The 346822-nt window shown below is 64.8% G+C and carries 314 protein-coding genes, 2 tRNA genes, 2 pseudogenes and 1 riboswitch (1 of these 319 running past the window's edge); of the genes and pseudogenes, 175 read left to right on the forward strand and 143 right to left on the reverse strand.

The window, feature by feature from the left end:
- Window positions 1–102 carry the final stretch of a DUF493 family protein gene (locus tag AB3X96_RS02355; protein WP_368588446.1) on the forward strand. The gene continues 168 nt to the left of window position 1, outside the view, so 102 of the gene's 270 nt are visible here — the last part of the coding sequence; the start codon falls outside the window, past its left edge; its stop codon occupies window positions 100–102.
- A gap of 27 nt (window positions 103–129) precedes the next feature.
- Here AB3X96_RS02355 and AB3X96_RS02360 read toward each other — a convergent pair whose 3' ends face one another.
- Window positions 130–1113: a transcriptional regulator GcvA gene (locus AB3X96_RS02360; protein WP_368588447.1), complete on the reverse strand. Its 984-nt coding sequence runs from the start codon at window positions 1111–1113 to the stop codon at window positions 130–132.
- Window positions 1114–1211: 98 nt separating this feature from the next.
- Between AB3X96_RS02360 and AB3X96_RS02365 the strand changes: the two genes are divergently transcribed.
- The 7 genes from AB3X96_RS02365 to AB3X96_RS02395 all read left to right on the forward strand — a co-directional run bounded on the left by AB3X96_RS02365 (window position 1212) and on the right by AB3X96_RS02395 (window position 9425).
- Window positions 1212–1538, forward strand: coding sequence for a DUF2917 domain-containing protein (locus AB3X96_RS02365; RefSeq protein WP_013088248.1), 327 nt, complete (start codon window positions 1212–1214; stop codon window positions 1536–1538).
- A gap of 118 nt (window positions 1539–1656) precedes the next feature.
- Window positions 1657–2382 carry a lipoyl(octanoyl) transferase LipB gene (lipB, locus tag AB3X96_RS02370; protein WP_368588448.1) on the forward strand — a complete coding sequence of 242 codons (726 nt, stop codon included), beginning with the start codon at window positions 1657–1659 and terminating at the stop codon, window positions 2380–2382.
- A gap of 13 nt (window positions 2383–2395) precedes the next feature.
- Window positions 2396–3403, forward strand: a complete 1008-nt coding sequence (gene lipA, locus AB3X96_RS02375; protein ID WP_368588449.1) for a lipoyl synthase — start codon at window positions 2396–2398, stop codon at window positions 3401–3403.
- Between the two features lie 125 nt (window positions 3404–3528).
- Entirely contained in the window at window positions 3529–4281 is a 753-nt protein-coding gene (ugpQ, locus tag AB3X96_RS02380; RefSeq protein WP_368588450.1) for a glycerophosphodiester phosphodiesterase, read from the forward strand.
- Window positions 4282–4658: 377 nt separating this feature from the next.
- The gene (locus AB3X96_RS02385) at window positions 4659–5939 is read left to right on the forward strand and encodes a dicarboxylate/amino acid:cation symporter (protein ID WP_176109672.1); all 1281 of its coding nucleotides are present in this window, start codon (window positions 4659–4661) and stop codon (window positions 5937–5939) included.
- 152 nt (window positions 5940–6091) lie between these two features.
- A complete protein-coding gene (locus tag AB3X96_RS02390; protein WP_368588451.1) occupies window positions 6092–8044 on the forward strand; it encodes an ATP-binding protein in 1953 nt (650 codons plus the stop codon).
- 31 nt (window positions 8045–8075) lie between these two features.
- Complete coding sequence (locus AB3X96_RS02395) at window positions 8076–9425, forward strand: sigma-54-dependent transcriptional regulator (RefSeq protein WP_368588452.1); 1350 nt, start codon at window positions 8076–8078, stop codon at window positions 9423–9425.
- A gap of 60 nt (window positions 9426–9485) precedes the next feature.
- Here the strand turns inward: AB3X96_RS02395 and AB3X96_RS02400 are convergent, their stop codons facing one another.
- Window positions 9486–10022 carry a TlpA disulfide reductase family protein gene (locus AB3X96_RS02400; protein ID WP_368588453.1) on the reverse strand — a complete coding sequence of 179 codons (537 nt, stop codon included), beginning with the start codon at window positions 10020–10022 and terminating at the stop codon, window positions 9486–9488.
- Window positions 10023–10227: 205 nt separating this feature from the next.
- Here AB3X96_RS02400 and AB3X96_RS02405 point away from each other — a divergent pair, with 205 nt between their 5' ends.
- Window positions 10228–10911, forward strand: a complete 684-nt coding sequence (locus AB3X96_RS02405; RefSeq protein ID WP_368588454.1) for a hypothetical protein — start codon at window positions 10228–10230, stop codon at window positions 10909–10911.
- Window positions 10912–11243: 332 nt separating this feature from the next.
- On the opposite strand, the gene AB3X96_RS02410 is transcribed toward AB3X96_RS02405, so the two are convergent.
- Window positions 11244–12866 carry a YifB family Mg chelatase-like AAA ATPase gene (locus AB3X96_RS02410; protein ID WP_368588455.1) on the reverse strand — a complete coding sequence of 541 codons (1623 nt, stop codon included), beginning with the start codon at window positions 12864–12866 and terminating at the stop codon, window positions 11244–11246.
- 121 nt (window positions 12867–12987) lie between these two features.
- Window positions 12988–13242, reverse strand: a complete 255-nt coding sequence (locus AB3X96_RS02415; RefSeq protein WP_176109667.1) for an accessory factor UbiK family protein — start codon at window positions 13240–13242, stop codon at window positions 12988–12990.
- A 387-nt stretch (window positions 13243–13629) separates the two neighbouring features.
- Here AB3X96_RS02415 and AB3X96_RS02420 point away from each other — a divergent pair, with 387 nt between their 5' ends.
- From AB3X96_RS02420 to ptsP (AB3X96_RS02450), 7 genes are all read left to right on the forward strand, one after another.
- A complete protein-coding gene (locus tag AB3X96_RS02420; protein WP_013088261.1) occupies window positions 13630–13968 on the forward strand; it encodes a P-II family nitrogen regulator in 339 nt (112 codons plus the stop codon).
- A 46-nt stretch (window positions 13969–14014) separates the two neighbouring features.
- Entirely contained in the window at window positions 14015–15526 is a 1512-nt protein-coding gene (locus tag AB3X96_RS02425; RefSeq protein WP_368588456.1) for an ammonium transporter, read from the forward strand.
- Window positions 15527–15774: 248 nt separating this feature from the next.
- A complete protein-coding gene (gene gshA / locus AB3X96_RS02430; protein WP_018434736.1) occupies window positions 15775–17064 on the forward strand; it encodes a glutamate--cysteine ligase in 1290 nt (429 codons plus the stop codon).
- 103 nt (window positions 17065–17167) lie between these two features.
- On the forward strand, window positions 17168–18124 hold the full coding sequence (gene gshB, locus AB3X96_RS02435; RefSeq protein WP_176109665.1) for a glutathione synthase: 957 nt from the start codon (window positions 17168–17170) through the stop codon (window positions 18122–18124).
- A gap of 227 nt (window positions 18125–18351) precedes the next feature.
- Window positions 18352–18870 carry a PTS sugar transporter subunit IIA gene (locus AB3X96_RS02440; RefSeq protein ID WP_368588457.1) on the forward strand — a complete coding sequence of 173 codons (519 nt, stop codon included), beginning with the start codon at window positions 18352–18354 and terminating at the stop codon, window positions 18868–18870.
- Window positions 18871–18994: 124 nt separating this feature from the next.
- A complete protein-coding gene (locus AB3X96_RS02445; RefSeq protein WP_013088266.1) occupies window positions 18995–19264 on the forward strand; it encodes an HPr family phosphocarrier protein in 270 nt (89 codons plus the stop codon).
- 385 nt (window positions 19265–19649) lie between these two features.
- Window positions 19650–21395: a phosphoenolpyruvate--protein phosphotransferase gene (ptsP, locus tag AB3X96_RS02450; protein ID WP_176109663.1), complete on the forward strand. Its 1746-nt coding sequence runs from the start codon at window positions 19650–19652 to the stop codon at window positions 21393–21395.
- A 100-nt stretch (window positions 21396–21495) separates the two neighbouring features.
- Here ptsP (AB3X96_RS02450) and AB3X96_RS02455 read toward each other — a convergent pair whose 3' ends face one another.
- The 3 genes from AB3X96_RS02455 to gpmA all read right to left on the reverse strand — a co-directional run bounded on the left by AB3X96_RS02455 (window position 21496) and on the right by gpmA (window position 25100).
- Entirely contained in the window at window positions 21496–22254 is a 759-nt protein-coding gene (locus AB3X96_RS02455; RefSeq protein WP_176125099.1) for a molybdopterin-synthase adenylyltransferase MoeB, read from the reverse strand.
- Window positions 22255–22512: 258 nt separating this feature from the next.
- On the reverse strand, window positions 22513–24090 hold the full coding sequence (locus AB3X96_RS02460; protein WP_368588458.1) for a S41 family peptidase: 1578 nt from the start codon (window positions 24088–24090) through the stop codon (window positions 22513–22515).
- 263 nt (window positions 24091–24353) lie between these two features.
- Window positions 24354–25100, reverse strand: coding sequence for a 2,3-diphosphoglycerate-dependent phosphoglycerate mutase (gpmA, locus tag AB3X96_RS02465; RefSeq protein WP_176109660.1), 747 nt, complete (start codon window positions 25098–25100; stop codon window positions 24354–24356).
- Between the two features lie 137 nt (window positions 25101–25237).
- Between gpmA and AB3X96_RS02470 the strand changes: the two genes are divergently transcribed.
- The 5 genes from AB3X96_RS02470 to AB3X96_RS02490 all read left to right on the forward strand — a co-directional run bounded on the left by AB3X96_RS02470 (window position 25238) and on the right by AB3X96_RS02490 (window position 28228).
- Entirely contained in the window at window positions 25238–25663 is a 426-nt protein-coding gene (locus AB3X96_RS02470; RefSeq protein ID WP_129963020.1) for a rhodanese-like domain-containing protein, read from the forward strand.
- On the forward strand, window positions 25660–25920 hold the full coding sequence (gene grxC / locus AB3X96_RS02475) for a glutaredoxin 3 (RefSeq protein WP_062125843.1): 261 nt from the start codon (window positions 25660–25662) through the stop codon (window positions 25918–25920). The genes AB3X96_RS02470 and grxC overlap by 4 nt, the downstream gene beginning before the upstream one ends.
- A 149-nt stretch (window positions 25921–26069) precedes the next feature.
- Window positions 26070–26549 carry a protein-export chaperone SecB gene (secB, locus tag AB3X96_RS02480; RefSeq protein WP_176109659.1) on the forward strand — a complete coding sequence of 160 codons (480 nt, stop codon included), beginning with the start codon at window positions 26070–26072 and terminating at the stop codon, window positions 26547–26549.
- Window positions 26550–26571: 22 nt separating this feature from the next.
- Entirely contained in the window at window positions 26572–27570 is a 999-nt protein-coding gene (locus AB3X96_RS02485; protein WP_368588459.1) for an NAD(P)H-dependent glycerol-3-phosphate dehydrogenase, read from the forward strand.
- Between the two features lie 97 nt (window positions 27571–27667).
- Complete coding sequence (locus AB3X96_RS02490) at window positions 27668–28228, forward strand: O-acetyl-ADP-ribose deacetylase (protein ID WP_176125096.1); 561 nt, start codon at window positions 27668–27670, stop codon at window positions 28226–28228.
- Here AB3X96_RS02490 and trmL read toward each other — a convergent pair.
- Window positions 28201–28671, reverse strand: coding sequence for a tRNA (uridine(34)/cytosine(34)/5-carboxymethylaminomethyluridine(34)-2'-O)-methyltransferase TrmL (gene trmL, locus AB3X96_RS02495; RefSeq protein ID WP_368588460.1), 471 nt, complete (start codon window positions 28669–28671; stop codon window positions 28201–28203). The two genes, AB3X96_RS02490 and trmL, sit on opposite strands and share 28 nt — an antisense overlap.
- An 18-nt stretch (window positions 28672–28689) precedes the next feature.
- On the reverse strand, window positions 28690–29475 hold the full coding sequence (locus AB3X96_RS02500) for a phosphoribosyltransferase family protein (RefSeq protein ID WP_368588461.1): 786 nt from the start codon (window positions 29473–29475) through the stop codon (window positions 28690–28692).
- Between the two features lie 82 nt (window positions 29476–29557).
- On the opposite strand from AB3X96_RS02500, the gene AB3X96_RS02505 reads away from it, so the two are divergent.
- The 8 genes from AB3X96_RS02505 to AB3X96_RS02540 all read left to right on the forward strand — a co-directional run bounded on the left by AB3X96_RS02505 (window position 29558) and on the right by AB3X96_RS02540 (window position 36927).
- Window positions 29558–30523, forward strand: coding sequence for a methyltransferase domain-containing protein (locus AB3X96_RS02505; RefSeq protein ID WP_368588462.1), 966 nt, complete (start codon window positions 29558–29560; stop codon window positions 30521–30523).
- A 395-nt stretch (window positions 30524–30918) separates the two neighbouring features.
- Complete coding sequence (locus tag AB3X96_RS02510; RefSeq protein WP_368588463.1) at window positions 30919–31395, forward strand: DUF2244 domain-containing protein; 477 nt, start codon at window positions 30919–30921, stop codon at window positions 31393–31395.
- Between the two features lie 64 nt (window positions 31396–31459).
- Window positions 31460–33097, forward strand: coding sequence for a cytochrome c oxidase subunit II (gene coxB, locus AB3X96_RS02515; RefSeq protein ID WP_176109652.1), 1638 nt, complete (start codon window positions 31460–31462; stop codon window positions 33095–33097).
- Between the two features lie 44 nt (window positions 33098–33141).
- Complete coding sequence (gene ctaD / locus AB3X96_RS02520; protein ID WP_368587221.1) at window positions 33142–34755, forward strand: cytochrome c oxidase subunit I; 1614 nt, start codon at window positions 33142–33144, stop codon at window positions 34753–34755.
- Window positions 34756–34880: 125 nt separating this feature from the next.
- Window positions 34881–35015, forward strand: a complete 135-nt coding sequence (locus tag AB3X96_RS02525) for a cytochrome oxidase small assembly protein (protein WP_368588464.1) — start codon at window positions 34881–34883, stop codon at window positions 35013–35015.
- Between the two features lie 42 nt (window positions 35016–35057).
- The gene (locus AB3X96_RS02530; RefSeq protein ID WP_368588465.1) at window positions 35058–35684 is read left to right on the forward strand and encodes a cytochrome c oxidase assembly protein; all 627 of its coding nucleotides are present in this window, start codon (window positions 35058–35060) and stop codon (window positions 35682–35684) included.
- Window positions 35685–35734: 50 nt separating this feature from the next.
- Window positions 35735–35944, forward strand: a complete 210-nt coding sequence (locus tag AB3X96_RS02535) for a DUF2970 domain-containing protein (RefSeq protein ID WP_018419310.1) — start codon at window positions 35735–35737, stop codon at window positions 35942–35944.
- Window positions 35945–36069: 125 nt separating this feature from the next.
- On the forward strand, window positions 36070–36927 hold the full coding sequence (locus tag AB3X96_RS02540; protein WP_176109649.1) for a cytochrome c oxidase subunit 3: 858 nt from the start codon (window positions 36070–36072) through the stop codon (window positions 36925–36927).
- A 194-nt stretch (window positions 36928–37121) separates the two neighbouring features.
- Here the strand turns inward: AB3X96_RS02540 and AB3X96_RS02545 are convergent, their stop codons facing one another.
- Entirely contained in the window at window positions 37122–37331 is a 210-nt protein-coding gene (locus AB3X96_RS02545) for a twin transmembrane helix small protein (protein WP_008921867.1), read from the reverse strand.
- 111 nt (window positions 37332–37442) lie between these two features.
- On the opposite strand from AB3X96_RS02545, the gene AB3X96_RS02550 reads away from it, so the two are divergent.
- Genes AB3X96_RS02550 through AB3X96_RS02570 form a run of 5 tightly spaced genes read left to right on the forward strand, consistent with a single transcriptional unit; the run spans window position 37443 to window position 41574 of the window.
- Window positions 37443–38159, forward strand: a complete 717-nt coding sequence (locus AB3X96_RS02550) for an SURF1 family protein (protein WP_368588466.1) — start codon at window positions 37443–37445, stop codon at window positions 38157–38159.
- A gap of 51 nt (window positions 38160–38210) precedes the next feature.
- The gene (locus AB3X96_RS02555; RefSeq protein ID WP_368588467.1) at window positions 38211–38897 is read left to right on the forward strand and encodes an SCO family protein; all 687 of its coding nucleotides are present in this window, start codon (window positions 38211–38213) and stop codon (window positions 38895–38897) included.
- Window positions 38898–38919: 22 nt separating this feature from the next.
- The gene (locus AB3X96_RS02560; RefSeq protein WP_368588468.1) at window positions 38920–40029 is read left to right on the forward strand and encodes a heme A synthase; all 1110 of its coding nucleotides are present in this window, start codon (window positions 38920–38922) and stop codon (window positions 40027–40029) included.
- Window positions 40030–40034: 5 nt separating this feature from the next.
- A complete protein-coding gene (gene cyoE, locus AB3X96_RS02565) occupies window positions 40035–40940 on the forward strand; it encodes a heme o synthase (RefSeq protein ID WP_368588469.1) in 906 nt (301 codons plus the stop codon).
- 4 nt (window positions 40941–40944) lie between these two features.
- On the forward strand, window positions 40945–41574 hold the full coding sequence (locus tag AB3X96_RS02570) for an SCO family protein (RefSeq protein WP_013088289.1): 630 nt from the start codon (window positions 40945–40947) through the stop codon (window positions 41572–41574).
- A gap of 75 nt (window positions 41575–41649) precedes the next feature.
- Here the strand turns inward: AB3X96_RS02570 and AB3X96_RS02575 are convergent, their stop codons facing one another.
- Entirely contained in the window at window positions 41650–41940 is a 291-nt protein-coding gene (locus tag AB3X96_RS02575; protein WP_176109643.1) for a YciI family protein, read from the reverse strand.
- A gap of 271 nt (window positions 41941–42211) precedes the next feature.
- Here AB3X96_RS02575 and AB3X96_RS02580 point away from each other — a divergent pair, with 271 nt between their 5' ends.
- Entirely contained in the window at window positions 42212–43024 is an 813-nt protein-coding gene (locus AB3X96_RS02580; protein WP_368588470.1) for a MetQ/NlpA family ABC transporter substrate-binding protein, read from the forward strand.
- 79 nt (window positions 43025–43103) lie between these two features.
- Here AB3X96_RS02580 and AB3X96_RS02585 read toward each other — a convergent pair whose 3' ends face one another.
- Window positions 43104–44030 carry a GNAT family N-acetyltransferase gene (locus tag AB3X96_RS02585; protein ID WP_368588471.1) on the reverse strand — a complete coding sequence of 309 codons (927 nt, stop codon included), beginning with the start codon at window positions 44028–44030 and terminating at the stop codon, window positions 43104–43106.
- 367 nt (window positions 44031–44397) lie between these two features.
- On the opposite strand from AB3X96_RS02585, the gene AB3X96_RS02590 reads away from it, so the two are divergent.
- The 5 genes from AB3X96_RS02590 to nagE all read left to right on the forward strand — a co-directional run bounded on the left by AB3X96_RS02590 (window position 44398) and on the right by nagE (window position 51848).
- A complete protein-coding gene (locus AB3X96_RS02590; protein ID WP_368588472.1) occupies window positions 44398–45132 on the forward strand; it encodes a GntR family transcriptional regulator in 735 nt (244 codons plus the stop codon).
- Window positions 45133–45207: 75 nt separating this feature from the next.
- On the forward strand, window positions 45208–46311 hold the full coding sequence (gene nagA / locus AB3X96_RS02595; protein ID WP_368588473.1) for an N-acetylglucosamine-6-phosphate deacetylase: 1104 nt from the start codon (window positions 45208–45210) through the stop codon (window positions 46309–46311).
- Window positions 46295–47311 (forward strand): SIS domain-containing protein, encoded by a 1017-nt coding sequence (locus tag AB3X96_RS02600; protein ID WP_368588474.1) that lies wholly within the window; start codon window positions 46295–46297, stop codon window positions 47309–47311. Before nagA ends, AB3X96_RS02600 begins: the two co-directional genes overlap by 17 nt.
- A 38-nt stretch (window positions 47312–47349) precedes the next feature.
- Window positions 47350–49917, forward strand: a complete 2568-nt coding sequence (gene ptsP, locus AB3X96_RS02605; protein ID WP_368588663.1) for a phosphoenolpyruvate--protein phosphotransferase — start codon at window positions 47350–47352, stop codon at window positions 49915–49917.
- A 131-nt stretch (window positions 49918–50048) separates the two neighbouring features.
- Window positions 50049–51848: an N-acetylglucosamine-specific PTS transporter subunit IIBC gene (nagE, locus tag AB3X96_RS02610; protein ID WP_368588475.1), complete on the forward strand. Its 1800-nt coding sequence runs from the start codon at window positions 50049–50051 to the stop codon at window positions 51846–51848.
- Window positions 51849–51964: 116 nt separating this feature from the next.
- Here the strand turns inward: nagE and cydB are convergent, their stop codons facing one another.
- The 4 genes from cydB to rpoH form a co-directional block, all read right to left on the reverse strand.
- Window positions 51965–53101: a cytochrome d ubiquinol oxidase subunit II gene (cydB, locus tag AB3X96_RS02615; protein WP_176125077.1), complete on the reverse strand. Its 1137-nt coding sequence runs from the start codon at window positions 53099–53101 to the stop codon at window positions 51965–51967.
- 34 nt (window positions 53102–53135) lie between these two features.
- Complete coding sequence (locus AB3X96_RS02620; RefSeq protein ID WP_368588476.1) at window positions 53136–54728, reverse strand: cytochrome ubiquinol oxidase subunit I; 1593 nt, start codon at window positions 54726–54728, stop codon at window positions 53136–53138.
- The gene (gene cydP, locus AB3X96_RS02625) at window positions 54718–54978 is read right to left on the reverse strand and encodes a cytochrome oxidase putative small subunit CydP (RefSeq protein WP_368588477.1); all 261 of its coding nucleotides are present in this window, start codon (window positions 54976–54978) and stop codon (window positions 54718–54720) included. Before cydP ends, AB3X96_RS02620 begins: the two co-directional genes overlap by 11 nt.
- A gap of 416 nt (window positions 54979–55394) precedes the next feature.
- Window positions 55395–56330: an RNA polymerase sigma factor RpoH gene (gene rpoH / locus AB3X96_RS02630; RefSeq protein WP_368584409.1), complete on the reverse strand. Its 936-nt coding sequence runs from the start codon at window positions 56328–56330 to the stop codon at window positions 55395–55397.
- A gap of 353 nt (window positions 56331–56683) precedes the next feature.
- Between rpoH and AB3X96_RS02635 the strand changes: the two genes are divergently transcribed.
- Window positions 56684–57247, forward strand: coding sequence for an acyloxyacyl hydrolase (locus AB3X96_RS02635; RefSeq protein ID WP_368588478.1), 564 nt, complete (start codon window positions 56684–56686; stop codon window positions 57245–57247).
- A 41-nt stretch (window positions 57248–57288) separates the two neighbouring features.
- Window positions 57289–57672: a nuclear transport factor 2 family protein gene (locus AB3X96_RS02640; RefSeq protein ID WP_008921685.1), complete on the forward strand. Its 384-nt coding sequence runs from the start codon at window positions 57289–57291 to the stop codon at window positions 57670–57672.
- Between the two features lie 191 nt (window positions 57673–57863).
- Here AB3X96_RS02640 and AB3X96_RS02645 read toward each other — a convergent pair.
- Together AB3X96_RS02645 and ybiB are read right to left on the reverse strand one after the other, a co-directional pair.
- Window positions 57864–58850: pseudogene (locus AB3X96_RS02645) on the reverse strand (2-isopropylmalate synthase); the annotation flags it as partial.
- Between the two features lie 377 nt (window positions 58851–59227).
- Window positions 59228–60199, reverse strand: coding sequence for a DNA-binding protein YbiB (gene ybiB / locus AB3X96_RS02650; protein ID WP_368588664.1), 972 nt, complete (start codon window positions 60197–60199; stop codon window positions 59228–59230).
- 222 nt (window positions 60200–60421) lie between these two features.
- Here ybiB and AB3X96_RS02655 point away from each other — a divergent pair, with 222 nt between their 5' ends.
- Both AB3X96_RS02655 and maiA read left to right on the forward strand, forming a co-directional pair.
- On the forward strand, window positions 60422–61120 hold the full coding sequence (locus tag AB3X96_RS02655; protein ID WP_368588479.1) for a fumarylacetoacetate hydrolase family protein: 699 nt from the start codon (window positions 60422–60424) through the stop codon (window positions 61118–61120).
- 34 nt (window positions 61121–61154) lie between these two features.
- On the forward strand, window positions 61155–61799 hold the full coding sequence (gene maiA, locus AB3X96_RS02660) for a maleylacetoacetate isomerase (protein ID WP_368588480.1): 645 nt from the start codon (window positions 61155–61157) through the stop codon (window positions 61797–61799).
- Between the two features lie 122 nt (window positions 61800–61921).
- On the opposite strand, the gene ftsY is transcribed toward maiA, so the two are convergent.
- Complete coding sequence (gene ftsY, locus AB3X96_RS02665; RefSeq protein ID WP_368588481.1) at window positions 61922–63076, reverse strand: signal recognition particle-docking protein FtsY; 1155 nt, start codon at window positions 63074–63076, stop codon at window positions 61922–61924.
- 250 nt (window positions 63077–63326) lie between these two features.
- On the opposite strand from ftsY, the gene rsmD reads away from it, so the two are divergent.
- Both rsmD and coaD read left to right on the forward strand, forming a co-directional pair.
- A complete protein-coding gene (rsmD, locus tag AB3X96_RS02670; protein WP_368588482.1) occupies window positions 63327–63941 on the forward strand; it encodes a 16S rRNA (guanine(966)-N(2))-methyltransferase RsmD in 615 nt (204 codons plus the stop codon).
- 100 nt (window positions 63942–64041) lie between these two features.
- The gene (coaD, locus tag AB3X96_RS02675) at window positions 64042–64551 is read left to right on the forward strand and encodes a pantetheine-phosphate adenylyltransferase (protein ID WP_176109624.1); all 510 of its coding nucleotides are present in this window, start codon (window positions 64042–64044) and stop codon (window positions 64549–64551) included.
- A 57-nt stretch (window positions 64552–64608) separates the two neighbouring features.
- Here the strand turns inward: coaD and AB3X96_RS02680 are convergent.
- A pseudogene (locus AB3X96_RS02680) lies at window positions 64609–64878 on the reverse strand (winged helix-turn-helix domain-containing protein); the annotation flags it as partial.
- 102 nt (window positions 64879–64980) lie between these two features.
- On the opposite strand from AB3X96_RS02680, the gene AB3X96_RS02685 reads away from it, so the two are divergent.
- Window positions 64981–65238, forward strand: a complete 258-nt coding sequence (locus tag AB3X96_RS02685) for a YfhL family 4Fe-4S dicluster ferredoxin (protein WP_368588483.1) — start codon at window positions 64981–64983, stop codon at window positions 65236–65238.
- A gap of 75 nt (window positions 65239–65313) precedes the next feature.
- On the opposite strand, the gene hisC is transcribed toward AB3X96_RS02685, so the two are convergent.
- From hisC to AB3X96_RS02725, 8 genes are all read right to left on the reverse strand, one after another.
- Window positions 65314–66393: a histidinol-phosphate transaminase gene (gene hisC / locus AB3X96_RS02690; RefSeq protein ID WP_368588484.1), complete on the reverse strand. Its 1080-nt coding sequence runs from the start codon at window positions 66391–66393 to the stop codon at window positions 65314–65316.
- A 50-nt stretch (window positions 66394–66443) separates the two neighbouring features.
- Window positions 66444–67049 carry an aminoacyl-tRNA hydrolase gene (pth, locus tag AB3X96_RS02695; RefSeq protein ID WP_368588485.1) on the reverse strand — a complete coding sequence of 202 codons (606 nt, stop codon included), beginning with the start codon at window positions 67047–67049 and terminating at the stop codon, window positions 66444–66446.
- Between the two features lie 150 nt (window positions 67050–67199).
- Window positions 67200–67817, reverse strand: a complete 618-nt coding sequence (locus AB3X96_RS02700) for a 50S ribosomal protein L25/general stress protein Ctc (RefSeq protein WP_013088318.1) — start codon at window positions 67815–67817, stop codon at window positions 67200–67202.
- A 163-nt stretch (window positions 67818–67980) separates the two neighbouring features.
- A complete protein-coding gene (locus tag AB3X96_RS02705) occupies window positions 67981–68937 on the reverse strand; it encodes a ribose-phosphate pyrophosphokinase (RefSeq protein WP_008921698.1) in 957 nt (318 codons plus the stop codon).
- A gap of 74 nt (window positions 68938–69011) precedes the next feature.
- A tRNA-Gln gene (locus AB3X96_RS02710) sits at window positions 69012–69088 on the reverse strand.
- A 52-nt stretch (window positions 69089–69140) separates the two neighbouring features.
- Window positions 69141–70022 carry a 4-(cytidine 5'-diphospho)-2-C-methyl-D-erythritol kinase gene (ispE, locus tag AB3X96_RS02715; protein ID WP_368588486.1) on the reverse strand — a complete coding sequence of 294 codons (882 nt, stop codon included), beginning with the start codon at window positions 70020–70022 and terminating at the stop codon, window positions 69141–69143.
- 87 nt (window positions 70023–70109) lie between these two features.
- Window positions 70110–70742, reverse strand: coding sequence for a lipoprotein insertase outer membrane protein LolB (gene lolB, locus AB3X96_RS02720; protein WP_368588487.1), 633 nt, complete (start codon window positions 70740–70742; stop codon window positions 70110–70112).
- Complete coding sequence (locus AB3X96_RS02725) at window positions 70742–72583, reverse strand: tetratricopeptide repeat protein (RefSeq protein ID WP_368588488.1); 1842 nt, start codon at window positions 72581–72583, stop codon at window positions 70742–70744. Before AB3X96_RS02725 ends, lolB begins: the two co-directional genes overlap by 1 nt.
- 87 nt (window positions 72584–72670) lie before the next feature.
- Between AB3X96_RS02725 and mutM the strand changes: the two genes are divergently transcribed.
- Window positions 72671–73501 (forward strand): bifunctional DNA-formamidopyrimidine glycosylase/DNA-(apurinic or apyrimidinic site) lyase, encoded by an 831-nt coding sequence (gene mutM, locus AB3X96_RS02730; RefSeq protein WP_176109617.1) that lies wholly within the window; start codon window positions 72671–72673, stop codon window positions 73499–73501.
- 7 nt (window positions 73502–73508) lie between these two features.
- Entirely contained in the window at window positions 73509–74642 is a 1134-nt protein-coding gene (gene mutY / locus AB3X96_RS02735; protein ID WP_368588489.1) for an A/G-specific adenine glycosylase, read from the forward strand.
- Window positions 74643–74663: 21 nt separating this feature from the next.
- Here mutY and AB3X96_RS02740 read toward each other — a convergent pair whose 3' ends face one another.
- From AB3X96_RS02740 to kdsD, 11 genes are all read right to left on the reverse strand, one after another.
- Window positions 74664–75299 carry an LON peptidase substrate-binding domain-containing protein gene (locus tag AB3X96_RS02740; protein ID WP_013088324.1) on the reverse strand — a complete coding sequence of 212 codons (636 nt, stop codon included), beginning with the start codon at window positions 75297–75299 and terminating at the stop codon, window positions 74664–74666.
- Between the two features lie 39 nt (window positions 75300–75338).
- On the reverse strand, window positions 75339–76232 hold the full coding sequence (gene rapZ / locus AB3X96_RS02745; RefSeq protein ID WP_041734268.1) for an RNase adapter RapZ: 894 nt from the start codon (window positions 76230–76232) through the stop codon (window positions 75339–75341).
- A 98-nt stretch (window positions 76233–76330) separates the two neighbouring features.
- Complete coding sequence (hprK, locus tag AB3X96_RS02750) at window positions 76331–77299, reverse strand: HPr(Ser) kinase/phosphatase (RefSeq protein ID WP_008921706.1); 969 nt, start codon at window positions 77297–77299, stop codon at window positions 76331–76333.
- A gap of 80 nt (window positions 77300–77379) precedes the next feature.
- On the reverse strand, window positions 77380–77895 hold the full coding sequence (locus tag AB3X96_RS02755) for a PTS sugar transporter subunit IIA (RefSeq protein ID WP_083421008.1): 516 nt from the start codon (window positions 77893–77895) through the stop codon (window positions 77380–77382).
- 342 nt (window positions 77896–78237) lie between these two features.
- On the reverse strand, window positions 78238–78594 hold the full coding sequence (raiA, locus tag AB3X96_RS02760; protein WP_008921708.1) for a ribosome-associated translation inhibitor RaiA: 357 nt from the start codon (window positions 78592–78594) through the stop codon (window positions 78238–78240).
- A gap of 170 nt (window positions 78595–78764) precedes the next feature.
- On the reverse strand, window positions 78765–80282 hold the full coding sequence (locus AB3X96_RS02765) for an RNA polymerase factor sigma-54 (protein WP_368588490.1): 1518 nt from the start codon (window positions 80280–80282) through the stop codon (window positions 78765–78767).
- Between the two features lie 191 nt (window positions 80283–80473).
- Window positions 80474–81250: an LPS export ABC transporter ATP-binding protein gene (gene lptB / locus AB3X96_RS02770; RefSeq protein WP_368588665.1), complete on the reverse strand. Its 777-nt coding sequence runs from the start codon at window positions 81248–81250 to the stop codon at window positions 80474–80476.
- A gap of 17 nt (window positions 81251–81267) precedes the next feature.
- On the reverse strand, window positions 81268–81939 hold the full coding sequence (gene lptA, locus AB3X96_RS02775; protein WP_176109615.1) for a lipopolysaccharide transport periplasmic protein LptA: 672 nt from the start codon (window positions 81937–81939) through the stop codon (window positions 81268–81270).
- 39 nt (window positions 81940–81978) lie between these two features.
- The gene (lptC, locus tag AB3X96_RS02780) at window positions 81979–82566 is read right to left on the reverse strand and encodes an LPS export ABC transporter periplasmic protein LptC (RefSeq protein ID WP_152851817.1); all 588 of its coding nucleotides are present in this window, start codon (window positions 82564–82566) and stop codon (window positions 81979–81981) included.
- Window positions 82563–83123 (reverse strand): HAD family hydrolase, encoded by a 561-nt coding sequence (locus tag AB3X96_RS02785; RefSeq protein ID WP_176109614.1) that lies wholly within the window; start codon window positions 83121–83123, stop codon window positions 82563–82565. Before AB3X96_RS02785 ends, lptC begins: the two co-directional genes overlap by 4 nt.
- Window positions 83123–84106: an arabinose 5-phosphate isomerase KdsD gene (gene kdsD / locus AB3X96_RS02790; protein WP_013088332.1), complete on the reverse strand. Its 984-nt coding sequence runs from the start codon at window positions 84104–84106 to the stop codon at window positions 83123–83125. Before kdsD ends, AB3X96_RS02785 begins: the two co-directional genes overlap by 1 nt.
- 205 nt (window positions 84107–84311) lie before the next feature.
- Here kdsD and AB3X96_RS02795 point away from each other — a divergent pair, with 205 nt between their 5' ends.
- From AB3X96_RS02795 to purU, 5 genes are all read left to right on the forward strand, one after another.
- Window positions 84312–86309: a cation:proton antiporter gene (locus tag AB3X96_RS02795; RefSeq protein ID WP_368588666.1), complete on the forward strand. Its 1998-nt coding sequence runs from the start codon at window positions 84312–84314 to the stop codon at window positions 86307–86309.
- Window positions 86310–86390: 81 nt separating this feature from the next.
- Window positions 86391–86957, forward strand: a complete 567-nt coding sequence (locus AB3X96_RS02800; protein WP_368588491.1) for an adenine phosphoribosyltransferase — start codon at window positions 86391–86393, stop codon at window positions 86955–86957.
- 159 nt (window positions 86958–87116) lie between these two features.
- Window positions 87117–87731 (forward strand): LysE family translocator, encoded by a 615-nt coding sequence (locus AB3X96_RS02805; RefSeq protein WP_368588492.1) that lies wholly within the window; start codon window positions 87117–87119, stop codon window positions 87729–87731.
- A gap of 71 nt (window positions 87732–87802) precedes the next feature.
- Complete coding sequence (locus AB3X96_RS02810) at window positions 87803–88681, forward strand: DUF4743 domain-containing protein (protein ID WP_368588493.1); 879 nt, start codon at window positions 87803–87805, stop codon at window positions 88679–88681.
- Between the two features lie 81 nt (window positions 88682–88762).
- Window positions 88763–89632 carry a formyltetrahydrofolate deformylase gene (gene purU / locus AB3X96_RS02815; RefSeq protein ID WP_368588494.1) on the forward strand — a complete coding sequence of 290 codons (870 nt, stop codon included), beginning with the start codon at window positions 88763–88765 and terminating at the stop codon, window positions 89630–89632.
- Between the two features lie 58 nt (window positions 89633–89690).
- On the opposite strand, the gene AB3X96_RS02820 is transcribed toward purU, so the two are convergent.
- From AB3X96_RS02820 to uvrA, 3 genes are all read right to left on the reverse strand, one after another.
- Window positions 89691–90917, reverse strand: coding sequence for a PepSY-associated TM helix domain-containing protein (locus AB3X96_RS02820; protein ID WP_368588495.1), 1227 nt, complete (start codon window positions 90915–90917; stop codon window positions 89691–89693).
- 268 nt (window positions 90918–91185) lie between these two features.
- Window positions 91186–92271: an AI-2E family transporter gene (locus AB3X96_RS02825; protein WP_176109607.1), complete on the reverse strand. Its 1086-nt coding sequence runs from the start codon at window positions 92269–92271 to the stop codon at window positions 91186–91188.
- 35 nt (window positions 92272–92306) lie between these two features.
- Window positions 92307–95180: an excinuclease ABC subunit UvrA gene (gene uvrA, locus AB3X96_RS02830; RefSeq protein WP_368588496.1), complete on the reverse strand. Its 2874-nt coding sequence runs from the start codon at window positions 95178–95180 to the stop codon at window positions 92307–92309.
- 309 nt (window positions 95181–95489) lie between these two features.
- Here uvrA and AB3X96_RS02835 point away from each other — a divergent pair, with 309 nt between their 5' ends.
- A complete protein-coding gene (locus AB3X96_RS02835; RefSeq protein ID WP_368588497.1) occupies window positions 95490–96677 on the forward strand; it encodes an MFS transporter in 1188 nt (395 codons plus the stop codon).
- 146 nt (window positions 96678–96823) lie between these two features.
- Entirely contained in the window at window positions 96824–97360 is a 537-nt protein-coding gene (locus tag AB3X96_RS02840; RefSeq protein WP_176125051.1) for a single-stranded DNA-binding protein, read from the forward strand.
- Window positions 97361–97505: 145 nt separating this feature from the next.
- Here the strand turns inward: AB3X96_RS02840 and AB3X96_RS02845 are convergent, their stop codons facing one another.
- On the reverse strand, window positions 97506–98306 hold the full coding sequence (locus AB3X96_RS02845; RefSeq protein WP_368588498.1) for a hypothetical protein: 801 nt from the start codon (window positions 98304–98306) through the stop codon (window positions 97506–97508).
- A 261-nt stretch (window positions 98307–98567) separates the two neighbouring features.
- Between AB3X96_RS02845 and AB3X96_RS02850 the strand changes: the two genes are divergently transcribed.
- Window positions 98568–100214: a methyl-accepting chemotaxis protein gene (locus tag AB3X96_RS02850; RefSeq protein WP_368588499.1), complete on the forward strand. Its 1647-nt coding sequence runs from the start codon at window positions 98568–98570 to the stop codon at window positions 100212–100214.
- A 37-nt stretch (window positions 100215–100251) separates the two neighbouring features.
- Here the strand turns inward: AB3X96_RS02850 and AB3X96_RS02855 are convergent, their stop codons facing one another.
- The 7 genes from AB3X96_RS02855 to AB3X96_RS02885 all read right to left on the reverse strand — a co-directional run bounded on the left by AB3X96_RS02855 (window position 100252) and on the right by AB3X96_RS02885 (window position 106985).
- Complete coding sequence (locus tag AB3X96_RS02855; RefSeq protein WP_368588500.1) at window positions 100252–101058, reverse strand: cytochrome c; 807 nt, start codon at window positions 101056–101058, stop codon at window positions 100252–100254.
- On the reverse strand, window positions 101055–102680 hold the full coding sequence (locus AB3X96_RS02860) for a b(o/a)3-type cytochrome-c oxidase subunit 1 (protein WP_368588501.1): 1626 nt from the start codon (window positions 102678–102680) through the stop codon (window positions 101055–101057). Before AB3X96_RS02860 ends, AB3X96_RS02855 begins: the two co-directional genes overlap by 4 nt.
- Window positions 102667–103239, reverse strand: coding sequence for a cytochrome C oxidase subunit II (locus AB3X96_RS02865; RefSeq protein WP_368588502.1), 573 nt, complete (start codon window positions 103237–103239; stop codon window positions 102667–102669). The genes AB3X96_RS02860 and AB3X96_RS02865 overlap by 14 nt, the downstream gene beginning before the upstream one ends.
- Window positions 103240–103241: 2 nt before the next feature.
- On the reverse strand, window positions 103242–103418 hold the full coding sequence (locus AB3X96_RS02870; RefSeq protein ID WP_368584449.1) for a hypothetical protein: 177 nt from the start codon (window positions 103416–103418) through the stop codon (window positions 103242–103244).
- A 52-nt stretch (window positions 103419–103470) separates the two neighbouring features.
- Complete coding sequence (locus AB3X96_RS02875) at window positions 103471–104811, reverse strand: cytochrome c (protein ID WP_368588503.1); 1341 nt, start codon at window positions 104809–104811, stop codon at window positions 103471–103473.
- On the reverse strand, window positions 104808–105533 hold the full coding sequence (locus AB3X96_RS02880) for a c-type cytochrome (protein ID WP_176368412.1): 726 nt from the start codon (window positions 105531–105533) through the stop codon (window positions 104808–104810). The genes AB3X96_RS02875 and AB3X96_RS02880 overlap by 4 nt, the downstream gene beginning before the upstream one ends.
- A gap of 552 nt (window positions 105534–106085) precedes the next feature.
- Window positions 106086–106985 carry a LysR family transcriptional regulator gene (locus AB3X96_RS02885; protein WP_368588504.1) on the reverse strand — a complete coding sequence of 300 codons (900 nt, stop codon included), beginning with the start codon at window positions 106983–106985 and terminating at the stop codon, window positions 106086–106088.
- A 94-nt stretch (window positions 106986–107079) separates the two neighbouring features.
- Between AB3X96_RS02885 and AB3X96_RS02890 the strand changes: the two genes are divergently transcribed.
- The 5 genes from AB3X96_RS02890 to aqpZ all read left to right on the forward strand — a co-directional run bounded on the left by AB3X96_RS02890 (window position 107080) and on the right by aqpZ (window position 111918).
- A complete protein-coding gene (locus tag AB3X96_RS02890; RefSeq protein ID WP_368588505.1) occupies window positions 107080–108411 on the forward strand; it encodes an MFS transporter in 1332 nt (443 codons plus the stop codon).
- A gap of 266 nt (window positions 108412–108677) precedes the next feature.
- A complete protein-coding gene (locus AB3X96_RS02895; protein ID WP_368588506.1) occupies window positions 108678–109346 on the forward strand; it encodes a response regulator in 669 nt (222 codons plus the stop codon).
- 136 nt (window positions 109347–109482) lie between these two features.
- Window positions 109483–110172, forward strand: a complete 690-nt coding sequence (locus tag AB3X96_RS02900; protein WP_176109592.1) for a response regulator transcription factor — start codon at window positions 109483–109485, stop codon at window positions 110170–110172.
- Between the two features lie 108 nt (window positions 110173–110280).
- Window positions 110281–110925, forward strand: coding sequence for a response regulator transcription factor (locus tag AB3X96_RS02905; protein ID WP_176109591.1), 645 nt, complete (start codon window positions 110281–110283; stop codon window positions 110923–110925).
- Window positions 110926–111174: 249 nt separating this feature from the next.
- Window positions 111175–111918, forward strand: a complete 744-nt coding sequence (gene aqpZ / locus AB3X96_RS02910; protein ID WP_368588507.1) for an aquaporin Z — start codon at window positions 111175–111177, stop codon at window positions 111916–111918.
- A gap of 40 nt (window positions 111919–111958) precedes the next feature.
- On the opposite strand, the gene AB3X96_RS02915 is transcribed toward aqpZ, so the two are convergent.
- On the reverse strand, window positions 111959–112165 hold the full coding sequence (locus AB3X96_RS02915) for a hypothetical protein (RefSeq protein ID WP_368588508.1): 207 nt from the start codon (window positions 112163–112165) through the stop codon (window positions 111959–111961).
- Between AB3X96_RS02915 and AB3X96_RS02920 the strand changes: the two genes are divergently transcribed.
- From AB3X96_RS02920 to AB3X96_RS02930, 3 genes are all read left to right on the forward strand, one after another.
- Window positions 112086–116498 carry a transporter substrate-binding domain-containing protein gene (locus AB3X96_RS02920; protein ID WP_368588509.1) on the forward strand — a complete coding sequence of 1471 codons (4413 nt, stop codon included), beginning with the start codon at window positions 112086–112088 and terminating at the stop codon, window positions 116496–116498. The genes AB3X96_RS02915 and AB3X96_RS02920 overlap by 80 nt on opposite strands.
- A gap of 383 nt (window positions 116499–116881) precedes the next feature.
- Window positions 116882–117316, forward strand: a complete 435-nt coding sequence (locus tag AB3X96_RS02925; RefSeq protein ID WP_368588510.1) for a CHRD domain-containing protein — start codon at window positions 116882–116884, stop codon at window positions 117314–117316.
- A gap of 128 nt (window positions 117317–117444) precedes the next feature.
- Entirely contained in the window at window positions 117445–118413 is a 969-nt protein-coding gene (locus AB3X96_RS02930; RefSeq protein WP_368588511.1) for an alpha/beta hydrolase, read from the forward strand.
- On the opposite strand, the gene AB3X96_RS02935 is transcribed toward AB3X96_RS02930, so the two are convergent.
- Window positions 118380–119219, reverse strand: a complete 840-nt coding sequence (locus AB3X96_RS02935) for an EcsC family protein (RefSeq protein WP_368588512.1) — start codon at window positions 119217–119219, stop codon at window positions 118380–118382. The two genes, AB3X96_RS02930 and AB3X96_RS02935, sit on opposite strands and share 34 nt — an antisense overlap.
- A 137-nt stretch (window positions 119220–119356) precedes the next feature.
- On the opposite strand from AB3X96_RS02935, the gene AB3X96_RS02940 reads away from it, so the two are divergent.
- On the forward strand, window positions 119357–120952 hold the full coding sequence (locus AB3X96_RS02940; protein ID WP_368588513.1) for an MFS transporter: 1596 nt from the start codon (window positions 119357–119359) through the stop codon (window positions 120950–120952).
- Between the two features lie 30 nt (window positions 120953–120982).
- Window positions 120983–121486 (forward strand): MarR family winged helix-turn-helix transcriptional regulator, encoded by a 504-nt coding sequence (locus tag AB3X96_RS02945; RefSeq protein WP_368588514.1) that lies wholly within the window; start codon window positions 120983–120985, stop codon window positions 121484–121486.
- A gap of 110 nt (window positions 121487–121596) precedes the next feature.
- On the opposite strand, the gene AB3X96_RS02950 is transcribed toward AB3X96_RS02945, so the two are convergent.
- Window positions 121597–122874 (reverse strand): amino acid deaminase, encoded by a 1278-nt coding sequence (locus tag AB3X96_RS02950; protein ID WP_176125032.1) that lies wholly within the window; start codon window positions 122872–122874, stop codon window positions 121597–121599.
- A 155-nt stretch (window positions 122875–123029) separates the two neighbouring features.
- Here AB3X96_RS02950 and AB3X96_RS02955 point away from each other — a divergent pair, with 155 nt between their 5' ends.
- The 3 genes from AB3X96_RS02955 (at window position 123030) to AB3X96_RS02965 (ending at window position 125864) form a co-directional block, all read left to right on the forward strand.
- Window positions 123030–123920 (forward strand): MurR/RpiR family transcriptional regulator, encoded by an 891-nt coding sequence (locus tag AB3X96_RS02955; protein WP_176368403.1) that lies wholly within the window; start codon window positions 123030–123032, stop codon window positions 123918–123920.
- A 3-nt stretch (window positions 123921–123923) separates the two neighbouring features.
- Window positions 123924–125405, forward strand: coding sequence for an amidohydrolase family protein (locus AB3X96_RS02960; RefSeq protein WP_368588515.1), 1482 nt, complete (start codon window positions 123924–123926; stop codon window positions 125403–125405).
- Window positions 125406–125477: 72 nt separating this feature from the next.
- Window positions 125478–125864, forward strand: coding sequence for a RidA family protein (locus AB3X96_RS02965; protein ID WP_008923846.1), 387 nt, complete (start codon window positions 125478–125480; stop codon window positions 125862–125864).
- Between the two features lie 81 nt (window positions 125865–125945).
- Here AB3X96_RS02965 and queF read toward each other — a convergent pair whose 3' ends face one another.
- The 3 genes from queF to ilvA are packed head-to-tail and all read right to left on the reverse strand — an operon-like array spanning window position 125946 to window position 129258.
- Window positions 125946–126770 carry an NADPH-dependent 7-cyano-7-deazaguanine reductase QueF gene (gene queF, locus AB3X96_RS02970; RefSeq protein ID WP_368588516.1) on the reverse strand — a complete coding sequence of 275 codons (825 nt, stop codon included), beginning with the start codon at window positions 126768–126770 and terminating at the stop codon, window positions 125946–125948.
- Window positions 126767–127669, reverse strand: a complete 903-nt coding sequence (locus AB3X96_RS02975; protein ID WP_368588517.1) for a 5'-nucleotidase — start codon at window positions 127667–127669, stop codon at window positions 126767–126769. Before AB3X96_RS02975 ends, queF begins: the two co-directional genes overlap by 4 nt.
- A gap of 23 nt (window positions 127670–127692) precedes the next feature.
- The gene (gene ilvA / locus AB3X96_RS02980) at window positions 127693–129258 is read right to left on the reverse strand and encodes a threonine ammonia-lyase, biosynthetic (RefSeq protein WP_368588667.1); all 1566 of its coding nucleotides are present in this window, start codon (window positions 129256–129258) and stop codon (window positions 127693–127695) included.
- A gap of 502 nt (window positions 129259–129760) precedes the next feature.
- Between ilvA and AB3X96_RS02985 the strand changes: the two genes are divergently transcribed.
- The 18 genes from AB3X96_RS02985 (at window position 129761) to AB3X96_RS03070 (ending at window position 152248) form a co-directional block, all read left to right on the forward strand.
- Window positions 129761–133867, forward strand: coding sequence for a DUF3683 domain-containing protein (locus tag AB3X96_RS02985; protein ID WP_368588518.1), 4107 nt, complete (start codon window positions 129761–129763; stop codon window positions 133865–133867).
- Window positions 133868–133900: 33 nt separating this feature from the next.
- Entirely contained in the window at window positions 133901–134329 is a 429-nt protein-coding gene (locus AB3X96_RS02990; RefSeq protein WP_176109577.1) for an HIT family protein, read from the forward strand.
- Between the two features lie 98 nt (window positions 134330–134427).
- On the forward strand, window positions 134428–134841 hold the full coding sequence (locus AB3X96_RS02995) for a gamma-butyrobetaine hydroxylase-like domain-containing protein (RefSeq protein ID WP_013088372.1): 414 nt from the start codon (window positions 134428–134430) through the stop codon (window positions 134839–134841).
- Window positions 134842–134907: 66 nt separating this feature from the next.
- On the forward strand, window positions 134908–135639 hold the full coding sequence (ubiE, locus tag AB3X96_RS03000) for a bifunctional demethylmenaquinone methyltransferase/2-methoxy-6-polyprenyl-1,4-benzoquinol methylase UbiE (protein WP_176109576.1): 732 nt from the start codon (window positions 134908–134910) through the stop codon (window positions 135637–135639).
- A 37-nt stretch (window positions 135640–135676) separates the two neighbouring features.
- Window positions 135677–136681, forward strand: coding sequence for a TIM44-like domain-containing protein (locus AB3X96_RS03005; RefSeq protein WP_368588519.1), 1005 nt, complete (start codon window positions 135677–135679; stop codon window positions 136679–136681).
- A gap of 174 nt (window positions 136682–136855) precedes the next feature.
- The gene (locus AB3X96_RS03010) at window positions 136856–137500 is read left to right on the forward strand and encodes an SCP2 domain-containing protein (RefSeq protein WP_368588520.1); all 645 of its coding nucleotides are present in this window, start codon (window positions 136856–136858) and stop codon (window positions 137498–137500) included.
- A 15-nt stretch (window positions 137501–137515) separates the two neighbouring features.
- The gene (gene ubiB, locus AB3X96_RS03015) at window positions 137516–139093 is read left to right on the forward strand and encodes a ubiquinone biosynthesis regulatory protein kinase UbiB (RefSeq protein WP_176109573.1); all 1578 of its coding nucleotides are present in this window, start codon (window positions 137516–137518) and stop codon (window positions 139091–139093) included.
- 95 nt (window positions 139094–139188) lie between these two features.
- Complete coding sequence (locus AB3X96_RS03020) at window positions 139189–139812, forward strand: methyltransferase domain-containing protein (RefSeq protein WP_368588521.1); 624 nt, start codon at window positions 139189–139191, stop codon at window positions 139810–139812.
- Between the two features lie 171 nt (window positions 139813–139983).
- A complete protein-coding gene (locus AB3X96_RS03025) occupies window positions 139984–140316 on the forward strand; it encodes an FmdB family zinc ribbon protein (RefSeq protein ID WP_368588522.1) in 333 nt (110 codons plus the stop codon).
- Between the two features lie 75 nt (window positions 140317–140391).
- A complete protein-coding gene (locus AB3X96_RS03030; RefSeq protein ID WP_176122430.1) occupies window positions 140392–141048 on the forward strand; it encodes a DUF502 domain-containing protein in 657 nt (218 codons plus the stop codon).
- A 75-nt stretch (window positions 141049–141123) separates the two neighbouring features.
- Complete coding sequence (gene aspS / locus AB3X96_RS03035) at window positions 141124–142923, forward strand: aspartate--tRNA ligase (protein WP_368588523.1); 1800 nt, start codon at window positions 141124–141126, stop codon at window positions 142921–142923.
- A gap of 180 nt (window positions 142924–143103) precedes the next feature.
- Window positions 143104–143619: a dihydroneopterin triphosphate diphosphatase gene (gene nudB, locus AB3X96_RS03040; RefSeq protein ID WP_368588524.1), complete on the forward strand. Its 516-nt coding sequence runs from the start codon at window positions 143104–143106 to the stop codon at window positions 143617–143619.
- The gene (gene clsB / locus AB3X96_RS03045) at window positions 143616–144875 is read left to right on the forward strand and encodes a cardiolipin synthase ClsB (RefSeq protein ID WP_368588525.1); all 1260 of its coding nucleotides are present in this window, start codon (window positions 143616–143618) and stop codon (window positions 144873–144875) included. Before nudB ends, clsB begins: the two co-directional genes overlap by 4 nt.
- A gap of 212 nt (window positions 144876–145087) precedes the next feature.
- A complete protein-coding gene (locus tag AB3X96_RS03050; RefSeq protein WP_368588526.1) occupies window positions 145088–145687 on the forward strand; it encodes a TetR/AcrR family transcriptional regulator in 600 nt (199 codons plus the stop codon).
- 98 nt (window positions 145688–145785) lie between these two features.
- Window positions 145786–147573 carry an acyl-CoA dehydrogenase C-terminal domain-containing protein gene (locus AB3X96_RS03055; protein WP_368588527.1) on the forward strand — a complete coding sequence of 596 codons (1788 nt, stop codon included), beginning with the start codon at window positions 145786–145788 and terminating at the stop codon, window positions 147571–147573.
- Window positions 147574–147696: 123 nt separating this feature from the next.
- A complete protein-coding gene (locus AB3X96_RS03060) occupies window positions 147697–150132 on the forward strand; it encodes a 3-hydroxyacyl-CoA dehydrogenase/enoyl-CoA hydratase family protein (RefSeq protein WP_368588528.1) in 2436 nt (811 codons plus the stop codon).
- A 28-nt stretch (window positions 150133–150160) separates the two neighbouring features.
- Window positions 150161–151360, forward strand: coding sequence for an acetyl-CoA C-acyltransferase (locus tag AB3X96_RS03065; RefSeq protein ID WP_368588529.1), 1200 nt, complete (start codon window positions 150161–150163; stop codon window positions 151358–151360).
- Between the two features lie 117 nt (window positions 151361–151477).
- Window positions 151478–152248 (forward strand): enoyl-CoA hydratase, encoded by a 771-nt coding sequence (locus AB3X96_RS03070; protein ID WP_368588530.1) that lies wholly within the window; start codon window positions 151478–151480, stop codon window positions 152246–152248.
- A 68-nt stretch (window positions 152249–152316) separates the two neighbouring features.
- Here the strand turns inward: AB3X96_RS03070 and fdhD are convergent, their stop codons facing one another.
- Window positions 152317–153201 (reverse strand): formate dehydrogenase accessory sulfurtransferase FdhD, encoded by an 885-nt coding sequence (fdhD, locus tag AB3X96_RS03075; protein WP_368588531.1) that lies wholly within the window; start codon window positions 153199–153201, stop codon window positions 152317–152319.
- A 158-nt stretch (window positions 153202–153359) separates the two neighbouring features.
- Here fdhD and AB3X96_RS03080 point away from each other — a divergent pair, with 158 nt between their 5' ends.
- Both AB3X96_RS03080 and AB3X96_RS03085 read left to right on the forward strand, forming a co-directional pair.
- On the forward strand, window positions 153360–153836 hold the full coding sequence (locus AB3X96_RS03080) for a nitrate reductase associated protein (RefSeq protein ID WP_176122439.1): 477 nt from the start codon (window positions 153360–153362) through the stop codon (window positions 153834–153836).
- Window positions 153837–154030: 194 nt separating this feature from the next.
- Window positions 154031–157210 (forward strand): EAL domain-containing protein, encoded by a 3180-nt coding sequence (locus AB3X96_RS03085; protein WP_368588532.1) that lies wholly within the window; start codon window positions 154031–154033, stop codon window positions 157208–157210.
- A 63-nt stretch (window positions 157211–157273) separates the two neighbouring features.
- Here the strand turns inward: AB3X96_RS03085 and AB3X96_RS03090 are convergent, their stop codons facing one another.
- Window positions 157274–157885: a glutathione S-transferase family protein gene (locus AB3X96_RS03090; protein ID WP_368588533.1), complete on the reverse strand. Its 612-nt coding sequence runs from the start codon at window positions 157883–157885 to the stop codon at window positions 157274–157276.
- A gap of 121 nt (window positions 157886–158006) precedes the next feature.
- A complete protein-coding gene (locus AB3X96_RS03095; protein WP_176109558.1) occupies window positions 158007–158402 on the reverse strand; it encodes an acyl-CoA thioesterase in 396 nt (131 codons plus the stop codon).
- Window positions 158403–158608: 206 nt separating this feature from the next.
- Between AB3X96_RS03095 and AB3X96_RS03100 the strand changes: the two genes are divergently transcribed.
- Window positions 158609–160507 carry an ABC transporter ATP-binding protein/permease gene (locus tag AB3X96_RS03100; protein WP_368588534.1) on the forward strand — a complete coding sequence of 633 codons (1899 nt, stop codon included), beginning with the start codon at window positions 158609–158611 and terminating at the stop codon, window positions 160505–160507.
- Between the two features lie 3 nt (window positions 160508–160510).
- Here AB3X96_RS03100 and murU read toward each other — a convergent pair whose 3' ends face one another.
- Complete coding sequence (gene murU, locus AB3X96_RS03105; RefSeq protein WP_368588535.1) at window positions 160511–161224, reverse strand: N-acetylmuramate alpha-1-phosphate uridylyltransferase MurU; 714 nt, start codon at window positions 161222–161224, stop codon at window positions 160511–160513.
- A gap of 4 nt (window positions 161225–161228) precedes the next feature.
- Window positions 161229–162296, reverse strand: coding sequence for an aminoglycoside phosphotransferase family protein (locus tag AB3X96_RS03110; protein WP_368588536.1), 1068 nt, complete (start codon window positions 162294–162296; stop codon window positions 161229–161231).
- A 224-nt stretch (window positions 162297–162520) separates the two neighbouring features.
- On the opposite strand from AB3X96_RS03110, the gene AB3X96_RS03115 reads away from it, so the two are divergent.
- The 4 genes from AB3X96_RS03115 (at window position 162521) to rsmA (ending at window position 168298) form a co-directional block, all read left to right on the forward strand.
- Window positions 162521–164893, forward strand: a complete 2373-nt coding sequence (locus AB3X96_RS03115) for an LPS-assembly protein LptD (protein WP_368588537.1) — start codon at window positions 162521–162523, stop codon at window positions 164891–164893.
- A gap of 65 nt (window positions 164894–164958) precedes the next feature.
- Window positions 164959–166323, forward strand: a complete 1365-nt coding sequence (locus AB3X96_RS03120) for a peptidylprolyl isomerase (protein ID WP_368588538.1) — start codon at window positions 164959–164961, stop codon at window positions 166321–166323.
- A gap of 13 nt (window positions 166324–166336) precedes the next feature.
- Window positions 166337–167347: a 4-hydroxythreonine-4-phosphate dehydrogenase PdxA gene (gene pdxA / locus AB3X96_RS03125; protein ID WP_368588539.1), complete on the forward strand. Its 1011-nt coding sequence runs from the start codon at window positions 166337–166339 to the stop codon at window positions 167345–167347.
- Between the two features lie 108 nt (window positions 167348–167455).
- Window positions 167456–168298 (forward strand): 16S rRNA (adenine(1518)-N(6)/adenine(1519)-N(6))-dimethyltransferase RsmA, encoded by an 843-nt coding sequence (gene rsmA, locus AB3X96_RS03130; RefSeq protein ID WP_368588540.1) that lies wholly within the window; start codon window positions 167456–167458, stop codon window positions 168296–168298.
- 41 nt (window positions 168299–168339) lie between these two features.
- On the opposite strand, the gene AB3X96_RS03135 is transcribed toward rsmA, so the two are convergent.
- Window positions 168340–169287, reverse strand: a complete 948-nt coding sequence (locus AB3X96_RS03135) for a DMT family transporter (protein WP_368588541.1) — start codon at window positions 169285–169287, stop codon at window positions 168340–168342.
- A 194-nt stretch (window positions 169288–169481) separates the two neighbouring features.
- A complete protein-coding gene (gloA, locus tag AB3X96_RS03140; RefSeq protein ID WP_176122451.1) occupies window positions 169482–169877 on the reverse strand; it encodes a lactoylglutathione lyase in 396 nt (131 codons plus the stop codon).
- A gap of 337 nt (window positions 169878–170214) precedes the next feature.
- Between gloA and AB3X96_RS03145 the strand changes: the two genes are divergently transcribed.
- The 5 genes from AB3X96_RS03145 to AB3X96_RS03165 are packed head-to-tail and all read left to right on the forward strand — an operon-like array spanning window position 170215 to window position 174001.
- A complete protein-coding gene (locus AB3X96_RS03145; RefSeq protein WP_368588542.1) occupies window positions 170215–171051 on the forward strand; it encodes a transporter substrate-binding domain-containing protein in 837 nt (278 codons plus the stop codon).
- Window positions 171052–171088: 37 nt separating this feature from the next.
- Window positions 171089–171805 (forward strand): amino acid ABC transporter permease, encoded by a 717-nt coding sequence (locus AB3X96_RS03150; RefSeq protein ID WP_368588543.1) that lies wholly within the window; start codon window positions 171089–171091, stop codon window positions 171803–171805.
- A 21-nt stretch (window positions 171806–171826) separates the two neighbouring features.
- Window positions 171827–172471: an amino acid ABC transporter permease gene (locus tag AB3X96_RS03155; protein WP_368588544.1), complete on the forward strand. Its 645-nt coding sequence runs from the start codon at window positions 171827–171829 to the stop codon at window positions 172469–172471.
- Window positions 172468–173220: an amino acid ABC transporter ATP-binding protein gene (locus tag AB3X96_RS03160; protein WP_309235086.1), complete on the forward strand. Its 753-nt coding sequence runs from the start codon at window positions 172468–172470 to the stop codon at window positions 173218–173220. The genes AB3X96_RS03155 and AB3X96_RS03160 overlap by 4 nt, the downstream gene beginning before the upstream one ends.
- 31 nt (window positions 173221–173251) lie before the next feature.
- Window positions 173252–174001, forward strand: a complete 750-nt coding sequence (locus AB3X96_RS03165) for an IclR family transcriptional regulator (RefSeq protein WP_176109545.1) — start codon at window positions 173252–173254, stop codon at window positions 173999–174001.
- Between the two features lie 9 nt (window positions 174002–174010).
- On the opposite strand, the gene AB3X96_RS03170 is transcribed toward AB3X96_RS03165, so the two are convergent.
- The 8 genes from AB3X96_RS03170 to AB3X96_RS03205 all read right to left on the reverse strand — a co-directional run bounded on the left by AB3X96_RS03170 (window position 174011) and on the right by AB3X96_RS03205 (window position 183298).
- On the reverse strand, window positions 174011–174904 hold the full coding sequence (locus AB3X96_RS03170; RefSeq protein WP_368588545.1) for a M48 family metallopeptidase: 894 nt from the start codon (window positions 174902–174904) through the stop codon (window positions 174011–174013).
- 48 nt (window positions 174905–174952) lie between these two features.
- A complete protein-coding gene (locus AB3X96_RS03175) occupies window positions 174953–175711 on the reverse strand; it encodes a 1-acyl-sn-glycerol-3-phosphate acyltransferase (protein WP_176109543.1) in 759 nt (252 codons plus the stop codon).
- A gap of 39 nt (window positions 175712–175750) precedes the next feature.
- Complete coding sequence (gene gmhB / locus AB3X96_RS03180; RefSeq protein WP_368588546.1) at window positions 175751–176305, reverse strand: D-glycero-beta-D-manno-heptose 1,7-bisphosphate 7-phosphatase; 555 nt, start codon at window positions 176303–176305, stop codon at window positions 175751–175753.
- 10 nt (window positions 176306–176315) lie between these two features.
- A complete protein-coding gene (gene glyS, locus AB3X96_RS03185) occupies window positions 176316–178415 on the reverse strand; it encodes a glycine--tRNA ligase subunit beta (protein WP_368588547.1) in 2100 nt (699 codons plus the stop codon).
- A 15-nt stretch (window positions 178416–178430) separates the two neighbouring features.
- Window positions 178431–179438 carry a glycine--tRNA ligase subunit alpha gene (glyQ, locus tag AB3X96_RS03190; protein ID WP_013088411.1) on the reverse strand — a complete coding sequence of 336 codons (1008 nt, stop codon included), beginning with the start codon at window positions 179436–179438 and terminating at the stop codon, window positions 178431–178433.
- Window positions 179439–179620: 182 nt separating this feature from the next.
- The gene (locus AB3X96_RS03195; protein WP_368588548.1) at window positions 179621–181231 is read right to left on the reverse strand and encodes an FMN-binding glutamate synthase family protein; all 1611 of its coding nucleotides are present in this window, start codon (window positions 181229–181231) and stop codon (window positions 179621–179623) included.
- 263 nt (window positions 181232–181494) lie between these two features.
- Window positions 181495–182757 carry a tRNA 2-thiouridine(34) synthase MnmA gene (mnmA, locus tag AB3X96_RS03200; RefSeq protein WP_368588549.1) on the reverse strand — a complete coding sequence of 421 codons (1263 nt, stop codon included), beginning with the start codon at window positions 182755–182757 and terminating at the stop codon, window positions 181495–181497.
- A 61-nt stretch (window positions 182758–182818) separates the two neighbouring features.
- The gene (locus AB3X96_RS03205; RefSeq protein ID WP_176367915.1) at window positions 182819–183298 is read right to left on the reverse strand and encodes an NUDIX hydrolase; all 480 of its coding nucleotides are present in this window, start codon (window positions 183296–183298) and stop codon (window positions 182819–182821) included.
- A 282-nt stretch (window positions 183299–183580) separates the two neighbouring features.
- Between AB3X96_RS03205 and AB3X96_RS03210 the strand changes: the two genes are divergently transcribed.
- From AB3X96_RS03210 to AB3X96_RS03220, 3 genes are read left to right on the forward strand one after another with little or no spacing between them, the layout of a single operon-like run.
- Window positions 183581–184723 carry a Re/Si-specific NAD(P)(+) transhydrogenase subunit alpha gene (locus AB3X96_RS03210; RefSeq protein ID WP_368588550.1) on the forward strand — a complete coding sequence of 381 codons (1143 nt, stop codon included), beginning with the start codon at window positions 183581–183583 and terminating at the stop codon, window positions 184721–184723.
- 11 nt (window positions 184724–184734) lie between these two features.
- Window positions 184735–185073: an NAD(P) transhydrogenase subunit alpha gene (locus AB3X96_RS03215; RefSeq protein ID WP_176109536.1), complete on the forward strand. Its 339-nt coding sequence runs from the start codon at window positions 184735–184737 to the stop codon at window positions 185071–185073.
- Entirely contained in the window at window positions 185074–186525 is a 1452-nt protein-coding gene (locus AB3X96_RS03220; RefSeq protein WP_176122459.1) for an NAD(P)(+) transhydrogenase (Re/Si-specific) subunit beta, read from the forward strand. It begins immediately after the preceding gene.
- Between the two features lie 52 nt (window positions 186526–186577).
- Here the strand turns inward: AB3X96_RS03220 and AB3X96_RS03225 are convergent, their stop codons facing one another.
- The 7 genes from AB3X96_RS03225 to AB3X96_RS03255 form a co-directional block, all read right to left on the reverse strand.
- Window positions 186578–187321, reverse strand: a complete 744-nt coding sequence (locus AB3X96_RS03225; protein ID WP_368588551.1) for a helix-turn-helix transcriptional regulator — start codon at window positions 187319–187321, stop codon at window positions 186578–186580.
- A 38-nt stretch (window positions 187322–187359) separates the two neighbouring features.
- Window positions 187360–187743: a VOC family protein gene (locus AB3X96_RS03230; protein ID WP_018431914.1), complete on the reverse strand. Its 384-nt coding sequence runs from the start codon at window positions 187741–187743 to the stop codon at window positions 187360–187362.
- 223 nt (window positions 187744–187966) lie between these two features.
- A complete protein-coding gene (locus AB3X96_RS03235) occupies window positions 187967–189253 on the reverse strand; it encodes a class I SAM-dependent RNA methyltransferase (RefSeq protein ID WP_368588552.1) in 1287 nt (428 codons plus the stop codon).
- Window positions 189254–189441: 188 nt separating this feature from the next.
- Entirely contained in the window at window positions 189442–190191 is a 750-nt protein-coding gene (locus AB3X96_RS03240) for a PqiC family protein (protein ID WP_368588553.1), read from the reverse strand.
- Window positions 190188–191849, reverse strand: coding sequence for an intermembrane transport protein PqiB (locus tag AB3X96_RS03245; protein WP_368588554.1), 1662 nt, complete (start codon window positions 191847–191849; stop codon window positions 190188–190190). Before AB3X96_RS03245 ends, AB3X96_RS03240 begins: the two co-directional genes overlap by 4 nt.
- Window positions 191842–192492: a paraquat-inducible protein A gene (locus AB3X96_RS03250; RefSeq protein ID WP_368588555.1), complete on the reverse strand. Its 651-nt coding sequence runs from the start codon at window positions 192490–192492 to the stop codon at window positions 191842–191844. Before AB3X96_RS03250 ends, AB3X96_RS03245 begins: the two co-directional genes overlap by 8 nt.
- 7 nt (window positions 192493–192499) lie before the next feature.
- Window positions 192500–193279, reverse strand: coding sequence for a paraquat-inducible protein A (locus AB3X96_RS03255; protein WP_368588556.1), 780 nt, complete (start codon window positions 193277–193279; stop codon window positions 192500–192502).
- Window positions 193280–193626: 347 nt separating this feature from the next.
- Here AB3X96_RS03255 and AB3X96_RS03260 point away from each other — a divergent pair, with 347 nt between their 5' ends.
- The 4 genes from AB3X96_RS03260 to AB3X96_RS03275 all read left to right on the forward strand — a co-directional run bounded on the left by AB3X96_RS03260 (window position 193627) and on the right by AB3X96_RS03275 (window position 196985).
- Complete coding sequence (locus AB3X96_RS03260; RefSeq protein WP_368588557.1) at window positions 193627–194187, forward strand: cytochrome b; 561 nt, start codon at window positions 193627–193629, stop codon at window positions 194185–194187.
- Window positions 194188–194195: 8 nt separating this feature from the next.
- Window positions 194196–194759 (forward strand): YceI family protein, encoded by a 564-nt coding sequence (locus AB3X96_RS03265; protein WP_176109527.1) that lies wholly within the window; start codon window positions 194196–194198, stop codon window positions 194757–194759.
- A 111-nt stretch (window positions 194760–194870) separates the two neighbouring features.
- Entirely contained in the window at window positions 194871–195440 is a 570-nt protein-coding gene (locus tag AB3X96_RS03270; RefSeq protein WP_176109526.1) for a YceI family protein, read from the forward strand.
- Window positions 195441–195707: 267 nt separating this feature from the next.
- A complete protein-coding gene (locus AB3X96_RS03275; protein WP_368588558.1) occupies window positions 195708–196985 on the forward strand; it encodes an MFS transporter in 1278 nt (425 codons plus the stop codon).
- A gap of 100 nt (window positions 196986–197085) precedes the next feature.
- Here AB3X96_RS03275 and secF read toward each other — a convergent pair whose 3' ends face one another.
- The 5 genes from secF to queA form a co-directional block, all read right to left on the reverse strand.
- The gene (gene secF, locus AB3X96_RS03280) at window positions 197086–198036 is read right to left on the reverse strand and encodes a protein translocase subunit SecF (protein WP_368588559.1); all 951 of its coding nucleotides are present in this window, start codon (window positions 198034–198036) and stop codon (window positions 197086–197088) included.
- Between the two features lie 18 nt (window positions 198037–198054).
- Window positions 198055–200145 carry a protein translocase subunit SecD gene (gene secD, locus AB3X96_RS03285; RefSeq protein WP_368588560.1) on the reverse strand — a complete coding sequence of 697 codons (2091 nt, stop codon included), beginning with the start codon at window positions 200143–200145 and terminating at the stop codon, window positions 198055–198057.
- Between the two features lie 116 nt (window positions 200146–200261).
- Complete coding sequence (gene yajC / locus AB3X96_RS03290; RefSeq protein WP_176109522.1) at window positions 200262–200591, reverse strand: preprotein translocase subunit YajC; 330 nt, start codon at window positions 200589–200591, stop codon at window positions 200262–200264.
- Between the two features lie 210 nt (window positions 200592–200801).
- Entirely contained in the window at window positions 200802–201992 is a 1191-nt protein-coding gene (gene tgt / locus AB3X96_RS03295) for a tRNA guanosine(34) transglycosylase Tgt (protein WP_368588561.1), read from the reverse strand.
- Between the two features lie 114 nt (window positions 201993–202106).
- Window positions 202107–203165 (reverse strand): tRNA preQ1(34) S-adenosylmethionine ribosyltransferase-isomerase QueA, encoded by a 1059-nt coding sequence (gene queA / locus AB3X96_RS03300; RefSeq protein ID WP_368588562.1) that lies wholly within the window; start codon window positions 203163–203165, stop codon window positions 202107–202109.
- A 189-nt stretch (window positions 203166–203354) separates the two neighbouring features.
- Between queA and recG the strand changes: the two genes are divergently transcribed.
- From recG to ubiA, 6 genes are all read left to right on the forward strand, one after another.
- The gene (recG, locus tag AB3X96_RS03305) at window positions 203355–205655 is read left to right on the forward strand and encodes an ATP-dependent DNA helicase RecG (RefSeq protein ID WP_368588563.1); all 2301 of its coding nucleotides are present in this window, start codon (window positions 203355–203357) and stop codon (window positions 205653–205655) included.
- Between the two features lie 104 nt (window positions 205656–205759).
- On the forward strand, window positions 205760–206719 hold the full coding sequence (locus AB3X96_RS03310) for a LysR substrate-binding domain-containing protein (protein ID WP_013088477.1): 960 nt from the start codon (window positions 205760–205762) through the stop codon (window positions 206717–206719).
- Between the two features lie 411 nt (window positions 206720–207130).
- Window positions 207131–208585, forward strand: coding sequence for a catalase (locus tag AB3X96_RS03315; protein WP_368588564.1), 1455 nt, complete (start codon window positions 207131–207133; stop codon window positions 208583–208585).
- A 95-nt stretch (window positions 208586–208680) separates the two neighbouring features.
- The gene (locus AB3X96_RS03320; RefSeq protein WP_368588565.1) at window positions 208681–208845 is read left to right on the forward strand and encodes a hypothetical protein; all 165 of its coding nucleotides are present in this window, start codon (window positions 208681–208683) and stop codon (window positions 208843–208845) included.
- 156 nt (window positions 208846–209001) lie between these two features.
- Window positions 209002–209499, forward strand: coding sequence for a Dps family protein (locus AB3X96_RS03325; protein WP_018431894.1), 498 nt, complete (start codon window positions 209002–209004; stop codon window positions 209497–209499).
- A gap of 234 nt (window positions 209500–209733) precedes the next feature.
- On the forward strand, window positions 209734–210597 hold the full coding sequence (gene ubiA, locus AB3X96_RS03330; protein WP_368588566.1) for a 4-hydroxybenzoate octaprenyltransferase: 864 nt from the start codon (window positions 209734–209736) through the stop codon (window positions 210595–210597).
- A 132-nt stretch (window positions 210598–210729) separates the two neighbouring features.
- Here ubiA and proC read toward each other — a convergent pair whose 3' ends face one another.
- From proC to AB3X96_RS03360, 6 genes are all read right to left on the reverse strand, one after another.
- Window positions 210730–211545, reverse strand: a complete 816-nt coding sequence (proC, locus tag AB3X96_RS03335) for a pyrroline-5-carboxylate reductase (protein WP_368588567.1) — start codon at window positions 211543–211545, stop codon at window positions 210730–210732.
- Window positions 211546–211621: 76 nt separating this feature from the next.
- Window positions 211622–212344: a YggS family pyridoxal phosphate-dependent enzyme gene (locus AB3X96_RS03340; protein ID WP_368588568.1), complete on the reverse strand. Its 723-nt coding sequence runs from the start codon at window positions 212342–212344 to the stop codon at window positions 211622–211624.
- 36 nt (window positions 212345–212380) lie between these two features.
- Entirely contained in the window at window positions 212381–213607 is a 1227-nt protein-coding gene (gene glcF, locus AB3X96_RS03345) for a glycolate oxidase subunit GlcF (RefSeq protein ID WP_176109512.1), read from the reverse strand.
- An 8-nt stretch (window positions 213608–213615) separates the two neighbouring features.
- Window positions 213616–214704 (reverse strand): glycolate oxidase subunit GlcE, encoded by a 1089-nt coding sequence (gene glcE / locus AB3X96_RS03350; RefSeq protein WP_018431890.1) that lies wholly within the window; start codon window positions 214702–214704, stop codon window positions 213616–213618.
- Window positions 214705–214885: 181 nt separating this feature from the next.
- Entirely contained in the window at window positions 214886–216379 is a 1494-nt protein-coding gene (locus AB3X96_RS03355) for an FAD-linked oxidase C-terminal domain-containing protein (RefSeq protein ID WP_368588569.1), read from the reverse strand.
- Window positions 216380–216508: 129 nt separating this feature from the next.
- Window positions 216509–217927 carry an FAD-linked oxidase C-terminal domain-containing protein gene (locus AB3X96_RS03360; RefSeq protein ID WP_176109510.1) on the reverse strand — a complete coding sequence of 473 codons (1419 nt, stop codon included), beginning with the start codon at window positions 217925–217927 and terminating at the stop codon, window positions 216509–216511.
- A 221-nt stretch (window positions 217928–218148) separates the two neighbouring features.
- On the opposite strand from AB3X96_RS03360, the gene AB3X96_RS03365 reads away from it, so the two are divergent.
- Window positions 218149–218703 (forward strand): cob(I)yrinic acid a,c-diamide adenosyltransferase, encoded by a 555-nt coding sequence (locus AB3X96_RS03365; RefSeq protein WP_368588570.1) that lies wholly within the window; start codon window positions 218149–218151, stop codon window positions 218701–218703.
- Window positions 218704–218765: 62 nt separating this feature from the next.
- Here AB3X96_RS03365 and AB3X96_RS03370 read toward each other — a convergent pair whose 3' ends face one another.
- The 6 genes from AB3X96_RS03370 to AB3X96_RS03395 all read right to left on the reverse strand — a co-directional run bounded on the left by AB3X96_RS03370 (window position 218766) and on the right by AB3X96_RS03395 (window position 227871).
- Complete coding sequence (locus AB3X96_RS03370; RefSeq protein WP_368588571.1) at window positions 218766–219098, reverse strand: helix-turn-helix domain-containing protein; 333 nt, start codon at window positions 219096–219098, stop codon at window positions 218766–218768.
- Entirely contained in the window at window positions 219095–219439 is a 345-nt protein-coding gene (locus AB3X96_RS03375) for a type II toxin-antitoxin system RelE/ParE family toxin (RefSeq protein WP_368588572.1), read from the reverse strand. Before AB3X96_RS03375 ends, AB3X96_RS03370 begins: the two co-directional genes overlap by 4 nt.
- A 201-nt stretch (window positions 219440–219640) precedes the next feature.
- Window positions 219641–220714, reverse strand: a complete 1074-nt coding sequence (gene aroG / locus AB3X96_RS03380) for a 3-deoxy-7-phosphoheptulonate synthase AroG (protein ID WP_368585436.1) — start codon at window positions 220712–220714, stop codon at window positions 219641–219643.
- 339 nt (window positions 220715–221053) lie between these two features.
- On the reverse strand, window positions 221054–222520 hold the full coding sequence (gene tldD / locus AB3X96_RS03385) for a metalloprotease TldD (RefSeq protein ID WP_176109506.1): 1467 nt from the start codon (window positions 222518–222520) through the stop codon (window positions 221054–221056).
- 87 nt (window positions 222521–222607) lie between these two features.
- A complete protein-coding gene (locus AB3X96_RS03390) occupies window positions 222608–223468 on the reverse strand; it encodes a carbon-nitrogen hydrolase family protein (protein WP_176109505.1) in 861 nt (286 codons plus the stop codon).
- Between the two features lie 149 nt (window positions 223469–223617).
- Window positions 223618–227871: a YhdP family protein gene (locus tag AB3X96_RS03395; protein ID WP_368588573.1), complete on the reverse strand. Its 4254-nt coding sequence runs from the start codon at window positions 227869–227871 to the stop codon at window positions 223618–223620.
- Window positions 227872–228132: 261 nt separating this feature from the next.
- Here AB3X96_RS03395 and glnE point away from each other — a divergent pair, with 261 nt between their 5' ends.
- Window positions 228133–230931: a bifunctional [glutamate--ammonia ligase]-adenylyl-L-tyrosine phosphorylase/[glutamate--ammonia-ligase] adenylyltransferase gene (gene glnE / locus AB3X96_RS03400; RefSeq protein WP_368588574.1), complete on the forward strand. Its 2799-nt coding sequence runs from the start codon at window positions 228133–228135 to the stop codon at window positions 230929–230931.
- 111 nt (window positions 230932–231042) lie between these two features.
- Here the strand turns inward: glnE and recN are convergent, their stop codons facing one another.
- Entirely contained in the window at window positions 231043–232710 is a 1668-nt protein-coding gene (recN, locus tag AB3X96_RS03405) for a DNA repair protein RecN (protein WP_368588575.1), read from the reverse strand.
- 63 nt (window positions 232711–232773) lie between these two features.
- Window positions 232774–233676 carry an NAD kinase gene (locus AB3X96_RS03410; RefSeq protein ID WP_368588576.1) on the reverse strand — a complete coding sequence of 301 codons (903 nt, stop codon included), beginning with the start codon at window positions 233674–233676 and terminating at the stop codon, window positions 232774–232776.
- Window positions 233677–233886: 210 nt separating this feature from the next.
- On the opposite strand from AB3X96_RS03410, the gene hrcA reads away from it, so the two are divergent.
- From hrcA to AB3X96_RS03425, 3 genes are all read left to right on the forward strand, one after another.
- Window positions 233887–234906, forward strand: a complete 1020-nt coding sequence (gene hrcA, locus AB3X96_RS03415; RefSeq protein WP_026227992.1) for a heat-inducible transcriptional repressor HrcA — start codon at window positions 233887–233889, stop codon at window positions 234904–234906.
- Window positions 234907–235084: 178 nt separating this feature from the next.
- Window positions 235085–236155 carry a ferrochelatase gene (gene hemH, locus AB3X96_RS03420; protein WP_176109500.1) on the forward strand — a complete coding sequence of 357 codons (1071 nt, stop codon included), beginning with the start codon at window positions 235085–235087 and terminating at the stop codon, window positions 236153–236155.
- A gap of 8 nt (window positions 236156–236163) precedes the next feature.
- On the forward strand, window positions 236164–236571 hold the full coding sequence (locus tag AB3X96_RS03425; protein WP_176109499.1) for an RNA-binding S4 domain-containing protein: 408 nt from the start codon (window positions 236164–236166) through the stop codon (window positions 236569–236571).
- On the opposite strand, the gene AB3X96_RS03430 is transcribed toward AB3X96_RS03425, so the two are convergent.
- Window positions 236543–236704, reverse strand: a complete 162-nt coding sequence (locus tag AB3X96_RS03430) for a hypothetical protein (RefSeq protein ID WP_176109498.1) — start codon at window positions 236702–236704, stop codon at window positions 236543–236545. The genes AB3X96_RS03425 and AB3X96_RS03430 overlap by 29 nt on opposite strands.
- A gap of 363 nt (window positions 236705–237067) precedes the next feature.
- On the opposite strand from AB3X96_RS03430, the gene grpE reads away from it, so the two are divergent.
- From grpE to pabB, 4 genes are all read left to right on the forward strand, one after another.
- Complete coding sequence (gene grpE, locus AB3X96_RS03435; RefSeq protein ID WP_368588577.1) at window positions 237068–237655, forward strand: nucleotide exchange factor GrpE; 588 nt, start codon at window positions 237068–237070, stop codon at window positions 237653–237655.
- A 332-nt stretch (window positions 237656–237987) separates the two neighbouring features.
- Window positions 237988–239937 carry a molecular chaperone DnaK gene (gene dnaK, locus AB3X96_RS03440; RefSeq protein WP_368588578.1) on the forward strand — a complete coding sequence of 650 codons (1950 nt, stop codon included), beginning with the start codon at window positions 237988–237990 and terminating at the stop codon, window positions 239935–239937.
- A gap of 268 nt (window positions 239938–240205) precedes the next feature.
- A complete protein-coding gene (dnaJ, locus tag AB3X96_RS03445; RefSeq protein WP_368588579.1) occupies window positions 240206–241345 on the forward strand; it encodes a molecular chaperone DnaJ in 1140 nt (379 codons plus the stop codon).
- 18 nt (window positions 241346–241363) lie between these two features.
- On the forward strand, window positions 241364–243250 hold the full coding sequence (gene pabB, locus AB3X96_RS03450; protein ID WP_368588580.1) for an aminodeoxychorismate synthase component I: 1887 nt from the start codon (window positions 241364–241366) through the stop codon (window positions 243248–243250).
- A 49-nt stretch (window positions 243251–243299) separates the two neighbouring features.
- Here the strand turns inward: pabB and panB are convergent, their stop codons facing one another.
- From panB to hda, 6 genes are read right to left on the reverse strand one after another with little or no spacing between them, the layout of a single operon-like run.
- On the reverse strand, window positions 243300–244115 hold the full coding sequence (panB, locus tag AB3X96_RS03455; protein WP_176109494.1) for a 3-methyl-2-oxobutanoate hydroxymethyltransferase: 816 nt from the start codon (window positions 244113–244115) through the stop codon (window positions 243300–243302).
- Between the two features lie 36 nt (window positions 244116–244151).
- Window positions 244152–244832 (reverse strand): deoxynucleoside kinase, encoded by a 681-nt coding sequence (locus AB3X96_RS03460; RefSeq protein WP_176109493.1) that lies wholly within the window; start codon window positions 244830–244832, stop codon window positions 244152–244154.
- On the reverse strand, window positions 244829–245371 hold the full coding sequence (gene folK, locus AB3X96_RS03465) for a 2-amino-4-hydroxy-6-hydroxymethyldihydropteridine diphosphokinase (RefSeq protein WP_176109492.1): 543 nt from the start codon (window positions 245369–245371) through the stop codon (window positions 244829–244831). Before folK ends, AB3X96_RS03460 begins: the two co-directional genes overlap by 4 nt.
- 51 nt (window positions 245372–245422) lie before the next feature.
- On the reverse strand, window positions 245423–247042 hold the full coding sequence (gene pcnB, locus AB3X96_RS03470; RefSeq protein ID WP_368588581.1) for a polynucleotide adenylyltransferase PcnB: 1620 nt from the start codon (window positions 247040–247042) through the stop codon (window positions 245423–245425).
- Window positions 247039–247725: an HAD family phosphatase gene (locus AB3X96_RS03475; RefSeq protein WP_013088509.1), complete on the reverse strand. Its 687-nt coding sequence runs from the start codon at window positions 247723–247725 to the stop codon at window positions 247039–247041. Before AB3X96_RS03475 ends, pcnB begins: the two co-directional genes overlap by 4 nt.
- Entirely contained in the window at window positions 247718–248470 is a 753-nt protein-coding gene (gene hda / locus AB3X96_RS03480; RefSeq protein ID WP_368588582.1) for a DnaA regulatory inactivator Hda, read from the reverse strand. Before hda ends, AB3X96_RS03475 begins: the two co-directional genes overlap by 8 nt.
- A gap of 277 nt (window positions 248471–248747) precedes the next feature.
- Here hda and purM point away from each other — a divergent pair, with 277 nt between their 5' ends.
- A complete protein-coding gene (purM, locus tag AB3X96_RS03485) occupies window positions 248748–249815 on the forward strand; it encodes a phosphoribosylformylglycinamidine cyclo-ligase (protein ID WP_368588583.1) in 1068 nt (355 codons plus the stop codon).
- Between the two features lie 104 nt (window positions 249816–249919).
- Here the strand turns inward: purM and miaA are convergent, their stop codons facing one another.
- Both miaA and mutL read right to left on the reverse strand, forming a co-directional pair.
- Window positions 249920–250903, reverse strand: a complete 984-nt coding sequence (gene miaA / locus AB3X96_RS03490; protein WP_368588584.1) for a tRNA (adenosine(37)-N6)-dimethylallyltransferase MiaA — start codon at window positions 250901–250903, stop codon at window positions 249920–249922.
- A 45-nt stretch (window positions 250904–250948) separates the two neighbouring features.
- Window positions 250949–253054 carry a DNA mismatch repair endonuclease MutL gene (gene mutL, locus AB3X96_RS03495; RefSeq protein ID WP_368588585.1) on the reverse strand — a complete coding sequence of 702 codons (2106 nt, stop codon included), beginning with the start codon at window positions 253052–253054 and terminating at the stop codon, window positions 250949–250951.
- Between the two features lie 194 nt (window positions 253055–253248).
- On the opposite strand from mutL, the gene AB3X96_RS03500 reads away from it, so the two are divergent.
- Window positions 253249–253920 carry a VTT domain-containing protein gene (locus tag AB3X96_RS03500; protein WP_176109485.1) on the forward strand — a complete coding sequence of 224 codons (672 nt, stop codon included), beginning with the start codon at window positions 253249–253251 and terminating at the stop codon, window positions 253918–253920.
- 122 nt (window positions 253921–254042) lie between these two features.
- Here the strand turns inward: AB3X96_RS03500 and AB3X96_RS03505 are convergent, their stop codons facing one another.
- Both AB3X96_RS03505 and AB3X96_RS03510 read right to left on the reverse strand, forming a co-directional pair.
- Window positions 254043–254861 carry a mechanosensitive ion channel family protein gene (locus AB3X96_RS03505; protein WP_368588586.1) on the reverse strand — a complete coding sequence of 273 codons (819 nt, stop codon included), beginning with the start codon at window positions 254859–254861 and terminating at the stop codon, window positions 254043–254045.
- Between the two features lie 192 nt (window positions 254862–255053).
- Entirely contained in the window at window positions 255054–255428 is a 375-nt protein-coding gene (locus tag AB3X96_RS03510; protein ID WP_368588587.1) for a hypothetical protein, read from the reverse strand.
- Between the two features lie 523 nt (window positions 255429–255951).
- Here AB3X96_RS03510 and AB3X96_RS03515 point away from each other — a divergent pair.
- The gene (locus AB3X96_RS03515) at window positions 255952–256275 is read left to right on the forward strand and encodes a hypothetical protein (protein ID WP_368588588.1); all 324 of its coding nucleotides are present in this window, start codon (window positions 255952–255954) and stop codon (window positions 256273–256275) included.
- 13 nt (window positions 256276–256288) lie between these two features.
- On the opposite strand, the gene AB3X96_RS03520 is transcribed toward AB3X96_RS03515, so the two are convergent.
- Window positions 256289–256666: a hypothetical protein gene (locus tag AB3X96_RS03520; protein ID WP_368588589.1), complete on the reverse strand. Its 378-nt coding sequence runs from the start codon at window positions 256664–256666 to the stop codon at window positions 256289–256291.
- Window positions 256667–256770: 104 nt separating this feature from the next.
- Here AB3X96_RS03520 and AB3X96_RS03525 point away from each other — a divergent pair, with 104 nt between their 5' ends.
- The 4 genes from AB3X96_RS03525 to AB3X96_RS03540 all read left to right on the forward strand — a co-directional run bounded on the left by AB3X96_RS03525 (window position 256771) and on the right by AB3X96_RS03540 (window position 260318).
- The gene (locus tag AB3X96_RS03525) at window positions 256771–257010 is read left to right on the forward strand and encodes a hypothetical protein (RefSeq protein WP_368588590.1); all 240 of its coding nucleotides are present in this window, start codon (window positions 256771–256773) and stop codon (window positions 257008–257010) included.
- Window positions 257011–257203: 193 nt separating this feature from the next.
- A complete protein-coding gene (locus AB3X96_RS03530) occupies window positions 257204–259438 on the forward strand; it encodes a LamG-like jellyroll fold domain-containing protein (protein WP_368588591.1) in 2235 nt (744 codons plus the stop codon).
- 79 nt (window positions 259439–259517) lie between these two features.
- Window positions 259518–259754: a hypothetical protein gene (locus AB3X96_RS03535; RefSeq protein WP_368588592.1), complete on the forward strand. Its 237-nt coding sequence runs from the start codon at window positions 259518–259520 to the stop codon at window positions 259752–259754.
- A 75-nt stretch (window positions 259755–259829) separates the two neighbouring features.
- Complete coding sequence (locus AB3X96_RS03540) at window positions 259830–260318, forward strand: hypothetical protein (RefSeq protein ID WP_368588593.1); 489 nt, start codon at window positions 259830–259832, stop codon at window positions 260316–260318.
- On the opposite strand, the gene AB3X96_RS03545 is transcribed toward AB3X96_RS03540, so the two are convergent.
- The 10 genes from AB3X96_RS03545 to ydfG all read right to left on the reverse strand — a co-directional run bounded on the left by AB3X96_RS03545 (window position 260315) and on the right by ydfG (window position 267564).
- Window positions 260315–260542 (reverse strand): hypothetical protein, encoded by a 228-nt coding sequence (locus tag AB3X96_RS03545; RefSeq protein WP_368588594.1) that lies wholly within the window; start codon window positions 260540–260542, stop codon window positions 260315–260317. The two genes, AB3X96_RS03540 and AB3X96_RS03545, sit on opposite strands and share 4 nt — an antisense overlap.
- Before the next feature lie 249 nt (window positions 260543–260791).
- Window positions 260792–260867, reverse strand: a tRNA-Lys gene (locus AB3X96_RS03550).
- A gap of 187 nt (window positions 260868–261054) precedes the next feature.
- Window positions 261055–261804 (reverse strand): tol-pal system protein YbgF, encoded by a 750-nt coding sequence (gene ybgF / locus AB3X96_RS03555; RefSeq protein WP_176122511.1) that lies wholly within the window; start codon window positions 261802–261804, stop codon window positions 261055–261057.
- A gap of 20 nt (window positions 261805–261824) precedes the next feature.
- Window positions 261825–262331, reverse strand: coding sequence for a peptidoglycan-associated lipoprotein Pal (pal, locus tag AB3X96_RS03560; RefSeq protein ID WP_176109473.1), 507 nt, complete (start codon window positions 262329–262331; stop codon window positions 261825–261827).
- A gap of 32 nt (window positions 262332–262363) precedes the next feature.
- Window positions 262364–263656 carry a Tol-Pal system beta propeller repeat protein TolB gene (tolB, locus tag AB3X96_RS03565; protein ID WP_368588595.1) on the reverse strand — a complete coding sequence of 431 codons (1293 nt, stop codon included), beginning with the start codon at window positions 263654–263656 and terminating at the stop codon, window positions 262364–262366.
- A gap of 137 nt (window positions 263657–263793) precedes the next feature.
- Window positions 263794–264837, reverse strand: a complete 1044-nt coding sequence (gene tolA / locus AB3X96_RS03570; protein WP_176367635.1) for a cell envelope integrity protein TolA — start codon at window positions 264835–264837, stop codon at window positions 263794–263796.
- Window positions 264834–265280 (reverse strand): protein TolR, encoded by a 447-nt coding sequence (tolR, locus tag AB3X96_RS03575; RefSeq protein WP_013088523.1) that lies wholly within the window; start codon window positions 265278–265280, stop codon window positions 264834–264836. The genes tolA and tolR overlap by 4 nt, the downstream gene beginning before the upstream one ends.
- Before the next feature lie 10 nt (window positions 265281–265290).
- Entirely contained in the window at window positions 265291–265968 is a 678-nt protein-coding gene (tolQ, locus tag AB3X96_RS03580) for a protein TolQ (protein WP_176109470.1), read from the reverse strand.
- 187 nt (window positions 265969–266155) lie between these two features.
- Window positions 266156–266620 (reverse strand): tol-pal system-associated acyl-CoA thioesterase, encoded by a 465-nt coding sequence (gene ybgC / locus AB3X96_RS03585; RefSeq protein WP_368588596.1) that lies wholly within the window; start codon window positions 266618–266620, stop codon window positions 266156–266158.
- Window positions 266621–266817: 197 nt separating this feature from the next.
- Window positions 266818–267564, reverse strand: coding sequence for a bifunctional NADP-dependent 3-hydroxy acid dehydrogenase/3-hydroxypropionate dehydrogenase YdfG (gene ydfG, locus AB3X96_RS03590; protein WP_368588597.1), 747 nt, complete (start codon window positions 267562–267564; stop codon window positions 266818–266820).
- Window positions 267565–267811: 247 nt separating this feature from the next.
- A riboswitch (ZMP/ZTP riboswitch) is annotated at window positions 267812–267938 on the forward strand.
- Between the two features lie 178 nt (window positions 267939–268116).
- Here ydfG and glyA point away from each other — a divergent pair.
- The 7 genes from glyA (at window position 268117) to AB3X96_RS03625 (ending at window position 272935) form a co-directional block, all read left to right on the forward strand.
- Window positions 268117–269364: a serine hydroxymethyltransferase gene (gene glyA / locus AB3X96_RS03595; protein ID WP_176122516.1), complete on the forward strand. Its 1248-nt coding sequence runs from the start codon at window positions 268117–268119 to the stop codon at window positions 269362–269364.
- 6 nt (window positions 269365–269370) lie between these two features.
- On the forward strand, window positions 269371–269853 hold the full coding sequence (gene nrdR, locus AB3X96_RS03600) for a transcriptional regulator NrdR (RefSeq protein WP_008919734.1): 483 nt from the start codon (window positions 269371–269373) through the stop codon (window positions 269851–269853).
- A gap of 213 nt (window positions 269854–270066) precedes the next feature.
- Window positions 270067–270633: a GspH/FimT family pseudopilin gene (locus tag AB3X96_RS03605; protein ID WP_368588598.1), complete on the forward strand. Its 567-nt coding sequence runs from the start codon at window positions 270067–270069 to the stop codon at window positions 270631–270633.
- Window positions 270630–271079 (forward strand): hypothetical protein, encoded by a 450-nt coding sequence (locus AB3X96_RS03610; protein WP_368588599.1) that lies wholly within the window; start codon window positions 270630–270632, stop codon window positions 271077–271079. The genes AB3X96_RS03605 and AB3X96_RS03610 overlap by 4 nt, the downstream gene beginning before the upstream one ends.
- A complete protein-coding gene (locus AB3X96_RS03615) occupies window positions 271076–271882 on the forward strand; it encodes a PilW family protein (protein WP_368588600.1) in 807 nt (268 codons plus the stop codon). Before AB3X96_RS03610 ends, AB3X96_RS03615 begins: the two co-directional genes overlap by 4 nt.
- Window positions 271882–272481 carry a hypothetical protein gene (locus AB3X96_RS03620; RefSeq protein ID WP_368588668.1) on the forward strand — a complete coding sequence of 200 codons (600 nt, stop codon included), beginning with the start codon at window positions 271882–271884 and terminating at the stop codon, window positions 272479–272481. The genes AB3X96_RS03615 and AB3X96_RS03620 overlap by 1 nt, the downstream gene beginning before the upstream one ends.
- A gap of 22 nt (window positions 272482–272503) precedes the next feature.
- Window positions 272504–272935 (forward strand): type IV pilin protein, encoded by a 432-nt coding sequence (locus AB3X96_RS03625; RefSeq protein ID WP_184225978.1) that lies wholly within the window; start codon window positions 272504–272506, stop codon window positions 272933–272935.
- 87 nt (window positions 272936–273022) lie between these two features.
- Here the strand turns inward: AB3X96_RS03625 and AB3X96_RS03630 are convergent, their stop codons facing one another.
- The 3 genes from AB3X96_RS03630 to AB3X96_RS03640 all read right to left on the reverse strand — a co-directional run bounded on the left by AB3X96_RS03630 (window position 273023) and on the right by AB3X96_RS03640 (window position 274421).
- A complete protein-coding gene (locus AB3X96_RS03630; RefSeq protein WP_368588601.1) occupies window positions 273023–273538 on the reverse strand; it encodes a DUF3318 domain-containing protein in 516 nt (171 codons plus the stop codon).
- A 57-nt stretch (window positions 273539–273595) separates the two neighbouring features.
- Window positions 273596–273985: a phage holin family protein gene (locus AB3X96_RS03635; RefSeq protein ID WP_176109461.1), complete on the reverse strand. Its 390-nt coding sequence runs from the start codon at window positions 273983–273985 to the stop codon at window positions 273596–273598.
- Between the two features lie 133 nt (window positions 273986–274118).
- The gene (locus AB3X96_RS03640) at window positions 274119–274421 is read right to left on the reverse strand and encodes a YqjD family protein (RefSeq protein WP_026227987.1); all 303 of its coding nucleotides are present in this window, start codon (window positions 274419–274421) and stop codon (window positions 274119–274121) included.
- A 343-nt stretch (window positions 274422–274764) separates the two neighbouring features.
- Here AB3X96_RS03640 and AB3X96_RS03645 point away from each other — a divergent pair, with 343 nt between their 5' ends.
- Window positions 274765–275403, forward strand: a complete 639-nt coding sequence (locus tag AB3X96_RS03645) for a peroxiredoxin (protein ID WP_176109460.1) — start codon at window positions 274765–274767, stop codon at window positions 275401–275403.
- 76 nt (window positions 275404–275479) lie between these two features.
- Here the strand turns inward: AB3X96_RS03645 and AB3X96_RS03650 are convergent, their stop codons facing one another.
- On the reverse strand, window positions 275480–276670 hold the full coding sequence (locus tag AB3X96_RS03650; protein WP_368588602.1) for an acyl-CoA dehydrogenase: 1191 nt from the start codon (window positions 276668–276670) through the stop codon (window positions 275480–275482).
- Window positions 276671–276764: 94 nt separating this feature from the next.
- Between AB3X96_RS03650 and AB3X96_RS03655 the strand changes: the two genes are divergently transcribed.
- On the forward strand, window positions 276765–277550 hold the full coding sequence (locus AB3X96_RS03655; protein ID WP_176109458.1) for an IclR family transcriptional regulator: 786 nt from the start codon (window positions 276765–276767) through the stop codon (window positions 277548–277550).
- A 50-nt stretch (window positions 277551–277600) separates the two neighbouring features.
- Here AB3X96_RS03655 and AB3X96_RS03660 read toward each other — a convergent pair whose 3' ends face one another.
- Window positions 277601–278434: an EAL domain-containing protein gene (locus tag AB3X96_RS03660; RefSeq protein ID WP_368588603.1), complete on the reverse strand. Its 834-nt coding sequence runs from the start codon at window positions 278432–278434 to the stop codon at window positions 277601–277603.
- Between the two features lie 8 nt (window positions 278435–278442).
- On the opposite strand from AB3X96_RS03660, the gene AB3X96_RS03665 reads away from it, so the two are divergent.
- The 4 genes from AB3X96_RS03665 to fahA all read left to right on the forward strand — a co-directional run bounded on the left by AB3X96_RS03665 (window position 278443) and on the right by fahA (window position 282760).
- A complete protein-coding gene (locus tag AB3X96_RS03665; protein WP_368588604.1) occupies window positions 278443–278565 on the forward strand; it encodes a hypothetical protein in 123 nt (40 codons plus the stop codon).
- A gap of 135 nt (window positions 278566–278700) precedes the next feature.
- Window positions 278701–280056 (forward strand): MFS transporter, encoded by a 1356-nt coding sequence (locus tag AB3X96_RS03670; RefSeq protein ID WP_368588605.1) that lies wholly within the window; start codon window positions 278701–278703, stop codon window positions 280054–280056.
- Window positions 280057–280118: 62 nt separating this feature from the next.
- Window positions 280119–281465 carry a homogentisate 1,2-dioxygenase gene (hmgA, locus tag AB3X96_RS03675; RefSeq protein WP_368588606.1) on the forward strand — a complete coding sequence of 449 codons (1347 nt, stop codon included), beginning with the start codon at window positions 280119–280121 and terminating at the stop codon, window positions 281463–281465.
- Window positions 281462–282760 (forward strand): fumarylacetoacetase, encoded by a 1299-nt coding sequence (gene fahA, locus AB3X96_RS03680; protein WP_368588607.1) that lies wholly within the window; start codon window positions 281462–281464, stop codon window positions 282758–282760. Before hmgA ends, fahA begins: the two co-directional genes overlap by 4 nt.
- A 107-nt stretch (window positions 282761–282867) precedes the next feature.
- Here fahA and AB3X96_RS03685 read toward each other — a convergent pair whose 3' ends face one another.
- The 5 genes from AB3X96_RS03685 to AB3X96_RS03705 form a co-directional block, all read right to left on the reverse strand.
- On the reverse strand, window positions 282868–284661 hold the full coding sequence (locus tag AB3X96_RS03685; RefSeq protein WP_368588608.1) for a PQQ-binding-like beta-propeller repeat protein: 1794 nt from the start codon (window positions 284659–284661) through the stop codon (window positions 282868–282870).
- Window positions 284662–284786: 125 nt separating this feature from the next.
- The gene (locus tag AB3X96_RS03690) at window positions 284787–285947 is read right to left on the reverse strand and encodes an MFS transporter (RefSeq protein ID WP_368588609.1); all 1161 of its coding nucleotides are present in this window, start codon (window positions 285945–285947) and stop codon (window positions 284787–284789) included.
- 58 nt (window positions 285948–286005) lie between these two features.
- The gene (locus AB3X96_RS03695) at window positions 286006–287163 is read right to left on the reverse strand and encodes an MFS transporter (RefSeq protein ID WP_368588610.1); all 1158 of its coding nucleotides are present in this window, start codon (window positions 287161–287163) and stop codon (window positions 286006–286008) included.
- A 173-nt stretch (window positions 287164–287336) separates the two neighbouring features.
- On the reverse strand, window positions 287337–287729 hold the full coding sequence (locus AB3X96_RS03700) for an SRPBCC family protein (RefSeq protein ID WP_368588611.1): 393 nt from the start codon (window positions 287727–287729) through the stop codon (window positions 287337–287339).
- Window positions 287730–287763: 34 nt separating this feature from the next.
- The gene (locus AB3X96_RS03705; protein ID WP_368588612.1) at window positions 287764–288597 is read right to left on the reverse strand and encodes a crotonase/enoyl-CoA hydratase family protein; all 834 of its coding nucleotides are present in this window, start codon (window positions 288595–288597) and stop codon (window positions 287764–287766) included.
- A gap of 100 nt (window positions 288598–288697) precedes the next feature.
- On the opposite strand from AB3X96_RS03705, the gene AB3X96_RS03710 reads away from it, so the two are divergent.
- Window positions 288698–289318, forward strand: coding sequence for a hypothetical protein (locus tag AB3X96_RS03710; RefSeq protein ID WP_368588613.1), 621 nt, complete (start codon window positions 288698–288700; stop codon window positions 289316–289318).
- A gap of 44 nt (window positions 289319–289362) precedes the next feature.
- Here the strand turns inward: AB3X96_RS03710 and AB3X96_RS03715 are convergent, their stop codons facing one another.
- Window positions 289363–290358 carry a 2-hydroxyacid dehydrogenase gene (locus AB3X96_RS03715; RefSeq protein WP_368588614.1) on the reverse strand — a complete coding sequence of 332 codons (996 nt, stop codon included), beginning with the start codon at window positions 290356–290358 and terminating at the stop codon, window positions 289363–289365.
- A 461-nt stretch (window positions 290359–290819) separates the two neighbouring features.
- Between AB3X96_RS03715 and aspT (AB3X96_RS03720) the strand changes: the two genes are divergently transcribed.
- The 8 genes from aspT (AB3X96_RS03720) (at window position 290820) to AB3X96_RS03755 (ending at window position 302769) form a co-directional block, all read left to right on the forward strand.
- Window positions 290820–292502 (forward strand): aspartate-alanine antiporter, encoded by a 1683-nt coding sequence (gene aspT, locus AB3X96_RS03720; RefSeq protein WP_368588615.1) that lies wholly within the window; start codon window positions 290820–290822, stop codon window positions 292500–292502.
- A gap of 134 nt (window positions 292503–292636) precedes the next feature.
- Window positions 292637–294319 carry an aspartate-alanine antiporter gene (gene aspT, locus AB3X96_RS03725; protein ID WP_368588616.1) on the forward strand — a complete coding sequence of 561 codons (1683 nt, stop codon included), beginning with the start codon at window positions 292637–292639 and terminating at the stop codon, window positions 294317–294319.
- A 123-nt stretch (window positions 294320–294442) separates the two neighbouring features.
- Complete coding sequence (locus tag AB3X96_RS03730) at window positions 294443–296107, forward strand: bifunctional aspartate transaminase/aspartate 4-decarboxylase (RefSeq protein WP_176109444.1); 1665 nt, start codon at window positions 294443–294445, stop codon at window positions 296105–296107.
- A gap of 157 nt (window positions 296108–296264) precedes the next feature.
- The gene (locus AB3X96_RS03735) at window positions 296265–297488 is read left to right on the forward strand and encodes an alanine--glyoxylate aminotransferase family protein (protein ID WP_176379072.1); all 1224 of its coding nucleotides are present in this window, start codon (window positions 296265–296267) and stop codon (window positions 297486–297488) included.
- Between the two features lie 717 nt (window positions 297489–298205).
- Entirely contained in the window at window positions 298206–299195 is a 990-nt protein-coding gene (locus AB3X96_RS03740; protein ID WP_368588617.1) for a carboxylate--amine ligase, read from the forward strand.
- Window positions 299196–299231: 36 nt separating this feature from the next.
- Entirely contained in the window at window positions 299232–300485 is a 1254-nt protein-coding gene (locus AB3X96_RS03745) for an FAD-dependent oxidoreductase (RefSeq protein ID WP_368588618.1), read from the forward strand.
- Between the two features lie 61 nt (window positions 300486–300546).
- Window positions 300547–301431, forward strand: a complete 885-nt coding sequence (locus AB3X96_RS03750) for a polysaccharide deacetylase family protein (protein WP_368588669.1) — start codon at window positions 300547–300549, stop codon at window positions 301429–301431.
- Window positions 301432–301524: 93 nt separating this feature from the next.
- Window positions 301525–302769, forward strand: coding sequence for a glycosyltransferase (locus AB3X96_RS03755; protein WP_368588619.1), 1245 nt, complete (start codon window positions 301525–301527; stop codon window positions 302767–302769).
- A 397-nt stretch (window positions 302770–303166) separates the two neighbouring features.
- Here the strand turns inward: AB3X96_RS03755 and AB3X96_RS03760 are convergent, their stop codons facing one another.
- On the reverse strand, window positions 303167–303550 hold the full coding sequence (locus tag AB3X96_RS03760) for a hypothetical protein (RefSeq protein ID WP_176122541.1): 384 nt from the start codon (window positions 303548–303550) through the stop codon (window positions 303167–303169).
- A gap of 222 nt (window positions 303551–303772) precedes the next feature.
- On the opposite strand from AB3X96_RS03760, the gene AB3X96_RS03765 reads away from it, so the two are divergent.
- From AB3X96_RS03765 to AB3X96_RS03790, 6 genes are all read left to right on the forward strand, one after another.
- Window positions 303773–305992, forward strand: coding sequence for a GNVR domain-containing protein (locus tag AB3X96_RS03765; RefSeq protein WP_368588620.1), 2220 nt, complete (start codon window positions 303773–303775; stop codon window positions 305990–305992).
- A 142-nt stretch (window positions 305993–306134) separates the two neighbouring features.
- Window positions 306135–307235, forward strand: a complete 1101-nt coding sequence (locus AB3X96_RS03770; protein WP_368588621.1) for a glycosyltransferase — start codon at window positions 306135–306137, stop codon at window positions 307233–307235.
- Window positions 307236–307239: 4 nt separating this feature from the next.
- Window positions 307240–308445: a hypothetical protein gene (locus AB3X96_RS03775; protein WP_368588622.1), complete on the forward strand. Its 1206-nt coding sequence runs from the start codon at window positions 307240–307242 to the stop codon at window positions 308443–308445.
- Window positions 308446–308602: 157 nt separating this feature from the next.
- Window positions 308603–309520, forward strand: coding sequence for a glycosyltransferase family 2 protein (locus tag AB3X96_RS03780; RefSeq protein WP_368588623.1), 918 nt, complete (start codon window positions 308603–308605; stop codon window positions 309518–309520).
- Between the two features lie 57 nt (window positions 309521–309577).
- Window positions 309578–311314, forward strand: coding sequence for a hypothetical protein (locus tag AB3X96_RS03785; protein ID WP_368588624.1), 1737 nt, complete (start codon window positions 309578–309580; stop codon window positions 311312–311314).
- Between the two features lie 24 nt (window positions 311315–311338).
- On the forward strand, window positions 311339–312628 hold the full coding sequence (locus AB3X96_RS03790) for an oligosaccharide flippase family protein (RefSeq protein ID WP_368588625.1): 1290 nt from the start codon (window positions 311339–311341) through the stop codon (window positions 312626–312628).
- A gap of 19 nt (window positions 312629–312647) precedes the next feature.
- On the opposite strand, the gene AB3X96_RS03795 is transcribed toward AB3X96_RS03790, so the two are convergent.
- Window positions 312648–313859, reverse strand: a complete 1212-nt coding sequence (locus tag AB3X96_RS03795; RefSeq protein WP_176109433.1) for an MFS transporter — start codon at window positions 313857–313859, stop codon at window positions 312648–312650.
- Between the two features lie 389 nt (window positions 313860–314248).
- Here AB3X96_RS03795 and xdhA point away from each other — a divergent pair, with 389 nt between their 5' ends.
- The 3 genes from xdhA to xdhC are packed head-to-tail and all read left to right on the forward strand — an operon-like array spanning window position 314249 to window position 318811.
- Window positions 314249–315766, forward strand: coding sequence for a xanthine dehydrogenase small subunit (xdhA, locus tag AB3X96_RS03800; RefSeq protein WP_368588626.1), 1518 nt, complete (start codon window positions 314249–314251; stop codon window positions 315764–315766).
- 34 nt (window positions 315767–315800) lie between these two features.
- Window positions 315801–318170: a xanthine dehydrogenase molybdopterin binding subunit gene (gene xdhB, locus AB3X96_RS03805; RefSeq protein ID WP_368588627.1), complete on the forward strand. Its 2370-nt coding sequence runs from the start codon at window positions 315801–315803 to the stop codon at window positions 318168–318170.
- Between the two features lie 29 nt (window positions 318171–318199).
- Entirely contained in the window at window positions 318200–318811 is a 612-nt protein-coding gene (gene xdhC / locus AB3X96_RS03810; protein WP_368588628.1) for a xanthine dehydrogenase accessory protein XdhC, read from the forward strand.
- A gap of 61 nt (window positions 318812–318872) precedes the next feature.
- Here xdhC and AB3X96_RS03815 read toward each other — a convergent pair whose 3' ends face one another.
- From AB3X96_RS03815 to AB3X96_RS03825, 3 genes are all read right to left on the reverse strand, one after another.
- Window positions 318873–319856, reverse strand: a complete 984-nt coding sequence (locus AB3X96_RS03815; protein WP_368588629.1) for a LysR substrate-binding domain-containing protein — start codon at window positions 319854–319856, stop codon at window positions 318873–318875.
- A gap of 202 nt (window positions 319857–320058) precedes the next feature.
- Complete coding sequence (locus tag AB3X96_RS03820) at window positions 320059–320718, reverse strand: 2-hydroxychromene-2-carboxylate isomerase (protein ID WP_368588630.1); 660 nt, start codon at window positions 320716–320718, stop codon at window positions 320059–320061.
- Between the two features lie 161 nt (window positions 320719–320879).
- Complete coding sequence (locus AB3X96_RS03825) at window positions 320880–322283, reverse strand: TAXI family TRAP transporter solute-binding subunit (RefSeq protein WP_368588631.1); 1404 nt, start codon at window positions 322281–322283, stop codon at window positions 320880–320882.
- A gap of 555 nt (window positions 322284–322838) precedes the next feature.
- Between AB3X96_RS03825 and AB3X96_RS03830 the strand changes: the two genes are divergently transcribed.
- Both AB3X96_RS03830 and AB3X96_RS03835 read left to right on the forward strand, forming a co-directional pair.
- Complete coding sequence (locus AB3X96_RS03830; RefSeq protein ID WP_176122554.1) at window positions 322839–323177, forward strand: BON domain-containing protein; 339 nt, start codon at window positions 322839–322841, stop codon at window positions 323175–323177.
- A gap of 264 nt (window positions 323178–323441) precedes the next feature.
- The gene (locus AB3X96_RS03835; RefSeq protein WP_176109425.1) at window positions 323442–323690 is read left to right on the forward strand and encodes a hypothetical protein; all 249 of its coding nucleotides are present in this window, start codon (window positions 323442–323444) and stop codon (window positions 323688–323690) included.
- Window positions 323691–323735: 45 nt separating this feature from the next.
- On the opposite strand, the gene AB3X96_RS03840 is transcribed toward AB3X96_RS03835, so the two are convergent.
- On the reverse strand, window positions 323736–324524 hold the full coding sequence (locus AB3X96_RS03840; protein WP_368588632.1) for a sulfite exporter TauE/SafE family protein: 789 nt from the start codon (window positions 324522–324524) through the stop codon (window positions 323736–323738).
- 255 nt (window positions 324525–324779) lie between these two features.
- The gene (locus AB3X96_RS03845) at window positions 324780–325427 is read right to left on the reverse strand and encodes a LysE family translocator (RefSeq protein WP_368588633.1); all 648 of its coding nucleotides are present in this window, start codon (window positions 325425–325427) and stop codon (window positions 324780–324782) included.
- Between the two features lie 214 nt (window positions 325428–325641).
- Between AB3X96_RS03845 and AB3X96_RS03850 the strand changes: the two genes are divergently transcribed.
- The 4 genes from AB3X96_RS03850 (at window position 325642) to AB3X96_RS03865 (ending at window position 330671) form a co-directional block, all read left to right on the forward strand.
- Window positions 325642–326535, forward strand: coding sequence for a LysR family transcriptional regulator (locus AB3X96_RS03850; RefSeq protein WP_176109422.1), 894 nt, complete (start codon window positions 325642–325644; stop codon window positions 326533–326535).
- Window positions 326536–326810: 275 nt separating this feature from the next.
- The gene (locus AB3X96_RS03855; RefSeq protein WP_368588634.1) at window positions 326811–327827 is read left to right on the forward strand and encodes a hydroxymethylglutaryl-CoA lyase; all 1017 of its coding nucleotides are present in this window, start codon (window positions 326811–326813) and stop codon (window positions 327825–327827) included.
- Window positions 327824–329080: a CaiB/BaiF CoA transferase family protein gene (locus tag AB3X96_RS03860; protein WP_368588635.1), complete on the forward strand. Its 1257-nt coding sequence runs from the start codon at window positions 327824–327826 to the stop codon at window positions 329078–329080. Before AB3X96_RS03855 ends, AB3X96_RS03860 begins: the two co-directional genes overlap by 4 nt.
- 85 nt (window positions 329081–329165) lie before the next feature.
- Complete coding sequence (locus AB3X96_RS03865; RefSeq protein ID WP_368588636.1) at window positions 329166–330671, forward strand: MFS transporter; 1506 nt, start codon at window positions 329166–329168, stop codon at window positions 330669–330671.
- Here AB3X96_RS03865 and AB3X96_RS03870 read toward each other — a convergent pair whose 3' ends face one another.
- Complete coding sequence (locus AB3X96_RS03870; RefSeq protein WP_176109418.1) at window positions 330672–330821, reverse strand: hypothetical protein; 150 nt, start codon at window positions 330819–330821, stop codon at window positions 330672–330674.
- An 879-nt stretch (window positions 330822–331700) separates the two neighbouring features.
- On the opposite strand from AB3X96_RS03870, the gene AB3X96_RS03875 reads away from it, so the two are divergent.
- From AB3X96_RS03875 to AB3X96_RS03895, 5 genes are all read left to right on the forward strand, one after another.
- The gene (locus tag AB3X96_RS03875) at window positions 331701–332696 is read left to right on the forward strand and encodes a GlxA family transcriptional regulator (protein ID WP_368588670.1); all 996 of its coding nucleotides are present in this window, start codon (window positions 331701–331703) and stop codon (window positions 332694–332696) included.
- 90 nt (window positions 332697–332786) lie between these two features.
- A complete protein-coding gene (locus AB3X96_RS03880; RefSeq protein ID WP_368588637.1) occupies window positions 332787–334388 on the forward strand; it encodes a sugar phosphate nucleotidyltransferase in 1602 nt (533 codons plus the stop codon).
- 53 nt (window positions 334389–334441) lie between these two features.
- On the forward strand, window positions 334442–335827 hold the full coding sequence (locus AB3X96_RS03885; protein ID WP_368588638.1) for an undecaprenyl-phosphate glucose phosphotransferase: 1386 nt from the start codon (window positions 334442–334444) through the stop codon (window positions 335825–335827).
- Between the two features lie 40 nt (window positions 335828–335867).
- A complete protein-coding gene (locus tag AB3X96_RS03890) occupies window positions 335868–337010 on the forward strand; it encodes a polysaccharide biosynthesis/export family protein (RefSeq protein ID WP_176109415.1) in 1143 nt (380 codons plus the stop codon).
- A gap of 49 nt (window positions 337011–337059) precedes the next feature.
- Window positions 337060–339303: a polysaccharide biosynthesis tyrosine autokinase gene (locus AB3X96_RS03895; protein ID WP_368588639.1), complete on the forward strand. Its 2244-nt coding sequence runs from the start codon at window positions 337060–337062 to the stop codon at window positions 339301–339303.
- Between the two features lie 104 nt (window positions 339304–339407).
- Here the strand turns inward: AB3X96_RS03895 and AB3X96_RS03900 are convergent, their stop codons facing one another.
- Window positions 339408–339977, reverse strand: coding sequence for a hypothetical protein (locus AB3X96_RS03900; RefSeq protein WP_368588640.1), 570 nt, complete (start codon window positions 339975–339977; stop codon window positions 339408–339410).
- On the opposite strand from AB3X96_RS03900, the gene AB3X96_RS03905 reads away from it, so the two are divergent.
- The gene (locus AB3X96_RS03905) at window positions 339952–340848 is read left to right on the forward strand and encodes a hypothetical protein (RefSeq protein WP_368588641.1); all 897 of its coding nucleotides are present in this window, start codon (window positions 339952–339954) and stop codon (window positions 340846–340848) included. The two genes, AB3X96_RS03900 and AB3X96_RS03905, sit on opposite strands and share 26 nt — an antisense overlap.
- Before the next feature lie 347 nt (window positions 340849–341195).
- On the opposite strand, the gene AB3X96_RS03910 is transcribed toward AB3X96_RS03905, so the two are convergent.
- Complete coding sequence (locus tag AB3X96_RS03910) at window positions 341196–341813, reverse strand: hypothetical protein (RefSeq protein ID WP_368588642.1); 618 nt, start codon at window positions 341811–341813, stop codon at window positions 341196–341198.
- Between the two features lie 320 nt (window positions 341814–342133).
- Between AB3X96_RS03910 and AB3X96_RS03915 the strand changes: the two genes are divergently transcribed.
- From AB3X96_RS03915 to groL, 3 genes are all read left to right on the forward strand, one after another.
- On the forward strand, window positions 342134–342523 hold the full coding sequence (locus AB3X96_RS03915) for a hypothetical protein (RefSeq protein WP_368588643.1): 390 nt from the start codon (window positions 342134–342136) through the stop codon (window positions 342521–342523).
- Between the two features lie 371 nt (window positions 342524–342894).
- Window positions 342895–343185, forward strand: a complete 291-nt coding sequence (groES, locus tag AB3X96_RS03920) for a co-chaperone GroES (protein ID WP_008923887.1) — start codon at window positions 342895–342897, stop codon at window positions 343183–343185.
- 53 nt (window positions 343186–343238) lie between these two features.
- Window positions 343239–344879 (forward strand): chaperonin GroEL, encoded by a 1641-nt coding sequence (gene groL, locus AB3X96_RS03925; protein ID WP_176109409.1) that lies wholly within the window; start codon window positions 343239–343241, stop codon window positions 344877–344879.
- Window positions 344880–345081: 202 nt separating this feature from the next.
- On the opposite strand, the gene cysC is transcribed toward groL, so the two are convergent.
- The 3 genes from cysC to AB3X96_RS03940 all read right to left on the reverse strand — a co-directional run.
- The gene (gene cysC, locus AB3X96_RS03930) at window positions 345082–345720 is read right to left on the reverse strand and encodes an adenylyl-sulfate kinase (RefSeq protein WP_368588644.1); all 639 of its coding nucleotides are present in this window, start codon (window positions 345718–345720) and stop codon (window positions 345082–345084) included.
- 26 nt (window positions 345721–345746) lie between these two features.
- On the reverse strand, window positions 345747–346124 hold the full coding sequence (locus AB3X96_RS03935; protein ID WP_368588645.1) for a hypothetical protein: 378 nt from the start codon (window positions 346122–346124) through the stop codon (window positions 345747–345749).
- 3 nt (window positions 346125–346127) lie between these two features.
- A partial coding sequence (locus AB3X96_RS03940; protein ID WP_368588646.1) for a transposase occupies window positions 346128–346822 on the reverse strand: 695 nt, incomplete at its 5' end.

A 346822-nucleotide genomic window follows, 5' to 3' on the forward strand; every position in this document is an offset into this window, starting at 1 on the left:
TACACGGGGCTGACCGTCCACGTGCGCGCGACGAGCCGCGCGCATCTCGACGACATCTATCGCGCGCTGACCGGGCACCCGATGGTCAAGGTCGTGCTGTAACCAACACGCCACACGCGATTTCTCGCCTCACGGCGCGACGCGCAACGCGTCCGCCGGCGTTGGCTCCCCTACCAGGCGCGCACACGCCTCAGGACCCGCCGCGCAGGCGAGATCGAACAGCTGCCTGAATCGCGCCACCTCGTCGAACAGCCAGTCGCGAAACGCCTTGACCCGCGCGGTCTCCAGCATTTGCGGCAGGCAGACCAGATAGTATTGCCACGGGCTGGGCCCATCCACATCGAACAGCCGCACGAGCCGGCCCGCCGCGATTTCGTGCATCGCGAGCGAGCGGCGCGTGAGCGCAACCCCCTGGCCGTCGACGGCCGCCTGCAGCAGATTCGACGAATCCTGATACAGCACGCCGCGTTTCGGCTCCGGCCAGTCGGTGAGGCCGGCGGCGTCGAACCACGGGCGCCAGAGCTCGTCGTCGGAGCGCAGCAGCGGGACTTTGGCGAGATCGGCCGGGGTTTGAGGCAGCTTGCCGCCGTTGAAGTTGGGCGAGCAGGCCGGGAAGAAAATCTCGTCGAGCAGCAGCTCGGCGTGCAGTCCCGGATATTTGCCGAAGCCGAAACGGATCGCCACGTCCACGTCGTCGCGCGCGAAGTCCGTCAGCGCGTTGGTGGTCAGCAGCTCGAGATCCCACTGCGGATGCGCCTCGATAAAGCTGCCGATGCGCGGCGTCACCCAGCGCGCCGCGAACGACGACAACATCGATATCACGAGCCGGCGCTCGCGGTCGCCGGCGCGGATCGCGCGGGTCGCGTCGGCCAGTTCCATCAGCGCGGCGCGCACCTGGGTGGCGTAGCGCCGGCCGGTATCGGTGAGGCGCACGCGCTTGCCGTCGCGCGCGAACAGCGACACGCCGAGCTCGGCCTCGAGCCCGCGGATCTGGTGGCTGACCGCGCCGTGCGTGACGAAGAGCTCGTCGGCGGCGCGCGAAAAGCTCTCGTGGCGGGCGGCGGCTTCGAACGCCTTGATCGCGTTCAGAGCGGGGAGTTGACGCAGGTCCATCGCAATATTTCTCACATAGACGTGAAAATTGATCGTTTTGCCCAAGTCCTTGCTGCACCTAGGATTCTAGTCAGGAAACCATTTTTGGCGAGGGCCTCATGCGAGAAATTTCCTCTAGCATTGCATATGAAATCCGCACTGGCGACACGCTGCCGCTGAAGGTCGCGCGCAGCACGAAGCTGACCGTGCGCGGCGGCGCGGTATGGGTCACGCGCAGCGACGACACCAAAGACTACTGGCTGCAGCCCGGCCAGACGCTGCATCTGCGCCGCGGCGAGCGGCTCTGGCTCAGCGCCGAGGGCGCCACGTTCGCAAAGGTCACGTTCTCGGTGCCGACCCGCTGCGACAAGCGCGCGCTGAACTGGTTCGCGCGCATCGGCGAGCGCTGGATGATGCGCGTGCGCGGCGGCTGGCGCACGGTTTGAGCGTGGGTGCGGCGGCTGCGCCGCGTCTTACGATGGGGCTGGCGGCGCGCCAGCTCCTCTGCGTTGCGTCCCGTCCCCTCGGGCGCGGTTTCCGAGATTTCGGTAAACTCGCGGGATCATGTGCGCCACCCCGGTTTCTCCGTCTCCTCTAGCTGCCATCGAGCCACCCAAGCTGCGCTGGCTCGGCCTCGAACCCTACCAGGTCAGTTTCGACGCGATGCGCGCGTTCACCGACGCCCGCACCGCCGACACCCCCGACGAAATCTGGCTCGTCGAACATCCGCCCGTCTTCACGCTCGGCCAGGCCGGCGATCCGGCTCACCTGCTCGCGGCCGACGGCAGCATTCCGCTCGTCAAGGTCGACCGCGGCGGGCAGATCACGTATCACGGGCCCGGCCAGGTGGTCGCGTATCTGCTGCTCGACCTGCGCCGGCGCAAGCTGATGGTGCGCGAGCTGGTCACGCGAATCGAGCAGGCCGTGATCGACACCCTGGCGGCGTATAATCTCGCCGGAGAACGCAAGGCGGGCGCCCCCGGCATCTACGTGGCGCCCGGGCCCGAGGCCGGGTCGCATGCCGGCGCGAAGATCGCGGCGCTTGGCCTGAAAATCCGCAACGGTTGCAGCTATCACGGCGTGAGTCTGAACGTGAACATGGACCTGCGGCCGTTTCTCGCGATCAATCCATGCGGCTACGCGGGGCTCGAAACAGTCGATATGGCGACGCTCGGCGTCGCCGCCGGCTGGGACGACGTGGCCCGTACCCTCGCAGCAAGCCTCACCGCAAACCTCGACGGCAATCCCGCGGCCGTCGCCCAACCACAGGCCGGTGCGCTCACCGCCTGACTGGATCGAACGAATGACTGACGTAACCGCGAATTCCGCAGCAGCCAACCCCGCGCCCGAAGGCGTGCCGGCCCCCGCCGCCTACGACGCTACCGCGAAGCAGAAAGCGCAAGCCAAGACCGCGCGCATCCCGATCAAGGTCGTCCCGATCGAAAAGCTGAAGAAGCCGGACTGGATTCGCGTGAAGGCGGCCACCGGCAACTCGCGCTTCTACGAGATCAAGCAGATCCTGCGCGAGCACAATCTTCACACGGTGTGTGAAGAGGCGAGCTGCCCGAACATCGGCGAATGCTTCGGCAAGGGCACCGCGACCTTCATGATCATGGGAGACAAGTGCACGCGCCGCTGCCCGTTTTGCGACGTGGGCCACGGCCGTCCCGATCCTCTCGACGTCGACGAACCGGCCAACCTCGCGCGCACCATTGCCGCGCTGAAGCTGAAGTACGTGGTGATCACGAGCGTCGATCGTGACGATCTGCGCGACGGCGGTGCGGCGCACTTCGTCGAATGTATTCGTCAGACGCGCGAGCTGTCGCCGGAAACGCGCATCGAAATCCTGACGCCGGACTTCCGCGGCCGCCTCGACCGAGCGCTCGGCATCCTCAACGCGGCGCCGCCCGACGTGATGAACCACAACCTCGAAACGGTGCCGCGCCTGTACAAGGAAGCGCGCCCGGGTTCGGACTACGCGCATTCGCTGAAGCTGCTGAAGGACTTCAAGGCGCTGCATCCGCACGTCGCGACCAAGTCCGGCCTGATGGTCGGTCTCGGCGAAACCGAAGAGGAAATCCTGCAGGTGATGCGCGATCTGCGCGATCACGACGTCGACATGCTGACGATCGGCCAGTATCTGCAGCCGTCGGAGCACCATCTGCCGGTGCGCGCCTACGTGCATCCGGACACCTTCAAGATGTACGAGGAAGAGGCGTACAAGATGGGCTTCACGCACGCCGCGGTGGGCGCGATGGTTCGTTCGAGCTATCACGCCGACGTGCAGGCGCATGGAGCCGGCGTAGTCTGACGCGCTGACGCCTCGCCGCTGTTGCCTCGCCGCTGTTGCCTCGCTTCAAGCCCGCAAAAATGAAAAAGCCCGCCGATGTGCGGGCTTTTTTTTGAACCGTTCATCTATCAGTAAGGAAACGATACGTGGAAACTGGGATCGACCGCGGGACCTCCGCGCAATGGCCTTATCCGCGGCTGATCGCGCACCGCTGCGGCGGCACGCTCGCGCCGGAAAACACGCTGGCCGGTTTCGACGCCTGCGTGCGCTACGGCTATCGCATGGTCGAATTCGACGCGAAGCTGTCCGCCGACAACGCGCCGTTCCTGCTGCACGACGACACGCTCGATCGCACGACCAACGGCCACGGGCCTGCGGCCATGCACACCTGGCACCAACTCGCTGCTCTGGATGCCGGCGCGTGGCGCGGCGCCGCGTTCGCCGGCATGCGGCTGCCGACGCTGGCCGACGCGGCCGGGCGTTGCGCGCGCGACGGCATCGCCGCGAACATCGAGATCAAGCCGTGTGCGGGCCGCGAAGTCATCACCGGCACGCTGGTTGCCCAAGGCGCGCTCGAGCTTTGGCGAGGGCAGACGCCGCCGCTCCTGTCGTCATTTTCGTTCGACGCGCTCGCCGCCGCGCGCGCTGCCGCGCCGTCGCTGCCGCGCGGCATGCTGTTCGAGCAGGTGCCGGCGGACTGGTTGAGCATCGTGCGTGAGCTCGACTGCGCATCGCTGCACGCGAGTCACCGTTATCTGAGCGAGCCGCTGGTCGCGCAGATCCGCGCGGCCGGGCTGCGCGTGCTCGCGTACACGGTGAACGATCCGGCGCGCGCGCGGGTCCTCGAAGAATGGGGCGTCGACATGATTTGCACGGATCGGATCGATCTGTTGAACTGAAGTCGCGCTCGCGAGCTTCGCACCAACCCCTGCGGGTTTTCCCGCAACCGTGCGCGCACTGGATTCCGGATTCCCCGACAGCATTCGTCCGGATTTCCGGAATCCCGGACGGCGCGCGCCGCGCCTTGCCTAAAAACCCATAAAAATCAAGGCTCTCAGTCTGAGATTAAACTGGCATCGACCTTGCGAATTAAAACGCGTGGCCGCCACGGCCCGACATAAAAGCAAGGAGACAACGATGTCCGATTTCCCTTCCCGGTATTTCTGAATTCGTCGTCTTTGCAGCGGCCCGCTACCGTGCGCGCACGTGACGACGTTTCGTTTGCGTGTCGCGCGTCGCGGCAGGTCATTCGCTCATATCCCTCGCAGGAACCATCGTGAAGAAACCTATCCATAAAGTGCTGTACGTCCAGGTGATCGTGGCGATCATCATCGGCATCGTACTCGGACATTTCTACCCGAACCTCGCCACCGACATGAAGCCGCTCGGCGACGGCTTCATCAAGCTGATCAAGATGGTGATCGGGCCGATCATCTTCTGCACGGTCGTGACGGGCATCGCCGGCATGGAAGACATGAAGAAGGTCGGACGCGTCGGCGGCAAGGCGCTGCTGTACTTCGAAATCGTCTCGACGTTCGCTCTGGTGCTCGGCCTCGCCGCCACGCACCTGCTGCGACCCGGCGCCGGCTTCAACGTCGACCCGGCCTCGCTCGATAGCCGCGCGGTCGCGTCCTACGCCGCGAAGGCGCACGGCCAGTCGACCGTCGACTTCTTCATGCACCTGATTCCGGACACGCTGTCGTCGGCGTTCGCGCAGGGTGAAATCCTGCAGATCCTGCTGATCGCGCTGCTGTTCGGCGCCGTGCTCGCGACGGCCGGTGAGAAGGGCAAGCCCGTCACGAACTTCATCGAAGGGCTCTCGCACATTCTGTTCGGCATGGTGCGCATCATCACGAAGCTCGCGCCGATCGGCGCGTTCGGCGCGATGGCCTTCACGATCGGCAAGTACGGCATCGGCTCGCTGCTGCCGATGCTCAAGCTGATCGGCACGTTCTATCTGACCTCGATCGTATTCGTGGTGGTCGTGCTCGGCGCAATCGCACGGATGGTGGGCTTCAACATCCTGCGTTTCGTCGCGTACATCAAGGAAGAGATGCTGATCGTGCTCGGCACGAGCTCGTCCGAAGCCGCGCTGCCGCAACTGATGCAGAAGCTCGAAAATCTCGGCTGCTCGCGCTCGGTGGTGGGCCTCGTGGTGCCGACCGGCTACTCGTTCAACCTCGACGGCACCAACATCTACATGACGATGGCGGTGCTGTTCATCGCCCAGGCGACCAACACCGACCTCTCGTGGGGCCAGCAGCTGACGCTGCTCGCGGTGACGATGCTGACCTCGAAGGGCGCGAGCGGCGTGACCGGCGCGGGCTTCATCACGCTCGCGGCGACGCTGGCCGTGGTGCCGACGATTCCGCTGTCGGGCATGGTGCTGATCCTTGGCATCGACCGCTTCATGAGCGAGTGCCGCGCGCTGACGAACATCGTCGGCAACGGTGTCGCGACGGTCGTCGTATCGGCCTGGGAAAAAGAGCTCGATCGCGCCAGGCTGAACAAGGTGCTGCGCGGAGAGGTGGCGGTCAAAGAGCCGGCCGGCGTTTGAGCCGCGCTCGCCAACCCTGTCGTGACCAGCGCGGACGCTTGAGCATGAAACCGGCGTCCGCGCGTCTTTCCGAGGCGTCTGCTGTCGCTCCGGTGTCCCCGGAGTCTTCGACGCCTACCTCTGGCGGCGAGCCCTTGCCGCCCTATGCCACAATGTCCGATGCTCATCTATCGGACCTTGCCAACGTGACCCGCCGCCTGCTGATTCTCTTCGCGCTCGCAGCCGGGCTCGTGGCGGCATGCTGGCTCACCTACAGCCTTGCGTGGAAAAGCGGTGTCGACACGCTGCGGCGCAACGCCGCCGTGCGCGCCGAGCGCACCGCGAGCGCGCTCAGGAGCACGCTCGAGCGCTACGAATCGCTGCCTTATCTGCTCGCCGAGCATCCGATCGTGCAGGACGTGCTGATCGATCCGAACCCCGCCAACGTCCAGCGCGCGAATCTCTATCTCGAAGACCTGAACCGCCATGCGCGCGCGACGGTCACTTACATCATTTCGCTCGACGGCTACTGCGTCGCCGCCAGCAACTGGCGCGGCCCGGGCAGCTTCGTCGGCGCCGGCTATCAGTTCCGGCCGTATTTCGTCGATGCGATGAATGGCGCCGTCGGCCGCTTCTTCGGCATCGGCACGATTTCGCAGGCGCCCGGCTACTACATCTCGCAGCCGGTGCGGCGCGACGGCAAGATCGTCGGTGTGGCAGTCGTCAAGCTCGACCTCGAATGGTTTCAGGGCGTCGACGCGTCCGAGCCGCTCGTCGTCACCGACGATCATGGCGTGATCTTCCTGTCGTCGGTGCCGGCGTGGAAGTACCACACGATCCGGCCGCTGCCCGGCCGGATCGCGGATTCGATCTATCAGGCGCGCCAGTACGCGCAGCAGCCGATCGAGCCGCTGCCGGTGACGGTCGAGCGCATGCTCGAAGGCAATGCGCAGATTCTGCGGATCGGCGGCGGGCGCCTGGCACCGCGCTACCTCGCGTCGCGGCACGCGATGGGCGAGCCGGACTGGCATCTGATCACGATGTCCCCAGTCGATCCCGTCGATGCCGACGCGCTCAAGGCGACCATCGTCACCGGCTTCGGCTACGTGTCGCTGGTGCTGCTCGCGTTCTACTGGCGCATGCGGCGCGCGCGCGTGCGCGAAGTGATGCGCAGCCGCGCGCTGCTGCAGAAGGCGTATGCCGAACTGAACCAGCGCGTCGCCGAGCGCACCGCGGATCTGTCCGAGGCGAACGAGCAGCTGCACAAGGAAGTCGCCGAGCGCACCCGCGCCGAACAGGAGCTGCGCGCCGCGCACGACGAACTGATCCAGGCGAGCAAGCTCGCCGCGCTCGGCCAGATGGCGGCCGGCATCACGCACGAGCTGAACCAGCCGCTCGCGGCACTGCGCAGTTTCTCCGACAACACCCGCGTGCTGCTCGAACGCGGCGATCAGGCATCGGCGCGCGAGAATCTCGAAGCGATCGCGGCGCTCACCGAGCGCATGGGCAAGATCACCAATCAGCTGAAGCTGTTCGTCGGCCGCGCGCGGCCACGCAGCGCGCGCGCGTCGATCGTGCGGGCGCTGCGCAACGTCGTCGCGCTGCTGCAGAAGCGTCTGCAGGGCGTCGAGCTTGAATTCGTGCTGACCGATCCCCAGGCGGACACCGTCGTGAAGGCCGCCGCTGCGCCAGGCGGCGCGCGCACGCCGCTGAATCTCGCCGACGATCATCCGGAGCTGATCGCGAATTGCGACGATCTGCGGCTCGAACAGGTGCTGATCAACCTGCTCGGCAACGCGCTCGACGCAACTGCCGGCATGAACCCGCCGCGTATCACGGTCGAGGTCGAGGCCGGCGCCGCGAATCTGTCGATCGCGGTCGGCGACAACGGCCCCGGCATTCCCGACGACGTGTTGCCGCACCTGTTCGAACCGTTCTTCACGACGAAGGAAATGGGCCAGGGGCTCGGCCTTGGCCTCGCGATTTCGTCGTCGATCGCGCGTGATTGCGGCGGCTCGCTGGTCGCGCGCAACGCGCCGCAAGGCGGTGCATCATTCGTGTTGACGCTGCGTCGCGCGCGCGTGCAGACCAGTCCTTCGCACGATCCGCTGACGGCGGGCTCCTGATTTCACACTGACGCATCACCCGGAACACGCAATGAACGACGGCCTGCAAGTGCTGTATATCGAAGACGACGAACTGGTGCGGCGCGCGAGCGTGCAGAGCCTGCAACTGGCCGGCTTCGACGTGATCGGCCATGCATCGGTCGAGGCGGCGGCGAGGCTGATCAGCGCGGACTTTTCCGGCGTGATCGTCAGCGATATCCGGCTGCCCGGCGCGAGCGGCCTCGATCTGCTCGCGCAGTGCCACGAGCGCGCGCCCGACGTGCCGGTGATTCTGGTCACCGGCCACGGCGATATCTCGATGGCCGTGCAGGCGATGCGCGATGGCGCCTACGACTTCATCGAAAAGCCGTTCGCGTCCGAGCGGCTGATCGAAACCGTGCGGCGTGCAATGGAGCGCCGCAAGCTCGTGCTCGAAAACCTCGCGCTGCGCCGTGAGCTGGCCGGGCAAAACGCGGTCGCGCCGCGCATCATCGGCCGCAGTCCGGCGATCGAGCAGGTGCGGCGCCTGATCGCCAACGTCGCGCCAACCGACGCGTCCGTGCTGATCAACGGCGATACCGGTGCGGGCAAGGAGCTGATCGCGCGCAGCCTGCACGAGATGTCGCCGCGGCGTGACAAGCCGTTCATCGCGGTGAACTGCGGCGCGCTGCCCGAGCCGATGTTCGAGTCAGAGATGTTCGGCTACGAGCCGGGCGCGTTCACCGGTGCGGCCAAACGGCGGATCGGCAAGCTCGAACATGCGTCGGGCGGCACGCTGTTTCTCGACGAGATCGAGAGCATGCCGCTCGCGCTGCAGGTCAAGCTGCTGCGCGTGCTGCAGGACGGCGTGCTCGAGCGGCTCGGCTCGAATCAGCCGATTCGGGTCAATTGCCGCGTGGTCGCGGCGGCGAAGGGCGATATGGCCGAGCATGTCGCGGATGGCTCGTTCCGGCGCGATCTGCTGTACCGGCTCAACGTGGTGACGATCGCGCTGCCGCCGTTGAGCGAGCGTCGCGAGGACATCGTGCCGCTGTTCGAGCATTTCCTGCTCGATGCTGCGGTCCGTTATCAGCGGCCGGCGCCGATGCTCACCGATCGCCAGCGTGCGAGCCTGATGCAGCGCGACTGGCCGGGCAATGTGCGCGAGCTGCGCAATGCCGCCGACCGCTTCGTGCTGGGCATCGCCGACGAACCGGTGCTGTCGTTCGGCGAAGACGACGGGGCTGCCCATCCGCTGAAGGAGCGTGTCGAGCAGTTCGAGCGCGCGATGATTGCCGAGGCGTTGGAGCAGGCGGGCGGCGTGGTCGCGGTCGCGGCAGACCGGCTGCAGCTTGGCAAGGCGACGCTCTACGAGAAGATCAAGCGATATGGCCTTGCGGCAAAAGGCGAAGGGGAGCGGTGAGGGGGAGGACACCGGCGGCGGGAGATTGCGCCGGCGCGTTGAGGATCTGCTTGACCCGGCTTAAGCCGCGCCAGCTTTCAGCGCTTTCGCGAGCAACTGGTCGAGTTCCGCGAATTGCGGCTCGCCGACGTAGCGCTTCAGGATCTTGCCGTCTTTATCGACGACGAAGGTGGTCGGCGTGAGCTGCACGTTGCCGAACTGCTTGGCGGCCGAGCCGTCGTCCATGGCGACCTTGAACGGCAGCTGACGCGTTTGCGTGTAGTTGGTCACGTACATGGGCGCGTCGTAGTTCATCGCCACCGCGACGAATTCGAGGCCCTGGCTCTTGAAGCGGTTATAGGTCTCGACCATCTGCGGCATTTCCTTCATGCAGGTGTCGCAGCTCGTTGCCCAGAAATTGACCAGATAAACCTTGCCTTTCAGGTCCGCGGTCGTGAGCTTCTGTCCCGATAGCAGCGTGAAGGTCGCATCTGGCACGCGCTGTTGACCGGCAAACGCCAGGTAACCGGCGACGGCGAGCGCAATGGCCACGGCCACCGCAATCAGATAGCGAAGCGGGTTCGTGCGCCGGGCGGCGGTCGGTGAACTGGAACTCATGGACGGAACCTCGTGAGTCGCGCGTGGCGCGGAACAATGGGTCGGTGCAATGGCGCTCGGGCCGGTGCCGAATAGCTTTTATATTGTAGCTGCAATGGGGCGGCTGCGCCGAGATGGCGGGAGCGTGCGGCTCGGCGCGACGGGCCGGCAGCCGATCAGCGGATAATGGCGTTTTACGCTCCGCAAGCCCGATCTCTTTCGCCCCATGCTCCAAATCGTTCTTCGCGTCTGCCGCTTGGTTGCCCGCGTTTCGTGCCGCTTTCCGTTGATCCGCCGAATTCCCGCCCGCCGTGCGGACGTATTCCAGCCGGCGGGCCATTTCCTTCGCGCTTTCACGCGACCCGGTCACGCTCGTACCGTGCTCGGCGCGATGACGGCCGCGTTGGCGCTCGGCGTCGCGCTCAGCGCCTGCTCGCCGACCTTCGACTGGCGCACCGTGATGAACAACGACAAGGGCTACACGGTCGACTTCCCGGCCAAGCCGGGCAACGACCAGCGCGCGGTGAAGATCGACGGCACACTCATGCAGATGGCGATGCAGACTGCCGAAGCGGGCAATGCGGTCTTCGCGGTCGGCACCGTGATGCTGCCCGACGACAGCGACGCGACGCAGCGCGCCGCACTCGATTTCCTGCGCGCGGGACTGGCTCGCAATGTCGGCGCGACACCCGATGCTCACGCGGTGCAGATCCCGCTGGCGGCGGGCGGCAAGATTCCGGGGCAGGAAATGACGGTGAGCGGCGCCGCGGGCGCCAAACACGAAACGCGCACCGTGTATGCGCGGCTCGTCGCGCGCGGCCGGCACGTGTACCAGGCGGCGATCATCGCCGATCAACCGCTGCCGCAAGACCAGGTCGACCAGTTTTTTTCGTCGTTCCAACTCTACTGAACGCGGTATTTTTGGCCGAACGGACGCGTCTCAGAATGCCGAATGCAGTGAAAGTTCCTTCGCAGGTTTGCGCGCTAATTGCCGGTTTACGTTGAGCTTTTTGAGTTACGCGCACAACCTGTGGATAACTCTGTTGAGAAGTCGCCTTCAAAGGCCGCAAAAGCCCATCAGACGGGCCTTTCGTCAAAATTCATGAGCGCAGGGCGTTTTAAAAAAGTCAATTAAATCAGTGGCTTGGAGAGATGCCTGTCGGCGCGCTTTCGACTTGTATCAAAATCTAACAGGATCGTGGCTGTGTGAATAAGTCAAGTCTTGACAGTAGTTTTTTCTCATCATAACGAGCCAAAAGCGCGGCGGTATTGGATTGCCTCGGCGACCTGTGCGGCGCTCGGCATCGCCTCGCCAGCCAGATCCGCGACGGTGCGCGCGACCTTCAACACCCGGTAGTACGCGCGCGCCGACCACCCAAACCGCTCGCCGGCTTCGCGCAACAGTGCCTCGCCTGCTGCGTCCGGGCGGCACACATCGTCGACTTCGCGCCCGTCCAGTTCGCGGTTGGTCTTGCCTTGCCGGACCAGTTGCCGCTCGCGCGCAGCGCTCACGCGGTGTGCGATCGCCGCGCTTGCTTCGCCGGCGGTAGCGGCGCGGGCCGCGAGTTCGGTGGCGGTCAGAGCCGGAATTTCCAGCTGGATGTCGATGCGGTCGAGCAGTGGTCCCGACAATTTACGCAGATAGCGCGCCGCAACTTCGGGCGTACAGCGGCAGCGCCCGCCCGGATCGCCGCGCCAGCCGCACGGGCACGGGTTCATTGCGGCGATCAGTTGGCAGGCAGCGGGGAAGTCCGCTTGCCAGGCGGCGCGCGAGATCGTGATGCGGCCGGCTTCGAGCGGCTCGCGCAGCGTTTCGAGGACCACGCGGTCGAATTCGGGAAGCTCGTCGAGAAACAGGACGCCCAGATGCGCGAGCGTGATCTCGCCAGGCTGCGGCGGATTGCGTCCGCCGACCAGCGCCGCCGCGCTCGACGAATGGTGCGGCGCGCGAAACGGCCGCTGCCGCCACTGCGACGGCTTGAAGCCGATGCGGCTCGCCGACAGCAGCGCGGCGGAAGCGAGCGCTTCGTCGTCGGTCATGGGCGGCAGCAGGCCGGGCAGGCGCGCCGCGAGCATCGACTTGCCGGCGCCGGGCGGCCCGATCAACAGCACGTGATGGCCGCCGGCCGCCGCGACTTCGAGTGCGCGCCGCGCGGCACGCTGGCCGATCACGTCAGCCATGTCCGGCGCCGGAGCGCCGGCGTGCTCGTGGAGCTCGGGTGCGGCGACCGGGCTAAGACGCGCGTCCGGCGCGCCTGCGAGGTGCGCGCATAGCGACGGCAGATCGGCGGCGCCGAACACGTCGACACCGGGCACGAGCGCCGCTTCCGCCGCACTAGCGGCCGGCAGGTAAAGCTGTGGGGTATGAAACGCCTGTGCGGTTACCTGATCGAGGAGGGCTGGCAACGCGGAACGCGTTTCAGATGATGCGTGGGCGTCTGCGCCGGCGGCGTCTGCGCTCGTCAGAGCGCCCCGCGCGGTGCCGCATGCCATCGCGAACGCGCCGCGCATCGGCCGCAGCGCGCCGGTCAGCGACAGCTCGCCGGCGAACTCGCGATGGAGCAGCGATTCGGCCGGAATTTGCCCGCTCGCGGCGAGGATGCCGAGCGCGATAGGCAGATCGAAACGACCGGATTCTTTCGGCAGATCGGCGGGCGCGAGGTTGACAGTGATGCGGCGGACCGGGAAATCAAAACCGCAGTTCTGCAGCGCCGCGCGCACGCGCTCACGGCTCTCGCGCACTTCCAGGTCGGGCAGGCCGACGATCGAAAAGGACGGCAGTCCATTGGCGAGGTGAACCTCGACGGTCACTTCGGGCGCACGGCCAGCGGCCGGCGCGCGGCTGCGCACCACGGCAAGCGACATATTCCCTCCCGTCGGACAGCGCGCTCACTTCGCGCGCAAATCCCCTAAAACGCTGATGACGTCACGGCCCGCTTGCCGGTGATGTGCGGCACTGCGCAAACGCTAAGGCTGCAACCAGTGCTTATGGCGTCTGCGTGAGCGGCAGCTTCTGTTCGAGCTCGGCGACGCGGCGCTCGAGTTCTTCCAGGCGCGCGCGCGTACGCACGAGCACCTGGGTCTGCGTATCGAATTCCTCACGCGTGACCAGATCGAGCTTCGAGAAGCCCTGCGTCAGCATTGCTTTGACGTTGCGTTCGACATCCTTGGCAGGCGAATTCTTGAACAGATCGCTGACGCGAGCCTGGAAGTCGTTAAAAACGTCGTTCGGTTGTTTCATCGTGTTCCCCTTGGTGCACAAAAAATGTGCATGTTTCATTGCGCCTGCGCCCCGTTGCGGCGAATGGGCGGTCCTGGTGCGCGCGGCTGCTTCGCTGCCGCGGCCTCGTGAGCGTGTTTGGTGCGCGCCTCGCGTTCAGAACGTTCGAACACTCTAGCAACGATCCCCCCGCCGCGCCACCGCCGGCCGCGCCGCTGGCCGTTCGGACAAGGGCGCCCGGGCGCGCTGCGCCACGCGCGCGACGCGCAGTCAGACACGATATGGCATAGGAGTTGCTGTTACTGCCGCGCGCGCACTGCCAAGGCACTTTTACCGGGAGCGCAGGAGACCGCGGTCACGGGTACGCAACGGGGCAGCAACGGTTCAGCAACAACTAGCGAGGATTTTATGAAACTCATTACCGCAATCATCAAGCCGTTCAAGCTGGATGAAGCGCGCGAAGCCCTGTCGGCGATCGGCGTGTCGGGCATCACGGTGACCGAAGTCAAAGGCTTCGGACGGCAGAAGGGCCACACCGAGCTGTATCGGGGCGCTGAATACGTGGTCGATTTTCTGCCGAAGGTGAAGATCGAAGCGGCGGTATCGGACGACATCGTGGATCAGGCGATCGAGGCGCTCGAGCGCGCCGCGCGAACCGGCAAGATCGGCGACGGCAAGATCTTCGTCACGCCGATCGAGCAGGTGGTTCGGATCCGCACCGGCGAGACCGGCGCGGACGCACTGTAAAAAATCAAAGCATAGCGACACGGATCGCGACAAGAGGAAAACCAAGATGCGCAAACTCATGATGTCCCTGCTGATGGCCGGCTCGCTGCTCGCGGCCGGTGTCGGCACCGCCCTCGCGGACGACGCGTCCGCTCCCGCGGCCGCCTCCGCTCCCGATACGACGGCGAGCGCGCCCGCACCGGACGCCTCCGCCGCAGCCGCTGCCCCGGCTGCTTCGGCTCCCGCCGCCGAAGCGTCCGCCGCGCCGGCCGCAAGCGCACCGGCCGCCACGGACGCATCGGCTGCCGCAGCCGCAGCCGCGCCGGCCGCGCCGACCGCACCGTTCTCGGTCGATTCGTCGAAGATCAACTCCGGCGACACCGCGTGGATGCTGACTTCCACCGCGCTGGTGCTGTTCATGACGATCCCGGGCCTCGCACTGTTCTACGGCGGCATGGTCCGCAAGAAGAACGTGCTCGCGACGCTGATGCAAAGCTTCGCGATCACCTGTCTGGTGACGATCGTCTGGACCGTGGTCGGCTACAGCCTCGCGTTCACGCCGGGCAACTCGTTCATCGGCGGCTTCTCGCGCGTGTTCATGACGGGCATGAACTACATCAAGGGCGACAAGGCCACGACGCTGACCGTCAGCCATCTCGCGCCGACGATCCCCGAGACGGTCTACTTCGTCTACCAGATGACCTTCGCGATCATCACGCCGGCGCTGATCACCGGTGCGTTCGCGGACCGCATGAAGTTCTCGGCGATGCTGGTGTTCATGACGCTGTGGTCGGTCATCGTCTACTCGCCGATCGCGCACATGGTGTGGGAACCGAGCGGCTGGCTGGCGACCGCGGGCATCCTCGACTTCGCGGGCGGCACGGTGGTGCACATCAACGCGGGTATCGCGGGTCTGGTCTGCTGTCTGGTGCTCGGCAAGCGCGTCGGCTACGGCAAGGAGTCGATGGCGCCGCACAACCTGACGCTGACGCTGATCGGTGGCGCGATGCTGTGGGTCGGCTGGTTCGGCTTCAACGCGGGTTCGGCGGTAGCGGCGGACGGCCGTGCCGGCTTCGCGATGTTCGCGACACAGGTGGCGACCGCCGCGGCGGCGCTCGCGTGGATGTTCGCCGAATGGGCGGCCAAGGGTAAGCCGTCGGTGCTCGGTATCGTGTCGGGCGCGGTCGCGGGTCTGGTGGCGGTGACGCCGGCGTCGGGCTTCGTCGGCACGGTAGGCGCGCTGGTGATCGGCATCGTCGCGGGCGTGGTCTGCTTCTGGTCGGCCACGTGGCTCAAGCACAAGCTCGGCTACGACGATTCGCTCGACGCGTTCGGCGTGCACTGCATCGGCGGGATCATCGGCGCGATCCTCACAGGCGTGTTCGCGGTCAAGGACATCGGCGGCGCTGACGGCAACGTGATCCTGCAGGCGAAGGGCGTGCTGACGACCCTGATCTACAGCGGCGGGGTGAGCTTCGTGCTGCTGAAGATCATCGACCTGGTGATCGGCATCCGCGTGACCGAAGAGCAGGAGCGCGAAGGCCTCGACGTGAGCCTGCACGGCGAGAAAGTCGAATAACGAAGAACCTGTTCCGCTGCGGGCCCGCGCTCCCGGGCCCGCCAGTCTGGAAAAAGCTGAGCGCAGCAAAATTCGCCCGCCTTCATGGCGGGCTTTTTTCTTGCTGATCGGGTTGCGAGCGGCAATTTTCCGCGCCTATCATCGAGATAGGGAGAATGCATTCGAGTCTGCTTGCGAATGGAGAAACCGTCCCCAAATGGACAAAGCATTTGCTCTACAATCTTTTTTCTCCAGTCTGCGAGTGATCAATGGTTCCGCACCTAGTTACGGCGTTAAACGGCCCGCTGCTCGACCTCGAGCGGAAGATCCTCGACGCCACGCCCGCTATCGAACGCTGGTTCCGGCTTGAATGGCAGGAGCACACGCCGCCGTTCTATTGCTCCGTCGATCTGCGTAACGCGGGCTTCAAGCTCGCGCCGGTCGACACCAACCTGTTTCCCGGCGCATTCAACAATCTGCCGCAGGAAGTGCTGCCGCTCGCGGTGCAGGCCGCGATGGCGTCGATCGAAAAGATCTGCCCGGACGCGAAGAATCTCCTCGTGATTCCGGAGCGCCACACGCGCAACGCGTTCTACCTCGAAAACGTCGCCCGGCTTGCGTCGATCATGCGCCAGGCGGGCCTGAACGTGCGCTTCGGCACGCTCGACGAAACCATCAACGGCCCGGTCACGATCGCGCTGTCCGACGGCCAGAAGCTCGTGCTCGAACCGCTCGAGCGCTCGCAGCGGCGCTTGGGGCTGAAGAACTTCGACCCGTGCTCGATTCTGCTGAACAACGACCTGTCCGGCGGCATTCCGCCTGTGCTCGAAAATCTGCATGAGCAGTACCTGCTGCCGCCGCTGCATGCGGGCTGGGCAGTACGCCGCAAGTCGACGCATTTCTCGTGTTATGACGACGTCGCGAAGAAGTTCGCGAAGATGGTCGAGATCGATCCGTGGATGATCAATCCGTATTTCGCGCACGTCGAGGGCGTCGACTTCCAGCAGCGCACCGGCGAGGAAGCGCTGGCCGATGCGATCGACGGCGTGCTGAAGAAGATCGCGCGCAAGTATCGCGAGTACGGCATCTCCGAAAAACCGTATGTCGTGATCAAGTCGGATGCGGGCACTTACGGCATGGGCGTGATGACCGTGCACGACGCGTCGGAAGTCGCCGCGCTGACGAAGCGCGAACGCACGCGCATGGCCGCGACCAAGGACGGCCTCGAAGTGCACGACGTGATCGTGCAGGAAGGCGTGTACACGTTCGAGCGCATCGGCGAGGAAGTCGCCGAGCCGGTCGTCTACATGATCGACCGCTACGTGGTGGGCGGCTTCTATCGCGTGCACGGCAGCCGCGAGCGCGACCAGAACCTGAACGCGCCGGGCATGCACTTCGTGCCGCTCGGCTTCGAGCATACGGCGCTGCCCGATGCGCACGCGAAGCCCGGCGCGGCGCCGCCGAACCGCTTCTATATGTATGGCGTCGTGGCGCGGCTCGGGTTGCTGGCCGCATCGGTCGAACTCGAAAAGACCGATCCCGAAGCGATCCAGGTCTAAGCCATCTCGCGCGGCAGGATGGCGGCATGCGTGCCGCCATCGCCGTCTTCAAAGACTATATTGACGAACAATGTCACGCCCGTCAGGGCGCACCGGGACTTTCATGGACATTCTTTTCATCGCCGATCCGCTCAGCCATTTCAAGATTTACAAAGACTCGACCTACGCGATGATGGCCGAAGCGGCGCGCCGCGGTCACACGGTGTACACCTGCGAGCCGAAGCATCTGGCGTGGACGGGCGGCGATGTCGAAGCGAACGTGCAGCGCATTGCGATCACCGGCGATACCGCCGATCTGCATCGTGACGTCTGGTTCGTCGCCGATGCCGCCGCGCCGCGCGCGCTTGCGAGCTTCGGCGCGGTTGTGATGCGCAAAGACCCGCCGTTCGACATGGAATACGTGACATCGACGTGGCTGCTCGAACTGGCCGAGCGTGGCGGCGCGCGCGTCTTCAACAAGCCGCAGGCGATCCGCGATCATTCGGAGAAGCTCGCGATCGGCGAGTTCGCGCAGTTCGTCGCGCCGACGCTGGTCACGCGCGACCCGGCGCGTCTGCGCGCGTTCCACGAACAGCACGGCGACGTGATCCTGAAGCCGCTCGACGGCATGGGCGGCATGGGCGTGTTCCGCGTGAAGGCGGACGGTATGAACCTCGGCTCGATCGTCGAAATGCTGAGCCACGACGGCGCACGCTCGGTGATGGCGCAGAAATTCATCCCCGAGATCAAGGAGGGTGACAAGCGCATCCTGCTGATCGGCGGCGAAGCGGTGCCATACTCGCTCGCGCGCATTCCTCAGGGTAATGAGGTGCGCGGCAACCTGGCGGCCGGTGGACTTGGTGTCGCGCGGCCGCTCAGCGAGCAGGACCGCAAGATCGCCGATACGCTCGCGCCGGTGCTGGCGGCGCGCGGCTTGCTGCTGGTCGGACTCGATGCGATCGGCGACTGGCTCACCGAAGTCAACGTCACGAGCCCGACGTGTTTCCGCGAGATCATGGATCAGACTGGCTTCGACGTCGCCGCGATGTTCGTCGACGCGCTGGAGCGCGCGGTTGGCTGACGCGCCGACTCTAGCGGCCTTGATTGCCCGGCCGCACCCCCAATCTGTGTAGTAAATCCGCATCAGGCGCGCCGTCGGGATTGGCGCGAAAATGAGGCTGCTACAATGCCCGCTCGCCCGACGATGCATTTCCACCCTCGCGACCCACGGCCGGTCCGGGGCGATGGCGAACCGGGCTCGAGTCCCGGTCCACGGTTTTGGGGCCGTTCTATTGCAGTAAGGCTGACATGGCAGGCATTCTGATCATTGCGCACGCTCCATTCGCCACCGCGTTGCGCGATTGCATTTCCCACATCTATGGCGGTTTGCCGGCGCGTATCGGCGTGATCGATGTGTCGCCGGATTGCGATCCCGCGCAGGTCGTCGCGTTCGCGCATTCGGAAGTCGCGCGGTTGAAGGAAGAGAACGGCGCGCTCGTGCTGACCGATATGTTCGGCGCGACGCCGGCCAACATCGCGGGCCGGCTCGCCACCGAGCCGGATGTGCGCGTGCTGTGCGGCGTCAATCTGCCGATGCTGGTGCGTGCGGTCTGCTATCGCGCGACGCCGCTCGACACGCTCGTCGACAAGGCGCTCGCCGGCGCGACCAAGGGCGTGCACGCGATCGGACCCGCGGCGCCGGAACCGGTCGCGGCGTCAGCCTGCCCGGCCGATTGCCTGCCGGCTGACGCGGCGCCCGCCGACTGTGTTCCCGCGTTGCCGGCCGATGCCGATCTGACGCAGAAGCCGGACGCGCCCGGCCTGTAAATCGGGCTGGTTCGCAGGCAAGCTTCGACGGATTCAAGCGGTTTCGCAACGGCGCCAAGCGCATTGCAGCCGCTTTGCAGTTTGACTTTTCACCATTTCATTCACCCGCGCTTCGGACCATCACATGCTGCAACAAGAAACGACAATTGTGAACAAGCTGGGGCTGCACGCGCGCGCGTCGGCCAAGTTGACGCAACTCGCGGGCAACTACCAGGCGGAAATCTGGATGAGCCGCAATGGCCGTCGTATCAACGCAAAGAGCATCATGGGCGTGATGATGCTGGCCGCGGGCATCGGCAGTACCGTGCTGATCGAAACGGAAGGTACCGACGAACAGGAAGCGATGGACGCGCTGTTGAAACTGATCGCCGATAAATTTGGCGAAGGTCAATAACGCCGCGCGCTTTGTGTTCGACAAACCCGAAAATGCCGCGGCTCAGTCCGCGGCTTTTTTTCGCCACCGACATCTGAATATCAGAACAGGCCCGCTGCTAATCGACATTAAGGCTTATAGAAGCGGCGCGAAAGCCGCGGGGAAGAGTGCGTAAGGCGACATGCGCGTAGGGCGACACGCGTTTTCAATGTTTAAACCATATATTTTGCGCGACGCGTATAAAACGAAGCTTCGCGGTGTACGAGGAAACCTGATTGCAATAACTCGTGCTGCGCTGCACACACCGCCGACATACTTCAAAAAGGCGCGGAATTTATAATGCCAGGTACAGTCTGAGAGCATTGCAGCGGTTTGCCGCGGCATCACACAACTAGAGGAGGTGCGCGTGTCATTCACGCTGCATGGAATTCCCGTCTCGCGCGGTATCGCCATCGGGCGGGCCTATCTGATCGCCCCGGCAGCACTCGACGTAGACCACTATCTGATCGAACCCGCCCAGATCGAAGGGGAGGTCGGGCGCTTTCGCGCGGCTCAGCAACGCGTGCATGAAGAACTCAACGTGCTGCGCGCCGATCTCGCCGCGGATGCCCCCAGTGAAATGGGCGCGTTCATCGACGTTCACACGATGATCCTGAACGACGTGATGCTGGTTCAGGAAACCATCGACCTCATCCGCACGCGCCGCTACAACGTCGAGTGGGCGCTGACCGAACAGCTCGAAAGACTCTCGCGCCATTTCGACGATATCGAAGACGAATACCTGCGCGAACGCAAAGCCGACATCGAACAGGTCGTCGAACGTGTGCTGAAGGCGCTCGCGGGTGCGCCGGGCATCGTCGACAACGTGCATGGCGCGTGCGATGAAATGATCGTCGTCGCGCACGACATCGCGCCGGCCGACATGATGCAGTTCAAGACGCAGACGTTCCAGGGCTTCGTCACCGATCTCGGCGGGCGCACGTCGCATACCGCGATCGTCGCGCGCAGCCTCGGCATTCCGGCCGCGGTCGGCGTGCAGCATGCGAGCGCGCTGATCCGCCAGGACGATCTGATCATCGTCGATGGCGACCACGGCATCGTGATCGTCGATCCCGCGCCGATCGTGCTCGAGGAATACTCGTATCGGCAAAGCGAGAAGGAGCTCGAGCAGCGCAAGCTGCAACGGCTCAAGTTCTCGCCGACGCAAACGCTGTGCGGCACCCGCATCGAACTGTGCGCGAACATCGAGTTGCCGGACGATGCGCGCGCGGCGATCGAATCGGGCGCGACCGGCGTGGGTCTGTTTCGCACCGAGTTCCTGTTCATGAATCACAAGGACCGGATGGCCGAAGAGGAGGAGCAGTTCAGCGCGTATCGTCGCGCGGTCGAACTGATGAACGGCTTGCCGGTCACGATCCGCACGATCGACGTCGGCGCCGACAAACCGCTCGATTCGATGGCCGGCGGCGACGGCTACGAGACCGCCGTGAATCCGGCGCTCGGCTTGCGCGCAATTCGCTGGAGCCTGTCCGAGCCGCAGATGTTCCTCACGCAGCTGCGCGCGATCCTGCGCGCGTCGGCGTTCGGCAAGGTAAAGATCCTGATCCCGATGCTCGCGCACGCGCAGGAAATCGACCAGACGCTCGATCTGATCCGCGAAGCCAAGCGCCAACTCGACGACGCGGGCATTGCTTATGATCCGAACGTGCAGGTCGGCGCGATGATCGAGATTCCGGCCGCCGCGATCGCGTTGCCGCTGTTTCTGAAGCGGCTCGATTTCCTGTCGATCGGCACCAACGATCTGATCCAGTACACGCTCGCGATCGATCGCGCGGACAACGCGGTCGCGCATCTGTACGACCCGCTGCATCCGGCGGTGCTGCACCTGATCGCGTTCACGCTGCGCGAGGCGAAGCGTGCGGGCGTACCGGTGTCGGTGTGCGGTGAGATGGCGGGCGATCCGGCGTTGACGCGTCTGTTGCTCGGCATGGGTCTGACCGAGTTTTCGATGCATCCGAGCCAACTGCTCGAGGTCAAGCAGGAGGTGCTGCGCTCGCATCTGAAAACGCTCGAAAAGCCCGTGGCCGACGTGCTGGCTTCGTTCGAGCCGGAAGAGGTGCAGGCGGCGCTCAAGCGGGTCGCGTTGGTGTGAATCCGACGCGCTTCGTCTCGCCTCGTTGAACGAAAAAAAACGCCGCCCATGCGGCGTTTTTCTGTTTCGGCGTCGTTCGGACGCGCAGTGGGGAACCGCCTCAAGAGCCGTGCGCGTGGCCGCACACCGGGCAATCCGGCTGACGTCCGATGCGCATCGTGTTCCATTCCATTCGCAGCGAATCGAGCATCGTCAGGCGGCCCACGAGCGGCGTGCCGATTGCGCCGATCACCTTCAGCGCTTCGGCAGCCTGCATCGAACCGATGATGCCGACCGTCGGCGCGAACACACCCATCGTCGAGCAGGCGACTTCCTCGAACGGCTGGTCTTCGGGAAACACGCACGCATAGCATGGCGACGCTTCGTCGCGGAAATCGAAGGTGCTGATCTGGCCGTCGAAGCGCAGCGCCGCGCCGGACACGAGCGGCACGCGATGCTTGACGCACGCGCGGTTGATCGCGTGACGCGTCGCGAAGTTGTCGGTGCAATCGAGCACGACACTCGCGTGGGGCACCTCGCGATCGAGCCATGCATCGTCGACGCGCTCGGCGACCGCGCTGACGACGACCTCGGGATTGATCTGCGCGAGCGTGTCGCGCCCGGACTCGACCTTGCTGCGTCCAACCGACGCGGTGACGTGCAGGATCTGGCGCTGCAGATTGGTCAGGTCGACGGTATCGGCATCGACGAGCGTCAGACGGCCGACGCCCGCCGCCGCGAGATACATTGCGGCCGGCGAACCGAGCCCGCCCGCGCCGACGACGATCGCGTGGGCGTCGATAAAACGCTGCTGCGCCTCGATGCCGATTTCGTCGACGAGGATATGGCGGGAGTAGCGAAGGAGTTGATCGTCATTCATGGCGGGGCGCGTGGGGTGTGTCGCTATGTCGCGGTGTCGCGCAAGGAGAGGCAGGCCGAAGGGCCGCGGCGCGCATTCGTGGCTGTTATTTTAATCGCGCGGGGAGGGTGGCTGCTGCGGCTTGCCGTGAGACGCCGCCGGTTAAGCGGCGGCCTGTGCTGAAACTGCTGCGGCGTGTCTTCGCAGACTATCGTGCTGCGAAGACACGCGCGGGTTCGCTGCTTATTGGCCAGCTTATTGGCCAGCTTATTTGCCGGCTTACTTCCCAGCGGGAGCCGGTGCCGAAGCCGGCGTAGGTCCCGATGCGCCCGGCACCGGTTGCGTCGGCTTCACCGCGACCGGCGCGGAGGCCGACGTGCCCGGCTTGTTCTGCGCGAGACGGCGTTCCATCAGCGACTTGGATTCCTGAACCGGCTTGCCTTCGAGCTTGCCGACCGCCTGTTGCATCATGAAGTCGTCGTTCGAACCGAACTCGACCGGCTTGCGTTCGCGTTCCTTCTGGCGCTGCTCCGGCGTTTTCTTGTCGTTCTGCTCTTCGAGCTGACGCAACTGCTCCATGCGCTCCGACTCGCGCTGCTCGGCTTCCTTCTTCTCGTTCGGGTCCTGCGTGTTCGCAAGGTGATTCGAGTAGTCGACTTCACGAGTGACGAGCGCGTCGTCCGGATCGCCGTCCGCGTATTGATCGACCGGAAGGTCGGGGCGGATGCCCTTGTTCTGAATCGAACGGCCGCTCGGCGTGTAGTAATACGCGGTGGTCAGGCGCAGCGCGGTGTCTGCCGTCATGGGGCGTACGGTTTGCACCGAACCCTTGCCGAACGTGGTCTTGCCGAGAATCAGCGCGCGGTGCTGATCCTGCAGCGCGCCGGCGACGATTTCCGATGCCGACGCCGAGTAGGCGTTGGTCAGCACGATCATCGGCACGGTCTTGAAGATGGCCGGGACGTCTTTCAGCGGATCGCTGTCGAACGATTGCAGACGGTAGTTATCGTAGGTGTCGCGATAGATCTGCTTCGAATCCGGAATCTGGCCGTTGGTCGACACCACCACCGAATTCGGCGGCAGGAACGCGCCCGCGACGCCGACCGCGCTTTGCAGCAAACCGCCGCCGTTGTTGCGCAGGTCGAGGATGAGGCCCTTCAGGTTCGGCTCCTGGCGCGCCAGATCCTGCAGCTTGGCCGCGAGGTCAGGCGTGGTGCGTTCCTGGAAGCTCGTGATGCGCACGTACGCGAAGCCCGGCGCAACGATCTTGCCCTTCACCGACTGCACCTTGATGATCGCGCGCGTGACGGTCAGCGGGAACGTGCGGTCGTCGGTCTTGCGGAAGATGGTCAGCGTGACCTTGGTGCCCGGCTCGCCGCGCATCTGCTTGACCGCCTGGTCGAGCGTCATGCCGCGCACGGGCTTGTCGTTGATGCGCGTGATCAGGTCGCCCGGACGGATGCCGGCGCGGAACGCGGGCGTGTCTTCGATTGGCGAAATCACCTTGATCAGGCCGTCTTCCGACGAAATTTCGATGCCGAGGCCCGCGAAGCGGCCCTTGGTCTGCTCCTGCAGCTCTTCGTAATCGGTCTTGTCGAGGTACGACGAGTGCGGGTCGAGGCTCGACACCATGCCCTTGATCGCGGAGGTGAGAAGCTTCTTGTCGTCGACCGGTTCGACGTATTCGTGCTTGATCTGCCCGAACACTTCGGCGAAGAGCCTGAGCTGGTCTAGCGGCAGCGGGGCGACCGCGGCGCTAGCGGGTTGCTGGGCCGAGGCGGAGAATTGCAGGGTGGCAAGGACACCGGTAGCAAGGCCCGCGGCAATCAGGCCGATATTTTTCAGGTTCTTTCGCATAGAGTCTATTGCGGTCGGAAGCGCGTGGCAGCGTCGATAAAGATTGGACGGACAAGTATAACTGCACACCCGCCTGCTCAGGGCGTGGTGCAGGCAATCGTGCTTCGACAGTACGGGAAGGTCCTGGTTCTTGCGAACCGGCCCGCGGCTGGCGGGCCGTGCGATACGTCGCGCGGCGCAATACAGTTTTTCCTGCCGGGCCGGTTGTCTCCGTGCGGCCCCGGGCCTTCCCGTGGCGAGGGGCCGCGGCCGGAAACGCGCGCTCAGCCCGCCTTGCCTTGGCTCGCGACCGCGGCTTGCGCCTTTGCGATCGCGTCCTGGTCGCCGAGATAGTAGTGCTTGATCGGCTTCAGATCTTCGTCGAGTTCATAGACGAGCGGCACGCCGTTCGGGATGTTCAGGCCGACGATGTCGCTGTCCGAGATGTTGTCGAGGTACTTGACCAGCGCGCGGATGGAGTTGCCGTGCGCGGCGATCAGGATGCTGCGCCCCGACTTGATGGCCGGCGCAATCGACTCGTTCCACAGCGGCAGCACGCGCGCGACCGTGTCTTTCAGGCACTCGGTCAGCGGCAGTTGCTCGCGCGGCACCTTGGCGTAGCGCGGATCGGTGTACGGCGCGCGCTCGTCGGTCGGCTCGAGCGCGGGCGGCGGCGTGTCGTAGCTGCGGCGCCAGACCAGCACCTGCTCGTCGCCGAATTTGGCTGCCGTTTCGGCCTTGTTCAGACCCGACAGCGCGCCGTAGTGGCGTTCGTTCAGGCGCCATGAATGCACGACGGGCAGGTACATCAGATCCATCTTGTCCTGCACGTGCCACAGCGTGCGGATCGCGCGCTTGAGCACCGACGTATAGGCGATGTCGAACGTATAGCCCGACTCCTTGAGTAGCACGCCCGCCTGCTGCGCCTCGAGGCTGCCCTGCTCGGTGAGGTCGACGTCGATCCAGCCGGTGAAGCGGTTTTCCTTGTTCCACGTCGATTCGCCGTGGCGGATGAGAACGAGTTTGTACATGAGATTTGCCGGTCGGTAGTGAGGAAGCGGTCTCGCGCTGTACGGCGCCTTCGGCGGCGCATCGCCATCGCGTCAAACGGTTATTTTATAATGGTCGGGTTGACCTTTTCGATTTCTCTCTTTCCGGCGGATCTTCCGTGAAGTTTTTCACCGAATACACAAACCTTGTCCTGATCGCAATCGTCCTTATCTCTGGTGGGTTGCTGCTGTGGCCCACCATCAGTCGGCGTGGACGTGGCGGCCTGTCGGCCGCTGAAGCCACCCAACTGATCAACCGGCGCAACGCGGCGGTCATCGATCTGCGGCCGTCCGCCGACTACGCCAAGGGGCACCTGCCCTCGGCACGGCATTTCGAATTCGCGGAGTTGCAGGCGAAAGTCGCGCAACTCGCGAAGAACAAGAGCAACCCGGTGCTGCTGGTATGCCAGACCGGCCAGCAGTCGAACAAGGCCGCGCGTATCGTGCAGGAAGCGGGATACGCGGAAGTCCATGTTCTCGAAGGCGGCGTCGACGCCTGGCAGAAAGCCGGTATGCCGGTTGTGAAACAAGGAGCAGCCAAGTGAACAAAGTGATCATGTACAGCACCCAGGTGTGCCCGTATTGCCAGATGGCCGAGCGTCTTTTAAAGTCGCGCGGCGTCGAGCAGGTTGAAAAAGTACTGATCGACAAAGACCCGGCCCGCCGTGAGGAGATGATGACCCGGACGGGTCGTCGCACGGTGCCGCAGGTGTTCATCGGCGAGACGCATGTCGGTGGCTATGATGACCTTTCCGCGCTCGATCGCGCGGGCGGTCTTACGCCGCTGCTCGAAGCAGCCTGAGTTCGCGCGTTTCGCGCCGCGCGAGCGGGCGGACCACTCGATAAGCCGGCGCGTGCGCGCTCCTCGTGGAGCCGGCGAGCCGGCGCAATAATCTGGCGGCCGATGCGTGCATCGGCCGCCGCCACGCATACCTATCAGGAAATACCATCATGTCCGACGAGAATAACCAGCCGTTCTTCAACATCCAGCGCATCTATCTGAAGGACATGTCGCTCGAGCAGCCGAATTCGCCGGCAATCTTCCTCGAGCAGGAAATGCCGTCGGTCGAGGTCGAAGTCGACGTGAAGGCCGAGCGCCTCGCAGAATCCGTGTTCGAAATCCTCGTGACGGGCACGGTTACGGCCAAGGTGTCGGACAAGGTCGCGTTCCTGATCGAAGCGAAACAGGCCGGCATTTTTGACATTCGCAACATTCCTGCCGAGCAGATCGATCCGCTGGTTGGCATCGCCTGCCCGACCATCCTGTTCCCGTACCTGCGCTCGAACATCGCCGACGCGATCACCCGCGCCGGTTTCCCGCCGATCCACCTCGCCGAGATCAACTTCCAGGCGCTGTACGAGCAGCGTCTCGCGCAAATGAGCGCGGCCCAGCAGGGCGACGGCGCGGCGCAAAGCGGCGTCACGCATTAAGGCGCCGCGGGCAGTGCCGGCTATGAAGGTCGCCGTTCTCGGCGCTGGCGCGTGGGGCACCGCCCTCGCCGGCCATCTGGCCGTCAGGCACGACACGGTGTTGTGGGCGCGCGAGTCCGCGCTCATCGCCGAGCTTTCCACTTCGCGCGAAAACGCCCGCTATCTGGCGGGCGTCGCGTTGCCGCCCGCGCTCCGCTACGAAGCGGATCTCGGTGCGGCGCTCGATCACGCGCTCGCCGACGATGCGCTGTGCGTGATCGCGACGCCGGTGGCTGGCCTGCGCGGTCTGTTGCGAGCGATGCGCGATGCCGGCAAGGTGCCCGCGCATATCGTGTGGCTGTGCAAGGGTTTCGAGGCGGATTCGCAGTTGTTGCCGCATCAGGCGGTCTCGGCGGAATTGCCCGAGCATGCGAGCAACGGCGTGTTGTCCGGACCGAGCTTCGCGCGCGAAGTCGGGCAGGGGCTGCCGGTAGCGTTGACGATTGCGAGTTCGTCGGCGGCGTGCCGCGAACGCACGGTCGCGGCGTTCCATCACGGCGCGATGCGCATCTATACCGGCGACGACGTGGTCGGCGTCGAAGTGGGCGGCGCGGTGAAGAACGTGCTCGCGATCGCGACGGGCATCGCCGATGGCCTCGGCCTCGGCCTCAATGCACGCGCGGCGCTGATCACCCGCGGACTCGCCGAAATGTCGCGTCTTGGCGTGACGCTTGGAGGGCGCGCGGAAACCTTTACCGGGCTGACCGGCCTCGGCGATCTGATCCTGACCGCGACCGGCGATCTATCGCGCAACCGCACCGTGGGCTTGCAGCTCGCCAGCGGCCGCACACTCGACGACATCCTCGGCGGCCTCGGTCACGTGGCCGAGGGCGTGCGCTGCGCGAAGGCGGTCCTCTCGATCGCACGCGCCCATGCAATCGAAATGCCGATCACCCAAGCGGTCTGCGCGGTGCTGTTCGACGGCGTGGCGCCGCGCGATGCGGTCAGCGCGCTGCTGCGGCGCGATTCGAAGGCCGAATAAAGTCTTTTCTTTCAGCCGTTTAGCGCAAATTCGCGTTGAACGGCTGCCTCACCTGGCTGTCCACTTCTTGAGCGAGACTCAGGTCAGCGAGGTTTTCATGCCCACCTTCAATCTCAGTCACGGCACGTGCACGCTCGAAGCGCGCGTGGTCGATATCACGACGCTCGCCGTCGATGCGATCGTCAATGCCGCGAATACTTCGCTGCTCGGTGGCGGCGGTGTGGATGGCGCGATTCATCGCGCGGCCGGCAAGGAGTTGCTGCGCGAATGCGAAACGCTCGGCGGCTGCGCGACCGGCGACGCCAAGATCACCGCCGGTTATCGGCTGCCCGCGAAGCATGTGATCCATGCTGTCGGTCCAGTGTGGCGCGGCGGCGCGCACGGTGAAGCCGACCTGCTCGCATCGTGCTATCAGCGCTCGCTCGAAGTCGCGCGCGAGACTCATTGCACGAGCATTGCGTTTCCCGCGATCAGTTGCGGCATCTACCGTTTCCCCGCCGACTATGCGGTGAGCATCGCGGTCGGAACCGTGCTCGACACGTTGCCGCGCACACCCCACATGAAGCACGTGACGTTCGCGTGCTTCGACGACGCGATGTTCGCGCGCTACGAGGCCGAACTCGAACGCCGTCAGGCGCCGCCCTCGAAGCCGGCCTGACGCCACGCTTCGAACACCACGACCGCCACCGTGTTCGACAGATTCAGACTGCGATTGCCAGGACGCATCGGCAGACGCACGCGCTGTTCGTTCGCAAAGCGCTCGAGCACCGTATCGGGCAGACCGCGTGTTTCGGCGCCGAACACGAACCAGTCGCCCGGTCGAAAAGCGTGATCGTGAAAGCGCCCCGAGCCGCGTGTGGTGAACGCGAACATGCGCAACGGGTCGGGCGTTTCTTTCGCGATGAACGCGTCCCAATCGGTGTGCACGTTCATTTCCGCGTACTCGTGATAGTCGAGGCCGGCGCGCCGCATCTTGGTGTCGTCGAGAGGGAAGCCGAGCGGCTCGATCAGGTGCAGTCGGGCGCCGGTATTCGCGCACAGGCGAATCACGTTGCCGGTGTTGGGCGGAATTTCCGGTTCTACGAGAACGACGTTGAACATAAGGGGACCACGTAAAAGCTAGTTTTTCGGAGTGCGCAACGCGACGAAGTTCGTGACCCGCCGCGCGCCGGCCGCCTTCAGCGTATGCGCGAGCGCTTCGAGCGTCGCTCCGCTCGTCATCACGTCGTCGACGATGCCGACGTGCAGGCCGCGCACCGGGCGCGCGACACGAAACGCGCGGCCGACGTTGTGCCGGCGCGCATCGAGATCGAGGCGCGATTGCGGCGCGGTGTTTTGCGTTCGTTCGAGCAGCGTCGCGTCGCTGCGCACGGCGAGCGCCCGGGCAAGCGGCCGCGCGATCTGCCAGGCCTGGTTGTAGCCGCGCTTGATCAGACGGCGACCGGCGAGCGGCACTGGCGCAATCACGTCGGGCCGCTCGGCCGCGTCGTGCCAGTTGTCCTGAGCAAGCCACGCGAGACGTTGCGCGAAATCGCGCGCAAGCATCAGCCGGGCGCGGAATTTCAGGCCGACCGCGAGGGTATCCAGCGGCGCGCGATAGTCGGCGAGCGCGAAGCTCGCGTCGAACGGCGGCGGCTCGGCCACGCAATCCGCGCAGCGATATCGCGCCTGAGCGACCCAGCGTGACGCCGGCAACGGCACCGCGCAAACGGTGCAGCGCAGGCGGCTCTCGTTCCAGTAGGCCGCGTCGCAACCGTCGCACAGCGTCTTATGCGACATATTGCCGCACAACGCGCACAGGTTCGGCAACGCGACGTTCAAAGCCCGCGGCCATGCCGAATGCAGACCACGCACAAAACGCGCGGCCTGATTTCGACACGACGAAGAAAATGACTGGAATCGCACGGGTGAGTGCCGCTGAATGCCGTTCACGCTGAATGGAGGGGAACGAACGAGTATACTTCGAGCTCACGCCAGCACGACACACATGTCCCCAACATCCGCTCAATCTGGCCGTCCGGCCTACGATTCACGGCGCCTCAGGCGTATTTTCGACCGTCGCGCCGCTACCTTCGACGAGGTTGCATTCCTGCCGCGCGAGATTGCGCAGCGCATGCGCGAGCGTCTCGATTACATCAAGGTGGCGCCCTCGAGCGTGCTCGACGCCGGATGCGGTGCGGGCGAAGACATCCCCGCATTGCGCGCGCGCTTTCCCGAGGCGCCGGTGTTCGGCGCCGATCTGTCGCATGGCATGCTGCGCCGCGCGCTGCGTCACGATGCCGGCGACACCAGTTGGCGACGCTTTCTTCCCGCCTCGCTCGGCAAGGCGCTCGGCGCGCGTGGCCCGCGCTTCGCGCAAGCCGATTTCTCCGCGCTGCCATTCGCGGCCGGCGCATTCGAATTCATCTGGTCCAACCTTGCGCTGCACTGGCACTCGCGGCCCGATCTGGTCTTTCCCGAATGGCAGCGGGTGTTGAAGGTCAACGGCCTGCTGATGTTCAGTACGCTCGGCCCCGATACGCTAAAGGAATTGCGCGGTGCCTATGCCGAGATCGAGGCTGCGCACGGCGTCGCGTCGCGCAGGCATGTGATCGACTTCGTCGACATGCATGATCTCGGCGATATGCTCGTCGAGGCCGGCTTCGAGATCCCGGTGATGGACCAGGAGACGCTGACGATTACCTACAAGTCACCCGAGTCGCTGCTCGCGGACGTGCGCCGCTGGGGCGCATACCCGTTCGAGCGCGATGCGCATGACGGCGCGCTTGCGCGTCGGTTGCACAAAGCCCTGCTCGCTGCGCTCGAAGCGCGCCGGCGCGCCGACGGCACAATCGCGCTGACCTTCGAGGTGATCTACGGACACGCATGGAAAGCCGTGCCGCGCACCACGGCGGAAGGACATGGCATCGTGCGGCTCGAGGACATCGGACGAGGTCCGGGCAAGCGTGGGTAGCAGATTGCAGCGCGGTCATCAACTGCTTGCCGACGGTGCGGTTGACGTGTTGCAAAAGCGGTAAAGAGGACATCCGTTATGCCTGGGATTTGCCCTCCGAAAGAGCCGCAAAACGCCGGGCAAAATGGCGCGAAGGCTTGTCGCGCCGGGCTTGTGGGCCGATCGGGGCTTGCTTGTCGATGCTATGGATCGCGCCTATAATGCGTCAGTTTGTCGCCCGACGTTCCCACATTTGGGGTGGCAAGCCTGAGGCGCAGGGCTGCAAAATGAAGTGATGCGGTAGGGGTTGGCGCGGTCGCGAGTGATGCTGTACACAGTGATACGAGCGGCGGCCGCGAGATGCATCCGGAAGTAAAAGAAGGCAGGCCGGACGCGACGATTCGCAGGAGGCAGCGATGGGCGCATCAGATCATCTGCTGGCGGATTCAGAACCGGTCCTCAGGGACTGGACCATGAAGCGCAACTGTTCGATATCGCCGCGGCAGTTCGTTTGTCTGTACGCGTCGCTTGCGTTGTTCTCGTTGGCAATTGCATTCATGCTGGTTCTGATCGGCGCCTGGCTGGTGTTGCCGTTCACCGGAATCGAATTGCTGGCGGTAGGTATCGCGTTTGCAATATATGCGCGTCATGCTGTCGATTACGAGCGCATCCGGTTGTTTCCGAACCGGCTCGTGATCGAGCAGGTCAGCGCCGAGCAGATTACGCAGTTCGAATTCAATCCGCGCTGGGTGCGGATAGAGCCGGGCGCAACGCCGCGCGATCAGATCAAGCTGGTCTCGCGCGGGCAGACGATCATGATCGGGCAACATCTCGCGCAAAATCGGCGCGCGCAGTTCGCAGGCGAACTGCGTATGTGGCTGGCACATTGTTAGATGGTGCCGGGCGCGCGGCGTTCAAGGGGGCGCGACACGCTGCCAGCGGGGTCGAGGGGTTTGAATGGAAAATTTGGGTAAGGAAGCTATGAAAACAATCAAGCGAGCGCTCATGAGCGTGCTGGCGACGAGCGGACTGCTTTTCGCCGGTGCCGCCCTGGCAGTGGGCGATGCTCCGGGCGGCCCTGCCGTCAATGCGATCAATCTCCAGCCGCCTGCATCGAGAATCGCTCAGGAGCTGTTCGACCTCCACATGTTCATGCTGCTCCTTTGCACCGTGATCTTCGTCGGTGTATTCGGTGTGATGTTCTATTCGATCTTCGCGCACCGCAAATCGAAGGGCCACCAGGCAGCCAATTTCCACGAGAGCACCACCGTCGAAATCATCTGGACGATCGTGCCGTTCATCATCGTCGTGTTGATGGCGCTACCCGCTACCAAGGCCGTCGTCGCGATGAAGGACACCTCGAACGCCGACCTCACGATCAAGGTCACCGGCTACCAGTGGAAGTGGGGCTACGACTACGTGAAGGGTCCGGGCGAGGGCATCGGCTTCCTGTCCACACTCGCCACGCCGCGCGCGCAAACCGAAGGCCGCGAGCCGATCTCCACGCTGTATCTGCAGGAGGTCGACAATCCGCTCGTGGTGCCGGTCAACAAGAAAATCCGCATCATCACCACTGCCAACGACGTGGTCCACTCCTGGTACGTGCCGGCCTTCGGCGTGAAGCAGGACGCGATCCCAGGCTTCGTGCGCGACACGTGGTTCAAGGCTAACCGCACCGGCACGTTCCGCGGTTTCTGTACCGAGCTGTGCGGCAAGGAACACGCGTTCATGCCGGTCGTCGTCGAAGTGCTGTCCGACGACGACTACGCCAAGTGGGTCGACACGGAGAAGAAGAAAATGGCCGCCGGCCAGGACGATCCGAACAAGACCTATACGATGGCCGAGCTGATGGAGCGCGGCGGCAAGGTCTACGCGGCGAACTGCGCGGTCTGTCACCAGCCGACCGGCAAGGGCGCGGGCGCATTCCCGGCGCTCGACGGCAGCAAGATCGCCAACGGTCCGATCGGTCAGCACGTGAGCCTCGTGCTGAAGGGCAAGAATGCGATGCCTTCGTGGGCGCCGACGCTGAATGACGTCGAAATCGCCTCGGTGGTCACGTACGAACGTAACTCGTGGGGCAACCACACGGGCGACATCCTGCAGCCGAAGCAGGTCACCGAAGCGCGCAACGGCAAGCTGCCGGAAGGCGGCGACCATCTGGCCGAAGCGGGTGCCGCGGCAAGCGGCGCCGCTGCGGCATCGGGTGCGGAAGCGGCTTCCGCACCGGCGGCTGCATCGGGCAATGACGCTGGCGCGGCTGCTGCGAATAGCGCAGAGGCCACGCTGCCGGCGAGCATCTACTTCGAGACCGGCAAGAGCACGCTGCCGGCCGACGCGAAAGCGGCGGTCGACGCGGCCGCGGCCTATGCGAAAGCGCATCCGGACGCGAAATTCACGCTGTCGGGCTTCACCGACGCAACCGGCTCCGCCGACGTCAACGCGAAGCTCGCGAAGAGTCGTGCCGAGGCCGTTCGCGACGCACTGAAAGCAGCCGGCATTGCCGAAGACCATATTATTTTGAAGAAGCCGGAAACGATCACCGGCGGCACCGACGCGAAGGAAGCCCGGCGCGTTCAGATCAGCCCGGCAGCCTGACGTGTTCATGGTCAGCACCGCAGAATTCGCTTTAGGAGATATTCATGTCTAGCATCGGACACGATGTAGTCGCGGGCCACGAGCACGTGCACGGCGACCATGCCCACGAAACGCCGCACGGCTGGCGCCGTTGGCTGTTCGCCACCAACCACAAGGACATCGGTACGCTGTACCTGATCTTCTCGTTCACCATGTTCCTGTCCGGGGGCGTGATGGCGCTGATGATCCGTGCCGAACTGTTCGAGCCGGGCCTGCAGATCATGCGTCCCGAGTTCTTCAACCAGTTGACCACCATGCACGGGCTGATCATGGTGTTCGGCGCGATCATGCCGGCGTTCGTCGGCTTCGCGAACTGGATGGTGCCGCTGCAGATCGGTGCATCGGACATGGCTTTCGCGCGGATGAACAACTTCAGCTTCTGGCTGCTGCCAGTCGCGGCGGTTCTGCTGGTCGGCTCGTTCTTCTCACCGGGCGGCGCGACCGCCGCAGGCTGGACGCTGTACGCACCGCTGTCTACGCAGATGGGCCCGGGCATGGATTTCGCGATTTTCGCGGTCCACCTGATGGGTGCGTCGTCGATCATGGGCGGTATCAACATCGTCGTGACGATCCTGAACATGCGCGCACCCGGCCTCACGCTGATGAAGATGCCGATGTTCGTCTGGACGTGGCTGATCACCGCGTACCTGCTGATCGCCGTGATGCCGGTTCTCGCGGGCGCGATCACGATGGTGCTGTTCGACCGTCACTTCGGCACGTCGTTCTTCAATGCGGCAGGCGGCGGCGACCCGGTCATGTACCAGCATATCTTCTGGTTCTTCGGGCACCCCGAGGTGTACATCATGATCTTGCCGGCCTTCGGGATCGTCTCGCAGGTGATTCCGGCGTTCTCGCGCAAGCCGCTGTTCGGCTATAGCTCGATGGTGTACGCAACGGCGTCGATTGCGATCCTGTCGTTCATGGTCTGGGCGCACCACATGTTCGTGACCGGCATGCCGGTGACTGGCCAGCTGTTCTTCATGTACGCGACGATGCTGATCGCGGTGCCGACCGGCGTGAAGGTGTTCAACTGGGTCGCGACGATGTGGCGCGGCGCGCTGTCGTTCGAAACGCCGATGCTGTTCGCGGTGGGCTTCCTGATCGTGTTCACGTTCGGCGGCCTGTCGGGTCTGATGCTCGCGATGGCGCCGCTCGACATTCAGTATCACGGCACTTATTTCGTGGTTGCGCACTTCCACTACGTGCTGGTGGCGGGGTCACTGTTCGCGCTGTTCTCCGGGTGGTACTACTGGGCACCGAAGTGGACCGGCTGGATGTACAACGAAACCCGCGGCAAGATCCACTTCTGGGCGTCGATGTTCTTCTTCAACCTCGCGTTCCTGCCGATGCACTTCGTCGGTCTCGCGGGCATGCCGCGTCGCTATGCGGACTACCCGGCACAGTTCACCGACTGGAACCAGGTGATCTCGATCGGCGCATTCGGCTTCGGTCTGTCGCAGGTCTACTTCCTGTTCGCGGTGGCGCTGCCGGCGTACCGTGGTGGCGGTGAGCTCGTCGAGGCGGGCGACAAGCCGTGGGACGGCGCAACGGGCCTCGAGTGGACCGTCCCGAGCCCGGCTCCGTTCCACACGTTCGAGCATCCGCCTACCGTCGAGTAAGCCTGTCCCGGCGAAGTGCCGGGTTCCGGCGGCGCGACACATGCCGCTACCGGAACCGGGCGCTTCGCGAGGCGGCTGCAGTCGGGCGGTCTCACCGGTCAAGAACCGTATTCAGAAAGTCGAGCATGACGCGCAATCCACAGGAAAGACGTACGCCGAAGCAGATTCGCGCGGGCAACAGGCGGATAGGGTTGGTGATGTTCGCGATCGCCGCGGTGTTTTTCGCGAGCGTCATTGTGAAGCAGTGCTGGTTCAGCTAACGCCGCAGTCGCAGTCCGTATGCAGGTTTGTTGAGGATTCAGATGTCGACGCAACCGCCGGCCGAGGCCGACCGCTCTTTCAACCGTTCGATGCTGATCAAGCTGTTCGTCGTCGCTTTGATGATGTTCGGTTTCGGTTTCGCGCTGGTGCCGATGTATCGCGCGATCTGCCAGATCACCGGCGTGAACAACCTCGTGCAGCGCGACGTTTCGGCGCGCGAGGCGAAGAATACGCAGGTCGACATGAGCCGCACGATTTCGATCGAATTCGATGCGAACGCGCGCGGCCTGTTGGGTTTCAAGCCGGAGCAGCGCAGTCTCGACGTGCATCCGGGCGAAGTGACGACCGTCATGTACGACGTCAGCAACGGGCAGTCGCGCACGATCCGTGCGCAGGCGATCCCGAGCTACGCGCCGAAGCAGGCGACCGAGTACTTCAGGAAGATCGAGTGTTTCTGTTTCACGCAGCAGACGTTGAACGCGAACGAGACGAAGCGGATGCCCGTGGTGTTCGTGGTCGATCCGAAGTTGCCGAAGGACGTGAAGACGATCACGCTGTCGTACACGTTTTTCGAGTTGAACACGCCGGCGGCGGCAAGCGCGGATGACGCGGTGCCGAAGGCAAATTCAGTGAACAACGCGGCAGCCACTCCCGCGAAGCCGGCCTGAAGCAGCTTTGACGGCGCGAGCCACGGACGAACGAAGGAAGACGAAGCGAGATGAACGATAACGGCGGCAGTCCGCGCAAGAGCAGTTTCGGTCAGTCGATGCGCGCGGTGTTCTGGTCGTTTTTCGGCGTGCGCAAGCGCCGCGATCTCGAAGCGGACGCGACGCAGCTGAACCCGCTGCATGTGATCGTGGCGGCGCTGATCGGCGCGGCGGTCCTGATCGGGGTGCTGATTCTGGTCGTGCGCCTCGTGGTCGGTTGAGGCAGTAGCAGGGCGCAGCAGCACAGAAGAGCCCACGAATTAGAGAGAAGCGGTGCGGTATCGACGCGCCGCCGAAGATACAGCCGGAGATTCCGGAACAACTGGACTGAAGTGGAGAATCAAGAATGAGCGGTCAAAACGAGAGCCCGTACTATTTCGTACCGCATCCGTCGCGGCATCCGATCAGCGCCGCTACCGGGTTGCTGGTCATGCTCGGATCGCTTGCGGCCTGGATCAATGACCACACGTGGGCGCCGCTCGGCGTGCTCATCGGTCTGCTGTGGCTGCTCTTTACGCTGTGGCACTGGTTCGGCGACGCGATCGCCGAGTCGGAAGGCGGCATGTACGGCAAGAACGTCGACCGCTCGTACCGCTGGAGCATGAGCTGGTTCATCTTCTCCGAAGTGATGTTCTTCGGCGCATTCTTCGGCGCGCTGTTCTATGCTCGCGAAATCGCGATGCATCAGTTGGGCAGCCTCGACTACAAGCTGATCTGGCCGGACTTCACGGCAGTGTGGCCGAACAACGGCCCGGCCGAGCTCGTGGGCACCTACAAGTCGATGCAGCCGTGGCCGGTGCCGACCATCAACACGGCGCTGCTGCTGTCGTCGGGTGCGACGCTGACGGTGTCGCACCACGCCCTGCGCGACAACCATCGCAAGAAGGCGATCGCGTGGCTCGCGGCGACCCTCGTGCTGGGCGTGTGCTTCCTGTTCCTGCAGGGTTTCGAATACTTCCATGCATACCACGAGCTGAACCTCACGCTGGCTTCGGGCATCTACGGTTCGACATTCTTCCTGCTGACCGGCTTCCACGGCTTTCACGTGTTCCTCGGCGGCACGATGCTCGCCGTCGTGCTGGCGCGCCTGATTCGTGGCCACTTCACGCCGGAACATCACTTCGCGTTCGAAGGCGCGGCCTGGTACTGGCACTTCGTCGACGTCGTGTGGCTCGGTCTGTACGTCGTCGTGTACTGGCTGTAATGCAGCAGTCAGACCCGCGCGCGCCGCTCGTCGGCGCAGGCGCGGGACGTGCGCGCAACACCTGTCAGGCGGCGCGCACGAGCAGTATGCAAGGATGAATGCAGCGCCGCCCTCGACCTGTCAGGGCGGCGTTTTGTTTGGTGGCGTGAAAATTTTGCCGCCGACGCTTTGCGCCGGCGACCTATCCGCGAGCGTCAGCGTCCGTACGGAATCCCGGTCGACTGAATCCAGCCCATCCAGTGTGCGAACAGGATGAACAGGAACAGCGAGATCGACAGGCCCACGCGCGTGGCGAGCGACCAGACCATCCGCTTGGTCTTGCCTTTGTCGTGCATCATGAAATACAGCGCCGACACCATGCTGGCGATGATCAGAGCAAAGGCGATGGGAACGATAATGTGCATGGAACCAACTGAAACCGGAAAGCGCAGTGGCAAGACACTCATTATCGCACCGCGCGCGGGCGTCTGCCGCAGGTTCCCGGCGGCCCTGCACGCGATGACGGAGTACCTGCAATGAAGTTTCGCCTGATTCCCGTGCTGCTGATCCTGCTGGTCGTCGTCGTGACGGTGCGGCTCGGTTTCTGGCAGCGCGATCGTGCGCATCAGAAGGAAGCGCTCGAGGCGCGCATCACGCAGTTCGAAAACGCGCCTGCGCTGCCGGTCAGCGCGGCGCCGCTCGCCCTGAAAGACGTGGAGTTTCATCGGGTGAAAGCGCGCGGCAGTTTCGTCGCGGACAAGGTCGTGTACCTCGATAATCGTCCGTATAACGATCAGCCGGGCTTTTACGTCGTGATGCCTTTTAAACTCGCCGACGGCGGCTACGTGCTCGTCAATCGCGGCTGGCTGCCGCGCAACCTGAGCAATCGCGAGACCATCGCGCCGTACACGACGCCGTCGGGCGAGCTCGAGATCGAAGGGATTGCGCGAGCCGACGCGTCACGCGCGTTCGAACTCGGCGAGGGCGGATCGGCCGCGCATCACCTGATCCGGCAGAATCTCGATGTCGCCGCGTACGCGGCGGAGACCGGCTTGCCGCTGCAATCGTTCGTGATCCAGCAGATCGGCGACGCGCAAGACGGTCTGGTGCGCGACTGGCCCGCGCCGACCACCGGCGTCGAGCGCAACTACGGCTACATGCTGCAGTGGTGGGGCATGGCCGCCGCGGCGCTCGCGTTCGGTCTGTATGCGGCGCGCCGCGCGGGCAAAAAAGAACACGCGCAGGGCGCGTGAGGCACGCAAGGCACGGCTCGCCGTCGTCCAAACATTGAAAGAGGTTCCGTAGTGTCGACTCGTACTCCCCGTTCGCCGGAAGCTGGCAAACCCGCTGGCAAAGCCGCCGGCAAACCCGCCGCGGCCAGGCCGATGCCCGGCCAACCGAACGGCCCGGGCTCGTGGCGACGCGGCCGCTGGGTGCTGCTGCTGCTCGCGGTGATCTGTGCGGCGCCGATCGCGATCTCGTACTTCATGTACTACGTCATCAAGCCGACCGGCGGCAGCACGAACTACGGCGCGCTGATCGACCCGCAACGGCCGATCCCCGACTCGCTCGTGGTCACCGGCGAGGACGGTAAGCCGCTGAAGCTCGCGTCGCTGCACGGCCGCTGGCTGATGATCTCGGTCGACAACAGCGCGTGCGACAAGGCCTGCGTGACGAAGCTGTACTTCATGCGACAAATCCGCGCAGCGCAAGGCCCGGAACGCGAGCGCGTCATGGAGGTGTGGCTGCGCACCGATGCGGACAAGGTCGCCGATGTGATACAAAGCGCCTACCCCAACACCGACATGCTGATCGCCGATCCGGCGCAGGTTGCCGCGTGGCTGCCCGCCGACACCGGCACGCGGATCACCGACCACATCTACCTGGTCGATCCGAACGGCAATCTGATGATGCGTTTTCCGAAAGACGCGAACCCGAGCAAGATCAAAGGCGACCTGACCAAGCTGCTCAAGTGGTCGACCATCGGCTGATGCCGCAACCTGGGTAAATGAGATGTTCGTATTGCAACTGGGCCTGATCGGCTTGTGTATCGCGTTGCTGCCGCTGTCCTACGTATGGGTCAAGGCCGACGACAACAAATTCCGCAAGCTGGTCTGGCTCACCACCTTCCTGACGCTCGATCTCGTGATGTTCGGCGGCTTCACGCGCCTCACCGATTCGGGCCTCGGCTGCCCGGACTGGCCCGGCTGCTACGGCACGTCGTCACCGTTCATCGCACACGCGGCGATCTCCGCCGCCTATCAGGCGATGCCGAGCGGCCCCGTCAGCATGACGAAGGCGTGGATCGAAATGATCCACCGCTACTTCGCGATGGCGATCGGCGTGCTGATCATCGCGCAGACGATCATTGCGTGGACGGCGCGCATCAAGCGTCGTCCGCTGCACGTGTCACCGTGGTGGCCGACTTCGCTGCTGCACCTGATCGTCGTGCAAGGCGCGTTCGGCGCGTGGACCGTGACGATGAAGCTGCAGCCGATCATCGTGACCACGCATCTGCTGCTCGGCCTCGCGCTGCTCGGCACCCTCGGCTGGCTCGCGGCGCGCTTGACGCCGCTGCCCGCCTACGAGCCGGAAGCCGCGCGCTGGCGCGCGGCGGCGCTCGCGGGTCTTGGACTGCTGGTACTGCAGATCGCGCTCGGCGGCTGGGTCAGCACGAACTACGCGGTGCTCGCGTGCACCGACTTCCCGACCTGCAACGGCCAATGGATTCCGCCGATGGACTTCGCGCACGGCTTTCACCTGTGGCGCGCGCTCGGCATGACCGGCGACGGCGACGTGATCACGCAGGATGCGCTGGTCGCGATTCACTGGACGCATCGCACGTTCGCGTTCGCCGTGATCGCCTATCTGGTGTGGTTCGCGGTGAGGATACGCCGCTTCGAGTCGCTGCGGCGACCCGCCAACGGCGTGCTGCTGGTGGTGCTGATCCAGTTCATCACCGGCTTGTCGAACATCGTGCTGCAATGGCCGTTGCCGATCGCGGTCGCCCATAACGGCGGGGCCGCGATCCTGCTGCTACTGCTCGTTATGTTAAACTTTCGAATAGCTTATAGCCGTCCCGGCCGCGCCACGCTCCCTGCGCGCGAAGCCGCGCCAGCGTGACTCACATGGACAGCACAACACTCTCCCAATCGCCCGGCAGCCGGGTCTCCCAATATCTCGCACTGACCAAGCCGCGTGTTACGCAGCTCGCGGTGTTCTGCGCGGTCATCGGCATGTTCCTGTCGACGCCGGGCATGGTGCCGTGGACCGTCCTGATCGGCGGCACCGTCGGCATCTGGCTGTTGGCCGGTGCTGCGTTCGCGATCAATTGCCTCGTCGAGCAGCAGATCGACGCGAAAATGCGCCGCACGTCGTGGCGTCCGTCGGCGCGCGGCGAAATCACTACCCGGCAAATCCTGCTGTTCTCGGCCGTGCTCGGCGGCCTCGGCATGTGGACGCTGTACACGTTCGCCAATCCGCTGACCATGTGGCTGACGCTCGCCACGTTCGTCGGGTATGCGGTCATCTATACGCTGCTGCTGAAGCCGGCCACGCCGCAGAACATCGTGATCGGCGGCGCGTCGGGCGCGATGCCGCCGGCGCTCGGCTGGGCAGCGGTCACCGGCCACGTGCCCGGCGACGCATGGATCCTGGTGTTGATCATCTTCGTATGGACACCGCCGCATTTCTGGGCGCTCGCTCTGTATCGCCGCAAGGACTACGAAAACGCCGGCCTGCCGATGCTGCCGAACACGCACGGCGAAAAGTACACGCGCCTGCATATCCTGCTCTACACGGTCATTCTGTTCGCGGTCACCCTGATGCCGTTCATCTCCGGCATGAGCGGCGTCGTGTATCTCGCGTCGGCGGTGCTACTGGGCGCCGTGTTTCTCGCGTATGCGTGGAAGATCTACCGGGAGTATTCGGACCAGCTCGCGCGCAAAACCTTCCGTTATTCGATCGTCTATCTGTCGCTGCTGTTCGCCGCGCTGCTGATCGACCACTATGCGCGCGTCGTAATCGGCGCGTAACACCATGCTCAACAACCGCTTTGCGCGCGTCGCGCGCGCCGCTGTGATCGCTTGCGCGCTCGGCGCGGCGCTGGGCGGCACACTGCTGATGACCGGTTGCGGCAAGCAGCCGCCGGCTTTTACGAATCTCGACATCACCGGCAATACACAATTCGCCAGCGATTTCTCGTTGCCCGACACGTCCGGCAAGATTCGCACGCTTGCCGACTACAAAGGCAAGGTCGTCGTGTTGTTCTTCGGCTATACGCATTGCCCGGACGTCTGCCCGACGACGATGGCCGAGCTGTCACAGGCGTTGCAGCAACTCGGCCCGGAAGACGCGAAGCGTGTGCAGGTGCTGTTCGTCACACTCGACCCCGAGCGCGACACCCCGCAGTTGCTCGCGCAATACGTGCCGGCGTTCAATCCGAGCTTCGTGGGCTTGCGTCCTGCCAGCGAAGAGCAACTCGCGAAGCTCGCGAAAGACTTCCGCGTCTACTACGCGAAGGTGCCGGGCAAAACGCCCGACAGCTACACGATGGACCACACGGCCGCGAGCTATGTGTTCGACACGGACGGCAAGCTGCGTCTGTTCGCGCGCGATGGTCAGGGCGCGACGCCGTGGGTGCACGACTTCAAGCTTTTGCTCGATTGACGCGTATCGCAGGCGGCTTTTTGTCGCGCCGCCGCTTACGCGTCCTCGCATCGATCTCTTCTTCGCAACTCGCGCTCAAACCGGGGTCGGCAGATTCAGCCCCGGCGCGATACGCGTTGTCTTGAACTCCGTCACCTCGTAGCGCGCGAGCTGTTGCTCGGCGAACGGATCGCTCGCGAGAATGCGATCCAGCCTGTCGCGTTCGATACGCACCGCGAGGATGATGCCGCCGTCGCGCGGCACTTTCGGCCCAGCCGCGACGAAGATGCCCGCGTCGAACTGCTTGGCGAGAAACGCGCGATGCGCGTCGAGCGCGTCGTCGATACGATCGAGCGGGGCGGTGTAGATCAGGTTGATCACATACATGGTCGTTCTCAGTGGTGGTTGAGTGGGCCGTGCGAGGCCACGGCTCCGGATTATCGGTTAGCTGCGGTTTTGCGTCGCGCTAGTCAGCACGCTCGCGCTCTGCATATCCATTTGCGCTAAGGGTATTTTCCAAACTTGCCGCCCATATGAAACAATTTAGGGTTTGGCCGACGGCGCACCAGCAGGAACCGGAGCGCCGCCCATTTTCATCCGGCTCCGGTACCGATCGGGGCCATCGACTCAAACGTCGAACCGCAACAGCGAGAAACACATGCAGCGCAGAAATATCCTCAAAGCCCTCACCGCAGTTGTCGCCGGTGCGGCGATCCTGACCAGCTTCGGCGCGCACGCCGACGACAAGGTCATCAAGGTCGGCACGATCGGCGGCCCGGACGCGCAGATCTGGGAAGTCGTCACCAAGGTTGCGAAGCGCGAAGGCTTGAACGTGAAGGTCGTCGAGTTCAACGACTACATCCAGCCGAACGCCGCGCTCGATGCCGGCGACCTCGACGCCAACAGCTTCCAGCACCAGCCGTACCTCGATAGCCAGACCAAGCAGCGCGGCTACAAGCTCGTCAACGCGGGCCTCACGTACATCTCGCCGCTCGGCGCGTACTCGAAGAAGCTGAAGACGCTGAAGGATCTGCCGCAAGGCGCGAAGGTCGCGGTGCCGAACGATCCGTCGAACGAAAATCGCGCGCTGCTGTTGCTGCAGGCGCAAGGCCTGATCAAGCTGAAGGACGGCGCGGCCATGGGCGGCAACAATGCGACGCCGCTCGACGTCGTCGACAATCCGAAGAAAATCAAGTTCGTCGAGCTCGACGCTGCGCAACTGCCGCGTTCGCTCGCCGACGTCGATGCTGCCGTCATCAACACGAACTTCGCGCTGGCCGCCGGCCTGCAGCCGACCAAGGACGCGATCGCGCTCGAAGACATCCACAGCCCGTACGCGAACCTGATCGCCGTGCGCACGAAGGACAAGGATCAGCCGTGGGTGAAGAAGCTGGTCGCAGCGTATCAGTCGGAAGACGTGCGCCAGTTCATCAAGACGCAGTTCAAGGGTTCGATGGTGCCGTCGTTCTAAGCGACGCGTTCAGCGCGATCGCGAACAGCAATCGCACAGCATCGGGAAAGGCACGCGCCGCACAGGCGCGTGCTTTTTTTTATAGCTCCAACTCCCATCTTTCGATCATCAGATCGTGGCCGAAGCGGTGCTGCGTCGCGCTGTCGGCCAGCTTGAACCCAGCGCGCTCGCAAAGCCGCCGCGGCTCCGCCAATGCGCTCGCGGTGGTCAGCGTCAGCTTCGTGTAGCCCGCGCGCCGCGCGAAGCGCACGCATTCGCTGATCAGCTGCGTGCCGATGCCGAGCCGCCGCACGTCCGGTTCGACCCACAGCAGGCGTATGCCCGCGACCGTCGTCGAGACCCCCACGAGGCAAACCGAGCCGACCACCAGACCTTCCTGTTCGGCGATCCAGCACTTCTCGCGCACTGGGTCGTTGCGCTGCGCGTACTCGGCGACGACGCGCGCGAGCAAGCCCTCGAACGTGTGATCCCAGCCGTACTGCGCGGCGAACCACTGCGCCTGCCGATGCACGAGCCAGCCGCATTCGCCGGCGCGCGGCTGACGCAGCACCACGAGCTCATGCTTCGGCTTGTCGCCGAGCAGCCGCTCGATCAGCTTCATCGCGGCGATCAATTGCTCCTGCGATAGCGCGCTGAGTTTGTCGAGCAGGCCGAGTGCTTCGTGGATGGCGGCGGCGTCGAGCGGTGCGTAGGTGGCGTGGCCGTGCTCGGTGAGCGCGATCAGCGACTGGCGCGCGTCGGTGTCGGACGGGCGGCGCGAGATCAGGTTGCGTCGCTCGAAACTGGTCAGCAAGCGGCTCAGATAGCCACTATCGAGGCCTAGCGCGCGCCCGAGCACCGATGCGGTCTGCGCACGGGCACGCGATAGCTCGTGCAGCACGCGCACTTCCGTCAGCGAGAACTCGCTTCGCGCCAGATGTTCGTGCAGGGCGCCGATGCACTGGGTATAGAAGCGATTGAAATGGCGGACGGCCTGAGCGCGCCGCAGCGCCTCGGAATCAGTCAAGGACGGCTCCCCCGCAACTTTTTGTGGTCGTACAGCGCACTATATCGGCACGACCCTTATTTACAAAGCCAGTCCATCGCAGCTTGGCGCCAATTGGTATTAAACAGGTATTGATCATCGAGGGTGTTTTGATACCACTAAAGCCCGGTCGCAGCTCGCTGGTATCGTCAATTGGTCGCATTCGGGAAAGTCCTAGTCCGTGAATCCCTTTCGCAGCAGCCCTTAAAACCGCATCTTAACCTTACCTGGTAAGGCTTTCCGGCCGTCCTGGTCAACATGTAACCAGTCCGTTGACTGGTATTATGTTGGTTATATAATGGGCTCTCATTTTTCGAGGCCGTGCTGCTCGCGGCGTTCCTGGAGCCCCATGGAAACTCGCTGGTCCGCATTGATGCCTGACGTGCGCAACGTCACGCCGCTCTACCTGCAGCTCGCGCGCAACCTGGCGACGGCGATCCATTGCGGCGTCTGGTCGGCCGGCGAGGCTCTGCCCTCCGAGCGCACGCTGTCCGACGCGATCGGCGTATCGCGCATCACCGCGCGCAAGGCGATCGAACTGCTGGTCGAGCAGGGACTGATCCGGCGCTCGCGCGGCGCCGGCAGCTTCATCACGCCGCGCGTCGAAGACCCGCTGTCGCGTCTCACCGGCTTCACGAAGAAGATGCGGCAGCGCGGTTTCCGCCCGGATTCGGTATGGCTCGAACGCGATGTGCGCGCTGCCAATCGCGACGAGCTTCTGCACCTCGGCCTGTCACCGGGGGCGGCCGTCGCGAGCCTGCGGCGGCTGCGGCGCGCGGACGGCATCGTGATGGCGGTCGAGCATTCGGCGCTGCCGGTCGCGATCGTGCCCGATCCGCTCGTGATCGGTGACTCGCTGTACAGCTATCTCGAGCAACGCGGCGCGGCTGTCGTACGCGCGTTGCAGCACTTCCGCGCGGTCAACGCGTCGAGCGAAATCGCCGCGCTGATGGACATCGAACCGCGCACCGCACTGCTGGTCATTACCCGTATCGGCTACAGCGCGGATCAGCGCGCGATCGAGCTGACCGACACCTATTGCCGCGACGACTACTACGACTTCGTCGCTGAATTGCGCACCTGAACTGCGCGGGCCGCACGGGCCGCAAGTCCGGCGAACGCACTTTTGCCGCATACGTATCACGCACCAGAGAGACCCATGCTGACCGGAAACATACTCACCACCGAAGGGTGGATCCACGGCACGCTCGAATACGAAAACGGCCGCATCACGGCGCTGTCAGGCGAGCGCGTCGATCCGTCGACGAACGACGCACCGTACATCCTGCCCGGCTTCATCGATCTGCACGTGCATGGCGGCGGCGGCGCCGACGTGATGGAAGGCGGCGACGCGATCGAAACGATCACCCGCACGCATGCGCGCTACGGCACCACGAGCCTCCTCGCAACGACGATGACCGCGCCGCGCGACGAACTAATGAACGTCGTCGCCGGGCTCGGCACCGTCACGCGGGTGCGCACGCCGGGCTGCGCGCGGGTGCTCGGCGTGCATCTGGAAGGGCCGTACATCAACCCCGGCAAGCTCGGCGCGCAGCCCGACGCGGCGGTATCGGCGGTGATGGACGAGGTGCTCAAGTATCTGTCGATCGCGCCGATCCGCGTCGTCACGCTAGCGCCCGAGATCGCCGGCCACATGGAGATCATCTCCGAGATGGCGGCGCGCGGCGTGCGCGTGCAGCTCGGCCATTCGCTCGGCACCTACGACGACGCGGTCGCCGCGCTCAAGCACGGCGCGTGCGGCTTCACGCATCTGTTCAACGCAATGTCGCCGCTGCATCACCGCAACCCTGGCCTCGTCGGCGCGGCGCTCGCGCACGCCGAATACGCCGAAATCATTCCCGACCTGCTGCACGTGCATCCGGGTGCGATCCGCACCGCGCTGCGCGCGATTCCGCGCCTGTACGTGGTGACGGACAGCACGTCGGCAACCGGCATGCCCGACGGCGAATACCGTCTCGGCAGCCAGCACGTGACCAAGTGTCTGGGCGGCGTACGTCTGGCCGACGGCACGCTCGCGGGCAGCACGCTGACGATGGATCAGGCGCTGCGCAATCTTGTCTCGATCGGCCTGCCGATCGCCGATGTATCACACCGTTTGTCGCGCTACGCCGCCGACTATCTCGGCATCGAGGACCGCGGCCGCATCGCGCGCGGTGCGTGGGCCGACGTGGTCGTCTTCGACCGCGAGCTGGCGCTTAGCGCAACCTACGTCGAAGGAGAAGCCATTGTCGAATATGCTTAAAGAAGCGCTCGCGTCCGCCGCAACGGTCGCCGAGCAGCTCAAGGACACCTCGCGCGTCGCGGCGCTCGCCGCGAAGCTCGCGCAACAGCCGCGCCACGTCGCGCTGACCGTCGCGCGCGGCAGCTCGGACCACGCCGCCAGTTACTTTGCCTCTCTGACGATGAGCCGCCTGGGCGTGCCGGTCGCGTCGCTGCCGATGTCGGTCGCGACGCTGCAGCAGGCTCCGCTTCAGGTGCGCGATCAGCTTGCGCTCGCGTTTTCGCAATCGGGCAAGAGCCCCGACCTCGTCGGCACGATGAACGCGTTGCGAGCAGCCGGCGCGCTGACGGTCGCCGCCGTCAACGCCCCGAGCTCTCCGCTCGCCGACGCGTGCGAGTGGCATCTGCCGCTCGTCGCCGGTCCCGAGCTGAGCGTTGCCGCGACCAAGAGCTACATCGCGATGCTGTCGATCTCCGCGCAACTGGTCGCGCATTGGCAGAACGACGCCGCGTTGCTCGCTGGACTGAATACGCTGCCCGACGCGCTGGAACGCGCGGGCCGGCTCGACTGGTCGATGGCCGTCAACGAGTTGCGCGGCATCGAGCGGATGATCGTGATCGGCCGCGGCCTTGGCCTCGCGATCGCGCAGGAAGCCGCGCTCAAGCTGAAGGAAACTTCCGGCATCCAGGCCGAAGCGTTTTCGAGCGCGGAAGTGCGTCATGGTCCGATGGAGCTGATCGACCGCGACTATCCGCTGCTCGTGTTCGCACCGCGCGGGCCGGAGCAGGCGGGTCTGCTGCAACTCGCGCACGACATGCGCGCGCGCGGCGCGCGCGTGCTGCTCGCCGCGCCCGATGACGTCGCGGAAGCTTCGCTGCCGCTCGTCGCCACCGCACACGCGGCGCTCGATCCGATCGCCGCCATCCTGTCCTTTTACGTGATGGCCGCGGATCTTGCCGCCGCGCGCGGGCGCAATCCCGACGCGCCACGCCATCTGAACAAAGTCACCGAAACTCACTGACGAGAACGACGATGCGACGTGTCGAGAAGACCAACCTGATGAGCCATTCCGAAGATCACATTGTTTTGCTTGCACCGCTGACCGGTCCGGTGGTGCCGCTCGCGAAGGTGCCGGACCCGGTGTTTGCGGGCGGCATGTTCGGCGACGGCATCGGCGTCGATCCGCTCGAGGGGCGGCTCGTCGCGCCGTGCGACGGCGTCGTCACGCATCTCGCGCGCACCGGCCACGCGGTGACGCTCGAGAGCGCCAAAGGTGCGCAGATTCTGCTGCATATCGGTATCGACACGGTCGGGCTGAACGGCAAGGGCTTTGCGCCGATGGTCGGGCAGGGCGCGCAGGTTCGCGCTGGTGATGTGCTGATCGAGTTCGATCAGGATCAGGTCGCGCTGAATGCGCCGAGCCTCGTGTCGGTGGTCGCGATTGCGAATTCGGAAATGTTCGAAATCATCGAGCGGGCGCCGAACGGTCACGTCAAGGCCGGCGAAACGCCGCTGCTGGTGCTGCGCGCACGCGAAGGCGTCAGTCATGACGCGGTGCGCGAGGCGTGCGCCGCGCAGGTGATGGACGAAGCGCGCCGGCAGATCACGCTGACGCACGCGGGCGGTCTGCATGCGCGGCCCGCGGCGCGCGCGCGCGAAGCGGCGCGCGGCTTCGACGCGCGCGTCGAGGTGCGCTACGACGGGCGCAAGGCGCCGATCGAAAGCGTGGTGGGTCTGCTGGGACTCGGTGCCGGCGAAGGCGCGCGCGTCGAGTTGCTCGGCGTCGGTCCGCACGCGCAGGCGGCGGTCGATGCGATCGCCGATGAACTGACGCGCGAAGCGCACGGTGAGGTGGAACACAAGCCCGCGCGGCCGGCGACAGCACCGACGACCGTGGTTGCCACGCCCGCCGCGGGCGAGCCGCTCGCGCCGAATACGCTCGCGGGTGTATGCGCGGCGCCGGGCGTCGCGCTCGGCAAACTGGTGCGCTGGGACGATGCGGATGTCGATCCGCCCGAGCAGGCGAGCGGCACGTCGGCGGCGGAAAGCCGTCTGCTCGACAAGGCGATCGCGACCGTCGACGCCGATCTCGACACGATCGTGCGCGATGCGTCGCAACGCGGGGCGGTCGGCGAGGCGGGAATTTTCGCGGTGCATCGCGTGCTGCTCGAAGATCCGACGCTGCTCGACGCCGCGCGCGATCTGATCAGCCTCGGCAAGAGCGCGGGTTTTGCGTGGCGCGAGGCGATCCGCGCACAAATAGACATCCTGAGTAATGTCGAAGACGCACTGCTCGCCGAGCGGGCCGCCGATCTGCGCGACATCGAAAAGCGTGTGCAGCGCGCGCTCGGCTACACGAGCAGCGCCGCCCGCACGCTGCCGGACGAGGCAGTGCTCGCGGCCGACGAATTCACGCCGTCGGATTTGTCGTCGCTCGATCGCACGCGTGTGACCGCGCTCGTGATGGCACGTGGCGGCGCGACCTCGCACGCGGCGATTCTCGCGCGTCAGGCGGGCATCCCGGCGCTGGTCGCGGTCGGCGACGCGTTGCATGCGATTCCCGATGGCACGCAGGTGGTGGTGAACGCGAGCACCGGCCGGCTCGAATTCGCGCCGACCGAACTCGACGTCGAACGCGCGCGGTGCGAACGCAGCCGCCTCGCCGCCGTGCGCGAAGCGAATCGCCGCACCTCGCAACAGGCAGCGGCGACCGCCGACGGCCGCGCGATCGAAGTGGCCGCCAACATCGCCACACTCGACGACGCGAACGCCGCGGTCGACAACGGCGCCGACTCGGTCGGCCTGTTGCGCACCGAGCTGCTGTTCATCCACCGCCCGGCCGCGCCGAGCGCGGACGAGCATCGCCACAGCTATCAGGCGATCGTCGATGCGTTGCGCGGCCGCAGCGCGATCATCCGCACGCTCGACGTCGGCGCGGACAAGGAAGTCGACTATCTGACGCTGCCGCCCGAGCCGAATCCCGCGCTCGGCCTGCGCGGCGTGCGCCTCGCGCAGGTGCGCCCCGATCTGCTCGACGACCAGCTGCGTGGCCTGCTCGCGGTGCGTCCGATCGGCGCCGTGCGCATCCTGCTGCCGATGGTCACCGATGCGGGCGAACTGATCCGCATCCGCAAGCGTATCGACGAACTCGCACGCGAAGCGGGCAGCACCGAGCCGGTCGAAGTGGGTGTGATGATCGAAGTGCCGTCGGCCGCATTGCTCGCCGATCAGCTCGCACAGCACGCCGATTTTCTGTCGATCGGCACCAACGACCTGACCCAATACACGCTCGCGATGGACCGCTGCCAGCCCGATCTCGCGGCGCAGGCGGACGGCCTGCATCCGGCGGTGCTGCGGCTGATCGCGGCGACCGTCGAAGGTGCCGCGAAGCATGGCAAATGGGTCGGCGTGTGCGGCGCGCTCGCCGGCGACCCGCTCGCGATGCCGCTGCTGGTGGGCCTGGGTGTGACCGAGCTATCGGTCGATCCGGTCTCGGTGCCCGGCATCAAGGCACGCGTGCGCACGCTCGACTATCAGTTGTGCCGCCAGCGCGCTCGCGAGGCGCTCGCGCTCGACTCGGCGCAGGCGGTTCGAGCCGCAAGCCGCGCGACGTGGCCGCTCGATTGAAAGATTAATCAAATGGAGAACTCGCACGCCGTGCGTCCGGCAGTACGGCTGCCTTCACGCGCGGCGCGATTCTCCGCATCGCTGCACTACTCACCGAAGACTTACCCCACGAGACAAAATTGGAGATACCGATGGATGCAAATCCGTTTCTGAAGATACAGCGCCTGGGACGCGCGCTGATGCTGCCGATCGCGGTGCTACCGGTCGCCGGCCTGCTGCTGCGGCTCGGCCAGCCCGACGTGTTCAACATCAAGATGATCGCCGATGCGGGCGGCGCGATCTTCGACAACCTGCCGCTACTGTTCGCGATCGGTGTGGCGGTCGGCTTCGCCAAAGACAATAACGGCGTCGCGGGTCTGGCTGGCGCGATCGGCTATCTGGTGCAGATCGCGGTGATGAAGGACATCAACGACAAGCTCAACATGGGCGTGCTGTCGGGGATCATCGCGGGGATCGTCGCGGGACTGCTGTACAACCGCTACAAGGACATCAAGCTGCCCGACTACCTGGCGTTCTTCGGCGGCAAGCGCTTCCTGCCGATCGTGACAGGCGTGGTCTGCGTGGTGCTAGGCATCATATTCGGCCACGTGTGGGCGCCGGTGCAGAGCGCGATCGACCTGGCCGGCCACTGGCTCACGACGGCCGGCGCGCTCGGCGCCTTCGTGTTCGGCGTGCTGAACCGCTTGCTGCTCGTCACGGGCCTGCATCACATCCTTAACTCGCTGACGTGGTTCGTGTTCGGCAGCTTCACGCCGGCCAGCGGCGCGCCGGTCACGGGCGACCTGCACCGCTTCTTCGCCGGCGACCCGACCGCGGGCACTTTCATGACCGGCTTCTTCCCGGTGATGATGTTCGGCCTGCCGGCCGCGTGTCTCGCGATGTTCCATGAGGTGCCGAAGGAGCGTCGCGCGGTGGCCGGCGGCCTGCTGTTCTCGATGGCGCTCACGTCGTTCCTGACTGGCGTGACCGAGCCGATCGAGTTCAGCTTCATGTTCCTCGCGCCGGTGCTGTATGCGATCCACGCGCTGCTGACGGGGCTGTCGCTTGCGATCTGCTCGGCGCTCGGCATTCACCTCGGCTTTACGTTCTCGGCGGGCTTCATCGACTACGTGCTGAACTTCGGTCTGTCGACGAAGGGCTGGTGGGCGATTCCGCTCGGTATCGTGTACTCGGTCGTGTACTACGGTCTGTTCCGCTTCTTCATCCGCAAGTTCAACATGGCGACGCCGGGCCGTGAGCCCGCCGCTGCGGAAGAGCAGGTCAAGTCGTTCGCGGAGGGTGGTTTCGTCGCGCCGGCGGCCGGTGCGGCCGTGCCGCGTGCGCAGCGTTATATCGCGGCGCTCGGTGGGGCGGCGAACCTGTCGGTCGTGGATGCATGCACGACGCGTCTGCGCCTGTCGGTCGTCGATGCGGACAAGGTCTCCGAAAGCGAACTGAAGTCGATCGGCGCGCGTGGCGTGCTCAAGCGCGGCGCGAACAACGTGCAGGTGATCATCGGACCGGAAGCGGACATCATCGCCGATGAGATGCGTACGGCGATCGCGCAGGGTCAGGGCGACGCAGTGAAGGTGGCAAGTGCTGCCGTGTCGGCGCCGGCTACCGCTGCCGCGCCGGCCGCGCGAAACGCTGGGCACGCCGACGACGCGCAAGGCGGTCCGCTCGACCCCGATCCGCTGCGCTGGCTCGCCGTGTTCGGCGGCGCGGGCAACGTGGTGTCGCTCGATGCGGTCGCGGCGACGCGTCTGCGCGTGGTCGTGCGCGATGCGGCGGCGATCGATCGTCAGCGCCTCGCGTCGCTCGATACCGCGTGGGTGTCGACCGACACGTTCCATATCGTCGTCGGCGAGGCCGCGCAGCGCTATGCGCAGAAGCTGGCCGAGCGGCTGTCGTCGCAAGGCGGTGGCGCGGGCGCGGCGCCGGTGCCCGCTTGATCGGCTGATGGCTGTCGGGCACTGTTGAGAAAAAAGCGGCACCTTGTTCCAAGGTGCCGCTTTCGCGTCTACGACCAAAGCTTGCGGCCTGGCGAGTCACCCGCTTATGGTCTCGCTCAATACATCGAATGGTGGTTTTCCTTGATCGCAGCGGCGGTCACCTTGCCGCGCATCACGCGATAAACCCAGCCGGTATAGAGGAGGATGATCGGCAGGAACAGGATCACCGCGAACAGCATGATTTCGAGCGTCATCTGGCTCGACGTCGAATCCCACATGGTCAGGCTGCTGCGGCCGTCGAGTGACGAAGGCATGATGAACGGGAACATCGAGAAGCCCGCGGTCAGGATCACGCCGACGACCATCAGCGACGTCGACAGAAACGCCGTCGCCTCGAAGCGCGAGCGTGCGAGCAGCACCGCGAGCACCCCGCCGACCAAACCCGCGAGCGGCGCGATCGCCATCCACGGATAGAGCGCGTAGTTGTTCAGCCACAAACCCGGCGCGCCGATCACGGTTTTCATCAAAGGATTGGAGACCGCGTCGAGCGGCGGCATGTCGACGATCTGATAGCCGCCGATCATCGTCGCGACGAGCGCGCCCGCGATGAGAAACAGCACCACCGCGCATAGCGCCGAGAGCCGCAGCGCCTTCGACGCGCGCTCGTGAACCTCGCCATCGGTCTTCCACTTGACGAACGCCGCGCCGTGCGCGGCCAGCATCGACACGCTGACGAGACCCGTCAGCAGCGCGAACGGATTGAGCAGGCCGAAGAAACTGCCGTGATAGGTGACGCGCAGATCGGTATCGAACGAGAACGGCACGCCTTGCAGCAGATTGCCGAACGCGATGCCGAACACCAGCGCCGGTACGAAGCCGCCGATGAAGAGACCCCAGTCCCACGCGTTGCGCCAGCGCGGATCCTCGCGCTTGCCGCGATAGTCGAACCCGACCGGACGGAAGAACAGCGCGAACAGCACCAGCAGCATCGCGAAGTAGAAGCCCGAGAACGATGCCGCGTAGGCGAGCGGCCACGCCGCGAACATCGCGCCGCCCGCGGTCACGAACCAGACCTGGTTGCCTTCCCACGTCGCGCCGACCGTGTTCACGACGATGCGGCGCTCGGCGTCCGTCCTGGCGATGAACGGCAGCAGGATCGCCGCGCCCATGTCGAAGCCGTCGGTGAGCGCGAAGCCGATCAGCAGTACACCTATCAATACCCACCAGATCAGTCTGAGAGCTGCGTAGTCCATATGGCTTATTCCTCTGAAGCGGTGTGGCGGCGCGTCACGCGGCCGTGTTCGACAGCGGCTGAGTCACCTGCTGGTCGTTCTCGTGGTGATAGCGGCCGGTATGCAGCGACGAAGGGCCGAGCCGTGCGTACTTGAGCATCAGCATGATCTCGATGACGAACAGCCCCGTGTAGAACAGCACGAAGCCGCCGATGCTCAGATAGAGATCGCGCGGCGTCAGTGTCGATGCGGCCAGGTTGGTCGGCAGAATGCCCGCGATGCTCCACGGCTGGCGGCCCATTTCGGCGACGATCCAGCCGAGCTCGGCGGCGAGCCACGGCAGCGGAATCGCGATGACCGCCCAGCGCAGGAACCAGCGACGCTTTTCGAGCAGCAGCGTGCGCTGCGCGCAGAACCAGAACGCGAGCACGAAGGTCGCGAGGAACAGCAGGCCGAGGCCGACCATCATGCGGAACGAGAAGAACAGCGGCAGCACTGGCGGAATCGTGCTTTTTGCCGCGGCCGCGATCTGGTCTGGCGTCGCATCGGTGACGTTCGGCGCGAACCGCTTGAGCAGCAGGCCGTAGCCGAGATCGTCCTTGTACTTGTCGAACGCGGCGTGCGCTTCGTCGCTCGAGTCGCCGCCTTTCAACTTCTGCAGCGCCGAGTAGGCGAGCATGCCGTTCTTGATGCGCCCCTCGTTTTCGACGATCAGGTCGCGCAGGCCGACCACGGGTTCGCTCAGCGAGCGGGTCGCGATGATGCCGAGCGCGTACGGCACGCGGATCGCGTAGTCGGTGCGCTGCTCCTTTTGATTGGGAATACCGAAGACCGTGAACGGCGCCGGCGCGGGCGCGGTCTCCCATTCGGATTCGATTGCGGCGAGCTTGACCTGCTGGACTTCACCGGTGCGATAGCCGGATTCGTCGCCGAGCACGATTACGCACAGCGCCGACGCGAGGCCAAAACCGGCGGCGATCGCGAACGAGCGTAGCGCGAACTCGGTGTCGCGGCGCTTCAACAGATACCACGACGACACCCCGAGCACGAACATCGCCGCGGTCACGTAACCGGCCGACACCGTGTGCACGAACTTCACCTGTGCGACCGGGTTGAAGATCACCGAGCCGATGTTGTCGAGCTCCATGCGCATCGTCTGGTAGTTGAACGTCGCGCCGACCGGATTGTTCATCCAGCCATTGGCGATCAGAATCCACAGCGCCGACAGGTTCGATCCGAGCGCGACACAGAACGTGACGATCAGATGCTGCACTTTTGACAATCTATTCCAGCCGAAGAAGAACAGACCGACGAACGTCGATTCGAGGAAGAACGCCATCAGTCCTTCGACGGCGAGCGGCACGCCGAAAATGTCGCCGACGTAATGGGAGTAATAGGCCCAGTTGGTGCCGAACTGAAATTCGAGCGTGAGGCCAGTCGCGACGCCCATTGCGAAGTTGATGCCGAACAGCTTGCCCCAGAACTGCGTCATGTCCTTGTAGATCTGCTTGCCGGTCATCACGTAGACCGACTCCATGATGACGAGCAACCAGGCGAGGCCGAGCGTGAGCGGCACGAACAGAAAGTGATAAAGCGCCGTGATGGCGAACTGGAGCCGCGACAGTTCTACGACTTCGCTAACGGGCATGTTGATCACCTCCGGACGGATGCGGGGCGGGCACCGACAGCAGCGCCTGCGCGACCTGCTGAGGCGGCAGCATCATGTGCTCCGCCTGCGGATGATTGAAGAATGTGAATTTGAGCGCCATCAGTAGGGCGAACTTGATGGCGAGGATGATGGCGATATCGCGCGCCAGGGTTGGACCGCGCACCCACCTGGTGAACCCGCCGCGCAAGCGCGACCGGACAGTGCTGCTGCGATTGAGGGCTAGGGTCATGATCGGTCGAAAGACGACTTCACGCCGGAGAGTCCGGCCGGATCCAGACCGCCCTTGCCGTCAGGCAGTCTGGCGAATGCATGCCGGTTGTAGGAGGGGGAACCTCGCGCGCTCAGGGTTAGCCATGCGGCATCTCGTCGCGAAACTTGCCGCGTCTGTGCAGTATTGCTACCGGACTCGCGATACGTCAAGAAAGGCTTACCGGGCTCGACAGGCCGGCTTGGGGACAGGCCTATGCGAATGCGCTGCGGCCGGGAGACGCACGAATGGACGAAAGGAATGAAAAAGCCCCGCCGTCTTGCGAGGGCGGGGCTTGAGCGCGATGGTCGCTAAATAGTACGCGACCGGTTACCGTGTGTCGCTTTTACCCACGTCGCGGGCGGGACACAATTGACGCGCGCATGGCTTCCACGCTTTTACGCGTATTCCGTCAGTGCGCCGCGCATCTTCTTCATCGCGCTGGCTTCGATCTGGCGGATACGTTCGGCCGACACGCCGAACTCGTCGGCCAGCTCGTGCAACGTGGAGCCGCCCGAGCCGTCGTCGGCCACCTTCAGCCAGCGCGCTTCGATGATGCGGCGGCTGCGCGGATCGAGCGCGTCGAGCGCGCTTGCGATGCCGTCGCTTTGCAGCCGGTCGCGCTGACGCGAAGCCAGCACGGCGGTCGGCTCGCTATGCGAGTCGGCCAGATAGGCGATCGGCGCGTACGACTCTTCACCGTCTTCGACCTGACCTTCGAGCGCGATATCGCCGCCCGACAGACGCGTTTCCATCTCCGCGACCTCTTCGCGCTTCACGTTCAGTTCCTTCGCGAGACCTTCGATCTCGTCCGGCGTGAACGCGCCGAGGCCCTGCTTGTGGCTGCGCAGGTTGAAGAACAGCTTGCGCTGCGCCTTCGTGGTGGCGACCTTCACCATGCGCCAGTTGCGCAGGATGTATTCGTGGATCTCTGCCTTGATCCAGTGCATCGCGTACGATACGAGACGCACGTTTTGCTCGGGATCGAAGCGCTTGACCGCTTTCATCAAGCCGATGTTGCCTTCCTGGATCAGGTCGGCGTGCGGCAACCCGTAACCGAGGTAGTTACGCGCGATCGACACGACGAGTCGCAGGTGCGACAGCACGAGGCGGCGCGCCGCCTCCAGATTGTCGTGTTCGCGCAATTCGGTGGCGAACTGGCGTTCTTCCGCCGGCGTCAGCATCGGAATCCGGTTGACCGCCTGAATATAGGCGTCGATGTTGCCCAGTTGACCGGACAGCAGCGAGGAATGCGAGAGCGCCAGTGCACCTGCCGGAGCGGCCTTAGCCGACGACGGGCTCAAAGTACTCGGAAGGGTCATTGCATGGCTCACGTGTGAAGCTCCTTTGGAATCAGACAATTGCGTACTCAGTAAACGACTCCAGCGATGGATGTTAGCACTCAGATCTGCCGAGTGCTAATACTTAGATGTCGCAGGGGTATCCAAGTTCCGGAAAATCCTATGGAGTCTTGATTTCTGATAGTCATCATACGCTCTATCTGCATTGCGCGCTGAACCTGTACAAATTACCGTTCGAGGCGGCTGCAGCCTCATGATCGACTGACATCGTTCTGTTTTTAAGTGAATAATTGCTGTTTGGGCGCATTATCTGGAAGATACTTGCACCTAAATCGTGCTTGGAACAAAGGGGGCGCTCGCTGAATAGTCACCACGATGGGGGCTGAATGAACAACAAGAATCTTGTGGTCCGTGGACTTACTCTAAAAAGTGCGTTGGCCGTTCTGCTGCTGGGTGCGGCGGGCGAGTCCCAGGCTGACCAGTTCGGCGTGCTGGTGGCCGCCGGCGTCGGTGATCGTCACGTCAAGAGGCTCGATCTCGGCCTGGCCTGGGACCCGAACCTCACCTGGTGGCAGATCGGTGACTGGCATTTCGCGCTGATCGGCGAGGCGCACGTCGCGTGGTGGCACACCAATGAAGGAAACGTTCACGACAACATCGGCGAGATCGGTGTGACGCCGGTGATCCGCTTCGTCAAGTCGTCGGGCTTGGTGCGGCCATTCATCGAGGTGGGTGCCGGCGTCGGGCTGCTGACCAGCCCGCGCATTTCTTCCGACTTCACGCTGGGCACCGCGTTCCAGTTCTCCGAGATGGCGGGCGTCGGACTGCAGTTCGGCGCTCATCGACAGTATGTCGCCGGCTACCGCTTCCAGCATGTTTCCAATGGCGGTATCAAAGAGCCGAATCCTGGTATAAATTTCAGCCAGCTATATTTGCAATATCACTTCTGACCGTGGCCCCTTGCGGCTCGCGGTGTTCGAGGGGCTCTGCAATGGCGGCAAAGATGATCGAAGCGATTCGCGGGCTCGAGCGAGAGCGATTTCGCGCGATGGTCGACGGCGATGGGCAGTCGCTCGACACGCTGCTCGCTGACAACGTGAGCTACGTTCATACGAACGGCAAGCGCGAGACGAAGCGACAGTTCATCGACGGGATCACCGCGGGGCGCCGTCGTTATCGGCAAATCGAGGTGCAGTCGCAAGACGTCCTGCCGGCCGGGCGCGAGACCTACGTGGTCACGGGCCGCGCGCTGATCGAGATGGAAGCGAACAACGGCGCGCTGCTGTTCCCGATTGCCTACACCGCGATTCACACACACGAAGACGGCCAGTGGCGGCTGATCGCATGGCAGGCGACGCGTTGCGCGCTGGAGTGAGATTTTCATCGCGCGGGTGCGCCTCGTGAGCGCGCCCGTCCCGGCAGCCGAATGCGGGGTGCGCACTCCGCCGCCGCAAGCTCAAGTCGGATTCACGCGGTTGCGCAATCCTCAGCTTTATCGCGGCTGTTTGCGCCGTATTCATCGCGCTCGGCATCCGCGTCGCGCGCCGCGCGTGTGCCGCGCATCGCCACTTCTCCCGCATACGGATGCCGCGCGGCCACTGGAAGCCGCGTGCAGCGCTCCGCCACGCGCCGGATCGCCGCGGGATCCGAGAAATCCAGACCGCTGTCGATACCCATCGCGTCGAGATTCATCGCGAGCGTGACGAGATCGACGTTGCCGGTGCGCTCGCCATTGCCGAACAGACAGCCTTCGATGCGATCCGCGCCTGCCAGCAGCGCGAGCTGCGCCGCGGCCACGGCGGTGCCGCGATCGTTGTGCGGATGCACCGACAGCACGATGCTGTCGCGGTAGCCGAGATTGCGGTGCATCCATTCGATCTGGTCGGCGAATACGTTCGGCGTGGCCGCTTCGACGCTCGCCGGCAGGTTGACGATCATCTTGTGATTGCGCGTCGGCCGCCACGTTTGCGCGACCGCGTCGCATACCTCGCGCGCGAACGGCAGCTCGGTCGTGTTGAAGATCTCGGGCGAGTACTGGAAGGTCCAGTGCGTTCCCGGCCGCGCCTGCGCATATTCCTTGATGACGCGCGTGCCTTCGACTGCGAGCGCCTTGATCTCGTCCTTCGATTGCTGGAACACGATGCGCCGGAACGACGGGCAGATCGCGTTATACAGATGCACGATCGCGCGCGGCGCGCCTTCGAGCGCTTCGAACGTGCGTGCGATCAGCTCCGCGCGCGACGGTACGAAGACTTCGATCGTGACGTCGTCGGGAATGCGCCGCTCGTCGATCAGCGTGCGCACGAAGTCGAAATCGGTCTGCGAGGCCGACGGAAAGCCCACTTCGATTTCCTTGAAACCGATCGCGACCAGCATCTCGAAGTACTCGAGCTTTTGCGCGGCGTTCATCGGTTCGATCAGCGCCTGGTTGCCGTCGCGCAGGTCGGTGCTCATCCAGACGGGCGCGGCGTCGATCGTGCGACTCGGCCATTTGCGGCCGGTCAGCCGCACGGCGGGAAAGGGGCGGTACTTTTCAGCGGGATTGCGCAACATGGTGAGGTGCCTCATTCGTGGTGTCGTCGGCGGAGGGTGGGACGTCGAGCGGTTGGCCGACTGTCACGCATGCACGATGCGGATGCCCGAGGCAACGTGCATTTGATCCTCTCGCTTCGCCCGCGCGGTAAACGGACGAACGCAAACGACGACAGGTTGTGGAGAACTACGACGGGGGTGAAGCGAGACTGCGGGAACTACCGGGAGGACCGCCGACGGCAACCGGAGCTGCCAGCGCGCGGCGCTACGCGTGACTTACGCCAGGCGTAGCGATAGGGGCCGCGCTAGGCGGCCGGAGATAATTCGGAGGGTGTTCGGGAGGGAACGCATGGGGCCAAATGTATGACGGCGTACGCTGGCCTGTCAAGCCGCGACCGTCAGGCCGCCGTCTTCGCGATATCGACGATCAGCTCGACCTGCCGTTCGATCGCGCCCGGCACCGGTGCTTCGCCGCGCAGCACGGCGTCGATCCAGGCGGCCGTGGTCGCCGCGTCGCGCGCTTCGGGCAGCTCGACTTCGGGCGCATCGGGCGAAGAGCGCTCGTGCGGCAGCCGCGTCTCGCAGATGCCGTCATGCAGCCAGTCGACTTGCACCTGGCGGCGCGTATCGGCGACCGCCTCGCCTTCGGTGCCGCGCGCGAGCAGCGCACCGCCGACGGCCGCATCGGGATGCGTGATGAACAGCTGCGTGAGACTGTCGCGATACGGCGGATGCGTGTAATTCACGAGCCGCAGCCCCGCGGGCGCGAATGGCTGCAGCAGCTTCACGAGCGTATGCGTCGAGTTGCGCACGCCCATGCGCCGGCGCAGCGCGAGCAGGCGCGCGAGCTTGGGCGCGAGTACGTCGATCGACGCGAACGCGACGCGACGCTCGGCGAGACCCGCTTCGATCTGCGCGTGCGACTGCGCAGGGACGATGCGCAGATGGGTGAAAATTTCCGCGCTCGTCACGCGACCCGGATCTTCGGTGACGCCGTGCACGAGCACCGGCACGCCTTCGCGCGCGAGCAGCAGTGCGAGCAGCGGCACGAGGTTCGGCTGCTTGCGTGCGCCGTTGTACGACGGAATGGAAACGGGCCGAAACACGCCGTGCGGCAGCCGCACCGGCTCGAACGACGTATGCGCGGCGGCCAGCATCGCGGCGAGTTCGTCGGCGGTTTCGCCTTTCACGCGATACGCGAGCAGCACCGCGCCGAGCTCGAGATCGTCGACGCGGCCGTCGAGCATCGCGGTGTAGAGCGCGCGGGTGTCGTCGGCGGTCAGCGCGCGGGCGCCGTTCGGACCGCGGCCGATTTCCTTGATGAAGCGGGCGCAGGGGAAGGGAGAAGTCGTATTGGTCGAGTCGGTCATCGTGCGCAGGAGGCGGGTGGCGTACCGCGCTTGGGCGTCGGCCACGGCATTCGGGAAGCTGTTCGGTGTGAGTATCGCATCTATGGCGAGCGGACGAACAGCGGCGAAGCGGGCACGCGGTGACGCGCGACGGCCCGCCTGACATGCACCCGCGCCGTGCCGCGCGTTACACTCGATGTTTCTCGCCGCCTCGGCGGCGCCCATCGAAAAACGGAGAACGGGATGAGTTACGTGTTTGCACCCGCACCGCAGGTCGCGGTGCCGGTCGTGGGGTCGAGCGGGCAGTTCGCGGTGCGCCGCATCTACTGCGTGGGGCGCAACTACGAAGCGCATGCGCGCGAAATGGGCCACGACCCGGACCGCGAACCGCCGTTCTTCTTCTCGAAGCCGGCCGATGCGGTCGTCTACGTCGCGCCGGGCACCACCGGCGAATTCCCATATCCATCGCAGACGAAGAACGTCCATTTCGAAATGGAAATGGTCGCGGCGATCGGCGAGGGCGGCAAAGACATCCCCGTCGAGCGCGCGCTCGACCACGTCTACGGCTACGCGCTCGGTCTCGACATGACGCGCCGCGACCTGCAAGGCGAAGCGAAGAAAATGGGTCGTCCGTGGGACACCGCCAAGGGCTTCGATCACTCGGCGCCGCTCGGCCCGATCCATCCGGCTTCGGCAGTTGGTCACATCGGCAAGGGCGCGATCTGGCTGTCGGTGAACGGCGAGGACAAGCAGCGCGCGGACGTGTCGCAGCTGATCTGGTCGGTGGCGGAGACGATCGCGTATCTGTCGACGCTGTTCGAACTGCAGCCCGGCGACCTGATTTTCACCGGCACGCCGGAAGGCGTCGGCGCGGTCGTGAAGGGTGACCTGATGAAGGGCGGCGTGGACGGACTCGGCGAATTCAGCGTACTCGTCGTTTGAGACGGCTTGCGGGCAGGTGGAGGAGGCAGACAACATGAAGCTCTACAGCTATTTTCGTAGCTCGGCGTCGTATCGCGTGCGCATCGCGCTGAACGTGAAGAACCTGACGTACGACTACGTGCCCGTGCACCTGGTGCGCGAAGGCGGCGAGCAACTAAAGCCCGAGTATCGCAAGATCAACGCGGACTGCATCGTGCCGACGCTCGCCGACGGCAATCATTTGCTGCCGCAGTCGCTCGCGATCATCGAGTATCTCGAAGAGACGCATCCGGAGCCGCCGCTGCTGCCGAAGGCGCCGCTCGATCGCGCCTATGTGCGCTCGGTGGCGCTGCAGGTCGCGTGCGAGATTCATCCGCTGAACAATCTGCGCGTGCTGCGCTATCTAAAGCACACTCTGCGAGTCGACGACGACGCGAAGGACGCGTGGTACCGGCACTGGATCGACGCGGGCTTCGCGACGCTGGAAGCGCATCTCGCCGGCGACGCGCGCACCGGCAAACTGTGTTTCGGCGACACACCGACACTTGCCGACGCGTGCCTGATTCCGCAGGTTTTCAACGCACAGCGCTTCAAGGTCGACACCGCAAAGTTTCCGACGATCCAGCGCATCTACGACCACGCGATGCGACTCGATGCGTTCGCCCGCGCTGCGCCGGGCGCGCAGCCGGACGCGGAGTGATCGCGGGATCGCTTCAAGCATTGACGGCGGCTCGAAACGAAGAAGGGCACCCCCGCGGAGTGCCCTTTTCCTTTTTGCGCGCAGCGAGCGGCGAGCGCCGCGGCGGTCAAGCGATTGCGGGATCAGCCGCCCAGTAGCGCGTCCGAAAACTCCTCGGCGCTGAACGGCTGCAGATCCTCGACCCTTTCGCCGACGCCGATGAAGTACACCGGAATCGGCCGCTGCCGCGCGATCGCCGCGAGGATGCCGCCCTTCGCGGTGCCGTCGAGCTTGGTGACGATCAGGCCGGTGAGGCCGAGCGCGTCGTCGAACGCCTTGACCTGCGTGAGCGCGTTCTGGCCGGTGTTGGCGTCGATCACGAGCAGCACTTCGTGCGGCGCGCCGTCCTGCGCTTTGCCGATCACGCGCTTCACCTTGCGCAGTTCTTCCATCAAATGCAGCTGCGTGGGCAGGCGGCCAGCCGTGTCGGCCATCATCACGTCGATCTTTCGCGCGCGCGCGGCGCCGACCGCGTCGAAGATCACCGCAGCCGGATCGCCGCTTTCCTGGGCGACCACGGTCACGTTGTTGCGCTGGCCCCAGACGGCGAGCTGTTCGCGCGCGGCGGCGCGGAACGTGTCGCCGGCAGCGAGCAGCACTGACTGGTGAAAGCTCTGCAGATGCTTCGCGAGCTTGCCGATGCTGGTGGTTTTGCCCGCGCCGTTGACGCCGGCGATCATCATTACGAGCGGCTGCGCGCGGCCGAGCATCAGCGATTTTTCGAGCGGCTTCAGCAACTCGACGAGCAGCGTGCGCAATGCGGTTTTGACCTGCTGCGGGTCCGTCAGGCGCTCGGTGCGCACTTTCTCGCGCAGCGATTCGAGCAGGAATTCGGTCGCCTCGACGCCGGCGTCCGACATCAGCAGCGCGGTTTCGAGTTCCTCGTACAGGTCCTCGTCGATCTTCGTGCCGACGAAGATGCCGGTCAGGTTCGAACTGGTTTTCGAGAGGCCGCTCTTCAGGCGCGTGAGCCACGAGCGTTTTGCGCCGGCGTCCTGCATGGGCGGCGGGACGATTTCCACGCTGTCGAGCGCGGCGTCTTGCGGCTCGGGCTGCGGCTCGATGATGGTCGTGACCACAGGCGGAACGGCGGCCGGCGCGGGCTCAACGGATTTGGATGGCGAAACCGGCTCGACGGCCTCGGCCTCGGGCGTCGCGCCGTCTTGCGCCGCCAGCGATTCGTCTGCGGCGGTATCGGACTCTTTCGAACCCTTGAATCGTTTGAAAAAGCTGAACATGATCTGACGTATGGGAGAGCGCGCCGATGCGCGCAGCCGGCACGGGACCGGCGAAGCGGTGGGCAGCGCCGGGATGCGAAACGGCGGGGCGCTGGCAGCCGCACATTTTATCAGGCGTGCCGCGGTGCGTCGTATTGGCCGCCCGGGCAGGCTGGACGCGCGCCGCCCCTGTGGTAACGTGGGCGCTCCGGCCCGCGCGCACCGGCGTCGCGGGCGTATTCACCACCTAGCTGAAACTGCACGATACTGCATGCCTCGTTTAGCACCTTCACGCGCCGCTGGCGCCTCGTCCAAAGGCGGCAAGCCGCATGCCATTCGCATCATCGGCGGCGACTGGAAACGCACGCCGCTGCCCGTGCTCGATCTGGACGGCCTGCGCCCGACGCCCGACCGCGTCCGCGAAACGCTGTTCAACTGGCTCGGCCAGCGCCTGGACGGCCAGCACTGTCTCGATCTGTTCGCCGGTAGCGGCGCGCTCGGCTTCGAAGCTGCGTCGCGCGGCGCGGCGCGCGTGCTGATGGTGGAGCGTCATGCGCGCGCCGCCGGCCAGTTGCGCGCGAACCAGCAGCGGCTCGATGCACGCATGATCGAAATCGCCGAGGCGGACGGCTTGCGTCTTGCGGCGAGCCTCGCCCCAGGCTCGTTCGACGTAGTGTTCCTCGATCCACCGTTCGATGCCGACCTGCTCGGCAAGGCGCTCGCGGTGGCCGTGCCGCTCGTGCGCCCCGACGGCTATCTTTATGTCGAGGCCGGCGAAGCGCTCGAACCGACCGCTCATCAGTCGCTTGCGGACTGGGAGGTCGTGCGGCAAGGCAAGGCGGGCGCCGTGCACTTTCATTTGCTGCAGCGCGAAAATAAGGAATAATGCGCGTTCCAAAAAAGGGCCGGGCGGTTTATCGTCATCCGCGCCGGTGCGAAATGCGTCGCTTGGACGTGCCCTTTTGTCTGAAAAGAGGAGAAGTCTCATGGTAGTCGCCGTGTACCCGGGCACGTTCGACCCGCTGACGCGCGGTCACGAAGACCTCGTTCGGCGCGCGTCGAGCATTTTCGACACGCTGGTGGTGGGTGTGGCCGACAGTCGTGCCAAGAAGCCGTTTTTCACTCTCCAGGAGCGCCTCGCGATTGCGCACGAGGTGCTCGGCCACTATCCGAACGTCCAGGTGATGAGCTTCAAGGGACTGCTGAAGGACTTCGTGCGGAGCAACAACGCGCGGGTGATCGTCAGGGGTCTGCGCGCGGTGTCGGACTTCGAGTACGAGTTCCAGATGGCGGGCATGAACCGCTATCTGCTTCCGGACGTCGAGACGATGTTCATGACGCCGTCCGATCAGTATCAGTTCATCTCGGGCACGATCGTGCGGGAGATTGCGCAATTGGGCGGCGACGTCAGCAAGTTCGTATTCCCGTCGGTCGAAAAATGGCTGAAGGAGAAGGTCGCGTCGCTGGACCCGCAGGGCGGTGCCCAGGGGACGTGAGCCTGAGTCGCGCGAATGGCCGATTTTGACGGATCATTTATCCGACGCAGTGCAATGTCAGCTACCCTTCGCGGCCTTGGCGAATGCCTCGGCAAGTTTGTCGAAGTGTCGGAGGGCGGCGGGCGTTAGCTCGACCTGTTTGCGGCGAGCATCTTCGGTGTCGTTGAGCAGGAGCCAGCCTTTTTCGCGCATTGACTTGATCCGGGCATGCAAGGTGGCCGGAGGCCCGAGCGCACTTTGGGCCATCATGTCTCGAACCGACAGGCGTTCGTTTTTTTGCCTCATGCGAGCAACGAACTCCAGGATCTTTTCTTCGAGCGGATCGACTCTACATTCTTGTCGAGCCCGGCATAAAGCGCGGGATTGCACGACCGCGCGGGGGCGCAAAAGCTATAATGTATTGTTTTATCTAGCAAAGTTGGTGGCAGCATGGCCCTGATGATTACCGACGAGTGCATCAATTGCGACGTCTGCGAGCCTGAGTGCCCGAACGACGCGATTTCGATGGGCCCGGAAATCTATGTGATCGATCCGAAGAAGTGCACCGAGTGCGTCGGTCATTTCAACGAGCCGCAGTGCATCCAGGTGTGCCCGGTCGAGTGCATTCCGCGTGACCCGAACCACCTCGAAACGCCTGAGGGTTTGATGGCGAAATATCACGCGTTGCAGGCCGCCAAAGGCACCTGACGTGCGCGGGTGACGCGCAAAAGAAATCGGCGAAGGTTAGCGGTCCTTCGCCGTTTTTTTGCGGCGGCGTTTCCGTTATCCGACGTAAGCGCTGAAAATACCCCGCAACGCGTCGAGCAGGATGTCGCACTCGGCGTCGGTGCCGACCGAGATCCGCAGATGCTGGTCAATCCGCGGTGCATTGAAGTGCCGCACGAAAATTTCCTTTTCCCGCAGCCGCGACGCGAGCGTCGCCGCGTCGTACCCTTGATGCCGCGCGAACAGCAGATTCGCGGCCGACGGCACCACCTCGAAGCCTAGCGCGGTCAATTCCGCCGCGAGCCGTTCACGGCTCGCGATCACCTTCGCGCAGCATTCGCGAAACCACGCGTCGTCTTCGTACGCAGCGGTGGCAGCGGCTTGTGCCAGGCGGTCGAGCGGGTACGAATTGAAGCTGTCCTTCACGCGATTGAGCGCATCGATCAGCGCCGCATCGCCGAACGCGAAGCCGACGCGCATGCCGGCGAGCGAACGTGACTTCGACACGGTCTGCACGACGAGCAGATTCGGATAGCGGTCGATCAACGCAATCGCCGACTCGGCGCCGAAGTCGACATAGGCTTCGTCGATCACCACGACCGAATCAGGATGGCTGGCGACGAGGCGTTCGATTTCCGCCAGCGCCAGCGGCCGGCCGGTCGGCGCGTTCGGATTCGGAAACAGGATGGCGCCATTGGGCACCGCGTAGTCGTCGACGTTGATTGCGAAACCCCCGTCGAGCGGGACGGTGCGGTAGTCGACCTCGAACAGCTTCGCGTAGGTCGGATAGAAGCTGTACGTGATATCGGGAAACAGCAGCGGCTTGTCGTGCTTCAGCAAGGCCTGGAATGTCAGCGCGAGCACTTCGTCCGAGCCGTTGCCCGCGAATACCTGGTCGGCGCGGATGCCGTGATACGCGGCGACCGTTTCGCGCAGCTTGCGTGCGCTCGGATCGGGATAGCGGCGCAGTACGTCGGCCGTGTCGCCGAGCTCGCGGCGGATCGCGTCGAGCACGCGCGGCGACGGCGGATACGGATTCTCATTGGTGTTCAGCTTCACCGGATGCGCGAGCGCGGGCTGCTCGCCCGGCACGTACGGCGTCAGACGGTGAACGATGTCGCTCCAGTAGCGGCTCAAGCGATTCTCCTCGCGGGGTCGATTGCGGGTTTCGAAGGATGTGGCGCGCGTCAGCTGTTATTGCGATGCAGTTGCATCATTGCGCGTTCGAGCTCTCCCTTGATGATCTGCGGCATCACCGCGAGCGCGCGCTCGATCGACGCGTCGATGACCTCTTGCTCTTCTCGCCGCGGCGGCTTCAGCACATAGTTCGCGACGTCCGGCTTCGCGCCGGCGCGCGCGCTTTCGGGGATCAGATCACGCGGATGACCGATGCCGATCCGCAGCCGCCAGTATTGCTGCGACGACAAATGCGCGCTGATGTCCTTCAGGCCATTATGCCCGCCGCTGCCGCCGCCGAGCTTCAGCTTGACGCTGCCGGGCGGCATGTCGAGCTCGTCGTGAGCGACGAGGATCTCGTCGGGAAGAATCTTGAAGAATTGCGCAAGCGCGACGACCGACTGACCAGAACGGTTCATGTAGGTCTGCGGCTCGAGCAGATGCACTTCCTCGCCATGCAACCGCGCCTTCGCGTAAAAGCCGTGAAAGCGCCGCTCGTCGCGCAGCGTCGTGCCAGCCTCGCGTGCGAGTTGATCGACCAGCCAGAAGCCGGCGTTGTGACGCGTCGCGGTGTATTCGGCGCCCGGATTGCCGAGCCCGACGATCAGCTTGATCATGATTGCGTGAGTCCACCAGGTCCGGAAGTGAAATGCACCGGACTAAAAAAAAGCCGAAAAAAAACCCGCCAGGGCGAACCTCGGCGGGTCACATCGACCGTTTCATTGGAAACGGATCGAGAGGATTGCTTGCTTCGAACCGAAAGGCTCTTAAGCAGCCGGCGTTTCGCCGCCTTCAGCAGCAGCAGCGTCTTCAGCGATTGCGCCAGCCGGGATCGTTGCAGCAGCGACCACCGGGTTTTCCGCGTCGACGTGGGCGACGAGCGCCACACCTGCCGGCAGCGGGATGTCCTTCGCGTGAACCGATTGACCAGCTTCGATCTTCGCGAGGTCAACTTCGATGAATTCCGGCAGTGCCGAGGGCAGGCACTCGATTTCGATTTCGTTGATGACGTGCGAGATCACCGCGCTCGACAGCTTCACTGCCGGGTTGGTTTCCTGGTTCAGGAAGTGCAGCGGCACCTTGGTGTGCAGCTTCTTCGACGCGTCGACGCGCTGGAAGTCCACGTGCAGCACGAGCTGACGGAACGGGTGGTATTGCACGTCGCGCAGCAGAACCTGTTGCGACTTGCCTGCCACTTCCAGATCGAGGATCGACGAGTGGAATACTTCTTTCTTCAGCGCGTGCCACAGGGCGTTGTGATCGAGTTCGATCAGTTGCGTGTCAGCACCAGCGCCATAAACGATACCCGGGGTCTTGCCCGAGTTACGCAGGCGGCGGCTCGCACCCGTACCTTGCTGGGAACGCTCGAAAGCGACTACTTTCATGTTGAATCTCCAATGCACTGCCCGCGACCAGGCAGTAAAAACAGGGCCTCGAAGCCGTAATGGCTGAGGCCCGGGATCGCGGCAAGAACCTTCGTTCGTTCATGCCGATTGTGCAAAAACGCCGCGTGTCGCATCCAGCGGTACGCGGCGTCTTCGCAAATGCTTAACTTTCAGCGAACAGCGACATCACCGAATCGCCGCGGCGGATGCGCGAGAACGTTTCGGCCAGCAAACCGGCGCTCGTCAGCGAACGGATCTTCGCGCACGAACGGGCTTCTTCGCCGAGCGGGATCGTGTCCGTGACTACGAGTTCGTCGAGTGCGGAGGCGGCGATACGCTCGCCCGCGCCGCCCGACAGAACCGGGTGGGTGGCGTACGCGAATACCTGCTTCGCGCCGCGTTCCTTCAGAACCTGCGCGGCCTTGCACAGCGTGCCTGCGGTGTCGACCATGTCGTCCATGATCACGCAGGTGCGGCCTTCGACTTCACCGATGATGTTCATCACTTCGGCGACGTTCGCCTTCGGACGACGCTTGTCGATGATCGCGAGGTCGCAATTGAGTTGCTTCGCCAATGCACGGGCGCGGACCACACCGCCGACGTCCGGCGAAACAACCATCAGGTTGTCGTAGTTCTGCTTGCGCAGATCGCCGAGCAGCACGGGCGTTGCGTAGATGTTGTCGACCGGGATGTCGAAGAAGCCTTGAATCTGGTCGGCGTGCAGATCCATCGTGATGATCCGCTCGACGCCGGCGATTTCCAGCATGTTCGCCACGACCTTCGCCGAGATGGCGACACGCGCCGAACGCGGGCGACGATCCTGACGGGCATAACCGAAGTAAGGGATGGCTGCGGTGATCCGGCCAGCGGATGCGCGCTTGAGCGCATCGACCATGATCATCAGTTCCATCAGATTGTCGTTAGTCGGCGCGCACGTGGATTGCAGGACGAAGACATCCTTGCCGCGCACATTTTCCTGAATCTCGACCTGGATTTCACCGTCCGAGAAACGGCTAACCATTGCTTTGCCGAGGGGAATACCGAGGTTTTTGACGACTTCCTGTGCAAGCGCGGGATTTGCGTTGCCAGTAAAAACCATCAGGCCGTCATGGCTGCTCATCATGCACCTACTTCAGGCTGGGGGCGGGAGAATGTGAATTACTGCGGCGAACTACAGCGAACTACGAGAATTTTTGGCAGGGGAGAAAGGATTCGAACCTTTGCATGCCGGAATCAAAATCCGGTGCCTTAACCAGCTTGGCGACTCCCCTACACTAACTTTGAGCTCCGCCGAACGTGGAGTTTCGTTCGACGATGCAAAACTTATGACGCGAAAGCAAAGAGTGGATGCTGATCCAAGCCCGCGGCTACTGCACTGTTCCATTCGCCGGGCAGCTTGGCTTGCGCCGCTTCTGCTTCAGCTTTGCTACGGAACGCTGCAAAAACACTGGCACCCGATCCGGACATCCGCGCTGGCGCGATGCTCTCAAACCATCGCAACACTTGCGCTACTTCCGCGTACTTTCCTACTACAACCTGCTGCATGTCATTCCGGCCGAAGCTTTCTGGCCATTCAGTGTTGCAGCTGTGTTCTGCAGGAAAGTCCGTAATTATGAGAGGCTTTGTATCTCTTGTCAACGCTTTTTCGGAAAAAATCGCTGCAGTTGGAACCTGCACCCTCGGCGTCACTACCAGAAAGTGACGCGGCGGCAATTGTACAACGTCTAATGATTCTCCGACACCCTCTGCAAACGCATTTTTTCCAAATACAAAGAAAGGCACGTCCGCGCCGAGCTTCAACGCAAGATCCTGCAACTCCTGACGCGGCAGATCGAGCTTCCACAGGCGATTGAGCGCGAGCAGCGTCGTCGCCGCGTCGGAGCTGCCGCCGCCGAGGCCCGCGCCCATCGGCAGGCGCTTGTCGATTTCGATATCGACACCTTCGCGAGAGCCCGTATGCGAATTCAGCAACGTCGCGGCCCGTACGGTCAGGTCATGCTCAGGCGGCACGTCGGCGATTTCGGTGCGGCGCGTGATGAGACCGTCATCGCGTCGCGTGAAGTGCAGCGTGTCGCCCCAGTCGAGCAACTGGAAGACCGTTTGCAGCGTGTGATAACCATCCGGCCGACGGCCGGTGATGTGCAGGAAGAGATTGAGTTTCGCTGGCGCAAGACAGTCGCGCAGCGAATCGGTTGTTTCGATCATGAGTGAAGGCTACATGCGCCACGGTGGCGCCAAACGGGTGGCAAGGTTACGTGAGCGGATGCCGGGACAAACAGCAGCAACGACGACTCACTGATCGAGCACGAGCTTGATGTTGAGCGGCGGCTCCGAGCGACTGAGATTGACGCGCTTCACGCCGGTGGCTGGCGCATCGGCATAGGCGACATAGTCGATCGTCCAGCCATCCTGGGTGATCTGCTTCAGGCGCGACGGTTGCTCGGGATCCTTCTCGGTCTGCGCGCGCGAGGTCGGCGCCGGCGACGGCTGCAGCCAGTAGCGTAACCCTTCGACCGGCAGCGTGAAGCCGAGCGCGTTTTGCATCAGCGTCGACACGTTATCAGCGGTGAGCGGCTGGCGGTTCGGCAGCTCGAGCGTCGCCGAAGCCGGTGACGAGGTCACGATGGCCAGCGTCTGGCCGAGCGGATTGCGCAATTGCAGCGTGACAGTGTCGCCGGTTTCCTGCCACGAGAAATTGCCGTAGGCGTTGCGCTGCTGGCCGTTCTGATCGTTGTACTGGATCGCGAAGCGGCCCTGATACGAGCGGCTCGTTTGCGCGGTGACTTCGGTCGCGGCGTTCGACGTGGACGGCCCTTGCGGCTTCACCGATGCGCAGCCGGCCAACGCGACAACCGCTGCCGCCGCGCAACCAAGCGCGATGCCGCGCGGTGCCATGGAAAAAGAAATCAAACGGGAAAGACGCATCAAAGATCGTTTACCTGAAGACGTTGCAACGTTTTGACGAGAGTCTCGTTGTTGGGTTCGAGCTTGCGGGCCTCGCGGAACGCGGCGCGCGCCTGTTCCTGTTCGCCGGCCTTCCACAGCACCTCGCCGAGGTGCGCGCCGATCTCGGCGTTCGGCTGGAGGCTGTATGCCTTGCGCAGCAGCTTGATCGCATCGGCCGTGTTACCCATCCGGTACTTGACCCAGCCGACGCTGTCCATGATGAACGCATCGTTCGGTGCAAGGGCCGAGGCCTTCTCGACCAGCTTGTCCGCTTCCGGCAGGCGCTGGTTGCGATCGGCGAGCGAATAGCCGAGCGCGTTATACGCCTGCGGATTGTCCGGCTGCGTCTCGATCAGCTTGCGCAACTGCGCTTCCATGACGTCGTAATGGCCGGTTTTCTCGGCGGCCATCGCGTAGTCGTAGGTGAGGTCGGGGTCGTCGGGAAAGTTCGCCGTGGCTTGCTGCAGACGCGCTTCGGCCTCCGGGTAGCGCTTCGCGTCGAACAGGATCGCTGCATCGGTGCGCGCGATCAGCGCCACGTCACGCGGATCCGAGGCCTGCAAGTTGGCGAGCAACTGGCGCGCCTCCTCGGTCTTGCCCTGCTTCGCGAGCAGTTGCGCGCGCGTGATCTGCGCGGCCAGGTATTGCTGACTCGCCGGCGAGATCTTGTTCAGCCAGTCGCTCGCGGCCGCCTCATTCTTCTGTTCGAGCGCTAGCTGCGCGAGATAGATGTAGGCCTGGCCCGCATCGGCGCCCGGCGTCTTCTCGGCCTGCTGCGCGTATTGAATCAGATAGGTCTGTGCTTCGGGGAGTTTCTTCTGCTGGATCTTGATCAGCGCGAGCGCCATCAACGGCGTCAGGTCGTTGGCGTTTGCCTTGCGCATGATCTCGAACTGCTTCTGCGCGTCGTCGAGACGGTCGCTCGCGAGATACATCTGTGCGAGCGCGAGCCGCGCGTCATGCGATTTCGGATTCTGCTGCACGTACTTTTCGAGCGACGCGATGCCTTCCTTGCGCTCCTCTGGGCCCATCTGCGACAGCACCAACGCAGCGGGCAGATAGTCGGGCTTGATCGTGAGCGCCTGCTCGAGCGACTTGCGCGCACCCGGCGCGTCGTCGGCCAGCAACTGCTGGCGTGCGACGGCCAGTTGCGCTTCCGGCCGGTTCATGTCGTTCTTCAGCAGGTCCTGCAACACGTGCAGGCCACCGACGCGGTTCGGGCCGCGCGACAACAGCAATTGCAGCGCGAGAATTGCGCTGCCGCGATTTTCCTCAGGTACCTTCGCGAGTTCCTGCGACAGGATCGGCGACGCGTCGTCGGGCTTGCCGGACAGCACGAGCAGCGACGCGTCGAGTTGCGCGGCGCGTTCCGAACCGGGCGCGTACTGTTGCCACAATTGCGCGGCGGCGAGCGCGTCCGATGGGCTCTGCGCGGCCAGCGCGATTTCGGTGGCGCGTTGCGCCATGCGCGGGTCGTGCGTGTCGCGCGCGAGCGCGAGGTAGGTCTGATAGGCAGGTGCTGGCTGATCGCGCTGCAGCGCGATCTCGGCGGCCAGCACCTGGAAGACGATCTGGCTCGACAGAGGCACCCCGGGCAAAGACTTTTCGTCTTGAGGGGTTGACGGACCCAGCGGGTCCGGCATCGTGACCGACGTGTCGTCGGAATCTGGCGACGGGTCCTGCGCATGCGCGGGCACGGCGGCGAGCGCCCACAATGCGAGCGCACCCGCACCAAGCATCCGGCGAGCGGACACGGCGAGCGGCACGTTGGACACACGCGCGCGGCGCTTTGAAAGCAGCTTCACGAAGGACACGTTCATGGAAATCCGTTCAATGTTTCAGTCGATTGTAACGCGCTCGCTACAATACGCGCACAACCACTCACGCAAGTAGCAGACCAATCAGCCATGCCAGAGTTGCCAGAAGTCGAGGTTACCCGACGAGGGATCGAACCGTATGTGTCCGGGCGCAAGGTTGAGCGCGTCGACGTGCGGACGGCCGCGCTGCGCTGGCCGATTCCGGCCGACCTTGCGAAAACCTTGCGTGGCCATGTGGTGCGCAAAGTGGAGCGACGCGGCAAGTATCTGCTGTTCGAAATCGACGCAGGGTGGTTCATCGTGCATCTCGGCATGACGGGCACGTTGCGCGTTTTGCGTCATGTGCCGCATCCGCCTGCCGCGGCGAAGCACGATCATGTCGACTGGATCTTCGACGACTTCATCCTGCGCTACCGTGATCCGCGCCGCTTCGGCGCGGTGCTGTGGCATCCGCGCGAGGAAGGCGACATCCTCGAGCATCCGCTGCTCGCGAGCCTTGGCGTCGAGCCTTTCTCGCCGGCGTTTTCGGGCGCGCTGATGCATCGGTTGACGCGCGGGCGCAAGGTGTCGGTGAAGCAGGCTTTGCTGGCAGGCGACATCGTGGTCGGCGTGGGCAACATCTACGCGTCGGAAAGTCTCTTTCGCGCGGGCATCCGGCCGACCACCGCGGCCGGCCGCGTGTCGCTCGTGCGTTATGAACTGCTGGCCGATGCCGTGCGCGTGACGCTCGCCGCCGCGATCGACAAGGGCGGCAGCACGCTGCGCGATTTCGTCGGCAGCAACGGCGAAAGCGGCTATTTCCAGCTCGACTACTTCGTCTATGATCGCGCGGGCCTGCCATGCCGTGTGTGTGCAACGCCAATCAAACAGATCGTGCAGGGACAACGCTCCACGTACTTCTGTCCCACTTGCCAGCGCTAGATTCTCGATGCCTTCCCGCCTGACTCCAACGATCGCCACGCGCTCCAGCGCGTCCGACACCACGCCCGCATTCACGCCGATACCCGATTTTTCCGCGCGCCTGATCGCATGGCAGCGCCAGCATGGCCGCCACGATCTGCCGTGGCAGAACACGCGGGACCCGTATCGAATCTGGCTGTCCGAAATCATGCTGCAGCAGACCCAGGTCTCGACGGTGATTCCGTACTACGCGAAATTCCTCGCGCGTTTCCCGGATGTCGCCGCGCTCGGTGCGGCGACATCCGATGACGTGATGGCACTGTGGGCCGGCCTCGGCTACTACACGCGCGCGCGCAATCTGCATCGCTGCGCGCAGGTCGTCGTCGAGCAGCATGGCGGCGCGTTTCCCGCCTCGGTTGATGAACTCGCCGAGTTGCCCGGCATTGGCCGCTCGACGGCCGCGGCGATCGCGTCGTTCGCGTTCGGTGCGCGCGCGACGATTCTCGATGGCAACGTAAAGCGCGTGCTCGCGCGCGTGTTCGGCGTCGAAGGTTTTCCGGGCGAGAAGAAAGTCGAGAACGCGATGTGGACGCTCGCGGAATCACTATTGCCGTCGAATGCGTCGAAGGCGGAGCTCAGCGCCTACACGCAGGGCTTGATGGATCTCGGCGCGACCTTGTGCGTGCGCGGCAAACCCGACTGCACGCGCTGTCCGTTCGCGCCGGACTGCGTCGCCAACGTCACCGGACGTCAGCGCGAATTGCCGACCGCGCGCCCGAAGAAAGCGGTGCCGACGCGCCGCACGTGGATGCTGGTGCTGCGCGACGGCAACGCGGTGATGCTCGAGCGGCGTCCGCCGTCGGGCATCTGGGGCGGTCTGTGGAGTCTGCCCGAAGCCGCCGACGAAGCGACGCTCGCCGAACGCGCGCGAGCGTTCGGCAGCAACGGTGAAGTGTTGGCGCTTGCGTCGTTTTCCCACGTGTTCACGCATTTCAAGCTCGACATCGAACCGCGGCTTGCCGAACTCGATCGCGGTGTCGGTGCTCTGGCCGCGCTCAACGATGCGAACACCGCCTGGGTTGCGCTCAGCGATCTGGATTCGTTCGGCGTGCCGGCGCCGGTGCGCAAGCTGCTCGCCAGCCTGCATGGTTCGTTGATCTAGCGGAAGGACGACTTCAGGATTTCACAGCAACTGATGCTGCTGCATGTAGTGATGCACGACGTCGATGCGCGCGCCGGCATCGGTCAGTTCCATCAGCTTTTGCCGCGCGCGCAACGCGATTGGCAGCACCTCGGCGAGACGGTTGGACACCCACGACGGATCGTCGAGCCGGAAAGGCTCCGCGAACGGCAGGCTGTCCGGATCGCGCTCGCGGATCGTCGCGATGATCCGTTCGAGCACTTCCGCGCACGCGCCGAATTTGGCCAATAGCTCGTTGCCTTCGAGCGGCAGGTCGTCGGCGAGCGGCTCGGCCATGCCGACCAGCAGACCGCTCGCTTCGACGCGATGCGACAACAGACGAAAGCGCTTCGTGCCGCGTGCGCGAATCAGCAACATGCCGAATGCCTCGACGTCGCACTCGTCGATTTCGGCGAGACAGCCGATCGTTTCGGGCACCGAAGGTTCTTCCTCACGCGCGACTTCGGCGCCGCTTTTTAGCATGCACACGCCGAACGGTGTTTTTTCGCGCAGGCAGTCACGCGCCATGTCGAGGTAGCGCGCTTCGAAGATTTTTAGCGGCAGCAAGCCATCGGGAAATAGCACCGTATGCAGCGGAAACAGCGGCAAATCGGCGTACACAGTAGGCGTAGAGGACATGGCGCAACGCTTCGGGTTAAGGCCGCGCGATGCGGCCGGTTAAGCCACCAGCTTCGATGATTCGCCGACGTCGACCGGCGCATCGCGGTGCCGCACAATCACATTCGCCGATGTTGCGAGACGCGCGGCAAGCGTCTCCGCGATGAATACCGAGCGGTGCTGGCCGCCCGTGCAACCGATTGCGACGGTCAGATAACTGCGATTGTCGTCGCGGAAATGCGGCAGCCACTTGGACAGATACTTCTCGATGTCGTCGATCATCTCGTGGACGACCGGCTGCGCATCGAGAAAATCCATCACCGGTTTATCGAGCCCGGTGAGCGGCCTCAATTCATGATCGTAGTATGGGTTCGGCAGCGTGCGTACGTCGAATACGAAATCCGCGTCGAGCGGTACGCCGCGCTTGAAACCGAACGACTCGAACATCAGCACGAGCCCCGCGTCCTCTTGCTCGATGAAGCGTTTGACCCATGCACGCAGTACGTTCGCGCGCAGATTGCTCGTGTCGATCTGATGGCCGAATTCGGCAAGTCCCGCGACCAGTTCGCGCTCGCGTTCGATCGCTTCGGCGAGCGACGTGAGCAGGCCAACGTCCGCGTCGTGCGCGGGCGAGCCAGACAACGGATGGCGGCGGCGCGTTTCGGAAAAGCGTTGAATCAGCGACTGCGTGCTCGCGCTCAGGAACAGCACGCGCACGTCGTGCGAGCGCTTGAGGTCGCGGATCATCGCGGGCATTTCGTCGAGCGACGAACCGGAGCGCGCGTCGATCGCGACCGCGAGACGGTCCTGGCCGTCAGCGGCGAGGTAGGTGGCGAGTTGCTGCAGAAAACGCGGCGGCAGATTGTCGACGCAGTAATAACCCGCGTCTTCGAGCGCGTTCAGGGCAACCGATTTGCCGGAGCCGGAGATACCGGTGATCAGGATTATGCGCATGGAGTCGTCGAAAGCGTAGATTTCATCATAGCATCTGGCCTCCATGCGCGTGCCCGCGTCCTGCCTTCCGCGGGCGCTTCATGGCGCTGTGGTCGGCTTCAGATCAGCTTGCCGGGAAACTGGCTATCGGGATCCTGCATGGCGAGACGTTGCCGATCCATGAAATCGCGCAGCGTGTCGATACCGCGCAACTGCAGGATGGTATTGCGCACGGCCGCTTCGACCAGCACCGCGAGGTTGCGGCCCGCGGCCACCTGGATCGTCACCTTGCTGATCGGCAGGCCGAGCACGTCGACGGTCTGGCTTTCCAGCGGCAGTCGCTGGAATTCGCCATCGGGGCGGCGCACCAGTTGCACGATCAGCTTCAGTTTCATTTTGCGGCGCACCGCCGTTTCGCCGAAGATCGTCTTGATGTCGAGCAGACCGAGGCCGCGCACTTCCAGCAGGTTCTGCAGCAGCGGCGGGCAGCGTCCTTCGACGAAGTCGGGGCCGAGGCGCACGAAGTCGACCGCGTCGTCGGCGACGAGACCGTGGCCGCGGCTGATCAGTTCGAGGCCGAGCTCGCTCTTGCCGAGACCCGAGTCGCCGGTCAGCAGCACACCCATGCCGAGGATGTCGAGGAAAACGCCGTGCAGCGTCGCGCGCGGCGCGAGAATGCGCGACATGTAAAGTCGCAGACTATCGATCACCGCCGCCGCCGATGTCGGCGTCGTGAACAGCGGCGTCGACGAGCGCGTGCAGCGCAGCACGAGCTCCGGCGGTGCCGCGACGCCGCCCGCGACGACGAGAAACGGTGGCTCCAGCGCGATCAGCTCGGCCATGTGGCGCGAGCGGTCTTCATCGGTCTGACGTTTGTAGTAGTCGATTTCCGCATCGCCGAGCACCTGGATCCGGTTCGGGTGGATCAGGTTCAGGTGGCCGACGAGGTCGGCGCTCGACGTGGCATTGGCGACCGATTCCGAAGAGAAGCCGCGCTCCCAGCCTTCATGCCCCGTGAGCCAGCTGAGCTTCAGCATGGCGGCGTTGTCGTCGAAAATGCTCTGGGCGTTGATGCTGGACGTATCCATGAGTCAGTGACTCCAGTGTTAGCCGCTTGCCGGGCCTTACCTGCGTGTGCGCGCGCGTATGTACTACCGCCGCCATTGCCTCAAGGTTGCCACTGAGTAAGCAGGCGATGCAACGATTCGCGGTCTTCTTCAGTGTGCAGCCGCTCGCGGGCGTCGCGATCGGACAGCAATTGCGCGATCTCGGAAAGAATTTCGAGGTGCTGTTGAGTGGCCTGCTCGGGGACGAGCAGGAAGATCAGCAGCGAGACCGGCTGGCCGTCCGGCGCTTCGAAGGGGATGGGTTCCGCGAGTCTGACGAATGCGGCGAGCGGTTGCTTGAGGCCCTTGATCCGCCCATGCGGAATCGCGACGCCTTCGCCGAGCCCGGTCGAGCCGAGTCGTTCTCGCGCAAAAAGATTGTCTGTGACGGTACTGCGGGCGATGCCGTTCTGGTTCTCGAAGATCAGGCCCGCTTGCTCGAACACGCGTTTCTTGCTGGTGACCGATAGTCCGATGACGACGTTCTCGAGGGGAAGAAATTTGGCTAAACGATTCATGTTGACAGGCGAAAACGTGGCCTGAGTTCTCCCCACCGGGGCGGTTGAGTGACGTTCCATTCGTTCGATGCTGGCGAAGACAGACGGTGAGAGTCGATCGGGAAAGCGTGAGATTTCGACCGGCCGTACTTCATCAGAACTGGCTCGACCCCGATGGTAACCGGAACATTATAGAACAGGGTGACAGCCGATGGTGCGGCGCGCCATCTATGCATATCAGGTTTTTCACCCCTTGCGGCGCGGAATATGTCGCGCTGCGCAAACGTCTGCGCGAATGGTTGAGCCTGGCCTCGGCGAGGGCGCACGGGCGCAGAGCGCGCACCGGGCGCTGAAACGAAAAACCGCCCAGTTGCGGGCGGCTTGACTAGTCCCAGAGAAATCAGCAATTCCCGCGAGTTTCTCCTATTGCGGCGGCACGTCCAGTTGCGGCGCCGGCTGATACTTGATCGCTTCGTGCTGATGGCCTTGCAGACGATCCTTGTGGCGTATCACCTGTCTGTCGAGCTTGTCGATCATCAGATCGATCGCAGCGTACAAATCACTGTCACAACTCTCGACGAAAATATCCTTGCCCTTCAGGTGGAGGTTGATTTCCACCTTTTGACGCTTCTCCTTTTCCTTATGGTTGTCGACCGAGAGGACCACACTGCCGTCGATGACCTGATCGAAATGTCTTAGCACCCTGTCCAGTTTGGTGATCACGTATTCGCGCAACGCAGGCGTTACTTCGAGGTGGTGTCCACTGATCTTGAGATTCATAGTGCTTCTCCAAGCTAATGGCCGCTTGGTCCGCACAATGACAAAGGTCCGGTCGATCTGACGGCTTGCCTGTGTCGCCCCCCGGTGACGGACATCTGGCAGGTCGCAGCGGCCGGCCTGTCCGCCAGGTGCGGAGCGGCCGGTAAATGCCCGCTGCAAAACGCGGCGAGCTACAGAGACTTGCGCAGGTTGACTGCCGGGATTTTGAGCGCCTCACGGTATTTCGCAACGGTACGACGTGCGACCACGAAGCCCTGTTCCGCCAGCAGTTCGGCTATGCGACTGTCTGAAAGTGGCGATTTCGGGTTTTCCGCTCCTATCAGTTGTTTGATCAGCGCGCGAATGGCCGTGGAGGAGGCCGCGCCGCCGGTGTCCGTCGAAACGTGCGAGCCGAAAAAGTACTTGAATTCCAGCGTCCCGAAAGGGGTAAGCATGTATTTACCGGTTGTCACACGCGAGACAGTCGACTCGTGTAGGCCCAGCGTATCAGCTATTTCCCGCAAAACCAAGGGGCGCATGGCGATTTCGCCGTGCACAAAAAAGCTCTTCTGACGCTCGACAATTGCCTGCGCAACTCGCAGGATCGTCTCGAAACGCTGCTGGATATTTTTGATCAACCAGCGTGCTTCCTGCAGTTGCTGGCGCAACGAACCGCTGCCCGGATCGCCGCGGTTGTTGCGCAGAATATTCGCGTACAGATGGTTAATCCGCAGCTTGGGCACCACCTCGGGATTCAGCTCCGCCAGCCAGCCCTGTGCCGTTTTGCGCACCATGATGTCGGGCACAACGTAGTCCGCTTCGGCCTTGCCGTAGGCGGCGCCCGGAAATGGTTCGAGCGAGCGGATCAGCACATGCGCGTCGCGCAGATCGTCGTCGCTGGCCTTCAGGTGCTTGCGCAGCCGCGTGAAATCGCGCGCGGCGAGCAACTCCAGGTAATGGCCGACAATGTCTAGCGCAAGCGTGCGCGTGGGCGATGGCTCGAGCCGCAGCAACTGCAGCTTCAGACATTCGGACGCGGACCGCGCGCCGACGCCGGGCGGGTCGAAGCTATGCAGCAGCGCAAGCGCGGCGTTCAGTTCGTCGACATCGACTTCGAGTTCTTCGGGCAGGTCGGCCAGCACTTCTTCGAGCGTGGCGGCGAGATAGCCGTCGTCGTCGAGCGATTCGATCAGGAACGTGATGAGCGCGCGGTCGCGCTGGCTCGCCTGGGTGACACGTAGTTGCGCCATCAGGTGGTCGCGCAGCGATGTGCTCGATTCGTGGATTTGCAACGGGGGCAGGTCGTCGTCGTCCGACGCGTTGCCGGAGCGGCCGTAGTCGTCGAGGTTCCACTGTGACGTGTCGCCGCCGCCGTCGCCCGAAAGGCCGTTGTATTCATCGACACCCTGCGGTTCGCCGCTTTCGGCTCGCTCGCCGCTGCCCTCGGACGATGCCGAACCGTTTCCGCCCATCGGGTCGGCCGGCGCCGAGGAGCCCGGTGTCTGGGCGATCACGGAGCCGTCGGCCGCAACCCGCAACGGGCTCGCAATCCACTCGTCTTCGTTTTCGAGGAGTGGATTCTGCGAGATCGCCATGGCGACTTCCTGCTGCAATTCGAGCGTCGACAACTGCAGCAGCCGGATGGACTGTTGCAGTTGCGGCGTCAGCGCAAGATGCTGCGATAGGCGGAGTTGGAGGCTGGCTTTCATGGCAAGTTGAGATTCATTGTAGAGAGTTTGCCACGACCGCGATACCTTGCGGCACACGCAATTTTTGGGTACGCCGAAATGGCGCGCCGCCCGGCGCCAGCCTGCGCCGTCTGACAACGAATGTGCGGTGCCGCAAAATTGGCGCCGCGGCCGGCCGCGCGCGCTCGCGTGGCCGGGGACGCCGTGTGTGCTTACATGCGGAAGTGCTCGCCCAGATAGACGCGCCGCACGCTTTCGTTTTCGATGATGTCGCTAGGCGCGCCAGCGGCTAGCACGCTGCCGTCGCTGATGATGTACGCGTGATCGCAGATACCGAGCGTTTCGCGCACGTTGTGGTCGGTAATCAGGACGCCGATATTGCGCTGCTTCAAGAACTTGACGATTTTCTGGATTTCCAGCACCGCGATCGGGTCGACGCCGGCGAACGGTTCGTCGAGCAGGATGAAGCTCGGATTGGTTGCCAGCGCGCGCGCAATTTCAACCCGACGACGCTCGCCGCCCGACAGCGACAGCGCCGGATTTTCACGCAGATGCGCGATCTGAAGCTCGTCGAGCAGCGCTTCGGTGCGCGACGTGATCGCGTCTTTGCCGAGGCGCTTGCCGTTTTCGTCATGCTGCAGTTCCAGCACCGCGCGAATATTCTGCTCGACGGTCAACTTGCGGAACACCGACGCTTCCTGCGGCAGATACGACAGGCCGAGCGACGCGCGCTTGTGAATGGGCAGAAGGCTGATCGACTTGCCATCCAGATCGATTTCGCCGGCGTCGAGCGGCACGAGGCCGACGATCATGTAGAACGACGTGGTCTTGCCGGCACCGTTCGGGCCGAGCAGGCCGACCACTTCGCCGCTCTTCACGTCGAGCGACACGTCCTTGACGACCGTGCGCGAGCCATAGCGCTTCTTCAGATTGCGCACGACCAGCGAACTACTGGTGCCGGCCGGCTTGCGATGGGGGAGGGGCGCGATGGTGCTGCTGATGGTGCTCACTGGTTCGGCGCTCCCTGGATCGAGTTGGACGGCGTGAGCGTGGCCGACGCGCCGGTCAGCGGCGCGGCGCCCGCATTGCGCGGCGACAGCATCGCGCGCACGCGGCCGGTGGGGTTGCCCGGACCGGCGACGTCCTTGCCCGCCTTGGCGGTGTAGAAGTCGTTCTGGCCGTCGTAGGTGATCACGCTGCCGTGCACCTGGTCGAGCAGCGTCGTCATGCTCTGCAGCCGGCGCACCGTCGCGTTGGTGGTCAGCGTGGTCAGATCCTGCTTGCCGTCGTAATCGATACGGATGGCCGTACCCTCGATGTATTCATCGAGCCCTTCGCGCTTCTGGCGGAAATACGACAGATTGTTGCCGCTCGAGGTGCCGGTCGCGAACTGGTAGCCCTGCGGGTCTTGCGACACTTCGACGCGATCGGCCTTGATCAGGATCGTCCCTTTGGTCGCCACCACGTGGCCGGTAAAGATGCTGACCTGCCGCAGGTCGTCGTAAGTCATGTTGTCAGCTTCGATGTTCAGCGGCTTGTCCTTGTCGGCGCGGTCCGCGTGCGCGAGCGGCGCGAAGCCGACAAGCGGCAACGCGACGACGAGCGCAGCTAGTGCGGCGCGGCACGCGGACAGCGCGCGCGAACGGCCGGTATCAAAACGGGGGAGCGATTCGTTCATGCAGTCACGCCTGGAATGGATTACCCGGTATGCGTTGGCTTAGTGGCCGGAATCGGACGCGGCGATTGCGCCTCTTACATTGCCGAACAATTGCATAAACCGGGTGACATTGTTGTATTTCATGCCGCTGGCAGTCATCACCGACATGCCGCGCTGAAGTTTAACTGGCTTTTCAGTCTCGATCACATCGTCGTTGACGAGGACCCTGAAATGCTCGGAATCAGCCTGCATCTGCGGATCGCCGCCGCCGGGCGCGCGCAGGATGCGGGCGTTCTGGTACAGATTGACGATCGACGCATCCGCGTTGACCGTGCCGGTATCGCCGGTCGCCGTGACGATCGGCTTGCCGGGCTGGAACGCGCGCATCGCCGGTTTGACGAGGTCGCTCATTTCGTCGTCCTCGTAATGGATCAGCGACTGCGCGGTCAGCCGGTACTGCGTCGCGCCCGACTGGTCGAGCTCGGACACCGAGAAGTTGTCCGCGAAGTAGTCCGGCGTGTGCTCTTTCGGGCGCACCTCGTTGTCGGTCTTGCGCGGCAACGTGGCTTGCAGCAGCCACCACGTGATGCCGGCGAGCGCCGCCATCGCGATGAGCGGGATCAGCGAAGTCAGGCGAAACTGGTTCATCCCACGAGGCCCCGTTGCTCGCCGCTGCACGCCGCCGCAAGCAGTGCTTCATATTTGTGCTGCGCGCGCAGCAGCGTATCGACCACTTCGCGTGCCGCGCCGTGGCCGCCGCGCGCCTCGCTGACCCAATGCGCACGCGCGATCACTTCGGGATGCGAATTGGCCGGCGCAGCCGCGAAGCCGACGCGCAGCATTACCGCGAGATCGACCCAGTCGTCGCCCATGTAGCCGCACTCCTCGGCGGTGAGGCCGGTTTGCCGCAGCAGGTCGGCGAACGCCTGCGGCTTGTCCTGCACGCCCTGGTAGACGTGCGTGATGTTCAATTCTTTCACCCGCGCCGCCACGATGCCGGACTGGCGCCCGGTGATGATGGCCGTTTCGATGCCGGCCTGGCGCAGCAGCTTCATGCCGTGGCCGTCCATCGAGTTGAAGCCTTTCATCGTGTCGCCTTCCGCCGTGAACAGCAGGCCGCCGTCGGTCAGTACGCCGTCGACGTCGAAAATCATCAGCTTCACGCGGCTTGCGCGTTCGGTAGCGGTAGGAGGAGCAACGGCCATCAGATCACCTTCTTCGAAAACAGGTCGTGCATGTTGAGCGCGCCGATTAGCTTGCCCGATTCGTCGACGACCAGCATCTGATTGATGCGATAGCGCTCCATCAGTTCCACGGCTTCGACCGCGAGTTGATCCGGCCCGATCGTGCGTGGGCCCGCGGTCATCACCGAACCGATCGGCAACTGGCGAAAATCGCCGTCGCGTTCGAGCACTCGGCGCAGGTCGCCATCCGTGAAGATGCCCGTCACACGGCCTTCGTGGTCGACGACCGAGGTCATGCCCATGCGCTTTGCGGTCAGTTGGAAGAGGGCATCGCTGACGGTCGCCTCGGGTGTGACCTGCGGCAACTGGTCGCCGGTGCGCATGACGTCGCGCACATAGGTAAGCAGGCGTCGGCCGAGCGCGCCGCCCGGATGCGAGCGCGCGAAGTCGTCGCGGCCGAAGCCACGCGCGTCGAGCACCGCGACTGCCAGCGCGTCGCCGAGCGCGAGCGCGGCGGTGGTGCTGGCGGTGGGCGCGAGATTCATCGGACAGGCTTCCTTCGCGACGCCGGAATTCAGATGCACGTCCGCGAGTTGCGCGAGGCTGGAGCCGGGGCGGCCCGTCATCGCGATCAGCTTCGCGCCGATCCGCTTGATGAGCGGCAGGATTGCCATCAACTCTTCGGTTTCGCCAGAATTGGACAGCGCGAGGAAGACGTCGTCGGCGGTGACCATGCCGAGGTCGCCGTGACTGGCTTCCGCCGGATGCACGAAGAACGCGGGTGTGCCGGTGCTTGCCAGCGTGGCCGCAAGCTTGCGGGCTATGTGGCCGGATTTGCCGATGCCGGAGACGACCACGCGCCCACGGCAACCCAGGATGAAATCGACCGCGCCCACAAAACTGCCGTCGAGCTGGTCGCGAAGCGCGCGCACGGCGTCCGCTTCGATGTCGAGTACGTCGCGAGCAAGCGTGAGTGCCCTGTCGCCATTGATTTTCGCTATCATGCGCGGAGTATAGCAAAGGCGCCTGTTCGCCGCGCCGGGCCTGCTGTGCCGGGCCGCTGTCTTCGTCGGCCTGTCGATAGTCTCATTTGCAGCTGCTTTGCCGCTCTTTAGCAGCTTTTTGCCGGCCCAATCCATTATGTCGCACGGCGTTCTCGTGCGCGGTTCCGCTGACGAACGAGGACGCTTCACCCATGCGTTTTTGCCGATGATTTCCCCGCTCGAAATGACGCTGTTTCTGCTGCTGGCATCGGTGGCGGGCGTGGTGATCTTTCGTTTCCTGAATCTGCCGCCGATGCTCGGCTATCTGACGGTCGGCATCGTCGTTGGACCGCATGCGTTCGGGCTGATACCCGATTCGGCGGGTGCGCAGAACCTCGCGGAATTCGGCGTCGTGTTTCTGATGTTCTCGATCGGGCTGGAGTTTTCGCTGGCCAAATTGCGCACGATGCGCCGGCTCGTGTTCGGACTCGGCTTGCTGCAGGTGATCGGCACGGTCGCGGTGGCGGTGTCGCTCGGCTTCGTGCTGGAGCGCTGGGTGCATATCACGTGGCAGGCGTGCGTCGCGCTGGGCGGCGCGCTGGCGATGTCGTCGACGGCGATCGTCAGCAAGATGCTGGCGGAGCGGCTCGAGATCGAAACCGAGCACGGCCGCAATATCTTCGGCGTGCTGCTGTTCCAGGATCTCGCGGTGGTGCCGCTTTTGATCATCATTTCGGCGCTCGGCGGCCGCTCGGAGAATCTGGCCAGCGCGCTCGGCATCGCGGCGATCAAAATCGTCGTGGCCCTCGCGCTGCTGCTGATCGTCGGCCAGCGCTTCATGACGCGCTGGTTCAACGTGGTCGCGCGGCGCCGCTCGCAGGAGCTGTTCATCCTCAATCTGCTGCTGGTGACGCTCGGCGCCGCGTTCATCACCGACAAATTCGGACTGTCGCTCGCGCTCGGCGCGTTCATTGCCGGCATGCTGATCGCCGAGACGCCGTACCGGCATCAGGTGGAAGAGGACATCAAGCCGTTTCGCGACGTGCTGCTCGGGCTCTTCTTCGTGACTACCGGCATGCTGCTCAATCCGCGCGTGATCTGGGAGCATCCGCTCGTCGTGCTGGCGTTTTTCATCGGCCCGGTGCTGCTGAAGATGGTCATGATTACCGGCCTCGCGCGGCTTTTCGGCGCGACGCCGGGCGTCGCGATGCGCACCGGTATCGGTCTCGCGCAGGCGGGCGAGTTCGGCTTCGTGCTGCTGAACCTGATTCTCGACCGGCATCTGGTCGACGCGACGCTGTTGCAGACGATTCTCGCCGCGATGCTGCTGTCGATGCTCGCCGCGCCGTTCATGATCCAGAACGCGGACCGCGTCGTGCTGCGGCTGTCGTCGACCGAATGGATGATGCAGTCGTTGCAGATGACACGCATCGCGACCCAGAGCCTGAAGCAGAGCGGCCACGTGATCATCTGCGGCTATGGGCGCGCCGGGCAGAACCTCGCGCGCATGCTCGAGCATGAAGGGCTCTCGTATGTCGCGCTCGACCTCGATCCCGACCGCGTCGCGGCGGCCGCGGCGGCCGGTGAATCGGTCGTGTTCGGCGACGCGGGGCGGCGCGAGTCGCTGCTGGCCGCGGGCCTGCATCGCGCGGCCGCGATCGCGATCACCTACGCGAACACGCCGTCGGCACTGCGCGTGCTGCACAACATTCACGAGATGGAGCCGACGCTGCCGGTCATCGTGCGTACCGTCGACGACGCCGATCTGGAGAAACTGCTCGCCGCCGGGGCGACCGAGGTGATTCCGGAGATCGTCGAGGGCAGCCTGATGCTCGCGTCGCACACGCTCGTCGTGATGGGCGTGCCGATGCGCCGCGTGGTGCGGCGCGTCGAGGAGATGCGCGACGAACGCTACTCGCTGTTGCGTGGCTATTTCCACGGCGCCGACGACATCGACGACGACGACGGCCACGAGCAGGTGCGGCTACAATCGGTGCCGGTCGACGAGAGCTCCGACGCGGTGGGCCGTACGCTCGCCGAGGTGGGCCTGTACGAACTCGGTGTCGAAGTGACCGCGATTCGCCGGCACGGCATCCGCGGCGTCGAACCGGACCCGTCGACGAAACTGCGCGCGAGCGACATCGTGGTGCTGCGCGGTCTGCCCGAGCAACTGGCGCAGGCCGAGGAGCGGCTGTCGAAGCACCGCCGCGCCGCCGCGGCCTGAACCCGTGAACCTGGCCCGTTCTGGCGGGCGACGCAGATTCAAGCATTTCACCGGACCTGTCGAGGTCCATCCGGAGACATCATGTCCAACGCGCTCGCGAGCGCGCCGCTCGATGCGGCCGACTACATCAGAAGTCACATTCGCACGGTGGCCGACTGGCCGCAGCCGGGCGTGCAGTTCCGCGACATCACGCCGCTCTTGCGCGAGCCGAAGTCGCTGCGCGTGCTGATCGACCTGTTCGTGCAGCGCTATATCGATGCGAAGCTCGATTACATCGCCGGGCTCGATGCGCGCGGCTTCATCATCGGGCCGATCGTCGCGCACGAGCTGAGCATCGGCTTCATCCCGATTCGCAAGGCGGGCAAGCTGCCGTACAAGCGGATCTCGCAATCGTATGAACTGGAATACGGCACCGCGACTGTCGAGATTCACGAGGATGCGTGCGAGCCGGGCGATCGCGTCGTAATCATCGACGACCTGATCGCGACCGGCGGCACGATGATGGCCGGCAAGCTGCTGCTCGAGCGGCTCCGCGCGGTCGTCGTGGAAGGCGCGGCGATCGTCGATCTGCCGGACCTGGGCGGTTCGAAGCTGCTGTGCGAGGGCGGTCTTGCGCTCTATACAGTGACGAGTTTCGGCGGTCACTGAACCCGGAGGCCGTTACGGCGTGCGCCGTGACGGTCGGGTTTCTCGCCGTACCAGCAGTTAAAGTCGCACAGGCTCCGTTGGCCGCACAAGGCCAACCGGGTTCAACGACATGGCTCACCGCCAGGGCTCACCAGCCGCCCAACCCAGAAGACCACCACGATGCCCAATTTCCTGCTGTTTCTCGCCACTTCGATTGCGATCACCGTGGCGCCCGGCCCGGACAATCTGCAGGTGCTCGCGCGCGGCATCTCACAGGGCCGCGCGGCCGGCCTCGTCGCCGCGCTCGGCTTTGCCGCCGGCATCACGTTTCATACGACGCTCGCGGCGCTCGGCGTCGCCGCGCTGCTGCGGTCGTCGCCGCTCGCGTTCGAAGCGATGAAGCTCGCCGGCGCCGCGTATCTGGTGTGGATCGGTATCAAGGCGCTGCGCAGTCAGGGGCTCGCGACCGCGCACGAGCGTGCGCCGCAGCCGCTTTCGGCTGTCTTTCGCCAGAGCGTGCTCGGCAATCTGATGAATCCGAAGGTCACGCTGTTCTTCGTCGTGTTTCTGCCGCAGTTCGTGCAGCCCGGCGGCGCGCAGAGCGTGACCGTACAGATGCTCGAGCTCGGCGCGCTGTTCATGCTGCAGACCGTCGTAGTGTTTTCGCTGTTCGGCGTGTGCGCGGGGATCATCGGCAGCTGGCTCAGACGGCGGCCGCGTGTCGGCCTGTGGCTCGATCGCGTGGCCGGCGCGACGTTCATCGCGATCGGGATTCGCGTCGCACTGCGCGACTGACGCGCGTCACGCAACCCGTCCGCTTCCGCTTTGCCAGGTTCGCCACGACGGCGGACAGTTTGGAGTTTTCGATGACTTTGCCTTGCATCACCGCCGCGCGCCGCTTCGACGCGACCGCGCATCGGCCGTTTCTGATCTGCGCCGAACAGGTCGGCTGGATTCGCGAGCGCGACGTGCCGCTGCTCGCGCGCTGGCCCGACGTGTTCGAGATCGCGAACGACGGCGTGACGCTCTCCGCCACCTTCGATACCGTCCATCTGCGCAGCGCGGCGCTCGCTTCCGTGATCGGCGCGCTCGCCGCCGATGGGCGCATCCCCGGCTGGCGCAACGAGACCTACGCGATCCGCAATGCGTTCGACGCGCCGCCGCTCGCGTATATCGAGCGCGCGGCATCGCGCTTCTTCGGCACGATGACGTACGCGGTGCATCTGAACGGCGTCGTAGAATATGCGGATGGCGGAGCGCCATCTGGCGGTGCGCCCCGCGGCGCGCCGCAATTGTGGATCGCGCGCCGCAGCGACACGAAGGCCACCGACCCCGGCATGCTCGACAATGTCGTCGCGGGCGGGATCGGCTGGGGCTTCGGTATCGCCGAAACGATCGTCAAGGAGTGCTGGGAAGAAGCGGGCATTCCAGCGGAGATCGCGGCGGGCGCGGTCGCGGGCCGCACCGCGCACGTGCTGCAATCGCTGCCGGAAGGCACACAGGCCGAGCAGATCTTCATCTACGACCTCGCGCTGCCCGCCGACTTCGCGCCGCGCAACCAGGACGGCGAAGTGGGCGAACACCGGCTCGCGCGCATCGATGAAGTCGCGCGCTGGATCGAGGAAGGCGCGCTAACCGTCGACGCCAGCCTCGCGACGCTCGATTGCCTGCTGCGCCGCCGCTGGATCGACGAGGACGCGTGCGAGGGCATCGACGCTCTGTTCGCGCCGCCGCCGCGGGGCTAACCGAGGCTCATCGGTCAGGCCCGCCCCGCAGCCAGTACCACTGAAACAAACCACGCATTGAAGAAGGGAGTCACCGAGGTCATGTCGACCGATCACAGCTTTATCCTCAAACTGTCGTGCGCCGACCGGCCCGGCATCGTTCACGCCGTGTCAGGCTTTCTGTTCGAGCGCGGCAGCAATATTCTCGACTCCGCGCAGTTCGGCGACAGCCGCACCGGCGAGTTCTTCATGCGCGTGCATTTTCAACAGGTGGGCGGCGATCCTGGGCTCGACGCGCTGCGCGCGTCGTTCGTGGCACTCGCCGAGCAGTTCGGCATGAGCTGGGAGCTGCACGACGCGAACGTGAAGCCGCGCGTCGTGATCATGGTGTCGAAGATCGGCCATTGCCTGAACGATCTGCTGTTTCGCTACCGCACCGGTCAGCTGAACATCGACATCCCGGCGATCATCTCCAACCACAAGGAGTTCTACCAGCTCGCCGCGAGTTACGACATCCCGTTCCATCACTTCCCGCTGCTCGGCGGCACGCCCGAAGCGAAAAACGCGCAGGAAGCGCGCGTGCTCGAAGTGATCAGCGAGCATCAGGCCGACCTCGTGGTGCTCGCGCGCTACATGCAGATTCTGTCGCCGAAGCTGTGCGAGGCGCTCGCCGGACGCGCGATCAACATCCATCACTCGTTCCTGCCGAGCTTCAAGGGCGCGAAGCCTTACTACCAGGCGTTCGACCGCGGCGTGAAGCTGATCGGCGCGACGGCTCACTATGTGACGACCGATCTCGACGAAGGTCCGATCATCGAGCAGGAAGTCGAGCGTGTGGACCACAGCATGACACCGGAACAACTGACGGCGATCGGTCGCGACGTCGAGTGCGTGACGCTCGCGCGTGCGGTGAAGTGGCACGTCGAGCATCGTGTCGTGCTGAACGGCAGCAAGACGGTGGTGTTCCGCTAAAAATTGCACCGCTAACACCGCGCCGGTCCAGGCCGGCGCGGTCCTTTCCCCGCTTGCGTTACGAACGCGCTGCCGCGCCGCCCGTGCTTTTCCCGAGATTCGCGTTTTGCGCGAAACGGCGTCGCGCGCTCAGCTTCCTGAGCCAGATCAGCAGGCCCGTGACGCTCAGCACGGCCACCGCTACCCCCACCGCGCTGATCAGAACCCGCCCGCCGAGTCCGAGAATGCGCCCCGAGTGCAGCGGATACTGCATCTGCAGGAAGATATCGCCGGCCGTGCCCTGACCGGGAATCCGCGTGGCGAGCCGCTGGCCGGTGGCGGCGTCCCAATACATCCACGGGTTGCCGAGGCCGGCGTCGCCGTGGTCGTTGCCGGCCGTGTAGAAGCCGACGCCATACGCATGCATGAATTCGGCGTAGTAGAGCCCGCCCGGTGGCGCGGCGACATGCATTTCCTTGCCTGCTTGCCCGGCGAGTTCGACGATGCGCTCGCGGCTCAGCATCTGATCGCCCGGTTGCGGTGCGCGCAGGATTTCGGGGTTGCTGAACGGATCGGGCGTCAATGTCGACAGTCGCAACACGATCGGCCGCACCACCTGCGACGACAGATTCATCGAAATCGACGTCAGCGAGACGGTCGCCAGCAGGCCCCAGATCCATACGCCTCCGGAGCGGTGCAGATCGAACGTCAGCGCATAGCCGCCGCGTTTCAGGCGGAACGCGAACGACTTGCGCCAGGCCTTCAGGCTCGGAAACGACAGGCACAGTGCAATCACGCTATCGAACAGCCAGACGATCCCGACGGTCCCCATCAACCACGTGCCGATGTCAACGCCGCCGGTGAACGGCAGCTGCAGCGTGTAGTGCAGCGTGTAGATGAACGGAATCAGGTTGAGCCGCGCGAGCGACACGGCGCCCCATTCGCGGCGTCCCTGGATCTCGCCGGTGACGGGATCGACGGCGATCTGGTTGAAGTCGAGCGGATAGGGCTGCTTCGTCGCCGGGTCAGTGCGCGGCAGCACCATCATTTGCAGCGCGTGACCCGGTTCGACCTCGAGCGGCAGATAGGTCACCCGAAGACGCGGATCGGCGGCTTCGACGCGATTCGCCAGTTCGAGGCCGGGCAGCGTCGGCCCAGCCGTGCGAGCCAGGAAGAACGACGGGTTCAGCGCGGCATCCAGCTCGTGGTCCCACGCGATGATCGCACCGGTAAGTCCCGCGACGAACAGAAACAGTGCAGTCGCGACCCCGAACCAGCGGTGCAGGCGGACAAGCTGGCGTCTCATGCGCGAGCCAGGCGGAATCGCGGGCGGGAAATCAGCTGAAACGTCACGATGCGGACTGAGCGTAAATAGGAATTGTTCGCATCTTAGGGGTCGGCGCGTTCGGCTGCAAGTTTTCTGTCAGCAGAAGGCGACGGTGCCGCGTCGCGGGAAGCAAAAAAAAAAGCGGCGCCGAAGTGCCGCCTTCGCTTCCGTCGCCTGCGTGGACTGCCGGGCGTGCAGGCCGATGAGCGCTAGTGAGCGCTGACTTTGAAGCCCAACCCGGCCCCGCTCACACCAACCGCAAATAAATCAGCTCACGCTTGATGTACGCATAAAAAATCGGCGCCGCAATGACCCCGGCGATACCGAACGCTGCTTCCATCACCAGCATCGCGATCAGCAGTTCCCATGCGCGCGCCTCGATTTGCCCGCCGACGATCCGCGCGTTCAGGAAATACTCGAGCTTGTGAATCAGGATCAGGAACACGAGCGACATGATCGCCGCCGGAAAACTCACCGACAGCGCGACCGCGACGATGATCGTGTTCGAGATCAGATTGCCGATCACCGGCAGGAGACCCACGATGAACGTGACGAGCACGAGCGTTTTTGACAGCGGCAGCCGGTCGTGGAAGGTCGGCAGGATCACGAGCAGGAAGATCGCCGTGAATACCGCGTTGAGCGCGGAAATCTTCACCTGCGCGAACACGATGCGGCGAAACGCTTCGGCAAAACGCGTGACGCGCGTGACAAACGCCGTGGACAGCGGCAGCCGCTGCATATGCTTCTGCGCGCCGACCGCGATGATCGCGCCGATGATCATGCCGATCAGCACGTGAGTGAACGCGCGCGCGGCGGTCGTGCCGCTTTGCTGCAGCATGTTCGCGTGCGTGTGCATCAATTCCGCGGCCTTCGTCTTCATCTGCTCGGTGTCGACCGGCAGATAGTTCGCGACGAATTGCGGAATCCTGCCGCGCGCCTGGTCGATCAGTTGCATGGCCTGATCGAGCAGCGCCTGCACGCTGGGCACGTCGTTCTCGAAATGCGAGATGATGCCGAGCGTGAGCCCCGTCAGCGCGCCGACGATCACCGTCGACAGGAGCACCACCGCGAGCCAGCGTGCCCGCCTGCTCGACATGTGGCGCTCGATGCGCGGCGCGATCATTTGCACGAGCTGAAACACCAGCAGCCCGGCGAGCAGCGCGCCGAGCAGCTTCAGTTCGATAACCGCCCACATGCCGAACAGCATCACGACGTAGCTGCCGATCTCGACCGCCGACAGCTTCGGCAGACTCATGTCGCTGGTCAGCCTGACCGGGCGCGGGCGCAGGTCCTGCACCCGATCTTCTTCGCGCGCCTGATTACGCTTGGTCATGGCTTATCCCGTCTCCAAACCTCGATAGTGCAGCGTTATTTTGTGCTGGCGGCGCGCTTGAGCAGCGGCGCCAGATATTGTCCGGTAAAACTGGCCTTCGACTTCGCGATCTGCTCAGGCGTGCCCTGGGCGATGATCTGCCCACCGCCGGCGCCGCCTTCGGGGCCAAGATCGATGACCCAGTCCGCAGTTTTGATTACATCGAGATTATGTTCGATGATCACGACGGTATTACCCTGGTCACGTAACCGGTGTATGACTTCCAGCAACAGCGCGATATCGTGAAAGTGCAGGCCGGTGGTCGGTTCGTCAAGAATGTATAGAGTGCGACCGGTATCGCGCTTGCTCAGTTCCAGCGATAGTTTCACACGCTGCGCCTCGCCGCCCGATAGCGTGGTCGCCGACTGACCCAGGCGGATATAGCCTAAACCCACGTCCAGTAAGGTTTTCAGCTTGCGCGCGACGACCGGCACGGCCTTGAAGAACTCGTGCGCGTGCTCGACCGTCATGTCGAGCACTTCGCTGATGTTGCTCCCTTTGTACTGGATGTCGAGTGTTTCGCGGTTGTAGCGCTTGCCGTGGCACACGTCGCACGGCACGTACACGTCGGGCAGGAAGTGCATTTCGACCTTCAGCACGCCGTCGCCCTGGCACGATTCGCAGCGCCCGCCCTTCACGTTGAACGAGAAGCGGCCCGGATCGTAGCCGCGCTCCTTGGCGGCCGGCACGCCCGCGAACAACTCGCGGATCGGCGTGAACAGGCCCGTGTAGGTTGCCGGATTCGAGCGCGGCGTGCGCCCGATCGGCGACTGGTCGACGTTGATCACCTTGTCGAAGTGCTCGAGGCCCTCGATCGACTCGTACGGCGCCGGCTCCGTGGCCGAGCCGTACAGATGATGCGCGACCGCCTGGTACAGCGTGTCGTTGATCAGCGTCGACTTGCCCGAACCGGACACGCCGGTCACGCAGGTCAGCAAACCTACCGGCAGATCGAGCGTCACGTTGTGCAGATTGTTGCCGTGCGCCTCGACGATGCGCAGATGCCGCTCGTCGGGTTCCTTGCGCTCGTCCGGGTATTCGATCGTGCGCGCGCCCGACATGTACTGGCCCGTCAGCGACGCCGCGTTCTTCTGTATCTCTTTGGGCGTGCCCTCTGCGATCACCATGCCGCCGTGTTCGCCGGCGCCCGGGCCCATGTCGACCACGTAGTCGGCCATGCGGATCATGTCCTCGTCGTGCTCGACGACGATCACCGAGTTGCCGAGATCGCGCAGATGCTTGAGCGTCGAGATCAGGCGGTCGTTGTCGCGCTGATGCAGGCCGATCGACGGTTCATCGAGCACGTACATTACGCCGGTGAGCCCCGAGCCAATTTGCGAGGCGAGGCGAATGCGCTGCGCTTCGCCGCCCGACAGCGTTTCCGCGCTGCGTTCGAGCGACAGGTAATCGAGCCCGACGTTGTTCAGGAACATCAGACGCGCGACGATTTCCTTCACGACCTTGTCGGCGATCTCGCGCTTCGAGCCCTCGAGGCGCAGCGTCTGGAAGTAGCCGAGCGCATCGCGCAACGGCCAGCCGCTGATCTCGAAGATGCCGCGCGCGTCGCTGTCGGCGCCAATGCGCACGAAGCGCGCCTCGCGACGCAACCGCGTGCCAGCGCACGCCGGGCACGGCTGGTTGTTCTGATACTTGGCGAGTTCTTCGCGTACCGCGGACGAATCGGTTTCGCGGTAGCGCCGCTCCAGATTCGGGATGATCCCTTCGAACACGTGCTCGCGCACCGACGTGCGGCCGCGCTCGTTGATGTACGAGAACGGAATCTCCTGCTTGCCCGAACCGTACAGCAGGATCTTGCGGACTTTCTCCGGCAGGTCCTCGAACGCGGTGTCGATGTCGAAGTCGTAGAACGCCGCGAGGCTCTGCAGCATCTGGAAATAGAACTGGTTGCGCCGGTCCCAGCCCTTCACCGCGCCCGCCGCGAGCGACAGCGACGGATGCGCGACCACCCGTTTCGGATCGAAGAACGTGATCTGGCCGAGGCCGTCGCATTCAGGGCACGCACCCATCGGGTTGTTGAACGAGAACAGGCGCGGCTCGAGTTCCTGCAGCGAATACGAGCAGATCGGGCAGGCGAACTTCGAGCTGAACAGATGCTCCTTGTCCGTATCCATTTCGAGCGCGATCGCGCGGCCGTCGGCGAGACGCAGCGCCGTTTCGAACGATTCGGCGAGACGCTGCTTCATGTCGGGACGCACGCGCAGACGGTCGATCACGACGTCGATTGTGTGCTTGTCGTTTTTCTTCAGCTTCGGCAGCGAGTCGACTTCGTAGATTTTCGCGGTGCCTTCGTTGGCGGTGCCGCCTCCCGAGCGCACGCGAAAGCGCACGAAGCCTTGCGCCTGCATGTCCTCGAACAGATCCGTGTGCTCGCCCTTGCGATCGCTGACGACTGGCGCGAGGATCATCACGCGCGTTTCTTCAGGCAGTGCGAGCGCCGCGTCGACCATCTGAGACACGCTTTGCGCTTCGAGCGGAATCTCGTGATCGGGGCAGTAGGGCGTGCCGACGCGCGCGAACAGCAGACGCAGATAATCGTGGATTTCGGTGACGGTGCCGACCGTCGAACGCGGATTGTGCGAGGTCGCCTTCTGTTCGATCGAGATAGCCGGCGACAACCCTTCGATCAGGTCGACGTCGGGCTTTTCCATCAGTTGCAGGAACTGCCGTGCATAGGCGGACAGACTTTCGACGTAGCGCCGCTGTCCTTCCGCATACAGCGTATCGAACGCCAGCGACGATTTGCCGGAGCCCGAAAGCCCCGTGATAACGACGAGCTTGTGACGCGGTAGGTCGAGATTGACGTTCTTCAGGTTGTGGGTGCGAGCCCCACGAATACGGATTTGTTCCACGGATTTATTCCATGAACTGCGGAAAGGGAAAGAGGCCAAACCTGCTACTATAACGACTTTTCCAGACCGCCGTTACGGCGTGCTGACAGCGGGAAAGAGGCGTAGCTGGGGCCGTTTTCCGTGAGTACAAGATGCCGCGAGCGTCGGCGGGGACGGTAGGGCACGGGCTTTGCGCATTGCGATGTCTCTTCGGCGCGGACCTGCCGATATGCCGGGGCTAGCCGCCCGCCTGTTCGTCCTGCTCCACTGTGCCGGCGGTCAAGGCTGTCCCCACGGGCTCGCCGCCCGGTTCATTCAAACAACGCTTCGATGTCCAATCCGTCCGCCATCTCCACACGCATGAGCGCGCCCGAATTGCGCGCGACCGTGTCGCTTGCCGCCATCTTCGCGCTGCGCATGCTGGGTCTCTTCATGATCATGCCGGTGTTCTCGATCTACGCGAAGACCATCCCCGGTGGCGAGAACGTGCTGCTCGTCGGCATCGCGCTCGGCGCGTACGGCGTCACGCAGTCGATGCTCTACATCTTCTACGGCTGGATCTCCGACAAGGTCGGGCGCAAGCCGGTGATCGCGACGGGCCTGCTGATCTTCGCGATCGGCAGCTTCGTCGCGGCGGGCGCGCACGACATGACGTGGATCATCGTCGGCCGGGTGATTCAGGGGATGGGGGCGGTGTCGTCGGCGGTGATCGCGTTCATCGCCGATCTGACCGCGGAGGAACATCGCACGAAGGCGATGGCGATGGTCGGCGGCAGCATCGGCGTGTCGTTCGCGGTCGCGATCGTTGGCGCGCCGATCGTGTTCCACTGGCTCGGCATGAGCGGGCTCTTCACGCTGGTCGGCGTGTTCGCGATCCTCGCGATCGGTGTGGTGCTGTGGGTCGTGCCCGATGCGCCGAAGCCGGTGCACGTGCGCGCGCCGTTCGCCGAAGTGCTGCACAACGTCGAGCTGCTGCGCTTGAATTTCGGCGTGCTCGTGCTGCACGCAACGCAAACCGCGCTGTTCCTCGTCGTGCCGCGCATTCTCGAAGCGGGCGGGCTGCCGGTCGCGTCGCACTGGAAGGTGTATCTGCCGGTAATGGGGCTGTCGTTCGTGATGATGGTGCCGGCGATCATCGCCGCCGAGAAGCGCGGCAAGATGAAGATCGTACTGTTGTCGGCGATCGCCCTTATCCTGATCGGCCAGTTGTTATTGGGCGTTGCTCCGCATACGATTCTGAGTGTGGCGGCGATCCTGTTCGTGTACTTTCTCGGCTTCAATATTCTCGAAGCGTCGCAGCCTTCGCTGGTGTCGAAGCTCGCGCCCGGTACCCGCAAGGGAGCCGCGGCCGGCGTGTACAACACCACGCAGTCGATCGGTCTTGCGCTGGGCGGGATGGTCGGCGGCTGGCTGCTGAAGATGAACGGCCAGAGCGCGGTTTTCTTCGCCTGCTCCGGGCTGGTATTTTGCTGGCTTATAATCGCCGCAAAGATGAAACAGCCGCCGCGCAAGGCATAACGCAGCGTACTCGGGGCACTTCCCGAATCATCCAGAACTCACCCGGCGGCGGGCAGAGGCGCTCTTCTGGTCTCGGGCCCGCCGGCCATGAGACGCGAACCGCGTAGTGCCGCGCCGCCTGCAACAGGAATCAACAGGAGAAATTCATGGCATCCGTGAACAAGGTCATTCTGGTCGGCAACCTCGGCGCCGATCCGGAAGTCCGCTATCTTCCGAGCGGCGACGCAGTGGCGAACATCCGCCTTGCGACGACGGACCGCTACAAGGACAAAGCGTCGGGCGAGATGAAGGAAGCCACCGAGTGGCACCGCGTCGCGTTCTTCGGCCGCCTGGCGGAAATCGTGGCGGAATATCTGAAGAAGGGCTCGTCGGTGTACCTTGAAGGGCGCATCCGCACGCGCAAGTGGCAAGCCCAGGACGGCACCGATCGTTACTCGACCGAGATCGTCGCGGAACAAATGCAAATGCTCGGCGGCCGAGGCGGCGCTTCGATGGGTGGCGGCGACGAAGGCGGTTATAGCCGTGGCGAGCCGTCGGAGCGTAGCGGCGGCGGTGGTGGTCGCGGCATGTCGTCGGGCGGCGGCTCCCGTGGCGGCAGTGGCGGTGGCGGTGGCGGCGCGAGCCGTCCGAGCGCGCCGGCTGGCGGCGGCTTCGACGAGATGGACGACGATATCCCGTTCTGATCGTTCCGGCTCAATGCCGACCCGACCAGCGTCCCGCTGATCGACACAACGAGAAAGGCCCGCTTTCTGTGAAGAAAGCGGGCCTTCTGTTTGCCGGCATTTTTTACGTTACACGCGCGCACGGAGCCTGCCTGCCCGCCGAAAGTCACCTGCTCAAATGCTCCAACGTGTCCCGCAACGGCAGACTCGAAATCACGATCGGCCCGGTGAACGGCGTATCCAGATCGACAATCACATAAACCGCCGAAGCAATCGACACCGCTCCCAGCGTGATCGTCACCAGCGCCAACGCATTGCGCGGCGCGATCAACCCGAAGCTCAGAAAGATCACGCCTAGCCAGAACGTCAGCGTCCAGAAGAACGGCTGCGAAATCGAGCTGTGCGCTTCCTCGATGATCTTCCAGCGCGCGTCGATGACGCGCCGGTACTGAATCAACGCGTCATCGAGCGCGCGCTGCTGCAACGCATCCTGCGTGCGCAGTTGTCGCAATTGCCTCCCCACCGTGGTCAGCATGTCGCCCAGACGGACGTTTTCGAGTTGCTGCGAATTGTCGGGCGAACCGAGATCGCGCGGGTAGTCGCCGCTCGGCGCGGGCTCGCGCGGCCACGTCGACGCGATCGCCGCCGCCGTGTACTGGCGCAACAGGCGCCGCGACCCGTCGGCCGCGCTGCCGAGCTCACGCAGCGTCGTGTCGAATTCGATCAGCTCGGCCGCATAGGTGCGCAGATCGTTCGACGCGGTGTCGAAACTCGATTTCGCCGATGCCGTCATCAAACCCAGCACCAGCGCTGCGAACGTCACCAGCATGCCGATCACGAGCTGCACGAGCTGTACGGTCTCGTGCGCCTTGTGCTCCTCCGGCAGCAGCGGCCGCACCCCGACGCCGAGGCCGGTGGCGATCAGCAGCAGCGCGAACACGAGTACGGCCGAACCGATTTCCGACATGGGCGCGCTCCGGGCGGGAAGGGGCTTCGACAAAAAGGCTGCAGCAATCGGGCTTCGAGACTTCATTGATGTAACGCAAGCGGGGCGAGCGATCAACCATAAAGTTTTCGACCGGTACGCCGTTGTCCTCAATGTGCTGTTTGCTTAATTTTCAGACAAGTTGCGGACCGGGCCGAACGGCGTGGGCGCAGCCTGCGTGGCCATGCAGCTATCGTCAACGATACGGAACCATCGGCCGGGCAGCCCAAGGAGACCAGTCCGATGTTGAAAAAGCTGTCGATTCGCACCAGCCTCACTCTGATGATCGTGTTCTTCGGCATCGTGCTGCTGCTCGGCGCGGCTGCGGGATTGTTGTCGCTGCGCTCGTCGAACGCGTCGCTGCAGCAAATGTATACGGTCGACACGCCCGCCGTCGCGGACCTCGAAGGCAGCTCCGGCCAGCTGCTGCGCCTGCGTCTGGCGCTTGCGACCTACGCGTCGCTCGTCGCGCTTAACGACCAGGACGGCGCGAGCGCGGTGCTCAAGCGCTTCGATCAGTACCGCAAAGCCTCCGACGAGCGGCTTGCCCACTATTTGAGCCATGCGGGCACGGATGCCGATGAGCAGCATCTGATCGCCGACATGCAGCAAAAGCGCGACGCGTTTCTGCGCGATGGCGTCGATCCGACGCTCGCCGCGCTGAAGTCGGCCGACACCAACGGCTTCCAGCAATTGCAGGCGCATAAGCTGCCGTCGCTGTACAGCGCGTACGAGAAGGCCATGCTCGCCCTCGAGCAGTTGCAGCTCGATCATGGCGCACAGCGCTATAAGGATGCGCAGGAGCTGTTCTACGCGATCTGCACCGCGGTGGCGATCGGCATTGCGCTGTCGCTGGTCGGCGGCTTGCTCGCCCGATTCGTGCTCGCGCGCGCGATCGTCGCGCCGGTCGATGCGACGATCGCGCAGTTCCAGCGCATCGCCAACGGCGACCTGAGCGGCCGGGTCGAAGTGCTCGGCGGCAACGAAATGGGTCGTCTCGCGGCCGCGCTGCGCAAGATGCAGGAGTCGCTGATCGCGACCGTCAACGCGGTTCGTCAAGGCACCGAATCGATCGATACCGGCGTCACCGAGATCGCAGCGGGCAATGCCGATCTGTCGCAACGTACTGAGGAGCAGGCCGCGGCGCTCGAAGAAACGGCCGCCAGCATCGAAGAGCTGACCTCGACGGTCAAGCAGACGGCCGACAACGCGAAGCAGGCGAGCACGCTCGCGCAGGGCGCCTCGACGCTGGCCGCGCAGGGCGGCGAGTTGACCGAGCAGGTGGTCGGCACGATGCACGGCATCGTCGACGATTCGCGGCGGATTGCCGATATCGTCGGTGTGATCGAGGGGATCGCGTTCCAGACCAACATCCTCGCGCTGAACGCCGCGGTCGAGGCGGCGCGCGCCGGCGAGCAGGGACGCGGCTTCGCGGTCGTCGCGAGCGAGGTGCGCTCGCTCGCCCAGCGCAGCGCGGCGGCGGCCAAGGAGATCAAGGGCCTGATCGATGCGTCGACCGCGCGCGTGGAGCAGGGCTCGCAGCTCGTCGAACGCTCAGGCACGACGATGAACGACATCGTCGGCGCGATCGCCCGCGTCAGTTCGATCATGAACGAGATCGCGGCGGCAGCGCTCGAACAGAGCACCGGCATCGATCAGGTCAATCGCGCGGTCGGTCAGATGGACGAGGTCACCCAGCAGAACGCGGCGCTCGTCGAGCAGGCGGCCGCGGCGGCGAGTTCGCTGGAAGATCAGGCACGACGCCTGTCGGCGGCAGTGGCGGTGTTCCAGACCGGCAGCGAGTCGCGTGGCGGTGTTGTGGCTCCGGGCACGAAGCGGGCGGGCGGTGCCAGCGCGCGGAGCCTGGATAGCGAGTTTGTGGCGGCGTGACGCGAGCCGTTGCGCTGTGTCACCGCGCACCCTCCCACTACTGCATGGCCGCGTAATACCTCGACACGGCGTCCATTTCCTCGGGTGTCATCTGCCGCGCGACATGGCGCATCTGCTCGTTGATGTCGTTGTGCCGAGCGCCCGAAGCGAACGCTTGCAACTGCGCGGTCAGATAGGCCGCCGACAGTCCGCCGAGCCACGGTGCCGCGCCTTTGCGGTCTAGCTGTCCATGACACGCCGCGCACGGCGCGATATTGCGTTGCGGATCGCCCTGCATCACGAGCCTGACAGCAATCGGATCGGGTCCTTCGCCGGCCCGGGTTTTCTCGGCCGGCGGAGCGAGCGGGAGCGACGCGTAGTAGGCGGCCAGATCGTGCAGATCCTGGTCGCTGCGTCCCGCGATAATTGCCTGCATCACCGCGCTTGGCCGCTGGCCGCTCTGAAAGTCGCGCAGTTCCTTGTAGATCGCGTCGGCGTACTGTCCGGCTAGCGGCGGCGCGGTGACCTGCACGGTAGCGAGCACGCCGTGGCACATCGAGCAGTGCTGATTCGCAAGCGTCGCGCCGCGGCCGATCGAATCCGCCAACGGGTGGTTCGTGCCCGAAGGCGGCAATACGACGACGTCGCTGGGCACCTGGCTCTTCTCGCTGCCGCTGTACCAGCTCGACGGCACGCCGGCGGCGCCGCAAATCCTGGCCCACAGGCTGAGGTCGCCGAATGCGCTGCTGGCCGAGGGCAGCCATACGAAGCCGATCAGGATCGCGACGATCGCGATCGCAACCGTGCCGCCGACGCTCCACACGAACCACGGATTGCGCAGGGTGAACAGGCGTTCTTCATTCATCGCGGCGCTCCGACGACGACTGCCGGCACCGAAGTCTGCGGCAGTCTGAGCAACTGGACGATCGGGAAGCTGTAGTTGACGACCGTGAGCCCGATCATCAGCGCGACCCACAGGCCGAAGCTGTTGAGCGCGACCGGCACGCGCTCGACCGGGTGCGCCGCGACCGCGAAGCGGAACGCCGGCGGTTCTTCCACGGGGCCGAACTGCGATTTCGCGAGGATATAGACGAACTGCAGGCCGGACACCAGCAGGATCAGGCCGCCCACCGCCGACATGACGACCCACACGCCCTGTCCCTGCACGCCGGGCATCGCGTAGTCGTAATAGGCCATGCGGCGCGGCGCGCCGAGCAGGCCGACCCAATGCCACGGTATCGTGACCACCATCATGCCGATGAACCACAGCCACAATTGCGTACGCATCAGTTTCACCGACACGATCGCGCGGCCGGTCAATTGCGGCCACAGTTCGTACGCAATCACGAAGTACATGATGACGATCGCGCCGCCGAAAATCAGGTGGAAGTGGCCGGTCACCCACTGCGTGTTGTGCACGGTCGAGTTCAGCTGATAGCTCATGTTGATGAGGCCGCCCGCGCCGCCGAAGCCGAGCATCACGAACGAGAACGCGACCGCCAGCATGATCGGGTTGCTCCACGGCAACGCGGTCAGCCAGCCGAGCGCGCCCTTGCCGCCGCGCAGCCGGCCGGCGATTTCCACCGACGCGCAGATCGTGAACACGGTCAGCAGCGTCGGCACCGACACCATGCCGGTGAACACCGCGTGCACGAACTTGAAGCCAGCGCCGACTTGCGGATCGACGAACAGGTGATGGATGCCGATCGGCATCGCGAACACGAGGAACAGGATGAACGACACACGCGCCATCGAGTCGCTGTAGAGCCGTCCGCCGATCGAGCGTGGCACCAGCGTGTAGAACGCGATGTAAGCCGGAAACAGCCAGAAATAGACGATCGCGTGCAGCGTCCACGAGAACAGCACGCGGGCGAGGCCGGCGTCGATCGTATGGGCGAAGCCTAGCGCGACCGGCAGGATCTGGAACAGGATCTCGAGCGCCGCGCCGACTGCGGTCCAGGCCCACAGGTACGCGCCCGCGACGTTCGCGAACATCGCGAGCGGCACGGGCTTGCCCGGGTTCGCATGCTTCCAGATGCGCAGGTTCACATGCATCAGCGCGACCCAGATCCACGAGCCGACCACTACGAGCACGACGCCGAGGTAGTAGAACGGACTGCCGACCATCGGCGGATAGAACGTGTAGAGCACCGAGGCGCGGCCGAGCGCGACCGGCACCATCGCCATCACCGCGCCGACCAGCAGCATGATGAGCGCGGCCCACGCCCATTTGAGGCCGACGAGGCGCTGCCCGAGCGAGAGTTCGACGATCGCGTAGCCGAAGGCCATCGCGACCAGCGTCGGCATCACGTAGGCCATCACGGTGCCGTGCGCGGTGACCGAACGGTAGTACAGCTCAGGATCGCCGACCCACGGCAACAGGGGACTGCGCACCAGCATCTGCCATGCGCCGAGGCATAGCGCGATCGCGAACGTGATGAAGGCGAGCCAGAAATGCGCGAGTACGAGTCGCTTAGCGTGGAACACAGCTCACTCTCCGTGATTGTCGTGCCTGCTCGAAGAAGGCGGCTTTATCGATCACCTTGACGTGCGCCCACATGGTCTGATGGCCGAAGCCGCAGAATTCGTGGCACGGCATCGCGTGATCGGCGGGATGGTCGAACTGCGTGTTCAGCGTCGCGACGTAGCCGGGCACGACCATCGTGTTGATGTTGGTGTCGGTGACGAGCAGGCCGTGCACGACGTCGGCGCTGGTGGTGCGGATCGTGATCGGCGTATCGGCGGGCACCAGCAGACATTGCGGCGTGAACGAGTACTGCTGCGCGACGAAGCGCACGATCACCGAGCCGTCCGGCTGCACCGCGCTGCCGAGGTTGTCTTCGGCGAATTCGCCGGATAGCTGCAGGCGCGACGGATCGATCGTCTCGACGCGCGACGGCGGCATCATCGACCAATGCACGCCCACGAACACGATCACGGCGAGCATCAGCACGATCAGCGCGACGGCGAAGATCGCCCAGCGCCGCTCGGCGCGCAATGCGACCGCGTGGCCGCTACCGGGTTGATGAGAAGAGTCGGTCGACATGGTCAGTGGATGATGCCGCGCGGCAGAAACGCGAAAAAGTAGAAGGCGAACCAGATCAGCATCACGATGACGGCGGCGACGCCGGCCAGCGCGATCGCGCCGCGCGGACCGGACGCGACGACGTGTTCGACTTCGTCGTCGGTCGGCGGAGCGGCGCTGGGCGGGTCATTCGCTTTCATGTCGATGGTTCTCCTATGCGGCGCTTCTGTGTGACCCTTTCGGGACGGCAACTCAATGCAGCGGTGCCTTGCGCAGCTCGTTGACCTCGCGGGCCGTCACCGGCAGCCCGTGATTGCCCCACGCGGTGCGGATGAACGTGACGACGGCGGCCGCTTCGGCGTCATTCAGCTCCTGGCCGAACGGCGGCATGCCGAACGGCTGCGGATTGCGTTTGGTGCCCGGCGGGAAGCCGCCGTTCAGCACGATGCGGATCGGATTGACCGCCGAGTCCATTTCGATCGACTGGTTGCCCGCGAGCGGCGGGTAGTGCGGCAGCTGTCCTTCGCCGTTGTCGCCGTGGCAGATCGCGCACTTGTCCGCATAGATCTGCTTGCCGAGCGCGAACACCTTCGGGTTCGGCGTCGCGCTCGGACCGGTCTTGCGGCCGCCCTGGTCGGGCAGCGACTTCAGATAGACGGCCATCGCGCGGATGTCTTCCTCGCTCAGATGCTGCAGGCTGTGATAGGTGACCTCGGCCATCGGGCCGTAGACTGCGCCGCGATTGGAGATGCCCGCCTGCAGCAGATCGACGATGTCCTGGATGCTCCAGTCGCCGAGGCCGCCGTCCTTGTCCGAAGTGAGCGACGGCGCGTACCAGTTCTGCACCGGAATCAGCCCGCCCGCGAACTGCTCGCGCGGCGACGAACCGCCCAGCATGTTGATGCGCGTGTGGCACATCGTGCAGTGCCCGAGCCCCTCGACCAGATACGCGCCACGATTCCATTCGACCGATTTGGTCGGGTCGGGCTTGAACTCACCCTCGTGGAAATACAGCGTGCGCCAGCCGTACAGCAGATCGCGCTGATTGAACGGGAAGCGCAGCGTGTGCGGGTGATTCGGCTGACGCACCGGCTCGACGGTCTTCAGGAACGCGAAGATCGCGTCCGAGTCCTCGCGCGTGACCTTCGTGTACTGGGCGACCGGCATTGCCGGATAGATCGGCGCGCCGTCCGGCTTGCGGCCGGTGCGCATCATCTTGAAGAACGCTTCCTCGCTCCACGTGCCGATGCCGTACTGCGGGTCCGGCGTGATGTTCGGCGAGTACAGCGTGCCGAACGGCGTTTCCATCGCGAGCCCGCCGGCGAACAGCCGGCCCCGCGGCGCGGTGTGGCACGCAATGCAGTCGCCCGCGCGCGCAAGGTATTCGCCGCGTCTGACGATCTCAGGGCGAGTGTCGGCACTGGTTCCAGCCTTGGCAGTTGCTTCCGCGCCTTGGGGCGCGGCGGTCGCGGCATGCGCCGGCGTCGTGAGCGGTCCATGGACCATTAACGCGAGCGCGAAGCTGCCGGTTGCAAGGACGCTAGCCATGCTTGCCGGGCGCAGCCAACCGGGCGGGCGGAGTGTCGGCTTCATTGCGGTTGGCTCCCGCAAGCGAGGGGCAGCCGCTCGGCGGATGCCGGTGCGGGCCGGGGATCGGCGGGACGCGGCTGGCGCGCGAGCCAGTTCGATACCGCGGCGATGTCGTTGTCGTTCAGCTTGAGCGCGATCGTGCGCATGCAGTCCGGCGCGAGCGCGTGGCGCGTGCCCGAGCGCCATGTGCCCATCTGTCCGGCGATATAGCTCGCATGCAAGCCGAGCAGGCCCGGAATGCCCGGTTGCGTGCCGGTCATGCGGGCGCCGTGACAGGCGATGCACGCCGGGATGCCGCGCGCCGGGTCGCCATGCGTCACGAGCTTTTCACCGGCGGCAAGCAGCTTCGGCGACAGGGCGGCGCGCTCGGATTCGGGATAGGGCGGCTGCAGGGCAGCGAAGTACTCGCTGATCTGACGCAGGTAGTCGTCGGGCAGGAACGCGAGCAGATAGCCCATCGGCGGATAGGTGCGGCCGCCGTCGCGAAACGCGATCAGCTGGTTGAACAGGTACTCGGCCGGCTTGCCGGCGATGCGCGGGAAGTAGTCGTTTTTGCGTCCCTGGCCCTGCTCGCCGTGACACGACGTGCAAGCGCGTATGCGCTGGTCCATCGATGGGGGCATCGCGCCGGACGCGTCGGTGGCCGCTAACGCGGCGCCGCTCCATAGCGCGTGAAGCGCGCACAGCACGAACAGGACCGCAGAGCCGATAGTTTTGCGATACACACCGGGCCTCGTTTTGGAACGTTCTTATCGCTCGATTTATATACCCGGCGCGGGTGTGCGGATTGACTCATGAATCCGGAAACGGCGCATCTCGGGACTAGCTGCTTTTAATTGACTTGCTATTAACCGCTATTCGGAACGGGCTTGTTCGGGAACGCGAACTACAGAAGCGCCATCATGATGCAATTGTCCGGCCAAAACTTTGATCTGCGACAATGATCCGCGCTGGATGCGCCTGGGACGGCGGCTTTCGGGCTCCAATGAGCGACGCATGAGGCGCTGAAAAGCGCGTGATATCCAGTAGCAGCGTGCAACAATTTGCTGGATGCGTCAATAGAGAATACAAAGGTAAACAGGCGTTCCGATAATGCGGACCGGCTTGGATGTACGGCTTGGCGCGGTGGACTTTGTTGCGCCTCGGCTTATCGATGTCAATGCATCAGGTTAATGTGATTAGCTGATGTCGATCCATAAATTTTGCTGTGAATTTTATTTGTGCCGGGGTCTAGTCTCATTCGTGTGGTTTCACGTTTTGCGCAAACGGCGGTGGCTTCATGCGAAGAGTCGCACGAGCGCATCACGTGCATTGCCGACCAGTTCGCTTTCGCCCGGACGCGGCGGCAACAGATGAAACTCGATGGCGGGCAGCGGCGGTAAGCCGATGTTCGCGGCGCACGCGACCACGCCGCCGCCGAGCGACGACTCGTTCAGACAGGAAATCCCCAGCCCCGCCTTCAAGGCGAGCTGCAGCCCCGCGACGCCCGACGCCGAATGCGACACCACGTACGCTACCTTGTGTTCGTCGAGCAGCTTGACGACGAAGCGCTGCAGCTGACAGGTCGTCGGCAGCAGCACTAGTTGATACGGTGTGGCGGGGCGGTTGGGGGCATCGGCGCAGCTGGCCCATAGCAGCTTTTCGCGCCGCACGACGATACTCGCGGCACCGGCACCGGCACCGGCACCGGCACCGCGTGCGCGCGGCTGGCCGATGACGAGCCGCGCCGACAAACCGATGTCGAACGACGCGTGATCGTCCGCGCCGCTGTCGATCACCGCGCTCGGCAGCACCGTCACGTGCAGCTTCAGCCGCGGATGCTGTTCCGAAAACGTCTTGAGGATGCGCGCGATGTCGTGCGGGCGGTAGTAATCGGTGATTGCGATGCGCAGCTCGCCGTCAAGCGAGCGGCCTTGCAGGTCGTCGAAGGCCGCTTCGCTCATCGCGATGATGCGGCGCGCATGCTCGAGCAGACGCCCGCCAGCGGGGGTCGGGTTCACACCCTGGCGGCCGCGCACGAGGAGCGGCTGGCCGGCGCGCTCCTCGAGCTTTTTCAGCTGCTCGCTTACCGACGACTGTGACAGGAACACGCGCTCGGCGCCCGCCGACACTCCGCCCGATTCGGCGACGGCGACGAAGGTCCGCAACTGTGCAAGGTCGAAACCACGCTGGCTCATGATTCGGTTTTTCCGATGGCAGTGATCTGAATTTCCGGCTTTTCCGATGGAATGCCCAGCCGTAGCATACCCCCGAATACATGCGGAGGGTGGGATGGAAAACGGATCTATGACAGCGTCGCGCGGCGCCGGCGAGCGCGGCGCGCGGCATCGCTGGAAGGTGCTGGGCGTGGGCTTTGCCGCGAATGCGAGCTTTTCGGCGGCATTTTCGGGAATTCCGACGACGGCAGTGTTCCTGCGCTCGGACTACCACCTCGGCAACCACGGGCTCGGCCTCGTGCTCGGCATGCTCGGGCTCGGCATTGCGGTCAGCGAGTTGCCGTGGGGACTGCTGACCGACCGTTGGGGCGATCGTCGCGTGCTGCTGCTCGGCTTACTGTCGACAGCGGCCGCGCTCGCCGGTCTCGCGCTGTTCGTGTCGCCGGGCGACGCGCAGGTGCCCGGCATCGTTCCGCTCGCGCTCGGGCTGCTGCTGGTCGGATTGCTGGGCGGCAGCGTCAACGGATCGAGCGGCCGAGCCGTGATGGCGTGGTTTCGCGAAGGCGAGCGCGGTCTCGCGATGAGCATCCGGCAAACCGCCGTGCCGGCGGGCGGTGGACTCGGTGCGTTGGTGCTGCCGGTGCTCGCCTCGCACTTCGGTTTTGCGAGCGCTTATGCGGTGCTGGCGTTGGCGTGCGCGCTCACCGCGTGGTTCGCGTGGCGCTGGCTTCACGAGCCCGCGCGGGCGACTGCGACGGCCGGCGCAGCGGCGGCCAGCGGGCGCGGCGTAGACGCTTCGAACGTCGGCGCGCCGCTGCTGATGCGTTCGCCATTGCGCGACATCGCAATCTGGCGCGTCGCGCTCGGCGCGGGCGCGCTGTGCGTGCCGCAGATTGCCGTGATCACGTTCGGCACGGTGTTCCTGCACGATTTCGGACGTGCCGGCGTGTTCGCGATCAGCGTGACGATGGCCGCGGTGCAGACCGGCGCCGCGGTCGCGCGGGTCTGGAGCGGCGCGTGGACCGACCGGCGCGGCAACCGTCGTGCGTATATGCGGGCATGCAGTCTGTTGACCGCCGTGCTGTTCGTGCTGCTCGCGCTCGCGACCGGGCTCGTCGGCATGCATCGCGCCGGGACGGTCGTGCTGTTCGCGCTGATGATCGTGTTCGGCGGAGTTAGCGCGTCGGCGTGGCACGGCGTCGCGTTCACCGAACTCGCGTCGCTCGCCGGTACGCGCCGCGCGGGCACCGCGCTCGCGATGGGCAACACCTGCGTGTTCCTCACGCTGTTCGTGACGCCGCTCGCGATTCCGGCGCTTCTGTCCATCGGAGCATGGCCGCTGGTGTGGACCGTGGCGAGCGCGTGCGCGTTGCTCGCGTTGCCAGTGTTTCCGCGCGCCGCGTCGACGCGTGCGATGCGCGCGACGCGTGCTTGCGATGCGGCGTGAGAGATGATGTGAACAGCGCCCGCTTTGCGTTTCGGAATTGGTTTTGATTCGATTCGAATAACGGTGCGCATATTGCTCGGTAGAACTATAAATTATCCCGATCAGTCAACCGGATTAGGAACGCTCCGATTGTCGTGAATTTGCGAGGGTGATGAGATGGCTTTTCCGGCACGTCGCTTGATTGACGCGGCGAAGGTCGACGCCTGCCGCCTGCACAGCCACCCCCACACGCATTCCGACCATTCCGATAACGAGCGAGACTAATCGTGACAAATCTTCGAATCATTCTGGCGGACGATCATCCGTTCGTCCTGCTTGGCCTGAAATCGACGCTGGAGGCACACGAAGGTCTGACTGTCGTCGGTCAGGCGCAGACGCCCACCGCGTTGATCGCGTTGCTGCAACACACACCGTGCGACGTGCTCGTCGTCGATCTTTCCATGCCGGAGCCCGCCGGCGAGATTGGCGACGGACTCGGCCTGATCCAGCGCATTCGTGGCGAGTGGCCGTCATTGCGCGTCGTCGTCGTGACCGGGCAGACGAATGCCGCGATGTTGCGCGTCGTCGCCGCCGATGCCGCAGTCAGCGTGGTCGGCAAAGCCGATTCGCTCGAGGAACTGCCGCGAGCCGTCTGCGACAGTGTGCGCGGCGCGCGCTATCTGGGCCGCTCGGTGGTCGAAACGCTCGAGCGTTCGCAGCCGGACAACGGTCGGTTCGTGTCGGCACTGCTGTTGTCGAAGCGGCAGACCGACATCGTGCGCAGGCTCGTGAGCGGCGAGTCCATCGTGCAGATCGCGGCGGCGCTCGGCTGCCATCGCCGCACGGTGAGTCGGCAAAAGCGTGAAGCGATGGCGCGATTGGGCGTGACCGACGACCCCGAGCTCTTTTCCTGTGTGCGCGCCTGCGGATCGCTCCTCCTCGAACCAGAAAACTAAGCATCGGGCACGCCGTCGTTCGGTCCATTTCAGAGCGCTCTGATATTTGTCGCAAAAGAAATGCTCGACCATTGCGTGAGCGCCGGTCACACATAACAGGGTGTCGAGAAATGAAAGTATCGAGGAGCGCCAGAAGATGAACCTCATGGCTGCATCAGGCACGCCTGTTCGAACGATCATTGCGGACGATCATCCGCTGGTTCTGCTGGCTATAGAAAATCTGATTGGCAACTATCCCAACCTGAAGGTGGTTGGCCGTGCGGCGGATGTCGCCGAACTGTTGATCGAAGTCGATCGCTGTCCTTGCGATCTCGTGCTGATGGATCTTTGCATGCCAGGAGGGAACAACGAAAACCGGTTCGACATCGTCAGGCAGTTGAAGGCGCGCTATCCCAACGTGGCGCTCGTCATCCTGACAATGGAAACGGAAGCGGCGACGCTGCGCAAGGTGATGTCGCTGGGCGTGGATGGGCTGCTGAGCAAGCGTGATCGTATCGATCTGATCCATGTGGCGCTGGTCATGGCGCTGGCGCGCGAGTGTTATGTCGGTCCGGCGGTGCGCGCCATGCTGGCCGACGTAACGCTGACGCAACGTCTCGACTTCGTGCGCGCCACCCTGTCTCGCCGCGAGTTCGAGGTATTTACGCAGTACGCGTCAGGGCTCTGCGTCACGGAAATCGCCCTGCGGTTGGGACGTAGTGTGAAGACGATCAGCGCGCAGAAGTGCATGGCCATGCGCAAGCTGTCGCTGAATAGCGACGCCGAACTGTTTCGCTTCGCAGTCGAGTACGGAGTAGTGCCAGACCGGCTTGGTCAGGTCCGCTAACCGGGCGGCAACCTGCCGCGCATGGGCGCGGCGAATAGATCGGCATAACCGGGGAGACACATTTCGTGCGGTATGCCGATCGACACCATAAAAAAGTCACGGAACAGAATGACAAACAAGATTCACGTCGTCGTGGCGGACGATCACGACTCCATTCGCGCGGGCGTCCGATCGCTGCTGCGCGACAAGCCGAATATCGAGATCGTCGGCGAAGCTGCCGACACCCGTGGTCTCGCGAAGCTGCTCGAAGCCTGCGCGTGCGACGTCGTCGTGTCGGACATCGGCATGCCGGGACTCGACGGAGATACCAGCGCGGTGCCGCTATTGCGTCGGCTGCTTCGGCGCACGCCGCATCCCCACGTGGTCGTGCTGACCATGATTGGGCGCGCGCATGTATTGGCCGGCTTGCGCAATATCGGCGTGACTGGAATCGTCGACAAGCGCGACGCCGTGGACGCATTGATCGACGCGATCGAAGCCGTTGCCGCCGGAGGCACCCATCTATCGGAGCAGGTTCGTGCCGCACTCGCGGCCGCGGAGCCTACTTCGCCCCGGCGCGGCGGTGCGATGAGCGCACGCGAGTGGGAGGTGTTTCAACTTTATGTGCGAGGCCTCGCGGTGCACGAGATCGCCACACGTCTGCGACGTAGCGACAAAACCATCAGCACGCAAAAGCGCAGCGCGATGCGCAAGCTCGGACTGGAAACAGAAGCTGACCTGATCAACTACGCCACTCAGATTGGGCTGATATGAGGCGGCGCGATGGTCACATTTTCTTGCTTTCGACGGCTTTGATGTAGTCCTTATCAGACTTATCTGATTGGCATGGCTTGCGGGAGCCCCTAATAATCCTGGCCGCCGCCGGTCATTGCGCGCCTTGCGCCGCAACTGCCGCTATGGCTAGTTCGTGATCCGATTAGCAATGGATCAAGGGAATCCGGTGCAGACATCTTCGCGCGATCGTTCGGAGTCTGTGCCTCGTACTTGACGGATGGGGTAGAGATGGTAGCGCTAGGCAAGCGATTGTGGAGCGAGGGAGTGGGTACGGCATGGCTCGTGTTCGTCGGCTGCGGCAGTACGGTGTTGGACACCACGGGCATATCGCAGGCTAGTGGCGCGCTGCAGATGTCGTTGGCGTTCGGGCTTGCACTCGCTACTGGCAGCTATGCGTTCGGCAAGATCTCCGGCGCGCATTTCAATCCTGCCGTCACCATCGGTCTGACCGTCGCGCAGCGCTTTCCGGTGCGTGATCTGTTGCCCTATATCGCCGCGCAAATCGGCGGCGCGATAGTCGCCGCGGCGCTTCTCGCCTACCTCGCTAGTGGGCGGCCGGGTTTCGAACTCGCCGCGAGTGAATTCGCGGCGAACGGTTTCGGCGCTCATTCGCCCGCTGACTATCCATTGCATTCGGCGCTCGTCGTGGAAGTCGTGCTGTCGTTCGTGTTTGTCGGGACCTGCCTGCTGGCCGTCGTTCGAAAAGAGTTGGCAACGGTTGCGCCGTTCATCACCGGCGCATGTCTGATGCTCGTCTACCTGGTGTCCATTCCGGTTACCAACGGAGCGGTCAATCCCGCCCGTTCGACAGCGCAGGCAGTGTTCGTCGGCAACTGGGCGCTGGACCAGTTGTGGCTGTTCTGGGCCGCGCCGTTGGCCGGCGCAATCGCGGCTGGCGTGCTGTTTTCGTTTCTGGACGGTCGAGTTGATTCGTCCGCGGAGTCATTGGACGGACAGGGTGACGTTTCGTGAGCGGGGGACGCTACTCACCACTTCCGATCGATGCGAGTTCTCAAGGCGAGGTGACGCTGAGGTTGGGGCTGCGGCGTTTGTTGCGGTGTCTGTGGCAGCGCTCGCCGCGCCACTCAATGATGCGTTGGCTGGCGTTATGTCTGCTGGCGGCTTCGCATGCGGTCTGCATGGCCGCGCCTGCCGGCGCTGCGTCAGAGTCACCCGTCATCTCCACAGTACGAGCCGATGCTTCCGCTTCGTCACCCATTGCATTTCCTTCCAAACTGACCGTGGGCATACTCGAAGGTGGCTGGCCGCCGTTCGACATCCCGCGGGGTGGTCAGCTCGCAGGCGTGAGCGGCGACCTGTTGCGCGCGCTCGTGGGGCCGAACGTGGTCATCGAGACGAAGAGCTTTCCCGACATGGCCAAACTGGTCGCCGCGGCTTGCGCCGGCGAGGTCGACCTGCTGACGAGCATAGCGCGCACGCCGCAGCGCGAGCGCTGCCTCGGTTTTACGGTTCCCTACTTCCACTCGTTCGCGTCGGCTGTCGTGCGTCGCGACGATGCCCGGTATATGAAACACAACGACCTCGCCGGCGCGCGTATTGCGATCGAGCGCGGTTTTGCGCGTGAGCGTTTGTTGCGCGCCGGTTTTCCTCGCGCGAAGATCGTCTCGTTCTCGAGCACGCACGAAGCACTGAACGCGGTACTGCATGGCGATGCCGACGCCTATTTCGGCTTCACGCCGGTCGTGCAATACGAACTGGCGACCGACGCGTATCGCAATCTGCGCGTAGCGTTCGAGCAAGGCGGCAAAGCGCTCGACCTGCGCTTTGCGGTATCGCCCCGCCAGCTTGCCTTGCGCGATCAACTGAACCGCGCGCTCGTGTCGATGAATCCCGCCGAGGCTGCCGCGATACGCGCGCTCTGGCTGTCCGGCAACTTCAACGCGGCGCCCGCGACGGGTGCAGCACGCTTCGCGCTGACGCCGGAAGAAGAGAACTGGCTGCGTTCGCTGCCGCCGCTGCAGATCGGCTTCGACGACGACTGGGCCCCGTTCAGCTATGTTGACGCCGCCGGTCGCCCCGTCGGTCTGACCGCCGATTACCTCGCGTACCTGAGCAGCACGCTCGGTGTCGTGTTCAACCGCGCGCGCACGGCCGACTGGGCCGCCACCATCGACGCGTTCCAGCGCGGCGAGCTCGCGATGCTGTCCTCTACATCGAGTCGCGGGGCGCTTCTCGTGGGCGCCGACCATAGCCGCGTATACGAGAGCGATCCGCTGGTGATCGTCGGACGCAGCGGCGTGCCCACTCCATGCTGGTTCGACGACATCACGTCGTGCCGCGTCGTAATGTCGCCGCACGTAGCCGGTTCGGTGCCGCTCGCGTTGGGGGCGGTGCCGGTCGATCACATCGTCGTCGCGGCGAGCCTGGGCGAGGCGATGCGCATGGTCGCGAGCGGCGAGGCCGACGTACTGGTCGGCAACGCTGCCGCGATCAACGTGCAAATCCGGCAGCATTACACAGGCGCACTCAGGGTGCTCGACTCGCTCGGTGAATCCGACTCGTTATATTTTGCTGTACGCGAGGATCTGAGCCCGCTCGTCAAGCTGATCGATCGCGCGTTGCAGGCCATGCCAGCAGCAGAAAAGCAACGCATCCGGCGCAAGTGGGTGAGCCCCGCCGCGCCGGACAACGCGATGTGGAGCGTGACCGCGGTGCGGTTGCTGCCGGTGCTGATCGGCATCGGCGTCGTGCTGCTGGTCACGTTGCGCGCGTATGTGCTGCTGCAACGCGAAGTCCGGCTGCGCAAGCAGACCGAGCGCGAACTTGCACTGCAATTGAACTTCCAGGAAACGATGATGAAGACGGTGCCGTATCCGCTCATCGCGAAAGGCCTGGACGGACGGTACATCGCGATCAACGAGGCTTATGAGAAAGCGTGTGGGCTGGAGCGGAAGGACGTGCTCGGGCGTACGACGGCCGAGGTCGGCACATGGGGCGACGCAAACAGCCGCGTGCTCGACGATATGACGCGCGAGCTCCTGCGCGGCGGCGGCATCGCTAAAGTCGAACTTCAGTTCGAGGACGGTGCTGGCGAGGCGCGGCATGGGATTTTCTGGACGAGCGTCTGTGAAGGCGACGATGCGCAGCCGGCGTACGTGCTCGGCACGATGGTCGATATCACGGACATCCGGCGCGCCGAAATGCGCGCGCGCGAAACCGAACGGCGCCTGTTCGACGTCACGCGCTCGTTGCCGGCCGTCGTGTTCCAGATGCGGCGCTCGCCGGCCGCTGCCTATTCCTTCCCGTACATCGGCGGGGACGCGCGACATCTGCTCGGCGACAGCGATTCGCAGGGCGGCGCGCGAGTCGACTTCCAGCGCATATCGGAGCTGGATCGGCCGCTCGTTCTCGCCGAGCTCGAGCGTTCTGCGATCTGTACCTCTCCGGTGCATATGGAGTTCCGCGTCGAAAGCGCCGGTCAACTCAAATGGGTGCGGGCCGAGCTGGTGCCGCGGCGCGATGCCGATGGCGGCGTCCTGTGGAGCGGCTATTGGGTCGACGCGAGCGTCGAGCGCGCGCGTTCGGAGGAGCTCGCCCGAGCTCGCGATGTGGCCGAGGCGGCCTCGCGCGCGAAGGACAACTTCTTCGCGATGATGAGCCACGAAATCCGCACCCCGATGAACGGCGTGCTCGGTCTCGTCGAAGTGCTCGAACGCTCGCCGCTCAGTACCGACCAGAGCGAAATGCTCGGCATGATCCACGAGTCGGCGGGCGCGCTGCTGCAGATTCTCGATGATTTGCTCGACTATTCGAAGATCGAGGCGGGTCGGCTCACGCTCGAAGCCGAGCCGATCGATCTCCGCGAGCTCGTCGATAACGCGGTGGGCCTGCTCGCCGGGCGCGCTCACGAAAAAGGGCTGAAAGTGCGCGTCCACATCGCGAGCGACGCCGCTGCGACGCTCCGTGGCGACAGCGTGCGTCTGCGCCAGATTCTGTTCAACCTGCTCGGCAATGCAATCAAGTTCACGCCGAAGGGCGAGGTGGGTATCAGCGTAGCGGTCGTCGAAGATTGCGCGGATTCGCAGACGTTGGAGCTGACCGTTCGGGACACCGGCATCGGCATCGCACCCGATGTGCAGGCGGGGCTATTCGAGCCGTTCGTGCAGGCTGAGTCGTCCACCACGCGGCGCTTCGGCGGCACGGGCCTAGGGCTGACGATCTGCCGCAAGCTGATCGACCTGATGAACGGCACGCTCGCGCTGCACAGCGAACCCGGCCACGGCACGAGCATGATCGTGCGGCTGACGATGCCGATCGTCGAACAGTGCTATCCGATCAACGCTCTGCGCGGCAAACTCGGCGTAGTGGCCACGCGAGATCGACGCATCGGCCGGGCCCTCGCACACTTCGGCAAGGCGCTCGGGCTCGAACTGCGCAGCCTCTCGGCCGATGCGGCGACGCTGGGCAAAAGCGACGTGCTGAGCCGCGCGGATCTGCTGTTCGTCGCCGAGGACGTCACGTTGCCGGCACATATCGGCACGAATGCGCGCATCGTCACGCTGACCGAAAAACCGAATCTGACCGGTTACCGCATCCTCGACGACAAGGTGCGAGTCAGCACCAATCCGATTTCGTGGCGCGGCCTCGGCGCCGCGTGTGCGGCCGCGACGACAGGGCTGCCGTCGATGGTCCCGATGGCGTCGCGCGTGGTGGGCGCGCCGTTCACGACCGACGGCATCGCGCCGCCGCCTGATCGCGAACGCGCGCTCGCGAACGGGCGGCTGATTCTTGTCGCGGAAGATCATCCAGTCAATCAGGAGTTGATCCGTCATCAGCTCGCCCTGCTGGGGTTCGCGTGCGACGTCACCAACGACGGCGCCGAAGCGCTCGCCGCGCTGGAATGCACGAGCTATGGCTGCCTGATCACGGACTGCCACATGCCGAACCTGTCCGGCTATGAACTGACCCGTCGCATCCGCGAAGCGGAGGCACTGCACGACGGCGCGCAGCGTCTGCCGATACTCGGCATCACCGCCAATACCGCGCCCGATGACCTGAGTCTGTGCCGCGAAGCCGGCATGGACGACAGTCTGATCAAGCCGACCCGGCTCGCCACGCTGCGCGACCACCTGAGCCGCTGGTTTGGCACTGACGCCGAGTGGCCCCCCGCGCCGGCGGAAACTTCCGATCGCGTCTCGACTGCGTCGGCCGGCGAGCGGCAGGCCACACAACCTGTCGGTACTGAACCGTTCGTGCCCGTCGACCTCGCACGCATGACGCAGTTATGGGGAAGCGAGTCGACGGTCAAGGCGTTGCTAGATTCATTCGTCTCGTCGATGCACGACGACATCAACGCGCTGGCGACGTTACTCGAACGCTCGGACATGGAGCGGGTGCACGAGTGGCTGCACCGGGTGATGGGAGCGGCGAGCGTGCTGCAGTATCCGCCGCTCGTACAGGCGCTCGAAGCCTATCGCCGCGTCATTGCCGCGAAGTCGCCGCAGCAGGTGCGTGACGAGGGGTATGCGCTAATTCGGCAATGCGAGGCGATGCTCGATGGGATCGAACAGCAGGCCGGATTGCTCGCGTAGCGAGCGGCGCGCCGTAACCTCGCGCAAATGCACGGGCGATTCAATCGGCCGCAACCAAACGCAGGACGAAAAAAAACGCGGCCGAAGCCGCGTTAAAGATTTGGAGACGTCCTTCGATGAAGGAGTCACTTCTCGCGAGTCGAAGCATACCGGGAATAACGTGATTTATTCATTACAAATCGCGCAATTAACTTTTTGATTAAATCGATTAAAACGATTTCGCGCTACGTTTTTCGCCTGCATTTTGGGCAGGGTCGAGTTAAAGCGGCCCGGCGCAAGCCACCATCCCAGCCTCACCGGCTCCAAATGATTTGCACTAGTATGTGGAAACTCCGCACGGCCGACACGGCGCCGCGGCGGCGCGTCAATGTCCGGAGAAGACCATGATTTCGCAGCGAAAATTTAATCTGGCCGTAGTGTTGTGGGCGCTTGCATCGAGCGCTGCATTTGCGGATACGGTTGCGCTGAAGGCGAATCTCCAGCCGTCGAGCGAAGTGCCGCCGCGCGTGAGTCACGGGCATGGCATGCTGAATGCGACCTTCGACACGTCCACCCAATCGCTGCAGTGGACTGTGACTTACGAGGGCTTGAGCGGTCCGGTCACCGCCGCGCATTTCCACGGTCCCGCGCCGGTCGGCCAGAATGCGAAGGTCCAGGTGCCGATCGAGAAGAATGGGCTCGCGAGTCCGATCAAAGGCACGGTGAAGCTGACCGAGCAGCAGGTCATGGATCTGATGGCGGGGCAGTGGTACTTCAATGTTCACACCGCACAGAATCCGACGGGCGAAATTCGCGGGCAGGTGTTGCCGGCGAACTAGGCGGACTCGCGGCGGCTGGGCGCGCGTGCCGCGGCCACGATCACCGTCACGTGCCTGGAATCCGCCAAACCACGGTGCCCTGCCAACCCACGTACCCTGACGGGACTTCAACGAAGGAGCATGTCCCGATGAGCTGGCAAAGCGCGCTCGCGTGCTGGTATTTGCGCAGGCAGTTCCGGCCCGAAACCCTCAAACCGTTTATCAACGTCGAACGGGCGCGCGCGCTGACCTCGAGGCGCGTGTGGTCGCCACGCGTGCCGCGCGGCTGGCATCTGCGCGAAACGTATCGCGCAGGCGACGCGCCGCTCGTCGGCGAATGGCTGGAGCGCGTGGACGGCGGCACGGCCGGCGGCGCGGAGCCCACGGTGCTGTATTGCCACGGCGGCGGCTACTACTTCTGCTCGCCGCGCACGCACCGGTCGCTAACGTTCGCTCTCGCGACCCGCGCGGATGCGCGGCTCTTCTCCCTCGACTACCGTCTCGCGCCGGAGCATCGCTTTCCGGCCGCGCTCGACGACGCCACCGCCGCCTATCGCCAGTTGCTCGCGATGGGCATCGCACCCAGCTCGATCGTGATCGCCGGCGACTCGGCCGGCGGCGGTCTCGCGCTCGCCACGCTGGTCGCGCTGCGCGACGGGGGCGCGCCGATGCCCGCGGGCGGCCTGCTGTTCTCGCCGTGGACCGATCTGGCGACGACTGGCGCGAGCCTGCGCGCCAACGACGGCGTCGATCCGATGTTCTGCGGCGCCTCGATCGAGCGCGCGGCCAAGGTCTATCTGGGCGACGCGTCGCCCACCCATCCGTACGCGTCGCCGGTCTATGCGGACCTGCACGGTCTGCCGCCGCTGTTCCTGCAGGCGGGCAGCACCGAGGTGCTGCTCGACGACACGCGCCGCGTCGCCGACAACGCGCACGCGGCAGGAGTCGATTGCGAATGCGAGGTGTGGAAAAACCTGCCGCACGTGTGGCCGATGTTCGCGCCGTTCATGCCGGAGGCGAACCGAGCGCTCGATCGCGCGGCCGCCTTCGTGCGACGCGCGACGAGCCGCGCCGCTAACAGGGCTCAGGCGTCGAGCGTGATGTCGAGCGTCCGATAGACGGCTTCGATCGTTTGCTGGCCATATTGCCGCTCGAGCCGCCGCACGGTGAAGTGCCCGTGCGCGACCTGCTGGAAATGATCGATAAACACGGTATTGACCATCGCGCCGAGCACCGCGCCGATCGCCGGAATCGATTTGGCCGCGATCTGCTCGCTGACCTGCACCGAAAAGCGCGCGGCGATCGCGTTGATGAGCCGCAACAGAGCCGCCGAGCCGTGGGCCGTGAAGCCCTTGCTGGCCACCTCGGACGACGCCTTCGACACCGCCTGTGCGAGCGCGCCGCGCATGAAGAAGTAGCCGAGGTCGGCGTCGTCGTCCTCGCTCGAGGTGCCGCCCATGCCGAGCACGGTCAGGCATTGCAGCTGCGTGTCGACCGAGGTCAGGTCCTCGCCCTCGCTGCGCGCGATGTCGCAGATCGAGCGAAACATCAGCGTGGTCGTGACGGGCAGCTCGACCGGCAGCGCGAGCAATCCAAACGCGCCGCCGGCCGCACCGGTCGTCGCGACCGCGAACTTGTGCAGCAGGTTGTTCGGCTTGTCGGGTGCGAGCAGCCTGGCGTCGTCGCGCCGGCCGAGCGTGCGCAGCGCGATCGACAGACATTTGCGCAACGCGGCCTGCGTCGCATCGGACACTTTTTCGTTGGCGAACGCCGGAATGCGCGACAGCAGCTTTTCGATCGGCGCGCCGACGACGCTTGCCAGTTTCATTGCGAGCGCGGGGCTTTCGAGCTGATGTTTGGCGCGCCGCAGCGCGGCGAGGTCCTGCTCCAATAAGGATGGTGCTGCGAGCGAACTCGGCTGCATGAGCCTCCCTGGCATGTGATGGCGTGGGTACTGCAAGTGAGTCTACCGCGTTGCAAGACGTGTTCCGTCCCGCGTGGAGCGTTGCAGCGTGGTATGATTCCCAATCTTTTGACACGTCAACTTTTGCTGCATCAAAAATGGCTGTCCATACCGCCGCCCACCATTCGAGTGGGCAAGTTTTACCATTCCGCGAATCCCTGCTGGCCATGCTCGGCATCTCTTTCGTCACGATGCTGGTCGCGCTCGACCAGACCGTGGTCGGCACCGCGCTGCCCACCATCGTGTCCGAGCTCCGGGGCTTCGAGCTGTACGCGTGGGTCGCCACCTCGTATCTGCTGAGCTCGGTGATCACCGTGCCGATCTTCGGCCGGCTCGGCGATTACTACGGGCGCAAGCCGTTCGTGATCGCATCGATCGTCGTGTTTACCGGCGCATCGGTGCTGTGCGGCGCGGCCAACGACATGCTGTTTCTCGTGCTCGCGCGCGGCTTGCAGGGCATTGGCGGCGGCATGCTGGTCGGCACCGCGTTCGCGTGCATTCCCGATCTGTTCCCCGATTCCGTCGTGCGGTTGCGCTGGCAGGTGTTGATGAGCTCGGCGTTCGGCATTGCCAATGCAGTCGGGCCGTCGCTCGGCGGTTTTCTGACGCAGTACTACGGCTGGCGTTCGGTGTTCTACGTGAATCTGCCGGTAGGCCTCCTGTCGCTGTTTTTCGTCTGGCGTTTCCTGCCGCATCTGCGGCACGTCGAGCATGAAGGCAAGATGCGGCTCGACTGGCCCGGCGCGCTGTTGATCGCGGTCGCGCTCGGTTCGCTGCAACTGTTCGTCGAGTTGTTGCCGAAGCATGGCATCACGCTGAGCGCGTTCGCGCTGCTCGGGCTGAGCGTCGTGTCGGCCATCGCGCTGTGGAAGTGGGAAAAGCGTTGCCCTACCGCGATTCTGCCCGTCGACATGTTCCGCAACCGTAGTCTTGCCGCGCTGTTCACACTGGCCGTGCTCGGCGGCTTCACGATGTTCTCGCTGCTGTTCTACGCACCGCTGCTGTTCCAGGGCGGCTTCGGCATGTCGCCGAAAGAGGCGGGCCTCGTGATCACGCCGCTCGTCGTGTTCATCACGATCGGCAGCATCACGAACGGGCGCGTCGTGTCGCGGATCAAGAATCCGAACCTGATGCTGTACATCGGCTTTGCGATGGTCGCGCTGTCATGCCTTGGCATCGTCGTCGCGACCCGTTCGATGCAGCAATGGGTGCTGATGTCGTTTATGGTCGTCGGCGGCCTCGGGCTCGGTTTCGTGATGCCGAACCTGACGATCTTCGCGCAGCAGACCGCGGGCCGCGAACACCTCGGCATCGCGACCGCGCTGCTGCAGTCGCTGCGGATGATCGGCGGCATGATCGGCACCGCGCTGACCGGCACGCTCGTGACTCATATGTACACGAGCGGCGTGCGCAGTGCGCTCGAAGGCGCGGGCGCGTCGCACTGGTTCGGCGATTTGGGCGATCCCCAGATCCTGATCAACCGCGATGCGCAGACTACGCTCGTCAACCAGCTGACGCACGCGGGCCACAACGGCGCGATGCTGCTCGAAAGCGCGCGCGAGTCGCTGGTCGGCGCGATTCATCTGGGTCTCGCGATGGCCGCGCTGATCGCCGTCGTGTCGGTGTGGCAAAGCCGCCGCGTGCCGCCGGTCAAGCTGCAGCGCAAGCTCGAGCCGGTGATTCACGCAGACTGATTTTTTGACTTGGTGTTGGACAGGCAGATTATGGAAGAACAGGACCGCGTCGCCGTCATGCAGCAATTTGGCCGCACGTATCGGGCATTCATGTCGGCATTCGAGACCCAGGTGGGTCATCCGCTGCCACGCTGGCGCATTCTGCTCGCGCTGCACGAGCAGGCCGGCGAGTCGTCGCAGAAGCGGCTCGTCGAGCGGCTACGCGTCGATCCGGGCGCGCTGACGCGGCAGTTGAAGGCGCTCGAAAGCCTGGGCTGGATCGCCCGCAGCATGGATGCGCGCGATAACCGCGTGACCAACGTGCGCCTGACTGAAGCAGGTCGCGACGCGACCGAAGCGAGCCTGCCGCGTCGCCAGGCGTTCTTGCACGACACGATGGCAGGGTTGCCGGATGAGGCGCTCGCGGCGTTGTCGAGCGCGCTGAAAATGCTGGAGACGCGCATCGGCGAAGTGGCGGCCAATGCGAGCGCAGCGGCCGGCGCCGCCGCGGCAGCCCAGGAGGCCGCCGGCGACGAGGCGGCCCAACGCGTGTGATCTTTTCTCCGCTTGCGACGACAAAAAGGCTGTGCGCCCTTGGGCTCACAGCCTTTTTTCTATCGTCGGAAAGCCCGCGCTTCAGCGCGGCGCAATCCACTCCAATCCAATCAGAAAAACGTCTCGATCACTTCCTTCACGCGATACTGCGGATCGAGGACCAGCACCTGCTTCCACTTGTCGAACGTCAGGCACGGATGCGAGATGTCGAACGCGATCATGTCACCCACTTTCAGATCGGCGCCGGCGGGAATGCGCAGATACGCGTGCTGATCCATCAGACCGAAGATTTCCCAGCCTTCGCTCGCGGCGATGTCGCGCGGCGCCTCGTTGCCCGGACGATAGTGGCGCGCCGGCTCCGGCATGCCCGCGTCGAACGCGGAGTCGCGTTTGCCGAGGCCGATGATCGCGCGATCCGGCTCGGGAATCGACTGCACGTACGCCCACAATTGCAGCGCCGGCAGCAAGCCTTCGCCCATTTTCTTCGCGACCGGATTGCGCTTGAAGATGTCGGTCTGCGCCTTGCGATAGATGCCGACGTCATGCGTCAGGTAGCAGCCGGGCCGCAGCACGACCTCGACCTTGCCGGTTTGCGTCGCCTGTGCGAACTCTTCCGCGACCACGTCGTACCACGCCGATCCTGCGCCCGATAACACCGCCGGCGAACGCGCGAAACGTCCTTGCTCGACTAGCTCGCGCGTAACTGCAACCGCACCTTGCAGGAACGCGCGCACTTCGGCTTCTTCCTTCAGCACGCCTTCGTACAGTTCGACGCCCGCGAGCTTCAGCACGTCCGGATAGCGCGCGATCGCGTCCAGCACCGCGTTGCGCTGCGCTTCATCGCGCACGCCGGTGCGCCCGCCCGGCACGCCGAGTTCGAGCAGCACCTGCAGCGGCTTCTTCACCGAGGTGAAGAATTCGCCGAGTTGCTCGACACCTTCGGCCGAATCGACGAGGCAGAAGAATTCGAAATCCGGATCGCTGAGCAATTCGGCGATCATCATCATGTTGTGGCGGCCGACCAGCTGATTCGCCATCAGGACGCGCGACACACCGCCGTGATACGCCGCCCGCACCTGATGAGCGGTGGCGAGCGTGATGCCCCACGCGCCGGTTTCGAGCTGACGGCGAAACAGTTGCGGCGCCATCGTGGTCTTACCGTGCGGCGCGAGCTTGACGCCGTATTCGGCGACGAACGCCTGCATCCACTTCAGGTTGTGCTCGACGCGATCCTCGTACAGCACGGCGGCCGGCAGGCTGACGTCCTCGGCGAGCAGGTTCCACTCGAGGCGCGCGGCGTCCTTCAGCTGGACGCTCGTGCCCGGAACCATGCCCAAGCCCTTGCTATAAGGATCAATCGTCGCGCCCTGATAGTTTGTAACTTTCATGTCTCCGTGCTCCATCGTCCGGTTAAATTGAATCAGATTTGACTTTACCATGTTACCGAAAGTACGATGTCCGGAGAAATGTTATTTAGTACCACGGGTTTCGAAGGCCGCCGGAAAGGGCCGCGAAAGCCGTGCCGCGAACCCCGCCGCCCGCCATGAACAGTAGCGCCGAACCGCTCGCTTTCGACATCGTCGCGCGCATCGCCGAATGTGCGCCGGAATTGCGCTCGGCCGAACGCAAGGTCGCCGCGCTGATCCTCGACGATCTGACCGGCGCGTCGCGCGCGAGCATCGGCGCGCTCGCGCAGCAGGCCGAGGTCAGCATCGCGACCGTCACGCGCTTCGCGAAGGCGGTTGGCTGCCGCGACGTGCGCGAGCTGAAGCTGCGGCTCGCGCAGGCGGCCGCGGTCGGTCAGCGTTTTCTCGAGCGCGACGCAGCAAGTGACGCACCCGAGCCGATCGCCACGCGCGTCTTCGACGAACTGCAAACCGCGCTCGCGCACAATCATCAACTGCTGCGTCAGGCGCCGCTCGCCGAAGCGGCGGCCGCGCTGCGCAATGCGCGCATGATCTACGTGTTCGGCATGGGCGGCGGCTCGACCGCGCTCGCCGACGAAATGCGTTTCAGGCTCGTGCGCCTCGGCCGCCCGGTCGCGACCTATCAGGACGGACTGTTGCAGCGCATGGTGGCGAGCACGGTGTCGCGCGACTGCGTGGTGATCGCGCTGTCCACCACGGGACGCGTGCCCGAGATGCTCGAGAACTGCAAGATCGCGCGCAGCTACGGCGCGACCGTGGTCGCGGTGACCGCGCCCACATCGCCACTGGCGAAGCTCGCCGACTGGCTGATCCCGATCGTCGCGTTCGAAACCGACTTCATTTACAAGCCGTCCTCGTCCCGTTACGCGATGATGATGGCGCTCGATGTGCTCGTCACCGAACTTGCCGTCAGCCAGGGCGACGAGAGCCGCGAATTGCTGCGCCGCATGAAGCACGCGCTCGACGCGCACCGCGGCGGCGGCGATCGACAACCGTTAGGAGATTGATCCATGCATTCGCATCCCGAAGCCGCCGACACGCTGATCGTCGGCGCGCAACTGTATGACGGCACGGGCGCCCCGCCTGTAGAGCGCGATGTGGCGATCCGCGACGGGCGCATCGCCGCGATCGGCAATCTGTCGAACTGGCTCGCCGAAGAGGTGATCGAGGCCGAGGGGCGCGCGCTCGCGCCGGGCTTCATCGACGTGCACACGCACGACGACACGCACGTGATCCGCTCGCCGCAGATGCTGCCGAAGATCACCCAGGGCGTGACGACGGTGATCGTCGGCAATTGCGGCATCAGCGCATCGCCGGTGTCGCTGAAGGGCGATCCGCCCGATCCGATGAACCTGCTCGGCGAGCGCGATGCGTTCCAGTACCCGACCTTCGCCGACTACGTGAGCGCGGTGAACGCCGCGCGGCCGGCGGTGAACGTCGGCGCGCTGATCGGCCACACGGCATTGCGCAATAACCAGATGGACCGGCTCGATCGCGCCGCGACTGCCGAGGAAATCGAGCGCATGTGCGCGCAGCTCGACGAAGCGCTCGCGCACGGCGCGCTGGGCTTGAGCTCGGGGCTCGCGTACGGTTCGGCGTTCGCCGCGCCGACCGAGGAAGTGATGGCGCTCGCCGAGCCGCTCGCCGCCGCGGGCGCGCTCTATACGACCCACATGCGCACCGAGTTCGACGCAATTCTCGACGCGATGGACGAGGCTTACCGCGTCGGCCGGCATGCGCGCGTGCCGGTCGTGATCTCGCATCTGAAGTGCGCGGGACCGGCGAACTGGGGGCGCAGCGTCGAAGTGCTGAAGTCGCTCGAAGGCGCGCGCGGCGGGCAGCCGGTCGGTTGCGACTGCTATCCGTACAACCGCAGTTCGTCGACGCTCGATCTGAAGCAGGTGACGGGCGACATCGACATCACGATCACGTGGTCCGAGCCGCATCCCGAGATGGCGGGCAAGCTGATCAAGGAAGTCGCCGCCGAATGGGGCGTCTCGCAGCAGGAAGCGGGCAAGCGCCTGCAGCCGGCAGGCGCGGTCTATCACAACATGTCCGAAGACGACGTGCGGCGCATCCTGTCGCATCCGGCGACAATGGTCGGCTCGGACGGCCTGCCGAACGATCCGCTGCCGCATCCGCGGCTGTGGGGCGCGTTTCCGCGCGTGCTCGGCCACTATGCGCGCGATGCCGCGCTGCTGCCGCTCGAGGAAGCGGTGCGCAAGATGACGAGCCTGTCCGCGCGTCGCTTCGGACTCGCGCAACGCGGCGAAGTGCATATCGGCTATCACGCCGACCTCGTGCTGTTCGATCCGTCGAAAGTGCTCGACCTGGCGACGTTCGACAAGCCGCAGCAGCCCGCTGCCGGCATCGACGCGGTGTGGGTCAACGGCGTGCTGTCGTATCGCGACGGCGCGGTGACGGGCGAGAGGGCTGGCCGGTTCGTCACGCGCGGCGCACCGTCGAAGGGCGATGCGCAGGGCGCGTTCTGATTTTTATCGATTGATGGCGGCACGCGCGGCGAGGGCGCCGCGCACGTGCCCGACTTTTTAAGGAGTGTGACGATGAAGCGATATGGCGTGGAAGGCGGAAAGGGAACGGGCGGTCAGGTGATGCCGTTCGCGCGCGCGGTCGAAGCGGATGGCTGGCTGTTCGTGTCGGGCCAGACGCCGATGGAAAACGGCGAAGTGATCAACGGCGGCATCGTCGAGCAGTCGCACAAGGCGATCCAGAACGTGTTCGCGATCCTGAAGGAAGCGGGCTACGGCGCCGAGCACGTCGTGCGTTGCGGCGTGTGGCTCGACGATCCGCGCGACTTCGCGTCGTTCAATAAGGTGTTTCGCGAGTATTTTGGCGAGAATCCGCCGGCGCGCGCGTGCGTGGTGTCGTCGATGGTGATCGACTGCAAGGTCGAGGTGGATTGCGTCGCTTACAAGAAGCCGGCGGCCTGAGCGCTTTGACGGCTTCGATGTGACGAGGGCGCCGCAGGCTGTGATGGCCTGCGGCGCCCTCGTTGCGTCGGTGCTTTACCGTCACTGCCGCGCGAGCCGCATGTTGTCCGGCATCGGCAGGTTGTAGTTGGTGCGGAACGGGTTGATGTCGAGCCCGCCGCGGCGCGTGTAGCGCGCATAGACCGCGAGCTTCAGCGGTTTGCACATCTTCATGATGTCGACGAAGATCCGCTCGACGCATTGCTCGTGAAAGCCGGTGTGATTGCGGTACGAGATGATGTAGCGCAGCAGGCCCGCGTGATCGATTTGTGGCCCGGCATAGTGGATCTGCACGCTGCCCCAGTCCGGCTGTCCGGTCACCGGGCAGTTCGACTTCAGCAGGTTCGAGAACAGCGTTTCCTCGACCGGCGCTTCGTTGTGCGCCGCGCTCAAAAGCGACGCGTCCGGCTGATAGATGCTCGCCTCGAGTTCGAGCCGATCGAGCGACAGGCCGTCGAATTCTTCCATTTTCAGCTTGCCGAATTCGTGCGGCGTGTACAGATGCACCGACACCGTCGCGCCGCACGACGCGGACACGTCGCGCTTGATCGTGTCGCGCACGCTCTCGGCCGATTCGAAGGCGGTCTGCGCGAACGAGCCGAGATACAGCTTGAACGACTTGGATTCGACGATGTTCGGCGAATCGGCCGGCACGAAGAACGTCGCGACCGCGATCTGCGGTTTGCCGCGTGTATTCAGCCACGACAGCTCGTAGGCGTTCCAGATATCGGTGCCGAAAAACGGCAGTCGCGCGGTAATGCCGATCGCCTCGCGCGCATTGCTGCGCGCAATCGGAAACAGCAGCGTCGGATCGTATTGTTCGGTGTAAGTCGAGGACTTACCGAGCGGGGATTGTTCGGGTGTCATGATGCGTTCACGATGCCACTCAGCACGTGCCCGGTCGCCGTTACGACGCGGGCCGATTCGCAGTGGCCGATCTGGTCGTCGAAGAAAAAGTCGGGCTCGAACTCGCGCAAAAATGCACTCTTGTCGAGGCCGCCGAGGAACATCGCTTCGTCGATTTCGATGTTCCACGCCATCAGGGTGCGGATCGCGCGCTCATGCGCGGGGGCCGAGCGTGCTGTTACCAGTGCCGTGCGAATGCGCATCGGCGCGGCCGCGTCCGCCAGTTTTTGCAGCCGGTGCAGCGCTTCGAGCAGCGGCTTGAGCGGACCGTCCGCGAGCGGCAGATGCTTGTTGTCGATCTCGTGACCGACGAACGCGCGCAGGCCGTCTTTCTGGAAGATGCGTTCCGCTTCGTCGGAAAACAAGACCGCGTCGCCGTCGAACGCAATGCGGATTTCGTCCGGATACTTGCTCGCCATTTTCGCCGATTCCGGCAACACGCGTGCGGCAGGGAAGCCAGCGGCGAGCGCATCGCGCACGTCCTGCTGATTCGCCGACAGAAACAGCGCCGCGTTCAGCGGCTTCAGATAACCGAACGGCGCGCGGCCGCGCGTGAACACCCCGCGCTCGATCGCGAGTCCGTGTTCGCGGCACGAATGAAACGCGCGCAGGCCGCTGATCGGATCGCTGCGCGACAGGATCACCACTTCGACGCGATGACCGACGGCGTTCAGCGCAAGCAATTTGCGGATCAGCGGAAACGCGACGCCCGGTTTCGCGGGCACGTTCAGGCGCTCGCGCTGCAACGCTTCGTAAGCCTTCAGGTCGCCGGCCTCGTAGACGCGGTTCTCTTCCTCGAAGTCGAACAGCGCGCGCGACGAGATTGCGACCACCAGTTTGTCGACAAGCGAAAGCGCCATCGGTGAGTTCCGGTCCGAAGAGATCAGGCGAGGAAGAGGCGGTAGACCGGATTTTTCGTTTCTTCCCAGCACGGATAGCCGAGCGTTTCGATGAAGCGCTCGAACGCCGCGTGGTCGCTTTCGGGCACCTGAATGCCGACCAGAATCGAACTGTAGTCCGCACCCTGGTTGCGATAGTGGAACAGGCTGATGTTCCAGTTCGGCGCCATCGACGACAGGAATTTCATCAGCGCGCCCGGACGCTCGGGAAACTCGAAGCGGAACAGACGTTCATCGCGCGCGAGCGGCGAGCGGCCGCCGACCATGTAGCGGATGTGCTGCTTCGACAGTTCGTCGAAGGTCAGATCGACGGTCGCGAAGCCGTGCGCTTCGAATGCGCCGGCGATCTGCGCCGGTTCGCTGCGGTTGCGGATCTGCACGCCGACGAAGATATGCGCCGAGTTCGCGTCGGCGATCCGGTAGTTGAATTCGGTGACGCTGCGCGTGCCGACCAGTTCGCAGAAGCGCCTGAAGCTGCCGCGCTCTTCGGGGATCGTCACCGCGAAAACCGCCTCGCGGGCTTCGCCCACTTCGGCGCGTTCGGCGACGAAGCGCATGCGGTCGAAGTTCATGTTCGCGCCCGACGTGATCGCGATCAGCGTCTGGTTCTCGATGCCTTCCCGTTCGGCGTACTGCTTCGCGCCCGCCACCGCGAGCGAGCCCGCCGGTTCGAGCACGCTGCGCGTGTCCTGGAACACGTCCTTGATCGCCGCGCACAGCGCATCGGTGTTCACGAGCAGCACTTCATCGAGATATTCGCTGCACAGGCGGAAGGTTTCCTCGCCGACGAGCTTCACCGCGGTGCCGTCGGAGAACAGGCCCACTTCGTTCAGCGTCACGCGCTCGCCCGCCTTCAGCGACGCTGCCATCGCGCACGAATCATCGGTCTGCACGCCGATCACCTTGATCTCCGGGCGCACCGACTTCACGTATGCGGCGACACCAGCCGCGAGACCGCCGCCGCCGATCGGCACGAAGATCGCGTGAATCGGCCCCTGGTGCTGGCTGAGGATTTCCATCGCGACGGTGCCCTGGCCGGCGATCACGTACGGATCATCGAACGGATGCACGAAGGTCAGGCCGCGCTCCTCCTGCAGCTTGACCGCGTGACCGTAGGCATCGCTATACGATTCGCCGAACTGCACGACCTCGACGGTCGGCCCGCCATGCGTGCGGATCGCGTCGACCTTGACCTGCGGGGTTGTCACCGGCACGACGATGATCGCCTTCACGCCCATGCGTGCGGCCGACAACGCGACGCCCTGCGCATGATTGCCCGCCGACGCGGTGATCACGCCGCGACTGAGCGCTTCGGCCGGAATATGCGCCATCTTGTTGTACGCGCCGCGCAGCTTGAACGAGAACACCGGCTGGTTGTCCTCGCGCTTCAGATAAACCGGATTGCGCAGCCGTGCCGACAGGTTCGGCGCGCGTTCGAGTTCGGTCTCGCGCGCCACGTCGTAGACGCGCGCGGTCAGGGTCTTTTTCAGGTAGTCGTGGGAAGCCATGCGGGTCGCGCGGTGCGCTGTGTGAGACGGGAAAACGTCAATGATAGCGCCAACGGTGCCTGCTCTGGCCGTTCCGCGCACGGCGGAGAAGGGTGGCACGCCACTGGCTGGGCCGTTTCGGCACCGTTGAGCGAAGTTTGCCAAACCGTCCGGCCGGTCAATGGGGTCGCATTCGAAACGCTACGGGATTCGCCGCCAAATCCCCCGAAGCGCCGTAACCGCCCAGGTTCCTGCCGTCAACGCGTGGCGGGATGATGCGGTAGAATTCCATTTTGGAATAAGGATCGGAAGATGCACTGGCAGCCTCGGATCGCCCATTTGATGCCCGTTCCGCGCGAATCCTGCCCCGCGGCGGAGCGGCATGTCCGCCACGCGCGATCGTGTAGCTGTCCCTGAGTGCCGCGAAGCGACCGCTGTGAGTTGGCCGCCGGTCGTGTTCGCTCCCCTGGAAGCCCTAGAAGATTTCAAGCATTGCGCCCCACGCGCATTGTCGGCCGACGCCTCGTGACGAGCGCGCCAGGCCGACCTACCGAGTCGTCCAAACATGAACGCACCTCAAGTTTTCGATCCGCACGGCGCCGCCGCTGCGGTGGCCGCCGATCCCGAAGCGCGTCTGCGCGAAATTCCCTACAACTACACGTCGTTCTCCGACCGCGAAATCGTCATCCGCCTGCTCGGCAACGACGCTTGGGACGCGCTCGCCGAACTTCGCGCCGAACGCCGCACAGGCCGCTCGGCGCGCATGCTGTATGAAGTGCTCGGCGATATCTGGGTCGTGCGCCGCAATCCGTATCTCCAGGATGACCTGCTCGACAACCCGAAGCGCCGCGCGCTGCTGATCGAAGCGCTCAATCACCGCCTCGCCGAAATCGAGAAGCGCCGCCGCGCCGATTTGCGCGAACATGGCGACGAAGCCGGCGTCGATCGCGCCGCGCGCGTCGAAAAGCTGGTGCAGGCCGCGCGCCGCGCTATCGACCAATTCGCCGGCGAATTCCAGCAGACCTACGACCTGCGCCGCCGCACCACCCGCGTGCTCGGCAAGGTCACGCAAAAGGACAACATCAAGTTCGACGGCCTGTCGCGCGTCTCGCACGTGACCGACGCGACCGACTGGCGCGTCGAATACCCATTCGTCGTGCTGACGCCGGACTCGGAAGCCGAAATCGCCGGCATGATCAAGGCGTGCTTCGAACTCGGCCTGACCGTGATTCCGCGCGGCGGCGGCACCGGCTACACGGGCGGCGCGGTGCCGCTCACGCCGTTCTCGGCCGTCATCAACACCGAAAAGCTCGAACAGCTCGGCCCGGTCGAAATGACCCAGCTGCCGGGCGTCGATCGCAAGGTCGCGACGATCTTCTCGGGTGCGGGCGTCGTCACGCGCCGCGTGACCGAAGCGGCCGAGCAGGCCGGCTTCGTGTTCGCGGTCGACCCGACCTCGCTCGACGCGTCCTGCGTCGGCGGCAACGTCGCGATGAACGCGGGCGGCAAGAAGGCAGTGCTGTGGGGCACGGCGCTCGATAACCTCGCGTGGTGGCGCATGGTCGACCCGGAAGGGAACTGGCTCGAAGTCACGCGTCTCGAGCACAACATGGGCAAGATCCACGACATCGAAGTCGCGCGTTTCGAGCTCAAGTGGTTCGACGGCAACTACGCGCCGGGCGAGAAACTGCTGCGCACTGAGGCGCTCGATATCAAGGGCCGCGTGTTCCGCAAAGAAGGCCTCGGCAAGGACGTCACCGATAAATTCCTCGCCGGTCTGCCGGGCGTGCAGAAGGAAGGCTGCGACGGCCTCATCACGTCCGCGCGCTGGGTGCTCCACAAGATGCCCGCGCATACGCGCACCGTCTGTCTCGAGTTCTTCGGCCAGGCGCGCGAGGCGATTCCGAGCATCGTCGAAATCAAGGACTACCTGTTCGAGACGTCGCGCCAGGGCGGCGCGATTCTCGCGGGCCTCGAGCATCTCGACGAGCGCTATCTGCGCGCGGTCGGCTATGCGACCAAGAGCAAGCGCAACGCGTTTCCGAAGATGGTGCTGATCGGCGACATCGTCGGCAACGATGCGGACGCGGTCGCGCAGGCCACCTCGGAGGTCGTGCGAATGGCCAACGGCAAGAGCGGCGAAGGTTTCGTCGCGGTCAGCGCCGAGGCCCGCAAGCGCTTCTGGCTCGACCGCAGCCGCACCGCCGCGATCGCGAAGCACACCAACGCGTTCAAGATCAACGAAGACGTCGTGATTCCGCTCGATCGCATGGGCGAGTACACGGACGGCATCGAGCGCATCAACATCGAGCTGTCGCTGAAGAACAAGCTGCAACTGGTCGACGCGCTCGAAGCGTTCTTCAAGGGCGGCAAGCTGCCGCTCGGCAAGAGCGACGACGCGAACGAAATCCCGAGCGCCGAGCTGCTCGAAGACCGCGTGCAGCAGGCGCTCGATCTGCTCGCGCGCGTGCGCGCGCGCTGGGAGTTCGTGCGCGACAAGCTCGATCTGTCGCTGCGCGAGGCGCAGCACTATCTGGTCGGCCTCGGCTATGAATCGCTCGCGGAGAAGTTTGCCGATCGCGTCGACGCGCAACCGGAAGCAACCGTATTCCACCTCGCCCAAGACCGCACGATCCGCGTGTCGTGGAAGCAGGAACTCCGTGCCGAATTGCGGCAGATTTTCAATGGCGGCGAGTTCAAGCCGATCCTCGACGAAGCCCAGGCGATCCACAAGCAGGTGCTGCGCGGCCGCGTGTTCGTCGCGCTGCACATGCACGCGGGCGACGGCAACGTGCACACCAACATCCCGGTCAACTCCGACAACTACGAGATGCTGCAGGACGCGCATACGGCGGTCGCGCGCATCATGAAGCTCGCGCGTTCGCTCGACGGCGTGATCTCCGGCGAGCACGGCATCGGCATCACGAAGCTCGAATTCCTGACCGACGACGAGATCGGCGAATTCCGCAAGTACAAGCAGCGCGTCGATCCGCATGGCCGCTTCAACGCGGGCAAGCTGCTCGAAGGCGCGGACCTGCGCAACGCGTACACGCCGAGCTTCGGGCTGATGGGCTACGAATCGCTGATCATGCAGCAGTCCGATATCGGCGCGATTTCCGAGTCGATCAAGGACTGTCTGCGCTGCGGCAAGTGCAAGCCGGTCTGCGCGACGCACGTGCCGCGCGCGAACCTGTTGTACAGCCCGCGCAACAAGATTCTCGCCACCTCCCTGCTGGTCGAGGCATTCCTGTACGAAGAGCAGACGCGCCGCGGCGTGTCGATCAAGCACTGGGACGAGTTCAACGACGTCGCCGATCACTGCACCGTCTGCCACAAGTGCGTGACGCCGTGCCCTGTGAAGATCGACTTCGGCGACGTGACGATGAACATGCGCAACCTGTTGCGCAAGATGGGCAAGAAGAAGTTCAACCCGGGCAACGCCGCGGGCATGTTCTTCCTGAACGCGACCAACCCGCAGACCATCAACCTCGCGCGCACCGCGATGATGGGCGTCGGCTACAAGGCGCAGCGCCTCGGCAACGACCTGTTGAAGAAGTTCGCGAAGAAGCAGACCGCGCATCCGCCCGCCACGGTCGGCAAGCCGGTGGTCACGCAGCAGGTGATCCACTTCATGAACAAGAAGATGCCGGGCAACCTGCCGAAGAAGACCGCGCGTGCGTTGCTCGATATCGAAGACAACAAGATCGTCCCGATCATCCGCAATCCGAAGACGACCACCACCGACACCGAAGCGGTGTTCTACTTCCCGGGTTGCGGCTCGGAGCGGCTGTTCTCGCAGGTCGGTCTCGCGACCCAGGCGATGCTGTGGGAAGCGGGCGTGCAGACCGTGCTGCCGCCGGGCTACCTGTGCTGCGGGTATCCGCAGCGCGGCTCGGGCCAGTACGACAAGGCCGAGCAGATCGTCACCGACAACCGTGTGCTGTTCCACCGCGTCGCCAATACGCTGAACTATCTCGACATCAAGACGGTGGTGGTGTCGTGCGGCACGTGTTACGACCAGCTCGCCGGTTACGAATTCGAAAAGATCTTCCCGGGTTGCCGGATCATCGACATCCACGAGTACCTGCTGGAAAAAGGCATCAAGCTCGATGGCGTGAACGGCGTGCGCTACATGTACCACGACCCGTGCCATTCGCCGATCAAGACGATGGACCCGGTCAAGCTCGTCAACCAGCTGATGGGTTCGGAGCAGGACGGCTACAAGATCGAGAAGAACGACCGCTGCTGCGGCGAATCGGGCACGCTCGCGGTCACGCGTCCCGACATCTCGACCCAGGTGCGCTTCCGCAAGGAAGAGGAAATCCGCAAGGGCGCGGCGAAGCTGCGCGGCATTCCCCTTGTGGCCGAAGCGGGCGCGAACGCGATCAATCCGGCCAATGCATCGGCCGGTGCCGCGGGTGCGACCAACGGTTCCGTGCTGAAAGCCGGCGACGGTCCGCAGCCGGGTAACGGCAATGCGGGTTCGACCGACGTCAAGATCCTCACGAGCTGCCCGTCGTGCCTGCAAGGGCTGTCGCGCTACAACGAAGACGCGGGTACCGAGGCGGATTACATCGTGGTCGAGATGGCACGTCACGTGCTCGGCGAAAACTGGATGGCGGACTACGTACAGCGGGCGAACAATGGCGGAATCGAGCGCGTGCTGGTTTAATGGCACGACCGACGATATTTGCCGAGGACGACGATGGACTGCGTTTTTTGCCGTGAAGACGGCGGCGATGTGCTATGGCAGGACGACGCGTTGCGAGTCGTCCTCGCCGACGAACACGACTACCCGGGCTTTTGCCGGGTCATCTGGAACGCTCACGTAGCCGAGTTTTCGGATCTTTCCGCCGACGACCGCGATCACGTGATGAAGGCCGTCTACGCGGTCGAGCGTGCGCAGCGGCGCGTGATGCAGCCCGCGAAGGTCAATCTCGCGAGCCTCGGCAACCAGGTGCCGCACGTGCACTGGCACGTGATTCCGCGTTTCTCGAACGACGCGCATTTCCCCCTGCCGATCTGGGCGCCGCGCCAGCGCACGGTGTCCGAAGCGATGCTGTCGTCGCGTCGCGCGCACGCCACGTTGTTGCGCGAAGCCGTGCGGCAGGAAATCGAACAGGCGCTGGGCTGAGCATCGCTGAATCCGCCGCCGCGCACCGCCGGGCTCCAGTCGGTGCGCGGGGCGGCCGAGCCGTCGTTATCACCCCGCCGTTATCTGATGAGGCCAACATGAGCGGATTGACTCCCGAGACGCCGGTGCCGACCGGCGTGGTCGTGCATTCTAAGTCGCGCGTGCTCGAACTGCAGTACGCGAACGGCGAAGCGTACCGGCTGCCGTTCGAACTGCTGCGCGTGTATTCGCCGTCGGCGGAAGTGCAGGGCCACGGGCCCGGCCAGGAAACGCTGCAGACGGGCAAGCGCGACGTGACGATCACGATGATCGAAGGCGTCGGCAATTACGCGCTGCAGCCGACTTTCTCCGATGGCCACTCCACCGGTATCTATTCGTGGGACCTGCTGTACGACATGGCCGTACGTCAGGATGAACTCTGGCGCGCGTATCTCGCCAAACTGGCAGCGGCCGGCATCGACCGCGACACGCCGATGGTGCCCGCCGCTGCTGCGCACGGGCACTGTCACTGATACGATTCGCCCCCGAACGCCGCTCGAGCGGCGCAACATTCAAGAACACGCGAAAGGACGAGCGCGATGAGCAAAACCCACTTCGGCTTTCAATCGGTCGACGAACAGGACAAGGCGCAGAAAGTGGCGGGGGTGTTCCACTCGGTGGCCGCCAACTACGACCTGATGAACGACCTGATGTCGGGCGGATTGCACCGGGCGTGGAAGGTGTTCACGATCGCCCAGGCGAACGTGCGGCCGGGCTACAAGGTGCTCGACATCGCGGGCGGCACTGGCGATCTGTCGAAGGCGTTCGCCAAACAGGCGGGCGAGACGGGCGAGGTCTGGCATACCGACATCAATGAATCGATGCTGCGCGTCGGCCGCGACCGGCTGCTCGACAAGGGCATCATTACGCCGACGTTGCTTTGCGATGCCGAGAAAATCCCGTTCCCGGATAACTATTTCGACGTCGTGACGGTCGCGTTCGGCTTGCGCAACATGACGCATAAAGACATCGCGCTCGCCGAGATGCGCCGTGTGCTGAAACCGGCCGGGCGGCTGCTCGTGCTCGAGTTCTCGAAGGTATGGGACCCGCTGAAGAAGGTCTACGATCTGTATTCGTTCAAGGTGTTGCCGTGGCTCGGCGAGCGCTTCGCCAAGGACGCGGAAAGCTACCAGTACCTGGCGGAATCGATCCGCATGCATCCTGACCAGGAAACTTTGAAAACTATGATGGAACAAGCCGGTCTCGACAACGTCAAATATTACAATTTGTCAGCTGGCGTGGTAGCGTTGCATGTGGGGACCAAATACTAGGGTCTCTAACCCATCGATTTTTAAAGGAAAGTGCGAAATGTCCGATTCGAATCTGTTATCTGCTCGTAAGGTTAAGGGGTCGCTGGCGAGAAGAATCGGACTGATCGCGATGGTCGGTCTGCTGACGGCCGGCACCCTTGCCTCTCTCGACGCCGAAGCACGCCGCATGGGCGGAGGCCGTAGCTTCGGCCGTCAATCGAACAGTCTGCAGCAGCAGCGCCAGACGCCGCCGCCGTCCCAGCCCGCGCAGAACAATCAGGCCACGCAGCAGAGCGCGCAACCGGCGGCTCCTGCAACCAGGCCCACGCCGCCCGCCGCGCCGAACCGCAATCGCTGGCTCGGGCCGATCGCCGGTCTTGCGGCCGGTCTCGGCATCGCCGCGTTGCTGTCGCATTTCGGGCTCGGCGAGGCGTTCGCCGGCATGTTCGCCAACGTGATCGTGATTGCGTTGATCGCGATGGTCGTGATCTGGCTCATCCGCCGCTTCACCGGCCGCAAGCGCGATGCGGCGCAACCGGCTTACGCGGGCACGGCGCCGTCGCTGAACACCAAAGGCACCGACTATATTCAGGAGCCGCGTTACACCGCGCCGCCGACCGGCTCGTATCTCGAACCGCAGGGCAACCCGTTGACGACGCCATCGCTCGGCGCGACGCCGTCGGTGCCGGCCGGGTTCGATTCGGAAGCGTTTCTGCGTAACGCGAAGGTGTACTTCGTGCGCCTGCAGGCCGCGTGGGACGTCGGCAATGTCGATGACATCCGCGAATTCACGACGCCGGAAATGTTCGCCGAAGTGCGCGTCGATCTCACCGCGCGCGGCACGCAGCCGAACCAGACCGACGTCGTGCAGTTGAACGCCGAGCTGCTCGGCGTCGAGGAGCGCGCGACCGAATACTTCGCGAGCGTGCGCTTCTCCGGTTTGATCCGCGAGGCGCCGGGCGCGGCAGCCGAGCCGTTCGTCGAAGTCTGGAATCTGACGAAGGCGAACCGCCCTGGCGAAGGATGGCTGCTTGCCGGCATCCAGCAGGTCGAGCAACACTGACATGCCGAAGCATCGAGTCGCGTTTGCCTCGAAAAAGGCCGGCCACGGCACGGCGATTCCTCGCCTCGCGCATCGCTTAGGCCGTTCGGCATAGAAGGCCGCGAAGCGAACGGACGTTACAATGGGAGCCCGCGCAAGCACCTCGCTCGCGCGGGTTTTTTCTTGCCACCTTCGATGACCTTCGCCGCCAAGCCCTTCGCTGCTGCTGTCAATCATCTGCTCGCCCGCGAATCGTGGGCCCGCGAGCGCCTCGCCCCGTACGCGGGCAAGACCGCACGCCTGTCATGTCCGCCGGTTGTGCTTGCACTGCTCGTGCAGCCCGACGGCTATCTCGGCACGCTCGACGAAGCCGATGCGCATCAGTTCGACGTGACCATCTCGGTGCCGTCCGACGCACTGCCGGCCTTCCTGCAAGGTGGCCAGGCAGCAGTGATGAAGCACGTGAAGATCGAGGGCGACGCCGAGTTCGCGACCGTGATCGCGAAGCTCGCCGAGCATCTGCGCTGGGAGCCTGAGGAAGATCTCTCGAAGCTGATCGGTGATGGGCCCGCGTGGCGCATCACGTCGCTCGTGCGTTCGGTCGGCGAGCATGTGCAACGCACCGGCCGCAACCTGCTCGACACGGCAGCCGAGTATCTGCTCGACGAGAATCCGCAGCTGGTGCGCCGTACCGCGCTCGCGGACTTCAACGTCGAACTGGCGCGCGCGCGTGATTCGCTCGCGCGCGTCGAAAAGCGCATCGAGCGTCTAGAACAGAAGGTCGAAGCCCGCGGCGCGCAAGCGTCGGGCGGCGCCGCCACGTCGCGCGGCACGCGCTAGTCAACGGGCCCAGTCATGCGTTTTCTGCGTTTTCTCAAGATATTTTTCACGGTCATCCGCTTCGGCCTCGACGAAATGATGTTGAGCCGCATCAACGATCGGCGCGTGCGTTTGCTGCTGCGTATCACGACGCTCGGCCGCAAGTTCGATGCGCCTCCGGGCGTTCGTCTGCGGCTCGCACTCGAAAGTCTCGGGCCGATCTTCGTCAAGTTCGGCCAGGTGCTGTCGACCCGTCGCGATCTGCTGCCGGTTGATATCGCCAACGAACTCGCGAAGCTGCAGGACCAGGTGCCGCCGTTCGATTCGGCGGTCGCGATCGCACTCGTCGAGAAGTCGCTCGGCGCGCCGGTCGACGTGTTGTTCGACGATTTCGAGCGGGTCCCGGTCGCGAGCGCGTCGATCGCGCAGGTCCACTTCGCGACGGTGAAGGCCGGCCAGCACGCAGGCAAGGCGGTCGCGGTGAAGGTGCTGCGCCCCAACATGCTGCCGGTGATCGATTCCGACCTCGCGCTGTTGCGCGACATCGCCGTGTGGGCCGAGCGTCTGTGGGCCGACGGCAAACGACTGAAGCCGCGCGAAGTGGTCGCCGAATTCGACAAGTATCTGCACGACGAACTCGACCTGATGCGCGAGGCTGCCAACGGTAGCCAGTTGCGGCGCAACTTCCAGGGGCTCGACCTGCTGCTCGTGCCCGAGATGTACTGGGAATTCTGCACGCCCACGGTGCTCGTGATGGAGCGTATGGTCGGTGTGCCGATCAGCCAGGTCGACACATTGCGCGCGGCAGGCGTCGATATCCCGAAGCTCGCGCGCGAGGGCGTCGAGATTTTCTTCACGCAGGTGTTCCGTGACGGCTTTTTCCACGCCGACATGCACCCCGGCAACATCCAGGTGAGCCTCGATCCCGCGCACTTCGGCCGCTATATCGCGCTCGACTTCGGCATCATTGGCGCGCTGTCGGACTTCGATAAAAACTACCTCGCGCAAAACTTCCTCGCGTTCTTCAAGCGCGACTACCATCGCGTCGCGACGCTGCATCTGGAGTCGGGCTGGGTGCCGCCGACCACGCGTGTCGAGGAGCTCGAAAGCGCGATCCGCGCGGTCTGCGAACCGTACTTCGATCGCGCGCTGAAGGACATTTCGCTCGGCCAGGTTCTGATGCGCCTGTTCTCGACGTCGCGGCGCTTTAACGTCGAGATCCAGCCGCAGCTCGTATTGCTGCAAAAGACGATGCTGAACGTGGAAGGACTCGGCCGTTCGCTCGACCCCGAACTGGATCTCTGGAAGACCGCGAAGCCTTACCTCGAGCGCTGGATGAACGAGCAGATCGGCTTGCGCGGCTGGTACGAGCGCTTGAAGATCGAGGCGCCGCAGTGGAGCAAGACGCTGCCGCAGTTGCCGCGTCTCGTCCACAACATGCTGGCCGAGCGCCATCATCCAGTGGGCGGCGCGAACGACGACGTGATCCGCCAGATCCTGCTCGAGCAGAAGCGCACCAACCGTCTGCTGCAAGGCCTGCTGCTGTTCGGCGTGGCGGTCGGCGTCGGCGCGATGCTGGCGCGGGCGTTCCTGGCGCTCGCATACGGCGGTTGAGCGCGGCTGACGGCCCATTGGCCGCGCTGTGTTTCAGCGGCGGTGTCAGCCGCGGCTTGCGGTGACGACAGGGGCAAACCTGAACGAGGCATCCGATGAGCGATCCGACCCAACCCCCCATGCCCGATTTCGCGAACCGCGATCCCAACTCACCCGAGTTCTGGGACGAACGTTTCGAGCGCCGTTTCACGCCGTGGGACCAGGCGGGCGTGCCGTCCGCGTTTCGCGCGTTCGCTGACCGGCACCGCGACGCCGCCGTGCTGATTCCAGGCTGCGGCAGTGCCCACGAAGCGGCATGGCTCGCGCGGCGGGGCAACCCGGTGCGCGCGATCGACTTCTCCGCCGCCGCCGTCGCGGCGGCGCGCGAGCAACTCGGCGCGCAGCACGCATCGCTGGTCGAGCAGGCAGACTTTTTCACCTATGCGCCGCCCTTCACGCCCGCGTGGATCTACGAGCGCGCGTTCTTCTGCGCGCTGCCGCCGACGCGCCGCGCTGACTATGCGCAACGCATGGTCGAACTGCTGCCGTCCGGCGGGTTGCTCGCGGGGTACTTTTTTATCGGCGCGACGCCGAAGGGGCCGCCGTTCGGCATCGAACGCGATGAGCTCGACGTGCTGTTCACGCCACACTTCGAGCTTATCGAAGACGAAGCGGTCGACGACTCGATCGCCGTTTTTGCCGGACACGAGCGCTGGCTCACCTGGCGGCGTCGCGGCTAGCGCCACGCGCCGCTCTTGAGAGGTCCGCGGGACGCCCCCATCTGGCGCAGTGGCGGGCGCGTCACGCGTCCGCTTCCCGAAATCCGGGGAACGGACATCGTTTGCGGCTATAATTCAAGGCTTTGCAAGCGTTTACAAGATTTCAGTAGGGATTTGGAGTAGGAAAGGATCATGCCGATCTACGCTTATCGTTGCGGGTCATGCGGCTTTGGGAAGGACGTGCTCCAGAAGATGAGCGACCCCCAGTTGACGCAGTGCCCCGAGTGCGGAAAAGACACCTTTAGCAAGCAACTCACCGCCGCCGGCTTCCAGTTGAAAGGCTCCGGCTGGTACGTGACCGATTTTCGCGGTGGCAGCGGCGGCGCGAGCGCGCCGGCCGCGTCGGAAGCGAAGTCCGAGCCGTCCGCGGCCGCTGCCCCGGCTGAACAGGCTGCCCCGGCCGCGCCCGCGGCCCCCGCCGCAGCGCCCGCCGCCGCGAGCGCGAGCGGTTCCGGCAGCGCCTAGTGGGACCGCCGCCCCGCGCGGGCGGCGTATCTACCGCGCATGGGCTTCGGCCTGCGCAGCTTTCTGGCGGTACACATGACGACGAAGAAATTCACGCTCAAATCGGTGTTTCTGACCGGCCTGCTGGTGCTGGTGCCTCTGGCTATCACACTGTGGGTGCTCGGTCTGATCATCGGCACGATGGACCAGACGCTGTTGCTGCTGCCCACCTCGTGGCAGCCGGAACGCGCGATCGGCTATCGCTTGCCGGGCCTCGGCGCGGTGCTCACGCTCGCGTTCATCTTCGTCGTCGGGCTGTTGACGCAGAACTTCATTGGGCAGAAGCTCGTGCAGTGGTGGGAGCTGCTGGTCGCGCACATTCCGGTGGTCGGCCCGCTCTACACCAGCGTCAAGCAGGTGTCCGACACGCTGCTGTCGAGCAGCGGCAATGCATTCCGCAAGGCGCTGCTGATCGAGTACCCGCGCCGCGGTTCCTATACGATCGCGTTTCTGACCGGCATCCCGGGCGGCGACGTGGCCAACCATCTGAAGGAAGATTACGTCAGCGTGTACGTGCCGACCACGCCGAACCCGACGTCCGGCTTCTTCCTGATGGTGCCGAAAAGCGAAGTGATCGAGCTCGACATGACGGTCGACGCTGCGCTCAAGTACATCGTCTCGATGGGCGTCGTGGCGCCGTCCGCGCCACCGCCGGCGCCGGTGCGCCGCACCACCGTCGAGCCTCCGCTGTAATGCCGGCGCGCAACGCTTCATGCAGGATCGTCTGCGGCGCGCCGTTCAACCAATGCAAAACGAAAGACAAACATCATGTCGATGAGATCTGAATACTGCGGTCTGGTGACCGAAGAACTGCTGGGCCAATCCGTCTCGCTGTGCGGCTGGGTAAGCCGCCGCCGCGACCATGGCGGCGTCATCTTCATCGACCTGCGCGATCGCGAAGGGCTCGTTCAGGTCGTCTGCGATCCGGATCGCGCGGACATGTTCAAGATTGCCGAAGGCGTGCGCAACGAGTTCTGCGTGCAGGTCAAGGGCGTCGTGCGCGGTCGTCCGGAAGGCACGACCAATGCGTCGCTGAAGAGCGGCAAGATCGAAGTGCTGTGCCACGAGCTGATCGTGCTGAACGCGTCGGTCACACCGCCGTTCCAGCTAGACGACGACAACCTGTCGGAAACCACGCGTCTCACGCATCGCGTGCTCGACCTGCGCCGTCCGCAGATGCAGCACAACCTGCGTCTGCGCTATCGCGTCGCGATCGAAGTGCGCAAGTACCTCGACGAGCAGGGCTTCATCGACATCGAAACGCCGATGCTGACGAAGAGCACGCCGGAAGGCGCGCGCGACTACCTCGTGCCGTCGCGTACGAACCCGGGCCAGTTCTTCGCGCTGCCGCAGTCGCCGCAGCTGTTCAAGCAGTTGCTGATGGTCGCGAACTTCGACCGTTACTACCAGATCACCAAGTGCTTCCGCGACGAAGACCTGCGCGCCGACCGTCAGCCGGAATTCACGCAGATCGACTGCGAAACCTCGTTCCTGTCGGAGCAGGAAATTCGCGATCTGTTCGAGGCGATGATCCGCCACGTGTTCAAGACGACGATCGGCGTTGCGCTCGACGAGAAATTCCCGGTCATGGAGTACGCGGAAGCGATGCGCCGCTTCGGTTCGGACAAGCCGGACCTGCGCGTGAAGCTCGAGTTCACCGAGCTGACCGACGCGATGCGCGACGTCGACTTCAAGGTGTTCAGCACGCCGGCCAACACGAAGGACGGCCGCGTCGCGGCGCTGCGCGTGCCGAAGGGCGGCGAGCTGTCGCGTGGCGACATCGACAGCTACACGGAATTCGTGCGCATCTACGGCGCGAAGGGCCTCGCGTGGATCAAGGTCAACGAAGCGGCGAAGGGCCGTGACGGTCTGCAAAGCCCGATCGTCAAAAACCTGCACGACGAAGCGCTGAAGGCGATCATCGAGCGCACCGGCGCGCAAGACGGCGACATCATTTTCTTCGCGGCGGATCGCGCGAAGGTCGTCAACGACAGCCTCGGCGCACTGCGCCTGAAGATCGGTCATTCGGAGTTCGGCAAGGCCAACGGTCTCGTCGAGTCCGGCTGGAAGCCGCTGTGGGTCGTCGACTTCCCGATGTTCGAATACGACGAGGAAGACAACCGCTACGTCGCCGCGCATCATCCGTTCACGAGCCCGAAGGACGAGCACCTCGACTACCTCGAAACGGACCCGGCGCGCTGCCTCGCGAAGGCCTACGACATGGTGCTGAACGGCTGGGAAATCGGCGGCGGCTCGGTGCGTATCTATCGTGAGGAAGTGCAGAGCAAGGTGTTCCGCGCGCTGAAGATCAACGCGGAAGAAGCGCAGGCCAAGTTCGGCTTCCTGCTCGACGCGCTGCAATACGGCGCGCCGCCGCACGGCGGTATCGCGTTCGGTCTGGACCGCATCGTGACGATGATGGCCGGCGCCGACTCGATCCGCGACGTGATCGCGTTCCCGAAGACGCAACGCGCGCAGGATCTGCTCACGCAGGCTCCGAGCGAAGTCGACGAGCGCCAGCTGCGCGAGCTGCACATCCGTCTGCGTTCGCCGGAACCGAAGGCGTAAAACCGTGGCCGCTTCTCGCGGCCGCAAAAAAGCCACACGAGCGAAACGAAAAGGCGCTGAGGTGTTCTCCACCTCAGTGCCTTTTTCATTTTTTGCGTTACAGTGAAGCCACCGCTTTCCCGACCCTTTCGACCGTCATCCGACATGTACCGCGCGTCTCGTCGCGCCCAGTTTTGAGCCATGCCGAAACCGCCGAAAATTCCGCAGTCCGTCCTCGTCATCATTCATACGCCCGCGCTCGACGTGCTGCTGCTCGAACGCGCCGACCATGCCGCGTTCTGGCAGTCGGTAACGGGTTCGAAAGACCGGCTCGACGAACCGCTCGCCGACACGGCGGTGCGTGAAGTCGGCGAGGAAACCGGCATTATGATCGGCGGCGCGCTGGTGCCGCGCAGCGCGTTGTTCGACTGGCAGTACTCGATCGACTACGAGATCTACCCGGAATTTCGTTACCGCTACGAAGCAGGCGTGCTCTACAACACCGAGCACTGGTTCAGCCTGCAGGTACCCGAGCGTATCGACGTGTCGCTCGCGCCGCGTGAACACACCGCCTATATGTGGCTGCCGTATGAAGAGGCCGCATCGCGCTGCTTTTCGTCGTCGAATGCCGATGCGATCCTGCAGTTGCCGCGCCGCCTCGCCGCGCGCCCGATCGACCCCCAATCCGGCCAGCCGGCCGGGGAGCGTGGCCAGTGAGCGCAGGCGGTTCGGGCCGTCTCGCGCGTCTGCGGCATACGTTGCTCGGCCGTCGTTACTTTCAGCGCTATCGCTTCACCGGCAACAACCAGGTCGAGCTCCTGCGCTCCGGCGACGACTTCTTCGACGCGCTGATCGAGCGCATCGATGCTTCAGAGCACAGCGTCGCGCTCGAAACCTACATCTTCTGCGACGACGAAGCCGGCCACGCGGTCAGCGAGGCGTTGCTGCGCGCGGCCGCGCGCGGCGTCAGGGTGCGCGTCATCACCGACGGCATCGGCACCGCGCGCCTGAAAATGTTCGAGCAATGGCCAGCGGGCGGCATCGAGCATCGCATCTACAACCCGCATCTGTTCGGCCGCTTCGGCTTTTCGCGCACGCACCGCAAACTGGCGGTGATCGACGATCGGATCGCGTATTGCGGCGGCATCAATATCGTCGATGACTTCGAGAACAACGGCGAGAAGCTGCCCTACCACCGCTGGGACTTCGCGGTCGAACTGCGCGGGCCGGTGGTCGCTGACGTGCGCGACGCGATCGAGGTGCAGTGGCGGCGGATTCGCCTCGGCCATCGGCCGCTCGATTCGTTCAGGCCAGACGTGTCGTCGCAGGACGCCAACTCGCTCGGCAGTCTGCGCCGGCGCCGGCGGCGCCGCAACGAGGAGCTGTGGGCCGGCGGCGAGCCGTGCGTCGCGTTCGTCGCGCGCGATAACCTGATCAACCGCCGCGCGATCGAAAAGGCCTATCTGGCCGCGATCGGCCAGGCACGCCATGAAATTCTGCTGGCGAATCCGTACTTCATGCCGGGGCGCAAGCTGCGCCGCGCGCTGGTGTTCGCGGCGCGGCGCGGCGTGGTCGTGAAGCTGATCATCGGGCGCAAGGAGTTCAAGGCGCTCGATTACGCGGTGCCGTTCCTGTACCACGCACTGCTGCGCGCGGGCGTGCAGATCGCCGAATACGAGAAGACGCTGCTGCACGGCAAGGTCGCGGTGGTCGATTCGAACTGGGGCACGGTCGGTTCGTCGAATCTCGATGCGCTCAGCCTGATGCTCAACAACGAAGCGAACGTCGTGCTCGTCAACGATCCGTCGATCGCGAAACTTCGCGATGCGATTCTCGATGCGTTCACGGACGCGCGCCGGATCGATGAAGCGCACTACGATTCGCGACCGGCGCGCTTGCGCGCGCTGAGCTGGCTCGCGTACACGAGCTACCGGGTCGCGATGAAACTGCTGACGGTGGGCGGCTACGATTGACACCAATAGAACACGCGCGCGCTCCTCGGCAACCGTCAATACAAGGCAAACGCCTCTAAAAATCTGATTGATCTGATGGTCGAAAGCCGCAAAATTAGAGGCCGGTTAGAAACCGGTTTCTAATAAAGTCCTTGTTTCGGGGACGGCAAGCACTCAATAATAGTACGGCCGTTCGATTTTTAATTCGGTCACATTAGAACGGTAGAACAGCTATGCGAAAAGGCGAACAAACCCGAGCCGCGATTCTCGACGCAGCACTCGATCTGGCAAGCCGAGACGGACTGGAAGGTCTGACGATTGGCCTGCTCGCCGAGCGCATGCAGATGAGCAAGAGCGGCGTGTTCGCGCATTTCGGGTCGCGCGAGGATCTGCAGGTCGAGGTCGTGCGCGAATATCACCGCCGTTTCGAAGACGAGGTGTTTTTCCCGAGCCTGCGCGAGCCGCGTGGTCTGCCACGCCTGCGCGCGATGATTTCCCGCTGGTACGAGAAGCGCATTCAGGAAGTCACGACCGGATGCATCTACATCAGCGGCGCCGTCGAATACGACGATCGCGCGGACAGCCAGGTGCGCGAGCAACTGGTGGCGAGCGTGACGACGTGGCGTGCGGCGCTCACGCGCGCGATTTCGCAAGCGATGGAAGAAGGGCATCTGCGCGCCGATACCGACCCGCAGCTGATGCTGTTCGAACTGTATAGCGTCACGCTCGGCCTGCATCACGACGCGCGCTTCCTGCATTTGCCGGATGCGGTGCGCCTCACGTGGGCCGCGCTGGAAAAACTGATTAATTCGTATCAGAGCGAAAGCCGTTAGCGGCGTCGCCGGAACTTACCGGAAACGCGCGGCGCACAAGGTCCCTACACGGACCCGGCCAACGGCCTGGCTTTTTGTCAATCCAGGGAGAGGAAGTCATGGGACAGTACGCCGCGCCGCTGCGCGACATGCAATTCGTGTTGCACGAACTGCTCAACGTCGAAGCCGAACTTCGGCACATGCCGAAGCACGCCGATCTCGATGCCGACACGATCAACGCGGTGCTCGAGGAAGCCGGCAAGTTCTGCTCCGAAGTGCTGTTCCCGCTCAACCACAGCGGCGATCAGGAAGGCTGCACGTATGCCGGCGACGGCGTCGTGACCACGCCGAAGGGCTTCAAGGAAGCCTATCAGCAATACGTCGAAGCCGGCTGGCCGGCGCTTGGCTGCGACCCGGAATACGGCGGTCAGGGGTTGCCCGCGTTCGTCAACAACGCGCTCTATGAAATGCTGAACTCGGCGAATCAGGCGTGGACGATGTATCCGGGCCTGTCGCACGGCGCGTACGAATGCCTGCACGCGCATGGCACGCCGGAACTGCAGCAGCGCTATCTGCCGAAGCTCGTCGCAGGCGTCTGGACCGGCACGATGTGTCTGACCGAGCCGCATTGCGGCACCGACCTCGGCATTCTGCGCACCAAGGCCGAGCCGAATGGCGACGGCTCGTACTCGATCAGCGGCACGAAGATCTTCATCTCGAGCGGTGAACACGATCTGGCGGAGAACATCGTTCACCTCGTGCTCGCGCGTCTGCCGGACGCGCCGAAGGGCACCAAGGGCATTTCGCTGTTCATCGTGCCGAAGTTCATCCCGAACGAAGCGGGCGAGCCCGGCGAGCGCAATGGCGTCAAGTGCGGCTCGATCGAGCACAAGATGGGCATTCACGGCAACGCGACCTGCGTGATCAATCTCGACAACGCGAAGGGCTGGATGGTCGGCGAGCCGAACAAAGGCCTGAATGCGATGTTCGTGATGATGAATGCCGCGCGTCTCGGCGTCGGCATGCAGAGCCTCGGTCTCACCGAAGTCGCCTATCAGAACTCGCTCACGTATGCGAAAGAGCGTTTGCAAATGCGGTCGCTGACCGGTCCGAAGGCGCCGGAGAAGGCCGCCGATCCGATCATCGTGCATCCGGACGTGCGTCGCATGCTGCTCACCCAAAAGGCCTACGCCGAAGCCGGCCGCGCGTTCTCGTACTGGTCGGCGCTGCAGATCGACAAGGAGCTGTCGCACGCCGACGAAGCCGAGCGCAAGGAAGCCGCCGACCTCGTCGCATTGCTCACGCCGATCCTGAAGGCGTTCTTGTCGGACAACGCGTTCGAAGGCACCAATCACGCGATGCAGATCTACGGCGGCCACGGCTTCATCGCCGAATGGGGCATGGAGCAGTACGTGCGCGACGCGCGCATCAACATGATCTACGAAGGCACCAACGGCATCCAGTCGCTCGATCTGCTAGGCCGCAAGGTACTCGGCGACATGGGCGCGAAGCTGAAGAAGTTCGGCAAGCTCGTCGCCGAGTTCGTCGAAGCCGAAGGCATCAAGCCGGAAATGCAGGAGTTCGTGAACCCGCTCGCCGACATCGGTGAAAAGGTGCAGAAGCTGACGATGGAAATCGGCATGAAGGCGATGCAGAACCCGGACGAAGTCGGCGCCGCGGCCGTGCCGTATCTGCGCACGGTCGGCCATCTGGTGTTCTCGTACTTCTGGGCGCGCATGGCACGTATCGCGCTGGACAAAGAGGCATCGGGCGATCCGTTCTACAAGGCGAAGCTCGCGACCGCGCGGTTCTACTTCGCGAAGCTCCTGCCCGAAACGGCGATGACGATCCGCCAGGCGCGGGCCGGTTCGAAGCCGATGATGGACGTCGAAGAAGCGTTGTTCTAACGCTCACAGATAGAGCGAGGCGCCCGCGCGCAGCGAACCCGCGCTGCCTCGCTCCAGACCACACACCTCGCGCGAAGCATGGCTGACGCTTCGCGCCACCGCACAACTCTCCGGAGAAACGACGTGAGCAATCTGATCATTCGCAAGGTAGCCGTGCTCGGCGCCGGCGTGATGGGCGCGCAGATCGCCGCGCACCTGATCAACGCCAAGGTGCCCGTGCTGCTGTTCGATCTGCCCGCCAAGGAAGGCCCGAAAAACGGCATCGCGCTGAAGGCGATCGAGAATCTGAAGAAGCTGTCGCCGGCGCCGTTCGGCGTGAAGGACGACGCGCAATACATCCAGCCCGCGAACTACGACGACGACATCGAAAAGCTCGCCGAGTGCGACATCGTGATCGAAGCGATCGCCGAACGCATGGACTGGAAGCACGACCTGTACAAGAAGGTCGCGCCGCACATCGGTCCGAACGCGATCTTCGCGACCAATACGTCGGGGCTGTCGATCACCGCATTGTCCGAAGGTTTCTCGGACGAACTGAAGGCGCGCTTCTGCGGGGTGCACTTCTTCAATCCGCCGCGCTACATGCATCTGGTCGAACTGATCCCGACCGCGACGACGCGTCCGGAAATTCTCGATCAGCTCGAAACCTTCCTGACCAGCGTAGTCGGCAAAGGTGTCGTGCGCGCGAAGGACACGCCGAACTTCATCGCGAATCGCGTCGGCGTTTTCTCGATCCTCGCGGTTATCGCCGAAGCCGAGAAGTTCGGCCTGCGTTTCGACGAGGTGGACGACTTGACCGGCGCGCGCCTCGGCCGCGCGAAGTCGGCGACGTTCCGCACCGCCGACGTGGTCGGTCTCGACACGATGGCGCATGTGATCAAGACGATGCAGGACACACTGCCGGACGATCCGTTCTTGCCGGTCTACGAAACGCCGGCCGTGCTAGCTGAACTGGTGAAGAAAGGCGCGCTCGGCCAGAAGAGCGGTGCCGGCTTCTACCGCAAGGAAGGCAAGGCGATCAAGGTGCTCGATCCGAAGACCGGCAACTACGTCGACGGCGGCGGCAAGGCGGACGATATCGTCGGCCGCATCCTGAAGCGTCCGGCTGCCGAACGCCTGAAGCTGTTGCGCGAAACGCAGCATCCGCAGGCGCAGTTCCTGTGGTCGATCTTCCGCGACGTCTATCACTACATCGCCGTGCATCTGGAGTCGATCGCCGACAACGCGCGCGACGTCGATCTCGCGATCCGCTGGGGCTTCGGCTGGAACGAAGGCCCGTTCGAAGGCTGGCAGACGGCCGGCTGGAAGCAGGTCGCCGAGTGGGTGCAGCAAGACATCGCGGCGGGCAAGGCGCTCGCCGACGTGCCGCTGCCGTCGTGGGTGCTCGAAGGCGCGGTCGCCGACAAGGGCGGCGTGCACACGGCCGAAGGTTCCTGGTCGCCGGCCACGCAGAGCTTCGTGCCGCGCTCGTCGCTCGACGTGTACAGGAAGCAGGTGTTCCGCGCGCCGCTCGTCGGCGAAACCGGCGCCGATCCGAAGACCTACGGCAAGACGCTGTTCGAGACCGATGCGGTGCGCGCATGGGTCGACGATCGCGCGGGCGAGGACGACGTGCTGATCGTGTCGTTCAAGAGCAAGATGAACACGATCGGACCGGCGGTGATCGAGGGTCTGACGCAGGCGATCGAACTGGCCGAGAAGGACTACAAGGGCCTCGTCGTGTGGCAGCCCACGTCGCTGAAGCTCGGCACGCCGGGCGGTCCGTTCTCGGCGGGTGCGAACCTCGAAGAAGCGATGCCCGCGTTCATGATGGGCGGCGCGAAGGGCATCGAGCCGTTCGTGAAGAGTTTCCAGCAGGGCATGCTGCGCGTGAAGTACGCGAACGTGCCGGTGGTTGCGGCGATCTCGGGCATCGCGCTCGGCGGTGGCTGCGAGCTCGCGCTGCATAGCGCGAAGCGCGTCGCGCACTTCGAGAGCTATCTGGGTCTCGTCGAAGTCGGCGTAGGTCTGGTGCCGGCGGGCGGCGGCCTGAAGGAAGCGGCGCTGCGCGCGGCAGAAGCGGCAAGCCAGGTCGGCGCGACCAACGATCTGCTGAAGTTCCTGCAGAAGTCGTTCGAGAACGCGGCGATGGCCAAGGTGTCGTCCTCCGCGCTCGATGCTCGCGCGATGGGCTACCTGAAGCCGTCCGACACGATCGTCTTCAACGTGTTCGAACTGCTCGACGTCGCGAAGAAGGAAGCGCGCGCGCTTGCTGCTGCGGGCTATCGTGCGCCGCTGCGCGCGACGCAGGTGCCGGTCGCGGGCCGCTCGGCGATCTCGACGATCAAGGCGTCGCTCGTCAACATGCGCGACGGCCGCTTCATCAGCGATCACGATTTCCTGATCGCGAGCCGCATCGCGGAAGCGGTGTGCGGCGACGACGTCGAAGCGGGCAGCCTCGTCGACGAAGAATGGCTGCTGCAACTCGAGCGTCGCGCGTTCGTCGAGCTGCTCGGCACGCAGAAGACGCAGGAACGGATCATGGGCATGCTGCAGACCGGCAAGCCGGTGCGCAACTAAGCGGTTTGCCGACAAAGGAGATTCACAAATGGCAAAGCAATTGCAAGACGCATATATCGTCGCCGCGAGCCGCACGCCGATCGGCAAGGCGCCGCGCGGCATGTTCAGGAACACGCGCCCGGATGAACTGCTGGTACACGCGATCAAGTCGGCCGTCGCCCAGGTGCCCGGCCTCGATACCGGCGTGATCGAAGACGCGATCGTCGGCTGCGCGATTCCGGAAGCGGAGCAGGGCCTGAACGTCGCGCGGATCGGCGCGCTGCTCGCCGGTCTGCCGAACACGGTCGGCGGTGTCACGGTGAACCGCTTCTGCGCGTCGGGACTGACCGCGCTCGCAATGGCCGCCGACCGCATCCGGGTCGGCGAGGCGGACGCAATGATCGCGGGCGGCTGCGAATCGATGAGCATGGTGCCGATGATGGGCAACAAGCCGTCGCTGTCGCCGCATATCTTCGATCGCAACGAAGACGTTGGCATCGCATACGGCATGGGCCTGACCGCGGAGAAAGTCGCCGAGCGCTGGAAGATCAGCCGCGAAGCGCAGGACGCGTTCTCGGTCGAATCGCACCGCCGCGCGATCGCCGCGCAGCAAGCCGGCGAATTCAACGACGAAATCGCCGCGTACACGATCACCGACCGCGTGCCCGATCTCGCGACCGGCGAGATCAACGTGAAAACGCGCGAGGTGAAGCTCGACGAAGGCCCGCGCGCGGACACGTCGATGGAAGGCCTGGCGAAGCTGCGCGCGGTGTTCGCGAACAAGGGCTCGGTCACGGCGGGCAACAGTTCGCAGACCTCGGACGGCGCGGGCGCGTTGATCGTCGTGTCGGAAAAGATCCTCAAGCAGTTCAACCTGACGCCGCTCGCGCGTTTCGTCAGCTTCGCGGTGCGCGGCGTGCCGCCGGAAATCATGGGCATCGGCCCGAAGGAAGCGATTCCGGCCGCGCTGAAGGCTGCGGGGCTGAAGCAGGACGACCTCGACTGGATCGAGCTGAACGAGGCGTTTGCCGCGCAGTCGCTCGCGGTGATCCAGGACCTCGGCCTCGATGCATCGAAGATCAACCCGCTCGGCGGCGCGATCGCACTGGGCCATCCGCTCGGCGCGACGGGTGCGATTCGTGCGGCGACCGTGGTGCACGGCCTGCGCCGCCGCAACTACAAGTACGGCATGGTGACGATGTGCGTCGGTACCGGCATGGGCGCGGCGGGCATCATCGAGCGTCTGTGAGCCGCTGATCTCACCGGGGATCCTTCGGTGATCCAGTGAGGACCGCGCAACGGTTCGCAGGCCGCCCGGCTTGCGAACCGTTTTTACATTCAGCAGGAGCACAAGGAGATGAGCGGGATGACGACGGATATTCTGGTCGAGCGCGCCGATGCGGTGCTGACCATCAGCTTCAATCGGCCCGGCAGGAAAAACGCGATCACGGCCGCGATGTATCAGACGATGGCCGACATGCTCGTAGAAGCGCAGGGCGACGCGTCGGTGCGCGCGATCCTGATTCGCGGCAGCGCGGGCATTTTCAGCGCGGGCAACGATCTCGAAGACTTCATGAAGACGCCGCAGGTCGGCGGCAACCCCCCGGTGATCCAGTTCCTGCGCGCGATCAGCGCGGCGGAGAAGCCGCTCGTGGCGGCGGTGGCGGGGCCGGCGGTGGGCGTCGGCACGACGCTGCTGCTGCATTGCGATCTGGTCTACGCGGCCGACACCGCGAGCTTTTCGCTGCCGTTCACGCAACTCGGGCTGTGCCCGGAGGCTGCGTCGAGCTTGCTGCTGCCGCGCGTAGCCGGCTATCAGGCGGCGGCGGAAAAACTGCTGCTCGGCGAGGCGTTCGACGCGGCGGAAGCGCTCCGGATGGGCTTGGTGAATCGCGTGCTGCCGGCGGGCGAGGTCGACGCGTTCGCGGCGTCGCAGGCTGCGAAGCTGGCGGCGCTGCCGGCGTCGTCGCTGCGCGTGACGAAGAGCCTGATGAAACGCGCGAGCCAACAGGAAGTGCAGACGCAGATGACCGAGGAATTCGTGCACTTCGGCAAGATGCTGCTCGCGCCCGAGGCGCGCGAGGCTTTCAAGGCGTTCTTCGAGAAGCGCAAGCCGGATTTCCGGCAGTTCGACTGAGGGGCGTACGGCGCAGCCGTGCTTCGGGGCGGGTTAGCCGTGAGTCGCCGCTGCGCCGCTTCGATCGCTCAAACCAGCGGCTGCCACGTGTCGTAATCGACGTAGCTGCCTTCGCGGCAGAAGCTCACGAGCCGCACACCCGCCTCGCGCGCAATCGCAATCGCGAGCGACGACGGCGCCGAGATCGTCGCGACCATCGGCACGTCGACGCGCGCAGCCTTGCGCACCAGTTCGTAGCTCGCGCGGCTCGACAGAAACACGAAACCGTCGCGCGTATCGGCGCGCTCGAGCACGAGTTGGCCGATCAGCTTGTCGAGCGCGTTGTGGCGGCCGACATCCTCGAACGCATAGCGGATCGCGCCTTGCGCATCACACCACGCGGCCGCGTGCAGGCCGCCCGTCAAACGCGTGAGCGCCTGGTGCTCGGGCAGCGCGCGCGCGGCGCGCGCGATCGCATCGGGCGCGAGCCGCTGCAAAAAGCCGGTGTCGGGTACACGCTGCGGTTTCAGATCGAGCAGATCGATGCTTTCGATGCCGCATACGCCGCAGCCGGTGCGCCCGGCGAGCGCGCGGCGCTTTTCCTTCAAACCGGCGAACGCCTGCTGCACGACCTGCAATTGCACCTCGGCATGCGGCAGTTCGCCGTGCCCGTGCAGTTCGACCTCAATGTCCTGAATATCGCTGCCGCGCTCGACGATCCCCTCGGAAATCGCGAAGCCGACCGCGAACGCTTCGAGATCGCGCGGTGTGCACATCATCACCGCGTGCGAGATGCCGTTGAACACCAGCGCGACCGGCCACTCCTGGCCGACGTGATCGGTCGCGGTTTCGATCGCCGTGCCCCGATGGCGGCGCACCTCGAGTTGCACCGCGCCGGGTTGTTCGTCGCTGTCGAGGTCGTGGGGCTGGCCGTTTGCCGCCTCGGTCGCACGTCCGTTTTCCTGTCCGTTCAAGCTGCTTCACTCCTGTAGCATGCCGCGCATTCAAGTGCCCGCCCGGCTCGCCGTATGCTTCGCGGCCGCCGCCGCGCGGGCCGCCGTCGCGCGAATAAGGTTCTAAAATACCTCAAGCGACGCCCGTACGCTGTCCGCCACCGACAAGGAGCACTGACATGGGACTCAACGAAGCACCGCTTCTGTTCGACTTCGAAGTCGCGTCTTCGGAGAATTTCACTTATATCCCGATGTCGGTGCGCTTCAATCTCGACCGGTTCGGGCTGCGCATCACGCTCGCGCAGTGGCAGCAACTGCCGCTCGAAGACCGCAAGCTGCTCGCGCGTTTCCCGGTCGAAGAAGACACGCAAATCGAACCGAATTTCGATCACGCGCTGTTCGAGATGCTGCGCACGCACGCGAACATCGAACCGGAGTGGTTCACGCCGGAGGAGTCGCCGGCCTGGCGACAAACCGACAGCGTGCCCGACGGCGTCGCGCATCAGGCGAGTCTCGCCGGACTCGCCGCGCCGAGCGTCGCGCGCTGGGCGGAGCTCGATCCATTCAAACGTTACGTTCTCGCGAAGCTGTCGCGCAAGCCCGAGGCGAACCACGATTTCGTCCCGGCGATGAAGGAATTTGGCGCGGCCGGCTAGGCGCGGCCGGCTAGGCGCGACCGGCTCCGCAACTCCCCCCAATCCTCAGATTTTTTTTCACGCCGACCCTCAACCCGCTTCCGATCGCTGCCGATATCCAAAGGTTGGCGCGTAAAAGATTTGCATCGATGCGGCGCGACGCACCGGTAGCGAGCGCGCTTTCCCGCCCTCGGAACGATTGACGTTCGGAACCCATGAATCCTTTTTTGTCGAAGCGACTGCTGATCAATATTGCGGTCGTGGTCGTCGCGGTCGGTGCAAACGCGTTCGTCGCGTACACGCAGATTCGCGGGCAGCGAGACGCCGATGCGCGCCTCGCGCGCTCGACCAGCGTGCGCCAGAACCTCGATGCCTATCACGCCGCGCTCGGTAAAGCGCTCGCCGCGGTGCACCGCCTGAAGGAATCGGGCGATCCGGTCCCGCCGGACGCGGCCGCTTCGATGACGAACACACTCGCGAGCCGCGAGGATGCACTGCGCGACGAGCTCGCGAGCGAACCGTCCATGTCGCCGGCGCTCGCCAGCCTGAGCGCGGCGCGGCACGCGCTGCAGCACGATCTCGAGGACACGCTGCGCAACCACGCGAGCGACTTACCCGGCCCGGCCAGCGCGATGTCGGGCGCGGCATCGACCGAAGCACCGATCTCGGCCCACGACGATGCGCGATTCGACGCATCCAACGACTCCGCGCCGTCCGACCCGCAGCTTGCCCCCTCGCTAGAGCGTGTCGAAGCCGCGCTCGCCTCGTTGCGCAGCGACGAAAACCGTTCGTTGCAGACCGCGCTCGCGGCATCGGCGAGCGACAGCCAGCGCGCGATGTTCGTACTGCTCGTGACGATGCTCTGCGGCAGCGTGCTGCTGATGCTCACGTTCGGCGTGCGCGAGAACAGCGCGCGTGAAAAGCTGCGCAGCGCCCGCGCGCTGGCGCGCAACGACGAGCGTTTTCGCAGCCTGTTCGACGATCACAGAGTGCCGATGTACATCTTCGATCGCGATACGCTGCGTTTTCTCGCCGTCAACGCTGCCGCGATCGAGCAATACGGCTACACGGAAAGCAAGTTTCTGGGCATGACGATCCGCGCGATTCACCCTGATTCCGAGGTTGCGCGCCTCGAGAAGCATCTGGCGCGCAGCGCGGACTTGCGCCAGAGCCACACGATGGCGGGCATCTGGCGGCATCGGCGCAACGACGGCTCGATCATCAGCGTCAACGTGTCGTATCACGCGCTCAGCTTCATGGGCCGCGACGCGTCGTTCGTGCTGGCGGACGACGTGACCGATCAGATCAACGCCGAAGCCGAAGCGCTGCGCTCGAATCAGATGCTCGAAGCGGTGATCGACAACATTCCGCAGCGGATTTTCTGGAAGGATCTGAACTCGCGCTATCTGGGCTGCAACATGGCGTTCGCGCGCGACGCGGGGCTCGCGTATCCCGAGCAGGTGATCGGCAAGAGCGACACCGATTTGCCGTGGCGCGCGTTCGCCGACCTGCTGAACGAGCACGATCGCGAAGTCGCGAGCACCGGCGTGCCGAAGATGAACTTCGAGGTCGACTTCGTGATCGACGGCGTGCATCGCACGAGGGTCACGAGCAAGCTGCCGTTCACCGACGGCGACGGCCAGGTGATCGGCGTGCTCGGCTCGTACACCGACATCACCGAGCAAAAGCGCGCCGATCTCGCGCTGCGTCTGCAAAGCCGTGCGCTCGATGCGAGTGTCAACGCGATCCTGATCACCGCGCCGTCGCCGTCGGGCAATCTGATCGAATACGTGAATCCGGCGTTCATGCGTATCACCGGCTACGATCTCGATGAGGTGATCGGTCACGACTGCCGCGTGCTGCAACGCGACGACCGTGACCAGGAGGGCGTCGCATTGATTCGCGAGGCGCTCGCGGCGAATCGGGAGGTCAGCGCAGTGGTGCGCAACTATCGCAAGGACGGCGCGCTGTTCTGGAATCAGCTGTTCATCGCGCCGGTGCCGAACGCGGAAGGCGTGATCACCCATCATATCGGCGTCATCAACGACGTGACCGAGCTGATCCGCTACCAGGAGCAGCTCGAATACCAGGCCAACTACGACGGCCTCACGCGGCTGCCGAACCGCAACCTGCTGCGCGACAGGCTCGAACATGCGCTCGTCGTCGCGCAGCGGCATCACACGGGCGTGGCAGTCGTGTTCCTCGATCTCGACGGCTTCAAGAACGTCAACGACAGCCTCGGCCACAGCGTCGGTGACCGGCTGCTCAGCGTGGTCGCCGAACGGCTCGCGCGCTGCTCGCGCACCAGCGACACGGTTGCGCGCCACGGCGGCGACGAGTTCGTGATCGTGATGACCGACACCGTCGACGAGCAATCGCTGATCACGTGGATGGAGCGCGTGCGCGCGTCGATCGCCGAGCCGGTGTGGCTCGACGGCACCGAGCTGTACGTCGGCTGCAGCATGGGCGCGAGCCTGTTCCCGCAGGACGGCGAGGACGCCGAAACGCTGATGAAGAAGGCCGACGTCGCGATGTACCGCGCGAAGGACATGGGCCGCAACACGTTCCAGTTCTATCAGCCGGAGATGAACGCGAGCGCGGGCGCGCGCCTGAATCTCGAACGACGCCTGCGCCGCGCGCTGCGCGACAACGAGTTCCTGCTGCACTATCAGCCGCAGGTCGATATCGTCAGCGGCCAGATCGTCGGCATCGAGGCGCTGGTGCGCTGGCGCGATCCGGAGGCCGGCCTCGTGCCGCCGTCGTCGTTCATTCCGCTTGCCGAGGAAAGCGGGCTGATCGGGCCCCTGTCGGAGTGGGTGCTGCGCGAGGCGTGCCGCCAGAACAAGGCGTGGCAGGATCAGGGCTTGCCGCCGGCGCGCGTGTCGGTGAATCTGTCGGCGCGGGTGTTCCAGCAGCGCGACATCGCGAAGCTCGTGATGCAGGTGCTCGCCGAGACCGGGCTCGAACCGAAGTATCTCGAACTCGAGCTGACCGAAAGCACGATCATGCGCAATGCGGAAGAAGCGGTGTTGATGCTCAACGAGCTGCACGCGCTCGGCATCGGTCTCGCGATCGACGACTTCGGCACCGGCTATTCGAGCCTCAGCTATCTGAAGCGCTTTCCGGTGGACCGCCTGAAGATCGACCGCTCGTTCGTGTCGGATATCGGCGTGTCGGGCGACGACGAGACGATCACGTCGGCGATCATCGCGCTCGCGCATTCGCTGAAGCTGCAGGTGATCGCCGAGGGCGTGGAAACGTCCGCGCAACTCGACTTCCTGAGGGAACGCGCGTGCGACGAGATGCAGGGCTTCTATTTCGCGAAGCCGCTATCGACGGAAGGGATCTCCGAACTGCTGCACGGCGGGTTGGTGCCGGAGCTGGAGCCGGCGTAAGGGGAGCGTGACGCGCGGCGCCCAAGGTCGCCGCGTGTCATCGCGGGTCGCGTCAAACGCCGCTCACTCCGCTGGCGTGTCTTGGAATACCGGCAGGCTTTCCGCGAACGCGGAAAATTTCTCGAGCCGCGGATGATCGGCCTTGCTGACCGCCTCCGGCAGCATCATGTGCGTGAACTGCCACGCGACGGCGACGGCCACGTCCGCCGCGCTGAACTGCTGCTGCGTGTCCGGCAGCGGCCCTTCGCCCAACTCGCGTTCGAGTTCGGCATAGGCGGCGAGCAGTTGCGCTCGCACGCGCTCCACCCACGCTTCATGCTGCTTCTCCTGCGGTCGCAGATTGCGCTCGTAGACGATCTGCACGCTCTTTTCGCACGCGGCGAGCGCGAGACCCGTCAGACGCGCGGCGCGCAACGCCGCGTCGGCTTGCGTCGGGAACAGCGGGGTGGGGCCGGCGAGCGTCGCCAGATACTGCAGGATCACCGTCGAATCCATCACGACCGCGCCGTTGTCGGCGACGAGCGTCGGCGCCTTGACGACCGGATTGATCTTCGCGAACTGCTCGTAGGTGCGGAATACCGAAATCGACTCGTGTTCGAAGTCGAGCGCGAGCAGCTTCATGCAGATGGCGACGCGCCGCACGTACGGCGAGTCGAGCATTCCGATCAGTTTCATCACGTATCCATTAGAAGAGCGACTATCGGGCGCCCGGCCTCGTGCGCTGATCGGCCGAAACGGCTAGCGGGTGGCGCGGCGCGTGACGCATGGAACCGCTAGCTTAAGCATCCTTGCCGGCTCAGTCCAGCACGGGCAGCGCGCGCGGACGGCGGTCGCTGTCGGTGGCGACGTAGGTGAGGATCGCTTCCGTGACCTTGACGACTTCCTGCGACAGGCGCATCCGCTGCGCGTAGACCTCGACCGACACCGTCACCGACGTATTGCCGGTCTTCACGATATCCGCGTAAAAGCTCAGCAGGTCGCCGACGAACACCGGCTGCTTGAACAGGAACGAATTGACCGCGATCGTCGCGACCCGTCCGTTCGCGCGACGGCTTGCCGGAATCGAGCCGGCGATGTCGACCTGCGCCATGATCCAGCCGCCGAACACGTCGCCGTGAATGTTCGCGTCCGATGGCTGCGGCATCACGCGCAGCGCGCAAGGCTTGGAAGGAAGTTGAAGAAGATCGGTCATCGGGACATCCTTGGGAAACGTGTTCGAGTGAATTGACGCGCACGGACCGAACGACTGGGGCCAGCCCGGCCACAGGCCGCGGAAAGCGCCGCCAGCTGGCTTCTGCGACAATACGGGGGATCAGGAATTGTACGGGAAAGCGCCCAGCCAGGCGCGCGAGCCGCGCCGCTGCGAACTCCGGCAGTTCCACACTCTCCCCAAGATTTATGCGCCGCGCTCCTTCGTCAGAACCCTCGCCGATTTCCACCGGACCCCGCAACGACTGGCAAACGATCCTGTCGCTGCTGCCATACCTTGCAACCTACAAATGGCGAGTCGGCATCGCGCTCGGCTGCCTGATCGGCGCGAAGGTCGCGAACCTCGGCGTGCCGATCGTGATGAAGCACATCGTCGACAGTCTCGCGTCGATCCGCCATCTGACCGCGCTCGGGCGCGCGCAGGACGCGCCCGGCATCGTGCTGCTCGGCGGCGTCGGCTTGCTGGTGGTCGCGTATGCAGTGGTGCGGCTGTCCACGTCGTTCTTCACCGAGCTGCGCGAAATACTGTTTTCGAAAGTGACGGAAAGCGCGGTGCGCCAGCTTGCGCTGAAAGTGTTTCGTCATCTGCACGGGCTGTCGCTGCGCTTTCATCTGGAGCGGCAGACGGGCGGCATGTCGCGCGATATCGAACGCGGCACGCGCGGCATCACGCAGCTGATTTCCTATTCGCTGTACAGCATCCTGCCGACGCTCGTCGAAGTCGGTCTCGTGCTCGGCTTTTTCGTCGTCAAATACGAGGCCTATTACGCGATCGTCACGTTCATCGCGCTCGCGGCGTACATCGCGTTCACGGTGAAGGTCACCGAGTGGCGCACGCACTTTCGCCGCACGATGAACGAGCTCGATTCAAAGGCGAATTCGCGCGCGATCGACTCGCTGCTCAACTACGAGACCGTCAAGTACTTCGGCAACGAGGAGTGGGAAGCGAGCCGTTACGACGAAAACCTGAAGCGCTATCGCGCGGCGGCCATCAAGTCGCAGCGTTCGCTGTCGGCGCTCAACTTCGGGCAGCAGGCGATCATCGGCACGGGGCTCGTGTTCATCCTGTGGCGCGCGACCCAGGGCGTGATGGCCGGGCGCCTGACGCTCGGCGACCTGGTGCTGATCAACACGTTCATGCTGCAGCTGTATATCCCGCTGAATTTTCTCGGCGTGGTCTATCGTGAGCTGAAGCAGAGCCTGACCGACATGGACCGCATGTTCTCGCTGCTCGGCGCGCCGCAGGAAGTGCCCGATGCGCCGAATGCGGTGGCTTTGCAGGTCGGCGGCGCGCAGGTGCGTTTCGACAACGTGAGCTTCGCGTACGAGTCTTCGCGACCGATTCTGCACGACGTGAGCTTCACGATCGCGGCCGGCACGACGACCGCGGTGGTCGGCCACAGCGGCTCGGGCAAGTCGACGCTCGCGCGGCTCCTGTTCCGCTTCTACGATCTCGACCGCTCGACGGGCGGCGCGATCCGGATCGACGGGCAGGATATTCGCGATGTCACGCAGGATTCGCTGCGCGCGTCGATCGGCATCGTGCCGCAGGACACGGTGCTGTTCAACGACTCGATCTACTACAACATCGCATACGGGCGGCCGTCGGCGACGCGCGACGAAGTGATCGCGGCGGCGCGCGCCGCGCATATCCACGAGTTCATCGAGAGTCTGCCGAAGGGCTATGACACGCCGGTCGGCGAGCGCGGGCTCAAGCTGTCCGGCGGCGAAAAGCAGCGCGTCGCGATCGCGCGGACCATCCTGAAGAATCCGCCGATCCTGCTATTCGACGAAGCGACGTCCGCGCTCGATTCACGCTCCGAGCGCGCGATCCAGCATGAGCTCGACCTGATCGCGCGCGAACGCACGACGCTGATCATCGCGCACCGGCTTTCGACGGTCGTGCACGCGCAGCAGATCATCGTGATGGACAAGGGGCGCATCGTCGAGCGAGGCACGCACGCGGAGCTATTGCGCGCGAACGGCCTGTTCGCGCAGATGTGGGCGCTGCAGCAGCGCGCCGCGCAGACCACGGACGCGGTGGAAAGGGCGGAAGCGGTCGGGGCCGGCGAGAGCGCGGCGAAGTAGAGCTCAGCGCGCGCGCAGCAGCCGATCGAGCGCTTCCAGCTGCGCCTGCGTGCCGACGTTTTCCCACACGCCTTCGTACAGCTCGCCGCTCGCGAGCCCACGCGCGATCGTCGCGCGGTAATACGGGCTCAGCGCGCGCCGTGTGCCGCGCGGCAGATCGCGGAACATGCGCGTGTCGTACAGCCCGAAACTGCCGAACGTGAGGCGCGGCTGCGTGTCGAGCGACAGCACGCCGTCGACGAGACCAAAGTCGCCGTTCGGGTGAAACGGCGGATTCGGCACCATCACCAGATGCATGCCGGGCTCGGGCAACGCCTGCAGCGCGCCGGCGTGCGCATGCAGCGCGGCGTAGTCGTAATCGGTGTACACGTCGCCGGCCACCGCGACGAACACGTGATCCGCGCCGTCGTCGGTCAGTAGCGGCAGTGCCTGCGCGATGCCGCCCGCGGTCTCCAGCGCCTCTTGCTCGGGCGAGTAGAGCAGTTCGACCTGCCAGCGCGAACCGTCGCCGAGCGCGGCTTCGAGCTGCGCGCCGAGCCACGCATGATTGATCACGATGCTACGGATGCCGGCCCGCGCGAGCCGTTCGATCTGCCACACGATCAGCGGCTTGCCGCCCGCTTCGAGCAAAGGCTTCGGGCACGCGTCGGTCAGCGGACGCATGCGCTCGCCGCGACCCGCGGCAAAAATCATCGCTTTCTTCACGGACATCGTCATCGGTTCAGAAGGTATAGCCGATTTCCTGCGCGCGGCCTTCGAGGTCGTCGAGCAGCTTCGCGAACCCGCGCAGCGGCGCGTAACGCTCGGCCACCTTGCGCGCATAGCCGATGAAGCGCGGCAGGTCTTTCATGTAATGCGCCTTGCCGTCGCGGTAGTTGATGCGGCAGAACAGGCCCAGCACCTTGATGTGCCGCTGCAGCCCCATCCATTCGAGCTGGCGGTAGAACTCGCCGAAATCGGCATCGACCGGCAGGCCGGTTTTTTTCGCGCGCTCCCAGTAGTACACGAAGCAGTCGAGCTCGAACTCCTCGTCCCAGCTGAGGAACGCATCGCGCAGCAGCGACACGACGTCGTACGTGATCGGCCCGTACACCGCGTCCTGGAAGTCGAGTACGCCGGGGTTCGGCTCGGCGATCATCAGATTGCGCGGCATGAAATCGCGCAGCATGAAGCTTTGCGGCTGCGCGCGCGCGCTCGCGATCAAGAGCGCGAACGTGCGATCGAGCTGCGCGCGCGTTGCGGCATCGACTTCACGGCCAAGGTGCCGGCCGATGAACCACTCGGGCATCAGCTCCATTTCGCGATGCAGGAACGCTTCGTCGAACGGCGGCAGCACGTCTTCGCGCGAGCCGAGCTGCCAGCGGATCAGCGCGTCGAGCGCGTCGCGCATCAGCGTGCGGGCCGCGCGGGTGTCCCCCGCGGCCTGCGCGTCGGTCAGCGCCCCGAGGTAGGACGCGGTGCCGAGATCGGTGACGAGCATGAAGCCCGCGTCGAAGTCGACCTCGAGCACGCGCGGTACGTGCACGCCGGCGGCGTCGAGCAATTGCGCGATCTGCGCGAATTCGCGGCATTTTTCGGGCGGCGGCGCGTCGACGGCGATCAGCGTGGCCGCGCCGTTGCCTTGCGGCGCCTTACCGGCGAGCCGGAAATAACGGCGGAAACTGGCGTCGGACGAGGCCGGAACGATCGTGTCGAGCTCCAGCGCATGACGCGCCGCGTGGCCTTGCAGCCAGGCCTTGAGCAGGGAGAGGCGGGTGTCGGTGAAGTCTTGGGTGGAAGGCAGCGTCATGAAAAGCGGCGGCAAATTCTTGGGGACAACGTCTTGCCATATAATACCCCACGACTTTTTTGACGCGACTCACACGCCAGCTTTCGCGTGCTCCGTTTTACCGCCCGCCTTATCACTCGGCAAATTGGGAATCCAGACGTGCAGCCGACTCTCACGGTCGCGGTGTGCAGGCGGTGGATCGTGATGACGGAAGCTTGCACACGGGTCGACTCGCCAAACGATACATGCCGCCCAGACAGCTTTCCGATACCACTCCTTCCTGTGCAGTAGTGCCGCGCAAAAGGCGGCTCGTCGCGGCGTTGATCGCCGCTCCGGGCCTGATGCCCGCGCTTGCGCACGCCCAGCTGGTGGGGGAAGCTGCGCAACCGCAAGCGGTCTACCCGCCGTGGGGCATGCAGCTCGCTCCGCAGCTAGAAGAACATCCGTTGCAAACGGGCCAGCGGCCGGCCACCTTCGTGCTCGGCGACCACGCGAGCGGCACGATCGACCAGGACCTGGCCGCCAAGGGCTCGGCCGAAGTGCGCCACAACACGTCCGTGATCAAGGCCGACGACCTGCACTACGACCAGGACACGGACATGGCCGATGCGTACGGCAATGTCCACGTGATCAATACCGGCAATACCTTCATCGGGCCCGAAGCGCATCTGCGCGTCGATTCGACCGAAGGCTTCATGACCGCGCCGAAGTATCACTTCACGTTGACGGGCGGCTCGGGCAGCGCGCAGCGCGTCGACCTGCTCGACGCCGAGCGCTCGGTGTTCACGAAGGCCACCTACACCGCGTGCGCGTGCACGGACGATCCGGCCTGGTACATCAAGGGCAGCGAGTTCGATTTCGACACCGGCGCCGACGAAGGCGTCGCCTACAACAGCGTGCTGTTCTTCCAGGGCGTGCCGGTGTTCGCGTCGCCGTGGCTGTCGTTCCCGCTGTCGGGCGAGCGGCGCAGCGGCCTGTTGCCGCCCACGTTCTCGCTCAGCTCGTCGAACGGCTTCGAGCTGTCGGTACCGTATTACTTCAACATCGCGCCGAATCGCGATCTGACGGTCACGCCGCGTGTGATCTCGAAGCGCGGTGTGCAGTTGCAGAGCACGTTCCGCTATCTGTCGCCGACGTATTCCGGTTCGATCACCGGTGAATTTCTGCCTGACGATCGCCTGACGAAGACCAACCGCTACGCGCTGTACATCCAGCACAACCAGAATTTCGGTAACGGCTTCGGCGGCTACATCTACTACAACAAGGTCTCGGACAACACCTATCCGCAAGACCTGTCGTCGTCGGTCAACCAGTTCATGAACGGCCTCCAGCTCCTGTATCAGCAGGAAGCCGGGGTGACCTACAACAACGGGCCGTGGTCCGTGCTCGCGCGCGAGCAGCACTGGCAGACGCTGCAGGAGTCGGTCGCGCCGTACGGCCGCGAGCCGCAGTTGAACGTGAAGTACGCGAAGTACAACGTCGGCGGCTTCGACTTCGGCGCCGAAGCCGACTACACGAACTTCCGCATCACCACCGCGGACCTGACCGAAGGCCAGCGGGTGCTGTTCAACCCGTACGTGTCCTATTCGGTGGTGGGGCCGGGCTACTTCGTCACGCCGAAGGTGCAGTGGCACTTCGCGTCGTACAACCTGAACAACATCGGCACCGATCTGAACGGGGTGCCGAACGCGCAGAAGAATTTCACCGAGTCGATCCCGACCTTCACGTTCGACACGGGGCTGACGTTCGAGCGCTCGGTGCGCCTGTTCGGCCAGGATTTCATCCAGACGCTGGAGCCGAGGCTGTACTACGTCTACACGCCGTACCGCAACCAGAACAACGCGCCGCTGTTCGATACCGCCGAGTCCGACTTCGGCCTCGCGGAAATCTTCACGCCGAACACGTTCGTCGGTAACGACCGGATCGCCGACGCGAACCGCCTGACCGCGGGTCTCACCACGCGCTTCATCAACCCGGCCACCGGCGACGAACGCGCGCGCTTCGTGATCGCGCAGCAGTACTATTTCCGGGACCAGCGTGTCACGTTGCAGCCTTCGCAGACGAGCGCGCAGGCCACGCACTCGGACCTGATCGCGGGTGCGTCGATCAAGCTGGGTGCCGGTTTCGCTTCGGAAACGGCGTTCCAATATAATGCCGACAATAACCAGCTCACGAAGACGAGCGTCGGTTTCGGGTTCAGTCCGGAGACCGGCAAGGTCCTCAACGTGGCGTACCGCTACACCCGCGCCAACACCACGCTCGACAACCAGCCGATCAATCAGGTGCTGATTTCGGGCCAATGGCCGCTGTCGCACCGGATGTACGGTGTCGGCCGGTTCAACTACGACCTCGGTGGCCACCGTATCGTCGACGGCCTCGTCGGCCTGCAATACGACGCGGATTGCTGGACGCTCGGCGCCGGCATCCAGCGCTACGCGAACGGCCTGAACTCGTCGGGACAGAATCAGTCGAGCACGCGGTTTCTGGCGCAGTTGACGTTCAAAGGCTTGTCGAGCGTCGACAATGGGCTGATGACCGCGTTCCGCACCAGTGTGGCCGGCTACACGCCGTTGCCGCCGCCGCCGCCGCCGGAGTCGCGGTTCACCAACTACGAATGACGGTCGCCCGGTCATTCACGGCTTGCGAAAAGACGGGCGAAGCGCCCGACATCATTGGAGTATCTGTGGCAATCATGAAACAGCTTCGCTTGGCAATACTCGCGGCGGGTCTCGTCGCCGCGGCGTCCTTCGTTCCAGTCGCGTCGGTACAGGCGCAGGCATTGGGCGGCAATAGCGGCCAGACGGTCGACACCATCGCCGCGGTGGTCAACAACGGTGTCATCACGCAGCGCGAGCTCGACGAGCGGGTCGGTCTGATCGCGCACCGGCTGAACCAGCAGAACGCTCCGGTGCCGCCGACGGACCAGTTGCGCCAGCAGGTGCTCACGCAGATGGTGCTCGAGCGCATCCAGCTGCAAAAGGCCAAGGAAGACGGCATCAACATCGACGACGCAGCCGTGCAGCGCACGCTCGAGCGTCTCGCGCAGGCGAACAACATGCCGCTCGCAATGTACCGCGCGCGCATCGAGGCGCAAGGCGTGCCCTGGGCCACCTTCTCGAACGACGCGCGCACCGAGCTGACGCTGTCGCGTCTGCGCGAGAAGGAAGTGGACAGCAAGATCACGGTGACGGACGCCGAGGTCGCGAACTACATCGCCAGCCAGCGCGGCCCGGGCGCCGGCCAGACGAGCGACCTGCACATGCAGCACATTTTCGTGAGTGCGCCGCTGAACGCGCCGGAGACCGAGATCGAGGCGGCGCAGAAGAAGGCCCAGGGGCTGCTCGCGGAAGCGAAGGGCGGGGCGGATTTCGGAAAGCTCGCGAAGGCCAATTCGCAAGCGCCGGACGCGTCGCAGAACAGCGGCGATCTCGGCTTCCTCGCACCGTCGAAGCTGCCGCCCGAGTTCGTAAAGGCCGCGTCGGCACTGCGTCCGGGTGAGATCAGTCCGGATCTGATCCGCACCAACGACGGCTTCGAAATCGTGCGTCTGGTTGAGCGCCGTGCCGGCCAAGGCAGCAGCGCGGATGCGCCGAAGCTCGTGCAGACGCACGTGCGCCACATTCTGCTGCGCGTCGGCGACGGCCAGTCCGAACCGCAGGCACGCCAGAAGCTGATCGACATCCGCAACCAGATCGCCGCGGGCGGCGACTTCGCGAAGTTCGCGCACACCTACTCGCAGGACGGCTCGTCGTCGCAAGGCGGCGACCTCGGCTGGATCAGCCCGGGCGAGACGGTGCCCGAGTTCGAGCGCGCGATGAACGCGCTGCAGGACGGCCAGATCAGCGAGCCGGTGCGCAGCGAATACGGCTACCACCTGATTCAGGTGCTCGGCCGCCGCGATGCGGAAGGCTCGATTGCGCAGCAGATGGATCTCGCGCGTCAGGCCATCGGCCAGCGCAAGGCGGAACAGGCGTACGCCGACTGGCTGCGCGAGTTGCGCGATACCGCGTACGTCGAAGTGAAGCCGACCACGGCGAACGTGCAGTAACGGAGCCCATGCCATGACGAGCGCCGCTCAGCCCACCCACCGCCCGCTGCAGATCGCGATCACGACCGGCGAGCCCGCCGGCGTCGGTCCCGAACTGACCGCGCAGGCGCTGGCGGGTGCGGCGGCGCACTGGCCTCACGCGCAGTTCACCGTGCTCGGCGATGCGCAATTGCTCGCTGAGCGGGCGCGCGCGGTCGGTGTCGATTGGGCCGCGCTGCTCGCGCAGGGCCCGCGCGTGCGGCTCGAACCTCACCCGCTCGGCGCGCCCGCGCAGGCAGGCAAGCTCGACGCCGCGAACGGCCGCTACGTACTCGATCTGCTCGATGCGGCGATCGACGGTGCGGTGGCCGGCAGGTTCGACGCGATCGTCACCGCGCCGCTGCAAAAAAGCACGATCAACGACGCCGGTGTGCCGTTCACCGGCCACACCGAATATCTGGCCGAGCGCACCCATACGCCGCGCGTCGTGATGATGCTCGCGGGCACCGGCAAGCGGCCGCTGCGCGTCGCGCTCGCGACCACGCATCTGCCGTTGAAGGACGTGTCGGCGGCCTTGACGATCGAGAGCCTCGTCGCGACGCTGCGCATCATCGATCACGACCTGCGTCATCACTTCGGTTTGCCCGCGCCGCGCATTCTCGTGACGGGGCTCAATCCGCACGCGGGCGAAAACGGCTACCTGGGCCGCGAGGAAATCGACGTGATCACGCCGGCGTTGCAGCAGGTGAACGGCGAGGGCATCGACGCGCGCGGTCCGTATCCGGCCGACACGCTGTTCCAGCCACGTTATCTCGACGAAGCCGACTGCGTGCTCGCGATGTTCCACGACCAGGGCCTGCCGGTGCTGAAATTCGCGACGTTCGGCGAAGGGATCAACGTGACGCTCGGCCTGCCGATCATCCGCACCTCGGTCGATCACGGCACCGCGCTCGATCTGGCCGGCACCGGCCGCGCCGACGCGGGCAGCCTGATGGCCGCGATCGAGACGGCTGTTTCGATGGCGCAGCATCGTCGCGCGGGCTGACGCACAGGTGACCTGAGCGGTTGCGGTGCCCGTGACGCGCCGCGTGGCGTCGTATTTCCACCGTGACGTCTTTCATTCTCAAGCAGTTTTCTTTCTAGCGTTTCTCCGATGTCCACCAGCAGACAGCAAGGCCGGCACCAGGGCCATCTCGCGCGCAAGCGTTTCGGTCAGAACTTTCTGGTCGACATGGGCGTGATCGATTCGATCGTCGACGTGATCCGGCCGCAGCGCGGCGAGCGCATGGTCGAGATCGGTCCGGGCCTCGGCGCGCTGACCGAACCGCTGATCGAGCGGCTCGCGACGCCCGAGTCGCCGCTGCACGCGGTCGAACTCGACCGCGATCTGATCGGCCGTCTGAAGACGAAGTTCGGCGATCTGCTCGAACTCCATTCGGGCGACGCGCTCGAGTTCGACTTCGGCTCGCTCGCGGCACCGGGCGACAAGGCGTCACTGCGCATCGTCGGTAATCTGCCGTACAACATTTCGAGCCCGCTGCTGTTTCATCTGGCGACCTTCGCGGACCGCGTGATCGATCAGCACTTCATGCTGCAGAACGAGGTGGTCGAGCGGATGGTCGCCGAGCCGGGTACGAAGGCGTTCAGTCGCCTGTCCGTGATGCTGCAATACCGCTACGTGATCGACAAGCAGCTCGACGTGCCGCCCGAGTCGTTCCAGCCGCCGCCGAAGGTCGATTCGGCGATCGTGCGGATGATCCCGTACGAGCGGCACGAAATGCCGGCAGTCGATGGAAACGTGCTGGGCGAGGTGGTGACGGCGGCGTTCTCGCAGCGTCGCAAGATGCTGCGCAACACGCTTGCCGCGCTGCGCGATACCGTCGATTTCGACACGCTCGGCTTCGATCTGCAACGCCGCGCGGAGGACGTGCCGGTCGCCGAATACGTGAGCGTGGCGCAGGCGGTGGCGGCGCGCTCGGCCGCTGCGCCGGAGTAGTCTCAACGTTTGACGACGACGACGCGCCGCCGTCGAGCCGCTTATCGTTTCGCCGGCGCGTTGACGAGCGCGATGCCGGTCAGCACCAGCAGCGCGGCGATCAGAAAGCGCGCGCTGAACGACTCGCCGAGCAGCAGCACGCCGAAGGTCACGCCGAACATCGGCGTCAGAAACGAAAACACCGACAGCCGCGATGCGATGTAACGCGTCAACAGCCAGAACCACAACAGATAGCTGACGAACGCGACGATCACGGCCTGATACGCGAGACTCGCGAACGCGAGCGGCGTCACGCTTTCCACGCGCACTTCACCGAGCGCGAGCGCCAGCGCGAGCAGCACCACCGCCGACACCGTCAACTGATAGAACAGCGTCTTGCTTGCGCTCGTCTGCGCGAGCCGCGAGCCGCGCACGACCACCGTGGTCGCGGCCCATGCAATGCCGGCGAGCACGCCGAGCGCATCGCCGGCCGCGCCCACGAGCGTCGAGCCGTGGGCTGCGCTTGCAGCCGCGCCGGCGTTCGGGTGCAGGAAGCCATCGGCGAACGCGAGCGCCATCCCCGCGAACGCGACGCCGATGCCTAGCCACTGGATGCGCCGCATGCGTTCGCCATCGACGAACCAGTGCAGGCCGAGTGCAGTGAAACACGGCGCCGTGTACAGAAAGACCGCCATGCGCGACGCACTCGTCAGCGTCAGGCCGAAAAAAATGCAAACGAACTCGGCCGCGAACAGCACCCCTGCGAGCAGACCCGCACCGAGCGTGCCGTCGTCACGAAAGAGCGGCGTGCCGCGCGAGCGCGCCCATGCCCACACGAGCAGTGCCGCGATCGTCGAGCGCAGCCCCGCTTGAAAGACCGGCGGCACAGCCGCATTGGTGGTCTTGATCGCGACTTGCTGTAGCCCCCAGATTGCGCATAGGCCGATCATCAACAGGATCGCGAAGCTATCCGGGGCGCGGCGCGCGGGCAAGGCGGTGGTCGTGCTCATCGTGAATAGTCGGCTTTATTCTTGATAGTGCCGGCGCGAGACAGGATTGCCGGGCGAATACGCCCGGCCGCACATCCCCGGGTACAACGTGAAGCCGGGCTTTATGGTCGTTCTGGCGCCTCGCCCGAATCTGGGGCGCGGGCACATGCCGCATGCGCTTCGGGAAGTGTCCAGCGTGAACGGTTGAACGCGAGTCAGTCGACTCGTCCCTTCTTCTGTATCAGCTCGATCTTGTAGCCGTCCGGATCGGCGACGAAGGCGATGACCGTCGTGCCGTGTTTCATAGGTCCCGCTTCGCGCGTAACGACGCCGCCGCGTTTCTTCACCTGTTCGCACGCCGCATAGGCGTCGTCGACTTCAAGGGCGATGTGACCGTAGCCGGTTCCGAGGTCGTACTTGCTCGTGTCCCAGTTGTAGGTCAGTTCGATTGCCGCGCCTTCCGATTCGTCCTCGTAACCGACGAATGCGAGGGTGAACTTCCCGTCCGGGTAGTCGTTCTTTCGAAGCAGGCGCATGCCGAGAACTTCGGTGTAGAAACGGATCGAGGCGTCCAGATCACCGACTCGAAGCATGGTATGCAGGATTCGCATGAGTCCTCCTTTGACAGTTTGTCGATAAATGCATTGACCTGCGGGAATTGTAAATGATTGCCTGGTAGGGCGAAGCGGCGTGGGCCAGCCCGGACTGGATGCGCCTCATGGAATCCGCTCCGACCTATTCCGACAAAAAGGTGTGGGCAATCAGGGTTTGTGTCCGGTTGCGGGTTCGATATTAGTGTCCAACACTCAGTATCGATCCGGTTCCTCAGATAGCAGTCTGATATATCGGACAATCGATGCGTGAGCCGGCGAATAGTCGTGCATGCCGAAAGGCGCCGAAGCCGGTACGTCTGCCCCGGAACCCTCTTCTCCGCATAGGACCCTGCCCATGAAGCTTGCCAATCGAGGCGCCAGAGCCGCCTTTCTGTTCGCTCTTGCTGGATTGCTCGCCATCACTGGCTGCACCAAGGTGGCCACGCCGGAGCAGGGCGCGGCGGCAGCTCCGTCGACGCTTCAGGGCGTGTTGCAGCGAGGCACGCTGCGCGTCGGGGACTGCCTGACGTTCGCGCCGTTCGGGTTCTATAACAAAGACGGCCAACCGGACGGCTATGACGTGGACCTCGCGAAGGAACTCGCGAAGCAGATGGGCGTGAAGCTCGAGGTCGTGAATACGACGAGCGCGAACCGGATTCCGAATCTGCAGACCAGCAAGGTGGACGTCGTGTTCTGCAACTTCACGCGCAATCTGGAGCGCGCAAAAGTGATCGAATTCACGGCCCCTTACGTGGTTGCCAGCGAAGCGCTGCTGGTCAGAAAAAACAGCGGTATTCAGTCGATCAAGGACATGGGCGGTCGCACGATCGCGACGGTCAAGGGCTCGACCAATGGCGATGAAGTGCGCTCGCTGAATATCCCGGTGAAGATCCAGGAATACGACAGCTCGCAGGCCGCGATACTTGCCGTCAAGCAGGGACAGGCCGACGCGATGATCGAGGACAACAACTTCCTCGCGTATCAGGCCAAGCTCGATCCTGAACTTGCCGTCACGAACGAAGCGCTGGTGCCGCTCGAATACAACGCGTTCGGCGTCAAGGCCGGTGATCAGGAATGGCTCAACTATCTGAATCTGTTCCTCTTCAACGTCAATGCGTCGAAGCTCAACGCGCAGCTCTACAACAAGTGGTTTGGCACCGATCCGCGCTATCCGCTCAATCCGCAGTTTTAAAGCGCGGCAGTGAAACCCGCACGATGGGGAGCATGAGATGAGTTACGAGTGGCTGACTTTGTGGGGCTACGTGCCTGAGTTTTTGAGCGCGAGCTGGCTGACGTTGCAGGTGACCGTGCTGGCCTTCGTACTGGCGCTAGTCCTGGGTTTGTTGACCGCGCTTGCCGGCGCTTCTCCGCTCGCGCTGCTTCGGTGGATCGCCCGTGGCTACGTTGAAATCATCCGCAATACGCCTGTCCTCTTGCAGATTTTCATCGTGTTCTTCGGTCTGCCGTCGGCGGGTATTTCGCTCGACGCATACTGGGCGGGCGTCATTGCGCTCGGCCTCAACGTCGGTGCTTACCTGTCGGAAGTGTTCCGCGCCGGCATACAGTCGGTGCCGCGCGGCCAACTCGAGGCTGCCGGGATTCTCGGCCTCGAACGCGCGCAGATCTTCGTCGAGGTCGTCTTGCCGCAGGCGACGCGCGCGGTCTATCCGGCCATCGTCAACTACCTGATCCAGCTGCTGCTCGGCACTTCCCTGCTGTCCGCCATTGCATTGCCGGAGTTGACCGGCACGGCGACCGTGATCAACTCGCGAACGCTTCTCTATCTTCAGACGTTCAGCGTGACGCTCGTCGCGTATCTCGTGCTCAGTAACGTACTGTCCTGGCTTGCGGGCCAGCTCGGCGCGCGGATCTTTCATCCTCCCCTCGCCATGCCGGCGCGCACCGGTTTCGGGACAGGCTTTATGCGCCGGACGAAGCGGGCCTGATTCCCGGATTGGAGTTGGATCATGTCAGTCGAATTGCTGAAAACCAGTCTGTCGATCCTGCTGCAGGGTCTGGTGACGACGCTGTTGCTCTCCATCGCGTCCATCGTGGGCAGCACGTTCATCGGCCTGTTCGCCGCGGTCTTGCGATCGTTCGGCCCGTGGGGCACCGACCGCATCGCCAGACTCTATACGGAGCTGTTTCGCGGCACGCCGGTGCTCATCACGCTGATGTTGATCTATTTCGGCGTGTCGTACTTCGGTTATGCGATCGACGTGTTCGCAGCCGGCGTCATTGGCTTGAGCGTCTACCAAGGCGCCTATATCGCCGAAATTTTCCGCTCAGGGATCGAAGCAGTACCCAAAGGTCAATGGGAGGTATCGCAGATCCTCGGCCTCACACGGGCTCAGGCGTTCTCGTTCGTCGTGCTGCCTCAGACCGGAAAGATCGTGTTGCCGCCTCTCGTCGGACAGTATCTGTCGCTCATCAAGGACACGTCGATCGTCAGCATGATCGGCATGTCCGAGTTGATGCACGGTGGCCAGGCGATCGTCGACCGGATCGGCAAGCCGGTGGAGATCTATGGACTCGTCGCACTCATTTACTTCGCCGTGTGCTTCCCGCTTTCGCAATGGGTGCGCCACCATGACCGCAGGAGATTGTCGTGAGTAACCAAAGCCAAACCAGGCCGATCATTTCACTGACGGGCGTCAGCAAAGCATTCGGTTCGACGAGAGTGTTGAACGAAATCAATCTCGAGGTCCGCTCGGGTGAAGTGCTAGTGCTGATCGGCGCGTCCGGCTCGGGCAAGAGCACGGTCCTGCGAATCATGGCCGGATTGGAGACCACCGATTCCGGCGAGGTCTGGGTCAACGAGGTGCCCTTGCATGATCCGCGTCGAGCACGGGAGATTCGTGGCCACGTCGGCATGGTCTTCCAGCAGTTCAATCTGTTTCCTCACAAGACCGCGCTCGGCAATGTCACGCTCGCGCTGATCAAGGCGCGCCGCATGAGTCCGGCCGACGCGCGCAAGCGCGCGATGGAGACACTCGATCGCGTCGGGCTCGCGGACCGCGCGGAACACTATCCCAGCCAGCTTTCGGGTGGTCAGCAGCAACGCGTGGCGATTGCGCGCGCGCTCGCGGTCGAGCCCGGCATCATGTTTTTCGACGAGGCGACGTCCGCGCTCGACCCGGAGCTGGTCGGCGAGGTCACCGAGGTGATGCGCGGGCTCGCGCGCGACGGCATGACGATGGTCGTCGTCACGCATGAAATGGGCTTTGCCCGCAAGACCGCTGACCGCGTCGTCTTCATGGACAAGGGCGTCATCGCGGAGCAGGGCGATCCGGAGCAGATCTTCGTCAATCCCTCGAACGAACGCACCCGGCAGTTTCTGCATCGAGTTCTCGACCATTGACGGTCGGATCAACGCATTACGGAGTGAATGCATGGCTGTTACAGAGTCGCCTCGGGCGAGAGGCGTGGACCGCGTGATCGCGATCTTCCGGCAATTGCATATCGCCCAACGCCCGCTGACGATGCGCGAACTGATCGAGGCAACCGGTGCGCCGCGTTCGAGCATCTACGAGCTGGTCGCGATTCTCACGGAAGTGGGCTGGCTCGAGACGGCCGCGGATGGCAGCGTGTTTTTTGGGCGCGAGATGCACTACTACGGGTCCGACTATGCCACGCACAACGATCTGATCAGCCGTGCGCATCAATCCATCCTGGGACTGGTGAGGAAGTACGACGAGACCACGCAGCTGTGCATGCTGGAAGGCAACAAGTACACGGTCGTGTTGTCCGAGCACAGTGCGCGGCCCTTCAACATCAGTTCGGACATCGGCGTGAGAGTGCCGATACCTTGGACCGCTACGGGACGTCTGCTGCTGGGTCACCTGAGCGCCGACGAGATTCGCGCGCTGATTCCGGCGGAAGATTTCATTCTCGACAATGGGGCGAGCATCGAATTCGACGCATTCCTGAAGGACGTGCAGGCCGCAAAAGAACGAGGCTACTGCTGCACCGAAGGACTTTCGAACGCGTTCAGGCTGTGTATGGCAGCGCCGATTCGCGATCGTGCGGGACTGCCGATTGCAGCCCTGTGTTTCATGACTGGCCGCGACACGAGCCCGGACAGGCGCGGCGTGATGCTCGACGATCTGTTGCAGTCCGCGAAAGCGCTCTCGCAGAGATAGCGCCCGGCCTCAAAGCGTCGGCAACAACTCCGGCGGATGCGACTTCAGTGTCTGCCGCGCCTCGCGGAATTCCGGAAAAATCGATTCGACCGTCTGCCAGAAGCGCGGACTGTGATTCATCTCGCGCAGATGCGCCAACTCATGGGCGACGACGTAATCGATGATGGACAGCGGAAAGTGGATGAGCCGCCAGTTCAGGCGGATCTTGCCGTCGCTCGAACAACTGCCCCAGCGCGTCGCCGCCGAAGACAGCGCATACGAGCGATAGTTGACGCCGAGCATCTGCGCGTAGATCTCGAGACGTTCGCCGAACAGCCGCTTCGCTTCGCCTTGCAGCCAGCCCTGCACGCGATCCTTGATCTGCTGCGGGTCGGCTTGCAACGGCAGCGGCAATTTCAGCGCGCCGTGCTCGGCGCTGAACGCGAGCATGCCTTGCGGCGCGCCGAGCGTCACGCGCACCGGCTGACCGAGGTAGGGCACTTCGGCGCCATCTTTCCAATCGATCTTCGGCAGCGCACGCTGTTCGACGCGCGTTTGCCATTCGATCAGCTTCGTAAAAATCCAGCGCTGCTTTTCGGTGATCGCGCTTTCAATATCGGCGAGCGTGACCCAACGCGGCGCGGTGATCGTGAGACCGGTGCTGTCGATCGCAAAGCCGATCGAGCGGCGCGCGGAACGCTTGAGCGCGTAATGCAGCGTGCGTGAACCGATGGTGAGGCTGCGCAGCTTGCTGCCATCCGGCGCGAGCGGCGCGACGGGCGGCCTGGCCGGCGCTGTGCCGGATGAACCCGGCGTGGAAGGTGAAGGAGTCGACGACGTCGACCCCGGCTCGGCGAAGAGCGGGAGATCGAGCTGCCGGTTTTCGAGCGCCGCGGCGGGCTGCGGCGTGGGAGACTTCTGCATCGGCTTCGCTTCGCGCAATACGCCCGCGGGCTTCGAGGGCGTGGCGCGTCAGATGGGAGCGGCGGCGGAGTCGTTAGCCGCCGCGCTGTAGGCAGTCGGATCGATGCGGCGCATTTCGGCTTCGATCCACTGTTCGACGCGCGTGTTCACTTCGTCGGGCGTGAGCCCCGTCGTTTCGATCGGCTTGCCAATCGACACCGTGACTATACCCGGATATTTCGTAAACGAGTTGCGCGGCCACACGCGACCCGCATTGTGCGCGATCGGTACGACCGGGGCGCCGGTCGCGATCGCGAAGCGCGCGCCGCCGGTCTTGTACTTGCCCTGCTTGCCGGTCGGCGTGCGCGTGCCTTCCGGAAACATGATGACCCATGCGCCTTCGGCCATGCGCGCCTTGCCCTGGTTCGTGACCGATTCGAACGCGTACTTGCCTTCCTTGCGGTTGATGTGAACCATCTTCAGCATGCCGAGCGCCCAGCCGAAGAACGGCACATACAACAGCTCGCGCTTGAACACGTAGCACAGCGGTCGCGGCATGATGGCCGGAAACGCGATTGTTTCCCACGCCGACTGATGCTTCGACAGCAGCACGGCCGGGCCGTTGGGCAGGTTCTCGAAGCCCTCGATGCGGTAGCGAATGCCGTTCAGGTAGCGCACCGCCCACAGCGTCAGGCGACACCAGCCGGCCGCCATCCAGTAGCGGTTTTCCGCGCGCAGGAACGGAAACGCGATGATGCACGCGGTCGCGTACGGCACCGTGACCACAACGAAATAAATCAGCAGCAGCAGGGAACGGATAAAGCGCATCGGCGTGGTCGGTGAGGGTTGGGAGCGCGCGGTGCGCGTTTATTCCTGCGCGTCGGCGAGAAAGTCGAGCGCGAACGCGCGCAGGTCGTCGTGCACGATCGTGCCTTCGGGCAGGCCGCCCGCGGCGAGGGTCTTGCGGCCCTTGCCGGTCAGCACGAGGTGCACCGGATGACCGAGCGCCGCGCCCGCTTGCAGATCGCGCAGCGAATCGCCGACGGTCGGCGTATGCGTCGGATCGACCTCGAAACGCTCGGTGATCATCTTCAGCATGCCGGGCTTCGGCTTGCGGCATTCGCAGTGATCTTCCGCCGTATGCGGGCAGAAGAACACCGCTTCGATGCGGGCGCCGACCGCGGCCGCCATCCGATGCATCTTCAGATGCATCGCGTTCAACGCGTCCATGTCGAACAGACCGCGGCCGATGCCCGACTGGTTCGTCGCGATCGCGACGCGATAGCCCGCCTGGTTCAGACGTGCGATCGCTTCCAGCGCGCCGGGCAGCGCAACCCATTCGTCCGGCGACTTGATGAACGCGTCGGAGTCGACGTTGATCACGCCGTCGCGGTCGAGGATCACCACTTTCTTGATCGGCATGGCGCGGTGCTCAGGCGGCGAGTCGGGAAATATCGGCGACGCAGTTCATCTGCTGATGCAGCGCGCCGAGCAGAGCCAGACGGTTCGCGCGCAACGCCGGGTCTTCCGCGTTGACCATCACGTCGTTGAAGAACGTGTCGACCGGCTCGCGCAGCGCGGCCAGTGCCGTCAGCGCACCGGTGTAGTCGCGCACGGCCAGTTGCGATTGCACGCGCGGTGTCACCTGTTCGAGCTGCTCGTTGAGCGCCTTCTCCGCTGCTTCGGTGAGCAAGCCGGGATGCACGCCGCCGTTGGTCACGCCTTCCGACTTCTTCAGGATGTTCGAGATCCGCTTGTTGGCCGCCGCCAGCGACGCCGCTTCGGCCAGCGACGCAAATTCGCGCACCGCGTCGAGGCGCGCGACGATGTCGTCGAGCCGCGTCGGGTTCAGCGCGAGCACCGCGTCGATTTCGCCGGCCGCGTAGCCGCGTTCGCGCAGCAGCCCGCGCAGGCGGTCCATGCTGAACTCGTAGATCGCTTCGGTGGAATCGGCGACGTTCGGCATGCCGGCGAATTGTGCATAAGCGATACGCAGCAGATCGACGAAGTCGACGTTCAACTGCTTCTCGATCAGGATGCGCAGCACGCCGAGCGCATGACGGCGCAGCGCGAACGGGTCTTTTTCGCCGGTGGGCTGCAGGCCGATGCCCCAGATGCCGACCAGTGTTTCGAGCTTGTCGGCGAGCGCGACGACGGTGCCGGTCGCGGTGGTTGGCAACGCGTCGCCCGAGAAGCGCGGCTGGTAGTGTTCCGAGCATGCGAGCGCGACTTCTTCCGCCTCGCCATCGTGGCGCGCGTAGTACGTGCCCATCGTGCCTTGCAGCTCGGGGAATTCACCGACCATGTCGGTGATCAGGTCGGCCTTCGCGAGGCGCGCGGCGCGGGTCGAGCGCGCGACGTCGGCGCCGGTCATTGCGGCGATAGCGCCGGCCAGCCCTTCGAGCCGCTCCACGCGTTGCAGCGCCGAGCCGAGCTTGTTGTGATAAACGACGTTCGCGAGCAGCGGCACGCGATCCACGAGCGGCTTCTTCATGTCCTGCGTGAAGAAGAACTTCGCGTCGGCGAGACGCGGACGCACCACGCGCTCATTGCCTTCGACGATCTCGACCGGCGTCGCCGTCTCGATGTTCGACACGATCAGGAAGCGCGAGCGCAGCTTGCCGTTCGCATCGGTCAGCGCGAAGTATTTCTGGTTGGTCTGCATCGTCAGGATCAGGCATTCCTGCGGTACCTGCAGGAATTCGTCCTCGAACCGGCACTCATAGACGACCGGCCATTCGACCAGCGACGTCACTTCGTCGAGCAGCGCCTCGGGCATCACGACCTTGTCTTCGCCGGCATGCGCGAGCAGTTGCGAGCGGATCGCTTCCTTGCGCCTGGCGAAGCTCGCGATCACGCGGCCCCGGTGTTCGAGCGTTTCGGCATAGGCCTGCGCGTGCTGGATCTGCACGAAGCCTTCGGACAGGAAGCGGTGGCCGAGGGTGGTGTCGTCGGCGTCGATGCCGAGCGCGCTGATCGGCACGATTTCTTCGCCATGCAGCGCGGTTAGACGATGCACCGGGCGCACGAACTGCACGCTCGACCCGTCCGGGCGCTGATACGTCATCACCTTCGGAATCGGCAGCTTTCCGAGCGTTTCGTCGAGCGCGGCTTGCAGGCCGTCGGCGAGCGTCGCGCCCGGCGCGGCGTAGCGCAGGAAGAACGCTTCGGCTTTACCGTCCTGCGCGCGTTCGAGGTCGTTCACCGTGAAGTCGGGGAAGCCGAGCGCGGCGAGCTTCTTCGCGAGCGGCGCGGTGGGCTGGCCGTCTTTATCGAGCGCGACGGAAACCGGCAGCACTTTTTCGCGCACGTGTTTTTCCGGCGCGACCGCGCGCACGTTGTGAATCGTCACCGCCAGACGGCGCGGCGTGGCAAAGCGTTCGAACGACGGTTCGCCTTCGATCAGGTCGCGCACCGCGAGGCGCTGCGCAATGCCTTCGGCGAAGGCGTCGCCGAGACGCGCGAGCGCCTTCGGCGGCAGTTCTTCGGTAAGCAGCTCGACGAGCAGGGTAGCGTGTTGAGATTGAGTCATTGGTTGAAGTTCTCGTCAGTCCTGGTCGATCTTGCGTTCGACTTTCAGCGGCGGCGCCCACGCGGGCATCGCGGCGTCCTGCTCGTCGGTGGTGAGGCCGGGCACGCCATGCACCGGATTGCCGAGCATCGGGAAGCCCAGCTTTTCGCGCGAGTCGTAGTAGGCCTGCGCGACCAGACGCGACAGCGCGCGAATCCTGCCGATGTACGCCGCGCGCTCCGTGACCGAAATCGCGCCGCGCGCGTCGAGCAGGTTGAACGTGTGGCCGGCCTTCAGCACGAGTTCATAGGCGGGCAGCGCGATCTGCGCATCGATCATGCGCTTCGCTTCCGCTTCGTAGCTGTTGAAGAACGTGAACAGCAGATCGACATTCGCGTGCTCGAAGTTGTAGGTGGACTGCTCGACCTCGTTCTGGTGATACACGTCGCCGTAGGTCAGGCGGCGCAGTTCGGGGCCGTTCGGGCCTTGCTCTTCCCACTCGGTCCAGACGAGGTCGTAGACGTTCTCGACCTTCTGCAGATACATCGCGAGGCGTTCGAGACCGTAGGTGATTTCGCCGAGCACCGGCTTGCAGTCGAGACCGCCGACCTGCTGGAAGTACGTGAACTGCGTCACTTCCATGCCGTTCAGCCACACTTCCCAGCCGAGACCCCACGCGCCGAGCGTCGGATTTTCCCAGTCGTCCTCGACGAAACGCACGTCGTTCTGCTTCAGGTCGAAGCCGAGCGCTTCGAGCGAGCCGAGGTACAGGTCGAGAATGTTTTCCGGCGCGGGCTTGAGCACCACCTGGTACTGGTAGTAGTGCTGCAGACGGTTCGGGTTCTCGCCGTAGCGGCCGTCTTTCGGGCGGCGCGACGGTTGCACGTAGGCTGCGCGCCACGGCTCGGGGCCGATCGCGCGCAGAAACGTATGGACGTGGGAGGTGCCCGCGCCGACTTCCATGTCGATCGGCTGGAGCAACGCGCAGCCCTGCTTGTCCCAGTAGGACTGCAAGGTCAGGATGATTTGCTGAAACGTGAGCATGAAGTGCCTTTCGGGCATGGGGGGCCGTGCCGCGTGCGCCTAAGCGCGCGAGCGGGCCGTGGAGCAAAGTGCTAAACCCGAGATTTTAACGGAAAGGAAGGGGGGCGGCCCGTTTTACGAGGGGGGACGGGCCGCGATGCGGCTTTTGGGCGACAGGCGGCGTGGCAAGGGTCCTCGCGCACTCAGCAAGCCGCCAGCTTCGCCTGCGGCGAGAACGAATCGCTTTGCGCGATCGGCCAGTACTTCTCGAACAGCGTATAGCGAAAGTTGCCGTTCAGCAGATCGTTCGGTTCGAGATACTTGAGCAGCTCCGACATCAACCGCACCTCATGCGACGACACGCGCCGCACGATGTGATGTGCGCGCAGCTCCGTCGGATGCCGCAGCCCGGCGGCCTGGATGATTTCCTGCAACGCATGTAGCGTGTTGTGGTGGAAGTTGAACACGCGATCGGCTTTGTCCGGCACCACCAACGCGCGCTGGCGCACCGGGTCCTGGGTCGCGACGCCGGTCGGGCAGCGGCCGGTATGGCAGGTCTGCGCCTGGATGCAGCCGACCGCGAACATGAAGCCGCGCGCCGCGTTGACCCAGTCGGCGCCGATCGCGAGCGTCTTCGCGATATCGAACGCGGTGATCATCTTGCCGCTCGCGCCGATGCGGATGCGCTGCCGCAGGCCGATGCCGACCAGCGTGTTGTGCACGAGCAGCAGCCCTTCCTGCAACGGCACGCCGACGTGATCGGTGAATTCGAGCGGCGCCGCGCCGGTGCCGCCTTCCGCGCCATCGACGACGATGAAGTCCGGCAGGATGCCCGTTTCCAGCATCGCCTTCGCGATCCCGAAGAATTCCCACGGATGCCCGATGCACAGCTTGAAGCCGGTCGGCTTGCCGCCCGACAGCGTGCGCAGCCGCTCGACGAATTCGAGCAGCTCGCGCGGCGTCGAGAACTCGGAGTGCGTCGCCGGTGAGATGCAGTCGCGGCCCATCGGCACGCCGCGCGTCTCGGCGATTTCGGGCGTGATCTTCGCGGCCGGCAACACGCCGCCGTGACCCGGCTTCGCGCCTTGCGACAGCTTCACCTCGATCATCTTCACCTGCGGCTCGGCGGCCTGCTTCGCGAATTTTTCGGCGTTGAAGGTGCCATCGTCGTTACGACACCCAAAATAACCGGATGCGATTTCCCAGATGATGTCGCCGCCATGTTCGCGGTGATATTTCGACATCGAGCCTTCGCCGGTGTCGTGCGCGAAGTTGCCTTTCTTCGCGCCGAGGTTCAGCGCCATGATCGCGTTGGCCGACAATGAGCCGAAGCTCATCGCCGATACGTTGAAGATCGACATCGAATACGGCTGCGCGCGATCGGGGCCGACGACGATGCGAAAGTCGTGACCATCGAGCCTGGTCGGCGCTAGCGAGTGGCTGATCCATTCGTGCGCGATCGCCTTCACGTCGAGTTCGGTGCCGTACGGGCGGCTATCCACATCGTTCTTCGCGCGCTGGTAGACGATGCTGCGTTGCGCGCGCGAGAACGGCTTTTCGTCGGTATCGTCTTCGACGAAATACTGGCGGATCTCCGGCCGGATGAATTCGAAAATGAAGCGCAGGTGGCCCCACAGCGGGTAGTTGCGGAGGATCGCGTGGCGCTGTTGCGTCAGGTCGAACACGCCGAGCGCGACGAGTGCGGCCGGCACGATGATCCAGAACCACGACAGGCGATGCGTCGTGGCGAGCGCGGCACATACCGCGGCGAGCGCGATTGCGCACCACATGGCCAGATAGCGTCGAGAAAACATGGGGACTCCAGTGCAGTGAAGATCGTTGCGGCGGGATCGTCCGCGCGAGGGGCGCGGGCGGTACCCGTCGCGAAGGAAAACTGGCGGCTGCGGGTCACGGCGCGGCGTGGACGGTCGAAGCCCGAAGATGAGGCCTGCGAATGGAAGCCAGGCGTCGCACGCGAAGGTGAAGCGTGTGTGACTGCGCCACGCGGTGAAAACAAGGTGCACGGCGGGCGCGTGTCGGAGCGGTGCGACCCGCCGCGCGCGCCGTTACGCATCGCTCAACGCGCGCCGAGCAGCGCCGCTTTTTGCCGCGGGGTTTGCGGCTCGTCCTGCGATGCGCGTTGCGGCTGCTTCGGCTTATGCGCCTGCTTGCGACGCTGCGCGCGAGTTTGCATCGGCGTCTGATCCGGCGGCAGCTCGGCCGGTTGCCCCGTCATCGCGCGTTCGATGATGCCGCCGCCGAGGCACACGTCGCCGTCGTACAGCACCGCCGATTGTCCCGGCGTGACGGCCCATTGCGCGGCGTCGAAGGTCAGCTCGAACAGGCCTTCGCCCGAACCGCCTGCCGCCGCGGCGTTGAACGTGCACGCCGCGTCGGCCTGCCGGTAGCGCGTCTTCGCGCCGCACGCGAAGCCGTCGGCAGGCGGCTCGCCCGCGACCCAGCTCGTGTTGCCCGCCGATAGCTTATGGCACAGCAGCCACGGATGATCGTGCCCCTGCGCGACGTACAGCGTATTGCTCGGAATATCCTTGCCCGCGGCGAACCACGGCTCGCCGCTGCCGTCCTTGCTGCCACCGAGACCGATGCCCTTGCGCTGGCCGAACGTGTAGAACGCGAGGCCGATGTGCTCGCCGACGGTCTTGCCGTCGGTAGTCTTCATTGGCCCCGGCCTGGTCGGCAGATAGCGGTTCAGGAAGTCGCGGAACGGCCGCTCGCCGATGAAGCAGATGCCGGTCGAATCTTTCTTTTTCGCATTCGGCAAGCCGATCTGCGCGGCGATCTCGCGCACTTTGGTCTTGGGAATTTCGCCGAGCGGGAACAGCGTCTTCGACAACTGCGCCTGGTTCAGCCGATGCAGGAAGTACGACTGGTCCTTCGTATGATCGAGCGCCTTCAGCAACTCGAAGCGGCCGTCGCGCTCGTGGTTCTGGCGCACGCGCGCATAGTGGCCGGTCGCGATGGTTTCCGCGCCGAGCGACATCGCGTGATCGAGAAAGGCCTTGAACTTGATTTCGGCGTTGCACAGCACGTCCGGGTTCGGCGTGCGGCCGGCCGAATATTCGCGCAGGAACTCGGCGAACACGCGGTCTTTATATTCGGCCGCGAAGTTGACCGCCTCGACGTCGATGCCGATCAGGTCCGCCACCGATACCGCGTCGATCCAGTCCTGGCGCGTCGAGCAGTATTCGCTGTCGTCGTCGTCTTCCCAGTTCTTCATGAACAGGCCGACCACGTCGTAGCCCTGTTCCTTCAGCAGCCACGCGGTAACCGACGAATCGACGCCGCCCGACATGCCTACTACGACTTTACGCTTGCTCATAAGGTACTCACTGGGTGCTGCATGACTGCATGGATCTTGTGGGGGGCCGCTCGTGACGGCCTTATCGCTTCGGCCCGACCGAATGGGTATGGACGAAGTCGAGCGGGAAACGCCGGCCGGCCAGGTAATCGTCGATGCACCGCATCACGAGCGGGGTGCGATGCCGCTCGGGGCATTCGCGCAACTCATCGGCGCTCATCCACAGCGTGCGGACGATGTCGGGATCGAGCGAACTCGCCGGGTCCGGCTCGCCGCCCGCGCCGCAATAGGTGAAACGCAGGTACGTGGTGCCCGCCCGGTCCGGCCGCTCGAAGTGGGTCATGTACATGCCGACGAGCGCCTCGGGCGCAAACGGATGGGCGGTTTCCTCGAACGTTTCGCGGACCACCGCTTCCAGCAGCGTTTCGCCCGCCTCGAGATGGCCGGCGGGCTGGTTCAGGCGCAGGCCGGCGGCGGTGTGTTCCTCGACCAGCAGGAAGCGCCCGTCACGCTCGACGATCGCCGCGACGGTCACGTGCGGCAGCCAGGTTTCCGGTTTCATGGGTGCGCATTTTACCGGTTATGCGCGCCGGCTGCCGGGCGCCGCACCGACCCCTGCCGGGCAATCGCCGGCGTAAGCTGACCGCCGGTTCGCGGCGGGTTCGCAGCACGTTCGCGACCGATTCGCAACAGTTTCGCGGTCTGCCGCGCATTCGCATCGACCCCGATTTTGGCCGCGTGACGGTTTCGGTTAAAGTGGGGCCTGCGTTAGCCGTTGCATGTGCAAGCCGGCGAGCCTCGTCGGCAGATCTGTCGTCAAACAGGAAGTCGAGGAGGAACAACGATGCACATCGGAGTGCCAGCTGAGACGCGCGCGCATGAAACCCGCGTTGCCGCGACGCCCGAAACGGTCAAGAAATACGTGGCTCAAGGCCACCGGGTCACGCTTCAAAGCGGCGCCGGCGCCGGCGCGAGCTTTCCCGATGACGCCTATACGGCAGTGGGCGCTGAAATCGTCGATGCCGCCACCGCGTTCGGCGCCGATCTCGTCCTCAAAGTCCAATCCCCCACCGATTCCGAACTACCGCTGCTCAAGCGCGGCGCGACGCTCGTCGGCATGCTCGACCCGTTCAACGCCGAGAACGCGGGCAAACTCGCCGCGGCCGGCGTCACCGCGTTCGCGCTCGAAGCCGCGCCGCGCACCACGCGCGCGCAGAGCCTCGACGTGCTGTCGTCGCAGGCGAATATCGCCGGCTACAAGGCGGTGCTGCTCGCGGCGACGCTGTATCCGCGCTTCATGCCGATGCTGATGACCGCGGCCGGCACCGTGAAGGCCGCGCGCGTGCTGATTCTCGGCGCGGGCGTGGCCGGCCTGCAGGCGATCGCGACCGCGAAGCGCCTTGGCGCGGTGATCGAAGCTTCCGACGTGCGCCCGGCCGTCAAGGAGCAGATCGAATCCCTCGGCGCCAAGTTTCTCGACGTGCCCTACGAAACCGACGAGGAGCGCGAGGCCGCACAGGGTGTCGGCGGCTATGCGAGGCCGATGCCGCCGTCGTGGCTCGCGCGCCAGTCGGCTTTGGTCCACGAGCGCGCGAAGCAGGCCGACGTGGTGATCTCCACCGCGCTGATTCCGGGCCGCCCCGCGCCGACGCTGCTGTCGGTCGAAACCGTGCAGGCGATGAAGCCGGGCTCGGTGCTCGTCGACCTCGCGGCCGGCCGCGGCCCCGAAGTCGACGGCCGGCGCGGCGGCAATTGTCCGCTGACCGAGACGGACCAGGTGGTGGTGCGCTATGGCGTGCAGATCGTCGGCTATACGAATCTCGCCGCGATGGTGCCCGCCGACGCATCGTCGCTATACGCGCGCAACCTGCTCGACTTCCTGAAGCTGATCGTCACGAAGGAAGGCCTGCTTAACATCGATCTCGCGGACGATATCGTCGCGGCCACACTGCTGGCCCGCGATGGCCAGGTCACACGCAAAGCATAGGGAGACCGAAGATGGAAGTCCTCAATCACACGGTGATCAACCTGATCATCTTCGTGCTGGCGATCTACGTCGGCTACCACGTGGTCTGGAACGTCACGCCCGCGCTGCATACGCCGCTGATGGCGGTGACCAACGCGATCTCGGCGATCGTGATCGTCGGCGCGATGCTCGCGGCGGGTCTCACGGTGGGCAGTGCGGGCAAGTTCTTCGGCACGATCGCGGTGGCGCTCGCGGCCGTCAACGTGTTCGGCGGCTTTCTCGTCACGCGGCGAATGCTGGAGATGTTCAAGAAAAAAGAGCCTAAGAAGCTGGAATCCAAACACCAGGCTGGTGGCAGGGAGGGTGCGTAAATGAGCCTGAACGTCGTCACATTGCTGTATCTGGTCGCGTCGGTCTGCTTCATCCAGGCGCTCAAGGGGCTGTCGAATCCGAAGAGCGCGCGCGCTGGCAATACCTTCGGCATGGTCGGCATGGCGATCGCGATTCTGACCACTATCGCGCTGATCTCGCGGCAGGCCGAAGTACTCGGCTCCAATCTCGGTCTCGGGCTCGGCCTGCTGCTGTTCGGGCTCGTGATCGGCGGCGCGATCGGCGCGTTCGTCGCCGCGCGCGTCGAGATGACCAAGATGCCCGAGCTGGTCGCGGCGATGCACTCGCTGATCGGTCTCGCGGCCGTGTGCATCGCGTACGGGGTCGTGTCGGAGCCGGCCGCGTTCGGGCTCGTCGATCCCGAGGTGCCGATCGAGGGCTTCCTGCCGTACGGCAACCGCATCGAGCTGTTCATCGGCACGTTCGTCGGCGCGATTACGTTTAGCGGCTCGGTGATCGCGTTCGGCAAGCTGTCGGGCAAGTACAAGTTCCGGCTGTTTCAGGGCGCGCCGGTCGTCTACGGCGGCCAGCACCTGATCAACCTGATGCTCGCGCTCGCGATGCTCGGCTTCGGCGTGCTGTTCTTCCTCACGCAGTCGTGGCTGCCGTTCATCATCATGACGATCATCGCGTTCGTGCTCGGCGTGCTGATCATCATTCCGATCGGCGGCGCGGACATGCCGGTGGTGGTGTCGATGCTGAACTCGTACTCGGGCTGGGCGGCGGCGGGCATCGGCTTTTCGCTGAACAATCCGATGCTGATCATCGCCGGCTCGCTGGTCGGGTCGTCGGGTGCGATCCTGTCGTACATCATGTGCCGGGCGATGAACCGCTCGTTCTTCAACGTGATCCTCGGCGGCTTCGGCAACGAGCCGGGCGCGGCCGCGGGTGGAGCAGCGGAGCAGCGGCCGGTGAAATCGGGTTCGGCCGATGATGCGTCGTTCATGATGGGCAATGCCGAGACCGTCGTGATCGTGCCGGGCTACGGGCTCGCCGTGGCGCGCGCGCAGCATGCGCTCAAGGAGCTGACTGACAAGCTGGTCGAGAAGGGCATCGAGGTGAAGTATGCGATTCACCCGGTGGCCGGCCGCATGCCGGGTCACATGAACGTGCTGCTCGCCGAAGCTGAAGTGCCGTACGACATGGTCTACGAGATGGACGATATCAACGGCGAATTCGGCCAGGTCGACGTGGTGCTCGTGCTCGGCGCGAACGACGTGGTGAATCCGGCCGCGAAGAACGATCCGAAGTCGCCGATCGCGGGCATGCCGATCATCGAGGCGTACAAGGCGCGCACCGTGATCGTCAACAAGCGCTCGATGGCGGCGGGCTACGCCGGGCTCGACAACGATCTGTTCTACATGGACAAGACGATGATGGTGTTCGGCGACGCGAAGAAGGTGATCGAGGATATGGTGAAGGCGGTCGACTAGATCGTCTGTGGTGAGCAGCCGTCAGGATCGCGGTGCATCGCCGCGATCCTTTTCATCTGTTCGGCCTCGCGTTCACATGCCGCAGCAAATCCGCGAGCCGCCTGCCTTCCTGATCCGGATACGTCTCGAGCACTGTCAGATCGCGCATCTTCTCCAGCCCGAAGTTGCGGAAATCACTGCGCAGCTCGCACCATGCGCCGAGTGTCCAGCGCGCGCCCCAGTACGCGAGCGCGAGCGGCCAGACGCGGCGCTCGGTGTCGGCGCCGTTCGCGTCGGTGTACGCGAAGCGCACCACCTGGCGCGTATCGATCGCGCGATGCAGCGTGTCGAGCTGTGTCGAAAAATCTCCCTTGATGTGAAACGACGGCGCGAAGATCGCGAGCCGTTCGAGCGCTGCGCGCTTGTCGGCGGGCATCGCCGATGCAATCTTGGCTAGCGCGCCGCGCGCGCCGCTCGCAAAGCCCGCGCCGCCCCACGATTCGAGCATGCGCGCGCCGGCGGCTAACGCGGCGAGTTCGTCGGCGGTGAAGGTGAGCGGCGGCAGACTCGCCGAGCGCGACAGCCGATAACCGATGCCTGCTTCGCCTTCGATCGGCACGCCCGACAATTGCAGATCGCGCACGTCGCGATAGACCGTGCGCAGCGAGATGTTCAGCCAGTCGGCCAGTTGCTGTGCGGTGGTCAGTCGCCGGCCGCGCAGCAGCTCGGCGATCTGGAACAGGCGGTCGGCGCGGCGCGTCATCGTGGGCGTCGGGTAGAGGAGGAGGGGGACGGTCCCGCGATGATAGCGCCGCATGGCGGCCTTCGGTTGGGGCGCGGTGGCTGCGGATGCGCTTAGCCGTTGGTGCGCGAATGCAGCCCGAGGCGGTTGCCTTCGGTATCGGTGAAGAACGCGATATAGCCGATGTCCTGCGGCAGCTTGATCACCGGGCCGTCGGTCTTGCCGCCCGCCCGTTCGATGCGCTCGAGCGCGGCGTCGACGGTGGGCTGCGCGTTCAGGTAGACGGTGACGCCGTCGGCGGCCGGCGTCATCGACGGACTATGGACGATCGCGCCCCCGGTCGCGGGCTCCTCGTAGCTGAACACGGCAATCGGCTGGCCGCCGATCTCCTGGCGATTCAGCGGGGCGTCGAGCGCGGCTTCGTAGAAGCGCACCGCGCGATCGAAATCGACGGACGGGATTTCAAACCAGGCAACCACTTTGGGCAATGCGGACATGACACTCTCCTTCGATTGGCAGTAGGCCGTTCAAGCGCCGGATGGCGTGAGAAGGAGTGTGCGGGGGTGCTGCTGACAGCGTGGTGGCAGTAGGGTGGGGAACGGGTAGCCTGCTCTTCGAGCGCGCGTTTTCGAAGGAAGGCAAACAGCGTGACATGGCGCAATAAAAAACCGCGGCACGAGGTCCGCGGTTTCGATGTCGACTTGCCCGACCGACGCAGCTTCAACCCGCCTGCGTATCGCCCTGCGGACGCTGCCGCACGCTGCCGGCGATCAGGTCGAAGCGGAACAGCCGGCATTCGAGTGCGCCATTGAAGAGCGGCGTCTTCGTCGATTCGCGCAGCCGCAGTTGCCCCGGCAGCTTGCGATCCGACGTCAGGATGAACGCGTGCCATCCGGCAAAGCGCTGCTTCAACGCATTGCCGAGCAACTGGAAAAACTCGCTGTCCGGCGCTTCTTCCTGAATGCGGCGGAAGCCGTCGTCGTCGCGATTGCCGCGGCCTTCGCGAAGCTCGCCGCGCGCATTGCGGCCGCGCACTTCGATCCGCTCGCCATACGGCGGATTCGCGACGAGGATGCCCGGCGCCGAGGTAGGCGGCGTCATGTCGCGCGCGTCGAGCTGCTTGAGCGCAATGGCCGGCAAGCCGGCGCGCTCGAAGTTCGCGCGCGCTTTTTCGAGCATGTCTCCGGAGATGTCGCTGCCGAAGATCTGCAGATCCGCGCCGCGCGAGCCGCGCGCCGCGTTTTTCGCTTCGAGCGCGGCGCCCCGCAGCGTTTGCCAGGTCCGCGTATCGAACTGTATGAGCTTTTCGAAGCCGAAGCGCCGTTGCACGCCCGGCGCGATGTCCAGCGCGACCTGCGCCGCTTCCGCGAGGAACGTGCCGCTGCCGCACATCGGATCGTAGAGCGGCGTGCCGGCCTGCCAGCCGGTCAGACGCAGAATGCCCGCCGCAAGGTTCTCGCGCAGCGGCGCCGCGCCCTTGTCGAGACGCCAGCCGCGCTTGAACAGCGGATCGCCGGACGTATCGAGGTACAGCGTGCAGTCGGTCGCGGTCAGGAACGCGAACACGCGCACGTCGGGCATCGCGGTATCGATGCTCGGTCGCGCGCCGCTTTTTTCGCGCAGACGATCGCAGATCGCGTCCTTCACGCGCAGCGTGGTGAACTCGAGACTGCGTAGCGGCGACTTGATCGCGGTGACGTCGACGCGCAGCGTCTCGTGCGCGGAGAACCACTGCTCCCAGCGCTGCTCGAGCGCGAGCGCGTAGATGTCCTGCTCGCCGCGATAGGGCCGCTGCGCGATTTTCAGCAGCACGCGGCTCGCGAGACGCGAGTGCAGATTGGCCGCCATGCCGGCGGCCCAGCCGCCGCGGAAATGCACGCCGCCCGGCACCTGGGCGCCGGCCGTGAACGGGGCGCCGTTCAGATGTTTGGCGGCAATTTCGGCGAGTTCGGCCGCGAGCGGAGCTTCGAGCCCGCGCGGGCAAGGAAGGAAGAAATCGAAGGACATTGAGGTTGCCGCAAGGCGTTGGATAAGGCGCTATTGTACGCGGTCGGGCTCGGCGGGCCGGCGCGATTGGCGCGCCGGGCCGTCGTTTGCGTCGCTTGTCGTTGCGTGATCTCGCCTCGCGTACCGCCCGACCCGGCGATGCCCGCAGGCATGCGCACGCCGTTGAGCTGGTTGCGCCGCCGGGCCTGTCAGGCGCCGGCTTCCGCAGCCGTTCCCGCCGAAGGGCAGGGCGGCACGACCGGCGCCGCGGCCGGCCTGGACGAAGACGAAGTCCGGCCCGTCGTGCTCGTGGTAGTGGCGGCCGCTGCCGCCATCGCGCGCACGCCCGTCGCGATCTGCGTCGACACTTGCGCGAGCGCGCGCCGATGTCCGTCGACGAGCGCGTCGTACCCGCCTCCGACCGTCTCGCTGACCACGCTGCGACACGTCATCACCGCATTGCTGCGCACGGCCCGCACGCTCCACACCGCATCGATCAACGCATGCGAGCCGGGCCACGACTCAAAGCGCTGCACGTTCATCGCGATCCGGTAGACGGCCGCGTCATCGGGGTGCGCGGTGCCGAACGTATCGATGGTGCCGAGCTGCTGCGTCAGATTCGTCGACAGCGCGCGGCGGATCTCATCGCCGGGCAGCGAGGCCCAGCGTTCCTGTTCGAGCAGCTGCACCTGAGTCGGCCCGGTCTGCACGACCAGCTGGTTTCTCGCCACCTGCGGCGGCACGTTGACCGGCGCGACTTCGATCAGCCACGCGGGCGCGGCGCCCGTGCGCGCGGCGGCGCCCGCGCTATCCGCGCCGCCCAGCGTATAGAAACGGCTCGACGGCGACGAGCACGCCGCGATCGCGAGCGCCGCGGCCAGGGCGGCGCCATACACGACGCCGCGTACGGCACCGCGCACGAGCGCGCGCCGCGGACGGGGGAGCCGGGCAAACATCATGGTTTGTCTCCTGATTTACCGCGCAACAACGATTCGGGATGACGCTCGAGGTAATCCGACAGCGCATTCAGCGACTGCAAGGTGCGCGTCAGTTCCTGCAACGCCTGATGAACGTCGGACTGCATCGGCGAATCCTGCTGCAAGGTTGCCTGGGCCGAATTGAAGGTCTGCTTCGCGGCGCTCAGCGTGTCGCGCGCCTGCGGCACGACTTCCTTGTCGAGACGCGAGAACAGCTGGTCGGCATTCTTCAGCGCGGTGTTCAGGTTCGCGCCGATCTGGTCGAACGGCACCTTGTCGAGCTTCTTCGCGATGTCGGCGACCTGCAGCTGCAATTCGTCGAGCGTGTTCGGAATGGTCGGCAGCTCGAGCGGGTCCTTCGTCACGTCGACCTTGGCCGGCGCCGCTTTCGGGAAGATATCGAGCGCCACATACAGCTGGCTCGTGATCAGGTTGCCGGTGCGCAACTGGCCGCGCAGGCCGTGCTTGACGAGCTCCTGCAGCATGTTCTCGCCGGCGAGCGTGCCCGGCTGCGGCGCGCTCTCGCGGAAGCGCTTGCCGAGTCGGTCCGGGTACAGGTTCATCGTGACCGGCATCGTGAAGCTCTGCGTATTCGGATCGTAGTCGATGCCGATATTGGTCACCTGGCCGAGCACGATGCCGCGGAAGTCAACCGGCGCGCCGATCGACAGCCCGCGCAGCGACTGGTTGAAGTTCATCACGACACGCAACGGGACGCCGTCCGGTTCCCGCATCGCGTCCGCTTCGTCCGATGCGAGGCGGAACGTCTGGTTGTTCGGCGCCTGCGGGCCCATGTTCTGGCCGGTCGGTGACTGGAACGACAGACCGCCGACGATCACCGTCGCGAGCGACTGCGTGTTCAGCCTGAAGCCGCTCGAATCGAGCCGCAGATCGACGCCGCTGGCATGCCACCAGCGCGTGTTGGTGCCGACGTACTGGTCGAACGGCGCCGACACGAACACTTGCATCGTCACGCCGGTGCCGCTCTTGTCGAGCGAGAAGCCGACCACCTGGCCGACCTGCACGCGCCGGTAGAAGATCGGCGAGCCGATGTCGATCGAGCCGAGCGACTCGCCGTGCAGCGTGTACTGACGGCCTTTCTGGTCGCCGGTGATGGGCGGCGGCGTTTCGAGGCCGACGAAGTTGCTCTCGCTGTCGCTCGAGCGGCCCGCGTCGGCGCCGATATACGCGCCCGACAGCAGCGTGGTCAGGCCCGATACGCCGCTCGCGCCGACGCGCGGACGCACCACCCAGAAGCGCGAGTCCTTGACCGCGAACTTGCCGCCTTCCTTAGTGAGCTGCACCTGCACGAGCACGTGCGACAGATTCGGTGCCAGCGTGATGGTCTTCACTGAACCGATGGCGACGTCCTTGTACTTGACCTGGGTCTTGCCCGGCTCGAGTCCTTCCGCGCTGATGAAGCTGATCGTGATCACGGGCCCGCGCTCGGTCACCGACCTGACCACGAGTGCGATGCCGATCAGCGCGGCGATCAGCGGAATCACCCAGACGAGCGACGGCAGCCAGCGGCTGCGTGGTTCGATGTCGGGGTCGGGCAGTTGGGGCGGCAGTGTTGGTCCGTTCGAATCGCTGCGCGGCGCGTCACCTGGAGCGGGCGTCGGTCCTTGCGGGCTAGTCATGGTCGAGATCCTGAGGTGTTGGGGTACTGCTTTCCACGGGGTCCCAGATAAGGCGTGGATCGAATTGCATGGAGGCGAGCATCGTCAGGATCACGACCGAGCCGAACGCGATCGCGCCGGGCTCGGCCGTGATCACGGCCAGCGATTTGAAACGCACGAGCGCCACGGTCAGCGTGACGACGAACACGTCGAGCATCGACCAGCGGCCGATGCGCTCGACCATCCGGTACAGCGTCGTGCGCTGTTGCGGACGCCAGCGCGAGCGGCGCTGCGCGGTGATGGTCAGCAGCACGAGCACCGAGAGCTTCAGCATCGGCACCATGATGCTGGCGATGAACACGATCACCGCGAGCGGCCAGTCGCCCGAGGTCCAGAAATAGACGACGCCGCTCATGATGGTGTCGTCCTCGGAGCCGAGCAGCGATGACGTGTGCATCACCGGCAGCAGATTCGCCGGAATATACAGCAGCGCCGCGGCGATCAGCAGCGCCCACGTGCGCATCAGGCTGTCGGGGTTGCGCGAGTGCAGATGCGCGCCACAGCGGCTGCAGTGCTGCGGCGTGATCGAGCGGATGCGCGGTTCGACGCGCCCGCACGAGTGACAGGACACCAGGCCCGCGCGTTTCGCGGTGAGGTAGTTCATCGCGGGCTTATCCTTCGCGCGGTGCCGGCGGCAAGCCCGGCGGAGCACTGCCGGCGGCACCGTCAGCGCTGCCACCCGTCGAGCCGGCGACGCGCGTGGACGGTGCCGGCGGACCGGCGAGCGAGCCGAGCGCGAGCGCCGCGCTGTCGGCCGACGTGCGCGGCAACGGCCGATCGCCGCTCGCATCGATCTCGTCGGCGACATCCCAAAGCACACGCGGATCGAACGTGACGACGACCGCGAACATCAGCGTCAGCGCGCCGAACGCGAACAGCGCCGCCTCGGGGATCACGCGCGCGAGACTGACCATCTTCACGATCGTGATCAGCACGCCGAGCATGAACACTTCGATCATGCCCCACGGCCGCACGAACTGGATCGCGCGCAGCACCCGATTGAAATGCGGGGGCACGTAGCCGGAGCGCAGCGGCACCAGCACGTACAGCAGCGCGACGAGTTCGGTGAGCGGAAAGAGGATCGTCGAGCAGAACACCATCACGGCGACGATCTCCATGTCCTCGCCCCACAGCGCGACGAGCGCGCCGAACAGCGTAGTCTGAGAGGTGATGCCGTTGGTTTCGAGTTCGACGATCGGAAAGCCCTGCGCGATCACGAACGTGATCAGCGCGGCGAGCGTCAGTGCGCAGATCGCGTCGAGCTTGCGCGATACGCCGCGAAAGAGCGTCGCGCGGCAGCGCGGACAACGCGCGGCGACGCGCCCGACAAGCCGTGGCTTGCGGAACAGCGTATCGCATTCGTGGCACGCGATCAGGTTCTCATGTTCCATGCGGCAGATGGGCTAACGACGTAGTGGCGGCGTGCAAGGCCTGCTCTTGACGAGGGAAGGGGCGGCAGTGAGCAGCAATAGTACCAAACGCAGCCTCGCGACCGACGCGAAGCGCGCGCGGCGCGCTCCGGCGTGCTGCGCTGCAAAATTCGGGCCCCTTCCGCCGATGCGCTGCAGCCAGCTTTGCGCGCTTGGGGTAGCATGGCGCCCGTGGCATCCCCCAGCGGCCTTTTCTGGCGATGATGCCGGCCGCATCGGCCGCGCGCGCCGTGCCGGTGCACGGCAGGGATCGCGGAATACCCGGCCGCGGCGCGCCGTTAACTTCCAACAGCCTGCGTTGATCTGTCATGACACTCAATCCATCGTTCGGTACCCGGGAGTCGTACACGCGGACCGCCATCGCGTTTCACTGGCTGATCGCATTGCTGATCGTCTGCGGCTTTGCGCTCGGCTGGGTGATGACCGACATCCCGGGCTTCACGCCCACCAAGCTGCGCTATTTCTCGTGGCACAAATGGATCGGCGTGACCGTGTTCGCGCTCGCGATCGTGCGCATCCTGTGGCGCGCGACCCATGCCGGACCGCCGATGCCGCGCCGCATGCCGACCTGGCAGCGCGCCGCCGCGCATCTGACGCATCTGCTGCTGTACGCGCTGATGATCGTGATCCCGGTGTCCGGCTATCTGTATAGCTCGGCGGCGAACGTGCCGGTCGTCTACCTCGGGCTGATTCCGCTGCCGCGAATCATCGCGCCCGATCCGCACCTGAAGGAACTGCTTAAGAACCTCCATATCGCATTGAATTACACGTTGCTCGTGCTGGTCGCGTTGCACGTCGCGGCGGCGCTCAAGCATCAATGGCTCGATCGCGACGGCCTGCTGTCGCGCATGATCCCCTTCCTCAAATAAGGACAACCATGAAGGTTTCGTTTTATCGCTACATGCTCGCCGCGTTCGCGGCGGCGTCGCTGAGCGCCGCGGGCGCGGCGCTCGCGCAGGTCGACGTCGCGAAGAGCTCGGTAACGGCCACCTCGAAGCAGATGAACGTGCCGGTCGAAGGCAAGTTCAACAAGTTCACCGCGCAGGTCAGCTTCGATCCGGCGAAGCCGACGGCCGGCAGCGCGCAGATCGACATCGACGTCGCCAGCTTCGATCTCGGCGACGAGAGCTACAACGAGCAGGTGCGGGGCAAGGAATGGTTCGATGCGAAGACTTTTCCGCGCGCGACGTTCGTGTCGAGCGAGATCGCGCCGGCTGGCGGCAATCAGTTCAAGGTGACCGGCAAGCTGACCATCAAGGGCAAGTCGCAGACGGTCATGATGCCGGTCACGGTGAGCCAGCAGGGCGCGACGCAGACCTTCGACGGTGCGCTGCCGATCAAGCGCTCGCAGTTCGACGTCGGCACCGGCGAATGGAAGGACACGTCGGTCGTCGCCGACGAGGTCGTAATCAAGTTTCATATCGTCGCCGCGCACAAGTAACGCGCGCGGCGTTCGCGATGTGCGCCGCGCCACGTGGGGCGCGGCCGTTTTCCCACCGCAGGTTGCACCGCGATTTTCAACGCAAAACAGGAGCACGAATTGAAAACGTCCATGTTGATCGCTGTTGGCGCGCTGGCTTCGTCGCTGTCGCTCGGCGCCTTCGCCGCCGATACCTATATGCTTGATCCGATGCATACGTTTCCGAGCTTCGAGGCCGACCACTTCGGCGGTCTGTCGATCTGGCGCGGCAAATTCACGAAGACCACGGGCTCGGTGACGCTCGATCGCGCGGCCAGGACCGGCACTCTCGACGTGAGCGTCGATCCCGCTTCGGTGCAGACCGGCAACCCGAAACTCGACGAGCACCTGAAATCCGACGAGTTCTTCGACGTCGCGAAGTATCCGACCGTGACCTACAAGGGCACCGAGATCAAGTTCGACGGCGATAAGCCGGTCGAGGTGATCGGCAATCTGACGATTCGCGGCATCACGAAGCCGGTGAATCTGAAGGTCGACTCGTTCAAGTGCATGCAGCATCCGGTGCTCAAGCGCGAAGTGTGCGGCGTCGAGGCGAGCACCGAATTCAATCGCGCCGATTACGGCATGGACTTCGGCGCGAAGTACGGCTTCAGCATGCAGACGCGCCTGCATATCCAGTCGGAAGGCATCAAGCAGCAGTAAGCGCGACGGCATCTTCGCGCTGCACCGCAACACGAAAACCGCTTCGGTCGTTCTCCGACGAAGCGGTTTTTTATCGCCCGTAGCGAACGGCGCGGCCATGCTTGGCGCGTAGCGGCCCACATCGGGCATTTGTCGCTCGCTTCACCTTTATTTTTTCAGTTAAATAGAGCGCACGCAGTCATGCCGGTGGTGCGCGTTGCCGGGATGGCCGACGCGGACGTCACGCGTTGCTTCGAATAAATATTTCGCGCAGCACAGGAGATCTGGATGAATGCAACGACAGCAGCAAGCGTCGCGGGAAGCCGGCAGAATTCGTGGCGCGCGGTGGCCGCCGCCTCGATCGGCAACGCGCTCGAATGGTTCGACCTCGTGGTCTACGGCTTTTTCGCCGTGACCATCTCCAAGCTGTTTTTTCCGGCCGGCAACGACACCGTGTCGCTGCTGCTGACGCTCGGCACGTTCGGCGTGTCGTTCTTCATGCGACCGCTCGGCGCGATCGTGATCGGCGCGTACTCGGACCGCGCCGGGCGCAAGGCGGCGCTCACGCTTTCCATCCTGCTGATGATGAGCGGCACGCTGATCATCGCGATTCTGCCGACCTATCAGAGCATCGGTCTCGCCGCGCCGCTGATCCTCGTACTCGCGCGGCTGATGCAAGGTTTCTCGGCCGGCGGCGAGTTCGGCAGCGCAACCGCGTTTCTCGCCGAGCACGTGCCGGGGCGGCGCGGCTTCTACGCGAGCTGGCAGATGGCGAGCCAGGGCCTGACGACGCTGCTTGCGGCCGGCTTCGGCGCGTTGCTGACGGGCGGGTTGTCGCAGGAGCAGATGACGTCGTGGGGCTGGCGCGTGCCGTTCTTCTTCGGTCTGCTGATCGGGCCGGTCGCGTTCTACATCCGCACCAGGCTCGACGAGACGCCCGAATTCCTCGCCGCCGAAACGACACAGACGCCGCTGCGCGACACGTTCGCGACGCAGAAGCTGCGGCTCGTGATCGCGATGGGCGTGGTGATCCTCGGGACGGTGTCTTCCTATCTGATGCTGTTCATGCCGACTTATGGCGTGCGGCAACTGGGGCTCGCGCCGTCGGTCGCGTTCGCGGCGATCGCGGTGACGGGTCTGATCCAGATGGTGTTCTCGCCGGTGGCCGGGCATTGGTCGGATCTGCATGGACGCACGCGCATCATGCTCGGCGCGGCCGTGCTGCTGTTCGTGCTCGTCTATCCGGCGTTCGCGTTCCTGATCGCGCATCCGAGTTTCGGCACGCTGATCGTGTGGCAGATCGTGTTCGGCTTTCTCGTCAGCGGCTACTTCGGCGCAACCCCGGGCCTATTGTCGGAGATCTTCCCAGTGCAGACGCGCACGACCGGCATGTCGCTCGCGTATAACATCGCAGTGACGATTTTCGGCGGCTTCGGGCCGTTCATCATCGCGTGGCTGATCAGCGTGACCGGATCGAAGGCGGCGCCGAGCTACTACATGATGTTTGCCGCGCTGCTGAGCATCGCGGCGCTGATTGGCGCGCGGCGCAAGCTGGGGTTTCGCTAGGTCCGAGCCGGCAACGACGACGCACGACGTAAACGCAGAAGGCCGATTCGCAAGAACCGGCCTTCTTTGCTTTGCGCAAGCCTCAGCGGCTACGCGCGCATCAGACCTGCGCGCCCGCGTTCGGATCTTCCGGATCGTGGGCTTCCTTCTTGTCCTTGATCAGGTCTTCTCGCTTGACGCCGAACCACATGGCAAGAGCCGCGGCGACGAACACCGACGAGTAGATACCGAACAGAATACCGACCGTCAGCGCGAGCGCGAAGAAGTGCAGCGTCGGCCCGCCGAACAGGAACATCGACAGCACCATCATCTGCGTGCAGCCGTGCGTGATGATGGTACGCGACATCGTGCTGGTGATTGCGTGGTTGATCACTTCGATCACGCTCATCTTGCGTTCGCGGCGGAAGGTTTCGCGAATCCGGTCGAAGATAACCACCGACTCGTTGACCGAATAGCCGAGCACCGCGAGCACCGCGGCCAGCACCGACAGCGAGAACTCCCACTGGAAGAACGCGAAGAAGCCGAGAATGATCACGACGTCGTGCAAGTTCGCGATCACGCCGGCGACCGCGTACTTCCATTCGAAGCGGAACGACAGATAGATGACGATACCGACCACCACGCACGCGAGCGCCAGCAGACCGTCGGTAGCGAGTTCCTTGCCGACCTGCGGACCGACGAACTCGACGCGCTGCAACTGCACCTCGGGCGTATCGGCCTTCAGCGCGCTCATCACCTGCTCGCTCTGCTGTGCGGACGTGAGGCCCGGCTTCAGCGGCAGACGGATCAGCACGTCGCGCGCGGTGCCGAAGTTCTGCACCTGCGCGTCGGCATAGCCGAGCTTGCCGAGCGTGGCACGCACCGGGTCGAGCGGCACCGCGCCCGGATACTGAACCTCGATCACCGTACCGCCGGTGAATTCCACCGAAAGATGCAGCCCGCGATGCACGAGGAAGAACACGGCGGCGAGGAAAGTGATCAGCGAGATCGCGTTGAAGATCAACGCGCGCTGCATGAACGGGATGTCTTTGCGGAAACGGAAAAATTCCATGGTCTTGTTCTCCGGGACTCAGCGGGATGAACCCGGTTTCTGCGGCGTCGAGCCATTCGACGTCGGCGTGCCGGGCGCATTGCGGCGGCGCACGGTCGGCTTCGTGCGACCCTGCGCGCCGGCTGCGGCCGGTGCCTTCGAGCTTGCTTTCGCGCTCGCCTTCGCCGTGGCGATGGCCTGCGCGGTGTCGGTCGCGGCGTCGCTGCTGCCGAGGCCGCCGCCGTAAGCAGCCGAGCCGGCGGCTGCCGCTTGCGGACGCCACACCTGGCCGATCGACAGCGACTTCAGCTTCTTCTTGCCGCCGTACCAGAAGTTGACGAGGCCGCGCGAGAAGAACACCGCCGAGAACATCGACGTCAGAATGCCGATACAGTGGACGATCGCGAAACCGCGCACCGGACCCGAGCCGAACGCGAGCAGCGCGAGGCCGGCGATCAGCGTGGTCACGTTCGAGTCGAGAATCGTCGCCCATGCGTGCGCGTAGCCGTTCTGGATGGCCAGTTGCGGCGGCGCGCCGTGGCGCAGTTCTTCACGCACGCGCTCGTTGATCAGCACGTTCGCGTCGATCGCCATACCGAGCGCGAGCGCGATAGCGGCGATACCCGGCAGCGTGAGGGTGGCCTGCAGCATCGACAGCACCGCCACCAGCAACAGCAGGTTCACGGACAGGCCGATCATCGAGATCACGCCGAACAGCATGTAGTACGCGATCATGAACACGGCGATCGCCGCGAAGCCCCACACGACCGAGTGGAAGCCCTTCTTGATGTTGTCGGCGCCGAGGCTCGGGCCGATCGTGCGTTCCTCGATGATTTCCATCGGCGCGGCGAGCGAACCGGCGCGCAGCAGCAGCGCGAGGTCGGCGGCCGCTTGCGGGGTCGGCTGGCCGGTGATCTGGAAGCGGTCGCCCAGTTCCGACTGGATGGTCGCGACCGTCAGCACTTCGCCCTTGCCGCGCTCGAACAGCACCATCGCCATCGGCTTGCCGATGTTGTCGCGCGACACCGCGCGCACGGCGCGGCCGCCGGCCGAGTCGAGACGGATGTTGACCGACGGGCGCTGATGCTCGTCGAAGCCCGCCGATGCGTCGATGATGCGGTCGCCGGTGAAGATCACCTGCTTGCGCAGCAGCACCGGTGCCTGGTTGCCTTGCGTGAACAGCTCATCGCCCGGCGGCACCGGGTCGTTCGGGTTCGGATGCGTGTTGACCGGGTCGGCGAGGCGCGCTTCGAGCGTTGCCGTACGGCCGATGATGTCCTTCGCCTTCGCGGTGTCCTGCACGCCCGGCAGCTCGACCACGATGCGGTCCGCGCCCTGCTGCTGGATCACCGGCTCGGCCACGCCGAGTTCGTTCACGCGGTTATGCAGCGTCGTGATGTTCTGCTTGAGCGCAGCGTCCTGCACCGCTCGCTGCACGGCCGGCGTGAAGGTACCGACCAGCTGCACGCCGCCGTCCGCGCCGGTGTTCGGCTGCGAGGTCCACTGGAGTTCGCTGACGCCGCGGCCGAGCAGCTTGAGTGCCGCGTCCGCCGTGGCCTGATCGGCCAGATTCACCACCACCGACTGGTTCACGCGATTCACGCCGCCGTCGCGGACGTTGTTGTCGCGCAGCAGCGTGCGCACGTCCGAGGCGTCCGAATCGAGCTTCTTGTTCAGTGCGCCGGCCATGTCGACCTGCAGCAGGAAGTGCACGCCGCCGCGCAGGTCCAGACCGAGGTACATCGGCAGTGCGCGCAGCGCGGTCATCCAGGTCGGCGATGCGCTTTGCAGGTTCAGTGCGACGATGTATTGCGGATCGTTCGGATCGCTATTGAGCGACTTCTGCAGCAGGTCTTTGACGCGCAACTGCGTGTCCGTGTCCGTCAGGCGCACGCGGATGTTCGCGTTGGTCTGCGAGTTGTCGAACGTGACTGCGGTCGGCTTGATCTGATTGCCCGCGAGCGCGGCTTCGACCGACGCCAGCGTGGTGGCGTCGAGCCTGACCGTGGCCTTGCCGCTCGACACCTGCACCGCCGGCGCTTCGCCGTACAGATTGGGCAGCGTGTACACGAGGCCGATGACCAGAGCCACCAGCATCACGGCGTATTTCCAGAGGGGGTAGCGATTCATGAGTGGTCCAACGGGAAGGTTGGCTTGGATGCGATGCGTCCGGCGATGAGCGCGGGCCGTTCAGCGAAGTGCCTGAACCGCCGGCGAGGCCGCGCCGGACGCGAGGAGTGCAGGCCTTACAGCGACTTGATCGTGCCCTTGGGGAGAATTGTCGTGACCGACGCCTTCTGCACGGTAATTTCCGTGCCTTCCGAGATTTCGATGCCGACGTAGGCTTCGCCCACCTTCGTCACCTTGCCGACGATACCGCCGTTCGTCACGACTTCATCGCCCTTGGCCATCGCTGCGAGCATGTTGCGATGTTCCTTCTGACGCTTCATTTGCGGGCGAATCATGATGAAGTACAGCACGCCGAACATCAGGATCAGCGGCAGGAAGCTCATCAGGTTCGATTCGACACCACCTGCTGCAGCGCCTTGGGCGAAGGCATTGGAAATGAACGACACGTTGGTCTCTCCGTTATTGGTCAAACAAACGAACAAAAAATCAGCCGATTATTCTACCACCGGCCATACGCACGCCGGCACGGCGAATCGGCTTTGTGATCAACCGTTTAAAGGTCCGATGCGGGGCAAATTCAGCGGTCAGCGAAAGCAAATTGTAGGTTGTCCGCGTGCGGCATGGGCAGTCTTCAGTGGCATTCGCCTACCGGGCCGTCAGGACGACGGTTCGACGCCGCGCGCCCGGTCTTCGTGGAAGCGCTTGCGGAACGCGTCGAACAGCTTCGCCTCGATCGCATCGCGCATTTCCTGCATCAGTTCGAGGTAGTAGTGCAGGTTGTGGATCGTGTTCAGCTGCGCGCCGAGGATTTCGCCGACGCGATGCAGGTGGTGCAGATAGCCGCGCGTGAAGTTGCGGCAGGTGTAGCAGCCGCATTGCTCTTCGAGCGGGCGCAGCGAGTTCCTGTGCGTCGCGTTGCGGATCTTGATGTCGCCGAAGCGCGTGAACAGCCAGCCGTTGCGCGCGTTGCGCGTCGGCATCACGCAGTCGAACATATCGACGCCGGCCGCGACGCCGGCCACCAGGTCTTCCGGCGTGCCGACGCCCATCAGGTAGTGCGGCTTGTTGGCCGGCAGCTTCGGGCCGATATGGTTCAGGACCCTCATCATGTCTTCCTTCGGCTCGCCGACCGACAGACCGCCGATCGCGAGGCCGTGGAAGTTCTTCTCGGCGAGACCGGCGAGCGACTCGTCGCGCAAGTCCTCGAACATGCCGCCCTGCACGATGCCGAACAGCGCATTCGGATTGCCGAGGCGCTGGAATTCGTCGATCGAGCGCTGGGCCCAGCGCATCGACATGCGCATCGATTCAGCGGCTTCCTTGTGCGAGGTCGGGATGTTGTTGGTCGCGTACGGCGTGCATTCGTCGAACTGCATCACGATGTCCGAGTTCAGCACCTTCTGGATCTGCATCGACACTTCCGGCGACAGGAACAGCCGGTCGCCGTTGATCGGCGACGCGAACGTGACGCCGTCCTCGGTGATCTTGCGCAGATCGCCGAGCGAGAACACCTGGAAGCCGCCCGAGTCGGTCAGGATCGGCTTCTTCCAGCCCATGAAGCCGTGCAGGCCGCCGTGCGCCTCGATCGTCTCGAGGCCGGGGCGCAGCCACAGATGAAACGTATTGCCGAGGATGATCTGCGCGTGCATTTCGTCGAGCTCGCGCGGCTGGACTGCCTTCACCGTGCCGTAGGTGCCGACCGGCATGAAGATCGGCGTCTCGACCACGCCGTGGTTGAGCGTGACGCGGCCGCGGCGCGCGAGGCCGTCGGTGCCGAGCAGTTCGAATTTGAGGCCATTCTCCGGACGCTCGTGGGCAGGATGCTGCGAGGGATGACCAAGGGTCATGGGGATCACTCCTGTGCTACCGGAAAACAGTCCGGCGCAATCAATGAAAACCGCCACGAAGGATCGCGGCGGCTAGGAAAACTGCCAATACGCTGAAGCAGTGCTGGAACCGGCTCAGGCATCGCGCCGCGTCAGCAGCATCGCGTCACCGTAGCTGAAAAAGCGATAACGCTCGTCGATCGCATGACGATACGCGGCGCGAATCGTCTCGACGCCCGCGAACGCCGACACCAGCATCAGCAGCGTCGACTTCGGCAAATGGAAGTTCGTGACCAGACGGTCGACCACGCGGAAGCGGTAGCCCGGCGTGATGAAGATGTCGGTTTCCGCGCTCGCCGCGGCGAGCGGATGGCCGGCTGCTTCGGCGTCGCGCGCGGCGGCTTCGAGCGCGCGCATCGACGTGGTGCCGACCGCGATCACGCGGTTGCCGCGCGCTTTGGTCGCAGCGATCCTGTCCGCCAGCTCTTGCGGCAGGTGATACCACTCGCTGTGCATCTTGTGCTCGGCGATGTTTTCGACCCGCACCGGCTGGAATGTGCCCGCGCCGACGTGCAGCGTCAGCGTCGCGCGTTCGATGCCGAAGGCGTCGAGCCTCGCGAGCAGCGCGTCGTCGAAGTGCAGGCCGGCGGTCGGCGCGGCGACCGCGCCCGGGTTCTGCGCGAATACGGTCTGATAGCGGGTTTCGTCGGTCGCGTCGGGATCGTGCTCGATGTACGGCGGCAGCGGCAGACGGCCGTATTGCTCGACCAGGGTCAGGCAGTCGTCGGGGAAATGCAGCGTGTAGAACTGATCGACGCGCTCGCCGACGGTGACGTCGAACGCGTCGGCGAGACGGATCGTCGTGCCCGCCTGCGGGCTCTTGCTCGCGCGGATCTGCGCAAGTGCGCTGCGCTCGCCGGTCAGGCGCTCGACCAGCACTTCGATCTTGCCGCCGCTCGCTTTCTGGCCGAAGAAGCGTGCCTTCAGCACTTTGGTATCGTTGAAGACCAGTAGATCGCCCGGCGCGAGGCACTCGGGCAATTCGGTAAAGCGGCGGTCGATGAGGCGCGCGGCGCCGTCGGCGGCGCCCGCGGCGTCCACGTCGAGCAGACGGCTTGCGCTGCGCTCGGGCAGCGCGACTTGCGCGATCAGCTCGGGCGGCAGATCGAAATCGAAATCGGAAAGCGTAAACATGCGAACGACTGGAAGCGGATTGGTACTGATTTGGGACTGAATTGAGCCGAAGCCGGAGCCGGGCGGCTATGATGGCGGGACGCCGAAGCGGCCCGCGAGCGCGTTGAGCCGCATCTTGCCCACGCTGGATGCGCGCAGAGCGGCACGTTTTTTTCGACAGCAGCCGATATTGTACTTGCGAAGCAGCCCATGCCTTTGTCCGACCGCCGATCGTCCGTTGCCACCCTCGAAGCGGGCGCCGAGCCGCGGCGCCGCGGTGCGCGAGCGGAGGCGGGGGAACGGGAGGCGGCAGAAGGTGGCGCGCAAGGCGGCATGATCGCCGCAGGCCATGATGCCGGGCGCGACGGCGACCCCGCGAGCGTCGACAAGCCCGCCGCCAAAACCAGAGCCACGGCGAAAGCCGCCGCCAAACCTGCAGCCAAAGCCCCCGTCAAAACCGCCGACAAGCTCGCCAAACTCGGCCTCACACGCGACATCGACCTCGTGCTGCATCTGCCAATGCGCTACGAAGACGAAACCTCGCTGACGCCGATCGGTCACCTGCTGCCCGGCGGCATCGCGCAAACCGAAGGCGTCGTATTCGACAACGAGATCGCCTATCGCCCGCGCCGGCAGCTGCTCGTGAAGCTGCGCGACGCCGACGGCGACGAGCTGGTGCTCCGCTTTCTGAATTTCTACGGCTCGCAGGTCAAGCAGATGGCGCTCGGCGCGCGCCTGCGCGTGCGTGGCGACGTGCGCGGCGGCTTCTTCGGCATGGAGATGGTGCATCCGACCGTGCGCGTCGTCGATGAAGACACGCCGCTGCCGCAGGCGCTGACGCCGGTCTATCCGAGCACCGCGGGCGTGTCGCAGGCGTATCTGCGCAAGGCGATCGACAACGCGCTCGCGCGCACGTCGCTGCCGGAGCTGCTGCCCGCGCCGGTCGCACGCGCGTTTCTCGAACCGCTCGGCGTGCCGGCGCTGATGGACGCGGTGCGCACGCTGCATCACCCGGGCGCGCAGTCGGACGAAACGGCGCTGATCGACGGCACGCATCCAGCGTGGGTGCGCATCAAGTTCGAGGAGCTGCTCGCGCAGCAGATGTCGCTCAAGCGCGCGCACGACGAGCGGCGCAACCGCGCCGCGCCGGCGATGCCGCGCCGCAAGCTCGGTGACGAATCCGCGCTGGTCGCGCGTCTGTTGAAGGCGCTGCCGTTTTCGCTGACGGCCGCGCAGCAGCGCGTCGGCGGCGAGATCGCGCTCGATCTGACGCAGCCGCATCCGATGCAGCGCCTGTTGCAGGGTGACGTCGGCAGTGGCAAGACGATCGTCGCGGCGCTCGCCGCCGCGCAGGCAATCGACGCCGGCTACCAGGCCGCGCTGATGGCGCCGACCGAAATTCTCGCCGAGCAACACGCGCGCAAGTTGCGCGGCTGGCTCGAGCCGCTCGGCGTGAATGTCGCGTGGCTCGCGGGCAGTCTGAAGACGAAGGAGAAGCGCGCCGCGATCGAAGCGGCCGCGCTCGGCACCGCGCAGCTGGTGATCGGCACGCACGCGATCATCCAGGACGCGGTCGACTTCGCGCGTCTCGGGCTCGTGATCGTCGACGAACAGCATCGCTTCGGCGTCGCGCAACGGCTCGCGCTGCGCGCGAAGGCGCGGGGCGCCGCCGACGGCGCGTCCGACTTCCAGCCGCATCAATTGATGATGTCCGCGACGCCGATTCCGCGCACGCTCGCGATGACCTACTACGCGGACCTCGACGTCTCCACGATCGACGAACTGCCGCCGGGCCGCACCCCGATCCTCACGAAGCTCGTGTCCGACGCGCGCCGCGAAGAGGTGATCGGCCGCGTGCGCGAGGCGGCGCTGACGGGGCGCCAGGTGTACTGGGTGTGTCCGCTGATCGAGGAAAGCGAGACGCTGCAGCTGCAAACCGCGGTCGAGACCTACGAGACGCTCGTGGCCGCGCTGCCCGAGCTGAGGGTCGGCCTCGTGCACGGGCGCCTCGCGCCCGCCGAAAAGGCCACGGTGATGGACGCGTTCTCGCGCAACGACATCCAGCTGCTGGTCGCGACCACGGTGATCGAGGTGGGCGTCGACGTGCCGAACGCGTCGTTGATGGTGATCGAGCACGCGGAGCGCTTCGGTCTCGCGCAGCTGCATCAGCTGCGCGGACGGGTGGGGCGCGGCAGCGCCGCGTCGGTCTGCGTGCTGCTGTACACCGGACCGCTGTCGATGACCGCCCGCGCGCGCCTGCAAACGATGCGCGAAACCACCGACGGCTTCGAGATCGCCCGCCGCGACCTCGAAATCCGCGGACCCGGCGAGTTCCTCGGCGCGCGGCAGTCGGGCGCGGCGATGCTGCGTTTCGCCGACCTGCAAAACGATCAGCACCTGATCGAGCCCGCGCGCGAAGCCGCCGCCACACTGCTGGACCAGTATCCCGACGTAGTCATCCAGCATCTGGCGCGCTGGCTCGGCGCGCGCGAGCAATATCTGAAAGCCTGAGCGCGAGGCCTCCGCCACGAACGGAACGGCTAAAAGGTTGGCGAACCGACCCTATAGGTGTATAACTAGAACCTATCGAATCTATCGTACTGATTGATCCCCGAATGACGCTCACCGAATTGAAATACATCGTGGCGGTGGCCCGCGAGCGGCACTTCGGCCGGGCCGCCGAAGCGTGTTTCGTCAGCCAGCCCACGCTGTCCGTCGCCATCAAGAAGCTCGAAGACGAGCTGAACGTGCAGATTTTCGAGCGCGGCACGAGCGAGGTCAGCGTCACGCCGATCGGCGAACAGATCGTCACGCAGGCGCAACGCGTGCTTGAGCAGACGCTCGCGATCAAGGAAATCGCCAAGCAGGGCAAGGACCCGCTGGTCGGTCCGCTGCGCCTCGGCGTGATCTACACGATCGGGCCGTACCTGCTGCCCACCCTTGTCAAGCAGATGATCCAGCGCGTGCCGCAGATGCCGCTGATGCTGCAGGAAAATTACACGCTGAAGCTGATCGAACTGCTCAAGCAGGGCGAAATCGACGTCGCGATCATGGCGCTGCCGTTTCCCGAAACCGGTTTGATGCTGCGTCCGCTGTACGACGAGCCGTTCGTCGTCGCGCTGCCGTCCGGGCACGCGTGGGAAGGCCGCTCGAAGATCGACCCTGACGATCTGAAGCAGGAAACCATGCTGCTGCTCGGCAGCGGCCACTGCTTCCGCGATCATGTGCTCGGCGTATGCCCCGAGTTGATGCGCTTTTCGCAGAATGCGGACGGAATCCAGAAGACCTTCGAGGGTTCGTCGCTCGAAACGATTCGTCATATGGTCGCGAGCGGCGTCGGCATTACCGTGCTGCCGCGCATGTCGGTGCACGAGGTCAAGCCGCATGCGGGCGGTATCGACGCGGGCCTGCTCAGCTACGTCGCGTTCGACGAGCCGGTGCCCGATCGCCGCGTCGTGCTGGCGTGGCGCAAGAGCTTTACGCGCATGCCAGCGATCGATGCGATCTGCGAGGCAATCGCCGCCTGCGAGCTGCCGGGCGTCAAAAAACTCGATCTGCCCGCTGCCGTCAATTAACGCGCGGTCATCGCGCAGCCGCGCCGGATAACGGCGCGGCCTGCCGCCAAAAAGGGCGCGAGCCCTATCGAATAGATTAAATTAATCAAATACGAATATTCGATAGCAATTGCTATAGTTTCCTCCATGGATCGCCCGATCCCCTGATTCGATAAGGCTCAGCCTCCGACTCCCCAGTCGGGGCGTCAGACAAGCCAGGAGGAAAACATCATGCAAGCAGTTTCACAGCCCATCCACGCTTTTCCCGCCCAACCGACCATGACGGCCGCCGCGCCGAGTATCCGCGCGGTCGCGATGTCGTTGCTGGTCGACCGGGTGCTGGCCGCCTGACGCGCCTACCCATGACGGCGTCCGTCCCGCACGGATGCCGCGCGATTTCTCTGATCCAATAAAACCCACGCAGGAGTGCTCATGTCCGAACGTAAGCTCACCAATGCCGCCGGCGCGCCCGTCGCCGATAACCAGAACACGATGACCGCCGGCCCGCGCGGCCCGGTGGTGCTGCAGGATGTCTGGCTGCTCGAAAAGCTCGCGCACTTCGATCGCGAAGTGATTCCCGAGCGTCGCGTTCACGCGAAGGGTTCGGGTGCGTTCGGCACGCTGACGATCACGGACGACATCTCGCGCTACACGAAGGCGAAGGTGTTCGCGCAGGTCGGCAAGGAAACACCGCTTTTCATGCGCTTTTCGACGGTGGCCGGCGAGCGTGGCGCGGCCGATGCCGAGCGCGACGTGCGCGGCTTTTCGATCAAGTTCTACACCGAAGAAGGCAACTGGGACGTGGTCGGCAACAACACACCGGTGTTCTTCATCCGCGATCCGCTGAAGTTTCCGGACTTCATTCATACGCAGAAGCGTGATCCGTACACGAACCTGCGTAACAACGTCGCGGCGTGGGATTTCTGGTCGCGTCATCCGGAGTCGCTGCATCAGGTGACGATTCTGATGAGCGATCGAGGGATTCCGAAGAACTACCGGCAGATGCACGGCTTCGGCTCGCACACATACTCGTTCATCAACGCCAACAACGAGCGTTTCTGGGTCAAGTTCCACTTCAAGTCGCAGCAGGGCATCGAGAACTTCACCGACGCCGAAGCCGCGCAGGTGGTCGCCAATGACCGCGAAAGCGCGCAGCGCGATCTGGTGAACAGCATCGACGCGGGCAACTTCCCGAAGTGGCGCTTCGCGATTCAGGTGATGCCCGAAGCGGATGCGGCGAACTACCGCTTCAACCCGTTCGACATCACGAAGGTGTGGTCGCAGAAGGACTATCCGTTGATCGACGTCGGCACGATCGAGCTGAACCGCAATGCGGCCAACTATTTCGCCGACGTCGAGCAGGCGGCGTTCACGCCGGCCAACGTGGTACCGGGCATCGGCTTTTCGCCGGACCGTCTGTTGCAGGGGCGTCTGTTCTCGTACGGCGATACGCAGCGTTACCGGCTCGGCATCAATCATCATCAGATTCCGGTGAATGCGCCGCGCGTGCCAAACCCGCATTCGTTCCATCGCGACGGCGCGATGCGCACCGACGGCAATCTCGGCGGCAACGTGAATTACGAGCCGAATCGCTTCAGCGACTTCGCGCAGGACGCGAACGCATCGGAGCCACCGCTCGCGGCTGGCGCGGTCGCGCGTTACGAGCATCGCGAGGACGACGACTACTACACGCAGCCGCGCATGCTGTTCGCGCTGTTCGACGACGCGCAGCGTCAGCGTCTGTTCGGCAATATCGCGCGACATATCGACGGTGTGCCGCAGGACATCGTCGCGCGTCAGATCGAGCATTTCCGCCGCGCCGATCCGGCTTACGCGGAAGGTGTGATCGCGGCGCTCGCCGCGTTGCAGGAAGGCAGAAACCGCTAGGCGTCCAGTACGCGGCGCATGGCAAGGCAGTAGCACAGTAATCGACGGCGCAGCGCGTTGCTGCGGCCGTCACGAGACGAACCGGGAGTACGATCATGATTCAGATGATGATGGCAAGCATCGGCGGTTCGACCGCCATGCCGAGCATGCAGGTGCAACGGCAGGTGTTGATGCTGCGCAAGGCGATGGGCGTTGCGATCGTCGCGAGTGGCTTTGCGATAATCGCCGCGCAGGCGTTGCAGCACGCGCTGGGCGGCTAAGCGCAGTACCGCCGGGATGGCGGCGCAGCAAGGCCTCCCGAGCACGTCTTGAGCGAAGCTTGCGGCATTTCACGCTACACTGTCGAACAGTTTTATTCGTGTTTCCGCAGACCGTCATCTGCCGACCGGTTCGTATCACTCTTCGAAGGAGTCATCATGGCCAAGAAAGAAGCCGCAGCAGCCGTACAGCACGTCAACATCGGGATCAGCGACAAGGATCGCAAGAAGATCGCCGAAGGGTTGTCGCGTTTGCTCGCCGACACCTACACGCTGTACCTGAAGACCCACAACTTCCACTGGAACGTCACGGGTCCGATGTTCAACACGCTGCACCTGATGTTCGAAACGCAGTACAACGAACTGGCGCTCGCGGTCGACTCGATCGCCGAACGCATCCGCGCATTGGGCGTGCATGCGCCGGGCACCTACAAGGATTTCGCGAAGCTGTCGTCGATCCCCGAAGCGGACGGCGTGCCGGCCGCGGAAGACATGATCCGCCAACTGGTCGAAGGCCAGGAAGCGGTGGTGCGCACCGCGCGCGCGATCTTCCCGGCGACGGAAGCCGCCAACGACGAGCCGACCGCCGACCTGCTCACGCAACGCATGCAGACGCACGAAAAGACCGCGTGGATGCTGCGCTCGCTGCTCGCGTGATTCGACGCGGCTAAGCCGGCCGAGTCACGTTCGAATGCAGGTGCGGGCAACACCCGCGCCGTGCCAGAAACGCACAAGCCTCCCTGCACGGGAGGCTTTGTTTTTTGCGCCGCCGCCGCGTGATGCAGGGGCGCGAGCGCGAGGCACTTCGATACGCGGCCAGATGAATTCAGAGCCACCGTGCGCTTCCCGTAAAATAGGCGCACCGTGTTCGCACTTCACCGAATTCGTCCCATGTTCGCCCGACTTCCCCTGTATCTGCGCCTCGTGCGCATGGACAAGCCGATCGGCAGCCTGCTGCTGCTGTGGCCGACGCTCAACGCACTGTGGATCGCTTCCGGCGGTCATCCGTCGTGGCAATTGCTGGTGATCTTCACGCTCGGCACGGTGCTGATGCGCTCAGCCGGCTGCGCGATCAACGACTACGCGGACCGCGATTTCGACCGCCACGTGAAGCGCACCGAGAACCGGCCGATCACGTCCGGCAAGATCAATGCGTGGGAGGCGGTCGTGCTGGCCACCGTGCTGTCGCTGATCGCTTTTCTGCTGATCCAGCCGCTCAATGCGTTGACCAAGGAGTTGTCGGTGGTCGCGCTGTTCGTCGCCGGCACGTATCCGTTCATGAAGCGCTTCTTCGCGATTCCGCAGGCGTATCTGGGCATCGCGTTCGGCTTCGGCATTCCGATGGCGTTCGCCGCGGTGCTGGATCACGTGCCGCTGCTCGCATGGGTGATGCTGGTCGCGAACATCTTCTGGGCCGTTGCGTACGACACCGAATACGCGATGGTGGATCGCGACGACGACATCAAGATCGGCATCCGCACGTCGGCGCTGACTTTCGGTCGCTTCGACGTGGCTGCGGTCATGCTGTGTTACGCGGTGACGCTGGGGATTTACGTCGGCATCGGCCTGACGCTCGGGTTTGGTCTGCTGTACTGGCTCGGCTGGACGGTCGCGGTGGGTTGCGCGATCTATCACTACACGCTGATCCGCAATCGCGAGCGCATGCCGTGCTTTGCCGCGTTTCGTCACAACAACTGGCTCGGCGGCGCGTTGTTCGCGGGGATTGCCGCGCATTACGCGGTGACCTCGTTTTAATTCGCGTCCGCGCTTTTCTGGCTTCAAAACGCTGGTGTTTCTACACGCCGTAGCGCGCGTGCCCTTAATTAGAAAAGGCAGGCGTGCTACGGCGTGTTAGTTTCCGCTGATTCTTTTCGACGCCGGTTCGCGTTACTGCTTGCCGAACTCGTCGCCCATCTCGCGCGCCCGTGCATCGGCGGCCAGTGCGCCCCGCACGATCGCGTCCTTGATGCCGCTCGCGTCGAACGAGGCGAGCGCTGCCGCGGTCGTGCCGCCCTTCGAGGTCACGCGCTCGCGCAGCACGCTCGGCGGTTCGTCCGAATTGGCCGCGAGTTGCGCGGCGCCCGTGAACGTCGCGACCGCGAGCGCGCGGCCCTGCGCTTCGTCCATACCTAGCTGGCGCGCTGCTTCCTGCAGCGCTTCAATGAAATAGAACACGTAGGCCGGCCCGCTGCCCGAGATCGCAGTGACCGCGTCGATCTTCGCTTCGTCGTCGAACCAGACGGTTTCGCCGACCGCGCCGAGCACCTGCGACGCGAGCGCGCGGCCCGCTTCGTCGACGCTGCCGCTGGCGACGAGACCCGTCACGCCCATGCCGATCAGCGCCGGCGTATTCGGCATCACGCGCACGATGCGGCTGTGGCCATTCAGCCAGCGCGACATGTCACCGATGCGAATACCCGCGACGATGCTGACGATCAGTTGCGACGCGCGCAGATGCGCCGCCAGCGTCTCGGCGACGCTCTTCAGGATCTGCGGCTTCACCGCGAGCACGACCGCGTCGTAGTCGGCGAGCGTGCCGTCGGCGGCCGCGCCGGTGCGGATGCCGAATTGCTGTTCGTTGCGCTTGCGCGCGTCTTCGTTCGGATCGATCGCATATAGGTCAGCGGGCGCGGCGCCCCGCTTGATGAGGCCGCCGATCAACGCTGCGGCCATGTTGCCGCCGCCGATAAACGCAATTTTCATGATGGTCCGGATAGCTTCAGATGAGATGCGGTGAGGGCTTCGCGCAGCCAGGTTCGCGCAAGGCCCGTGGAAAAGCTCAGTGCGAGTAATCGCGCGCGCCGAAGATCGCGGTGCCGACGCGCACGATCGTTGCGCCTTCGAGCACGGCTGCTTCGAGATCGGCCGACATGCCCATCGACAACGTATCGAGCTCGAGCCCGTCGTTACACAAGCGCTCGAACAGCTCGCGCAATTTGCGATGCGGCGCGCGCTGTTCTTCGAGATCGCCGCCCGGTTCCGGAATCGACATCAGTCCGCGCAGCTTCAGCTTTGGCAGTGCGGCGATCTGGTGCGCGATGGCGGCCGCCTCGTCGGCCGCAACGCCGCTCTTCGACGCCTCGCCGCTGACGTTGACCTGCAGGCAGACGTTGAGCGGCGGCAGGTTGTCGGGGCGCTGCTCCGACAGCCGCTGTGCGATCTTCAGCCGATCGACCGAATGCACCCAGTCGAAATGGTCGGCAACGGGGCGCGTCTTGTTCGATTGCAGCGGCCCGATGAAATGCCATTCGAGCGATGCGCGCAGATCGGCGAGCGTCTGGATCTTGTCGAGTGCTTCCTGCACGTAGTTCTCGCCGAATGCGCGCTGACCGGCCGCATGAGCGGCGCGCACGGCAGCGGCGGGAAACGTCTTGGAGACTGCGAGCAGCATCACGGACTGCGCATCTCGGCCGGCCGCTTGCGCGGCGCGGGCGATGCGCTCGTGCACGTCGGCGAGACTTTGAGCGAAGTGGTCGGCGAAACGGTGAGGCAGATCGGACATGGAACGAACCGGTGTTCAGCGAAGACGATGCCCCGATTATACGGACAGCATGTGCTCGACCAATTCGATCCAGTGCGCGACCGGCGTCGACGTGCCGCTTTGCAGATGCGCGATGCAACCGACGTTCGCCGACACGATCACCTGCGGCTCCTGCGCCTGCAAACGCTCGAGCTTCTGGTCGCGCAGCGCGTACGACAGGCGCGGCTGCAGCAGCGAGTAGGTGCCGGCCGAGCCGCAGCACAGATGGCTGTCGGTGGGGAGGCGCACTTCGAGGCCCAGCGCGCTGAGCAGTTGCTCGACTTTGCCGCGGATCTGCTGGCCATGCTGCAGCGTGCAGGGCGGATGAAAAGCGACCGTGTGCACCGAGCGGCGGCGCGTGATCGCGACGAGCCGTTCTTCGAACTCGGGCAGGATTTCGGAGACGTCGCGCGTCAACTCGACGATGCGGCGCGCCTTCTCCGCATACTCGGGATCGAGGCGCAGCAGGTGCGCGTATTCCTTGACCGTCGCACCGCAACCCGACGCGTTCATTACGATCGCTTCAACGCCCTGTTCGACGTAGGGCCACCATGCGTCGATGTTCGCGCGCACGTCGTCGAGTGCTTCTTCGTTGTAGCCGAGGTGCAGGCGGATCGCGCCGCAGCAGCCGGCTTCGGGCGCGATCAGCGTTTCGATACCGAGCGCGTCGAACACGCGCGCGGTCGCGATGTTGACGTTCGGCATCATCGACGGTTGCACGCAGCCCGCGAGCATCAGCACCTTGCGTTCGTGTGTCGCGCTCGGCCATTCGAGCGGGCGTTGACGCGCAGGGACCTTGTCGCGCAGCTTCTTCGGCAGCAGGCCGCGCACATGCTGGCCCAGCCGCATCGCGGGCGTGAAGATCGCGCTGTTCGGCAGCACGCTCGCGAGCAGCCGCCGCATCAGCCGCTGATTGAGCGGACGCGTGACCTTCTCTTCGGTGAGCTTGCGGCCGATTTCGACGAGCCGCCCGTATTGCACGCCGGACGGGCACGTCGTTTCGCAGTTGCGGCAGGTCAGGCAGCGGTCCAGGTGTACCTGGGTGCTGCGCGTGACCGGCGCGCCTTCGACCATCTGCTTGATCAGATAGATGCGCCCGCGCGGGCCGTCGAGCTCGTCGCCGAGCAGTTGATAGGTCGGGCAGGTGGCCGTGCAGAAACCGCAATGCACGCATTTGCGCAGGATGGCGTCCGCTTCGTTGCCATCAGGGGTATTGCGAATGAAGTCCGCGAGGTTGGTTTGCATCGCGTCGCTCAGAAGTCGGGGTAGAGACGGCCGCGGTTGAAGATGCGGGCCGGATCGAATGCATGTTTGAGGCCGCGATGGATTTTCATCAACGGCGCGGGCAGCGGTGTGAATACGCCGGCGCTGCGGTCGTAGCCGTGGCCGCTGCGGAAAATGGTTGCGTGGCCGCCGGCCTGCTTCGCGCTGATGCGCACGGTTTGCGCGTCGGTGTCGGTGATCCACCAACGCTGGCCGCCGCCCCATTCCATCAGTTGCGCGCCGGGCAGCTGCAGCGGCTCGGTGATCGACGGCAGCGCGAGACGCCACAGCGCGGCCTTCGGCGGAATGCTTGCAAAGAACGAGTCGGTCTGTTCGCGCAGGCCGCCCCAGAAGCGCTCGGCTTCGACCGCATCGACGACTTCGCCGCCGAGCCCGGTGCGCGCGGCCTTGACCGCGGCCTCCGCGCCGCCCAGGCGCACCGCGAGCGTGCCGTTGCGCCATGCGCTCGCGGTGATGGGCAGCGGCCGGCCGCCCCATTCGTTGAGCTTGCGTACCGCATCGGTGCCATTCATGTCGAATTTCAGCGTGGCTTCGGCCTGCGGGCGCGGCAGCACTTTGACCGACAGCTCGAGGATCAGCCCGAGCGTGCCGAGCGAGCCCGCGAGCAGCCGCGACACGTCGTAACCCGCGACGTTCTTGACGACCTGGCCGCCGAAGTGCAGCACCTGGCCCTGGCCGTTCATCACGACGGCGCCGAGCACGAAGTCGCGCGCGGCGCCGACGGCCGGCCGGCGCGGCCCGGAAATGCCCGCGGCGATGCAGCCGCCGAAGGTGGCCTGCGGACCGAAGTGCGGCGGCTCGAACGCCAGCATCTGGTCGTGCTCGGCGAGCGCGGCTTCGATTTCCAGCAGCGGTGTTCCCGCGCGCGCGGTGATCACGAGCTCGGCCGGATCGTACGCGATGATGCCGCGATAAGCTCGCGTGTCGAGGATCTCACCTTCCAGCGTCTGGCCATACCAGTCCTTGGTGCCGCCGCCACGGATGCGCACCGCGCGTCCCTCGGCGCTGGCCGAGCGCACGCGTTCGGACCATACGGCGACGATGTCGTCCTCTTCCATGGTGTCCTGCTCGTTGTGTTTCGTTTGATTGTACCGGGCGGCGGCTCGCTGGCAAGCCGGAGCGCACCCGCATGACGGGGCGCGGCATCCGTCTGAAGGGGCGGCGCAAATCGCCGTGCAGGCCGCGCCCGCATCGGCGCGGGCCCGGCACACGGTGGCTGCGCGATGCAGACGCCAGCCGCTAGAAGCGCGGTAGCTCGGGATGAGGCAGCAGTCCGCCGCGCACGTGCATCTTGCCGTATTCGGCACAGCGCGCCCGCGTCGGAATGCCCTTGTCGGGATTCAACAGACCGGGCGCGTCGAATGCTCGCTTGACCGCGTGGAACGTGTCGCGCTCCTCGGGCGAGAACTGCACGCACATCGAATTGATCTTCTCGATGCCGACGCCATGCTCGCCCGTCACCGTGCCGCCCAGCTCGACGCAAGCTTCGAGGATGTCGGAACCGAACAACTCGGCGCGATGCCACTCGTCCTGGTCGTTGCCGTTGAACAGGATCAGCGGATGCATATTGCCGTCGCCGGCATGGAACACGTTGATACAGCGCAGCTGGTAGGTTTTCTCCATCTCCTCGATGCGCGCGAGCAGCGGCCCGATACTTCGGCGCGGCACGGTGCCGTCCATGCAGTAGTAGTCCGGTGAGATGCGGCCGGCGGCCGGAAACGCGTTCTTGCGCCCGGACCAGAAGCGCAGGCGCTCGGCCTCCGTGCGCGAAATCTGGATACGGGTCGCGCCGTGCTCGCGCAGCACCGCGGTCATGCGCACGATCTCGGCCGCGACTTCCTCGGGCGTGCCGTCCGATTCGCACAGCAGGATCGCCGCCGCGTCGAGGTCGTAGCCCGCGTTGACAAACTCCTCGACCGCGCGCGTGGCGGGCTTGTCCATCATCTCGAGGCCGGCCGGGATGATGCCCGCCGCAATGATGCCGGCAACGGCGTCGCCGCCTTTGACCACATCGTCGAAGCTGGCCATGATGACCTGCGCCGTTTGCGGCTTCGGGATCAGCTTGACGGTGACCTCGGTGACGATCGCGAACATGCCCTCGCTGCCGATCAGCACCGCGAGCAGATCGAACCCCGGCGCGTCAGGCGCGAGCGAGCCGAATTCGACGAACTCGCCGTCCATCGTCACCGCGCGCACGCGCAGCACGTTGTGCACGGTGAGGCCGTACTTCAGGCAATGCACGCCGCCCGAATTTTCGGACACGTTGCCGCCGATCGTGCACGCAATTTGCGACGACGGATCCGGCGCGTAGTAGAGGCCATACGGTGCCGCGGCTTCGGAGATCGCGAGGTTGCGCACGCCCGGCTGCACGGTCGCGATGCGCGCATACGGGTCGACCTCGACGATCTTGCGAAAGCGCGCGAGCGACACCACGACGCCGTGCCGAATCGGCATTGCGCCACCGGACAGCCCGGTGCCCGCGCCGCGCGGCACGATGGGCACATCGAGACGATGGCAGATCTGCACGATGCGCTGCACCTGCGATTCGGTTTCCGGCAACGCGACCGCGAGCGGCAGACGCCGGTACGCGGCGAGGCCGTCGCATTCATACGCGACGGTATCTTCCTCGCGATACAGCAGACAGTGGGTCGGCAACACAGCCATCAGCGCCTGCACGACTTCGCGCTGACGCTGCGCGAGGACTTCGGCCGACAGTTCAGCGGGTGCGTTCATGTGAGTTGTCTCCTCGTGGCTTGCGCCGGTCCGGCTTCCAGGTTCGAGCCGGCTGTTTCGGGCGGCCTGCTTCGCGTCACTTGCGTGTTCGGGCCGGCGGCTTGTCGCGGCCAGCCTTCGCAATGTAGATCAGGCCGCCGCCCAGGCGAAAATCTTGCCCGGGTTCATCAGATTGCGCGGGTCGAGCGCGTGCTTGATGGAGCGCATCGTGTCGACCGCGACGTCGCCGTGCTCCTCGAGCAGAAAACCCATTTTGTGCAGACCGACGCCATGCTCGCCGGTGCAGGTGCCGTCCATGCGCAGCGCGCGCTGCACGATGCGATGGTTCAGGCGTTCGGCTTCTTCGAGCTCTTCGGGCTTGTCCGGATCGATCAGGATCGCGACGTGGAAATTGCCGTCGCCGACATGGCCGACGATCGGGCAGGGCAGCGGCGACGCCAACAGATCCTGCTCCGTTTCGACCACACACTCCGCCAGACGCGAGATCGGTACGCAGACGTCGGTAGTCACCGCGCGCGAGCCGGGCTTCAGTTGCAGCATCGCGAAATAGGCGTTGTGACGCGCGTTCCACAGGCGGCTGCGGTCTTCGGGGCGCGTCGCCCATTCGAAGCCTTCGCCGGCATTTTGCGCGGCGATTTCCTGCACGAGTTCGGCCTGTTCCTTGACGCCGGCCTCGGTGCCGTGAAATTCGAAGAACAAGGTGGGCGCTTCGCGCAGCGTCAGATTCGAGTGGCGATTGATCGAGCGGATCGCCAGCGAATCGACGAACTCGACACGCGCGATCGGCACGCCGATCTGGATCGTCTCGATGACCGCGCGCACCGCATCGCCCATCGACGGGAACGTGCACACCGCGGCCGACACCGCCTCCGGCTGCGGATAGAGGCGCAGCGTGATTTCGGTGATCACGCCGAGCGTGCCTTCCGAGCCGACGAACAGGCGCGTGAGGTCGTACCCCGCCGACGATTTGCGCGCGCGCGAGCCGGTCTTGATCACGCGGCCATCGGCGAGCACGACCGTCAGGCCGAGCACGTTCTCGCGCATCGTGCCGTAGCGCACGGCGTTGGTACCGGACGCGCGGGTCGCCGACATGCCGCCGATGCTCGCGTCCGCGCCCGGGTCGATCGGGAAGAACAGGCCCGTGTCGCGCAGCGCTTCGTTCAGTTGCTTGCGCGAGATGCCGGGCTCGACGGTGACGGTCAGGTCTTCGGCGTTGATCGACAACACCCGGTTCATCTCCGACAGGTCGATCGACACGCCGCCTTGCACGGCAAGCAGATGTCCTTCGAGCGACGAGCCATTGCCGTACGGAATGATCGGCACGTCGAACTGGCCGCACAGCTTGACGGCGGTTTGCACGTCTTCGCTCGTGCGCGCGAAGACGACGGCGTCAGGCAATTGCGGATCGAACGGCGATTCGTCGCGGCCGTGGTGCGCACGCACGGCTTCGGCAACGGAGACCCGATCGCCGAAGGCGGCTTTGAGCTGGTTCAGCAATTCGGCGGGAAACGGCCGGCGTAGCGGCGCCGGCGGTACGGGATGGTTCACGCATGTCTCCTGTCGAGCGGAGTTGGCGCTTCAACGCTTACTCCGGTCCGATGAAAGTTTCTTTAGGTAACAGCCTGTTTGCAGCAGCTGTTTCATTTTACGCCGTTCGCCCGCCGGACGGCGCTGGGCCGGCTTCCGCCCATATAATGGCGGCGATTTCGCGATGCGTGCAATATGGGCAAACGTGGTGGCCGCATCGTCACTGGAAGCAAGGAGACATCATGGGCAATCGCCTCAGCAAGATCGCCACTCGCACCGGCGACGACGGCACCACCGGTCTCGGCGACGGCCGCCGTGTGCGCAAGGACAGCGCGCGAATCGCCGCGATCGGCGACGTCGACGAACTCAATTCGAATCTCGGCGTGCTGTTGTGCGAGACCCTGCCCGAAAACGTACGCGCGGCGCTGGTCGCGATTCAGCACGATCTGTTCGATCTGGGTGGCGAGCTGTGCATTCCCGGTCATACGATGATTACCGAGCGGCATCTCGCTCAGCTCGACGGCTGGCTCGCCGACTACAACGGCACGCTGCCGCCACTGAAGGAATTCATTCTGCCGGGCGGTTCGCGCGCGGCTGCGCTCGCGCATGTGTGCCGTACCGTTTGCCGTCGAGCGGAGCGCGCGATCGTCGCGCTTGGCGAACACGAGACGCTGAACGCGGCGCCGCGTCAGTACGTGAACCGGCTGTCCGATCTGCTGTTCGTGCTGGCGCGCGTGCTCAATCGCGCGGACGGCGGCACCGACGTGCTGTGGCAGCACGATCGCGGCGCGCCTTGAATGGCGACGCGCATGCGCATGTAGATAGGTACTGAGCTTCGCACGAGCCGACGCTCAATCGCTCAACCGACGGCGAGCGTAACCGGCTTGCCGATGCGGCTCAGCATTTCAACGAGCGTGTCGATCGTGAACTTGGTGGTTTTCTTGTTGACGACGTCGGACACGCGCGGGCGCGACACCATCAGGATTTCGGCCGCCTCGGCCTGCTTCAGATGATGCTGTTCGATCCACGTGGATAGCTCGGTCATCAACTGTTCCTTGAGCAGCCGCGTGTCATTAATCTGCTTTTGCGACGCCGCGTGAAGGCGCTTCGCTTCTTCGTCGGAAAAACCGAGTTCGAGGAACACGTTCGCGCCGGCTCGCGTTACGTGACGAATGTTGGTGTCGATCGTCATGGCTGGGTGGTCCTGTAATGAGTGATGGCGCGATAGCGCGTTTCGGCAATTTTTCTGTCGCGGGGTCCGGGCTTCTGCGTTTTCTTCTGAAAGCAATGCAGCACGTACAGCGCTTCGGCATATTTGGTCACGTACATCACGCGAAAAATACCGTCCTCGTCTCTGATGCGAATTTCGCGCGTTTCCGCGCCGATAGACTCGAACGGTTTCCAGTCGTCAGGGTCGAGTCCTGACTGAATCTTGTGAAGCTGAAACCCGGCGAGACGACGCGCTTCGTTGGGAAAAGCAAGCAAATCACGGTAGCTGGAGCCTAACCAGCGAATTTCTTTTTCCTGCTCCATCGCCACCTCATGTATAAAATCGTATACGCATTCTCCAGCCTGGTCAAGTCGTGCAAGCAACCAGGCAACGAGCTATGACGATAGCGACGCTGCCGGCTGAGTACCATTCGTCCGAATGGCCAATAAAAAACCCGGTTCGAAATCGAACCGGGTTTTCTACGGACTACCGACAAGCCCCCGCGGCGGCGGCGGGGCAGGCGTTCAGTTGCCGCTGCCGCGCGCGACGCGGCGTTGCTTGACCGCTTCGGCCAGGCCTTCGAGCACGGCGACGCTTTCGTCCCAGCCGATGCATGCATCGGTAATGCTCTGGCCGTACGTGAGCTGGCAGCCTTCCTGCAGATCCTGGCGACCCGCGACGAGGTGCGACTCCACCATCACGCCAACGATGCGCTCGTCACCCGCGGCGATCTGACGGCCGACGTCCGCGCACACCGGAATCTGGTTTTCGTGCTTCTTCGAGCTGTTCGCATGGCTCGCGTCGATCATCAGACGCGCGGCGAGACCCGCCTTGCCGATGTCCGCGCAGGCCGCATTGACGCTGTCGGCGTCGTAGTTCGGCGTTTTGCCGCCGCGCAGAATGACGTGGCAGTCCTCATTGCCCGCGGTCGATACGATCGCCGAGTGCCCGCCCTTGGTGACCGACAGGAAGTGGTGCGGCTGCGAGGCGGCCTTGATTGCATCGACGGCGATCTTCACGTTGCCGTCCGTGCCGTTCTTGAAGCCGACCGGGCACGACAGTCCCGAAGCCAGCTCGCGATGCACCTGCGATTCGGTCGTGCGCGCGCCGATCGCCCCCCACGAGATCAGATCCGCGATGTACTGCGGGCTGATCATGTCGAGGTACTCGGTGCCGGCGGGCAGACCGAGTTCGTTGATCCGCAGCAGCAGCTCGCGCGCGGTGCGCAGACCTTCGTTGATCTTGAAGCTGTTGTCCATGTGCGGGTCGTTGATGAGACCCTTCCAGCCCACCGTCGTGCGCGGCTTTTCGAAGTACACGCGCATCACGACTTCGAGCTCGCCGGCAAAGCGCTTGCGCTGCTCGATCAGACGCCCCGCGTATTCGATGGCGGCCTTCGGATCGTGAATCGAGCACGGGCCGATCACGACGATCAGGCGGTCGTCCATGCCGTGCAGAATGCGATGCATCGCGGTGCGCGATTCGTAGATCACGTTGGACACCGTCTCGTCGCAAGCAAACTCGCGGATCAGGTGAGCGGGCGGCGTGAGTTCCTTCAATTCGCGGATGCGGACATCGTCGGTATTGTGCGGGGGCATGTGGTTCTCCTGAATCGGTTCGTAGCGTGTTCGCGTGGGTCAAATAGGTATCGAAAAGCGTGAGGCGAAAAAAAACCGCCAGGCTAGCTGGCGGTTTTTCGGGAATTCTCGGTGTCCTGCGTGTACTAACACCCCTCTCGATCCGCCAGCGGTCTGAGATACCAAAAAAAGTAAAAATAAAACTTGGCGGACATGGCGAAGTGAATGCGTCGCTGGTCAAAAAAGGTGAGTGACTTTATAACCCGGTACAGGCTCGGCTGACAAGCCAGGACGTCGAAAAATGCGGAAAACCCGCACGCTTCGCGTTTTGCGTGCGCGAAGCGTGCATCCGCCGAGTAATCAGGCCGTGCCGCCGACCGTCATCTTCTCGATGCGCAGCGTCGGCTGACCGACGCCCACCGGCACGCTCTGGCCTTCCTTGCCGCACACGCCGACGCCCGAATCGAGCTTCATGTCGTTGCCGATCATCGTGACGTACTTCAGCGATTCCGGGCCGCTGCCGATCAGCGTCGCGCCCTTGACCGGATACGTGATCTTGCCGTTCTCGATCATGTACGCCTCGGAGGCCGAGAAGACGAACTTACCGTTCGTGATGTCCACCTGACCGCCGCCGAAGTTCACCGCGTACAGACCGTTCTTCACGGACGCGAGAATTTCCTGCGGGTCCTTGTCGCCGTTGAGCATGTACGTGTTGGTCATGCGCGGCATTGGCAGCGCCGCGTACGATTCACGCCGCGCGTTGCCGGTGACCGGCATCTTCATCAGGCGCGCGTTCAGCGTGTCCTGGATGTAGCCCTTCAGGATGCCGTCCTCGATCAGCGTCGTGCACTGGGTCGGATTGCCTTCGTCGTCGATATTGAGCGAGCCGCGGCGGTTCGGCAGCGTGCCGTCGTCGACCACGGTGACGCCCTTCGCGGCGACCTGCTCGCCGATGCGTCCCGCGAACGCCGACGACCCCTTGCGGTTGAAGTCGCCCTCGAGCCCGTGGCCGATCGCCTCGTGCAGCAGCACGCCGGGCCAGCCCGGGCCGAGCACTACGGTCATCGCGCCGGCCGGCGCCGGACGCGCGTCGAGATTGACGAGGGCCGCGTGCACCGCATCGTCGACATAGCGCGACAGCACTTCATCGGTGAAATAGCCGTAGTCGAAACGTCCGCCGCCGCCGCCGCTGCCGATTTCGCGGCGGCCGTTCTGCTCGGCGATCACGGTGACCGACACGCGCACGAGCGGCCGGATGTCGGCCGCGAAGCCGCCGTCGCTGCGCGCGACCAGCACAACGTCGTATTCGCCGGCCAAGCCCGCCATCACCTGCTGGATGCGCGGATCGCGGCCGCGCGCCATCTGTTCGATGCGCTCGAGCAGCTTGACCTTCGCGGTGGCGTCGAGCGAATGCAGCGGGTCGGACGGCAGGTACAGATCGCGTCCGGCGATGCCGGTCAGCGACGACGCCACCTTGATCTTCTGCTTGCCGCCGCCCGCCTTGGCGATTGCGCGTGTGGCGATGGCCGCCTGGCGGATTGCTTCGGGCGACAGGTCGTCCGAGTAGGCGAACGCGGTACGGTCGCCCGACACGGCGCGCACGCCGACGCCCTGGTCGATGCTGAAGCTGCCCGATTTCACGATGCCTTCCTCGAGACTCCACGCTTCGCTGCGGGTGGTCTGGAAGTACAGGTCCGCGTAGTCGACGCGGTGCGTGAAGATTTCGGCGAGCGTGCGCGTGAGCAGCGACTCGTCGAGGCCATAGGGCGTGAGGAGGATGTCCTTGGCGGCGGCGAGATTACGGATACCGGGTTCGATGATGTTCATGCGAAGTATGTTCTGCTCGATACGAAGGGGTCGGGAAGCGCCTGCGTCGGTATATGCATGGCAGGCGCCGCAGTTTCAATGTCGGTTTCAGGTCAGCACGCGATGACGCCATGCCGGCAGGCTCTGCCGCACTTCGTCGATGCGCGCGCGTTCGAGGTTGCCCGCGACCACGCCGGCGCCCTCGTCGCGCACCGCGACGATCTCACCCCACGGGTCGATCAGCATGCTGTGGCCCCAGGTGCGGCGGCCGTTTTCATGTTTGCCGCCCTGCGCTGCGGCGAGCACGTAGCACTGGTTTTCGATCGCGCGGGTGCGCAGCAGCAGCTCCCAATGCGCGCGGCCGGTCGTGTAGGTAAACGCGGACGGCACCACGATCAGCGCGCAGTCGCCCATGCGCCGGTACAGCTCGGGAAAGCGCAGATCGTAGCAGACCGACAGGCCGACCCGGCCGAATGGCGCCTCGAAGCTTTGCACCGAGGTGCCGGGCCGGATCGTGCGAGCTTCGTCGAACGATTCATCGCCTTTTTCGAAGTTGAACAGATGGATCTTGTCGTAGCGCGCGGCTTCGTTGCCGAGCGGGTCGAACACCAGCGTCGTGTTCAGCACGCGCGACGCCTCCGGCGCATTCAGCGGCAGGGTGCCGCCGATCACCCAGAGCCGGTGGCGGCGCGCGGCGTCGGCCAGAAAGCGCTGGATCGGGCCATCCCGATGCGGCTCTCGCACGGCGAGCTTGTCGGTGTCCTTGAAGCCCATGAAACAGAAATACTCGGGGAGCAGGACGAGTTGCGCGCCGTCGGCGGCGGCTTCGGCGATCAGGCGCTCTGCGTCGGCGAGATTGCGATCGCGATCCGGCGTGCTGACCATCTGCAGCGCGGCGACCCGAAAGGGGCTGGCGACAGAGCCGGACGTTGCGGCGGATGCGGATGATGTGACGTGTGTTTCGCTCATGAGCGTGTCGAAAGACTCCCGGCGGGCGGTGGTATGAAGCGCGGGCACCGCATGGTTCTGGGCTGGCTCGGCCCCGTTGGCGCATCGAGTCGGCAGAGCAGCACGAGCGGCCGCGTGGAACGAGACAGCGGCGCCAGGGAAACCGAAGCTCAGTGCGCTTCCACGGTCGAAGCCGGAGCGTCAATCTTACCCCGTTCGCCCGTCACCCGCTGAACCTGCGGTTTGGACCACGAACCGGTGATCGCGTAGTCGCGCGCGAACACGTGCGACACCCCATGTGTGAAGGCGATATCGGCGACCAGCGCGCCGAGGCCGATCAGCGGATTGATGATCGTCGCGGCGATCACCGCGGAGCCGGCGCTGACGGTCGGTATTACGTGCAGGTGCAGGTTCTGGGTTCTCTGCGCGATGTCGACCGAGCCCACCATTTCGGCGCGGGCCGGCGCGGTCACCATCCTGAAGTTGTCGGTGCGGGCGATGCCGTCATGAATCTGCGCGGTACCGGTCACGCTCGAGAACGGCAGGCCCTCGCCGAGCACGTCGCGGAAATCGAGCGTGGCGATGCGCGCGAGGCTTTGCAGGCTCAGCACGCCGAGCAGCGTCGCGACGCCAGGATCGACCTTCAGGATCTGGCCGTGGCGCAGATCGAGCGCGAGGTTGCCGTTCAGCGTCGAATAGTCGATCGTGGTCGGGCCGCCCTGCCACACGGCCTTGCCCTGGATAGAGCCGACGCCGCCCTTGAGCGTTCTCGGCAGACCGAAGCGCTCGAGCATCGCGCCAGCGTCCTTGATGTCGAGCTTGAAATCGAACACGGTGCGGCGCGGCGTGGCTTCGTCGGCCGAGATGGGCAGTTCGGTCGAGGTGCGCCAGTTCGCGGTCGCGGTGAGCGTCGCGGTAGGGTTCGTCACGTCTAGCTTGTCGAGCTGCCACACCGGCACGCCGTTCTCGTCGTAGTTGTGTGCGTCGACCTCGAGCCGGCCGACGTTGCGGTCGCGCACGATCAGCTCGTTCACGACCAGATCGATCGACGGCATGTTCAGCGCGGGCGCCGACATCGCCGGGCCGAGCAGGTCCTTGTCCGCGACCGATGGAATCACGACGCGTGCGAAGCGCGCCTGCAGTTCTCCCGGCGATTCGCGGGTCACGCCCGGCAGCCACGACACGTGGCCGGACACCTGATTCGACGCGATGTTCGCCTGCCACGTGCGATCCATATGCGACGCGCCGACGATCACGTTGTCCCAGTGACGCTTGAGAAGCGTCAGCGTGTCGATGTGCAGCGCGAAGCGGTTCGGCAGGAACTGCGTGAGCATCGGATTCGGCGCGGCGGCGGGGGTGGTCGCGCTGCTGGCGTTGGTTGCGCTATTGCCGCCGTTCGCGCCGCCGTTCACGCCATTCGCCCCGGCCGTGCCCGCGCGCAGTTGCGCGGCGAGCGCGCGCCAGGCATCCGCGTTGAACTCCTTGATGTCCACCGCGGCGACCACGCCCTCGGACGGCAGTTCGACCGCCCGGTTCACGCCGATCGCGCCGCGCACGACGGTCGGTGGCGTACGCGGCTGCGCGCTCGGCCGATAGCGCAGCAGATACGCGGCGGCGACCGGCCCCAGCGTCAGGTCGGCGCGTTCGAGGCCGGCTTCGCCCGGCACCGTCGACGGATTGACCGCGAAATGCAGCGGCATCGGTGTGCCGGCCTGCTTCTCGAACGGCGCTGGAAAATCGAGCGCGAGGCCGCTTAGATCCGAGTTGGCGCTGACCTGCGGCAGGCGGCCCCTCGCGCCGGCGACGCGCAACGCATAAGGCGCGCTGCCGCTCATATGCGTTAGTACCTGCGCGGCCGCGCCAGGCGGATGCAGCTCGCGCGCGGCATCGACGGCGACGTGGCCGTTGAGCGCGAGCGCGTACGTGCCGTCTTGCCGCAAGCCGCCGTTCGCATGCACGTCGCCGCCAAGGAACTGTCCGGAGAGCCGCTCGACCTCGGCCGTTCGTTCGGTGAAGCGCACCCGGCCGTTCAGCCGCGACAACGGCGGCGCATTGCTCACGCTCAGGCGATTGTTCAGGAAGCCTAGCGCGCCTTCGACGCCGACATGCGGCTTCGGGGTACGCGGGATCGTCAGCTTCAGCGCGAGGGACGCGGGCCCTTCCGCGCGAATCTTTTCGGTCTGATGCCGCGCCATGATGCCGAGCGAGCTGCGGTTCACGTAGTCGAGCATGTCGGCGAGCGGGCCCCGGCCGTTGCCCTGGATGGTGAGGTTCGAGCCTTTGGTGCCGAGGTCGTCGATGCGGCCGTTCACGCCGGTCAGCGCGACGCGCTTGTAACGGCCGCGGTCGATGTCGAAGCGCAGCACGTTCTGCTTGAGCTCGAACACGCCGTCGATGCCGTCGAGCGGCGGCCAAACGTTTGGCGTGCCGTTGCGCATGTTGCGCGGCGGGAACGGCGTCGGATCGAACTTGCCGCCGGTGAACGGCGCGACGATGTGGAAGAGGCCGGCGTCGGGGTCGCGCGCGTAGGGGAACTTGGTCAGGTCGCCGTGCACTTCGATCGTGCCGCCGCGCGACACGCCAGCCTGCAGGCCGTGGCCCAGGTAAATGCGCAGCTTTTCGCTGACCGCGGTCGGCAGATAGCGGGCGATACGGGTCACCTGCGCGCGCTGGAAGTCGGCTTTGAGGTCGAGCGAGCCGCGGCCGTGGCCGGGATTGCTGTAGCTCGCGGTCGCGCTTGCCTCGACGTCGGAGTTCGATACGCTGAAATCGTTGAGCTTGACCGCGAACGCGGGACGCGTGTCGCCCGGTGTCTTCTTGCCCATCGTCCACTCGGCGCGGCCGCGCAGACGCGCGAGCGTCAGACGCGGATCGTCGAACACGCCTGGCAGCGTGATCGCCACGTTGGACGTATCGAGGTTCGCGCGGCCGCCTTTTTCGTCGGCGTCGACGGTGCCCCACAGGTTCTCGATGCCGGGAATGCCGGCGCGCGGGTGGCCGCGCGGGGTCAGGCCGGGCCCCGGCTCCTGGGCGGCGAAGCTGATGCCCTGCAGATCGCCCTTGAAGCGATAACGCTCGATCGGCTCCGCACCCGTCGGCCGATGGTCGCTGCCCACTTCTCCGGATTCCGGTTTGTCGCGCTCGACCTCGATCACGTAGTTCGCGACCAGCCCGCGCGGATTGATGCGCACGAGTTCGTTCAGAAAGTGCCGCGGCAACGGCAGCGCGCGGCTGAATTCGGCGAGGATGCCGAGATCGACGCGATCGCCGCTGATGCTCAAAAGCTGCCCGTGCTGCTGCGACGCGGTCCGGTAGCGGCTGTCGAGGGTCCGGAAGCGCAGGATGCGCGTGAGCGGCGTGCCGTCTTCGAGCGGCGGCTGGCCGAGCTCGGCACGCAGGTCCGACAACTGCAGCCGGTACTCGCCGTCGTCTGCCTCGACGCGCCACAGAAAGTGGGCGATCGGCACGAGCAGCTTTGGCTGGGTCGGGCGCACCCGCATCGCGACGTCGTTGCCGTTCAGCTGGCCGGTCGCCTGGTTCATCCGGCCTTCGCTGAAGTCGATCCAGATTGCATTGTCGATGCGGCCGGCGAACGTCTCGATCGGGAATTCGACGTAGCGCGCGAGGGTCGGCAGATCGACCGGGCCCGTCGACATATACACCTGGCCGCTCCAGTTGATCGGCTTGCCGATCGCGGAGAGCGGCGCGTGGCGAAAGTGCGTGCGGAAGTCGAGCGGGCCTTTCAGCACGCTGCCGTCGGGCGGTGCCTGCAGCGCCATGCGGTGGTCGCGGCCGTCATTGAGGATCGCGATGCGGATATCGCGCAGCGCCAGTTCGGGCTCGTGGCGGGTCGCGTCGCGCCAGCGCAGCACGCCGCCACGCACGACGATCGCCTGCTGACGCAACAACCAGGTGGACAGCGCGTCGTTGCCGCTGTGGCGCGTCGGTACCGGCACGCCCGCGACCGACAGCACGCCGTCGTCGCTGCGCGACACCAGCACGTCCGGCTGATCGACGATCAGGCTCGACAGCGCCGGATGAAACTCCCATAGCGAGCGCCAGGATACCGTCGCGGTGGCGTGCGGAATCGTCAGCGCGGGTTGGCCGTCGTGATCGCGGATGACGAGGTTGGTGACGTCGAGCCCAGGCTGAAAGCCGCTCCAGTGCGGCGCGAGCCGGCCGATCGTGAATTGGGTGTGCAGCTTGTCGGAGACTGCGGCTTCGATGCGCGGCCGGAACGTGTCGACGCGCGGCAGCACCACGTAGCGCAAACCCAGAAACACTCCGCCCGCGATGAAATAGAGGACGAGTGCGAGCGTGGCGAGCACGCGCAACGTCCGACGCAACCCGATGTGGTCGCTTCCGCTCACATGCCGGACCTGCGATGGGGCTTGCGGGTCGGCGGATTCGTTTCGCTCGGACATGCTGCGGCGGCTGGGCGTATGGTAGTTTTGCGTGTTAACGACGAAATGTAACACACGGGAAAGCGTCGGCGGACTTCCTGCAAACCCTGTCCGAAAGCCCGTGACGGGGATTCGCGAGGCCGTTCGGCACGGGCTTCGGCATGCTTGCCGCCGCGTGCCGGTTGCACAATAGAACGATATGACAACGACCCCGAAACGACACCCCTACATCGTCAGAATACCGCCGGACAAATTCGATCAAGCAACGAGCGAGCCAGATTTTTGATGACTGACGCAACCCTCCTGAGTGCCAGCTATTCGCACTATGCCGCGCGCGCCGCCGCGGCCCGCCCGCAACTGGTCGCGCACGTCAGCGCGCTGGCCGACGAACCGCTGACGCGCGAGCGCATCGACGCGCGTCTCGACGCCCTGTGCGCCGAGGCGGCGGGCCCCGCCGGTGCGCCGGTCAACGAAGATGCGCTGAAACGCGCGCTGCGCCAGTTGCGCACCGAAGTATTCTGCGCGGTGATGGAGCGCGACCTGGCCGGCGAAGCCGATATCGCCGAAGTCACCGGCGCGATGACCGATCTCGCGGAAACGACGATCCAGCGCGCGCTGACGGTGCTGAGCGCCGAGCTAGAAGCGCTGTACGGCGAGCCGCGCGACCAGCAGGGCGAGCGGCTCACGCTCGGCGTGGTCGGCATGGGCAAGCTCGGCGGGCGCGAGCTGAACGTGTCGTCGGATATCGATCTGATCTTCGTCTACGAGGACGATGGCGAGACCACCGGCGGCCAGCGCTCGCCGCTCGCGACCCAGGAGTTCTTCACGCGGCTCGGCAAGCGGCTGATCGGCGCGCTCGCGGAAGTCACCGCCGACGGCTACGTGTTTCGTGTCGACATGCGTCTGCGGCCGAACGGCGATTCGGGCCCGCTCGTGTGCAGCCTCGGCATGCTCGAAGAGTATTTCTACGTGCAGGGCCGCGAGTGGGAGCGCTACGCGTGGATCAAGGGCCGGCTCGTGTCCGAGGGCGCAAGCGCCGCGGCGCAGCGGCTGCAGAAGCAGCTCGATGCGATCGTCACGCCGTTCGTCTATCGACGCTATCTGGATTTCGGCGTAATCAGCGCGATCCGCGCGCTGCATCTGCAGATCCGACAGGAGGCGCAGCGCCGCGCGTCGATGCGCCCCGACAAGGCCGACGACATCAAGCTCGGCCGAGGCGGCATCCGTGAAATCGAGTTTAGCGCGCAGGTGTTCCAGCTGATCCGCGGCGGCCAGGACGCCGGCTTTCGCGTGCGGCCGACGCTCGCCGTGCTGCGCCATGCGGCCACGCATGGGTTGATGGACCCGTCGGTGTGCCTGAAGCTGTCGCAGGCGTATCGCTTTCTGCGCGAGCTCGAACATCGTCTGCAATATCGCAACGACGCGCAGACTCACGCGATGCCCGTCGATGCCGAAGACCGCGCGGCGCTCGCGCGCGCGATGGGCTGCGACGACTACCCGGAATTGATGACCAAGCTCGACGCGCATCGCGAGTTCGTCGAACAGCAGTTCGACCAGATTTTCGCCGACAAGGTGGGCGGCCGCGACGGCTGCGGCGCGCCCGAGGACGGCGCGGCCGCGTGGGTGTGGAGCAGTGCGCTCGCCGACGATAGCGCCGACGACGCGCTGCGCGCGCGCCTCATCGAACTCGGTGTGGCCGAACCCGGCGAGTTGCTCGCGCGGCTGCAGGCGGTGTGGCGCTCGTCGCGCTACACGGGCCTGAACGAGCGCAGCCGGCAACGCTTCGACATCGTCGCGCAGCGCGCGCTCGAAGCCGCGCGCACGCTGGAGCCGGCCGGCCGGCGCGGCGATACGGTCGCGCGCCTGTTCGATCTGCTCGAAGCGGTGGGCCGGCGCGGCGCGTATCTGGCGCTCTTGACCGAGTATCCGCAGGCGCTGCACCAGGTGCTGTCGGTGCTGGGCGGCTCGCGCTGGGCGGCCGGCTATCTGATCCGCCATCCGCAGCTGCTCGACGAACTGCTCGACGGCGAGGCGATCAACAGCCCGTTCGACTGGCCCGAATTCAAGCGTACGTTGCGTTTGCGGCTCGCCGCCGCCGACGGCGTCGAGCAGCAGATGGATCTGCTGCGCCACGCGCATCAGGCCGAGGTGTTCCGCATTCTGCTGATCGATCTTGCCGGCAAGCTGTCCGTCGAGCACGTCAGCGACCGACTGTCCGAGCTCGCCGACGCGGTGCTCGACGTGACGATCGAAGCCGTGTGGAATCAATTGCCCAAACGTCACCGCGACGTGCCGCGCTTCGCGGTGATCGCCTACGGCAAGCTCGGCGGCAAGGAGCTCGGCTACGCGTCGGACCTCGACCTGATCTTCCTGTATGACGATCCCGACGATGCCGCGGCCGACGTCTACGCTACCTTCACGCGGCGCCTGATCACGTGGCTGACCACCGCGACCGGCGCCGGCACCTTGTTCGACATCGATCTGCGGCTGCGGCCCAACGGCGAGTCGGGCCTGCTCGTCACCGATCTCGACGCGTTCCGCCGCTACCAGCTGCGCGAGGGCGACGCCGCGAATACCGCGTGGGTGTGGGAGCATCAGGCGCTGACGCGGGCACGATACTGTGCGGGCGATCCGGAGATCGGCGCGAAGTTCGAGGCGATCCGCGAACAGGTGCTGACGACACCGCGCGAAGCGCCGCCGCTCGCGAAAGAGATCGCCGAGATGCGCGCGCGTGTCGAAGCGGGTCACCCGAACCAGACGCCGACTCTGTTCGACCTGAAGCACGACCGCGGCGGCATGGTCGATATCGAGTTCACCGTGCAGTACTGGGTGCTGCTGCATGCGGCGCGCGATCCCGAACTGATCCGCAATACCGGCAATATCGCGCTGCTGCGCGAAGTGTCGCGTTTCGGGCTGATGAGCGAAGCGGAAGCCGAGACGGTCGGCGCTGCCTATCGGCGCTATCGCAAGCTGCAGCACACGCTGCGGCTCGATGGGATGGAGAAGGCGCGGGTCGATCCGGCGCTGGTCGCGGCCGAGCGCGAGGCGGTGCTGGCGTTGTGGAAGAGGGTGTTTGGGTAAAGGCGCTTGCGCATTTCGCGTAGCGCCAACGCATCATGCGCGGCCGGGATCGGTGTGACGTCCCGGCCAACCCGACTCAGGCCGTGTGCGGTGAGCTGAGCACGGCCGATCTCAGGCGGCCAGCATTTCCTTCGCGTGCTTGCGCGTGGTCGCCGTGATTTCGAGGCCGCCGAGCATGCGCGCGACTTCCTCGATGCGGCTCGCCTTGTCGAGCGAGGTCACGCTGCTGAGCGTGCCGCCGGTACCGTTGCTCATCTTTGCGACCTGGAAATGATGATCGCCGCGCGCCGCGACCTGCGGCAGATGGGTCACGCACAACACCTGGCGCGCCTCGCCGAGTTGATGCAATAGCCGCCCGACCACTTCGGCCACGCCGCCGCCGATGCCCGTATCCACTTCGTCGAAGATCAGCGTCGGTGTCGGGCTGGCCGCGCTCGCGATCACTGCGAGCGCGAGACTGATACGCGCGAGTTCGCCGCCCGACGCGACTTTCGCGAGCGGCCGCAGCGGCACGCCGGCGTGACCGGCCACGCGGAACTCGATCTGCTCGAGCCCATGCGCGCCGCCTTCGGGCAACGGCACCAGCGCGACTTCGAAGCTGCCGCCTTTCATCGACAGTTCCTGCATGCCGGTCGTGACCGCCTCGCCGAGCGCCTTGCCTGCTTTGGCGCGCGCCTTCGACAGTTTTTTAGCCTCGGCGACGAACGCGTCCTTCGCTTGCGCCTCGGCGGCGCGCAGGCCGTCGAGGTCGGCGGCGGCGTCGAGCGCGGCCAATTGCTTGCGGCGCGCTTCGTGTTCTTCCGGCAGCGTCTCGGGCTGCAGACGGAATTTTCGCGCGGCCGAGTGCAGCGCGTCGAGGCGCTTTTCGACCTGCGCGAGCCGCTCCGGGTCGAGCTCGAGCTTCTGCGCGTAGTGGCTCAGCGAATACGCGGCTTCCTGCAACTGGATTTCGGCGGGTTCGAGCGCGGCGAGCACGTCGTTCAGCGCCGGGTCGATCTCCGCGAGGTCGCGCACCTTCGATACGATCGAGCCGAGATGCGTGATCATCGCGTCGTCCGACTCGGACAGCGCGCCGAGCGCACCCTGCACGCCGTCGATCAGATTCGCGGAATGCGACAGCCGCCGGTGCTCGGTGTTGACCTCTTCCCATTCGCCCGGCTGCGGCGCGAGCTTATCGAGTTCGGTGAGTTGCCACGCGAGTCGCTCGCGTTCGAGTTGCAGCTCGCGATCGCGCGTTTGCGCGTGCTCGACCGCCTGCGCCTTGTCGCGCCACGTGCGCCACGCGCGTGTCACGGCGGCGGCCAGGTCGGACAGGCCCGCGTGCGTGTCGAACAGCTCGCGCTGCGCGTCCGGGCGCATCAGCAACTGGTGCGCATGCTGGCCGTGAATATCGACGAGCATTTCGCCGACCTCGCGCAACTGCGCGAGCGTCGCGGCCGTGCCATTGATGAACGCGCGTGAGCGGCCGTTCGCGTCGACCACCCGCCGCAGCATCACGGTGCCGCCGTGCTGGCCGTCGTCGGCCGCGCCGAGCGCCTGTGCGTCGAGCCATTGATCGACCTGCGCGTACGTTTCGAACTCCGCGGTGATATCGGCGCGGCTCTCGCCGGTGCGCACGACGCTCGCCTCGGCGCGCGCGCCTAGCGCGAGCGCGAGCGCGTCGATCAGGATCGATTTGCCGGCGCCGGTTTCGCCCGAGAAAACGGTAAAGCCGCTGTCGAATTCGAGGTCGAGCGCGGCGACGATGACGAAGTCGCGTATCGAGAGGTGGCGAAGCATGGAGGTCGTCGGGTAGCTTGGATTCGGGTGGCGGCCGCGGCGGCGTGGGCTTGAAAGCGCCGCTTACGGCCTCGGGTCTTCTTCGTGCGACGGGTACTCGTGCCAGTGCAGCTTCTTGCGCAGCGTCGCGTAATAGCTGTAGCCGACCGGATGCAGCATTGGCACCGTGTGACGCGAACGGCGCACCTCGATCGTGTCGCCGAGCTCCAGCGACGTGAACGACTGCATGTCGAAATTGACGTTCACTTCGCGCCCGGAAACGATCTGGATGCTGACCTTCGAGTCGTCCGGCAGCACGATCGGCCGGTTCGACAGCGCGTGCGGCGCGATCGGCACGAGCACGAAGCCCTGCAATTGGGGATGCAGGATCGGCCCCTGCGACGACAGCGCGTACGCGGTCGAGCCGGTCGGCGTCGCGACGATCAGGCCGTCCGAGCGCTGGTTGTACATGAAGCGGCCGTCGACCGACACGCGCAGCTCCGCCATGCCCGAAAAACCGCTACGGTTGACCACCACGTCGTTGAACGCGAGCGCGTGATAGATCGACGTGCCGTCGCGCACGATGCGCGCTTCCAGCAGCACGCGCTCCTCGCGCTCGAAATTGCCGGACAGCATTTGCGGCACGATCTCGCGCATGTCGGAGATCGGAATGTCGGTGATGAAGCCGAGCCGTCCGTGGTTGATGCCGATCAAGGGCGTGCGATATGGCGCGAGCTGGCGACCGATGCCGAGCATCGTGCCGTCGCCGCCGAGCACCACGGCGACGTCGGCGCGCGCGCCGATCTCGGCGGGACGCAGCGTCGGATAGTCGGTTACGCCGATTTCGGCGGCGGTGTCGGCTTCGAACACGACTTCGAGGCCGAGCTTCGCGATGCACGCGGCGAGCGCGGTCAGCGGCTCGCTGATGCCTGGCGTATTGCTGCGCCCGACGAGCGCGACGGTCTTGAACTGGCTGGTCACTTGCATGCCGGCATTACACCATAGGTAGGGCCTGAAAAGAACCGCAGGCCAACCCGGTAGCGGGCCGGCGCACGCGGGGCGTCTGCGGATGTCGCGATTATCGTTAGAATGGTGAAGACCCGATGACATGCGCGCCCGCTGACGGCGCCGCATTTGCCGGGAGCGGTCGCCGCGGGCGCTCGCGGCTGCGATGCCATTGAGCTAAAATTTTTCGTCATGCTAGATCCTCGCGCACAAACCCTCCTCAAAACGCTGATCGAGCGCTACATCGCCGAAGGTCAGCCGGTCGGCTCGCGCACGCTGTCACGTTACTCGGGCCTCGAGTTGAGCCCGGCCACGATCCGCAACGTGATGTCGGACCTCGAGGATCTGGGGCTCGTGATCAGTCCGCACACGTCGGCGGGGCGCATTCCAACGCCACGCGGCTACCGTCTGTTCGTCGACACAATGTTGACGGTCGAGTCCGCCGCCGACGAAGAAGCGGTGATGCGCGCGGTCAAAACCACGCTGCAGGTGGGCGAGCCGCAGAAGATCGTCGCCGCGGCGGCGAGCGTGCTGTCCAACCTGTCGCAGTTCGCCGGCGTGGTGCTCACACCGCGCCGCAGCCACGTATTCAAGCAGATCGAATTCATGCGCCTGTCCGACAAGCGCATTCTGCTGATCATCGTGACGCCCGAAGGCGACGTGCAGAACCGCATTCTCGCCACTCAGCGCGACTTTTCGCCTTCGCAGCTGGTGGAAGCCTCCAATTACATCAACGCGCACTTCGCGGGCCTCTCGTTCGACGAAGTGCGCCGCCGCCTGCGCGAGGAAATCGACGAGCTGCGTGGCGACATGACCTCGTTGATGCACGCGGCCGTCACCGCGAGCACCGACGAATCCGATACCGGCGAGACTGTGCTTATCTCCGGCGAGCGCAATCTGCTCGAAGTCGCCGATCTTTCGTCGGACATGGCGCGCCTGCGCAAGCTGTTCGATGTGTTCGACCAGAAGACCAGCCTCCTTCAGTTGCTCGACGTGTCGAGTCACGCGGCGGGTGTGCAAATTTTCATTGGCGGCGAATCGACGCTGGTGCCGATCGAGGAAATGAGCGTCGTCACCGCGCCGTACGAGGTCAACGGCAAGATCGTCGGCACGCTCGGTGTGATCGGACCGACCCGCATGGCCTACAACCGCGTGATTCCGATCGTGGACATCACCGCGCGGCTGTTGTCCATGACGCTCAGCCAGCAGTAGTCATCGCGCTCCGCGGCGGCGCCGTCATCGCAGCCCGTGCCGGCCATGATGCGCGAACGGGCGGCGTCTGCCAATCGTCCGAATGGCCAGGGTCCGGCGACGCCCGGCCGAACCCGCGCCGCTATAATGAATCTCCATTGAATCGACTCGCCGCGTGAAGCGGTGACTTCTGCTGCCTATGCGCTTCGACCTCGAGCGGCCATCACAGAACGCCACATCGCATCGCGTCGCCGTGTTGCTGATCAACCTCGGCACGCCCGACGCGCCGACACCGCGCGCGGTGCGCAGCTATCTCGCGCAGTTCCTGTCCGATCCTCGCGTGATCGAAATTCCCGCGTTGCTGTGGCAGCTGATTCTGCGTTTGCTGATCCTGCCGCTTCGCGGCCGCAGTTCCGCCAGGAAGTACGCGGCGGTATGGATGCCCGAGGGCTCGCCGCTGCGCGTGCACACCGAAAAGCAGGTCGAGGGTTTGCGCCATCTGCTGCAAGTCAACGACTACACGGTGCTGGTCGACTACGCGATGCGCTACGGCACGCCCGGCATTCCGGCAATGCTGAACCAGCTGAAGCTCGCCGGCGCCGAGCGCGTGCTGCTGATGCCGATGTATCCGCAGTATTCCGCGTCGACCACCGCGACCGCGTTCGACGAAGCCTTTTCCGCGCTCAAGCGCATGCGCAACCAGCCGGAGATCCGCACGGTTCGCCAGTACGCCGATCACCCGGCGTATATCGCGGCGCTCGCTGCGCAGGTGCGTCACCACTGGCATCTGCACGGCCGCCCTGATTTCGCGGCGGGCGACAAGCTCGTGCTGAGTTTCCACGGCGTGCCCAAGCGCACGCTCGACCTCGGCGACCCGTATCACGAGCAATGCCAGCAGACCGGTGCACTGCTGATGCAGGCGCTGGAGTTGACGCCGGTCGAATGCCGCATCACGTTCCAGTCGCGCTTTGGCAAGGCCGAATGGCTGCAGCCCTACACGGCGCCGACGTTGAAGGAACTCGGCGCGGCAGGCGTGCGGCGTGCTGACGTGTTTTGTCCGGGTTTCACCGCCGACTGCCTCGAAACGATCGAGGAAATCGGCATGGAAGTGCGCGACGAATTTCTGCAGGCGGGTGGCAAGGAGTTTCACCGGATCCCCTGTCTGAACGCGTCTCAGCCGTGGGTTGCCGCGCTCGGCGAAATCGTCGCGCAGCATCTGCAGGGCTGGCCGGTGCAGGCGGTGCCGGTGCCGCACACGACAGGAGCTTGAATACGCAGATGAACTACCGCATCTCAACCGAACCGGGCGCGAAACTGCGCATCGACAAATGGCTGTGGGCCGCGCGTTTCTTCAAGACGCGTTCGCTGGCCGCGGATGCGGTCGACAAGGGGCGGGTGCGCATCGGCGGCGCGGCCGTGAAGCCGGCCAAGGACGTGCGTGTCGGCGATCTGGTCGAAATCGAGATCGAGCGCTACGTTTGGCAGGTCGAGGTGCTGGGCGTGTGCGACGTGCGCGGCCCGGCGAGCGTGGCGCAGACGCTTTACGTTGAAACCGCGCAGAGCAAGGAGAAGCGGCAGGTCGAGCAGGAACGGCGCAAGGTATATCACGAGCCTGCCGCCGCGCTGCACGGGCGACCGACGAAACGCGACCGGCGCACTATCGACAGATTTTCGGGTGGGAACTAAAAAACTGCTCGACCGTGGCGTGTGCGCCACCGTACTCGGTGGTGTGGTCGTTAACCGCGCCGGACATGCAGATGGTCGTGGTGCCCGCGATCAGTACCAGTGCGACCACCCCGATTGCAACGGTCAGTTTCACGGTACTCCCCTCGATGGGCTGAAACGGGCTATCGGAACGACTGTCAGGTGTCGGTAAGGCTTACGTCAAATTAGGGTTAACGTGCGTTGCCGCTCCATGACTGGAGAATAGGTCAGTTGCGGGCTGCACTCAATCCCTATCTGATTGCGCCACGTGAATGCTTGTTACGGCGCATTTCGCCTGCACGACGGTGGTGCGAAAAAACCTCTGAGCCGCTTGAAACGGCTATTTCAGACCCCATCTGGGGTCCGGTCTGGCGGATCGGCGCGAAGACACGTGTCGCGATTTTGCAAAGCACGAATCGTACTGTGTCGGAACGGCTTTTTCCGTCTTTGCTTTTACTTTTTAACGACTTTCAGCGACATGGAAAACACGCAAGAGAACCCGACGAGCCAGAATCCCACGCCCGCCGACGAAGCCGCGCGCCAGGCCGCCGAGGCGGCCGAGCCCGCTGCTCAACAGCAGGACACCGGCGCCACCACTGAATCCGCCCAGGCTGCCGCCGAGCAGGCGCTGGCCGACGCTCAGGCGAAGATCGCCGAGTTGCAGGAAGACTTCCTGCGCGCGAAGGCCGAAACCGAAAACGTGCGCCGTCGCGCTCAGGAAGACGTCGCCAAGGCGCACAAGTTTGCGATCGAGAACTTCGCCGAGCATCTGCTGCCGGTCGTCGACAGCCTCGAGGCGGCCGTCGCCCATTCGTCCGACGACCTGCAGAAGGTCCGCGAAGGCGTCGAGCTCACGCTGCGCCAGTTGAGCGGCGCGCTGGAGAAGGGCCGCGTCGTGGCGATCAATCCGGTCGGCGAAAAGTTCGACCCGCATCGCCATCAGGCCATTTCGATGGTACCGGCCGACCAGGAGCCGAACACCGTCGTCGCGGTGCTGCAAAAGGGCTTCGTGATCGCGGACCGCGTGCTGCGTCCCGCGCTCGTGACCGTCGCCGCGCCGAAGTAAGCACGTCGAAGCGCACCCCGGGCGTCCGCGCGTGCGGCGTCTGCCTCGTCGCTTCGCATCGCCGCGCGCCGCAAAACATCCAATCGATTCAGGCACTTCCGGCGAACCACGCCGGGGGCGCCGTGCAAGCTGGCGGAGCGGGCTCGCAGCAAGGATTCACGAGCCCGCCCCGTGATTGAAAAAAATTAAAGACCGCATCGCGATAGAGGTCTTGAAAACGATGTGGCCGCACTTATTTTGAGTGCAGGTAGGAATTGAGAGCGGATCGTCCCGCCGCCAGATGGGCCAACCGGGCGCTTTCCGCAGCGATCAAAGTCAGGAGATTTGTAAAAATGGGCAAAATCATCGGCATCGACCTCGGCACGACCAACTCGTGCGTGGCGATCATGGAAGGCAACTCGGTCAAGGTCATCGAGAACTCGGAAGGCGCGCGCACCACGCCGTCGATCATCGCTTACATGGAAGACAGCGAGATCCTGGTCGGCGCGCCGGCCAAGCGTCAGTCGGTCACGAACCCGAAGAACACGCTGTTCGCGGTCAAGCGCCTGATCGGCCGCCGCTTCGAAGAGAAGGAAGTGCAGAAGGACATCGGCCTGATGCCCTACAAGATCATCAAGGCGGACAACGGCGACGCATGGATCGAAGTGCGCGACCAGAAGCTCGCGCCGCCGCAAATCTCGGCCGAAGTGCTGCGCAAGATGAAGAAGACCGCTGAGGACTACCTCGGCGAGACCGTCACCGAAGCCGTGATCACGGTGCCGGCGTATTTCAACGACAGCCAGCGTCAGGCCACCAAAGATGCAGGCCGCATCGCCGGTCTGGAAGTGAAGCGGATCATCAACGAACCGACCGCAGCCGCATTGGCATTCGGTCTGGACAAGGCTGAAAAGGGTGACCGCAAGATCGCCGTGTTCGACCTCGGCGGCGGCACGTTCGACATCTCGATCATCGAAATCGCGGACGTCGACGGTGAAATGCAGTTCGAAGTGCTGTCCACGAACGGCGATACGTTCCTCGGCGGTGAAGACTTCGACCAGCGCATCATCGACTACATCATCGGCGAGTTCAAGAAGGAACAGGGCGTCGATCTGTCGAAAGACGTGCTCGCGCTGCAGCGCCTGAAGGAATCGGCTGAAAAGGCCAAGATCGAGCTGTCGTCGAGCCAGCAGACCGAAATCAACCTGCCGTACATCACGGCCGACGCGTCGGGTCCGAAGCACTTGAACCTGAAAATTACGCGTGCGAAGTTGGAAGCGCTGGTTGAAGAACTGATCCAACGCACCATCGAGCCGTGCCGCGTGGCCATCAAGGACGCAGGCGTGAAGGTCGGCGAAATCGACGACGTGATCCTGGTCGGCGGTATGACCCGTATGCCGAAGGTGCAGGAAAAGGTGAAGGAGTTCTTCGGCAAGGACCCGCGCCGTGACGTGAACCCGGACGAAGCCGTGGCCGTTGGTGCCGCGATCCAGGGCCAGGTGCTGTCGGGCGACCGCAAGGACGTGCTGCTGCTCGACGTGACCCCGCTGTCGCTCGGCATCGAAACGCTCGGCGGCGTGATGACGAAGATGATCAACAAGAACACCACGATCCCGACCAAGCACGCACAGGTCTACTCGACGGCTGACGACAACCAGAGCGCCGTGACGATCAAGGTGTTCCAGGGTGAACGCGAAATGGCAGCGGGCAACAAGCTGCTCGGCGAGTTCAACCTCGAAGGCATTCCGCCGGCACCGCGCGGCGTGCCGCAGATCGAAGTGAGCTTCGACATCGACGCGAACGGCATTCTGCACGTCGGCGCGAAGGACAAGGCGACCGGCAAGGAAAACCGCATCACGATCAAGGCGAACTCGGGTCTGTCCGAAGCTGAAATCGAGAAGATGGTGAAGGATGCGGAAGCGAACGCTGAAGAAGATCACAAGCTGCGTGAGTTGGCCGACGCTCGCAACCAGGGTGACGCACTCGTCCATAGCACGAAGAAGGCGCTGACCGAGTACGGCGACAAGCTCGAAGCGGGTGAGAAGGACAAGATCGAAGCCGCGTTGAAGGAACTCGAGGACACACTGAAGAGCAGCTCGAGCGACAAGGCCGCGATCGAAGCGAAGATCGAAGCGGTGGCCACGGCCTCGCAGAAGATGGGCGAGAAGATGTACGCCGACATGCAGGCTGCGCAAGGTGCCGAAGCGGCAGCGGGCGCGGCGGGCGGTGCCGGTGCATCGGCGGGCGCGAGCCAGCAGGCCGACGACGTGGTCGACGCCGAGTTCAAGGAAGTGAAGAAGGACTAAAGCCAGGTCGGCTTCCGACCGTAAAGCCGTGCACAGCGATGTGCGCGGCCCGGCTGCACGAGATCGGCGCCGTTGGGGCGCCTTGAGTGCAAGAGCGGTTTTTCGCGCCTGGCGAGCCTTTTGGGCTCTCCGGGCACGTTCGTTTTATGGAGGGCGTTGTTTTGAACCGTGTCGAGACGCGGCGCAGACAGCGGCCGGACGAGTCGTAAGACTCCACAGCATTCACAAGGAGCTACCGCGTCGCTTTGCGCGGCGGCGTTGAACCGATATGGCGAAACGGGATTACTACGAGGTTCTGGGCGTCGCAAAGAACGCGAGCGACGACGAAATCAAGAAGGCTTATCGCAAGCTCGCGATGAAGCACCACCCCGACCGCAATCCGGGCAACAAGGATGCGGAAGAGCATTTCAAGGAGGTGAAGGAAGCCTATGAAATGCTGTCGGATTCGCAAAAGCGCGCCGCGTACGATCAGTACGGTCACGCGGGCGTCGATCCGAATATGGGTGGGGCCGGTGCGCAAGGTTTCGGTGGCTTTGCCGATGCATTCGGCGACATCTTCGGCGACATCTTCGGCCAGGCGGCCGGCGGTGCCGCACGCGGCGGCGGCCGCGCGGGCCCGCAGGTGTATCGCGGCGCGGATCTGCGCTACAGCATGGAAATCACGCTCGAGCAGGCCGCACACGGCTACGACACGCAGATCCGCGTGCCGAGCTGGGTTTCGTGCGAAGTCTGTCATGGCTCGGGCGCGAAGCCGGGCACCAAGCCGGAAACCTGCCCGACCTGTAGCGGCTCGGGTTCGGTGCGCATGTCGCAGGGCTTCTTCAGCATCCAGCAGACTTGCCCGAAATGCCACGGCACCGGCACCTACATCCCCGACCCGTGCAATCACTGCCACGGCGCGGGCAAGGTGAAGGAAACCAAGACGCTCGAAGTGAAGATTCCGGCCGGTATCGACGACGGCATGCGCATCCGCTCGGCCGGCAATGGCGAGCCGGGCATCAACGGCGGACCGTCGGGCGATCTGTACGTCGAGATTCATATCAAGCAGCACTCGGTGTTCGAGCGTGACGGCGACGATCTGCATTGCCAGATGCCGATCCCGTTCACCACCGCGGCGCTTGGTGGCGATATCGAAGTGCCGACGCTGGCCGGTCGCGCAACTTTCACCGTGCCGGAAGGCACGCAGTCGGGCAAGACGTTCCGTTTGCGCGGCAAGGGCATCAAGGGGCTGCGTTCGAGCATCGCCGGTGATCTGTACGTGCATGTGCAGGTCGAAACGCCGGTCAAGCTCACCGAAGCGCAGCGCGACCTGCTCAAGCAGTTCGAAAAGGCGCTCGTGGAAGGCGGTGCGCGGCATAGTCCGCAGAGCAAGAGCTGGTTCGATCGGGTGAAGAGCTTTTTCGATTGATCTGATTTGGCGGTCAGCATGACGGTGGACAGGCGCGGCGCGGTGTTCGCGCTGCTTGACGATTGCGGTGCAACGGCGGCGCGTCCGTCGAGCCGCTTGTACACGGGTTTCGTGCGCGAGCGGGTCTGCACCGAGGCGGCGCAGCTCGAAGCGGTGTGCGACAGCGTCGCGGCCGATACCCGCAACGGCCTGCACGCCGTCGTGCTGGCCGACTATGAATTTGGCCGTGGGCTCGTCGGTATCGACAAGCTTCGGTCCACTGAAACGCAGCGTGGCAATGCCACGCTGCGTTTTTTATTGTTCGAACGCTGTGCGAAGCTTGCGCGCGACGAGGTCGACGCGTGGCTGATGACGCGTGACAACGGTGCTCCGGAGCCGTCGGTCGCGGGCACGGCGAACGTGCGCGAGAGCGTCGATCGCGCCGAATTCGATGCGTCGATCGACGCGATTCAAGCTGCGCTGCGCGCGGGCGATTCCTATCAGGTCAACTACACGTACCGCCTCGGCTTCGACGTGTTCGGCTCGCCGCTTGCGTTCTATCGGCGTTTGCGCGCGCGCCAGCCGGTGTCGTTCGGCGCGCTGATCGCGTTGCCCGACAATGCGTGGGTCCTGTCGTGTTCGCCCGAATTGTTCGTCGAGAAGCACGGCCCGACGTTGCGCGCGCGGCCGATGAAGGGCACGGCGCCGCGCTCGCAAGATCCCGCCATCGACCGCGGCAACGCCGAGTTCCTCGCCACCGATCTGAAGAACCGCGCCGAGAACGTGATGATCGTCGATCTACTGCGCAACGATCTGTCGCGGGTTGCGCGGATCGGTTCGGTCAATGTGCCGGCGCTGTTTTCGGTCGAGCCGTACGCGTCGGTGTGGCAGATGACGTCGACAGTGGAGGCGACGTTGCTCGGCGGCACCTCGTTCGCGACGATCCTGCGCGCGCTCTTTCCCTGCGGCTCGATTACCGGTGCGCCGAAGCATCGCACGATGCAGCTGATCGACGAACTGGAAAGCACGCCGCGCGGACTTTATACCGGCGCGATCGGCTGGCTCGATGCGCCGGACGATGATTACGATTGCGGTGACTTCTGCATGTCGGTCGCGATCCGCACGCTGACATTGACCGCGTCGACGGCGCAAGCGGGCGGCACGGACGGGCTGCGCGGCAGCATGGGCATCGGCGCGGGCATCGTGCTCGACAGCGTGGCCGCCGACGAGCATGAGGAGTGTCGATTGAAAGCACGTTTTCTGACCGGCGCCGAGCCCGGCTTCGAACTGTTCGAAACGATGTACGCGACGCGGGAAGACGGCGTGCGGCATGTCGAGCGGCATTTGCGGCGCTTGTCGTCGAGCGCCGCGACCCTTGGCTTCGGGTTCGACGAAGCGCGCCTTCGCGAGGAGATTTCAGCGCGGTGCGCCACGCTGCCGGCGCAGACGCCGCATCGTATGCGGCTTGCGTTGAGCAAAAGCGGTGTGACGCAGATCACCGCCGCGATACTTGCGCCGTTGGCGGATGCGATCGTTGGGGTTCTGCTCGGCCCCGAAGCGCAGTTCGCGCCAACCCAGGCCGCCGATCCGTTGCTGCGCCACAAGACCACGCGCCGCGCCGACTACGACCGCGGCTGGCGCGAAGCCGAGGCGAAGGGCGCCTTCGATACGCTGTTCTTCAACGAACGGGGCGAACTGACCGAGGGCGGCAGATCGAATGTGTTCGTGAAGCTCGCGGGACGATGGTGGACTCCGCCGCTCGCGTCGGGCGTGCTGCCTGGCGTGATGCGAAGCGTATTGCTCGACGGGGCCTCGGACCTGCAGGCGGGTGAAAAAGTGCTGACGCAGCAGGACGTGCTGAACGCCGAAGCGCTGCTCGTGTGCAACGCGTTGCGCGGCGCGATATCCGCACGGGTTGTTGCTTAGAGCGCTGAGACAAACCGGAATGCCGCGCACCCCGCGCGGCAAACATACATCAGAACGTGTGCTCGGCGCCTGGGAACGTGCCGTCCTTCACCGCCCGCACATACGCCTCGACGGCCGCCTGAATGTTCGGCTGTCCCTGCATGAAATCTTTCACGAAGCGCGGCCGCTTGCCGGGGAAAATCCCGAGCATGTCGTGCAGCACGAGCACCTGACCCGAGCAGTCGAGACCCGCGCCGATGCCGATCGTCGGAACGCGCAGTTGCCTCGTGACCTCGCCCGCGAGTTGAGCCGGGATCGCTTCCATCAACAGCGATTGCGCGCCGGCGGCCTGCATCGCGAGTGAATCGCGCAGCAGCTGGCTCGCGCCCGCTTCGGTCTTGCCCTGCACCTTGAAGCCGCCGAATGCATGCACCGACTGCGGCGTCAGACCCACGTGCGCGCACACCGGAATCGAGCGCTCGACCAGAAACCGCACCGTATCCGCGAGCCATTCTCCGCCTTCGAGCTTGACCATCTGCGCGCCCGCGCGCATCAGTTCGACCGAACTCCTGAACGCATCTTCGCGCGTGCCGTATGTGCCGAACGGCAGGTCCGCCATGATCAGCGCCGACGGCCGCGCGCGCGAGACGCTCGCCGTGTGATACGCGATGTCCGCCAGCGTCACGGGCAGCGTGGTCGCCTGGCCTTGCAGCACGTTGCCGAGCGAGTCGCCGATCAGCAGCACGTCGACGCCCGCGCGATCGAGCAGCGCGGCGAAGCTCGCGTCGTAGCAGGTGAGCATCGCGATCTTTTCGCCGGCGTCGCGCATTGCCTGCAGTTTCGGCACGGTGATCGCGCTCCGGCTCGCTTCCTGCAAATAAGTCATGGTCAATCCAGTGAGAAAATGAACTAGCCGCGCCGCTTACAGCGACGTGGCTTTGACAAAGAATTCCTTGCGGCCGCGCATCGTCTCGATGCGTTCGGCGAGCAGCGCAAGGTCCGCGTCGGAGTCGAGCGGATTCAGGTGTTCGGCGTTAACCGTCAGCACGGGTGTGCGGTCGTAGTGGTAGAAGAATTCGTTGTATGCGTCGCACAGCGCGCGCAGATACGCATCGGAAATCTGCAGCTCCATCGGCACCGCGCGCTTCTGGATGCGCGCGAACAGCACCTCGGGACTCGCCTGCAGATAAACGACAAAGTCCGGCTCCGGCGCGCTGACGTCGAGCCGCGCGGCAAGCGCGCGGTACAGCTGCCACTCGTCTTCCTGCAAGGTCAGACGCGCGAAGATGTCGTTTCGCTGCGTGATGAAGTCGGCGATCAGCGGCGTCCCGCTCGCCTGCGCGGCGCCCACTTCCTGCGCCTGCTGCGCGCGTTGCAGCGCGAAGTGCAACTGCACCGGCAGCGCATAGCGCGCGGTGTCGCGATAGAAGCGTTCAAGAAACGGATTGTCCTGCGAGCGCTCGAACAGTTCGTGCATCGACCAGCGTTGCGCGAGGCGCCGCGCGAGTGAGGTTTTGCCGACGCCGATCGGCCCCTCGATCGCGATATAGCCGAACGGCGGACGCAGCTGCGGCGCGGTGACCGTGAGCGGCGGCGAACTCATTCGCAACGGCCTTTCCCGGCGGAATTACCGGCGAGCGCATTGAGCATCGGACACTGGCAGGGCCCCTTCACCTTCTCGATGCGCTGATCGCTGACGCTATCGAGCAGCGCGGCGGCCCGGCCATGTTGCGGAATCACGATCGCCGCATCGATCTCGACGAGCGGCACCAGCGCAAACGCGCGCTCGACGAGGCGTGGATGCGGCACGATCAGATCGGCTTCGTCGATCGATTGATCGCCGTACAGCAGGATGTCGAGATCGAGCGTGCGCGGCGCATTGCGGAACGGCCGCTCACGGCCGAAATGATGCTCGATCTTGTGACACAGCGCGAGCAGATGCCGCACGGGGAGCGTCGTTTCCAGCTTCACGACGCAATTGAAATAGTCGTCGCCGCCCGCGTCGATTGGGGCGGTGCGATATAGGCTCGATTTGGCGAGCACGGTGATGGTGTGCTGTTGTGCGAGGCACACCACCGCGTCTTTCAGGGTCTGGCGCGCGTCCCCGAGATTCGCGCCGAGGCCAAGATAAGCAACCGTCATGGCATAACTTCCTGCAGCTATCGTTTCGACGGCTCTTCCGCGAACGCCGCGTCAGTCTTCGTGCGAGCCTTCGCGGCTCGCGTCGTTGTCCGCGCGTTCGGCGGACGAGCCGCCCTCCACCCCGTCACCTGATTTGCGGTTTCTGGCGCCACCGCGCCGCCGTCGTTTTCTGGGGCTCCGGTCCTTCCCGCCTTGCGTGAGCAATGCCTCGCGCGCGGCGGCGTCTCCTTCGATGAACTCCGTCCACCACGTACCGACCGACTCGTCGAGTTCGCCCGATTCGCAGCGCAACAGGAGGAAATCATACCCCGCTCTAAATCTTTGGTGTTCCAGCAGCTTCAGCGCGCTGCGGCCCGAGCGCTTTTCGAGGCGCAGCTGCAGACCCCAGATCTCGCGCATGTCGGCCGAGAAGCGCTTGTGGATCGCGAGCTTTTCGGTCTGCATGTCGAGCACTTCGTCCATCGCGCGATGCAGCGCGGGCACCGGATACTCGCCTTCGGCCTCGAACTTCTGCCAGCGCTGCTGCACGTCGTGCCACAACAGCGTCGCGAACAGGAAGCCCGGCGACACCGGTTTGCCGGCGAGCACGCGTGCATCTGTATTAGAGAGTGCCAGAGAAATGAATTTCTCGCCGGTCGGCTGCTCGAGCACCACGTCGAGCAGCGGCAGCAGCCCGTGATGCAGGCCTTCCTGGCGCAGCCGCTTCAGGCACGCGAGCGCGTGACCCGACAGCATCAGCTTCAGCATTTCGTCGAACAGACGCGCGGCGGGCACGTTGTTGATCAGATCGGCCATCTTCTCGATCGGCGCGCGCGTGGCGTCGTCGATGTCGAAGTCGAGCTTGGCGGCGAAGCGCACGACGCGCAGCATGCGCACCGGGTCCTCGCGATAGCGCGTGGCCGGGTCGCCGATCATGCGCAGCAGGCGCGTGCGCATGTCGGCCATGCCGTTGTGGTAGTCCAGCACGGTTTGCGTGGCCGGATCGTAGTACATCGCGTTGATCGTGAAGTCGCGGCGCGTGGCGTCCTCGTGCTGCTCGCCCCACACGTTGTCGCGCAGCACGCGGCCGCTCGCGTCGACCGCGTGGGTGCGGCGATCGAGCTCGTCGCGCTTCAGACGCTTCGGCGGCGGCGCGTCGGCTGCGGGCGGATCGACCAGCGCGCGGAACGTCGAGGTCTCGATGATTTCCTGGCCGAACTGGACGTGCACGATCTGGAAGCGCCGGCCGATGATGCGCGCGCGGCGGAACAGCTTCTGCACCTGTTCGGGCGTCGCGTCGGTCGCGACGTCGAAGTCTTTCGGCTTCACGCCGAGCAGCAGGTCGCGCACCGCGCCGCCGACGATGAACGCGCGAAAGCCCGCCTGTTGCAGGCCCTCGGTCACGCGGATCGCGTTGCGCGAGATCAGCGTGGGGTCGATGCCATGCACGTCGTGCGGAATGATGACGGGGACGTCCGGTTCGCGCGGCGCTTGTGCGGCGGCAGCGGATTTGCGACGCGGGCGCGCGGCCGTGCCGGGAGCGGTCGTGCTGGAAGCGGACTTGCGGCGCGCCGGCTTGTCGGCGTTGGCGTCGCTGTCGGCGCTGGCCTCGGCGCGGGTGTCGGCGGAGAGTGCGTCGTCAGCGCTCGCCGCGTCCTGGCCGAATAGCTTGCGGATGAGTTTCTTGATCACGAGGGTTGGAAGAGTTCGAGGATGCGCCAGCCTTTGGCCTGCGCATGGGCGCGCAACGTGTCGTCCGGATTGGTCGCGATGGGATCGGTGACTTTTTCGAGCAGCGGGATGTCGTTGTGCGAATCGCTATAGAAATAGCTGTGCTCGAAGTCGCTCCACGTCTTGCCGAGCGACGCGAGCCACATTTCGGTGCGCACGATCTTGCCTTCCTTGTAGCTCGGCGTGCCGGTCGGGCGGCCGGTGTAGGCGCCGTGCGGATCGCCGCCGACGGTCTCCGCCTCGCACGCGATCAGCGTGTCGACGCCGAACGCCTGGGCGATGGGACGCGTGATGAATTCGTTGGTCGCGGTGACGACGCAGCACAGGTCGCCCGCTTCGCGATGCTGTTTCACGAGCTCGATCGCCACCGGCTGGATAGCCGGCGTGATGACCTCGTGCATGTACTGCGCGTGAAAGTCCGCGAGCTGCGCGCGCGTGTACTTCGCGAGCGGTGTCAGCATGGCGATCAGATAAGCGTGAATGTCGAGCTTGCCGGCCTTGTAGTCGGCGTAGAAGCGGTCGTTTTCACGGGCGAAATTTTCGGCGTCGACCATGCCTTTTTTCACCATGAAGCGGCCCCATTCGTGGTCGCTGTCGGTGGGAATGAGCGTGTGGTCGAGATCGAAGAGTGCAAGATTAGCCATGGGGGCCTATTTTACTTGAAGCCGGAAGAGCGGCGTGTGAACCCGGTGTGGTGGCGGGATCGGGCGACGCGAGCATCGTGCGCAACAGCGGCAGCGTGACCGCGCGTTTCTGTTCGAGCGAGAAGCGGTCGAGCGCGTCGAGCAGCGCCATCAGGCTCGGCATGTCGCGGCGAAAGTGAGTGAGCAGGTAGGCCGGCACGTCGTCGGCGAGCATGATGCCGCGCTCGCGCGCCGCGCGTTTCAACACCGCGGCCTTCGCGTCGTCGGGCAGCGGCGCGAGGTGAAACACGAGACCCCAGCCGAGGCGCGTGCGCAAATCCTCGCGCACCGTCATGCCGATCGGCGCCGCGTTGCCCGCGGCGACGAGCGCGCTGGTCGGATGCGCGCGCACCTCGTTGAACAGGTTGAACACGGCGATCTGCTGAGCGGCCGACAGCGCGTCGCAGTCGTCGATCGCATAGAGCGCGACGCGCGGATCGAAGCCGAAGGCGGCAAGGCTGCTTTGCGGACCGGCGAAGCGCGCATGTCCCGGCGGCGCTTCATGCACGAGCGCCTGCAGCAGGTGCGTGCGGCCGCTGCCGGCTTCCCCCCAGATGTAGAAGGTGCGATCGGCGACCGGACCGGCGGCGAGCGCGTCGTCGAGCTCACGCAGGCGCGTGACCAGCTCGGCGTTCGCGCCGGCGAAGAAATTGTCGAATGTCGATGGCGGCGGGGTGCCGAGATCGAGCGTCAGTTGACGAAGCACAGTAGATTAATGCCGAAAATGAGGCTCGGGCCGCGAGTGGCCCGGACCGCGGGGCCTGGAACGTTGCCAGGCGCTCAGTTGTCGTGAAGCGTGCTCGCCGGGTCGTGAGGCCGCAGGTCGCGAAGCGCGACGGACGGAAATGCGCGCGGCGGCGGCGCCGGAAGCGGGGTATCGTGTTGCAAAGGTCGTTTCCAGGATCTCGTCGGAACGCGCGAATTCCAGCCACGCGGCCAGCATCGGGTAAAATCGCATTTTACCGACCTTCGAGCTTTTCCCCATGAATCAACCGAAATCCGCCCAGCCTTCACCCGATTCGGCCCAAGGTTTGTCGTATCGCGACGCCGGCGTGGACATCGATGCGGGCGACGCCCTCGTCGACGCCATCAAGCCCTTTGCCAAGAAGACCCTGCGCGACGGCGTGCTGGGCGGCATCGGTGGATTCGGCGCGCTGTTCGAAGTGCCGAAGAAGTACAAGGAGCCGGTGCTCGTTTCCGGCACCGACGGGGTCGGCACCAAGCTGCGTCTCGCGTTCCAGCTGAACAAGCACGACACGGTCGGCCAGGATCTGGTCGCGATGAGCGTCAACGACATCCTCGTGCAGGGCGCCGAGCCGTTGTTCTTCCTCGACTATTTCGCCTGCGGCAAGCTCGATGTCGGCACGGCGGCGACCGTCGTGAAGGGCATTGCACATGGCTGCGAGCTGTCGGGCTGCGCGCTGATCGGCGGCGAAACCGCGGAAATGCCGGGCATGTATCCGGACGGCGAATACGATCTGGCCGGTTTCGCGGTCGGCGCGGTGGAAAAGAGCAAGATCATTGACGGCAGCAAGATTGCTCCGGGCGACGTGGTGCTCGGGCTCGCGTCGAGCGGCATCCATTCGAATGGCTTTTCGTTGGTGCGCAAGATCATCGAGCGCGCCAATCCCGATCTGAACGCGGACTTCGACGGCCGCTCGCTCGCCGACGCGCTGATGGCGCCGACGCGCATCTACGTGAAGCCGCTGCTCGCGCTGATGCAGCAGCTCGAGGTGAAGGGCATGGCGCACATCACCGGCGGCGGCTTGGTCGAGAACATTCCGCGCGTGCTGCGCGAGGGTCTGACGGCCGAGCTCGATCATCGTGCGTGGCCGCTGCCGCCGCTGTTCTCGTGGCTGCAGAAGCACGGCGGCGTCGCCGATGCGGAAATGCACCGCGTGTTCAACTGCGGTATCGGTATGGCGGTGATCGTGTCTGCCGCGGATGCTCAGGCGGCGATCGGTCTGCTGTCCGCGGCGGGCGAGCAGGTCTGGAAGATCGGCACGGTCCGTGAAAGCGCGGCGGGTGAAGCGCAGACGGTCGTGGTCTAACGATTGACGAGGGTTCGCGTGGCGTGCCGCAACGGCGCGCCGCGCGGGCTTCAAATCCCTTGCTTCACATTTCCCGCTTTGAATCCCCGCTTCAAATCCCCGCTTTAGGTCCCTCTGATTCCCTCACTTCGATCGGCGTCTCCAACCAGCGTCTCGATCAACTCCACCACCCGCGCCGTCGCGTGCGGATCGCAGCAATCCACCACCTGTCTCTCCGGCATGCTGCGCAGCCACGTGAGCTGCCGCTTGCAGAGTTGCCGCGTCGCGAAGATGCCCTTGTCGCGCATGGTCCGATAATCGACCGCGCCATCGAGGTATTCCCACACCTGCCGATAGCCGACGCAGCGCATCGACGACATCTCCGGCAGCAGGTCGCCGCGCGCGCGCAGCTTGACCACTTCATCGACGAAACCGTGCGCGAGCATCGCATCGAAGCGCTGCTCGATGCGCGCGTGCAGCAAGCCACGCTCGGACGGCTCCAGCGCGACCGGCACGAAGCGCCATGCCGACGCGGCGTCGTCCGTGCGCGCGGGCGCGGCGAGCAGCACCGACATCGGCTGGCCGGTCAGCATGAACACTTCCAGCGCGCGCTGGATGCGCTGCGAATCGTTCGGCGCGAGACGCGCGGCAGTGGCCGGATCGAGCGCGGCGAGCCGTGCGTGAAGCGCCGGCCAGCCGTCGCGGGCGGCGTCGGCGTCGAGCGTCGCGCGTAGTTCGGCATCGGCGCCGGGCAGGTCGTTGAGCCCCTGCGTGAGCGCCTTGTAGTACAGCATCGTGCCGCCGACCAGCAGCGGCAGCCGACCGCGCGCATGAATTTCACCGACGAGCCGCAGCGTGTCGGCGCGAAACTGCGCGGCCGAGTACGAGTCGGCCGGATCGACGATATCGATCAGATGATGCGGCGCGACCGCGCGTTCTTCCGCGGCCGGCTTCGCGGTGCCGATGTCCATCTCGCGATAGACGAGCGCCGAGTCGACGCTGATGATTTCGACCGGCCGCCGCGCGGCGAGCGCGAGCGCCGCGGCGGTCTTGCCGGACGCGGTCGGGCCGAGCAGGCACGGGATCAGGGTAGGGCGTGACGTCGTCATGGGCAAGCGGGCGCGCGGCGCGGGCGGTGTGATCGAACGCGGCGGTTACTGGCCGCGCATGAACAGCCGATCGAGATCGGCCAGCGTCAGCTGATACCAGGTCGGACGCCCGTGGTTGCACTGGTCGGCGCGCTCGGTCGCTTCCATCTGGCGCAACAGCGCGTTCATTTCGTCGAGCGTCAGACGTCGGTTCGCGCGCACCGCGTGATGGCACGCGAGCGTGCCGAGCAGTTCGTGCTGACGCTCGGTCAGCACGCGCGAGCCGCCGAACGCGTGCAGGTCGGACAGCACCGCGCGCGCGAGCGCTTGCAGATCGGCGTCCTTTAGCAGCGCGGGGACGGCGCGGATCGCGAGCGTGGTCGGCGACAGCACCGCGAGGTCGAAGCCGAGCGCATCGAGCGTATCGCGTTCTTCCTCGACCGTGCCGATTTCGACCGGATCGGCCTGCATCGTCTGCGGAATCAGCAGCGGCTGCACGGCGATCGCTCGGTCGGCGAGCGCGTTCTTGAACTGCTCGTACAGGATGCGCTCGTGCGCGGCATGCATGTCGACTATCACGAGCCCGTGGCGGTTCTGCGCAAGCACGTAGATGCCGTGGATCTGGCCGAGCGCGAAGCCGAGCGGCTGATCGTCGGTGGCGTCGAATGCGGGGGCAGCCGGGCGCGACGCGAACGGTGCCGCGTCGTATGGCGACGTCGTTTCGCTCGCCGAGTCGCGCGCTTCGAACAGCGACGCGCCTTCGACCCGGCCCGCGAGCGGATCCTTGCGGCCGAACAGCGCGTCGTAACCGGCGAGCGGTTGCGCGACCGGCAGCGTGCCTTGCGTCATGCGCGCCTGGCGCATCCACGTGTTGCCGGGCTGCGCGGCCCCGAAGCTGCCGAAGCCGCCGCCGCCAAAGCTGCCACGGCTTCCGGCGGCGAAGCCCGCGCCGCTCGAAACACCGGCGCCCGCGCCAATGCCTTCGCCGCTTGCGCCGCTTGCGCCGCTTGCGCCGCCCAGCGGCGTTGAACCAAACGAAGCCGGTTCACCGGCCGACGGTTCCAGGTGCGCGGCATGCCCGCCAGCCGTCGTTTCCGGCGACGCGCCCGCGTGCCGCGCGAGCGCGCGCTGCACCGCATGGAACACGAACTGGTGGATCGAGCGCGAATCGCGGAAACGCACCTCAATTTTCGACGGATGCACGTTCACGTCGACGCCCTCGGGCGGCAGATCGAGGAACAGCACGTACGACGGATAACGCTCACCGTGCAGCACGTCTTCATACGCGGCGCGCACTGCGTGCGTGAGCAGCTTGTCCCGCACGAAGCGGCCGTTGACGAAGAAATACTGTTGATCGGCGCGGCCGCGGCTTGCGGTCGGCAGACCGGCGCAGCCGTAGATTGCGAGCGGACCGGCGGATTCGTCGAGCGGCAGATGGGCGGTCGCGAACGTGTCGCCGAGAATCTTCGCGACACGCGCGGGCGGCTCGCTCGCGTTCCAGTGTTCGACGGCCTTGCCGTTGTGCAGCACCGAGATCGCCACGTCCGGCCGCGCGAGAGCGGCGCGGCGGATCTGTTCGAGACAGTGGCCGAGTTCGGTCTGTTCGCTCTTCAGGAATTTGCGGCGCGCGGGCGTGTTGAAGTACAGCTCGCGGACTTCGATCGTCGTGCCTTGCGTGCCGGCGGCGGGGCTCAGCACGCCGGTTTCCGCATCGATGCGCACCGCGTGCGGCACGTCGGCGGTGCGGCTCGTGATGCTCATCTGCGCGACCGACGCAATCGACGCCAGCGCTTCACCGCGGAACCCGAGCGTCGCGACCGCCTCGAGCTCGGCAAGCGAGCGGATCTTGCTGGTCGCATGGCGCGTCAGTGCGAGCACGAGTTCGTTCTCGGGGATGCCGCAGCCGTCGTCGGTGATCGAGATGCGTTTGACGCCGCCTTCGTCGAGCAGGATGCGCAGCGTCTGCGCGCCCGCGTCGAGCGCATTCTCGAGCAGCTCCTTGACCACCGACGCCGGCCGCTCGACCACTTCGCCGGCGGCGATCTGGCTGATCAGTTGATCGGGGAGCGGCTGGATCGCGCGCAGCGGACGCGGCGCGGGCGCCGCGCGGGAGCCGACGGAGGGTGCGGCCGCGGCCGCGGTGCCCGCAGGCGTTTCGGAGAATTCGGACATGGCGAAATTATAGCGACTCGGCGTACGTCGCCCATGCCTGTGCCCGACCCGCAGTTTTTTAATCGACCCGAGGCACTTTCTGTATCATGTCGCGGTCAATTCGCAGCGGTCGGCCCGCCGCTTGCTGCCCCTGTTATCGGGTCGCGCGACGGCCGTTTTTCCTCTACGCAATCATCGGTTTATAAGGACATTCCTTGGATACGTTGCTCCATTTCGCCAACCTTGTCCTACACATCGACAAGTTCCTCGGGGACTTCATCCAGGTGTATGGCACCTGGGTCTACGCGGTGCTATTCGCGATCGTGTTCGCAGAAACCGGACTCGTGGTTCTGCCGTTTCTGCCGGGCGACTCGCTACTGTTCATCGGCGGCGCGTTCTGCGCGGCCGGGCAGATGCATCTCGGGCTGCTGATCCTGCTGCTGCTGGTGGCGGCGATCGGCGGCAATACGACCAACTATCTGATCGGCCGTGCGATCGGACCGCGTGTGTTCAATTCGCATATTCCGGTGCTCGAGCGCTTTCTCGATCGCGCCGCGCTGCAGAAGACTCACGATTTCTATGAGAAACACGGCGGCAAGACGATCGTGCTCGCGCGTTTCATCCCGGTCGTGCGGACCTTTGCGCCGTTCGTCGCCGGTGCGTCGTCGATGACCTGGAGCCGCTTCCAGATGTTCAACGTCGTCGGCGCGCTGTCGTGGGTGCTCCTGCTCGTGCTGCTCGGCTATTTCTTCGGCAACATTCCGTTCATCCGTCAGTATCTGAACGTGATCGTGCTGGTCGGTATCGGCGCGGCAATTGTGCCGGTCGTGCTCGCCGCGTTGTGGAAGATGCTGCGCAAGAATGGCGCGAACGCGAGTACGCGTTGACGAGCTGTAGCCGGCTGTAGTTCGGACCTTGATGACCAGAAGGCGTCGCGAATCTCGCGACGCCTTTTTTCATGCCGCGGTGCCGGCGACCCGTGCCGGCTTCGCGCGCACGTTAGGTCACATCAATCGCGCGTGATCGCGCGCGGCGCGAGCGGCGTTTCCGGCGTCGGATAGCCGGCTTCCTTGAAGGTCTGCACGATCGCGCGATTGGTGTCGAAGTAGACCTGCCAGTAGTTCTGATTGGACGAATAAGGGCGTACACACAGCAACGGTCCTTCCGGCGTGAAGCTCAAGACCTCGATGTCCGGCGCGGGGTTTTCGGACACGTTCGGAATCTTTGCGACGGCGGCTTTCAGACGCGCGATCGCATCGGTCGGATCCACGCCGTTGGCGATCTTCGCGGTCAGCTCGACGCGCCGGAACGGCAGCACGCTGTAGTTCGAGATCGTGTCGGAAAAGATCTTGTTGTTGCCGACGATGGTCATCACGTTGTCCGGCGTGACGATCGTCGTGCCGAACAGGCCCAACTCGGTGACGGTGCCGGTGACGCCCGCGGCCGTGACGAAATCGCCGACCTTGAACGGTCGCAGCACCTGCATGAACACGCCGGCCGCGAAGTGCGCGAGCAGGCCGCCCCACGCAGTACCGATCGCGAGGCCAAGACCGGCGAGCAATGCGGCGAACGACGTTGTCTGCACACCGAAGATTTGCAGGATTGCGAGGATGAGCAGCAGGTTCAGCAACGCGCCGAGAATCGACGCGAGGTAGTGGGCGAGCGTCGGATCGACCTTGCCGTTGCGAGCGAGCACCTTGCGCAACAGGTTGGAGATCAGCCCGATGACCCAGCGGCCGACGATCCACAGCACGATGGCGCCGAGCACCTTGGCGCCGATGTCGATGCCCCGGGTCATGATGAATGCACGTGCGGTTTCGATATCCAAGATGTTCCTCGTTATAAGTTGCCATCAACGGATTGAACGACGGTGGTGCCATGACCCACAACGCGCGGTCTTCGGGAGTTATAGCCGACGGCGCCCGCATACGCAAGGACCGTTCCTGCCCCGCTCGCGGGCGGCAATTGAGAGACGAAAAATGGCGGGGCGTATGTGAGAAGCCGCTCGAGCGCGCCGCCCCTACATGCGCAATCGCGATTCGGAATACGGTGACGTGCAGATGACAACCGCGTTGTCCTGGTCGCTTTTCACGGCTCGCCTGCACTTCGACACGCGATGCCATGAGAACGCGATCACGATTGCGAGCGCATATGCGCCAGCACGCCGAAGAAATAGAGTCGGCCGGACGAATTGTCCATAGCGACTCTGCGCGTCGGCGAACACGGCAAAAGTCAACAAGCCGTCGAGCACGCACGCGAGCAGCGCGAGCACGATGAAAATCGCCGGGCCGCTCAGCGCGGCACCCGACCCGAACCGGTTATACAGTCGGCAGGTCATCGATACGATGGCGAGCAAGGCGAGGTTCGATAGCAGATCGAACAGAAAGTTGGTCATTATCGGTTCAATGAAAAAGCAATGCGCCGTGGGGTTGTGGGGTTGCCGGAACGGATGCTCACGCAAGGTTCAGACATGCTCCGCTGATCCGGCGGCGATCATTGCATATCTTTTCATCTCGATAAATAACCAGAAAAAGCGATAGCCGTGTCGCGCTTTCTTTCGAGCGTTTTTACGCGCAATCGGAATGTGAAAAGTTCTTTGCAAATTTATAGTACTGCGACGGACTCCGAGTGCTGCGCGTCAGAAGCGATAAGAAATGCCGAGTTGCAGCGTCGGGTACCATCGAAAAGGCGAGACCTCAAGCCATTGCCCATGCCGAGGTAGGTCCTCGCGCTCGCCGGGAAAGGCCGGCGCCGGTGCGTCGTCAATGAATGACGCGTTGCGTCGCAACACTCCGCCACTGTGGTGAAAATGCCAAATCGAACTTGTTTATATTTTGAAACGTCGCGCCGTGCGTTTGTACGTGCGAGGATCAGATCATCGTATTCCTGATACGAAGATCCAGACTCACGGGGGCTCCATGAGTAGCATTCCGCTTATCTGGGCAGCGGTGCCGCATAACAGCGACGGTGTTGTCTTCCAGATCCAGCTTGGCCGCGGGCTTCAGCGTTTTCACGTGTCGCGGCGGGTGCTCGAAGACGTATTCGAGCTCGAACGAAAAGCGTCCGACGCGCGCCAACTCGAATTGTTCTATGTGCACGAGCAGCGCATCCTCGCGCGTGCCAGCGCCAAGCGTTCGATGGCCAGTTCGGCCACCGTTTCACTGCAGGCTACCGATTTCGGCGTGTCGAACGACCGGGATCGTTGGGAGAGGCCGAGCGGCATCGCGCACGGCCTCATGTAGGCGGGCCGGTGTTTCACACGCAGCGGCGAGGCTGCCCGTCAGCGTGCATTGAACTGCGCTTCGAGCACTTCGAACGTACCGGGGATGACCTCGCGCGCGGATGAAGATTGGCGGCCGCGGCCGCTTGCGCCGCGCCGAACTTCAACGACATCAGATAGATCCGGTGCTGCTGCTCATCGAGCGCCATCGTATTTGCGCCCTCCCGCGTTGGCATGTTTTGCGCAACCGTGTAGTGGTCCGCATCGTCTTCATCCACGATCGCTAGCGTGCGGTCCGCGCCGTTCGAACTGGGCGCGAGCTTCAAGGACGGATCGAAAGCCGTAGCATCACGGCGGCCCCCTATCAACACCTCGGCCACGCGACGGCCCGACGTCGCATCGACGATCATCATGCGGTGATTGGCGCAAACCGGCCCTGCGCGTACTGCGCATACGCGCTCCATTGCGGCGTGATCTGCTGATGCAGAATCAATGACGGCAGAACCTTGTCCCACGTGTGGCTGAAACGAGCGGCTCACCGGTCTTCTGGTTCATCGGCGTATCGATGCTGCGGTGGAACGACACGTACTTGAGTCCCGGCGTAATCGTCGAACCGTTCTGCAGTTGCCAGGCGCATTGCAGATACGGCTGGAATGTCAGCATCGTGTCGTTCAACGTGAAGTTCTGCGAAATGAACGCGAAGTTCAGCGACGCATCGGCATTGGAGTTGTCGCGGGCGTTCCTGCTCGGTCCATAGGATTTTCCCGCGCCAGGTTTCAGGCAATCCCTACACGATTCCACCGTCAGGAAACAGCAGTTTGTGTCGATAACACGGAAGGATGTGTCTCTGCTGCACCAGTTCGCCGACCACCGACGCAAACGTTTGCTAGCAGGGCACCCCCCCACCGGATCAGTTTTGTCAGCCACGGCCTCATAGACGGAATCGCGATATGGATCGAACCAAAACAAACAGTTTCACCTTGGCGGTGTCGCGCCGCTCCTTTTTGCACAGCCTCGGCGCGTTGGCGCTGAGCGCATGCGGCGGGGGCGGCAGCGTCGGCGAAGCGGCCGTGAGCCGCTCGGCCGTTGCGAGGGCGGCGAGCATCAACACGGCCAGCCTGGTGCTCGCACGAGCGGCAACCGGCGAGGCCGCCGTTGCGACGAGCGGCGCGTTCGTGCATCCAGGACTCCTGCACACGCAGACCGACTTCGACCGCATGGCGCAGAAGGTCGCCGCGCAGACGCAGCCCTGGTACGCCGGCTTTCAGGTGCTGACCGCCAACGGCCACACGCGACTGTCTTGGTCGCCCCGGCCGGCCGCGCAGATCAATCGTGGCGGCACCGGACCGCAGAACTATCCGCAGCTCTATGGCGACATCGCCGCCGCCTACGCTTGCGCGCTGTACTGGAAGGTCACTGGCGACACGGCATACGCCGACAAGGCGGTGCAGATCATGAACGCGTGGTCCTCGACACTGCAGAGTCTCGCCGGCGACACCAACGTCGATCTGGCCGCCGGCATCTATGGCTACGAGTTCGCGATCGTCGGCGAGATCATGCGCAGTTACACGGGCCTCGCCGCAGCGGACCTCACGGCGTTCCAGTCGATGATGTCCAACATCTTCTATCCGATCAACATCGACTTCCTGAACCGCCACAACAACACCGACTACACGCACTACTGGGCCAACTGGGACCTGTGCAGCATGGCGTCGATCATGGCAATCGGCGTGCTCTGTGACGACCGCGCGATGTTCGACGAGGCGGTCAACTACTACCTGAGCGGGCTTGGCAACGGTGCGATCGCGCAAGCGGTCTACTACCTGCACCCGGGCTACCTCGGGCAGTGGCAGGAGAGCGGGCGCGACCAGGGGCACAACAACCTCGGCATCGGGCTGTGCGGCGCCATCTGTGAGATGGCCTGGAACCAGGGCATCGATCTCTACGGCTACGACAACAACCGCTTCCTAGCCGGCGCGGAGTACGTGGCGAAGGCGAATCTCATTCAAGCCGACGGAACCTACCTCACGGTGCCGTACGAGAGCTATGCGAATGTCGACGTAGTGCAGCCCGGGTTTTCGACGGCCTCGCAAGGCGATATCCGTCCGATCTGGGCGCTCGTCTACAACCACTATGTCAATCGCAAGGGGCTGGCCGCGCCGTGGTCCGAGAAGTTCGCGCTCGCGATCCAGCCGGAAGGCGGCGGCGGCAACTACGGTACGACGAGCGGCGGCTACGACCAGCTCGGCTACGGCACGCTCGCCTACACGCGCGATCCGGTGACGCCGGCCGCCGCGCCGAGCGGCGTGACCGCCTGGCCGGCGGCGGGGCAGGTGGTGCTGTCGTGGTGGGGCGTGGCGAATGGCACGAGCTACAACGTCAAGCGCGCCGCGAATTCGGGTGGCCCGTATACGACCGTCGCGAGCGGCATCACCGACGTGCTGACCTATACCGACAGCCCGCAGGCCGGGGTGTGGTACTACGTCGTCAGCGCGACGACGGCAGCCGGCGAGAGCGCGAACTCGAACGAGGTCGTCGCGGTGACGGCCGTGCAGTTGCATACCTGGCTGAGCTTCGACGAGTCGAGCGGCACGACCGCGGCCGACGCGACCGGCAACGGCCATACGGGCACGCTAGTCGGCGGCGCGTCGCGCACCGCTGGCAAGTCCGGCAACGCGGTGCTGCTCGACGGCTCGAGCGGCTACGTCAGCCTGCCCAACGACATCGTCGGGGACGTCTCGGATTTCACGATCGCGACGTGGGTGTTCCGCAATTCAAACAGCACGAAGCAATGGGAGCGCGTGTTCGATTTCGGCACGGGCACCGGCCGTTACATGATGCTCACCCCCGACAGCAGTGGTGGCACGGTGCGCTTTTCGATCACGCTCAACGGGTCTCACAACGAGCGTCAGGTCAATGGCAACGCGCCACTGCCGAGCGGCCAATGGACCCATGTGGCCGTGACGCTCTCGGGCACGACGCTCACGCTGTACGTCAACGGCAGCCAGACCGGCCAGACGACGGGCGTGGCGTTCGCGCCGTGGCATCTCGGCCCGAGCGCGCAGAACTGGATCGGACGTTCTCAGTACGCGGCGGACCCGTACTTCAACGGAGCGATCGACGAGTTTCGCATCTATCGCGGCGCGTTACCGCCGGATCAGATCGCGAGGCTCGCGCAGGGTTGATTGTCAGCGTGAACTTCTTCGTCAAAAGGACTACAACACGTGCACGGCAGGCGGCAGCCCGTCGCTGTCGAACATCGTCGTGAACGGCGCGTATGCGACCCAATCGCTGTCGGGCGCCCACACGAAGATCGACGGGCGCAATTCGAGCTATCCGGTCAACGCCTGGCTGGCCAACGTCAGCCTGGATGCGACCGCGCAAAGCGGCGACCAGTATGCGAATGTCGGCTTGTATAACTCGAACGTCACGCCGTCCGGAACCGGCATGACCACATCGAGCTTCACGACGACGGGAAGCGTGCCGAACTGCGCTTTCTGAAACCGCCAATCCGCTGCGCGCCCCATGCGACGGAACCCGTCAGCGGTCCGTGCGCATGGGGGAAACGGGATATCCATGCAGATTGATAGCCACATCGAACAACGCCGTTACATGCGGCACCTGTGCATCATTGCGGTCGCGGTGGTCTGCGTGACGGTGGGCTTGCTGCGGATTCTGCAGGCCGATCCGGAACCTGCCGTCGCGAGTCCGACGAGCGAGGCGCGCCCGGCCGGCTCGTCTAGCTCGTCCGGCTCCGAACCGAGCGTCGGGCGTGACGATCCCGGGCTCATCGTCGCGGAAAACCACGAACTGATCGTGAATGCCGCGCTGCTCGACCTGATCAATTCTTTCCTGCTGCGGAAGACGGACGACGATCGGGCCGATCAGTTGCGGATCTATCTGAAAAGCGAACTGCCGTCGCCGGCGTACGGCGAAGCGGAGCGGATCGTCGAACGTTACCAGGCGTACATGAGAGCGCACGACGAGTTGCTCGCGGCTCAACATCTTGCCGGCGCGACGGACGCATCGGCGCTCGACATAGAACGCGTTGCGGTCTGGTGTTAGCAGCGCGACCGCTTGCGGCAAAGCATACTGGGACCGTCGTGCAGGCGTGGTACCAGAACGATGACGCGCAACTCGATCAGGTACTTCAGGAGTCGAGGCAGCGCGCCGAGGATGACCAGGCGCCGGAATTGTCCGCACAGCAGCCGCGATATCCGGTTCCTCACTGGCGCAACAAGAGCGACGAAGAGCGCCATCGCCAGTACATGCTGCGTGTACTCGATCACGCTATGACGAGCTTCGAGGCGTTGAGTCGCGACTCGAGACTTTGACGCGCGGTGCGGGTAAGAAGTGACGCTTCCCGGCGGACGCACTTTTATGCTGCCGTGCGGGTGACAGCACTTTGCCAGCGTTTTGCCAGCGTTTTGCCGATAGGCACGAGGATCGAAATGGATTCAATTTGCTCCGAAATGCGTACCCGGTTCAGCAAAAAGAAAAGGGCTTACATACGAATGTATGTAAGCCCTCGAATCTTTTGGTAGGCCGTACGGGATTCGAACCTGTGACCAACGGATTAAAAGTCCGCTGCTCTACCAGCTGAGCTAACGACCCAAAAGAGAAGGGAAATTATATCGGCGAACCGATGGCCTGTCAATACTACGAGGCCATCAGGCCAATGTGAAAAGCCCGGGCATCACTACCCGGGCTTTCCAGCGAGAGGCGCGCGTGGCTATCACTTCGGACACTGCGCGTTACTGCCGACAACTACATCAAAACGTGATCAATCCGCCACCACGAACTACTTGATCTGCGACAGCTTGCTCTGCGCCGACTGCGCGACGTCCGAGCCGGCGTATTGCGCGACGATCTGCTCGAGCGTCTTTTTCGCCGCGGCCTTCTGGCCTTGTTCGAGCTGATTGTTCGCGATCGCGAGCAGCGCTTCCGGCGCGCGCGGATGCTGCGGGTACTTGGCCACAATTCCTTGCCAGACCGCCGTCGAACCCTTGTAGTCGCGCAGTGCATACAGCGCGTTGCCGAGCCAGTATTGCGCGGTCGGCTGATAGGGGCTGGTCGGATATTTGGAGATGAAGCTGCGGAACGATGCTGCGGCGGTCTTGAAGTCTCCGCTGCGGAACTGCTGTGAAGCCGTGTTGAACGCATCGGTTTCACCCGGCTGGACCTCGCCCTGGACACCATCCACCGTCTGCTGCTGCGGCTCGAATTTCTTCAGGCGCGTGTCGAGATCGGTGTAGTAGTCCTTCTGCTGCTTTTGCAGCGTCGTGAGCTGGTTCGCCATGTCCTCGTTCTGTCCGCGCAGAGTCGCGACCTGCTGGTTCAGCTGGTCGAGACGGTTGGACTGATCGAGGATCGTGCGCTGCGCCGCCGACAGCTGGCTCGACAGACTATCGGTCTTCGAGCGCAGATCGAGAATGGCCTGGCGGGCCTGATCGTCGTCGAACATGCCCGCATGGGCGGGCACGGCCGCGAGGGCCGTGCCTGCGACGCAGGCCGCTGCGGCAACCCGCAGCCAGGAGAAACGATGCGTCATTCGGCTTATCACCCGTTGACTTACTGTTGATACACGAGGTCGGCGCGGCGGTTCTGTGCCCACGACGCTTCGTCATGACCCGTTGCCAGCGGCTTTTCCTTGCCGAGGCTCACGGCTTCCATTTGCGAATCCGATACGCCCATCAGCGACAGCGAACGACGCACGGCTTCAGCACGCTTCTGGCCGAGCGCGAGGTTGTATTCGCTCGTACCGCGCTCGTCGGTGTTGCCCTGGATCAGCACGTGACGCTGCGGGTGACCCTTCAGATATTGCGCGTGTTGTTGCAGCAGCGGTTGATAGTCGTCCTTCACCGAGTAGCTGTCGAAGTCGAAGTAGATGCTGCGCTTTGCGAGCGGGCTGTTCGGATCGTTCAGCGGGTCGACGTTGACCGTCGCGACGTCGTTCGGATTCGGTTGAGCCGAGCCTGCGCCCTTGCCGGCGTTTTCGTCGAGCTTGACGCCAGAGTGACATGCGGCCAATGCACCGACCATCACGACGGCGAATGCGAAACGAAGTTTGGACATCATTTGATTACTCTCCTTGTGTTATTGCATCAACGTTATTGCATAAACGGGCCCCAGGATGGCTCGCGTACGCTGCCCCCCTGAACGGACAGGACCTGCCGAGTGCGACCATCGGTCGATACTGCGGCCAACACGCCACGGCCGTTCACCTGAGTGGCGTAAAGAATGTACTGACCATTCGCCGCGAAGCTCGGCGATTCGTCATGTGAGGTGTCCGTCAGGCCCGTGGCAGTTCCGCCTTGCAGGTCCTGGATGTACAGCTTGAATGCACCGCCGACGCGCGAGATGTAGGCAAGCTCCTTGCCGTCAGGACTCACACGCGGGCTGGTGTTGTAGCTGCCCGTAAACGTGACGCGTTGCGCGTTGCCCGCGCTTTCACCTTGCGCGGGCATCTTGTAGATCTGCGGAGCGCCGCCGCGGTCGCTCGTGAAATAGATCCACTGACCGTCAGGAGAGTAGGTCGGCTCGGTGTCGATCGAGCTGCCCTGCGTCAGACGACGCAGACCGCTGCCGTCCGCGTTGACCGCGAAAATCTGCGTATTGCCGGTACGCGACAGCGCGACGGCGAGCGTGCGGCCATCCGGCGACCACGCCGGCGCGCTGTTGTTGCCCTTCTGGTCCGATACGACGATGCGCCGGCCGGTGGGCAGGTCGTGGATGTAGACGATGGGCTTTTTCTTCTCGAACGACACGTACGCGACCTTGGTGCCATCTGGCGACCAGGCCGGCGAAATGATCGGCTCGGGGCTCGACAGCGCGATATGCGCGTCCTGGCCGTCCGAATCCGAGATCTGCAGCTGGTAGCGGTTGCCCGACTTGATCACATACGACAGGCGCGTAGCGAACACGCCGCGGTTACCCATCAGCTTGGCGTAAATGTAGTCCGCGACCTTGTGCGCGCTCATGCGCAGACCGCTCTCCGGGCTCACCAGCACGAGGCCGCCGAGGCTTTCGCCCTTGACCGTGTCGTAGAGCTTGAAGCGCACTTCGTACTGGCCGTTCGGCAGGCGGCTCACGCTGCCCGCGACGAACGCGTTGGCGCCCTTCGCCTTCCATGCGCCAAGGTCGACGGAATCGGTCTCTGACATCGGCGTCGAGCCTGCGTCGATATTCGTGAATTTGCCGCTGCGTTGCAGGTCCTGACGCACGATCGTGCTGACCTGCTGCGGGGAGTTCGCTTCATTGGCGAAATTCGCCGTTGCGATCGGAAACTGGGTGGATCCGACGCCCGTCACGAGGACGTTGAGTTGTGCGTTGGCGGCGCCGCCGACGGCGATCAGGCACGTTGCCACGAGTGTTCGCAGGCCTAGCTTGGTCATCAAACTCATGCTGTATGGGTTCCTCAAAACGGTTTTACTTAATACTCGAAGACAGCAGACAGACCGGTAAACGGCTATTTCGTTCCCGCGCAACGCCGGCCTGGTGGGGCGCGGCGTTGGATGTTAGTCGGCTGTCAGCCTGCACATCAAGCCGCCGGCCGCAGCGTGATAGTGAAGTAGTCCGGCGTCTTGCCATTCACGTCCCGCGGCATCGGATCGGAGGCTTTCACCGCCCGCAACGCGGCGGCGTCCCACGCGGCGTTGCCGCTGCTGTGGGTAATGTTTGCGCTCAGCTGATTGCCGTCCGGCGAACAGCGCACGGCGATCACGGTCTCCAGACCTTCCGTTTCGCCGCCCCAGTTCACATGCTGAAGCACCAGCCGGCGCACCTTGTCCGCGTAGCCTGGCGATGCCGCCGTGCCCCCGGAGCCGCTACCCGTTCCGCTCTTGCCCAGCCCGTTGCTGCTCGAACTGCTGCCGCCGACGCCGCCAGCCAGACCCTGCATTTGCGCCAGCCGCGCGCGACGGTCCGCATCGAGCTGCTTCTTCGCTTGTGCCGCCGCTTCGGCTTGCGCCTTCGCCTTCGCCGCCTTCTCGGCCTCAGCCTTCTTTTGCGCTTCCGCCTGAGCCTGCTTTTGCTGCTGCTCCTGCTGTTCCTTCAGTTGCTGCTGCTTCTGCTGCTCGGCGAGCTGCTGCTGCTTGAGCTTCTCGGCCTGCTGCTGTTGCTGTTGTTGCTGTTGCGCCTGTTGCTGCTTGAGCTTGGCGGCTTTCTGCGCCGCGAGTTGGGCCGCCTGTTCGGCCGCCAGTTGTTGCTGACGCTTCGCTTCCGCTTCCTGCTGCTCTTTCAGCTTCAACTGGCGCTGCTGTTCGGCCAATTGCGCGGCGCGAGCCGCTTCCTGCTGCTGACGCTTCTTTTCCTGCAGCGCGATGTCGGCCTGCTCGTCGCGCACGGGCGGGGCCGGGGCGACCGGCGCGGGCGGCGGCGTGACGACGGGATGCGGGATCGCGGAATCCGGCACCTCGGTCCACAGTTCCGCCTGCTCGCCCTCGGGCGTGCTGTTTTGCCACTGGATGCCGTGATAAAGAAAGAATCCGAGCAGCGCATGCATCACCAGCGCGAACAGAAAAGCTCGCCCGGTACCGCGTTCACGCGGTGGCTGAAGCGGATATTCGGTGTTCTTGCGGATCATTGCGATTTGACAAGCAATCCAACGCGCTTGACGCCCTGAGCCTTCAACTCGGACATCACATTCATCACGACTTCGTACTTCACGGTTTTGTCGGCGGCGATCACGACGGGCTGATCCGGGTGCGATTGTGCCCGATCGGCGATGAAACCTTTGAGACCAGCTTTCGTCATGTCTTCCTGCTGCTGCGTGCCGGAGTCGTCCTTGTACTTGACGCTCATGTTGCCGTCCGCGCGGATGTTGACGATCACGGGCGGCGTCTGCTGCTGCGGCGCGGCGCCGCCGACGGTCGGCAGATTGACGATCGACGGTGCGACGAGCGGCGCCGTGACCATGAAGATCACGAGCAGCACGAGCATCACGTCGATGTACGGCACGACGTTGATGTCGGCCATCGCGCGACGCGAGCGCGAGCCGCGCATGCTGGAGGAGCGGGAGCCTGCCATCGGGGCCTCCTTAGTGTGCCTGACGCTGCAGGATGTTCGAGAACTCTTCGATGAAGGTTTCGAAACGGATCGCCAGACGGTCGATGTCGTGCGCGTAGCGGTTGTAGGCGACCACTGCCGGAATCGCCGCGAACAGGCCGATCGCGGTGGCGGTCAGCGCCTCGGCGATGCCCGGCGCGACGTTCGCGAGCGTGGCCTGCTGCACGTTGGCGAGGCCGCGGAACGCATTCATGATCCCCCACACCGTGCCGAACAGACCGATATACGGGCTGACCGAACCGACCGAGGCGAGAAACGCGAGGTTCGCTTCGAGCACGTCCATTTCGCGCTGGAACGATGCGCGCATCGCGCGCCGGGCGCCGTCGAGGATCGCGCCGGCATCGTTCAGGCGTTTCTCTTTGCCTTTCAGGAATTCGCGCATGCCGGACTCGAAAATCCGCTCGAGCGCGCCGATCCTGTGGCGGTTGTTCGCGGCGCTCTGATACAGCGCCTGCAGGTCGCCGCCCGACCAGAAATCGCGCTCGAAGCGCTCAGTTTGCGCGCGCGCCCGGCGAATCGCAAACCACTTGCGGAAGATGAAAGTCCAGGAGAGTAGCGACAGCAACAGCAGCAGAGCCATGACGGCCTGGGCCAGCAGGCTCGCGTTGAGTACGAGTGAAACGATCGACAGATCTTGTGTAGTGTTCATAAAGGTTCGTTTTAACGTCCCGGGAAGGGGGCGTCCGGCTGCAAAGCCGCTTCAAGCTTGCCGTGGGCAAAACGGAAGCTTCGGCGATATCGAAGCCGAACCATGCTTTGTGCAACCTGACCGGTATGAGTTCACTGGCCCCGTAACAACGAGGCTCAGGTATCGTCCGTTGACATGCCGCCGTGGTTCAGTCCGCGCTCTCGCCGACGCCCGGTCCGTGCCGCAGCGCGGCAAGAACCGAAGGCGGGATCGCGGCTGGCCGCAGCGTCGCGCGGTCCACACAGCCAACCCGGACCGACCCGCTGGCAAGCAACGTGCCTTCGCGCCAGGCTTCCTGCACGAAGTCTACCGAAGCTCGGCCAAGACGCTCGATCCGGCTGATAATTTTCACGAGATCGTCGAGCCGGGCCGGAGCCCGGTAATCGACCGCGGTACTGCGCACGATGAAAATCGCGTCGTTTTCTTCCGCAAGCCGATGCTGGTCGACGCCACACGCGCGCAGCCATTCGGTGCGAGCCCGTTCGAAAAACTTCAGGTAATTGGCGTAAAACACGATGCCGCCGGCGTCGGTATCTTCGTAATACACGCGGATGGACCACGTATAGCCGATTTCCGTGCCTGGCTGGCTGGTCGACATATTCATGCGGCGCATTCTACCGGAACGCAAACTCCGGGGTCTGTTTCGAAGTGTGAGTTGCGTGTGGCGGGTGTCGGCGGCGATGGTGGCCGGCTTTGCCGGCCGCGCCGGGACTGGGGGAGCGGATCGGCGTGCCGCGAGAAAAAGCCAGCACGGTGACGGGCGGCGGCGGGACCAATGGAAGGGGCGGCTGTCGCCGCCCGCCTTCAAACTCAGCCGCGATGCACGGACAGACCCGCGAACGACTGTGCGACCGGCATCAGCTCGATCGTGTTGATGTTGACGTGGGCCGGGCGCGTGGCGATCCAGTAGATTGAATCGGCGATGTCTTCGGCCGTCAGCGGCTGCACGTTTTCGTAGACTTTGGCGGCCTTGTCGTCGTCGCCGCGATAGCGCACGTTCGAGAATTCGGTGCCGCCGCACAGACCCGGCTCGATGTCGGTCACGCGCAGCGCGGTGCCGGCGAGGTCGGCGCGCAGGTTCAGGCTGAACTGGCGCACGAACGCCTTGGTCGCGCCATACACGTTGCCGCCTGGGTACGGCCAGCGGCCCGCCACCGAACCAAGATTGAAGATATGTCCGCGATTGCGCTCGACCATGCCGGGCAGCAGCGCATGTGTGACCTGCACGAGGCCCGTGCAATTGGTCTCGATCATGGTGTTCCATTCGTCGAGGCTCGCCTTGTGCGCCGGCTCGGTGCCGAGGGCGAGGCCGGCGTTGTTGACGAGCACGTCGATTGCGGCGAAGTCGGCCGGCAACGAGGCCGGCACGGCTTCGACGGCGGCGCGGTCGCGCACGTCGAGCTCGTACGGCAGCAGCGCGGCGCCGAGTTCGTCGGCGAGTGCCTGGAGACGGTCCTTGCGGCGAGCAGTGGCGACGACACGATGGCCGCCCTTGACGAACGAGCGGGCGATGGCAGCGCCGAAGCCGGCCGACGCTCCTGTGACAAACACGATCATTGCAGTTCCCTGGTCGGTAAGAGACAAAGGCCCCAAGACTACTTCCAATGCCGCGCTGCGGCAAGGATGCACGAGCCGGATCGGCGGCTGCCGCGGCGGCGCGCAACGGGTGCTCGGCGCGGTCGGGGTGCTTTCGTCAGATGGTTGCGCAGCGGGGTCGCCAGACCGTCCGCAGGGCCCGCCAGCAGCCGCCGGAGCGCCCGCAAGTCGGTTGCCTATTCGGGCCTCTTCCAATACACTAACGCGCTCGACCCTGCGTGACTGGCGATAGAACCGAGTCGTCCGACTCAGCCGATTCAACCAATCGGGTTCAAGGTGGAACAACCCACCGTGAAGCGCAGGGTGCCGTTTTGCCGTTCGCCTGGGCAGCCGTGAACCGCGCGCATTAATCTGCGCTGACGGTGGCTGGCCTGCCTCGCGTATGCGGCGACTCTCCACTCGCCAAGTCAGGGCAAGCCTCGCCGCCCACAGCGCTGCGTACCCCGCTGTGTACCCTCTACGCAGGATTCGGCGCACGATCCGGTCAACCTGAAAACACTCAACGGAACCCGTATGTTTGACAGAGCCCAAAGCACCATCGCCAACGTCGATCCTGAACTCTGGAAGGTCATCGAGCAGGAAAACCGCCGTCAGGAAGAGCACATCGAACTGATCGCGTCGGAAAACTACACGAGCCCGGCCGTGATGGCCGCGCAGGGCTCGCAACTCACGAACAAGTACGCCGAAGGCTATCCCGGCAAGCGCTACTACGGCGGCTGCGAGTACGTCGACGTCGCCGAGCAGCTGGCGATCGACCGCGTGAAGCAGCTGTTCGGCGCCGAAGCCGCGAACGTGCAGCCGAACTCCGGCTCGCAGGCCAACCAGGGCGTGTTCTTCGCAATGCTCAAGCCGGGCGACACGATCATGGGCATGAGCCTCGCCCACGGCGGCCACCTCACGCACGGCTCGCCGGTCAACATGTCGGGCAAGTGGTTCAACGTGGTCAGCTACGGTCTGAATGAAGCCGAAGACATCGACTACGACGCTGCTGAAAAGCTCGCCCAGGAACACAAGCCGAAGCTGATCGTGGCGGGCGCATCCGCGTTTGCGCTGCGCATCGATTTCGAACGCATGTCGAAGATCGCGAAGTCGGTTGGCGCCTACTTCATGGTCGACATGGCGCACTACGCCGGTCTCGTCGCCGCGGGCGTTTATCCGAACCCGGTGCCGCACGCCGACTTCGTTACCACCACCACGCACAAGAGCCTGCGCGGCCCGCGCGGCGGCGTGATCCTGATGAAGGCCGAGTTCGAGAAGCCGATCAACTCGGCGATTTTCCCGGGCATCCAGGGCGGTCCGCTGATGCACGTGATCGCCGCGAAGGCCGTCGCGTTCAAGGAAGCCCTGTCGCCGGAATTCAAGGCTTATCAGCAGCAGGTCGTCGAGAACGCGCGCGTGCTCGCTGAAACGCTGGTCAAGCGCGGTCTGCGCATCGTGTCGGGCCGCACGGAGAGCCACGTGATGCTGGTCGACCTGCGTGCGAAGAAGATCACCGGCAAGGCTGCGGAAGCGGCACTCGGCGCGGCGCACATCACGGTCAACAAGAACGCGATCCCGAACGATCCGGAAAAGCCCTTCGTGACCTCGGGCATCCGCCTGGGTTCGCCGGCGATGACCACGCGCGGCTTCGGCGTGAAGGAAGCCGAGCAGGTCGGCAACCTGATCGCCGACGTGCTGGACAACCCGGAAGACGCCGCGACGATCGAGCGCGTGCGCGCGCAAGTCGCCGAGCTGACCCAGCGCTTCCCGGTTTACGGCTAAGCCGTCATGCATTGCCCCTTCTGCCGCCACGCCGATACGCAGGTCGTCGACTCGCGCGTATCCGAAGACGGCGCGACGATTCGCCGGCGCCGCCGCTGCCCGGCCTGCGACAAGCGTTTCACGACGTATGAGCGGGTCGAGCTGGCGTTGCCGTCGGTCGTCAAGAAGGACGGCACGCGCACGGAATTCGATCGCCGCAAGATCGTCGCGAGCATGCAACTGGCGCTGCGCAAGCGCCCAGTTGCGGTGGACGCGATTGAAGCGGCGGTCGCCCGCATCGAGTATCAGCTGCTCGGCAGCGGCGAGCGCGAGGTGCGTAGCGAGCGCCTCGGCGAACTCGTGATGAACGAGTTGCGCGCGCTCGACACGATCGCTTACGTCCGCTTCGCCTCCGTATACCGGCGCTTCGAAGACGTCTCCGAATTCGAGGACGTGATCGAGGAATTTCGCCGCGCCTCTTCCCCGCCCAAGCCTTCCCGCAAGCGCTGAGCGCACGCGTGCCGCAGCTGAGCTGCGGTCATTCGCATCCATCGCCTCGCGCATTTCGCGCTTTTCTTCACGCATCGCTTCTCCCGCCTCCGTGATCGATCGTCACGTGCATTGTTGCGTGCGCTAACGTCTGAATGCCACCTGGCCATTCGGACGATGGTCGGCGCGCTCGCAAATCGCTAGATTGGCTGCATTCGTTCGAAACGATCAGGGATGCAGATGAAAATCAAGGGAACTCGCCGGCCATCGCGCGCCGGTTTCACGCTCGTCGAGACGCTGGCGGTGATAGCACTGGTGATGCTGATGGCGGTGATGGCGATGCCGTCGTTCGCCGCATGGCATATGCGAGATCAGGTCGACGCGCGCTCGAAGGCGCTGCTGTCCACCTTCGCGTATGCGCGCAGCGAGGCGCTGCGGCGCGGCGCGCGCATCACGGTGTGTCGCGTCGATGCCGCGCGCGTCTGTCTCTCGTCGGGCCAACCCTGCGCCGACGGCGTCGCCGACTGGGCCTGTGGTTGGGCCGTATTCGCCGAACGCGGCGGCAAGCCGGCGTTGTTGCGCGCGCAGCCGGCGCTCGCGGCGGTGAGCATCGCCGGCGTGCAGACGGATATGACGTTCACGCCGCCCGCGGGGCAACTGATCGGCGCGTTTCGAAGTTTCGATATCGCGCCGCGCAGCCCATCGAAGTCGATGCAGGGGAACCCATGGCGGCGCTGCATCAGTGTCGCGGCGGGAGGTCGCGCGCGGATCTCGGAGGGCGCGTGTGGAGCGACGTCATGAGATGGCCCGCATTCAGTACTGGTGTGCGTGCGCAAGCGTCGGCATCTGGCGGCAGTTCGTTGATCGAGGTGATGCTTGTCGTCGCGTTGGTCGCGGTAAGCGCGCTGGGGTTGATCGCGGCTCAGGTGTGGACCGCACGTGAAGCGCACGCAATGTCGCTGCGCGAGAGCGCCACGTGGATAGCCGACTCGATCGCCGAAGCGACGCGCACGCCTTCCGTGGGCAATGCCGCACTCGATCAATCGAGCGGGTGGGCGAGTGTTCTGCTGCCGCAAGGCGACGCATCGATCGGCGAGAGCGGCGCGGTCGCGTCGGCGCGCGTGACGTGGGCGTCCGTGCGGGATCGGCCCATTGCGGGCGATGGGATCGGGCCGCCGGCAGAGCCTTGCGGCGACGTCGATGCACCGGCCGGATCGTCGTGTGTCGCGTTGGCGTTCGCGAAATGAAGCGGCCGTATTGCCCACGCGGTCACACGCTGGTCGAATTCCTGATCGCGATGGCGCTCGGGCTGATCGTGACCGCGGGCGCCGTGTCTCTTTACACGGCGCAGCGCAACGCGTTCGTGCAGGCGAGCAACGCGACCCGGATTCGCGAAGCCGGCTTGACCGCGCTGATGCTGATCGGCCAGCAATTGCAGATGGCCGGCTTCGTCCCTGCCGACGTCGTTGGCTATAACGCGGCGCCTTCGCTGTTCGGCTGCTCGGGCGGTCGCCCGACCGGCGCCGACGACAACCTCGCTTGCACCACGTTGAGTACCGGCTCCGATGGCGTCGCGGTCCGTTACGTCGCAGACGTCGTATCGACGTGGCCATCGTCGAGCGGGCAGGTCACCGACTGTGTCGGCCAGGCCGTCAAGAGCAGCGATGCAGTCCTTGGCGATCAGGGCGCGCCGGTGGTCAATCGGTACTTCGCCAACGTCAGCGGCTCGACCGGCGAGCCGGAGCTTTACTGCGTCGGCAGCGGCAATGCGGGGTCCGCGCAGCCGCTGGTCGAAGGCGTCGAGCGCGTCCGGTTGCGCTACTGGCTGGGCGGTGCGGCCAATGCTGTGAATGCGTCGGCCGTCGCTGCGGATCAATGGACGAACGTCGTCGCGGTGGATGTCTGCGTGCTGGTGCGCGGCGCGCCGCAAGGACGGCGCTCGAAGTACGTCGACTGCGATGGCGTGAGTACGCTCGGCAGCGACTTGCGGCCTCGACAGGCGTTTTCGCGCAGGGTGGCGCTGCGCAATCGCGCGGAGGTGTCGTCGTGATAAACCGTGACCCAGCAACGCAACGCTGTCGCGCGTACGACATATGCGGCGGGGCAAGTGGAAAAGCGAAAGGCTTAGGTAAGCGAAGTTGTCGGGACGGTGTCCGACGCACACATCAACGCGGTGTCGTGCTAGCTATCGTGCTGTTGATCTCGGCCATGATGCTCGCCACGTCCGCGATCTGGTTCGAAACATCGCTCGCGGCCGCTCGCGCGGCGACCAATGCGCGCGACTATCTGCAGGCTTTCCACGCGGCCGATTCGGCGCTGAGCTTGTGCGCGCGCAACGTGCAATCGGCACCTGGCGACGCGCCCAATGGGCCGCTCTCATCCGGCGAGCCGGCTCAATGGAGGCTTGAAGCCGCGTTCGACGCAGGCGCCATCACGCCTGTGCCGCAATGGCCGGGATCATCGCGCGCGCCGCAATGCCTGATCGAGCCTTGGCGTCTCTCGACTCGACCCAACGCGAGCGCTTATCTGCTCACCGCGCGCGGCTTCGGGCAGAGCGGCGAGTCACAGGTCTGGTTGCAGATGGAGCTGGTGACCGAGGATGGCGCGATCGAGCGTCATTGGCGGCGTGTTGCCGCGAGACCATTCTGAGGAACGCACCGACTGGACACGTATGAAAAGGCCGAACACATCCGCATTCACGCTGCTCGAACTCGTGATCGCGCTCGCGATTGCCGCCACGCTCGCCGCGTTTGCGATCCCTTCATATCGAAGCCACATCGCGCGCACCCATCGCATCGACGCGGCGTCGGCGTTATATCGGGCTGCGCAATTCGTCGAGGCCGCGGCGAGCGATGGCGTGCCGGCCTTGCCACCGGGCATCGATCAGGCGCCGCAGTTCGGCGCGCCGGTGTATCGCGTGCGCGTGCTGCCCGCGGACGATACGAACGGCGGCTATTCGATCGAAGCGGTTCCAGCGGAAGCGGGCCCGATGCGCGATGACCCGTGCGGCACGTTCACGCTGGACGCGACAGGTCAGCGAGGCAATAGAAATGACACGAGCGGCGCGGCGCCCACGAGCAGCGAATGCTGGAATACGGGTTAGCGGGTGAATTGAAAACCGACGCGCGCAGCCTTGCGAGCGAGACATCCGATAGTTCGCAGATCGCAGCCACTCGCCGCGGCCAGGACCTCAATAGCCGCTTCTCGTCGAATCGGCCTGCTCTGCCGCCGACTGCGCCGTAGCGGGAGCCCCCGCGGCCGCCCGCGCCGCCGCCGACTCGTTTTTCATCTGTTGCCAGATCCGGAACGCTTCCCACGCGCCGAGCGCAAGGCCGCCCCACTTGAGTGTTGGCCTCGCGCTCCTGATGACCGTCGCGCGCAGCGGTTTGGCGAGCAACAGCGAAACGATCGAGCTGATGAAGGGGTAGTGCTTGAGCAATGCGCCGATCGTGCCCGCGTTGAGCACGCTCGCCTTCGGCCCTTTGCCGACGCGCACGCCGCCGAAGCCGGGGATCACGAACTTGAGCCAGCTGAAATGCGTGACGGCCTGGCGCAGTTCGAAGGCGGCCTGCGCGAGCTCGACGCGTTCGACATCCGCGCGCACGAGCAGCAATTCCTTGCGCAGCGCCCGCAGATGCGGGGCGCTCAGATCCTTCGACGGATGGCGCTTGTTACGAAAGGCTGTATCGGGACGGGATGGGCTCATGGCGTGTCGGCGGGAGTGGAGGTGAGGCGATGGATCGGATGCAGACAAACTTGCCCATCAGTCGCGGCTGCGAAACGCTTCGCGATCCTTTTCGAACTCGGCCAGGGTCGCTTCGAATACCAGCGGCGCATTGCGCAAACCGCTGCGCGCCTTCAGCGCACAGGCGAGCCCAGCAATCGCGTAGACCGCGGTGATGCCGGCAAGCGCCTGCCATCGGTAGGTGTCCCAGAAGGCAATGGCGACGAGTGCGGTCAACGCGATCAAGGCCATCGTGGCGAGCATCATCGCGGCAAGGCCGAGAAACAGCACGCCGAGCAGGCGGTCTTTTTCCTCGGCGAGTTCGATGCCCACCAGTTCGAGCCGCGTCTGCAGAATCGCAAACACGGAACTGAGAATACGGCGCAACGGGCTGTGTTCTGCGCGCTGCGAGTGTGTTTCGGTCGTCATGGCTGTGGGCGTTGCGCGTGAGGGCCTGGCCAGCGCGCACGCGCGCCAGCAGAAGGGGACCGGCGAGGCTCGCGCCGGTCCGCCCGTATCGCCGGTGCGCCGGACATGCCTGCTCCGGCGGACTCACCGGCCTTTACTTGCGATTGATCAGCAGACCCACCACCATGCCGATGCCGGCGGCGATACCGATGGACGCCCACGGATGTTCGTGCACGTAGTCGTCGGTAGCGCGGGCAGCCTTCTTGCCTTTTTCGACGACCACGACCTGAACGTCGGCTGCTTTTTCTTTCGCCTGCTTCAGGCGCGTCAGCGCGGTCTCGCGCAGTTCGGACGCGCGTTCGCCGGTAGCGCTCGCGGCCTGTTTCAGCAGGTCTTCAGCGTCCGCGAGGACGGTTTTGATATCCGACATCAATCTCTCCTTGTTGACTTCCGACATTGACAGCTCCCTTTGTCTCACGCTACGCGTAAATCGTAACCAAAGAAACGGTTGCTGGCGAGCGTAGTGCCGGTTGCAGGCCGCCGACGCACGATCCGTTCCCGGCAGCGCGCGGCGACACCAGGTTGAGGGCACTTTGCTCCAGACCGATATCTGGATTGAGTTGATCTGTCCCGCAAAGTTTCCATCAAACTGGAGAAAATTACAAAAACGCATAAAGTACTGACGCGATCTTGGTTCGCCATGTACCACCACGGCCTTATGCTTTATCGTGACGGGCCGTCGCGGGCACACGCCCGCGACCTTATCTGGATACGTTCCAAATACCTACAGGAGATGCACTATGAGTCTACGTCTTGGCGACATTGCGCCGGATTTCGAACAGGAGTCGAGCATTGGCCGTATCAGTTTTCACGACTGGCTCGGCAATAGCTGGGGCGTGCTGTTCTCGCATCCTGCCGACTTCACGCCGGTCTGCACGACCGAGCTGGGCCTGACCGCGAAGCTTGCAAGCGAGTTCGAAAAGCGCAACGTGAAGACGATCGCGTTGTCGGTCGATAGCGCGGAGTCGCACAAGGAGTGGATCAAGGACATCAACGAGACGCAGGCCGCCAACGTCGGTTTTCCGATTCTCGCGGACGGCGATCGCAAGGTCTCCCAGCTTTACGACATGATTCATCCGAACGCGAACGAAACGTTCACCGTGCGTTCGCTGTTCGTCATCGATCCGAACAAAAAGGTGCGTTTGATCATCACGTATCCGGCGAGTACCGGCCGCAACTTCGACGAAGTGCTGCGCGTGATCGATTCGCTGCAACTGACCGACAGTCACTCGGTCGCGACGCCGGGCAACTGGAAGCAGGGCGATGACGTCGTGATCGTGCCGTCGCTGAAGGACGAAGAAGTGATCAAGCAGAAATTCCCGAAGGGCTACAAGGCACTGCGTCCGTACCTGCGCATGACGCCGCAGCCGAACCAGTAAGCTGCGCAGCATCGAACAGAAAAGCCGGATCGAATGAACCGGCTTTTTTTGCACCATCGGAACGCCAGCATCGGCATCAGAAGAACGCCTGAATACCCGTCTGCGCACGGCCGAGGATCAGCGCATGAACGTCGTGGGTGCCTTCGTAGGTGTTGACGACCTCGAGGTTCACCAGATGGCGGGCGACGCCGAACTCGTCCGAAATACCGTTGCCACCGAGCATGTCGCGCGCGAGGCGGGCGATGTCGAGCGCTTTGCCGCACGAATTGCGCTTCATGATCGACGTGATTTCGGTGGCGGCCGTGCCTTCGTCCTTCATGCGGCCGAGGCGCAGCACGCCTTGCAGCCCGAGCGTGATTTCGGTCTGCATATCGGCGAGCTTCTTCTGGATCAACTGGTTCGCGGCAAGCGGCCGGCCGAACTGCTTGCGATCGAGCACGTACTGCCGCGCGATGTGCCAGCATGCTTCCGCCGCGCCGAGCGCGCCCCAGGCGATGCCGTAGCGCGCCGAGTCCAGACACGTGAACGGACCGCGCAGGCCGCTGACGCCCGGCATGATGTTCTCTTCCGGCACGAACACATCGTCGAGCACGATTTCACCGGTGATCGACGCGCGCAGCCCGATCTTGCCGTGGATCGCCGGCGCCGACAGACCCTTCCAGCCCTTCTCGAGAATAAAGCCGCGGATGTGGTCCTTGCCATTTTCCTCGAGCTTCGCCCACACGACGAACACATCGGCGATCGGCGAATTGGTGATCCACATCTTCGAGCCCGACAGCGAATAGCCGCCATTGACCTTCTTCGCGCGCGTGACCATGCTGCCCGGATCGGAGCCGTGGTTCGGCTCGGTCAGGCCGAAGCAGCCGATCCACTCGCCGCGCGCGAGCTTCGGCAGATATTTTTCCTTCTGCGCGTCCGAGCCGAACTCGTAAATCGGCACCATCACCAGCGACGACTGCACCGACATCATCGAGCGATAGCCGGAGTCGACACGTTCGACTTCACGCGCGATCAGCCCATACGCGACATAGTTCAGACCGGGGCCGCCGTACTGTTCGGGAATCGTCGGGCCGAGCAGGCCGAGTTCGCCCATTTCGCGAAAGATCCCGACATCGGTCTTTTCATGGCGGAACGCTTCGAGCACGCGCGGCAGCAACTTGTCCTGCGAGTAGGCCGCGGCGGCGTCGCGCACCATGCGTTCGTCTTCGGTCAACTGCTGATCCAGCAGCAACGGATCTTCCCAGTGAAACTGCGCGGCTACGGCCATGACGTATCTCCTGATTTCACGCTCAGAACAAGCTTGACTTGAGTTCCGCCTTGCGAAACAATGTTTTGCAAACGACGCCCGAGTGTAGCACCCTATGACGCTGCCATCCACTTTCTCCGCTCCGCTCGACGAACGCAAATTCGTCGTCGCCCTTGCCCGCGGGCTGGACCTGTTGCGCGCGTTCCGACCGGGCGACACGATGCTCGGCAATCGCGATTTCGTCGAACGCACGGGTTTGCCGAAGGCAACCGTGAACCGGCTCGCCTACACGCTGACCGTGCTCGGCTATCTGCGGCTCGACGAAAGACACGGCAAATATGCGCTCGACGCGGGCGTGCTGTCGCTCGGCTTCGCGCTGCTATCGGGCAGCGACATGCTCGAACTCGCGCGCCCGCACCTGCGCAGCCTCGCGCGCGAGGTCGGCGCGGCGGTTTCGCTCGGGTGCCGGGATGGGCTCGACATGGTGTATCTGGAGACGATTCGCAGCGAGACCGCGTTGACGCTCGGCCTCGCATCCGGCTCGAAACTGTCGATGCTGACGAGTTCGATGGGCCGCGCGTATCTCGCCGTGCAGCCGCTCGACGCGCGTACCGCGTTACTCGCGGAACTGAAAAAAGCGGCAGGCAGGGCAGGGGCGATGCTGGTCGCCGAAGCCGAACAGGAGATCGCCGCGTTCGCGACGGAGCGCTGCTGCTACTCGTTTCGCGCGTGGCATGACGACGTGAACGCGGTCGCGGTGCCGTTTCGCGAGCCGCGCGAAAACCGCTGGCTCGTGCTCAGCTGCAGCGGGCCGGCATCATCGATGGGGGAGGAAGTGTTTCGCGAGAACGTCGCGCCGCGCCTGAAGGCGCTCGCGGCGCGGCTAGGGGAGCCGGGCTGAGGGAAGGCCGGGGCGCCCGGGTCAACCGGCCCACGCCGTGTCACGCCGTGTCACGCCGCCCGATCGTGATAATGCGCGTTGAACAATGGGCCTTGCACGAACCGCACGTCGTACTGCTGTAGCGCGGAGAACTGCGTCTCGTCCATCACGCGATTGAAAATCAGCGGCACCCGCAGCCGGCCTGCGTAGCCGACGAGCGGCTTCACGGTCGCGTCGCGCAATGCGGCCGACGCATCCATCTTGATGAAATCGAGCCGTGCGGTTTCCGATACCGACAGGATCTGCCCCGCGTTCGACAGATTGCCCGCCACCTTGAAGCCGTAGTGCTGATAGCTGCGCGTCAGATAGCCCAGAAATGTCTTGTGCGCGACCGCCGCCGCCGGCAGCTCGATGACGATGCGCGTCGGACTCAGATTGAACGACGTCAGCACGCTCGAAAAATGCCGGCCGTGGTCGTACTTCACGCTCTTCAACAGCCTCTCGTGCACGCGTAGAAACAGCAGCCCATGCCGCTGCGGCCCGAAGAAGTTGATTGCGTGCAGCGCGCGCGACATGCGATCCAACGCGACCAGCTGCTGATCGTCGGCGATGTTGTCGAACGGATCGAACACGTCGAACGGCGGTGCGCCGAGCCGGTGCGTGACCGCCTGAAAGCCGAGCTCGTCACCGAAGCGGTCGACCCCTTCCGCGCCGCATGACAGCGTCTGCGCGAGCCCATGCACGCTGATGTCGAAGATCGGCTCGTAGGCGCTCGTGAGCTCGATGCCGTCGAAATGCGCGAGCGCGATGCCGGCGTGCGCGCCTTGTCCCATGGCCAGATGCTCGCCGAGAAACGGGTGATGAGCGGCGCGGGCGATCAGATCGGGGATGGTCGGCGAAATCATGAAGGCGAATGAAAGGCGACGATGAACGCGCACCGGGCGCGTGGCTGCGCGACGTGATGGCCGCATCCATTGATGGTAGCAGTACGCGCCCTGCGCAGATTAACAAAATGCTCATAACGTTATTGGCATAACGCTTATTGGCCGGGGCTCAGCGCGCAATCACGAGGTTGGCGCGCGCGTTTCCAGGGGTATACGTTAGTTTTACTATTCGTAATTCGTTTTACTATTCGTAAAACCCGATTCCGCCCAATTCGAGGGATGCCCCAATGAGTGATCAACCCGCCGCCAATGTGATCGAAGTCGAGCGTGTGCTTGCCGAAACGCATCGCCCGACTTTTCAGGCGATGCTGCTCGCGCTGTGCGGACTGTGTCTGCTGATCGACGGCTTCGACGCGCAGGCGATGGGCTATGTCGCGCCCAGCGTGATCGCCGAATGGCACGTCGCGAAAACCGCGCTCGGCCCCGTCTTTAGCGCGAGCCTGTTCGGCATGCTGCTGGGCGCGCTCGGGCTGTCGGTACTGGCCGACCACATCGGCCGCCGGCCGGTGCTGATCGGGGCGACGTTCTTCTTCTCGCTGTCGATGCTCGCCACGCCGTTCGTCGCGACGATTCCCGCGCTGATCACGCTGCGCTTCATCACCGGTCTCGGGCTCGGCTGCATCATGCCGAACGCGATGGCGCTGGTCGGCGAATTCTCGGCGCCCGCGCATCGGGTCAAGCGCATGATGTTGGTGTCGTGCGGCTTCACGCTCGGTGCGGCGGTCGGCGGCTTCGTCAGCGCCGCGCTGATTCCGGCCTACGGCTGGCGCGCGGTGTTCTGGGTCGGCGGCGCGGTGCCGTTGCTGCTCGCGTTCGCGATGCTGGCGACGCTGCCGGAGTCGCTGCAGTTTCTGGTGCTGAAAGGGCGCAGCGAGCGCGCTGCGAGCTGGCTGGCGAAGTTCGACCCGGCCTTGCCAATCAACGCGAACACGCGCCTCATCGTCAGCGAAAAGCGCAACGACGGCGCGCCGGTCGCCGAGCTGTTCCGCGCCGGACGCGGTCCGGTCACGCTGATCCTGTGGGCGATCAGCTTCATGAACCTGATCGTGCTGTACTTCCTGTCCAACTGGCTGCCCACCGTGATGCGCGAAGCCGGCTACACGCCGGGCACGGCGGTGATCGTCGGCACGGTGCTGCAGACGGGTGGCGTGATCGGCACGCTGCTGCTCGGCTGGTTCATCGAGCGCATGGGTTTCGTGCGCGTGCTGTTCGCGTGCTTCGCGGTTGCCACGGTCGCGGTCGGCACGATCGGCGCGGTCGCGCATCTGCTGCCGTGGCTGCTCGTCGTCGTGTTCGCGGGCGGCTTTTGCGTGGTCGGCGGACAGCCGGCGGTCAATGCGCTCGCCGGGCATTTTTATCCGACCGCGCTGCGCTCGACCGGCATCGGCTGGAGTCTCGGCATCGGCCGGATCGGTTCGGTGATCGGGCCGCTCGTCGGCGGACAGCTGATCGCGCTGAACTGGTCGAATGCCGCGCTGTTTCATGCGGCGGCGGTGCCGGTGCTGTGCTCGGCGCTGCTGGTGGTCGTGCTCGCGGGCGCAACGCGGCAACCCAGGCGCGCGTCCGAAGCGGAGCCGGCCTGAGCCTGACTGCGAAGATCGCGTAGCAACCGGGAAAGAATCGAGCAACTCGCGGAGAACCTTGTATGGATATCTCAACACGTACGCCAGCCGACCAACGTCTGCGGCCTGAAATCGAGCCCGGCTATCAGTCGGGTTTCGCCAACGAATTCGCGACCGAGGCGTTACCGGGCGCGCTGCCGACCGGCCGCAACTCGCCGCAGCGCGCGGCCTATGGTTTGTATGCCGAGCAGATTTCGGGCACGGCGTTTACGGCGCCACGCGGTCACAACCGTCGCTCGTGGCTGTACCGGATTCGCCCGGCGGCGATGCACAAGCCGTTCACGATGATGCCGTCGGAGCGGCTCGTCGCGAACTTCGCCGAGGTGCCGCCGACGCCGCCGAACCAGCTGCGCTGGGACCCGCTGCCGATGCCGGGCGAGCCGACCGATTTCATCGACGGCTGGGTGACGATGGCGGGCAACGGCTCGGCCGAAGCCATGAACGGTTGCGCGATCCATCTGTACGCGGCGAACCGTTCGATGCAGAACCGCTTCTTCTACAACGCCGACGGCGAACTGCTGATCGTGCCGCAACAAGGCCGCCTGCATATCGCGACCGAAATGGGTCGTGTCGATATCGAGCCGTTCGAGATCGCGGTGATTCCGCGCGGCGTGCGCTTCGCGGTCAGCCTGCCGGACGGCAGCGCGCGCGGCTATATCTGCGAGAACTTCGGCGCGCTGCTGCGTCTGCCGGAACTGGGGCCGATCGGCTCCAACGGTCTCGCGAATCCGCGCGATTTCCTGACGCCGCACGCCGCGTACGAAGACTGCGAAGGCGCGTTCGAACTCGTCGCGAAGATGAACGGCAATCTGTGGCGCGCGGACATCGGCCATTCGCCTCTCGACGTGGTCGCGTGGCACGGCAACTACGCGCCGTACAAATACGACCTGCGCCGCTTCAACACGATCGGCTCGATCAGCTTCGATCATCCGGACCCGTCGATCTTCCTCGTGCTGCAATCGCAAAGCGACACGCCGGGCGTCGATACGATCGACTTCGTGATCTTCCCGCCGCGCTGGCTCGCCGCCGAAGATACGTTCCGCCCGCCCTGGTTCCATCGCAACGTCGCGAGCGAGTTCATGGGGCTCGTGCATGGCGTCTACGACGCGAAGGCCGAGGGCTTCGTCCCCGGCGGCGCGAGCCTGCACAACTGCATGACGGGCCACGGTCCGGACGCGGACACGTTCGAGAAGGCGTCGCATATCGACACTTCGGTGCCGAAGAAGGTCGACGACACGATGGCCTTCATGTTCGAAACGCGCACGCTGATCAAGCCGACGCGCTTCGCGCTCGAAACCGCGCAACTGCAGGCGCATTACTACGAGTGCTGGCAAGGCCTCGAGAAACACTTCAATCCGGAGCAACGATGAACGCGGTGAACGATCTCCAGGCGACGCTCGATCCGTCGCGCAAGAGCTGGATCGAGTCGGCCAACGTGCCGGCGAGCGACTTCCCGATCCAGAACCTGCCGTTCGGCATTTTCAGCGAGCGTGGCAACGACACGCGCCGCGTGGGCGTCGCGATCGGCGCTCAGATCGTCGATCTCGGCGCGTTGCAGGCAGCGGGTCTGCTGAGCGTGCCGGCGCAGAACGTGTTCGCGCGCGATGCGCTGAACGATTTCATCGCGCTCGGCCGCGACGCATGGCGCAGCGTTCGAATCCAGCTGAGCCAACTGCTCGCGCGCGACACCGCGACGCTGCGCGACGATGCCGCGTTGCGCGCGAAGGTGCTCGTGCGCGCGGCCGATGCGCATCTGCATCTGCCGGTTCAGATTCCGGGCTACACGGATTTCTATTCGTCGAAGGAACACGCGACCAATGTCGGCTCGATGTTCCGCGATCCGAAGAATGCGCTGCTGCCGAACTGGTCGGAGATGCCGATCGGCTACAACGGACGGGCGTCGTCGGTGGTCGTGAGCGGCACGCCGGTGCGTCGTCCGAATGGTCAGCTGAAGCTGCCGGATCAGGAGCGGCCGGTGTTCGGCGCGTGCCGCAAGCTCGATATCGAACTGGAGACGGGTTTCATTATCGGCGGCGGCAATGCGCTGGGCGAGCCGATCGCGTGCGAGGACGCGGAAGCGCACATCTTCGGCATGGTGCTGCTCAACGACTGGAGCGCGCGCGACATCCAGCAATGGGAATACGTGCCGCTCGGTCCGTTCAACGCGAAAACCTTCGCGACGACGATTTCGCCGTGGGTCGTCACGCTCGATGCGCTCGAACCGTTTCGCGTCGCGCAGCCGGTGCAGGAGCCAGAGCCGCTCGCGTATCTGCGGCATCGAGGAAAGCATGCGTTCGACATTCACCTCGAAGTGAGCTTGCGCGCGCCACGCGCGCGGCAAGCGAGCACGATCGCGCGGACCAACTTCAAATTCATGTACTGGACGATGGCGCAGCAACTCGCGCATCACACGGTGGCAGGCTGCAATACGCGGGTGGGCGACCTGATGGGCTCGGGGACGATCAGCGGGCCGACCGAGGATTCGTACGGCAGCCTGCTCGAACTGACGTGGAACGGCAAGAAGCCGCTGGAGCTGCAGGAGGGCGGTACGCGCACGTTCATCGAGGACGGCGATGAGTTGACGCTGGTCGGCTGGTGCCAGGGCGACGGGTATCGCGTCGGGTTCGGCGCGTGTGCCGGAGAGATTCTGCCGGCGCGAGAGTGAGCGCGCGGCAGTCACGATGAACGAGGGCCGGCAACGAATGCCGGCCCTCGTCGTTTGTGCGAGACCGCGGGCGCGCCGTGTCGCAACGACCCGGCGCGTCGTCCGCTTCACCCACCCAGCAAGCCGAACACGGCCACGCCGTTCGTCGTGCCGACATACACCTTGCCGTTCGCGATCATCGGTGTGATGAACTTGTTGCCGGTGCCGAATTGATCGCGCGTGCCCATCTGGTTGCTGTTGTAAAGCTCGTTGAGCGTGACCGGGTCGAACGCATGCAGTGCCGCGACGTTGCCGTTTTCGGCGGCCCATACGATGCCATTCGTCGTGCCATTCGCCGAGATGCTCGGCGTCGTGCCGGGATAGGCGAACGTCATCGCGCTTTGCGCGGTTGGGGTGATCGACAGCTTCGCATTGGTCACGGTGAATGCCTTCAGATGATCGCCGACCGAGCCGAAATACACGCGCCCGTTGAAATAGGCGGGCATGCCGAACTCGCCGCCGGCCAGCTGCGCGGGAATCTCCTGATAGATGTTGTCGGTCGTCGGGTTGAACTTGCCCATCGAATCGCGATTCAGCACGTAGATGGTGCTGTCCTTGCCCGCGCCGAGCGTCAGATGCTGCACGACGCCGTTCGCGTCGGTCAGGTCCGGCAGCACCAGTGCGCCGCCGGAGCCGAGGTCGATGTCGTCGTTGGACTCCTGCACGAGGTTCGTCATCGCGAAGTAGTCCGCGACCGACAGGCCGCCCGACGTGCCGAGCTTCAGGAACGTATTGCCGAAGTCGTTGTTGGCCGGAAAGCCGCTCGAGGTCATCGTCGTTTCGAAGGTGCCGTTCGCATCGAGCAGATAGATCGACGAGCCGTCCGACGCCGGTCCCGCGCCACTCATCCAGATCGCGCCGCCGATGCCGTTAGGCGTCACGTTGAGCACGGTGGTCTGCTGCAACGTGTCGGCGCCGTAGCCCATGATCCAGCCGGTATAGCCGCCGTGGTCGCAGTGCGAGGTCCATGACGTGTAAAGCGTGCTGCCGAGCAATAGCAGCCCCGCGCGCTCCGCGTACAACGACGTGGTGAACGGCAGGACGCCGTTCGTATTGCCCGCGCCGGTGCCCGGGTAAGAGGCGACGGCGACTTCGGTGGGACCGTTCAGCAGTTCGGCGCCGGTCGCGAGGTCGAGCGCGTGAATGCGATGATGGTAGCCGCCGGCCGCGTCCTTCGACATCGCGACGACATAGATCGTGCCGTGCGTGCCGCGCGAACGGTCGATCACCGGTGTCGAGGTGATGCCGATCGTGTTCACGATCTGGCTGCAGCCGAGATCGTCGCTCGGAGTTTCGCCGCTGCCGAGTGTGCGCACCTGCCACAGGGTCGCGCCGGTGTCGGCATCGAATGCGTACACGGTGTCGTTCTCGGTCGCGACGTACAGCACGTTGTGCGTGCCGCCCGCGATCGCCAGCGAAGCGACGAATAGCGGCTGCGCGTCGATCTTGCCGTCGACGCTAAAGAAGCCGACCTTGCCGAACTTCGCGGCCGTCACGTTGGCGGGCGTCAGCGTGGTTTCGCCGAGGTTCTGGCCGGTGCGCGCAATGTCGTTGTGATAAGTGAGCACGTCCTGCACGGCTGCCGTCGATGTACCGCCCATCGACGTGCCCGAGCCACTGCCCGAGGTGCCGGTACTACCGGTGCCGGTGCCGCCGCTCGTGGTGCCACCGGTGGTGGTGCTGCCGCCGCTTGCCGCGGCTGGGGTCGATGCGCCGGATGAGGCGCTGCCGCCGGCGCTCGTGCCCGTCGGGGCACTGCTGTTTCCGCCTCCGCCGCCTCCACAGTTTGCGGCGACGATCGCGGCTACCGCGATCGCCGTGCCCAACAGGCTGGCACGGAGCAACAAGCGCATCGAGACCATGGCGGACTCCCCGTTGCTTGCGGTGGCACCACCAAATATGGGCCGTGTCGAGTGCCCGCGCAACGTGGGTTGAAGATTATCACCCGGCGTATAGATCGTAAAAGCCAGCAACTAGCGTCTAATCGTCAACTCGCCGCCCGCAGCGTGATCCGCCGACGCTCCCACCACGCCGCCACCAGAAACGCGAGCGCCGCGCACAACAGCACGCCGATCACCGCATCGTGCCCGACCGTTTTCATCAACGCGCCGGCGACGAGCGGGCCGCCGAAGCTCGCCGCGCTCCACGACGCGCCGACCAGCGAACTCGCCGACACCAGCGCGACACCGCGAAAGCGTTCGCCGCAGGCCACCAGCGACAGCGTGTAGATCGCGCCCGCGGCCGCGCCGAGCATGTACAACAGCGGCCAGCGCAGCCACGGCGAGCCGACTGCCCACGGCAGCAGCGGCAACAACGCGACGACCACGATGCCGCAGCCGATATGCACCCGTTCGCGGCCGAGCCGGTCGGCGAGCCAGCCGATCGGAAACTGCATCGTCGTGTCCCCGAGCAGCAGCGCGGACGCGAACAGCACGGCCACTTCGCTCGAAATGCCGTGCGACATCGCGAACAGCGGCAGCAGCGATAGCGCGATCGTGTCGAATAGAGCGAAGAAGCCGGTGCCGATCACGAGCGCGGGCATGCGCGGCAGTACGCGACGCCAGCCGCCATGCTCGGCGTGTTCTTCGCTCGATGCATGCGGTGTGGCGCGGATCGCCGTGAGCAGCGGCAGCGCGAGCAGGAAGATCGCGCCGCACAGCAGAAAGCGCCCCTGCGTGAAGCCCGCGATCTGGCTCACCAGCACCGGCCCCGACATCTGGAACAGCGTGAAGTTGGTCGCGTAGATCGCAATCACGCGGCCGCGCGACGCATCGTCGGCGAGCTGGTTGACCCATGCTTCGCCGATCGTGAACAGCAGCATCAGCGCCGCGCCGCACAGCACGCGCAGCAGCGCCCATAGCCACAGGTTCGCGGTGAGCTGCATCAGCGCGGTCGCGCAGGCCACCACCAGCACCGCGCCGACGATCACCTGACGGCCGCCGAAGCGCGCCGCGATCCACCCGGCGAGCGGCACCACGGCGAGACCGCCGCCCGCCTGCGCGGCGGTCAACAGGCCGACCACGTCGGTGCCGTAACCGGCTTGGGCGAGCGCGAGGGCGGTGAGGGGAAGGGTGGCGCCGCTGCCGAGTCCGACGACGGCGACGCTCAGGATCAGCGCGAGGAAATCGCGGGTGAGGATGACTTTCATCGGCGGGGATGCCACTACGGGCGGGAACGTTGGGCACCTCGCGGCGCCTGAACCGGCATTACCCCGCCACCGCCACCCGCCGCTCGATCGACACCGACCACAACGTCAGCAACAGCGCACCCAGCGCGGTCGCGACGCCAACCCACGGCAGCGTCGTCAGCGGCGCGCCAGCGCCGATCGCCATGCCGCCGAGCCACGCGCCGGTCGCGTTGCCGAGGTTGAACGCGCCCTGATTCAGCGTCGACGCAAGATTCGGCGCATGACTCGCGCGATCGACGATCAGCATCTGCAGCGGCGGCACGATCGCGAATGCGAGCACACCCCACACGAACACGGTCAGCATCGCCGGAATGCGCGCGTGCATCGTGCCCGCGAACACGCACAGAACCACGACGATTGCCATCAGGAACGCGACCAGCGACGGCATCAGCCGCCAGTCCGCGAGCTTGCCGCCGAGCGTGCTGCCGACCGTCAGACCGAGGCCGAACAGCAGCAGCACCAGCGTGACCGCGTGCGGCGTGAAGCCGGTCACGTCCTCGAGAATCGGCGTGATGTAGGTAAAGGTCGAAAACAGGCTCGCCGACGCAAGCACGCTGATGCCGAGCACCATCAGCACCTGCGGGTTCTTTAGCACGCTGAACTCGCGCACGAGGCTCGCCTTGTGCATCTCGATCTTCGCGGGCAGGCACACCGCGAGCGCGGCCGCCGCCAGCACACCGATGCCGGTCACGGCCCAGAATGTGGCGCGCCAGCCGACCGCCTGGCCGAGCGCGGTGCCGAGCGGCACGCCGAGCACATTGGCGAGCGTGAGGCCGGTGAACATCAGCGCGATCGCCTGCGCGCGGCGATTCGGCGCGACGAGGCCTGCCGCGACCACCGAGCCGATGCCGAAAAACGCGCCGTGGCAGAACGCGGTGACGATGCGCGCGGCCATCAGCACCGCGTAACCCGGCGCGATCGCGCACAGCAGATTGCCGACGATGAACACGCCGATCAGGCTCATCAGCGCCTTCTTGCGGGGCATGTTGGCGACCGCGATCGCGACGATCGGGGCGCCGATCGTGACGCCGAGCGCATACGCGGACACCAGCATGCCAGCCGCCGGAATCGACACGGACAGATCGCGCGCGACGTCGGGCAACAGCCCCATGATGACGAACTCGGTGGTACCGATTCCAAACGCGGCAACGGCAAGGGCAAGCAGAGGCAAAGGCATGGCGATGATGGGGGGTGTGGCGCGTGAAGCGGCGCGAAAAACAGGCGCCGGGCGGCCGTTTCCGAAGGCGGAAACGCTGTCGCCGGATAGGGGAAAACAGTAGGGGATTCTACCTAAGTCAAATCTGCCTTGCAGGCCGTCAGGGCGGCTGTTGTTTTTATGGAAAGCGGCGCTCAGTGTCGCGCCAGGTTGCGCTGCAGCGCCGCGCAGCCCGCATCCACCAGCATTTCGACCACGGTTGCGCGCTCGTCGGGCTTGAAGTCGCTGATCCAGATCACGCGGCAACGCGTGGGCGTCTCGGCGACGACCTGCAACGTCGAGTGATGATGCTCGAAGCGTCCGCCGCCCACCGAGTAGGCGAGCCGCAGGTGCGCATCGTCGACGGCGATCACGCGTTCCTCGACCACGGTGCCGTCGGCGAACGTGACCCAGCGCAGCTCGCCTTCCATGCGCGCCTCGGTCAGCACGCCCGAGAACGCGCGGGCGACGTCGGCGGGATCGCGCAGCGCGGCCCATGCATCGGCCGCGGCGGTTTCCACGGCGATTTCCCGGTAGATCGTAGCCATCGCAGTTCCTCTCTTCGATTCAGGTAAGCATGTCTCAACGATTGGGCAGCGCCGGCTGATCCGCGTCGAACCTGTCGCCATGACGGCCCGCGCCCGACGCAAAGCGCGCCGCGCCCGCCACGCCCTCCGCGAAGACCGCCGCGTAGCCGCCCGCGCCTTCGCGCCGCAACGCCTCGGCGAGATCGTCAAGCGTGCTGTTCTCGAGCGCGGAGCGGCGATCGGCGAGCAGCGCCGCCTGCGGAAACGCCGCGAGCTCCGCGGCCAGTTGCTCGGCGGCCGCGCGCGCTTGGCCCTTCGGCACCACGCGATTGGCGAGCCCGAACGCGAGCGCCTCGCGCGCATCGACCGCGCGGCCGGTCAGGATCAGATCGAGCGCGCGCGACAAACCGATCAGCCGCGGCAGCCGGATCGTGCCGCCGTCGATCAGCGGAATGCCGACGCGCCGGCAGAACACGCCAAGCACAGCGTCTTCCTCGACGACGCGCAGATCGCACATCGCGGCAAGCTCGAGTCCACCCGCGACCGCGTAGCCGGCGATCGCGGCGATCACCGGCTTGCTGAAGCGTGTGCGTGTGGGTCCCATCGGACCCGGGCCGCTGCCGTCGGCGTGCAGTTCGTTGCGACGCGTGTCGTCGGTGAGTGCGCTCAGGTCGGCGCCCGCGCAAAACGTGCCGCCCGCCCCGAACAGCACGGCCGCGCGCCATGCGGGCTCGGCCTCGAAGCGGCTGAACGCGGCGCTCAATGCGTCGGCCACCTGCCGGTCGACCGCATTGCGCCGCGCGGGCCTGTCCAGCACGATCGTCGCGACGCCGTTGACGTCATGCGACTCGATTCGCACGTGGCTATTGAAATGTTCGGTGGCTATCATCGTTATGTATACCTGAAGGGTATCTGAAGCGCCGTATTCGCCTGCTGATCAGGCGGTGTTGCCAACCGCTCATGCAGCGCAATTAATCCGGTAGGCCGTCATGTTTTCGTCACATCCGGCTCGTAGCGTGAGCGCTCTATTAATGCGCTGGCGTCCTGCCGTCAGCTTGCCGAGTGTGCCTTTGTCCCTGCCTTTGCCCAATACATCGCCGGTCGCCGTGCCGGGCAGCGCCGAAACGGTCTGGATCGTGCCGTTGCGCGAGCATTCGTGGTACGACCATGTGCGTCTGAAGCGCGTATTCGTCACCGACGGCACGCGTCACCAGGTGGTGCTCGTCGATCTGCGCAAGCTGCTCGTGTGCGCGAATCGCGACAACACCGATTACGTGCTGAAGCCGGTCGCCGAATGGCACGCGGGCAAGGTCCGCGGCATTCGCGAGTTTCTCGATCCCGACAGCGCGCGCATTCCGCAGATGCCCTACGTGACGATCTCCACGCGACGCGCGCCGGGACTGCTCGGCTGGATCGGCATCGAGCGCGAGGGGGTGGTGGCGTTTCGCAACGGCCAGCATCGCGCGCGCTATCTGGCCGAGGCGGGCGCGCGCTGGTGTCCGGTCGAAGTGCACGAGCGCGAGGCGGCATTGCTGCGTGAGCTGTGCGGCGCGGCCGATGATGCCCGCACCGAGCTTCGCGCGACCCAACTGGGCGACAGCGACGTCTGACTTTCGCGGTCCGCGGCAACTCGCATAGGCCCCGGTTATCACCGCTACCCCGCCTGCACGACGTTGCGCGGCGTGCCCGCCTGCCACGCCGCGATGTTCGCGAGCGTGGTCTGCGCGATCTCGGTCATCGCCTCGCGCGTGAAGAACGCCTGGTGCGCGGTGACGATCACGTTCGGGAACATCAACAGACGCGCGAGCACGTCATCCTGCAGCGGCAGATTCGAATGATCCTCGAAGAAGATGCCGCCTTCTTCCTCGTACACATCGAGCCCGAGATGGCCTAGCTGGCCGTCCTTCAACGCGCCGATCAGGGCGTTCGCCTCGACGAGCCCGCCGCGCCCGGTGTTGATCAGCATCGCGCCGCGCTTCATCTTCGCGAGCGCGGCGCGGTTGATCAGATGATAGGTGTCGGGCAGCAGCGGGCAATGCAGACTGACGATGTCCGATTCGGCGAGCAAGGTATCGAGCGGCACGTAGCGCGCGCCGAGCGCGATCAGTTCGTCGGCGTGCGGCCCCGGGTCGTAGGCGAGCACCTGCATGCCGAAACCCGCCATGATGCGCCCGAATACCCGGCCGATGATGCCGGTGCCGATCACGCCGACCGTCTTGCCGTGCAGGTCGAAGCCGAGCAGCCCATGCAGCGAGAAGTCGCCTTCGCGCGTGCGCGCGACAGCGCGTGGCAGGCGCCGGTTCAGCGCGAGAATCAGCCCGACCGCGTGCTCGGCGACCGCATACGGCGAATAGGCCGGCACGCGCGCGACCGGCAGGCCGAGCCGTTCGGCCGCCGCGAGGTCGACGTGATTGAAGCCCGCCGAGCGCAGCGCGATCATGCGCGTGCCGCCCGCATGAAGCCGTTCGAGCGTGGCGGCGTCGACGTTGTCGTTGACGAACGGGCAGACCACCTCGTAGCCATGCGCGAGGATCGCGGTCTCGCTGTCGAGTGGGGATTCCTGGAAATGCAGTTCATAGCCATGCGCGGCATTGGCTTCAGTGAATGTATCGACGTCGTATTGACGACTGCTGAACAGGATCGTGCGCATATGAGGCTCCGAAGAAGCGTGCTTTAGACGTGATTTGCGAAGTCGGTTTTCGTAAAAAATAACATTGACAGGGGTGCCGAACTGCAATATCAAATAACGAGCATTCCGAACAAAGCATGTACAAACATGCGGCGAGAAACTGGCCAAACAGCAGATTATCTTTTCCACGATGTTAGGCGACTTCGCGATGAAAGAGTAACTGTCGGGCGTTCGGGAAATCGTTTCACCGCCGGCATTGCCAGGCGGTGCGTTCGTCCAGGCGCGCCGGTGCCCGCTGTGCGGCGCTTCCGGCATCCATTGCGTGGTTCTCCTGTCATCGCAGCGTTCTTTGATGTGTCGTGCATCGCGCCCGTTGCCCGCGCGACGTCACCATCGCGTCACCTTTGTCAGACGGTTTGATTCGGTTTCCAAACGGTTGGTGTTCCGTTTTTCGTTAATCAACTGTAAATCGGCGAGCCAACATGATCGGTGAATTGCTGAGGTCGCAACCCGAAATCGCACTATTCGCATGTCTCGCCATTGGCTATTTCATTGGTTCGTTTCATATCGGCCCGATTCAGCTCGGCGGCGTGTGCGGCACGCTGATCGTCGCGCTCGTGCTCGGGCAGAGCGGTGCGCGCATCGCGCCCGACCTGAAGAACATCGCGTTCGCGCTGTTCATCTTCGCGCTCGGCTTCACCGGCGGGCCGCAGTTCTTCGCGAACATTGGGCGCGGCTGGCGCTATGGGCTGCTGTCGCTGATCGAAATCGTCTCGGTGCTGGTGCTGATCATGATCGCGGTCAGCGTGCTGCGGCTCGACGTCGGCACCGCGTCTGGACTGCTTGCGGGCGCGGCGACCGAGTCGGCGGTGATCGGCACCGCGTCCGAGGCGATCGCGAAGCTCGGTGTCGGCGACACGGCAACCCAGCGTCTGCAGGCCAATATCGTGACCGCTTACAGCGTCAGCTACCTGTTCGGCCTGGTCACGATCGTGCTGTTTACGAGCCAGTTCGCACCGCTGCTGCTGCGCGTCAATCTGCGCGAAGAAGCCGAGCGCGTGTGGCGCAAGCTCGGCGGCGAGGGCGCGTTCAGCGAAGGACAGAGCGCGGCCGCGCCGGCGCTCGTCGGCCGCGCGTTTCGAATCGGCAAGGCCGCCGGCATCACGGTGCGCGCGCTCGAGGAGCAATACGGCTACAACCTGACCGTCGAGCAGATCGAGCGCCACGGCGCGGACCTGCCGGTCGCCATGGAGACGCGGCTCGCGGTCGGCGATGTCGTGCTCGTCGCCGGACGTCGCGCGGCGGTCGTCGCGGCGTCGGCTGGCCTCGGTGAAGAGGTGCTGGGCGCCGACTTCGGCCAGGTGTTCGCGCAACGGCTCAACGTGGTGCTGACGCGGCCCGACGTCGATGGGATGACGGTCGCGCAACTGCGCGCGCAGGCCAAGCCGGAAAACGCACGCGGCGTTTATATCGCCGCGATCACGCGGCTCGAATCGACGATTCCCGCGCTGCCCGGCACCGATCTGCATCGCGGCGACGTGCTGACGCTGGTCGGCGCGAAAGCCGACGTCGAACGTGGCGCGAAGCGGCTCGGCTATGTATTGCCGCCGACCGAAAAGACCGACTTCGTCTATCTCGGCCTCGGTGTGCTGGTCGGTATGGCGATCGGGCGGCTCGGCGGCACGATCGGCGGCGTGACGCTCGCGCTCGGCACAGGCGGCGGCTGTCTGCTGTCGGGGCTGCTGTTCGGCTGGGTCCGCTCGCGCCATCCGCTGGTCGGCTCGCTGCCGTCGGCGGCCGCGCAGATCCTCAAGGACTTCGGACTCGCGACGTTCATCGCCGCGGTCGGGCTGTCGGCCGGTCCCGACGCGATCAAGCTCGTGCGCGAGTACGGGCTCGCGCTGCCGCTCGCCGGCATCCTGATGGTGCTGGTGCCGGGCCTGCTGTCGCTATGGGTCGGCCATGCGCTGTTGAAGCTCGAAGCGCCGATGCTGCTCGGCGCGATCGCGGGCCAGCAGTGCAGTACGCCGGCCATCAGCGCGCTCGTCGGCGTGGCCGGCAATTCCACGCCGGTGATCGGCTACACGATCACCTATGCGCTCTCCAACATCCTGTTGCCTTTGATGGGGCCCGTGGTGGTGGGCCTCGCCGGCAAGCTCGGCTAGCCGGACTTGCCGAAGCCGCATGCCGCGCGGCGTTTCGCAGCTCGCGGCAAATCAGGCGCTCGCGCCGCACAGGTGCGCGCCATACCCGTGCCGGGTATCGCCAACGAACCCGACAACTACTCAGCGAGGGCGCGATGGACTGGCTACACAACATCTTTCACAAGTCACCGGAGATGGCGCTGTTCCTGTCGCTCGCGGTCGGCTATTTCATCGGGCAGATCAACTTCGGCAAGTTCCAGCTCGGCGGCGTGGGCGGCTCGCTGCTCGCGGCGGTCGTGATCAGCCAGGCGGGCGTGACGGTCGACAACGGCGTGAAGGCGGTGATGTTCGCGGTGTTCATCTACGCGGTCGGCTACGACTCCGGGCCCGGCTTCTTCAACTCGCTGAACCGCAAGACGCTGCGCGAGATCGCGATGGCCGTGTTTCTCGCGGTCACCGCGCTGATCACGGTGGTCGTGTGCGCGAAGCTGTTCCATCTGAACAAGGGGCTCGCGGCCGGACTCGCGGGCGGCGCGCTCACGCAGTCGGCGATCATCGGCACCGCGGGCGACGCGATCGCGCGGCTCGGCCTGCCCGCCGATCAGGTCAGATCGCTGCAATCGGACGTCGCGATCGCGTACGCGGTCACCTACGTGTTCGGTTCGCTCGGCGCAATCATCGTGTGCGTGAACATCCTGCCGAAGTTCATGGGCCAGGGCTTGCGCGAAGCGTCGATCGAGGCGGAGCGCGAGCTGTCGTCGGGCGCGCCGACGCGCGGACCGGGGCAGGTGGCGGCGCTGCCCGAACTGGTCGGGCGCGCATACCGGATCGACTTCAGCGCCGGCAAGAGCGTGCAGGCGGTCGAGTCGCTGCACGGCGAAGGTCTGACGATCGAGCGCGTCAAGCGCGGTACCCAGCAGATCGAGCCGAAGCCCGACTTCGTGCTGCAACCCGACGACATCGTGCTCGTCGTGGGCCGCCGCGAAGCGGTCGTCGCGTTCGGCGCAAAAGGCAACGAGGTCGGCGACGCCGAGGACATCGGCGTCGTGATGCAGACGCGCGAAGGCGTGTTCACGCGCAAGGGCATGAATCACACGACGATCGCGGCCGCGCGCCAGATGATCGATCGCGACATGCGGCACGGCGTCTACGTGCAGAGCATCACGCGCGTCGGGCAGCCGCTGCCGGTGTTGCCCGAAACCGAGCTGCAGCACGGCGACGTGATCACCTTCTACGGCTCGCCGAAAGATACCAAGCGCGCGGTCGAAGCTGCCGGCTACGAGCTGCCGTACAGCAACAAGACCGATTTCATCTACATGGGCGTCGGCCTCGTGATCGGTCTGCTGATCGGGCTGATCGTCGTCAACGTGGGCGGCGTGCCGCTCACGCTCGGCTCGGGCGGCGGCTGTCTGCTGGCGGGCCTGCTGTTCGGCTGGATGCGCGGCAAGCATCCGATGTACGGCGTGATGCCATCGGCCGCCTCGCAATTGCTGAAGGACTTCGGGCTCGCCGCCTTCGTCGCGGTGGTCGGTCTGAACTCGGGCCTGCAGGCGGTCGTCACGGTCAAGCAAAGCGGCGTGACCATCTTCCTGCTCGGCGTGTTCGTCACGTTGTTTCCGCTGCTGCTGACGATGCTGTTCGGCCGTTACGTGCTGCGCTACAACAACGCGGCGATTCTGGCCGGCGCGCTGTCCGGTTCGCGCAGCGCCAACCCGGCGTTTGGCGGCGTGCTCGATAAGGCCGAAAGCGCGGTGCCGACCGTGCCGTTCGCGATCACCTATGCGATCGCGAACGTCGCGCTGACACTGCTCGGGCCGCTGGTGGTCGGGCTCGTGTAGCGCGCTCCCCCGACGTTGATCGCACGGTTATCGAAAGCCGTTGCGTATCGATCCCTGTAGCCGGCCGCAACCGGGACTTCTCGCCACGCCGGCGTGTTTCACCTCTTCACTGGAGAACGCATCATGGCTAAAGAGAAGGGCGATAAGAAACGCTCGGGCGTGGACGCGGGTCTTGCCGCGCTGAGCCCGTTCGAACTGAAGGACGAACTGATCAAGGCCGCGGGCGGCGGCGCGGTCGAGCGGGCCGCCAACATCGCGATGCTCAACGCCGGCCGTGGCAATCCGAACTTTCTCGCGACGATCCCTCGCCACGGCTTCTGGCAGCTCGGCCTGTTCGCGATGCGCGAGTCCGAGCGCTCGTTCGCGTACATGCCCGAAGGCGTCGGCGGTTTTCCGCGCCGCGACGGACTCGCGGAGCGCTTCGACCTGTTTATACGCGAGAACCGCGGCGTGCCCGGCATCGACTTTCTGCGCGGCGCGGTGTCGTACGTGCGCGATCAGCTCGGGCTGTCCGGGACCGACTTTCTGTATGAGATGTGCGAGGGCATTCTCGCGTCGAACTACCCGGTGCCCGACCGCATGCTGAAGCTGTCGGAAATCATCGTCGGCCAGTATCTGCGCCGCGAGATGATCGGCAAGCATCCGTTCATCGGCGAGTTCGACATCTTCGCCGTAGAAGGCGGTACCGCGGCGATGACCTACATCTTCAACACGATGCGCGAGAACCATCTGATCAAGGCGGGCGACTCGATCGCGCTCGGCATGCCGATCTTTACGCCCTACATCGAGATCCCGGCGCTGAACGACTATCAGCTGAAAGTCGTGCATATCAATGCCGACGTCGCGCACGGCTGGCAGTACTCGAAGCAGGAGCTCGACAAGCTGCGCGATCCGAAAGTGAAGGCGTTCTTCCTCGTCAACCCGAGCAATCCGCCGTCGGTGAAGATCGACGACGCGAGCCTCGAGCACGTCGCGGACATCGTCAAGGATCGGCCCGATCTGATCCTGCTGACCGACGACGTATACGGCACGTTCGCCGACAACTTCGTGTCGCTGTTCGCGCTCGCGCCGAAGAACACGATCCTCGTCTATTCGTACTCGAAGTATTTCGGCGCGACCGGTTGGCGTCTCGGCGCGGTGGCCACGCATCGCGACAACGTGCTCGACAAGCTGATAGGCGAACTGCCGGCCGACGTGAAGAAGGAGCTGCATCGTCGCTACGAGTCGATCACGACCGAGCCCGACAAGCTGAAGTTCATCGACCGGCTCGTGGCCGACAGCCGCACCGTCGCGCTCAATCACACGGCCGGGTTGTCGACGCCGCAGCAGGTGCAGATGGTGCTGTTCTCGCTGTTCTCCTTGATGGACACGCCCGACGCGTACAAGAACGCGCTGAAGCGCCTGATCCGCAAGCGCAAGCAGGCGCTGTACGAGGAAGTGGGCATCGCGTTCGAGGACGACGATCCGAACCAGGTCGACTACTACACGATCGTCGACATCGAATTCCTCGGTGAAAGAGCCTACGGGCGCGAGTTCGTCGACTGGCTGCTGAAGAACACCGAGCCGTCCGAGCTGCTGTTCCGGCTCGCGCGCGAGGCGCGTGTCGTGCTGCTGCCGGGCCGCGGCTTCGGCACCCAGCACCCGTCGGGGCGCGTGTCGCTCGCCAATCTGAACGAGTCCGACTATCGCAAGATCGGTCGGGCGATGCGCAGGCTGATCGAGGAGTATGTCGAGCGCTACAACGCGGCGACCGGCAGCAAGCTCGACAAGAGCAAGGTGATGAAGTGACTGGCGAGGGTGTACTGGTCGCGCCTGGCGGCCCGCGACCCTGGCCAAATAACTTGCGCAATCGCGCGGTTCGGTGAATGATCGGACGAACGGCCTCGAGCGGCGTATCTGCGGCGAGGCCGTTCGTTCCTTTGCGCTTCACATTCACACACCGATCATGCCGACTTCAACCTCTACTACCGTTGCTTCGTCCGTCCCCTGTCCGGTTGTCGAATCGCTCGACGCCATCCTTCCCGAAGAACCGCTGCTGATGATGGGCGCCGGCCCCGTGCCGATTCCCGCCGCGGTCGCGAAGGCCAATGCGATCGTGATCAACCATCTGGGCGGCACGATGGCGAAGGTGGTGAACCAGGTGAAGACGATGGCGCGCTACGTGTTCCAGACGCAGTCGAAGTGGGTGCTCGGCGTGGCAGGACCGGGATCGGGCGCGATGGAGATGGCGATCTGCAATCTCGCGTGGGAAGGCACGCGCATGCTGTGTATCAAGAACGGCTTCTTCAGCGACCGCATGGGCGAAATGGGCCGGCGCGTCGGCGCGAAGGTAACCACGCTCGAAGTCGCGGACCGCACGGTCGCGAGTCTCGATCAGGTCGCCGACGCGCTGCGCCGCGAGCGTCCCGAGGTCGTCACGGTCGTGCAGGGCGAGACGTCGAACACCGTGTGGAACCATCATCTGAAAGACATCGTCGCGCTCGCGAAGGAAGCCGGCGCGCTCGTGATCGTCGACGCCGTCTGCACGCTGAGCACGATGCCGCTCGAAATGGACAACTGGGGCATCGACGCGGTGATTACCGGCGGCCAGAAGGGCTTGTCGTCGATTCCGGGTGTGTCGCTGATCGCGTTCTCAGACGCGGCGTGGGCGCGCGTCAAAGGCCGCACGGTGCCCAACACGCACTGGTGCCTCGATGCGTCGCTGGCGGAAAACTTCTGGCACAACGCCGGCTATCACTACACGGCACCGGTGTCGGGCGTACTCGCTTTGCACGAGGCGCTGCGGCTCGTCTGCGCGGAAACGCTGGAGAAGCGCTTCGCGCGCCATCTGAAATGCTCGCTCGCGTTGCAGCAGGGCGTCACCGCGATGGGCCTGCAACTGTATGCGCCGGAGAATTGCCGGCTCAACTCGGTGATCGGCATCGAGGTGCCTGACGGCCTGAGTCCCGCCGACGTCTGCGCGCATATCTCGCGACAGCATCAGGTAGAAATCGCTGGCTCGTTCGGTTTGCCGATCGTGCGGATCGGCCAGATGGGCGAGCAGTGCCGCGAGCACAACCTGTTTCGCACCGTGCACGCGCTCGGCCGCACGATGGTCGATCTCGGCGTCAAGGTCGATCTGCCGGCGGGTGTCGCGGCGCTCGAGCGCGGATTGAGCGAAGGTAAATAAGGCATTTTGCGACGCGCTACGAATAGCATTCGTAGCGCATATTTTTTGTGCGATCCAGCACTTTATAGTCCCATTAGAAAGTTTTTTTCCGCCATTATCGCGTTGCAATAAATTAATGCTTCGCAACGTTTTTACATAACAAATGCATAATTGGCGAAACCCTTACGCAATAAGGCTGAGCGCCTTTCGAAAGGGTTTTTTTCTGTTCTACTTTCTTTTGCTCTCTGTGCGCCGGCGCACGTATCGAGATCAGGCGGAAACGTAAAGTAGGTCACGGCGAGCGCAGCGCAATGCGCTCGCTGCGGTAAATCGCAAGACCATGATTCGACACACGGCGCGTGCCAGGACGCGCCTGCCGCGCTCATGCATGCTTTCCGCCGAAACACAGCTTTAACGCCGAAGCGCCCCCGCGAGGCGATAAAAAGGATTTCTATCCGATTCGATAGTTCGATCGCGTGGAGTCTCGAAGCATGTCTTCGAGGGTCCATGCACGTACGAAGCAAGGAAATCGACACTATGGCGAGCGCATACGACTCAGGTCAATCGGCAGGGGTTATTGTTGGAGCAGAGTTGAACGGACTGGGGGTGGCGCGATCGCTCGCGCAGGCCCGCGTTCCGGTTGTCGCAGTCGATACGAGGAGCCGCGCGGCGACGTGGTGCCGACACGTTCATGCGCATCAGATAAAAAGTTTTGTTGGGAAAATATTCGTCGACGAAATGATCGAGCTCGGCAAGCGGTTCGATCGTCTGCCGGTTCTGATTCTGACCGACGAAGACGCGGTGCATGCGGTGTCGGAAAATCGGCTGGCTTTGTCGCACTGGTATCGATTCCGTTTGCCCGCCGACGACACCGTCAAGATGTTGTCGAGCAAGGTGCGCTTTCACGAATTCGCACAGAGCCACGGCTTTCCGGTGCCGCGCTCAGTCGTGCTCGAAAAGCTTGCCGACATCGAACGGCTGGCCGAATTGCGCTACCCGTGCGTGCTGAAACCAGACGACAAGCGCAACGTGCTGCGTGGCGAGAAAGAACGCGCGGTGCGCGTCGACACGCTGCAGCATGCACGCGATCGCGCGATCGCGATGCTGGCGACACCAGGCGGAATCATCGCGCAGGAGTGGATCGAAGGTCCCGACAGCAACATCCACTTCACGCTGTTCTATCGCGGCGCCGACGGCAACATGGTCAGCATGTTCACCGGCCGCAAGGTGTTGAGCTCGCCGCCGGGCGTCGGCAACACCGCCATCTGTGTGGCCGCGCCCGAAGCGCGCGGGACGCTCGAACCGCTGACGCGGCGCTTCGCCGAGGCGGCCGGTTTCGACGGCATGGGCAGCATCGAGTACAAGTGGGACGACAACTACAACGAGTTCGTGATGGTCGAGCCGACGGTCGGCCGCACGGACTGGCAGGAGGAGATCGCGACGCTGTGCGGCGTCAACATTCCGCTTGCCGCGTACCGCCATGAACTCGGCCTGCCGTTGCCGGTCGAGCGCCCGAGCCGGCTACCGGTTGCGTGGCGCGCGACGTTTTCCGACCGGCCGCCGCCCGAACTGCTGAGCGAACGCACCAAAATTTTCGATGGCTATTTCCGCTGGAACGATCCGTTCCCAGCGCTGCAGCACTATGTCGTGATGAATCCGCTTCGACGCATGAAGCGCAGCTGGAAAAAAGCGATCAGGGCGCCCGAGTCGCGTCAGGCGAAAGCCTGACGCTGGCGACGAGAGCCCGTCCCCTGGAGACCAGCAATGTCTTTGACCGATACCATCATCATTGGCGCGGGGCCCTACGGGTCATCTCTTGCCGCGCATCTGAAGGCCGCCGGCGTGGATCACCAGATCCTCGGGGAACCGATGGGAGCGTGGCGAAACTACATGCCGCCCGGCATGCTGCTGCGCTCCGAAGCTTTCGCGTCGAGCATGCATGCGCCGCGCAGCGGCTTTACCGTCGAAGACTTCTGCCGCCTGAAAGGCCTGCCTTACCGGCCGCTCGGCATGGCGCTGCCGCTCGAGACCTTTGTCGAGTACGGGCTGTGGTTCCAGTCGAATCTGGTCGGCGAAATCCAGCCGGTCGATGTGCTCGCATTGCGCCGCGTCGGCGATCAGTTCCAGCTGTCGCTGAGCGACGGCCGCTCGCTCGCCGCGCGCCGGGTCGTGATCGCGCTCGGCCTGAAGGGCTTCGCGCAAACTCCGCCGGCGCTGCAGAACTTGCCGCCGCAGTATGCGTCGCATTCGGAGCTGTACGGCAACCTCGAGTGGGCGCGCGGCAAGGACATTGCGATCGTCGGCGGCGGGCAGTCGGCGCTCGGGCTGTCTGCGCTGCTCAACGAGCTCGGCGCACGCGCGCACGTGCTGATGCGCGAGAGCAGCGTGGTGTGGCACGAGCGGCCGCACGGCGGGCGCAACATCCTGTCGCGCATCAAGGGGCCCGACGCGGGGCTCGGGCGCGGCTGGCGGTCGCTGTTCCTGTCCGAGTTTCCCGGCGTGTTCCACATGCTCGACCCGCGACGCCGCAAGCTGATCATGGAGCACACGTATGGCGCGTCCGGCGCGTGGTGGCTGCATGATCGCGTGGTCGGCAAGGTACAGATATCGCATCGCACCGTGGTGCGCTCCGCGGCGATCGAAAACGACCGCGTCGTTCTGAACGTGCTGACCGACGGCAAGGAAGCACGCGTGAGCGCCAATCACGTGATCGCCGCGACCGGCTTCAAAACCGACATGCGCCAGCACGCGTTCCTGTCGAAAGATCTGGCCGACGCGATTTCGAATCAAGGCGGCATGCCCGACCTGAGCTTGCACTACGAAACGCGCGTGCGCGGCCTCTATGTGATCGGACCCGCGTCCGCGCATAGCTTCGGGCCCGTGATGCGCTTCGTCTATGGAACCAAGCACGCGTCGCCGACCGTGGCGCGGCACCTTATCGGCTCGTTGAAAGCGGGCTCGCGGCAACGCACGTGGCCCGTCGCCCATGCACCCATGCCGGAGCGCTCAGGTGAATAAGACCCAAACAACGGGCGCGTCTGCGCACTCGCGCCTGTCCGATCGCTACCGCGGGCCCCGCATGAAGCGCTACAAGGCGCTCGTGAAGGAGATGCTCGCGGGCTTCGTGTTGATGTCAGGGCTCGCGTGGTGCACGCGCAAGCTGCTGTGGCGCGATCGCGTAGCCGTGCTGCTTTATCACGATCCCGATCCGGACACGCTCGACCGTCATCTGACTTATCTGAGCAAGCTGTGCGAGTTCGTGCCATTGACCGACGTCAGCGCGCCCGGCCGCGGCCGGCCGCGCGTGGCGATCACGCTCGACGACGGCCACGCGGGCAACGCGAAGCTATTGCCGGTGTTCATCAAGCACAAGGTGCGCCCGACGATCTTTCTGTGCAGCCGCATCGTCGGACGGCCGCGCAGTCACTGGTGGCTGCATCCGGGTTCGCTGCGCGTCGGCCATGAACGTCTGAAGCGCATGACGAACGAAGAGCGCCTCGCCGCGCTGGCGGCTCAAGGCTACCGGCAGGACGGCGACGACCGGCCGACCGGCCTGTCGATCGAACAGATGCAGGCGATGCGCGAGCACGTCGACTTCCAGGCGCATACGCGCTTTCATCCGATCCTCACGCATTGCAGCGACGCTGAAAGCGAGGCCGAAATCAGCGACAGCCGCCGTGAAATCGCGGCGCTGCTGCAACAGCCGTGCGAGCACTTCGCGTATCCGAACGGCAATTACGGCGAGCGCGAAGTGGAGTTCGTGCGCGCGGCGGGCTTCAAAACCGCGCGGACCTGCGACCTCGGCTGGAACGATCAGCACACCGATCCGTACCGGTTGCGCACGATCATCATCGACGATGCGGCGTCGACGCTGCGCTTCGCGGCGCAATTGAGTGGCATTGCGCTGTTTCTGCGCTATCTGCGCGAGGGGGGCGGCTGGCGCGGCAAGTTTCCGCAGTTTTGAACAGGGGGAGCGCCCGGACCAGGCGATTGGTCCGGGCAAAGCCGTCCGGGTTTTTCGCGAGACGGCACGAGAGGCAGACGACAGGAGGGGAACATGCAGCGCTGCAGGGTACTGGTGATCAACGATTACGCGCACATGGGCGGCGCGGAAGTGGTCTATCAACAATCGGCCGAGCTATTGGGCACGCTGCGCGGCGTCGAGGTCGAGCGTTTCGACGATAGCCAGTTTTCCGGCCGCTCGACGATGCTGACGCGCTCCTGGAACATGACCGCCGCGCGCGCGCTCGAAAAGACGCTGCACCGTTTCCGGCCGCATCGGCTGATGGTGCACAACTACCACAACGTGCTGTCGCCTTCGATTCTCAGCGTGATCGCGCACAACCAGCGTCAGTTCGGTTACCGCGCGTATCACACCTGCCACGACTATCACCTCGTCTACTACAACCCGTCGCTGCAGTACTTCGACAAGGACAAGCGGCCGATCATTCTGCCGCTCGACGTGCTGCGCACCCGCGCGGTCCTCACGTTGCGGCCGACGCCGAAGGGCCTCGTGCACGATCTGATGACGAAGGCGTGGTGGCATGCGGTACGCGCGGCCTATCAGCCCGCGCGCGTGTTCGACAGGATCTTGTGCCCGAGCCTGTTCATGCAGCAGGCGCTGCATCGCGTGGGCATCGAGAACACGGTGATCGTGCACAATCCGTCGGCGGTACCGAGCGCGATGCCGATCGTCACGGTGCGTGGCAAGGAACGCTTCAACATCGCGTTCGTCGGACGGATCTCGCCCGAGAAAGGCCTGCTGCAATTTCTGACGCTCTGCGAGGCGGCGGGCTTCGAGCGCATCAATAGCATCGGCGTGTATGGCGACGGGCCGGATCGCGCGGCGATCGAAGAACGCTACGCGTCGCTGATCGCCGAGCGCAAGCTGATCCTGTTCGGCACGATGCCGCAGCAGCAGTTGTTTCCCGCGATGCGCGAGTTCGCCGATGCGGTGGTCGTGCCGTCGGTGGGCGCGGAGAACGCGCCCCTCGTCGTCGTCGAGGCGGCGATGCTCGGCCTGCCGGTGCTGATTCGCGATGGCGGCAGCATGGCGGTGACCGCGGAATCGGTCGGCAACAAGATCAAGTTCAAGTTCGATCCGGGCAGTCTGAAACAGGCGCTCGGCGAGTTGGCCGTTCATCTGGCCGATGAGCACAGAAAGTACGACGTCGGAGAATATCTGCCCGAGCATTACGCGCGGCGTCTGGCCGAAATCATGCACATCGGCGAAAGTTCGGCGCCCATCGCGCCGTCGCGCCGGCGCGCGCGTTATGCAGATAATCCGCGTCCGGCGCCCTGAAAATAGTCGGCGCTGATTGTGGCGAACGGCGTGTATACCCGCACGGTTATCGTCGCTTTAAACATGCGTTTTTTATTGCGTGATTTGTCTGAAGCAATCCTGTAGCAATCGGCTTTTGTGTGCGCTGCCGAACGTTGTAAGGACGGGCTCTCTGAATATTATGATTGCCAAGAAAGGCTTTTTATCGAGCGTTGTAGCGCGCCGACGAAACGGCAGACTCATCAAAACAAGAGCATGTGCATGTCGTGAGCGTTTGCGTGGAAAAACGGCGGACGAGACGCGGCTAATCGGGGAAATATCTCTACCGGGCCCGGCAGTCAGCTCAACCCAAACAGGAATGTGGCCGCAAGCGGCCACATCAGCGATAGGGGGGATCCAGACGGTGATGCGCTACAGCTCAGCGCACGCTGTACGGATCGGAGGTCTCGGGAGACGCGTAGGTCTGGTCTGAATTCCACAAATCGCTGCCGTAGGGGTCCGCTGAGTTCTTGCCGCGGACAGGCTGTGCAACGCTTGTACGTTTCTGCTTCGGAAGGCTGTTTTTAGTTTGGGTGTACACGTTGGGCGCGACATAGCGGTTCTTTTTTGCGTACGCGAGATCCGACGGAGAGCCGTAGAGCGTCGGTGAACTCGCCGCATGAGGCGTCATCGCGTCGAGTTGCGAGTGCTTGGCGACATAACGCGGGGCATAAGCGGAAGAGGAGGCGGACACGATGCTCTGGGCGTATCCCACCTGGGCAGTCAGTAATACCGGTAATACGGCGGCAAGAAGTTTTTTCATTTCGGTCTCCGTAAGAACGCGAGTGGTGCGATGTTAGGGAAAAGAGCCGAGCTCGCATAGGTGCTGTTACACACAAAGGTAGCCGATGTGGCGTAAATCGGCTACCCCCGTCCGATCGAGGCGGTCGGCTCGATCGGACACGGGCGTGACTGGATGCGGCGACGTGCCGGTTCGGGCGCCGGGGAAGAAGTGGGAAACCGTCGGGACTTTGGGAGAACTCGCATGAACCAAAGCAGTGCACCATTCGATAGCCGGAACAACAACAGCGAACATCCGCCGGCAGGCTTCGCGAACTATCTGGATGCGCTGTATGACAACCGCAAGCTGATTGCCCTCACGACGGCCATCGCGGTCGCGCTCGGCATCGGTTATTCGGTGTTCTCCGAACCCGTCTATCGCGCGGACATCCTGGTGCAGGTCGAGGAAAACGCGGGTACCTCGTCCAAGAGCGTGATCGGCGACGTGTCCGCGATGTTCGACGTGAAGACCGCGACGTCCGGGGAGGCGCAGGTGATCGGCTCGCGCATGGTGGTGGGCCGCGCGGTCGACAAGCTCAATCTCGACATCGAAGCGGCACCGCGTTACTTCCCGCTGTTCGGCCGCTGGCTCGCCCGTCATTCCGATCATCTGTCGACGCCGGGACCGCACGGCTACGTGTACGGCAACGAGCGCATCAAAGTGTCGAAATTCGACGTGCCGGAAGAGCTGTTCGATCGTCCGTTCGTGCTGAGGATGGGCGAGGGATCGAGCTACGAGCTGCAATACGGCAAGCTGAAGCTCGAAGGCACTGTCGGCCAGGCGCTGAACGCGACGACCAACTACGGGCCGCTCACGCTCGTCGTCGACCGGATCGACGCGAAGCCCGGTGCGACGTTCGAGGTGCGGCGCCAGTCCGCGCTGACGACGACCGAAAAGCTGCGCAAGGAATTGACGATCTCCGAAAAAGGCAAGGAGTCCGACATCCTCGGCGTGTCGCTCGAAGGCAGCGATCCGAATAAGATCAGCGCGATTCTCGGGACCATCGCGGGCGAATACGTGAGCCAGAACCTGAAGCGCAAATCCGAGGAAGCGGAGCGTTCGATCCGTTTCCTCGAAATGCAGCTTCCGGAAATGCGCCAGCAGCTTTCCGATTCGGAAACGCGCTTCAACGACTTCCGCGCGAAGCATGGCACCGTCGATCTCGGCGAGGAAGCGACCAATCTGTTGCAGCTGTCGGTTCAGGCGCAGACGCGGCTCGCGGAACTCCAGCAGAAGCGCAATGAACTGCTGTCGCGCTTCACCGACCAGCATCCGGCTGTGCAGTCGGTCAACGCGCAGTTGCGCGCGGCGCAACAGGAAGCGAAAGATCTCGCGAGCCGGACGCAGTCGCTGCCGCCGCTCGAACAGAACGTGCTGCGCCTGCAGCGCGACGTGCAGGTCGGCACCGAACTCGACACGTCGCTGCGCAATACGCTCGAACAGCTGAAGCTGATCAAGGCGGGCAAGGCCGGCAACGTGCGCATCGTCGACGGCGCCGTCGCGCCCGATACGCCGGTGCGGCCCAAGCCGCTCCTGATCATCATCGGCGCGATGATGCTCGGCGTGTTCGTCGGCTCTGTGATCGCGCTCGTGCGTCAGCGTCTGTTCGACGCGATCGACGATCCGTACGAAGTCGAGCTGCGCACCGGTCTGCCGGTCTACGCGAGCGTGCCGTTCAGCCGTCAGGAAGAGCGCTTCGCGCACAGCCGTCGCCGGCCGGAGTCGAAGGCGCTCGTGCTCGCGGGCGAAGCGGTGATCGATCCGGCGATCGAAAGTCTGCGTGGCTTTCGCACCGCGCTCGAATTCACGATGACCAAGGCGCGCAACCATATCGTGCTGATCACGGGCCCGACGCCGGGCATCGGCAAGTCGTTCGTGTCGCTGAATCTCGCCGCGGTCATCGGTGCGACCGGCAAGCGCGTGCTGCTGGTCGACGGTGACCTGCGCCGCGGCTTCCTGCATCGGCATCTCGGCGGCGATCGCGGTCCCGGCCTGTCCGATCTGATCCAGGGCGCGTACCGCCCCGAAGAGCTGATTCGCGCGACCCGCTTCCAGGGTGTCGATTTCATCGCGAGCGGCCGCCAGGTTGCGAGCCCGAGCGACGTGTTGTCGAACACCCGGCTCGAGTCGGTGCTGCGCCAGGTCGCGACCGGCTACGACGTCGTGCTGCTCGACGGACCGCCAGTGCTGCTCGCCGCGGATGCGGTGCGGCTCGCGTGCGTGGCAGGTACGACGTTCTTCGTCGCGCGTCAGGGAGTGACGGGTATCGGCGAGCTGCGTGAGTCGGTCCGCCAGATGCAGAAGGTCGGCCTGCCGGTGCGCGGCGTGATCATGAACGGACTGAAGATGCGGCCGGGACGCTACAGCTACGGCTACGGACGCTATCGCTACGCGGCCTACATCTATAAACCGTACGACCGATAAACCCGGGCGCGTGGTTCGCGACGCTCCCGCGGTGCGGGGCGTAGCGCCCGAATGGACCGATCAGAAAACCAACATAGCAATGCGAAGAGATCTTACGGCCGCGCTTGCCGAGCGCACACCGTACAGGCAAGGGACTACTCGGATGAAACAGCTATTTGTCACGCCTTTTCTGCCTCAGAAAAACGCGCCGCAAGCTGGCCACCGGTTGGCCTACGACTACCTGATCAAACTGAGCGCGGAATCGGAACTCGACGTGCTGATCGTGTCGCGCGTGCCGGTCGACGAAAATGACATCGAGTTTCGCGCGAACGTACGCAACGTCTACATCCAGTACGTGAGCCGGTTCGACCTGATTCCGTCGTTCCTCGCGAATCCACTGACGTTTTCACCGCGCCTGTTCTCGCGCTATAAGCCCGCGATCGGCAAGTTCCTTTGCGAGCTCGTCGACAGGCACCGTTACGACACGGTGCGGCTCGAATTCTCGCAATGCTTCACGTATGCGCAGAATCTGCGCGAGCGTTTCCACGACGGCGTGAAGATCGTGATGTGCGCGCATGACGTGCAGATCCAGGTCATGCTGCGCATCAAGTCCATCGAAGGATGGCTGTTTACACGGCAGACCTTCATGCTCGAACAGCGTCTGCTGAAGCTGGCCGACAAGGTGCTCGTGCTGTCGAGCAAGGACGCGCAGCTGATCAACGGCCTGTACCCCGGGGTCGGCACGGTGCAGGTCGTGCCGATCTCGCTGCCGGCGTTTCTGAAGGAAGTGCGGCGCTCGAAAGATACGGTCGAGAAAGGCAACATCCTGTTCTGGGGGGCGATGCAACGCCGCGAAAACGAAGAGGCGCTGCTCAATTTCATCGACACGATTTTTCTGCCGCTGCGCCGGCGCGGTCTGCAACTAAAGCTGTTCGTGGTCGGTTCTGATCCGAGCGAGCGCGTGAAGCGCCTCAATAGCGACGATATCTGCGTGACCGGCTTCGTCGAAAATCCGCGCAGGTACTTCGAGGCCGCCGCTATCGGCGTGGTGCCGCTGCTCTCGGGCGCCGGCGTCAAGCTCAAGACGCTCGAAATGCTTGCGGCGAAACTGCCGGTCGTGTCGACGCCGCTCGGCGCGGAAGGCGTCGAGCACGACGGCACCTTGCTCAACGTCTGCGAGATCGATGAGTTCCAGCACGTGATCGAGCGCATCTACCGCGGTGATCCGGTCAACGTCAACGCCTCCGTGGCGTATCAGGCATGACGCCATGATCGCCACCATCGCCTATCTGCTGGCCGTCGTGCTGTGCGCATCGCGCGGCGTGCTCGAGTATCTGATCGGCAAGGACGCCGCCTATCTGATCCAGGTCGGCGGCATCGTCGGACTGCTCGTGTGGTACATCTCGCCGACGGCGATCGCCGCTTACTTCCGCGACCATGGACGCCTGTCGTTCGGCTTGCTCGTGGGCATGCTGTTCTCGATCGGGCTGTCGATCGTCGCGACGCTCGCGCTCACCGATCAGTTCGGGCTGTCCTATCTGTTCGTCTTCATCTTCACGCTGTTCATCTATTTCTACGCGATCTCGAACTATCAACGGCGTTTCGTGCGGCCCCGCTTCGCCTATGTCGGGCTCGTGCTGATCGCGCTGATCGAGGCGGGCGTCGCGCTCGCGCAGCAGCAGAACGTGTTCCCGATCGACCTGCCGGGCGCGACTTACGGCTTCGACAATCTGCGCGCGCCGTCACTGACCGGCAGCTATCTGCATTACCCGCTGTTCGTCGCGATTGCCGCGTCGCTGTGCGGCGTCGACTATCTGGTGCGCAAGAACGTGCTGTCGGGCCTCGCATGCGTGGTGCTAAGCTTCGCGATTTTCTCGGCACTGTCGCGCAGCGGCATGCTGATCGTTCTCGGCACATTCGGGCTCGCGTTCGTGCAGGGACCGATCCAGTTCATCACGAGAAACGCGAAGCTGATCGTTGCCACTATCTTCGCGACGATGGCGATCATGATCTTCGGCGTCGCGGTGAGCAGTCAGAACGATAGTGTCGTCAACGTCGGCACCGAACGGATCATCGGCGCGACCGACCTGCAATCGGACGGCAACGACGGCCGCACCGAAGCATGGGAAAAGGCCAAGTCGCTCGTATTGCCGGTCAACGCGATCGCCGGCACGTACTTCGGGCTCGTCACGAACTCGGCGCCGGAACCGGTGAAACAGGAGTTCGGCGTCGTCGAATCGAGCGTGCTGCAGCAGATTCTCAATATCGGCCTGATGGGCGCGATCTTCTATTACGGCGTGCTGATATCGGTGACGAAACTCGTGAGCAGCGCAAGCCGGATTGGGTTGTGTGTATGGGCCGCTTTATTTCAAACGTTCTTCTATCAATCGATCGAAGTGATTCCGTTTGTCTTCATCCTGATGACATTGCCGGTGTTCGATTACGTGGACGGACCGCGTCGAAACAGCGCGTAGCGAACCGCAAGGCAGTGCATGCCAGATCGTCCGCATCGCGCGGACGAGCAGTGGGTAGTCGATAGTGCGCGCGACGAGCGCGAAGCATGGTGAACGAACTGGAAAGCCGTGTTTGGGGGTAATTCCACGAACACCTGATGCAAAGCAGGAGGTGGGGATGAACCTGAAGGGAATGATCAGTGTGGTGATCGTCAATTACAACACGCCGAAACTGGTCGGAAATTGCGTGCGCTCCGTGCTGGAACTTTCGATTGCGGATAAGGAGGACATCGTCGTAGTGGACAACGCTTCACCTGACAATTCGTTTTCCTATCTGAGGGAGACGCTTCCGACAGGAGTGAGGCTCGTCAAAACGTCGATCAATCGCGGCTTCGGAGCCGGCGTCAATTTCGGCATGGTCGGTTGTCTGCGCGAACTCGTGCTCGTGCTGAACCCGGACACCTATTTCGTCGATACATCGCTCGAGAACGCGGTGCAGTTGTTCGAGACGGAGAAGGATGTCGGCCTCGTCGGTCTCGATCTGGTCTACCCGGATGGCGAGCGGCAGTTTTCCGCGCGGCGCTTCTATTCGGTGCTCGACATACTCGGCCGGCGCTCGCCGCTCGGGCGGCTCGGCGTATTCAAGCGCCGCATCGACCTCCACATGATGCGCGAAGCGTGGGCCGCGGGCACGCCGTTCGAAGCCGAATGGGTGCTGGGCACGGGCTTTATCGTGCGGCGCGCATTGTTCGGCGAACTCGGCGGCATGGACGAGCACTTCTTCCTCTATATGGAGGATGTCGATTTTTGCGCGCGCATCTGGCAGGCGGGCTACCGCGTGCTGTGCGTGCCGGGCGCGCGGCTCACGCACGAGCATCAGCGCGCGTCGGCAGCGGGCTTCCTCAGCAAGGCGGGACGCCGGCATATGAACAGCTTGTGGCGCTTCAGCCGCAAGTATCGTGTGCCGCTGTTCAGGCCGCCAGGCGTGCAGGGCCTGATGCGCGGCGCGAAGGCGCGTGCGCTGCCGGTCCCGATGGCCGCCGTGAGCGCGCGTGCGGCGGCCGCCGAGCAGGCGCAAAGCATCACGGTCGAGTGACGCCTCGCGCCGTATCGACGTGAAAAAAGCAGGAGTAACGCAATGGGGGAGGGGTAGATGAAAACCCGGCGACAGGCGCTCAAGACGTTCCTGCTCGGCGGCCTGGCCGGGGCCAGTGCAAGCGCAGCCGATCTGGGCATCGCGCGCGCGAGCGGGCACGCGCCGCGCGCGCCCGACGCGTTCGCGACCGTGGGTAACGGCGCGGCCGACGGCGCAGGCGGCATCCTGCGCGTCGCCGCGTCCGTGCCCGAGCGTGCTGCATCGGAACCGGTCGCGCCGAGCTACTTGAAGACGCTCAGCGACATCGTCGCGGGACTCGAGGTCAGCGTCGCGCGCTTCGTCGATCCGCGCAGGCTGGCGGCGATCCAGCGCGGCGCGTCCGGCTACGATGTCGGCGCCGAACTCCGGGAGGCGTTCGCAAGCGGCGCGCGCGGGCTGTATCTGCCGCGCGGCATCTGGCGTTACACCGGCGACTTGACCACCGCGAACGGTTCGAGACTGCGCGGCGACGGCGGCGGCGAATACGTGGTGATCACCGACATCGCGATGGGGGCGACCGTGCTGGAGAGACAGGACGCGGGCGGCCCGACGTCGGCGGCGCTGAAGCTCGGCGACTCGGCGTTCGTCGAGCATGTGCAGGTGCGGCCCGCGCATTACGACAAGGTCATCTACTACCTCGCCAACTATCCGGCGCACACCGGCAACACGGCGATCGGCATTCACTTCGGCACGTCGGCCGGAGCGAGTCGTTGCACGGCGATCGGTTTTTCGCGCGCGGGCTACGAGCTCGGCGTCACGTCGACGCTCGAGCGCTGCTATGCGTACATGTGCGAGCGCGGCTTCTACGCGACCGAGCACACCGACGGCTCGCTGATTAACTGCATCGGCATGTTCTGCCATACGGCCGGCGCGGATATCGTCGACAACTTCTGGCAGGTGATCGGCGGACGCTGGGAATGGAATGCTCGTCACGGCGTGATTCTCGGCGCGGAGTCGCTGATCGTCGGCGCGGTGTTCGATCGCAATGGCTTTGCCGGCGTCTATATGAAGAGCGGCAACTGGGGCAAGGTGGTGAACGGCAACTACTTCTCGCGCAACGGTTGCGGCGGCGACGGCAAGGTCGGCCGCTGGAAGTTCTCGACGCGCGGCCATCCGTCGTACCTCGATGTGCCGCCCGGTCAGAGCTGCCACATCCAGATCGACTACCAGCAGGCCGCGACGATCGTCGGCAATCGCTACCGTCCCGGCCAGGACGACGAGAACGCCGGCTGCGACGGCCCGCAGTTCGTGTACGGCAGTTCGACCGCGCCGGGCAGCACGCCGCTCGACGGCATCACGATTCAGGGCAATTTCGGCGATCGCGCCGGCGATTCGATCGTCGGTTACGCGAAGGCGTATCCGGGCGGCGGCGCGATCGCGGGCGGCAAGGACGCGAGCCTCGTGCATGCGCTGAATCTCGGCGTCGGCTATGAACGCGGCGGCGTCGCGGCGGCACTGCATTGCGGCAACCAGACTGTCTCGCAGGAGACGACGCGCATCTCGATCAACGTGCTGCGCTCGACCTCGGGCCGCGTGGTGCTGCGTGCGGCCACACGCGGCCATGCTCTACTCGCCGAAATCCTGTTCGCAACCGACGCAAGCGACGCCAACTACAAGACCGTGGTGAGCAATCTGATCGGCAATGCGGTGAAGAGCGCGGTATTGAACGCAAATAGTGAAGACGATCGCTACAACCAGATCGATGTCGCACTAAGTGAACCTGCTTTCGTGTCGTATTCTGTTTTTTCGACTTGAGATTTAACTGCAAACAGGACGATTGTGTCGACGAGAAACGTCATCATCGCGCTGTATTCGGTGTATGCGCTGAACTACGTGCTGCCGCTCGTTACGTTGCCGTATCTGTCGCACGTACTTGGGCCGGCCGGGTTGGGTGTGATCGGTTACGCGCAATCGATTTCGCAGATTCTTCTCGTCATCGTCGACTTCGGCTTCGGCCTGTCGAGCGCGCGCAAGGTGGCGGTGCACATCGACAGCCCGGAAGTCGTGAACCGCATCTACTGGTCGACTACGATCGGCCGCGCGATTCTCGCGTTGCTGTGCTCGCTGGTGCTGGTCGTCTGGGCGTTCGCCGCTCACATGTCGCCGCAGGAACGCGGTGCGACGCTGCTCGGCTCGCTCGTGATCTGGGGCGGCGTGCTGACGCCCGGCTGCTTCTACGAAGGCACGCAGCGCCTGCCGGTGCTCGCGGGCACGCTGCTCGCCACACGCGTGGGTCTGCTGATTCCGCTGTTCCTGTTCGTGAAGACTCGCGACGACGTGATGCTCGCGGCCGCGCTGCAATATGCGCCGACCTTCGTGTGCGGCTTGATCCTGATGGGCGCGCTGATCTGGAAGCGCGAGATTCTGCTGACCGTGCGGGTCGGTTGGGCCGACGTGATGGCCGAGGCGAAAGAGGCGTATCACATCTTTCTCGGTTCGGCGCTGACGTCCGTGTACATGTACGCGAACGTGATCATGCTGCGCATGATCAGCGGCCCTGGTGCGGTCGGCTATTACGTGGCGGCCGAGCGACTCACCAACGCGCTGCGCGCGTGCACGGCGCCGGCCATCCAGGCGTTCTTTCCGAAGATCTGCGTCGCGTACGAGCGCAACGACTTCGGCTATATCCACAAGGTCAATCGCGGCTTCATGCTCGCGTTCGCGGCGTCGGCGGTGCTGATCCTGGTCGGCTTCACGGTGCTCGGCGAATGGTTCGTCGGACGTTTTCTCGGCGAGGCGTTCGGCGAGACGTTCCGCATTTTGCGCGTCCTCGTGTTCGTGCCGGCAATCGTCGGCATGACGACGACCCAGGTCATGTTGACGGTGATCGCGTCGGGCAATCAGTCGTTGCTGAAGCGGATCTATATCTACGGCGCGCTGTTCCATCTGGTGCAGGCGCCGATCAGCATCTACTTCTGGGGCGGCGTCGGCACCGCGTGCTCGGTGGCCGCGACCGAGCTGTTCATGCTGATCGCCGTGTACAACGTGTCGAGCCGGATCAATCACGGCCAGATCGCAGTGCGCTCGCAGACGGCGATCAAGCAGGAGATGGCCGCGGAGAGGGATTAGCCGCCGAGACGGACGGTGTTCACTGCGCGGTGGACAGATTGGTCACTTTCGCGTTGCGCAGATACAGCACCGTCGACAGCACGACCGCCGCGGCAGCCGCGAGCGCGGCGAACAGGAACACGGAGCCATAACCGAACTCGCCGGCGATATACCCCGCCAGCGGCCCGGTGATGCCGAGCGACAGATCGAGAAACACCGAGTACGCGGACAGTGCCGCGCCGCGGCTCGCCGGCGGCACCAGCCCGACCGCCTCGACGCCGAGCGCCGGAAATACCAGCGCGAAGCCGAAGCCGGTCAGCGCGGCGCCTGCGAGCGCGATATGCGGCTCGGGCGCGAGCCACAGCATCAACAGACCCGCGCATTCGAACGAGAACGATGCGATCGCGACGCGAAAGCCGCCGTAGGTCTTGATCGTGTTCGCGAACAGCAGGCGCGCGCCGATGAACAGCGTACCGAACAGCGTCAGCGACAGCGCCGCGTTCGGCCAGTGCTTCGCCGCATAGAACAGCGTGATGAAGGTCGCGATCGAGCCGAAGCCGGCCGAGCCGAGCGCGAGACCCATGCCGTGCGGCAGCACGCGCGTAAACACGCTGCGATACGACATCCGCTCGCCGTGCACGACCGGCACCGGCGCGATCAGACGCGCGAGGTAATAGCCGAGCCCTGCCAGCGCGATCACCAGGATGCCGAGCGCGGTGAAGCCGATCGAGCGCGAGATCATCACGCCGAGCGGCGCGCCGATTGCCAGCGCGCCGTAGGTTGCGATGCCGTTCCACGAAATGACCCGGGCGTTGTTCGACGTGCCGACCCGGCCGATCCCCCACAGGATCGCGCCGGTGCCGCACAGACTCTCGCCGAAACCGAGCACGAGGCGGCTGCACACCAGCAGCGCGAGGCTCAGCACCGGCCAGGAACCGGCCAGCGCGGCGAGCAGCAGCAGCACGCCACTCGCGCCGCAGCCGAGCAGACCGATCGATACCGTGCGCTTCGGCCCGAGCGTATCGGCGGAGCGGCCCGCGAGCGGCCGAGACGCGAGCGTCGCGAGGTACTGCACGCTGATCGCCGCGCCGGCCAGCACCGCGCTGTAGCCGAGGTCGCCGTGCACGTAGCCGGGCAGCACCGCGAGCGGAATTCCGATCGCGAGGTAGCAAAGAAAGGTGAAAAAGACGACTGGAATGATTTGCAGGGTCGTCGCAAATTCGCTGCGGGCGGGCGCGGAGTCGGTGGACATCGGGAAAACGAGACTTGAAATCGGCGAGGAGGCGTGATTGTCCCATGGAACCGATTCCCTTGCAGGGCATGCTGAAGAAATGGGACGGATAAATGGCGAGTCGTGACTCGATAAGCGTCCGATTTCGTGCCCTGACCGCGCGATTTTCCGAAGGGATAGCGGGGCCTGCCACGGTAGAGCATGTCATTTCATCTGCATAAAGCCTAAAAAAACGGCAAAAGCTTCCGATCAACATAAGCGTTGCCATGCGCAAATCCATCTGTATATCGCGCGACGAATATGTCCCCCATGCGATTCAGGCTATGGGTTGCCTTTATTGACGGTGATAGCTTTCAAACCATCGACGCGGCGCGTCCGCGCGAACACCGAACAGACGAGAGCACCGAGACATGACCGAGCCGATTCGCTTCTATCACCGCAACGCGATCCGCGAAATCCAGGACGCGCCCGTCACCCGCACGGTGCTGCAGTATCTGCGCGAAGACGCGCATTGCACCGGCACCAAGGAAGGCTGCGCCGAAGGCGACTGCGGCGCCTGCACCGTCGTGATCGGCGAGCGCAACGCGGCGGGCGGCGTCGACTTCAAGGCGGTCAACGCCTGCATCCAATTCGTGCCGACGCTCGACGGCCGCGCGCTCTTCACGGTCGAAGACCTGCGCCAGCCGGACGGGTCGCTCCATCCGGTGCAGCAGGCGATGGTCGATTGCCACGGCTCGCAGTGCGGCTTCTGCACGCCGGGCTTCATCATGTCGATGTGGGCGCTCTACGAGAAGCACGGCCACGAGCACGGCTGCGCGAACCGCACGGTGCCGTCGCGCGAGGCGATCGGCAATGCGCTGACCGGCAACCTGTGCCGCTGCACCGGCTACCGGCCGATCGTCGATGCGGCCGAGCGCATGTTCGACGCGCCCGCGCCGACCGCGCCGCTCGACGTGAAGGCGCTCGCCAACACGCTCGCGACGCTCGAACGCGACGACACGTTCCAGTACGAGCACGCGGGCCAGCGCTTCGCCGCGCCGCGCACGGTCGCGGCGCTCGCGCAGATCAAGGAGCAGGAACCGGGCGCGCGCATCCTCGCGGGCAGCACCGATATCGGCCTGTGGGTCACCAAGCAGATGCGCGAACTCGGCAACCTCCTCTACGTCGGGCAGATCGCCGAGCTGCAAAAGCTCGAAACCAATGACGACTGGATCGATATCGGCGCCGGCGTCAGCGTCGAAAGAGCATATGCCGAGATCGCGAAGCAGTATCCGGAGCTGACCGAAATGTGGCAGCGCTTCGCGTCGCTGCCGATCCGCAACGCCGGCACGCTCGGCGGCAACATCGCGAACGGCTCGCCAATCGGCGATTCGATGCCGGGGCTGATCGCGCTCGGCGCGCGCGTGATCGTGCGCGGCGGCGACATCGAGCGCGAGATGCCGCTCGAAGACCTGTACCTCGCGTATCAGAAGAAGGACATGGCCGAGCACGAGTTCGTCGTCGGCCTGAAGGTGCCCGCGCGCGGCGGCGCGCGCAAGAATCTGCGCTTTCGCACCTACAAGCTGTCGAAGCGCTTCGATTCGGATATCTCGGCCGTCTGCGCGGCGTTCTCGTTCATTGCCGACGGGGACGTGATCCGCGAACCGCGCATCGCGTTCGGCGGCATGGCCGCGACGCCGAAGCGCGCGCTCAATGCCGAAGCCGTGCTGCGCGACGCCGCTTGGCACGAGGCGACCGCGCAGGCCGCAATGCTCGCGCTCGGCAACGACTACGCGCCGCTCACCGACGTGCGCGCGACCAGCGACTACCGCCTCGAGGCGGCGAAGAACACGCTGTACCGCTTCTGGCTCGAAACGCGCGCGCGGGAGCCGCTGCCGAAGAGCGCGCTCGATGTGCGCGCCGTCGCGCCGGCCGGCGCGAGCGTTTGAGCGCCGCGCGTCCACGGATACGGAGAACCCAACAATGAACCAGCAAGCCGAACCGTTCCTGAAGGAGCTTCAGGATCTCGACGAGTTCACCCAGGTGCACGTGTCGCGTCCGCACGAGTCCGCGCATCTGCACGTGAGCGGCCGCGCGACCTACACCGACGACATCCCCGAAGTGGCCGGCACGCTGCACGCGGCGCTGGGGCTGTCGTCGAAGGCGCACGCGAAGATCGTGTCGATCGCATTCGACCGGGTGCGCGCGACGCCCGGCGTGGTCGCGGTCTTCACCGCCGACGACATCCCCGGCGCCAACGACGTCGGCCCGATCGTTCATGGCGACGACCCGATCCTCGCCGACGGCGTCGTGCAATACGTCGGCCAGCCGATGTTCATCGTGGTCGCCAGCTCGCACGAAGTGGCGCGGCTCGGCGCGCGGCGCGCCGAGGTGGTCTACGAGGAACTGCCGGCGGTACTGACCGCGCAGCAGGCGCGCGCCGCGAACCAGTTCGTGCTGCCGCCGATGAAGCTCGCGCGCGGCGATGCCGGCACGAAGATCGCGCGCGCCGCGCATCGCGAGGCCGGCGAGATGCTGCTCGGCGGCCAGGAGCAGTTCTATCTGGAAGGGCAGATCTCGTACGCGGTGCCGAAAGATGACGACGGCATGCACGTCTACTGCTCGACCCAGCATCCGAGCGAAATGCAGCACCTCGTCGCGCACACGTTGGGCGTTGCATCACACAACGTGTTGATCGAATGCCGGCGCATGGGCGGCGGGTTCGGCGGCAAGGAATCGCAGTCGGCGCTATTCGCCTGCTGCGCATCACTCGCCGCATGGAAGCTGCTGTGCCCGGTCAAGCTGCGCCCCGATCGCGACGACGACATGATGGTGACCGGCAAGCGCCACGATTTCCACTACACGTACGAAGTCGGTTACGACGAAGACGGCGTGATCGAAGGCGTCGCGGTCGACATGACCTCGCGCTGCGGCTTTTCCGCGGACCTGTCGGGCCCGGTGATGACGCGCGCGCTGTGCCACTTCGACAACGCGTACTGGCTGTCGGATGTATCGATCGACGGCTTCTGCGGCAAGACCAACACGCAGTCGAACACGGCGTTTCGCGGCTTCGGCGGTCCGCAAGGCGCATTCGCGATCGAGTACATCCTCGACAACGTCGCGCGCTCATGCGGCATCGATGCGCTCGACGTGCGCCGCCGCAATCTGTACGGCAAAACCGAGCGCAACGAGACGCCGTACGGCCAGGTAGTCGAAGACAACGTGATTCACGAACTGATCGACGAACTGGAAGCGACCAGCGACTATCGCGCGCGCCGCAAGGAGATCGACGCATTCAACGCGAACAACGAGATCCTCAAGAAGGGCCTCGCGCTGACGCCGGTCAAGTTCGGCATCGCGTTCAACGTCACGCACTTCAACCAGGCCGGCGCGCTCGTGCATATCTACACCGACGGCTCGGTGCTCGTGAATCACGGCGGCACCGAAATGGGCCAGGGGCTGAACACGAAGGTCGCGCAGGTCGTCGCGCATGAACTCGGCGTCGGCTTCAAGCGCATTCGCGTGACCGCGACCGATACGAGCAAGGTAGCCAATACGTCGGCGACGGCTGCTTCGACCGGCTCCGATCTGAACGGCAAAGCCGCGCAGGACGCCGCGCGCCAGTTGCGCGAGCGGCTCGCCGCTTTCGCGGCCGAGCGCTACGGCGCGGGCAGCGTGACCGCGCGGGACGTGCGCTTCGCGCATGATCGCGTGGTGGTCGGCGAGGTCGCCGTGCCGTTCGAGGAAGTGATCGCGAAGGCTTATCTCGCGCGTATCCAGCTATGGTCCGACGGTTTCTACGCGACACCGAAGCTCCACTGGGATCAGTCGAAGCTGCAAGGCCGGCCGTTCTATTACTACTCGTACGGCGCGGCGGTATCGGAAGTCGTGATCGACACGCTGACCGGCGAAATGCGCGTGCTGCGTGCCGATGCGCTGCACGACGTGGGCGCCTCGCTGAATCCGGCGCTCGACGTCGGCCAGGTGGAGGGCGCGTTCATTCAGGGCATGGGCTGGCTCACCACCGAGGAGCTGTGGTGGAACGCGGGCGGCAAGCTGATGACGCACGCGCCGTCGACGTACAAGATCCCGACCGTCAACGACGTGCCGCCGGTCTTCAACGTCAGGCTGTTCAAGAACCGCAATGCGGAAGACAGCATTCATCGTTCGAAGGCGACTGGCGAGCCGCCGCTGCTGCTGCCGTTCTCGGTGTTTTTCGCCGTGCGCGACGCGGTGTCGGCGGTGGGTGGCCACAAGGTCAATCCGCCGCTCAACGCGCCCGCGACCAGCGAGGAGATCCTCAAGGCGGTCGGCGCGGTGCGCGCCGCGAGCGCGGCCGCGCGGCAGGCATGATGCGAATGGCGGACGAGCGGGAGCGCGATATGGAAGAACGCCTGAACAATTATCTGAACCGCACCGGCGCCATCGACGATGCTGCACCGGTGCGGATCGGTCGGCGTAGCGTCGCGTCCGAACTGGCACCGCGGCCCGCGCCGATGCATATCGTGCTGTTCGGCGCGGGGCATGTCGGCCATGCGCTTGTGCAATTGCTCGGCGGCCTGCCGTGCGTGGTCCAGTGGGTCGACGAACGCGACGAGCTGTTCCCTGACGAAACGCCGCCCAACGTGCAGGTCGAAGCGACCGACACGCCCGATGCGATCGTCGACGCGGCGCCGCCCGGCGCGTGGTTTCTGGTGATGACGCACAACCATGCGCTCGATTTTTCGCTGGCCACGCGCATCATGCGACGGCGCGATTTCAGCTACTTCGGCATGATCGGCTCGAAGACGAAGCGCGTGAAGTTCGAGCGGCGTCTGCTCGAACGAGGCGTGGAACTGGAGCGGCTCGCGGAGATGACCTGTCCGATCGGCGTCGAGGGTATCGTCGACAAGGCGCCCGCGGCGATCGCGATCGCGGTGTGCGCGCAACTGCTGCGGGTGAGGACACGGCAGGCCGCGGGCCAGATCCACGCAACCGAGCGGATCATGGCATAGGCCACGCGCAACGGCTTGCGCGAGTGTTCGAGGGGGGCGGGCTCACACGCCGTCCCTTTCTTTATTTGCCGCTGGACGGTTGTTGTTGGCCCCGCTGCGGCGTCTTCACGCGCGGCGTCTTGCGCGCCACCAACTCACTCGACACCTCGGACATCAACGTCCTCAGCCAGCCGATATCGCTCGGCCGATCCGGCTGCGGATGCCACAACTGATAGCAGCGGATGCGCGGAAACGCGATCGGCACATCGACGACCGCGAGCGGCAGCATGCTCGCGTAGTGCATCGCGAAGCGCCGCGTGGTCGTGAAGATCAGATCGGATTGCAGAAGCGTCTGCGCGACGAGCCCGAAGTAGGGCAGCGTAGCAACGATGCGCCGGCTCGCCTTCGCGCGCGCGAAGCCGGTATCGATCGCGCCGCCGCGCGTGCCGCTGTACGGTGTCGGCGCCAGATGCGGCGCGGCCAGATAGGCGTCGCGCGTGAGCGGCTCGCGCGCGAGCGGATGGTCCGCGCGCATCATGCACACGACGGTATCGGCGAACAGGTCGCTGCGCTCGAAGCGCGGATCGGGCTTCGGCCAGTTGCCGACCACGAGATCGAGTTCGCCGGCGTCGAGCGCGGCCGAATGATCGAGCAGCGGCCCCAGCGATTCGATTTCCAGCCGCGCATGCGGCGCCGCTTCGCGAAATCGCGCGATCACGGTCGGCATGAAGAAGTCGTTCAGATAGTCGGGCGCGGCAACGCGAAACGTGCGGCGTGAGCGGCCCGGGTCGAAATCGCCGTGCGGCGTCGCGACGAAATCGACATCGCGCAGCACGCGCTGCGCGGCCGCGAGCAGCGACTCGCCGTATTCGGTCGGCACCATGCCCGACTTGCCGCGCACCAGAATCGGATCACCGAGCGTTTCGCGCAGCTTGCGCAGTGCGGTGCTGATCGCGGGCTGGGTCTGGTTCAGCCGCATCGCGGTCTGCGTGACGCTGCGCTCGACGAGAAGCGTGCGCAGCACGCGCACGAGCCAGATATCGAGTGAGGCGGCGGTGTCGTCCATGGTCGAAGCGGGGTGACGCGGGCGCAGCCGATCGGCTCGCCGCGCGGCGAGCGCGTGGGGTGCGAAAGCTTATAACCTTAGGCCCGTTTGCGCGTCGGCGGCATAGCGGGCGCGGTATGGCCGGCATCAGCGCGGCGTGTGCCGGCGGCGCTTCGCTGGGGCCGAAGCTGCAGCCGCAGCGCGGCCCGCTGCCGCCGCCGGGTTATGGCGCCGGTGCCGGCTTGTCCGCGAGGCCCCACGGCAACGAACTGATCCGCTTCACTTCGCGCGATTCGAGCCAGTTCGGCGTGCGCGCGCAGTACAGCACCATCGGCAGCGCGTCCTCGCCCCAGAACAGCTGGTCGTTCAGACGAAACGTCGGCACGCCATAGACGCCGAGGTCGATCGCGTCGGCGGTATTGCGCTGCAGTTGCGCCTTCACCGCTTCGTCCCGGATCAGCTCGGGGCCGTCCGGCTTGCCGACGCGTTCGCACAGTTCGGCGAACGCTTCGTCGCTCGACGGGTCTCGCCCGTCGCGCCAGATGAAGCGGAAAATCTCGCGCACGAATTGCACGTCACCGTTCGCGGCGGTCGCGAGCAGCAGCGGTTTCATCGAATCGAACGGATGAGCGGGCGGCATCTTGTACGGAATGCCGAGCTGCTCCGCGCGAAACAGCGCATGCCGGTACATGAAGGTGCGCTTGGCGGGCACGCTGTACGCGGAGCGCTGGCCCCAGTGGCGATACAGATCGTTCAGCACGACCGGCGTGAATGCGAAGTCCATGCCGGGCCATTTATCGTGTTGCTCGAGCAACAGGTAGGTGAACGGCGAGACGAAATCGTAAAACCACAGCGGCTGTTGGGCGTCGATGCCAACGGTCATAAAGGTCTCCCGGTTTGCCTGGGTCGGACGGAGCGGAGGGTGCGTCCGTTATCTCATCAAAATTGTAGCGATCTTACGCGGTGCGCTCCCGGCTTGCACCGGTCGATATCCCCTGGTGGAGGGCGGCGGGTGCGGGGTCAGGCGGTGTCGCCGGCGCGCGCTCAGCCTTTCACTTGATCGGCCGCCTGCTCGTCGGCTTCGTCCAGCCCGCCCGACGTGTCGCGGCTTGCCAGGAGCCGCCGCCGCACGAAGCCGATGTGCTCGCGCAGCACGTAGAACTGGTCCGCGTACGCGAGCGGCATCTTCATGCCGTTGACCGAGTCTTCGATCGTGTCGAGCCGCTCGATCAGCGACGCGCGTTCGGCCGACGAGTGTTCGCTGAGCGCGCTGCGCTCGATCGCGATCAGCGCGCCGTACCAGCGATAGATGCGCGACTTGACGCGCCACGCGTACAAGCCCGGCACGACGCGCAGCGCCGGCACCAGCAGCACGATCAGCGGCACGACGATCACCAGCAGGCGGTCCGCGAGGCTCGCGATCCAGAACGGCAGCGTCCGGTACAGGAAGCTCTTGCCCGACTTGTAGTAGCGCGCGGCATCGTCGGACAGCGGGAAGTCGTGCGCGAGCGGCGCGGGGAATTCACCGGCGCGCTGCATCGTCGTCGCGCCGCCGTGCACCTCACGCGCGGCTTCGATCAGCAGATCCGACAGCGCCGGATGCAGCGAATCGCGCGCGATCAGCTCGGCGGTCGGCGCGACGATGCTGATCGAGTTCGCCGGCAGGTTTTTGCCGAGGTCGAACGCGCCCATCGGCACCTTCAGCTGCGTCAGGTACGGAAAGCGGCGGGTGTACGCGTCGGCCTGCGAGAAATCGTAGAAGCGCACGTTCTGCGTGCGGTAGAGCTTGCCCATCACGGCAGGCTGCGCCGAGTCGCCGGCGAGGAAGGTCGCGTCGATCGTGCCGTCGATCAGCGCGTCGGCGGCTGCGTCGCCCGTCAGCGGCAGCAGTTGGGTCGGGCCGCCCGGCACGATGCCGTTGGCCTTCAGCAGCGCGAGCGCGAGCTCGCGCGTGCCGCTGCCCTCGGGGCCGATCGCGAGGCGCTCGCCCTTGAAGCCGGACAGCCAGTCGACCGGCGCGCCGCGATAGAAGATCGCGAGCGGCACGTAAGCGACGCTGCCGAGCGACATCAGGCTTTTGTCCTTGTCGACCGCGGCGGGCGCGATGCCGCTCTGCACGAAGCCGACGTCGGCGTCGGCCTTCGGGTCCAACAGCCGCTTCAGATTTTCCTGCGAGCCCTGCGAGGCCAGCACGTTCAGCGTGATGCGGTTGCGCGCGAGGATCGCCTTGTACTTCTGCGCGGCGATCCAGAATGTGCTGCCGACCGGGCCGGCGCTAATCGTCAGCGTATTTGGCGGGGCGGGCTGGATCAGCCGCACGGCGGCCCAGATCGCGACGATCACGAGCAGCACGAGCGGGCCGAACGAGACCGCCAGGTCGCGCCACGAGATCGCGACAAAACGGGCGACGAGACGGGTAGGGCGGCTGCGGCCGGTGTCAGGCTTCATCGGATCTTCTGAAAACGGCGGTCGGTCGGGCTCGAATGCGCGCAGGCGGCTTGGGCGGCGCGCCAGCACGCGTCGCGCCGATGGTACCTGAGATTGGCACGGCCGCGAATCGCGTAGCCGCCCGTCGCGCCGACAAACGCGTAACAAATGGTGAGCGTCGCGGGTGCCCGCCAGCACGACGCCCAGGCAATTTTTGCGCGACCACGGAGGGTGTCCGTCTTTATCCGGCAAGCATGACGCAGCCGCTGTCGGTGCGCCACGCCGCGCGCTAAACCCTTTGCGCTTCTGTGCCGGCTAGATTAAATTGTGCATCGCTACCGCGATCCAACGTTTGCGGCGATATCCCGGCAAGACGGACAAGAACCGGGCACGTCGGCGGACTTCGCGGTTTGCCGGTTACCGATTACCGGTAATCAGCCTCTCTCGCCTCTTGCACATCGTGTCAGACGTTGATGGCCGTCGCGTACGCGCGCGTTCGCGCGATGACGGCCGCCCGTAGTCGTAACGAAGCCGCTTGTTGATGCGGTCCAATGTGAAACCAAGGAGAAGAGAGCTATGAAAACGGTCGGTTTTCTGAAAACACTGGGTGCGGTCGTGGCGATGGTGGCGGCGTGCAGCGTCTACGCCCAGAACGCTCCCGATACGGCGTCGGCGGCAGCCACCGTCAAGGCCGGCAAGGCAGCGAATCACGAACTTGGCCGTAAGGTGCGCCACGCGCTGACCAAGACCCAGGGTCTCGACGTGTCGCACATCGCCGTGCGCGCGCGTGGCGGTGCAGTGACGCTGACCGGCACGGTGCCGGACCAGGGCCAGGCCGACAAGGCCGGCGAAGCCGCCAAGGGCGTCGAGGGCGTGACGTCGGTGACCAACAAGCTGACGGCGAAGCAACAGTAAGCGGTGCGCGTGCGCGCGGCGCCGCAAGGCCCGCGTCGCGACGTCTATCAATCGATTCGGAGGCTCCGGCATTTTCGCCGGAGCTTTTTTTTCGCCGCCGGTTTTGGGCGCGAGACGGGCGAGGTTTGCGGGACCGCAGCAATGTGGCTTGCCGCACGCACAGGTGCTGATCGAGGCGCGGCTGTCCCTGCTTCGTGCGCTGCGGCACATTACCGATGCATCGCGCGGGGTACTGTGACGAAGAGGGAACGGGGAGCCAAGCTCATGCAAACCACGCAGTTTCGCTACATCGATCTGCCGATCGGCGATCGCGCGGCATTCGAACTGGTGTGCGCAAGACACGGTTTCGCACCCGCGCATTTCGACATCAGCGCGAGCGCGGCACCCGGTGAGCCGGCGCACGAGCGGGTCGTCACCGTGCGGCGTGTCGACTGGTCACGGTCGTATCGCGACGGCCACGGTCAGTGGGTCCGGCAGTTCGAGGCGGATCTGACCAGCCGGTTTTTCAAATAGACAGCGGTCGCGGCGTATGCGCTTGACGCGTCTTCAGCGGGCGGCTCACGACAACACCAGCCGCACGCCGACCAGCGTCAGCGTCGCCGCGAGCAGATTGCGCAGCAGTACTTCCGGCGCGCGCGACGCCAGATAGCTGCCGATTGCGATGCCGGGCAGCGATCCCACCAGCAGCGACAGCAGCATCGACCAGTCGATCGAGCCGAGCAGCCAATGTCCGGCACCCGCGAGCAAGGTCAGCGGCACCGCGTGCGCGATGTCGGAGCCGACGATGCGTGTCGTCGGCAGCAGCGGATACAGCAGCAGCAACACCGTCACGCCGATCGCGCCCGCGCCCACCGACGTCAGCGACACCAGCATACCGAGGATCGCGCCGGTCAGCATCGTCAGCGCGAGCGTGCGCCCTTGGCTCGGCGCGCGTAGCTTGCGCGCGCCGAGCGCCGCAAGCTGCGGACGGAACACCAGCGCGATCGCGGTAACCAGCAGCGCCGCGCCGAGCACGACCTGGATCAGCCGGCCCGCGCCCGGCGTGTCCATCCCGTAGCGATGCAGCAGGATCAGCGTGATGGTGGCCGCGGGCACGCTGCCGGCCGCGAGGCGCAGCGTGATCTGCCAGTCGACCGAGCCCTTCAGGCCGTGCACCAGCGTGCCGGTCGCCTTGGTGGCGGCCGCGTACAGCAGGTCGGTCCCGACCGCGGTGGCAGGGTGCACGTTGAATAGCAGGACGAGGATCGGCGTCATCAGCGAGCCGCCGCCGACGCCCGTCAGCCCGACCAGAAAGCCGACGAACAGGCCGGAGACGGAGTACAGCAGATCGATGTGGGGGAGTGCCATTGAACGGACAGCTGACGCAGCGCGGGTGAAGGGTTGGGCGGCAAGGCCGGCGGACGCGCCGGGGCGGCTGGCGGCTGCGGTGTGCGGTGTGCTGCACGGCCGCGTCGGCCGGCGCCTGAGCGGCGAAAGGCGCTATTGTCGCAAAACTGCCGCGCCCGCGTGCGGCACTTACTCAGGGGGAGCGCGTCGCGGCTGGCAGCGCGCTGCGTTCGGCGGGTGCGGCGCGGGTGCGCCGCATCGCGTGCGAAGCGCCGCTCAGAGCGCGCGGCGGATTTCGACGACGCCGAACGCCGCGAGCATCAGGCCGACCACGCGATCGATCGCGTGGCGCAGCCTGCTGCCAATCGCATGACGCGCGAGCGACACCATCGTCACCAGACAGCACCACCACGCGATCGAGCCGGCGAACACGCCGCCGACCGTCGTCAGCGCGATAGCCGGCGAGAACGCGCCGCGCGGTGCGAGCGTCGTGAACAGCGCCGCGAACATGATGATGGTCTGCGGGTTGGTCAGCGTCAGCAGCAGCGCGCTCGCGTACGCACGCAGCGCGCCGGCGCGGCCGATCTGCGCGAGCTTGCCATTGCCGTTGCCGTTGCCGCCGGCGCTTTCGGCGGGCGGCTTCTGCAGCAGCGCGCGCACGCCGAGATACAGCAGGAACAGGCCGGCGAGCAGATGCAGCGGGCGGTCGTACGCGAGCATGAACTGCGAAATGCCGACGAGGCCGAGCGCGGCGATCAGCCCGTAGGCCGCGTCGCCGCTCGCGATGCCGAAGCCGATCGCAAGTCCCGCGCGCGGGCCGCCGGTCAGCGTGCGGCGGATGCACAGCATGCCCATCGGGCCGACCGGCGCGGCGATCGCGAGGCCGACGCCGGCGGCGGTGAAAAACAGACTGGTGGTGGACATGAGCAGGTTCTCGAGCGGTTGCTCTGGTTGGAGTGTGCGGTGCAGGCGCGGCCCGGTCGTCCGCGGGTAGCCGACGCACCCGCCAGCATAGCCAGACCGCAAATCGCGGGCAAGCTCGGGCAAGGGCGAAACGCGTGGCTGGGTGACTGCTCGTCAGCGCCCGCCGTCGTCAGGGCATAATTCCCCACTCCCAACTCCCAAATCCGCTTCGCCGATGTGGCAAATCGATCAGGTCACGCTGCGCTTGTTCATCGCCGTGTGCGAGGAAGGCACGATCGCGCGCGCGGCCGAGCGCGAGTTCATCGCGCCGTCGGCGGTCAGCAAGCGGCTCGCCGATCTCGAAGCGCTCGTCGATGTTGCACTGCTGTCGCGCAGCCAGCGCGGCGTGCGCGCGACCGCCGCGGGCGAAGCGCTGTTGCGCCACGCGCGGCTCATCATGCGCGGCCACGAACGCTTGCAGGCCGAGCTCAGTGAATACGCGGCCGGCGCGCGCGGCCATGTGCGGGTGCTGGCGAACGTGTCGTCGATGGTGGAGTTCTTGCCCGAGGCGTTGTCCGCGTTTTTGCAGGCGAATCCGGCGATTCGGGTCGATGTCGAGGAGCGCGTCAGCGCGGACATCGTGCGCGGGCTCGAAGAGGGCGTCGCCGATCTGGGCATCTGTCGCGACACGGTGCCGCTCGGCAGTCTCGACACGCTGCCGTATCGCGCCGACCATCTGGCGCTGATCGTGCCGCGCGCGCATCCGCTCGCGGGCGAGACGCAGGTCGGCTTCGAACAGACGCTCGGATTCGATCATCTGGGGCTCGCCTCCAATGCGTCGGTCAACGCGCTGATGCAGCGCATCGCGCTGGAGAAGGGCAGCGAGTTGAACTACCGCACCTATGTCTCGACGTTCGATGCCGCCTACCGCTTCATCCAGGCGGGTCTCGCGGTCGCGATCCTGCCGCGCGAGGCATTGCCGCGCCATGCCGCCAACGAGTACGGCATCGTCGCCGTGCCATTGCGCGACGCGTGGGCCGAGCGGCGCTTCGTTATTTGCATGCGCGATCGCGCGGCGTTGACGCTGGCGGCCGCGCGCTTGCTCGAGCATCTGTTGGACGCCAGGTAAGACGGGAGACGCACCTGGTCTCGCGCACCGGCAGTCCCTGGCAGCTCCCGGCGACGCCCTTCGCCACCTCTCCACACAAACCCCTAAGCATTTCACCCAGGCGAGCGCCAAAGCCCGCCCTATCGGCCTGAGCGGCCATCGCGAGCGGCGATGGCGGGCGTCGTCAATGCAGACTTTGCCGCGCGTCTGCGCGCGAGCACGCTGTGATCCAGTTAGCGCATCACTTCTATCCAACGGGCGTCCGAAGCCCGCGTCCACGATCAGGATTCAAACCGATGAATGACACCCGCGAGCGCGTCGTCGTGACCGAAGTCGGTCTGCGCGACGGTCTGCAAAGCATTGCCCGCATCATGTCCACCGACGACAAGCGCCGCTGGATCGACGCCGCCTACGCGGCCGGCGTGCGTCATATGGAAGTCGCGTCATTCGTGCCGGCGAAGCTGCTGCCGCAAATGGCCGACGCCGCCGCAGTAGTCGCCCACGCCCGTAGCTATGACGATCTGAGCGTCACGGCGCTCGTGCCGAACCTGAAGGGCGCGCAGCACGCGCTCGATGCCGGCGTAGAGCGCATCGTCGCGCCGATTTCGGTGAGCGTCGCGCATAGCGTCGCGAACGTGCGCAAGACGCCCGCCGAGATGATCGACGCGTTCGCCGCGATGCGTGAACTGATCGATCGCGCGTCTTCGGCGGGTGGGCGCCGCGTCGAGTTGATCGCCGGTTTGTCGACGGTGTTCGGCTGCACGCTGCAAGGCGCGGTGCCGTACGCGGATATCGCCGCGATCGCGCGCGCCGCGGTGCAGGCCGGCGCCGACGTGATCGCGCTCGGTGACACGACCGGCGAGGCGACGCCGCGCCAGGTCGGCGAGGTGATCGAGCTGGTGCGCGACGTCGCGGGCGACAGGCTCCGCTCGCTGCACTTCCACGACACGCGCGGCCTCGGTCTTGCCAACACGCTGGTCGCGCTGCTGCACGGGATTCGCGAATTCGATGCGTCGCTGGCCGGTCTCGGCGGGTGTCCGCATGCGCCGGGCGCGACCGGCAACGTCAATGCCGAAGACCTCGTGTTCATGCTCGACAGCATGGGCTACGACACCGGCATCGACATCACGCGGCTGCTCGCCTCGCGCGCGGTGCTCGCGCAAGCGCTGCCGGGCGAGCCGCTGTATGGCTATCTCGCGCGAGCGGGATTGCCGAAGCAGTTCGCGCATGGGCAACCGACCGCGCGCGAATCCGCGGGTTCCTCCGAATTTTTGCGTTATTCCCATTCTTCCGCTCCGCAGGTGCCGCAATGACTCCGCTTTCCTCCGCTACCTCCGCTGCCTCAGCTCCGTCTTCGACGTCTTCGCCGCAACCGGGCACGTTGCCGCTCGCGGGCATCCGCGTGATCGAGTTGTCGCATATGGTGATGGGCCCGACCTGCGGCATGATCCTCGGCGACCTCGGCGCCGAAGTGATCAAGGTCGAGCCGCCGCGTGGCGACAGCACACGCCGGCTGCTCGGCACCGGCGCGGGATTTTTCCGCACCTTCAATCGCAACAAGAAGAGCGTCGCGCTCGATCTCGACAGTGAAGCCGGTCTCGCCGCGCTGAAGCAACTGGTCGATAGCGCCGACGTCTTCGTCGAAAACTTCAAACCCGGCCGCATGGCGAATCTCGGCCTCGACTACGCGACGCTGCGCGAGCGCAATCCGAAGCTGATCTACGTGTCGCACAAGGGCTTTCTCAGTGGTCCGTACGAACATCGTCTGGCGCTCGACGAAGTCGTGCAGATGATGGCGGGCCTCGCGTACATGACCGGGCCGGTGGGCCGTCCGCTGCGCGCGGGCAGCTCGGTCAACGACATCATGGGCGGCATGTTCGGCGCGATCGGGGTGCTGGCCGCGCTGCACGAGCGGCACGCGAGCGGCCGCGGCAAGGAGGTGCAGAGCGCGCTGTTCGAGAACTGCGTGCTGCTGAGTGCGCAGCACATGCAGCAGTTCGCGGCAACCGGCGTGGCCGCAGCGCCAATGCCCGAGCGCATCAGCGCCTGGGCCGTCTACGACGTGTTCACGCTCGCGCACGGCGAGCAGATGTTCATCGCCGCGACCGGCGACGCGCAGTGGCGCGCGCTGTGCGCGATTCTCGAGCGCGACGATCTGCTCGCCGATGCGCGCCTCGCGACCAACAACGACCGCGTGCTCGCCCGCGGCTGGCTGCTGCCGACGCTCGGCGAAAGCCTGAGCCGTTTCGACGGCGCGACGCTCGTGCCGCTGTTCGAGCGCAATCACATTCCGTTCGCGTCGATCACGAAGCCGGAAGAGCTGTTCGACGACCCGCACCTGAACGCGAGCGGCGGTCTCGTGCCGTTGACGCTCGACGACTGCAGCGAAACCGCGATGCCGTTGCTGCCGATTTCGCTCGACGGTGCGCGTCTCGGACCGCGCCAGCCGATCGCGAAGATCGGCGAGCACACCGTCGACGTGCTGCGCGAACTCGGCTTCGACGACGCGCGGATCGCGGAGCTGAGCGGTGCCGTCCAATCGCTGAAGCCGCGCGCGGCTGCCTGAGCGGCTGCACGAGCGGCTGCACGAGCGCCGTGCCGCGCCGCACCCGTTGCAACGGGCAATAGACCAAAAACTCTGGAGACAGACGATGAAATCGTCGAATCAGGCGATGTTCGCCACTGCGCTCGGCGAGGCGGCCGGCGCGCTCGATGGCTCACCCACGGACCCGGGCGCCGGTGCGGCAGCGGCGGGCCGCGCCGGCGCGATCGCGCTCGATGGCGCGCGGATTTCCGCGCGGCTCGACCGGCTGCCCGCGACCCGCACGATCTGGCAGCTCGTGATGCTGCTGAGCTTCGGCATGTTCTTCGAACTCTACGACCTGATGTACTCCGGCTATATCGCGCCGGGGCTCGTGCATAGCGGGCTGCTCACGGCCACGACGCGCGGGCTGTTCGGCACGAGCGGCGTCGCGAGTTTCATCGCCGCGCTGTTCGCGGGCCTGTTCATCGGCACGGCGGCGTGCGGCTTTCTCGCCGACCGCTTCGGCCGCCGCGCAATCTTCACGTGGTCGCTGCTGTGGTATACGACGGCCAACGTCGTGATGGCGTTCCAGCACACGGCGCTCGGCTTGAACTGCTGGCGCTTTATCGCGGGCATCGGCATCGGCGTCGAGATCGTCACGATCGGCACGTATATCTCCGAGCTCGTGCCGAAGCACATTCGCGGGCGCGCTTCGGCGTGTTCGCAGGCGGTCGGCTTCTGCGCGGTGCCGATCGTCGCGGTCCTGTCGTATCTGCTGGTGCCGCAACGGGTGTTCGGTCTCGATGGCTGGCGTGTGGTCGTGCTGATCGGCGCGATTGGCGCGATCGTCGTGTGGTGGATTCGCAGAGGTTTGCCGGAGAGCCCGCGCTGGCTCGCGCAAAAGGGCCGCCTCGAAGAAGCCGACGCGGTGATGACGCGTCTCGAAGCACGCGTCGCGCGCGAGTACCAGCGCCAATGCGGCCTGCCGTTGCCCGAGCCCGCGCTGCCCGAACTGGTGCGCGCGCGGGCGGCGTTTCGCGATCTGCTGGTGCCGCCGTATCGCAAGCGCACGCTGATGCTGATCATCTTTCACGTGTTCCAGACGATGGGCTACTACGGCTTCGCGAACTGGATTCCGACGCTGCTGATCAAGCAGGGCGTCACGGTGACGACGAGTCTGATGTACGCGAGCATCATCGCGATCGCGGCGCCGCTCGGTCCGTTGCTGGGATTGCTGATCGCCGATCGCTTCGAGCGCAAGAGCGTCATCATCTGCATGGCGGCGGTCAACGTCGTGTGCGGACTCGCGTTCAGCCAGGCGCGCGAGACGGTGCTGCTCGTGAGTCTCGGCGTGTGCCTCGTGCTCGCGGGCAACATCATTTCGTACAGCTATCACGCGTATCAGGCTGAGCTGTTTCCGACCGGCATCCGCGCGCGCGCGGTCGGCTTCGTTTATTCGTGGAGCCGGATTTCGGCGATGTTCTCGGCGTTCGTGATCGCCGCCTGCCTCGGCCGCTTCGGCGTGAACGGCGTGTTCGTGTTCATCTCGGGGGCGATGGCGATCGTCATGGTCGCGATCGGTACGCTGGGGCCGAAGACGCGCGATGTCGCGCTCGAGGATATTTCGAAGTAGCTAGGAGTCCTGGCGAGTCTCGTCGTTGCTCGACAGCCGGTCCGACACGTTGCCGAGCAGCAGCGCGAGCAGCACGACGCCGATCATGGCGAACAGGAACCCGCCGATCATCGTGGCAAGTATCAGCGTGATCCATGAAATGCCGTTCATGTGTGCGGTTCCAGCGCGTTTGTCGGGGGCATCGTAGCCCGTTCAACATCATTTCTATGTGCGCTTGCCCGCCGTAAGCCTGTCAGGCGACGCCGAACTATCGTCGCAGCGTGCCATTACGCGGCGCGTTCTGGATGGGTGTCACCTTCGTTGCCTACCGGGAAGCGGGCTTCGTTCGCTGTCCGCGACCATCCTTGCGAAGAACCGCATAGTGCCTTTCCGCAATCGGTTGGCGGAAATGCACCCGGTCGCACCCGATGTATTCCGCCATTGGCCCGCCTATTGCGGTGACGCTAAAGTTGTCCGATATCAATGTTTCAGGTCTGAAACGTTAATCGCCATGTTTATATTCCAGCCGTCAATAAAATTGATTTAAATAATCTTTTCTGGCGCGTTGAGTGCTTGTATTGGACGGTGGAATCGGCGGTCGCGCGGCGCTTGCGCCGATGGTCAGCGGAGCTTGCCGATGAAGCCGGGCTCGCCAGGGAGGGTGGGGTACGTTCCACTCATCGTCGGCGCATCCCAGCAAAAAATCGCTTTTAAAATACGCGCCAGTGGGTGAATAAAGCGGAGCTGCGCCGTTTTTCGAGTAGCCCCACAGTGTGCGCTGGCGTACGCATTCATTTTTCAAATTGCTTTAAGATTCACGAGTGCATATTCAACCATATGCGGATAGACGATTAATCCATTGAAAAGACGGTCGCTTTGGTATTGAGCCGAATTGCACTGGCCGATCATGTAGTCATAGCGCCAATATGTCCGCACTTTCGGACATGGCGGCAGAGCGCCGGAGGTCGTCGCTATGATGCACTGCGCGGAGTTCGCATTGCGCGTGATCGTCAAAGGTGTAGTTGATCGTTTTCTGTCGAGAGGATGACTATGACCTGCGCGAGTCTCGAGTCTGCAATGCTGCGCTGGGTGCATGCGCCGAACAAGGGCGTGCGTCGTGTCGCGATTCTGTTGTTCAACGACTGCTCGCTGCAAGGAGCGGGAGTTATCGCCGAGGTGTTCCAGGCTGCCAACGAACTCTCCACTTCCGGTTCGGGCGCGTGGCTGTACGACGTATCGTTTTTATCCGCCGACGGCGGCATGGTGAGTTCGTCGTCGGGGTTGCGCGTATGGACCGACGGACTCGACGCGCGCCATTACGTCGGCTTCGATGCGCTCTATGTGGCGGGCGGCAAGGGCGCGGCGTCCGCAGCGCGCGATGAGCGGGTGCTCGGATGGCTGCGGCGGGTGCGTCGCAACACCGCGATGATCCGCTCGATCGCCGAAGGGCGCGCGGTGCTCGACGCGGCGGCGCTTCCCGAGGACAAGGATGCGAGCGACCTGCGCCAGCCAACTGTGGCCAGGAATGGTACGGGTTCGGCAGAGCAGGGTGCCGTCGAACTGAGCGACCGGCTGGAATCGATGCGCAGCGCGCTCGCGATGATCAAGCGCGATCTGGGCAACGCGACCGCACGCTCGGCAGCCGAACGGCTGCTGTCGGACTCGTGCACGAACCTCGCGCCGCTGCTCGGCGAGGACGGCGGCATGAGTCCCGGCGACAAGGTTCGCGCGGCGGCGCGCTGGCTGCAGGAAAACTGCCAGCAGGCGATTTCGATTGCGGATGCCGCGCAGTTCGCGGCGATGAGCGAGCGCAACTTTCTGCGCCGCTTCAAGATGGAAATGGGTATTACGCCGTCGAGTTTCCTGTTGCACGAGCGCCTCGCGGTGACGTGCAGCCTGTTGACCGAATCGGAATTGCCGGTCGACAAGATCGCCCGTCGCACCGGGATGGGCAACGGCGATCGGCTCGCGAAAGTGTTTCGCAAGCGGATGAGGATTTCGCCGACCGAGTTCAGGATTCAAAGCCGCCGCATGGCGGGCGAGTAGCACCGACGGAGCCAACCCGGTCACCGCGCAGTGCAGGCGGGGACGGGTCCGTTGTTCGTTGTACCTTGCAGACTGATAAGGATTCCCGATATGTTGACGCAGGCAGGTGTGAGCGCCCGATCCGTCGAGCCGAACGGCGCAAGCGCCGGGGTTGCTGGCGCGCGCTGCGCGCACATCGTCCCGGTCATTCTCGCGGGTGGCTCGGGCACGCGGCTTTGGCCGGTGTCGCGCGAAAACTTTCCGAAGCAGCTGATCGACGTGGTCGGCTCCGACTCGCTGCTGCAGGCGACCGCGCGGCGGCTCGAGGGCTTCCCGGCGGGCTGGAGCGTCGACGCATCGCCGATCGTCGTGTGCGGCGAGGAGCATCGCTTCGTGATCGCCGAACAGTTGCATGAAAACGGCGTCGACGCGCGTCTGATCGTCGAACCCGCGCGCCGCGACACGGCGCCGGCGCTGACACTCGCGGCATCGCTCGCGTGCGCCGCCGACGACGACGCGATCCTGATCGTGATGCCGGCCGATCACGCGATCGCGGACGTCCCCGCGCTGCAGCGCGCTCTGGCGTGCGCGGCGCACCACGCGAGCGAGGGTGCGATCGCGACGCTCGGCGTGCCGCCGACGCGTCCCGACACCGGCTTCGGCTATATCCGCATCGGCGCCGCATTGGCCGCCGGCGGCCACGCGATCGACGGTTTCGTCGAGAAGCCCGCCGAGGAAATCGCGCGGCAATACCTGAGCGCGGGCACCTATTGGTGGAATAGCGGCATCTTCATCGTGCGTGCGCGCGTGTGGCTCGACACGCTCGCGTCGCTGCGGCCCGACATGCATGCGCCGTGCACGAGCGCGTTCGCGAGCGGCAAGCAGGACGGCGACGTGTTCCGGCCGTCGCACGACACGTTCCTCGACGTGCCCGCCGATTCGATCGACTACGCGGTGATGGAGCGTCTGACCGAACCACCGCCGGCAGAAGGCGACAGCGCGAGCAACGCCGAAACGCAAGGCGCGGCGCAGAGCGAGACGCAAGCTCGCAACCAAGCCGCGGAGATGCCGCCCGGCGTCGTGATCCCGCTCGAAGCCGGCTGGTCCGACCTCGGCTCGTGGGACGCGGTATGGGCCGCGATGGAGAAGGACCCGAACGGCAACGCCGGGCGCGGGCGCGTGACGTTCGAAGGCGCGGTGTCCTGCTATGCGCATTCGGAAGGGCGGCTCGTCGCGTGCGTCGGCACCGCCAACGTCGTCGTGGTCGAGACCGCCGACGCGGTGCTCGTGGTGGACCGCTCGCATGTGCAGGACGTCAAGGGGCTCGTGTCGCGCATCAAGGCGCAGCACGCGCCGGAGGCCGACGCGCATCGCAAGGTGCGGCGCCCGTGGGGCTTCTACGATTCGATCGATCGCGGCGAGCGCTTCCAGGTCAAGCGCATCGTCGTGACGCCCGGCGCGAAGCTGTCATTGCAACTGCATCATCACCGCGCCGAGCATTGGGTGGTCGTGCGCGGCACCGCGCTCGTCACGCGCGGCGAAGAGCAGTTCCTGCTCAGCGAAAACGAATCGACCTATATTCCGCTCGGCACGCGTCACCGGCTCGAAAACCCGGGCAGGGTGCCGCTTGAAATCATCGAAATTCAGTCGGGTACCTATCTCGGCGAAGACGACATCGTGAGGTTTGACGACAACTACGGCCGCTGCCCGTAGGCAGCCCATGCACACCCTTTTTGCGTACAGGAAGGCAGAACGAGGTAAGGACAATGCGCAAGTTTCAGGATCTGCTCGCGCAGATTTTCGATGTCGCTTTGGTATTGGCGGGCGCGACCGTGGCGTCACGGATTCGCTTCGACTATCTCGGCCAGTCGGGTTTCTACTGGGCGCTGGTGATGTTTTCGGCTGCGTTCGCGCTCGCGATCTTCCCCGCGTTCGGGGTATACGAATCATGGCGCGGCCGCTCGAAGCTCGGGCTCGCCGGGCAGGTGTCGCTCGCGTGGCTGATCGTGCAGGCCTGCGCGCTCGTGCTGATGTACTCGCTGCATCGGATCGATATCGTGTCGCGGCTGTGGTTCTCGTACTGGACTGCGACGACGGGCGGCCTGCTGATCGCGAATCGGCTGATTACGCACGCGGTGCTCGCGCGGGCGCGCGGCGCGGGCATGAACCTGCATCAGGTCGCGATCGTCGGCAGCGGTTCGCAGTGCGATGCGATCCTGCGTCGCATCGAGTCGGCGCCGACCGCGGGCTTTCGCGCGACCGCCGTCTACAACACGCGCCCGGACGACTCTGGCGTGACGAATCCGCGCGTGCCGGTGTTCGATCGCGTCGATCTGCTGGCCGACTACATCCGCAGCAACGACGTGCACGAGCTATGGCTGATGCTGTCGCTGTCCGAAGAGCCGCTGATCTGCGCGCTGATCGACGAGTTCCGCGACGACCTCGTGAATATCCGCTTCATGCCGGACGTGCGCAGCCATGCGCTGTTCGAAGGCAGCGGCGTGGTCGATCTGCTCGGCGTGCCGGCGATCAATCTGGTCGCCTCGCCGCTGTCGGCCAACGCGATGCTGAAGAAGGAAATTTTCGACCGGCTGTTCGCGGCGACCGCGATCGTGGCCCTCGCGCCGCTGCTCGTTTGCATCGCGATCGCGGTGAAGCTCTCGTCGCGCGGACCGGTGCTATTCAAACAGAAGCGCAAGGGCGCGGACGGCCGCGTGTTTACGATCTACAAGTTCCGCTCGATGCGCGTGCATACCGAAGCGAAGGGCACCTTGAGCCAGGCGACGCGCAACGACAAGCGGGTGACGAAAGTGGGCGCGTTTTTGCGCCGCACGAGCCTCGACGAGCTGCCGCAATTTTTCAACGTGTTGCGTGGCGACATGTCGGTCGTAGGACCGCGTCCCCATGCGCTCGAGCACGACGACCTCTATCAGAAGGTGGTCGCGGGCTATATCAATCGCTACCGGATCAAACCGGGAATCACGGGCTGGGCGCAGATCAACGGCTTCCGTGGCGAAACCGACCGCATCGAGAAGATGGAGCGTCGCGTCGAACATGACCTGTACTACCTGGGTCACTGGTCGTTCGCACTCGATATGCGGATCATCGGCGCGACGATTGTCGCCGGACTGGTGCATCGAAACGCTTATTAGAAAGTCGATAACAACGCCTCGGGGCGAAGGAGTAAAGATCATGAGCTCACTTGGTTTTCGCACAGGAAGTCTTGTGGTTTTCGCTAGTGCAGCAGTATTGCTTTCCGGATGCCAAATCGTGCCGGGACAACGGATGATCACGCCGGCCGGGATTCAGGACACGGGTGGCGAATTCAGTACCGAAGCTTCGCAGCAGAAGCAGATTCCGATCACCGATATCAATCTGGAACTGCTGAAGAAGATAGGTGCCGATCAGAAGGCTTCCCAACTGCCGCCGGAGACGGCGGGGCTGTTCGGCAAGCCGGCGCCGTACAAGCTGGGCCCTGGCGACGTGCTGCAGATCGTCGTGTGGGATCACCCGGAACTCGCGGCCGCTCTTGGCCAGCCGCCGAGCAATTCGCGCCCTAGCGATGCGATGCCGGGCTTCCTGATCGATGAAACCGGCGACATCCAGTTTCCGTATGCGGGCACACTGCACGTCGTGGGCAAGACCGTCTCGCAGATCCAGCGCGAATTGAATCAGCGTTTGAGCAAGGTGTACCAGAAGCCTGAGATAACGGTGCGCGTCGCGTCGTTCCGTAACGCGACGGTGTATGTTGATGGCGAAGTGCGCACGCCGGGCACGCAATCGATCAACGACGTCCCGATGTCGCTGACGAACGCGATCGGCCTGGGCGGCGGCTTCACCACGACCGCGGATCGCAGCCGCGTCGATCTGATCCGCAACGGCACGACCTATAGGCTGAACATCGACGACCTCGTCAAACGCGGCCGCAATCCGTCGGAAATCTATCTGCAGCCGGGCGATACCGTGCGCGTGAACGCGCGCGAAGACAGCGGCGTCTACGTGATGGGCGAAGTCAACAAGCCGGCCACGGTGCTGCCGCTGCGCAACGGCTCGCTGACGCTGTCGCAGGCGATCTCGGACGGCGGCAGCTTCGACTCGAACACGGCCTCGGGGCAGCAACTGTTCGTGATCCGCAATTCGACCAGCGAGTCGCCGCAGATCTATCACCTCGATGCGACCTCGCCGGTGGCGATGCTGCTCGCGAACCAGTTCGAGCTGCAGCCGAAGGACATCGTGTACGTCGGCCAGGGCGGTCTCGTTCGCTTCAACCGCGTGCTGAACCTGCTGTTGCCGGCGATCAACGCGGCGGTGACAGGAGTCGTCGTGTCGAAGTAACGCAGGCGTGACGCGATATCTGAACCGGCAGGCCTTGTTGGGTGAAAACATGGCAATCAATTACGAAAATCGCTACGCCGGCGTGTATGAACCGGGGCAGTTGCATCTGTCGGACTACGTGCGCACGATCGTGCGCGGTTGGCGCACGATCCTCATCGTGACGCTGATCGCGCTCGCGCTCGGTAGCGCGTACGCGTTCCTCACGCCGCCGGTCTATCGTTCGGACGTGCTGTTTCACGTTCAGGACAGGACGGCGAACGCGGCGAACGTCAATGCGAACGGCCGGGATGCGGCATCGCCGCTTCCCGGCGCGTACGATTCGAAGCCGTCGACCGCGGCGCAGATCGAGCTTTTGAAGTCGCGTCTCGTCACCGAGGAAGCGGTCCGCGCGCTGCACCTCGACATCACGGCGAAGCCGCGTTACCTGCCGGTGATCGGCAGCAGGATCGCGGGACTCGTGAACGGGCACTGGTGGTTCCGGCTGCCGTCGTTCATCAACCTGCGCGGGTTCGCGTGGGGCAACGAGAGCATCGCGGTGTCGCGCTTCGACGTGTCGAAGGACCTGTATGGCGAGACCTTCACGCTGGTTGCGGGCGCCGGCAACACCTTCATGCTGCGCGATCCTCACGGCAGCGCGATTCTGTCAGGGCGCGTCGGCGAGACCGTGCAGACCGATACCGCGGTCGGGCCGATCACGCTGCACGTCGACACACTGGTCGGTGCGCCGGGCTCGCGTTTCGAACTGACGCGCGCTTCGACGCTCGGCACGGTGGAGCGTCTGGCGAAGACGATGGTCGTGCAGGAGACGGCCGAGGACTCCGGCGTGATCCGCGTGAGCCTCGAAGGCGCCGACCCGGCGCTGACCGCGGCGATCGTCAACAACGTGGCGCGCCAGTTCGTGCGCCAGGATCTGGCGAGCCGTTCGAGCGAGTCCGATCACACGCTCGCGTATCTCGAGCAGCAACTGCCCGCCGCGCGCAAGGCGCTCGACGATGCGGAAGAACGCTACGGCAAGTTCCGCAATACCCATGGCACCGTCGATCTCGGCGAAGAAAGCAAGCTGCTGCTGCAGCAGATCGTCGACAACAAGACGAAGCTGCTCGATCTGCAGCAGCAGCGCGCGGAGCTATTGCAGAAGTTCACGCCGAACCATCCGACGGTCGCCGCGCTCGATGCGCAGATCGCCGCATTGCAGGGCGCGCAGAGCACGATGAACCGCAGCGTCTCGACGATGCCCGACACCGAGCAGACCGCGTTGCGTCTGCAGCGCGACGTGCACGTCAACACCGATCTCTACACGAACCTGCTCAACAGCGTGCAGCGGCTGCGAGTGGCGCAGGCTGGGCAGGTGGGCGGCGTGCGCGTGGTGGATTTCGCCGAAACGCCCGACGATCCGGTGCGGCCGAAGCGCATCCTGGTGATTTTGATGTCGCTCGGCGGCGGCCTCGTGCTCGGCTTGCTGCTGGTGTTCCTGAAGCGCGCGATGCGCGGCGGCGTGGAGCGCCCGGACGAACTCGAGGGGATGCTCGGCGTGCCGGTATTCGCGGTGGTGCCGCGCAGCCAGACGCAATTGCGTCTGCAGGAAAAGGTGTCATTGCGCCAGCGCGGGCAGCATGTGCTCGCGCAGCAGGCGCCCGAGGATCTCGCGGTGGAGGGCGTGCGCAATCTGCGCACGTCGCTGCAGTTGTCGCTCGATCATGCGGCCAACAACGTCGTGATGATCACCGGGTCGCGGCCCGATGCGGGCAAGTCGTTTCTGTCGGTGAATCTGGCGACGCTGGTGGCGTCGGCAAACAAGCGCGTGCTGATCATCGACGGTGACATGCGGCGCGGCGACGTGCATTCCCATTTCGGCGTCAGTCATCGGCCGGGACTGTCCGACGTGCTGTGCGGTGGCGATCTCAACGCGATGATCCAGCGCGACGTGCTGCCGGGCCTCGACGTGCTCGCGAAAGGCACGCTCCCCTCGCACCCGGCCGAACTGCTGATGAGCCGACGCTTCGAAGCGATGCTCGAGGTGCTGAAGCCGCAATACGACGTCGTGATCATCGATACGCCGCCGGTGCTCGCCGTGACCGATTCGACGCTGATCGGCAAATACGCGGCGACGTCGCTGCTGGTCGTGCGGCATGGGCGTCAGCCGCTGCACGAGATCATCGAAACCGCCAAACGCCTGCGTAACGGTGGTGTCGGCCTGCGCGGCGTGCTCCTCACCGACGTGCCGCAGGAAGCCGCGTTCCTCGGCTCGGGGTATCAGGGCGGCTATTACGGCTACGACAGCATCGTCGGTTGACACGGCTGCCCGCGCGGCGCGTCTTTTGGGAGGCGCCGCGCGGGCCGGCATGATTGGCGGCATGCTCGTGCCGCCATCTCGCGAGATCCCTCGCAATCCTTAGCTCAGTGGTGGCGCAGCAGATCGCGCAATGCGTGCGACTCTTCCGCCGGCGGCTCCACGGTCTGCCACGCCGACGGCGGGATGGTCTGCCACGCCGATTCGTGCGACGCGAGCGAGACGAGGCGCTGCGCGTCCTTGCTGCTCGAATCGATCCGCAACGCTTCGTTGGCGTTGTGCGACGCGCACTCCCAACGTCCGACGTTGCTACAGCCGCGCGCGAGACTCAGCAACGCGTCCCGTTGCTGCTCGAGCGTGCCGACTTGGGCGCGCATGCGGCGCGCGTCGCGATTGTCGGGCTGTGCGGTGATGGCCGCGGCGAGGCGCGCTTTGGTCGCCGCCAGATTGCCCCGTTGCAGATAGCCGTGCGCGGCTTTCAGATTGCGCTCAGCGTCGGCGCGCTGCTTGTCGGCCAGCGTGAGCGGGGCGGGCAACGTGTCGGTGTTGCTGTTGTGGTTGGTGTTGATCGACGCGACCGCCGTACCGCGCGGCGTGGGCGCGGCGACGCCCGCGCCCGATTTCGTGGTTGGCGCTGCGGTGGGTGCGGTCGTGACGACGAGTGGAGACGATGGCACGACGGTCGGCGTGGTCGCAACGACTGACGTTGACGGTCGGGCCGGGACGGGTGCGGTCGCCACGACTGGCGGTGACGAATGCGCTACGGTTGGCGCGGACGCGACGACGGGCGGTGACGAGCGCGTCACGGTCGGCGCGGTCGCCACGACGGGCGGCGCCGTGCGCGCTACGGTTGGCGCGGACGCGACGACGGGCGGTGACGAGCGCGTCACGGTAGGCGCGGACGCGACGACGGGCGGTGCTGCGCGAGCTACGGTCGGCGTGGTCGCCACGGCCGGCGGTGCCGAGCGCGTTACGGTTAGCGCGGACGCGACGACGGGCGGTGCTGCGCGAGCTACGGTCGGCGTGGTCGCCACGACAGGCGGCGCCGAGCGCGCTACGGTTGGCGCGGTCGTCACGACGGGCGATGAGGATGGTGCGACGGTCGAGGTGGTGGCCACGACTGGCGGTGACGACCGCGCCAAGGTGGGCGCGGTCGCAACGACGGGCGACGAGGACGGCGCGACGTTCGGCGCGGTCGCCACGACCTGCGGCGCCGATGACGCGACAGGCGCGCTCACATTCGCCGGTTGCTGCCGCGCGACGATCAGGGGACGCGGCGCTTGCGCGACGATCGACGCGGGCGTCGGCGCCGCGGCAACCGACGGCGCCGCATTCCGCACAACGCTCTGCGCAGGGACTTGCCCAGGCTTGTCCGGGTGCACTGTGCCGAAGACCGTCACTGGCGTGTCGACGCTCGCATCGTCGTCGAGAAGAACGAAGCCGATATACACGGCGCCGAGCGTCGCGAGCGCGGCCGCGGTTAGCGCAAGCGGGTGCCGCCGTCGACGTCCGCCCGGCTCGAACGTGGCCTCGTCGAGCAATTCGTAGGGGCTCATCTTCATTTGCGCGGAGCGCCGCGACGCACGGTCCGCGGGCAAGCTCGCGGCCGCTGGCAGCGGGTCGAGTTGCGCGCGCGATGTACTCAGCGCCCGGGATCGCGCGGTGCGCTCGCCGGGCTTGTCGTCCGTATCGAACGAATCGATCGGCAGCGCATGGCATGCGGGACACGGCGAAAAGCGGCCCGGCAGCGGCACGCCGCAGTATGCGCAGTGATGGAAAAATGGCTGGTCGGAAGTCGAGTCGCGCGGCATGGCCGTGTCGCTCCACTGGCGCCGAAGGTCGGCGCCATCAAAAAAGAATAAATGCGACGACGCTCGCAGGCGGCGTCGGCCGAACTACTGGACGACGTAACCGCGCGCCTGCATGCACGCGCCGTAGGCGGCCCAATAGCGGGTCATCGGAGGCTCGGGCGCGGGCAGCGGCGGCAGTTTCACGTTCGACGCCGCGTTGGCCTGCATCGAAGCGCCCGCTCCATCCGACGCGCCGGCTGCGGCGCTCGCGCCCGGTGTCGCCGACGATGTGCTCGGCGGTGCATTCGCCGCCGCGGTGGCCGGTGCTCCTGGCGCACTTGCGCCGTTCGCGGCTTCGTTCACGGGCTTTGGCGACGCTGCGCCGCCAGGCGCTTGCGCGCCGGCGAGCGGCGCGCTCGCGGCTTCGGGCGCGCTCGCGCTCCACGGCAGCGGCGTGGCCGAGAAGGAACTGGGGGGAAGCGGGGGTTTCGACGGTACGCCGGTCGACGCACCTTTGGCCGCCGGCGGATGACGCGGCGGAATCTGCGACTCGTGGGCCATGTTGACCCCGGTCACGCGGTTCGCCTCGGCGTAGCACATCGCGTTATCGATGCTGCGCTCGTAAGGGCTCTGACTTCGGATCGGATAGGTGACTGGCCGCCACGCGAACGCGGCAGTGCTCGTCACCAATAGCGTCAGTACGGTATATGTTTTAAATGCCATCGCAGTCACTCCCGCAGCGATGTCTCGCCTTTTTGTGTTTGATTTCGTGTCGTGTTCGAGCTTGTTGTCGATGCCTGGCGCTCGTGCTTCTGTCGCGGCCTGCCGATAGGCCGTGGCGTTGCGGTGCTCGTGCCACGGCTCCCCGGAAGGGCAGGTCGCCAATGCCGCTTTAACGAGCGTAGCACCGCGGCTTGGCCGCGCGATGCATCGAATAGCGCGCGAAAACGCCATCGTGCAGTGCAATCAGGACACAATCGGCGAGGCGGCGTTGAAGATCGGGACAATCCCTGGTCGCCACGAAGGATCGTCAGGAGTCGAAGATGAAGAATCCATCGTATCGCTATCGACCGCTTTGCGCTGCGCTTTGTTTGTCGATGCTGTCGCTCGCCGCGCCGCTCGCGAGCGACGCGAGCGACGCCAACATGAGCGCGGAGACGGCGGGCGAGCGGGCGAGGTTCGCGCAGGCGTTTTGCGGCGTGTCGCCCGAGCGAATCGGCGCCTATAAGGAGCGGCTCCGAAAGGTGCTGACCGGAGCGACCGATTTCGATCAGCACTGGGACGCGGGCTGGCATCGCGCCGACGACACCAATAGCCAGATGAACGCACTACGCGAGCGAGACCCGAAGGAATTCGCGGCGCGTATCAAGGTCGATTGCGAACGGCTCAAGTGGATGGCAGGTAACGCGTTGCGCCCGCCTGCGCAGAAGTGAGTCGAACCATGCTCGATCGGACGGGGGTTTTCCCTGGAAATGGCAGATCCGACGGTATCGAGTACGGTGCGCGGCTGCTGTTTGTCTGCGATAGCGCCCCTTCGCCGTGCGGCGACAAGCCGCAAATCTCGCCGCAAGTATTTGTTTTTGCTCGGGTTCGCAGCTCAGACGCATGATCGCGCCGGCGCGCCGGTACCGCGCCGGTCGTGCAAAACCTCGCCCGCAGCGCCGCTGCTCCCTACTTCTTGAATTTGTCACTACCCGTCCATATAATTAGCACTCGCTGCACGAGAGTGCTAACAACATCTCCGGTTGGCTCGTCCAGCCGGGTTTTCTCAGCGTTCTTCAGTCTCAATCAGAGAGGAGTATGTATGAACCTTCGTCCTTTGCATGATCGCGTGATCGTCAAGCGTCTGGATCAGGAAACCAAGACCGCGTCGGGCATCGTGATCCCCGAAGCCGCAGCGGAAAAGCCGGATCAAGGTGAAATCCTCGCAGTCGGCCCGGGCAAGCGCGACGACAAGGGCGCAGCGATCGCCCTCGACGTGAAGGTCGGCGACCGCGTCCTGTTCGGCAAGTACGCAGGCCAGACCGTCAAGGTCGACGGCAACGAACTGCTCGTGATGCGCGAAGAAGACATCATGGCCGTGGTGCAGAAGTAAGCGCAAAGTCGCTACTTCCCCGGTTATATCCAAAGTATTCAAGGAGTTAGAAGATGGCAGCTAAAGACGTCGTATTCGGTGATTCCGCCCGTGCCAAGATGGTCGAAGGCGTGAACATTCTCGCCAACGCCGTGAAGGTCACGCTGGGTCCGAAGGGCCGCAACGTGGTCCTCGAGCGCAGCTTCGGCGGCCCGACGGTCACCAAGGACGGTGTGTCGGTCGCAAAAGAGATCGAACTGAAAGACAAGCTCCAGAACATGGGCGCGCAAATGGTCAAGGAAGTCGCTTCCAAGACCAGCGACAACGCAGGCGACGGCACGACGACCGCTACGGTTCTCGCGCAATCGATCGTCCGCGAAGGCATGAAGTACGTCGCATCGGGCATGAACCCGATGGACCTGAAGCGCGGCATCGACAAGGCTGTTGCAGCCGCAATCGAAGAACTGCGCAAGATCAGCAAGCCGTGCACGACCAACAAGGAAATCGCCCAGGTTGGCGCGATCTCGGCGAACAGCGATTCGTCGATCGGCGAGCGCATCGCTGAAGCAATGGACAAGGTCGGCAAGGAAGGCGTGATCACCGTCGAAGACGGCAAGTCGCTGCAAGACGAGCTGGACGTCGTCGAAGGTATGCAATTCGACCGCGGCTACCTGTCGCCGTACTTCATCAACAACCCGGACAAGCAAGTTGCCGTGCTCGACAACCCGTTCGTGCTGCTGCACGACAAGAAGGTGTCGAACATCCGTGATCTGCTGCCGGTTCTGGAACAAGTCGCGAAGGCTGGCCGTCCGCTGCTGATCATCGCTGAAGACGTCGAAGGCGAAGCGCTCGCAACGCTGGTCGTCAACAACATCCGCGGCATCCTGAAGACCGTTGCTGTGAAGGCACCGGGCTTCGGCGATCGTCGTAAGGCGATGCTGGAAGACATCGCGATCCTGACCGGCGGCCAGGTCATCGCAGAAGAAACCGGCCTGACGCTCGAGAAGGCAACGCTGGCTGAACTGGGCCAGGCGAAGCGTATCGAAGTGGGCAAGGAAAACACCACGATCATCGACGGCGCTGGCGAAGCAGCGAACATCGAAGCTCGCGTCAAGCAAGTGCGCAAGCAGATCGAAGAAGCGACCTCGGACTATGACCGTGAAAAGCTGCAAGAACGCGTTGCCAAGCTGGCAGGCGGCGTTGCAGTGATCAAGGTCGGTGCTGCGACCGAAGTCGAAATGAAGGAAAAGAAGGCACGTGTCGAAGACGCACTGCACGCAACGCGCGCAGCTGTGGAAGAAGGCATCGTCGCTGGTGGCGGCGTCGCGCTGATCCGTGCGCGTACGGCGATCGCTGGCCTGAAGGGCGCAAACGCCGATCAGGACGCAGGTATCAAGATCGTTCTGCGTGCAATGGAAGAGCCGCTGCGCCAGATCGTCACCAACGGTGGCGAAGAAGCGAGCGTCGTCGTGGCGGCGGTTGCTGCTGGCAAGGGCAACTACGGCTACAACGCAGCGACCGGCGAGTACGTCGACCTGGTTGACGCAGGTGTCGTGGACCCGACGAAGGTGACGCGCACGGCGCTGCAAAACGCAGCTTCGGTTGCTGGCCTGCTGCTGACGACCGACGCAGCTGTCTGCGAACTGCCGAAGGAAGAAGCTCCGATGCCTGGCGGCATGCCCGGCGGCATGGGCGGCATGGGCATGGACATGTAATTCCGCTCGGGCCTCGTGGTCCGGCCGCGTGGTTGGCCTGCCGCGCGTCTGGATCACGGACGAGGCCCGGTTGGAAGTCCATGTGGGGGAGTGCGCCGCGAGGCGTTTCCCCAAACGAAAAAACCCGCTCAGGCGGGTTTTTCGTTTGGAGCCGGCGTTGATGTGGCGGCCAGCAAGCGCTTCCGGACGCCCTTTGTCCGGATCAGGCGCCCGCGACGTGAGCCGCACGCTGAGCCGATCTTCCGAGACACTTTTCGCGCAGGTAGTGGAAAATCTGCGCGACGCTTTGCGCGGGGCTCAGCGTTCCGGTTTCGACATGCAGGTCAGGATCGATCGGTGCTTCATAGGGCGCTGATACGCCGGTGAACGAGCTGATCTCGCCAGACCTCGCTTTCGCGTAAAGACCTTTGGGATCGCGGCTTGCGCAGGTGGCGAGCGAGGCGGACACGTAGGTTTCGACGAACTTGTCGGCTCCGATGATCTCGCGCGCCATTGCGCGGTCTTCACGTAGCGGTGAAATCAGCGCGGTAATCACGATCAAACCCGCATCGTTCATCAACTGGGCGACGTGCGCGACGCGGCGGATGTTTTCGCGCCGGTCGTCGCGCTCGAAGCCCAGGTCGCTCGCCAGACCGTGGCGGATGTTATCGCCGTCGAGCACATAGCAGGCGTGACCGAGCGCGATTAGCCGCTCTTCGAGCGCGAACGCCAGTGTAGATTTACCGGCGCCGGACAGGCCGGTCAGCCAGATCGTGGCGGGCGTCTGATCGAATATGCGCATGCGGTCCTGCGCCGCGATCTTGCCGGTGAAGCGTTGCACGAAGATGGGCGGCTCTTTCATGTATAAGTTCTCCTGACTCCTTTGGCTCACTCGCAGTGCCAGCCTTGTCGCCACGTGCCAGCGTTGTGCAGGCGTTCCGTGGAATCCGCGATCGTAACGCAAAAGCCTTCTGGGATGCCGTCTGGCAGCGCAATCGAAAATCCGCTGTTCGAACTCGGATAGCCGGCGCTTGCCACATCGGGCCGCGGCTCGCCGCTGAGGCCGGTTGCGACGATCTGCGCGCCGATCCGCACTTCGAGCGGCACTTGCCGCTCCGGTCTGCTCAAGTTGACGGCCCAGCCGCGCACTACACCGTCCCCCACCGTGTCGACGAAGCCGTCGAACAGGTCGGCTAGCGGACGCCGCTGGCTTTGCGCGAACTCCAGATAAGTAGTCCGGTCTGAATAATTCGCTTTCGGCGGCACCGCTCACGGTGTCGACGCGAAAGCGGCGCAGAGGTTTAGCCACGACACAAGCACAAGGACGCAAAAACGCCGCAGTTTTCTGAGGATCATGCGCAGGTTGTGGCCAGCGCCGCAAAGCACGGCGTTGATCGCATCGCCCAGCGCTCCCTTCAGCCAGTTCCTGTCGAGTTTGCCATCGGCCTTCATATGACCGATGGCCGGTTCGATCGCACTGCGCCGCCGGATCATCGCGCGCAACGTTCGCGTGATACCACGCCGCAGACCGGGGTGGTAGACCTTCACGCCGTCCGGCTCAGCGCCCCGGTAACCACGGTCGACGATCGCGATTTCCGGTTTGACGTCACTGAGGATCGCCGCCTGCTCCAGCGCTTCCTCCAGCGTGTGGCCGTCGTACGGATTGCCCGGCATCGAGCGGGCACCTACCACCAGTCCCTCCCGATGCGTCGTCGTGATCGACACCTTGACGCCGAATTCGTACGGCGTACGAACTTTGCCCTTCGCCAGACATTCAACTTCCGGTGCGTGCAGCGCATACAGCTTATTTTTGTCCTTCGTCTTCTGCGTCAGGATTCGCTTCGTGCGGGCAATCAGTTCCTGCAGCTCAGCTCGCCTGTTATCAACCACCGTGTCGAGTTGCCGTTCGACGTCGCGCATGACCCGACCCACCCGCGAGCGCAGGGTGCGCAGTGCCTTTCCCA

Origin of the sequence: Paraburkholderia sp. BR13439 (genome assembly GCF_040948805.1) — a bacterium.
Taxonomy (GTDB): domain Bacteria; phylum Pseudomonadota; class Gammaproteobacteria; order Burkholderiales; family Burkholderiaceae; genus Paraburkholderia; species Paraburkholderia youngii.

Coding starts and splice junctions, on each gene's coding strand:
- AB3X96_RS02360 (WP_368588447.1), bottom strand. CDS start 1,113: ATGGACCTGCGTCAACTCCCCGCTCTGAACGCGATCAAGGCGTTCGAA.
- AB3X96_RS02365 (WP_013088248.1), top strand. CDS start 1,212: ATGCGAGAAATTTCCTCTAGCATTGCATATGAAATCCGCACTGGCGAC.
- lipB (WP_368588448.1), top strand. CDS start 1,657: ATGTGCGCCACCCCGGTTTCTCCGTCTCCTCTAGCTGCCATCGAGCCA.
- lipA (WP_368588449.1), top strand. CDS start 2,396: ATGACTGACGTAACCGCGAATTCCGCAGCAGCCAACCCCGCGCCCGAA.
- AB3X96_RS02390 (WP_368588451.1), top strand. CDS start 6,092: ATGTCCGATGCTCATCTATCGGACCTTGCCAACGTGACCCGCCGCCTG.
- AB3X96_RS02395 (WP_368588452.1), top strand. CDS start 8,076: ATGAACGACGGCCTGCAAGTGCTGTATATCGAAGACGACGAACTGGTG.
- AB3X96_RS02400 (WP_368588453.1), bottom strand. CDS start 10,022: ATGAGTTCCAGTTCACCGACCGCCGCCCGGCGCACGAACCCGCTTCGC.
- AB3X96_RS02405 (WP_368588454.1), top strand. CDS start 10,228: ATGCTCCAAATCGTTCTTCGCGTCTGCCGCTTGGTTGCCCGCGTTTCG.
- AB3X96_RS02410 (WP_368588455.1), bottom strand. CDS start 12,866: ATGTCGCTTGCCGTGGTGCGCAGCCGCGCGCCGGCCGCTGGCCGTGCG.
- AB3X96_RS02415 (WP_176109667.1), bottom strand. CDS start 13,242: ATGAAACAACCGAACGACGTTTTTAACGACTTCCAGGCTCGCGTCAGC.
- AB3X96_RS02420 (WP_013088261.1), top strand. CDS start 13,630: ATGAAACTCATTACCGCAATCATCAAGCCGTTCAAGCTGGATGAAGCG.
- AB3X96_RS02425 (WP_368588456.1), top strand. CDS start 14,015: ATGCGCAAACTCATGATGTCCCTGCTGATGGCCGGCTCGCTGCTCGCG.
- gshA (WP_018434736.1), top strand. CDS start 15,775: ATGGTTCCGCACCTAGTTACGGCGTTAAACGGCCCGCTGCTCGACCTC.
- gshB (WP_176109665.1), top strand. CDS start 17,168: ATGGACATTCTTTTCATCGCCGATCCGCTCAGCCATTTCAAGATTTAC.
- AB3X96_RS02440 (WP_368588457.1), top strand. CDS start 18,352: ATGGCAGGCATTCTGATCATTGCGCACGCTCCATTCGCCACCGCGTTG.
- AB3X96_RS02445 (WP_013088266.1), top strand. CDS start 18,995: ATGCTGCAACAAGAAACGACAATTGTGAACAAGCTGGGGCTGCACGCG.
- AB3X96_RS02455 (WP_176125099.1), bottom strand. CDS start 22,254: ATGAATGACGATCAACTCCTTCGCTACTCCCGCCATATCCTCGTCGAC.
- AB3X96_RS02460 (WP_368588458.1), bottom strand. CDS start 24,090: ATGCGAAAGAACCTGAAAAATATCGGCCTGATTGCCGCGGGCCTTGCT.
- gpmA (WP_176109660.1), bottom strand. CDS start 25,100: ATGTACAAACTCGTTCTCATCCGCCACGGCGAATCGACGTGGAACAAG.
- secB (WP_176109659.1), top strand. CDS start 26,070: ATGTCCGACGAGAATAACCAGCCGTTCTTCAACATCCAGCGCATCTAT.
- AB3X96_RS02485 (WP_368588459.1), top strand. CDS start 26,572: ATGAAGGTCGCCGTTCTCGGCGCTGGCGCGTGGGGCACCGCCCTCGCC.
- AB3X96_RS02490 (WP_176125096.1), top strand. CDS start 27,668: ATGCCCACCTTCAATCTCAGTCACGGCACGTGCACGCTCGAAGCGCGC.
- trmL (WP_368588460.1), bottom strand. CDS start 28,671: ATGTTCAACGTCGTTCTCGTAGAACCGGAAATTCCGCCCAACACCGGC.
- AB3X96_RS02505 (WP_368588462.1), top strand. CDS start 29,558: ATGTCCCCAACATCCGCTCAATCTGGCCGTCCGGCCTACGATTCACGG.
- AB3X96_RS02510 (WP_368588463.1), top strand. CDS start 30,919: ATGGGCGCATCAGATCATCTGCTGGCGGATTCAGAACCGGTCCTCAGG.
- coxB (WP_176109652.1), top strand. CDS start 31,460: ATGGAAAATTTGGGTAAGGAAGCTATGAAAACAATCAAGCGAGCGCTC.
- ctaD (WP_368587221.1), top strand. CDS start 33,142: ATGTCTAGCATCGGACACGATGTAGTCGCGGGCCACGAGCACGTGCAC.
- AB3X96_RS02525 (WP_368588464.1), top strand. CDS start 34,881: ATGACGCGCAATCCACAGGAAAGACGTACGCCGAAGCAGATTCGCGCG.
- AB3X96_RS02530 (WP_368588465.1), top strand. CDS start 35,058: ATGTCGACGCAACCGCCGGCCGAGGCCGACCGCTCTTTCAACCGTTCG.
- AB3X96_RS02535 (WP_018419310.1), top strand. CDS start 35,735: ATGAACGATAACGGCGGCAGTCCGCGCAAGAGCAGTTTCGGTCAGTCG.
- AB3X96_RS02540 (WP_176109649.1), top strand. CDS start 36,070: ATGAGCGGTCAAAACGAGAGCCCGTACTATTTCGTACCGCATCCGTCG.
- AB3X96_RS02545 (WP_008921867.1), bottom strand. CDS start 37,331: ATGCACATTATCGTTCCCATCGCCTTTGCTCTGATCATCGCCAGCATG.
- AB3X96_RS02550 (WP_368588466.1), top strand. CDS start 37,443: ATGAAGTTTCGCCTGATTCCCGTGCTGCTGATCCTGCTGGTCGTCGTC.
- AB3X96_RS02560 (WP_368588468.1), top strand. CDS start 38,920: ATGTTCGTATTGCAACTGGGCCTGATCGGCTTGTGTATCGCGTTGCTG.
- cyoE (WP_368588469.1), top strand. CDS start 40,035: ATGGACAGCACAACACTCTCCCAATCGCCCGGCAGCCGGGTCTCCCAA.
- AB3X96_RS02570 (WP_013088289.1), top strand. CDS start 40,945: ATGCTCAACAACCGCTTTGCGCGCGTCGCGCGCGCCGCTGTGATCGCT.
- AB3X96_RS02575 (WP_176109643.1), bottom strand. CDS start 41,940: ATGTATGTGATCAACCTGATCTACACCGCCCCGCTCGATCGTATCGAC.
- AB3X96_RS02580 (WP_368588470.1), top strand. CDS start 42,212: ATGCAGCGCAGAAATATCCTCAAAGCCCTCACCGCAGTTGTCGCCGGT.
- AB3X96_RS02590 (WP_368588472.1), top strand. CDS start 44,398: ATGGAAACTCGCTGGTCCGCATTGATGCCTGACGTGCGCAACGTCACG.
- nagA (WP_368588473.1), top strand. CDS start 45,208: ATGCTGACCGGAAACATACTCACCACCGAAGGGTGGATCCACGGCACG.
- ptsP (WP_368588663.1), top strand. CDS start 47,350: ATGAGCCATTCCGAAGATCACATTGTTTTGCTTGCACCGCTGACCGGT.
- nagE (WP_368588475.1), top strand. CDS start 50,049: ATGGATGCAAATCCGTTTCTGAAGATACAGCGCCTGGGACGCGCGCTG.
- cydB (WP_176125077.1), bottom strand. CDS start 53,101: ATGGACTACGCAGCTCTCAGACTGATCTGGTGGGTATTGATAGGTGTA.
- AB3X96_RS02620 (WP_368588476.1), bottom strand. CDS start 54,728: ATGCCCGTTAGCGAAGTCGTAGAACTGTCGCGGCTCCAGTTCGCCATC.
- cydP (WP_368588477.1), bottom strand. CDS start 54,978: ATGACCCTAGCCCTCAATCGCAGCAGCACTGTCCGGTCGCGCTTGCGC.
- AB3X96_RS02635 (WP_368588478.1), top strand. CDS start 56,684: ATGAACAACAAGAATCTTGTGGTCCGTGGACTTACTCTAAAAAGTGCG.
- AB3X96_RS02640 (WP_008921685.1), top strand. CDS start 57,289: ATGGCGGCAAAGATGATCGAAGCGATTCGCGGGCTCGAGCGAGAGCGA.
- ybiB (WP_368588664.1), bottom strand. CDS start 60,199: ATGACCGACTCGACCAATACGACTTCTCCCTTCCCCTGCGCCCGCTTC.
- AB3X96_RS02655 (WP_368588479.1), top strand. CDS start 60,422: ATGAGTTACGTGTTTGCACCCGCACCGCAGGTCGCGGTGCCGGTCGTG.
- maiA (WP_368588480.1), top strand. CDS start 61,155: ATGAAGCTCTACAGCTATTTTCGTAGCTCGGCGTCGTATCGCGTGCGC.
- ftsY (WP_368588481.1), bottom strand. CDS start 63,076: ATGTTCAGCTTTTTCAAACGATTCAAGGGTTCGAAAGAGTCCGATACC.
- rsmD (WP_368588482.1), top strand. CDS start 63,327: ATGCCTCGTTTAGCACCTTCACGCGCCGCTGGCGCCTCGTCCAAAGGC.
- coaD (WP_176109624.1), top strand. CDS start 64,042: ATGGTAGTCGCCGTGTACCCGGGCACGTTCGACCCGCTGACGCGCGGT.
- AB3X96_RS02685 (WP_368588483.1), top strand. CDS start 64,981: ATGGCCCTGATGATTACCGACGAGTGCATCAATTGCGACGTCTGCGAG.
- pth (WP_368588485.1), bottom strand. CDS start 67,049: ATGATCAAGCTGATCGTCGGGCTCGGCAATCCGGGCGCCGAATACACC.
- AB3X96_RS02700 (WP_013088318.1), bottom strand. CDS start 67,817: ATGAAAGTAGTCGCTTTCGAGCGTTCCCAGCAAGGTACGGGTGCGAGC.
- AB3X96_RS02705 (WP_008921698.1), bottom strand. CDS start 68,937: ATGAGCAGCCATGACGGCCTGATGGTTTTTACTGGCAACGCAAATCCC.
- ispE (WP_368588486.1), bottom strand. CDS start 70,022: ATGATCGAAACAACCGATTCGCTGCGCGACTGTCTTGCGCCAGCGAAA.
- lolB (WP_368588487.1), bottom strand. CDS start 70,742: ATGCGTCTTTCCCGTTTGATTTCTTTTTCCATGGCACCGCGCGGCATC.
- AB3X96_RS02725 (WP_368588488.1), bottom strand. CDS start 72,583: ATGAACGTGTCCTTCGTGAAGCTGCTTTCAAAGCGCCGCGCGCGTGTG.
- mutM (WP_176109617.1), top strand. CDS start 72,671: ATGCCAGAGTTGCCAGAAGTCGAGGTTACCCGACGAGGGATCGAACCG.
- mutY (WP_368588489.1), top strand. CDS start 73,509: ATGCCTTCCCGCCTGACTCCAACGATCGCCACGCGCTCCAGCGCGTCC.
- AB3X96_RS02740 (WP_013088324.1), bottom strand. CDS start 75,299: ATGTCCTCTACGCCTACTGTGTACGCCGATTTGCCGCTGTTTCCGCTG.
- rapZ (WP_041734268.1), bottom strand. CDS start 76,232: ATGCGCATAATCCTGATCACCGGTATCTCCGGCTCCGGCAAATCGGTT.
- hprK (WP_008921706.1), bottom strand. CDS start 77,299: ATGGATACGTCCAGCATCAACGCCCAGAGCATTTTCGACGACAACGCC.
- AB3X96_RS02755 (WP_083421008.1), bottom strand. CDS start 77,895: ATGGAACGTCACTCAACCGCCCCGGTGGGGAGAACTCAGGCCACGTTT.
- raiA (WP_008921708.1), bottom strand. CDS start 78,594: ATGAATCTCAAGATCAGTGGACACCACCTCGAAGTAACGCCTGCGTTG.
- AB3X96_RS02765 (WP_368588490.1), bottom strand. CDS start 80,282: ATGAAAGCCAGCCTCCAACTCCGCCTATCGCAGCATCTTGCGCTGACG.
- lptA (WP_176109615.1), bottom strand. CDS start 81,939: ATGAACGAATCGCTCCCCCGTTTTGATACCGGCCGTTCGCGCGCGCTG.
- lptC (WP_152851817.1), bottom strand. CDS start 82,566: ATGAACCAGTTTCGCCTGACTTCGCTGATCCCGCTCATCGCGATGGCG.
- AB3X96_RS02785 (WP_176109614.1), bottom strand. CDS start 83,123: ATGGCCGTTGCTCCTCCTACCGCTACCGAACGCGCAAGCCGCGTGAAG.
- kdsD (WP_013088332.1), bottom strand. CDS start 84,106: ATGATAGCGAAAATCAATGGCGACAGGGCACTCACGCTTGCTCGCGAC.
- AB3X96_RS02795 (WP_368588666.1), top strand. CDS start 84,312: ATGATTTCCCCGCTCGAAATGACGCTGTTTCTGCTGCTGGCATCGGTG.
- AB3X96_RS02800 (WP_368588491.1), top strand. CDS start 86,391: ATGTCCAACGCGCTCGCGAGCGCGCCGCTCGATGCGGCCGACTACATC.
- AB3X96_RS02805 (WP_368588492.1), top strand. CDS start 87,117: ATGCCCAATTTCCTGCTGTTTCTCGCCACTTCGATTGCGATCACCGTG.
- AB3X96_RS02810 (WP_368588493.1), top strand. CDS start 87,803: ATGACTTTGCCTTGCATCACCGCCGCGCGCCGCTTCGACGCGACCGCG.
- purU (WP_368588494.1), top strand. CDS start 88,763: ATGTCGACCGATCACAGCTTTATCCTCAAACTGTCGTGCGCCGACCGG.
- AB3X96_RS02820 (WP_368588495.1), bottom strand. CDS start 90,917: ATGAGACGCCAGCTTGTCCGCCTGCACCGCTGGTTCGGGGTCGCGACT.
- AB3X96_RS02825 (WP_176109607.1), bottom strand. CDS start 92,271: ATGACCAAGCGTAATCAGGCGCGCGAAGAAGATCGGGTGCAGGACCTG.
- AB3X96_RS02835 (WP_368588497.1), top strand. CDS start 95,490: ATGTCCAATCCGTCCGCCATCTCCACACGCATGAGCGCGCCCGAATTG.
- AB3X96_RS02840 (WP_176125051.1), top strand. CDS start 96,824: ATGGCATCCGTGAACAAGGTCATTCTGGTCGGCAACCTCGGCGCCGAT.
- AB3X96_RS02845 (WP_368588498.1), bottom strand. CDS start 98,306: ATGTCGGAAATCGGTTCGGCCGTACTCGTGTTCGCGCTGCTGCTGATC.
- AB3X96_RS02850 (WP_368588499.1), top strand. CDS start 98,568: ATGTTGAAAAAGCTGTCGATTCGCACCAGCCTCACTCTGATGATCGTG.
- AB3X96_RS02855 (WP_368588500.1), bottom strand. CDS start 101,058: ATGAATGAAGAACGCCTGTTCACCCTGCGCAATCCGTGGTTCGTGTGG.
- AB3X96_RS02865 (WP_368588502.1), bottom strand. CDS start 103,239: ATGTCGACCGACTCTTCTCATCAACCCGGTAGCGGCCACGCGGTCGCA.
- AB3X96_RS02870 (WP_368584449.1), bottom strand. CDS start 103,418: ATGAAAGCGAATGACCCGCCCAGCGCCGCTCCGCCGACCGACGACGAA.
- AB3X96_RS02875 (WP_368588503.1), bottom strand. CDS start 104,811: ATGAAGCCGACACTCCGCCCGCCCGGTTGGCTGCGCCCGGCAAGCATG.
- AB3X96_RS02885 (WP_368588504.1), bottom strand. CDS start 106,985: ATGAGCCAGCGTGGTTTCGACCTTGCACAGTTGCGGACCTTCGTCGCC.
- AB3X96_RS02890 (WP_368588505.1), top strand. CDS start 107,080: ATGGAAAACGGATCTATGACAGCGTCGCGCGGCGCCGGCGAGCGCGGC.
- AB3X96_RS02900 (WP_176109592.1), top strand. CDS start 109,483: ATGAACCTCATGGCTGCATCAGGCACGCCTGTTCGAACGATCATTGCG.
- AB3X96_RS02905 (WP_176109591.1), top strand. CDS start 110,281: ATGACAAACAAGATTCACGTCGTCGTGGCGGACGATCACGACTCCATT.
- aqpZ (WP_368588507.1), top strand. CDS start 111,175: ATGGTAGCGCTAGGCAAGCGATTGTGGAGCGAGGGAGTGGGTACGGCA.
- AB3X96_RS02920 (WP_368588509.1), top strand. CDS start 112,086: ATGGCCGCGCCTGCCGGCGCTGCGTCAGAGTCACCCGTCATCTCCACA.
- AB3X96_RS02915 (WP_368588508.1), bottom strand. CDS start 112,165: ATGGGTGACGAAGCGGAAGCATCGGCTCGTACTGTGGAGATGACGGGT.
- AB3X96_RS02925 (WP_368588510.1), top strand. CDS start 116,882: ATGATTTCGCAGCGAAAATTTAATCTGGCCGTAGTGTTGTGGGCGCTT.
- AB3X96_RS02930 (WP_368588511.1), top strand. CDS start 117,445: ATGAGCTGGCAAAGCGCGCTCGCGTGCTGGTATTTGCGCAGGCAGTTC.
- AB3X96_RS02935 (WP_368588512.1), bottom strand. CDS start 119,219: ATGCAGCCGAGTTCGCTCGCAGCACCATCCTTATTGGAGCAGGACCTC.
- AB3X96_RS02940 (WP_368588513.1), top strand. CDS start 119,357: ATGGCTGTCCATACCGCCGCCCACCATTCGAGTGGGCAAGTTTTACCA.
- AB3X96_RS02945 (WP_368588514.1), top strand. CDS start 120,983: ATGGAAGAACAGGACCGCGTCGCCGTCATGCAGCAATTTGGCCGCACG.
- AB3X96_RS02950 (WP_176125032.1), bottom strand. CDS start 122,874: ATGAAAGTTACAAACTATCAGGGCGCGACGATTGATCCTTATAGCAAG.
- AB3X96_RS02955 (WP_176368403.1), top strand. CDS start 123,030: ATGAACAGTAGCGCCGAACCGCTCGCTTTCGACATCGTCGCGCGCATC.
- AB3X96_RS02960 (WP_368588515.1), top strand. CDS start 123,924: ATGCATTCGCATCCCGAAGCCGCCGACACGCTGATCGTCGGCGCGCAA.
- AB3X96_RS02965 (WP_008923846.1), top strand. CDS start 125,478: ATGAAGCGATATGGCGTGGAAGGCGGAAAGGGAACGGGCGGTCAGGTG.
- queF (WP_368588516.1), bottom strand. CDS start 126,770: ATGACACCCGAACAATCCCCGCTCGGTAAGTCCTCGACTTACACCGAA.
- AB3X96_RS02975 (WP_368588517.1), bottom strand. CDS start 127,669: ATGGCGCTTTCGCTTGTCGACAAACTGGTGGTCGCAATCTCGTCGCGC.
- AB3X96_RS02985 (WP_368588518.1), top strand. CDS start 129,761: ATGAACGCACCTCAAGTTTTCGATCCGCACGGCGCCGCCGCTGCGGTG.
- AB3X96_RS02990 (WP_176109577.1), top strand. CDS start 133,901: ATGGACTGCGTTTTTTGCCGTGAAGACGGCGGCGATGTGCTATGGCAG.
- AB3X96_RS02995 (WP_013088372.1), top strand. CDS start 134,428: ATGAGCGGATTGACTCCCGAGACGCCGGTGCCGACCGGCGTGGTCGTG.
- ubiE (WP_176109576.1), top strand. CDS start 134,908: ATGAGCAAAACCCACTTCGGCTTTCAATCGGTCGACGAACAGGACAAG.
- AB3X96_RS03005 (WP_368588519.1), top strand. CDS start 135,677: ATGTCCGATTCGAATCTGTTATCTGCTCGTAAGGTTAAGGGGTCGCTG.
- AB3X96_RS03010 (WP_368588520.1), top strand. CDS start 136,856: ATGACCTTCGCCGCCAAGCCCTTCGCTGCTGCTGTCAATCATCTGCTC.
- ubiB (WP_176109573.1), top strand. CDS start 137,516: ATGCGTTTTCTGCGTTTTCTCAAGATATTTTTCACGGTCATCCGCTTC.
- AB3X96_RS03020 (WP_368588521.1), top strand. CDS start 139,189: ATGAGCGATCCGACCCAACCCCCCATGCCCGATTTCGCGAACCGCGAT.
- AB3X96_RS03025 (WP_368588522.1), top strand. CDS start 139,984: ATGCCGATCTACGCTTATCGTTGCGGGTCATGCGGCTTTGGGAAGGAC.
- AB3X96_RS03030 (WP_176122430.1), top strand. CDS start 140,392: ATGACGACGAAGAAATTCACGCTCAAATCGGTGTTTCTGACCGGCCTG.
- aspS (WP_368588523.1), top strand. CDS start 141,124: ATGTCGATGAGATCTGAATACTGCGGTCTGGTGACCGAAGAACTGCTG.
- nudB (WP_368588524.1), top strand. CDS start 143,104: ATGCCGAAACCGCCGAAAATTCCGCAGTCCGTCCTCGTCATCATTCAT.
- AB3X96_RS03050 (WP_368588526.1), top strand. CDS start 145,088: ATGCGAAAAGGCGAACAAACCCGAGCCGCGATTCTCGACGCAGCACTC.
- AB3X96_RS03055 (WP_368588527.1), top strand. CDS start 145,786: ATGGGACAGTACGCCGCGCCGCTGCGCGACATGCAATTCGTGTTGCAC.
- AB3X96_RS03065 (WP_368588529.1), top strand. CDS start 150,161: ATGGCAAAGCAATTGCAAGACGCATATATCGTCGCCGCGAGCCGCACG.
- AB3X96_RS03070 (WP_368588530.1), top strand. CDS start 151,478: ATGACGACGGATATTCTGGTCGAGCGCGCCGATGCGGTGCTGACCATC.
- AB3X96_RS03080 (WP_176122439.1), top strand. CDS start 153,360: ATGGGACTCAACGAAGCACCGCTTCTGTTCGACTTCGAAGTCGCGTCT.
- AB3X96_RS03085 (WP_368588532.1), top strand. CDS start 154,031: ATGAATCCTTTTTTGTCGAAGCGACTGCTGATCAATATTGCGGTCGTG.
- AB3X96_RS03090 (WP_368588533.1), bottom strand. CDS start 157,885: ATGAAACTGATCGGAATGCTCGACTCGCCGTACGTGCGGCGCGTCGCC.
- AB3X96_RS03095 (WP_176109558.1), bottom strand. CDS start 158,402: ATGACCGATCTTCTTCAACTTCCTTCCAAGCCTTGCGCGCTGCGCGTG.
- AB3X96_RS03100 (WP_368588534.1), top strand. CDS start 158,609: ATGCGCCGCGCTCCTTCGTCAGAACCCTCGCCGATTTCCACCGGACCC.
- murU (WP_368588535.1), bottom strand. CDS start 161,224: ATGACGATGTCCGTGAAGAAAGCGATGATTTTTGCCGCGGGTCGCGGC.
- AB3X96_RS03110 (WP_368588536.1), bottom strand. CDS start 162,296: ATGACGCTGCCTTCCACCCAAGACTTCACCGACACCCGCCTCTCCCTG.
- AB3X96_RS03115 (WP_368588537.1), top strand. CDS start 162,521: ATGCCGCCCAGACAGCTTTCCGATACCACTCCTTCCTGTGCAGTAGTG.
- pdxA (WP_368588539.1), top strand. CDS start 166,337: ATGACGAGCGCCGCTCAGCCCACCCACCGCCCGCTGCAGATCGCGATC.
- rsmA (WP_368588540.1), top strand. CDS start 167,456: ATGTCCACCAGCAGACAGCAAGGCCGGCACCAGGGCCATCTCGCGCGC.
- AB3X96_RS03135 (WP_368588541.1), bottom strand. CDS start 169,287: ATGAGCACGACCACCGCCTTGCCCGCGCGCCGCGCCCCGGATAGCTTC.
- gloA (WP_176122451.1), bottom strand. CDS start 169,877: ATGCGAATCCTGCATACCATGCTTCGAGTCGGTGATCTGGACGCCTCG.
- AB3X96_RS03145 (WP_368588542.1), top strand. CDS start 170,215: ATGAAGCTTGCCAATCGAGGCGCCAGAGCCGCCTTTCTGTTCGCTCTT.
- AB3X96_RS03150 (WP_368588543.1), top strand. CDS start 171,089: ATGAGTTACGAGTGGCTGACTTTGTGGGGCTACGTGCCTGAGTTTTTG.
- AB3X96_RS03155 (WP_368588544.1), top strand. CDS start 171,827: ATGTCAGTCGAATTGCTGAAAACCAGTCTGTCGATCCTGCTGCAGGGT.
- AB3X96_RS03165 (WP_176109545.1), top strand. CDS start 173,252: ATGGCTGTTACAGAGTCGCCTCGGGCGAGAGGCGTGGACCGCGTGATC.
- AB3X96_RS03170 (WP_368588545.1), bottom strand. CDS start 174,904: ATGCAGAAGTCTCCCACGCCGCAGCCCGCCGCGGCGCTCGAAAACCGG.
- AB3X96_RS03175 (WP_176109543.1), bottom strand. CDS start 175,711: ATGCGCTTTATCCGTTCCCTGCTGCTGCTGATTTATTTCGTTGTGGTC.
- gmhB (WP_368588546.1), bottom strand. CDS start 176,305: ATGCCGATCAAGAAAGTGGTGATCCTCGACCGCGACGGCGTGATCAAC.
- glyS (WP_368588547.1), bottom strand. CDS start 178,415: ATGACTCAATCTCAACACGCTACCCTGCTCGTCGAGCTGCTTACCGAA.
- glyQ (WP_013088411.1), bottom strand. CDS start 179,438: ATGCTCACGTTTCAGCAAATCATCCTGACCTTGCAGTCCTACTGGGAC.
- AB3X96_RS03195 (WP_368588548.1), bottom strand. CDS start 181,231: ATGTTTTCTCGACGCTATCTGGCCATGTGGTGCGCAATCGCGCTCGCC.
- mnmA (WP_368588549.1), bottom strand. CDS start 182,757: ATGAGCAAGCGTAAAGTCGTAGTAGGCATGTCGGGCGGCGTCGATTCG.
- AB3X96_RS03205 (WP_176367915.1), bottom strand. CDS start 183,298: ATGAAACCGGAAACCTGGCTGCCGCACGTGACCGTCGCGGCGATCGTC.
- AB3X96_RS03210 (WP_368588550.1), top strand. CDS start 183,581: ATGCACATCGGAGTGCCAGCTGAGACGCGCGCGCATGAAACCCGCGTT.
- AB3X96_RS03215 (WP_176109536.1), top strand. CDS start 184,735: ATGGAAGTCCTCAATCACACGGTGATCAACCTGATCATCTTCGTGCTG.
- AB3X96_RS03220 (WP_176122459.1), top strand. CDS start 185,074: ATGAGCCTGAACGTCGTCACATTGCTGTATCTGGTCGCGTCGGTCTGC.
- AB3X96_RS03225 (WP_368588551.1), bottom strand. CDS start 187,321: ATGCGGCGCTATCATCGCGGGACCGTCCCCCTCCTCCTCTACCCGACG.
- AB3X96_RS03230 (WP_018431914.1), bottom strand. CDS start 187,743: ATGTCCGCATTGCCCAAAGTGGTTGCCTGGTTTGAAATCCCGTCCGTC.
- AB3X96_RS03235 (WP_368588552.1), bottom strand. CDS start 189,253: ATGTCCTTCGATTTCTTCCTTCCTTGCCCGCGCGGGCTCGAAGCTCCG.
- AB3X96_RS03240 (WP_368588553.1), bottom strand. CDS start 190,191: ATGATGTTTGCCCGGCTCCCCCGTCCGCGGCGCGCGCTCGTGCGCGGT.
- AB3X96_RS03245 (WP_368588554.1), bottom strand. CDS start 191,849: ATGACTAGCCCGCAAGGACCGACGCCCGCTCCAGGTGACGCGCCGCGC.
- AB3X96_RS03250 (WP_368588555.1), bottom strand. CDS start 192,492: ATGAACTACCTCACCGCGAAACGCGCGGGCCTGGTGTCCTGTCACTCG.
- AB3X96_RS03255 (WP_368588556.1), bottom strand. CDS start 193,279: ATGGAACATGAGAACCTGATCGCGTGCCACGAATGCGATACGCTGTTC.
- AB3X96_RS03260 (WP_368588557.1), top strand. CDS start 193,627: ATGACACTCAATCCATCGTTCGGTACCCGGGAGTCGTACACGCGGACC.
- AB3X96_RS03265 (WP_176109527.1), top strand. CDS start 194,196: ATGAAGGTTTCGTTTTATCGCTACATGCTCGCCGCGTTCGCGGCGGCG.
- AB3X96_RS03270 (WP_176109526.1), top strand. CDS start 194,871: ATGTTGATCGCTGTTGGCGCGCTGGCTTCGTCGCTGTCGCTCGGCGCC.
- AB3X96_RS03275 (WP_368588558.1), top strand. CDS start 195,708: ATGAATGCAACGACAGCAGCAAGCGTCGCGGGAAGCCGGCAGAATTCG.
- secF (WP_368588559.1), bottom strand. CDS start 198,036: ATGGAATTTTTCCGTTTCCGCAAAGACATCCCGTTCATGCAGCGCGCG.
- secD (WP_368588560.1), bottom strand. CDS start 200,145: ATGAATCGCTACCCCCTCTGGAAATACGCCGTGATGCTGGTGGCTCTG.
- tgt (WP_368588561.1), bottom strand. CDS start 201,992: ATGACCCTTGGTCATCCCTCGCAGCATCCTGCCCACGAGCGTCCGGAG.
- queA (WP_368588562.1), bottom strand. CDS start 203,165: ATGTTTACGCTTTCCGATTTCGATTTCGATCTGCCGCCCGAGCTGATC.
- recG (WP_368588563.1), top strand. CDS start 203,355: ATGCCTTTGTCCGACCGCCGATCGTCCGTTGCCACCCTCGAAGCGGGC.
- AB3X96_RS03310 (WP_013088477.1), top strand. CDS start 205,760: ATGACGCTCACCGAATTGAAATACATCGTGGCGGTGGCCCGCGAGCGG.
- AB3X96_RS03315 (WP_368588564.1), top strand. CDS start 207,131: ATGTCCGAACGTAAGCTCACCAATGCCGCCGGCGCGCCCGTCGCCGAT.
- AB3X96_RS03320 (WP_368588565.1), top strand. CDS start 208,681: ATGATTCAGATGATGATGGCAAGCATCGGCGGTTCGACCGCCATGCCG.
- AB3X96_RS03325 (WP_018431894.1), top strand. CDS start 209,002: ATGGCCAAGAAAGAAGCCGCAGCAGCCGTACAGCACGTCAACATCGGG.
- ubiA (WP_368588566.1), top strand. CDS start 209,734: ATGTTCGCCCGACTTCCCCTGTATCTGCGCCTCGTGCGCATGGACAAG.
- proC (WP_368588567.1), bottom strand. CDS start 211,545: ATGAAAATTGCGTTTATCGGCGGCGGCAACATGGCCGCAGCGTTGATC.
- AB3X96_RS03340 (WP_368588568.1), bottom strand. CDS start 212,344: ATGTCCGATCTGCCTCACCGTTTCGCCGACCACTTCGCTCAAAGTCTC.
- glcF (WP_176109512.1), bottom strand. CDS start 213,607: ATGCAAACCAACCTCGCGGACTTCATTCGCAATACCCCTGATGGCAAC.
- glcE (WP_018431890.1), bottom strand. CDS start 214,704: ATGGAAGAGGACGACATCGTCGCCGTATGGTCCGAACGCGTGCGCTCG.
- AB3X96_RS03355 (WP_368588569.1), bottom strand. CDS start 216,379: ATGAACGCACCCGCTGAACTGTCGGCCGAAGTCCTCGCGCAGCGTCAG.
- AB3X96_RS03365 (WP_368588570.1), top strand. CDS start 218,149: ATGGGCAATCGCCTCAGCAAGATCGCCACTCGCACCGGCGACGACGGC.
- AB3X96_RS03370 (WP_368588571.1), bottom strand. CDS start 219,098: ATGACGATCGACACCAACATTCGTCACGTAACGCGAGCCGGCGCGAAC.
- AB3X96_RS03375 (WP_368588572.1), bottom strand. CDS start 219,439: ATGGAGCAGGAAAAAGAAATTCGCTGGTTAGGCTCCAGCTACCGTGAT.
- aroG (WP_368585436.1), bottom strand. CDS start 220,714: ATGCCCCCGCACAATACCGACGATGTCCGCATCCGCGAATTGAAGGAA.
- tldD (WP_176109506.1), bottom strand. CDS start 222,520: ATGAACATCATCGAACCCGGTATCCGTAATCTCGCCGCCGCCAAGGAC.
- AB3X96_RS03390 (WP_176109505.1), bottom strand. CDS start 223,468: ATGAGCGAAACACACGTCACATCATCCGCATCCGCCGCAACGTCCGGC.
- AB3X96_RS03395 (WP_368588573.1), bottom strand. CDS start 227,871: ATGTCCGAGCGAAACGAATCCGCCGACCCGCAAGCCCCATCGCAGGTC.
- recN (WP_368588575.1), bottom strand. CDS start 232,710: ATGCTTCGCCACCTCTCGATACGCGACTTCGTCATCGTCGCCGCGCTC.
- AB3X96_RS03410 (WP_368588576.1), bottom strand. CDS start 233,676: ATGCAAGTGACCAGCCAGTTCAAGACCGTCGCGCTCGTCGGGCGCAGC.
- hrcA (WP_026227992.1), top strand. CDS start 233,887: ATGCTAGATCCTCGCGCACAAACCCTCCTCAAAACGCTGATCGAGCGC.
- hemH (WP_176109500.1), top strand. CDS start 235,085: ATGCGCTTCGACCTCGAGCGGCCATCACAGAACGCCACATCGCATCGC.
- AB3X96_RS03425 (WP_176109499.1), top strand. CDS start 236,164: ATGAACTACCGCATCTCAACCGAACCGGGCGCGAAACTGCGCATCGAC.
- grpE (WP_368588577.1), top strand. CDS start 237,068: ATGGAAAACACGCAAGAGAACCCGACGAGCCAGAATCCCACGCCCGCC.
- dnaK (WP_368588578.1), top strand. CDS start 237,988: ATGGGCAAAATCATCGGCATCGACCTCGGCACGACCAACTCGTGCGTG.
- dnaJ (WP_368588579.1), top strand. CDS start 240,206: ATGGCGAAACGGGATTACTACGAGGTTCTGGGCGTCGCAAAGAACGCG.
- pabB (WP_368588580.1), top strand. CDS start 241,364: ATGACGGTGGACAGGCGCGGCGCGGTGTTCGCGCTGCTTGACGATTGC.
- panB (WP_176109494.1), bottom strand. CDS start 244,115: ATGACTTATTTGCAGGAAGCGAGCCGGAGCGCGATCACCGTGCCGAAA.
- AB3X96_RS03460 (WP_176109493.1), bottom strand. CDS start 244,832: ATGAGTTCGCCGCCGCTCACGGTCACCGCGCCGCAGCTGCGTCCGCCG.
- folK (WP_176109492.1), bottom strand. CDS start 245,371: ATGACGGTTGCTTATCTTGGCCTCGGCGCGAATCTCGGGGACGCGCGC.
- AB3X96_RS03475 (WP_013088509.1), bottom strand. CDS start 247,725: ATGGCTAATCTTGCACTCTTCGATCTCGACCACACGCTCATTCCCACC.
- purM (WP_368588583.1), top strand. CDS start 248,748: ATGAATCAACCGAAATCCGCCCAGCCTTCACCCGATTCGGCCCAAGGT.
- miaA (WP_368588584.1), bottom strand. CDS start 250,903: ATGACGACGTCACGCCCTACCCTGATCCCGTGCCTGCTCGGCCCGACC.
- mutL (WP_368588585.1), bottom strand. CDS start 253,054: ATGTCCGAATTCTCCGAAACGCCTGCGGGCACCGCGGCCGCGGCCGCA.
- AB3X96_RS03510 (WP_368588587.1), bottom strand. CDS start 255,428: ATGACCAACTTTCTGTTCGATCTGCTATCGAACCTCGCCTTGCTCGCC.
- AB3X96_RS03515 (WP_368588588.1), top strand. CDS start 255,952: ATGAGTAGCATTCCGCTTATCTGGGCAGCGGTGCCGCATAACAGCGAC.
- AB3X96_RS03520 (WP_368588589.1), bottom strand. CDS start 256,666: ATGATGATCGTCGATGCGACGTCGGGCCGTCGCGTGGCCGAGGTGTTG.
- AB3X96_RS03530 (WP_368588591.1), top strand. CDS start 257,204: ATGGATCGAACCAAAACAAACAGTTTCACCTTGGCGGTGTCGCGCCGC.
- AB3X96_RS03540 (WP_368588593.1), top strand. CDS start 259,830: ATGCAGATTGATAGCCACATCGAACAACGCCGTTACATGCGGCACCTG.
- ybgF (WP_176122511.1), bottom strand. CDS start 261,804: ATGACGCATCGTTTCTCCTGGCTGCGGGTTGCCGCAGCGGCCTGCGTC.
- pal (WP_176109473.1), bottom strand. CDS start 262,331: ATGATGTCCAAACTTCGTTTCGCATTCGCCGTCGTGATGGTCGGTGCA.
- tolB (WP_368588595.1), bottom strand. CDS start 263,656: ATGAGTTTGATGACCAAGCTAGGCCTGCGAACACTCGTGGCAACGTGC.
- tolA (WP_176367635.1), bottom strand. CDS start 264,837: ATGATCCGCAAGAACACCGAATATCCGCTTCAGCCACCGCGTGAACGC.
- tolR (WP_013088523.1), bottom strand. CDS start 265,280: ATGGCAGGCTCCCGCTCCTCCAGCATGCGCGGCTCGCGCTCGCGTCGC.
- tolQ (WP_176109470.1), bottom strand. CDS start 265,968: ATGAACACTACACAAGATCTGTCGATCGTTTCACTCGTACTCAACGCG.
- ybgC (WP_368588596.1), bottom strand. CDS start 266,620: ATGCGCCGCATGAATATGTCGACCAGCCAGCCAGGCACGGAAATCGGC.
- ydfG (WP_368588597.1), bottom strand. CDS start 267,564: ATGATCGTGTTTGTCACAGGAGCGTCGGCCGGCTTCGGCGCTGCCATC.
- glyA (WP_176122516.1), top strand. CDS start 268,117: ATGTTTGACAGAGCCCAAAGCACCATCGCCAACGTCGATCCTGAACTC.
- nrdR (WP_008919734.1), top strand. CDS start 269,371: ATGCATTGCCCCTTCTGCCGCCACGCCGATACGCAGGTCGTCGACTCG.
- AB3X96_RS03605 (WP_368588598.1), top strand. CDS start 270,067: ATGCAGATGAAAATCAAGGGAACTCGCCGGCCATCGCGCGCCGGTTTC.
- AB3X96_RS03610 (WP_368588599.1), top strand. CDS start 270,630: ATGAGATGGCCCGCATTCAGTACTGGTGTGCGTGCGCAAGCGTCGGCA.
- AB3X96_RS03615 (WP_368588600.1), top strand. CDS start 271,076: ATGAAGCGGCCGTATTGCCCACGCGGTCACACGCTGGTCGAATTCCTG.
- AB3X96_RS03625 (WP_184225978.1), top strand. CDS start 272,504: ATGAAAAGGCCGAACACATCCGCATTCACGCTGCTCGAACTCGTGATC.
- AB3X96_RS03630 (WP_368588601.1), bottom strand. CDS start 273,538: ATGAGCCCATCCCGTCCCGATACAGCCTTTCGTAACAAGCGCCATCCG.
- AB3X96_RS03635 (WP_176109461.1), bottom strand. CDS start 273,985: ATGACGACCGAAACACACTCGCAGCGCGCAGAACACAGCCCGTTGCGC.
- AB3X96_RS03640 (WP_026227987.1), bottom strand. CDS start 274,421: ATGTCGGAAGTCAACAAGGAGAGATTGATGTCGGATATCAAAACCGTC.
- AB3X96_RS03645 (WP_176109460.1), top strand. CDS start 274,765: ATGAGTCTACGTCTTGGCGACATTGCGCCGGATTTCGAACAGGAGTCG.
- AB3X96_RS03650 (WP_368588602.1), bottom strand. CDS start 276,670: ATGGCCGTAGCCGCGCAGTTTCACTGGGAAGATCCGTTGCTGCTGGAT.
- AB3X96_RS03655 (WP_176109458.1), top strand. CDS start 276,765: ATGACGCTGCCATCCACTTTCTCCGCTCCGCTCGACGAACGCAAATTC.
- AB3X96_RS03660 (WP_368588603.1), bottom strand. CDS start 278,434: ATGATTTCGCCGACCATCCCCGATCTGATCGCCCGCGCCGCTCATCAC.
- AB3X96_RS03665 (WP_368588604.1), top strand. CDS start 278,443: ATGAAAGGCGACGATGAACGCGCACCGGGCGCGTGGCTGCGCGACGTG.
- AB3X96_RS03670 (WP_368588605.1), top strand. CDS start 278,701: ATGAGTGATCAACCCGCCGCCAATGTGATCGAAGTCGAGCGTGTGCTT.
- hmgA (WP_368588606.1), top strand. CDS start 280,119: ATGGATATCTCAACACGTACGCCAGCCGACCAACGTCTGCGGCCTGAA.
- fahA (WP_368588607.1), top strand. CDS start 281,462: ATGAACGCGGTGAACGATCTCCAGGCGACGCTCGATCCGTCGCGCAAG.
- AB3X96_RS03685 (WP_368588608.1), bottom strand. CDS start 284,661: ATGGTCTCGATGCGCTTGTTGCTCCGTGCCAGCCTGTTGGGCACGGCG.
- AB3X96_RS03690 (WP_368588609.1), bottom strand. CDS start 285,947: ATGAAAGTCATCCTCACCCGCGATTTCCTCGCGCTGATCCTGAGCGTC.
- AB3X96_RS03695 (WP_368588610.1), bottom strand. CDS start 287,163: ATGCCTTTGCCTCTGCTTGCCCTTGCCGTTGCCGCGTTTGGAATCGGT.
- AB3X96_RS03700 (WP_368588611.1), bottom strand. CDS start 287,729: ATGGCTACGATCTACCGGGAAATCGCCGTGGAAACCGCCGCGGCCGAT.
- AB3X96_RS03705 (WP_368588612.1), bottom strand. CDS start 288,597: ATGATAGCCACCGAACATTTCAATAGCCACGTGCGAATCGAGTCGCAT.
- AB3X96_RS03710 (WP_368588613.1), top strand. CDS start 288,698: ATGTTTTCGTCACATCCGGCTCGTAGCGTGAGCGCTCTATTAATGCGC.
- AB3X96_RS03715 (WP_368588614.1), bottom strand. CDS start 290,358: ATGCGCACGATCCTGTTCAGCAGTCGTCAATACGACGTCGATACATTC.
- aspT (WP_368588615.1), top strand. CDS start 290,820: ATGATCGGTGAATTGCTGAGGTCGCAACCCGAAATCGCACTATTCGCA.
- aspT (WP_368588616.1), top strand. CDS start 292,637: ATGGACTGGCTACACAACATCTTTCACAAGTCACCGGAGATGGCGCTG.
- AB3X96_RS03730 (WP_176109444.1), top strand. CDS start 294,443: ATGGCTAAAGAGAAGGGCGATAAGAAACGCTCGGGCGTGGACGCGGGT.
- AB3X96_RS03735 (WP_176379072.1), top strand. CDS start 296,265: ATGCCGACTTCAACCTCTACTACCGTTGCTTCGTCCGTCCCCTGTCCG.
- AB3X96_RS03740 (WP_368588617.1), top strand. CDS start 298,206: ATGATCGAGCTCGGCAAGCGGTTCGATCGTCTGCCGGTTCTGATTCTG.
- AB3X96_RS03745 (WP_368588618.1), top strand. CDS start 299,232: ATGTCTTTGACCGATACCATCATCATTGGCGCGGGGCCCTACGGGTCA.
- AB3X96_RS03750 (WP_368588669.1), top strand. CDS start 300,547: ATGAAGCGCTACAAGGCGCTCGTGAAGGAGATGCTCGCGGGCTTCGTG.
- AB3X96_RS03755 (WP_368588619.1), top strand. CDS start 301,525: ATGCAGCGCTGCAGGGTACTGGTGATCAACGATTACGCGCACATGGGC.
- AB3X96_RS03760 (WP_176122541.1), bottom strand. CDS start 303,550: ATGAAAAAACTTCTTGCCGCCGTATTACCGGTATTACTGACTGCCCAG.
- AB3X96_RS03765 (WP_368588620.1), top strand. CDS start 303,773: ATGAACCAAAGCAGTGCACCATTCGATAGCCGGAACAACAACAGCGAA.
- AB3X96_RS03770 (WP_368588621.1), top strand. CDS start 306,135: ATGAAACAGCTATTTGTCACGCCTTTTCTGCCTCAGAAAAACGCGCCG.
- AB3X96_RS03775 (WP_368588622.1), top strand. CDS start 307,240: ATGATCGCCACCATCGCCTATCTGCTGGCCGTCGTGCTGTGCGCATCG.
- AB3X96_RS03780 (WP_368588623.1), top strand. CDS start 308,603: ATGAACCTGAAGGGAATGATCAGTGTGGTGATCGTCAATTACAACACG.
- AB3X96_RS03785 (WP_368588624.1), top strand. CDS start 309,578: ATGAAAACCCGGCGACAGGCGCTCAAGACGTTCCTGCTCGGCGGCCTG.
- AB3X96_RS03795 (WP_176109433.1), bottom strand. CDS start 313,859: ATGTCCACCGACTCCGCGCCCGCCCGCAGCGAATTTGCGACGACCCTG.
- xdhA (WP_368588626.1), top strand. CDS start 314,249: ATGACCGAGCCGATTCGCTTCTATCACCGCAACGCGATCCGCGAAATC.
- xdhB (WP_368588627.1), top strand. CDS start 315,801: ATGAACCAGCAAGCCGAACCGTTCCTGAAGGAGCTTCAGGATCTCGAC.
- xdhC (WP_368588628.1), top strand. CDS start 318,200: ATGGAAGAACGCCTGAACAATTATCTGAACCGCACCGGCGCCATCGAC.
- AB3X96_RS03815 (WP_368588629.1), bottom strand. CDS start 319,856: ATGGACGACACCGCCGCCTCACTCGATATCTGGCTCGTGCGCGTGCTG.
- AB3X96_RS03820 (WP_368588630.1), bottom strand. CDS start 320,718: ATGACCGTTGGCATCGACGCCCAACAGCCGCTGTGGTTTTACGATTTC.
- AB3X96_RS03825 (WP_368588631.1), bottom strand. CDS start 322,283: ATGAAGCCTGACACCGGCCGCAGCCGCCCTACCCGTCTCGTCGCCCGT.
- AB3X96_RS03830 (WP_176122554.1), top strand. CDS start 322,839: ATGAAAACGGTCGGTTTTCTGAAAACACTGGGTGCGGTCGTGGCGATG.
- AB3X96_RS03835 (WP_176109425.1), top strand. CDS start 323,442: ATGCAAACCACGCAGTTTCGCTACATCGATCTGCCGATCGGCGATCGC.
- AB3X96_RS03840 (WP_368588632.1), bottom strand. CDS start 324,524: ATGGCACTCCCCCACATCGATCTGCTGTACTCCGTCTCCGGCCTGTTC.
- AB3X96_RS03845 (WP_368588633.1), bottom strand. CDS start 325,427: ATGTCCACCACCAGTCTGTTTTTCACCGCCGCCGGCGTCGGCCTCGCG.
- AB3X96_RS03850 (WP_176109422.1), top strand. CDS start 325,642: ATGTGGCAAATCGATCAGGTCACGCTGCGCTTGTTCATCGCCGTGTGC.
- AB3X96_RS03855 (WP_368588634.1), top strand. CDS start 326,811: ATGAATGACACCCGCGAGCGCGTCGTCGTGACCGAAGTCGGTCTGCGC.
- AB3X96_RS03860 (WP_368588635.1), top strand. CDS start 327,824: ATGACTCCGCTTTCCTCCGCTACCTCCGCTGCCTCAGCTCCGTCTTCG.
- AB3X96_RS03865 (WP_368588636.1), top strand. CDS start 329,166: ATGAAATCGTCGAATCAGGCGATGTTCGCCACTGCGCTCGGCGAGGCG.
- AB3X96_RS03870 (WP_176109418.1), bottom strand. CDS start 330,821: ATGAACGGCATTTCATGGATCACGCTGATACTTGCCACGATGATCGGC.
- AB3X96_RS03875 (WP_368588670.1), top strand. CDS start 331,701: ATGACCTGCGCGAGTCTCGAGTCTGCAATGCTGCGCTGGGTGCATGCG.
- AB3X96_RS03880 (WP_368588637.1), top strand. CDS start 332,787: ATGTTGACGCAGGCAGGTGTGAGCGCCCGATCCGTCGAGCCGAACGGC.
- AB3X96_RS03885 (WP_368588638.1), top strand. CDS start 334,442: ATGCGCAAGTTTCAGGATCTGCTCGCGCAGATTTTCGATGTCGCTTTG.
- AB3X96_RS03890 (WP_176109415.1), top strand. CDS start 335,868: ATGAGCTCACTTGGTTTTCGCACAGGAAGTCTTGTGGTTTTCGCTAGT.
- AB3X96_RS03895 (WP_368588639.1), top strand. CDS start 337,060: ATGGCAATCAATTACGAAAATCGCTACGCCGGCGTGTATGAACCGGGG.
- AB3X96_RS03910 (WP_368588642.1), bottom strand. CDS start 341,813: ATGGCATTTAAAACATATACCGTACTGACGCTATTGGTGACGAGCACT.
- AB3X96_RS03915 (WP_368588643.1), top strand. CDS start 342,134: ATGAAGAATCCATCGTATCGCTATCGACCGCTTTGCGCTGCGCTTTGT.
- groES (WP_008923887.1), top strand. CDS start 342,895: ATGAACCTTCGTCCTTTGCATGATCGCGTGATCGTCAAGCGTCTGGAT.
- groL (WP_176109409.1), top strand. CDS start 343,239: ATGGCAGCTAAAGACGTCGTATTCGGTGATTCCGCCCGTGCCAAGATG.
- cysC (WP_368588644.1), bottom strand. CDS start 345,720: ATGAAAGAGCCGCCCATCTTCGTGCAACGCTTCACCGGCAAGATCGCG.